Raw genomic sequence first — 412,957 nt, forward strand, 5'->3', positions numbered from 1 at the left:
CCTCGCGCACCACCTCGATGGTCAGCCGCGCGAGGTCGCAGGGCTGGCAGTGCGTCATGGCGCTGGTGCCCTCGGCGCGCGCCAGCGACAGCAACTGGTTCACGGTGTGCGTGGCGCGCACGCTGGCGCGGCCGATCTGCTTGAGCGACTGCTTGAGCTCGTCGGCGTTGGCGCCCTCGCGCTGCGCCAGGTCGGCCTGCATGCGCAGGCCCGCGAGCGGGGTCTTCAGCTGGTGGGCGGCATCGGCCAGGAAGCGCTTCTGCGTGAAGATGGAATCGTTGAGCTTGTCGAGCAGCTCGTTCACCGACGACACCAGCGGCACCACCTCGAGCGGCACCGAGGACTCGTCGAGCGGGCTCAGGTCGCCGGGGCGGCGCTCGCGGATGCGCGCCTCGACCACCGACAGCGGCTTGATGCCGCGCACCAGCGCCAGCCAGATCAGCAGCACCGCCAGCGGCAGGATCGCGAACTGCGGCAGCAGCACGCCCTTGATGATCTCGGTGGCGAGCACCGCCTGCTTCTCGCGCGTCTCGGCCAGCTGCAGCAGCGAGGGCGGCACCTCTTCGCTGCCGCTGGGAATCCACAGCGAGGCCACGCGCACCGGCTGGCCGTGCACCGTGCTGTTGTGCAGCAGGACCACGTTGGTGCCGGGCGGGTCGTCCACGTTGGGCTGCGGCAGGTCGCGCTCGCCGTGCAGCAGCGTGCCGTGGCCGTCGAGCAGCTGGTAGTAGATGTGGCCGGCGTCGTCGGCGCGCAGGATCTCGCGCGCCGACTGCGACAGCACGAAGTGCGTCTGCCCCTGCTTCACCGTGACCAGCTCGGCCAGCACCTTCACGTTGTGCTCCAGCGCGCGGTCGAAGGGCGCGTTGGCGATGCCCTGCGCCACCAGCCAGGTCACGCCGATGCTCACCGGCACGAGCAGCAGCAGCGGCGTGAGCATCCAGTCGAGGATCTCGCCGAACAGGGAGCGCTGGGCGCGCTGAAAGAGCTTCAAGGGAGTTCCTGGCAAGACGAAAGAACGCGGGCGAGCGTGAACTAGTACTGCGATTCGCAGGTGTGACGTTTCATTGACAAGGTGTGACTGGTTGTAGCCTTGACGTGCAGTTTCTGCAATTCAAAAACATCAGGGAGAAATCATGAAGCAAAAGACCGTGGGCGGCTGCCCCAAGCCGCTCTGGATGGCCGCGACCGTGTTGGCCGCCAGCGTGGGTGTCACCGCATGCGGCGGCGGAGGTGGTGGAGGCGGCGGTGGCATGCCGATGCTGCCGATCGCACCGGTTCCGGCGCCCGCCCCTGCGCCCTCCCCAGCCCCGGCGCCCGCGCCCGCACCGGCCGAGAACCGCGCCGCTGTGCCGGGCTCCGAGCCGTCGCCCTCGCTGAGTGCGCCGCAGCCCGGCTCCACCGCCGCGGTGGGCAATGACAGCGAAGGCATCTACGCGGGCGTGCGAGGCATTGCCTTCGTCGGCACCAACGGTTCGTTGGCGGGCAGCTTCCTCGGGGGCACGATGTGGGGTTCGCTGAAGGTCACGGGGCTCGACTGGTCGTTCAACCCGGACACCGAGTTGTATGTTCCGCCCAACGCATATCCGGTGACGGGCTCGGGCACCTTCACGCCGAAGAAGTCGGTGGATGGCACCTACGCCTACGACAACCGCAGGCCGTCCGATGTCGGCCCGCTGGCCTACACGATCGAGAACGCGCTGGCGGTGTCGCAGGCGAGCATGACCGGCACGTGGTCCAACACCGACAGCAGCCCGAGCCTGGGCGTGACGGTGCAGGTCGATGGCCAGGGCGTGTTCACTGGCAGCACGAGCGGCGTGCAGATCGGCCAGTGCACGCTCTCGGGTACTGTCGCCCTGGCGCAGCCCGGCTCGGCCAAGAACATGTACAGCCTCACGCTGAAGGCCGTGAATGCCGCCACGGCCAGCACCAACGACTGCAAGCTCACCCCCGCCGCCACCGGCAGCTATGCCGGGCCGGCCATCATCGGGCTGGTGCCGGCGGGCGTGTACGACAGCAACGGCTACTTCCGCAGCCTCATGTTCCTGAGCCGTTCGAACACCGGCGCCACGCTGCTCGTCAATCTGCGCAAGCAGCCCTGACGGCATTGCGCGCGGGCGGGGCACGCTCAACCGGGAATCTTCTCGAGGCAGTAGCCCAGCCCGCGCACCGTCGCGATGCGCACCGGTCCCTTCTCGATCTTCTTGCGCAGGCGGTGGATGTAGACCTCGATGGCGTTGATGCTCACCTCTTCGCCCCATTCGCACAGCCGGTCCACCAGCTGGTCCTTGCTGACCAGCCGGCCGGCGCGCTGCAGCAGCACCTCGAGCAGGCCCAGTTCGCGCGCCGACAGCTCGATCATCTTGCCGTCGATGGTCGCCACGCGGCCGGCCTGGTCGTAGACCAGCGGGCCGTGGCGGATCGCGTTGCTGGTGGCGCCCATGCCGCGCCGCGTGAGGGCGCGCACCCGTGCCTCGAGCTCCTGCAGGCTGAAGGGCTTGGCCATGTAGTCGTCGGCGCCGTGGTCCAGGCCCTTGACGCGCTCTTCCACGCTGTCGGCTGCCGTGAGCACCAGCACCGGCAGCTGCGAGCCGCGCGCGCGCAGGCGCTTGAGGATCTCGATGCCGTGCAGGCTGGGCAGCCCGAGGTCGAGGATCAGCAGGTCGAACTCGCTGTGGGTCATGAGCGCGGTGTCGGCCTGCGAGCCGTTGGCCACGTGATCGACCGCCGCGCCCGAGGTGCGCAGGCTGCGCAGCAGGGCATCGGCCAGCACCTGGTCGTCTTCGGCAATCAGTATTCGCATGAGCCACCTCCGGCGGATTCAGGCGCCATGCCGGCGCAGTTCACATTTGTCTCAACGCGAGTCTAGCCCGCTGTATAGGCTTCGAGTCCGATGGTTACCACGGTGGCGATCTCGTCGCCCACGCTGGCGCGGAACTCGCGCTCGGTCTGCGTCACGGCGCGGCGGAAGGCGTCCAGCCAGGCCAGCCCGTCGGCCGTGAACAGCACGCGCCGCGCGCGCGCATCGAGCGGGTCGGGCCCGCGCGTGACCAGCCCCCAGGCCTCGCACTGGTCGACCAGCGTGCCCATGGCCTGCTTGGTCATGCCGGCGCGCTCGGCCAGTTCGGTCAGGCGCGAGCCCTCGCGCGCCAGGTGCCGCGTGATGTGGATGTGCGCTGCGCTCACCTGCGCGCGCGCCGCGAGGTTCGACAGCGCCAGCGGCACGTCGATGTCGTGCGCCATGAGCGCCAGCACGCGCTCGTCGAAGCGGCGCATCGCATGGCCCAGCAGGCGGCCCAGGTGGGTCTGGCGCCAGGCGTCGGGATCGGTGGGAAAGGCGGGGTCGGCCATGGCTTCAGATGGTAAGGCAAACTGACTTTAAAGTGGGTTTGCGAAACGCCATGAGCCCCTACACTACTGTTCAAGCATCCAGCCTGTGGTTAAAAGCAGATGGATGAATCCCGACACAAACCGTTGATATTCAAGGAGATTTCCACATGGACGCAGTCGTCAAGGGCGCAAGCATCTCGGTCGCCAACAGTGAAAAGGCCAAGGCCCTGCAGGCCGCGCTGGCCCAGATCGAAAAGCAGTTCGGCAAGGGCACGATCATGCGCCTGGGCGAAGGCGAGGCGCTCGAAGACATCCAGGTGGTCTCCACCGGCTCGCTGGGCCTGGACATCGCGCTGGGCGTCGGCGGCCTGCCCCGTGGCCGCGTCGTTGAAATCTACGGCCCGGAATCCTCGGGCAAGACCACGCTCACGCTGCAGGTGATCGCCTCCATGCAGAAGCAGGCCGGCACCTGCGCCTTCGTCGACGCCGAGCACGCGCTCGACGTGCAGTACGCCCAGAAGCTCGGCGTGAACCTGTCCGACCTGCTGATCAGCCAGCCGGACACCGGCGAACAAGCACTCGAAATCGTCGACTCGCTGGTGCGCTCGGGTGCCGTCGACCTGATCGTGGTCGACTCGGTCGCCGCGCTCACGCCCAAGGCCGAAATCGAAGGCGAAATGGGCGACTCGCTGCCCGGCCTGCAGGCCCGCCTGATGAGCCAGGCGCTGCGCAAGCTCACGGCCACGATCAAGAAGACCAACTGCATGGTCATCTTCATCAACCAGATCCGCATGAAGATCGGCGTGATGTTCGGCTCGCCCGAAACCACCACCGGCGGCAATGCGCTGAAGTTCTACGCCTCGGTGCGCCTGGACATCCGCCGCATCGGCACCATCAAGAAGGGCGACGAAGCCATCGGCAACGAAACCAAGGTGAAGGTGGTGAAGAACAAGGTGTCGCCCCCGTTCAAGACGGCCGAGTTCGACATCCTGTTCGGCGAAGGCATCAGCCGCGAGGGCGAGATCATCGACATGGGCGTGAACGCCAAGATCATCGACAAGTCGGGCGCCTGGTACGCCTACAACGGCGAGAAGATCGGCCAGGGCCGTGACAACGCCCGCGAATTCCTGCGCGAGAACCCCGACCTGTCGCGCGAGATCGAGAACAAGGTGCGCGAGTCGCTGGGCATTCCGCTGCTCGCGGCCGACGCCGGCAGCGAACCCGAGAAGGCCGAGAAGCCCGCCAAGGCATCGAAGGCCGACAAGGCGGCGGAGTAAGTGAGACGAAGCGGCCTTCGCGTGTTGCGTGGGCCGCCTGAGCGACCCACCACCCCCGAATGGCCTTCAGCGCCCCCTCCCTCAAAGGCCGCGCCCTGCGCCTCCTGAGCCAGCGCGAGCATTCGCGCGCGGAGCTGGAGCGCAAGCTGGCCAAGCACGAGGAAGAGCCCGGCACGTTGGCGAAGGCGCTCGACGAGCTGGCGGCCAAGGACTTCATCAGCGAGCCGCGCGTCGTCGCCTCGGTGCTGCACCAGCGCGCCGCCCGTTCGGGCGCGTTGCGCGTGAAGCAGGAGCTGCAGGCCAAGGGCATCGCGCCCGAAGCCATCGCGCAGGCGGTGGCCGGCTTGCAGGAGACCGAAGTCGAGCGCGCCACGGCCCTGTGGCGCCGCCGCTTCGACGCGCCACCCGCCGATGCGAAGGAGCGCGCGAAACAGATGCGATTCCTGATGGCGCGCGGTTTCTCGGGCGCCGTCGTGTCCAAGGTGCTCAGGAGCGACTTCGATGACACAAGCGACGACCCCAGCGGCGAATGAAGGCGACGCGGCCCTGTCCCGCGTCATCACGCAGCGCGTGCAGTGCGAATGGCGCGGCGCCTATGCGCTCGCGTCCGATCCGAAGCGGCTGCCCGACTGGGCCAGCGGCCTCGCGAAGAGTGCGCTGGTGCCGCACGGCGACCACTGGATCGTGCGCACGCCCGAAAGCGGCGAGGCCCGCATGCGCTTTGCGCCGCCCAACGACCTGGGCGTGCTCGACCACTGGGTGGCGCCCGAAGGCGTGCCCGAGGTCTACCTGCCGTTTCGCGTGATCGGCGTGGCGCCTGGCGTGTGCGAGCTGCAGTTCACGCTGCTGCGCCAGCCGCACATGGACGATGCGGCCTTTGCACGCGATGCCGGATGGATCGCGCGCGACCTGCAGGCCCTGCGCCGCCTGCTCGAGGCGGGCTGAGCCCGGCCTGGTTTACTCGGTGGCCGTGACGTCGTCGGCCAGCGGGTTCTCGGCCTTGTACGCGGCGATGTCGCGCACGTTCTTCTGCACCGCCACCGCGCCGAACAGGCTCAGCAGGAAGGCCATGGCGTAGAAGCCCTTTTCGCTCGCGGCCAGCGAGGCGTTGAACAGGCCCACGGCCAGCAGGCCCACCGACAGCAGCAGCGAGACCCAGCACAGGCCGAAGTAGATGCCGGTGACCGAGATGCCCTCGAGCCGGTCGCGCACCGTCTTTTGCAGCGACACGGCCGAGAACAGGCCGTACATGAGGATGGTGAAGTAGTAGCCCTTCTCGTTGAGCTGCATCGCGGCATTCCACAGCCCGAGCAGGTACACGATGGCGCCGATGATCAGCGCGGCCCAGGATGCGGCGACGAATGCGCCGGTCGGTTTCTGAAACTTGACGGTTCCCATGACGATCCTCCTCGTTGTTGTGTGGCGCGATTATGGTGCGGGAAGGCGGTGGCATGATCGCCAGCGACCGGCCTCGCAGGAGGCGGCTTTCCAGAAAAACCGGAGGAACCCTTCATGTCGTCGCCACCCGCCCACCCGCAGTCTCTCGTTCGCACCGGCGCCAAGGCCGGCTTCGCCTTCGCCGGCTCGGCCATCAAGGGCGCGCTGATCGGCCTGTTTCTCGGCGGCGGCGTGTTCTTCTACTACCTGAGCCAGCTGCAGGGCCCGGGCATCCCGGCGGCGCGCGCCGGTGGCGCGGGCGCCATCCTGGCGCTGATCATGTCGCCGCCGTTGCTGGTGGCCGTGCTGCTGTCTTTGTTCGTCGGCGTGTACTTCCTGCTCGGCGTGCAGCGGGGCCGCGCCCGCGCGATGCAGCACCTGGTCGCGGCGCGCGGCGAGGCCGTGTCGCAGCGCCTGGGCGACGCCATCGCGGGCCGCATCGAAGCCATGCCGCGCACCCACGGCGGCTTGCAGCGCGTGGCCGACTGGCTGTCGCCCGACGCCCTGTGCCAGCAGCTCGCACCGGTGCTCGGCGAAGGCCGGGCCGTGCGCGCGGTGGTCGGCTTCGTGCTGGGCCGCCTGCCCCTGAGCGACATGCTGGCCGAGTGGCAGCAGGAACGTGCCGCGCACGGTGCGACGACACCGGCGACGGGTGAAGACCCTGCCCTGCGCGCCCTGCTCACGCGCCGCATCCACGAGGTGCTGCAGGAGATGGCGACGCCCTCGCGCAAGCTCTTCTACATCGCGCTGGTGGCGCAGGCCGTCCTGCTGGGCGTGGGGCTGTGGCTCGTGCGCTGAGCCCGACCGTCTTCGTTGGTCTTGGGGCGCGTGGCCGCCCTCGCGCTGACGCCTCGGCGACAATCAGCGCCCGCGCGGGCCTTGCGGCGTGCGCGGCCTCCATGCCTGCCTGTCTCCCCTGCCCCCCGCTTTCATGATCGTCCGGAAACGCCCGTCCGGGCTCAAGCTGTTTCTGTCCTGGCGGGGCTCCGTCCTGCCGCGCATCGCCGCGGCGCTGACGCTCAACGTGATCGTGGCGATCGTCGTCACGGTGCTGCACGGGCGCTTCGGCTCCATCAAGATCCCGCTGGGCACCGTGCCCTTCGCGCTGCTCGGCCTGCCGCTGGCGATCTTCCTGGGCTTTCGCAACACCGCGGCCTACGACCGCTTCTGGGAAGCGCGCAAGCTCTGGGGCGAGGTGATCCTGCGCTCGCGCAACCTGGCGCGCCAGTGCCAGAGCCTCATCGACGGCGATGCGCCGGTGAACGCCGGCGCCGACACCGTCCGCCGCCTGGACGACCTGCGCGTGCGCATGACCTTGCGCGCCGCGGCCTTCGCCCATGCGCTGCGCCACCAGCTGCGCGGCACCGACGCGGCAACTGACACCCAACCTTTCCTGCGCGAGGCGGAGTGGCAGGGCCTGACCCAGGTCGCCAACCGGCCGCATGCGCTGCTGATGCACATGGGCGCCGACCTGCGCGAAGCGCTGCGCGCGCGGCGCATCGACCCGGCGCTGGCGGCGGGTGTCGACGGCACGCTGTCGGCGCTGAGCGCGGCGGCCGCGTCGTGCGAGCGCATCCTCAGCACGCCCATCCCCTTTTCGTACACCCTGCTGCTGCACCGCACGGCGTACCTGTACTGCTACCTGCTGCCCTTCGGGCTGGTGGACTCGGTCGGGTTCATGACGCCGGTGGTGGTGCTGATCGTGGCCTACACCTTCTTCGGTCTGGACGCGCTCGGCGACGAGATCGAGGAGCCCTTCGGCACCGAGTCGAACGACCTGCCGCTCGAGGCCCTGTGCCGCACGCTCGAGATCGACCTGTGCCAGTCGGTGGGCGCCCCGGCGCCGGCGCCGCTGGTGCCGGTCGACTACTTCCTGCGCTGACACCCGCCGCGCGCGCGGTGCCGGCTTTTCTTTTCCCTGCCTGACGAAAGAAAGACGTTTTGTCCCCCATGCCGCACGAAGACCGCATCCGCCTGCCCGCCCTGCGCAGCAGGATCACCACCGCCGAGGCCGCAGCCGAATGGATCCGCGACGGCATGGTGGTCGGCATGAGCGGGTTCACGCGCGCCGGCGACGCCAAGGCCGTGCCGCTGGCGCTCGCGGCCCGCGCGCGCCGCGAGCCGATGAAGATCACGCTCATGACCGGCGCCTCGCTCGGCGGCGACGTGGACCGCCAGCTGACCGAGGCCGGCGCCATCAGTCGGCGCATGCCGTTCCAGGTCGACACCGTGCTGCGCCAGGCGATCAACCGCGGCGAGGTGATGTTCATCGACCACCACCTGTCGGAAACGGTCGAGATGCTGCGCACGCGTCAGATCCCGCCGATCGACATCGCGATCATCGAGGCCGTGGCCATCACCGAGACCGGCGCGCTGGTGCCGAGCACCTCGATCGGCAACAGCGCGAGCTTCGCGATCCTGGCCGACAAGGTGATCGTCGAGATCAACACCTCGCAATCGACCGCGCTCGAAGGGTTGCACGACATCTTCATTCCGAAGCACCGCCCGCAACGCGAGCCGATGCCGCTGGTGGCGCCGCACGACCGCATCGGCACCAGCGCCATCCAGATCCCGCCCGAGAAGATCCTGGGCATCGTCATCACCGACAAGGCCGACAGCACCTCGACCGTGCTGCCGGCGGACGCCGAGACCGCGGCCATCGCGGCGCACCTGGTGGCGTTCTTCGAGCGCGAGGTGGCGCAGGGCCGGCTCACCGAGCGGCTGCTGCCGCTGCAGGCCGGCATCGGCACGGTCGCCAACGCGGTGATGTCGGGGCTGGGCGCGGGGCCGTTCGAGCACCTCACGATGTATTCGGAGGTGCTGCAGGACTCGACCTTCGACCTGTTCGACGCCGGCAAGCTCGACTTCGCCTCGGGCTCGTCGATCACGCTGTCGCCCGCGAAGGCGCGGCAGGTGTTCGGCGACCTGGCGCGCTACAAGGACCGGCTGGTGCTGCGGCCGCAGGAGGTGAGCAACCACCCGGAGATCATCCGGCGGCTGGGCATCATCGCGCTGAACACGGCGCTGGAGGCCGACATCTACGGCAACGTCAACTCGACCCACGTGCTGGGCACGCACATGATGAACGGCATCGGCGGCTCGGGCGACTTCGCGCGCAACGCCTACCTGTCGATCTTCGCGACCAAGTCGGTCGCCAAGCAGGGCGCGGTGTCGAGCATCGTGCCGATGGTGTCGCACGTGGACCATGCGCCGCAGGACGTCGACATCCTGGTCACCGAGGTGGGCCTGGCCGACCTGCGCGGGCTGGCACCGCGCGAGCGGGCGGCGGCGATCATCGCCAACTGCGCGGCCGAGCCGTACCGCGCGATGCTGCAGGATTACTACACGCGTGCTGTGGCGACCTGCGGCGGCCACACGCCGCACCGGCTCGAAGAGGCGTTTTCGTGGCACGTGCGCTACCGCGACACGGGCACGATGCGGGCCGACTGAAAGCAAAAAGGCCGGTCCTTGCGGGCCGGCCTTTCTCTTATCAGTGCTTGACGTGGCTCAGAGCGCCAGCATCAGCTTGAGGTTCTGCACCGCGGCGCCGCTGGCGCCCTTGCCCAGGTTGTCCAGGCGCGCGATCACCACGGCGTGACGGTGGTCCTCGTTCGGGAACACGCGGATTTCCAGCTGGTTGGTGTCGTTGAGCGCCAGCGCGTCGAGCTTGCCGTTCTCGGTCGGCGGCAGCACCTTCACGAACTGCTCGGGCGTGTTGCTCCGGGCGTAGTGCGCGGCCAGGGCGTCCTGCAGGTCGCCGGCCTTGGGCTTGCCGGGCAGCAGGTCCAGGTGCAGCGGCAACTGCACCAGCATGCCCTGCTTGAAATTGCCCACCGACGGAATGAAGACCGGGCGGCGCGTGAGGCCGGTGTAGGTCATGATTTCGGGGATGTGCTTGTGCTTCAGGCCCAGCGCGTAGGTCTCGAACAGCGGCGCCTTGCCGCCCTCGTAGTCCTCGATCATCGTGCGGCCGCCGCCCGAGTAGCCGCTCACCGAAGGCAGCGACACCGGGAAGTCGGCCGGCAGCAGGCCCGCGTCGACCAGCGGGCGCACCATGGCGATGGCGCCGGTGGCGTAGCAGCCGGGGTTGCCGACGCGGTCGGCCTGGGCCACGGCCTGCCAGTGGCCTTCGACGAGTTCGGGGAAGCCGAAGACCCAGCCCGGCGCGATGCGGTGGGCGGTCGAGGCGTCGATGATCTTGGGCTTTTGGCCCGGGAGCTGGTCGATCAGCGCGACCGACTCGCGCGCCGCGTCGTCGTGCAGGCACAGCACCACGAGGTCGACGCCGGCCATCAGCTCGCGCTTGGCGGCCACGTCCTTGCGCAGCTCGGGCGCGATGCTCACGAGCTCGATCTGCGGCATCGTCTGCAGCCGCTCGCGAATTTGCAGGCCGGTGGTGCCGGCTTCGCCGTCGATGAAAACCTTGGCCATATCGGAGTATGCGTAGGGTGGCTAGAAGAAAGTACGTATTGACCGCAACCGCGCATCAAGTATTGGTGCGGCGCACCATGATACAGTCCGCGGTTGTTCGCCGCCCCCAGCCGTCAGGCTGCCGTCGCCCGCGAACAACAGAGCAGAAACAACAGTCTCACTCCCGATCTCCCGTTCTCAACCTCCTCCTTCCGAGAGACATCCCTCATGAAGATTCACGAGTACCAAGGCAAGGAAATCCTTGCCAAGTTCGGCGTGCCGGTGCCGCGCGGCATCCCGGCCTATACGGTTCAGGAGGCGGTCGAGGCCGCCCAGAAGCTTGGAGGCCCGGTCTGGGTCGTCAAGGCCCAGATCCACGCGGGTGGCCGCGGCAAGGGCGGCGGCGTCAAGGTCGCCAAGTCGATCGAAGACGTCAAGAAGCTGGCTGGCGAGATCCTCGGCATGCAGCTCAAGACCCACCAGACCGGCCCTGAAGGCCAGAAGGTGCGTCGCCTCTACATCGAAGACGGCGCCGACATCAACAAGGAATACTACATTTCGGCCGTGACCGACCGCGCCACCCAGAAGGTGGCGTTCATCGCTTCGAGCGAAGGCGGCATGGACATCGAGGAAGTGGCCCATTCCACCCCCGAGAAGATCATCACGGTCTACGCCGACCCCAAGGACGGCCTGACCGACGCGCAAGCCAAGGAAATCGCCGACGGCATCGGCATGCCGGCCGATTCGACCGCCCAGACGGTCGACATCCTGAAGAAGCTCTACACCTGCTACATGGAGACGGACGCCTCGCTGGTCGAGATCAACCCGCTCAACCGTGACAGCAAGGGCAACGTCGTCGCCCTGGACGCCAAGTTCAACTTCGACAGCAACGCGCTGTTCCGCCACCCCGAAATCGTGGCCCTGCGCGACCTGGACGAAGAAGACGCGGCCGAAGTCGAAGCCTCCAAGTTCGACCTCGCTTACATCTCGCTGGACGGCAACATCGGCTGCCTGGTGAACGGCGCCGGTCTGGCCATGGCCACCATGGACACCATCAAGCTGTTCGGCGGCGAGCCGGCCAACTTCCTGGACGTGGGCGGCGGTGCCACCCCCGAGAAGGTCACGGAAGCCTTCAAGATCATGCTGAAGAACAAGAACGTGGAAGCCATCCTCGTGAACATCTTCGGCGGCATCATGAAGTGCGACACCATCGCCACCGGCGTGATCGCAGCCTGCAAGGCCGTGAACCTGCAAGTGCCGCTGGTCGTGCGCATGAAGGGCACCAACGAAGTCGAAGGCAAGAAGCTGCTGGCCGAGTCGGGCCTGCCGATCATCAGCGCCGACACCATGGCGGACGCGGCCCAGAAGGTCGTGGCAGCAGTCAAGAAGGCCTAAGGAACAAGTCATGTCGATCTACATCAACAAAGACACCAAAGTCATCACGCAAGGCATCACCGGCAAGACCGGTCAGTTCCACACCGAGAAGTGCCAGGAATACGCGAACGGCAAGAACGCCTTCGTGGCCGGCGTGAACCCGAAGAAGGCCGGCGAGTCGATCTTCAACATCCCGATCTTCGGTTCGGTGAAGGAAGCCGCCACGCAGACCGGCGCCACCGTGTCGGTGATCTACGTGCCGCCGGCAGGCGCCGCGGCCGCCATCTGGGAAGCTGTCGAAGCCGACCTGGACATGGCGATCTGCATCACCGAAGGCATCCCGGTTCGCGACATGCTCGAAGTGCGCAACAAGATGAAGGCCAAGGAAGCGGCCGGCGGCAAGAAGACCCTGCTGCTGGGCCCGAACTGCCCCGGCCTGATCACGCCCGACGAGATCAAGATCGGCATCATGCCCGGCCACATCCACCGCAAGGGCCGCATCGGCGTGGTCTCGCGCTCGGGCACGCTGACGTACGAAGCCGTGGCTCAACTGACGGAAATCGGCCTGGGCCAATCGTCGGCAGTCGGCATCGGCGGCGACCCGATCAACGGCCTGAAGCACATCGACGTGATGAAGGCCTTCAATGACGATCCGGACACCGACGCCGTCATCATGATCGGCGAAATCGGCGGCCCCGACGAGGCTGACGCAGCCCGCTGGTGCAAGGACAACATGAAGAAGCCGGTCGTCGGCTTCATCGCCGGTGTCACCGCCCCTCCCGGCAAGCGCATGGGCCACGCCGGCGCGCTGATCTCGGGCGGCGCCGACACGGCCGAAGCCAAGCTCGCCATCATGGAAGAGTGCGGCTTCACCGTGACGCGCAACTTCTCGGAGCTGGCCAAGCTGCTCAAGGGCAAGCTGTAAAAAGCACACGCACCGCTGGCGGCATTCCCGCCGCTCGCATTACCACGCAGAAATGAAAAAGCGCCCGCATTGAGTTGCGGGCGCTTTTTTAACTACAACACAGTGGAATCAGAGACATGGAACTTCTTCAAAGCACGGACTTCTGGATCGGCCTGATCAAGATCGTCTGGATCAACATCATCCTCTCGGGCGACAACGCCGTCGTGATCGCCATGGCGGCGCGATCGCTGCCGCCCGCGCAACAGAAAAAAGCCGTGCTGTTCGGCTCGGGCGCGGCCGTGGTGCTGCGCATCGTGCTGACGGTGGTGGCGGCCAAGCTGTTGGCGCTGCCCTACTTGCAGATCATCGGCGGCGCCCTGCTGCTGTGGATCGGCCTGCAGCTGCTCAGCGAGGAAGACGAAGGCGACGGCGAGTCCAAGGAATACGGCAGCATGTTCGCGGCCGTGCGGACCATCCTGCTGGCCGACCTGGTGATGAGCCTGGACAACGTGATCGCCGTGGCGGCCGCCGCGCAAGGCAGCATGGTGCTGCTGGTGTTGGGTCTGGCCATCAGCATCCCCTTGGTGATTTTCGGCAGCACGCTCATGATCAAGCTCATGGAACGCTTCCCGATCATCGTCATGCTGGGCGCCGCGCTGATCGGCTGGGTCGGCGGCGAGACCATTGTGAGCGACGTGTCGCTGCACGAGGCGCTGGCGGCCAACCCCTGGATGCACTACGTGGGCGCGATCGCCGGCGCGGTGCTCGTCGTGGCCCTGGGCCGCTTCCTGCAACGGCGCGCACGCGCTGCTGCGCACTGATCCCTTAAAAAGCGAGCGCTGACAAACGATGGCAGGTGTTGGCGTTTCCCTTTTCTCCAGTCGACCGGCGCTGAGCTGGGAGTTTGCGGCGCTGACCGATGTCGGGCGCCTGCGCGCTCACAACGAAGACGCTGTGCACGTCGACCCGGCCCTCGGCCTGGCGCTGCTGGCCGACGGCATGGGCGGCTACAAGGGCGGCGAGGTGGCCAGTGCCATGGCCATTTCACTGATGCACGCGAGCTTCGGCCGCTGGTTCGCCCAGGCCGGCATGCAGGCGCCGGCCCGCGTGGTCCGGCGTGCGCTGCAGGCGGCCACCGACGAGGCCAACGGCGCCATCCTCCAGGCAGGCATCACCCACGAAGAACTGCGAGGCATGGGCACGACCCTGGTGCTGGCGGCGTTCCGTCCCCAGCGCGTGGTGGTCGGCCACATCGGCGATTCGCGCTGCTACCGCCTGCGCAACAACAAGCTGGAGCAGCTCACGCGCGACCATTCGCTGCGCCAGCAGCAGCTCGACGCGGGTGCCATCACGCCCGAAGAGGCCTTGAACTCCCCCACCCGCAACCTCGTGACGCGGGCCATGGGCGTGGAAGCCCAGGTGTTGCTGGAGATGCACGAGCACAGCGCCAGGCCGGGCGACCTGTACATGCTGTGCTCCGACGGGCTCAGCGAGATGGTGCCGGATGCGCAGCTTTTCACGCTTTTGAGCCGTGATCTGGGGCTGAAGGAGATGGCTTCACTTTTGGTTGCAATTTCAAACGACAATGGCGGACGGGATAACATTTCAGTTGTTCTGGCCAAGGCGGGCGTCAGCGAAGCGACCCGCGGGGCCATGTAGCAGCCAACCCAGGCGGCGGACCGTTTGCGCCGCCTGACGGTGCTGGATCTTTGCAAACGGGGAGTAATCGGCCATGCCGAAGATGATCATTTCGGTCGATGGCGTCGTCATCGGCCAAGTGGCGCTCGCCAAGAACCGCACGACGTTGGGCCGGCGCGCCTACAACGACATCGTGATCGACAATCTCGCCGTCAGCGGCGAGCATGCCGTGCTGCACATGAGCGGCGGCGAAGTCGAAATTGAAGATCTCAACAGCACCAACGGCACCTACGTCAATGCGCTGGCCGTCCAGAAGCAGGCGCTCCAGGACAACGACGTCATCGAGGTCGGCGGCTGCCGCATCCATTTCCGCTCGCACAGCAACCTCATGGCCGGCCCCGGCTCCGTGCGGGCCTCGCTCTCCGAGTATTCGGCGCCGATGCCGCTCTCGTCGGCGCCCACCGAATCGGGCGCACTGGTCGAGCTGGGCGTGCCCGTGCTGCGCGTGCTCTCGGGCGCCAACGAAGGCCAGGACGTCCCGCTGCAGAAGGTGGTCACCACCATCGGCAAGCCCGGCGTCGCCGTGGCCGTCGTCACCCGCCGCCGCCAGGGCTACGTGGCGGCCACCGTCGTCGGCAGCGTCACGCTCAACGGCGCCCCGCTGGGCGCCGAGGCCGTCGCGCTGCAGGAGGGCGACGTGCTCGAACTCGGCGGCGCCTCGCGCATGCAGTTCGTCCGGATCTGAGCCGGCCCGGACGCCCCGCTCCGCTCCCCGTTTTCTCGCCGGCAGGCATCCGTTGTCCAAGGCTGATCGGCCATGAGCGCATTGCGGCGGCACTGGCCGCGCATCGCCATCACGCTGCTACCGGTGGTGCTGGCGCTGCTCCATGCCACCGGCGCCTGGCGGCTGGGCGTGATCGAGCACCTGGACCACCTGATCTACGACGCCCGCCTGCGCGCCACCATGCCGGGCACGCCCGACACGCGGGTCGTGATCGTCGATGTCGACGACGCCAGCCTGGCGCGCGAGGGCCAGTGGCCCTGGCCGCGCGACAAGATTGCCAACCTCACGACGGAACTGCTGGCCCGCCAACACGTGGCTGTGCTCGGCTTCGACGTGATGTTTCTCGAGCCCGATCGCAGCTCCGGCCTCGGGCGCCTGAAGGAGATCGCAGCCGGGCCATTGAGCGGCGTGCCGGGCCTCGCTGCCGAAATCGATCAGCTCGCGCCGACCCTCGACCACGACGCCACACTGGCCCAGGCCCTGCGCGGCCAGCCCGTGGCGCTGGGCTACTACTTCACCCGCACCGAACAGCCCAGCGCCAAGGGGCTGCTGCCGGCGACGCCCGTGCTGCCGCCCGACGCCTTTCCGCCCCATGCTTCCTTCGTCACGCTCTGGAACGGCTTCGGCGCCAGCCTGCCGGTGCTGGGGCGCGCGGCGCCGGTCGCGGGGTTCCTGAACACCCTGGTTGGTGACGGCAGCGACGACGGCGTGATTCGCAGCGTGCCGCTCATTGCCCGCTACGAAGGCGAGCATGCGTCGCCCGGGCACTACGAGTCGCTGGCGCTGGCGGTGTACCGGCTGGCGAACGGTTCGCCGCCCGTGCGGCCGGCGCTCGTGGCCGGCGACGGCAACTTTCCGCGCCTGCAGGCGCTGGTGCTGGGGTCGTTGCGCATCCCGGTCGACCAGAGTGCCAGCCTGCAGGTGCCGTTTCGCGGCCCCGGCGGGCCGCGCGCAGGGTCGTTCCGCTACGTGGCCGCTGCCGACGTCCTCGAGGGCCGACTGGCGCCGGGTGAGTTGAAGGACAAGATCGTGCTGCTCGGCGCCACCGCGCCCGGCCTGCAGGACCTGCGCGCCACCCCCATCGGCGCCGCGTTCCCGGGCGTCGAAGTGCACGCCAACATCGTCTCGGGCCTGCTCGACCGGCGCCTGCTGGCCGTGCCCGACTACGCGCCGGGTTATGAAGTGCTGACCGTGTTGGCGGGGGGGCTGCTGCTCGCGTTCGGACTGTCGCTGCTGTCCGCATCGCGCGCCGTGCTGCTCGGCGCCGGCGTGGTCGCCGCGCTGGTCGGCCTCAACACCTGGCTCTACGTCGGCCACAGCCTCGTGCTCCCGCTGGCGTCGGCGCTCGTCATGGTGGCGCTGGCCTTCGCGCTCAACATGAGCTGGGGCTATTTCGTCGAATCGCGCGCGCGGCGCGGGCTGGTGCGGCTCTTCGGCACCTACGTGCCGCCGCAGCTGGTCGACGAAATGCTCGTGCGCCCCGGCCGCTACAGCATGCGCGCCGAGAGCAAGGAAATGACCGTGATGTTCTGTGACATGCGCGACTTCACCCGGCTGTCCGAGCAGATGGCGCCGGCCGAGCTGCAGGCCTTCCTGAACACCGTCTTCAGCCGGCTCACCGAGGTGATCAGCGCGCACCGCGGCACCGTCGACAAATACATGGGCGACTGCGTCATGGCCTTCTGGGGCGCGCCCATCGACACGCCCGGCCACGCCGCGCTCGCCGTGCAGGCGGCGATCGACATGGCCGCCGCCGTGCACGACATCAACCGCCAGCACCGCGCCAACGGCCGCCCCGAGATCAGCGCGGGCATCGGCCTGAACAGCGGCCTCATGAGCGTCGGCGACATGGGCTCGACCGCGCGCCGCAGCTATACCGTGGTTGGGGACGCGGTCAATCTCGCGTCCCGGCTGGAGGGCCTGAGCGGACACTACGGGGTCGAGATCGTTGCCAGCGGCGCCACCCGCGAGGCGGCGCCCGGGTTCGTCTGGCAGGAACTCGACAGCGTGCGCGTCAAGGGCAAGGCCCAGGCCGTCGCCATCTACACCCCGCTCGCGCCGGAAGCCACAGCCGAGGCGCAGGACACACGGCAGCAACTCGACCGCTGGAGCCAGGTGCTCGCCGCCTACCGCCGGCAGGATTGGGCGCTGGGCCGGAACTTGCTGGCTCCCCTGCTCGCCGCGGATGCGAAAAAAGTCCTTTACCAGCTCTACGCCCAGCGTTTAGCCTCGATGGCGCTTCGCCCGCAAGACCCGGACTGGGACGGCGCCACCCGGTTCGACACCAAATGACGACAGACGCATACAAGGGGTCTTCCACAATGCAGGTTCGCGTGCTGGGTTGCTCGGGCGCCATCGCCAAGGACTGCCGCACCACCTCGTTCCTGGTCGATGCGGACCTGCTCGTGGACGCCGGCACGGGCGTCGGCGACCTCACCCTCGACGAGATGGCCGCCATCGACGACGTGGTGCTCACCCACTCGCACCTCGACCACATCGCCGCCCTGCCCCTGATGCTCGACGCCGTCGGCAGCCGCCGCACTCGGCCCTTGCGCGTGCATGCCCTGGCGGCCACCATCGACGCACTGCGGGCGCATGTGTTCAACAACGTCATCTGGCCGAATTTCGAACGCATTCCCAGCCCCGAATCGCCGTTCGTGAGCTTCCACGAGATCACGGTCGGGCAACGCCTCGAGCTGGGCAGCGACGCCCCCAAGCTGATCGAGGTGCTGCCGGCCGTCCACACCGTGCCGGCCTGCGGCTTCGCCATCCGCCGGGCGGAAGGCGGCGCCCACTGGGTCTTCAGCGGCGACACCGAACGCAACCCGCCCTTCTGGGAGCGCATCAATGCGATCGACGTGGCGATGCTGGTCATCGAGACCGCCTTCAGCTCCCGCGAAGAAGCCTTGGCCGAACGCAGCCTTCACCTGTCGCCGGTGGCCCTGGCGCACGAGCTGGCGCACATCGATCCGGGGAAGCAATACCCGATCTACATCACCCACACCAAGCCGGCGGAGACCGAAGAAATCATGAGCCAGATCGAGATGCTGGCGGGGCGGGAGGTGGCTGGGTTGGCGCAGCGGGACATCCGTTGGCTCAAGGCGGATGGAGTGCTGACCTTCTGATAGGGCCCGGTCGGGCATGACAAATTTGTCGACACAATTGGCATCTGAGTGCGAGTTGTGTCACATCATGTAACCATCTTGTGACCAAAGACGGCCTGGTCGAGGGCTGCAGGGTGGGGAAGCTGGGTGGCACGGATGCTGCGGAAGGTTCCTCGCTCCGGGCTGGTTCCCGGGCTCTACAAACCAACCTGGAGTTAATCGAATGAACCGTCGCACTCTCGCTCGCCGCGCACAAGCCGGCTTTACCCTCATCGAATTGATGATCGTTGTGGCGATCATTGGTATCTTGGCTGCGGTGGCTCTGCCGGCATACAAGGACTACACCATCAAGGCCCGCATGTCTGAAGTGGTTCTGGCCGCATCGCAATGCCGCACGACGATTAGCGAAACGATCCAAAGCATGGACGCGGCCGCAACGCTCTCCAACGCCGCGAACGCCAATGCCTTTGGCTGCGATGCGACGACCCCCACCAAGATGGTCCAGTCCATCTCTACGAATGGCGCCACGGGCGCGATCACCGTGGTTCCGCATGCGGCCAACTTGGGCACGACGTTCGCCGCGACCGATACCATCGTTCTGACGCCTAGCTATCAAGTTGCCGGCACCGCAACCGCCTATGCTCTGAACGCTGCCGGCGGCGGCCAAGGCACCCAAGTGTTCGAGTGGAAGTGCACCTCGACCGCCAATGCTGCCAAGTACGCCCCGGGTTCGTGCCGCTAAGCCCTGAGGCATTCCAAAGAGCCGCCTTCGGGCGGCTTTTTTGCGTCTGCGCGGTGCTGTCTTTGAGCGCGGCGCTTTACGCGGTTTGAGAACTGCGCCGGGGCGTCTATGGATGGCGGGGGTAAGGCCATCCTTGCTGGTTTTGCAGGCAGGCCAAGACCAGCGAGACAACCGGCATCTTGATCCGCGTTGTTCAAATTTGCTGGATGCCGCCAAGCGGTTGCTGTTGCGCGATGTGCGGCATTTGCTGATCGAATGCATCGCATAGCATTGAAAGTCACATAAAGACACATTCTTAAACAAGTGCAAAAACCTCTCCGGCCGGCCAATCAAGCTATTGAGCACGAGTCGCGTGGGCTTTTGTGCGCGGCATGCCTTGGTCTTCAGCCCTCGCGTCGCCAACGCGGTCTGACAGCCATCGAACTGTTGGTCACGCTCTCCATTTTGGCGATCCTGCTCGGCATTGCCGCCCCTTCGATGTCGCGCTTCGTCAACCAGTGGCGTGCTTCCAATACCGTCAACGCCCTGACCGGCTCGCTGCGCATTGCGCGCACCGAGGCGATTGCGCGTGGACGCCCGGTTGTTGTGTGCCGGGTGGCGTCCAGCACCGCCACCGCCTGTGAGACCGCCGCGGGCGCCAAAGGCTACGCCAGCGGCTGGATCGTGTTCGTCAACAACGATCGCGACGCCAACAACGACTTTTCTTCGACGAACGGCGATGAGCTGTTGCTTCGTCAGGTGGAGCCCTCCGGCATCGCGTCCATCAAGCTCAAGACCGCAGGGCGCTTTGTCTTCATGCCCAACGGTCTGCTGAACGGCGCTGCCAACGGCATCGACATCGACGCCACCGGTTTCAGCAGTGCCAGCGCCACGCCGTGGGCGCGCAAGGCCCTCTGCATCACCAAGCCTGGTCGTGTCCGCTACGTAGCGAACGCGACCGACTGCGATAGCAACGAGGGATGAGGTCGCCCGACAGCTCGGCCGTACCTGGACAGCCCCGCCCTCTCTTCACGGACATGAAAACCCACAACAGACAACGAGGCGCCACCCTCATCGAGGTGCTGGTGGCCATCGTCATCCTGGCCGTTGCCCTGTTCGGCATGGCGGGGCTCACGTCCTCGGCCATCAAGTACAACCAGTTCTCCCGCATGCGGGCCACCGGCTTGAGCCTGGTGACCGACTACACGGAGCGCGCCCGAGCCAATCTCTCCGGCTTTGCGAACTACGCCAACACCACGGCGTACACCGCCAGCACGCGTTCGGCCGCGACGACCGACCCCACGGAGGCACCGGCCAGTTGCCAGGTCGATACCTCCAATCCCACGAATCCCATCAATACCTGCGGCGCGGCCATTGCGAACTACGACAAGTCCCAGTGGCTCACCAACGTTGCCAACCGGTTGCCGGGCGGCACCGCCTACGTCACCGCAGACCTGACGGACGCACCGGCGGGCGTGAACGGCCTGCCAGCCACTCGCGTGCTGAACATCTGGTTGATCTGGACCTCGATCCAGGAGGGCGATGGCTTTCGTCAGTCGCAGCCGTGTCCCAAGGGCGCCAACATTTCCGAGACGACCGAGGCTTCGCTGACCTGCATGTATTTCCGGGTCACGCTATGAGAAACACCGCAACCTTCTCGCCCCGTGCGCGCCGGCAGCACATCGCCGGCTTCACCCTGCTCGAATTGCTGATCGCGCTGACGCTCGGGCTGGTGATCCTGGCGTCCAGCCTCTCGATCTATGTCGCATCCAGTCGGGGCAGCCAGATGTCCCAGGTCGAAACGCAGATGAATGAGGACGGCATCCTCGCTCTCAACCTGATCCAGCAGCAACTCAAGCAAGCTGGTTACTCGCGGCAGATCATTCCAGGCAGCGGTGCCACTGTAATGGGCAACTATGCGGGCCCGGCTGTGCGTGGGTGCGACGGTGGCTTTACCGATGCCACCGCTGCGGGCGCCTTTGGCAGCCTGGCGTGCAAACCGGGCGGCGGCAGCGACGCCATCGCCATCCGGTACGAGGCCACCACGGACAACACGACGCCCTCGACCGACAGCACGCCGTTGGCGACAAATTGCGTGGGCACCGGCATCTTCGCGGCGACCCCCTCGCAGGTGGCCCCACCTCCGACGCCTGCGTCTGCAGCGCCAAACTACACCCTGGCAGACAACCGCTACTCGGTGACTGACGCGAGTACGCAGCCCATGCTGTCCTGCCGCGGATCGGAGAAAAGCGGCGCCACGGCCAACACCATCGGCGCCGCGCAACCGCTGCTGGCCAATGTCGAAGACATGCAGATCCTCTACGGTGTGGCCAATCGCCCCAGCGCCGAATTGGCCTCCACCTACGATCCCATGCGGCACCAGATCGTCAAGTACCTGAATGCCTCCGAGGTCGACGCATTGGCCAGCAGCGGTGTCCTTCCCGATCTCACTGAAGACCGCTGGAGCCGAGTGTTGAGCGTGCGTGTGTGCCTGCTCATGCGCAGCGATCGGACCGTGAAGGACGTGCCCGCCGGTGGGACGTCTTACAAGAACTGCAGCAACGTTGACGTCACGAACAACGATGGCTATCTGCGCAGGGCCTACATCACCACGGTGCTGCTGAGAAACCGCCTGATCATCCAATGAGCACCACGCCTTCTATTCATCGCTGCCCGCACATGCTTTGGGGACGTACCCCTGTCCGGCGAGAGGGCGGCGCGGTGCTGGTCATCACCCTGATCCTGATCGTGATCATGTCGCTGCTGGGCACATTCGCCATCCGCAATGCGACCCAGAGCGAGCGCAGCATCAACGGCATCCGCTCCACCGAGGTAGCTCGGGAGGCCGCGGAAACCGCGCTGCGTTTCTGTGAGCAGGTGGCCATTTTCGATGGCGACGGCAAGGACTACACCGAGTACTCCACCACGGGCCTGCGCGGCAAGATCATTACCACCACGATCGGCTCGGAGTTCGACCCCACCGCCGAGTGGCGCAAGAGCGCCAGCTGGACAGGCAATAACGTGATCAGCCTTCCGTCGGACTACTACAACAAGAAGCCCTCCGGCACCGACGTCGACTCCGCACAGCTGGACATCGCGCCGCGCTGCCTCATCCAGAAGATCGAAAGCACGTCCACACCCAAGCTCACGGGCTATCTGATCACAGCCCGGGGTTTCGCCAATAACGCCAAGTTCGACAGCTCGACCGGGAAATCCACCCGGGGCTCCGAATCATGGATGCAGTCCGTGCTGTCGCGCAGCAGTTGATTCCATGCACCCGTCTCTCTCCGCTATGACACACCTACCTTTCGATTCCCGTCGGTCTCGTCGCGGCTTCACCTTGATCGAAGTCATGATCGTCGTCGCGATCGTTGCCATCCTCGCGGCCGTCGCGTTGCCGAGCTATCAGGAGTACGTGCGCCGTTCCAAACGTGCGGAAGCCCAAGCCATCCTGATGGAAGCCGCGCAGTTCATGCAGCGCTATTACTCGGCCAATGACCGCTACACCGCCAGCACGGGGGGGAGCAGCGCCGCTGAGGTCGAACAGAAGAATGGCAACGTCAGCATGCTTCCCGAGCACCTTCGCAATTCGCCCAAGACGGGCACTGCCAACTACACCGTTGCCGTGTTCGCGCCCGACACCACGCACAGCTACACCCTCAAGGCCACCCGCACCGGGAGCATGAGTGCAGACAAGTGCGGCACGCTGACCTTGAACAGCCAAGGGGTGAAAGGCGTAGATAGCCCCGCCACGGGCGTCAACGTTGCGGATTGCTGGAAATAGCGAACGCAACGGTCCGCTCAAACAAATAGCAGCGCCTGAGATCCGGTTGGTTGCGCGCCACGAGCGTCGCACCACGTCACCGGCCTCACGGCACCCTTGAAGAAATACCAGATCGCCCGGGGAAATACGCGATGAACACTGCATTCCAGACCCTTGCACCGACCACGCAGACAACCTGCGCGTGGCGCGCTTTTCGACGGATCGCGCACCGTTTGATCGCTGCGCTCGTTGTTGCAGCTTTTCCTGTGGTCGGCGCGTTTGCTGCCGGCTCGCCCAGCCAAGCGCCATTGTTCAGTGCAGTGCCGGGCGCCAAGCCCAACCTGATGTTCGTACTGGACAATTCAGGATCGATGGCGTACGAATACCAGGAAGGGTATTCGATGCCTGAAAGATGCAAAGGCAGTTCGTGTGATTACGCGTGGTATCGCATGCGATCGAGCAGCGTCAATACGCAGTACTACAACCCTTCGATTACTTATTCGCCTCGAGTCAATTCAAGCGGTGTCGCAGAAGTCAATCCGCTTGTTTTCATAGACAACCAATCATCCAGAAAATTTACGTATTCGGCGCCGGGCATCGATTACACGATCAATGACGATAATTATGTCCCGTCCTATGTCACGTACACGACGGCGAGCAGTGTGGACAGTGATGCGAAATTTTCCTATGTTCGATGCACAAACACAAGCTGCTCCTCCAATGCCACAACAGATATTACGCCGACATCAGGCAGCGTGACTTTGCCCACGGGGCACAAGCGTACGGATTGCGGAGCAAATGCGACCGAATGCACCAAGGCAAAAGAGCTTCAAAACATTCTCAATTGGTATCGCTGGTATCGCACTCGCACCCTCGCGGTCAGTACGGCCGTGGGTCAGGCGATGCAAAACTATGACAACAAGTTTCGTGTGGGATATGTTCAATACAACTACACCAACACGGCAACCGAAAAAAGCGGAACGGCAACCAGCATCGTACGAGGTGTTCGGTATTTCAGCGACGACAAAGATGATGCCAATAAGAAATGGAAGACACAGTTCTACAACTGGATCTATGGAATCATTCCGGCTCAAGGAACGCCAAGCCATAATACGTTGTCCCTCGCAGCCGGCTATTACAATGGTGACGTCAAATCGACTTACGGAAATCCCTGGAAAAATGATCCGACAAGCACGGGTGAAACCAGCGCAACCAACGATCTGAGCTGCCGGCGCGCTTATTCGATCGTGTTGTCCGATGGCGCGTGGAACTCTGCAACCACAAAAAACGCCGATATCAAATATGCCAGCACGCAAGGCACGAATTACAGCGGAAATCCGTCTGGCAACCCCGCCGCGCTTCAATTCAACCCGAGCGGAGCCACGGGGTCCAGCAATACCAATCTGGCAACCAGGCTCGCAGCCCGCAATCTCTACATCCCATACAGCGATGGAGAGGCAAGCAGCTACGGCTTCGCCGACCTGACAGCCCGTTACTTCTGGCGCACGGACTTCTCCGACACACTGCCTAATAACGTCCCTCCCATTGAAGGCCAGCACAACCCCTCTTTCTGGCAGAACATGACAACCTTCACGATTGGCTGGGGGTTGACGCCGTCGGGGGAGTCTGGGACGGCCAACGGTTTGACTTGGGCACAAATCAATGCATACAACAACGATTGGCTTGCCGGTAATTCAACAACGCGTCCCAAGTGGGCATCTGGCGATTTGAACTCGACCTCTGGCAGTGCGGCCGATGCCCGGCGCGTCGATGACTTCATCCGCGCCGGCTTCACTGGTGGTGGTCGCGCGTACAGCGTCTATTCGGGTGAAGATGTTCGCCAAGCTCTCGACAATGCGCTCAGCAGCATGGTGGGTTCGGGCAACGATGCCGGTGTGGCCGTGTCAGGCAACAGCAGCGAATTCCAGACACTGGAAAACCAATACAAGTACACGACGGAATATCAAACGGCCGACAACAGCGGCGACATCAAGGCTTTCCAGCTGAATGCCAGCGGCGGCTATCTTTCCGTGGATTCGTCCGGCAAGGCAGTTCCCGCATGGTCCGCCAATGCCAGGATGCCGGCCCTGACGAGCCGGAAGATTTTTTCCCTGTCGGACTACGACGCCAATGCGCCCAGCAAACTCGCCACCAAGCGTGTGGAGTTGAACTACAACACGACGCTGAATAATTTGCCGCTCGACTTCAAGGCGCTGTTGAATGCGGACAACCTGCAAAAAACCGACAGCAGCTTCATCCGCTACCTGTTGGGTGAAGACCCGCAGAAGGACATCAACAACACCGTCTATCGCTCACGCAAGCAACCGATCGGCGCCTCGGTCAATTCGCCGCCGGTGTTCGTGGGTGGACGTATCGACATGGGCTACAACATCTATGGCTCGGTCGATGGCAAGGACACCTATGCCGCCTATAAGGGCAACAAGACATCGCTGCCTCCGACCATCTTTGCGGCCACCAACAACGGCAAGGTCCATGTGCTGAACGCCGCCAAGAACGACACCACGCTGTCGGGCATTCCGGCCGGTACGGAACTGGCCGAATTCATGCCCAAGGGGGCCATGGCCTCACAGATCGATCTGGCCAACTCGAATTTCCGCTTCCGCTACACGCTTGATGGGCCATTGGTGGAGCACGACGTGTACGACACGAACAACCTGACCCCTGCGGGCGGAGCCGCCGCATGGCGCCAACTGGTGTTCGGCACGGGTGGGCGCGCGGGCAGCTTCATGTATGGCTTGGAGTCACCCATGAACTCGGGGAACCGGACCCCGACCAAGGATCACTTTCTCTGGGAATTGAACAACAAGACCGAGGGATACGACAACCTGACCAATGTGACCAACAACCCCACCGCAGGTCAGCTGGACGACGGCACTTGGGTTGTGCTGACGGGCAGCGGCCACTACCCGGCGACGGGTAAGCAGGTCGGCCTGTACGTGGTGGAGGCGATCACCGGAAAACTCAAGAAATTCATCCCGCTGCCAGCCGCGTTTGGCAACGCCGTCACCGGCGGCAACCGCGGCCTGGGCGGTGTAGTCGCCGTGCGGGACACCACCCGCAAGATCGTTGCTGCCTATGCCGGTGACGCCAACGGCAATCTGTGGCGTTTCGACCTGCGTAGTTCGAAGTTCGTGGTGTCCTATGACCGGCCGCTGTTCACCACGCCGGGTGGTAAGACGCAGCCCATCTATGCGGCGCCGACATGGCAGGTCCACCCCGGCGACGCGAGCGCCTGCACGTACAGCACCACGTCGCAGTGCGGCGCCATCGTGGTGGTGGGCACCGGCATCCTGTTGGACGAGGACGACCTGACGACGCCTGCAACAAAGCAGGCCATCTACGGCATCTGGGACCAGACGCCGATCGGGGGCAACGACAAGACGGGCTTCAACAAGGTCGTGCTCACGGATCTGGTGGCGCAAACCATCGACATGGGATCGGCGAAACTGGGAACCGGCATCGAGAATGGCAAGAATTTCTACCAGGTCAGCGCCAACCCCGTGGACTGGAAAACCAAAAAGGGGTGGTTGCTGAATCTGGGGGTGATCAACTACACCGGGGCCATGGCCAACGGTGAACGCGTGGTGGGCGACCTGGCCAACCTGGGCAGCAGCGTGATGATCACGTCATTCCTGCCGGAAGACCGGAACCTGGGCCTCGAGTCCTGCACGGCCACCGGCAGCCTGCCCAACATCATCTATGTGCTCGACGCGCTGACGGGCAAGAACAAGTATTCCTTCGACGTCGATTCCAATGGCAGCTTCGATTTCTATTCGATCGTCTCCATTCCTGCTGGTGGCTTCACGCGTGGCAACGTGAGTTCGCGCAACATGATCGGCCAGCCGAACGAAGGCCGGCCGGACCTGAGGCCCGATGTCGATTGCACCAACGAGACCGGCTATCTGACCGGGGTGGGCGGCACGCAGAAGGCCGGTGACGGCTGCTCGGCGCCCAAGGTCTGGCGCCGCGCCTGGAGGCCGGTGGTTTCGCCGCCGTTCTGAGATCCTGACGGTACGGCGAGCTGTCGCCGGCAGGGTTGTCGGGCGTTGCTCTCTGGCCCGACCGGGCCGCCGTTCGGAAATTCGGGCCAAGGGCACAATGTCAACGGATGACCGTTGACATTGCCTGCGCCCCCGCACCTGTGGCCGACCGCGCAAGTCTCGTGATGCTTGCGGGGCTGGTGGCATTCCCTTTCTTGAGCCCGTTGGTCGCGGGACCCTCAGTCAATACCTGGCAGTCGTTCGTCACAGGGGCATGCCTTGCAGGACTGCTGGTGCTGATGCCAACAGCCCCTCTGCAACGAAAGATGTGGATCTGGGTGGCCGCAAGTGCGTTCTTCGTCGTGCTGTCAGACGCGGGCCGAGTCACCGCGATCCTGTGGCCCACATTGGGCGTGTTCGTGGGAATAGGCGCTGCAGCCTCCATTGGCGCGGGGGCGGTCAGCGGTCAAGGGCCGCATGCCCGTGCAGTGGCGGTGGGCCTGCTCGTCGCAGGCTTGCTGACCGCGGTCCTTGGCCTGCTCCAGTACTACGGCTGGGCGGAGCTTCTTGGCCACCTGACCACCTCTCCCTCCGAAGGACGTGCCTGGGGGAATCTTCGCCAGCGCAACCAGTTCGCGACGCTGATCAACCTTGCCTTGGTCGCGGCGTTATGGCTGTATGCGTCGCGGCGATCTCGACGCACTGGATGGGCGTTGAGTGTCGCAGCCGTTCTGCTGGTCGCAGCCGTGGAGGCGTCAGTGTCCCGCACGGGCTTGCTGCAATTGCTGTTGATCGCCAGCATCGCCGCCGTCATGGCATGGCGGGAGCGCCGCAAGTCGCAAGGAGGCGCGCAGAGCGAGCGTTTCGGTCTTCCTGCGCCGTGGGTCCTGTTCGGCGCGATTCCCTTGTATGTCGCATTTCATTGGCTGTTGCCGTATCTGGCCAGTGCCGGCACTGCGGTTTCCGGCACCGGCATGCTCCACCGCCTGCAACCCGCCGTCGTCACCACCGACAGCCGCATCGTCCTCTGGCAGAACGTCCTGACCCTGATTGCCCAACGCCCCCTTACCGGCTGGGGCTGGGGCGAACTCAGCTTCGCGCACTTCGCCACGTTGTACAACGGCCCGCGTTTCCCCGTGATCCTCGACAACGCCCACAACCTGCCGCTGCACCTTGCCGTCGAGCTGGGCATTCCGGCGGCGCTGTTGATCTGCGGGGGCTTTCTGTGGATGGTGGGTGCGGCGAAGCCTTGGCGCGAGCGCGATCCTTTGCGGCTGATGGCGTGGGGCCTGCTCGGCGTCATCCTGTTGCACAGCCTGCTCGAGTACCCGCTCTGGTACGGCCCGTTCCAACTGGTCTTCGGGCTGTGCCTCGGCATCCTGTGGCCGGCATCGCCCAAGCGCCCGGAAGCGAACGGCAGAAAGCTCGCCGCCTTCGCCGCCGCCGCAGCCTGGGTGGCCCTCATCGGCTACGCCGCCTGGGACTACACCCGCATCAGCCAGATCTACCTGCCGCGCGAGGCCCGCATGCCGGCCTACCGCGACGACACGCTCGCCAAGCTCCAGGGCTCATGGCTGTTCTCACGCCAGGTGGACTTCGCCGAGGTGACGCTGACAGCCGTCACGCCGGCGAATGCCGCGCACATGCACGACCTGGCCGGGCGCGTGCTGCACTTTTCGCCCGAGCCGCGCGTCATCGTGAAGTTGATCGAAAGCGCCGAGTTGCTGGGCCGCGATGCCGAGGCGCATGCATGGGCCGAGCGCTTCCGGGTGGCGTTTCCGGCCGCGTTCGCCCGCTGGCTGGACAACCGCCCGGACGACGCGCCCGAGCTATAGCCGCTGGATTTCAGCCCGCAGTCGCGACGTAGCTCCCCGACTTCCCGCCGTGCTTCTCCAGCACATGCACGTCGGTGATCCGCATCCCGCGGTCCACGGCCTTGCACATGTCGTAGATGGTGAGCAGCGCGACCTGCACGGCGGTCAGGGCTTCCATTTCCACGCCGGTCGGGCCGACGGTCTCGACGGTCGCGGTGCAGGCCACCTGCGGCGCCTGGCCGCCCTCGGCGAGCGCGAAGGCCACGGCCACGCGGGTCAGCGCCAGCGGGTGGCACAGCGGGAGCAGGTCGCTGGTCTTCTTGGCGGCCTGGATGCCGGCGATGCGCGCGATGCCCAGCACGTCGCCCTTCTTGGCGGTGCCCGATTCGATCAGCGCCAGCGTCGCGGGCTGCATCTCGATGCGGCCGGTGGCCACGGCCACGCGGTGGGTGGCGGGCTTGGCCGCCACGTCGACCATGTGGGCCTGGCCCTGGGCGTCAAAATGGGTGAGGGTGCTCATCGGTGAACGTTCGTTTTGAAGATGCATCATACGAGCCCGAGCCACAGACGAGGAATGCCGCGCTTGACTCCCTCTTCCCACAAGAAAACGCGCCCGACGCCCCTCCGGCATGCGGTGTGCGCTACTTTTTTGATAGCTTCCCAGGTGCTGCTGCCGGCCCCCGCGCTGGCGCAGGTGCAGCAGATCCTGCCGGGCCTCGGTGACGGCGGCGAGATGACGGCCAGTGCCGAGCGCCGGCTGGGCGACCAGATCGTGCGCGAGCTGTACCGCGACACCGACTACATCGATGACCCGGTGATCGCAGCCTACGTGCAGGACATCTGGCAGCGCCTGCTGGCCGCTGCGCGCGCGCGCGGCGAGCTCACGCCCGAGCTCGACGAGCGTTTCGCCTGGACCATCCTGCTGGGGCGCGACCGCAACATCAACGCCTTCGCGCTGCCGGGCGGCTACCTCGGGCTGAACCTGGGGCTGCTGGCCGCGGTCGGCAGCCGCGACGAGTTGGCGACGGTGCTCGGGCACGAGCTGTCGCACGTCACGCAGCGCCACATCTCGCGCATCATGAACAAGCAGGGCAAGCAGATGCCCCTGATGATCGCTGGCCTGATCCTCGGGATGATCGCCGCCAGCAAGAGCCGCAATTCCGACGCCGGCCAGGCCGTGATCATGGGCAGCCAGGCGTTGTTCATGCAGAACCAGCTGAGCTTCTCGCGCGACATGGAGCGCGAGGCCGACCGCATCGGTTTCGGCGTGATGACGCAGGCGGGCTTTGCGCCGCAGGGCGCCGCGGCGATGTTCGAGAAGCTGCAGTACGCCTCGCGCCTGAACGACAACGGCTCGTACCCCTACCTGCGCAGCCACCCGCTGACGACCGAGCGCATCTCGGACATGCAGGGCCGGTTCCAGTTCCGTGCCGAAGCGGCACCGCCGACGGTGCCGCTGGTGATGGACCACGCCATGGTCGCCTCGCGCGCTCGCGTGTTGACGCGCCCGGGCGTCGACGTGCTGCGGCTGTGGGTCAATGCCGCGTCGAGCGGCGAGTTCGCGGGCAGTTCACCGGCCCAGCAGGCGGGCACGCTCTACGCGGCGGCGATGGCGGCCAAGGAGCTGCGCGATTTCAAGGCGGCGCGCGCGCTGGCCGAGCGGCTCGTGGCCCGCACGGCCGACGACGCGGCCGCGTCCAAGCAGGCGCGCTGGCTGCAGGCCGAGATCGAACTCGCGGCCGGCGGCGCCGCTCGTGCGGCGGCGCTGCTCGACGCCAAGTCGAAGGAGCGGCCCGAGATGATCCTCGCGGCCGAAGCGGCGATCGCCCAGCGCCAGCCTGCGCCGATGGTGCCCGTGCTGCGCGACTGGGTGGCCGTCCATCCGCGCGACGCCACGGCCTGGCGCACGCTGGCCAATCTGTACGGCGCGCAGAACGACACGCTGCGCGCGATCCGCGCCGACGCCGAGGCCAACGTGGCGATCCTCGACTACCCGGCGGCGCGCGACCGCTTCAAGGCGGCGCAGGAGCTGGTCCGCAAGTCGGGTGCGCCCATCGACCACTACGAGGCATCGATCATCGACACGCGCGCACGCGCCGTCGACGTGCTGGTCAAGCAGCAGGCCGAGGAGCCGCCGCTGAAGTAGTGACGCGTCGAGGGGCGGCGTTCAGCGCCGGGAGGACAGCAGCCCGCCCAGTGCGCTTTCGATGAGCAGCCCGAGCAGCGAGTAGATCAGCGAGCCCAGCAGCGCGGCGAGGAAGCCGTTCACATGGAAGCCGCCGAGCAGGCCCGAGGCGGCCCAGAACAGCAGGGCGTTGATCACGAACAGGAACAGCCCGAGCGTGACGATGGTGACCGGCAGCGTCAGGATCACCAGCACCGGCCGCACGACCATGTTGAGCAGGCCGATCACGGCCGCTGCGAGCAGCGCCGAACCGAAACTTTGGACCTGGACGCCGCTGTAGAGGTAGGCGACCGCGAGCAGCGCCACGGCGCTGAGCAGCCATTTGAGGAGGATGCGCATGCGCCGCAGGATACCCCACGGGCCCGCACAAAAGAACAAGCCCCGCTGCGTTGCCGCAGCGGGGCTTGTGTCGGTTCGGAGGGCAGGGCGAGTGGCCCCGCCCAGGCTTATTCGGCCAGCTCGTTCGCCAGCACCAGCAGCGCGCCCATGCCCATCACGGCGCCAGGAAAGGCCCAGCCCGATTGCTTGGGCGGGGTCTGGTCGGGCGTGACCGGTTCCAGGTCGACGCCGATCTTCGGGCGGCGCGCATCGACCACGTGGGTGGCCGCGTGCTCGCGCTTGAGTTGCTGCGTCAGGTCGGTCAGCGGGCCCTTGGCCAGCACCGCCGTCACCTGGCCGCCGTTGCGTTCGAGCAGCGGCAGCATCTGCGCCTGCACCTTGCTGAACCACTTGGCGCGCCAGTTCTCGCGCGCGCTGTGGCTCACCCATTTGCTGATCCGGTGTGTCATGCGCGGCGCGCAGGCCACGAGCACCCAATGGCGCGCCACGACGTTGTCGGCATCCGGCGCCAGTTCGGCGAACTGCTCGCTGGCATAGACGGCGTCGTCGACGTAAAGAATGATCTTTTCCATGAGTGCTCTCCTTTGATAGTTAGAGTGACAGAGACCGGATTGATGCAAGAAGTTTCAGTGCGGGGCGTTTATCGTTCAACGAACGCTCAGTGGGCCGGGGTGGCGGGGGCCGGCTTGCGCGAGGCCACCCACTTGCCGATCGCCAGCACCAGCAGCGCACCGATGATGCCGGCGGCGTACTTGATGGTGTCGGTCTGCGGCACCTTCGGCACCCAGGTCCAGTTGGCGGGGTTCGCCAGGGCCGGGTCGGACACGGCCATCGTGCCGGCGATCCAGCCCAGCAGCATGCCGCCCAGCGTGATGATCATCGGGAAGCGGTCCATCAGCTTGATGACCAGCTGGCTGCCCCAGACGATGATCGGGATGCTCACGAGCAGGCCGAAGATCACCAGCGGCATCTGGTGGCCGTCGCCCGCGCCTTGTGCGGCACCGGCGATGGCGATCACGTTGTCCACGCTCATGACCAGGTCGGCCACGATCACGGTCTTCACGGCGCCCCAGAGGCGGTCGCTGCCGGCGATGTTGCCGTGCGCGTCGTCATGGTCGGGGGCCAGCAGTTTCACGCCGATCCACAGCAGCAGGATCGCGCCCACCAGCTTCAGGAACGGAATCGCGAGCAGCGTGAGCGCGAAGAAGATCAGGATCACGCGCAGCACGATGGCGCCGGCGGTACCCCACAGGATGCCCTGGGTGCGTTGCGCGGGCGGCAGCTTGCGACAGGCCAGCGCGATGACGACGGCGTTGTCGCCGCCCAAAAGAATGTCGATCATGATGATCTGACCGACCGCGACCCAGAATTCCGGGGCCATGAACTGTTCCATAGATTCCTCTTTGTCTTGGCGCCACGCCCGCAGCTCCCTGATGGGGACCACGACGGGCAGCGGCATGCCGATGCGTTTCGATTCACCCTGCGCGGGTGCGGTCGAAAGCGGGGGAGCGAAGGCCGGGTGACACCGGGGACTTGCGAACGCTTCGACCAAACCTGCGCAGGTTCAAATCGAAGGTCTCGCTCGACAACAGCAAGCGCGCCGACCTGCGTCCGCGCGTGTGTCGCCCGACAGGCCGGAAGTGTTGTGCTTCGTATTGACGACCTGACGATTCACGCTGCCCGGGGACAGCGATCGGGAGCTACTCCCCTTCGTGGGCGGGATTAGAGCATTGAAGACCGCGCCGAGGCAACCAAAAGTTTTCTTTACATTTAAGGGCAAATGTCCGGAGGGGCGCATGCAGCGGGCATTGGATGCTCCATTTTTGGGAGCGCATATGGCCCTAGGAAGGGGCGGGACATTGCGGGACTATGATCGCCGCTCGCTGTTTTTTCACTCTCCATGGCCGCCATCCACATCACCGACATCGAGGCCGCCATCAACCACTGGCGCGAGAAGTCTCCCTCGCCCGACGGCATCACGCTGGCGCCCGAGTTGCGCGCGCTGGCCGAGGTCTACGCGCTCATGGTCTTCCACCACGAAGACGAGGTCGACGAGGTCGGCTTTCCCGCCAAGGCCTGGGCCGCCTGGCTCGACTGGTACCACAACACGCCCGACACGCCCTGCATCGCGATCTGCTCGACCAGCCAGGGCGACGACGAGTGCAAGGGCTGCGGACGCAGCTTCGACGAGGTGCAGTACTGGCCGGCCATGACGCCGGTCGAGAAGCGCGTCACCTGGCGCCGCATCACCATGGAAGACTCGGCCTGGCGGTTCAACCGCTATGCCGAACGCGCACGCGAGGCCGAGCCCTCCGCCGCGCAGCCCGAGTTCGACCCGGACGACGAGAAAAACTGGGCCCCCTGACCATGCGCCGCCTCGCGCAAGCCCCCAACCTCGCGATCGCGACCGTGTGGGCGCACGCCTTGTGCGAGGAGGGCGTGGCCGCCACCGTGCAGCGCGAGTTCCTCGGCGCGGTCATGGGCCAGCTGCCGCCCGACCAGTGCCTGCCCGAGATCTGGATCGACGACGCCTCGCAGTACGAGCTCGCGAAGCGCCTGCTGCACGAACTGCAGAACCGCCCGCAGCGCAGCTGGCTGTGCGTGTGCGGCGAGCAGGTCGAAGGCGGCTTCGAACAGTGCTGGCAGTGCGGCGAGATGATGCCGGCGGCCTAGCCGCGCGGCCTCTTCACTTCCACTTGAGCAGTTCGACGTCGATGCTGTTGACGCCGTCACCCAGCGTCAGCGTGCTTTCCTGGATCGTCGCCTGCAGCTGCATGCTGCGCTGCGCCAGCCTGGCGAGCGCCTGCGAGGCCTCGGTCGGCACGCGGTAGACCTTCAGGTTCTGCGGCCGCGTGAGCTTGCTCTCGATGCCGCGCCACCAGATCTCGGCCGCGTGGTTGAAGCAGTAGACGATCACCTCGTCCGCCTTGCCGCAGGCCTTGATGATGGGCTTGTCTTCCGGCTGGCCGACCTCGATCCAGATCTTGGTCTGGCCCGTGAAGTCGCGCAGCCACACGTCGGGTTCCTCGACGTTCGACAGGCCCGCGCCGAAGGCCAGCGTGCCGTCGCCGTTGCAGATGTCCTGCAGCTGGTGCGCGTTGAGTGCGAGCGCGACCAGCCGGATCATCATCCGCTCGTCGGTCTCGCTGGGGTGGCGCGCCAGGGTCAGCGCATGGTCGGCGTAGTAGCCGTGGTCGATGTCGGCCACCGCGAGGGTGGCCTTGAAGATGGTGGATTTGAGAGCCATGGGTGCGCGAGTGTATGCGCGCGCCCCTCCGGCCTCAGAACGCCAGCGACGCCTGCAGGTACACCGTGCGCGGCTGGCCCACGTACTTGCCGCCGTTGTTGTCGACCGAACGGTTGTAGTAGCGGCGGTCGAACAGGTTCTTCACGCCCACGGCCAGCTTCAGGTGGCTCAGCGAGGGGCCGAAGTCGTAGGCCGCGCGCAGGTTCACCGTGCCGTAGCCCGGGATGTCGCCCAGCCGCCCGCTCGGGTCTTCCACGGTGATGTACTTCGCGCCGTCGTCCGGCGAGCCCGGCGAACGCTGCTTGGATTGCGCGTAGAGGTCGGCGTTGAGCGTCCACGGCCCGCGCTCGTAGCGCGCGCCGAGCGTCGCGACATGGCGCGAGTAGAAGGGCAGGTCGCGCCCCGCGAACACGCCCGCCTTCGAGGTGGCCTGCGTGTACGTGTAGGTGCCCGACACCGACAGCCCCTTGAGCGCGTCGCTCAGGCTGCCCAGGTCGTAGCGCAGCGCCGACTCCAGCCCGCGGTGGCGCGTGGCGCCCAGGTCGGTCCACTGGCCGACGTCGCCGGTGATGGAGCGCGCCAGCTGCAGCTCCTTGTCGAAGTTGATGTTGAACAGCGTCAGCTCGCCGCTCCACGATTCGCCCTTGTACTTGGTGCCGATCTCGTAGGTCTTGGCCTTCTCGGGGTGCAGGCTGGTGGTCGACTGCGCGAGCTGGGCGTACTGCTGCGGCCCGAACGACACGCCGGCATTGGCGAACAGCGTCCAGCGCTCGCTCATGCGGTAGAGCACCGACAGCGTGGGCAGCACCTCGTTGGAGTCGATCTTCGGGTAGATCGCGTTGGTGATGCGGTTGTTGGCCACCGTGAACACGTCGTTGTGCGAGCGGAAGGACTCGTAGCGCACGCCGGGCGTGACCGTCCAGTTGCCGAAGTCGATGCGGTCGTCGATGTAGAACGCATGCGCGGTCGTGCCGCCCTTGCTGGTCTGGTACGCGGGCTGCGCGAGCGCGTAGGCGTCGAAGCCCGGCGCCGGCCGGTAGTAACTGCTGCGCGTGGCCACCTCGGAGGCCTCTTCCTTCAGGTAGCGCGCGCCGATGCTGATTTCCTGCACCACGCTGCCCGAGTCGATCAGGCGCGAGTAGCGGGGCTCGAAGGCGTAGGTCTTGTAGTTGCGCGGCGCGGTGGTCAGGCGGCGGCGGTTGGCGTTGGCGCCCGTGCCTTCCTGCTCGAGGTAGCTGCTGCGGTACGAGTCCGTGTAGTAGGTCAGCATCTCGAACTTGTTCACGCCGTCGTTGTGCGTGTACTTGAGCGAGCCGTCGGTGCGGCGGCCCGTGAACTCGTCGTAGGGGCGGTCCGACTGGAACGGGTTGGCCGCGAACTGCGCCGTCGTCAGGCCGCCGGGCATGCGCCCCTTGCCTTCGAAGTGGTGCAGCGAGATCGCGATGTCGTCGGTCTTCGAGAGGCGGTAGGCGCCCTTGAGCATCAGGTCGTCGATGCGGGTCTTGTCGTTGCTCTGGCGCCAGCCGTCGCCGTGCGTGCCCGAGTACAGCAGTGCCAGCCCCAGGCCGTTCTCGTTGGTGCCGCCGATGAACAGGCTGGGCGTGGTCTTGGTGCCGCCGCCGTGGCTGGCGCTCTCGACGCCCACGCCGACTTCGCCCGCGAACTGCTTGGGGATCGAGCGCGTCACGAAGTTGATGATGCCGCCCACGTTCTGGGGGCCGTAGCGCACCGAGCCCGCGCCGCGCACCACGTCGACCGCCTCGAGGCTGCCCAGCGACACCGGTGCCAGCGACAGCTGCGGCTGGCCGTAGGGCGCGTAGGCCAGCGGCACGCCGTCCAGCAACACGGTCGAGCGCGGCGACAGCCGCGAGGTCAGGCCGCGCACGCCCACGTTGAGCGAGATGTCGCTGCCGCCGGTGCCGTTGCTCTCCTGCACCTGCACGCCGGGCACCTGGCGCAGCACGTCGCGCACGCTGGCCGAGCCGCTTTCCTGGATCTGCTGGCGCTCGACGATGCTGCGCGCGCCGGCGTGCTCGAGCACCTTGGTCTCGGTGGGCGTGCCGAGCCAGTCGCCGGTGACGGTGATGGCCTCGAGCGACTTCGACGGCTCGGGGTCGGCCGCGAAGCTGTGCAGGCTCAGGGGCAGCAGGGCCAGGGCGATGGCGGTTTTTTTGTGCGGGAACAAGGGAGTCCTCCTCGATGTATTTGTGATGGATGAAGGGATGGGATGTGTGCGTCGTTCAGGGCGCCGCGCCGCGCGACAGTGCCTGGCTGCGCGCGGCCGCAGCCACCGCACGCCGGCGCCACCAGAGCCAGACGCCACTCAGACCGAGGCCGGCCAGCGCCAGGCCCAGCAGCGCGGTGACCGCCTGGTGCACCACGCCGCCGAGCACGCCGGTGTGCAGCGGGTAGATCACGGCCACCGCACCGTTGCCGGTGTCCATGTCCTGCCAGCGGCGCACGCCGAGCAGCTCGCCCGTGACCGGATGCACCCACACCGAGCCGATGCCGTTCGGGTGCGGGTCGTCGGCGAGCCGGAAGCGCACGCGCAGCGGCCGGTCCGATCGGCCGGGCACCTGCACGTAGCCGATGGGCTGGCCGGGGAACACGGCCTGCGCGCGGGCGACGAGCGCGTCGAGCGGCAGGCGAGGGCCGGTGGCGGTGCCTTTGGGCACGATCGGCGCCTTGGCGGGCACCTGCCCGAGCGCGGTCGAGATGAAGCCGCCCAGCGGTCGCCAGGCCATGTAGGCGCCGGTGAAGACCGACACCGCGATCAGCAGTCCGAGCACGGCGCCGCCGGTGCGGTGCAGGTCGAACAGCCCGCGCAGCAGGCCGCGGTCCAGCACGATGCGCAGCGAGGGCGGCCAGCGCGCCGGCCACCACAGCACCACGCCGGTGACCAGCAGGAACAGGTACGCCAGCGCGGCGATGGCGAGGATGCCCTTGCCCGTGTCTTCCAGCAGCAGGCTGCTGTGCAGCTCGAACAGCAGGTTGTAGGCGCCTTCGTGCGTGCCGCGGCGGCCCTGTTCGGCGCCGGTAGCGGGGTCGAGGTAGAGCGTGCCGTCCCACGGGCCGCGCACCAGCACCCAGAGCGTGTCGCCGGGCTGGCGCGGCGGGCGCAGCGTGAGGTTGGTGTCGGGGCCGAACTCGGCGAGCAGGCGTTGGCGCAGCGGCTCCAGCGGCGCCGGAGCCGCGTTGCCGTGACTGCGCGCAGTGAAGAGCTCAGGATGCGCTGCGCGGTCGAGCGGCAGCGCCACCACCAGCAGGGCGCCCAGGAGCGCCGTGAGGGCGAGCAGCGGCCCGAGCGTGAGGCCGATCCATCGGTGGAGCGTGAGCCAGAGGCGTCTCAGTGGGGCGCGCCGCATGAACAACGGGGACGTCGAGGCGTCCCGTCAGGGTTGTCGGCTGGCGTGCCCTGCACAGGGCACGTTGGCTGGGAGGTATCGGTGGGCGAACGAGGCGCACCGGCCGTGGGCGGCACGGGCCGGCGGATCGTCGCGGGGGAAGCCTAAATTCTACGGGCCAGCTCGGCCGCCTTGCCGGTGTAGCTGGCGGGCGTCATGGCCAGGAGGCGGGTCTTCTCTTCCTCGGGAATGGCCAGCGAGCGGATCAGCCCGTGCAGCGCCTCGGCCGTCACGGTCTTGCCGCGCGTGACTTCCTTGAGCTGTTCGTAGGCGCCCTGCACGCCGAAGCGGCGCATCACGGTCTGGATCGGCTCGGCCAGCACTTCCCACGAGGCCTCGAGGTCGTCGGCCAGCGCTTCCTGGTTGATCTCGAGCTTGCCCAGGCCGGTGGCCAGGCTCGCGTAGGCCAGCGTGGCGTAGCCGAAGGCCACGCCGATGTTGCGCAGCACCGTGCTGTCGGTCAGGTCGCGCTGCCAGCGGCTGATGGGAAGCTTTTCGCTCAGGTGGCGCAGCACCGCGTTGGCCAGGCCCAGGTTGCCCTCGGCGTTCTCGAAGTCGATCGGGTTGACCTTGTGCGGCATGGTCGAGGAGCCGATCTCGCCCTTCTTCAGGCGCTGCTTGAAGTAGCCCAGGCTCACATAGCCCCAGATGTCGCGCGAGAAGTCGACCAGGATCGTGTTGACGCGCGCCACGGCGTCGAACAGCTCGGCCATGTAGTCGTGCGGCTCGATCTGGATGCTGTACGGCTGGAAGCTCAGGCCCAGGCCCAGCGGCGCGGGTGTCTCGACGACCTTGCGGCTGAAGGCTTCCCAGTCGAACTCGGGCCAGGCGGCCAGGTGGGCGTTGTAGTTGCCGACGGCGCCGTTCATCTTGCCCAGCAGCTGCACGGCGGCGATTTGCGCGCGGGCCTTGGTCAGGCGCACCGCCACGTTGGCGATTTCCTTGCCGACGGTGGTCGGGCTGGCGGTCTGGCCGTGCGTGCGCGAGAGCATCGACACGTCGGCGAACTGGTGCGCCATTTCGCGCAGCTTGGCGATCAGGCCGTCGATGGCCGGCAACACCACGGTGTCGCGGGCGGCCTGGATCTGCAGGGCGTGGCTGGTGTTGTTGATGTCTTCGCTGGTGCAGGCGAAGTGCACGAATTCAGCGGCGGCCAGCAGTTCCGGCCGGGCTTCGAACTTCGACTTGATCCAGTATTCGACGGCCTTCACGTCGTGGTTGGTGGTCTTCTCGATGTCCTTGATGGCCAGCGCGTCGGCCTCGGAAAAGTGCGACACCAGCCCCATCAGGTACTTGCGGGCGCCGCCCGTGAGGGGCTTGAACTCGGCAAAGCCGCAGTCGGACAGCGCGATGAACCAGGCCACCTCCACCTGCACGCGACGGTGCATATAGCCCTGTTCGCTCATCAGCGGGCGCAAGGCCGCGAGTTTGGCCGCATAGCGGCCGTCAAGGGGGGAGAGGGCGGAGACGGTGGAAAAGCTCATGCCCGAATTTTAGGCGGCCGCCGGGTGGCCGCGCCGCGGGGGAATTCGGGCGCCGTCTTTTTCCCTTCACCTAAAATGCCTGCGAACAAACGTTAACAAGCGATGGGGAGAGAGCCTTCATGAAACTGATCGGATCCGCCGCCAGCCCGTATGTGCGCAAGGTGCGCGTGGTGCTGGCCGAAAAGCGGCTCGACTACCAGTTCGTGATCGAAGACGTCTGGTCCGCAGACACCACGATCGCCCATTCGAACCCGCTGGGCAAGGTGCCGTGCCTGATCATGGAAGGCGGCGAGGCGATGTTCGACTCGCGCGTCATCGTCGAATACATCGACACCCTGTCGCCCGTGGGCAAGCTCATTCCGCAGCAAAGCCGCGAGCGCGCCGAGGTCAAGACCTGGGAAGCGCTGGCCGACGGCGTCATGGACGCCGGCGTGCTCTGGCGGCTCGAAGCCACCTGGACCGGCCGCGCCGACGGCGAACGCAGCGCCGCCTGGATCGAGCGCCAGCGCGCCAAGGTCCAGGCCGGCGTGGCCGCCATGGCCAAGGGCCTGGGCGACAAGCCCTTCTGCAGCGGCATCCACCTGAGCCTGTCCGACATCGCGGTCGGCTGCGCGCTGGGCTGGCTGGGGCTGCGGTTTCCCGAGATCGACTGGCGCGGCGACCACGCCAACCTGGCCAAGTTGTACGACAAGCTCATGCTGCGGCCGAGCTTCATCGACACCCAGCCCTGAAACGACAAAGCGCCCCGTGGGGCGCTTTTTTCTTGGGGCCGTTCGGGCCACCGCATGCGGGAAGGCCGAGGGGGCGCTGCGTCATCGCGGGCCCCGCTGTCGGCGGGAAGACAAAAATGCTGCGAGGCGCCCCGACACGAAGGAGGGAGGGAGGGAGGAGGAGAAGAATCGCCTCGGGATTTCAACCGGACGGCAGGCGCCCGGAAGACCTCGCAACATGAAAACCTGTGGGCCTTGGCCGCCCACGCTCAAGTATGAGCGCGGTGCCGCCGCACGGTTCCCGTTCGAGTGGTAAACGTTTGTGACTCAAAGTTCACATTGCAGGGCCGGTCAGTCGCCGCTGGGGCCGAGCTGTTTCTCGATGACCTGGATGAAGCCGTTCTCGTCGGGCGCCGTCATGCTCGACCAGGCCTGCACCACCTTGCCGTCGCGTCCGATCAGGTACTTGTAGAAGTTCCATTTCGGCGTCGTGCCCGAGGCCTGCGCGAGCTGCTTGAACAGCGGGTTGGCGTCGGTGCCGCGCACCGACGACTTGGCGAACATCGGGAATTTCACGCCGAAGGTGCTTTCGCAGAAATCGGCGATTTCCTTGTTGGAGCCCGATTCCTGGGAGAAATCGTTCGACGGGAAGCCCAGCACCACCAGGCCGCGGGCGCGGTACTTCATGTCCAGCGCCTCCAGCCCCTTGTACTGCGGGGTGAAGCCGCAAAAACTGGCCGTATTGACCACCAGGACCACTTTTCCGGAGTACTGGCAAAGGTTCTGGGGCTTTTCATCCTGCAGCCGCGGGAAGCTGTGTTGCAGGATCGCCGGGCATCCCGCCGCAGCGCCCACCACGGGCGCGGCGGGGGCGGTCTGGGCACCCGCCGGGAGGGCGGCCACAAGGCTCGCCCCGAGTGAAAAGGCCGTGGCGCAACGTCGCAGCATCGACGATCGGGCGGGGGTTCGCATGACGGGCTCCTGGATCGAAAAGGGGGTGTGCATCTATGGCGCAAGCGCGCGCGTAAGCACATCATCGCGCGTCTGTCACGGGCGCGCCAAACGGCCCGACTAAAATCGGCGGCCATTGAAAGACTTTGATGCTCTACCCGGAACTCTTCAGACAACTCGAATCCGTCCGCTGGGACATGGACAAGGACATCCCCTGGCAGTCGTTCGACGCTTCCTTGCTGACTGAAGAGCAGGCGCAGACCATCAAGATGAATGCCATCACCGAGTGGTCGGCGTTGCCGGCCACCGAGATGTTCCTGCGCGACAACCGGCACGATAGCGACTTTTCGGCGTTCATGTCGATCTGGTTCTTCGAAGAGCAGAAGCACTCGCTGGTGCTCATGGAGTACCTGAAGCGCTTCAGCCCGCAGCACGCACCCACCGAGCAGGAGCTGCACGAGGTGCGCTTCGACTTCGACCCGGCGCCCCCGCTCGAAACCCTCATGCTGCACTTCTGCGGCGAGATCCGCCTGAACCACTGGTACCGCCGCGCCGCCCAGTGGCACACCGAGCCGGTCATCAAGCACATCTACACCACGCTGAGCCAGGACGAAGCCCGCCACGGCGGCGCCTACCTGCGCTACATGAAGCGCGCCATGGAAAAGTTCGGCGACGAAGCCCGTGCCGCCTTCACCAAGGTCGGCGTGCTCATGGCCAGCGCGCGCCGCACCGCCCAGGCGCTGCACCCGACCAACCTGCACGTGAACAAGGCGCTGTTCCCGAACGACACCATCCAGAGCCGCATGCCCGACCCCGACTGGCTCGAGCACTGGCTGGACAAGCAGATCAAGTTCGACGCCGGCTGGGAAACCAAGGTCGGCGAGCGCATCCTGCACAACCTGAGCCTGCTGATGAACCGCAGCTTCAAGACCGTGCAGGAGCTGAACCGCTACCGCAAGGAAGTCTCGGCCACGCTGGGCCCCAAGCCCGAATACCAGGGCGCCTGAGCCGCCCCCAAGAGCTCGATGAAATCGCCCCGCATGCCGGGGCGATTTTTTTGGGCGCCGGCTGTCACAGCCCGCCGGCCTCGAACGTCTAATCGGGCATGGACGACCCGACCCTCACCTTCGACAGCCACCGCCGCCGCCTCCAGGGCATCGCCTACCGCATGCTCGGCTCCGTGGCCGAGGCCGAAGAGGTGGTGCAGGACGCCTGGCTGCGCTGGCACGAGGCCGACAAGGCCAGTTTCGACAGCGCCGAAGCCTGGCTCGTGACCGTCGTCACGCGCCTGTCGATCGACCGGCTGCGCAGCGCCAAGGTCCAGCGCGAGCACTACATCGGCCCGTGGATGCCCGAGCCCACCCTCACCGGGTCGCCCGACACGCCCGAGGAAACGCTAGCGCGCGCCGACAACATCTCCGTCGCCTTCCTGGCCGTGCTCGAGCGGCTGGCGCCCGAGGCGCGCGCCGCCTTCCTCATGCGTGAGGTGTTCGACGCCGACTACGACGAGATCGCCCAGACCCTGGGCAAGAGCGAGGCCGCCTGCCGCCAGCTGGTGCACCGCGCCAAGACCCAGGTGCAGGAGGCGCGCCCGCGCTTCCAGGTCTCGCGCGAGACCCACCAGCGTCTGCTGCGCGCCTTCGCCGACGCGGCTGCGCGCGGCAGCATGCAGGACCTGAAGGCGCTGATGGCCGAAGACGTCGAACTCATCGGCGACGGCGGCGGCAAGGTGCAGACCTTCAGCAAGATCCTGCGCGGCAGCCAGCGGCTGGCGCAGCTGTACTTCTCGCTGTGGCGCCGCATGGGCGCGGGCGTGCGCATGGAGCTGGTCGAGCTCAACGGCGAGCCCGGGATGCTGCGTTTTCTGGACGGCGAACTCGAATCGGCCCAGACCTTCGAGATCGAGGGCGAGCGCATCGTGCGCATCCGCGCCCAGCGCAACCCCGACAAGCTGGCGCGCATCGCCCAGCTGTTCGCGGCCAAACGGGGCGGTTGAAGAAAAAAATCGCGCGGCCTGTCACAGGGCCGGTGGCTGGCGCGTCTTCAGGGTGTAGCAAGCGGATTTCGCTTGTTTCCTTCAACCACCCTGGAGTACATCTCATGAGCCAAGCCCCCGCCCTCCGTCTCGCCTGGACCAAGTTCGCCCCCAAGTCCTTCCAGGCCATGATCGCCGTCAACGGCAGCTTCGAGTCGAGCACGCTCGGCAAGGTGCTGATCGACCTCGTCTTTGCCCGCGTCTCGCAGATCAACGGCTGCGCCTACTGCCTGGACATGCACGTGCGCGACCTGCGCGTGCAGGGCGAAGACTGGCAGCGCATCAACAGCCTGGCCACCTGGCGCGAGGTGAGCCTGTTCAACGAACGCGAGCGCGCCGCGCTGGACTGGGCCGAGACGCTCACGCGCCTGGCCGACCACCACGCCGATCGCGATGCCGAGTTCGAAGCCCTGAAGGCCGTGTTCAGCGACCAGGAAATCGTCGAGCTCTCGCTCGCCGTGGCGCAGATCAATGCGTGGAACCGCCTCGGCGTGGGCCTGCGTTCGCAGGTCGTGGCCAAGGCGATGCCCTGAACCTCAGCGCCGCTCGACCACCATCGGCGCGATGCGCAGGTTGTCGCGCAGCTGGGTGACGGCCTCGCCCGCTGCATTGCGCGACGGGAACGGCCCGGCCTGCAGGCGGTGCGTGCCGGCTTCGCTGAACACGCGCAGCTGCGGTGCCAGCGTGGGCAGGCCGCGCGCGGCCTGGCTTCTCAGGGTCTCGGCGCCGTCGCGTTCGCGGAACGCGCCGAGCTGCACCCAGAAGCCGGCGCCAGCGGAAGAGGGCGTCGATGGCGCCGATGACGTTGCCGGCGCGGCGAGCGGGGCCAGCGGCGCAAGGTCGGTCACCACCATCGCCTCGCGCGGGCCGGCCGGTGCCTCGGGTTCCGACGGTGCCGCGGCCATCACCGGCGTTTGCGGTGCCACGGGCATCGTCGCGGCGGGGGCCGCAGCGGCCGTCATCGCGACCGGCGCGACCCAGGCCGAAGGCACGGCCACCGGCGCTGCCGCCACCCGGACGGGCGCGGGAGCCGGTGCCGGCGCAGGCGCCGTGGCATAGGCCGTGCCCGCATCGCGGCGCCAGGCGCCGGTGCGGATGTCCTCGTTGGTGATGCGCTCGATCTCCACGGGCGCCACGCCGCGCAGCAGGTCGAGCTTCAGCGCCGCCGTGTAGCTCAGGTCGATCACGCGGCCGTCCACGAAGGGGCCGCGGTCGTTCACGCGCACGATCACCTCGCGCCCGTTGGCCGGGTTGCGCACGCGCACGTAGCTCGGCAGCGGCAGCGTCTTGTGCGCGGCCGTCATGGCGTACATGTCGTAGGGTTCGCCGCTGGCGGTCGAGGCCGCATGGAACTTGCGCCCGTACCACGAGGCGATGCCCGATTCGCGGAACGGCCGGTCGTCGGTGATCGGCACGTAGCCCCGGCCCAGCACCGTGTAGGGCTTGCTGGTGCCGCCGCTGCTGCGGATCGCCTCGATGCGGGGCTCGGCGTCGGGCACGCGGTCCAGGTCGGACGGGATGTTGCTGCCGGGGCCGTCGCGGCCACTGGCGACGCTGCCACCACTGCTGCGCGGTCCGCTGGCGCAGCCGGCCAGCACGAGCGCGGCGGCCAGGGCGCAGGCCGTCAGCGCGCGGGAGGCGAGGGCGCGGTCAGCCAAAGACCGCCTTCCACAAGGCCAGCATGGCGTCGCGCTCGGCGCTCAGGGCGGGCGGCGTGACCTGCGTGGGCTCTTCGTTCAGGCGTGCGGTGTGCTGCACGCGGCGCAGCTCGCGGTAGGCGGTGGCCGCGTCGCGGCCCACGCCTTCGGGCAGCAGCCCGGCTTGCTCGGCGCGCAGCAGCAGCGCGATGTTGCCCAGGTTGGGAATCAGCTCGGGGTGCGCGCCCGAAGCCGACAGCACCAGGAACTGCACCGCGAACTCGGCATCGACCATACCGCCGGGGCTGTGCTTCACGTCGAAGCGGTCGGCCTTCACGGGGCGGGCGCCGCGCAGCTTGTTGCGCATGCCGATGATCTCGGCCTTCAGCGCCTCGCGGTCGCGCGGGGCCACCAGCACGGCCTCGCGCACCTGGTCGAAGCGCGCACCCAGTTCGGCACCGTGGTCGGCGCTGCCCAGCACGAAGCGCGCGCGCGTCATGGCCTGGTGCTCCCAGGTCCATGCGGTGTTGCTGCCGCGCCCGAGCTGGTACTTTTCGTAGGCCTCGAAGCTGGTGGTGAGTAGGCCCGAGTTGCCGTTGGGCCGCAGCGCGGTGTCGATCTCGAACAGGTCGCCCTCGCGCGTCTTCACCGTGAGCCAGTTGATGAGCTTGCGCACGTACGCCGCATAGACCTCGCCGGCGCGCTCGTCGTCATCGTCGTAGACGAACACGATGTCCAGGTCGCTGCCGTAGCCCAGTTCTTTGCCGCCCAGCTTGCCGTAGCCGATGATCGCGAACTGCGGCACCTCGCGGTGCCGGTTGCGCACGTGCGGCCAGCACCAGCGCGCGGTCACGCGCAGCGTGGTGTCGGCCAGCGCGCTCAGGTCGTCGGCCACCTGTTCGACGGTGATGCGGCCGTCCACGTCGCGCGCCAGCGTGCGGAACACCTCGGCGTGGTGGGCGTGGCGCAGCAGGTTCAGCAAACGCTCTTCGTCGGCCTCGCCGGTGCGGGTGAGCGAGGTGTGGCGCGCTTCGAGCTCGCGCTCGAATTCCTCGGCGATGAAGCGGCCCGAAAGCATCTCGTCGCTCGCGAGCTCGTCGATCACGCCCGGGTGCTGCATGAGGTAGCGCGCCGGCCATTTCGCGGCGCCCAGCAGGCGCAGCAGGCGTTCCTGCACGGCGGGGCGTTCGACCAGCAGCGCCAGGTAGCTCTCGCGGCGCATCAGCGGCTCGATCCAGTCGGCCCAGCGCATGGCGGCATCGACGTGGCGCGGCGTCTGTCCCGCGCCCTCGCCGTCGGGCTCCTTCAGCCACTGGCCGGTGCGTTGCACCAGCTGGCGCAGGCGGCCCCGGGTTTCCTCGCGCAGGGCGAGCACGCGCGGCGTCTCGCACCAGTCGCGGATGCGCTCGGCGAACACGGGCGGCAGGTCGTCGAGCAGGTCGACCAGGTCGGCGGGCGCGGCGGCCTTCTTGCCGTTGCACTTGCCGTTGCAGGGCTTCTCGCCGCCCAGCAGCTTGTCGAACTCCTGGGCCACGAACTCGCGGTGCGTGTCGAGCTGTTCGAGGAAGGGGCAGCAATCGGCGTAGCCCATCGACTGCGCGATCCAGCGCAGGTCGTCGTCGTTGACCGGCAGCACGTGGGTCTGCTGGTCGTCCAGGTACTGGATGCGGTGCTCCACGCGGCGCAGGAACTCGTAGGCCGCGGCCAGCGTGTCGGCCGTGTCCTGCGGCATGAGGTTGGCGCGCGCCAGCCGCTGCAGCGCGTCGAGCGTGGGGCGCGTGCGCAGCTCGGGAAACTGGCCGCCGCGCACCACCTGCAGCAGCTGCACGGTGAATTCGATTTCGCGGATGCCGCCGCGCGAGAGCTTCACGTCGTTGGCGCGCTCGGGGCGTCCGGCGCTGCGGCGCGCCGACTGTTCGCGGATCTGGCGGTGCAGGATGCGCAGCGAGTCGAACACGCTGTAGTCGAGATAACGGCGGAACACGAAGGGCAGCACCACGTTGCGTAGCGCCTGGGCCTGGCCGTCGAGCACCACGGCGCGCGGCGCGACCACGCGGCTCTTCATCCAGGCAAAGCGCTCCCATTCGCGGCCCTGCACCTGGAAATACTCTTCGAGCGCGTCGAGCGAGACCACGCTCGGCCCCGAGTTGCCGTTGGGCCGCAGCGCCAGGTCGACGCGGAACACGAAGCCGTGCTCGGTCACGTCGCCCACCAGCGCATAGATGCGCTTCACGGCCCGCGCGAAGTACTCCTGGTTGGACAGCTTGCTGCGCCCGTCGGCATCGCCGGCCGTGTCGCCGTCGACGTCGTACAGGTAGATGAGGTCGATGTCGCTGGACACGTTGAGCTCGCGCGCGCCGAGCTTGCCCATGCCGATCACCCACAGCTGCGAGCGCTGGCCTTCGGGGCCGAGCGGCGCGCCGTGCTGGGCGTCGAGTTCATGGCAGGCGTCCTGGCAGGCGATGTCCAGGGCCAGTTCGGCCAGCTCGGTCACGGCGGTGGTCACCACCGCGAGCGGGGCCTGCTGGTCGCAGTCGAGTGTGACCAGACGTTCCATCGTGAGCTGGCGCACGATGCGCAGCGCATCGCCCACGGCCACGCCGCGTGCGCGCAGGGCGTCGTAGGCGACGGTCATCGATTCGCGCCGGGGCTCGCCGGGCGGCAGCAATTCGAGCTCGGCCGCATAGCGGCGGCGCAGCCGCTGGACGAATCGGGAACTGGAAGAAAACGCGGGAGGCGTCGGATTGGATGGCAACTGATTCACACTGGTGTGGGTTGGCGCGGAACCCGGCTCAAGGCTGGCGGTCATAATTCCCGACACAGCGCGATCCTCAATGAACGACACGGCGTCTTCCCCTTCACGTCTGCTCCAAATCACCGCTGTGACAGCGCGCTGGCTATTGGGTCTGCTCTTCGCTGCGTGGCTTCTGCTGGCACTGTCAGTCGTGGTCCTGCACGCGTGGATTGTGCCGCGAATCGGCGATTTTCGCGGTGCACTCGAGGCGCAGGCTAGCAAGGCCATCGGTGTCCCGGTGCGCATCGGCGCCATCACCGCCCGTTCCGAAGGGCTATTTCCGGCCTTCGAATTGCGCGACGTGGTGCTGCAGGACGCAGACCAGCGCGAGGCCCTTCGCCTCGTGAGGGTGGTGGCGAGCGTGTCGCCGCGCTCGCTGTGGCGCCTGAATTTCGAGCAGCTCTATATCGAGGGCCCGCAGCTCGACGTGCGCCGCGACACTCAGGGAAAACTCCATGTGGCTGGATTGCACATGGAGACCGACACGACCGGAGAAACCCGCGCCGCCGACTGGTTTTTCGCGCAGCGCGAGTTCGTCATCGAAGGCGGCACCGTGCGCTGGACCGACGAGCAGCGCCGCGCCGAGCCGCTGCTGCTGACCGACGTGCGCTTCGTGTCCCGCAACGGCGCGCGCCGCCACGGCCTGCGGCTGGACGCCACGCCGCCGGCCGGCTGGGGCGAGCGCTTCACGCTGCGCGGCCAGTTCCGCCAGCCGTTGCTGTCGATCCGCAGCGGCCACTGGCAGACCTGGGACGGCCAGCTCTATGCCGACCTGCCCTACATCGACGTCACGCGCCTGGGCCAGTACGTCTCGCTCGACGCGCGCATCCGCGAAGGCAACGGCGCGCTGCGCCTGTGGGCCGACGTGGACGACGGGCGCATCGTCGGCGGCGCGGCCGACCTGGGGCTGAACCGCATCGACGCCTCGCTCGGCAAGGGGCTGCAGCCGCTGGTGCTGCGCGCCGTCACCGGCCGGCTGGCGGGACAGATGAACGCGGACACCTTCGAGTTCTCGACCACCGCCTTGCAGTTCGACACCGTCGACGGCCTGCGCTGGCCGGGCGGCAACCTGTGGCTGCAGCACACGCCCGCCAAGGGCCGCACGCCCGAGCACGGCGCGCTGAAGGCCGACCGGCTTGATCTTGCGGCGCTGGCGCTCATCGCCGACCGCCTGCCGCTGGGCGAGGCCACGCACCGCGTGCTGGGCGCTTATGCGCCGCGCGGGCTGGTCGAGCGCATCGACATGAACTGGCAGGGCGCGCCCGACGCGATCGCGCGCTACCAGGCCAAGGGCCGGGTCAGCGGCCTGCGCGTGGCCTCGCAGCCGGCGCCTGCAGCCACCACCGCCCCGGGCACCCCGGCACCGGCCGGCACCCCCGCCGCGCCGCCGCGCGTGCACCCCGGCACCCCCGGCCTCAGCGGCGCCACGCTCGACTTCGACGCCAGCCACACCGGCGGCACCGCCACGCTGGCCATGGCCAAGGGCACGCTCGAATTCCCCGGCGTGTTCGAAGACCCGGTGATCCCCATCGACCGGCTCTCGACCCAGCTGCAATGGAAGCTCGACAACGGCGCCATGCAGGTGCAGGTGTCGAAGCTGCGCTTCGCCAACGCCGACGCCGAGGGCGAGGCCGAGGCCCACTGGCGCACCAGCGACCCGGCCACCTCGAGCAGCCGCGCGCAGCACCCCGGCGTGCTCGACCTGCAGGGCAAGCTCACGCGCGCCGACGGCACCCGCGTGTTCCGCTACCTGCCGCTCGACATTCCGCAGCACACGCGCGACTACGTGCGCGAGTCGGTCGTCAAGGGCACCGCCAGCAGCGTCGATTTCCGCGTGCGCGGCGACCTGTACGACATGCCCTTCATGGACCCGAAGCAGGGCGAGTTCCGCATCGCGGCCAAGGTGTCGGACGTGCACTACGCCTACGTGCCGCCGTCGCTCGCGGCCGCCACCGCCGCGCCCGCGACCCCGGCGTCGCGCACCGGCCCGCCTGCCGCGCCGCCGCCGGTGTGGCCGGCGCTCACGGGCGTGTCGGGCGAGCTGGTGTTCGAGCGCGCGGGCATGCTGGTGCGCAACGCGCGCGGGCGCATTGCCGGCGCGCCCGGCGTCGAGGTCACGAAGGCCGAGGCTCAGATCGCGGACATGTCGCACCACGCCGCGCTGTTGCGTGTCGATGCGCAGGCCAAGGGCCCACTGGGCGAGGTGCTGCGCGCCGGCGCACCGCTGGCTGGCGAGGCCGGGCCCTTCCTGCAGCGCGCGCGCGCCACCGGCTCGGCCGACTACAAGCTGCGCCTCGACCTCCCGCTGGAAAACGTCGACAACACCAAGGTGCAGGCCACCGTGACGCTGGCCGACAACGAGCTGCAGGTGGTGCCCGAGGCGCCGCCGTTCACGCAGGCGCGCGGCACGCTCAGCTTCACCGACACCGGCTTCTCGCTGGCCGGCGTGCAGGCCCGCCTGCTCGGCGGCGAGGTGCGCGTCGAAGGCAAGGGCCGCTTCAGCGGGCCGCAGCGCGAACTTGCGCTGAAGGCGCAGGGCACGGCCAGCGCCGAAGGCCTGCGCGGCGCGCGCGAGGTCGACTGGCTCGCGCGGCTGGCCAAGCACGCCACCGGCAGCACGCCCTACGCCGCCACCTTCTCGATGCGCGACGACACGCCCGAGTTCTCGCTCACCAGCAACCTGCAGGGGCTGGCGCTGCAGCTGCCCACGCCGCTGGTCAAGACGGCCGAAGAGCTGATGCCGCTGCGCATCGAGAAGAAGGTGCTGGCGCGCGACGCCCGCCGCGCCACGCAGGACCAGCTGACGCTCGAGCTCGGCCGCGTCGGCTCGGTGCAGTACGTGCGCGAGCTGTCGGCCAACGGCCAGGCGCACGTGCTGCGCGGCGGCATCGGCATCGGGCTGGCGCCCGGCGAGACGGCGTTGCCGCCCGACCGCGGCGTGTTCGCCAACGTCAACGTCGCCAAGCTCGACATGGGCGCCTGGCAGACGCTGGTGGGCACCGCCGCGGTGGTCGGCGGCGGCGAGCGCGCCGACGATCCCGACCTGGCCTACCTGCCCACGCGCATCGCGGTGCGCGCGCAGCAGCTGGGCATCGCGGGGCGCACCCTGCACAACGTGGTGCTCGGCGGCACGCGCGAAGGCGCGCTGTGGCGCGCCAACGTCGACGCCTCCGAGCTGAGCGGCTACGCCGAGTACAGCCACAGCCAGGCCGGCCGGCTCTATGCGCGGCTCGCGCGCCTGAAGATCGCGCCGGCCGAGGCCACGCAGGTCGAGACCCTGCTCGACGAGCAACCGGGCACCCTGCCGGCGCTGGACATCGTGGTCGACGACTTCGAGCTGCTCGGCAAGCGCCTGGGCCGCGCCGAGATCGACGCCGTCAACCGCGGCGGGCGCGAATGGCTGCTCAACAAGCTCGCGTTCAGCGTGCCCGAGGCCACCTTCACCGCCAAGGGCACCTGGGCCGCACCGGCGGGCGGCGGCGCAAGCGCCGGCCAGCGCCGCACCACGGCCATGAACTTCAAGCTCGACATCGCCGACGCCGGCGACCTGCTCACGCGCTTCGGCATGCCGGGCGTGCTGCGCCGCGGCAAGGGGCGGCTCGAGGGCGAGGTGAACTGGCGCGGCTCGCCGTTCTCGCTCGACTACCCCAGCCTGGGCGGCCAGCTGCAGGTCGACGTGGAGCAGGGCCAGTTCCTCAAGGCCGACCCGGGCCTGGCCAAGCTGCTGGGCGTGCTGAGCCTGCAGGCGCTGCCGCGCCGGCTCACGCTCGATTTCCGCGACGTGTTCAGCCAGGGCTTCGCCTTCGACTTCATCCGCGGCGACGCCAAGATCAACAAGGGCATCGCCAGCACCAACAACCTGCAGATGAAGGGCGTGAACGCCGCCGCGCTCATGGACGGCTCGGCCGACATCGTGCGCGAGACGCAGAACCTGCGCGTCGTGGTGGTGCCCGAGATCAACGCCGGCACGGCCGCGCTGGTGGCCACGGCCATCAACCCGGCCATCGGCCTGGGCACCTTCCTCGCGCAGTGGGTGCTGAGCAAGCCGCTCGCGGCAGCCGCCACGCAGGAGTTCCACGTCGAAGGCACCTGGGCCGACCCCAAGATCGCCAAGGTGCCGCGCTCGCTGCAGCTGCTGCCCGGCCTGCCGGGTGGATCGACATCCACGGGCGCCAGCGAAGGCAAGAAAACGGAGACCACGCAATGAAAGTCGCAGCCATCCAGATGGTGTCCGCCATCGCCCGCGAAGCCAACCTCGTGCGCGCCCATGCGCTGCTCGGGCAGGCGGCGCGCGACGGCGCCGAGCTTGCGGTGCTGCCCGAGTATTTCTGCATGATGGGCGCGCGCGACACCGACAAGCTCGGCCTGCGCGAAACCGCCGGCGCCGGCACGGTGCAGGGCTTCCTGGCCGACGCGGCGCGCGAGTTCGGCCTGTGGATCGTGGGCGGCACGCTGCCCATCGAGAGCGACGACGCCGACCACGTCTTCAACAGCTCGCTGGCCTTCTCGCCCGAAGGCAAGTGCGTGGCGCGCTACGACAAGATCCACCTGTTCTTCTTCGACAACGGCACCGAGCGCTACGACGAACGCCGCGTGATCGCACCGGGTGCCGAGCCCGTGGTGTTCGAGCTGCCCTCGCGCGACGGCCACGCCTGGCGCATCGGCATGAGCGTCTGCTACGACCTGCGCTTTCCCGAGCTGTACCGCGCGCTGGCGGGGCAGGGCGCCGACCTGCTGCTGGTGCCCAGCGCCTTCACGCGCACCACCGGCGCCGCCCACTGGGAGGTGCTGCTGCGCGCGCGCGCCATCGAGAACCTGGCCTGGGTGGTCGCGCCCGCGCAGGGCGGCACGCACGAGAACGGCCGCCAGACCTGGGGCCAGTCGCTGGTCATCGACCCCTGGGGCACGGTGGTCGCGCAGCAGGCTGCCGAAGAGGGCGTGGTGCTGTTCGACCTCGACGCCCGGCAGGTCGAGCGCACGCGCGCCCAGCTGCCCGCGCTGTCGCACCGCGTGCTCGCCTGACGATGGCCGACGAGGCGCTCGACGTTCCTGCACCGCCGCCGCAACAGCAGCCGCAGCGCCGGGGATGGGGCGTCGCCTTCGCGCGCCTGCGCTCGCTGTGGAAGCGCTGGTTTCTGTGGCTGCTGCTGGCGGTGCTGGTGTCGGCGCTGCTGGTCACCGTCGTGTGGCTGGCCGGTCGGCACGAGGTCGAGCAGGTGCAGGCCGCGCTGGAGCGCGACACCGCCGACGCCGTCGTCGACCTGCGCAGCGGCCTGCAGCGCAACGCCCAGAGCCTGCGCGCCACGCTCGCGCCGGGCATGGAGCGCACGCACTGGGCCGACCGCGCGGCGGCGCAGCTGCGCGAGCACCGCGAATGGCTGCGGCTCGAATGGCGCGACGCGCAGCTGCAACCCATCGAGGCCGTGAACACGCCCTACCGCACGCGCATCCTCGAGGAAAGCAACCGCGGCCCCGCGCAGTCCGACGTGGCGCAGGCCTGCGCCACCGCGCGCAAGGCCGGCGCGCCCGCCTATTCGCCCAGCCACTACGTGCCTGTGGCCGGCGGCGGTGGCGTCGAGGTGATGGAGCTGTGCCTGCCGATGGACGCCGGCGACTACCTGGTGGCCAGCTATTCGCTGCGCGACACGCTGGTCGAGCTGGTCGGCCCCACGCTCACGCGCGGCCAGGAGGTCGCCTTCACCGAGGCCGACGGCACGCGGCTGGTGGCGCTGGGCACCTCGCGGCGCATCGGCACGCGCGTGTTCACCTCGCAGCAGCGCATCGACCTGCCGGGCGCCTCGCTCATGCTGCGCGTGGACGGCTGGCGCGCCGCGCCCGACCTGTTCCCGAACATGCTCACGGCGCTGGTCACAGCGATCTCGATCGCGCTCGTGTCGGTGCTCGTCCTGCTGGCGCGCGACACCCGCCGCCGCCTGCGCGCCGAACGCGACCTGGCCGACGCGCTGGCCTTTCGCAAGGCGATGGAAGACTCGGTCATCACCGGCCTGCGCGCGCGCGACCTGCAGGGGCGCATCACCTACGTCAACCCGGCCTTCTGCGAGATGGTCGGCTTCACGCCCGAAGAGCTCATGGCCGATAGCGTCGAGGCGCCCTACTGGCCGACCGAGCTGGCGCACGAGTACCACCTGCGGCAAACGCGCCGCTTCGCGGGCGGCCTGCCGCCGCGCGAGGGCTTCGAGTCGGTCTTCATGCGCAAGGACGGCACGCGCTTTCCGGTGCTCATCTTCGAGGCGCCGCTGATCAACGCGCACAAGGTGCAGACCGGCTGGATGAGCGCCTTCATCGACGTGAGCGAGCAGCGCCGCGTCGAGGAACTCTCGCGCGCCAGCCAGGAGCGCCTGCAGGCCAGCGCGCGCCTGGCCACCGTGGGCGAGATGGCCTCGCTGCTGAGCCACGAGCTCACCCAGCCGCTGGCCGCCATCGCCAGCTACGCCACCGGCTCGCTCAACCTGATCGGGCCCGAGGCGCGCGGCGAGCAGGCCGAGGTGGCCATGGCCGTGAGGCGCATCGCCGAGCAGGCCGACCGCGCGGGCCAGGTGATCCGCAGCGTGCACGACTTCGTGCGCCGGCGCGACCGCATGCGCGAGGCCGTGGCGCCGCAGGCGCTCATCGACGCCGTGCTGCCGCTGGTGCGGCTGCAGGCGCGCAAGCTCGACGTGACGATCGAGATCGTGTGCGAAGAGCGCCTGCCCGCCGTGGTGTGCGACCGCACGCTGGTCGAGCAGGTGCTGCTGAACCTGGCGCGCAACGCCATGCAGGCCATGGACGGCGCCGACCACGCGCCCGGCAGCCGCGTGCTGCGCCTGCGCGTGGCGCGTGCCCTGCCGGTGGGCGCCACCGTGCCGGCCGACGGCCGGCGCTGGCTCGAGTTCTCCGTGGCCGACCTGGGTTGCGGCATCAGCGAGGAGGTGGCGGCGCGCCTGTTCACGCCCTTCTTCACCACGCGCCCCGACGGCATGGGCCTGGGCCTGAGCCTGTGCCGCACCGTGGTGGAGCAGCATGGCGGCGCGTTGATGTTCGAGCCCAACCGCCCCCGGGGCACCGTCTTCAGGTTTACCCTTCCCGCTGCGGGATAGCCGCCTTTTTCTCTTCTTCGTTTTCTCTGTTCCGCTGGACCTCATGGCATGCAACCGCTGATCGATGGCTTGATCTTTATCGTGGACGACGACGCCAGCGTGCGCGAGGCGCTGGCCTGGCTGCTGCGTTCGCGCCGCCTGGCCAGCGAGCACTTCGGCAGCGCCGAGGCCTTCGAGCAGTACCTGGACGAGGCGCCGCTGCCCGACCAGCCGCGCTGCCTGCTGCTGGACGTGCGCATGCCCGGCATGAGCGGGCTGGTGCTGTTCGACCGGCTGGCCGAACGCGGCCTGCTGGCCGAGATGCCGGTGATCTTCCTGACCGGCCATGCCGACGTGCCCACCGCCGTCGAGGCGGTCAAGCGCGGGGCCTTCGACTTCTGCGAGAAGCCGTTCTCGGACAACGCGCTGGTCGACCGCATCGAGCAGGCGCTGGGCATGTCGCAGCGCGCGCTCGAGGTGCAGCGCGTGCGCCGCGGCCTGGCCGACCGCATCGCCGAGCTGACCGACCGCGAGCGCGACGTGATGCGCCTCGTGGTCGAGGGCCTGCCGAACAAGCTCATCGCCGACCAGCTCGCGATCAGCGTGCGCACGGTGGAGGTCCACCGGGCGCGCGTGTTCGAGAAGATGGAAGTGAAGTCGGCGGTGGAGCTGGCCAACCGCCTGCGCGACCTCTAGCCCCCACCGCAGGCTGGACCTCAGCTGTGCACGTGCTGCGCGGCGCCGTCGCGCGTGGCCATCTCCAGCATGCTGCGGCCGTCGACGATGCCGACGACGTTGCCGTCCTCGCCCAGCCCGGCAATCGCGCCCTCGAACACGCAGAACAGCACGCAGCCGCCGTCGGAGCGCGGCTGGTGGATGTCGCCGGCGGGCTCGTGCATGTAGTCGCCCGGGCGGCCGATGTCGTTGCGCTCGTAGTAGATGTCGCCCTCGAGCACGATCACCTCGATGGCGCCCAGGTGGTGGTGGACCGGCGCCTCGGTGCCGGGATCGACCTTCAGCAGGCAGGTGAAACCGCCGCTGCGCCGGTTGATGCTCAGCAGCTTGTAGGCCACGCCAGGCATGACCCACGGCTTCCACGGATAGCGCTCGAGCTTCTGGAAATGCGGGTACGGCAGCGTGATGCGCGCGTGGGCGGCGCTGGCGGGCGGCGTGGCTTTCAGGGCGGTCAGGGTCATGGTGTCTCCGTGGGGTGATGCGGCCGGGATCGGCCTGCGAAGCCAGTCTAGGAGCGGCTTCTCACGCCAGAGCCTGTCGGTCCGAACGAAGCACGGGATGTCGAAAGGGGCGCGCTTTTGCGCAAGTCGCCGCGCGGTTCAGCGCATGCGGCGGTAGGTGCTTGGCGCCACGCCGAGGAACGCACGGAAGCGCGTCGAGAAGTACGCGGGGCTGCCAAAGCCCATGCGCTTGGCGACGGCCTCGACGGGCAGGTCGCTGGTGCGCAGCAGTTCGGCGGCGCCTTCCAGGCGGCGGCGCAGCAGGTACTGGTAGGGGGCCATGCCGCTGGCCGCCTTGAAGCTGCGGATGAAGTGGTCCTGCGACAGGTGCACCAACGCTGCCAGGTCGGCCAGGCCCAGCGGCGTGGCCAGGTGCGCGTCGATGTGCTCGGTCACCCGGCGCAGTTGCCGCGGCGTCAGGACCGGCTGCCGGCGTGCGCCCTCCGTGTGCGGCAGTGCACCGCGCCCCGGTGCGCAGTGGCGCCGCACGAGGTGGTGGGCCAGCAGGTGCTGGCTCTGCGAGAGCAGCAGCGAATCGGGGCTCGCGGGCACGCTGCCGTACAGCTCCACCTCGCTCACCAGCATCTGGAAGAAGCCCTGCAGCCACGGGTCGCGGATCGCGAAGAAGGGGTCGATCTCCGCCGCCGGCCCGAGGCCTTCCTCGGCGGCGACGCGCGCGATCAGCGCCTGCCCGATGTACAGGTGCACCACGCCGCAGCGCCCGCCGATCTCCCATTCGGTGCCGTCGCAGGGGATGAAGCTCACGCTGCCCAGCCGCGAGCGCGAGGCGACGAGCTTGCCGCGCTCGTACTTGCGCACCGCCGTGCTGCCGTTCTCGTGCAGCACCAGCACGTGATGCGCCGCGCCGTGAAAGGGCAGCCAGCACGCGTCCTGCTGCCAGCGGGCGGCGAACAGCTGGTCGCCGCCGGTCACGAGGTACTGGGGTTGCGCACCGGTGCCCGCGGCGATGATGTCCGGGGCAAAGCGGGATGCGACGCTCGATGGGGCCGGCGCGATGGCGTTCATCGGAGTTTCCTCTCGTGTCCGCCCGGCGCGCGGTGCGCGCGCCGCGTGCAGGCCGCGCGATGTTAGGGCCGGCGGTGCCGTGCCCTCATGCGGGATTTCCTCACGGTGCCGCGCGACGTGCGCGCAGCACCTGGGCTCAGATCTTCTCGGCGACGAAGATTTCGACGCGGCGGTTCTGCGCGCGGCCGGCGGCCGTGCCGTTGTCCGCCAGCGGCTCGCGCGAGCCGCGGCCGTCGGTGGTGATCACGGTGGTCGACACGCCGCGGCCCACCAGGTGGTTGCGCACGCTGTCGGCGCGGCTCACCGAGAGGCGTTCGTTGCCTTCCTCGCTGCCCGTGCTGTCGGTGTGGCCGACCACGCGCAGGCTGGCGGTGGTGGCGCTCTTCAGGCCTTCGGCGACCTTGTCCAGCACCTGCGCCAGGTTGCGCTTGACGTTGGCGCGGCCGGTGTCGAACGAGAGTTCATTCGGAATCACGACGTGAAGCTGGTTGTCGGCGGTCTGCGAGATCACCACGCCGGTGCCCTTGGTGGAGCTTTCGAGCTCGGCCTTCAGCGCGTCCAGTCGGGCGGTCCAGCTGTTGGCCGGTGCGGCCTGCTGTGCGGCCGGTGCTTCGGCCGGCGGGGTCGACGATGCGCACCCCGCGATGAACAACACAGCGGCCAGGGCCGCGCTAGACACAACAAACTTCCTCATGAATTTTCCCTCTGCTTGGACCAATGAAAACTGAAGCGGGAACCGGCCGTTCGATAGGGCGGCCGGTTTCCCGGTGGGGCTGCGATCAGCCGCGCTGTGCGCGCTCGCCCACGTAGATCTCGACGCGGCGGTTCTGTGCCCGGCCGGCGTCGCTGTTGTTGTCGGCCACCGGCTCATGCGAGCCACGGCCTTCGATGCGGAACGCCGCGGCGCTCACGCCGCGTGCCACCAGGTAGTCGCGCGTGCTGGCGGCGCGGTCCACCGACAGCGGGTTGTTGATGGCGTCGGAGCCGGTGCTGTCGGTGTGGCCGATGATGCGCACCTCGGCGTTCGGGTTGTTGCGCAGGCCGTTGGCGAACTGGTCGAGCACGGGCGCGAAGTTCGACTTGATGTTGGAGCGGCCCACGTCGAACGACACGTCGCTCGGAATGGCGAGCTTGAGCTCGTTGTTGGCCGTCTGCGTCACGGCCACGCCGGTGCCCTGCGTGGCGGCTTCCATCTGGCGCTTCTGGTTTTCCATGCGCTGCGACCACAGGTAGCCGCCCAGTGCGCCGGCCGCCGCACCGACCACCGCGCCCGTGCCGATGGCACCGCGGTTGCCGCCGGTGGCCGAGCCGATGGCGGCGCCGCCGAGCGCGCCGATGCCGGCACCGATGCCGGTGTTGCGCTGGGTGTCGGTCATTCCGCCGGCACAGCCGGACAGGACGAGGGCAGCTGCGGTGGTTGCAAGAACGAACTTTTTCATGGCGATCCCTTTCAAGGTTGAATCAAGCGGGCCACAGCTTAGCCCCCGGCGGGTACGCGATGGTACGTGCTCAAAGCCCTACGGAAAATAAGAAAACTTTCGCCATCGCCCGTGAATGCTGCGATGATTGCTACTAAAGTTGTAGCAATAGGGTGCTTGTCCGACAGTGGGCCGCGCCGTGTGGCTACACGAGCAATTCACACTTTGGGCGGCGAATCGGTGTCCTCACGCTCGGCGTCGGGGTCGTCATGCAATTCACCCTTGTTGCGCCCGGAAAACATGGTCCACCAGATGATCAAGATCAGGACGAGTCCCGCGGCGAGGGCTTCAAGCAGAATCAAACCCATGAGAAATGGACTCCAGTGGCTGGTCGGGCTTGCGATCGTAGCAACGCTTGCCGGCTGTTCCCTCGGCCCCCGCGCCCCCGACGCCCCCACCCGACCCACCGTCACCCCGCCGCGCGACCTCGGTCCGCTGACCGGATCGCTCGCGCATCCGAAAAGCCGCTGGGTGCCCGTGGGCTGGTCCGAACTGCCGGGCTTCAGCGAAGACCCGCTGCATGAGGCGTGGATCGCGCTGCTGGCCAACTGCGCGCGCCCCAACGCCGCCTTCGCACCGCTGTGCCGCGAGGTGCGCCAGCTCGCCATCGCCACGCCCGAGGAGCAGCGCCGCTGGATGACCGACCGGCTGCAGCCTTACCGCGTCGAATCGCTCGCGGGCCAGAGCGAAGGCAAGCTCACCAGCTACTACGAGCCCGTGTACGAAGCCTCGCGCGTGCCCTCGGCCGGCTTCAGCGTGCCGCTGTACCAGGCGCCCGACGGCCTCGTGCCCAAGCGCCCCTGGTTCACGCGCCAGGAGATCGAGACCCTGCCCGAGGCCCAGGCCGCGCTGCGCGGTCGCGAGATCGCCTGGATGGCCGACCCCATCGACGCGCTGATGCTGCACATCCAGGGCTCGGGCCGCTTGCGCATCACCGAGGCCAACGGCTACCAGCACACCGTGCGCGTGGCCTATGCGGCCACCAACGAGCAGCCGTACCGCAGCGTGCAGCAGTGGTTGATGAGCCAGGGCGTCGCCAAGGTCGGCAAGTGGCCCGACGACACCAAGGCCTGGGTGGCGCAGAACCCGCAGCGCGTGTCGCAGCTGCTGTGGAGCAATCCGCGCTACGTGTTCTTCCGCGAAGAGACGATGAGCGAACTCGACGCCGCCTTCGGCCCGCGCGGTGCGCAGGGCGTGCCGCTGACGGCGGGGCGCTCCATCGCGGTCGACCGCGAGAGCATCCCCTACGGCACGCCGGTGTGGCTCGCATCGAGCGGCCCGACCGCGCAATTGCAGAAGCTGGTGGTGGCGCAGGACACCGGCAGCGCCATCCTGGGCGCCGTGCGCGCCGACTACTTCGCCGGCACCGGTGCCGAGGCCGGACGGCTGGCGGCGAGCGTGAACCAGCCGTTGCGGCTGTGGGCGCTGTGGCCGAGGCAGTTGCCGGCGCCCTGACGGCCATTTCTTTTCCTTGAACGACACGACGGCGCGGTGATCCCGCGCCGTTTTGCATGCCGCCGACCGGTGCGTGGGCGGGGTGTGGTTGTGGCGGTCGTCATCGTTCTGTCATGCGCGATGCATGCCTTCGTCATGGGCGCCTTTTAAGGTCAGCGCCCTGACAGAGGTCGACTTTCGGCCTCATGCCGAACCACCCACGATCCCTGGAAAACAAATGACTGATCAAGCCAAGGCGCCCGGCGCCTCCCGCCGTCACGCCCTGAAACTGCTGGGCGCCGCCCCGATGCTCCCGCTGGGCGGCGTCGCCTTCCTCACCGCCTGCGGCGGTGGCGGCGGCGGTGGCCAGGCCTTCCCGCCCTTCGTGGTACCGCCGCCGGCCCCCGCGCCGGCACCCGCACCGGCTGCGCAGTTCGTCTCGGCCGAATTCAACGGCATGGCCGCGCCCACGCTGGCCGACCCGGCCGCTATGGCCACGAACACGGTCGGCTCCACGCTCAAGGTGTCGTTCGACAACGGCAGTTCCACCGAATACCGCCTGGCCTACCAGCCCTTCTTCCTGACCGGCGACATGGTGCCGGACGGCAAGGGCGGCAAGATCCTCGCGGGCGGCTACGTCGACATCAAGAACCAGCCGATCATCGACGCCTCGGTGGCGGGCAAGGAGCGCCAGTTCTTCTCGGACAGCCCGGACGGCACCTCGCTGATCTCGCTGCCCAACGCCAACGTGCCCGGCGTCAAGGGCAAGGCGGTGTTCGCCGTTGTGCAGTTCGAATACACCAGTCGCAACCTGAAGGGCGACAACACCTACGGCACGCTGCCTTCGCCCATCGCGGTACTCACGCTCGACCAGGACCAGACCACCGGCAAGCTGAGCCTGGTCAAGTACCACAACGTCGACATGTCGAGCGCCCACGGCCTGTGGATCACCTGCGGCGCCAGCCTGTCGCCGTGGAACACCCACCTGTCCAGCGAAGAGTACGAGCCCGACGCGACCACCGCCGCCGGCACCGACATGTTCAAGGCCTACAGCAAGAACGTGTTCGGCGACGAGACCAAGGCCAACCCGTACCACTACGGCCACCTGCCTGAGATCACCGTGAACCCCGACGGCACCGGCAGCGTGAAGAAGCACTACTGCATGGGCCGCATCTCGCACGAGCTGATCCAGGTCATGCCCGACAACCGCACCGCCATCATGGGCGACGACTACACCAACGGCGGCTTCTTCATGTTCGTCGCCGACAAGGAAAAAGACCTGTCGGCCGGCACGCTCTACGTGGCCCGCTACGAGGCCGGCTACTCGATCGACCCCGCCGCAGCCGCCACCAAGATGACGTGGATCAACCTGGGCCATGCCACCAGCGCCGAGATCGAGGCACTGGCCAATACGCTCAAGGCCACCGACATCATGGACGTGACCACCGCCGACCCGCTCGACCCCACGTACACCGCCATGTACCTGGACGGCAAGGCCAGCTGGGGCCGCGTGAAGCCCGGCATGGAAAAGGCCGCGGCCTTCCTGGAAACCCACCGCTACGCCAACGTGAAGGGCGCCAGCATGGCCTTCACCAAGATGGAAGGCACCACCGTCAACATCAAGGACAAGGTGGCCTACTCCGCGCTGCAGAACATCCAGGACTCGATGGTCAGCGGCGGCAAGGGCTGGTCGGCGGCCAACAACATCGCGTTGCCCAAGAAGCTCAGCGCCGGCGGCGTGATGGCGCACAACCTTGCGGGCGGCCAGAAGGACACCGACGGCAAGTCCATCAACAGCGACTGGGTGCCGACGCAGACCCGCGCGCTGATCGTGGGCGAAGACCTCCCCACGCCCGACGCGCTGGGCAACACCTCCAGCCCCGACAAGATCGGCAACCCCGACAACATCAAGTTCTCGGAAAAGCTGCGCACGCTGTTCATCGGCGAGGACAGCAGCAGCCACGTCAACAACTTCCTGTGGGCCTACAACATCGACACCAAGAAGCTCTCGCGCCTCATGTCGATCCCCGCGGGCGGCGAATCGACCGGCCTGCATGCCGTGGACGAGATCAACGGCTGGACCTACATCATGAGCAACTTCCAGCACGCGGGTGACTGGGGCGGCATCCACTCGAAGGTGCAGGCCACGCTCGACCCGCTGGTGCGCGCCAACTACAAGGACCGCTACGCCGCGGCCGTCGGCTACCTCACGGCCGACCCGATCCAGATCAAGCTGGCGAAGTAAGGCACGGCTGCCGCTGCGGCGGCTTGCGCTTGCTTCAGGACGGCGCTGCTGGCAACGGCAGCGCCGTTTTGTATCTCACCTGCTTGAGCGCAAAGCTCGAGCGGATCTTCTCGATCCCCGGAATCGGCGTGAGCTGCTCCATGATGAAACGCTCCAGCGCCGCCATGTCGGCCACGGCGATGCGGATCAGGTAGTCGCTGTCGCCGGTCATCAGGTAGCACTCCATCACCTCGTCGTGCTCGGCGATGCGCTGCTCGAAGTCGGCCAGCGACTGCTTGCTCTGCGTGGTCAGGCTGATCGAGATGAACACGTTGAGCCCCAGGCCCAGCGCCTTGGCGTTCGCCAGCGCCACATAACGGTCGATCACGCCGCTGGTCTCCAGCACCTTCACGCGCGCCAGGCAGGGCGAGGGCGACAGGTGCACGCGGCGCGCCAGTTCGACGTTCGACAGGGCGCCGTCGCGTTGCAGCTCGTCGAGAATGCGCAGGTCGATGGCGTCGAGTTCCATGAAATTCCGTGAATCGCTTGGGTCGCGGCATTTTATGCTTGCGAATAGCCATGAAGTCGCAGGTGCCGGTAGCTAATTTTCCGCAAGGCGGCTTAAAGTGCTGGCATGAACGCCCCGATCTCCGCCGACCAGATGCGCGCCCTGTTGCTCGACACGCCGCCGTCGCACGACCCCGACCCCGAAGAGACCGCCGAATGGCGCGACGCCTTCCTGGCGCTGGCGCAGACGCAAGGTCCGCAGCGCGCGCGCCAGATGCTGGCCGAGCTGGCGCGCCTGGCGCGGCAGCAGCGCATCGGCTGGCAGCCCGAGCTGGCCACGCCGTACGTCAACACCATCGCCGCGGCCGACCAGCCGCCGTTCCCGGGTGACCTCGCGGTCGAGGAAAAGCTCGCCTCGCTCATGCGCTGGAATGCGCTCGCCATGGTGGCCAAGGCCAACCAGGCGTACGGCGAACTCGGCGGCCACATCGCCAGCTACGCGAGTGCGGCCGACCTGTTCGAGACCGGCTTCAACCACTTCTTCCATGCACGCAGCCCGGCGCACCGCGGCGACCTCGTGTTCTTCCAGCCGCACAGCGCGCCCGGCGTGTATGCGCGGGCCTACCTCGAAGGCCGCCTGAGCGAAGAAGACCTGAACCACTACCGCCAGGAACTCACCGCGCCGGCCTTCACCGACGGCAGCGGCGCGCGCGGCCTGTGCAGCTACCCGCACCCGTACCTGATGCCGGACTTCTGGCAGTTCCCCACCGGCTCGATGGGCATCGGCCCGATCAGCTCGATCTACCACGCGCGCTTCATGCGCTACCTCACGCACCGCAACCTCTTGAACTGCGAAGGCCGCAAGGTCTGGGGCGTGTTCGGCGACGGCGAGATGGACGAGCCCGAATCGATGAGCGCGCTGACGCTCGCCGCGCGCGAAAAGCTCGACAACCTCGTGTGGGTCGTCAACTGCAACCTGCAGCGCCTGGATGGCCCGGTGCGCGGCAACGGCCGCATCATCGACGAGCTCGAAAAGCTCTTCGCCGGCGCCGGCTGGAACGTCGTCAAGCTCGTGTGGGGCAGCGACTGGGACGGCCTGTTCGCGCAGGACGTGAGCGGCGCGCTCGCGCGCGTGTTCGCCGAGACCGTCGACGGCCAGATGCAGACCTTCGCCGCGAAGGACGGCCGCTTCAACCGCGACAACTTCTTCGGCCAGAACCCCGAACTCGCGCGCCTGGCCGAAGGCATGACCGATGAGCAGATCGACCGCCTGAAGCGCGGCGGCCACGACCTCGTGAAGATCCATGCCGCGTACGCAGCCGCTGCTGCCCACAAGGGCCAGCCCACCGTGATCCTGGCCCACACCAAGAAGGGCTACGGCATGGGCAGCGCCGCGCAGGGCAAGATGACCACGCACTCGCACAAGAAGATGGGCGACGTCGACCTCATCGAGTTCCGTGACCGCTTCAACCTGCCGCTCACCGACGCGCAGGCCACCGCGATGGACTTCTACCGCCCGGCGGAAGACAGCGCCGAGATGCGCTACCTGCGCCAGCACCGCGAGGCGCTCGGCGGCGCCATGCCGCGCCGCGAGACCGCGTGCGACGTCGTGCCCAAGCCCGACATCGCGGCCTACGCGCAGTTCGCCACGGCCGCCGCGGGCAAGGAGATGAGCACCACCATGGCCTTCGTGCGCATGCTGGGCAACCTCATGAAGGACAAGGCGCTCGGCCCGCGCATCGTGCCCATCGTGGCCGACGAGGCGCGCACCTTCGGCATGGCCAACCTGTTCAAGCAGGTCGGCATCTATTCGAGCGTGGGCCAGCGCTATGCGCCGGAAGACATCGGCTCGGTGCTGAGCTACCGCGAAGCCACCGACGGCCAGATCCTCGAAGAGGGCATCAGCGAAGCCGGCGCCATCGCGAGCTGGACGGCCGCGGCCACCAGCTACAGCGTGCACGGCCTGGCGATGCTGCCGTTCTACATCTACTACTCGATGTTCGGCTTCCAGCGCGTGGGCGACGCCATCTGGGCGGCCGCCGACCAGCGCGCACGCGGCTTTTTGTTGGGCGCCACGTCGGGCCGCACCACGCTCGGCGGCGAAGGCCTGCAGCACCAGGACGGCAGCAGCCACCTCGTGGCCGCGACCATTCCCAACTGCAAGGCCTATGACCCGGCCTTCGCGGGCGAGATGGCGGTCATCGTCGACGCGGGCATCCGCGAGATGATGGTCGAGCAGCAGGACGTGTTCTATTACGTCACGCTCATGAACGAGAACTACGCGCAGCCCGACCTGCCGGCCGGCGCCGAGGCCGACATCCTGCGCGGCTGCTACCGCTTCGGCACCTACGCGCCGACATCGGGCAAGGCGAAGCAGAGCGTCACGCTGCTGGGCTCAGGCGCGATCCTCACCGAGGTCATCAAGGCCGCGCAGCAGCTGGCCGACGAAGGCATCGCGGCCGAGGTGTTCAGCGTCACGAGCTGGAGCGAGCTGGCACGCGACGGCCAGGCCTGCGAGCAGCGCGCACTGGCCGGCGAGAAAGACGCCGGCACGCCCTTCGTCGCGCAGCAGCTCGGCAAGGGCAGCAAGGCCCCGATCGTCGCCGCCACCGACTACGTGCGCGCCCTGCCCGAGAGCGTGCGCGCCTTCCTGCCTGAAGGCCGCCGCTACCTCACGCTGGGCACCGATGGCTTCGGTCGCAGCGACACGCGCGCCGCGCTGCGCGGTTTCTTCGGCGTGGACGCGGCGAGCATCGCGCGGGCCGCGCGCCACGCGCTCGGCGCCTGACGACAGCGCCGGCGCGGCCATGCGGCGTGACGGTGCGGTGCCTGCGTTAGAGTCGCAGGCCCCACCGCCTTCCCGCGCCCATGACCCCCCGTTTCCAGTCCCTTGCCCCCGCCGTCCGCCTGGCCGACCAGGTGGCGGAAGCGCTCGTGGCCGAGGTGCGCAGCGGGCGCCTGTCGGAAGGCGACCGGCTGCCCACCGAGACCGCGTTGGCGACCCAGTTCGGCGTGAGCCGCACCGTGGTGCGCGAGGCGGTGTCGCGACTCAAGTCGCTCGGGCTGGTCGATTCGCGACAGGGCAGCGGCGTGTACGTGCGCGCTGCCGGCGTGGAGCCGCTGCGCTTCGAGATGCCGCACGTGGCCTCGCGCGAAGCGGTGGTGCAGATGGTCGAGCTGCGTCGCGCGCTCGAGGCCGAGGTGGCCGCGCTCGCGGCCGAGCGCCGCACGCCCGAGGACATGCTGCGCATCCGCGACGCCATCGATGCGCTGCACGCGGCGGTGTCGATGGGCGGCAACGGCGCGGACGAGGACGTGCGCTTTCACCGCGCCATCGCCGAGGCCGCGCGCAACCCCTTCCTGATCGGCACGCTGCAGTACCTGCGGCAGTTCCTGCATGGCGCCACCCGCGTCACGCGCGCCAACGAGGCGCGCCGCGCCGACTTCGTGCGCGAAGTGGCGCAGGAACACGCGCGGATCGTCGAGGCGATCGATGCCGGCGACCCGCTGGCCGCGCGCGAGGCCGCCAAGGCCCACATGGACAACGCCATCCGCCGCATCGAGCAGGCCGACCCGGCCTTCTGGCAGCAGGAAGGCGCCCAGCTCGCCCGACCCTTGGTCGAAGGCTGGCCGGCGGGCAAGTAAGCCCACGCTCACAACTTCTTGGCAGGGGCAGAATGTGCGGGTTATCCCGTATCTGGGAGCTTGTCTTAAATTTGTATGATGACCTGACAAGTAAGGGGCGACCGCGCCGCAGGGTGACGGGACGGCCCCGTTTTTTCATCCAGCGGACTCCCTCCCAATGACTTCCACCCTCCAGGCCGGCGCGCCCCTCGCGGCTGACGCGCCCGACGCCGCGCTCGAAAAACGCGCCTACGCCAAGGTGTTCTGGCGCCTCGTGCCCTTCCTGATGCTGTGCTACGTGGTCGCGTACCTCGACCGCGTGAACGTCGGCTTCGCCAAGCTGCAGATGGGCGCGGACCTCGGCTTCAGCGAAACCGTGTTCGGCCTGGGCGCCGGCATCTTCTTCCTGGGCTACTTCCTGTTCGAGGTGCCCAGCAACCTGCTGCTCAACCGCGTGGGCGCGCGCGTGTGGATCGCGCGGATCATGATCACCTGGGGCCTGCTGTCGGCCTGCTTCGTGTTCGTGGAAACGCCGACCAGCTTCTACATCCTGCGCTTCCTGCTCGGCGTGGCCGAGGCGGGCTTCTATCCCGGCGTGATCCTGTACCTGACGCACTGGTACCCGTCGCACCGGCGCGCGCGGATCATCGCGGTGTTCATGTCGGCGATTCCCGTGGCGGGCATCTTCGGCAACCCGCTGTCGGGCTGGATCATGGACGCCTTCCACGGCGTGTCGGCCATGCACGGCTGGCAGTGGATGTTCATCATCGAAGCCATTCCCGCCGTGCTGGTGGGCGTGATGGTGCTGTTCTACCTGGACAACGGCATCAAGCACGCGCGCTGGCTCTCGCCTGAAGAGAAGCAGCTGCTGCAGCGCGAGGTTGACCGCGACCAGGCGCACGGCGCCAAGGGCCCGCACTCGGTGGGCGCGATGTTCCGTGACGCGCGCGTGTGGTGGATGGCGCTCATCTACTTCGCCTTCGTCATGGGCCAGTACGCGCTGACCTTCTGGCTGCCCACGCTGGTGAAGGCCACGGGCGTGCAGGGCAACTTCAACATCGGCCTGCTGAGCGCCATTCCGTTCCTGTGCGCGATCGTCGCGATGAACCTGTTCGGCCGCAGCGCCGACGCGCGCCGCGAACGCCGCTGGCACCTGATCATCCCCGCGATGATGGGTGCGGTGGGCTTCACCGTGGCCGCTTCGTACACGCAGAACACCGTCGTGTCGCTGACCTTCCTGTCGCTCGCCGCAGCCGGCGTGCTCACCTGCGCGCCGCTGTTCTGGTCGCTGCCCACCGCTTTCCTTTCGGGCACGGCGGCGGCAGCGGGCATCGCGGTCATCAACTCGGTGGGCAACCTCGCGGGCTTCGTGAGTCCGTACCTCATCGGCTACCTGAAGGACCTCACGGGCAGCACGCAGATCGGCATGTACGTGCTGGCCGGCGCGCTGGTGCTCGGCGCCATCGGCGTGTGGCTCACGCCGAAGCAACTGGTCAATCGCTGATCGAAAGACGCACGACATGACTTCTTCTTCCAACACCACCCCCGTCGTCGGCCTCGTGGGCCTGGGCGCCATGGGCAGCGGCATGGCGCAATCGCTGCGCCGCGCGGGCCATGCACCGCATGTGTTCGACGTGCGTCCCGGCGTGGCCGAGGCCTTCGCGCGCGAGGGCGGCACGGCCTGCGACACGCTGGCCGCGCTCGGCGCGCAGTGCGACATCGTGGTCAGCGTGGTCGTCAACGCGGCGCAGACCGAGTCGGTGCTGTTCGGCGACGGCACCACGCCCGGCTGCGCGGCATCGATGAAGCCCGGCAGCCTGTTCGTGATGTGCTCCACCGTCGACCCGAACTGGTCGGTGGCGCTCGAAGCGCGCCTGGCGCAGCAGGGCATCCTGTACCTCGACGCGCCCATTTCCGGCGGCGCCGCCAAGGCCGCCAGCGGCCAGATGACGATGATGACCGCCGGCACGCCCGCGGCCTACGAGAAGGCCGGCGCCATGCTCGACGCGATGGCCGCCAAGGTCTACCGCCTGGGCGATTCGGCCGGCGCGGGCAGCAAGGTGAAGGTCATCAACCAGCTGCTGGCCGGCGTGCACATCGCCGCCGCGGCCGAGGCCATGGCGCTGGGCCTGCGCGAAGGCGTGAACCCCGACGCGCTGTACGAGGTCATCACCCACAGCGCCGGCAACAGCTGGATGTTCGAGAACCGCATGGCCCACGTGCTGGCGGGCGACTACACGCCGCTGTCGGCCGTCGACATCTTCGTGAAGGACCTGGGCCTGGTGCTCGACGTGGCGCGCGCCAGCAAGTTTCCGCTGCCGCTGTCGTCCACCGCGCACCAGATGTTCATGCAGGCCTCCACGGCCGGCTTCGCGCGCGAGGACGACAGCGCGGTCATCAAGATCTTCCCGGGCATCGAATTGCCCGTTGCGAAAGAATCGAAAAAATAGCATCGAGCGACAGCGCTCCACCGACCCAGGAAAGACACACACCATGAACGTTCTCATCACCGGCGGCTGCGGCTTCCTCGGCGCCCGCCTCGCCCGCACCCTGCTCGCGGGCGGCCCGCTCGCACTGGCTGGCGGCCAGCCTCAAGACATCGCACGCATCACGCTCGCCGACCGCGTGCCGCCGCCCGCCGACCTCGCCGCCGACGCGCGCATCCAGTTCGTGCAGGGCGACCTCTACGAGCAGGCCGCCAACGGCGCGCTGCCGCTGGCCGACACCGACGCCGTGTTCCACCTCGCCGCCGCCGTGAGCGGCGAGTGCGAGGCCGACTTCGACCTCGGCATGCGCAGCAACCTGGACACCACGCGCGCCCTGCTCGACGCCTGCCGCAGCGCGGGCCATGCGCCCGTGTTCGTGTTCTCCAGCTCCGTCGCCGTGTTCGGCGATTCGCCCGAGCAGCGCCTGCCCGCGGTGATCGAGGACACCACGCTGCCCACGCCGCAGAACAGCTACGGCATCCAGAAGTTCATCGGCGAGCAGCTCGTGGCCGACTACACGCGCAAGGGCTTCGTGCAGGGCCGCAACGTGCGGCTCATGACGGTGTCGGTGCGCCCGGGCCGTCCGAACGGCGCGGCCTCCAGCTTCCTGAGCGGCATGCTGCGCGAGCCGCTGGCCGGCGTGCGCGCACGCTGCCCCGTGGCGCCCGAGACGCCGGTCGCGCTGGCCTCGCCCGGCAACACCGTCGCCGGCATCGTGCGTGCGGCCACCGCCGGCGCCGCCGAATGGGGCGCGCGCACCGCGGTCAACCTGCCCGCGCTGACCACCACCGTGCGCGAGATGGCGCAGGCGCTCGAGCGCATCGCCGGCACCGAGGCCACCGCCCTCATCGACTGGGAACCCGACGCCGCCATCGCGAAGATCGTCACCAGCTGGCCCAGCCGCATCCACGCGGCGCGCGCCGAGGCGCTGGGCCTGAAGGCCGACGCCAGCTTCGACGCCATCCTGCGCGACTACGTGCGCGAGAACGCGCAGGCGGTCACGCTGGCGCTGAAGGGCTGAGCGATGGCGAAGCTCGTGCTCGGCTGCATCGCCGACGACTTCACCGGCGCCACCGACCTGGCCAACAACCTCGTGCGCGCCGGCATGCGCGTGGTGCAGACCATCGGCGTGCCCGCCGGCCCGCTCGATGCGGACGTGGATGCGGTCGTGGTCGCGCTCAAGTCGCGCACCATCGCGCCGGCCGAGGCCATCGCGCAGTCGCTCGAGGCGCTGCGCTGGCTGCAGGCGCAGGGCGCGCAGCAGATCTACTTCAAGTACTGCTCGACCTTCGACAGCACCGCACAGGGCAACATCGGCCCGGTGACCGAGGCGCTGATGGACGCGCTGGGCTGTGACTTCACCATCGCCACGCCCGCCTTCCCCGACAACAAGCGCACCGTGTTCAAGGGCTACCTGTTCGCGGGCGACGTGCTGCTCAACGAGAGCGGCATGCAGAACCATCCGCTCACGCCGATGACCGACCCCAACCTCGTGCGCGTGCTGCAGGCGCAGTGCACGCGCAAGGTGGGCCTCATCGACCACGCGGTGGTCGCACGCGGCGCAGCGGCCATCGAAGAACGCATCGCGCAGCTGAAGGCCGAAGGCGTGTCGATCGCCATCGTCGACGCGGTGTCGAACGACGACCTGCTGCGCATGGGCCCGGCGCTCGCGAAGCTGCCGCTGCTCACGGCGGGCTCGGGCGTGGCCATCGGCCTGCCGGCCAACTTCGGCCTCGCGCCGTCGTCGCAGGCCAGCGCGCTGCCGAAGGCCGGCGGCAAGACCGCGGTGGTCTCGGGCAGCTGCTCGCTCGCCACCAACCGGCAGGTGCTCGACTTCATCCAGCGCGGCGGCGCGGCCATGGCCATCGACCCGCTGCGCATCGCGGCGGGCGTGGACGTGACGGCCGAAGTGCTGGCCTGGGCCGCACCGCTCATCGACAAGGGCCCCGTGCTCGTCTACTCGACCGCCGAAGCCGGTGCCGTGAAGTCGGTGCAGGGGCGGCTCGGCGTGGAAGAAGCCGGTGCGATGGTCGAACGCACCATCGCCGCCATTGCGCGCGGCCTGGTCGAGCGCGGCGTGCACCAGCTCGTGGTGGCCGGCGGCGAAACCTCGGGTGCCTGCGTGCAGGCGCTGGGCATCGCGCAGATGCAGATCGGTCCGCAGATCGACCCCGGCGTGCCGTGGTGCCATGCGCGCTGCGATGCTGCGCCCGAAGCCGGGCTGCACATCACGCTGAAGTCGGGCAACTTCGGCAGCGACGATTTCTTCACCAAAGCTTTTACAGTGCTCGCATGACCGAGAACGAAGCCCGCGACGAAATCTGCCGCGTCGGCCGCAGCCTGTTCGAGCGCGGCTACGTGCACGCCACGGCCGGCAACATCAGCGTGCGGCTGGACGACGGTTTCCTCATCACGCCGACCGACGCCAGCCTGGGTTTTCTCGACCCCGCGCGGCTCGCACGGCTCGATGCGCAGGGCGTGCAGACCGGCGGCGACCGCGCCAGCAAGACCATCGCGCTGCACACGCGCATCTACGCCGCCGCGCGCGGCTTCGATGCGGGCACGGCCTGCGTGATCCACACGCACAGCACGCACTGCGTCGCCCTGACCCTGGGCAACCCGCAGGCCGAACTGCTGCCTGCGCTCACGCCCTACTTCGTGATGAAGGTCGGCCATGTGCCGGTCATCCCGTACCACCGCCCCGGCGCACCCGAGGCGGCCGAGCAGGTGGCGCAGGCCATCGCGCGCTACGGCGCGGCCGGCACGCCGATCCGCGCGGCGATGCTCGCGCGCCTGGGCCCCAACGTCTGGCACGAGACGCCGGCCGCCGCGATGGCCGTGCTCGAAGAGCTGGAAGAAACCGCCCGCCTGCAGATGCTCACGCAGGCCACCCGGCCCGCACCGCTCACCCCCGACCAGATCGATGAACTGCGCCGCACTTTCGGTGCGCGCTGGTAGTACAAACACCCCATGCCCCAATTCGCCGCCAACCTCTCGATGCTCTACCCGGAGCTCGCTTTTCTCGACCGCTTCGACGCCGCCGCGAAGGACGGCTTCCAGGCTGTCGAGTACCTCTTTCCCTACGACTTCTCGAAAGAGGAAATCGTCGCCCGCCTGAAGCACAACGGCCTGCAGCAGGTGCTGTTCAACGGACCGCCCGGCGACTGGGCCGGCGGCGAGCGCGGCCTGGCCTGCCTGCCGGGGCGCGAGGGCGAGTTCCGCGAAGGCATTGCCAAGGCCATCGACTACGCCGTGGCGCTCGACTGCCCGCGCATCCACGTGATGGCCGGCCTCGTGCCTGACAACCTCGCACGCGAGACGGCAGAGGCCGTCTATGTCGGGAACCTGCGCTGGGCCGCGGCCGAGGCCGCGAAGGCCGGGCGCGACGTGCTGATCGAGCCGATCAACACGCGCGACATTCCGCGCTTCTTCCTCAACCGGCAGGACCATGCGCACCAGATCGTCGAGACCGTGGGCGCCGCCAACCTCAAGGTGCAGATGGACCTGTACCACTGCCAGATCGTCGAAGGCGACGTGGCGATGAAGCTGCGCCAGTACCTGCCCACCGGCCGCGTCGGCCACCTGCAGATCGCCGGCGTGCCCGAGCGCCACGAGCCCGATGTGGGCGAGCAGAACTACGACTACCTCTTCGGCGTGATCGACGAGGTGTCGGCGCAGTGCGGCTGGCAAGGCTGGGTCGGTTGCGAGTACCGCCCGCGCCGCGGCATGGAGCCCGGCGGCACCTCGGCCGGCCTGGGCTGGCTGCGCGACTGGCGCCAGCGCGCATGACGACCACGACGCTCGAAGCGCTGCGCATTCCGGCGCCGCTGCGGGGCTTCGCGGCAGCGGGCGATGCGCAGGTCTTCGACGTCACGATCGAGGGCGACAAGGTCGCGGCCATCGCGCCCAGTGCCTCGCAGACGCAAGCGCGCGGCACGCTGCTGAGCGCGCTCGTCGAGGCGCACGCGCACATCGACAAGAACTTCACCGTGCAGGACGTCGGCGCCGCGCAGGGCGACCTGTTCACCGCCATCGAACGCATGGGCCGCCACCGCGCGAGCTGGACCGGCGCCTCGCTGCGCCTGCGCATGGAGCGCGCGCTGCACGAGGCCTGGCGCGCCGGCACGCGCGCGCTGCGCACGCACCTCGATTGGGTCGAGCCCGAACCGCCGGCCGCGCTGGCCGTGTTCGAGGCGCTGCGCGCAGAGTGGGCGGGCCGCATCGAGCTGCAGTTCGTCGCGCTCGTGCCGCTCGACGTGTTCGCCGACCTCGCCGCCGGCGAGCGCATCGCGCGCGACGTGAAGCGCGCGGGCGGCGCGCTGGGCGCTTTCATCTACCGCAACGACGGCCTCTTCGCCAAGCTGGGCCGCGTGTTCGACCTCGCGCAACAGCACGGGCTGGGGCTCGACTTCCACGTCGACGAAGGCCTGGACACCGACGCCAGCGGCCTGCGCAGCATCGCGCAGCTGGTGCGCGCGCGCGACTTCAAGGGCCGCGTGGTCTGCGGCCACGCCTGCTCGCTCTCGGTGCAGGACGACGCCGTGGCGGCCGAGACGCTCACCTTGTGCGCCGGCGCCGGGCTGCACCTCGTCGCGCTGCCGACCACCAACCTCTACCTGCAGGGCGCGTGGGACCGCACGCCCGTGGCGCGCGGCATCACGCGCATCCGCGAGGCCGCGGCACACGGCCTGCGCGCCAGCCTGGCCACCGACAACGTGCAGGACGCCTTCTATCCCTACGGCAGCTACGACCTGCTCGAGACCTTCGGCCTGGGCGTGCAGATGGCGCACCTCGCGCCTGCTGCCGACTGGCTCGACACCATCACCGTGAACCCCGCCAAGGCGCTGGGCCTCGCGTGGGACGGCCGCATCGCGCCGGGCTGCCCGGCCGACCTGGTGGTGCTGGCCGCCACCGACGAACACGAACTCATCGGCCCGCGCGGACGGCAACGCACCGTCTACCGCGCAGGCCGGGCACTGGAGAACACACCATGAGCATGGGCAAGCCGATGGCCAACTATGCCGCCGCCAAGCGCGTCGGCGATTTCGTCTTCATGAGCGGCGTGGTCGCCGTCGACCCGGCCACGCGCCGCGCGGTGGCCGGCTACGACGCCATCCCGGAAGAAGCCCGCACCGCGCTGCAGGGCGTGGGCTATGCCACGGGCCAGATGTCGGTCGACATCTTCGAGGCGCCCATCGTGGCGCAGAGCTGGTTCGTGCTGGAGCGCATCCGCCAGATCGCGGCCGAGCACGGCGGCACCATGGAAGACGTGGTGAAGCTGGTGCAGTACTTCCGCCACCTGCCGCACTACGCCTTCTACAACCGCGTGCGCGGCCTGTTCTATCCGGGCGAGCCGCCGGTGAGCACGGTGGTCGAGGTGTCGCGCTTCCTGCCGGGCGACGAGGTGCTGGTGGAAGTCGAAGCCACCATGTACCTGCCGCAGCGCGCGGCTACTTGACGCCCGCGCCCTTGAGCAGGAACTCCGTCACCTGCTCGATGAGGTAGCGGCGGTCCTTGTCCTCGCCCTGCTGCGCCGTGTTGCGGTAGTAGGCGGCCTGCGTGGCGTGGTCGGCGTAGAACTGCGTCACGGCCCAGATGTGGAACAGCACCAGCATCGGGTCAGCTTTGTCCATCAGGCCCTGGTTCATCCAGTTCTGGATCACGGCGGCGGCCTGGTCGGTGCGCTGCTTGCTCGTGTCCATCATGCTGTTGATGACGGGCGCGCCGCGCATCATCTCGGCGGTGAAGATGCGCGAACGCAGCGGATGCTCGAACGAGAACATCATCTTGCGCTGGATCAGGTCGCCCAGCACCTTGCGCGGGCCGAAGGCCTCGTCGCTGAAGCCGAACACCACGATCCAGTCGGTGAGGATGTCCTGCAGCACCTGGCGGTACAGCGCCTCCTTGCTCTCGATGTAGTAGTGCAGCTGCGCCTTCGACAGGCCGGCCTTGTCGGCGATGGCCTGCGTCGAGGCGCCGGCCAGCCCATCGCTGGCGAACACCTCGATGGCGGCCTGGTTGATGAGGCCCAGCACCTGCGTGTACTTGCGCGAACGCCCGCGCGTGGCGGGTGCTTCGCTGTCGGTGTCCGTCACGCTCACAGCTGCAGCACCAGGTCGGGGCCCTTGGCGCGCGAGCAGCACAGTGCCACCTTGGTGCGCCGCTCGGTGCCCGTGAGGCAGAAGTCGCGGTGCTCGGCGCCGTCGCCGTCGCCCTCGACCACGCAGGTGCCGCACAGGCCCTGCTGGCACGACACGGGGATGTCGATGCCGACTTCGTGCAAGGCATCGACCGCGGTCTGGTCGGCCGCCACCGGCACCTCGATGCCGCGCCGCGCCAGCTTCAGCGTGAAGGGCAGGCCGGTGGTGGCGGCGGCCGTGCCGGTGGGCGCGGCGAAGTACTCGGTGTGCAGCGCGTCTTCGGGCCAGTGCGCGGCGGCCTCGCGCACCGCCTGCATGAAGCCGCCGGGGCCGCACACGTACAGGTGCGTGTCGGGCGTGCGCTCGGCCAGCAGCGCGCGCAGGTCGATGCGTTGCGTCGCGTCGCCCTGGTCGAGGTGCAGCTTCAGGTGCGGTGCCAGCGCGGGCGCATGCAGCGCCTCGGCGAAGGCCAGGTGCTCCTCGCTGCGCGCGAACACGCACAGCGTGAAGTCGGCGCCGCGCGCGGCCAGCGCCTGCGCCATGGCCAGCAGCGGCGTCATGCCGATGCCGCCGGCCAGCAGCAGGTGGCGCCGGGCCTCGGCGCGCAGCGGGAAGGTGTTGCGCGGCGCACTGATCGCAATCAGGTCGCCCTCGCGCACGCGCTCGTGCATTGAGGCCGAGCCGCCGCGGCTGGCGTGTTCGCGCTTCACGCCGATCACGTAGCCGCCGGTGCCCGAGGGCGCGCGCGCCAGCGAGTACTGGCGCGAGAAGCCGCCGGGCATGTGCACGTCGATGTGCGCGCCGGCCTCGTAGCCGGGCAGTGCGCGGCCCCACGGGTGCGTCAGCTCGAAGGCCAGGATTTCCGGCGTCTGCCGCGAGATGCGTTCGACACGGACGGTCAGCGTGCGTTCGAGGCTCATGGTGTGTGTCTCCCTGCGTGTCTACTGGATGTTGTGCAGCGTGCGCGCCACGCGCGCGATGAAATGGGTGCGGTCGCGGTCGGTGACGGCGTTCATGTCGTGCAACTGCAGCCACGTCACCTTGCAGCGCCACGCGAACAGTGCCCGCAGCGCGCGCGTGAACAGCCGCCGCCCCGGGTCGCCGATGGCCATCACGAACCAGCGCGGCGAACCGCCCGTGGTCACCACCGTCAACCGGCGGATGTGCCGCATGCCCGACTTGGCGAGTTGTCCCTTGCGCTCGGCGGGCAGGAAAGCCACGCCCGGCAGCCACACGCGCTCGAGCCAGCCCTTGAGCATGGACGGCGGTCCATGGAACCAGGTGGGGTAGACGAACACCAGGTGCTCGGCCCACAGCAGCGCTTCGACGTGGGGTTTCACGCGCTCGCGGATCAGTTCGGGGTTGTCGAGGTAGGCGATGCGCTCTTCGCGTGTCAGCGTCGGGTCGAAGCCCTCGGCGTACAGGTCGATGGCCTTGACGGGGTGTCGCGGCGTGAGGGCCTCGAGGGCGGTGCGGTACAGCGCGTGGTTGAAGCTGTCAGGGTTCGGATGGCAGTGGACGACGAGCGTTTTCATGGTTCGGGCCGGTTCGCACAGGATCTGTTTTCACTCAAGCGCCCTCGCGCTGGCCCCGCCATGCGGTGGATGCGCGAAGGGCGGCGCAGGCCATGGTCATCCATGGTCAAGCCGGCCGACAAAGCAGACGCCGTATGGCGGGGCCAGCCCGGAGGGAAGCCCTGTTGCGCGGCGCATTGCGGCGTTGCCCTTCGCTTGTGTAGCGGTGCTACACGGCGCTCAGGGCGCCTTGCACTGCACCGCGCAACAGGGCTTCGCGAGGGCGCTTGAGTGAAAACAGATCCTTTCGGCGAGACGGGGTCAGAGCCCAGGGATAAAAGGCCGCGCGTGCCTTATGGCAACCCAGGCGCCGGCATCTGACCCCGGCGCAAGCCCCGCGCGACCCACGGGAAAAAACGAAGCGAATTACTTGCCGGTGAGCTTCTTGCGGATGTCGACGCCGACGCCCTTGTTGACGAACTGCGTGGTCGCGACCTTCGACAGGTCGATCTCGCCCGGCTTGTACAGGCCGGCCTTGACCATCTTCTCGTAGAAGTCCTTCACGCGCGCCTCGTCCATGGCGCCGATGCCCTTGGTGAGCGAGTCGCCGCTGTCGATGATGCCCATCTTCTTGATGAGGTCGATGGAGCCCTGCAGCGCGGCCGGCGTGGCGTCGGGGTTGGTCTTGGCGATGAGCTCGTTGGCGGCCTTGTTGTCGCCGTACAGGTAGTTGTTCCAGCCGACGATCGAGGCCTCGATGAACTTGCGCACCGTCTCGGGCTTGGTCTTGATGAGGTCGGCGCGGGTCTCGATGGTGGTGGCGTAGGTCGAGAAGCCGTGGTCGGCCAAGAGGTGCACCACCGGGTCGAAGCCGGCCTGCGCCTTGATCGACAGCGGCTCCGAGATGGCGTAGCCCTGCTGAATGGATTTCTTGTCGGCCAGGAACGGGCCCACGTTGAAGGTGTAGGGCTTGAGCTGCGCGTCCTTGAAGCCGTGCTCCGACTTCATCCACTGCCAGAAGCTGAACTGGCCGTCCTTGCCGATGAAGGCCACGGGCGCCTTGGTCATGTCCTTGAAGGTGTCGTAGCCCTGGCCCGGGTGGGCGAACATGGCCTGCGGGTCTTTCTGGAAGATGGCCGCGACCACCACGGTGGGCACGCCGTTCTTCACGTTGTCGAAGGACTGCAGCAGGTTGCCGGTCATGAGGAAGTCGACCTTGCCGGCCGGCAGCATGGGCCGGTTGTTGACCATCGGGCCGCCCTGCATGATTTCCACGTCCAGGCCGTACTTCTTGTAGGTGCCGTCCACCAGCGCCTGGTAGAAGCCGCCGTGGCCGGCCTGCGCCTTCCAGTTGGTGGCGAACACCACTTTGTCCTGGGCCTGTGCGGCGAAGGCGGCGCCTGCGAGGGCCAGGCCGAAGGCCAGCGGCCGAAGAGAGAAAGCGGGGATGCGCATGGGGACGGACTCCTGTGGAGGTTGGGGTGGGGACGGGATGGGAAGACTAAATGTTTTTCTCAGCGCTCGACGGCCATGTCGGGCGTCCAGCCGCGCGTCTTGCCGGGGTTCATCAGGCCCATCGGGTCGCTGCGCTTCTTGAACTCGATCTGCTGCGTGTCGATGGTCTTCATGCCGCCGTCCTCGATGGTGAAGACGTGCGGGTTGAAGATCTGCGCGCCGCCTTCCGACTCGATCTCGCGCATCACCTCGTACTGGTGGGCCTCGCCCTTCCAGCGCACGAGCAGGATGCCGAAGGTGCCGCACTGGCCGTTGGCGCGCGCGAAGTCCTGGTGCTGCAGCACGTCGTCGCCGAAGACCTGCATGTGGCGCTCGACCACGGCCGGGTCGAAGGGCTGGGCGTAGGCCACCTGCAGGTAGGTCCAGCTGCGGTCGGCCTTCAGCGCCTGCAGCGTCGTGTGGTTGAAGGCGCACTCGTAGGCCGGCGGCAGGCCCTCGGCCTGCAGTTCGGCCTCGGTGCCGGCCACCGACAGGGTGCCGCCGTGCGCCGCCGCGAGCGCGCGGAACTCGGCCATCGAATCGGGCGAGACCATGGTGAACACCGCGTGCCGGTCGGGCGGAAAGCGGTCGCCCATGGCCGTGTAGTAGGGCGAGAAGCGCGCCTCCACGCTCGACAGCAGGAAGATGTCCAGCGAGGGCGCCTGCGCGGCGATGCCGAAGTCGAGCGCGCCGCGGTAGGTGTCGAACAGCGCCGTGCAGTGCACCCAGTCGACCGCCGGGCTCAGCGCCACTTCCACGTCGAGGATCACGCCGTTGGTGCCGTAGGCATGGTGCACCTGCTGGATCTCGTCGCCCACCAGCTCGATGACGCGCGGCTCGCGCTCCACCGTCATCACGCGCGCGCGCAGCAGGTTGCCGGGGTCGCGCAGGATGCCGTGGCGAAACGAGCCGATGCCGCCGAAGCCGCCCGCGATGAAGCCGCCGATGCTGGCCACGTGCCAGGTCGAGGGCCACATGCGCAGCGCCTGCCCGGTCTCGCGCGCGGCCAGGTCGATGTCGTGCATGCGCGCACCGGCCTCGACGCGGATGCGGCCGTCGGCCAGGTCGAGCACGCGACACATCTGCGTCACGTCGAGCACGAGCCCGCCTTCGAGCGGCACGCACTGGCCGTAGTTGCCGGTGCCGCCCGCGCGCACGGTGAGCGGCAGCTTCCACTTCGCGGCCACGGCCGCGGCCTGGCGCACGTCGTCCTCGGTGCTGACCTTGACCACGAGGTCGGCCACGCAGCCCGCGAGCTGCGCCGTGAGGATCGGGCTGTACCAGTAGAAGTCCTTCGACAGCTGCTTGCGCTGGCTGGGCGTGGCGATCACGTTCAGGCCGTGCAGGTCCTCGCGCACGGCGTCCCAGTCGACGGTGGACAGCGGGGTTCTAGCGTTCACGGCGCATTTCGCTTTCATGCCAGTGGCCGAGCACGAGGCGCGACAGGGCGGCGAACACGATGAAGATCACGATGCCCAGCAAGGACACCAGCAGCAGCGCCGCGAACATCATCGGGATCTCGGTGCGGAAGCTCGATTCGAGGATGCGCGAGGCCAGCCCCGTTTCCTTGCCCGCCGTGCCGGCCGTGAACTCGGCCACCACCGCGCCGATCAGGCTCAGGCCGCCGGCGATCTTCAGGCCCGCCATGAAGTACGGCAGCGCGCTGGGCGCCAGCAGGTAGCGGAAGGTCTGCCAGGGCGAGGCCTTGTACAGCTGGAACAGGTCGCGCAGGTTGCTGTCGGCGCTCTTCAGGCCGATGACGGTGTTCGACAGGATGGGGAAGAAGGCCACGATCCACGCGCACAGCAACAGCGCCGCGGTGGTGCTCGACACGTAGATCAGGATCAGCGGCGCGATCGCGATGATCGGCGTCACCTGCAGGATCACGGCGATCGGGAACAGGCCGATCTCCACCCACTTGAACAGCGCGAAGGCAATCGCCAGCAGCACGCCGCCGACGATGGCGGCGCCCAGCGCCAGCAGCGTGAGCTTCACCGTGAACCACAGCGCGCCCGAGAGCGAACCCCAGTTGTCGAACAGCGTGCGCAGGATGAGCGAGGGCGCCGGCAGGATGTAGTGCGGGATGTCGTTGGCACGCACCATCCACTCCCACACCAGCAGCAGCGCCGCGACGATGACGACCGGCACGACGATGCGCAGCGTGGCCTCGCGCCGGCGCAGCTTGTCTTCGTGCGCACGCAGCGTCTCGGCGGACGGCGTGGCTTCGTTGGTGTCGAGGGGCATCACGGTTTCAATGGTCGATGTCGAGGCCATGGAGCGCTCCGTGCAGAGATTGCGAAACAGCCGTGCAGTGCGCGTTGTAGCGGCTGGAGGTGCGGAAGGCTTCTCCGCGCGGGTAGGGCTCGTCGATGGCGATCTCGTCGATCACGCGGCCCGGGCGCGCCGCCATCACGACGATGCGGTTCGACAGGTAGACCGATTCGTACACGCTGTGCGTGACGAACACGATCGAGAAGCGGTGCTCGCGCCAGATGGCCAGCAGGTCGTTGTTGAGCTTGATGCGCGTCATTTCGTCGAGCGCGGCAAAGGGCTCGTCCATCAGCAGCAGGCGCGGGTGCGTGACCAGCGCGCGCGCGATCGACACGCGCATCTTCATGCCGCCCGAGAGCTCGCGCGGGTACACGTCGGCAAAGCGCGAGAGGCCGACCAGCTCCAGCACGTGCTGCACCACCGGCGCGGCTTCGTCGCGGCTCATGCCCGCCAGCTTGAGCGGCAGCCAGACGTTGTCGAACACCTTGGTCCAGGGCATGAGCGTGGGCTCCTGGAACACGAAGCCCAGGTCGCGGTCGCTCTTGCTGTCCTTGGCGCTGCCGGTGTTGGCGCCCGACCATTGCATGTCGCCCGAGCTGATGCGCGTGAGCCCGGCAATCAGCCGCAGCGCGGTGCTCTTGCCGCAGCCCGAGGGGCCCAGGAAGCTGACGAAGTCGTGCTCGCCGATGTCGAGTGTCATGCCCTGCAGGGCGAGCGTGCCGTTGCCAAAGCGCTTGCCGACGTTGCGCAGGCGGACCAGGGGCGGCGTGGATGGCGTGGTGCTTTCCATGGGACTCCTTGGCGTCAGCGCCAGGCCGGAACGTTGGCCAGGCGCGAGAGCGGGAAGCGGTCGATCTCGTGCAGCAGTTCGACGAAGCGTTGGCCCACGTGGTCGAGCACCGCGGCGCCCTTCTCGGCGCTGGCGCGGGTGGCGTCGCCGGCGGCGCCGGCCGGGTTGATGTCGTGCATCTGCCAGCCGAGCTTGCCGCTGGGCGTGATCGACAGGAACTTGTTCTCGGCCGCCATCTGTTCGGTCAGGGAGCCGAAATTCTGGAACTGGTCGCGGCGCACGTAGTCGGGCGTGAGGTGCAGCATCACCGAGCTCTCGAGATCGCCGGCATGGATACCGTGCTTGCCTTCGTGCGCGGTGAACAGGCCCTCGGGCAGGCCCAGCGTGTACCAGTTGGCGGCCACGACCATCATGTCGTGCTCTTCGCGCAGGTCGCGCGCCACGATGTCCATGACGCTCATCTGGCCGCCGTGGCTGTTGTAGAGCACCAGCTTGCGCACGCCGGCCTTGGCCACGCAGGCGCCGACGTCCTTCCACAGCGAGATCAGCGTGTTCGCCGACACCGTGAGCGTGCCCGGGTAGCGCGAGTGCTCGTTGCTCTTGCCGTAGGGCACGGTGGGCAGGAACAGCACCGGCAGGTCGTCGGGCAGGTAGGGCAGGCTGGCGCGCACCATGCCGTCGATGGTGGCGGTGTCGGTCGACATCGGCAGGTGGGGGCCGTGCTGTTCGGTCGCCCCCACCGGCAGCACGGCGATCAGCCGTTCGCGGTCGAGGCGGGAGAACTCTTCACTGGTCAGGTCGGACCAGAAGCGGCTGCGCAAGGGGGGGTGATTCATCGGGGTGTACCTCGTGGCGGGCGGACGGGATGATGGGCTAAATTATCCATACGGTCAAAAAAGACTGGCTATCCGTGGATACCCGTTGATATTTATCAAGCAAACCGCATGCCATCAAATTTACACGGACGGTCAAAAGTCGAGCCGTCCGGGCGCCCGGCGCCCCGGGGTCACCAGCGCATGCGCAGCCCCAGCTGGCCCTGCACGCCGGTCTGCTCGGTGATGCCGATGGCGCTGGTGTAGGCCAGGCCGCCGTAGACCGACAGCGTCTTGTTCACCTGCCCGACGATGCCGCCGCCCACTTCGAGGGCGCTCGCGTTGCGGCGGTTGGCGACCCGGTCGCTCGGCCCGAAGTAGATCGCGTTGCTGCCGCTGAAGGTGTGCCACAGGTTGAGCTTCAGGTAGGGCTTCCAGACGCCGCCGCCCGCCTCGAAGCGGCCTTCGAGCCGCGCGCCCAGCCGGCCGGTGACGGCGTTGTCGCGCTCGAAGCGCACGCGCGAGAGGCCGTCGTCGAAGTCGTCGAGCGAACTGCGCTGCCAGATGAGCTGCACCTGCGGCTGCAGCGTGACGGTGTCGCTCAGCGCCAGCGGGTAGCCGGCCTCGAGCGATGCGGTCACATTGGTGCCATGCGGGCGGCCGCCGCGCCCCAGGGTGGAGCGTGCGTCGGCCTTGTAGCGCGTGGCCAGCAGCACGGCGTCGCTGTACCAGCCGCTGCTCGCGATGCGGGTCCAGTAGGCACCCAGGCTGTAGCCCTCGACGGTGAGCCGGCCGGCTGCCTCGTTGGTGGCGCCGCCGGCGACGCCGCTCGCGTGGCCGCTGGCCCGCGTGTAGCCGCCCAGCACGCCGACGCGGTGGCGCCCGCCCGCGCCGTCGGTGGCCGCCAGGAAGTCGTGGCCCAGCTGCAGGCCGCTCACGCTGCCGTCGAACTGCGGGTTCGCATCGCCGCGCAGGCGCTGCCGCGTGCTTTCGCCGAACACGCGGCCCCACGAGGCCTGCCGGCCTTCACCGTCCGCGAGCAGTTGCGCATCGCCCTGCCGGTCGTGGAAGGTGCCCAGCTGCGCCAGCCCGAGGCGGCGCACGGCGATCGGCAGGGCGCTGTACAGCGGCACCTCGGGCCGGTAGAGCTTGACCTGCTCCACCGTCGCCGGCGCGCCGGTCTCGGCGATCACCTCGGCGGCTTCTTCCAGCGAGCCGACCACGGTGCCGCCCACGAGGTAGCCGTTGTTGCGCAGGTACCAGTTGTCGCGGTTGCTGCCTGTCGCGCCACCGCGGAACAGCCGGTAGTTGTAGGCACCGGCCTCCACCGCATGGGTCAGCGAGAACGCGTGGTCGGCCGTGGTGCCGCCGTTGACGGCCTGCACCACCAGGATGCCGTCGGCCAGCGTGGGCGCGCCCAGGCCGCCGCGGTTCACAACGCGCAGGCCGGTGGACCCCGTGGCCGCGCCGCCGTCGATCACCAGCTTGTCCGAGGGCGCGTTGTCGCCCGCCAGCACGGTGTTGACCTGCAGCAGCGCGCCGCTGCCGCCCACGTAGTTGCCGCGCACCGTGAAGGCGCCGAAGCCGACGCCGTCGTTCGGGCCGGGCAGCAGCGTGCCCTGGTTGGTGACGTTGCCCGCGAAGGTGCCGGTGCCAGCCACGGTGGTGCCGGGCAACACCGCGATGACCGGGCTGGTCAGCGTGGCGGGCAGGGTGAAGCGGCCGGACTCGACGCGGATCGAATCCGAGAAGCTCGCGTCGGTCTGCCACGACCACGCGGTGCCGCGCATCGTCAGGTGCTGGAAGTTGCGGAAGGCGTTGTCGACCGTGCCGCTGCCTTCGAGAAAGGTGCTGGCCGTCTTGCCGACGCCGCCGTCGGCACCGCCCTTGATGACCGAGCCGGTCTGCAATATCAGCGTGCCGTTGCCGAGCGCGCCCATGTAGATCGCGTCGGTGCTGGCGGTGCCGCCGTGGCCTTCGATGGTGCCGGCGTTGACCAGCACGTCGTTGCCGTTCTGGCCGCGGTAGCCGTAGCCGTTGGCGCTCGAGAGCGTGGCGCCGGCCCGGTTCTCCACGCGCGAGAAGAAGGTGCCGCCCAGCGTGTTCGCATGCACCGCGTCGGCGCCGCCCGACGGCGAGTTGGCGCCCGTGGTGGCGATGCTGCCGGTGTTCACCAGCAGGTTGGCCACGAGGTTGCCGCCCTGCAGGTACACGCCCTTGGCCGAGCTGCCGATGGCCGAGATGCTGCCGTTGTTGATCACCGTGTTGCCCGGGCCCAGCAAAGAGATACCGTGCGAGCTGCCCCCCGTGGTGACGATGCTGCCGTTGTTGGTGATGCGCGTGCGCGTGCTGCTGTTCGACGTCACCAGGATGCCCGCGGTGCCGCTGCTCGTGGTGCTCAGCGTGCCGTTGTTGGTCAGCGTGTTGTCGTTGCCCGTGGCGACCATCGCCGCGCGCGCCGAGCCCGAGCCGCCCGACACCGTGATCGTGCCGTTGTTGGTGATCGTGCTGGCATCGCGCACCAACAGCGCCTGCGTGGCGTTGGTGGTCAGCGTGGCGCCGCTGTTCACGGTGATGGTGACGCCGGTGCTGCCCGGCGTGGCGATCACGCTGGGCGATACGGTCGTGGTGCCGTCGCAGACCACCGTGTCGCCGGTGACCGGCGTGGCGGTGGGGCCGCAGGCCGCGTGCGCGGCGCCGCCTGCGAGCCCTGCAAGGGCGGCCGCGAGCCAGGGAAGGGGGGATGCCGGATGACGGCGGGGAAAAGAAAACCGAGAAAAGTGGGAAAACCGGGGGCCTCGCTCCATGCGCATGTCGTCTGCTCCTTCTTGTTTTTCATGAGGCCGTGGGGGCCTGGAGCGGCGGATTATTCAGTGCAATCGCGCATCTGGGAACCGACGAACTTCCGTACTCACCGGGTCGGTCCCGATGGCGCGCCGACTTGAATGCGGCCCTTGTTGAGCCTATAACTCAAGCATGGTCTCTTGCTCGTCGCAAGACGGAAAGGAGGCGCCGTGAAAAGACGCATCTATTGGCTGTTGCCGGACCTGGCGAGTGCCAGGCAGGCGATGCACGATCTGCTGCAGGCGCGTGTCGACATCGCGCACCTGCATTTCGCCGCACGCGAAGGCCAGGACATGGCCGGGCTCCATGCGGCCAACGTCTGGCAGACCTCCGACCTCGTTCACGCCGCCAAGACCGGCTGGGTGCTCGGCACCGCCTGCGGCGTGGTCGTCGGGCTGCTGGCCGCGCTGCTGTTCCCCGTGTTCGGCGACGAGCCCGAATGGGCCGTGGCCGTGGGCCTAGCGCTGCTGGGCGGCGTGGTGGGCGCCTGGTCGGCCACCATGGTCGGCGTGTCGATCCCGAGCCCGCGGCTGGCGCGCTTCGAGAGCGCCATCGCGCAGGGCCAGGTCCTGTTGATGGTCGACCTGCCGCCGTCGCGCGTGCGCGAGGTCGAGGCGATGCTGGAGGCCACGCACCCCGAGGCCCGCTTCGAGGGCGAAGAGCCGCGGATCCCGGCGATCCGCTGAAGCCGCCGCGCATGCGACTCCCGGACCCCACGATGGCCACCCCAGGGAGCGCAGCACATGACCATCGCCGTCGTCCTGTTGCTCATCGTGGTGGCCTCGGTGGCGTTCCACGTCGTCAACCCGTGGTGGACGACGCCGCTGGCCTCCAACTGGCAGCGCATGGACGACACGCTGACCATCACGCTGCTCATCACGGGCCTGTTCTTCGTCGTCATCAACCTGTTCCTCGCCTACACCGTGGTGCGCTTTCGCCACCGCGAGGGGCGCCGCGTGGCGCCGCATGCGCCCGAGAGCCGCACGCTGGAGCGCTGGCTCATCGGCGGCACCACCGTCGGCATCATGGCGCTGCTGGCGCCCGGCCTCGTGGTGTACGCGAACTACGTGCGCACGCCGCATGACGCGCGCGTGCTGGAGGTGCTGGGCCAGCAATGGCAGTGGCGCTTTCGCCTGCCGGGCGCGGACGGCAAGCTGGGCGCGACCGATGCGCGCTTCGTCAGCGCCGCCAACCCCTTCGGGCTCGACCCGGCCGACGCGGCGGGGCTGGACGACCTGCTGGTCCCCGGCGACGAGGTGCACCTGCCGATCGGCCAGCCGGTGCTGGTGCTGATGCGCTCGCACGACGTGCTGCACGACTTCTTCGTGCCGCCCATCCGCGCCCGCATGAACATCGTGCCGGGGCAGGTGAGCCGCTTCTGGTTCACGCCGACCGTCGCGGGCCGCTACGAGGCACTGTGCGCGCAGCTGTGCGGCGTGGGCCATCCGAACATGCGCGGCTTCGTGGTGGTGGAGGACGCGGCGGCCTACGACGCCTGGCGCACGGCGCTGCCGACCTTCGGCGCGATGCAGCTGGCGCAGGCGGCCAAGGCGGCGCAGGCTGCCCAGGCACCGGCCGGCGGTGGCGCACGCGTCGACCAGGGCCGCGCGCTGGCCGACGCCAAGGGCTGCGTGGCCTGCCACACCATCGACGGCAGTACACGCGTGGGGCCGACCTGGAAGGGCCTGTACGGCAAGAACGAGTCGATGGCCGACGGCACCACGGCGCTGGTCGATGAGGCCTATCTGCGCAGCTTCATCCGCGACCCGCAGGCCCGGCACGTGAAGGGCTTCCCGCCGGTGATGCCGAAGATCGACCTGAGCGACGAGGAACTGGCCGCGCTGGTGGCCTACATCCAGAGTCTGGGCAGCCCGCCGGCGCAGGCTGCCACCGAACAGAAGGCCGCGCGATGACTTCTTCTGCGCTCACTCAAGACGACGAGCACGACGACGCCGGCCACCCGGCGCCGCAGGGCTTCCTGCGCCGCTACGTCTGGAGCCAGGACCACAAGGTGATCGCCGTGCAGTACGCCTGCACCGCCATCGCGGTGGGCGTGGTCGGGCTGGTGCTGTCCAACCTGATGCGGCTGCAGCTGGGCTTTCCCGGCCAGTTCGAGTTCATCAACGCCGAGCGCTACTACCAGTTCGTGACCATGCACGGGATGATCATGGTGATCTACCTGCTCACGGCGCTGTTCCTGGGCGGCTTCGGCAACTACCTGATCCCGCTCATGGTGGGGGCGCGCGACATGGTGTTCCCCTACCTCAACATGCTGAGCTTCTGGGTCTACCTGCTGTCGGTGGTGGTGCTGATGGCCAGCTTCTTCGTGGCGGGCGGCCCCACCGGCGCGGGCTGGACGCTGTACCCGCCGCAGTCGATCCTGCCCGGCACGCCGGGCCACGGCGGCGGCATCGTGCTGATGCTGGTGTCGCTGCTGATCTTCATCGTGGCCACCACCATGGGCGGCCTGAACTACGCGACCACCGTGCTGCAGGCGCGCTGCCGGGGCATGACGCTGCTGCGCATGCCGCTCACGGTGTGGGGCATCTTCGTGGCCACGGTGCTGGCGCTGCTGGGTTTTCCGGCGCTGTTCGTCAGCGGCGTGATGCTGCTGCTGGACCGCACGGTGGGCACCAGCTTCTTCATGCCGGCGCTGGTGTCGATGGGGCAGCTGTCGGGCCACAAGGGCGGCAGCCCGCTGCTGTTCCAGCACCTGTTCTGGTTCTTCGGCCACCCCGAGGTCTACATCGTGGCGCTGCCGGCCTTCGGCATCGTGTCGGACCTCATCAGCGTGCACGCGCGCAAGCGCATCTTCGGCTACCGCACGATGGTGTGGGCCATCGTGGCCATCGGCGGGCTCAGCGTGGTGGTGTGGGCGCACCACATGTTCGTGAGCGGCATGAACCCGTACTTCGGTTTCTTCTTCGCCACCACCACGCTCGTCATCGCGGTGCCCACGGCGATCAAGGTCTACAACTGGCTGCTCACGCTGTGGCGCGGCGACATCCACCTGTCGGTGCCGATGCTGTTCGCGCTGGCCTTCGTGTGCACCTTCGTGATCGGCGGGCTCACGGGCCTGTTCCTGGGCAACGTGAGCGTGGACATTCCGCTGTCGGGCACCTACTTCGTGGTGGCGCACTTCCACATGGTGATGGGCGTGGCGCCGCTGCTGGTGGTGTTCGGCGGCATCTACCACTGGTTCCCCAAGATCACCGGGCGCATGCTGGACGACCGGATCGGCCGGCTGCATTTCTGGATCACCTTCCTGGGCACCTACGCGATCTATTTCCCGATGCACTACCTGGGCGTGCTGGGCATGCCGCGGCGTTACTACAACTTCGACGGCTACAAGTTCATCCCGCCGTCGGCTTTCAGCCTGAACGAATTCATCACCGTGGTCGCGCTGGTGGTCGGCGTGGCGCAGCTGCTCTTCATCGTCAACCTGGCCTGGAGCGCCTGGCGCGGCCGGCCGGCCGGCGCCAACCCGTGGCGCGCCGCCTCGCTCGAATGGCAGACGCCCGAGACGCCGCCCGGCCACGGCAACTGGGGGCCGCGGCTGCCCGTGGCCTACCGCTGGGCCTACGCCTACGGCGTGCCGGGCGCGGCGGAAGACTTCATCGCGCAGAACGCACCGCCGCAGGCGAGCGACGACAAGGACGACGTGCCGGTGAGCGGCGCGCGCGGAGCACCGGCATGAACGCGGACGCCGCCCTGCGCCTGCGCGGCCTGCCCCGCGACGTGCGGCTGCGCGACGCGCACGCGAGCGCGGCGGGCATCGGCCTGTGGGTCTTCATGGGCGTGGTCACCGCGCTGTTCTCCCTGTTCACCGTCGCCTACGTGATGCGCATGAGCAGCGGCGATGCGGTCGCGCTCGCGCTGCCGTGGCAGCTGTGGCTCAGCTCGGCGCTGCTGGTGGCGGGCAGCGTGGCGCTGGAAGCCGCTTCGCGCCGCGTGGACCCGGCGCGCATGCGTCGCCTGCTGCTGGCCGGCGGCCTGTGCGCGGTGGGCTTTCTCGGCGTGCAGCTGTGGGCCTGGGCCGCGATGGCGCACGCGCAGGTGCTGCCGGCCGGCAACCCGTCGGGCAGCTTCTTCTACCTGCTGACCGCCATGCACGGGCTGCACCTGGCGGGCGGCCTGGTGGGGTGGGCGATGGCGGCGCGCGTCGCCTGGGCCGACCCCGCCCGGGCCGGATGGCGCATCGCGCTGTGCGCGCGCTACTGGCACTTCATGCTGGCCGTGTGGCTGGCGTTGTTCGCGCTGCTGGGGTGGGTGACGCCGGAGGTGGCGCGCGTCCTCTGCGGCACGGCGTGAGGAGGCTTCGCATGAACTCCAGCACCGCAACCCTCACTGGCTCCGCCGTCGCCACGAGCGGCTGGCGCGGCTTGGTGGCCGACTGGTCGTCCGACCGCCAGGCCTTCCACGTCTCGTGGGGCAAGGCCATGATGTGGATCTTCCTGCTGAGCGACATCTTCATCTTCAGCTGCTTCCTCACGGGCTACATGACGGTGCGCGTCTCGACCACCGTGGCCTGGCCGAATCCGAGCGAGGTGTTCGCGCTGCACGTGGGCGGGGCCGACGTGCCGCTTTTGCTGATCGCGATCATGACCTTCGTGCTCATCAGCAGCAGCGGCACGATGGCGATGGCGGTCAACTTCGCCTACCGCGGCGACCGCGTGAACGCCGCTACGCTGATGCTCGTGACCGCCACCTTCGGCGAACTCTTCGTGGGCATGCAGGCCTTCGAGTGGTCCAAGCTGATCCTCGAGGAGGGCGTGCGGCCCTGGGGCAACCCGATGGGCGCGGCGCAGTTCGGCGCGGCCTTCTTCATGATCACCGGCTTCCACGGGCTGCACGTGTCGGCCGGCGTGGTGCTGCTGTTCGCGGTGGCCTTCAAGCTCATTCGCGGCGACTACGACAAGGCCGGCAACTACCAGGTGGTCGAGATCGTGGGCCTGTACTGGCACTTCGTCGACCTGGTGTGGGTCTTCATCTTCGCGCTGTTCTATCTCTGGTGAGGACCATCATCATGAACACCACCCACGCCACCACTGGCCAGCAGCACCCGATCGGCCTGTACCTGAAGATCTGGGGGCTCCTGTTCGTGCTCAGCGCGATGTCGTACATGGTCGACTACTTCCATGTGCAGAGCTACCTGCGCTGGGGCCTGATCATCGTCTTCATGCTGCTCAAGGCCGGGCTCATCGTCGCGGTCTTCATGCACATGGCGTGGGAGCGGATGGCGCTGGTCTACGCGATCCTGCTGCCGCCGCTGTGCCTTTTGGTGCTGGTCGGGCTGATGGCGGCGGAGGCCGACCACACCTTCCTCGCGCGGCTGGCGTTCTTCCGCTGACGGCCCTGCTCAGCGCCGCACCACGAAGCGCGTGATCACCGGCGGCGACTCGCCCAGGTGGAAGGCCAGCCGGCGCTCGCGCAGCGCCATGTCGGCGGCGGTGGCGCGGTTGAAGCGGCGCAGGTGGTCGGTCCACGACTCGTCCACGATCTGCTCCACGTAGCGCTCGGGCTGCGCGATGTCGTGCAGCAGCTCCCAGCCGATGGCGCCCTGGCCCAGGCGCGCGCGCCGGGTCTGCTGCATCACGAGGTGGAAGGCCGCGGCGCGCGACGGGTCGATCAGGTACTCGACCGTGATCACCACGCGGCCGTCTTCCTGCGGCGCCTCGGCCGGCGGGCCGGTGGCCCAGCCGGCTTGGGCGGGGCGCACGTCGTCTTCGCCGCTCACGTCGGTCACCCAGCGCATGGCCGCCAGCATCAGCAGCGTGCCGCTCACGGCGGCGATGGCCAGGCTCAGCTTCAGCGACGTGACGGTGGCCACCTGGCCCCACAGCGCCGCGCCGATCGCGCTCGCGCCCATGATCGCCATCTGGTAGGTCGACATGCCGCGCGCGCGCACCCAGTCGGGCAGCGCCAGCTGGGCCGACACCGACAGCGAGTTGGCCACCGTGATCCACGCCATGCCGCCGAAGAACATCGCCGGCACCGCGACCCAGGCGTTGGGCGCCACGGCCATCACCGCCGTGGCGGCCGACTGCAGCATGGCGCCGCGCAGCACCAGCTGGTCGCGCCCGAGCGCCTGGCGCAGCCGCGGCAGGAAGAGCACCGCGATGATCGCGCCCGTGCCCATGGCGGCCAGCAGCAGCGTGAAGGTGCCGGCGCCGCCGCCCTGGAGGTTGCGTGCCAGCAGCGGCAGCAGCGCCAGCAGCGCCGTCGAGTGGAAGAAGAACAGCGACACGCGCGTGAGCACCGCCCGCATGCGCTGCGACTGGCGCACGAACTGCACGCCCACGCGCATCGCGCTGATGAGCTTCTCGCGGCCCAGCGGGTTGGGCGTGTGCTCGCGGCGCCAGCGCAGCACCACGAAGCCCGAGGCCACCGACAGCACCGCGTTGAGCGCGAACACCCACACGCTGCCTGCGCTCGCGATCAGCATGCCGGCCGTGAGCGGACCGACGATGCGCGAGGCGTTCATGGCGATGCCGTTCAGGCCCAGGGCCGCCGGCAGTTGTTGGCGCGGAACGAGCTCGGGCACGATGGCCGAGAACACCGGCCAGCGCAGCGCCAGCCCGATGCCGTTGGCGAAGGTGAGCGCCAGCAGGAGCGGCGCGGTCATCACGTCGAGCGCGATGGCGGCGCACAGCACCACGGCGGTGCCGGCCAGCCAGAACTGCGTGGCCACCAGCCAGCGCCGGCGATCGAGGATGTCGGCCAGCGCGCCGCTGGGCAGGCCGAGCAGGAACACCGGCAGGGTGGAGGCCGACTGCACCAGCGCGACCCAGATCGGCGAGGTGGTCAGCGAGGTCATCATCCACGCCGCCGCCACGTCGTTCATCCACATGCAGATGTTGGCGATGAGCCAGGTGCTCCACAGCATGCGGAACACGGGGAGCTTCAGGGGCTCGAGCGCCGCGAGGTTCGAGGGCTGCGGCCGGGCCGGCGGGAGGGGTGTCTCTTCGGGGGATATGGGCGGCATGTCGCGCTATTGTGGCGCGAGGCGGCGCGCCTAGCCCCGGTCGCTGCGCGCGAGACGGTGTTCCAGGCGGCGCAGCAAGGTCGTCAGAACCAGCGTCATCACCCAGTACACCACCGAGATCGCCAGGTACGGCTCCCAGTAGCGCGCATAGGCGCCGGCCACGGTGCGCGCGGCGTAGGCCAGCTCGGCCAGGCCGATGGCCGACACCAGCGAGGTGTCCTTGAGCAGCGCGATCGCGTTGTTGCCCAGCGGCGGCAGCATGCGGCGAAAGGCCTGCGGCAGCACCACGTAGCGCATCACCTGCGCGGGGCTCAGGCCCAGCGAGCGGCCGGCGTCGAACTGCCCGCGCGAGATCGACTGGATGCCGGCGCGGAACACTTCGGAGATGTAGGCCGCCGAGTTCAGCGTGAGCGCAACCACGCCGGAGATGAGCGCGCCGTGCTCCTGCTTGAGGGTGCGCGCGAGTTCGCCGTCGATGAGCAGGCCCGTGCTCGGGTGGATGAACACCGGCATCACCGCGAAGTGGATGAGCAGGATCTGCACGAACAGCGGCGTGCCGCGGAAGAAGCTCACGTACACCGTGGCGGGCCAGCGCAGCAGCAGGCGCGTGACCCAGGTCCACGGTGCATGGCGCGCCTGCGCCAGCCGCGCCAGCGCCAGGCACAGGCCCCAGCTGGCGCCCAGCAGTACGCAGACCACGGTCATGCGCAGCGTCATCCAGGCGCCCTGCCAGAACAGGTCCTTGTATTCCACGAGGATGTCCCAGCGGAACCATCCGAAAAGCAGCACTGGTTGTTCCATGCTTGCGTCCTCAACTCTCTGTCTATCTGTCGGTCAGCGGAAAAACGAAACGGCCGCGTGAGGGCGGCCGTGTTCAGGAAAATGCCGTGCGGCTCAGCGCACGTTCGGGTCCTTGTTGAACCACTTCTTGTAGATCGTCACGTAGCTGCCATCGGCGCGGATGGCCGCTAGGCCGGCGCTGAGCTTGTCCAGCAGCGCCTTGTCGCCCTTCTTCACGACGATGCCGAAGCCTTCCTCGGGGAAGGACTTGTCGTCCAGCGTCTTCAGCTCGGGGTGTTGCGCCACGCGGTAGGCGATCACGCCGTTGTCGCCCATGGCGGCATCGACGCCGCCGCCGGCCAGCTCGGAAATGATGAGCGGCGTGCTCTCGAAGCGGCGGATGTTGGGGCTGGTCTTGCCGAATTCGCGCGAGGCGATGTCGTCGGCGGTGGAGGCGCTGACCACGGCGATCTTCTTGCCCGTGAGGTCCTTCAGCGAGGCCACGGTGCTGTTCTTCGGCAGCGCGATCAGCTGGCGCGCCGCGAAGTACGGCGGCGTGAAGTCGTAGCTCTGCTTGCGCTTCTCGTTGATGGTGACGCCCGAGATCACGAGGTCGACGTCGCCGTTGTTCAGCGCGCCGAAGATGCCGGTGAAGGGCGTGTTGACGATCTTGATCTTCAGGCCCTGCTGCTTGGCGATGGCGTTGATGATGTCGATGTCGAAGCCGACGATCTGCTTGTCCTTGTTCTCGAAGGCAAACGGCGCGTAGGTGGCGCTGGAGGCCACGGTGAGTTCGCGGTTCTGGGCCTGGGCACCGAAGGCGAGCGTGGCGGCAGCGAGGCCGAGGGCCAGGGCGCGGCGTAGAGAGTTCATTCGGGGTCCTTGTGTCTTTGCCGCCCGGCGGGAAGCGGTGGGCGAGCATTTTAGGCGGTCGCTATCGGGGCCCCTTGCTGCCTACCGGGCGAACAGGAAGTAGAGCGCGACGGCCACCACCGCCACGACAGCGATCACCTTGCCCGCGCGGGGCGAGCCGGAGGCGCCAGTGGAACTCCACGTCACGCTGTGGGTGCGCACGGTCTTCGTGCGCCCGCCGCTGCTGGGCTCCGTGCGGGCGAGCGCGTCGGCCACGACCTGCCGGCCTTCCGGCGAGACCGCGGACATCGGCGATGCGAGGGCCTGCAGTTGCGCGGGCGTCAGCACGCCGGTGCGCACGGCCCAGGCCAGCGTGGCGGCCGGCGAGGCGGGCGCTGCCCATTCGGGTTCCTGTGCGGGCAGCAGGCCGAGGGCCTGTGCGTGCTGCGCGGGGTCGACCAGCTGCAGCGCCTGCAGTTGATCGAGGGCGCTCTCGGTCACGCCGTCTTCCAGGCGGTTCGCCATGAGGCTGATCTCGAGCAGCACCCAGGCCGGCGCCTGGCCGCTGACCATGGCCACCGCATTCGCCACGGTGCGGTGCGCCTCGTCTTGCGCGCCGGGGGCGGCGCGGGCGCGCAGGCCGGGCAGCGACTCCGGCGCGACGATGCCCTTGGCGGCCGCCCAGCCCAGCGCTTCGCTCGGGGTGCGCAGCGCGGTGTTCGGCAGGTCGGGGTGCGCGAGCGCCTGCGCGTGTTCGGCGTCGGTCAGCAGGCCCAGGGTGTGCAGGTGCGACAGGGCCCGTGGGCCGGCTTCTTCGGAATTCATGGGCCCCAGTGTCCCAGAGGTCTCGCGAAGGGCCGCGCCGCCGGCCCGGCGCTCCAAGCGTGTGCGTTACTTCTCGGTGCGCGTCCAAATTTGGGCATCGACTCGATACACAACGCATCAATTAGTTAACACATATAACAATAAGGAACTATTAAAAACAATTGCTCAGGGAAGAAGGTATGCCATTGGTTTTGGGCGTCATGGGGCTCCCTCAGGTCGAGGTCGAGCTCCTGCGGATCATCGTTCGCCTCAGCTCCAATCTCCGGTCGTTGTGGACGGTCAGCGAGTCGCAGCCCTGCGACCTGTTGCTGGTGGACGGCGATGCGCCGGCCGCCGAGCGGCAGACGCCGGCCGCGCGCTTCGTGGTGCCGATGGTGGCGCGCGGCGAGGCTGTGGCCGCCGCGCCCGCGCGCCGCACGCTGGCACGTCCCATCTACGCGGAAGAGCTGGTCGCGCTGCTCAACCAGGTCGCGCCCAGCGGGGCCTCGGGCGACGCGGCGCGCGCCATGGTGCGCTCGATCCGCGCGCGCGCCTCGCTGATCCGCTGGCCCTCGCAGGTGACCCTGCAGCGCCATCCGATCTACGTGCGACTGGCGGCAGCCCTGTCCAAGAGCGCGCAGTCGGCCGAAAGCCTGAGCGTGCTGGGCCGCATCGACGTGCAGGAGTGCAGCACCTTCCTCGGCCTGCTGGAGGAAGAAGGCGCGCTGACCTGGTCGGAGGAAGCCCGCGCGCCGCGCCCCTCGGGGGGCGGTGCCGGCGGCGAAGCCGCGCAGCACAAGCGGGGCCTGCTCTCGCGCATCCGCCGACGCCTCGGGCTGGTCTGAACGGGGCGCCGGCATGAGGGACTTCAAGCTCGTCTTCACGGGCCCGATGGGCGTGGGCAAGACCACGGCCATCGCGGCCATCAGCGAGACCGCGCCGATCGCCACCGAGGTCGCCAACGCCGACACCTCGGTCGCCAAGGCCACCACCACGGTGGGGCTCGACTTCGGCCAGGTGACGCTGGACAACGGCGACCGGCTGCGCCTGTACGGCACGCCGGGCCAGAGCCGCTTCGACTTCATGTGGAAGATCCTGGTGCGCGATGCGCTGGGCCTGGCGATCCTGCTGGACAACAGCCGCCCCGACCCGCTGGCCGACCTGGCCCAGTACCTGGACGGTTTCGCCGGCGCGCTCGAGCGCATGCCCTGCGCCGTGGGCGTGAGCCGCCTGCCGTCGCACCCCACCCCCACGCTCGACGACTACGCGCAGGCGCTGGCGGCGCGCGGGCTGGTGCTGCCGCTGCTGGCGGTCGACCCGCGCCGCAAGGACGACGTGGTCGCGCTGATCGAGACGCTGCTGATGCAGATCGAAGTGCTCGACGAGGAGGCCGCGCCATGAAGATTCCCCACGCCCTGAAGCTGCGCGCCGCAGTCGAGGCCCGCCGCGTGCTCGACGAGGTCACGGGCATCGCCTCGGTGGTGATCGCCACGCCCGATGGCTTCGAGATCGCCAGCGTCGCGCGGCGCGACGTCGAGCCCGCGCGCATCGCCGCCATGGCCAGCTCGATCGCCGCCATCGGCGCGGTGGTGTCGCAGGAGGCCGGCCTGGGCCGCTGCACCTGCATCACGGTCGCGACCGACAACGGCTTTGCGCTCGTCAGCCCGGTGCACAGCGGCGAGACCTCGCTGGTGGTGAACGTCATCGCCGACGCCGATGCGGTGCTCGCGCAGGCGATGTACCGCACGGCGGCCTGCGTGCGGGCGCTCGAGGCGCCGCAGCCCTAGGCCGCATCCCACACGAATTCACGGGCGGGGACGGATTGGCATGCGACGTCTCCACCCTCTTTTTCATTCGCATGAATTTCACTCACAGGATTTACTGACATGGCCTCGATCCAGACCAGCCTCGACACCCTCCTGACCGCCGACGGCGCCCTGTGCGCTGCCGTGGTCGACTCCGCCAGCGGCATGATGCTGGGCGCCGCCGGCACCGGCGTAGACCTCGAAGTGGCCGCCGCCGGCAACACCGAAGTGATGCGCGCCAAGCTCAAGACGATGCGCGCGCTGGGCCTGAGCGACACCATCGAAGACATCCTGATCACGCTGGGCAAGCAGTACCACCTGCTGCGCCCGATGGCGCAGAAGGAAGGCGTGTTCATCTACTTCGTGCTCGACAAGGCGAAGTCGAACCTGGCGCTGGCCCGCCGCAAGCTGCAGGACGTCGAGAAGGACATCACCTTCTAATCCGTCCGCCAAGGCGCATCGCCGTCGGGCCGGCTCCTTCGCGGGAGGCGGCCCTTTTCTTTTTAAGGGGCGGCTACTTCGCCAGGTGCCCCAGCGGCAGCGCGCTGTTGGCCTTCACCTCACCCAGCGAGAAGCTGGTGTGCAGGTCTTTCACGTTCGGCAGGTTCATGAGGTTCTGCCGCGCAAAGGCCGAGAAGCCGTTCAGGTCCTGCGCCACCACCTGCAGCTCGAAGGTGCCGGTGCCGCTGATGTAGTGGCAGGCCACCACCTCGGGCATCTTGCGGATCGCGTCCTCGAGCTTGCGCGTGGCTTCGTGGGTCACGCGCTCGGTGTCCACGCGCACGAAAGCGAGCACGCCCAGTCCGATCTTGTGGCGGTCGATCTCGGCGCGGTAGCCCTTGATGAAGCCGGCGTCTTCCAGCGCCCGCACGCGGCGCCAGCAGGGCGCCGCCGACAGGCCCACGCGCTGCGCCAATTCGGCGTTCGTGAGGCGGCCATCGGTCTGCAGTTCTTGCAGGATAGCGAGGTCGAACTTGTCAATGCTTTCCATAGGGGTGGATGTTAAGCAAGATTCTTTCTGAAAGTCGTTTTTTCGAAGCAAAAAACGCAAACACCTGTCGCGGACCCCGGCATACACTTTGCGTCACCATGGGCTTGCGCCCTATCGGGCACAGACCCACCGCCAATTCAGCCAGGCCCACAAAGCCCTGCCACACGGAGACAGACCACATGAACGCCCCGCTGCCCGAGCACATTCGCCGCGCGCTAGAAACCGTCACGCTCGACGACAAATACAGCCTCGATTACGGGCGCGCCTTCATGAGCGGGGTGCAGGCCCTGGTCAAGCTGCCGATGCTGCAGCGCCTGCGCGACAAGCAGGTCGGCAAGAACACCGCCGGCTTCATCAGCGGCTACCGCGGCTCCCCGCTCGGCGGCTACGACCAGGCGCTGTGGAAGGCCAGCAAGTTCCTCAAGGAACAGAATATCGTCTTCCAGCCCGGCGTGAACGAGGAGCTCGCGGCCACGGCGCTGTGGGGCACGCAGCAACTGGGCTTCTCGCCGCAGGGCACCAACAAGTTCGACGGCGTCTTCGGCATCTGGTACGGCAAGGGCCCGGGCGTGGACCGCTGCTCGGACGTCTTCAAGCACGCCAACATGGCCGGCACCACCGCCTGGGGCGGCGTGATCGCGGTGGCCGGCGACGACCACATCTCCAAGAGCAGCACGGCCGCGCACCAGAGCGACCACATCTTCAAGGCCTGCGGCACGCCGGTGTTCTTCCCGGCCAACGTGCAGGAAATCCTCGACCTGGGCATCCACGCCTTCGCGCTGAGCCGTTTCTCGGGCGTGTGGTCGGGCATGAAGACGATCCAGGAAATCGTCGAGTCCAGCGCCACGGCCATGATCGACCCCGAGCGCGTCGACATCGTCATCCCGACCGACTTCGAGATGCCGCCCGGCGGCCTGCACATCCGCTGGCCCGACCATGCGCTGGAGCAGGAAGCCCGGCTCATGCACTACAAGTGGTACGCCGCGCTGGCCTACATCCGCGCCAACCGCCTGAACCACAACGTGATCGAAGGCCCGAACGACCGCTTCGGCATCATGGCCAGCGGCAAGGCCTTCAACGACACGCGCCAGGCGCTCATCGATCTGGGCCTGGACGACGCGGCCTGCCGCCAGTTGGGCATCCGCCTGCACAAGGTGGGCGTGGTGTGGCCGCTCGAGGCGCAGCTCACGCGCGACTTCGCCACCGGCCTGCAGGAAATCCTGGTGGTCGAGGAGAAGCGCCAGGTCATCGAATACCAGCTCAAGGAAGAGCTCTACAACTGGCGCTCCGACGTGCGCCCCAACGTGGTCGGCAAGTTCGACGAAGGCGCCAGCTCCACGGACGACGGCTACTCGGGCGGCGAATGGTCGATGCCCAACCCGACCTCGCACACGCTGCTGCGCGCCAACGCCGACCTGAACCCGGCCCTCATCGCCAAGGCCATCGCCGGGCGCCTGAAGAAGACGGGCTTGCTGGCCGCCGCGGGCGCCGACATGGCCGCGCGCATCGACGCGCAACTGGCCATCCTGGAGGCCAAGGAGCGCGCGATGGTGGTGCAGCAGGCCTCCACCAGCGTGGCCGATGCCACGCGCCAGCCCTGGTTCTGCTCGGGCTGCCCGCACAACACCAGCACCGTCGTGCCCGAAGGTTCGCGCGCGATGGGCGGCATCGGCTGCCACTTCATGGCGACCTGGATGGACCGCTCCACCATCGGTTTCACGCAGATGGGCGGCGAGGGCGTGCCGTGGGTCGGCCAGCAGCCCTTCACGACCGACCAGCACATCTTCGCCAACCTGGGCGACGGCACGTACTTCCACAGCGGCCTGCTCGCCATCCGCCAGAGCATCGCGGCCGGCGTGAACATCACCTACAAGATCCTCTACAACGACGCGGTCGCCATGACCGGCGGCCAGACCGTGGGCGAGCGCCCCGAGGGCCACTCGGTGCTGCAGATTGCAGAAAGCCTGCATGCCGAGGGCACGAAGAAGGTCGTCATCGTCACCGACGAGCCCGAGAAGTACGAGGGCGTGAACATTCCCGGCGACCACGTGCAGGTGAAGCACCGCGACCTGCTGGACGACATCCAGCGCGAGTTCCGCGCCATGGCCGGCACCACGGCCATCATCTACGACCAGACCTGCGCGACCGAGAAGCGCCGCCGCCGCAAGCGCGGCACGGCCGTCGATCCGGCCAAGCGCGTGGTCATCAACGAGCTGGTCTGCGAAGGCTGCGGCGACTGCAGCGTGCAGAGCAATTGCCTCTCGGTGGAGCCGCTGGAAACCGAATTCGGCCGCAAGCGCACCATCAACCAGAGCAGCTGCAACAAGGACATGAGCTGCCTAAAGGGCTTCTGCCCGAGCTTCGTCACTGTCGAGGGCGGCCAGCTCAAGAAGAAGGGCAAGAACAAGGCGGCCACGCCGGCCGAGTTCGGCCTGCTGGCCGAGCCCGCCATTCCGTCGCTCGCGGGCGGCAAGGTCTGGGGCGTGGTGGTCGCCGGCGTCGGTGGCACCGGCGTGATCACCATCGGCCAGCTGCTGGGCATGGCCGCGCACATCGAGGCCAAGGGCATCGTCACGCAGGACGCGGCGGGCCTGGCGCAAAAGGGCGGCGCCACCTGGAGCCACGTGCTCATCGGCGACACGCAGGACGACATCCGCACCACCCGCGTGGGCACCGCGGCGGCCGACCTGATCCTGGCCTGCGACCCGCTCGTCACGATCAACGCCGAGACCATGGCGCGTATGCGCGAAGGGCGCACGCATGTGGCGCTCAACAGCCACAGCGCGCCCACCGCGGCCTTCGTGCGCAACGCCAACTGGCAGAACCCCGAAGACGCCTGCGCCGCTGAAATTGCGCGCGCCGTGGGCATCGACGGCCTGGGCGCCTTCGACGCCGATGCCGCCGCCACCGCGCTGATGGGCGACACCATCTACGTCAACCCGATGATCCTGGGCTACGCCTGGCAGAAGGGCTGGGTGCCGCTGGCGCACGAGTCGCTGATGCGCGCCATCGAGCTGAATGCCGTGGCCATCGAGAACAACAAGACCGCCTTCGAGTGGGGCCGCCAGGCCGCCGTGCGTCCCGACGAGCTGCAAAAGCGCGTGCGCCCGGGCCAGGTCATCGAGTTCAAGAAGCGCGAGACGGTCGAGGCCCTGGTGGCGCGCCGCGCCGAGTTCCTGACCGGCTACCAGAACGCCGCCTACGCCGAGGAATACAAGGCCTTCGTCGGCCGCGTGCAGCAGGTCGAGTCAGCCGTCGGCAAGAGCACGGGCCTGGCCGAAACGGTGGCGCGCTACCTGTTCAAGCTCATGGCTTACAAGGACGAGTACGAAGTCGCCCGCCTGCACACCGACCGCACGTTCCTCGATCGCGTCGAGGGCATGTTCGAGGGCGACTACAAGCTCAACTACCACCTGGCGCCGCCGCTGCTGGCCAAGAAGAACGCCAAGGGCCAGCTGCAGAAGCAGAAGTTCGGTCCCTGGATGCTCACGGGCTTCCGCTTCCTGGCGAAGCTCAAGGGCCTGCGCGGCACGGCGCTCGATGTCTTCGGCCGCACCGAGGAACGCAAGACCGAGCGCGCCCTCATCGGCGAGTACCGCGCCAGCATCGAGGAAGTGCTCAAGGGCCTGCGCGCCGACAACCACGCGCTGGCGCTGGAGATCGCGAGCCTGCCCGAGCAGATCCGCGGCTACGGCCACGTCAAGGAGCGCAACCTCGCGGCGGCCCGCACCCGCTGGACCGAGCTGATGGGCAAGTGGCGCAACCCCCAGGCGCAGCGCGCAGCGGCCTGATCCGCCAGGCCCGTTTCCCCTGACAAAGAGCGCCCCTGCGGCGCTCTTTGCTATTTAAACGATAGCTGAAAGCCCTCCGGGGTGCGCCGGATAAGGGCGCGAAACGGCCATCCGCGCCGAATACAATGCCCGACTGCGCGCGGCCTCCCCCGCCGAGCCTTTGACTTGCGGCCCGCATCCCTCGTGGGCGCGGAACCGCGGGCCCGGCCCGCGCATCTGAAGTCTTTTTCTTCTCTCTTCCCTCTGCTGGAGACTCTCTTGTTCATTTCCTCTGCTTTCGCTCAAACCGCGCCCGCAGCCGCCGGTGGTGGCGACATGTTGTCTTCGCTGGGCAGCATGCTGCCGCTGGTGCTGATGTTTGTGGTGCTGTATTTCGTCATGATCCGCCCGCAAATGAAGCGCCAGAAAGAGGCCCGCGCCATGATCGAAGCCCTGGCCAAGGGTGACGAAGTTGCCACCGCCGGCGGCGTGCTCGGCAAGATCACCTCGCTGAACGACCAGTACCTCGGCCTGGAAATCGCCAACGGCGTCGAGATCAAGATCCAGCGCAGCGCGGTGGTCCAGGTGCTGCCCAAGGGCGCCGTCAAGCAATAAAAGCGTGAGCTGAACCTTGCGCTTCAGGGCGCAGGGCCCCAAGTCACGCCGTGTTCCATTTCTGAAACGCTTGTGAAAAGCGCCTTCTCATGAACCGTTACCCGGTCTGGAAGTACACGATCATCGTGATCGTGCTGCTCGTGGGGCTCATCTACGCCCTGCCCAATTTCTTCGGCGAGGCACCCGCGGTGCAGGTGTCCGCGGCCAAGACGACCGTCAAGGTCGATGCCGCCACCCAGACCCGGGTCGAGGAGGCGCTGAAGGCGGCCGGCCTGACGCCCGACCTGGTGACGCTGGACGCCGGCTCGCTGCGCGCCCGCTTCACCACCACAGACGACCAGCTCAAGGCGCGCGACGTCGTGCAGCGCGCCCTGGTGCCCGACGCCAGCGACCCGCCCTACACGGTGGCGCTGAACCTGCTGTCGCGTTCGCCCAAGTGGCTCACGTCGCTGCATGCGTTCCCGATGTACCTGGGCCTGGACCTGCGCGGCGGCGTCGACTTTCTGCTGCAGGTCGACATGAAGGGCGCCATCGACAAGAAGGCCGAATCGTTCGCGAGCGACCTGCGCACCACCTTCCGCGACAAGAGCATCCGCGGCACCCAGGTCAGCCGCAACGGCCAGACCGTCGAGGTGACCTTCCGCGACGCGGCCTCGCTGGAGACCGCCAAGCGCCTGATCGTGGACCAGTTCCCCGACCTCAGCACCACCGACACGCAAGACGGCACCAACTGGCGCCTGACCGCCACCATCAAGCCCGAGGCGGCCCGCCGCCTGCAGGACGCCGCGCTCAAGCAGAACATCACGACCCTGCACAACCGGATCAACGAACTCGGCGTGGCCGAGCCGGTGATCCAGCAGCAGGGCCTGGACCGCATCGTCGTGCAGCTGCCTGGCGTGCAGGACACGGCCAAGGCCAAGGAAATCCTGGGCCGCACCGCCACGCTCGAAATGCGCATGGTCGACGAAAGCGCCGAAGGCCGCGCGGCCGAACTGAGCGGCGCGCCCGTGCCCTTCGGCTCCGAGAAATTCCTCGACCGCGGTGGCCGCCCGGTGATCGTGAAGAAGCAGGTGCTCGTCACCGGCGAGAACCTCACCGACGCCCAGCCCGGCTTCGACCAGCAGAGCAACCAGCCCAAGGTCGACCTGACCATGGACGCCAAGGGCGGCCGCATCATGCGCGACGTCAGCCGCGAGAACTACAAGAAGCGCATGGCCATGCTGATCTTCGAGAAGGGCAAGGGCGAAGTGCTCACGGCCCCGTCGATCAACGGCGAACTGGGCAACCGCTTCCAGGTCTCGGGTTCGATGACGGTGGCCGAAGCCAGCGACCTGGCCCTGCTGCTGCGCGCCGGCTCGCTGGCCGCGCCCATGGAGATCATCCAGGAGCGCACGATCGGCCCGACGCTCGGCGCCGACAACATCGAAAAAGGCTTCAAGAGCGTGATGTACGGCTTCCTGGCCATCATGGTCTTCATGTGTGCCTACTACGCGCTGTTCGGCCTGTTCTCGTCGATCGCGCTGGCCGTGAACCTGATGCTGCTGGTCGCCATTCTGTCGATGCTGCAGGCCACGCTCACGCTGCCCGGCATCGCGGCCATGGCGCTGGCCATCGGCGTGGCCATCGACTCCAACGTGCTGATCAACGAGCGCGTGCGCGAAGAATTGCGCAACGGCGCCTCGCCGCAGGCCGCCATCCACGCGGGCTACGACCGCGCCTGGGGCACGATTCTCGACTCCAACGTGACCACGCTGATCGCGGGCATTGCGCTCCTGGCCTTCGGCTCGGGCCCGGTGCGCGGCTTCGCGGTGGTGCACTGCATCGGCATCGTCACCTCGATGTTCTCCGCCGTGTTCTTCTCGCGTGGCCTCGTGAACTTCTGGTACGGCCAGAAGAAGAAGCTCAAGTCTGTGTCGATCGGCACCGTCTGGCGGCCCAAGACCGACGGCACGGCTGTGGTCGACACCAAGTAACGGCCGAGGACCATCGCCATGGAATTCTTCCGCATCCACAAGACCATCCCGTTCATGCGCCATGCCCTGGTGCTGAACATCATTTCCTTCGCAACCTTTGCGCTGGCGCTGTTCTTCCTGTTCCACCGCGGGCTGCACCTGTCGGTGGAGTTCACCGGCGGCACGGTGATGGAAGTGGCCTACGAGCAATCGGCCGACATCGGCAAGGTGCGCGAGGCCGTCACCAAGCTCGGCTATCCCGAAGTGCAGGTGCAGAACTACGGCACCTCGCGCGACGTGCAGATCCGCCTGCCCACCCAGAAGGGCATGAGCTCCGACCAGCAGAGCGCGCAGGTCATGCAGGCGCTGAAGTCGGTCGACCCGTCGGCCACGCAGCGCGGCATCGAGGTCGTCGGGCCGCAGGTCGGCGATGAGCTGACCTCCAACGGCATCAAGGCGCTGGCCATGGTGGTGATCGGCATCATGATCTACCTGGCGTTCCGCTTCGAATGGAAGTTCGCGCTGTCCACCGTGCTGGCCAACCTGCACGACGTGGTGATCATCCTGGGCTTCTTCGCCTTCTTCCAGTGGGAGTTCTCGCTGGCGGTGCTGGCGGCGGTGCTGGCGGTGCTGGGCTACTCGGTGAACGAGTCGGTCGTGATCTTCGACCGCGTGCGCGAGAACTTCCGTCGTTACCGCAAGATGACGACCACCGAAGTCATCGACAACGCGATCACCTCGACCATCAGCCGCACGATCATCACCCACGGCTCCACGCAGCTCGTGGTGCTGTCGATGTTCTTCTTCGGCGGCCCGACGCTGCACTACTTCGCGCTGGCGCTGACCATCGGCATCTGCTTCGGCATCTACTCGTCGTGCTTCGTGGCCGCCGCGATCGCGATGTGGCTGGGCGTGAAGCGCGAGGACCTGATCAAGGGCCCACCGGTCAAGCGCGACGGCGATTCCGGCGGCGACGACCCGAACGCCGGCGCCGTCGTCTGAGGGATACTTCGGCGCCAGCTTCGCGTCACCCGCACTTGTGCGGTGGCGCATCCCGATGCAAGCTCGGGGCTGTCGCCGATGAACCGTTCTCTCCGGCCTTTCCGATCCATCAATGAGCACTGCGCGGTCCGCTTCTTCCCTGCAGCTCGCACGCGAGGCGCGTGAGCGTTTCGTGACGGCCACGGAAGGCGCAATCGCTCCGCTGGCCCAGGCCATTCGCGACCGGCTGACCGCGGTGGCCTCCGATGTCGGCAGCGCGCGCACCATGCAGGAAAGCCGTGACGACCTCGTGGCATTCCAGGGCCATGCCTCGCAATGGGTGTCGCTGGCGCAGACCGGCTGGCGCAAGGCGCTGGGCACGGGCCCGGCGGGCGGCACCTCGTCGGCCCCCGCGGCGCTGCGGCTGGAGCTCATCGGCGACGAGGTGGTCGAGAGCAACATCCTCGCCTCGCGCCTCGCGCAGACCATCCACGACAAGGCCAGCTTCGAGCTCAGCGACTTGCGCCTGCGCATCCAGCACCTCGAAGGCACGCACGAGCTCGACGCCCGGGACGTGCTGAAACCCGAGACCTTGGCCAAGCTGCTGGTGGAGCAGTGGCTGGCCGCCGGCCTGAGCCGCGAGGCCTGGGGCCGCGTGCAGGGCACGGTGCAGCAGGCCCTGGCGGACGTGGTCGTGAAGGCCTACGAAAGCGCCAACGCCTTCCTGATCGCGCAGGGCGTGATGCCCGAAATCGACCTCAAGAGCTTCGTGCGCCGCACGGGCGATTCGGGCGGCGGCCCGTCCTCCATGGGTATGCCGGTGTCGTCGAGCATGCCGATGGGGCAGGGTGCGCCGGCGGGTGCGGCCGTGCCGCACGGCCAGCAGCAGCCATCGCAGCCGCAGCGTCCGGGCTTCGCTTTCCAGGCCTCGCATGCGGCGTCCGTGCCGTCGTCGGGGCCGGCCTCCAGCTCGATGATGGGCAGCTCGCCGCTCGCCTTCGCGCGGCAGCGCGCGCAGACCGCGCTGCTGAGCCTCAAGCGCTTTGTCGCCGCGCGCATCGGCGGCGAGGCCGGTGCCTCGCAACCGGGCGGGGGCACGACCGGCACCGGCGGCGGCGTGGCCGCGCCCCGCGTGTTTTCACGCACCTTTGCCGGCGCCATCGCCGATGCCGAGGTCGCCTACCGCATGGCGGCCACGCAGTACATCGATGGCGGCGGCGAGCAGGCCACGCTGATCCAGCAGACCGCCGTCGACCTGCGCCGGCGCACCGCCGAACTCAAGAAGCGCGCGCCCACCACGGCCGACAAGGCCACGGTCGAGATCGTGGCGCTGATGTTCCAGGCCATCCTCGCGGAAGAGCGCATTCCGTTCTCCGCCCGCGTGTGGTTCGCGCGGCTGCAGATGCCCGTGCTGCGCGTGGCCATCGCCGAGCCCGAATTCTTCGGCACCCTGCAGCACCCGGCGCGCATGCTGATCGACCGCATGGGCTCGTGCGTGATGGGCTTCGACGCCGCCGCCATCACCGGCAGCGCGCTCGAGAACGAGATCAAGCGCGTGGTGCAGGTGATCGAGCAGTACCCCGAGACCGGCCAGCGCGTGTTCAAGCTGGTGTTCGACGAGTTCGTCGCTTTCCTCAGCCGCTACCTCACGCAGAGCGACGCCACGCAGCGCGTCATGAGCGTGGCGCAGCAGGTCGAGCAGAAGGAGACGATGGCGATCCAGTACACCATCGAGTTGCGCAAGATGCTCAACGACATGCCGGTGCGCGACGAGATCCGCGAGTTCCTGTTCAAGGTCTGGGCCGAGGTGCTGGCCATCGCCGCGCTGCGCTACGGCGCGCAGGGCGAGCACACCGTGATGCTCAAGCGCGTGGCCTCCGAGCTGGTCTGGGCCGCGAGTGCCAAGCCCAACCGCGCCGACCGCGCCCGCGTGATCCAGGACCTGCCGCAGCTGCTGCAGCGCCTGCGCCAGGGCATGGACCTGCTGGGCATCGTCGGCGAGCCGCAGGAAGGCCACATCAAGACCATCGGCGCCACGCTCACCGACGCCTTCATGTCGAAGACCGAGGCCATTCCCCAGGCCAAGATCGAGGCCATGGCCGAGCGGCTGGCGCACCTCGAAGACTTCGTGACCGACGACGGCACCGCCTCCAGCCTGCCGCTGGACGCGCAGAGCATCGAGCTGCTGCTCGGCGTGGACGCCACCGCGATCGAGGTCATTTCCGACACCGCCGGCGTCAAGGTGGCCGAGGACATGCTCGCGTGGACGCATGAGCTGCAGGTGGGCAACTGGTTCATGCTGGACCACAACGACCGCGTCACGCAGGTCCAGTTCGTCTGGCGCAGCGACCGCAAGCAGCTGCACCTGTTCGCCTCGGCCGACGGCCGCAGCTTCCTCATCCAGGCTGGGCGCTTGGCGATGTACCTGCAGGCTGGCCTGCTGGTGCCGGCCGAGGAAGAAACGCTCACCGCGCGCGCCACGCGAGAGGCGCTGGCGAAGCTCGATGCGAACCCCGAGCGGCTTCTGAACTAGTCAGCCGCGCGGCTGTTCTCGTCTGTGGGGAAGTGCGCGCAGCTCGGAGGCGAGCTCAGTGTGCCGTACGGCCTTCGCGGCTCTCGCAAAGCTCGTCGAGCACCAGCGCATCGGGTTCGATGCCGGTGCTCCAGTGCACCATCAGCACGATGATCTTGAGTTCGTCCAATGCCACCGGGTCACCCGGTGCGGCCATCGCGCGCTCGACGACGATCTCGCGCAGGCCGCAGGGCAGCACGTTCGACAGTTCGAGAAAACGGATGAAGCCGAGGCACTCGGCGCCGAGGTGTTCCTGCTCCGACGGCGAGTACACGCGCATCGACTGGCTCGACTGGGGCAGCGCCGCATCGGGCGCGCCGCCCAGCGTGACGCGGGCAGTGGTGATGGCGTTGTCGGCATCGCCTTCACTGGCCTGGTGTTCGAACTGCAGGCCTTGCGTGGCAAGGCTCAGGCCGTCGAGCCACTGCAGGGCGTCGCGTATTTCGTCCGCCTCGAAGCCGTGCGCACTGAGCTTGCGGCCCAGCTGTTCGGGTTCGGGGCAGGCATCGCCGCGCCAGTAGTTTTCATACACAAACACGAGCACTTCGAACATGGGCCCAATATAGCCGAGGAATCTGTCGTGCGTCCCCAGGCTTTCGTGCACTTCGTGCGTCAGCCGACGGCGGCTCTTTGAAACAGGCCGCCGGGCAGCCGTGAGACATGCCCGTCGAGTTCAAGCTCGAGCATCTTCGCCTGCAGCTGGGCCGCGCTCCAGCCGGTGCGTGCGCTCAGCGCATCGAGGCTCACGGGGTCGAAGCCGAGGGCATCGAGCAGCGGATGCTCCGGGGCCGACGACGGTGTGTCGCTGGCGACCGTGCGAGCGGCCGGCGCCAGCGGCGGCAGCTCTTCGAGGATGTCGTTCACCGACTCGACCAGCTTCGCACCCTGCCGGATCAGCGCATGGCAGCCACGCGATTGCGGCGAGTGGATCGAACCCGGGATCGCGAACACTTCCTTGCCCTGTTCCGACGTGAGCCGCGCGGTGATGAGCGAGCCCGACGCCAATGCGGCCTCGACCACCAGCGTGCCGCGCGCCAGGCCCGCGATCAGGCGGTTGCGCTTGGGAAAGTTCTGCGTGAGCGGCGGCGTGCCCAGCGGCAGCTCGCTCACGATCAGTCCCTGCAGCGTGATGCGGTGCGCCAGGTCGCGGTGCCGCGCGGGGTAGACGCGGTCCAGGCCGGTGCCGACCACGGCCACCGTGGCGAGCACCGGGGCGTCGCCGGCCGCGTCGAGCGCGCCCAGGTGCGCCGCGCCGTCGATGCCGAGTGCCAGGCCCGAGACCACGGGCAGGCCCGCTTCACCCAGCGCCCGTGCGAAGGCGCGCGCATGGCTGGCGCCCTGCGGCGTCGGGTTGCGGCTGCCGACCACGGCAAGGCTGCGGCCGAGTTGCGTGAGGTCGAAGGCGGCGGCGCCGAGCACGTAGAGCATCAGCGGCGGGTCGACCATTTCGAGCAGCGAGCCCGGGTAGCCGGCATCGCCGAGCGTCACGACGCGGCGCGTGATGGCGCCGCCGGTGGGGTCGTCCGCGGGGTGCAGCCATTGCCAGGTCTGGTCGACCTGCGCCTGCAGGCCGGAGGGCGGCTGCTTCAGCGCGGCGGCCTGGGCGGTGCTGACGACTTCGCACAGCGTTGCCTCGGGCTGCGCAAAGATCGCGTCAGGCAGCCCGAAGGCCGCGAGCAGGCGGCGTGCGGCGCCGTCGCCGACGCCTGGTGTCAGTGAAAGTCGCAGCCAGCCTGCGAGTTCTGCGCGTTCCAAACGAGTGTGCGAGAAAGAAGCCTCAGGCGCGTGTCAGGGATTGACGAGGAAGTCGCCGGCGCGGGGAGTGTCGTTGATTTCGAGCACGAGTGCGTACGAGACTTTCTCGAAGGTGCGGAACACCATCAGCAGGCCGATGCGTTCGTTCGGCAGCTTGATGGTTTCCTTGCGTGCGCCGGTGCGGTCGAGGATGGTCTCGCCGTTCTTCAAAATGGCCAGCACATGGCCGTTGTCGACGCCGTCGCGCGTGCCCTTGTTGATGGCCACGACCTGGTTCTGCGCCGCGTACTGCACGGCGTTGCCGTAGACCGACACGATGCGGCCGTCCACCTGGGTGGAGGGCGCGCGCGGTGCGTAGCTCAGCAGCTGGCGCGGCGGCTCGGGCAGCAGGCGGTCGCCGGCGCGCATTTCCTCGCGCGACGCAATGATGTCGATGCTGGCCGGCACGACCGTGATGACGTCCTTGTCGCCGGTCGTCTCGATGGTGGTCGATTCGCCGCGCTGCAGCTGCGCCTTGCCCAGGTACTGCGCCTCGTAGCCGAGGATCTCGCCGGTGCCGGGGTCTTTCAGCGGTGTGGCGCTGCGGAAGATGCGGTAGTGCTGCACCGGGCCCGGCTTCTCGACCAGCGGCGATTCGGCGTTGCCGCGCGCATAGGCGCGGTCGCCACGCGACAGCAGCACGCGGCTGTCGTTGCCGGCGACGATGCGCGGCGCGGCGTCGAGCGTGTTGGCGTCGACCACGATGGGTTCACTGAGGAAGGGCTCGATCAGGCTCGGGTTGAGCGTGGGCAGGGCCATGCCGGCGAGCGAGTCGAAGCGGGTGCGCGGCGACAGCTTGATGGTGCCGCCGTCGCCGCCAGAGACGCCGCGGCGCGTGGTCAGGCGCGCGCGGCCGCCGCTCTTGTCCAGGTACAGCACCTGCCCCGGGTAGATGCGGTGCGGGTCCTGGATCTCGTTGATGTTCATGCCCCACAGCTCCGGCCAGCGCCAGGGGCGCAGCAGGTACAGGCGCGAGATGGCCCAGAGCGTGTCACCGGGCTTGACGGTGTACTCGTCGGGCGCTTTCGGCGACAGCTCGCTCAGCGGCACGCCGGCCTGGGCGGTCTGCTGGGCGGTGGCGCGCTGCTGGGGCGTGACCGGGTAGGTCGTCTGCGCCCAGGCCGCCGTGGCGCCGCAACTGCCGGCCACCGCCAGGGCGGCCGTCCAGAAGGCAAAAAGGGTCGGGCGCTGGTGTTCGGTGGAGCTGGGCTGTGTCATGTCTGGATGGGTGAGCGCACGAAGTATCGTGGCGCATACGAATCTCACAATTTGCTACGAATTCTGCGCCCGAAGCCCTTGCAAGGGCAACGTTTTCGCGCCAATGCGCCGCGACGCGTCGCGGAATTGGCGAAAATAGCCACAACTTCCCCCCGATTTCATGGCCAAACGAATCATTCTGAGTTACCCCGACAAGCGCCTGCACACGGTGGCCAAGCCGGTGCAGGGCGTGGACGCGCGCATCAAGACGCTGGTCGCCGACATGCTGGAAACCATGTACGACGCGAGCGGCATCGGCCTGGCCGCGACCCAGATCGACGTGCACGAGCGCGTGGTCGTGATCGACGTCTCTGAAGAGCGCAACGAGCCGATCGTGCTCATCAACCCGGAAATCACCTGGGCCAGCGACGAAAAGGTGCTGAATGAAGAGGGCTGCCTCTCGGTGCCCGGCATCTACGACGGCGTGATGCGCTCCACCTCGGTGAAGGTCCAGGCGCTCGACGCCGACGGCAACACCCACACCATCGAGGCCGAGGGCCTGCTGGCCGTGTGCATCCAGCACGAGCTCGACCACCTCATGGGCAAGGTGTTCGTCGAATACCTGTCGCCCCTGAAGCGCAACCGCATCAAGAGCAAGCTCCTCAAGCAGCAGCGCGAGGACATGAAAGAAGCACGGGCATGAACCGTCGGGCTGCGTGGTCCTCGCTGGCCGCCGCCGGACTGTTGTTCCTGGCGGGTTGCGTCAGCGAACCCACGCGCATCCAGCCCGGCACCTCCGCCGCCGAAACCCTGCAGCGCCTGGGCGCGCCCACCGGCCGCTACCCGCTCAACGGCGGCGGCGAGCGCCTGCAGTATTCGCGCATGCCGGCCGGCTTCGAGGTGGTCGACATCGACCTCGACGCGTCCGGCAAGGTCGTCTCGGTGACCCAGGTGCTCACCGAGGCGCGCTTCGACCACGACATCCAGGTCGACCGCTGGCGCCAGAACGAGGTGCTGGCCTTCTATGGCAAGCCCTACGAAATCAGCCGCGTCAGCTCCTTCGACGGCACCGTCTGGACCTGGCGCTACAAGGCCATCAACGAGCGCCGCATGCTCTATATCTACATCGACCCCACCGGCGTGGTGCGCCGGTACCACACGGGGGATGACCTCGAATTCGAACGGATCCGGGATTGAGCGCGTTGAAAGTCGTTTTTGCGGGCACGCCCGAGTTCGCGCGTGTCGCCCTGGAGGCCATTGCCGCTGCCGGCCATGACATCGTCGGCGTGATGAGCCAGCCCGACCGGCCCGCCGGCCGCGGCATGAAGCTGCAGGCCTCGCCCGTCAAGCAGTGCGCCGTTGCCAACGGCTGGCCCGTGGCGCAGCCGCGCAGCCTGCGGCTCGACGGCAAGTACCCCGACGAGGCCACCGCCGCGCGCGACACGCTGCTCGCATGGCAGCCCGACGTGATGGTGGTCGCGGCCTACGGGCTGATCCTGCCGCAGTGGGTGCTCGACTTGCCGGTGCACGGCTGCCTCAACATCCACGCCAGCCTGCTGCCGCGCTGGCGCGGCGCGGCGCCGATCCACCGCGCCATCGAGGCCGGCGACGCGCAGACCGGCATCACCATCATGCAGATGGACGCCGGCCTGGACACCGGCGACATGCTGCTGCGCGAGGCGCTCGACATCGCGCCCGGCGAGAACACCGCCCGCCTGCACGACCGGCTGGCCGCGCTCGGCGGCCGCATGGTGGTCGAGGCGCTGGCGCAGATCGGGCAACTCACCCGCACGCCGCAGCCCACCGAAGGCATCACCTACGCCCACAAGGTCGAGAAGCACGAAGCGCTGATCGACTGGACGCAGCCGGCCGCGGCCATCGTGCGCCGCGTGCTGGCCTTCGATCCGTTCCCCGGCGCCAACAGCCCGCTCGGCGGCGAGACCGTCAAGCTCTGGGCCGCGCACGTGGCGCCCGGCACCCCGGGCGCGGCGCCCGGCACCGTCGTCTCGGCCGACGCAACGGGCGTCGCCGTGGCGGCATCGGATGCGACCGTGGTGCTCACCGAACTGCAACGCCCGGGCGGCAAGCGCCTGCCCGCGGCCGATTTCCTGCGCGGCTTCGACCTGAAGGCCGGTCAGGTCTTCGGCTGATGTTCCTCTCGCCCACGCTGCGCCGCCAGCCCGAGTTCCGCGCCGGCATGCGCGACATGGCCTCGGCCGCGCTCGGCATCGGCGCCTGGGGCCTGATGACCGGCGTCGCCATGGTCAAGTCGGACATGAGCGTGCTCGAGGCCGTGGCGATGACCCTGTTCGTCTACGCCGGCAGCTCGCAGCTGGCCGCCATCCCGCTGCTGGCCGCGGGCGCGCCGGCCTGGGTGATTTTGGCGACGGGCTTCTGCGTCAACCTGCGCTTCGTGGTGTTCAGCCTGCACCTGCGGCCTTACCTCATGCACATGCCGCGCTGGCGCCGCCTGCTGCACGGCTACCTGACGGCCGACCTGAGCTACGCGCTCTTCACGAAGCAGTACACGGCCCCGCCGACCACGCCCGCCGAGCGGCTGTCGCAGGAGGCCTACCTCACCGGCAACTACTTCGTGACCTGGTGCGCGTGGATGGGCATGAGCCTGCTGGGCATCGCGCTGGCCAATTTCATTCCACAGACCTGGGGCCTGGGCTTTGCCGGCGTGCTGAGCCTGGTGGCCATCGTCTGCTCGATGGCGACGACGCGGCTGCGCGTGCTGGCCGCGCTCATCGCGGGCGCCACGGCGGTCGCGGCCTATGCGCTGCCGCTCAAGCTCAACATCGTGGTCGCGATCGGCGTGGCGGTGCTGCTGTGCTTCTGGCTCGAAAAGCAGTTCGGGCTCGACCCCGACGCGGAGGACGACAAATGAGCGGCGGCACCGACTGGTGGTCTTTGGCCGTGATCGCCGGCCTCGCCGGCGTCACCGTGCTCACGCGCTGCTTCTTCTTCATCCTCGACCGGCCCTGGGGCCTGCCCGAGTGGGCGCACCGCGCGCTGCACTACGCGCCGGCCGCCGCGCTGGCCGGCGTGATCGCGCCCGAGATCGTGATGACGCAGGGCCACCTGATCACCACCTTGCACGACGCCCGCCTCTACGCGGCGGTCGTCGGCGGCGCTTATTACTTCTGGCGGCGCGGCGTGCTGGGCACGATGCTGGCCGGCATGGCGGTGTACCTGCCCCTGCACCTGGGACTGGGCTGGTAGCCGGGCCGTCAGATCAGTCGAGCTTCACGCCGGCTGCCTGGATGATCTTGCCCCAGCGATCGCTCTCCGCGCGCGAGAGCTTGTAGAAGTCCTGCGGCGTGCCGGGCAGCGCCTCGAAGCCGAACTCCGCAAACAGCTTCACCACCTTCGGTGCCTTCATCGCCTTGTGCAGCTCGGTGTTGATGCGCGCCACGGCCTCGGGCGGCATGCCGGCCGGGCCGATCAGGCCGTGGAAGGCGTAGGCGTTGACGTCGCTGAAGCCGGCCTCGACGAAGGTCGGCACCTCGGGCAACGCACCGGCGCGCTGCGGCAGCGCGATGGCCAGCACGCGCACCTTGCCCGACTTGATGATCGGCAGGCCCGAGGCCAGGTCGAGCATCATCGTCGGCACCTGGCCGCCCATCACGTCGGTCATGGCGGGTGCGGCGCCCTTGTACGGCACGTGCGTGATCGTCAGGCCCGCCTTCTGCTTGAACAGCTCCATCGCCATGTGGTGCGGCGAGCCGTTGCCGGGCGAGGCGTAGCTCACCTTGTCGGGGTTGGCCTTCACGTAGCGCACGAACTCGGCCACGTTCTTTGCGGGAAAGTCGGGGTGCACGACCAGCGCCACCGGGAAGCGCCCGATGGTGCCGATGTAGGTGAAGTCGGTCGCCGGCTTGTAAGGCAGCTTGGCGAACATGTGCTCGTTGAACAGCAGCGCCGCGTTCTCGGCCTGCATGATCGTGTAGCCATCGGGCTTGGCCTGCATCATCACCGACACGCCGATGTTGGTCGACGCGCCGGGGCGGTTGTCGATGATCAGCGGCTGGCCCAGTGACGGCTGCATGGCCTCGGCCAGCGAGCGCGCGAGGTTGTCGGTGCCGCCGCCGGCCACGTAGGGCACGATCCATTTCACGGGCTGGCTGGGGTAGGCCGCAGGCTGCGCCGACGCGAAGGGCGCGGCGGCGAGCGCGAGGGTCGCGGCCAGCAGGGGAAGAAGGCGTTTCATCGTTTTTGTCTCCGTTGCTTTGTTGAAAATCGGTGAGGGGGCGGCTCAGGTGCCGCGCAGGACCTGCCAGAGCTCGCGGTCGCGCTCGGCGGTCCACACGACCGGGTGCTCGATGCCGCGCAGCTCGTCGTAGGCGCGCGAGACGTCGAAGGGCAGCACGTGCTGGAACACCGGCCAGCCGCCGAAGCGCGGCGTCATGGCCGCCTCGGCGCGCGCGAAGCAGCCCTTGAGCCTCTCGCCCGCGGCGATGCCCGCGCGCACGCTGTCGAGCAGCGTCGAGAGAAAGTCCTTCGTGAGCCCGATCGCCTCGGCGCAGGCGGCGTCGCCCTGCAGCACCGCGCCGCGCCCGGGCACCAGCACGCGCGGTTGCAGCGCGCGCACCGCGTCGAGCGTGCCGGCCCAGTCGCCGATGTAGGCGTCGCCCGCGTACACGCCGCAGTGGTTTTCGACCACGTCGCCCGAGAACAGCACGCCGCTGTCGGGCAGCCAGGCGACGGTGTCGCCGCTCGAATGGCCGCGCCCCAACGCCATGAGCCGCAGTTCGCGGCCACCGCCCAGCGGCAGCGTCATCTCGCGGTCGAAGACCGTGGTCGGGAAGGTCAGGCCCGGGATCTCTTCCACGCCCGCGAACAGGCGCGGGAAGCGGCCCACCTCCGATTCGAAGTCGGCCTGGCCGCGCGTGCGGATCCAGTCGAGCGTGCCGTTGCTGGCGACGATCTCCTGCACCTCGTCGAAGGCGCTCGCGCCCATCACGCGCACCGCGTGGTAGTGGGTGAGCACGATGGTGCGGATCGGCTTGTCGGTCACGCTGCGGATCGCCGCGAGGAAGTCGCGCGCCATGCGCGGCGTGGGGCGGGTGTCGATCAGCACCACCTGCTCGTCGCCAATGACGAAGCCGCAGTTGGGGTCGAAGTCGCTGATGTAGCCGTAGGCGCCCGGGGCGAGTTCCTGCAGCCGGGGCTTCTGCTCGCGGGTGTCGGAGGCGGAAGCGAAAGAGACGGTGGCGGTCATGGGGTGGGTGTCGTGGTCGTGGGGATGTCGTCGTCGGCCTCGGCCGCCGCGCGGATGCACGCGAGCAGCACGGCCTGGTCGGCGCACTGGTTGGCCAGCAGCAGCACGAGGCGGGCGTTGAGGTCGGCGCTCTGCGCCTCGGTGCGGCCTTCGTGCGCGGCCAGCAGGGCGGCGTAGAAGCCGTCGGGGTCGGGGATGCGGGGCTCGGTGATCATGAGGACGAAGCGGGGAGTGCGAGCGCCGTGCGGACGGCGGCGGTGACCGTGTCGGGGGTGGCTTGCGCAAGGAGCGCGGCGCGGTAGGCATCGGGGCGCACGAGCACGAAGCCGCCCGCTGCACTGGGGTCGATGCCGAGGTGGCGCGCCAGCGTTTCGTCAGCCTGCAAGGTCGGCAGGCCGCTGTCGCCACCCACGGCCAGCAGGCGCAGCGGCAGTGCGGCCGTGGCATCGCTCGCGGCCTGCGCCTGTGCGCGCGTCGGCGCGAACCACAGGCCCAGGCACTGCGTGCCATCGGCCAGCAGCTGCATCAGCGAGGTCTCGCGCCCGTCGGCCCAGCGCAGCGGCAGGTTCTGCACCGTGCGCGCGCCCTCGGGCAGCAGCGGCGCGGCGGGGTAGTCGTTGGCGACCGACATGCGGCCCGTGTTGACCAGCGCACGCGCGAAGGTGTGGCGCTTGGCCAGCGCCACCACGGCGCGGCGCAGCGTGTGCTCGGCCGGCGAGCGCGGCGCGAGGAAGCGCGCCGAGCGGCTCGTGACCGTCAGGTTCTCCTGCGCGGCCGGGCGGCGCTCGGCGTCGTAGCTGTCGAGCAGCGCCTCGTCGGCCTTCCCTTGCGCGACCAACGCGAGCTTCCAGCCGAGGTTGGCCGCGTCCTGGATGCCGGTGTTGCCGCCGCGCGCGCCGAAGGGGCTCACCACGTGCGCGGCGTCGCCGATGAAGCACACGCGGCCGTGGCGGAAGCGCTCCAGCAGGTGGTCGCGGTAGCCATACGGTCCGATCCACACGAACTCGAAGGCCACGTCGGGCCCGAGCTGTTCGCGCAGCCGCGCACCGGCCACCTCGGGGCGGCTGATCTCGGCGGGGTCGCAGTCTTCGGGCATCTGGTAGTCGATGCGCCACACGCCGTCGGCCATCAGGTGCTGCCACACGCCGCGGCCTTCGTTGAAGGGCGCGCCGACCCAGGTCCAGCGCTCGGTGGGCAACGGCTTCTCGAAGCGCACGTCGCTGATGCACCAGCGGTCGGTGCTGCGCGAGGCATGCGATGCCACGCCGAGCTGCGTGCGGATCGGGCTGTTCGCGCCCGTCGCGTCGATCAGGTGGTCGGCCTCGATCGTGTAGCTGCCGGCGGGCGTCTCGATGTCGATGCGCACACCGTCGGCCAGCGGCTCGACACGCGTCACGCGGCTCTTCCAGCGCAGGTCGGTCACGCCGAGTTCGAGAATGCGATCGACCAGGAACCACTCGATGTAGAACTGCTGCAGGTTGATGAAGGGCGGCTGCGTCGAGACGCTGGTGGCCTGCAGGTTGAAGTTGTAGACCTCCTCGTCGCCCGAGAAGGTGCGCCCGAACGACCAGGTGACGCCCTTGGCCGCGATGCGTTCGTAGATGCCTAGGCGCTCGAAGATCTCCAGGCTCTTTTGCGCATAGCAGATGCCGCGCGACGAAGCGCCGCGCACGCCCACGGTGTCGTCCTCGTCGAGCAGCACGGCGCGCACGCCGCGTTGCGCGAGGTCGCAAGCCAGCGTGAGGCCCGAGGGGCCGGCACCGACGATCACGACCGGGTGGCGCACCACCTGCGCGCTGCCGAGTTCGGGCGGTGGCGTGAAGGGCCAGACCGGCAGCTCGTAGGCCGGTGCGAATGCAAAGTTTTCCATGGCTCTTCTACAGCGCGTGCGCGAACTCGGCGATGGCATCAGCCGCCTGCGGAATCAGTTCGGGCTGGCCCGCCAGGTAGTGGTTGCCGCCGACGATGTCGACATTGCGGATGCGCGCGCCGCCCGCGGCCATCCATGCATCGCGCGTGCTCGGAAAGGTCGACTGGTCGCCGGTGTAGGTCAGCAGCAGCTTGGGCACCGTGGTGCGCGCGAGGTTGGTGGGCCCGTCGGCCTGCGAGCGCGACGACCACTGCGAGAGGAACGCGGTGAGCGAGGTGGTGCGGCCCATCGCGTTGGCCGAATAGTTCACCTGCCGCGCATCGCCCCAGACGCTGCCGGGCAGGCGCGCATTGGCATCGAGCGACAGGTCGACGCAGCGCGGATCGGCATGCGTGCGGTAGACGACGAAGGTCTGGTCGCGCGGCGCGCCGGGTGTGCCGCGCAGCAGCGCGAGGCGCTCGAGGCACCACTGCTCGATGCGGTCCATCCGGGCCTTCTGCGCCGCGCTGAAGCGCGCGAGAAAGTCGGCCTCGTAGGGCACGCGGTGGCGCGGGTCGTACATGTCGAGCGCGGGGTCGATCGAGAGCGGGTCGTGCTCGTCGGTCACCGAGGGGTCGATCCAGTCGCGCATCAGCCGCGTGCGGCCCAGGTGCGCGGCGCACAGCGCGAGGCCGTCCACTGGGGGCAGATCGCTGGCGTGCAGGTGCGTCGGGTCGCCGTCGGGCAGGTGCGTGGCCGTGAGCTGCTCGGCCTGCGCCTGGTAGAAGGCCGAGAGCGCCGCGCCGCCCGAGTTGCCGACCAGGAACACCTTCTCGTAGCCGGCCGCGCGCAGGTACTGCACGCCGGCGCCCAGGTCTTGAATCGCACGCTCCATCAGCAGCACCGTGTCGTTGCCGACGAAGCGCGAGTTCAGGCCCATGCAGCAGATGCCGCGCTCGGCCAGCGGGCCGATCAGGTAGTGGCCCATGAAGTTGCTGGTCGGGTGCATCACGATGGCCGCGATCTTCTTCGGCCCCGGCGGCGCGCGGAAGGCGCCGTAGATGCGCGGGCGCAGCAGCTGCAGGCCCGACTGGCTGTCCATGGCCGCGCCGGGCTTCACGTCGATGACGGCGAGTTGCAACTCAGACATGCGACGCGCCTTTCGCTGCGCGAAGCGCCGCCTTGCGCGCGGTCCACGCGTCGAGGTCGGCATGGGCGTGGCGCGCGTGCGCGTCCATCTCGGCCTGCGGCACGGTCGGTGTGGTCAGCTCCACGCGGATGCCGTTGGGGTCGAAGAAGTAGATCGACTCGATGATGTGGTGGTCGGTCACGCCCAGCACCTCGATGCCCGCGCCTTCGAGTCGCGCCTTGGCGGCCAGCAGGTCGGCCACCGAGTCGACGCGCAGCGCGATGTGGTTCACCCACGACGGCGTGTTGGGCGAGGGCAGCGCGGCGGTGTCGTCGCCCAGGTCGAAGAAGGCGATGTACGCGCCGTCGCGCATCTGGAAAAAGATGTGCACGTAGGGGCAGTACTCGCCCGTGCTCGGCACGTGGTCGTTCTTGATGACGTGGGCCAGCGGCAGGCCCAGCAGGTCTTCGTAGAAGTGGCGGGTTTCCTCGCTGTCGCGGCAGCGCCAGGCGAAGTGGTGCAGCCCGCGAATGGGTGGGGGCGCCGTGGGGGTGGCGGTCGTCGGCATGTCGTGTCTCCGTTGAGGCCGCGATTGGGCAATGCCGCGTCTTATGATGCAATCGAAATTAATTCATCGATTGATGAAATAACCATATATATGAATCTCACCCTGCGCCAGCTGCGCGCCTTCGCCGCCGTGGCCGAAACCGGCAGCTTCACCACCGCCGCCGGGCAGCTGCACCTCACGCAGTCGGCGCTCAGCGTGCTGGTGCGCGAGCTCGAGCGCGAGATGGGCGTGCAGCTGCTCGACCGCAACACGCGCCGCGTGCAGCTGTCGGAGGCGGGGCGCGAGTTCCTGCCCTCGGTGCACCGGCTGCTCGGCGACCTCACGAGCGCGGTCGCGGGCGTGACCGATTTGCGTGACAAGAAGAAAGGGCTGTTGCGGCTCGCAGCGCCACAGCTCATGGCCTGCACGCTGATGCCGCGCGTGATCGCCGCCTACCGCGCGGCGTACCCCGACGTGGACGTGCGCCTGGCCGACACGCTGCCCGAGCACCTGCTGCTGGGCGTGGCGGCCGGCGACGTCGAGCTGGCCGTGGGCCAGGACGTGGCGGTGGACGCCGCCGCCATCGAACGCCGCACGCTGTTCCGCGACCGCCACTGGCTGATCTGTCCGCCCGGCCACGCCTTTGCCAAGCGCCGCAAGGTGCGCTGGCACGAGCTGGGGCCCTACACCTTCATCGCGCCCACGCGCGACTTCCGCCAGCGCGTATTGCCCGAGCTGGGGGCCGAGGAGCGCGCCTTCCTGATGCGGCCGGGCACGCAGGAGGTGTCGTACATGACCACCGCGCTGGGCATGGTGGCCTCGGGCCTGGGGCTGACCGTGTGCCCGACGTACTCGGCGTCGCTGGTGCGCGCGCACGGGCTGCAGATGGTGCGGCTCGAGTCGCCCGACTTCCACCGCGAGGTCTGCGTGTACAGCGCGGCGCGGCGCTCGCTGTCGCCCGCGGCGGCGAGCTTCGTCGGCATCCTGGAGCAGTTCGCGACCGTGCAGCCCAAGGCCTGAAAAAGCATCGGCGCCCCGCAAGAGACGCGCAGGGGCACCAGAGGGCGAAAACTACAATGCGGGCAGTCCCGTCTTTCACCATCCTCAGACCCATGAACGTCATTCGATTCACCGACCTCTGTGCGCAAGGCAAGGCCGCCGGCCAGCGCGTCTTCATCCGTGCCGACCTCAACGTGCCGCAGGACGACGCCGGCCGCATCACCGAAGACACGCGCATCCGCGCCTCCGTGCCCTGCATCCAGTTGGCGCTCGACGCCGGCGCGGCCGTGATGGTCACCTCGCACCTGGGCCGCCCGACCGAGGGCGAGTTCAAGCCCGAAGACTCGCTGGCGCCCGTCGCCCAGCGCCTGGGCGAGCTGCTCGGCCGTGAAGTGCCGCTGGTGGCCAACTGGGTCGACGGCGTCGACGTGAAGCCCGGCCAGGTCGTGCTGCTGGAGAACTGCCGCGTCAACAAGGGCGAGAAGAAGAACGACGAAGCGCTGGCCCGCAAGCTGGCCGCGCTCACCGACATCTACGTGAACGACGCCTTCGGCACCGCCCACCGCGCCGAAGCCACCACCTACGGCATCGCCCAGTTCGCCAAGGTGGCCGCGGCCGGCCCGCTGCTGGCGGCCGAAATGGACGCCATCAGCAAGGCGCTGGCCCAGCCCAAGCGCCCGCTGGTCGCCATCGTGGCGGGCTCGAAGGTCAGCACCAAGCTCACCATCCTCAAGAGCCTGTCGGCCAACGTCGACCAGTTGATCGTCGGCGGCGGCATCGCCAACACCTTCATGCTGGCCGCGGGCCTGAAGATCGGCAAGTCGCTGGCCGAGCCCGACCTGCTCGACCAGGCCAAGGCCGTGATCGACGCCATGCGCGCGCGCGGCGCCGACGTGCCGATCCCGGTGGACGTGGTTACGGCCAAGACCTTCGCGGCCGACGCGCCTGCCACCGTCAAGGCCGCCACCGACGTGGCCGACGACGACCTGATCCTGGACATCGGCCCGAAGACGGCCGCCATCCTGGCCGCGCAGCTGCGCGAAGCCGGCACCATCGTCTGGAACGGCCCCGTGGGCGTGTTCGAGTTCGACGCCTTCGCGGGCGGCACGAAGGCCATCGCGCAAGCCATTGCCGAGAGCAGCGCCTTCTCGATCGCCGGCGGCGGCGACACCCTGGCGGCCATCGCCAAGTACGGCATCGAAAAGCAGGTCGGTTACATCTCGACCGGCGGCGGTGCCTTCCTCGAGGTGCTGGAGGGCAAGACCCTGCCGGCCTTCGAGATCCTGGCCAAGCGCGCGGCGGGTTGATTCCGGCGGCGGTCCGGCCACGGGAGGGAAATCCCCCGTGGCGACTGACTTCCGTTCGACACACAAAGTGTATACAGTAGCGAATACAAAACGGAGACCCCCTTCATGAGCTCGGACCGCATCCCCCGCCACGCCACCAAGATCGTCGCCACCCTCGGCCCCGCCTCCAGCACGCCGGAATTGCTGGAACAGATGATCCTGGCCAAGGTCAGCGTGGTGCGGCTGAACTTCAGCCACGGCACGGCCCAGGACCACATCGACCGCGCCACCATGGTGCGTGAGGCGGCCCGCAAGGCCGGCCGCGAAGTGGCCATCATGGCCGACCTGCAGGGTCCGAAGATCCGCGTCGGCAAGTTCGCGCAGGGCAAGATCTGGCTGGAGCCGGGCGCCAAGTTCGTGCTCGACGCCTCGCGCACCGAGCTGGGCGATGTCGACGCCGTGGGCCTGGACTACAAGGACCTGCCGCGCGACGTGAAGCCCGGCGACAAGCTGCTGCTGAACGACGGCCTGATCGTGCTCACGGTCGACGGCGTCAAGGGCGAGGCGGTGCACACCACCGTCAAGCTGGGCGGCGAGCTGTCGAACAACAAGGGCATCAACAAGCAGGGCGGCGGCCTCACGGCGCCCGCGCTGACGGCCAAGGACATGGAAGACATCAAGACCGCGATGAGCTTCCAGGCCGACTACGTGGCCGTGAGCTTCCCCAAGAACGCCACCGACATGGAAATGGCGCGCCAGCTGTGCAACGTGGCGGCCGCCGAGTACGGCCACAAGCCCGGCATGATCGCCAAGATCGAGCGCGCCGAGGCCATTCCGAAGCTGGAAGAAATCCTGCGCGCCAGCGACGGCATCATGGTCGCCCGTGGCGACCTGGCCGTGGAAGTGGGCAACGCCGCCGTGCCGGCGCTGCAGAAAAAGATGATCCGCATGGCGCGCGACATGGACAAGGTGGTGATCACCGCGACCCAGATGATGGAGTCGATGATCACCAACCCCGTGCCCACCCGCGCCGAGGTGAGCGACGTGGCCAACGCCGTGCTCGACGGCACCGACGCCGTGATGCTCTCCGCCGAAACCGCCTCGGGCCGCTACCCGCTCGAGACCGTCCAGGAAATGAGCCGCATCTGCGAAGCCGCTGAGGCCGCCGAAGACAAGACGCTCGACGCCGACTTCAGCGGCAAGACCTACAGCCGCATCGACCAGTCGATCGCCATGGGCGCGCTGTTCACGGCGCACCACCTGGGCGCCAAGGCCATCGTGGCGCTGACCGAGTCGGGCTCCACCATCCTGTGGATGAGCCGCCACCGCGCGCACATCCCCATGTACGCGCTGACCTCGCGCCTGGCCACGCAGCGCAAGCTGGCGCTGTACCGCAACGTGCGCCCGCTGCTCATGGATTCGGAAAGCGACCGCGACACCGCGCTGCGCCAGGCCGAAAGCCACCTGAAGAAGCGCGGCATCGTGCAAAGCGGCGACGTGTACGCCATCACCTGCGGCGAGCCGATGGGTGCGCCTGGTGGCACCAACATGCTCAAGATCTGCCGCGCGAGCTGACCCAGTTCGTTCGCCACAAGACAAAGGCCGGCGCATGCCGGCCTTTTTCATTGCGTCGTCTGGTTCAGCCGTTGCGGAACAGGAAGCTGTAGGCGTTCAGCGCGGGCACACCGCCCAGGTGCGCGTAGAGCACCTTCGAGCCCGCCGGGAATTCGCCCAGCCGCACCTTCTCGATCATCCCGTGCATCGACTTGCCCTCGTACACCGGGTCGGTCAGCATGCCCTCGAAGCGCGCGCTCAAACGGATCGCCTCCAGCGTGCCCTCGTTCGGCAGCCCGTACTCGGGCCCGCCGAAGCGGCGGTCGAGCACCACGTCCTGCTCCGTGATGTCGCGGCCCAGCTCGACCAGCTCGGCCGTGTTCTTGGCGATGCGCAGGATCTGCTCGTAGGTCTGCTGCGGCTTGGCCGAGGCGTCGATGCCGATCACGCGGTCGGCGCGCCCGTCGGCCGCGAAGCCCACCACCATGCCGGCCTGCGTGCTGCCCGTGACCGAGCAGACCACGATGTAGTCGAACTTGAACCCGAGTTCGGCCTCCTGCTGGCGCACTTCCTCGGCAAAGCCCACGAAGCCCAGGCCGCCGCGCGGGTGCTCGGAGCAGCCCGCCGGGATCGGGAAGGGCTTGCCGCCGGCCGCGCGCACGTCGGCCATGGCCTGCTCCCAGCTCTGGCGGATGCCGATGTCGAAGCCCGCCGCGTCCAGCCGCACGTCGGCGCCGAGGATGCGCGACATCTCGATGTTGCCGACCCGGTCGTACACCGCGTCGGAGTAATTGACCCAGTTCTCCTGCACCAGCACGCACTTCAGGCCCAGGTGCGCGGCCACGGCGGCCACCTGCCGCGTCTGGTTCGACTGGATGCCGCCGATCGACACCAGCGTGTCGTAGCCGCCTTCGAGCGCCTCGGGAATCAGGTACTCCAGCTTGCGCGTCTTGTTGCCGCCGAAGGCCAGGCCGCTGTTGCAGTCCTCGCGCTTGGCGTAGAGATCGACCTTGCCGCCCAGGTGGGCGCTCAGGCGCTTCAGCGGCTGGATCGGCGTGGGGCCGAAGGTCAGGGCGTGGCGGGGGAATTTCTTCAGGTTCATCGACGCAGCTCCAAAAGCGGTGAGGGGTTGAAGCTGTCGATCGTAGGAAGAAGGCTTTGCAATGTGCTTGCGAAGTTGGCTGGATTCGTCGCTCAAAAGAAGGCAGGATGGCCATACATAAGGCTTTTCATCCGGAAAGGAAGCCATGAGCACAACAAAGTTGCGCGCCCCGACGGAGCTCGACCGCACCGACCGCGCCATCCTGCGCGCCCTGCAGCGCGACGCCTCGGTGTCGAACGTGGCGCTGGCCGCCAAGGTGAACCTCAGCGCGCCGGCCTGCCTGCGGCGGGTCGAGCGGCTCCGGGCCGCGGGCTTCATCAAGGGCGTGGTCGCCCTGCTGGACCCCGACGCGCTCGAGGTCGGCATGCTCGTGATGATCGGCGTGGTGCTCGACCGCTCCACGCCCGACTCCTTCGCCGATTTCGAGAAGGCGGCGCAGAAGGTGTCGGGGTGCCTCGAATGCCACGTCGTCACGGGCGAATTCGACTACTTCATGCTTGTGCGCACCCGCGACAACGACAGTTTCAACCGCCTGCATGCCGAGCAGCTGCTGTACCTGCCGGGCGTGCGGCAGATCCGGACCTTCGTGGTGCTCAAGCAGGTGCTGTCGACCACGCAGTTGCCGATCTGAAAAAGTTGAAAAAGAGCTGCGCGCCAGTACCCGTGGCGCCCGGGGTGGCGTCGGCCCTGTCCCACAAGGGGGCTCGGTAGAATCGGGGTAGTTTTCTCCCGACTTTCCGCCTTCTCTTTTTCCCGTCTTTTTCTATTCCCACGAGGTATTTCCCATGGCACTCGTCTCGATGCGCGAACTGCTGGACCACGCCGCCGCCAACGGCTACGGCATTCCGGCCTTCAACGTCAACAACCTCGAACAGGTCCAGGCCGTCATGGAGGCCGCCAAGGAAACCGGCGCGCCCGTCATCCTGCAGGCCAGCGCCGGCGCCCGCAAATACGCGGGTGAAGCCTTCATCAAGCACCTGATCCAGGCCGCCATCGAGCAGTACCCGAACATCCCGCTGGTGATGCACCAGGACCACGGCCAGAGCCCGGCCATCTGCCAGGGCGCCATCGACCTGGGCTTCTCGTCCGTGATGATGGACGGCTCGCTGCACGAAGACGGCAAGACGCCCGCCTCGTTCGACTACAACGTCGACGTGACCCGCAAGGTGGTCGAGCTGGCCCACAAGGTCGGTGTCACGGTCGAAGGCGAGCTGGGCTGCCTGGGCTCGCTCGAAACCGGCATGGCCGGTGAAGAAGACGGCATCGGCGCCGAAGGCGTGCTCGACCACGCGTCGCTGCTCACCGACCCCGAAGAAGCCGCCCAGTTCGTGAAGGCCACGCAGCTGGACGCACTGGCCATCGCCATCGGCACCAGCCACGGCGCCTACAAGTTCACGCGCAAGCCCACGGGCGACATCCTGTCGATCCAGCGCGTGAAGGAAATCCACGCCCGCCTGCCCAACACCCACCTGGTGATGCACGGCTCGTCGTCGGTGCCCCAAGACCTGCTGGAAATCATCCGTAAATACGGCGGCAACATGAAGGAAACCTACGGCGTGCCCGTCGAGGAAATCCAGGAAGCCATCAAGTACGGCGTGCGCAAGATCAACATCGACACCGACATCCGCCTGGCGATGACCGGCGCGGTGCGCAAGTTCCTGGCTGAGAACCCCGAGAAGTTCGACGCCCGCGAGTGGCTCAAGCCCGCGCGCGAAGCCGCCAAGCAGATCTGCAAGCAGCGCTACATCGAGTTCGGCTGCGAAGGCCAGGGCGCCAAGATCAAGGGCGACACGCTGCAAGTCGTTGCCGCCAAGTACGCCAAGGGCGACCTGGCGCAGCAAGTCATCTAACGAAGACAGACTGCGCGCCGCAGGCCACCGCTCGCGGTGGCTTTTTTCTGCGCGCACAATCCGCTTTTCCCGTCACCGTTTCCCAGCCGAGCATCCGTCCATGACCACCGTTCACACCTCTTCCATCCAGAGCCTGCCCCTGCTTGCGCGCGGCAAGGTGCGCGACAACTACGCCGTCGGCGAAGACCGCATCCTGATGGTCGCGAGCGACCGGCTCAGCGCCTTCGACGTGATCATGGGCGAGCCCATCCCGGGCAAGGGCGAGATCCTCACCAAGATGGCGCTGTGGTGGTTCGACCGCCTGGGCGCGCTGTGCCCCAACCACCTGACGGGCGAGGCGCCCGAGAGCGTGGTGCAACCCGACGAGGTGGCGCAGGTCACGGGCCGCTCGATGCTGGTCAAGCGCCTGCGTCCGATCCCGGTCGAGGCCGTGGTGCGCGGCTACCTGGCCGGCAGCGGCTGGAAGGAATACCAGGACAACCGCGCGGTCTGCGGCGTGCCGCTGCCCGAGGGCCTGACCAACGCGAGCAAGCTGCCGCGCCCGATCTTCACGCCCGCCGCCAAGGCCGCGGCCGGCGAGCACGACGAGAACATCAGCTACGAGCGCGTGGTCGAGGTCGTCGGCCCCAAGCTGGCGCAGCAGATCCGCGAGGTCAGCATCGCCATCTACGAGGCGGCGGCCCAGATCGCGCTGGCCAAGGGGATGATCATTGCCGACACCAAGTTCGAGTTCGGCCTGGACGAGAACGACACGCTGGTGCTGATGGACGAGGTGCTCACGCCCGACAGCTCGCGCTACTGGCCGGTCGAGGGCTACGAGGCCGCGCTGGCCGCCGGCACCAACCCGCCGAGCTACGACAAGCAGTTCGTGCGCGACTGGCTCGAGGCCACCAAGATCAACGGCAAGCCCTGGGACAAGACGCCCCCGGCGCCGCGCCTGCCGGCCGAAGTCATCGAGAAGACGGCCGCCAAGTACCGCGAGGCGCTGGACCGCCTCACCCACGGCTGATCTGGTTTTTCGCCCTTAACGCGTCGTGCCGCTGCTGAGCAGCGCGACCGTGCGGCCGCTGCCATCAAGCAGCGCGAGCCGCCCCGGCGCCAGCCGGTAGCTGGCCGTGTTCTGCAGCGCCGACAGGAACTGCGCCTCGTTGGCGCCGCGCACCGGGTCCGCGCAGGCCATGCGGGTCGCGGCCATCTGGCCGAGCTTGAGCGACACGCCCGCGCGCGTGAACGATCCCGTGACGCGGTTGCAGCCGCCCGACCCACTCACCCGTCCGCTGTTGCGATCGAACTGCAGCTGCGCATCGCCGCCGGGCGCGATGGGCTCGTCGCCCAGCTGCACCAGGCGCCACACCGGCCCTTCGATCGGCTCGTCGAGGCTGATGCCGCTGCCGCAACCGGTCAGGGCGGTCAGCAGCAGCGCGGCCGAGGCAATGGCGGGGAGCGCGGTACGGCGGGCGAAGGAACGCATGGCCAATTTTCCTTTTCAATCTGCAACAAGTTAAAACCGGCGCCATCGTATGCGACGCCGTGGCCGGTGCGAAGACAGGCCCGATGGCGCATCCGGGCTTCTTCAGGCCCCGAGGCTGGCGAGGGCCACGCCGCCCGCGAGGCGCGCCTCGACGCAGCGGCGCACGCTGGCGGGCGTGCCGTCCTGCGCCAGCAGCGCGGGCCACTCGGCCTGGGCCTGGCGCACGGTGTCGCGCGCGATGGCCATCAAGCGCGCCGGCCGCAGCAGCCCGGCCGCGCGCAGCAAAGCCTCCAGCGCCGCCCAGTCGAAAGCACGCAGCGTGGCGTCGATGGTGCGGTTGACGCCGTAGTCGCGCGCCGGCACGTCCTCGAAGAAGGCGGCCACGCAGACCGGGTCGTACAGCGGCGCGAGCACCGGTGCCACGCCATCGGGGTAGCGCAGGGCCCAGTTCTTCAGGTGCGCGTCGCTGTTGCCCAGCAGGATGAAGGCCACGAGGCGGCGCACGCACTCGCGCACGTCGGCCACCGGGTTGGGCGACAGGCGGTCGAGCACGCGCAGCATGGCGGGCCAGTCGGTGGCCAGCCCGCGGCCGTACTTCTGGCGCGGCTCGTACTGCAGCACCTGCGCGAACTCTTCCATGTGGATGCGCCCGCCCTCGGGCGTGCGGTCGAAGCGGCGCACCGCCAGGATCTGCGCGAAGGGCACCTGCTCGGGCAGGTCGGCGTCGGCGCGGTCGATCACATGGGCCTGCGCGCAGTCGAGGCCGAGCGCGCCGCACAGGCGGTAGCCGGTGTATTCGTTGGCGACCAGGTCGGGGTGGCGCGTGCTCGGCAGCTTGAGGATGAACGAGCCCGCCGCGCCGTGGCGCTTGACCACGTAGCGCCGCCCGTCCTGCACCGCCGAGAACTTGGTCACCACGCCGGGGATGGCGGCGGCGTCTTCCACCGGCATCTCGACGAAGCCGGGTTCGAGCACGTCGAGCCCCAGCGCCGTGTGCCAGTGGCGCACGGTGTCGGGAATGCCCTCGGACGTGGGCACCGGCTCGACCTCGAGCGCGCCCATGAGGTCGTGGCCGGCGGCGGCCAGCAGCTCGAACTCGTCGTCGGCCGCGCAACCGCGCTGCTGCGCCAGGCGCTCGCGGTTGTGGCCCTCGGGCAGCAGGTTCTGGAAATAGCTGGGCCAGCGGCCGTCGCTGCGCGACACACGGGCGTCGCGCGCTGAGGCGAGGATGGCGCGCGTGGCCGCCTCGTCGGCGCCGCGGTAGGCCAGCGACAGCGTGGGGCGGCCCGGGTCGGCGATGTATGCCTCGTCGAAGGACACGCGCAGGATGTCGCCGTACTGCGAGAGGTAACCGATGGCGCGCCGCCCGCCACCGGGCAGGTGCAGGTGCATCCGCAGGTAGCGGATGCCCGTGTTGAAGACGGCGCGCGTGCTCACCGCCTCACCGGTTCTCGTCGGCCAGGCTCTGGGCGATGGACGGCGGCGCGCCCACGCCCGCCGGCTGGCCGAGCAGGCGCCCGCCCGAGCGCACGAAGTCTTCGAGCTGCGGGCGCAGGCTGGCGGGCACGGGCATCAGCTCGAGCCCCAGCACGCGCGCCATTTCGAGCAGCGTCGACAGGCGCGGATCGATCTGCCCGCTTTCGATGCGCTGCACCGTCATGCGCGACAGCCCGGCGCGCGTGGCCAGCGCCTCCTGGCTCAGGCCGCCGGCCTTGCGGGCTTTTTCGAGTTCCTCGGTCAGTTGGAGCATTGCAATGCGCTTTTATCGGAAATTGAGTAGCAATGTTATCTATATGGGGCGGTGGCGGCAATAAAAAAGCGACCTACAGGTCGCTTTCTTGTTCGATTGCGCACTGAAAGGCGCAATGCGTCGTTCAGCCGTTCAGCTCAACACCACGCTGCTGAGGCGGCGGCGGTAAGTGGCCACCACCGGATCGTCCGGCGGAATCTGCCCGTCGGCGACCTTCACCTTCGGCGGCTCGATCACATCGAGGATCGCGATGTAGGTCTTGCGCGCGAGGTCTTCGCTCCAGGTCTTGTCGCGCATGAGGATGTCGAGCAGCTCGTCCATCGCGTCGGTCCAGCGCTGGGCGGCCATCAGCAGGCGGGCGCGGTTGAAGCGGGCGTCGAAGTCGCGCTTGTTGGCCGCGATCTTGTCGTCGAAGTCGCCCAGCGTCGGCGCCGAGCCGGTGACGGGTGCGGCGAAATCGATGGCGTCCATCCAGCGCTGCAGCGAATCGAAGCGGCGCACCAGCGTGGTCTTGGCGATCACCGGGGCAAAGGCGACCTTGGCGTCGTCGACGCGGCCTTCCTGCAGCAGCAGCTTGATGTAGTCGAAGCGCGCGTCGTCGTTGGCCGGGTCGGTGGCCACGGCGTGCTGCAGCTTCTCGAGCGCGCCCAGGGTGTCGCCCTCGGCCAGCGCTTCCTGCGCAGCGGCGCCTTCCGAAGCCGCTTCGGCTTCCTCCGCGCCCGGCACGTGCTTGTCGAGGAACTCACGGATCTTCTCGGCCGGAATGGCGCCCACGAAGCCGTCCACCGGCTGGCCGTCCTTGAACATCACGCAGAACGGGATGCTGCGCACGCCGAACATCTCGGACAGCTGCGAGGAAATCTGCGGCACCTTGTCGGCGTCCAGCTTGGCCAGCGTGAAGCGGCCGGCGTACTCGGTTTCGAGCTTTTCGAGCACCGGGCCGAGCTGTTTGCAGGGGCCGCACCATTCGGCCCAGATGTCCAGCAGCACCGGCGTGGCGACCGAGCCTTCGATCAGCTCGGCCTGGAAATTTTCGAGAGTGATGTCGATCATCGGGAACAGCTGGGGGTGAAACGTAAAATTGAAACCATGAACGAAACCATTCAGGTCGGTGTAGTGATGGGCTCGAACTCCGATTGGGAGACGATGCGCCACGCGGTCGAGATTCTCCAGCAATTCGGAATCAGCCACGAAGCGAAGGTGGTCTCGGCCCACCGGATGCCCGATGCGCTGTTCGCGTACGCCGAAAGCGCCGCCGGGCGCGGGCTCACGGCGATCGTCGCCGGGGCGGGCGGCGCGGCCCACCTGCCGGGCATGCTGGCGTCGAAAACCACGGTGCCTGTGCTCGGCGTGCCGGTGGCCAGCCGCCACCTGCAGGGCGTCGATTCCCTCTACAGCATCGTGCAGATGCCCAAGGGTGTGCCCGTCGCCACCTTTGCCATCGGCACCGCCGGCGCGGCCAATGCGGCGCTGTTCGCGGTGGCCATGCTGGCGGTGAACAACCCGGCGCTGCGCGCCAAGCTCGACGCCTTCCGCACGGCCCAGACCGCCGCCGCGGAGGCCATGGTGCTGCCACCGCCCGAAGCGGGCGCGCCGGTGTCGCCCTTCTCGCCGCAAGGCGGGGGTGCGCTGTGAGCACCGGCCATTCGGGCGACCTGCCCATCCTCCCGGGCGCCACGCTCGGCGTGCTCGGCGGCGGCCAGCTCGGGCGCATGTTCGCGCACGCGGCCCAGCGCATGGGCTACTTCACCGCGGTGCTCGACCCCGATGCCGACAGCCCCGCCGGCCGCGTGAGCCACCACCACATTCACACCGACTACGCCGACGTCGACGGCCTGGCCCGCCTGGCCGGCCTGGCCGACGCGGTGACGACCGAGTTCGAGAACGTGCCCGCGCCCTCGCTGGAGCACCTGGCGGTCGCGCGGCCGGTGTCGCCCGCCGCCTCGGCCATCGCCATCGCGCAGGACCGCATCGCCGAGAAGGCGCACTTCACGCGCTGCGGCGTGCCCTGCGCGCCCTATGCCGTCATCGAGACGGCGGAGCAACTGGCCGCCGTCGATGACCAACTGCTGCCCGGCATCCTCAAGACCGCCCGCCTGGGCTACGACGGCAAGGGCCAGCAACGCGTGAAGACGCGTGCCGAGCTGGTCGAGGCCTGGCAGGCCGCCGGCTGCGTGCCCTGCGTGCTCGAGAAGATGCTGCCGCTCGAATTCGAGTGCTCGGTGATCCTGGCGCGCGGCCGCGACGGCCAGATCGTGCACTTCCCGCCGCAGCGCAACCTGCACCGCGACGGCATCCTCGCCGTGACCGAGGTGCATCCGCAGAACATGCCCAAGACCGTGGCGCAGGGCGCGGTCAATTCCGCCAAGAGCATCGCCAGCGGCCTCGATTACGTGGGCGTGCTGTGCGTCGAGTTCTTCGCGCTGGCTGACGGCTCGCTGGTGGTCAACGAAATGGCGCCGCGCCCGCACAACAGCGGCCACTACACGATGGAAGCCTGCGACGTGTCGCAGTTCGAGCTGCAGGTGCGCACCCTCGCCGGCCTGCCGCTGACCGCGCCGCGCCAGCACAGCCCCGCCGTCATGCTCAACCTGCTGGGCGACCTGTGGTTCCCGGGCGGCGAAGGCGACGGCGCCAAGCCGGTCGCGCCGCGCTGGAGCGAGGTGCTCGCCCTGCCCGGCACCCACCTGCACCTGTACGGCAAGCTGGCGCCGCGCCGCGGCCGCAAGATGGGCCACCTGACCCTCACCGGCGCCACGCTCGAGAGCGTGCGCGCCAATGCCTCGCAGGCCGCGCTGCTGCTGGGCCTGCCGGCGCTCGCATGATCCTCGACGGCCACGCTCCCGACGCCATCGCCGAGGCCGCGCGCGTGCTGCGCGCGGGCGGACTGGTCGCCTTCCCGACCGAAACCGTCTACGGCCTGGGCGCCGACGCCAGCAGCGACACCGCCGTCGCCGGCATCTTCGTGGCCAAGGGCCGGCCGGCCGACCATCCGCTGATCGTCCACGTGGCGGCGGGCGCCAAGGGCGCGCAGGCGCTGTCGCGCTTCGCCCAGCCGCTGCCGCCTTTCGCGCAGAAACTCGTGCAGGCCTTCTGGCCCGGCCCACTCACGCTGATCGTCACGCGCCAGCTCGGCGTGGGCACGGCGGCGGCCGGCGGGCAGGACACCATCGGCCTGCGCTGCCCCGCGCACCCGGTGGCGCAGGCGCTGCTCGAAGCCTGCGCCGAGCAGGGCGTGCCCGGCCTGGCGGGGCCCAGCGCCAACCGCTTTGGCCGCGTCAGCCCGACCACGGCGCAGCACGTGCACGACGAATTCGGCGACGCGTTGCTCGTCGTCGACGGCGGCGCCTGCGAAGTGGGCATCGAATCGACCATCGTCGACTGCAGCCGCGGCGCGCCCGTGCTGCTGCGCCCGGGCCTCATCACGCGCGACCAGATCGAGGCCGCCGTCGGCGAGCCCCTGCGCGACCGCGAGGTGCTCGACACGCCCGACCCGCGCGCCTCGGGCACGCTGGAGGCGCACTACGCGCCCGACGCCAAGGTGCGGCTGATGGACCCCAAGGCCATCCAGACCGGCCTCGACGTGCTCGGCGCCAACGCCGCGCACATTGCCGTGTGGACGCGCAGCAGCGTGCGCAGCCGCTCGCAGCGCGTGCTGCTGCGGCGCATGCCCGACGACGCGGCGGCCACCGCGCAGCAGCTGTTCGCGGTGCTGCGCGAGTTCGACGCGCAGGGCGTGAAGCTGATCTGGGTCGAGACGCCGCCCGACACGCCCGAGTGGGAAGGTGTGAAAGACCGCTTGCAGCGCGCTGCAGCGGCCTGATCAACGCCTGATCGGCTGCTTGGCCCGGGGCTCAGCCCCCGGCCGCCAGCACCCCCTGGAAGAACCCGCGCGCTGCCGCCAGGCAGAACGGCGGCGCCAGCGTGCCGTGGTAGGCCGCGGTCACGGCGCGCGCCTTGTCGGTGGCGCTGCCCGGCGTGCTCTGTGCCAGCAGGTCCTTGGCCTGCGCGAAACCGGCGCGTGCCGCCGAATAGCTGTCGGTGGTGCCGCGGTCTTCCAGGTCGACCACCGCGAGCGCGGCGGCCGGCATGCCCTTGGCACGGAAGTAGCCGGCCGTGGCGCGCGTGCTCAGGAAGTTCACGGTCGGGTCGTTCGCGCCGCTGCACAGCAGCATCGGCTTGGTCGGCACCCAGTTGCGCAGGTCGTTGGCGATGGCCGCCTTGCGAAAGCCCGTGGCGGGCTTGCAGTCCAGCGGCGAGGCCGAGCTGAGCGACGCGGCCGTGGCCGGCAGTGCGTTGCCGGGGCAGGGGGCCGACTGGATGTCGGTGGCCGCCTGCGTGAGGAAGCTCTGCTTGATGAGGTTGTTGGCGCCGTAGAAGATCGCCAGCTCGGGGCTCACCGGGCCCGGCTTGCCGTCGGCCGGGAACAGCGCCAGCTGCGGCAGCTTGCCGCTGGAGAACAGCGTGCCTGGCGTGAGGGTGGGCAGCAGGGTGTCGATGCCGGTGGCGTACTGCGCCTCGTAGACGTCGCTGGTGCTGTTGTAGACGTTGCCGAACTGCTGCTGCCAGCTCGTCGACAGCAGCGGCACGAACAGGGTCGAGCCCAGCGCCGGCCAGCCCAGGTAGGTGTAGTCGGTCAAGAGGCTGATGGCCGAGGGCGCGGCCAGCGGGGCCGAGGCCGTCACCATCTTGCCGGTGGCCTGCATCTCGCGGTGCGCGGCCATCGCCACGTAGCCGCCCTGCGAATAGCCGGTGATGAACAGCGAGCCGGCGTCGTTCGCGCCGATGTCCGAGAAGGTCTTGCGCGCCGCGGTGAGCGCATCGACCATGTCCTTGCCCTGCTGCTCGCCGTTGAGGTACGGGTGGTAGGGCAGCGTCGACTTGTCGTAGCCCGCGTAGTTGGGCGCCACCACGATGTAGCCCTGCGCCGCGAACATGGCCGCCACCATCAGCCCTTCGCCGGCGGCCGGCTGGGTGGTGTCGGTCCACTTGGCGAGGTTGTAGTTGCGCGCCGGCGTGGTGCCGTGCGCGTACAGCACCACGGGGCGTGCGCCGCTGCAGGCGACGTCGGAACCCGAGGGCACCATGATCGCGGCGGTGGCGTTGGTGGCTTCGTTCTTGCCGCCGACGGTGCGGTACTCGAGGTAGCGCATGTCGACGCCGCACTTGGGCGCGCCGGTGACCTGCAGCAGCGCCTTGCCCTGGTCGGAGGCCTGCAGGCTGGCCCTGAACTGGTCGGCCGTGAGCTTGGTGCCCTGCTCGGGCGGGCTGGTGACGACCGAGCCGCGCCCGGTGTCGCTGCCGCCGCCCGGTGGCGGAAAGCCGATGCCGATGCCGCCCCCACCGCCGCCCCCGCCGCAGGCGGCGAGCAGCAACGTGGCGCCGGCGAGCGTCGCCGCGGCGGTGACCCGGCGGGCCGGGAAGGACGAGGGCTGTGAATGCCGTGGGTGCTGCAAGATCAAGGCGCGTCTCCTGGAGTTGTATCGAAAACGAACGAGCGTCCGATTCTGGGCAGCGCCATGGCCGCGCGCAAGCAGCGTTTGCGAGCAGAACCTATTCAGTAGCGGGGCGGCTCGGGCCCCGTCCGAATCACTGGTCCTGCGCGGTCCAGTCGATCAGCGCGTCGAAGGCGGCGCGCGCGGCACCGGCGTTCTCGCCGTTGGCGATGGCCACCAGCACGTAGCGCCGGCCGCTCGCGCCGTGCACGTAGCCGGCCACGCCCGAGGCGTCGCGCAGCGTGCCGGTCTTCAGGTGGGCCGCACCGCCCGAGCGCAGCGTGCGCCGCTTCAGCGTGCCGTCCACGCCCATCGCGGGCAGCGAGGCCACCAGCTCGGGCATCACGGGCGAGCGCCACGCCACCTGCAGCATCTTGCCGAGCGCGGCGGCGCTGATGCGCTCGTCGCGCGACAGGCCCGAGCCGTTCTCGAACACCGGCGAGGCCTCGCCGGTGCCGATGCGGTCGCGCCACCATTGGCCCAGCGCGCTGCGCGAGGCCTCGAAGGTGCCGCGCTGCTTCTGCGTGAGGCCCAGCGTGAGGAACACCTGTTGCGCCATCACGTTGTTGCTGTACTTGTTGATGTCGCGCACCACTTCTGCGAGCGGCGGCGACTCGAAGTCGAAGGCCGGCTTCAGACCCGCGGGCACGCGGCCCTCGCGCATCTGTCCGCCCACGCGCCCGCCCATCTCGGCCCACATGCCGCCGATGGCGCGCAGGCTGTAGGTGCGCGGGTCGGCGTAGGCCACGGCCCAGCTCTTCTCGCCGCAGCCGGTGGGAAAGCCGCCGTTGAAGCGGATGCGGTTCACGTCGCTGAAGTCGGGCTTGAGCGCGCCGCGCCAGTCGCCGCATTCGCCGGGCGCCAGCGGCACCGTGGGCGGCATCGCCACGCTGGCCAGCGGGGGCTCGTAGCTCACGCGCGCGTACTGGCCCGCGCGGTCGGGCGCGAAGGTCATGTTCACCGACTTGAAGTTCACCAGCAGCGCATCGGGCGAGGCGTTGTAGGGGCGCAGCGGCTCGCCGTCGAAGGCGGCCGGGTCGTTCTCGACCGTGGTCTCGAAGGCGCTGCGGTCGATCACGATGTCGCCGCTCACGGTGGTGATGCCCAGGCCCTGCACATGGCGCAGCAGCAGCCACACGCGCTCCAGCACCAGCTTGGGATCGCCCTGGCCCTTGATGTAGAGGTTGCCGTTGAGCACGCCGTTGGCCACCGTACCCTCGACGTAGACCGGCGTGTTCCAGCTGTAGGCCGGGCCAAGCAGGTCGAGCGCCGCGTAGGTGGTCACCAGCTTCATGATCGAGGCCGGGTTCACCGGCACCTGCGAGCGCCAGGCCAGGCGCGGCGCGCGGCCCGCGTCGGCATCGGCCACCAGCAGGGTCACGGCCTCGCGCGACACCTTGGCACGCGCGAGGGCGGCATCGACTTGAGGCGGAAGGGCTTGCTGGGCGAAGGCGCCGGCCGAAGCCAGCAGGGCGAGGGTCAGTGCGAGGGGCGCAGGGCGGAAGGCAAGAGGCATCCGCGGATTATCCCGGCGCGAAAACGTGCAGCTTCGCGTGGTACAGCAGCATGATCGTCTTGGCGTCGGCGATGCGGCCGTCGGCCACCATGGCCAGTGCCTCGTCGATGCCCAGCTCGAGCACCTCGATGTCCTCGCCCTCCTCCGCCAGCCCGCCGCCCGCGCCCACGCGCATCGAGGCCTCGTAGGGCGCGACGAAGAAGTGCAGCTTCTCGGTCACCGAGCCCGGGCTCATGAAGCTCTCGAACACCTTCTGCACGGTGCCGAGTCGGTAGCCCAGCTCTTCTTCCACCTCGGCGCGGATGCGTTCCTCGGGCGCGGCGTTGTCCAGCAGGCCCGCGGCCGCCTCGATCAGCAGGTCGTCATGGCCGTTGACGAAGGCCGGGTAGCGGAACTGCCGCGTGAGCAGCACCGTGCGCTGCCCGAGGTGATAGGGCAGCAGCGTGGCGCCGTTGCCGCGGTCGTAGGTCTCGCGGTGCGTGCGCTGCCACTCGCCGTCGTTGCGCCGCCAGTCGAAGGCGGTGGTGCGCAGCGTGTACCAGTTGTCGGACAGGAGGGTGACTTCGTGCACCCGGACGCGGTCGTGAATGGTCATGGGCGGCGAGCATAAAACCGAATTCGTGCAATATCAAGAAGATTCGTGCAATAACGTGCAAACCCGTTACCATCGGCCCATGCTCACCCGACCGCGCAAACAACACATCCTCTCGGTCCTGCGGCGCGACGGCCAGGTCGTCGCCAAGGCGCTCAGCGAGGAACTGGCCCTGTCCGAAGACACCATCCGCCGCGACCTGCGCGAGCTCGCGGCCGAAGGGCTGCTGCAGCGCGTGCACGGCGGCGCGCTGCCGGTCGCGGCGGCCGAGGCCGACTTCAGCGGGCGCCAGCAGCTCGCGCCCGACGAGAAGGTGGCCATCGGCCGCGCCGCCGCGCGCCTCGTGAAGCCGGGGCAGGTGGTGTTCATCGACGGCGGCACCACGGCCGTGCAGCTGGCGCGCCACCTGCCGCTCGCGCTGCAGGCCACGGTGGTCACGCACAGCCCGTCGGTGGCGGTCGAGCTGGCGGCGCACGCCGGCATCGAGGTGGTGCTGATCGGCGGGCGCCTCTTCCGGCATTCGATGGTGGCGGTCGGTGCGGCGGCTATGGCGGCCATTTCACGCATCCATGCCGACACCTACTTCATGGGCGCCACCGGCGTGCACGCCGAGGCGGGCCTGACCACGGGCGACGCGGAAGAGGCCGAGATCAAGCGCGCCCTGATGGCCGCGGCGGCCGAGACCGTCGTGCTGGCTTCGTCCGAAAAGCTCGGGGCCGCGTCGGCGTGGGTGGTGAACCCGCTGGCGGACGCGACGCAGCTGCTGGTGGCGCCGCAGGCCTCCGAGCAGGTGCTGGCGCCGCTGCGCGCGGCCGGGCTGGCGATCCTGCGCGCCGACGAGGCCGGCTGATTCGCCCCGCCCCTGCGCGGCCGGGGCCTGCCCTCGATAATGGCGGGATGCCCGCCGCGCCCCCGCAGACCTCCCCGCCCCTCCTGTCTCCCCGCATGCTCGGCATCGGCGCGGCCGTGGTCACCGTCGTGGTCTGGACCGCCTTCATCCTCATCGCGCGCGCCTCGGCCGCGCGCTCGCTCACGCCCTTCGACCTGGCCTTTGCGCGCGTCTGCGGCGCCAGCCTGGTGCTGGTGCCCTGGGGCGCGTGGCTGGCCACGAAGCACCGCGGTGCCGTGTCCTCGTTCTTCGGCCTGTCGCCGCTGTCGCTGCGCATCACCGCCACGGCCGGCATCTTCGGCGGCGTGGCCTACGCACTCATCGCCTACAGCGGCTTCTTCTTCGCGCCGGCCGGCCATGCGGCCGTGCTGATGCCCGGCAGCCTGCCGCTGTGGACCACGCTGCTGGCCGCGCTGGTGCTGCGCGACCGCATCACGCCCACGCGCGCCATCGGCTTGGCGATGATCGTCGCGGGCGACCTCGTGGTCGGCGGGCGCAGCCTGCTGCACGCCTTCGAGGGCGGCGAGGTCTGGAAGGGCGACCTGATGTTCATGGGCGCCGCCTTCTGCTGGGCCTGCTACAGCGTGGTGGCGCGCCGCCACGGCCTGGACGCCGTGCGCGCGACCATCGCCATCACCGTGTTCGCGCTCATGACCTATGTGCCGGTCTACACCTTGCTCGTGGTCTCGGGCGCCGTCGTCAGCCACATCGGCAGTGCGCCGTGGGGCGAGGTCGCATTCCAGATGGCTTTCCAGGGCGTCGGCTCGGTGGTGATCTCGGGCATCACCTTCACGAAGATGATCCAGCACTTCGGCCCCGTGCGCACCACGATGATCACGGCGCTGGTGCCGGGCCTGTCGGCCTTCGGCGCGGTGCTGTGGCTGGACGAACCGATGCACTGGAGCCTGGTCGCCGGCCTCGCGCTGGTGACGGCCGGCATCCTGTTCGGCGTGCGCGCGGCGGCCGTGCGCGTGGCGCCGGTCTGCCCGACGCCGTGCCCGGCGGGAATGGGGCGTCCGAATGTCTGACAAGCTCCTGGCCTTCGACACGAGCACCGAGCACCTGTCGGTCGCGGTGCGCCACGGCGACCGCGTGCTGGCGCACAGCGGCGTGGGCGGCGCGCAGGCGTCGAGCACGCTGCTGCCATTGATCCGCGAGCTGCTCGCCGACGCGGGGCTCGCGCTGGCCGAGCTCGACGCCATCGTCTTCGGGCGCGGCCCGGGCTCCTTCACCGGCCTGCGCACCGCCTGCTCGGTGGCGCAGGGGCTGGCCTTCGGCGCCAAGGTGCCGCTGCTGCCGGTCGACACCCTGCTGGCCGTGGCCGACGAGGCACGCCATGCCTTCGGCGCGCAGCGCGTGGTGGCCGTGCTCGATGCGCGCATGGACCAGCTCTACGCCGCGCACTACGACTTCGACACCGCCGGCCCGTTCGGCGGCGACCCCGAGCCGCTGCTGCTCGCCCCCGAGGCGCTCGAGGTGCCGGCCGGCTGGGCGCTCGCTGGCAACGCCTTCACCGCCTACGGCCCGCGCCTGGCGAGCGCCACGGCGCGCCACGAAGTGCTGCCCACGGCCGCCGCCATGCTGCGGCTGGCGCCCGCGCTGCTCGCGGCCGGCCGCACCGTGCCCGCAGCACAGGCCTGGCCACTGTATGTTCGCGATAAAGTGGCGCAAACCACCGAGGAACGCGCCGCCATCAAGGCGGCGGCCGCCGTTCCGCCGAACCCCGCATGAGCGCCGTCCTCCAGTCCGTCGAAGCCCGTCTTGAACCGCTCACCGTCGAGCGGATCGATGCCGTGTGCGCGGTCGAGCAGACGGCCTACACGCACCCCTGGACGCGCGCCAACTTCACCGATTCGATGGCCGTGGGCTACCACTGCCAGTGCCTGCTGGCGCCCGGCGTGGCGCCGGGTGTCGAATCGCCGTGCACCAGCCTGGGCGAAACGCTGATCGGCTACTTCGTCGCCATGAAGGGCGTGGACGAGGTGCACCTGCTCAACATCACCGTGGCGCCGGCTTTCCAGCGCCAGGGCTGGGCGCCGCTCATGCTCGAGGCGCTGGCCGGCTGGTCGCGCGGCGAGGGCGCGCTGTGGCTGTGGCTCGAGGTGCGCGAAAGCAACCGGCGCGCGCTCGACATCTACCTGCGGCAAGGCTTTCGCAGCGTCGGCGTGCGCAAGGGCTACTACCCGGCGTTCGACGGCAAGCGTGAAGACGCGGTCGTCATGAGCATGCGCCTCAACGAAACAGGCTCCGCCTGGGGAGCTTTGCGATGACGGACACCGCAGTCCACACCCTGCGCCTGGACGCGCGCCAGCGCGCCATGCTCGACGAGATGGGCGTGAAGGTCTGGTGGCCCGTGCCGCCGGAACCCGAGATCGAAGTCGAAGCCGAGCCGGAGGCTCCCGTGGCCGCTGATTCGGGCATGCCCGACATGCCCGAAGGCCCGCCGTTGGAACTCGACGAGCGCGACCAGCCGTACGACGCGCCGCCTCCGCCTCGCCCGGCCCCGGCGCCTGCCGCCCGCCCCGTGGCCGCCCCGGCACCGCGTCCCGTGGCGGCACCGCCCGTCGCGCAAGGCGCCGCCGTGCTGGTCGAAGCACCCTGCCGCCTGTACGCCGACAAGGCCGATGCTGCGGCGCCGGTGCAGGGCGGCTGGCTGGTCGTGGCCGACATGCCGCCCGAGGCCGACGGCCGCCACGGCGAGCCCTTCGCGGGCGACGCCGGCCGCCTGCTCGACAACATGCTGCGCGCGCTGAAGCTGCACGACGGCCGCACGCCCGTGCACCTGATGCGCACGCACCGCGGCGTGGCCGCCGGCCAGCCCGGCAGCCCGCAGCCGATCGATGCCGCCTTCGACGCCCACGCGGCGGCGCTGGCGCCGTGCGTCGTGCTGGCGATGGGTCCGCTGGCCGCGCAGAGCCTGATGCAAAGCCGCGATCCGCTGGGCAAGCTGCGCGGTCGTGCCGTGCCGCTGGCGTCGGCAAACGGCGTGCCGGTGGTCGCCACTTACCACCCCGCCTACCTGCTGCGCAACCCGGCCGACAAGGCCCGCGCCTGGGCCGACCTGTGCCTGGCCGCAGAGCAGGCCACCCCCACGGACTGAGAGTGGCGGGCGGGGTCCGTAAAATCGGGCCCCATGACTTTCCTCGACAAGCTGGCCGCTGCACAGCAAACCAACGGTTCGTTGCTCTGCGTGGGCCTCGACCCGGAGCCAGCCAAATTCCCGGGGGCGTACAAGGGCGACGCCAGCCGCATCTATGACTTCTGCGCGCGCATCGTCGACGCGACGGCCGACCTGGTCATCGCCTTCAAGCCCCAGATCGCCTACTTCGCGGCCCACCGCGCCGAAGACCAGCTCGAACGCCTGATGGAGCACATGCGCCGCAACGCGCCCCATGTGCCCACCATCCTGGACGCCAAGCGCGGCGACATCGGCTCCACCGCCGAGCAGTACGCGCTCGAAGCCTTCGAGCGCTACGGCGCCGACGCCGTGACCCTGTCGCCCTTCATGGGCTTCGACTCGGTCGCGCCCTACCTCCAGTACGAAGGCAAGGGCGCCTTCCTGCTGTGCCGCACCAGCAACCCTGGCGGTTCCGACCTGCAGGGCCAGCGTCTGGCCAGCGTCGAGGGCCAGCCCTTCCTGTACGAGCACGTCGCCCGCCTGGCGCAGGGCCCGTGGAACCTCAACGGCCAGCTCGGCCTCGTGGTGGGCGCGACCTACCCGGCCGAGATCGAGCGCGTGCGCGAACTCGCGCCGACGGTGCCGCTGCTGATCCCGGGCGTCGGTGCCCAGGGCGGCGACGCGGTCGCCACCGTGCGCGCCGGCTGGCGCGCCGACGCGCCGATCATCGTGAACTCGTCGCGGGCGATCATCTACGCCTCGTCGGGCGAAGACTTCGCCGATGCGGCGAAGAACGCCGCGCGCACCACGCGCGACGCATTGGAAGCAGCGAAGCCCTGACGGGCCTTCAGTTCCGTCGCAGGCGGGTGAAGAGCTCGAACTCCCAGTTGCGCATGCCCAGCAGCAGGGTGTAGCCCTCGCGGTCCTTGGCCGACAGCTTCTGGTCGGTCTGGTGCTGCTGCGCAAAGTCTTGCGCCACGCGCTGCAGCCGCTCCATGAAGGCGGGCGCGAGCGACCGGCTGATCGAGCCGTGCACCAGCAGCAGCCCTTCGGCCGGGCCGTCGAAACCGCCCTTGTAGTAGTCGAGCACCACGTTCTCTCGGAAGAACTCCATCACCGGGCCGTGCGGCCGCCAGCGGAAGGTCTTGGCGAGCTTCAGGCGGTACCGGTTGAGCGGACGCAACTCGATGATGCCGATGCGGTCCAGCTGCGCCAGGCAGCCGATGCACTCGGCCTCGGTGATCCGGTACGACGCCACGATCTGCTCCAGTGTCCACTGGCTCAGCACGCTGATCGCCACCAGCAGCAGCTTCTTGTCCTTGACCACGGCCTTTTCCTGCTCGTGGGTCAGCTCCTTCAGCAGCGGCTGGGCGTCGGCCACGCGCCGCGCCAGCTCGGCGAAATCGATCTTCAGGGCGCGGCAGATCGCATCGACGCGCGACAGCGGCATGTCGCTCTTGGCCAGCATGCGCTTGACGCTGGACTCCGCCATGTCCAGCGACCGGGCCAGGTCGGCATACGTCATGCGGGCGCTTTTGAGTTCGTTCTTGAGGGCCTGGACCAGATCGACGGTGGTGCTCATGAAGGGAGGGTACGGGTTGAAGGTATAGAAAAAGGATACCGAAGGGAGTGAAATAGTGCCTCGTATCGATTCTCGATGCCTGGGGGAGGGCTGGCAACTAGATTCCACCCGCCAGCCACCACCCCACCGAGGAACGCCATGCTTCTGCCCACCCTGACACGCCGCGAACGCGGACTGTTGTTCACCTTCGCGCTGCTCTTGCTGATCGCCTTCTTCGGCCCGGCGCTGCCGGCCGCCGACGTGGCGATCGCCTCCGTGTTCGCCGACAACCGGCCGCTGTTTCACCTGCCCAACGCGATGGACGTGCTGAGCAACCTGCCGTTCCTGGCCATCGGCTGCCTGGGGCTGTACCGGCTCAACCGCATCGACCGCTCGCACCAGGAGGCACTGGCCGGGTTCCCGCTGGCGCCGCCCGCCAACGACCCGCCCGACAACACGCTGGACTGCGCCTGGCTGTTCTTCGCCGGCCTGATCGCTACCGCCGCCGGCTCGGCCTTCTATCACCTGATGCCCGACGCGCCCCGCCTCGCCGCCGACCGCGCCGGCATGGCCGTGGCCTTTGCGGGCCTGATCGGCATCGCGGTCTGCGAGCGCGTCAGCCAGCGCGCCGGCTGGCCGGCCGCCTGGTTCGTGCTCACGGCCGGCCTGCTGGCGGCCGAGGTCTGCCAGGAAACCGGCAACGTGCTGCCCTGGGCGCTGGTGCAGTTCGGCGGCATGGCGGTGGTGCTCACGCTGGCACTGGCCACGCCGATGCGCGGCGCCGTCGGGCTCAAGCTGGGCTGGGTGATCGCGTTCTATGTGGTGGCCAAGGCCTTCGAACTGGGCGACCACGCCATCTACGAAGCCACCGGCCACCTCGTGTCGGGCCACACCCTCAAGCACCTGGTGGCGTCGCTGGCCGGCCTGCCTGTGCTGATGGCGCTGTACCGCCTCGAAAAGGGCTGGCGCGCCACCCTGCTGCGGCACAATCCCGACCCAGCCGCCATCGCGGCATGACGCGGCTTGGCCACTGGAACGCCCGTGGCGCAGCGGTAGAAGACAAAGAGGAGATTGCATCGCATGACAACCCCCGCCGCCGCCGCGCCCGCGCCCGTGGTGCATGAGCCCAACGCCCACGCGAACCAGTTCGCGCTGCTCGGCCAGCGGCGCTTCGCGCCCTTCTTCTGGACCCAGTTCGCGGGGGCCGCGAACGACAACCTCTTCAAGTTCGCCTTCACCGTCATGGTGACCTACCAGCTGCAACTGAGCTGGATGCCGCCGGCGATGGCGGGGCTGGTGATCGGTGCGCTGTTCATCCTGCCCTTCCTGCTGTTCTCGGCCACGGCCGGCCAGCTGACCGACAAGTTCGACAAGACGAAGATGATCCGCTTCGTCAAGAACCTCGAGATCGCGATCATGGTGATCGCCGCCTGGGGCTTCGTGCGCGCCGACGCGGTGGTGCTGCTGGCCTGCGTGTTCCTCATGGGGCTGCACTCCACGCTGTTCGGGCCGGTCAAGTTCGCCTACCTGCCGCAGGTGCTCGACTCGCGCGAGCTCACGGGCGGCAACGGCATGGTCGAGATGGGCACCTTCGTCGCCATCCTGCTGGGCCAGGTGGCGGGCGGGCTGCTGGTGGCGATGCCGCAGATCGGCCACACCACGGTGGCCGTGGCCTGCCTGCTGCTGGCGCTGGTGGGGCGCGGCGTGGCGCAGGCCATTCCGCCCGCGCCGGCCACCGATCCCAGCCTGGTCATCAACTGGAACCCCTTCAGCGAAACCTGGCGCAACCTGATGCTGGCGCGCGAGAACATCGTGGTGTTCCGCTCGCTGCTGGGCATCTCGTGGATGTGGTTCTTCGGCGCGGTGTTCCTGAGCCAGTTCCCCAGCTTCGCAAAGGAAGTGCTGCACGGCGACGAGCAGGTGGCGTCGCTGCTCTTGGTGGTGTTCTCGGTGGGCATCGGCGTGGGCTCGCTGCTGTGCGAGACGCTGAGTCGTCGTCAGGTGGAAATCGGCCTGGTGCCGCTGGGCGCCATCGGCATGAGCGTGTTCGCCATCGACCTGTACTTTGCCTCGCGCGCCTTGCCGCCTTCGGCCGGCATGGGCCTGGGCGCTTTCGTCCACCAGGCCGCGCACTGGCGCGTGATGGCCGACCTCGCGCTGCTGTCGCTCTTCGCGGGCCTGTACAGCGTGCCGATGTACGCGCTGATCCAGCTGCGCAGCCAGCCCACGCACCGCGCACGGATCATCGCGGCGAACAACATCCTCAACGCGCTCTTCATGATCGGCAGCTCGGTGCTGGCGGGCGCGCTGCTGGGCGCGGGCTTCACCATTCCGCAGATCTTCCTGTTCACCGGCATCGCCAACGCGGTGGTGGCGTTCTACATCTTCATGCTGGTGCCCGAGTACCTGCTGCGCTTCGTGGCCTGGGTGTTGTCGCGCTTCGTGTACCGCTTCGACATCAAGGACGATCAGCACATTCCCACCGAGGGCGCCGCCGTGCTGGTGTGCAACCACGTGAGCTTCATCGACGCCGTGCTGCTGATGGCCGCGAGCCCGCGCCCGATCCGTTTCATCATGGACCACCGCATCTTCAAGGTGCCGGTGCTCGGCTGGCTGTTCAAGCTGGCCAAGGCCATTCCGATCGCGCCGCAGAAGGAAGACCCGGCGGCGTACGAGGCGGCCTTTGCCAAGGCCGTCGGCGTGCTGCGCGAGGGCGACCTGCTGGGCATCTTCCCCGAAGGCGCGATCACGCGCGACGGCGAACTGCAGCCCTTCAAGGGCGGCGTGATGAAGATCCTCGAAGGCGCGCGCGCCGAAGGCATCGAGCCGCCCGTGGTCCCGATGGCGCTGACCAACCTCTGGGGCTCGTACTTCAGCCGCATCGAGCTGCGCGGCGGTGAGCGCGTGGCCATGGCCAAGCCCTTCCGCCGCGGCCTCTTCAGCCGCGTGGGCTTGCGCGTGGGCCACCCCGTGGCGCCGCAGGAAGTGCAGCCCGAGACGCTGCGCCAGCGCGTGGCCGGCCTGCTGGCCTCCTGAGGCGTGCGCCCCAAAGTATCTCTTCGGGATACTGCGGGACGCCAGGATCGCAACTGGTTGAAGTATTCGAGCCCCGCGGCGTGAAGGCGAACCATCATTCGCTCACCTTCACTGCGCCGCGAGGCCTTCATGCAACCCCTCTCATCCTCCACCGCTTCGATCATCCCGCGCGGCCTGCCGGCTTCGCGCAAGACCGCCCTGGCGCGGTCGATGGCCGCCCTGGCCTTCGCCGCCTGCGCCGCGTTCGCGGGTGTCGCGACGCCGCTGCCCGCACGGGCCCAGAGCGAGGCCTCGGCCGCGCTGTCGCTGCTGCCCGTGGCCTCGGTGGTCGGTGCCGCGTCGGTCGTCGGGGCGTCGGCTACCGCGGTGGTCGCCGTGCCCGCGGCGCTGTCGGTGGGCGGCTCGGTGCTCACCGTGATCGCGGTCGAGGCTTCGGTCGACGGCACCGTCTACCTGCTCGAACGCGCCTCGGACGGCGCCCGCGCCAGCGTCAAGGTGATGGGGCGCGCCACCCGTGGCGTGTCGGCGGCCGCCGGCACGGCCGTGGTCGTCAGCGTGATCGGCACGGGCGTCGTGCTCTCGGCTGCCGGCGAGGTGCTGGCCTTCGTGCCCAACGCGGTCGGCCGCGCACTGCTCCACAACGAAAGACTGTCGTGAAACCCGCCCTGCGTCCCGCGCTGCTGCTGGCGTTCGCCATCGCTGCGGTGCTGCCGCTGCAGGCGAATGCCGGCCGCTCGTGCGAACAGGTCAGGCCGACGCCGGCGCTCATCGTCAAGGGCATGCAGCTGGCCGAGCGCACCTCGCAGCAGCTCGACGCGAGCGGCGCGCGCGTCGTCATCCTGGCGCGCGCCGGACAGGACCTGAGCAAGTACGGCCTGCGCTACTCGCACCTGGGCATCGCCTACAAGACCGACGAGGGCCCGTGGCGCGTGGTGCACAAGCTCAACCACTGCGGCACCGCGGTGGCCGCGGTCTACCGGCAGGGGCTGGGCGAGTTCTTCCTCGACGACCTGTGGCGCTACGAGGCCGCCTGGTCCGTGCCCACGCCGGCAGTGCAGGCGCAGCTGATGGCCGCGCTGCGCGAGCCCGATGCGCGCCTCGTGCGCCTGAACGTGGCGCCCTACAGCATCGTGAGCTACGCCTGGGGCCAGAAGTACCAGCAGTCGAACCAGTGGGCCATCGAGACCCTGGCCGCCGCGATGGAACCCGCCACCATCGGCACCCGCGCGCAGGCGCAGGCCTGGCTGCAGTTCAAGGGCTACGAGCCCACCACGCTGAACCTCGGCCCGCTGACCCGCCTGGGCGGGCGCGTGGGCTCGGCCAACATCGCGTTCGACGATCATCCGAACGAGAAGCGGTTCTCGGACCGCATCGAGACCGTGACCGTCGACTCGGTGTTCGCCTGGCTGCCGCGTGCGGGCTTAGGCGCGGCGCCGGTCACACTCAAGCTCTGAGCGAAGAGAAGCAACGAAGAAAAGAAAGAATGAAGGAAAGACCATGAGCAAATCCCTGCGCCTGTCCGAGAAGTGGTTCCGCCGCGGCCTGTGGCTGGTGGCGTTCGTGTTCGCGAGCTTCCTGATCGGGCTGGGCAGCACGATCGTGGGCGACCTGCCGCAGGTCGAGCGCGTGCGCGTGCTCGACGACTTCATCGACAAGCCTGCGGCCGAGCCGCTGCGCGCCACCATCAAAGCCTCGGAGGCCGCCGAGCTGCAGGCCTCGCGCGACCTCGACCAGGCGCAGCTGCAACTCAACACGGCGCAGCAGGCCAGCGCCAACGCGCGCGAGACCTTCGGCAACTGGATCGCCACGCGCCGCGCCACCGCGCAGCCCGACCAGGACACCGAGCTCATCGCGCGCACCAAGGCGCTCGACGCCTTCAAGCAGAAGGAAGACGCGGCGCAGCGCAAGGCCGACGCGCAGCGCCAGATCGCACTCGACGCGCGCCAGGCCGAGCAGCGCGCGCGCGCGGCATTGGGCGTGCTGGAGCACGACGCGCAGCAGCGCCTGGACGCCGAGTACCGCCGCGTCGAACTGCGCGTGTTCGGCTACCGGCTCGCGCTGACCCTGCCGCTGCTGCTGGTGGCCGGCTGGCTGTTCGTGAAGAAGCGCAAGAGCACCTACTGGCCCTTCGTGTGGGGCTTCATCTTCTTCGCGCTCTTCGCCTTCTTCGTCGAGCTGGTGCCCTACCTGCCGAGCTATGGCGGCTACGTGCGCTACGTGGTGGGCATCGTGCTCACCGTGCTGGTGGGGCGCTACGCCATCGTGGCGCTCAACCGCTACCTGGCGCGCCAGAAGCTCGCCGAGCAGCAGCCCGACCAGGTGCGCCGCGAAGAGCTGAGCTACGACGTCGCGCTGGCCCGCCTGGCCAAGAGCGTGTGCCCCGGCTGCGAGCGGCCGGTCGACCTGAAGAACAACGAGATCGACTTCTGCCCGCACTGCGGCATCGGCCTGTTCGACCACTGCGGCCACTGCAGCACGCGCAAGAGCGCGTTCTCCAAGTTCTGCCACGCTTGCGGTACCTCGGCCGCTGCGCAGGTGCCACATACACCTGTGACCGGCACTGCGCAATCGGTCACGCCGGGCGCACCGGTTCAGCCGGCCACGTAGCGAAAGCGCCGCACGGTCGTGCTACAACCCCGGGCTGCGTCACGCAACGCCGTGCCGCGGGTTTTCCCATTCACATTGACGGAGCACACCCATGAGCATTTTCGGCAAGATTTTTTCCAAGATTTTTCCGTCGGCCAACGCCGCTGAAGTCGTCGCCGCACCGCCGGCGGCTGCACCCGGCGCGCCGGCCGCTGCCGCACCGCCGCCCGCGATCCCGCTGGGCGACGTGCCCGCCGTCCTGGACGCGATGCCCGGTGCCGCCGGCCTGAACTGGCGCACCTCGATCGTCGACCTGCTCAAGTTGCTGGGCCTGGACAGCAGCCTCGCCGCGCGCAAGGAACTGGCCAGCGAAATCCTCTACAGCAACGGCGAACCGGGTTCGGCCGAATGGAACATCGGCCTGCACAAGCAGGTGATGACTCGCATCGCCGCCAATGGCGGCACGCTGCCGGCCGAACTGCGCGACTGATCGTCCCGCCACCCACGCAGCAAAAAGCCCGGCATGCCGGGCTTTTTTCTTTGGGGCGAGCGTTGAAGCGCTTCAGGTCCAGCCTGCGTCCACCACGTAGTCCTGCGCGGTGCACATGCGCGAATCGTCGGCCGCGAGGAAGAGCGCCATCGCCGCAATGTCCTCCGCCATCACGCGGCCCGGCAGGCACTGCGCCGCATCGATCTCCGCGGCGGATTCGGGCTTCACCCACAGCTTGATCTGCCGCTCGGTCATCACCCAGCCCGGCATGATCGTGTTGACCCGGATGTTCTGCTTGCCCAGGTCGCGCGCCAGCGAGCGCGTGAGACCCATCACGCCCGCCTTGCAGGCCTGGTAGACCGGGTAGCCGCGGCCCTTCATGAGCCAGCTGATCGAGCCGAAGTTGACGATCGAGCCGCCGCCCAGCACGCGCATGTCGTCGGCCACCGCCTGCGCAGCAAAGAACTGGTGCTTGATGTTGACGGCCACGAGGCGGTCGAAGTCGTCGCTGGTCACGTCGGCCATCTCGTGGCGCCGGTCGTTGGCCGCGTTGTTCAGCAGCACTGACACCGGCCCGAAGCGCTGGCGCACCGCGTCGATGGCGGCGGCGAGCGCGGCGGTGTCGGTCACGTCGCAGGGCACGAACAGCGCGGGGTGCCCGCCTTGCAGCTGCGCGGCAAGCGCATCGCCGGCGGCCGTGTCGAGGTCGCAGAAGCCGACCTTCGCGCCTTGGGCATGAAAGGCCCGCACCAGCGATTCGCCGATGCCGCTGGCGCCGCCCGAGATGAACACGGTGCGGCCGGCCAGCGAGGGGTAGCGGGCGGTATAGGCCGTGGGTGGGGAGGCGTTGGTCATGAGGGTGAGGACAACCGCAGTGAAGACAGGGCAAGCGTACCGGATGACGGCGTCCCTGGTGCCGGCCGGGCCTCCACCCGGCGTATGGCTTCCGGCCTGTGGGCAGGGCGCCGTTGCAGGCATACGCTTCGGCCCATGAGCTCCTTCAACCGCCGCTTCGTCTTCTGCCTCGCGCTGCTTCCGGCCGCCTTCGCGGCGCGGCACGTCCGCGCGCAGGCGCAGGCACCGGCGCCCGTGCTGCTCTTCAAGGTGGTCTCGCCGCGCGACGACATCGTGGTGGGCATCGAGGCGGCCCAGCTGGGCGCCGGCGCGGCGCCGCCCGTGCAGCGGCTGGCCGCCATGCTGGCCGAGAAGGGCCAGCTCACGCTCTGGCAGTACGCCTCGCACAAGGACGCGAGCGGGGCGCTGGTGCAGGCGCCGCTCAGGCAGATCGTGATTTTCAAGAACGAGCTGCTGCGCATCGAGCCCTACGCGACGCCGCTGGCCATCAGGCCGCCGGGCGCCGCAAAGTCCTAGACGCCGCGTGCGCGGTCGGCCTTGAACTGCGCGCGGAACGCCGTGAAGGTGCCCGCGTCGAGCGCCGCGCGGATCTCCGTCATCAGGTTCAGGTAGTAGTGCAGGTTGTGGATCGTGCACAGCATCGGGCCGAGCATTTCGCCGCAGCGGTCCAGGTGGTGCAGGTAGGCGCGGCTGAAGCCTTCGCGCCCGCCATCGTTCCACGACACGCCCGAGGTGCCGGCGCAGGCGTGGCAGGTGCAGCTGGGGTCGACCGGCTGCGGGTCGCTCTTGTGGCGCGCGTTGCGCATCTTCAGGTCGCCGAAGCGCGTGAACATCGTGCCGTTGCGCGCATTGCGCGTGGGCATCACGCAGTCGAACATGTCGACGCCGTCGGCTACGCCCTGCACCAGGTCTTCGGGCGTGCCCACGCCCATCAGGTAGCGCGGCTTGTTCGCGGGCAGCCGGTGCGGCGTGTGGCCCATGATGTGCAGCATCTCTTCCTTGGGCTCGCCCACGCTCACGCCGCCGATGGCGTAGCCGGGGAAGTCCATGTCGACCAGCGCCGCCAGCGACTCCTCGCGCAGGTTCTCGAACATGCCGCCCTGCACGATGCCGAACAGCGCGTTCGGGTTCGAAAGGCGCGTGAACTCCGCCTGGCAGCGCTTGGCCCAGCGCAGGCTCAGTTCCATCGAGACGCGCGCCTCGGCCTCGGTCGTGATGTGACCCTTCGTGTCGTAGGGCGTGCACTCGTCGAACTGCATCACGATGTCGCTGTTCAGGATGGTCTGGATCTGCATCGAGACCTCGGGCGTGAGGAACAGCTTGTCGCCGTTGACGGGCGACGCGAACTTCACGCCTTCTTCGCTGATCTTGCGCATCGCGCCCAGCGACCACACCTGGAAGCCGCCCGAGTCGGTGAGGATGGGCTTGTCCCATTTCTCGAACTGGTGCAGCCCGCCGAAGCTCGCCATGACGTCCAGCCCCGGGCGCATCCACAGGTGGAAGGTGTTGCCCAGGATGATCTGCGCGCCCATCTCTTCGAGGCTGCGCGGCATCACGCCCTTGACGGTGCCGTAGGTGCCCACGGGCATGAAGATCGGCGTCTGGACCTTGCCGTGGTTGAGCGTGAGCGTGGCGCGGCGCGCGTGGCTGTCGGGGTCGGTCTTGAGGAGTTCGAAGTTCAGCATGATGTCGTTCAGTCCTGGGTGCGTGCGAGCAGCATGGCATCGCCGTAGCTGAAGAAGCGGTAGCCGTTGGCGATGGCGTGGGCGTACAGCGCCATCACGCGCTCGTAGCCCGCGAAGGCCGAGACCAGCATCATCAGCGTGCTCTTGGGCAAATGGAAGTTGGTCACCAGCACGTCGACGTGCGCGAAGGCGAAGCCCGGCGTGATGAAGATGCGCGTGTCGCCCGTGGCCTCGCCGCTCTTGGCCCACGACTCGAGCGTGCGCACCGTGGTCGTGCCCACGGCGACCACGCGACCGCCGCGTGCCTTGCATTCGGCGATGGCGCGCTGCGTGGCCTCGGGCACTTCGTAGCGCTCGGCGTGCATCGTGTGTTCGGCGATGTTCTCGGTCTTCACCGGCTGGAAGGTGCCGGCGCCCACGTGCAGCGTGACGTTGGCGCGCTGCACGCCGCGCGCTTCGAGCTCGGCCAGCAGGCCCTCGTCGAAATGCAGTGCGGCGGTCGGCGCGGCCACGGCGCCGGGCACGCGTGCGAACACGGTCTGGTAGCGGCTCTCGTCGTCGGCCGAGTCGGTGTGCGTGATGTAGGGCGGCAGCGGCACGTGGCCGCAGCGCTGCATCAGCGCATACGGGTCTTCGCCCGCGTCGCTCTCGAAGCCGAAGCGGAACAGCGCACCGTCTTCCTCGGGCCAGCGGCCCAGCAGCGTGGCGCGAAAGCCGCCCACCATCTCGAGCGTGGTGCCCACGGGCGGCTTCTTGCTGACCTTCATGTGCGCGACCACCTCGTGGCCCTGCAGCACGCGCTCGACCAGCAGTTCGAGCTTGCCGCCGGTCGGCTTCTCGCCGAACAGGCGCGCCTTGACCACGCGCGTGTCGTTGAAGACCAAGAGGTCGCCCGCGCGCAGCAGCGAGGGCAGTTCCTTGAAGATGCGGTCGGCCGGGGCGGGGCCTGTGCCGTCGAGCAGACGGGAGGCGGTGCGTTCGGTGGCCGGGTGTTGTGCCACCAGTTCGGGCGGCAGATGGAAATCGAAATCGGAAAGCGTGAAGGCGCGCATGGTGCTTGAGGGCCGGACGGGCCCGTGCCAAGGAGGCATGGGAAGGGAAAAAGGCGGAGAGCGGCGATTGTCCCATGGCCCGGAATCACGGGCGCCGCTCGGGGTTGCCGAGGCAGAATCGACGCATGGTCGATTCTTCCGTCGCGCGTGTCACGCCAGCCCCCGCCCCTCCTTCCGAAGGCGAGCTCTTCAAGAAGATCCTGGGCGGCGCCTGGATGGGCCTGCACCCCGACATCCGCCGACGCTTCGACAAGAACCCCCTGCCAGGCAAGGCGCTGCACTACCTGGGCGCCCTCAGCGAGCTGCGCTGCTCGCGCTTCGGCAAGCTCTTGGGGCACCTCACGCAGCCGATGATCCAGGGCGCGCTCATCCCCTACAGCGACAGCCACTTCCCGGTCGAGATCCAGGTCTACGCCCGGCCCGACGACCCGGCCATCTACAAGCAGCGCATCTACCGCCTGCACGGGCGCAAGCCCATCCAGTTCACCAGCTTCATGCGCGAGAGCGAGCGCGGCGAGGTGCTCGAGTACGTGGGCATGGGGCTGGGCATGAAGCTGGTGCTGAGCGTGGAGCCCAACGGCAGCCTGCATTTCCAGAGCGACGGCTATTTCTGGGAGGTGTTCGGCTGGCGCATTCCGCTGCCGGGCCTGTTCACGCCGGGCAAGACCTTCCTCTGGCACCACAACGAGACGCCCGAGCGCTTCAACATCCGCATCGAGATTCGCCACTGCCTCATGGGCACCACCTTCACGCAGGTCGGCGTGTTCGAGGAAGTGCCGGAGCCGCAGGCGCAGGCGGTGTCCGCATGATCGACACGCACCTGCTGGCCCTGCAGCTCATGGCGGCGCAAGGCGCGCTGGGCGCCTTCGACACGCTCTACCACCACGAAGGCACAGAAGCCCTGCCGCGCCGCGGCACGGCGGGGCGCGAGCTGGCGATCCACGCCACGCGCTCGTCGATCTATTGCGCGCTGTTCCTCGGGCTGTCGGCGTGGGCCTGGCACGGCGCGTGGGCGTGGGTGCTGCTCGTGGTGTTCGGCGTCGAGATCGTGCTCACGCTGTGGGACTTCGTGGTCGAAGACGGCAGCCGCCTGCTGCCGCCGACCGAGCGCGTGACGCACACGGTGCTGGCCATCAACGCCGGCGCGTTCATCGCGCTGCTGGCGATGAGCGCGGTCGGGTGGGCAGCGCAACCGACGGCGATGGTGTGGCAGCCACACGGCTGGCTCAGCGCCTTCCTGGCGCTCTGCGGCGTGGGCGTCGGTATCTCGGGCTTGCGCGACGGCTTCGCGGCGCGCGCCCTGTTCAAGCAGCAGAAGCAGGCGCAGGTGCGCGATGCCCAAGCGCCGGTGCACTTCGGCACGACACCGCAGCAGGTGCTGGTGACGGGCGGCACCGGCTTCATCGGCCAGATCCTCGTGCGCCACCTGCTGGCCGACGGCCATGCGGTGACGGTGTGGACGCGCGACGCGCGCGGCGCCGCCTGGGGCTTCGGCGGCGCGGTGCGCTGCGTGCAGTCGCTCGACCAGATTCCCGCCGCCGACGCCATCGACGTGGTCGTCAACCTCGCGGGTGCACGCATCCTCGGCCAACGCTGGAGCGCGCGGCGCCAGCGGCAGCTGCTGCAAAGCCGCGAAGGCTTGACGCAGCAGCTCGTCGCATGGATGGGCACACGCCCGCGCAAGCCGTGGCTGCTGCTCTCGGGCTCGGCCATCGGCTACTACGGCGTGCAGCCGCAGGGCGACGCCACCGAACTCGCCGAAGACGCGCCGCCGCAAAACATCTTCATGTCGACGCTGTGCCAGCGCTGGGAGCAGGCCGCGCACGCGGCCGTGGCACACGGCGTTCGCGTGGCCTGCCTGCGCTTCGGCTTCGTGCTGGGCCACCAGGGCTCGCTGCCGCAGCTGCTGATGCCGGTGCAGCTGGGCATGGGCGGGCGCCTGGGCAGCGGGCGGCAGTGGCTCTCGTGGGTGCATGTGCACGACCTGATCCGCGCCATCGCGCATGTGTGGACGGTGACGGAGCCGGCCACAGGTCCGGCCACCGCGAAGGCCTTCAACGTCACCGCACCCGGTGCAGTGAGCCAGGAGGCCTTCACCCGCGTCGCCGCCGGCGTGCTGCACCGCCCCTGCTGGATGCCCACGCCCGCCGCGCCCGTGAAGCTGCTGCTCGGCGAGCAGGCCGACCTGCTGCTCGAAGGCCAGCGCGTGGTGCCGGCGCAGCTGCTGCGCAGCGGCTTCCAGTTCATGTTCCCCGATGCCCGCAGCGCCTTGACGGACCTTTGCCGTCCACGCTAGAAGCCTTGCCCGTGCCCGCCAAGAAAGAACCGACTCCCCCCGCCGCGCCGGCGTCACCGCCCGGCACCGGCCTGAGCCTCGTGCAGCGCGCGCTGCGCAAGCTCGGCCTCGTGCGCGACATCGACTTCGCGCTCTACCTGCCGATGCGCTACGAGGACGAGACCCGCATCGTGCGCCTGGTCGACACGCGCGACGGCGACATGGCGCAGGTCGAGGGCGTGGTCACCGAGTGCGAGGTGGTGTTCCGACCGCGCCGCCAGCTCATCGCCACCATCGACGACGGCAGCGACACCTGCCAGCTGCGCTTCTTCAACTTCTATCCCTCGCAGCAGAAGCAGCTCGCGGTGGGCGCCAAGGTGCGCGTGCGCGGCGAGATGCGCGGCGGTTTCGTGGGGCGGCAGATCATGCACCCGACCGTCAAGGCGGCCGGCACCGCGCTGCCCAACGCGCTCACGCCGGTGTACTCGACCGTGGCCGGGCTTGCGCAGCCGGTGCTGCGACGCGAGGTGCGCTCGGGCCTGGCGCGCGCGCTGCTCGACGAGACGATTCCGGTGCAGATCGGCCTGCGCGGCGCGTGGGACCTGCGCAGCGCGCTGAGCTTCCTGCACTACCCGACGCCCGACGTGTCGATCGCCGCGCTCGAAGACCACAGCCACCCGGCGTGGCAGCGCATCAAGGCCGAGGAGCTGCTGGCGCAGCAGCTCTCGCAGCTGCAGGCGCGGCTGGAGCGCGCGGCGCAGCGTGCGCCCGTGCTGCCCGCGTCCACCGACGCGGCGGCGAGCTCGCTGCATGCGCAGTTGCTCGCCGTGCTGCCCTTCGGCCTCACCGGTGCGCAGCAGCGCGTGGGCGAGGAGATCACGGCCGACCTGCACCGCCAGATCCCGATGCACCGCCTGCTGCAGGGCGACGTGGGCTCGGGCAAGACCGTGGTCGCGGCGCTGGCCGCGGCGCGCTGCATCGACGCGGGCTTCCAGTGCGCGCTGATGGCGCCCACCGAAATCCTCGCGGCCCAGCACTTCGGCAAGCTGGTCGGCTGGCTCGATCCCCTGCTTGCCGAGCGCGGCCTGCGCGTGGCCTGGCTCACGGGCAGCCAGAAGAAGAAGGAACGCGACGAGATGTCGGCCGCCGTCGAGAGCGGCGAGGCCGCGTTGGTCATCGGCACGCACGCGGTCATCTCGGAAAAGGTGCGCTTCAGGAACCTGGCGCTGGCCATCATCGACGAGCAGCACCGCTTCGGTGTCGCGCAGCGCCTTGCCTTGCGCGGCAAGGCCGGCGGTCATCTCGAACCGCACCTGCTGATGATGAGCGCCACGCCGATTCCCCGCACGCTCGCGATGAGCTACTACGCCGACCTCGATGTCTCCACGCTCGACGAACTGCCGCCCGGCCGCACGCCCATCGTCACCAAGCTGGTGGCCGACCACCGGCGCGACGAGGTCATCGACCGCATCCAGGCGCAGATTTCGCAAGGCCGGCAGGTCTACTGGGTCTGCCCGCTGATCGAGGAGAGCGAGGCGGTCGACCTGCGCAACGCCACCGAGACGCGCGACGAACTCGCCGGCACGCTGGGCGAGCACATCCAGGTCGGCCTGCTGCATTCGCGCATGCCCACGGCCGAGAAGCAGGCGGTGATGGCCGCCTTCACCGCCAACGAGATCCAGGTGCTGGTGAGTACGACGGTGATCGAAGTGGGCGTGGACGTGCCCAACGCCTCGCTGATGGTGATCGAGCATGCCGAGCGCTTCGGCCTCTCGCAGCTGCACCAGCTGCGCGGGCGCGTGGGGCGCGGCGCGGCGGCCTCGGCCTGCGTGCTGCTCTATGCGCCGGGCGACAGCGGCCGCGTGGGCGAGGCGGCGCGCGCGCGCCTCAAGGCCATGGCCGAGACCGGCGACGGCTTCGAGATCGCGCGGCGCGACCTGGAGATCCGCGGCCCCGGCGAGTTCCTCGGCGCGCGCCAGTCGGGCGCGCCGCTGCTGCGTTTTGCCGACCTCGCGACCGACACGCTGCTGCTCGACTGGGCGCGCGAACTCGCGCCGGTGATGCTGCAGAAACACCCCGAGCTGGCGCAACGCCACATCGACCGCTGGCTCGGCACGAAGGCCGAATACCTCAAGGCTTGAGCAGATCGAGCAGCCGGTCGAGTCCGCCCTCGTCGATCGCCAGCATGGCAGCCTCGCGCACCATCGGCTTGGCGTGGTAGGCCACCGACAGCCCGGCCACGCGCATCATCGGCAGGTCGTTCGCGCCGTCGCCCACGGCAATGGCCTGGGTCGGCGATATGCCCATCGCACGGCAGCATTCGAGCAGCTTGTCCTTCTTGGCTTCGCCGTCGCAGATGTCGCCCCAGGGTTGGGGCAGCATGCGCCCGGTGAGCCGGCTGTCTTCGATCTCCAGCACGTTGGAGCGCGTGTCGTCCAGCTTCAATCGATCGCGCAGCCGGTCGGTGAAGAAGGTGAAGCCGCCGCTCAGCAGCACGACGCGCAGGCCGGCCTGCTTGCACGCGGCGATCAGCGTCTCGGCGCCGGGGTTCAGGTGCAGGCGCTGGTCGTACACGGCCTGCAGCGCCGACAGCGGCACGCCGCGCAGCAGGGCCACGCGCCGGCGCAGGCTGTCCTTGTAGTCGGTGATCTCGCCGCGCATCGTGGCCTCGGTGATGGCCGCGACCTCGGGGCCGCAGCCCGCGATGTCGGCGATCTCGTCGACCGTCTCGATGTCGATCAGCGTCGAGTCCATGTCGAAGGCGATCAGCTTGAAGTCCGACAGCCGCAGGAGAGGAAGAGTGAGCGTGGTGGTCATGGGGTGGGGCTTCCCGCGTTCCAGTGCTGCGTGCCGAGCCAGTCGACGAACTGCCGTGCCAGCGCGGCCACCGGCCCTTCGGTGCGGTACAGCGCGTAGACGCCCGAGGCGGGCAGGCGGGGTTCGGGAAACACCACGCGCAGCCGGTCGGCGCGGATGTCTTCCTCGAGCAGGCACCAGGGCGCCAGCGCGAGCCCCAGGTCGTTCATGGCGGCCTGCATGCAAAGAAACTGGTGGTCGAACACGGGGCCCGGCAGCTGGGGCGGCACGCGCACGCCGGCCAGCTCGAACCAGCGCGGCCAGTTCTCCACTTCGCCGGCGGCCTGCAGCAGCGGGTGGCCCAGGCAGTCGGCCATGCTGGCGATGCGGTGGCGCTCGATGAAGCGCGGCGACGCCACGGCCACGAGGTGGTCGTCCAGGCAGCGCACGCAGGTGTGGTCGGGGCGCTGCATGGGAATGCGGCGGATCAGCACGTCGCTGCCGGCCTCGGCCTGGTCGAAGAACTGCCGGCCCAGGGTCGACAGCTGCACGTCGGTCTGTGGCGCCAGGGCCTGGAAGCCGGCCAGCCGCGGAATGAGCCACTTCATCGCCAGCGAAGGCGTGGTGCACACGCGCAGGCTGGCGCGCTGGTGGGGCGACTTCAGCGCGGCCGTGGCGCTGGCGATGCGGTCCAGGCTGGCCTGCACCTCGGCGAAGTAGTCGCGCGCATGGGGCAGCAGCGTCGCGCCGCGGGCCTCGCGCGCGAACAGCGGCTGGCCCAGGTAGTCCTCCAGCAGGCGGATCTGCTGGCTGACGGCGCTGTGCGTGATGCTGAGTTCGTCGGCGGCCGCGGTGAAGTTGGCATGGCGCGCCGCCGCTTCGAAGGCGCGCAGCGCCTTCAAAGGGGGGAGGCGTCGGGTCACCACATGCGACCCTTGGCGAGCGGGCTTGTCTTCCTCATGTTCTTTTCGTGTTCGGTTGCGTGCCGCCCGGGGTTGGAGGCCGGCGCGCATCGTAGACCGGGAAGCCTGCAGAAAAACTAACCGGCCGCCTTAAAAAATACGGCTGGTGGCGTGTGGAGGGCGCACCTAGCATCGCGCTTCCTTCCACCCTGAACAAGAGACATGGCTTCCATCACCATCGACAACGTCGTGAAGCAGTTCGCCAACCAGACGGTGCTGCAGAACCTGTCGCTGCATGTGCCCGATGGCGCCTTCTACACCCTGCTGGGCCCCAGCGGCTGCGGCAAGACGACCCTGCTGCGCTGCATCGCGGGCTTCAACGAACCCGACGGCGGGCGCATTCTTTTCGACAAGGACGACGTGACGCGCGTGTCCACCCACCACCGCGACATCGGCATGGTGTTCCAGGACTACGCACTGTTCCCCGACAAGACGGCCTTCGACAACGTGGCCTACGGCCTGCGCGCGCGCAAGGTGCCCAAGGCCGAGATCGCCCGGCGCGTCAACGAGGCGCTGGACAAGGTGAGCCTGCTCGCGCTGGCCGACCGCTACCCGGCGCAGATGAGCGGCGGCCAGCGCCAGCGCGTGGCGCTGGCGCGCGCGCTGGTGATCCGCCCGCGCGTGCTGCTGATGGACGAGCCGCTGTCCAACCTCGACGCCAAGATGCGCCTGCAGATGCGCGACGTGATCCTCGACCTCGTGCGCGAGGCCGGCATCACCACCGTGTTCGTCACGCACGACCAGGAAGAGGCGCTGGCCATGTCCGACCGCATCGCCATCATGGACCGCGGCAGCATCGCGCAGCTGGGCACGCCCGAAGAGCTGTACGGCACGCCGGTGAACGCCTACGTGGCGGACTTCATCGGCTCGGCCAACGTGATCCCGGTGCCGGCCGAGTCCGCCGGCGGGGCCGCGTCGCACGTGCGCTACCAGCTGTGCGGCCAGCAACTGGACGGCAAGCAGGGCGGCGCCGCGCTGGGCGCGCAGGGCATCCTCATCGCGCGCCCCGAGGCGCTGTCGCTGATGGCGCCCGCGCCCCACGTGCCCAACGCCATCGCGGGCGAGGTGCTGCGCCGCCAGTACCTGGGCTTCAAGACCGCCTACCGCATCCGGCTGCACGACCAGTCGGAGATCCGCGTCGAGCTTCACGCCGGCAACATGGTGGCCGACTTCCAGGCCGGCGATGCGGTGCAGGTGCTTGTGCCGGCCGACAGCCGCGTCGTCGCCGCCTGAACGGACGCACGCCATGAAAATCAACTGGTGGCCCTGGGGTTTCCTGACCCTGCTCAGCCTCGTGCTGCTGCTGTTCTTCGTGTTCTACCCGCTGGGCACGCTGTTCGTGAACAGCGTGCGCGACGAGTCGGGCGCGTTCTCGCTGTCCGGCTTCATCACCTTGCTGCAGGACAGCGAATACCTGCTCGCGTTCCGCAACACGCTGGTGCTCGGCGTGTCGGTCACGGCCTGCACGGTGGCCGTGGGCGTGCCCTTCGCCTACATGGTGGCGCGCTACGACTTCCCGCTGAAGAACCTGGTGGCGGTGCTGCCGATCATGACCATCGTGATCCCCGAGATCATCGTGGGCCAGTCGTGGCTGCTGCTGCTGGGCAACAACGGGCTGGTGACCAACCTGCTCGCGGGCGCGGGCATCACGCTGCCGACCTTCTACGGCTGGACCGGCATGGTGTTCTCCATGACGCTGGTCTACTACACCTACATCTACCTGGGCGTGCTGGCCGCGCTGCGCGGCTTCGACGGCCAGCTCGAAGAAGCCGGCCTGAGCCTGGGCACCTCGCCGCTGGTGACCAAGCTGCGCGTGCTGGTGCCGGTGATCCTGCCGGCGGTGCTGGTCAATGCGCTGGTGGTGTTCACGCTGGTGGTGGGCAACTTCGCGCTGTCGGTGGTGCTGGGCAGCAGCGTGCCGCTGCTGTCGGTCATGACGTACAACGCCTTCGTCGGCGAGATGGGCGGCAGCCCCACGCTGCAAAGCGCGATGTCGGTGGTGTCCATCGGCATCGTGGCCATCGTGCTGTTCTTCCAGAAGCGCGTGGTCGAACGCAAGATCTACACGATGACGCAGGGCCGCGCGCCCGCCGTGGTGCGCGTGCGCTCGGGCGCGGCGGTGTTCTACACGCTCAGCGTGGGCGTGATCATCGTGCTGTCGATGCTGCCGCTGCTCATCGTCTTCGTGGGCGCCTTCACCGAGACCAGCGGGCCCGTGATGCGCTGGGGCCAGTGGTCGCTGTCCAGCCTGGAACGCGCGCTGCGCGGTGCGCCCGAGCCGATCATCAACTCGCTGAAGTTCGCCTCGATGGCCACCGTGGTGGGCGTGGCCTTCGCAGTGCTCGTGAGCTACCTGACGATCAAGAAGCGCAACCCCTTCACGCAGCTGCTGGACTACATCGTGGTGCTGCCGCTGACCATCTCGGGCACGGTGCTGGGCATTGCGCTGGTGCAGACCTTCAACACCGGCTGGCTGGTGCTGGCGGGCACCTCGGGGATCATGGTGCTGTGCTACACGGTGCGCCGCCTGCCCTTCGCGGTGCGCAACGCGTCGTCGACGCTGTTCAACATCTCGGACTCCATCGAGGAGGCCTCGATCAGCCTGGGCGTGTCGCCGCTGAAGACCTTCTTCAAGGTGCTGCTGCCGGCCATGAAGGCCTCGATCATCTCGGCCGCCATCCTGATGTGGGTGACCACGATCTCGGAGCTGTCGGCCTCCATCGTGGTCTACACGGGCGGCCTGGAGACCATGCCCATCGCCATCTTCCGCCAGGTCGACGGCGGCCGCCTGGGCCTGGCCTCGGCCTACGGCGCGGCACTGGTCAGCGTGATCCTGCTGCCCATCGTGGTGGCGATCAAGGTGTTCCGCATCAACCTCTTCTCCAGCAAATGACCCACCCATTCACTTCAACCTGCGAGGTTTTCATGTCCTTCAAGTCCCTGGCGAAATGCGCGTTCGCGACCCTGGCCCTCACGGCGGGCGTCGCGGGTGCGCAGACGGTGGTGCTCTATTCGTCCAACAACACCGAAACCGTCGAGACCGCGCTGGCCGTGGTCAAGAAGAAGACGCCCGGGCTCACGGTGCAGCAGGTCACGGGCGGCACCGGCACGCTGATGAAGCGCATCCAGGCCGAGGCCAAGAACCCGCGCGGCGACGTGCTGTGGAGCGGCGGCTTCGGCACGCTGGGCGCCTACAAGGACCAGATGGCGCCCTACAAGTCGCCCGACCTCGCGGCGGTGCCCGCGGCCTTCCGCGGCCCGAACGACCTGTGGGTCGGCACCAACGTGCACGTCATGGTGATGATGGTCAACGAGCGCCAGCTCAAGGGCATGCCTGCGCCCAAGACCTGGTCGGACCTCATGCGCCCCGAGTGGAAGGGCAAGTTCGCCATCACCGACCCGAGCAAGAGCGCCACGGCCTACATGCTGGTGTATGGCCTGCTCAAGCAGTTCGGCCGCGACGGCCTGGGCAAGCTGGCGGCCAACGCGGTCGTCACCGCCTCGTCGGGCAGCACCTACAAGGGCGTGGCCGCCGGCGAGTACCCGGTGGGCCTGACCATCGAGTACGCGGCGCAGGAGTACGTGGCGGGCGGCCAGAAGGAGATCAAGCTGGTCTATCCCACCGAGGGCAGCTACCTGGCGCCCGAAGGCATGTTCATCGTGAAGGGCGCGAAGAACATGGACGCCGCCGTCGCGCTCTACAACGGCCTGCTGAGCAAGGAAACGCAGCAGGAGCTGCTGGTGAAGAACTTCCGCCGTCCGGTGCGCAGCGACATCGCGGTGTCCAAGCTCACCTCGCTGCCCGACCTGAGCGCCATCAAGGTCTTCCCGCTCGACCAGGAAGCGGCCTCGGCGGAGTACGAGCAGCTCGTGGCGCTGTGGAACCTGGCGGTGAAGGCGCGGTGACAAGTACGGCGAAGGCGCCTTCGACGCCGGTCAGCGCCTTCGATCTGTTCAAGATCGGCATCGGCCCCTCGAGCTCGCACACGGTCGGGCCGATGATCGCGGCGCGGCAGTTCGCCTGCCTGCTGCAATCGCGGGGCCTGCTGCCGCAGGTGGCCGCGCTGGTGACGCAGCTGTACGGCTCGCTGAGCGCCACCGGCCGCGGCCACGGCACCGACCGCGCCGTGCTGCTCGGGCTCGCAGGCCACCGGCCGGACCGCATCGACCCCGACACCATCGAGCCTGCCATCGCCACCATCCGGCGCGAGCGGCAGTTGCGCCTGCTCGGCACGCACGCCGTGGCCTTCGACGAGAAGGAGCACCTGCTCTTCCTGCGCAAGAGCCTGCCCCGGCACCCGAACGGCCTGCGCTTCATCGCGCTGGATGCGCAGGGCCAGGCCTTGGTCGAAGCGGACTACTTTTCGGTCGGCGGCGGCTTCGTCGTCGATGCACAGGGCGAGAGCGTGCGCAACGAAGCCGGCGTGCAGCGCCCGGCGCCGGCCGCCTTGCCCTTCGCCTTCGACAGCGGCGCGGAACTGCTGGCGCAATGCCGCGCGCAGGGCCTGTCGATTGCCGCGCTGATGATGGCCAACGAAACGCAGTGGCGACCGCAGGCCGAGGTGCGATCGGAATTGCTGCAGGTGTGGGACGCGATGGCCGGCGCCGTGCGCCGCGGCTGCGCGAGCACCGGCACCTTGCCCGGGCGCATGCAGGTGCGGCGGCGCGCGGCCGACCTGTTCGCTCAGCTGCAGGGCAGCGGCACCGCGCAGGCCGCGCCGGACCCGCTCGCGGCGATGGACTGGGTCAACCTGTACGCCATGGCCGTCAACGAAGAGAACGCGGCCGGCGGGCGCGTGGTCACCGCGCCCACCAACGGCGCGGCGGGCGTGATTCCGGCGGTGCTGCATTACCACCAGCGCTTCTTTCCCGGCGCGGGCGACGAGGCCGTGGTCGAGTTCCTGCTCACCGCCGCGGCCATCGGTATCCTCTACAAGAAGAACGGCTCGCTCTCGGGCGCCGAGGTCGGCTGCCAGGGCGAGGTCGGTGTCGCCTGCTCGATGGCGGCGGGCGCGCTCGCCGCGGTGATGGGCGGCACGCCGGGGCAGGTCGAGAACGCGGCCGAGATCGGCATGGAACACAACCTGGGCATGACCTGCGACCCGGTCAGCGGGCTGGTTCAGATCCCGTGCATCGAGCGCAATGCGATGGGCGCGGTGAAGGCCATCAACGCGGCGCGCATGGCCCTGCGCGGCGACGGCTCGCACTTCGTGTCGCTGGACAAGGTCATCCAGACCATGATGCAGACCGGCGCGGACATGAAGACCAAGTACAAGGAAACCTCGCGCGGCGGCCTCGCCGTGAACATCGTCGAGTGCTGACCGCCGCGCGGTCAGCCATTCAACCAGCAGGCCGGCGCGTGAACGCGAGGATCAGCCCGAAGCCGACCATCATGCTGCCGCTCACGCGGTTGAACCAGCGCATCGCGCGGCTGCCGTTGGCCAGGCGGCGCATGCGCGCGCCGAGCAGCGCATACAGCGCGATCGCCACCAGCTCGAACACCAGGAAGGTCACGCCCAGCAGCACGTAGCTCGACGCGTACGCGCCAGGCACCACGAACTGCGGGAAGAAGGCGGTGAACACCAGGATCGCCTTCGGGTTGCCGGCCGCCACCGTGAATTCCTGGCGCACCAGCGCACGCATCGACGGCAGCGCGGCCTCGTGCGCCTGCACCTGCGCAGTCGGCGCCGGTGCGCGCAGCAGCCGGACGCCGATCCACACGAGGTACGCGGCACCGATGTACTTGATGACGTCGAAGGCCAGCTCCGATGCGACCAACACCGCGCCCATGCCCAGGCCCGCGATGGCGATCATGACCGCGAAGGCCACGAGCCGGCCGCTCGCCGCGATCACGGCCGGCGACACGCCGTGCTTCGCGCCGTTGGTCACCGACAGCAGGTTGTTGGGGCCGAACGCCATGTTGATGGCGAAGCAGGCGGGCAGGAACAGCAGATAGGCGGACAGGGTCATGGCGCATCCGGCGGTGGGTGTGGCGGGGTGGTCATTATTTCAGCAGTCCGGGGCGGCGCGTCGCTCTGCCTGCGGTGCTCGTTTGCCCTCGCGCGCACCCCACGAATCACCAAGGCGCCGCTGTGCAGCGTTGGTGGGCGCGTCCTTCATCTCGCGGGTTTGCACCAATTTCATGACGAATATGGTGGGGCATCATTCGATTAATTGTTCAACAAAACATCAATCTAAGCTCAACCAAGATCGAATGGTTGAGACCTGGATGCATGGTGGTGTTGACCAATTGCCGAGGCTCACGGCAACCGGCCGCGAGGCTTTCCTTGTCTGCACACACCACATTCATGGGAGCGATTCGTCATGGCAAGCGACTTTCATCCGAGCCCCTCTGCGGGGGACGACTGCAAAGCGAAGGACGCCACGGGCGCCCCGCAGGGCGGCATCTCCTGGCGTCGGAATGCATTGGGGCTGGGCATCTGCGCGGCGGTGCTGGCGGGATGCGGAGGTGGCGGGATGCGGAGGTGGCGGCGGAGGTGGCGGGGCTGACCCGGCCACCGTCGCGGCCATTGCAGCAGCGATCGCCGCTGCCAACGCACCGCCGCCCGCACCGCCACCGACGACGAATCCCCCACCGCCCGCGCCGCCGGCGATCCAGGCCAGGTGCGCGATGGACACCGGCGTTGCGGCCTCGTACGAAGAGCAGCGTCTGCCCAACAAGCTCAGCGCCAGCGATGCGGCGAGCTTCTCGCAGCAGCTGCTGCAGGCCAGCGGCTTCGACAAATTCGGGCCGGCGTTCGCACTCAAGCTGTGCAAGGACGGCCTGGCCGGCGCATCGAGCTACGACGCGGCCGTGGCCCTGCTGAAGGCCGAGGGCCAGCAGCTGTGGCAGGCCGCGGTGGACCGGGTGCAGGGCCGCAAGGTCGAGGGCAGCCTGCCGCAGAGCGACGACCGCATGCTGTACTGGGCGCGCCTGACCATGACGTTCGCGCTGCGCCAGTGGAAGCCCGACTTCCCGCTCGACGACGCACAGCGCGCCGCGCTGGAGAACGAATTCGAGCGCGCGTCGCGCGGCCAGTACGCGATCGACTTCCCGGAAGGCGCGGGCCACAAGCGCATCCTCGTCAGCGGCTTCGATCCCTTCACGCTGGGCACGCCGGGCGTTCACGACAACCCGAACATCCGCATCGGCAATCCCTCGGGCGCGACCATCCTCTCGCTGGACGGCAACACCGTGGCGCTGGGCGACGGCACCACGGCCGTCATCCGCACCTTCATCCTGCCCGTGAACTACCCGCCCTTCCTGCAGGGCATGCAGGAAGACACGCTGGGACCGTGGTTCAAGCCCGGGCCCAAGCGCGTGGACGCGTCCATCTCCATGAGCCAGGGCGGCGGTGCCTTCCACCTGGAGCACTTCAACGGCCGCTACCACCTGGCCAGCATCCCGGGCAACGACAACGTCTGGCCCGCCTGCATGGACGGCGACAGGTTCCCTTCGGTGCTCGACTGCGACATCTATCCGCCGGAGCGCTGGCTCGGCTTCATGCCGCGGCCCTGGGCCAAGGAGACGCCGCCGCAGTTCACGGTGTCGACGCTGCCGTTCAAGGCCATGATCGACGCGAAGACCGGCGAGGGCGTCATCAACCGCGACACCGGCACGCCCGGTGGCTGGGACGTGCTGCGGCGTGACACCTACTCCGTGCAGCCGTGCAAGAAAGACGCGCTGGGCCCGCTGGACAACAACTGCGCCAGCCGGGGCGGCGGCGGCAACTACCTCTCCAATGCGAGCGCGTACCGCAACACGCTGCTGCGCGACACCTTCAAGCTGAACATTCCCGCCGGACACATCCACACGCCGGTCATGACGCGTTTCGGTGCAGGCAGCGACGGCAAGATCACGGATGCAACCTTCGAGGGCTTCCGCGATTCCATCGTGGCCCAGGGCCGCAACCTGGTGATCGCGATGGCGAAGACCCTGTCGGCGCCGGCACCCTGACAACGTTGCATCACAAGAAGGCATGGACATGAAACACCAACTCTTCATCGGCATCGTCGGCCTGGCGTTGTCGGGCGCGGCCCTGGCGCAACCCACCGAGAGCTTCTACCTGATGCGCAACAAGGTCAGCGGCAAGGCCGTCTGCGCGCAGCATCCGATCAGCCCCGACTGGGTGCGCGAGGCCGGCCCGTTCAAGGACCAGGACTGCAAGGTCGCGGACAAGCCCGAGCCCCGGCGCTCGGACTTGCCGGCCAGCCCGCTCGAGCTGGCGCCCAAGAAGAAGGAATAGCCGGCCCGGCCCCCTGGGCCGTCGGCGCCACGGCGTGCATGGATTGCACGCCGCGGCTTCGCCTCGTTCATTCGTTTCCTCTCCCTCCCTTTTCCCTCTTTGCACTCCTGGAGCGTTTCCATGCGAAATCCCTACGCGCACGCCGTCGTCACTGCCTTCGCGGGCCTGGCCTTCTCTCTCGGCGCTCACGCCCAGACCAAATGGGATCTGGCCAATGCCTACCCCGCGACCAACTACCACACCGAGAACATCACGCAGTTCGCGAAAGACGTGGACGCGGCCACCGGCGGCAAGCTGAAGATCACGGTGCATGCCAACGCGTCGCTGTTCAAGGCACCCGAGATCAAGCGCGCCGTGCAAAGCGGCCAGGCCCAGGCCGGCGAGATCCTGCTGGCCAACTACGCCAACGAGAACCCGATCTACGCGCTGGACGGCGTGCCCTTCCTGGCCACCACGTACCCCGAGGCCCGCAAGCTCTACGACGCCTCCAAGCCCGCGATGGACAAGCTGCTCGCCGCCCAAGGCATCAAGGTGCTGTTCGTGGTGCCATGGGCGCCGCAGGGCATCTACACCAAGAAGGAGATCGGCTCGGTGGCCGACCTGCGCGGCATCAAGTGGCGCGCCTACAGCCCGGCCACCGCGAAGATCGCCGAACTCATCGGCGCGCAGCCCGTGCAGATCCAGCAGGCCGAACTGAGTGCGGCGATGGCCACCGGCGTGATCGAGAGCTACATGAGCTCGGGCTCCACCGGCTACGACACCAAGACCTTCGAGCACATCAAGAACTTCTACGACACGCAGGCGTGGATTCCGAAGAACGCGATCCTCGTGAACGCCAAGGCCTTCGATGCGTTAGATGCGACCACCAAAGCAGCGGTGACCAAGGCCGCAGCCGACGCCGAGGCGCGCGGCTGGAAGGTCGCTCAGGAGAAGAACGATGAGTACAAGCGCCTGCTCGCCGAGCGCGGCATGAAGGTGCACAAGCCTTCGCCCAAGCTGGACACCGACATGCGCCAGGTCGGCGGCATCATGCAGGCCGACTGGCTCAAGGCTGCCGGTGCCGATGGCGCCGCCATCGTCGACACCTATAAAAAGAAGTAAGCCGTGCGCCGCTTCCTCGATCGCCTGTACGACGGTGCAGGCGCGCTGGGCGCTTTCTGCGTCTTCCTGATCTTCGTGCTGATGATCGTGGCCGGTGTGGGCCGCCAGATGAACTGGCACGTGAGCGGACTCAACGACATCGTCTCCTGGCTGTGCGCCGCGGCGGCCTTCTTTGCGATGGCGCATGCGTTCCGGCATGGTGACTTCGTTCGCGTGACGCTGCTGCTGGACGCGGTGCCGCTGAAAGTGCGACGTGTGCTGGACGTGATGTGCCTGCTGATCGCGGCAGTGTCGGTGGCCTACCTCACCTACTGGGCCACCAGCTTCACGTACGAGAGCTACGAGTTCGCGGAGATGGCCACAGGGTTGGTGGTCATTCCGATCTGGATTCCGCAGTCCGCCTTCGTGATCGGCTGCTGGCTGCTCTTGATCGCCATGCTCGATGAGCTGGTGGGCGTGGTGCGCGGCGAGAAGCCCAGCTACCAGCGCGCCATCGAAGAGCGGCACGCAGCCGGCGATTTTTCCTCCGACGTCTGAACGCACGCCATGCTCGAAACACTGCTCATGGGCGCGCTCTTGCTCGCCATCATGCTTCTCTTGCTCGCCGGCGGCGTGTGGATCGCCATGACCCTGGCCATCGTCGGCTGGGTCGGCCAGGCCTTCTTCACCAACACCCTGCCTGGCAAGAACCTGTTCTCTGCCTTCTGGGAAAGCAACGCGAGCTGGGAGCTGGCGGCGCTGCCCCTGTTCATCTGGATGGGCGAGATCCTCTTCAGAACCAAGCTCAGCGAGGAGATGTTCGAAGGCCTGCGGCCGTGGCTCAACCGCGTGCCCGGCCGGCTCATGCACACCACCATCCTTGGCTGCGGCGTGTTCGGCTCGGTCTCGGGCTCGTCGGCCGCCACCTGCGCGACCATCGCCAAGGTGGCGCTGCCCGAGCTCAAGCGCCGCGGCTACAACGAGAAGCTGGCCATCGGCTCGCTGGCCACGGCCGGCACGCTGGGCATCCTGATTCCGCCGTCGATCACCATGGTGGTGTACGCGGTGGCGGCCGACGCCTCGATCATCCGCATCTTCCTGGCCGGCTTCCTGCCGGGCTTTTTGCTGATGCTGCTGTTCTCGGGCTACATCGGCTGGTGGAGCCTGCGCCACCCCGACCAGGTACCGCCGGCCGACCCGCCGACCACCTTCATGGAAAAGATCCGGCTGTCGGGCAACCTCATTCCCTGCGCGCTGCTGATCGTGTTCATCGTCTGGGTGCTGGTGGCCGGCTGGGCCACGGCCACCGAGTGCGCGGCCTTCGGCGTGCTGGGCTCGCTGGCCATCGCGGCCTACGGCAAGAGCCTGACTTGGCAGAACTTCAAGGACGGGCTCATGGGTGCCACGCGCACCAGCTGCATGATCATGTTCATCCTGGCGGGGGCCGCGTTCCTCACCAAGACCATGGCCTTCACCGGCATCCCGCGCGAGCTGGCCGAATGGGTCGACAGCATGCACCTGTCGCCCTACGCGCTCATCGGTGCGCTGGTGGTGGTGTACCTGGTGCTGGGCACGGCGCTGGACGGCATCTCGATGATCGTGCTGACCAGCGCCGTGGTGCTGCCGATGATCCAGAAGGCGGGCTTCGACCTCGTGTGGTTCGGCATCTTCGTGGTGCTGCTGGTCGAGATCGCGGAGGTCACGCCGCCCGTGGGCTTCAACCTGTTCGTGCTGCAGAACATGACCGGAAAAGACAGCAACGTGATCGCCAAGGCGGCGATTCCGTTCTTCTTCTGCCTCGTGCTGTGCATCGCGCTGATCACGCTGTTCCCGTCGATCGTGACGATCCTGCCTGACCTGGTGATGGGCAAGGAGCGCTAGCGCGGCAGCCCGCGCGGCGCGGGCGGATTCAACTAGTTGTCGAGTCCGCCGTCCGGCATCTGCCGCGCGTAGACGGCCAGCACGATGCGCTCGGAGTGGATGAGGTAGTCGTTCAGCGCCGCCGAGCCCTCGGCGAACTTGCCGGCCTCGATGAGTTCGAGCAGCTTCGTGTTCATGTCCACGTAGGGCGCGTGCAGGAACTCCGGGTCTTTGAGCAGCCCGAAGGCCAGCCGCAGCTCGACCAGGATGTGGGCGAACAGCACGTTGAGCCGCTCGCTGTCGGCCAGCTCGACGATGCCCTTGTGGAACTCCATGTTGGCCGTGCCCACGCCCAGCCAGTCGCCGGCGTCGCGGCATTTCAGCGCCATCTCGACCGCCTCGCGCATGTGCTTCTTGGCGGGGTGGCGCGGGTAGGCCTGCGCCAGCGCCTGGCACTCGATGAGCCGGCGCACGCGGTAGATGTCGATGATCGACGCGATGCTCGGCACCGCCACGAACACGCCGCGGTTCGGCGCGTGCTTGAGCAGGCCTTCCTTGGTCAGCGTGCGGAACACCTCGCGCAGGGTGTTGCGCGAAATCTCCAGGCTGTCGGCCAGCGCGGCCTCCGACAGCCGCTGCCCCGGTGAGAACTCGCCCTTCACGATCTTCTGGCGGATCAGCTCGGCCACGCGGTCGTTGAGCGTGAGCGCGCCGGCGGCCGGCGAGGTGGGGGAAGCGGGGGAATCCAGTCGGGTCATGCCGGTCGGTCGGAGGGGAAAAGAGAGGGGCGCAGCGAGCCTGCGTTGTAACAGACGGCTCCCGTGCCATGCCGCGCCGATGCACCGAAACGCGCCCGTTTCAGGGTTTTCATGGGGGTATTCAGGCACTGTTGTTGGGCACACTACATGAAATTGTTCAACAACTTGTTTGAAATGAGTGATTCATAAGAAATGAATTGCTCATTCATTGGCATGAGGTTTGCATCAATCGACCGCACCGGTGCCCCTGCACCGGTGTTTTGCATTGCAACGAAAGACCAACCATGACACCTGAAGTCCCCCTGTGGCCGCTGATCGGCGTGGCCGTGATCATTGCGGGGTTCATCCTGCGCTTCAATCCGATGCTGGTGGTGATCGTCACGGCCATCGTGACGGCGTTTGCCGCGGGCTTCGGCCCGATGGCGATCCTCACGGCCATCGGCACCGGCTTCATCAAGACGCGCAACCTGCCGCTGATCATTCTTCTGCCCCTGGCGGTGATCGGCCTGCTGGAGCGCCACGGCCTGCGCCAGCACGCGCAGAACTGGATCAGCCGCATCAAGTCGGCCACCGCCGGCCGCCTGCTGATCGTCTACCTCGCGGCGCGCGAACTCACGGCGGCCATGGGCCTGACCAGCCTGGGCGGTCATCCGCAGATGGTGCGTCCGCTGCTCGCGCCGATGGCCGAAGGCGCCACCGAGACGCGCTACGGCAAGCTGCCCGACCGCATCCGCCACAAGCTGCGCGCGTACGCCGCGGCCACCGACAACGTGGGCCTGTTCTTCGGCGAAGACATCTTCGTGGCCTTCGGCGCCATCGTGCTCATGACCACCTTCCTGCACGAAGCGGGCATCGACGTGGAGCCGCTGCACATCGCGATGTGGGGCATCCCGACGGCCATTGCCGCTTTCATCATCCACGCCTGGCGCCTGCGCCGGCTCGACCAGGCACTGGCCCGTGAGTTGGGCGGCGCCGCAGAGGCCGACGTGCCCGCCACCGCCGTGCCCGCCAAGGAAGGACGCTGAGCATCATGATTCTCTCGATCCAGCACCTGTACCTCCTGGTCGGCTTCATCCTCGCCGTCACGGCCGTGATGACGCTGGCCGACCGCCAGCATCCCAAGCGCTACACCAGCGCGCTCTTCTGGGGCATCTATGCGCTGGTCTTCCTGATCGGCGACAAGCTGCCGCCCGCGCTCGTGGGCGCCGGTGCGATCGGCATGGCCGTCATTGCCGGCCTGCGCGGCGTCGGCGCGGGCAAGCACCGCGAGCCCACGCCCGAGCAGTACCAGGCCAGCGCCACGCGTCTGGGCAACAAGCTGTTCATTCCGGCACTGGCGATTCCGCTGGTCACCGTGATCGGCACCGTGGGCATGAGCCACATCAAGCTCGGCGGCACGCTGCTGCTCGACCCCAAGAACACCACGCTGGTGAGCCTGGGCATCGGCTGCGTGGTGGCGCTGGCGCTGGCCTGCTGGCTGACGCGCGAGACGCCCGTGCAGGGCATGCGCGAGTCGCGCCGCCTGACCGACGCGCTCGGCTGGGCCGTGGTGCTGCCGCAGATGCTCGGCATGCTGGGCCTGGTGTTCTCCGACGCCGGCGTGGGCAAGGCGGTGGCGCACATCACCACCAGCTACATCAACATGGACATCCGCTTCGTCGCCGTCGCGGTGTACGTGCTGGGCATGGCCCTCTTCACGATCATCATGGGCAACGGCTTCGCGGCCTTCCCGGTGATGACGGGCGGCGTCGGCGTGCCGGTGCTGGTGGGCGTGTACCACGGCGACCCGGCCGTGATGGCGGCCATCGGCATGTTCTCGGGCTACTGCGGCACGCTCATGACGCCGATGGCGGCCAACTTCAACATCGTGCCCGCGGCGCTGCTGGAGCTGCCCGACAAGAACGCGGTGATCAAGGTGCAGATACCCACCGCGGCCGCGCTGCTGGTGGTCAACATCTTCTTGCTGTACTTCCTGATGTTCCGCTGAGGCACCGCGCATGACCACCGCCACCGATGCCAAGGCACGCCGCGTGCTGCTCGCGGGCTTCGAGCCCTTCGAGAACGACCCGGTCAACCCCGCGTGGGAAATTGCCCGCGCGCTCGACGGCTGGACCTGCGAAGGCGCCGTGGTGCAGGCGGTGCAGCTGCCCTGCGTGTTCGGCCGCGCCATCGACACGCTCGACGCTGCATTGATCGGCCCGCCGCTGCAGCTGGTGCTGTGCATCGGCGCGGCGGGTGGGCGCACCGAGATCTCGATGGAGCGCGCCGCGCTGAACATCGACGACGCGCGCATTCCCGACAACGCCGGCCAGCAGCCCATCGACCTGCCCGTGGTCAGGGACGGCCCGGCGGCCTACTTCTCGACGCTGCCGATCAAGGCCATGGTGCGCGACATGCGCGCGGCGGGCCTGCCCGCGGCCGTGTCCAACAGCGCCGGCACCTTCGTGTGCAACCACATCTTCTACGCGCTCATGCACCGGCTCGCGACGCGCCCGGCGCTGGCGCACACGCGCGGCGGCTTCGTCCACGTGCCCTACCTGCCCGAGCAAGCCGCCTCGAAACCCGGCGTGGCGAGCATGGCGCTGGACGCGCAGGTCGAGGCCTTCCGCGTGGCGATCCGCACCGCGCTCACCGTGCGCCACGACGTGCGCGAAACCGCCGGCCGGCTGCATTGATTCCTGAGGCGTGCCGTGCACGCCGGAGACCCCCGATGAACATCGACTTGAACAGTGACCTCGGCGAAAGCCTCGGCGTCTGGCGCATGGGCGACGACGCCGCCATGCTCGACATCGTCAGCAGCGCCAACGTGGCCTGCGGCTTCCACGCCGGCGACCCCGCGGGCATCCTGCGCACGCTGCGCCAGGCGAAGGAACGCGGCGTGGCCGTGGGCGCCCACGTGGCCTACCGCGACCTCGTCGGCTTCGGCCGTCGCAACATGGATGTCGACAGCGCCGACCTGCGCGCCGACGTGATCTACCAGATCGGCGCCCTGAAAGGCCTGGCCGCCGCGACCGGCACCGCCGTGCGCTACGTGAAGCCGCACGGCGCGCTGTACAACACCATCGCGCACGACGAGCGCCAGGCGCGCGACGTGATCGTGGCCCTGCGCGAGATCGACGCCAGCCTGGTCCTCGTCGCGCTCGCGGGCTCGCCGCTCGTGGGCTGGGCCGAGGCCCAAGGCCTGCGCGTGGTGGCCGAGGCTTTTGCCGACCGCGCCTACACGCCGCAAGGCACGCTGGTGTCGCGCCGCGAACCCGGCGCCGTGCTGCACGACGCAAACGACGTGGCCGAGCGCATGCTGCGGCTGGCCAACGAAGGCACCGTCACCGCCATCGACGGCAGCGTGGTGCGCATCCGCGCCGATTCGATCTGCGTGCACGGCGACAGCCCCGGCGCGGTCGAGATGGCGCGCCGCGTGCGCGAGCGGCTCGTGCAGGCCGGCGTGACGATCCGCCCCTTCGCCGAGGCCACCACCGCATGACGGCCTCGATGCGCTTTCTTCGCGTCAACCTGAATGCCGTGCTGGTCGAGCTCGACGACCTGGCGCAGACCCTCGCGCTGCTGGCCTCGCTGCGCGCGGAGCCCATCGCCGGAATCGACGAGCTGGTGCCCGCCGCGCGCACCATCCTCATCACCTTCCGCCCCGCCGTGCTGCCGGCGGCCGCACTGGCACACGCCGTGCGCCAGCGAAAGCTCGACGCCCGCGAGACGCGCATCGACAAGCGCATCGAGATTCCCGTGCGCTACGACGGCGAAGACATCGCCGAAGTGGCCGGCCTGCTCGGCATCACGCCCGAAGAGCTGGTGCGCCGCCACACCGGCAGCGACTACACCGTCGCCTTCACCGGCTTCGCACCCGGCTTCGCCTACCTGAGCGGCGGCCACCCCAGCCTGAACGTGCCGCGCCGCGCGGTGCCGCGCACCCGCATCCCGGCCGGCGCGGTCGGCCTCGCGGGCAGCTTCAGCGGCGTGTACCCGCAGGCCAGCCCCGGCGGCTGGCAGATCATCGGCGTGACCGACACGCCCATGTGGGACCTGTCGCGCGAAACGCCGGCGCTGCTGCAGCCGGGCGATGCGGTGCGCTTCGTCGATGCCTCGTCGTTGAAGGTGGCACTGCCTGTGGTCGCGCAAGTTGTCGCGGCGCCCGCGCCTGCGGCCGTTGAAGGCGGCAGCGCGTTCGAAGTTCGCGCCGCTGGCCTGCAGGCGCTGTGGCAGGACGGCGGTCGCCATGGCCAGGCGCGGCAGGGCGTGTCCGCCTCCGGTGCGATGGACCAGCGCTCGCTGCAGGCGGCCAATCGACTGGTCGGCAATGCGTCGGACGTGGCCTGCCTCGAACTCGCCTACGGCGGCTTCCAGTTCGTCTGCCGCGGCAACGCAGTGATCGCTGTCACTGGCGCCGACGGCCCGCTCACGCTGACCCGTGCCGACGGCGCGCAATGGCCGTTGCCGCGCTACCAGCCCGTCGCGCTGGCCGACGGCGACACCGTCACTGTCGGCGAGCCCGTCGCCGGCATCCGCAGCTACCTGGCCGTGCGCGGCGGCTTTGCCGTGGCGCCCGTGCTCGGCAGCTGCGCGACCGACACGCTGGCCCGCATCGGCCCGCCCGCCGTGGTGGCGGGCGATGTACTGCCGGTGCGTAGCGTCGCCACCGGCGCCGTCGTCGGCGCCACCGAAGTGCCGCCCATCGACCTGCCCACTGTGCAGGAAGAAGTCGTGCTCGACATCGTGCTCGGCCCGCGCACCGACTGGTTCACCGCCGACGCCGTCGAGCGCCTGTGCAGCCAGCCGTGGGTGGTGACGCCGCAGTCGAACCGCGTCGGCATCCGCCTGAACGGCGAAGCGCCGCTGGTGCGTGCCAACACCGCCGAGCTGCCCAGCGAGGGCACGGCGCGCGGTTCGATCCAGGTGCCGCCCAGCGGCCAGCCCGTGCTGTTCCTGGCCGACCACCCGCTCACCGGCGGCTACCCCGTGATCGCGTCGGTCGCCACCCACCACCTGGACCGTGCGGGGCAGATCCCCGTGAACGCCCGCGTCCGCTTCCAACCGATGGCCGGCCACGGCGCCATCGAACTTTGATTTGAGATCGAGAGTCCTGCGATGAAAAAAGTCCTGATCGCCAACCGCGGCGAAATCGCCGTGCGCATCGCGCGCGCCTGCGCCGACCACGGCGTGCAGTCGGTTGCCGTCTACGCCGATCCCGACCTCAATGCGCTGCACGTGCGCCACGCCGACGAGGCCTACGGCCTGGACGGCCACCGCCCCGCCGACACCTACCTGAACATTCCCAAGCTGCTGGCCATCGCCAAGCGCAGCGGCGCCGACGCCGTGCACCCTGGCTACGGCTTCCTTTCGGAAAGCGCGGCCTTCGCGCAGGCCGTGATCGACGCCGGCCTGACGTGGATCGGCCCTTCGCCCTCGGCCATCGCCACGCTGGGCGACAAGGTGCAGGCCCGCAAGCTTGCACTGAAGGTTGGCGCGCCGCTCGTCGCGGGCACGGCCGACCCGGTCAGCAACGCGGGCGAGGTGCTCGCCTTTGCCGAACAGCACGGCCTGCCGATCGCCATCAAGGCGGCCTTCGGCGGCGGCGGGCGCGGCATCAAGGTCGCGTGGCGGCTCGACGAGGTCGAAGGCCTCTACGAATCGGCCGTGCGCGAAGCCATCACCGCCTTCGGCCGCGGCGAGTGCTACGTCGAGCAGTTCCTCGACCGCCCGCGCCACGTCGAAGCGCAGGTCGTCGCCGACACGCACGGCAACGTCGTCGTGCTCGGCACGCGCGACTGCTCGCTGCAGCGGCGCAACCAGAAGCTGGTCGAAGAAGCGCCCGCGCCGTTCCTGAGCGACGCACAGCGCGAGCGCATCCACCAGTCGGCGCGCGACATCTGCGCGGCCGCCGGCTACACCGGCGCCGGCACCGTCGAGTTCATGCTGAGCGCGAGCGGCGCGATTTCCTTCCTCGAGGTCAACACGCGCCTGCAGGTCGAGCACCCCGTGACCGAGGAGACCACCGGCATCGACCTCGTCATCGAGCAGCTGCGCATCGCCGAAGGCCTGCCGCTGTCCGTCAAGGAAACGCCCGCACCGCGCGGCCACTCCTTCGAATTCCGCATCAACGCCGAAGACGTGGGCCGCGGCTTCCTGCCGACGCCCGGCCCTGTCCACGTGTTCGACGCCCCCTCGGGCCCGGGCGTGCGCGTGGACACCGGCGTGGACGCCGGTTCGCAGGTGCCCGGCACCTTCGATTCGCTGATGGCCAAGCTCATCGTCACCGGCGCCACGCGCGCCCAGGCCATCGCACGCGCGCGTCGCGCGCTCAAGGAATTCCGCATCGAAGGCCTGGCCACGGTGCTTCCGTTTCACCGCGCGGTGATGGCGCACCCCGACTTCGTGTCCGAAGACGCCTTCAAGGTCCACACCCGCTGGATCGAGACCGACTTTGCGAACGACGAAGCGGCAGGCATGCGGCCCGATCCGTTGCCGGACGCCTCGCTGCACCGCACGGCCATCGAGATCGATGGGCGGCGCATGTCGCTGGGACTGCCGGCGGAGTTGCTGCGCGGGTTGGCGTCGGCGGGTGGTGGTGCTGCTGCGCCTGGCGTCGTTGCGAACGCCGCTGCAGCGGATGCCGCCGCCGTGACTGCGCCGGTGTCGGGCACGCTGCAAGGCTGGAAAGTCGCGGACGGCGACGAGGTCGCCGAAGGGGCGGTGATCGCGGTGATGGAGGCGATGAAGATGGAGATGCAGGTGGTCGCGCATCGCGCGGGGCGCATCGTGTTCGCGGCGGCGGCGGGGGGCTATGTGGCGGCTGGGACGGCGATTGCGCGCATCGGGTGAATGAGGGCGGCCGTCAAGGCTTGAGGAGCAGGGCGACGAATCCTGAAACGATGCAAGGCGCGAACGTCACGGCGGCCATGTAGGTCTCGAGACGTGCGCCTGCATCGCGTGCATCGACAAGTACATAGCGCGCACCGAGGTAGAGCAACGCGGTGCCAGCCAGCACGAGCACGAACAGCCAGGCCTTCTTCAAGCGAGGTGCCCACGACGGACGGGGGCGTGCGCGATGGCCGATCAGGAAGAGCGTGCACACCACCGATGGCAGGGTGCCGAGGATCAGGATGAGGGCGATCGGATTCATTTGGATCCGGCGTCACCGGGCGGCGATGGACAGGCAGCTGACTGTTGCAGGTTCTGCGAGGTGATGACGGAACCTGCTGCGGGCTTCTTCAGCTCTTGTCGAACACGCGCCGGTAGCGGCCGTGGCCGCGCGGTTCGCGGCGGCTGGCGGTGCCCAGGAGCTTCAATGCGAGCGTCGCGGCCGTACCCGCGTTGTCCCGCAGATCTTCCGCATCTGCATCCGTCATCAGAGGCAGCGTTCCCGGTTCTTTTGCATCCTGTGCGATCACGCGGCGCTCGAAACTGTTGAGTTCATAGGCGCGAGCCTGATTGCGGATGTTTCCTGCACGGCCCGGGTTGCCTTGTGCTTCTGCTTCCTTCAGCAACCGGTCGTGCGTGGCCTTCTTTTGCTTGATGGCGGCCACGAAGTCCTCGCGGTTCTCCTTCGTGATGGGGCCGAGCATCCAGAACCCGCCGTGCGAGTCGTGGACATACTTGTCGAAGAAGTCGTTGGCGGCTTGCGGAACATCCTTGGCGGCAGCGACGGCGAGCAGCAGGCGCTTTTCCACCTCGTTGGCGCGGGGCGGCTGGTCAACGTAGACGCCCGCTCTGGGAACGAACACCCGTTGGGGCTGGTTGGCCGTCTGGGCGGCCTTGACGTCTTCACGCCAGTCGAGTTCCGATTCCCAGAGATCCTGTCGGTCCTGCTTGTTGGAGGCTTCGTAACTCGCCATGGCCTTGAAGGTGGCTTCGTCGCTCTTGGAGGCACGCCAGCGCCAATACAGTTCCATGTGATAGCGCATGCGGTTTTGCACGGGCTCCCCGCCGTTGGCGACGTTCTGCTTTTCCTCCGTCGTGGTCCAGGCTGCGTAGTCGCTGAAGGCCTTGTCGAGTGCTGGGTTGACCTCGAAATCGCCGCTGACCTGGCCGGGCATTTCAGCCTTGCTGCGCAATCGAACGCCCGCAGTCAGTGCCTCGAAATACATGTCCATCAAGGGAATCTGCGAGAGCAATGCGGTTCGTCCCTCGACACCCTTGCCTTGGGACTTCGACGGGTAGCCTCCGCCCAGGTCAGAGTGAGCCCCCGGATAGACGAACTCCTTGGTGTTCGGCGGGTAGTTCGTGGCTCTGATGCGTGCCGTGGACAGCGGAAACGACTGGCGTATTTCGTGTGCCGCCACGTAGTGAACGGTCTGGTTGACGCCGTGGATGTCCATGGTGCCGTCGGCCCAGTCCTGGAAGCCCTGGCCGACGGGCGATGAATCGGCCAGCCCGACAGATGCCACGGTGTCGAAGATGCCCAGGAAGTGAAGTTCCAGCGCCGCTTCGCCGATCGTCATGTTCTCGGCGACCAACTGGATCCACTGGCAAAAGGCACGCGCTTCGGCCGCGCCGCGCGAGAAGCCGAAGACCGAAAGATGCATCTTGGTCACGCGCGGCCGCTGGTCCTTGATGGCTTTCAGCAGGCGCTCTTGAATGCCCCTGAAGGTGCTGACCATCAGGGAGTCGCCCAAGCGCCACCAGGTCTTCAGTTGATTGACACAGAGGTCTTTCATCTCGTCCGGCTGGACAAGGTCGGACGTGTGATATGCCCGGTGCAGTGCGTTGTAGACCTGAATCAAAGCCCAATGGATGCGCGCTTCGCCACCGCTGCCGAAGCGCTTGCCGTTGTCCAATTCCTTGATCTCTCCGATCTCGGGGAAGTGCGTGCCGACGCCGGGTATGTAGTAGCGAAAATTCTCGACCTTGTCGTCTTTGTGCGCGTTGAAGAGACTCACCACGTTCGTGTGGCTTTGGTCGCGCGAGTCGCGGATCAGGTTGTTGTTGGTGCCGTCGAAAAACAGGCCCACATGAATCTCTTTGGCGCAACTCAGTGCATCGGCCTTGCTCGGGTCGGCGCTGGCCGCGCGCTGACACAGTTCGCGTGCAGTCAGAGTCCGGTCGGCGCGCGAGTGGTCGCCAGGCAGACTGGGCTGGTAGTTCTTGCCGCCCGGGTCGTTGTCCCACCAGTCGCCTTGTGGCGCATTGGCTGTCCACTTGTAACTTGGCAAACACTTGATGGCCCTACCCGCGTCGTCCGACCACACCAGTATCTGCAGCCCCGTTTCCTTGACGATGCACTCGGCCGTGCAAAGCTCGGCGGTCTTGAAGTAGAGATAGCGCTTGTCACGGGTGTTGGCGTCAACGCTGACTTCGTACCAGCCTTCGTCAAATTTTTCCATGTGTTGCTCCCCCGGGATCTTTCAGAAGGAATAAATACGTGTTCGCACCGACTCACCATTTCCAGCTTGGAGGCTTCACCGGGTAGGCTGGGCCGGGGTAATCCTTGGCGCCGGAGCCTTTGCTGGAGATGACCAGTCGAACATCGCCACCGGCAAGGAAATGCACGTTGAGCGTGCTGCCTGGGATGTCATATCTATCGATCGGGACAACCTTCTCATGCCAACGGGGCTTGATGGCCTCGGGGCGCTTGTCGCCCGGGATTCCGCTCGAGGTCGTCCATTTCACTGTTGCAGTGAGGCCGGGGCGCCATTTGGCGGGATAGGAGATGCAGCACACAAAGCTGCCGCCGCCACCGTAAGGGTATGAGTTACCGCCGCCGGCCCCATCCACATAGAACTCGTGGATGTAGTCCTCCGTGTGGTTGTAGGCGCTGATGTTGGCGCTGTAGCTTTCGGCCGCCGGCTTCTTGCTGCTGCAAGCCACCAGTGGCAGCGTCAGCAGTGCCAGTGCACACAGCGTCAGGGTCGTAGTACGTTTCATGGCGTGTAGCCTTTCCATACGTTCATAGGTTGTTCCTCCCGGACTCTTGTCGAATCTCTTGTTCGCCTCGGGCTCACCATTTCCAATCCGGCGGCTTCACCGGATAGGCGGGGCCAGGGTAGCCCTTGGCGCCGGCCCTCATGTTGGAGATGACCAGCCGCACTTCGTTGTTCGGCAAGAAGTGCACGTTCATCAGACCACCCGGCACGTCATATCGATCGATCGGAACGACCCTCTCGTGCCAGCGGGGCGTGATGGCTTCGGGGCGCTTGTCGCCAGGAATTCCGCTCGATGTCGTCCATTTCACCGTCGCGCTGAGCCCGGGACGCCATTGAGCTGGAGCAGAGATGCAGCACACGAAACTGCCGCCGCCTCCGTACGGACTCGAGTTGCCGCCACCCGCTCCGTCCACATAGAACTGATGGATGTAGTCCTCTGTGTGGTTGTAGGGGCTGAGACTGGCGCTGTAGCTTTCAGCCGCCGGCTTCTTGCTGCTGCAAGCCCCCAACAACGCCAACGCGCAAAGAACCAAGAGAGCAAAGCGCTTCATGAAGCCTTACCCTCCAACGCCTTCCACAGTTCGTCGCTCCAGCCCTTCATCAGGCCCGACAGGCTGGTGCCTTGTGCGACGGCCTTCCATGTGTCCGACAGATCGGGATGCTGATAAAAGTCATCGCCGCAGGTCAGCGAGAGCACCACGAACTGCAGCCGGTCCGGGTTGCCTGCCACGTGCAGACGCGTGGCAACCGCGAGGGCGCGCTGGAGCCGCTGATGAAACGCTGCCCGACCGGTCTGCGGCACCAGCTGCGACACCGTCTCGAGCAACTGCGCAAAGATGCCGTCGGCTTCCGAGGCATCCAGGAGCGTCGCGAATTGCGATGCATCGAGCTCAAGATGGTCGCGGACATCGGCCACATCGTCCTTCCCATCAGCAGCAAGCCAGTTGCCGACCACGGCACCACTGCGATCGAACCACTGCCATTGCGAGATGGCCCGCGCCACGCGCCGTGCCTGTGGCTCGGCCAGCGTGGCAAGCAGCGTCGGAAGCACGCGCACATCGCCCATGCGGCAGTGCAGCTTCAAGCCGTCGTGCCGCGCCTGCGCAAGGTAGCCGAAGCAGGCCTGCAAATCCGCAGCGGCGTGGCTGGAGGCGATCCAGCTGAATGCGGGCGCCGCCGGGTCGATCGTGGCGAGGCGCCGCAAGCCCTCGGTGCGCACCTCGTCGTCCAGTGGCAGCTCCAGCAGCTGCGGTCCCCTTGCGCCATAGGCCTCCAACGGTGTGTTGGCCAGCGCATTGACGTGCGACCACTCGTTGCGGCGCAGCACCGATGCGAGGCGCGCCGGGTCGAGCAAGGCCGCATCGACCAGCAACCAGAGGCCGACGGATGACGGTTGGGCGTCGACCATCGCTTGCACGGCATGGGCAAGGTGGAGGGGGTCGATCGGATCGGTCGCGAATTCCAACGCCACGCTCACTGCAAGGCGGAGAAGGGGGCTCCGCTTTGTGCCGCCTTCAGCATGCACTCGATGCAGATGCTCTGCGGGAACAGCGGCAGCCCATACGGCGAGCTTGTCGGCCCCGCCAACTTCCGCTGCGCCGCGTGATAAGTGATCTTCCCCGGACACTCGAAAGTGATGTCCCCATCCTGCAGCGTGATCGACGCGCCCTGCGCCGTCGCGATGCGGATCTTCTTCTTGGCTGCGAACTCCACCGTCTGGTCGGTGCTGGCGATCTTCAGGGCCTCCTTGGCCTGCACGCGCAACTCGTCGTGCTGCGCCTGGAAGTCCAGGTCGTCGTTGCCCGCGATGACCGACAGGCCCGTGTCGGCATCGGCTTTCTGCGCACCGGCCAGCACCCCGATGGCTTGCCCGCTGTGCACGCGCAGCACGTCGGCCAGCGCCAGGTTGATGTCGCCGCCGCTGGCCAGCGTGGCGGTCTCGCCGCTGACGACCTGCAGCTGCTGGCCCGCCACCATCGCCAGGCCGCCGCGTGCGGCCAGTGCGATCACGGCATCGCTCGTGTGTGGCACCTTGCCTTCGCCGGTGGCGATGGCCTTGTCTGCGGCGTCCGCGTAGGCGGCATCGAGCGCATCCGCAGCGACCATGCCGCTGGCGGTGCGCTCCATCGCGGCGTAGGGCGAGCGCTCCTTGTCCAATTGGGATTCGTTGGCCTTGCTGGCCCCGATGTGCCCTGCCATCTGCACGGTCTCGTGGGTCTTGGCCGCATCGCTCAGGGCCTGGCCCAGCTGCTGCACCTGCTTGAGCAGCGCCATGCCGGCGGCGAAGTCGCCCACGGGCTCCAGCTTCTGGCCGCCTGCGCCGTGGTACGTGCTCAGCAAGACGCCCTTGCCGCCGCGCAGGGCCGCATAGCCGTCGGTGCGCAGCTCCAAGCCCTGGCCTCGGAAGCTGCCGCGGAAGTTGTCGGCCTGGTGGATCAGGTGGCCCAGGTTCAGCTGGCTGTGGGCGGTGCTGGCGTGCAGCTGCACGCGCAGCTGCTGGTTCGAATCGTCAAACACCAATTGGCTGAAGCCCTCGCCGCCGAACTCCTTGGTCTTGAAGCCGCTCAGGGCCGCTGCATTGCGGTGGCCCTTGTCGTCGGCGCTGGCGCCGTGCCAGGGCGGGGCATGGCCGGCCGCGAGGTTGGCCTGGGCGCTGGGCGAGGCATTGCTCGCCTGGGCGAAGACGTCGTTGGTGTCGTTGCTGCCCTGTTCGCTGTCGCGTGACGCACCGCCGGGCGTGGGGGCGATGCCGCCGTCACCGCGTCCGTTGTACAGCGCGCCGACGATGACGGGCTGGTCCACATCGAGGTCGACGAACTTGACCAGCACTTCCTGCCCGATGCGCGGCAGCCACTGCCAGCCCATGCCGGGGCCGGCCTGGCGTTGGGCCACGCGGATCCAGCGGGTGCTGCGGTTGTCCTGGGCGTTGTCTCCATTGCTGCCGCTGTTGCCGTTGTCACTCGATCCGTTCTGCCAGTGGAAGCGCACGCGCACGTCGCCGCGGTCGTTGCAGTACAGCTCGTCGGCGCCATTGGGCGAGGTCTCGCCCGAAGGCCCGACCACGATGGCACTGTGCACGCCGCTGGCGGTGGGCCTGGCGTGCAGGCGGGCTCCGTCGGCCGCGGCCAGGGCGGGGCGCCAGGGGCGTGGGGCGTGCACGCCGGAGAAGCTGTTGGCGTAGCCCTGGGCTTGCGCGGTGACCAGGCTCTGGGGCTGCGGGTAGAGGCTGTTGTCGTGGCTCGTTGCCACTGCTGCAGACACCAGTCCGAACACATCGGCCTCGGCCGTCACGGGAGCACACGGTTGGTCGAACACGAGGTGTTCCGTCAGCTCGCCCAGCTGCGCCGCAATTGATGCGGCCGTGTCCTTGGGCAGGTTGTTGATGCCCACATGCTCGACCGTGTCCAGCAGCAGCGCAGGCCTGGCCTGCAAGCCCAGCGCGGGCGCGTCGTCGATCTCAATGCGGGTGCCCGCGCGCAGGGTGCGCACGGTGCTGTGGCCCAGCATCAGGTCGGCGCGGCATTCGGCCGCTTCCATCATCAGGGCCGCATAGCGCTCCAGCGTACGGTTGGTGTCCCAACCGCGGCTGCGGTCGTTCAGGCCCAGCACGTCGTCGTACTCCAGCCGCGGGGCGTTCTTGCCACCGACCGGAAAACGTGCGGGTGCGCTGCCTGTGAGCTGGCGCTTGCCGTCGACGTTCCAGGCGCTCAAATGCACCTGGGCCACCGACTGGCGCATGCGCCGCACCAGCGCCTGCACGGCGTCGCTGCGTTCTTGCGAGCTCTTGCGGTGAAAGCGAACGGGCGAGCCCGCATCGGCGGGCTGGGTGTCGTTGGACGAGAAGATCACGAGCTTGTGGCCCGTCGGGGCCTGGGCGTCTTCCTCGATGCGCCAGGCCAGGCCTTCTTCGGCCAGCAGGCGCGAGAAGAAGTCGTAGTCGCTCTCTCGGTACTGGGTGCAGTAGGTGCGAACGGGGGCGTCGGCCAGGAAGCTGTTCACTTCGGAGGAGAAGGCCCAGCTGCCGGCTTCGGCGTACGGGGCGAGCACGCGCTCGATGATGTCGGCGACGCTGCGCTGCTGGAAGACCTGGCTGCGCCCCTGCTGGGTGGCCAGCCAGAGCCAGGGCACGAGCGTGAGGCGGTAGCGGGCCAGGCCGCCATCGGCGCCCAGCGATTCGACGGCGCGGATCAGGCCGGTGCGTCGGCCCACGGAGCCGTCGGCCAGCACGGTGACCAACGTCAGCGGCTGGTCGATCAGCGATGAAAGCGCCAGGTCCGCGCGCAAGCTCAGGCACACGATGCGCAGCTCGAACAGCTGCGACACCGCTTCGCGCTGCACCCAGCCTTCCACGCGCAAGGCGTCGATGCTCTCGCGCGCGGCACTGTTGGAGGACGACGAAGCACTCGGCGCTTCGAGGCGATACAGCCGCGCCGTCTGGCTCAGCTCGGCCCACAGGGCGCTGCGGTCAGCGGAAGGCATCGGGAATTCGCTCAGGTTCGGATGCTCAAGGTTTGCAAGGTGCGCCCGGCTTGCAGTCCGCCGTTGCGGCAGTGGCCTGCGCCGACGGTGCGGGGTCGGAGGTCTTGCTGCGCTTGAGCAGCGCGGTCAGCAGGTCGGTGTCGGGATCGGGCCCCTTCGGCCGTGCTGCCGTCTGCGCGAGGTCGGTGCGCGCGGCGGGCTTCGTTGCCTTGCTGGTGTTGGCAGCGGTCTTGACCGGCTTGCCGTTCGCGGCCGTGCGCACGGGCTTCTTCGAGCCCGACGCGATGCGCTCCGGTTTCTTTGCGGCAACGGCGCTGGCCTTGCTGTCGGCGCCTGCCTTCTTCGCGGGGGATGTTGCCGCTGCAACGCGCGCAGGCTTCGCGGCCGGCGGCACGGCCATGGGCTGCGCACCGATGGCTGCGAACGGCGTGGAGGCCTGCTGTTGCTGCTGTGGTCCCGGCGGCGGCGTGCTGTCGCCTTCGATGATGCGTGCGGGCGTGGGCTCCGGTGCCGCGGCGGCAACGGGCGCTTCGGGCTTCGGTGGTTCCTTGGCGACAGGCGCTGCAACCGGCGCAGGCGCTATTGCCGCCACGGTCGTCGTTGCCGCATCCGCGCGCTTCGATTGCAGGTGGTAGGTCGTGGCACCCGCTACACCGAGCAGCACCGCGAGCGAAGCCCACACGCCGGGCCGTGCGAAGAAGGAGCGCGCGCCGCTCTCGCGGCCACCGAACTGTGCGAGCACCCGCGTGGATTCGCCGCCGGGCGCGGCGGTCGATGTGGCCGCGGTGGGTGCGTTCGAACCGAGCAGGCTCGGTCGGTCCTTGTGGGCGTCTGGCGCGCCCATCATGGATGGGTGGTCCGGCTGGCTGCGGGCATGTGATTTCTCCCCTCGGCTTTATGTGGCGTGATCAACGCGATATCGCAATTGGGATGCAACAAGGTGCTGCGTGCGATGGGTTCAAATTTTTAAGCGACTCATACAATTGAGTGGCTCTCATTGAACACCGTTGATCTTCTTCACTCTCTTTTGTTATTTTGCCTTGATGGTGGCAGCACTTGCCATCTTCTTGTTCCCTTCTTTTCGTGACCGTGTGTTGCGAGCGACGGTCTCCATTTCTACTGCTATTGCATTCTTTTTTATTGGAATAGGACGCCGTCTTGGTTTTGTGTCCGAAGCAAGTTTTCAGTTGATGCGTGACAGCGGCTCAGGAGTGCGTACTTTTGCCGTAAGGCATCGCTACTTGTTGCTGTCGGGCATGGGTCTGCTTATCGTGCCGGTGTTGTTAAGTGTGACTTTCGGAAGTGGCCGGGTTCTGTTCTTCGATGACTGGGCCGCCACAAGCGACCCGAAGATCGAGGCCTTGCTCAAAGGCGAGCAGCTGGTGCCGCCGCAGCCGTTGCCGCCCGAGGTGTTTGCGACGGCAGAGGTCGAGCAGATTCGTCCGCTCACGAAAGAAGGCAGTCGGGACTGGGCTGTTCTCGATGTGGACTTTCGTAATCGTTTGCTGCTCGTCTACAAGATCATGAAAGAAAAGCACGGCTACGACCTCGCATTGCTCGAGGGTTATCGCAGCCCCGAACGACAAGCCAAACTCGCTGCATTGGGCAATACAGTGACCATGGCGAAGGCCAATCAAAGCTATCATCAGTATGGACTTGCGGCAGACAACGCGTTCTATCGCAATGGCAAGCTGGTGATCTCTGAAAAAGATCCATGGGCCATGGAAGGCTATCGCCTCTATGGCGAAGCGGCCGAGTCCGTGGGCTTGGTGTGGGGTGGTCGATGGTCCTTCAGGGACTACGGTCACGTGGAGTACCGCAAGCCGGGATTTAAATTGTCACGCAACTGAATGCCGAGACGACATCTGTCGCACCGGCACACCACGAGGCAATCAAGGGGGAGAGTTCAAATGGGTGAGGATCAACCCGAGGCGGACAACGACCGCCCGTGGATCGTTCTGCATGACAAGACCGACCACGGTGGCTTCGTGATCACCGCATCCGAAAACACGCACATCGATGAACGGCGCGTGGCGCGCATCGGCGACATGGTGTCGTGCCCGCGGCCCGGCCATGGCATCAACCCCATCGTGACGGGCAGCGACTGCGTGTCGATCGATGGCCGTCGCGTGGCGCGCCACGGCGACCGGGCGGCCTGCGGTTGCAGGCTGCTGTCCAGCCAGATCGCTTCCGCGTCCGAATGACGGCGGTGCGCCCTTCTTCGGCTGCAGGCATGGCATGCGGTCACGCGACCGCGTGGGCCATCGTCATCGCGTGACCCAGGCGTTCGAAAACTCCGGATGCTGTCGCGACTGATCAAGCCCGTGCTGCTGGCCTGCGCCGTGTTCATCACAGTGTGGGTGCTCGTGATCGTCTACTGGCAGTACACGGCGCGCATGCCGAGCACGAGCGACATCGTGCTCTACCTTGTCGTGCTGCCGCTGGCGTTGATGCTCTTCTATGTGGTGCTGCGCCGCATCTTCACGGCCGCGCCCGCTGCCGCATTGCCCGCAGCTGGGACAGCAGTGGCCGCAGGCGCCGCCGCCTCATCGAATGCCGCGGCAACGGAGGCTTCGCAAGAGCGCCTGCAGATGGCCGTGCTCGCCTTCGCCCTTCGCACGCCGCGCGGCAGCGATGCCGACACGGTGGCCACGGCGATCGGCCAGGCGCAGACGCCAGAGATCGTTCCCGAACTGCGTGACGGCGAAGGCTTCCCCGTTATCGCGGGCCGCGTCGACGGCATTGACGAGAACGACCTGCGCGAGCACCTGCGCGAAAGCCTGCAACCGGCCGGCGAAGCTTTCGATGTCGATGCGCTGCCCGACGACCGGCTGCGCGCCATCCACCTGATGTCCGACGTGCTGCAGGAGCTGCTGGCGTCTGCGGCCGAAGCCATCGCCAACGCCGGCGATGCGCTCTCGGTGCGCGCGCCCGGGCGCTTCGTGTCCAGCGGCGGCGTCATCCCGGGGCCGGCGGCGGCGCCGCAGCTGAACCTCTCGCTGCTGTTGCCGGGCGCATGGAGCGAGAGCGAACGCGTGCTCGCCACGCAGTGGGTGCAGCAGCGCGTGCGCGAAGGCGATGCCTCGCAGCGCTGGCACGTCGACTGCTTCAAGAGCGAAGACGGCGTGTCCGCGATGGCGCTGCTCGATCGCATCAGCCTGTCGCTGCATCGCGAGCAAAGGCCCGCGCTGTGGATCGCGCTGGCGGCCGACTCTTCGGTGTCCGAAGCGAGCATCGCGCGCTGGGAGGCCGATGGCCTGCTGTACACCGCCACGCGCCGCAAGGGCCGCGTGCCCGGCGAAGCCGCCGCGGGCCTGCTGCTCGTGCGTGCCGGCGATGCACTGCTGGCACCGGCCGAGGCCGTGCGGCTGTCGCGCAGCGCCAGCGGTCAGCGCGAGGCCTCGGCCGACACCGCGCGCACGCCCGATGCCAGCCTGCTCGATCGCTTCGCCCAGCACCTGCTCGCCACCTCGACGCTCGAGACCGCCCAGGTCGACTGGGTCGTGAGCGACGCCGACCACCGCACCAGCCGCGTCACCGAAGTGGCCAAGCTCGTGCAGGAGCGGCTGCCGCATGTGCCCTTCGAAAACAACCTTTCTGTCTGCGCCACCCTGGGTCACCTGGGGGCCGCGGCCGACATGAGCGCCGTCGTGCTCGCGTGCCACCTGGCCGCGCGCGATGCACGGCATGTGCTCGCCATTTCCGTGCAGGACGCGCTCGCGCGGACGGCCTTGTTGGCCGGCCCGGCGAGCCCCGCGTCACCCGCTACTTAAACAGGACCGATTCCAGAAACTTCTATGCGGCGATTCTTCAGTTTCCTGGCCGATCCGCGCACCTTGTCGGTGATCGGCGCCATCGCGCTCGGCGCGTTCCTGCTGCTCGGGGCGCAGACGCTCGAAGTCGGCGCGATCTGGGCCGTCGGCATCTTCGTGGTGCTGCTGCTGTTGTGGCTGCTGGTGTGGTTCGTGCGGCGCATGCGCACGCGCGCGGCCAACCGCAAGCTCGGCGACATGCTCGAGGACCAGGCCGACGCCGCCGTGCGCGACAGCGACCCCGAGCGCAAGGCCGAGATCGACGAACTGCGCGGGCGCATGGTCGAGGCGGTGAAGACCATCAAGACCTCGAAGATCGGCCAGATGTCGGGCAGCGAGGCGCTGTACGAGCTGCCCTGGTACATGGTCATCGGCAACCCGGCGGCGGGCAAGAGCAGCGCCATCCTGAACTCGGGCCTGCAGTTCCCGTTCGCCGACAAGGGCAACGCGGTGATCCAGGGCATCGGCGGCACGCGCAACTGCGACTGGTTCTTCACCACCGAAGGCATCGTGCTCGACACGGCGGGGCGTTACTCGATTCACCAGGAAGACCGCAAGGAGTGGTTCGGCTTCCTCGACCTGCTCAAGAAGTACCGGCCGAAGGCGCCCATCAACGGCATCATCATCACGGCCAGCATTCCCGAGCTGATCGGCAGCCGGCCCGACTTCGCGATCCAGCTCGCCAAGAACCTGCGCCAGCGCATGCAGGAACTCACCGAGCGGCTGGAGGTGTTCGCGCCGGTGTACGTGATGTTCACCAAGGCCGACCTGATCACCGGCTTTGCGGAATTCTTCGGCGACAGCGACAAGATGGAGCGCGACCGCGTGTGGGGCGCCTCGCTGCCCTACGACGGCGACGAGAAGCAGGACGCGGTGGCGCTGTTCGACAAGCGCTTCGACGAGCTCTACATGGGCCTGAAGGAAATCAGCGTCTCGCACTTCGCGAACCACCGCAGCAGCGACCCGTCGCCTGAGCTCTTGATCTTCCCGCTCGAGTTCGCGGCCATCAAGCCCGCGCTGCGCGCCTTCCTGGCCACGCTGTTCGAGAGCAACCCGTTCCAGCACAAGCCGGTGTTCCGCGGTTTCTACTTCACCAGCGCCTTGCAGGAAGGCACGATGCGCAGCCTGTCGACCGAGCGCATCGCCAAGCGCTTCGGTCTCACGCTGAGCAACGCGGCCACCAAGTCCAAGGAAATCTATTCGCAGAACGGGTTCTTCCTGCGCGACCTGTTCTCCAAGGTGATCTTTGCCGACAAGAAGACGGTGCGGCAGTTCTCCAGCCCCGTGAAGGCGCGCGTGCGCTACGTGAGCTTCTTCGCCTTCGTCGCGGTGCTGGGCCTGCTGCTGGGCGGCTGGACCTGGTCGTACCTCGGCAACCGGCAGCTGGTGGAGAACGTGCAGGCCGACCTGGACAAGGTGGTCAAGCTGCAGGCCAGCGACAACGGCCTGCGCACGCGCTTCGAGGCGCTGGGCATCCTGCAGGACCGCATCGAGCAGCTCGAGAAATTCCGCAACGACCGGCCGCTGTCGCTGTCGCTGGGCCTGTACCAGGGCAACCAGCTCGAAGACAAGCTCGTCGCCGAGTACTACGGCGGCGTGAAGCAGCTGATGCTCGCGCCGGTGTCCGACAACCTGCAGGCCTTCCTGCGCGAGGTGAACGCGCACCCCGACCGCCTGAAGCGCGCCGACGCGGTGGCCGCACTGACGGGCGGCACGGCGCCCGCGCCGTTGCCGGTCGCCGGTGCCACGACCACCACGGCACCCGCCGCAGCGCCGGAAGGCGGCGGCCTGTATGCCGGCTCCTCGCCGGCCGACGTGCAGGACGCCTACAACGCGCTCAAGACCTACCTCATGCTGTCCGACAAGCGGCAGGTGGAAACGGCGCACCTCACCGACCAGATCTCGCGCTTCTGGCGCGGCTGGCTCGAGAGCAACCGCGGCGACATGCCGCGCGCGGCGGTCATCCGTGACGCCGAGCGCATGATCACCTTCTACCTGCGCCGCGTGGGCGACGACAACTGGCCCGCGCTGGCCGACACCAACCTGGCGCTGGTCGAGCAGACGCGCGACAACCTGCGCCGCGTGGTGCGCGGCATGCCGGCGCGCGAACGCGTGTACGCCGAGATCAAGGCGCGCGCCTCCACGCGCTTCGCGCCGATGACCGTGGCGCGCATCCTCGGGGCCACGGCCAGCAGCGCCGAAGCCGAAGGCACCCTCGCCGGCAGCGTCGCCATCTCGGGCGCGTTCACGCGCGAGGCCTGGCAGCAGTACGTGGACGACGCGATCCGCGATGCCGCGAACAAGGAAACATCGAGCAAGGACTGGGTGCTCAACGTCGCCGGCAACGACGACCTGACGCTCGAAGGCAGCCCGGAGCAGATCCGCAAGACGCTGGCCACCATGTACAAGCTGGAGTACGCCAAGGAGTGGCAACGCTTCCTGCAGGGCATCGCGGTGAAGGACATGGGCAGCTTCGAGCAGGCCGTGGTGGCGATGAACCAGCTGGGCGACCCGCAGAACTCGCCGATCCGCAAGGTCTTCGACACGGTGTACGACCAGACCTCGTGGGACAACCCCTCGCTGGTCAACGCGGGCCTGCAGCAGGCGCGCACCGGCGCCTTCAACTGGTTCAAGCGCCTCTTCAGCCGCGCCACGCCGTCGCAGGTGAACGTGAATGTCGACCTCAACGGCGGCGCCACGGAAATCCCGATGGGCCCGATCGGGCGCGAGTTCGCGGGTGTGGCGCGCCTGGTGGTCGAGCGCGACAACACCTCGCTGCTGCGCGGCTACCTGGGCACGCTGTCCAAGCTGCGCGGGCGCTTCAACCAGATCAAGAACCAGGGCGACCCCGGACCGGGCGCGCGCCAGCTCATGCAGCAGACGCTGGAAGGCAACGGCTCCGAACTGGCCGACGCGCTCAAGTACGTCGACGAGCAGATGCTCACCGGCATGGACGCCGCACAGCGCCAGGCGCTGCGCCCGCTGCTGGTACGGCCGCTGCTGCAGGCCTACGCGGTGACGGTGCAGCCGACGGCGGTGGAGGTCAACAAGATCTGGAGCGCGCAGGTGCACCAGCCCTTCCAGCAGTCGCTGGCCACCAAGTACCCGTTCTCGGCCAGCGCGAAGATCGAAGCCTCGCCGGCGGAGATCGCGCAGTTCTTCGGGCCTGAAGGCGCCATCGGCAAGTTCGTGACGACCACGCTGGGCTCGCTGGTGATCCGCCGCGGCGACCTGCTGTCGCCGCGCGCCTGGGGCGACCAGGGCCTCACGCTGAGCCCCGACTTCGTGAACGGTTTTGCGCAGTGGGTGGCACCGCTGTCGGGTGGCGCCGCAGCCGGTGCCGGCGGCAGCGCGCAGCCGCAGACGCTGTTCCAGATCCTGCCGCAGCCCGTGTCGGGCCTGACGGAATACATGGTGGAAATCGACGGCCAGCAGCTGCGCTACCGCAACACGCCGCCGCAGTGGTCCAACTTCGTCTGGCCCAACGCACAGGGCACGCCGGGCGCGAAGATCACCGCCGTGACCTTCGACGGGCGCACGGTCGAGCTGATCAACGAGCCGGGCAACTTCGGCCTGGAGCGCCTGCTCAGCACGGCGCAACGCACCAAGTTGCCCGATGGCAGCTTCGAGCTCACATGGGCGCGCGACAACGCGAGCGTGACCGTCAAGCTGCGCGTGATCCAGAACACGCAGTCGGCCGGTTCGGGCGGCGATTCGCCGCAGGGCAAGGGCCTGCGCGGCACGGTGCTGCCGTCGACGGTCGCGGAGATCGGTGTGCCGCGCGCAGCAGCACCCGCAGCGGTTCAGGCACCGGCCCAGGCGCCGGTGCAGGCAGGGGGAGCAGGCAAATGAGCGCGCCACAACAGCTGTGCTACTTCGGCAAGTTGCCCGGACGCGGCGACTTCGTGAAGGGCCTGTACAACCCGCAGCTCATCAAGGTGTTCGACCACTGGCTGTCGCAGACCATGGAGATGCTGTCGGAAGACCCGCGCTGGAAGCTGATCTACGACAACGCCGCGCCGATGCACTTCGTGTGCCTGGGCTCGCGCAGCCGCGTCGCCATTGCGGGGCACGTGCGCCCCAGCCGCGACGAGTCGTCGCGCCGCTACCCGTTCCTGGCGGCCACCTCGGTGGACGTGGACGAGGCGCTCGACTTCATGCGCGGCGCGCCGATGCTCATCGGCCCCTACTGGGACCGCATGGCGGTGCAGGTGCAGTCGCTGGCGGCCGGCACCGACCTGGACAACGAGCTGAAGAAGTTCGAGGCCATCGACCCGGCCATCGAAACCGGCTTCAAGAAGTCGGCCTCGCGCGCCACCTATGCGGCGTTCACGCGCGACACCAGCCTGCTGCGCATCGAGCAGATGCTCAACTTCGACGGCCACAAGGTGTCGCTGCGCCGCGCCATCCTGGCGCTGGGTTTGCTGCTGCAGCCGGTGATGGCCAGCGCGGTGTCTCACCTGGAAAAGGGGCTCACGCTGCCGCTGCCGCGCGATCCGGTCGACCGCTCGCTGATCGCCACCTTCTGGCTCGAGATGGTGTCGCAGTTCCTGGCCAAGGCCGACTTCGAGCTGGTGCTGCTGGTCACCGAGATCGACGGCCGCTCGCGGCTGGTGATCGGCTTCAACGGCCTGTCCCCGCGCAGCCTGCAAAGCGTGCTGCATCCGCAGGTCTACACCGAGCACAACATCGACATCGACAACCCGGAGTGGGTCGAGGACACCATCCACAGCAACTACGCGATGTTCAAGCTGGTGAGCTACCTCGACCAGCCGCAGCTGCCGCTGGACATCGTGCTCACCGCCTTTCGCGAAGTCTTCATCGGGGAATGACACGGTCATGAATTGTTCTTTGCGCGTTCTCGTGCTGTCCATGGCCTGCGGGCTCGCGCTCGTGCCGGCCGTGCAGGCCCAGCAACCACAGCAGCAACCACCCGCGGCGGGCGCCACCGCCGCCCGCGTCGAAACCACGGCCGCGGCCGTCGGCAAGGGCGAGCCGGTCGTGGCCGGCGGGCAGGTGCCCGACGAAGCCACGCGCGCCGCCGTCATCGAGGCGCTGCGCCGCATCTACGGCCCCAGCGGCGTGATCGACAAGATCGAGGTGGTGAACACCGTCAGCATGCCGGCCAACTGGAGCGCCAACGTGCAGCGGCTGATCACGCCCTCGCTCAAGGACATCCACCGCGGACAGCTCCAGATCGAGGGCACGCAGATGGCGCTCAGCGGCGAGGTCGGCAACGAGGCGCTGCGCCAGAAGATCGTGAGCGACATGGCGAACTCGCTCAACCCGACCTACACCATCAAGAACAGCCTGCGCGTGCCCGCGTCGGAGCAGATCGCGGTCGACCAGGCGCTGGCCAACCGCACCATCGAGTTCGAGCTGGGCAGCGCCACGCTCACGGGCAAGGGCCGCGCCATCCTCGACGAGATGGCGCCCATCCTGCAGAAGCTCACCAACAAGTCGGTGGCGGTGGTGGGCCACACCGACAACGCCGGCAACCGCGCGTCGAACCTGGCGCTGAGCCAGTCGCGCGCCGAGTCGGTCAAGGGCTACCTGGTGGGCAAGGGCATCGACCCGATGACGCTCACGACCTCGGGCGTGGGCCCGGACCAGCCGGTGGCGAGCAATGCGACCGACGAGGGGCGTTCGCGCAACCGGCGCATCGAGTTCCGGGTGGGACGCTAAAGAAAAAGGCCCGCAACGCGGGCCTTTTTCTTTCAGCGCAAAGTCAGCGCGACTCGTCGTCGCCCTTGGGCAAATCGAGCAGATCCACCAGCTGGGCCAGCTCCTGCTCGTTCTTGATCACGTTGCGCAGCCAGGCATGCAGCGGCATGTCGGCCCAGCGCGCGGCCTTGTTCGCCATGTAGGCGGCCGGGCTCGAGGGCTCGGTCTGCTCGAAATAGGCCGCCACTTCCTTGAGCTGCGCAATGGCCTGCGCGCGGCTGTGGATGCCGGGCGGCAACGCGGCGGGCACATGCACCGCCGCGTGGTAGGTGGGAGATGAATGGGGCATGGCGGCGTCGAAGACGGGTTCGATGCGGGTCGGGGCAGCCGGTGCGCTGGCGGCCGGTGCAGCGGCGGTGGCTTGCGGCGCCGCGCCGTTGTCGATCGGCACGCCGGCCTCGCGCGCAAAGCGCTCGACGGCCTGGCGGATGGCCGTGGCCGCGTCCTTCGCGGCGCGAAAGCTCGGGCCGTTGGAGGCGGTGCGTTCGTCGAACACGGCCTCGAACTCGGCCAGCGCCTGCTCGCAGGCCTGCACGTCGCGGTGCGTCTTCTGCAAGAACTTCGCGGGCGTGGCGCGGCGCAGGCGGTCGAACTGCTCGAGCGTCACCTTGTTGCGTTGCAGCTCGTCGGCCTGCGCCGGCGTGCGGCGGATGGCCTGGTCGAGCGCCAGCGCGGTCTCCCACACCAGCGCGCTGTGGCCGGTGTGGCCGTCGCTCACGATGGGCGCGCGCTGCAGCAGCTCGACCGAGCGCGAGATCAGCCAGGTGACGGTGCCGATGCGCATCTCGATGTCGCCGCCCTCGGGCTGCGGATGCAGTTCGTCCCAGTACTGGCGGCACAGGCCGCTGAGCAGGCGGTAGCCGTCGGCCAGCCCTTCGAAGCCGCGCTGGCTGGCCAGCGCGTCGGTGAGCCATACGCCCAGGCGCAGGTCCTTGGTGGACGCGCGCAGCAGCTTGTCGCACTCCGAAATCACGAAAGGCCAGTTGGCCTCTTTCAGTTCGATGACCCATTCGCCCTGTTCGAGCGAGGGGTCGTCGTGCTTGCGCGCTTCCTGGATGGCGTCGAACTCGCGCGAGAACAGCATGTCCTCGCCGCAGAGCTTGGCCTCCGAGATCGGGGCCAGCAGGGCCGCGAGGTCGAGGCGGTTCGTCGCGGCCGTGGTCATGGCAGCGAGATCGTCAGGTTGGCCTGGCGCGGGCCGAGCTTCACGATGTCCTGGTAGCTCGCGAGCGCGCCCTGCGTGGTGCTGCCCAGGTGCGCCGACAGGCCGATGAAGCCCAGCAGCCCGATGAGCGCGAACAGCGCGGCCACCACCCACTGCGGCGCCTCGCGCTTGAGCGAGTGCGAGATCAGGTCGGGCAGCGGCCAGTGCGGCGCGAAGGGCGTGCGCTTGCCGCGCGCGTTGGCGATCTCGTCGCCCACGCGCGCCGTGAGGTAGGCCAGCTTCTCGGTGCCGTCGATGGCGTACTTGCCCTGGAAGCCCAGCAGCAGGCACATGTAGAACACCTCGAGCGTCTGGATGCGCGCGGCGCCGTGGGCCCGCTCGACCTCGAGCATGTTGAAGAAGTTCTCGCCCGCCAGCTGGTCGCCGAACAGCGTGAGCTGCAGCGGCCGGCGCTCCCACTCGGAGCGGATGGCGAACTCGGGCGCCGAGAGCACGAACTCGTCGACCGTGGCGCAGAAGGCGTACTTGGCCGCGTGGATCTGCTCGGCCGTGGCGTCGAGCTTGCGCGCGTTGCGCTCGAACTCGCCCAGGTAGTTGCGGATGCCCGTGAGGAACTGCTCGGTGGTGGCCGGCTGCTGCTTCTTCTTCAGCAGGAACAGCATCACGAAGCCGTCGTACAGCAGGTCGAGCAGGCTGGAGTCGGCGTCGGGCGCCACGCCGGCCGGCGTGAACGAGGCGGGCGGCGCATCGGCACCCAGCAGGGAAGGGGCCTTGTTGAGGGTGGTGGTGTTCATACGATCGGGCGGGTGATCAGCCGGTCACGGCGATCAGTTCGAGTTGCATGTCGGGGATGCCGGCCGGCGCGTAGATGGTGACGCTCTGCGCCTGCAGCATGCGGTCGTACAGCTGGCTCTTGCTGTCGATGGAAAAGTAGCAGGCGCCCGCGCGGATCGGAATGGCCGGCGGTACCTGCGGCGCGTAGACGATGCGCACGCCCGGCATGGCCGAGAGCACGAGCTTGTCGACGTCTTCGGGCGCACCGATCTTGAAGCGCTGCGGCACCACCTCGGCCAGCTCGGCGGCCGGCATGCTGGCGGTGACCGACATGTAGAACACGGTCTTCTCGTCGATCTTTCCGGAGTCCAGGCGCCCCAGGTAGAAGGCGTTGCGCGTCTCGGTGAGCGCAATGGCGAAGTAGCGCGTGGAGATGACGGTGTCGAGCAGGTCGCGCACGATGCGGTCGAGCTCGGCGAAGGCCGGGCCCGGCTTCTCGTGGTCGTACACCGGCAGGTCGTTCAGCGAGTAGGTCTTGGCGAAGGTCATCAACGCGCCGGCCAGGCTCAGCAGTTCCTGGAACAACCGCTCCGGGTGCAGCGACGGGTGATGGAACAGGTGCGAGAGCGACGCGAACGCCGAGTTGGCCGTGTGCAGCAGCCAGAACGAGGCGATGTCGCCCGAGCGGAACTCGATGATGTTCTTGCTCGGCTCGCGGTGGATGCCGTAGAGCGAATTGACCTTGGCCTGCAGCACGTCGAGCAGCCGGCGCAGCTGCTGGAACACGGTGGGCGAGGCGTCGATGCTGGTGCACGGGGGCACGAAGCTGCGGTCGATCTCGAAGCCGCCCGCGGCGGTGCGGCGGATGCGGATCACGGGGATCGACACGAACTGCTCGCGCGGCTCGGTGTCGGCCAGCAGCTTCACGCTCTTGCGCAGGAACACCACCTCGGCGCTCACGGCGTTGGTGTACAGGTCGAGCGACTGCGTCGCGTCGCTGGTGTAGCGCGCGGCAAAGCCTTCCTCGTTGGGGTCGGTGTAGTTCTTGCCGAGTTCCTTCACCGGGTGCAGCACCAGGTAGAAGGTGATCTCGTTCTGGCCCGGGCTCAGCGTGTCCAGCGAGATGGGCGGCGGCAGCGCATCGGCCTGCGGCGCCGCGTAGGGCTCGCCGTCGGGGAACACCAGCGACAGCTGCGAAGCGCGCAGCATGCCGCTGGCCAGCGCATCGAGGTCGAAGCTGATGGAGCGCACGCCCCAGAAGTACGGATGCAGCGTCTGCGCCGTGGCGCGCAGGCGCGCCTCGTGGTACGCGTCTTGGCGCTGGAAATGCTGGGGGCGTAGAAACAAGCCCTCTCCCCAGAGGACCTTGGCTGCGTAGCTCACGTCGGATCAACTCCCCACAATTTTTTTTGAATGTATCGCATCGTCGTGTCGACTCGGACAGGCCCGCCGTCGCTGCAGTTCAGGCGGGCGAGGGCCGGCAAGTTACCGGCCCCAACAGGTTGAGCGCGCCCGTGGGGGCCGCACCTTGTGCGTTCTGCTGGCCCACCACCGCGCCTGTCGTGACGGTGAGCGCGCAGGCATGCGCGCCCATCACGATGCCGGTTTTTTCGGCGTCGGCGGCGTTGAAGGCGAAGCGCCAGCGCTGTGCGTCGGGCGAGTGGAACAGCACCACCACGGCCACCGCGTTGGCGGTGCGCGGAACCATCTCGGTCCAGGTGTATTGCTGGTCGGGAATGAGCGTGATCTCGCGGCTCTCGACGAGGTCGTCGCCCAGCTGCGTCTTGTCGCGTCCCGGCGTGACGAAGGCGTCGAAGGACGACTGGTAGAAGCCCGTCGTTTCCTTCAGCTTGTAGATGCGCATCACCACGGACAGCGGGCGGTTGCGGCCGTCGGCGTTGAGGTTCTTGCCCGCGGCGATCGACATCGTCACCTTGCGCGGGGGCTTTTGCGACTCGGGCAGCTCGGGCTTCTTCAGTCCGCTCGCCTCGAGCGCGATGTTGGCGATCGTGAGCGCCGGCGAGCTGCACCCGCCGAGCATCAACGCGGCCAGCAGCGCGCCAGATGTAATTAATATTTTCATTAAAAGCGAGTCGTAACAATATTTCGATGGACCAAATAGGATTAACCGATTTCGAAAATGACTTTCGATTAGGAAATTAGCATTAATCCGCCCCCGTCATTTGCCATCCACGCGGCTGTAGTATCGTGTATTGTTATTGTCAACGGTCGCAATTTAATGAATGATTGCGGCCTGCTAAAAAGTCAGATCAGGGGGGAATGTGTCGATTCGAAAAATCATGTCGCGCACGATGATTGCCGGTGCCATTGCGAGCACCGTCTTTTTGTCGGCCTGTACCACCACGCCGGACGCGGCCGTTGCCCAGGCCACCGCGGCCTACAACAAGAGCCTGGCCGAGGTCGATGCCGCCGCGGCAGCCGCCACCGGCGACAGGGCGCCCGTCATCCGCCAGTACCAGCAGCTCGCCACCGACAACCCGACCCGCGGTGAGCCGTGGTCGCGCATCGCGCAGATCTACTTCAACGAAGGCCGCTACAGCCTGGCCATCTCGGCCGCCGAGGAGTCGCTGCGCCGCGACCCCTCCAGCCGGCAGGCCAAGAGCATCACCGCCGTGGGCGGCCTGCGCCTGGCGGCCCGCTCCATCGAGGATCTGGGCAAGGACAGCAGCCTGAGCGGCGACGCCAACGCCGACGCCTACCGCCTGGCCGCCCTGCTGCGCGAAACCCTGGGCCTGTCGGTCCTGGTGCCCGCCGGCCCCGAAGCCCGGCCGGCGCCCACGCGCCGCGCCGCGGCCCCCAGCCCGGCACCCGCGCCCTCGTCGTCATCGTCCGCCGCGCCGACTCCGGTCGCCGCCGCACGGCCCGCCCCGGTCGCCGCGCCGCGCCCGGCACCTGCCGCGCCTGCCCCGCGCGCGGGTGGCGGCAATCCATTTGACGCGCTCAAGTAATTGTCCGGTTTTTGAATTGGTTTTTAAACCAATGTATTAACGAATGGGCGTGCGATCTGGAAATGGGTCGTACAACTTTTTAATTCGTTTCTCAGTCCTATTGCGAAGGTATTGAAGCTTATGGCGACCAAAAGACAGAGCGTGCAGAAGCGTCTCCAAAAAGTGCGCCCGCCGCGCGTGCAACTCACGTACGACGTGGAACTCGGTGACGCCATCGAGAAAAAGGAATTGCCTTTCGTCGTCGGCGTGATCGCCGACCTGGCGGGCCAGTCCGAGGTCGAGCAGCCCAAGCTCAAGGACCGCAAGTTCGTCAACATCGACCGCGACAACATGGACGACGTCATGAAGGGCGTGGCCCCGCGTGCCGCCTTCCAGGTGCCGAACAAGCTGGACGGGCGCGGCGGCAGCTTCGGTGTCGACCTCACCTTCAACTCGATGGACGCCTTCTCGCCCGAAGCCGTCGTCGAGCAGATCGAGCCGCTCAAGCGCCTGCTCGACGCGCGCACCAAGCTGGCCGACCTGCGCAACAAGATGGCCGGCAACAGCAAGCTCGAAGACCTGCTGGCCGACGTGCTGAACAACACCGAGCAACTCCAGCGCCTGGGACAGAGCGCCGGCAAGAAGGACGAAAGCTGAACATGACCGCGCAAGCACTTTCGGCATCGAGCGGTGCCGCTTCGTCCGAGGCCTCGGTCGACCTGCTCGACCAGATCGTCGAGAAGAGCAAGGTCGCCAAGTCCGACGTGGAACACACGCGCACCAAGGACCTCATCGGCGAACTCGTCAGCCAGGTCCTCGAAGGCTCGGTGATCGTCTCCGACAACGTGTCGGCCATGATCGACGCGCGCGTGGCCGACCTGGACGCGCTCATCTCCGCGCAACTCAGCGCCGTGATGCACGCGCCCGAGTTCCAGAAGCTGGAGAGCACCTGGCGCGGCCTGGAGTACCTGGTCAAGGAAACGCCGACCGGCACCATGCTCAAGATCAAGGTCATCAACGCCACCAAGCGCGACCTGATCCGCGACTTCAAGGCCGCCGTCGAGTTCGACCAGAGCGCGATGTTCAAGAAGGTCTACGAAGAAGAGTTCGGCACCTTCGGCGGTGCGCCGTTCGGTGCGCTGGTGGGCGACTTCGACGTCACGCGCCAGCCGGAAGACATGTACTTCCTGGACCAGATGGCGCACGTGGCCGCTGCCGCCCATGCGCCTTTCATCGGCGCGGCCTCGCCCGAGCTGCTGGGCCTGGAAAGCTTTGCCGACCTGGGCAAGCCGCGCGACATGGCCAAGGTGTTCGACACCGTCGAATACGCCAAGTGGAAGTCGTTCCGCGATTCGGAAGACTCGCGCTACGTGGGCCTCACGCTGCCGCGCTTCCTCGGGCGCCTGCCCTACCACCCGCGCGAAGGCACGGTGGTCGACAGCTTCAACTTCGTCGAAGACGTCGACGGCACCGACCACGCCAAGTACCTCTGGTGCAACGCGGCCTGGGCCTTCGCCACGCGCCTGACGGCCGCGTTCGACGACTTCGGCTGGTGCGCGGCCATCCGCGGCGTCGAAGGTGGCGGCCTGGTCGAAGACCTGCCCACGCACACCTTCAAGACCGACGAAGGCGAGATCGCCCTGAAGTGCCCGACCGAGATCGCCATCACCGACCGGCGCGAAAAAGAGCTCAGCGACCTGGGCTTCATTCCGCTCGTGCACTGCAAGAACTCCGACTACGCGGCGTTCTTCGGCGCGCAGTCGCTGCAGAAGGCCAAGAAGTACAACACCGACAGCGCCAACGCCAACGCGGTGCTCTCGGCGCAGCTGCAGTACATCTTCTCGGTGTCCCGCATCGCGCACTACCTCAAGGCCATGATGCGCGACAAGATCGGCAGCTTTGCCTCGGCGCACAACGTCGAACAGTTCCTGAACCGCTGGATCGCGCAGTACGTGCTGCTCGACGACAACGCGACGCAGGAACAGAAAGCCCAGTTCCCGCTGCGCGAAGCCGCCATCCAGGTCGGCGAAGTGCCCGGGCGGCCCGGCGTGTACCGCGCGGTCGCGTTCCTGCGGCCGCACTTCCAGCTGGATGAACTGTCTATTTCACTGCGCTTGGTCGCCGATCTGCCGAAGTCAGTGAATAAGTAAGGAGGCAGATCGGGTGCGCGGCCGAGGGGCCGTGCTGCAACACGTTAACTGTCAGTAATCAATCAATCAAGAAGGGGAAGAAACATGAAAGATATCTACGTCAAGTTCGGCAGCCCGGCCATCAACGGCGAGTCGCAGGACAAGGACCACAAGGACTGGATCGAAGTCAGCTCGTGGCAGCACAGCATCGTGCAGCCGCGCTCGGCCACTGCGTCGACCGCCGGCGGCCACACCGCCGAGCGCTGCGAGCACGGCGAGATGATCTTCACGAAGGACATGGACGTCGTCAGCCCGCTGCTGTACCAGCACGCGTCGGGCGGCACCACCTTCGACGAAGTCACGGTGCAGTTCTACCGTGCCGACGGCGAAGGCAAGCGCGTGCAGTACATGGAGATCAAGCTCAAGTACGTGCTGATCGCCAGCGTGAACCCGAAGGTCGTGAGCACCGACGTGGCCAGCGTGCCGAGCGAGACCTTCTCGCTGAAGTACGCCGCCGTGCAGTGGAAGTACACGCAGCAGAAGATCGGCGGCAACCAGGGCGGCAACTCGCAAGGCGCCTGGAGCCTCACGAAGAACGACAAGACCTACTCGGTCTGACGCCAGTCGGGCAATGACGACCGCGGCGCAGGCCGCGGTTTCTTTTTGGCGCCGCGCCCCTCGCGCGGCGCCCTGCCCGTTGTCCGACGCGAGAGACAGGGAGTGACCCATGACAGGATTCGAACCGGGCCTGCTCGACAAGCTGTTCGATGACGACTGGCGCGGGCCGGCTTCGCCGGTGCTGCGGCATTTGTCGCTTGACGAGGTCAAGAACGTGGTCGCACGCGACCTCGAATCCCTGCTCAACACGCGCATGGTCTTCGACGACGCCAAGCTCCAGGCCTACCCGGAGTGCCGGCGCTCCGTCATGACCTACGGCCTGAGCGACTTCTCGGGCCTGAGCCTGGCCAGCCACTACGACCGTTCGTTCATCTGCCGCTCGCTGGAGCAGGCCATCGCCCGCCACGAGTCGCGCCTGCGCGATGTCTCGGTGTCGCTCGAGGTCGACGGCCAGGCCAGCACCCACATGCTCTATTTCGGAATCACCGCCCTGCTCGTGCTGCCAGAGCTGGCCGAGCCGGTGAACTTCGACGCCATGCTGCAGCCCACGACGCTGCAGTACTCCATCACCCGCGGCACCGGCAAGAGCCGGTACGCCTAGCGCCACGATCCGCGCACACGACGCACACCATGGACGAGTTGCTGCCCTTCTACGAACGCGAGCTGGCCTTCCTGCGCGGCTACTCGCAGGAGTTCGCCAAGGGCTACCCGAAGATCGCCGCGCGCCTGGCCATCTCGGCCGACGCCAGCGAAGACCCGCACGTCGAACGCATGATCCAGTCGTTCGCGCTGCTCACGGCCCGCATCAGCAAGAAGCTCGACGACGACTACCCCGAGCTCACCGAAGCGCTGCTCGAGGTGATGTACCCGCACTACCTGCGGCCCTTTCCGTCGTGCTCCATCGCGCAGTTCGACGCCGGCGGCGCGGCGCTCGCCAAGCTCAGCAAGCCCGTCACCATCGCGCGCGGCACCGAGCTCACCTCGCAGCCGGTGCGCGGCGGCGCCTGCCGCTTTCGCAGCGTGTACGACGTCACGCTGGCGGCGGTGCAGGTGTCGAACGTGGTCTACCACTCGGTGGTGAATGCGCCCGCACAGGCCTCGCTGCCGCGCAACGCCACGGGCTGCCTCTCGGTCACGCTTGAGGCCACCGGCGAGCAGAAGTCGCTCGGCACCCTGGCGCTCACGCTGGCGCGGCTGCGCACCTTCATCGACGCCGAGCCCTCGCTGGCCACGGCGCTGGCCGATGCCATCTTTTTGAAGACGGCCGCCGTCTTCGTGGAGCCCGAGCGCAGCGGCAAGTGGACGCTGGTGCAGGGCGAGGCGCTGCACCCCGTCGGCTTCGAGGAGGCCGACGCGCTCATCGAGCTGCCGGCGCGCTCGCACCCGGCCTACCGCCTGCTCAGCGAGTACTTCGCGTTCCCCGAGAAGTTCAACTTCGTCGACATCGACCTGGCGAACGCGCTGCGCCACATCGGCTCGTGCCGCTCGATCACGCTGCACCTGGTGATGACCGGCGTGCGTGCCGATTCGCCCACGGCGCGGCTGCTCGAGGGCGTGTCCAGCCGCAACCTGCGCCTGGGCTGCACGCCCGTCATCAACCTCTTCAAGCAGCGCAGCGACCCGATCCGCGTGACGCATGCGGCCGCCGCGTACCCGGTGGTGGCCGATGCGCGCCGCGCCTTCGGCTTCGAGGTCTACAGCATCGACTCGGTCAAGCTCGTGAAGCAGACCGCCGAGGGCGACGCCTACATCGAGTTCCGGCCCTTCTATTCGCTGCACCACGGCGAGCATCCGAAGGAGGCCGAGCATTACTGGTTCGCGCGGCGCAACGAGCTCGTGGCGCAGCGCAGCCCGGGCTACGAGACCGAACTCTCGATCGTCGACATCGACTTCCAGCCCTCGCTGCCGCAGACCGAAACGCTGAGCATCGACCTCACCTGCACCAACCGCGACCTGCCGCATTCGCTGGCCTTCGGCCTGCCCGGCGGCGACCTGTTCATCGAGGGCAACTCGGTGGCGCGCTCGATCCGCATGCTGCGCCGCCCGACGCAGACGCTGCGCATGCCGCGCGGCAAGGGCGTGCAGTGGCGGCTGGTGTCGCACCTGTCGCTCAACCACCTGTCGCTGGCCACCAGCGGGCTGCCGGCGTTGAAGGAAATGCTGCGGCTGTACGACCTGGGCCGCTCGGCCGTGTCGGCGCGGCAGATCGAGGCCATCACCGCGATCGAGCAGCAGGCCACCACCCAGTGGTTGCCCGGCAAGCCCTTCGCGACCTTCGTGCGCGGCATCGAGCTCAAGCTCACGGTCGACGAGACCGGCTTCGTGGGCAGCAGCCTGCAGGCCTTTGCCCGCGTGATGGACCATTTCTTCGGTCTCTATGTGCACCTGAACAGCTTCACCCAGCTGGTGATCGTTTCGGCGCGCGACAAGGAGGAGCTGGTGCGATGCAAGCCCCGCAGCGGCGAATCGATCCTCCTGTAGCCGAAAGGCTGCTGCGCGAACCCTACCGCTTCGAATTTTTCCAGGCGGTGCGGCTGATCGAGCTCATGCTGCTCAAGCGGCAGGAGCGCGACGTGCACCAGCGCCTGGTGCCCGGCGAGCGCATGGTGCCGCGCTGGGTGCGCTTTCGCAGCTCCACGAGCCTGAACTTCCCGCCCAGCGAGATCGAGGCGCTGGCGGTGCGCGACGCCGTGGGCGAGCTGATGTCGGGCGCGCAGCTGTGCGAGCCGCCACTGCCGCATGAGGACGAGCACGGCCTGAGCCGTATCGAACTCACGCCCGCGTCTTTCGGCATGCTGGGCGTGTCGGGCGCGTTGCCCATCGTCTACACCGAGATGCTGATGCGCCGCGAGCAGCATCTGCGCGACAGCTCGGCGCGTGCCTTTCTCGACGTGTTCAGCAACCGCGCCGCCGCGCTCTTCTATGCCGCCTGGCGCAAGTACCGCCTGCCGCTGCACTACGAGCACGAGCGCAGCCGCGCCTACCTGCCGGTGCTGCTGTCGATGGCCGGGCTGGAGCACACGGCCCAGCGCGACCCGCTGACCGACGGCACGGGCACCGTGTTCGACGAGACCGTGGCCGGCTACGCCGCCGCGGTGCGCCACCGGCCGATGTCGGCGGCCTACCTGCAGCGCGTGCTGTCGGACTACTTCCGCAGCCACATCCGCATCGAGCAGTTCCTGGGCAAGTGGTACGACATGCCCGTGCAGCAGCGCTCCAGGCTGGGCGAGGGCAACGTGAGCCTGGGCCAGAACGCGATGGCGGGCGAACGCATCTGGCAGCGCGACCTGCGCATCCGCCTGTGGATCGGCCCGCTCAAGCGCAGTGCGCTGCGCGAGTTCTTTCCGGGCCGCGCGCATGCGAAGGCGCTCGAAAAGATGCTGGCGCTGCTGGCCGGCGTGACCTGCGAATACGAAGTGCGCCTGATCCTGGCGCGCGAAGAAGTCGCCGCCGTGCAGCTCAGCGACAGCGGCGGCAGCCACCTCGGCTGGGACAGCTTCATCACCACCCGCGAGGCCGAGGGCGACCGCAGCGACACGCAGTACGAGCTTCAGCCCCTGCAGTGACCCTTTCAACGAACACGACCGACAGAAGAACACCACCGCTCATGAGCACCTCGCTGAAGACACTGATCACCAAGCTCAACGCCAGCGCCCGCATGGCCACGCAGCGCGCCGCCAACCTGTGCCTGGCCCACGGCCACTACGAGGTCGACCTGGAGCACCTGTTCCTGGCGCTGCTGGAGCAGACCGACAACGACCTCGCGCGCGTGCTGCACGCCAACCGCATCAGCGCCACCGCGATCCAGTCGGACCTGGAGCGCGAGATCCAGACCTTCAAGAACGGCAACACGCGCACGCCCGTGTTCTCGCAGCACCTGCAGCAGCTGTTCCAGCAGGCATGGCTCTTGGCCTCGCTCGACGCGCACGCGGCGCAGATCCGCTCGGGCCACCTGCTGCTCGCGCTGCTGACCGAGCCCGACCTCGCGCAGCTGGCGCAGCGCGGCTCGCCGCTGTTCGCGAAGATCCGCCTCGAAGACCTGAAGCACGACTTCGACAAGCTCACCGACGGCTCGAGCGAAGCGGCCGAGGCCGGCGCCTCGGGCGCGGCCACCGAGGGCGATGCGCAGCAAGCGCCGGCCGACCCGCTGGCCGCGGGCGTGCCCGGCAAGACACCCGCGCTCGACCAGTTCACCACCAACCTCACGCAGCGCGCGAAAGATGGCGCGCTCGACCCGGTGATCGGCCGCGACACCGAGATCCGCCAGGTCATCGACATCCTGATGCGCCGGCGCCAGAACAACCCCATCCTCACCGGCGAAGCCGGCGTCGGCAAGACGGCCGTGGTCGAAGGGCTGGCACTGCGCATCGCCGCGCAGGACGTGCCCGAGTCGCTGCGCGCCGTGGCGCTGCACACGCTCGACATGGGTCTCTTGCAAGCCGGCGCGAGCGTGAAGGGCGAGTTCGAGAACCGCCTGAAGAACGTGATCGCCGAAGTGAAGAAGAGCCCGCACCCCATCGTGCTCTTCATCGACGAGGCCCACACCATGATCGGCGCGGGCGGCCAGGCCGGGCAGAGCGATGCGGCCAACCTGCTCAAGCCCGCGCTCGCGCGCGGCGAGCTGCGCACCATCGCCGCCACCACCTGGGGCGAGTACAAGAAATACTTCGAGAAGGACGCGGCGCTCGCGCGGCGCTTCCAGGTCGTGAAGGTCGAAGAGCCCAGCGAGACACTGGCCGCCGCCATGCTGCGCGGCATGGTGCCGCTGATGGAGAAGCACTTCAACATCCGCGTGCTCGACGAAGCCATCACCGAGGCGGTGCGCCTGTCGCACCGCTACATCAGCGGACGCCAGCTGCCCGACAAGGCGGTGAGTGTGCTCGACACGGCCTGCGCGAAAGTCGCGCTGGGCCAGAGCGCAACGCCGGCGCTGATCGAGGAAGCGAACCGCGGCCTCGAGCGCATCGAGGCCGAGAGCGCCGCGCTGGTGCGCGACACCGCGGCCGGCGGGCGCCATGAAGCGCGCCTGGCCGAACTGGCGGAAAAGAAGAGCGCGCTGCAGGCCGAGCTGGCCGCGAGCCAGCAGCGCCTGGCCGAAGAGAACGCGCTGGTCGAACGCATCCGCGCGCTGCGTGCGCAACGTGATGAATCGGCCGCGCAGCCCGAGGCCGCGCCCGCCGTGGCGGAGAAAGCGCCGGCCCGCGCCGCCAGCCGCAAGAAAACCGCTGCCACTGCCGACCCCGCGCGCGACGAACTCGATGCCCTGCTGGCCGAACTGCGCGCACTGCAAGGCACCACGCCGATGGTGCCGCTGCAGGTCGACGGCCACGTCGTCGCCGAGATCGTCTCGGCCTGGACCGGCGTGCCGCTGGGCCGCATGGTCAAGGACGAGATCAAGACCGTGCGCAGCCTCGACACCCTGCTCGCCGAGCGCGTCATCGGCCAGGACCACGCGCTCGCCGCCGTGGCCCAGCGCGTGCGCACCGCGAGCGCGCGCCTGGAAGACCCCAACAAGCCGCGCGGCGTGTTCATGTTCGTCGGCCCCTCGGGCGTGGGCAAGACCGAGACCGCGCTCGCGCTGGCCGACATCCTGTACGGCGGCGAGAAGAAGCTCATCACCATCAACATGAGCGAGTACCAGGAGGCGCACAGCGTCTCGGGCCTCAAGGGTTCGCCGCCCGGCTACGTGGGCTATGGCGAAGGCGGCGTGCTCACCGAGGCCGTGCGCCGCCAGCCCTACAGCGTGGTGCTGCTCGACGAGGTCGAGAAGGCCCACCCCGACGTGCTCGAGATGTTCTTCCAGGTGTTCGACAAGGGCATGATGGACGACGCCGAGGGCCGCGAGATCGACTTCCGCAACACGCTGATCATCCTCACCTCGAACATCGGTTCGTCGCAGATCATGCAGGCCTGCCTCAACAAGGCCGACGACGAGCGCCCCGCGCCCGACGCGCTGGCCGAGGCGCTGCGCCCCGTGCTCATGAAGGCCTTCAAGCCGGCCTTTCTCGGTCGCATGAAGGTGGCGCCGTTCTATCCGATCACCGATGCGGTGCTCGAGCAGATCATTGCGCTCAAGCTCGGGCGCATCCGCGACCGCATCGCGACCAACCACAAGGCCGTGTTCGAGTGGGACGACGCGCTGGTCGAGGCCGTGCTCGCACGCTGCACCGAGGTCGACTCGGGCGCGCGCAACGTCGACCACATCCTCAACGGCACCTTGCTGCCCGAGATCGCCGAGGCCGTGCTCACGCGCATGGCCGACGAGACGCCGCTGGCCAAGATCAAAGCCAGCTGCGGCAAGGGCGGCGAGTTCCGCTACCGGATCACCTAGGCGCAGCCGCCGCGCGTGCCCACGGGAGAACAAAAACAATGACGACGACCTTCACATCGGCCTCGCTCGGCGGGCTCATGCGCGCGGGCACCACGCAGCGCGATCGCCTGCTGGTGCTGCACACGCCGCTGGGCGAGAACAAGCTGCTGGCCGAGCGCCTGGACGGCGTGGAGTGCATCGACGGCGGCGGCTTTCGCTTCGAACTCACCGCGCTGAGCGATGACGCGCACATCGAACTCAAGACCCTCATCGGCCAGGGCGTGCGGCTCGATCTGCAGACCGCGCAAAGCCGCACCGAGCTGCGCCCCTTCCATGGCCATGTGAGCGAGGCCGAGTGCGTGTCGAGCAACGGCGGCATGGCGCGCTACCGGCTCGTCATCGAGCCGTGGATCGCCTTCCTGCGCTACCGCCAGGACAGCTGCCTGTTCCAGCACCAGAACGTGTTCGACATCGTCGATGCCGTGTTCGGGCGCTACCAGAGCCAGGGCCAGCTCGTGCCGCAATGGCGCTGGGAGATCGCCCAGCGCGACATCTACCCCGTGCGCGGCATCACCACCCAGTACCAGGAAAGCGACTTCGACTTCGTCGCGCGGCTGCTCGCCGAAGAGGGGCTGTGCTACTGGTTCGAACACACCACAGGCAAGGACGGTGCGCTGGGCAACCACACGCTCGTCATCGCCGACCACAACGGGGCCTTCCGCGCCAACGCGCAAGCCACCATCCGCTTTCACCGCGCCGATGCCAGCGAGCGCGAGGACACCATCCAGCAGTGGCGCGGTCACCGCCAGCTGCAGACCAACAGCCTCGCGCAGCAAAGCTGGGACTACAAGAGCGTGAACGCCCGCCCTGTGCAACAGCAAAGCCGCGCCGCGGGCCAGCGCACCCTGCACTGGAGCGACGACCCCGGCGCCTACGGCTGGGAGACCTCCGCGCAGGGCGAGCGCCTGCTCGCCAACGCCCTGCAGGCGCTGGAGCTGCGCAACAAGCGCTTCGAAGGCCGCAGTGCCGTGCGTACCCTGGCGCCCGCCACCACCTTCACCCTGAGCGGGCACGAGCAGCACGACAAGGACAGCGAGCAGGACCGCCGCTTCGCCGTGCTGGCCGTGCGTCACATCGCGCGCAACAACTTCGACGAAGACCTGAAGACCGGCATCGGCGAGCGGCTGGGCCTGCCCGACATCGCCACCGCGTTCGACAGCGGTAACGGCGATACGACCGCAGACGCCGTCACCCACTACCGCAACGAATTCACCACCGTGCGCGCGGCCATCCCCTACCGGCCGCTGAGCCTGGACGGCCACGGCCAGCGCATCCACCCCAAGCCCAGCGTGCACGGCAGCCAGAGCGCCATCGTCATCGGGGTGGGTGGCGGCGATGCGCCCGTGCACACCGACCGCGACCACCGCATCAAGGTGCAGTTCCACTGGCAGCGCGGCAGTGCGTCGAGCGCACGCCAGTCGCGCACCGACGGCCAGGACAACGCCCCCGCCGCCGACCGCCTGGGCGCCTGGGTGCGCGTGGCCGCCAGCGCCGCCGGCGACAACTGGGGCCAGATGAGCTTGCCGCGCGTGGGGCAGGAAGTGCTCGTCGAGTTCCACCACGGCGACATCGACCGCCCCGTGGTCGTCGCCGCGCTGTACAACGGCGCCGGCCAGGTCGACGCCCAGCACAACCAGAAACCCGCGGGCGCCGCCCAGTCCACCGGCAACGCGCCCGCGTGGTTCGCCGGCGAAGGCAAGGGCGCCAAGGAGCACGCGCACAACGCCGTCTTCAGCGGCATCAAGACCCAGGAACTCAGCGCCAGTCAGAGCGGCGACGGGGGCTACAACCAGCTCGTCTTCGACGACACCCCCGGGCAGGGCAGCACCAGCCTGGCCACCACCCAGGCCAGCAGCCGCCTGCACCTGGGCCATCACAAGCAGCAGGACGACAACGCGCGCGGCAAGGGCCGCGGCCACGGCGCCGAACTGGCCACCACCGCGCAAGGCGCCATCCGCGCCGGCGCGGGCCTGCTCGTGAGCGCGTATGCGCAGCCGAACGCCAAGGGCGCGTTCATGGCGAGTCGCGAAGCGCAGCAGCAGACGAAACAGGCGGAAGAGCTCGCCACTTCACTCGCCCAGAGTGCGCAGACGCAGAAGGCGCAGATCAAGGGTGAAGGTGCTCCGGCCGAGCTGCCGGCGATCGCCGCGCTGAAGCATGTGGCCGAGGTGCTGGAGGCGAAGCAGGAGGGCGGTGCTGCGGGATCGGGCAGCAACGGTGGTTCAGGCGGTGGCGACATCAAGGCCACCGAAGGCGGCCACGGCAGCGTCACTGCGTACAGCGAGCCGCACCTGCAGTTCAGCGCGCCGATGGGCATCGGCTTCGTCACGCCGAAGGAAGTGATCGCCGTGAGCGGGCAGCACACCGCGATCGTCGCGAGCCAGGATGTCGACCTGCCCGCGCAAGGGCAGATCGCCCTGAGCGTCGCCAGGGGGGTGAGCCTGTACACCGTCGGCACGAAGGCCGGAGAAGGCGGCGAACCGAACCAGGAGCGTGGCATCGCGCTGCATGCGGCCAGCGGCAAGGTGAGCCTTCAGAGCCAGACCGGCGCCACGAAGATCGCGGCGGACAAGAAGGTGACGATCGCCAGCACGGCGAAGGACGTGGCCGTGGAAGCACCCAAGCACGTGCTGCTGACCAGCGCGGGGGCGTACATCAGGCTGGAAGGATCGAGCATCAAGATCCATGCGCCGGGGAAGGTGACGTTCAGGGGGATGCATAACTTCGTGGGGCCGCAAGGGGACAGCAGCAGCAACTCGCTCTCCGGCAGTGACCTGCAACCCTGTCCCAAACAAGACGACGCCGCGGCCAGCGGCGCCGTCGCCTTGTGAGGCAGCCATCCATGTTTGAACGCCTTGCCAGGCAACTGGGTGAATCATTGCAGGAGGACGAGACGCTCTCGGCCTACGTGCTGATCGACCCGATGCTGCGCGAGCCCTTTCCCGCCGAGTGGCTGGAAGCGGAGTCGCGCCAGACATGGCCTGTCCCCGTTCACCATCCGCTGCTCAAGGACAGGCAACTTCCCCGCCTGATCCATCTGCATCCGCATGACACGCGGCTGCTCGAAGCCAGCTTGGCACAGGCAGCAGATGAACAGGCCGATCCAGACTCCGAGCGCACGCAGGGGTTCGCGCTCGGCGGATGGCTGTTGACTGCCGCGCCAGTGGACGCGCTGGTTCGCCACCTTGCACGCGTCATGCAAGGTGGGTTCTGGGGGCAACGCAGTTCGCAGCTCATCCGCTGGGCCGATCGCAGGGTCATGCAGTGGATGTGGCCTGTACTCACGCCGGCACAGCAGGCGAGCCTTCTCGGCCCGGTGCAACGCTGGTACAGCCTCGACAGGTGCACGCAGCTGGTGCTTTTCCAGTCCGATGCCAGTCCAGACCCGGCGTCGGCCCGGTTCAGCACAGCGCAATGGAACCATGCGCTCAAGAGCGAAACGGTGCACGACCTCCTGCGGGGCTGGCAGCGCTTTGCCGGCGTGCTGCCGGCCGACCACCTGCAGCAGGCGTCGCGGGCCGCAGATGCGGTCATTGCCGCAGGTGTGGTCAATCGACAGGACCGGGTCCTGCTGGGCGCCTACGTCCTGCAGATCCACCCCGAGCTGACGACGCACCCGATCGTGCGCACGGCCATCGTTCGTGCCATCGGAGGCGATGCATCGCTCGCCGAGGCGCTCGACGACATCCCCGACCCTCAAGGCTGGGACGCCATCCGGGCCGAGCTCGACCCGGCGTTCGATCGGGCCTCCATCCAACAGACTGCACAGGGAGAACACCTTGGCTAGCACCATGGCCCTCAATTCCTACTCGGCGGCGGCGAACAAGGCGGCCGCCAACACGCCTCCCTGCGCGACAGGAGGTTGCCCGGCCTGCGAGAAAGCCGGCCTCCCGGTGCTTCTGGTGCGTCCCGGTGTGGCTGACAAGGCGTATGCCGAGAACGCGGCGCGCAGTGGATCGACCCGGGTGCTGATGGATTCCAAGATATCGGCGCCGCAACTGCCAACGTCGGGGCATGTCGCCAGAACGCTGCGCCCCGGTTATGTCATTGCCTACTACGAGAAGTCGCACACCCCGACCCTGAAGAGCCAACGCGGCTGGGAAGCCTTCAAGGTGCATGAAGGTGGCTACCTCACCCCGCACCCTCTCGAAGGCTCGGCCTCGGGCAAGGACGAAGAGGCCTTTTCCTGCAGTCGCACCGCCGCGTACGCCAGCGCGATGCTGTTCGTGATCCAGGACGCCAAGAACGCCGGCAAGGTCTGGGTGGCCTACAGCGACCATCTCTGGAGCCCGGAGGTTCGGCATCTGTACGGGAACGACAAGACGTTGCGTCGCAAGCGGATGACCAAGATCGATGCGCCCGACGCATCGTGCAGCCAATCCCTGCCGTTGACCGACAAGCTGGTGCAGACCGCGGTGGCCGACTACGATCCCGGCCGCCCTGCATCGGCGCTTCGCGGCAACCCGTTTGCACCGCTGCCCAGTTCCGGAAAGCCGGGCGTGGCCCACACGCGCCCGGAAACGGCCGGCACCCTGCATACGGAGGCCCAGCGAATCCTGGCCGCCGGCAACCAGGCCAGCAAGAAGAAGCCCTACTCGCCCAACGACGTCATGATCGTCGGCCTGATCGACCCGATCGGCGCGACCGCGGAAACCGCCCAGCGCCGCATCACCCTGTGCAACGATGCCGCCGAATGGGTCATCACGCAGACGTCCGGCTACCAGAAGCTGCAAACGGCGCTGACCATCGAAGGGCTTCTCAAGCGGGCCGACGAGCAGGCGCAGGCGCGCAAGGCGCCGTTGACCGATCCGCAGTACGCCGGCCTGAATGGCAAGGAGGTCGGCGAGAAGGAGTTCAAGGACATGAAGGCGGCAGGCAAGCTCCCGCCCGAAGCCACCCTGGAACCCAAGTACACATACAACAACTACCGTGCCAACGGCAGTGGCCGCTACGTTGTGCCTGGGCGCGGCATCATTTCGTTTCCCAGCGCCTCGAAGATCGATGAGCAGGCCACCAGCCTGAAAGAAGACATTCTGGACGGGGTCACGGGGGGCAAGCGCAAACCCGCCCACCGCACCTTCCTGGGCAGCTACCAGACCAAGATCAAGGAAGACCGCCAACGCCTCGAACGTCTGGAGCTGGACTACCAGGTCTGGCTGCAGTCCGAGCAACGCAAGCTGATCACCGGCTTCGACTTCGACGAGGCGACACCCAGTGACGGCATCTTCTACGCCGCCGCGGTGGGCATGTGCACCCATGGTGGGCCGATCACCGACAAGGGCACCGAGTGGTTCAAGGATTTCCTGCTCAAGGACCCCAACGACAAGGAGGCATTGCTGGTGCGGTCGTTGCTGGGCAACCAGAAGTCGGCTTTCGAGAGTTTCCAGGAGGCCTTCAAACCCACCAAGGTCCACAAGGAAATCAAGAACCTCTTCAAGCTGATCGAGGAAATCGAGAAAGCGGTCGCCGCCGGCACGCCCTTGCCGGCCGGCGACAAGGCGTTGCTGCGTGCCGTGCCCGAGATACGCTGGCTCGCCCAGCAATTGCCGCTGCTGAAGAACCTGGCGTCCACCTATGGCCATCTGACCCTGACCGTCGTGGGCGCCACCTCCATGGCGCTGGACAAGCTTCAGCAGCTGCCGGCGCCGCTGCGCGACAAGTTGCAGGCACTGACCGAATCGATCACCAACACGCTGGGCAAGGCCGCGGGCGTGACCGTGCACAAATTCAGCATCTCGCTGGACAAGGCGGCCGCCTACTGGCGCCAGCAGATGGGGCTGGTGCGGGGCTTGGCGCAGCGCGCTGCCGATGCGGCAGACAGCAAGCAGGTCAAGAGCCTGGTCCTGGGCGGCGCCATGTGGTTCAACGTCGGCGGCAGGCCGGGCACGGCCAACGCGCTGATCGACGTCTACGTCGCCGTGCGCCAGGGTGCCGCCGCCGCGCCGGGGGCGGTGGATGCGGCCACTGCGGCCGGGGCCAAGGCCGGCTCGGACGCGCGGGCAGCGGCCGGTGCGTCGGCCGACGCCGTGGCCGATTTCGCTCGCCGGGTCGGGAAGACGGGCTCGGACGTCATGCGCGAGAGCATGGCCGTATTCAAGCAGGGCAGTGCGACGTTTTCCGCGGCCGGCGCGCTGCTGCAGGTGCTGTCCATCAGCAAGACCTGGCACACGCTCGAGACGGGTACGCAGGAAGAGCGCACCTACGCCAGCATCACCTTGCTGACGACGGGGCTGGGCGTGACCGGCGCGCTGCTGGAAATCAGCGAGGCGTACGCGAAGCAACTCGGCAAGACGGCGTCGGCGCTGGGATTGAAATTGGTGGCGGGGAGCGCGTCGGCGATATCGCTTCTATTCGACGCTGTGAGTGCCTTCTTGCGGCACAGAAATGAAAAAGAAAAAGGAGATTCCGATGCATCGGCCCTGTACCTTGCCCAAAGCCTGTTCTTTGTCGGTGCAGCCATCGCCGGTGGAATGTACGTGGCCGGAACTGCAGGCTGGATCACGGGAACCGTGGCGGCCGGTTGGGGCTTGTCCTGGACGGGGTGGGGATTGCTGCTTCTCGGGCTGGGCTTGATTGCGGGTTTCATCGCCATGTTGCTGAACGATGCGCCCACTGTCGAATGGGTGAAGCGAAGCATCTGGGGCGAAGCCAGTGACAAGTGGGGAAATCTGCAGAGGGAACAGAATGAACTCAACAAGGTCTTGCTGGGTGTTCGCGTCGATTTCTATGCGGGAATCAAGACGACTTTGCAAGGACGCTCGGTTGGCATGGCCCCGATCCTGGTGAACGTTCCCACGGACACATACGAAGCATGGACGCGCCTGTTCATCCCGGTTCAGTTGCGTGAGCTGGTGAAATACGAACTCGGGTTTGAAGTGACTGGCACGCCGGATCAGCGCAAGCAGTGGAAATTGAACGCGCAGGACAAGATCGTCGAAGGGCCGAAGACCAAGATATTTCCGCTGGAAATCAACGATGAATCGATCACTCGACGGGTGGAAATGAGCCGCGACGCGATGAGCGGCATCAAGGGCAATGTGAGGATCTGGGATGCACCTGAAGGAGGCGAGCTCATTGTCGATGAGTCACTCGCCAAGTGACAGATCATGAGCCGTGAAAACAATCCGGACTACGACATTCGGCTGCCGCAATGGAATGCGCCCGACCCGCAGTTTGAGTTCGTCGAGAAAGTCCAGAAGAAGAGCCTGCTGGGAGGAAAGTCTCCCTGGCGCATCGCCTCGCGTGAAAAGCGCGAGCCCGTGCATGGGAAGGCGAGTTCGTGCGATTCCTTGTTGGGGATTCATCCGAACGCCATCGTTGTTGGCGCGCCGGCGGGTACGACCGAAATCACATTCATGATGGGGCTGTACGCAGTCCTCATCGGATTCGCTGCCTGCATGTTCGGATGGGGCGCGTTCGAATCCATCATGGATCTGGATTCAAGCAGGTCGGACTACGTTCTGAACTTGTTGATGTCCATGGTTTCGACGATGGCCGCGCTCTTCTTTCTGGTCGCGGCCATCTTTTTCTTCAGAGTCGGATTCCTTACGCCTCGCGATCTGCCGGTTTTCTTCAATCGCAAGACCAGGGAGGTTTCGTTCTTCACCGTCATTCCGATGAGGTTCTGGAAGGTCTGGCAGCGCGCAGGCGTTGGCGAGGTCAAGACCTGTCGCTGGGACGACGCCTATGCGCGCAGCTACCAACTCACCGAGATCACGGGCGAAGCGGCGCGTTCTTCCTATTTGCTGGCGCTGCTGTGGGGCGACCCCAGGCAACCCAGGCAATGCCAGGAGATCGTCACTATTGGCTACAAGGGCTGGTGGGAGGATGAATTGCTCTGGCGCCTGTATGAGCACATTCGACGCTACATGGAAGAAGGCGGCCCGCCGATCCAGGCGGGCGAGAGCCTGCGGCGCTCGGGGACGGGCAAGTTGCCGCAATTCCCGCCAGAGGTCATCGCCGCCGCTGGCGGGTTGGCCTTGAGCGAAGAAGAGGTGCGTCGTTCGGCAGGCATTCGCGAATGACGGACGCCTGCCATGCGAGACAGTTCTTTCATGTCCCAGATCAGTGGAGGCAACGACCGTCATGACATCCGCCGACCGTATTCCCGCGCCATGCGGCGCCCGCGACCTGTGAAGAGATTTGCGCTGCTTGCTGCGGGTGCCGTGGCACTCCTCGTCGCATCGGCGGTGGCCTATCGCGGCTATAGGGTGAACACGAGCACCTCAGATACATCCACCGCGGTATCGAGCGATGAGAGCCGCGCCCAGGGACGGCTGTTGGCAAAGCTGCGTTTCGATGCGCCGTCTTTTGGCGATTGCTCGGTCCATGACGCGTGGCTGGAAAAGTCCTCCACGTTCGTGACGCGCAGCTGGTTCGGCATCCGTCTTGGAAATGAAACCGTCCCGACAGCCGCTATTCATGTGGTACTCGACATGCCCAAAGATCCGTTCCTGCCTGCGCAGATCTTGAGCTTCGACGAGACGAACCCGACCGCGTCCAGCCTGGGGCTGACCGGCTCGTTCACCCAGACCGTCACGATCAATGCAAAACGCTACCGGCTGTTCGGATCGAACACCGTGTTTCCGCCGCCTGCGGTCATGACATTCAGCTGTGGCACAGCAAACGCACATGCAACGTTGGCGAACTAGGATTTTTCCGGTCCACGCGATGTCGATCGGCCAGCCCCTGAACCGACAGGGCGGGAAGATCGCGCGCGGCCATGCATCGAACGAAGACCGGCACGACCGGCACTGACACCAGGGAGGTGGATATCCATGTCATCAGACACATCAAGCAGCTTCATGCCGACGCCATGGAAGCTCGAAGGCCTGAACGTCGCGCGGCTGTCGGAGCAGGCGCGGCTCATCAAGCTGCAGCTGCCCACGTCGGCGCCTCAGAACGCCGTTGTCGTCGAGCGCTTCACCGGCAGCGAAGGCGTCAACGAGCTCTTCGACTTCACCATCGACACCCTCGCCACCTCGAGCGAGTTCGACCCGTTCGCGCTGATCGGCGAAGAACTGAGCCTGCGCCTGCTGTTGGCCAACGGCAGCTTTCGCACTTGGCACGGTTACCTCACGGCCGTCGATGCGCTGGGCGGTGACGGCGGCCTGGCGCGCTACCGGCTGCACCTGCAACCCTGGCTCGCCGCGCTCGGCCTGCGCCGCGACAGCTTCGTGTACGCCGCCAAGCACGTGCAGGACATCGTCAGCGAAGTGTTCGCCGACCATACGACCGCAAGCTTCAGCTTCGAAGTCACGCAGGAGATGACCGTGCGGCCCACCTGCGTGCAGTACCGCGAGTCGGACCTGGCCTTCGTGCTGCGCCTGCTGGCGGAAGAGGGCCTGAGCTTTCGCTTCGAGCATGAGCAGCAACAGCAGTCGACGGGCAGCGGAAGCGGCAACACCACGCCCTCGCACCACCGCCTGGTGATCTTCGACCGCGCGGCGACCCCGCCCGACTGCGCCCTTTCTCAGATCCGCTTCCACCGCGTCGATGCCACCGAAGCGACCGACGCCATCACCGCCTGGAGCAGCCGGCGCCAGGTCACCACCAACGCCGTCATGCGCAACGCCTGGGACGCCAGCGTGCTGCAGGCCCCCACCGGCGCAGTGCAGAGTGCGCTGGCCATGGGCGACGTGCCTGTGCTGGAGCACTACGACGGCGCCGGCGCGCAGCGCTATGCCGACAGCGCCACCGCCGCCCGCCGCGCCGAGCAACAGCTGGTGGCCTTCGAATCGCGCATCAAGCGCTACGGCGCCGCGGGCAGCGTGCGACAGCTCGGTGCCGGCGAGCGCTTCACGCTGACGCAGCACGACCGCTACGACGGCCGCAAATTCCTCGCACTGCGCGTGCGCCACGAGGCCGCCAACAACCTCGGCGCACAAGCCGCGCAGGTGCTCGAGGCCGGCGAACTCGAGAAGGGCAGCTACCGCAACAGCTTCGAGGTCCAGCCGGCCGAGGCGCAGGTCGTGCCGCTGTGGCGACCCAAGCCCACGGCCCCCGAGGCCATGGTCGCGTTGGTGGTCGGCGGCGATGACAACGAGGCGCCGACCGCCGTCCACACGCAGCGCGACCATCGTGTGCAGGTGCGCTTCCATTGGCAGGCCCAGCGTGCGGGCCAGCAGCAATCGACGGGCAGCGGACAAGGCAGCCTGGTCGCCGCCGGTCGTCACGCCAGCAACCGCCAGTCCGTCTGGCTGCGCGTGGCTGCACCCGTTGCGGGCCCGAACTGGGGCGCACATCACCTGCCGCGCGTGGGTTCCGAAGTGCTTGTGTCCTTCATCGAAGGCGACATCGACCGACCGGTAGTCGCCCAGCAGCTCTACAACGGACAGGACCTGCCGCCCTGGTCCGCTGGCACCGATTCATCCGCCAACCACGCGGGCGTGCTCTCGGGCTGGCACAGCCGCGCGCTCGACGGCAGTGGCTACAACCAGTGGATCGTCGACGACGCGCCCGGACAGGTGCGCACCCGCCTGGCCAGCTCGCACGCCGCGAGCCAGCTGAACCTGGGCCACCTCAACGCCCAGTCACCCGACGAGAGCAGCCGCGGCGCCTGGCGCGGCAGCGGCGCCGAGCTGCGCTCCGACGCCTGGGTCGCCACGCGCGCCGGCGAGGGCTTGCTGATCTCCACGCTGGCCCAGGAGCGTGCGGCGGGCAGCGTGCAGGACACCACCAGCGTGCGCGGCCAGCTCGCGGGCGCGCTGCGCGAGGCGCAGAAGCTGTCCGATGCAGCCGGCGGCGCGAAGGCACTGGCGCTGAGCGCCACGGCGCTGCTGCAGCCGCTCATCGACGACATCGATCCGCAGAAGAACGGGCACTATCCGGACAACGTCAACGGGCAGGATGCGCACGAGCCCAAGGGTGGAGAAGGCGCAGGCTCACGCGAAGGGCAAGACCCCGCGCCCGCCTTTGCCCGCCCGCTCATGGTGCTCGATGCGGCCATGAGCCTGAACATGGCCACGCCTGCGAGCGCGACCGTGTACGCAGGCGAGGCGATCCACTGGACTGCGCAGGCGCAGGCCCACATCGCGGCGGGCAAGACCGTGAGCTTTGCGGCCGCCAAATCCATGGGGCTGTACAGCCACGAAGGCGGCATTCAGGTCATCGCGCAGGACGGGCCGGTGAGCGTGCAGGCGCACACCGACGAGCTCGAATGGCTGGCCAAGGAAGGCTTCACGGTCACCAGCAGCAATGACGAGATTCACGTGCTGGCGCAGCAGAAGATCACGCTCAAGGGCGGGCAGACGAGCATCGAGCTGGATGGGATGAACATCACCTTGAAGATGCCGGGGCTGCTGGATGTGAAGGGGACGAGCAAGAGCTTTGTGGGGCCGGGGCGGGGTTCGGTGGAGTTGCCGCAACTACCGTCCGACGCGATGGACCTCAAGAACTGGATCGCACTCACTTATCACTATGCCGATCTGGACCCCGTCGCAGGCGCCAAGTACACCGCGACCTTTTCAGATGGTTCTGTTCGCAGCGGCAACTTGGACGCACAGGGGCATGCTCGAATGGAGAACGTGCCACCGGGTCCGGTCAAGGTGAAATACGAGGAGGTGAAGACGATCGACCCCTCCGTGCATTCCAAAGACAAGGCACAAGCGGACGTCTCGGCATGGCGCAGCGCGCTCACGGCGGCGTTCGCGGATCAAGTTGAACAGGGAGTCAAAAAATGAGCGGCGACAGAGGTGAGTTGGTCAGTCTCGAAGACGCGCATGCGCACACCTACCTGAGCGACGCGTTCGATTGGGTGCGGGACCTGGCGGCCAAGGGCGCGCGCAGCGCTGCGGACACCGTGGACGACTGGACGATCGAACTCGACAAGCTGAACTTCAATGGCTCCGACGCATTGAAAAGCTACCTGCGCGAGCAAGGTAACTGGGTCTCCGACCTGTTCGCTGAAATACTCAGCCTTGTCGAACTGATCAATCCGCTGACCATCGGCAAGCAGATCGCCATCTGGATTCTGGAGGACTTCCGCGACGTGTTGCGCGCCCTGGCGTTGCTGGTCGACTCCAAGGACGACACGGCAGAGGAAACCAAGGGTGCCCTGGTGGAGCTGGGCATGGCCGCTGCCGCCTTGTGCATCCCCTACGTGGGACGGGCTGGCAAGGTGATCTACCGGATGCTGCCGAAGTTCGCCAACATGCGTTTTGCGGTTGCCGCGCTGGAGACGGGTGAAGGCGCGGCGATGCTGCGGTTCCTGGGTACCGGCGACACCCTGGGATACCTCAAGGGACTGAACTTTCCGTCCTACGCGGGCAAGATCAATTCGCTGCTGCGCCAGATATTCGACAAGATCGGGGCTGCGGTGGGGCGCTATCTGCCCAAGATGTCCAAGGTGATCAGCGAGTGGTACGCCAAGATCAGTGGTTGGGTGACGGGCGCTCTCAAGCAGGTCCAGACCTGGGTGGCTGCTGCCGTTGCCAAGCTCCAGCATGTGGTCTACAACGCCGCGACCAACATCACGAACCCCAAGGTGCTGGACAAGATTCCCGACAAATTGCTCGACTGGATGTACGCGCAGATCAACGGCAACTTGTGCGAGAGCTGCGTGGACAATTACTTCATCAACTTCATGGGCTACTCGCGTCTTTTCCCGGCGCCAAACACATCCAAGCGCGATACCAGCGCGTTCTTCGGCTCGGACCAGGGCATCGATGGCCTCTTCGAAAAAGAGCCCAGTGTGGTGATCGGTGGCACCTTGCTGCCACCGCACTACAACGGTATCCCCAACAGCCTGGGCTGGATATTGGACGAACTCGATGTGGAGATACCTGGGGAGCAGATTGCGAAGGCGGTCGTCAGCCGCAGCATCAAGCCCTTCGGCGATATCGATTCAGACTTCAACCCGGTGACGGGCAAGCCCGCCACGTTCCCGCGCTTTGTGGTGATGGAGGCCAAGTTCGGCTATCACGTCAAGTCGGGCAACAAGCTTCAGGACATTGAATGGAAGAACAAGCTGGGGACGACGACGACGGGGGTGAAGCAGATGAGTCGAACGTGGATCGATCAACGTCTGCGAACTACCGTTTTTCCGCCGGATCCGACCACTGGGAGAGTGCCGCAAAAGCTCAGCGATATCCAGAAAATTGGCTACCTTCGCTGGCTTTATGGATGCCAACCCGCCAATGCCAAAAACAGCAAGAAGGCGAGAGCGCGCGGCGGAAGGCGGATGCAGGGATTGGCATTTTTTCCGCCTTATGCATTGCGTGGGTACGACATCGACAAAATGAAATGGAACGTCTAGAAAATGGCTGACTTCTATTCGAATCGGCGCGAGCGCTTCTTAAACGAGGAGCCTTATCTACTCCTTGTGAACGCAACCCGAGAAAACGTCGCCGAGCTTGAGGGCTATCTAAAAAATGATCTGGCCTCCGCAGATGAGAATGCATGGTCCCGTTGGCATAGCTTCATGGCAGGCGCCAAGTTTTCGTTGCTCATTGGTCAGTACTCGGCCGGACGGCCCGTCACGGAGGTCGCAACGGCGTACCCTCCCATGCTCCGAACCATCGAAGCTCAGTGTCTTCCGAATCCGATCTATCAGACTGAACCGCTTTATCTCGAGGAACTCGACGGCTACCACTACGCCATGACCTTGCTGTCGTTGGCCAAGCTGCTGCGCCACGACGACCTCGTTCCACGCGTGGCCGCACTGTTCGATGTGGCCCGGTCCGAAAATAGAGGAAAGGATGCTTTGTACGAAACGCTGCTTGGAAAGCTCGGCTTGCCGACAGTTCCTGCGAAGGGCATGTTGCGTTTTCTCAAAGCCCATCCACTTCTGTTGAAGGCCATTGAGGCGCCCCCCCAAAAACGCCCTCTATTCATCGCGGAGTTCCTAAGGAAGTGGTACTCCGCAATGAAGGGAACCTACTGGCATGGCCTGCACGACAAGGTACCGCAGAGCTTCTTCGGCTACTGGGCCTTCGAGGCCGGGCTGGTGACCTACCTCTGGGATATCGACGACAGCAGCTACCGAGACCTGCCGTTCTATCCCAAGGATCTGGTTGACTATGCGCGCACGCATGGCGCGGTCGCATCGCCTGACACCAGCGCTTCCCTTTCAGCACAAGACGGCCCTCCGGTCTCCACACGAGGTGGAGAGCCTTGCCCACTGGCCGGCTGGTGGTTCACGCCAGCCAAGGCGGGCAGCCGACGCTACTTCAAGGCGGACGAGGTCATGCCCGTCATCGAGGGCAGCAGCTACGGCGCAACCTTCTGGCAATGGAGTGCGGATCAAACGGCGCCCAAGCTCTGAGACTCAAGTCAAATGCGCGGTTTGGACTGGTGAGCCATGAGTAGTTTCTCCTCGAAGCGTCGCGAAAAATTTCTGAATGAAGAGCCGAGTTCGGTCCGCCGGCTGGGTCTGCACGAAGACATTGCCGATGCTCAGCTGCTGCTCGACACAAGTCTCGGAAAAGAGGGCTTTCGCGAAGATGGCTGGTTTGCTTGGAATTGGGCCATCGCCAGCGCCAAGAGACGTCTCTTGGTTCACTCCTATTCGGACGGCAGCCCGATGGAGCACCTCGCTGCGGACTTTCCCGGCGTGCTTGCTGCGCAAGAGCCATCAAGCCTCCCTCATCCATTGCACGAAACCGAGCCGTTCTCCCTCGAGGAACTCGACGGCTACCACTACGCCATGACGTTCCTGTCCTTGGCCAAGCTGCTGTGTCGTGACGACTTGGTTCCACGCGTTGTTGCCTTGTTCGATGTTGCCTATACCGACAACCGCGGCAAAGACGCGCTCTACGAGGCGCTTCTCGGAAAGCTGGGGCTGCCGACGGTGCCTGCGAAGGGCATGCTGCGCTTTCTCAAAGCCCACCCACTGTTGTTGAAGGCCATTGAGGCCGAGCCGAGAAAGCGCCCCTTGTTCGTGGCTGAATTCCTCGAGAAGTGGTACTCGGCGATGAAGGGAACTGCGTGGCACGGGTTGCACGACAAGATCCCGCAAAGCTTCGATGGCTACTGGGCTTTCGAGACCGGGCTGGTGACCTACCTCTGGGACATCGACGACAGCAGCTACCGAGACCTGCCGTTCTATCCCAAGGACCTCGTTGACTATGCGCGCACGCATGGCGCGGTCGCATCGCCTGACACCTGCGCGACCCTTGCGGCACAAGACGGTCCCCCCACCTCCCCCCGAAGTGGAGAGGCTTGCCCGAAATAGGGATGATGGTTTAACCAGTCCCATGTGGCTCTACCTGCATCACACCGCCTCCGACCTCATCGACCTGGACCCCACAACCGGCCGCTGGCGCCCCGTCGACGACGCCGAGAAACCGCCAGGCGCCTCGGTACTCGCCGACCTCCCCGTCAAAGGCGGCTACACGATCGAGAACGACAAGCGCTACTACAGCTATTGGACGTCCGACGAGAAGTTCGTCTTTCGCACCGACGACGGTGCCGTGTTCGAGATTTGCCAGAAGCGCGACGATGGCTCCGTGGTGATGCTCTCGCCCGTCCTGCGCAGCGAGATCGCGCCCTCGCGGTATGGCGATGGGCGCTTGCGGCAAGGCTTCAGCCAGTTCCGGCTGATGGACGCTGCGACAGGCCAGGTCGTCTTCGAGCTGGACTACAACGCCGAGCGCTATCAGCGCCTGTACCAGGCCGACTTCACCGCCGCGGCGGCGGAGCAGGATCTGTCCGACTGGGATTTCTTCATCGCTTTGCAAGGCGCCATCGAGATTTTCGAAGAGCGTGCCGCGTCCGGCCGCGTCGCGTTCTCCGTGCAGGACGATGGCTCGGCGCAGGTCCAGGGGCACCGCATGCGCCGCGATGAGCTGCTGTTTGCGGACACGGGCCAAAAGTGCCCCCGCTCGGGCATCTGGGCCTGCCTGACCGACCTGCGTGTGAGCGCGGCGGTCACGCAGGGCGAGCCTATGCCCTCGCACGGCGGGCAGCCGGTGCAATGGGTCTGGAGTCGCCCCGACTGAGCGCAGCGCAGCCCGCGGCTTTTAACCCCGCCCCAGCCGGGTCACAGACCCTTGCGCATAATTGACGCAAGCTATGACTCTCACCGAACTCAAATACATCGTCGCAGTCGCCCGCGAGCGGCACTTCGGCAAGGCGGCCGAGGCCTGTTATGTGTCCCAGCCGACGCTTTCGGTGGCCATCAAGAAACTCGAGGACGAACTCGAGGTCAAGCTCTTCGAGCGCAGCGCCGGTGAAGTGACCGTGACGCCGCTCGGCGAGCAGATCGTCCAGCAGGCGCAGAGCGTGCTCGACCAGGCCGCCAGCATCAAGGAGATCGCCAAGCGCGGCAAGGACCCGCTGGCCGGCCCGCTGAACCTGGGCGTGATCTACACGATCGGCCCGTACCTGCTGCCCGACCTGGTGCGCCAGGTGATCGCGCGCACGCCGCAGATGCCGCTGGTGCTGCAGGAGAACTTCACGGTCAAGCTGCTCGAGATGCTGCGCGCCGGCGAGATCGACTGCGCGATCATGGCCGAACCCTTTCCCGACACGGGCCTGGCGATGGCGCCGCTGTACGACGAGCCCTTCATGGCGGCGCTGCCCGTGAAGCACAAGCTGGCCGACCGTGAGTCGATCACCTCGGAAGAGTTGCAGAGCGAGACGATGCTGCTGCTGGGTACGGGCCACTGCTTTCGCGACCACGTGCTCGAGGTGTGCCCCGAGTTCGCGCGCTTCTCGAGCAACGCCGAGGGCATCCGCAAGAGCTTCGAGGGCTCGTCGCTGGAGACCATCAAGCACATGGTGGCCTCGGGCATGGGCGTGACGCTGGTGCCGCGCCTGTCGGTGCCGGCCGAGGCGCTCAAGCCGAAGGTCAAGGGGCGCAAGGAGCCGGAGCAGATGGTGCGCTACCTGCCCGTGCGCGACGCGCAGGACCGCGACCCGCCGATGCGCCGCGTGGTGCTGGCCTGGCGCCGCACCTTCACGCGCTACGAGGCCATTGCGGCGCTGCGCAACGCGATCTACGCGTGCGAGCTGCCGGGTGTCAAACGACTCTCCTAGCGATTCGGGGCCTTCGCCTACGCGCGGGCTGTTTGGGATCGCTGATCGCTGGGATAGAGTGAAGCTGTTGCGAAGCCGCCTGCCGGCTTTCAGAATTTCGGTGTTGTCACCCAACTTCAAGAAAGACCCCTCCGCCATGGCCAAACCCTCGAAGAAAACCAAGTCCCCGTCGCCCGCAGCTTCCGCCGGCAAGGTGCCCAAGAAGGGCGGTGCCGTCGTCGCGCAGGAGTCGGGCAGCCGCAATGCGCCGATCATCAACATCGGCATCGAACGCCAGGACCGCGCGGCCATCGCCGAAGGCCTGAGCCGCGTGCTGGCGGACACCTACACGCTGTACCTCACGACGCACAACTTCCACTGGAACGTGACGGGGCCGCACTTCAACTCGCTGCATGCGATGTTCATGACGCAGTACACCGAGCTGTGGGGCTCGACGGACGTGCTCGCCGAGCGCATCCGCGCGCTGGGCCACTACGCGCCGGGCTCGTACGCCGAGTTCAGCAAGATTGCCACCGTGCCCGACGTGCCGCAGAACCCGCCCAAGGCGATGGAGATGGTGCGCATCCTCGTGAAGGGCCACGAGACGGTGTCGCGCATCGCGCGCGAGTTCATCCCGGTGGCCGAAGAGGCCGGCGACGACCCGACCGCCGACATGCTGACCGCGCGCTGCACGGTGCACGACCAGACGGCCTGGATGCTGCGCTCGCTGCTCGAGGACTGATGACGTCTTCCTGATCTCCCTGCACCTGATGTGTGCCGGGAGCCCCTGCAAGAGCGGCACAATGGCCGCTCTTTTTTCGTCTGCCCGTCCGCCGCATGCTTGCCCGCCGTTTTGCGCTCTACCTCGATCTGATCCGCTGGAGCCGGCCGGCCGGCTGGCTGTTGTTGCTGTGGCCCACGCTGGGCGCACTCTGGTTCGCGGCCGACGGCTGGCCCGGTTTGCACCTGCTCGCGGTGTTCACGCTCGGCACCTTCCTGATGCGCAGCGCGGGCTGTTGCGTCAACGACGTGGCCGACCGCGACTTCGATCGCCACGTGAAGCGCACGGCCCAGCGGCCCGTGACGAGCGGTGCGATGTCGGTCAAGGAGGCGCTGGGGTTGGGCGCGGTGCTGGCGCTGCTGTCCTTCGGGCTGGTGCTCACCACCAACCGTACGACCGTGCTGTGGTCGTTCGCGGCCCTGGCGATCACGCTGATCTACCCGTTCGCCAAGCGCTTCGTGTCGATTCCGCAGGCCGTGCTGGGCATTGCCTTCAGTTTCGGCATCCCGATGGCCTTTGCCGCGGTGCAGTCGACGGTGCCGGCCTTCGCCTGGTGGCTGCTGGCGGGCAACCTGTTCTGGGTGCTGGCCTACGACACCGAGTACGCGATGGTCGACCGCGACGACGACCTGAAGATCGGCATGAAGACCTCGGCGATCACGTTCGGTCGCTTCGACGTGGCGGCGGTGATGGCCAGCTACGCGATCTTCCTGGCGGTCTGGATCTGGGCGGGTGCCAGCCGGTCGCTGGGGGCTCTCTTCTATGTAGGCATTGCCGCGGCGGTGGCCCAGGCGCTCTGGCACTGGCGCCTGATCCACGACCGCACGCGCGAGGGCTGCTTCAAGGCCTTCCGCGAAAACCACTGGCTGGGTTTCGCGGTGTTCGTCGGCATCGTGGCGGGCTACGCCCTCCGATAGCCCGCCTGTCGGGTCAGCCGCGCCCGAATTCCTCGCCCAGCTCGGCCGCGCGCTTCTGCGCCGCGCGGATGGCGGTCTTGAACTGGCCCTTCACATCCGAGGCTTCGAGCGCGCTCAGGGCCGCGTAGGTCGTGCCGCCCTTGGAGGTCACGCGTTCGCGCAGCACCGACGGCGGCTCGGTCGCACTGTGCGCCAGCGCCGAGGCGCCGGTGAAGGTGCCGATGGCCAGCCGCTGGGCCTGGTCGGGCGTGAGGCCCATCTCGACGCCGGCCTCGGTCATCGCCTCGATGAAATAGAACACGTAGGCCGGGCCGGAGCCCGACATGGCGGTCACTGCGTCGAGCGCGGGCTCGGCGTCGACCCAGATCAGCTCGCCGGTCGGTGCCAGCAGCTGGCCGACGCGTGCGCGGTCGGCGCTTTCGACGCCCGGCCGCGCGAAGAGGCCGGTCATGCCCTTGCCGACCAGGGCCGGCGTGTTGGGCATGGCGCGCACCACGCGCTCGGTGCCGAGCCAGCGGGCGATGCTGTCGGACGGGATGCCCGCCGCCACGCTCAGGTGCAGGGCGTCGCCGGCAAAGGCGCGCACCGGACGGGCGGCTTCGGCAAAGGTCTGGGGCTTGACCGCCCACACCACCACGGCGCAGCGCGCGAGGGCCTCGCTGGCCTCGGCCCTGGCGACGATGCCGTAGGACTGGGCCAGCCTGGTGCGAGCTTCCTCGAACGGCTCGACCACTTCGAAGTTGTCGGCCGCGACGCCTTGCTGGATCAGGCCGCCGATGATGGCACTGGCCATGTTGCCGCCGCCGATGAAGGCGATGGGGGGCAGGGGGCCCGGCGCGGTGCGGGGCAGGAAGGTCACGGCGATGGTCATGGTCGGTCGGTGTAGGCGAAGGCGGCGAACTGCGTCACTTGCAGTGGGTTGAAATTGTCGTCGCTCACGACCACCAGCAGGCGGCGGCCGTCGGGCAGCGGTGGGCCCCAGCACATGCCCTCGGTGTTGTCGAGGCGCGAGAGGCCCAGGGTGGCGAAGTCGGCCACGAGCGTCTTGGCGGCCGGCCGGTGGTTGCCGGGGGCGAGGGCGTCGATGGCGAGCACGTCGTCGGCGGCCCGGGTGTCTATTTCATACAGGCGCAGCGAATTGCCGGCGCCGGTGGCGTAGGCCCGCTCCAGCACCAGCATGCGGTGGGTGTCGAGCATCAGCACCTCGCTCACGCCGTTGTCGGCGTAGGTGCCCGGCACCAGCGGGCGCAGCGGGATGGCGTCGGGCACATAGGCGATCTGGCGCACGGCGCGGCCGGTCGCGAGGTCGACCTGGGTGAAGCGGCAAGGGCCGCCGGGGGCGGTGGTGGTCGGGACGGGGCCGTCCTGGACCAGGGCGTTTTCCATCGCGAGCCAGGCCGACCGGTCGTCGGGCGTGAGGGCCAGGCCCTCGAGTGTCTGGTTGTCGCGCGGGCCGCGGCGCTGGGCCGGGTCCGGGGCGAACATCGCCGGCAGGGCGAATTCGCGCAGGAAGCGACCATCGCGCGCCGATTCATACAGGGCGGGGCCGAAGCCGCGGGCCAGGTCGCCTTCGCTGGTCCAGAGCAGGGTGCCGGCCGAGGGGCGCAGGCGCAGGGCCTCAGGGTCGGGCACGGGCAGGCCGTCGACCGCGTGGCGCCGACCGGGCCAGGGGCCGCCGCCGGGGCGTTGCAGCTGGACAACGCCGGTGGGCTCGGGGGCTGCGTCGGCCGGCTGGGGCCAACGTGCGGTGTAGCAGCGCACGGGGCTCAGGTCTGACCGGTCATCACTGAGAAGCAGGTACTCACCTTTGACGGGGTCGTAGTCGATGCCCGACAGGCCGCCCGCCGTGGTGTTCTCTATAGAGCGTCGGTGCGCCCAGCGGGCTTCCCCCAGGCGCTGCAGCCGGCCGGTGTCCGGCGCCGGTGTTGCGCTGCGGCAACCCGCAAGCCCCAGCGATCCCAGCCCGAGCAGGCCCGCGCCGCCCGCCAGCAGGCGTCGGCGCAGCAGGGAAGGCGGCGAAACGAGGGGGTGGTTGGGGGCGCGCACGCCACAAAGTCTAGCGGCTGCCGAAGTTCGCGTGATGAGGCAGTTGACATCGCCCGGCATGGGTGCCACAATCGCGGGCTTCGCTTTCAAAAGGCGAAGCTTTCAGCCCAAAGCGGAAGCGTCTCGAGTGGTTCGAGGCGTGGACGACGGGCCCAAGACTGACCGCGGTGTCTCCCTCCTGGAGGCTCATCGGTACAAGTTGGGAATATCAAGAAATGATCCAAACTGAATCCCGGCTCGAAGTGGCCGACAACACGGGCGCGAAATCCGTCCTGTGTATCAAGGTGCTCGGTGGCTCCAAGCGGCGTTACGCCAGCGTGGGCGACGTCATCAAGGTCAGCATCAAGGAAGCCGCTCCGCGTGGTCGCGTCAAGAAGGGCGAGATCTACAGCGCAGTGGTGGTCCGCACCGCCAAGGGCATCCGTCGTGCTGACGGTTCGCTCGTCAAGTTCGACGGCAATGCCGCCGTGCTGCTCAACGCCAAGCTGGAGCCCATCGGCACCCGCATCTTCGGACCGGTCACGCGCGAACTGCGCACCGAGAAGTTCATGAAGATCGTGTCGCTGGCACCCGAAGTTCTCTAAGGACACAACGCCATGAACAAGATTCGCAAAGGCGACCAGGTCATCGTGTTGGCCGGTCGTGACAAGGGCAAGCGCGGCGTCGTGTCGCTGCGCGCAGACGATTCGCATGTGATCGTCGACGGCATCAACCTCGTCAAGAAGCACACCAAGCCGAACCCCCTCAAGGGTACGACCGGTGGCATCGTCGAGAAGACCATGCCGATCCACCAATCCAACGTGGCGATCTTCAATGCTGCGACCGGCAAGGCCGATCGCGTGGGCATCAAGGTCACCCAAGGTGCCGACGGCAAGCGCGTGGCTGTTCGCGTCTTCAAGTCGAGCGGCGACGAAATCAAGTTCGCCTAAGAGGTACTCACATGGCACGTCTCCAACAACACTATCGCGAAAAGATCGCGAAAGACCTGACGGAAAAGTTCGGCTACAAGTCGCCGATGCAAGTTCCGCGTCTCACCAAGATCACCCTGAACATGGGTGTGGGTGAGGCAGTCGCCGACAAGAAGGTCCTCGACAACGCCGTCGCCGACCTGACCAAGATCGCTGGCCAGAAGCCCGTGGTTACCAAGTCGAAGAAGGCCATTGCCGGCTTCAAGATCCGCGAAAACCAGCCGATCGGCTGCATGGTCACGCTGCGTGGCGTGCACATGTACGAGTTCCTGGACCGTTTCGTCACCGTGGCCCTGCCCCGCGTGCGTGACTTCCGCGGTATCTCGGGTCGCGCATTCGACGGCCGTGGCAACTACAACATCGGCGTCAAAGAGCAGATCATTTTCCCTGAGATCGAGTACGACAAGGTCGACGCCCTGCGCGGTCTCAATATCAGCATCACGACGACGGCTAAGACCGACGAAGAAGCCAAGGCGCTTCTCGCTGGCTTCCGTTTCCCGTTCAAGAACTGAGGTGATCTGTGGCTAAAGCATCTTTGATCCAGCGCGAACTCAAGCGCGACAAGCTGGTTGCCAAGTTCGCTGCGAAGCACGCAGAACTGAAGGCAACTTCCAACGACGCGAAGAAGAGCGACGAAGAGCGCGCAGCGGCCCGCCTGGCCCTGCAGAAGCTCCCGCGCAACGCGAACCCCACGCGCCAGCGCAACCGTTGCGAAATCACCGGTCGCCCCCGTGGCACCTTCCGTCAATTCGGTCTGGCCCGCGCCAAGATCCGCGAACTGGCTTTCAACGGCGACATCCCCGGTGTCACCAAGGCCAGCTGGTAAGCCAGGCAGGAGCAAACAACATGAGCATGAGTGATCCCATTGCCGACCTGCTGACGCGTATCCGTAACGCGCAGATGGTGGCGAAGCCCACCGTGTCGGTCCCGTCTTCCAAGGTGAAGATCGCGATCGCACAAGTCCTGAAGGACGAGGGCTACATCGACGGCTTCCAGGTCAAGACCGAAGCCGGCAAGAGCGAACTTGAAATCTCGCTGAAGTACTACGCTGGCCGTCCGGTCATCGAGCGCATTGAGCGCGTGAGCCGCCCCGGCCTGCGCGTCTACAAGGCCAGCACTTCCATTCCGCAAGTCCAGAACGGCCTCGGCGTTGCGATCGTCACGACCCCCAAGGGCGTGATGACCGACCGCAAGGCGCGCGCCACCGGTGTCGGCGGCGAAGTTCTGTGCTACGTCGCCTAACCGAGACATCGAGGAGTTACTGAAATGTCCCGAGTAGGAAAAATGCCGGTCGCCATCCCCGCAGGCGTGGATGTGTCGATCAAGGAAGACCAGATCAGCGTCAAGGGCACGGGCGGCACGCTCAGCCTGGCTCGCAACGCGCTGGTGAATGTCGTCAACAAGGACGGCAAGCTGAGCTTCGAGCCCGCCAACGATTCGCGTGAAGCGAATGCGATGAGCGGCACGATTCGCCAGCTGGTGAACAACATGGTGGTTGGCGTGACCAAGGGCTTCGAGAAGAAGCTGAACCTGGTCGGCGTCGGCTACAAGGCTGCAGCGTCCGGCGCCAAGCTGAACCTGCAAGTCGGTTACTCGCACCCGGTCAACATCGACATGCCGCAAGGCATCACGGTGACCACCGCGACCCCGACCGAAGTGGTGATCAAGGGCGCTGACCGTCAACGCGTCGGCCAGATCGCCGCTGAGATCCGCGCTGTTCGTCCGCCAGAGCCCTACAAGGGCAAGGGCATCCGCTATGCGGACGAGAAGATCGTGATCAAAGAGACCAAGAAGAAGTAAGGGGCAGCAAAATGATGTTGACCAAAAAAGCACAGCGTCTTCGCCGCTCGCGCCAGACCCGCATCCGCATTGCGACGCAGGGCGTGGCTCGCCTCACGGTGAACCGCACCAACCTGCACATCTATGCCACCGTCATCTCCGACGACGGCACCAAGGTGATCGCAACCGCATCGACCGCCGAAGCCGAAGTGCGCGCAGCACTCGGCGCCTCGGGCAAGGGTGGCAATGCCGCCGCTGCCACGGCCATCGGCAAGCGCATCGCTGAAAAGGCGAAGGCTGCCGGCGTCGAGAAGGTCGCTTTCGATCGCGCAGGTTTCGCCTACCACGGCCGCGTCAAGGCGCTGGCCGAGGCAGCCCGCGAAGCCGGTCTGCAGTTCTAATCGGACACGAGATTCAAAATGGCAAAGATTCAAGCAAGAACGCAGAACGAAGGTCCTGAGGACGGTCTGCGCGAGAAGATGATCGCGATCAACCGCGTCACCAAGGTGGTGAAGGGTGGTCGTATCCTCGGTTTCGCAGCACTGACCGTGGTCGGTGACGGCGATGGCCGCGTCGGCATGGGCAAGGGCAAGTCCAAGGAAGTGCCTGCTGCCGTGCAGAAGGCAATGGAAGAAGCCCGCCGCAACCTGTTCAAGGCTCCGATCAAGAACGGTACGCTGCACCACCAGGTGCAAGGTCACCACGGTGCTGCCACCGTCGTGATGTACCCGGCTCCCAAGGGTACCGGCATCATCGCCGGCGGCCCGATGCGCGCCGTGTTCGAAGTCATGGGCATCACCGACATCGTGGCCAAGAGCCATGGTTCGTCGAACCCCTACAACATGGTTCGCGCCACGCTCGACGGGTTGAAGAACTCGACGACGGCCGGCCAAGTGGCCGCCAAGCGCGGTCTCACCGTCGAAGAAATCTTCGCCTGAGCGCAAGCTCTCGCAAGGCTGAAGGAAGCATTCAAATGACGCAACAACAAACCCTCAAGGTGCAGCTGGTGAAGAGCCCGATCGGCACCAAGGAATCGCATCGCGCGACCGTGCGTGGCCTCGGCCTGCGCAAGCTCAACAGCGTGAGCGAGCTGCAAGACACGCCCGCAGTGCGCGGCATGATCAACAAGATCAGTTATCTGGTCAAAGTTCTGTAAGAGAGACTGATATGGAACTCAATGGCATCAAGCCGGCAGCTGGCGCCAAGCACGCCAAGCGTCGCGTTGGCCGCGGTATCGGCTCCGGCATCGGCAAGACCGCAGGTCGCGGTCACAAGGGCCAGAAGTCGCGCGCAGGCGGTTTCCACAAGGTCGGCTTCGAAGGCGGTCAAATGCCGCTGCAGCGTCGCCTGCCCAAGCGCGGCTTCAAGTCGCACCTGCTGAAGTACAACGCCGAAGTCACGCTGACTGCTCTCGAGCAGCTCGGCCTGGCCGAAGTCGATGTCCTGGCACTGAAGCAAGCCGGCCTCGTGGGCCAGCTCGCCAAGGTCGTCAAGATCATCAAGACCGGCGAACTCACCAAGGCCGTCAAGCTGACGGGCGTGGGTGCGACCGCTGGTGCCAAGGCTGCGATCGAAGCAGCCGGCGGCAGCCTCGCCTGATCACCATCGGACTGAAAGAAGTTCTTCGTGGCAACTAACGCGGCAACGATCGCAAAAACAGGCAAGTTCGGCGACCTTCGTCGTCGGCTCGTCTTTTTGCTGCTCGCGCTCGTGGTCTACCGGATTGGCGCGCACATTCCTGTGCCGGGTATCAACCCGGACCAGCTGGCAGCGTTGTTCCAGGGCCAGCAGGGCGGCATTCTGAGCCTGTTCAACATGTTCTCGGGCGGGGCGCTGTCGCGTTTCACCGTGTTCGCGTTGGGGATCATGCCGTACATCTCGGCGTCGATCATCATGCAGCTGATGACCTACGTGCTTCCGACCTTCGAGCAATTGAAGAAGGAAGGCGAGGCCGGTCGCCGCAAGATCACGCAGTACACGCGCTATGGCGCGCTCGGCCTGGCTCTGTTCCAGTCGTTCAGCATCGCAGTGGCCCTCGAATCGTCGGCTGGTCTGGTGATCGCCCCCGGTTTCGGCTTCCGCCTGACCGCCATGGTGAGCCTGACGGCAGGTTCGATGTTCCTGATGTGGCTCGGCGAGCAGATCACCGAACGCGGCCTGGGCAACGGCATCTCGATCCTGATCTTTGCAGGTATCGCGGCCGGTCTGCCCGGTGCGATCGGCGGCCTGGCTTCGCTGGTGACGACCGGTGCGATGAACCCCATCGTTGCGCTCTTCATCATCGCTGTCGTGGTGCTGGTCACCTACTTCGTGGTGTTCGTGGAACGCGGTCAGCGCAAGATCCTCGTGAACTATGCGCGGCGCCAGGTCGGCAACAAGGTCTACGGCGGTCAGTCGTCGCACCTGCCCCTGAAGCTGAACATGGCCGGTGTGATTCCTCCGATCTTCGCGTCGTCGATCATTCTGCTGCCGGCAACGGTGGTGGGCTGGTTCAGCGCTGGTGACGGTGGCTTCCGCTGGATCAAGGACATCGCCAGCGCACTGCGTCCGGGCGAGCCGATCTACGTGCTGCTGTACGCCGCTGCGATCGTTTTCTTCTGCTTCTTCTACACGGCACTCGTGTTCAACAGCAAGGAAACGGCCGACAACCTGAAGAAGAGTGGTGCGTTCATTCCTGGCATTCGCCCGGGTGACCAGACCGCTCGCTATATCGACAAGATTCTGGTTCGCCTGACGTTGGCTGGCGCGGTGTACATCACCTTCGTCTGCCTGCTGCCCGAGTTCCTGATCCTGAAGTACAACGTGCCGTTCTACTTCGGTGGTACCTCCCTGCTGATCATCGTGGTCGTCACGATGGACTTCATGGCCCAGGTGCAAAACTACATGATGTCCCAGCAGTACGAATCGCTGCTGAAGAAGGCGAACTTCAAGACATCGTAGGGCTGTGAGTTTCAGTATTGAGTCCGGGCGGTAGACCGCCACGTTAAACAGTTTTAGGAGAATGAAATGAGAGTTTCGGCTTCGGTCAAAACCATCTGCCGTAATTGCAAGGTCATCCGCCGTAAAGGTGTGGTGCGTGTGATTTGCACCGACCCGCGCCACAAGCAGCGCCAGGGTTGATTGAAGAGTATTAGAGGACGCACATGGCACGTATTGCTGGCATCAACATCCCGCCGCACAAGCACGCTGAAATCGGCCTGACCGCCATTTTCGGTATCGGTCGCACCCGCGCCCGTCAAATCTGCGAAGCGAGCGGCATCGAATATTCGAAGAAGATCAAGGATCTGACCGACGCCGATCTCGAAAAGATCCGCGACCAGATCGCTCTGTTCACGATCGAAGGCGATCTGCGTCGCGAGACGACGATGAACATCAAGCGTTTGATGGACATCGGCTGCTATCGCGGCTTCCGTCACCGTCGCGGCCTGCCGATGCGCGGCCAGCGCACGCGCACCAACGCCCGCACCCGCAAGGGTCCGCGCAAGGCTGCGCAGTCCCTGAAGAAATAAGGATAGACAAGCATGGCTAAAGCACCTGCAAACAACGCCGCACAGCGCGTTCGCAAGAAGGTTCGCAAGAACGTTGCGGACGGTATCGCCCACGTGCATGCCTCGTTCAACAACACCATCATCACGATCACCGATCGCCAGGGCAATGCCCTGTCGTGGGCTTCGTCGGGTGGCCAGGGCTTCAAGGGCTCGCGCAAGTCGACCCCGTTCGCTGCGCAGGTCGCTTCCGAAGTGGCCGGCCGTGCTGCTGTCGAACAAGGTATCAAGAACCTCGACGTCGAGATCAAGGGCCCCGGTCCTGGTCGCGAGTCGTCGGTGCGCGCACTGGCTGCGCTCGGCATCCGGATCAATTCCATTGCCGACGTGACGCCCGTTCCGCACAACGGCTGCCGTCCCCAGAAGCGTCGCCGCATCTGATCGTCAGTCCGCAAGGCGCAGCCAGCTTTCGAGCGGCTGCGCATTTGTTTTTTCACTAAGCCCACCGCCATCGGCGCATCCGCCGACGGCTCCCGCAGGCAACTGCGGCAGATGACACCAAGGAAATACCGTGGCACGTTACCTCGGCCCCAAGGCCAAACTTTCCCGCCGTGAAGGCACCGACCTGTTCCTGAAGAGCGCCCGCCGTTCGATCCAGGACAAGGCCAAGTTCGACTCCAAGCCCGGCCAGCACGGCCGCACCTCGGGTCAGCGCACCTCCGACTACGGTCTGCAGCTGCGTGAGAAGCAGAAGGTCAAGCGCATGTACGGCGTGCTCGAGAAGCAATTCCGCCGCTACTTCGAAGAAGCCGATCGCCGCCGTGGCAACACCGGCGCCAACCTGCTGTTCATCCTCGAGTCGCGCCTGGACAACGTGGTCTATCGCATGGGCTTCGGCTCGACGCGCGCCGAAGCACGCCAGCTCGTGTCGCACAAGGCGATCACCGTGAACGGCCAGTCGGTCAACATCCCGTCGTACCTGGTCAAGACCGGTGACGTGATCGCCGTGCGCGAAAAGTCCAAGAAGCAGAACCGCATTGTCGAAGCGCTGCAACTGGCCCAACAAGTCGGCATGCCGGCCTGGGTCGATGTGAACGCCGACAAGGCCGAAGGCACCTTCAAGAAGGTCCCGGATCGCGACGAATTCGCAGCCGACATCAACGAATCGCTGATCGTCGAACTGTATTCGCGTTGATTTTCTCTACCCGCCTGCGCGTCCTTGCGCCGGCGGGAGATTGATATTGTTGTTCACGTTCCTGCTCCGCACTCTGTTGCGGATCAGGCGCTTCACCAGCCTTACCGGTGTAACGAGCCGGGGGTATTGAGAGGAAGTCTGCATGCAAACCACCCTGCTGAAACCCAAGACCATCCAGGTCGAGCAACTTGCCGCCAACAAGGCCAAGGTCACGCTCGAGCCTTTCGAGCGCGGCTACGGCCACACGCTCGGCAACGCGCTGCGTCGCGTTCTGCTGTCGTCCATGGTCGGCTACTCGGCCACCGAAGTCACGATCGCTGGCGTTCTGCATGAGTACTCGTCGATCGACGGCGTGCAGGAAGATGTCGTCAACATCCTGCTGAATCTCAAGGGCGTGGTGTTCAAGCTCCACAACCGCGACGAAGTCACGCTGAGCCTGCGCAAGGACGGCGAAGGCCCGGTCCTCGCATCGGACATCCAGACCCCGCACGACGTCGAGATCATCAATCCCGACCACGTGATCGCGCACCTGTCGCAAGGCGGCAAGCTCGACATGCAGATCAAGGTCGAAAAGGGTCGCGGCTACGTGCCCGGCACGATGCGCCGCTACGCGGACGAGCCGACCAAGTCGATCGGCCGCATCGTCCTCGACGCGTCGTTCTCGCCCGTCAAGCGCGTGAGCTACACCGTCGAAAGCGCCCGTGTCGAACAGCGTACCGACCTGGACAAGCTGCTGGTCGAGATCGAGACCAACGGTGCGATCAGCGCCGAAGATGCCGTTCGCGCATCGGCTAAAATCCTGGTTGAACAGCTCGCCGTGTTTGCGCAGCTCGAAGGCGGCGAACTCGCTGCATTCGATGCACCCGCACCGCGCAGCGCCCAGCAATTCGATCCGATCCTGCTGCGCCCTGTCGACGAACTCGAACTGACGGTGCGTTCGGCCAACTGCCTGAAGGCCGAAAACATCTACTACATCGGTGACCTGATCCAGCGCACCGAAAACGAGCTGCTCAAGACCCCGAACCTGGGTCGCAAGTCGCTCAACGAAATCAAGGAAGTCCTCGCTTCGCGCGGTCTCACCCTTGGCATGAAGCTCGAAAGCTGGCCGCCGGCTGGTCTCGACAAGCGTTGATTTGAATTTTTGAGAAATCGGTCCCCTGAAAAGGGCCAGTGCACCGGACAGTACCTGACACGGCTGTCTGTTTTTATAAAGTAAAGGAAAGCACCATGCGTCACGGACACGGACTCCGCAAACTCAACCGCACCAGCTCGCACCGCCTCGCGATGCTGCAGAACATGATGAATTCGCTCATCGAGCACGAAGTCATCAAGACCACGGTCCCCAAGGCCAAGGAACTGCGCCGCGTCATCGAGCCGATGATCACGCTCGCCAAGAAGCCCACGCTCGCCAACAAGCGCTTGGCCTTCGACCGCCTGCGCAGCCGCGACAGCGTCGTCAAGCTCTTCGGCGAACTCGGCCCGCGTTTCGCAGCGCGTCCGGGCGGCTACACCCGCATCCTGAAGATGGGTTTCCGCGTGGGCGACAACGCTCCGATGGCGCTCGTCGAACTGGTCGACCGTGCTGAAATTAAAGATGCTGGCGCTGAGCAAAACGCCGCTGAATAAGCTATAATTTATACTTGCCGCGCGATGGAGCAGCCTGGTAGCTCGTTGGGCTCATAACCCAAAGGTCGCAAGTTCAAATCTTGCTCGCGCAACCAATTTAAAAGGCCCTTTGAGAAATCAAAGGGCCTTTTTCTTTGGCCAAATTCTTTTGGAAATTCCTGGTCGAAATTCGACACAAAAAAAGCCCTCGCGAAGAGGGCTTTTCTGTTTCCGGGCCAGCCCCGCGAAGAGGCCGGTCTTGAGAACGCGCCGCAGCGGCGCCTGACGACTGCGCTGACGCGCAGCCCAAGCGCAGGATCAGTCCGGAATGACCGCCGTCACCTCGATCTCCACCTTCGCGCGGTGCTCCACCAGCGCCGCCACCTGCACGCAGGTCATGGCCGGGAAATTGCGGCCCAGCGCATCGCGGTAGACCGGGCCGAGCTCGGACAGGCGTCGGCTGTACTCGTCGCGGTCCGTCACGTACCAAGTCATGCGCACCATGTGCTCGGGGCCGGCACCGGCTTCGCGCAGCACCTCGGCGATGTTGCGCAGCGCCTGGCCGCACTGGTCGATGAAGTCGTCGGATTCGAACTGCTGCTGGGCATTCCAGCCGATCTGGCCGCCGACGAACACCTGGGTGCCGCGCGCCGCGATGCCGTTTGCATAGCCCTTCGGGGGCAGCCAGCCCGGAGGCTGAATGAGTTTGTTCGTCATGATGGTGTGTTGCTGTTGAGTTGTCTCAATTTGAAGCGCTGGAGTTTGCCGGTTTCGGTGCGCGGCAGCGCCGTCACGAACTCGATCTCCCGCGGGTACTTGAAGGGGGCGATGGTGGCTTTCACGTGGTCCTGGAGGGCCTTCACCATCGCTGCGTCGCCGGTGTTGCCGGGCTTGAGCACGCAGAAGGCCTTCACGATCATGCCCCGGTCGGTATCGGGTTTACCGATCACACCGCACTCGGCCACGGCCGGGTGCTTGAGCAGCGCATCCTCCACCTCCGGGCCGCCGACGTTGTAGCCGGCCGTGATGATCATGTCGTCCGCACGCGCCTGATAGAAGAAGTAGCCGTCGTCATCCTGCACGAAGGAGTCGCCGGGATAGTTCCAGCCGTTCTTCACATAGTCGCCCTGGCGCGGATCGTCGAGGTAGCGGCAGCCGACCGGGCCTTGCAGCGCCAGCTTGCCGACCGTGCCGCGCGGCACTTCGTTGCCCTGGTCGTCCACCACCTTGGCGGTGAACCCCGGCACCGCCTTGCCGACGGCGCCGCGGCGCACTTCGTCGCCGGCGGCCGAGATGTAGATGTGGAACACCTCGGTGCCGCCGATGCCGTCGAGCATCTCGACGCCGGTGGTCTCCTTCCAGAGTTGGCGCGTGGCGTCGGGAAGCGCCTCGCCTGCGCTCACGCAGATGCGCAGGCTCGGCGCCCCATGCTGCCGGACGAAGGGCGCCATCTGGCGATAGAAGGTGGGCGCGGTGTAGCAGATGGTTGCACCGACCTCGTTGATGAGCTTCACGAGTGCTTCGGGCGAGAAGGCGCCGTCGGGAAAGTACACCGACGCACCGGCCCACATCGGGAAGACCAGCAAGCCGCCGAGCCCGAAGGTGAAGGCCAGCGGCGGCGTGCCGACCACGATGTCGTCGCTGCGCGCGCGCAGCACGTGGCGCGGCCAGGTCTGGCACATGGCGACCACGTCGCGGTGCGTGGTGACGGGCGCCTTGGGCTTGCCGGTGGTGCCCGAGGTGAAGGCGAGCAGCGCGATGTCGTCGGCCGCCGTGGGGCAGGCCTGGAACACACCGCTCTTGCTTGCCGCGCGCGCCGACAGCGAATCGGGTGCATCGGGCTGGTTGAATGCGATCACCGTCGCGAGCACGGGGTGCGCCTGCTGCGCGGCCACCAGCTCGTCGAGCAGGCGACCTTCGCACAGCGCGGCCACGGGCTGCGATTTCTCGATGATCTCGCCGAGTTCCTTGGCGCGCAGCAGCGGCATCGTCGCCACCGCGATCAGCCCGGCCTTGACCACGGCCAGCCACGACAGCGCCATCCACACCGAGTTGCCGCCGCGCAGCAGCACGCGGTTGCCGGGCACGAGTCCGAGATCCTCGACCAGCACCTGGGCGATGCGGTTCACCTCGACGCCCGCCTGGGCGTAGGTGAGCACGCCGGCGGGCGAGCGCAGCATCGGCTTGTCGCCGAAGCCCTTGGCGACCGCCTTGTCCAGCAGCTCCTCGACCAGGTTCAACTGGTCGGGGAACTGCAGCTCGGGCAGGTCGTAGCGAAAGACCGGCAACTGCGCGGCAGGCGGCAGGCGGTCATGAACGAAGCGATCGACTTGGGCAGACACGATTTCACCCCCGCAAGACGGATTTGCCGATGATCAGTTGCTGGACTTCCGTCGCGCCTTCATAGATGCGCAGCGAGCGGATGTCCCGGTACAGGCTTTCGATCTTGGTGCCGACCTTCACGCCGAGTCCCCCATGCATCTGCAGCGCCATGTCGATCACGCGGCTGGCGTTCTCGGTGGCGCACATCTTGGCCATGGCCGCGGCAGCCGACACGTCGCCGACCGCCGGTGCGCCGCGGCGCTCCGCGTCGTCGCGCATCCAGGCGGCGCGGTAGGTGAGCAGCGCGGCGCTGTCGATCAGCGCGGCCATCTCGCCGAGCTTGGCCTGCGTGAGCTGGAAGTCGGCCAGCGTCTGGCCGAACATGCGGCGGCCCTTGGCATGCGCGATGGCTTCGGCCAGCGCGCGGCGTCCCATGCCGAGCGCGGCCGCGGCCACCGACGCGCGGAAGATGTCGAGCGTGCGCATCGCGAGCTTGAAGCCGCCGTTCAGCGTGCCCAGCTGCGCCGTGCGCGGCACGACGCAGTTGTCGAAGCGCAGGGTGGCCAGCGGGTGCGGCGCCATCACGTCGATGTGGGCCGAGGTGTCGAGCCCCGGCGTCGTCGCGTCGACGATGAACACCGTGATGCCGCGCGTGCCGGCCGTGGGGTCGGTCTTGGCGAACACGCAGTAGAAGTCGGCGATGCCGCCGTTGCTGATCCAGGTCTTCTCGCCGTTCAGGCGCCAGCCGTCGGCGGTGGGCTCGGCGCGCATCGCCATCGCCGCCACGTCGGAGCCGGCCTCGGGTTCGCTGAGTGCGAAGGCCGCGATCTTCTTGCCCTGGCCCACGGCCGTCAAGTACTGCGACTGCTGCTCGGGTGTGCCGTCCAGCGTGATCGCGCCGCTACCCAGGCCCTGCATCGCGAACGCGAAGTCGGCCAGTGGCGAGTGGTAGCCGAGCGTTTCGCGCAGCAGCACGAGCGCGCGCGAATCGAGGCGCTCGAGCGCGCCGCCGGCACTGCCGGGCACCGCGTAACGCAGCCAGCCGGCGTCGCCGAGACGGCGCACCCATTCGCGGCAGGCTGCGCGGTCGTCGCGCTCATCGATCTCCTGTGCGGCGCACCAGGGCAGCAGGTCGTTGGCGAGCGCGCGGTGCGCGTCGTCGAAGAACGGCAGCGCGAGGTGCGCGGTCGAAGGTGGGGCGGGGATCTTGGTCATCATGATGCGCGTCAGTCTCCGCCGAACACCGGCTTGCGCTTGGCCGCGAAGGCCTCGTAGGCGCGCTTGAAGTCTTCGGTCTGCATGCAGATCGCCTGCGCCTGCGCTTCGGCCTCGATGGCCTGGTCGATGGTCATCGACCATTCCTGCGACAGCATCGTCTTGGTCATGCCGTGCGCGAAGCTCGGGCCTTCGGCCAGGTCGCGCGCGACCTTGGTGGCGGCGTCGAGCAGCGAGGCGCTGTCGTGCAGTGCGTTGAAGAAGCCCCAGGCTTGGCCTTCGTCGGCGGTCATGGCGCGGCCGGTGAACAGCAGCTCCGAGGCGCGGCCCTGGCCGATCACGCGCGGCAGCAGTGCGCAGGCGCCCATGTCGGCGCCGGCCAGACCCACGCGGGTGAAGAGGAAGGCGGTGCGCGTGGCGGGCGTGCCGTAGCGCAGGTCGCAGGCCAGCGCGATCATCGCGCCGGCGCCGGCGCACACGCCGTCGATCGCGCCGACGATGGGCTGCGGGCAGTTGCGGATGGCCTTCACGAGGTCGCCCGTCATGCGCGTGAACTCGAGCAGCTCGGGCATGCGCATGCCGGTCAGCGGGCCGATGATTTCATGCACGTCGCCGCCCGAGCAGAAGTTGCCGCCAGCGCCGGTGACGACGATCACCTTCACGTCGGTCGCGTAGGTCAGTGCGCGGAACAGGTCGCGCAGCTCGGCGTACGAATCGAAGGTCAGCGGGTTCTTGCGCTCGGGGCGGTTCAGCGTGATGGTGCCGACGCCGGCCTCGTAGCGCCAGGCAAAGTGCTCGGCCTTGTAGTCGGCCTTGGGTTCGAATTGCGCGCGCATGGGATTGCTTGCGCCGATGTAGTGCTTCATGCGGTCTCCGCCAATTGGCTGCTGTGGGAATGTTGCTTGACCTTGCCGAGCAGCTTGTGAAGCTGCGCGATCTCCTTGGGGTTGAGGCTCGAGAAAGCCTCGACGATCCAGTCTTCGTGCTGCTGCGCCATCTCGTTGAAGAGCTTGCGTCCGCGCGGCGTGAGGCGCACGCGCCAGGCACGGCGGTCGCCCTCGACGTTGATGCGCTCCACCAGCCCTTCGGTCACGAGCTGGTCGGTGATGCCGGTGACGTTGCCGCCCGTGACCATCATGCGGCGCGAGAGCTCGTTCATCTTCAGGCCGTCGGGCGAGCGCTCGAGCTGCGACATGAGATCGAAGCGCGGCAGCGTGGTGGCGAACTGCGCGCGCAGTCCGTTGCGTACCTGTTTTTCCACCAGCTGCGTGCAGGTGAGCAGGCGCAGCCAGAGGCGCAGCGCCTCGGGGTGCTCGCTGTGGGCGCGTGCTTCGAGGTCCATGTCAGTGCGTCTCTTCGGCGTCGGCCGCGCGGCCCACGGCGGCGGTGGCCGCGGCGATCTGCTGCTGCTTGGCGATCTCGCGGTACATCTGGTCGCGGCCGCTCAGGTACTGCTTGGGCCAGTCGACGTCGCGGCTTTGCAGCTTGGCGGCTTCGTGCAGCGTCCAGGCCGGGTCGGCCAGGTGCGGGCGCGCCACGGCGCACAGGTCGGCGCGGCCGGCCGCGATGATGCTGTTGGCCTGGTCGGCGTCGGTGATGGCGCCCACCGCGATGGTCGAGATGCCGACCTCGTTGCGGATGCGGTCGGCGAACGGCGTCTGGTACATGCGACCGTACACGGGCTTGGCGGCGCGCGTGGTCTGGCCCGAGGACACGTCGATGAAGTCGGCGCCGGCCTCCTTGAAGAGGCGCGCGACCACCACGGCGTCGGCGTCGGTGTTGCCGCCGGGCGCCCAGTCGTGCGCCGAGATGCGCACGCTCATCGGCTTGTCGGCGGGCCACACGGCGCGCATCGCGCGGAACACTTCGAGCGGGTAGCGGCAGCGCGCTTCGATGTCGCCGCCGTACTCGTCGGTGCGCAGGTTCGTGAGCGGGCTGATGAAGGCCGACAGCAGGTAGCCGTGCGCGCAGTGCAGCTCGAGCCAGTCGAAGCCGCACTCGACCGCGCGGCGCGTGGAATCGACGAACTGGTCGCGCAGCGTGTCCATCTCGGCGCGCGTGATCGCGGCCGGCAGCTGGTTCTGTTCACCGTAGGGCAGGGCGCTCGCGCCAAGCACGGGCCAGTTGCCGCTTTCGAGCGGCTCGTCGGTGCCTTCCCAGCCCACGCGCGTCGAGCCCTTGGGGCCGCTGTGGCCGAGCTGCATCGCGATCTTGGCGCTCGACTGCGTGTGCACGAAGTCGACGATGCGCTTGAACGCGGCCTGCTGCGTGTCGTTGTACAGGCCCGTGCAGGCCGGCGTGATGCGGCCTTCGGGCGTCGGGCTCGTCATCTCGACGCACACCATCGCGGCGCCGCCGAGCGCGCGTGCGCCCAGGTGCACCAGCAGGAAATCTTGCGGCACGCCGTCGACCGCGCTGTAGGTGGCCATCGGCGAGACCACGATGCGGTTCTTGAGCTCGAGCCCGCGCACCTTCAGCGGCATCAGCATCGGCGCGACGGCCTTGCCGCCCGCCAGCCACTGCTCGTAGCCGCCGAGCCATTGCGTGTCGCGCACGCGCAGGTTCTCGTGGCTGATGCGCTGCGAGCGCGTGAGCAGCGAGTAGGCGAACTGCTCGATCTCCATGCCCGTGTAGCGCGGCACGTTCTCGAACCATTCGGTGGAGTTGCGCGCGGCGTTCTGGATCTTCAGCACCTCGACGCTGCGACGTGCTTCATAGCCTTCGAGCACATGGTCGACAGTGCCGCCCTGCGCGAATTCGTTGGCCAGGTCGATCGCGTCCTCGAGCGCGAGCTTGGTGCCCGATCCGATCGAGAAGTGCGCCGTGTGTGCGGCGTCGCCCATGAGCACGACGGGCACCGAGCGGCCCTCGACGTCGATGCGGTGCGTCCAGCGCTCGCAGACCACGCGCGGAAAGCGGATCCAGTTGGCCGAGCCGCGCAGGTGCGTGGCGTTGCTGATGAGCGCGTGGCCGCCCAGGTACTTGGCGAACAGCTTCTCGCAGAAGGCGATGGCCTCGGGCTGCTCCATCTGGTCGAGGCCGTGGGCCTTCCACACGGCTTCGGGCGTCTCGACGATGAAGGTCGAGGTCTTGTCGTCGAACTGGTAGGCATGCGCCTGGAACCAGCCGTGCTCGGTCTGTTCGAAGGCGAAGGTGAAGGCGTCGAAGGTCTGGTGCGTGCCCAGCCAGACGAAGCGGCAGTTGCGCAGGTCGATGTCGGGCTTGAACACGTCGGCATAGCGCTGGCGGATGCGGCTGTTGAGGCCGTCGCTGGCAATGACGAGGTCGGCCTTGTACTGCGCGGCAATGGCCTGGTCGTCGGTGGCGTCGGTTTCGAACACCAGCTCCACGCCGAGTTCGAGGCAGCGTTCCTGCAGGATGTTCAACAGGCGCTTGCGGCCGATGCCGCAGAAGCCGTGGCCGCCCGAGCGCACCTGGCGGCCCTTGAAGAAGACCTGGATGTCGTCCCAGTGGTGGAACTCGTTGCCGATGAGCGCGGCAGTCGGGCCGTCGGCCTCGCGCAGGTTGCCCAGCGTCTGGTCGCTGAGCACCACGCCCCAGCCGAAGGTGTCGAAGGGGCGGTTGCGTTCGACCACGGTGATCTGCAGCGCCGGGTTGCGGGCCTTCATCAGCAGGGCGAAATACAGGCCGGCTGGACCCCCACCGATGCACAGGATGCGCTGGAGGTCCGAGGCGGGCGCGAGGCGGGGGGAGGTCAAGCTGTTCATGGTTGAATAGTTTAGGCATAAACAATCTGTTGTCAACGAGGGCTTCTCTGCAGAGGCTCCCGGCCCGCGCGGCTGCGCGATGTCATGCAAATCCTTGGAAAAATCAATACCATGGACGCATGCAACACTTGATACCCAAGATCGAGTCGCAGCTGGCCTCGCTGCCCGTGCCCATCGCACTGGAGCTGCCCGACGGGCGCCGGGTCGCCCAGGCGGGTTCACGCGTGACGCTGGCTTTCAAGGAGTGGTCGGTGCTGGCCAAGCTGGCCGGCCGGCAGGTCGGGGCCATCGGCGAGGCCTACGTCGAGGGCAAGGTGCAGATCGAGGGCGCCATGCGCGACCTGATCGATGCCACCGTCGGCCTGTTGCCCGGCAACCCGGCCGAGACCGACACCACCTGGTGGAGCCGCCTGCAGCGCCGCGCCAAGTCGCGCGGCTCGCACTCGCTGCGCAAGGACGCCGCGCAGATCGAGTTCCACTACGACGTCTCCGACGATTTCTACGCGCTGTGGCTGGACCCGCGCCGCGTCTATTCATGCGCCTACTTCCGTACGCCCGAGCTCACGCTGGCGCAGGCGCAGGAGGCCAAGCTCGACCACATCTGCCGCAAGCTCATGCTGCAGCCCGGCGAGCGCTACCTCGACATCGGTTCCGGCTGGGGCGCGCTGTTGTTGTGGGCGGCCGAGCACTACGGCGTGGACGCCACCGGCATCACGCTGTCGAAGAACCAGCATGCGCATGTGCAGCGGCTCATCGAGGAAAAAGGCCTGCAGGGCCGCGTGCGCGTGGAGCTGCGCGACTACCGCGAGCTGCCCGATGACCAGCCCTTCGACAAGATCTCGTCGGTGGGCATGTTCGAGCACGTGGGCGCGGCCAACATGCCGACCTACTTCCACAAGATCCACACGTTGCTCAAGCCGGGCGGGCTGGTGCTCAACCACGGCATCACCTCGGGCGAGCTGAACTACCGCCAGCTCGGCGCGGGCATGGGCGACTTCATCGAGAAATACATCTTCCCCGGCGGCGAGCTGCTGCACGTGACGCACGTGCTGCGCGAGACCGCAGCGGCCGGGCTGGAGATGGTCGACACCGAGAGCCTGCGCCCGCACTACGCGCGCACGCTGTGGGCCTGGTCGGACGCGCTCGAGGCGCAGCTCGATGCCGCGCGCGAGGTGCTGGGCCGCAGCGGCGGGCGCCAGGGCGAGAACGCCGAGCGCATCCTTCGCGCCTACCGCCTGTACCTCGCGGGCTCGGCGATGAGCTTCGAGCAGGGCTGGATCTCGCTGCACCAGATGCTGTCGACCAAGCCCGACGGCAAGGTCGAACACGGTGCCTTGCGCGGTGCGCAATCGGTGTACCCTTTTGCCCGTGACTACATCTACAAATAAGTGAGGACACCACCACCATGCTCTACCGCTTCAAATCCCGGGCCGCCCCAGACTTCGTGATGCTCGAGGTGCATGCGCGCCAGCTGCTCGACATCGTCGGCAAGCCGGCCGCGCCGCAGGGCATCATCACGGTCGAGCAGATCCCCGGCGCCATCGCTGCCCTCGAAGCCGCACTGGCGCTCGAAAGCAGCAAGCCCGCGCCGCACAACCACGACGAACACGTCGTCGAAGGCCACGACGCCGACGCCGAGAAACAGCATGTCGGGCTGCACCAGCGCGCCGCGCCGCTGCTGCACATGCTCAAGGACTCGCAGGCCGAGAGCAAGGACGTGACCTGGGGGACCTGAGCCCCGACCTCAGCAAGTCACCCTGTCTTTTCGAGGAACACCGCGGAACCGGCTTTGCCGGGCCGCTGGTGTTGCCCCCTGCAAGGGGGTTGGCGTAGCGACACGAAGTGCGCGAAGACTGGGGGTTAGTCCACCTTTGCGCCGGAGTCTTTCACGACCTTCGCCCACTTCACGTGCTCACTCGCAATGAGCTTCGTGAAGTCCGCCGGTGAATTGCCGCTCGGGATCGCGCCCTGGGCCAGCATCTTTTCCTTGATCGCCGGCGTGCCCAGCGACTTGGCCACTTCCTGCTGGATGCGGTTCACGATCTCCGGCGACGTGCCGGCCGGCGCCAGCAATCCGAACCATGAGCTCGCCTCGTAGCCCTTGAGCGCGGGGCCGCCGGCTTCTGCCACCGTCGGCACATCGGGCAGCGCGGGCGAGCGCTGGGCGCTGGTCACGGCCAGCGGCGTGAGCTTGCCGCCCTTGATCTGCGCCATCGACGAAGGTAGGTTGTCGAACATCAGGTCGGCGCTGCCGCCCACCAGGTCGAGCAGCGCCGGGCCCGAGCCCCGGTACGGGATGTGCGTCATGAAGGTGCCCGTCATGCTCTTGAACAGCTCGCCCGCCAGGTGGATCGACGTGCCGCTGCCGCTCGAGGCCATGTTGAGCTTGCCCGGGTTGGCCTTGGCGTACTTGAGGAAGTCCTGCACGTTGCGGATGTTCAGCGACTTGGCTTTCTCGGCGTTCATCTCCATCACGTTCGGCACCGCGGCCACCAGGGTGATCGGCACGAAGTCCTTGATCGGGTCGAAGGGCAGCTTGGGGTACAGCGCGCGGTTGATGCCGTGCGTGCCCACCGTGCCCATCAGCAGCGTGTAGCCGTCGTTGGGCGAGCGCGCGACGATCTCGGCGCCCACGTTGCCGCCGGCGCCCGCGCGGTTGTCCACGATGAACTGCTGGCCGAAGGCCTTCGAGAGTTCGGGCGCCACCGCGCGCGCCAGGATGTCGGTGGTGCCGCCGGCCGCGAAGGGCACGACGATGCGCACCGGCTTGGTCGGCCAGGTGGCCTGTGCGTGCGCGGCGCCGCCCAGCAGCGCGAGGGTGGCCGCCGCTGTGGCGACGAGCGCGAAGCGGCGGGTGGAGGAAGTGACGGAAGAAGAAGAGCGGGAGATGGAAGTCATGCGCGCCTTTGTACAGGGGGGCGCCAAAGGCGTCGCGAGTAAAAACCCCGGCCTTCGATGGACATCGCCGCTCAGCCCACCTGCATCCGCTGCGCGAACTGCGCTTCGCGAAAGCGCGCCAGCACGAAGTCGACGAACACCCGCGTCTTGGGCGGCAGCAGCTTCTTGCTCGGGTAGTAGATCCACACGGCGCCCGAATCCTGGTACCACCCGGGCAGCAGCCGCACCAGCGCGCCGCTGCGCAGGCCGCGTTCCACGAAGGGCATCGGCAGCATCGCCACGCCCAGCCCCAGCAGCGCCGCCTGCGCGATCGCCTCGGGGTCGTTGAAGATCGCGCGCGGGCGCGCCGGCAGGTCGACCATGGTTTCCTCGCCGCTCGCATGCCGCAGCGTCCACGGCCGCAGCCGGCCCGTGGGCGAGGAGCGGCGCAGCAGCACGTCGAAGCGCGCCAGCTCGGACGGGTGCGCGGGCAACGCGCGCCCCGCCAGGTAGGCCGGCGCCGCCACCGCGACCACGTGGATGCGCGCCAGCTCGCGCGCCACCACGCCGGGCGACAGCGCGATGCCGCCGCCGATGGCCGCGTCGAAGCCCTCGCCGACCAGGTCGACCTGCTGGTTGTCGAAATGCCAGTCGGGCACGATGCCCGGGTAGCGCGCCAGGAAGTCGCCCATGAACGGCAGCACATGCTCGCGCCCGAAGGCCTGGCCCATGCTCACCTTCAGCGTGCCCGAGGGCTGGCCGTCGTCCTGCGCGAGGCCGGCCACCGCGTCCTGCAGCGTGGCCAGCGCGCCGCCCACCTGCGCCAAAAAACGCTCGCCGGCCTCGGTCAGCGTGAGCCGGCGCGTGCTGCGTTGGAACAGCCGCACGCCCAGCCGCGTCTCGAGCCGCGCCACGTTCTTGCTGACCGCCGCAGGCGTCAGCCCCAGGCGCCGCGCGGCCGCCGAGAAGCTGCCGCCCTCGGCGCTCTGCACGAAGGATTCGAGGTGATTGAGCGGTTCCATGCCGCCATTCTGTCGCTCATCTTCAACTTTGGGTTGAATCTGATCGGGCCGATTGATGGCTACCCCAAAGGGAATGGAATTCCGACACTGAAGGCCTTCCTCCTCCAACTGATCGGAAAAATCATGGCTTCCACCTCTGTTTCCTCCTCCCCCGTCCTGGCCGGCAAGGTCGCCTTCGTCACCGGCGGCTCGCGCGGCATCGGCGCCGCCATCGTGCGCCGGCTGGCCCGCGACGGCGCGGCCGTGGCCTTCACCTACGTCAGCGCGCAGGCCGAGGCCGACAAGCTCGCCGGCGAGATCCAGGCCGCCGGCGGCCGCGCGCTGGCCATCCGTGCCGACGCCGGCAACGCCGCCGCGCTGACGGCCGCCATCGCCCAGGGCGCACGCGCCTTCGAGCGGCTCGACATCCTGGTGAACAACGCCGGCGTGTACCTCGGCGGCGAGCTCGACACCTTCTCGCTCGAAGACTTCGACCGCACCATCGACGTCAACGTGCGCGCCACCTTCGTGGCCGTCCAGGCCGCCGCGCGCCACATGGGCGACGGCACGGGCCGCATCGTCAACATCGGCAGCATCAACGCCGAGCGCGTGCTGGACGCGGGCGCCAGCGTCTACGCGATGAGCAAGGCCGCCATCGTCGGCCTCACGCGCGGCCTGGCGCGCGACCTCGGCGCGCGCGGCATCACGGTCAACAACGTGCAGCCCGGTCCCATCGACACCGCCATGAACCCCGCCACCGGCCCGCGCGCGGCCTCGATGCACGACGTGATGGTGCTGCCGCGCCACGGCCGCGCCGAAGAAATCGCCGGCATGGTCGCCTACCTCGTGGGCCCGGACGGCGGCTTCGTCACCGGCGCCAACCTGAGCGTGGACGGCGGCTACACGGTCTGACCGGCAGTGCCTGAGTCGGGCGCGCGCTCCACCGCGCGGATCAGCGTGTCGAGCGTGTCACTCAGGCGGGCCAGCTCGCTCGCATCGACGCCCGCGAACAGCTCGGCCTCGCGCTGCCGTCCCAGCGCGCCGACGGTGGCGTGCAGCGCCTTGCCGGCGGCCGTGAGGTACAGGCGGCTGCAGCGCTGGTCGGTCGGGTCGCTGCGGCGCTGCACGCGCTGGTGGCGCTTCAGGCCCGCCAGCGCGCGGCTCACGGCCATCTTGTCCAGGCCGGTGAGGTCGGCGACCTGCGTGGCGCTGAGCCCCGGCTGCGCGGCCAGCACAGCCATCGCGCGCCACTCGTTCAGCGTGAGCTGGTGCTCGCGCCCCACGCGCTCATGGAACGGCCGCGCCGTGAGGTTGACGACCCGCACCAGCTTGAAGAAGAGCGGGTCCATGGCCGTTCGTGCTCTTGTGGTTCAGCCGGCCAGCTTCTTCGCCGCCGCCACGATCGCGTCCACGCCGACGCGCGACTGCGCCTCCAGCACCGGCGCGTAGCCGACCGGAATGCGCGGCGCGCCCAGCCGCGCGACGCGGCAGCCCGTGGCCTCGGCCGCGCTCGCGGCGATCTCGGCGCCGAAACCCGCCGCCTGCACCGCCTCGTGCACCACCAGCAGCCGCCCCGTGCGCGCGCACGACGACAGCACCGTCTCGCGGTCCCAGGGCCACAGCGTGCGCAGGTCGATCAGGTCGACCGCGATGCCCTCGGCCGCCAGCGCGTCGCAGGCGGCGGCGCAGGGCTGCATCTGCTTGCTCCAACTCACGAGCGTGAGCGCGTTGCCCTCGCGCACGCGCGCTGCCTGGCCCAGCGGCACGGCCAGCGTGTCGTCCACCTCGCCGCGCAGGCCCCACAGCGTCTTGTGCTCGATGTAGACCACCGGGTCGCCGCACTGCAGCGCCGCGCGCAGCAGGCCGTGGTTGTCCTGCGGCGTCGACGGGCTCACCACCACCACGCCCGGCAGGTGCGCGAACCAGGCCTCGAGCGACTGCGAATGCTGCGCCGCCGAGGCGTCCCAGATGCCGCCCGGCATGCGCGCCACCAGCGGCACGCGGCCCTGGCCGCCGAACATGAAGCGGTTCTTCGCGGCCTGGTTCACGAGCTCGTCCATGCCGCACAGCGCGAAGTCGACCACACGCATCTCGACCACGGGGCGCAGCCCCGCGAGCGCCATGCCCACGCCGGCGCCCATGATCGCGGCCTCGCTGATCGGCGTGTCGATCACACGCTCGGCGCCGTACTGCTGCTGCAGCCCCTTGTACTGGCCGAAGATGCCGCCGCGGCCCACGTCCTCGCCGAGCACGACCACGCGCGGGTCGGCGTCCATCTCCTGCTGCAGCGCGCGCACGGCGGCTTCGGAATAGCTCAGTGTCGTCACAGCCATTGGCCTGCTCCCGTGGTCTGCACGTCGGTGAAGGCGGCGCTCGCCTCGGGCCAGGGCGCTGCGTCGGCCACGGCGAGGGCCGTGTCCACCTCGTCGCGCGCGGCGTTCTCGATGGCGTCCAGCGTCGCGGCGGCCACGCCGGTGTCCAGCAGGTGGCCGCGGGCGCGCGCGATCGGGTCGGTTTCCAGCGCGGCGGCCAGCTCGGCCGGGTCGCGGTAGGCCGCGAGGTCGACCGACACATGGCCCTTCACGCGGTAGGTGAGCGCGTGCAGCAGGCGCGGCCCCGCGCCGCTGCGCACCTCGGCCACCAGCCGTGCGGCGGCGGCATGCACCGCGAACACGTCGTTGCCGTCGACCTGCGTGGCCGCGATGTCCATCGACGCGGCGCGCGCCGAAGCGCCGTCGCCGGCTGTCATCGGGCCGCTCGCGGTCGTGGCGCTCCAGCGGTTGTCCTCGCAGACGAAGAGCACGGGCAGGTCGTACACGCGGGCCCAGTTCAGCGCTTCGAGGAACGGGCCGCGGTTGATCGCGCCGTCGCCGAAGAAGCAGACCGTGATGTCGTCGCCGCGCTTCAGGAGTTTTTGCGCATGCGCCGCCCCCACCGCGATCGGCAGCCCCGCCGCGACCACGCCGTTGGCGCCCAGCATGCCCACCGAGAAGTCCGCGATGTGCATCGAGCCGCCCTTGCCGCCGTTGAAGCCCGTGGCCTTGCCGAACAGCTCGCACATCATCCGCGTGAGGTCGGCGCCCTTGGCCAGCGTGTGGCCATGGCCGCGGTGCGTGGAGGTGAGGTAGTCGCTCGCGCGCAGGTGGGCGCACACGCCTGCCGGCACCGCTTCCTGCCCGGTCGACAGGTGCAGCGGCCCGCGCACCTTGGCGGCGCCGCCCGCCTGCTGGCCGTAGGCGCTGACCCCGCCCTGGCTGGCGGTTTCGGCGGCGTTCTCGAAGGCACGGATGCGCACCATGACGCGGTACAGCGCCTCGCCGGCGCCTGGGGGGTTGCTCAGGTCCATCTTGTCTCCAACGCCCTTGGGATCGGCGCTTTGAGAAAAATCGTATCAACCGAGACGGATTCGACCTACCGGGCTAACCCTTCGACCCCTTGCCCGGGCTCTTTTTCGGGCGCGGGCTTCCTGTTCTCTTCTCTATTTATTCTTCTTATTTAAGTTAGTAGTAGTAGATAAGGGTAAACCCGCCCTGTGGACAGGGCACTTTTTCCCTTGCCTGACAACAACTTGTCACACCCCGGACACTGTGTGCTCCTGTGCTTTCGCGGTGCTATCAAAACAGGAACAACTTGGGCGGGGTCGCTACCGCTGTGGATAACAGGGGGCTTGTCCGGAAACTGTCCCCAGAGTTTTCCTGTGAGGAGGCCGGGCCCTGCCGCCCGGCCTCCGGGTCAGAGCGAAATGTCCGCGACGATGCGCGAGACCTGGCGTTCCACGAGGCTGTGTTCCGCGGCCAGCGCGCGGATCGACTTGCCCGTGCTGTAGTCCGTGCGGATCTGCTCGTTGCGGATGGCGTCGAGGGCCCGTTGGGCCTTGGGCAGCACGAAGCGAAGCCCCGTGCCGTCGACGGCGTACTCGGCGCTGAGGGCGCGCAGGTTGTCGAAGCCGATCAGCGCGGCGAACGGATGGTCGGGGGCCGGGTTCGCCGGAATGTAGATCCGCAGGCCGCCGTAGCGCGCGACGAAGGACATGGTGGCCGACAACCCGATCAGGCGGGCGAACTCCCGCAACCGGGGCGGCAGCAGGTCGCGCGCCGGCGCGGCCCTGCGCGGCCACGGCGCGATCGTGTGCGTCGGAAACGGCATGGTGCTGACGAACTCGGGAGGGCTCATGGGGTGGGGCTCCGTTTCAGATGTCGGTGGGGCCGATCTGCACCTTGGCGGGCGGGCGCTCCCGCATCGCCGAAGGTTCGACCAGGCCCGCGGCTTCGAGCTGCGGCCGGCACGCGTCGCAGGCGATCTCGTGCAGGCTGGCGCCGGGCGCCATGCACCAGGCGCAGAAAGAGGGCTCGGTGATGTGCATGCTCATACGGCGGCCACGTCCAGGTTGATCGGCGTGTACTCGCCGGTGACGTCGTTGCGCTCGTAGAAGCGGATGTAGGGCTTGGTGCTGGCGATGCGCATGCTGTCGCCGATCGCCCTCATCGCCTGCTGCCACTTCGCGTCGGCGATGTCGTGCCGGCGCAGGCCGAGCACGCGGGCGGTGCTGATCTTGCCCTGCTGGTCGACGTGGAATGCATCGTTCACCAGCACCTTGATGTTGGCGTTGCTGCCCTTGCTCCAGCTCTGGATGCACTCGTCGATGAGCGCCTTGGCCGCCTGCAGCCGTTCGTCGAAGACGACGGTGTCCTGCATCCGGCGTTCCACCTTGTGCTTGCCGTCGAAGCTCACGAGCGTGACGTTGCCCTTGCGGCCGCCCTGCTTCACGTCGTAGGCCGCCAGGCTGCGCTCGATGAACGCATGCACCGCGTTCATGGCGGCCACCTTGAAACCGATCAGCGCCGCGCTTTGCTGGCGGGCCTGCTCGCAGAGTTCGCTGACGACGGCATGGCGGTCCTTGTCGATGGGTTTGATCTTCGACACCGGGATCAGCGCGTCGTTGGCGTCTTTCCAGTAACCCGGGTGGTGTGCGATGGCTTCTTGCATGGAATGTCCTCTCAGGAGTTGGCGTTGTTCTTGGGGGTGTCGTTGTCGGAAAGGGCGAGCTGCCCGAGCAGGGCCGCCAGCGACACCTGGCGCAGCCGGCTTTCGATGCGCAGGCCGGAGACGGCGCGGCTGCGCAGGTAGCGGCAGGTCTCGTCGAGCTCGGCCGCCGTGGCGGCCATGAAGTAGCCGGTGTCAGGCTTGCCGCAGATGTGCTCGCCCTGCAGCCGCAGTGCGGCGACGTGTTCGCGCGCGCGGCGTTCCTGGGCGGGCGCCGGTGTCGAGCGGCCGGTGATGCGGGCGACGAGATCGCGCACGTGCAGGCCGTGCGCGCGCCCGACGCAGGTCCGCAGTTCGGCCAGCACCTGGGCGGCGGTGAGGGTCGGGTCGGCGCTGCTCATTGCGCGGACCCCCAGAAGCCGAACCGCGTGCCGAGCAGCAGGCTCGGCACCCGCGTGAAGTCGAGCGCGCCCGGCCGCACCACGGGGCTGTGCACGGGCATGTAGACGCTGGTGTCGAGCCGTGTCACGCGGCGCGCCGAGGCCATGCGCTCGGCCACGGGCCCGGGGCCGCATCGCCAGCGCCGCCGGCCGCCGACCGTCACGGCGTGGACGTGGCCGCCGTCCGCCAGCCGCGCCAGTTGCCGGCGAAGCGCCGGGCTGCCCGGCTCGGGCCGGTAGCCTGCGAGGTGGTGCGCCAGCATGCGGTCGAGTTCCCCGGCCGATGCCGTGCCGTGCGCTTCGAGGTGCGCGGCAACGGCCCGTGCGAGTCGCTGCTCCCATGCGCGATCCGTGCGATCTGCCTGATCCGTGGTGTCGTTCATGCGGGGTGTCCTTCCCTGGCCGTGCGTTGCGGCGGGGTGGCGCCCACGTCGCGCTGAAGCACGTAGCGTTTCAAACCGTCGACGCGGCGCGCGCCGATGCGCACGTCCTTCGGACGCTGCCGCGACCAGGACAGCATCAGTGCGCCGGCCTGGCGCCGGGTCTCGGCCACGTCGTCGTCCGCATCGGCCAGCAGGCTCGCGGCTTCGTCGGCGGTCAGTGCGCGGCGGATGCGCAGCAGGCGCCACAGGCGTTCGGCGAAAGGGGCGCCGTCGCCCGCCATCGGCTCGGCCGTGTCGTCGGGCGGCGGTGGCGGCGCGGCCGCTTCGGCCTGCGCGTTCGCAATGCGCTGCTCGGCGAGTGCCAGCAAGGCCTTGGCGACGAACCATTCGGAAGAAGAGGTGGTGTCCTGCATCACGCACCTCCTGCCAGTCGTTCGAAGCGCATCGCGCCGTCGAACGCGGTCTTTTTCTCGGTCTTGACGAAGCCTTTTCTCACAGTACATTTCTCCTCGCTCGTGGCACTGCTCAGTTCACTGGCACGCCCGGTGAAGGCTGCAACCTTCATCGGGCACTCTTGAAATCACGCGTTTCTTCTTCCTCCTCCGCACACGCCAGACCCTGGCGAGCCAAGCCGGGCAACCCGGCCAGGTCCCGTGCGGTGCGCCCGCTGGCCAGGCTCAGTCCGGCCCTTCGCCGGGAGGTGCCAGCGCATGCGGATTGCGCGTCATCGCAATGCCGCGGTGGCGTGGACGCCGGTAACGGCTGGGCCAGATCGCTTCGGGCTCGAGGGCCAGCGCGCGGGCCACGATGCGCTCCGCCGCAACCCAGGGGCGGTACAGAACTTCATTGATGTGCGCGTATTTGTGTTCTTTGGCCAACTTCGACAGGTTGGTTCCGACCATTGCAAGTGCAGCTTTAACCTGAGCCGGGTGCCAGTCCATCGAAAAATCTCGTTTTGTGTTGATGGCCTCGATTATGCACACAAAATAGGTTTTGACAATCTAAAAAAACACGCAAGGCGATATTTCTTGTTGGAGAAACACTTTTTAGGTTGAAAAAGTACCTTTGTGTGTTTAATATGTGCGCCTTCGCACAAAGCAGAGTGATCGTGACGTCGCCCACCCCTACCCCTTTCGACGACACCCAGGTGACCGCCCGCGTCAACGAGCTGGCCCTTGCACAGGGCGCGCGGTTGCGGGATCTGCGCAAGCGCAAGGGCCTCACCATCGACGACCTCGCGCAGCGCAGCGGTCTGCACTTCAATACGGTGGGGCGCATCGAGCGGGGCGTCAGCGACGCCAGCCTCGCGCAGCTGTATGTGATGGCCCTGGCGCTGGGCGTGGATCCGGCGGAGCTGAATCCTTTTCAGTCCGCCCAGCCGGCCAGCCCGCTGTCGAACGGGCTCGACGACGAGACCTTCGTGCTGGTGGAACTGCTCGACGTGCGCGTGAGCGCCGGCGGGGGCTCGTACAACGGCTCGCAGGAAGACATGGGCCGCTTCGCGTTCAACCGGGCCTGGATGGCGCGCAAGGGCGTGAAGCCGGCCTATGCCCGCATCGTCCATGCGCGCGGCGACTCGATGGCCGACAAGATCAACAACGGCGACATCCTGCTGGTCGACACCGCCACCAAGTCGCTCGACCAGGACGGCGTGTACGTGATCCAGCTCGACGGCCACGACTACGTGAAGGTGCTGCAGCGCGACTTCTCGACCGGCGGCCTGCAGATCATCAGCTACAACCCCGCCTACAAGCCGCAGGTGCTCAGCGCCGAGCAGGCGGCCGAACTGCACATCAGCGGCCGCGTCGTCTGGCACGGCGGCGAGATCTGACCCGCGCGTTCCCGCGATCGGCGGGCAGGCCAGTGTAGGCAGCGCCCCGCGCGGAAAAGGAGGTTGGCGGATGTCGACCTCAGCCGATCGGCCCCCGCGCCCGACCATCAGGGCATGGGCAATGACATCTTTCGAAGGTTCCGGCGGCGACCTGCGTCCGCCGAAAAAGGGGGCGCGTCCCCGCGCCAACTGCTGACCGTCCTCGCGCTCAGCGCGGCCGGGCTGGTGGGCATCGTCGCGCGCGAGGGCTACAGCGACAAGGCGTACCCCGATCCCGTGCATGGCACCGCGGTGCCGACCATCGGCTTTGGCACCACCGGCGGCGTGCGCATGGGCGACACCACGGCGCCCGTGCCCGCGCTGCAGCGCGCGTTGCGCGATGTGCAGACGTATGAAAGCGCGCTCAAGCAGTGCGTGCAAGTGCCGCTGCACCAACACGAGTACGACGCCTATGTGAGCCTGGCTTACAACATCGGCGCCTTCAACTTCTGCACAGGCGGCCGCGCGGGCCACACCTCGGTGCTGGTGCAGCGGCTCAACCGCGGGGACTACGCAGGCGCATGCGACGCCATCCTTGGCTGGAAGTACGCGGGCAAGACCGATTGCTCCGCGCCCGGCAACAAGACCTGCGGCGGACTCTGGCAAGACCGTCTGCGCCTGCACGCGCAATGCCAGGGGAATGCGCCATGACCTTCGGCACACGACTTTCCGTGATCGCCGTGGCCGTCGGTGCGGGCGCATTGCTGCTCGCCGTCGGTGGATGGGCGGTGCACGACGCAGGCCGCACCAAGGAGCGTGTCCTCTGGCAGGACAAGGAGGCACAGCGCGCCGCGCAATTCGCGAAAGACCTCGAAGCCGAGTACGCGCGCGGGCGCGCCGCATCGACCCGCTACCAGCTCGGCGCCAGCGCCCTGCAGGCCCGCTACTTCACTCTCGAAGGCCCGTTCCATGATCTACGCCGGCGCGTTTCTCTTGTCGTTCCTCCTGCTGTTCCTGATCGCCGCGCTGAGCGGCCTGGCGATCCTGCGCGACCTGTCGCGCCGCGAGCGGACCCGGATGCTGTCGCGCCTGGCGATGCACAGCGCGACCCTGTCGACCGCGGTCATCGCCTCAGCCTTGCTGCTGTCTGGCTGTGGAACAGCGCCCTCGCGGGCACGGACGTTCCCGCCGGTGCCTGCGGACTTGCTGACACCTCCGTCGAAGCCTGTGCTGCTGACGCCGGTCTCACCGTCGACGACGCTTGGGACAACCACCACCTCAACGCGAAATCCTGCGCGGCCGATCGCCTCCGGCATCGCGCGCTGATCGAGTTCATCACAGAAAGGCCCGCCCCATGAGCGACTCCCACGCCCGCGCACAGGAACTGCTGTTGCTCGGCCAGATCCACGGCCTCGTGCAAGCCCTGAAGGACGGGCAAGACCAGCAGAACCGGCGCATGGACAGCTTCGATGCGCGCTTCGATGCACTCGACGGAAGGCTGCGTGCCGTCGAGCAGCGCGCGGCCGTGTTCGGCGCCGCCTCGGGCGGCGCGATGGCCATCGGCACCGCGCTGCTCATCGAGGCCATCAAGCAGTGGTTTCGCGGTGGGGGTCCCGGTGCGAACTGAACGCATGAACGAAGGCGCGCGCCGCCGTCTTTTCGCACCAGGGGCCGACAGATGTCGGCCTTTTGCATTTCGGGCCCGGCCGCGACAGTTGATTCACCAACCAACGCAGCAAACGATGCACACCACTTCCATCCACACGATCTTCACGCCGCAGCATTCGGCCGGAGCCGCGGCATGAGCGGCCTCGACACCCTGCGCGCGGCCATTGTCCAGACGCTGAACGGCGTGCCGCAGATCGGCCGCGTTCACGACCGCGAGCGTTTCGCGAGCGACGAGGCCGCGCTGCGCGCGCTCTACCTTCACACGCTGCCCGGCGGCGCACAGCAGCTGCGCGGCTGGTGGCTGCGCCGTGACGCCACCGAGGAGCGCAGCCTCAATGTCGGACGCACCCTCAGCGTCGACACCTGGACCTTGCACGGCTACATGGCCGTCGACGACACCGCTGCTTCGGAGCTCGCCTTCGACGCATTGATCGAGGCCGTGCGCGACGCCGTGCGCGCCGACCCGAGCTTCGGCGGCGCATGCGCCCCCAGCCCGATCAAGGACGAGAAAGCCACCGACGGCATGCAGGTCGGCGGCACCGGCGCAGTCAGTTTTTGCGGCGTGCAGTGCCACGGCGCCTCCCTGCAGTTGCGGACCTGGCGCTACCTCTGAGCCAGGCCCCTCTGTTCATTCCCCTCCCTTCATCCATCAACCAACCAACCTACGGAGAACGCCGACATGGCAAAACTCATGCGCAAGATGGCCATCCTGGCCAAGGCTGAAACGGTACGCGGTACCGACGCCCTTCCGACCGGTGCGGCCAACGCCATCCTGGTCAGCGAAGTCACCCTGACCCCCATCGAAGGTGACGTGGTCCAGCGCGACAACGTGCGGCCCTACTTCGGCTCGCGCGGCTCCGTGCTGGTGACCCAGTACAGCAAGATCGCCTTCTCGGTCGAGATCGCGGGCGTCGCTGCTGCCGGCGACGTGCCGGCCTATGCCGCGCTCATGCGCGGCTGCGCCATCGCCGTCACCACGGCCGCCGGCGTCAGCACCACCTTCGCCCCGGCCACCGACGGCCTCGAGTCGCTCACCATCTACGGCAACGTCGACGGCACCGTCTACAAGATGACCGACGCGCACGGCAACGTGAAGGCCACCATCGACGCCAAGGGCATCCCGAAGTGGCAGTTCGAGTTCACGGGCCTGTTCGTGCCTGCCGCCGATGCACCGCTGCCCACGGCCGACTACACCAAGTTCATGGACCCGCTGGGCGTGAACAAGGCCAACACCACCCTCATGCTCGATGGCCTGGGCGTGGCGGCCAGTGCCTTCAGCTTCGATGCCGGCAACACCGTCGTGAAGCGCGACCTCATGACCGTCGACTCGGTCGAGATCACCGCGCGCGTCTCCACCGGCTCGGTCACCTTCGAGAACACCTCGGTGGCCACCAAGGACTGGATCGGCATGGCGCGTTCGAGCAAGCGCGTGCCCCTGGCCCTCAAGCACGGCCAGGGCGCGACCAACGTGGTCGAGTTCCTCTCGCCGCGCGCGCAGATCGGCAAGCCCACCTACAGCGACGTCGACGGCGTGCAGATGGTCACCGTGCCGCTCGAGTTCGTGCCCAGCGGCTCGGGCAACGACGAGTGGTCGATCGTCGTGCGCTGAGCACGGCCTTCTTCGTCATTCGCTGACCCGGTCATTCACTCATTCATTCAAGACTCAAGGAAGAGAACCCGATGCCCCAGAAGCTCAAGATCGCCGTGAAGCCCACCTTCATCGCCCCCGTGGTGATGCGTGTGCCCGGTGACGGCCAGGTCGAGGAGGTGCGTTTCGACGCCGTCTTCAAGCGCCTGTCCAAGACCGACAACGAAACGCTGCAGGCGCGGCTGGACGCGCGCAGCCTCACCGACCGCGAACTGCTCGACATGGTGCTGGCCGACTGGAAGGGCCTGGAGGGCGAAGACAACGCGCCCTTCATCTGCACGCCCGACAACCGCGCCGCAGCGGCCGAGGACTGGCCGACCTTCGAGGCGGCCATTGCCTACAGCTACTTCGAGCACGCGTACCCGGCCGCCGTAAAAAACTGAGGGGCGCCGCGCGCTTCGTGCTCGGAGTCGCGCATCGCGTCCATGACGAGCTGGACGACGATCTCCGCAGCCAGTGCGCGTCGCTCGGCCTCGACCCGAGAAAGCTCGTCTCCTCGATGGCGAACGGGGACGGCCCGCCGCCATTCGAGTTGTGGCCGGAACACCAGGAAGCCTTCGAGGTGTTCCACGCCTGCCGCACGCAATGGCGAGTGGTCGCCGGTGCGGCAGGCGCGTGGTTCCAGGGGCTCGACTTCGGCGCGGTCGACGTGGCGATGCGGCGCCTGGGCATTCCGCGTGTGCGCCAGCGTGAAGTGTTCCTGCAGTTGCAGGTGATGGAAGACGAAGGCATTGCGGTGCTGAACGTCTAGCAACAGCGCAGGCCGACGGCCATCGAAGGAGCTTGGGGCCGGCAGATGTCGGCCTTATTTTTTCTTTCTCTCAAACGGACCATACAGACATGGCTGACGATCAAAAAAACGTATCTCCCCCGACGCTGGAGCTCTCGGCGGTGGTCAAGGGCATGCCCAAGGCGGCCGAAGGAGTGAAGCAAGTGAAGGATCTGATAGAGGGGCTCGCCTCTTTCTCGGGAGCTGCAGAGGGTGGCGGCACCAAGAAGCTGAATGCAGCCAAGGTGGCTCTCGAGGCGCTTGCCTATTTCGGTGACGCCACCCTCAAAGGCAAGAGAGAAACTGTCGCATTCGATAACGCCAGGCTCGTGTCCGGCAACCCGGCGGGTTTCACGAACGATCAACTCCGGGAGATCTCGCTTCAGATCAAAGGCCAGGACGGAACACTGGCGCAAGCGTCGAAAGTCACGGCAGCGTTGGTGGCGACAGGCAAGGTTCAGCGCAATGCGATAGTCGATGTGGGAACGGCCACTGCGGAGCTGAATCGGTTGCAAGGTGTTCCCATCGAGGAAAGCGTTGCGAAATTCGTCGAATTGGGCAAGGAGCCCACAAAAAAGTCGATTGAGTACAACAGAAGCGGCAGCCGTCGCTATATGGCCGGGGAGATGCTCCAGAAGATCAGCGGGCTCGAGGCGAAAGGCGATCTCGAGGCGGCAGGATCGTTGGCGCAGAAGGCCTTTGCCCTCGACCAGACCCAACTCGTCCGGCAGCAAGATCGAAGCAGAATCTTCCCGGACCGCGCGGTCTCGTTCGTCGAGAACGCCGTCATCCGCCTTGATGATTCCGTACGCAGCCTCGGGCGAGATCAGACCCTCCAGCAGAAAATCGATTGGGCTGATGAGCTCTACGAAAGGCAACGGCAGCAGGAAGCCAGAAGAGGCAATAAATCTTCGAACAGGCCCTTCACTAGCGGTCCCAGAGTGTCGCTGGAGGAGCGCGATCAAAAGCGTAAGGCACTGAGAGAGCTTCAGCGCGAGGATCGGAGGGCGGTAGATATCCAGGCAGATAACGCCGCCAGAAATGCCGCATCGTTCGACGCCGCTGCAGAAGCGTGGGAAGGTGCCGGTGGGGCAAAAAAAGCGGGAGTATCTGCCGCGAGAGCAGCGGGTAGCGTCGTCGCGAAGCGCTCGACCGCAAGAGGCGTCACACGCTCGGCGACGCCCATTGCTACGGGTATCCAACGCGCAGAGGGCGATGGCCTTCGGCCGTGCATCGAAGTCTTGTGCGGCTGCAAGACAGGCGTAATGGACCAAACAAGGCAAGGCGTGCAAAAGGCCGTGCCAAGCGAAGCCTCAGAACTCGCATCCGTCGACCCGGAACAAGCGCGACAAGCCGCCCTGCTCGAAAGCATGCGCAAGGCCACCTCCGGCGTTCTCGACCAGACGACCGCACTGGACGCGCAGAACGCTGCGCACGGAAAAACCAAGTCGGCGCTGAAGGAACTGAACATCGCTCAACTGGAGCGTCAGTACCAGGACCTGGACAACACCGAGCAAGTCATTCCTGGCTACCTGGAGGCACTCGGTGCGCGCATCGAAGCCGAGAAAGAGCTGTTGAAGATTACCCGCAACAGTGAAGGCATCGAGGCTGCCGACAAGGAAAAGAGCAAGCGGGATGCGAAGGCCACCAAGATGTCCGACGACATTGGCGGTGCGTTTCGAGAAGGTTTCGTGAATCTGCTGGAGGGCAAGGAGAACGCGCTCGACAAGATGGGCGAGTCGCTCAAGAAAAAGATCGTTTCGTCGATCGCGGACGCGCTCTACGACACATCGCTGAAGCCAGCCGTCGAGGCATTTTCCGGATGGTTCTCGGGCCTGTTCAAGGGCGGATCTTCGGGTGGTGGGGCTCTTGGAGGCGAAAGCTCCGGCAGCAACTGGTTGGGCAGCCTCGTGAACGGCGTGATGAAGTTCTTCGTCACGAGCGCCAACGGCAACGTCTTCGCCTCGCCCGGCCTGCACACCTACGCCAACAGCGTGGTCGGCAAGCCCACCTTCTTCCCCTTCGCCAACGGCATCGGCCTCATGGGCGAGGCGGGGCCCGAAGCCATCATGCCCTTGCGCCGTGGTTCCGACGGCCGCCTTGGCGTGAGCGCTCAAGGTGCGAGTGGCGGCGGCGCGCTGCACTACGCACCCTCCACTGTCTTCCACATCGATTCGAGGTCCGATCGCGGCGCCGTGATGGCCGATCTGGACCGTGCACTTCAAGCAAACAACCAAGGCCAAATGGAACAACTCAAGCGTATGCGGGTGGTGCCCCAATGAGCATCATCACCTTGCCCCCCACCTTGCCTGTCAAGCGGCAGGACTTCGGCATCCAGACCTTCGACCTGAGCTTCAGCAGTGGCGACACCGGCTCGTCGCAGGTCGCCGTGCTGGCACCGCCGCGCCGTACCTGTGCGCTCGTGAGCGAAGAGCGCATCCCGCTGATGAACGAGGCCGCGATGTGGCGCAGCCTGGTGCATGCGCTGCGCGGCCAGGTCAACGTGCTCGCGGTCAGCGACATGTTGCAGCCGGCCCCGCGCGGTAGCGCGCGGGGCACATGGACGGCGCTGGCTGCTGCGGCGGGCGCGTCGTCGCTGTCGATCCAGATGGGTGCGGCCCAGGCCGGAAAGACCCTGCTGCAGGGCGATTGGATCGGCGTCAACCAGGGGTCGATCCAGCGACAGCTGCTGCACGTGCAGGCCGACGCCGCGGCGAACGCGTCGGGGCTGATCGTGGTGTCCGTCGAGCCGGTGTTGCGCGTGGCCGTGGCCGCCGGCAGCGCCGTGGTCTGGGATCGCCCGACCTGCCTCATGCGCAAGGTCGATACCAAGAACAACTGGTCGTCGGAGTCGCGCACGCAGGGCGGCTTCAGCCTCGATCTCATGGAGTCCTGGGAATGACAGTCACCACCAACAGCGGCTTTCAGGCCACCGCCAGCGCCGGCGCCTATGGCGAGCTCGCACTGGTCGAACTGCAACTGCGCTCGGGCACGGCGCGCTTCACGAACTGGCCGCTCAGCGTCCAGGTCATGGGCGAGACCTGGCAGGGCGTGGGCAACCTCGGCTCCATCGGCGAGCTGCACGAGAGCGAAGACGGTGCGGCCGAGAAGCTCACGCTGACGCTCTCGCCGGTGGACATCGGCACGCGTGCCTTGGCGCTGGGCGATCCCGCCGACTACCAGGACCGTCGTGTGCGGGTCTGGATCGCCATGCTCGATGCCAACACGCTGCAGATCACCGGCGCGCCCGTGCTGCGCTTCGTCGGTGTGATGGACCAGATGAAGATCGCTCGCGATGGCAACAACGCCTCGATCAGCATGGACTGCCGCACCGCCAGCTACGACGTGCGCAGCAATCCCGCCGCGCTGCGCATGAACAACGCGCAGCACCAGGCACGGCATCCGGGTGAGCTGGGTTTCGTCTATCTCACCAGCCTGATCGGCAACCCGGCCGTCTGGGTCGGCAAGTGGCTGCAAGCCAATCTTCAATATCGACAGAACCTGGGTGTGCACAGCAAATGAGCATTGATCTCGACACTTTCATCGACGCGCGGCGCCACATCGGCTTCGCCTACTTCGAGCACGACTGCGCGACCATTGCAGCGGATTGGGTGCGCGAGCAACGCGGGACCGACCCGCTCGAGCCGCTGCGCGCGCAAGGCGGCGCGTTGGCGCCCAAAAGGCTGCTGACGGCGCTCAGGCACGTGCGTGCGGTCGGCGGCTTTCAAGCCGCTGCATCCACCCTTCTCGGGCCGGCGCTGCCCGGCCTGCGGGCTCAGCGCGGAGACGTGGTGCTGGCGCGAAGCGGCGGCCGTGTGGGCCGTGTGTCGGGCCACAGTTTCGGCATCTGCACCGGCTCGAACATCGTGGCGCCTGGCAAGGATCGCCTCCAATTTTTGCCTTTGACGGCGGGGGTGGCAGCATGGCGCGTCTGATTCGTTTTTTCCTGGTCCTTGGCGCCCTTCTGGGCGTCTGTACCGCTGCAATGGCGGATCCTGTGAGCTTCTTTACGGCAATCGGTACGGCTGTTGGCGCCAGCGCAGGGGCGGCGGCCGCGGTTGGCGGCTTGATCGTCAGCACCGCGATTTCCATGGTCAGCAACGCCTACGCGTCCTCGCAGGCCAAGAAGAAGGCGCGACAAGCCGCTGCCCGCAAGTTCGCGGAAGACGTGGCCAACCTGCGTGACCGTACGGCCACGCTGGTCAGTTCCGAAGCGCCTTGGGCCACGGTCTACGGCGCGCCCGCACGTGTCGGCGGGTCCATCGTTGCGGTGCTCGACAGCGGGCCGATGGCCCAGTTCAAGCACATCGTGATGGTCTTCGCATCGCACGAATGCGAGGCGATCGACGAGATCTTCATCGACGGCACATCGGTGGGGCGGCCCAATGAGTTCGGTTGGACCGACGGCTCCGAGTTCCAGATGCCACCGCTGTTCACGGGCTGGCCTTCGGAAGGCCCGGCAGTGAACGTGCAGTTCCACACGTCGCCTGGCGGCGTGGACACAGCCGATGCGTTCCTTCGCTGGAATGTCGACCAGACCCTTCCGGGTGCCAATCTCTGGACGGAGCAGCACAAGCTGAGCGGCTGCACCTATGCCGTGGTGACGCTCAACATGCTGTTCGAGCGTTTCCAGGGCGGCCTTCCCGAGATCACGGCCAGGCTGCGCGGCAAGAAGGTCTACGACCCCCGCACCGCCCAGACCGCCTACTCGCGCAACCCGGCGCTGTGCCTGGCAGACTTCCTTCGCTCGGAGACCGGCTACCTCGCGGCCGCCGACCAGATCGACGAAAACGCGCTGATTGCAGCGGCCAATGCCTGCGACCAGGAGGTCTACAGCGCCGTCGATGCCGTCAACCACGGTGGCTCCAAGGCACGGTATGTCTGCGACGGCATGTTCCGTTCGGACCAGGACCGTGAGTCGACACGGCAACAGCTCGAGGATTCGATGGCGGGCTTCAGCCTCGAGTCGGGTGGTGTCTGGCGCATCCAGGCCGGTGCCTGGTCGACACCGGTGCTCAACCTCACTGACGAGGACATGCTGGCGCCCACGGCCGTGATGCAAACCGCCAACCCTGGCGCGAGCCGCTTCAATGGCATGCGCGGCACCTATGTCAACGCGGCGCGCAACGGGGTGAGCGAAGACTTCACGCCCTACCAGAACCAGGCCTTCCGTGCGCTCGACGCCAAGGACAAGTTCACCGACATGGCGCTGGCCTTCACGACCTCGCATGTGCGCTGCCACCAGATCGCCCGCGTGGTGGTCGAGCAGAGCCGCGGCGGCTTCGTGTTGCGCATCCATCCGAAGATGCTGGCCTGGCATCTGCAGCCCGGCGACCGCATCGTGCTCTCGAGCGCGCTGTACGGCTTCACCAACAAGACCTTCCGCGTCACCGACTGGACCTACGCGCGCAACGCACCGCTGTCGCTGCTCGTGATCGAGGACGTGCCGGCCTACTACGACCTGGCCGACGAGGTGCTGGCCGACGCGGCGCCGAACACCAACCTGCCGAGCCCGTTCCTGCAACCGCAGGCACCGTTCGACTTCAAGGTGGAAAGCGGCCCGTCGCAGATGTCGCTGCAGGACGGTGGCATGGTGGCGCGCGCCCGCGTCTCGTGGGCGAAGTCGAACGAGCTCAACATCCTGAAGAGCGGCGCGGTCGAGGTGCAATGGCGCTCGCTGGCGCCGGTGAGCGACTGGCACTCGTCGCAACTGCCGGGCGATGCCACCGAGACCTTCCTGCTGGGCCTGTCGGTGCGCAGCCTCTACCAGGTGCGTGCGCGCTTTCGAACGCCCTACGCATCGAGCCCGTGGGCCACGGCCGAGCACACGCTGGTCGGCAAGGGCGGCGTGCCTGCCGATGTGGCGGGGCTCGCACTCGACGTGACCGACGCCGGCATCGTCGCCACCTGGGGCCAGCCGATCGGGCTCGACCTGCTCGACTGGAGCACGACCCGCGTGCGCATCGGCGCGAGCTGGGAGCTGGCCGACGAGGTGTTCTCCGCCAAGGGCGTGGCGGCCAACCTCGGATGGCTGCGCGCCGGCACCCAGCGTGTCTGGGCTTCGCACGGCAGCACGTCCAACCAATGGTCGGTGCCGGTCTCCGCGTCCATCGACATCGCGGCGCCAGCGCAGCCGCTCGTGAACGGCACCGTCTGGCGCAACGAGATCGACCTGGCCTGGCAGGACTGCAAGACCATGCAGCCGATCGCGTACTACGAGCTGCGCCGCGGCGCCACGCTCGAGACTTCCGAAGAGATCGGGCGCACGGCAGAGCGGACCTTCGTTCGCACCGAAGCCACGGGCAGCTGGCGCTACTGGGTGCGCGCCGTCGATGTCGGCGGCAACGGAAGCGCTGCCGCGTATGTGCAGCTCACGGTGCTGCCCGGCATCGACGAAGCGCTGGAAGAGCTCGAAAAGGGCCTGAACGAGGCCGTCGACGAACTCAAGGCCGTCGACCAGGCGCAAGGCCAGGCGCTGACGAAGGAAACGCAGGATCGCGCGCAGGCCCTGAGCGCCGAAGCGGCTGCGCGAGCGGCCGCCCTTGCGGCAGAAACGGCCGCGCGCTCGGCGGCGTTGGTGTCCGAAGCCCAGCAGCGAACGCAGCAGGTCACGCAGGTGACGAACGCGCTCACCGCCGAAGCCACCACCCGCGCAGCGGCCGACCAGGCCGAGATCACTGCACGTGTGGCGGCCGTCTCGCAGGAGGTTGCCGACCGCAAGGCTGCGGTGACGGCCGAGGCCAGCACCCGCGCCACGGCGATCACCGCCGAACAGAGCGCGCGGGCGGCGGCGCTGCTTGCCGAAACCAATGCCCGCAGCGCCGCGATCGCGGACGAAGCCACGGCGCGGCAGACCGCGGACGAGTCGCTGTCGTCACGCCTCACGACGCTGAACGCATCGTTGAGCACCGCGCAGGCGGCACTGCAGACCGAGGCCACGACGCGCGCCAGCGCCGATGCGGCGGAAGCATCCGCACGCCAGCAACTGGCCACGCAGCTGCAGGCCGCGGACGCGTCGCTGACTGCCGCCATCGGCAATGAGGCCTCGGCGCGCAGTGCCGCGGACGCGGCCGAGGCCCGCAGCCGCGAGTCGCTCACGGTCGCGCTGGTCGGCGCAACGGACCTCGCCGCCACCTTGGCCTACGTGGATGGCGCGTCGCTGGACATCGGGTTTGCCGAGCAGAGCTACGGCGTCTGGCAGGCGCCGGCGCTGGGGCAGGTGGGCAGCGGCCTGATCGCCGAAGAACGCCAGGCCCGGGTGGCGGCTGACGCCGCCGAAGTCAGCGCGCGCGAGACGCTGCAGGCACAGCTCACCGGCGGCTATGGCGGGTCGGACCTGTCGCAGGTGGTCAGCGGCCTGATCTACCAGGAGCGCAGTGCGCGCGCCACGAGCGACGAAGCCCTGGCACAGCAGATCACGTTGATCTCGGCAGGCGTGGGCGAGCAGTTCGACTACGCAAAGATCTGGTACTTCGATTCCGGCCTGGAGGCCTGGACGGGCAACGGCACGCCCTCCGTGGCGGCAGGATGGATCCGCCCAGCCAACCATGCGACCGATCCTTTCGTCGTGTCGCCTGTGGGGATTGCCGCGAACGGTTCGACCTATGGCCAGATCCGCATGCGTGTGCGCAAGGTCGGTGCGCCCGCATGGGACGGTGCGTTGTCCTGGCGCGCGGCGAGCGACAGTGGCTTCGACGCGTCGCGGCGTGTGACGATGACGGAGCCGACCTACGACGGCGCAGGCATCGGCATGGTCACGGTCAGCCCCGGCTGGAATGTGGCCATCGACCAGCTCCGGATCGAGCTGTCGGCGGCGCAGACTGCCACGGCGTACTTCGAGATCGACTGGGTCGCCATCGGACGCCCATCGCCGGGTGCTTCGAACGCCGCGCTGCAGAGCGAGATTGCCGCGCGTGCGAGTGCAGATGCCGCCGAGGTCTCGGCGCGCGAGAACCTCGCGACGCAGCTGCGCGGCGCCTACAACGGCAACGACATCGGCGCACTGAGCTCGGGCCTCCTGGCATCGGAACGCGATGCACGGGTGAGCGCGGACACCGCCGAGGTCACGGCCCGGCAGCAGCTCGCAGCCACCGTGGCCGGCAACAAGACGAGCGCGGATGCCGCGCTCGTGGCGGAGCAGACGGCGCGCGCCAATGCCGATGCCGCCGAGGTCACGGCCCGCCAGGCACTGGCCGCGACCGTGGCCGGGAACCTGGCCACCGTCAATGCCGCGATCAACGCCGAACAGAGCGCGCGGGCCACGGCGGACACGGCGGAAGTCACGGCGCGCGAATCGCTGGCCACGCAGGTGCGCGGTGCCTACACCGGCACCGACGTGGGGGCTGTCAGCTCGGGCCTGGTCTACAGCGAGCGCCAGGCACGCATCGCCGCCGACAACGCGGAGATCACGGCCCGCACGGCGCTGGCGGCCACGGTCGCGGGCAACAAGACCAGCGCCGATGCCGCGCTGGTGACCGAGCAGAGCGTGCGCGCCACCGCCGACACGGCCAATGCCAATGCGATCACCGCGTTGCAGGCGACCGTCACCGGCAACGCCACGGCCGGCTCCGCAGCGCTGCAGGCCGAGGCGGTGGCGCGGGCGCAGGCGGACAGCGCAGAGGCGATCCAGCGGCAGGGCTTGTCCGTGGCGCTCACGGGCGTTCCCGACACCTCGGGCAGCCTGGACACGGTGATCGGGGCGTCGCTGGTCAACGACTTCGTGGGCAATGCCTTCGAAGTCTGGGAGAAGCCGACGGGCCCGACGCTCGCCAGCGGCCTGATCTACGAGGAGCGCCAGGCGCGCATCACGGCGGATGCGGCCGAGGTGTCTGCACGGCAAGCGCTCGAAGCGGTCGTCAACACGAACAAGGCAGATGCCGCTGCGGCCGTGACGGCGGAGCAGAGTGCCCGCGTCACCGCGGACACGGCGAACGCCAACGCGATCACGGCGCTGTCGGCCACCGTCAACCACACGACGAACGGCCTGCCGAGCAAGGCCAGCAACACGGCCCTGACCGCATTGACGACGCGCGTCACGAATGCGGAGGGCCTGATCACCTCGCAGGGCGATGCGATCACCAGCATCAACAGCGGGCTGGAGCTGGGACGTGCCGACTCGCAGGCCAGCCTGACGGCGGACGAGAGCCTGGCCAACGCAGCGGCCTGGCGCAGCCACTACGGCACCAACCTGGCGACGTACTTCGTCACGACCACGACCGGCAAGGTGGCCACGACGGTGTGCCGGTCGCCTGTGGGGGGCGCGAGCTTCTGGAACTACTCGAAGAGCAAGGTGGTGATCGACCCGGCGCGGACCTACCGCCTGACGGCATGGTTCCGGCGCGTGGATGCCAACGGCCCGCACTACTGGACCTGGTGGCGCAACACGTTGGGCAACTATGGCAACAGCGGTATCGCACTCGGCAGCCTGCCCAACAACGTCTGGACCCGGATCTCGCTGGACCTGCTCGGCAGCGCCTTCGGCGACACCTCGGTCAGCCCCGGCTTCGCCCTGAACCACACGGGTGGCACTACGGGCTACTCGGAGATCCAGGGGTTCCGCTTCGAGGATGTCACGGACAGCCTGCGGATCACCAAGGCGGAGACCACGAAGGCGGATGCCAGCGCGGTCAATGCGCTGACCACGCGAGTCACAAGCGCCGAGGGCTCGATCACGGCCCAGGCCAACGCGATGACTTCGTTGACTGCGACGGTGAACGGCCATACCTCGTCGATCTCGACCAACGCCTCTGCCATCGCAACACTGGATGGCACCGTCAAGTCGCAATGGCGCCTGAACGTCAACGCGGACAAGAAGGTCGCGGGCATGATCCTCAACAACGACGGCACGAAGTCCGAGCTGGTCGTGCTGGTCGACAAGTTCGCCATCGCGCAGGACGGCCCGGGCGGCGTGCCGACGTTCCCTTTCATCGTCGGCAGCATCGGTGGTACGCCTTCGGTCGGGATCAATGGCAACCTGTTCGTTGATGGTGCGATCAAGACCCGCATGATCGATGCTGAGCAGATCCGGGGCACCCACATCAAGGGTGACGAGATCACTGGCGACAAGATCAAGGCGGGCACACTCACGGCCCGCGAGATCAACGTCACCAACTTGGCCGCCAATATCTCGAGACTGAAAGTCATCGAGGGTGGCCAAATGACGATGAGGAGTGACCTTGTCGGCAACGACTGGGGCTTCATTCGCAGCAGCCCCGCAAAGTGGCTGGACGGCAACTGGGGATGGATCTTTGCAAATCACCCGAACAACGGGGTGTTTGTCGATATGCAGATGGGCGGGGCTGGCCTGAAGATGCGCTACGACGGGCCGACCAACACCACGGACTTCCGCATGTGGGGGCCAGGTTTCAATCTCGACCCGGGCGGCCTGACGATCAGTCAAGTCAACGTGATCGACACACTGCAGATTCGCGGCGATGCGGTCACCGTGAACCGGATGGGCTGGGCGGACAACGAGGTCAGCGGTGTGGCTGGTGACGGCTACATCGGGGGCGTGTGGGTGTGGGCACATGACTCGCGCGGCACGCGGGTCACGGCCATCGTTTCGGTGGCTGTTGGCGGAGGCGGTCCAGCTCGCGTGATCATCCGTCGCAATGGCGTGCAAGTTTTCGCGGAGACCGTCTTGGGAACAGCGGTTGTAGACATTCCCTCTGGCGACGGTCCCGCCAACTACGAGGCAGCTTTTGCAGGCACTAGCTCCGACTTCCGCACAGTGTTCACGCGGCGTTCGCTGTTGATTCTTGCCACACGTAGATAAAGCCATGACATCCACTCAAGAAACCATGCCCCCCGTCGCCGACGGCCTGCCGGTCCTCGCAACCCTTGCGCTCTACAGGCCGACCGCCGGAAGGCCGACTTCTGGCGAGATCCAGATGACCACCACGGTCGATGAGTCGCGCGTCGAATACGTGGCTCAGATGAGCGGCCTGGCCTACGTGCGGGTCAGCAGTCATCAGACAGGGTACGTGTGCGACGGCGTTGTCGTGCCATACCCCCAGCGGCCAAGCGAGGCACACGTGTTCGACTTCGTGGCCGACACGTGGGTCGACCTCCGCACCCTGGAGCAGCGCAAGGACTCGATGCGCGCCTTGGTCGCACAGCGGCGCTGGGAGGCCGAGACGGGCGGCATCACCATGCCCAATGGCATGCGTGTGCTCACCGGTCGGGCCGACCGAGACAACATCGCGGCGCTGATCCTGACCGCCGAGGCTGCTGGCATCGCCGCGGTCGACTTCAAGGCGGCCAACGGGTGGGTGCATCTGACACTCGAAGAGGTGCGAGAGGTCGCCCGAGTTATCGCCCTGCACGTGCAAGCTTGTTTCAGCGCCGAGCGCGCGCACCACGAGGCCATGAAAGACCTCACCGAGGCCGAGATCGACGCCTACGACTTGGCGACCCTCTGGCCCCTCACTCACAACAGCATCGAAACGCAATGACCACCACGCTCACCGAAAAAACATTCGCCGAACTGTTCACCTTCGCAGGGGCAGCACAAAGCACCTTCGTCAATGCACAGGGCTGGGTTCAGCCGAAACCACCGGGCTCCGTGCCGCGTTTCGACTACGACCCCCTCACCAAGGTCGCCAAGGGGCTGCTCATCGAGAACACGCGAACGAATCTGCTTTCGTTCTCGTCGCGATTCGATCGGTCTCCGGCATGGACCCGATCGGGCGCTACGCCGGTCCCGGATGCTGCCATCGCTCCCAATGGGCGGTGGGATGCGTGCAAGTTGATCTTGAACAGTACGAACAACGCCGGCAACGGCCACATCTCCCAGAGCATCGCGAAAGCTGCGACCGCGACCACCTATGCGTACTCGTTCTACGCGAAGCCTGCTGGCGCGCTCAACGGGTGGATCTATGCCCGAGGTGCAGCAGGCGCCGACTGCGTCAGCATTCCCTTCAACCTGTCAACGATGGTTGCGTCAGGTGCCGCCTCCGGCGGCTTTGTGGACGTGTCCAAGAGGGTGGTCGATGTTGGAAACGGGTGGCGCAGGGTCGAGATTGCCTTCACGACGGATGCATCCGCAACGCTGGTCGCGGCGATTTATCCCGGCACTGCGTCGGGGAGCGTGGGCAACGGTGTCGACGGTCTCTACATTTGGGGCGCGCAGCTCGAGGAGGGGCGATTCCCCAGCTCCTATATCTGCAACGTCGAAGCCCTCACCGGGCGCACCTCCATCGGCAGCTACTACGACGCCAACGGGGTGATGCGCTATGCCGCTGCAGATGTTGCTCGCAACAGCTACGAGCCGTCGAATGTGACGCTGCCGCCCTCGCTGATGGTCGAAGAGCAACGCACCAACATCCTGCTCAAGAGCAGCGATATGCATTTGGTGCCGTGGTTCTTTGCTGGGGCGGTCGCCCGTGCGACCGGCAAGATGGCCCCCGACGGGACTTTGCGAGCCGTCGAGGTCTCTGGGGCGCCGACGGGTTCATTGGGCCAGACGGTTGCAGCGACATCGACGGTGATGACGTTCTCCGTCTATCTGAAGAACGTATCGAGGAACGCGCCGGTGTCGCTCCAGCTGCGCAATGCAACGACGGCGGCGCAGTTCTCCTACGGCTATGCCACGCTTCATGGCGGCAGTCCATCTATCTCGGGTGCTGGGTGGGAAATGCGGTCAGTGGGCGGCGGTTGGTTTCGCTGCACGTTCACTCAGTCAACGGGGATCACCGTCGGCGATACGCTTGCGATCTACCCGTTCCATGTCGGCGACGGTATCGACCACGGCGCATTTCAGACTTGGGGCGCCCAACTTGAGGCAGGAGCCTTTGCAACAAGCTACGTTCCGAGTGCTGAGGCCTTTACTGGGCGTGCCTCCATCGGTACCTATTTCGACTCGGCGGGCGCACTGAAGACTGCTGCAGCCGGCGCGGCACGGATGACCTACAACCCGGCTGACCTGACCATTGCGCCTTGGCTGCTGCAAGAGGCGGAGGGGGCGAACTTGGTGATCGAGAGCGAGTATCGCAACGGTGTCACAGGCGAGAGTGTTGGTCCAGGCGTGAGCGCGTCGTCGATGGCGGGGTTTGCTGGAGCACTGCGCATCCAATCCAACGCTTCGACCGCATACGCCTACAAGAGCCCGGCCCTTCAGACGTCGACGACCTACACACTGTCCGTTGTCGTTGAAACCGAGGATGGAAATCCTCCGTCCTTCAAGAGCGCAAACCCAACGGCCGCCAACACGTTTCATCTCGTCCTGGCAAACGCGCAGATCAACCCGCTGACCTACACGATGCAACATCTGGGCGGCTCTCGTTGGCGGATTAGCGCAAACGCGACGACGGCAGCGACACTGCTCCAACTCTACACCGGCGTCTGGAAGTACAACACCAACGACACGCGCCCAATCAAGATCACTGCCATTCAGCTCGAACAGGCCCCGTTTGCGTCGAGCTACATCCCGACAACGACGGCCCCGGTGAACCGCCTCGCTGACGCGGCCACGTCGACGGCTGCCACGCGCCAGGCAGACACCGTGACCTCCGTGGTCACGACACGAGCTGGTGATCAGGTTTTCGTCGACACAACCAAGGGTTGGTGCAACGCTGCCGAAGGCACCATCTTCATGGAGTACGGGCGTTCGAGGGAAGGAGACACGACGTCACGGAACCTGGTTGAGCTGGGGACAAACGGTGCGAATCGCCTGGGTGTTGGATGCGATGCTTCAGGCGGCGCCTATGCCTACTCGAGGGTCAATGGCGTGGGCCCTGTCACTGCGACCGTAGGCCTTTCAGGCACCCCCGTTGGGAGCCCTGTCAAGATTGCCCTCAGCTATGGCGCCGATGGCCTTCGGTTCGCGTGCAACGGCCAACTCCTCAAGGCGGCCCTGCCAACGGTCCCGCCGTTCGCCAACCTTGGCGTTGGAAACCTGTCCTACGGCGGCAGCAATCAACCCTATTTCCACGTTCGTGCGGTGCGCTACCAGCCACAGAAGCTCACGGATGCGGAAGTGGTGGCACTGACGACGTAAGGAAGGAGCCCTGGCAACCGGGGCCGCGCGACAAGCGCAATCACACACCAGGCCCCTTCGGGGGCCTTTTTCATGCCCGCTCCCGAGTTCACGGCATCCCCAGGCAGTCCTTCTTCGTACTGCCAACCCCTCACCCATCCGGCCCTCGCTCACGTCTCGGGGAATTCCCGGGTGCCCGGAACCCCCCGCCGATGGGATAGTTAGTTCGTCACTCAAACTAACTACCCCGGCACACCGTTCTGAGGAGAGACACCGATGCAACTGACAACGAAACACACCCTGGCCGCCCTGGCGTTCGGTCTCACGGCCGTGGGCGCGATGGCGCAGACCGTGGTCGGCGTGAGCTGGTCCAACTTCCAGGAAGAACGCTGGAAGACCGACGAGGCCGCGATCAAGGCGCAGCTCGAGAAGCTCGGCGCGAAGTACATCAGCGCCGACGCGGGCGGCTCGCCCGAGAAGCAGCTGGGCGACATCGAGGGCCTGATGTCCAAGGGCGCGAAGGCGCTCATCGTGCTGGCGATGGACAAGGACGCGATCCTGCCCGCCGTGACGAAGGCCACGCGGCAGAAGGTGCCGGTGGTGGCGTACGACCGGCTGATCGAGGCGCCCGGCGTGTTCTACATCACCTTCGACAACGTCGAGGTCGGGCGCATGGAGGCGCGCGAGGTGCTCAAGGTCAAGCCCAAGGGCAACTACGTGATCATCAAGGGCTCGCCGAGCGACCCGAACGCCGACTTCCTGCGCGCCGGCCAGCAGGAGGTGCTGGACGCCGCGATCAAGAAGGGCGACATCAAGATCGTCGGCGACGAGTACACCGAAGGCTGGAAGCCCGAAGTCGCGCAGAAGAACATGGAGCAGATCCTCACCAAGAACGGCAACAAGGTCGACGCGGTGGTGGCGGCCAACGACGGCACGGCCGGCGGCGCGGTCGCTGCGCTCACGGCCAAGGGCCTGCGCGGCATTCCGGTGTCGGGCCAGGACGCCGACTTCGCCGCACTGAACCGCGTGGCGCTGGGCACGCAGACCGCGACCATCTGGAAGGACTCGCGCGAGCTCGGCCGCGAAGCCGCCACGGCGGCGGTCTCGCTGGCGGCCGGCAAGCCGGTCGACAAGGCCGCGCCCTGGGCCGGCGGCGCCAAGAAGCTCTCGCTGTCCTCGCGCCTGCTGACGCCGGTGCCGATCACGCGCGACAACCTCGACGTGATCGTCAAGGCCGGCTGGATCAAGAAGGACGAGCTGTGCAAGGGCGTCTCGGGCGCGAACGCGCCCGCGGCCTGCAAGTAACGCCGCAACCACCGGCGCGTTCAGCTTCCCGTTGAACGCGCCCTCCATCTCTTCGCAACATGGCTTCCGGCCGACCCGCAAGGGCCAGCCGGTGGGCGGTTGCGCACCTGTAGTCCGTCCTGAGGGGGCTTGAAAAAATGAGCGATCCAACACCCGGCTGGTGGCGCCGCACCGGCATCGACCTGCGCCTGCTCCTGATGTGCGTGCTGCTGGCCGTGATGGCGGTGGCGTTCAGCGTCATGTCGGGCGGCGTGTTCCTCTCGCCCGAGAACCTCTACAACGTCGCGCAGCAGACGGCGGTGGTCGGCATCGTCTCCACGGTGATGGTGCTGATCATCGTGGCGCGCCACATCGACCTGTCGGTGGGTTCGGTGATGGGCTTCGTCGGCGTGCTCATCGCCTACCTGCAGTACACCTCGGGCTGGTCGTGGCCCACGGCCTGTCTGGCGGGGCTCGCGGTGGCGCTCTTGGTGTCGATCTACCAGGGCTGGCTCACGGCGGTGCTGGGCGTGCCGTCGTTCGTGGTCACGCTGGGCGGGTTGATGTCGTTTCGCGGCGCGGCCTTCCTGGTGGCCGACGGCAAGACGCAGCCGGTGAACGACGAGTTCTTCCAGCGCCTGGGTGGCGGCTACGACGGCGGCATCGGCGTCACGGCCAGCTGGGTGCTCGCGGGGCTGGTGGCGCTGGTGCTGTTCGGGCGCATGGTGCAAAAGCGCCGCGCGCGCCAGCGCTACGACATGCCGACCGAGGCGCTGTGGCTCGACGTGCTGCTCACGGCGGTGCCGGTGGCGGTGGTGGTCGGCTTCGCCTGGGTGATGAACAGCTACCAGATCTCGTCCAAGAGCGAGCCGCAGGGCATTCCGATTCCGGTGCTGATCTGGGCGGCGGTGGCGATCGTGCTGTCGTTCATCGTGCACCGCACGCGCTTCGGGCGCTATGTGTTCGCGATGGGCGGCAACCCCGACGCGGCGGCGCTGGTGGGCATTCCGGTGCAGCGCGTCACGCTGATGCTGTTCGCGCTGCTGGCGGTGCTGGTGACGGTGGCGGCCATCGTGTCGATCGCGCGGCTCAACGCGGGCACCAACTCGCTGGGCACGGGCATGGAGCTGTACGTGATCGCGGCGGCCGTCATCGGCGGCACGGCGCTGGCGGGCGGCAGCGGCTCGATCTTCGGCTCGGTGCTGGGCGCGCTGATCATGCAGTCGCTGGACAGCGGCATGCTGCTGCTCGACGTGCCCATCGGCAAGCGCATGGTGATCATCGGCCAGGTGCTGATCGTCGCCGTGGTGTTCGACGTGCTCTATCGCCGCAAGTTCGGGGAGAACTGACATGGCCGACATCGACAAGACAAAACCGCTGGTCGAGCTGCGCGAGATCCGCAAGGCCTTCGGCGGCGTGAAGGCCGTGGACGGCGTGAGCATCAACCTCTACCCCGGCGAAGTGGTGGCGCTCCTGGGCCACAACGGCGCGGGCAAGTCCACGCTGATGAAGATGCTCGCGGGCGCCTACCCGATCGATTCGGGCGACACGCTCATCGCCGGCGAGAAGGTCCACATCCGCACGCCCGCCGAGGCGCAGGCGCAGGGCATCGAGACCATCTACCAGACGCTCGCGCTGGCCGACAACCTCGACTCGGTGGCCAACCTTTTTCTGGGCCGCGAGAAGATGACGGCGTGGAACACGCTGGACGACCACTTCATGGAAGTGCAGGCGCGCAAGGTGTTCCAGCGCCTGAACAAGAACTTCACCAACATCCGCATCCCGGTGCGGCGCCTGTCGGGCGGGCAGCGGCAGGTGGTGGCGATTTCGCGCGCGCTGTACTTCAACGCGCGCATCCTCATCATGGACGAGCCCTGCGCCGCGCTCGGCCCCGAAGAGACGGCGATGGTCGGGCGCCTGGTCAAGCAGCTGAAGGACGACGGCGTCGGCATCTTCCTCATCACGCACGACATGCCCGACGTGTTCTCGCTGAGCGACCGGCTCGCGGTGATGAAGAACGGCAAGCTCGTGGGCACCTACCGCACGGCCGACGTGACCGAGGACGAGGTGCTCGGGATGATCATTGCCGGCAAGCGGCCCGAGGGACGCGAACAGGCGCACCACGCAGCAACCGCGGCCACCGCAGCGGCATGACATGAAGACCATCGGCGACCAGCAGCTGCTCAAGCGCCTGAACCGCAGCGTGCTGCTGCGGTTGCTGCGCGCGCAGCCGGGCTTGTCGCGTGCGCGCCTTGCGAGCGAAAGCGGGCTCACCAAGTCGACCGTGAGCCTGCTGGTGCGCGAGCTGCTCGACGAGGGCTGGTTGAGCGAATCGGGCGCGGCCGTGGCCGACGGGCTCGGGCGGCCGTCCACGCCGCTGCAGATCAACGTCGGCGTGCGCGCGCTGATGGGCGTGGAGATCGCCGTCGAAACGCTGCGCCTCGTGTGCGTCTCGCTGCAGGGCGAGGTGCTGCATGCGCAGGCCGAGCCGCTGGACGACGGCGCGCCGGCCCGCGTGTGCGCGCAGCTCGCGCGCATGGCGGCGGCGGCGCATGCGCAGCTCGACCAGCGCGGCCTGCGCCTGTCGAGCATCGGCGTGTGCGTGCCCGGCGCGGTGGACGACTGCACGGGCGTCGTGCGCTTCGCGCCCAACCTCGGCTGGCGCAACGTGAACCTGCTGCCCGCGCTCGAAAAGGCGCTGGCAGCGGCGGGCCTGCCGGGCGTCACCGTGCAACTGCAGAACGACGCCGATGCCGCCGCGCTCGGCGAGTACGAGTTTGCCGCGGGCGAGGGCGAAGACCCGCTGATCTTCGTCAACAGCGACGTCGGCGTGGGCGCGGGCGTGGTGCTGAACGACCGCCTCTTCACCGGCGCGCAAGGCATGGCCGGCGAGATCGGCCACACCATCCTGCAGTTGGACGGCCCGCTGTGCTCGTGCGGCCGGCGCGGCTGCGCCGAAGCCTTCTTCGGTTCGCGCGTGCTGGCGCGCGAGGGCGCGGACATGGCGCGCGCCGCTGCGTTCTTCGGCGTGCTGCTGCAGAACCTGTGGGTCACCTTCAACCCGCGCGCGATCGTGCTCGGGGGCAAGGTCTGCGCCGAGCATCCGGAGTTCGCGCAGGCGGCGTTCGAAGGCGTGAAGGGGCATGCGGAGCGTGCCGGCATGCCTGCGCCGGAACTGCGCACCGCGCGCTACGAAGAACTCGCGCCCGCGGTGGGAGCAGCGGCGCTCGCGTTGCACGACTACCTGCGGCCGCTGCAGCCCGATGCGAAGGCGCGCCGCGCGCGTGCGCTGGCGCGCGCCGGCGCCTGAACCTGCGCCGTCCGTCAGTCCGCTGCTGCGCTGCTGCTGTCGTCGTCGCGCCAGCCGCGCAGCCGCCGGTACAGCGTGCCACGCGACACGCGCAACTGCCGCGCCGCCTGCGACACGTTGCCGCCGTGCGCCGCGAGCGTGTCCTCGATCAGCTTGCGGCTGTGTTCGCGCAGGGTTTCGGTGGGCGGCACCGGCTCGATGTCGCTGGCGGGTGCAAGCGCCACGGGCGGCTGCGCCTGCACGTCGATCGCCACGGGCGCATCGACCGGTGCGCTCGCCATGTCGGGCATCGCCACCGCGTGCCGGAAGTCCGCGCCGTCCGCGCCCTTGAGCTGCGCCTGCATCCACACGCCGAGCCCGCTCGCCAGCCGCAGCGGCTGCGCGGCCTCGCGCCGGCCCAGCCGCAGCAGGCTCGCGAGGTCGTGGCCCAGCAGGCATTCCACGTCGCGGTCGTCGGGGGCTTCGGGCAGCCGCCCCAGCAGCCGCGCGCCGGCGTTGTTGAGCCACGCGATGGTGCCGTCGGGCGCGATGCCCGCGAGCGCCTCGAGCGGCGTGCCCAGCAGCGTGGGGCTGGCCTGGAAGCGCAGGATCAGGTGGTCGCGCGACTGCGCCTGCAGCAACCGGTTCTCGATGATGGTGGCGTGCAGCGCCACCATCGAGGCCGCGTCGAAGCCGAAGCGGCGCGCCTCCACCGTGAGGTCGAGCACGCCCGCGAGCTGGCCGCTCACGTCGCGGATCGGCGCCGCGGCGCATTGCATGTGGCACAGCACGTCGTAGTAGTGCTCGGCGCCGTCCACGGTGCAGGCCTGCCCGGTGCTGGCCACGATGCCCGGCGCCGTGGTGCCCACCACGCGCTCGGAAATGTTCACGCCCAGGCGTGCGGTCTGGCGCAGCACGGGCTGGTGCGTGCCGGCGGGCTGGCTCGTGACGTGCACCACCACGCCGTCGCGGTCGGTGAGGATCACGCGGCAGTCGGTGCCCGCGAGCATGTGCTCCATCTGCGCGAGCTCGTGCCGCGCCACGTCGAGCAGCTCGCGGTTGCGCGCGAGCGTGGTGTGCAGCCGGCTGGGCGTGACGGCGTCGAAGGCCACCACGCGCTGCCGGTCGGCGTGGGTGCGGCTGCAGCGCATCCACGACTGGATGACCGCCTCGCCGACCAGCCCCGAGGGGCGCACGCCTTCTTCGAAAAACTGCTGCCGCGCCAGCGCCACGCGCTGCGCCGGCGTGCTGGCAAAGAGTTGGCGCGGCGCATCCGCCGTGCCGAGCCTGTCGAGCGCCATGGGTTCGCCACCTCTTCCGGGTTCAGGGACCCTCTCGAATGTGTTCCGCAATGGAACAAGGCTTGATTGGGGAAATCCCGGGGGTGAAGGCCGATGCCGTGCGAACGATCCTTGGGGCAGAACGAAGAAGGAGACAGACCCCGATGAAGACGACAACGACACAGCCTCTTTCCGGGCGGCGCCTGCTTGCGGGCGCCTTGCTGTGCCTGGGCCTGGCGGCCCCGGCGCTGGCCCAGACGGCCGCCAGCCCGCAGGACCGCGCCGGCGCGGCCGCCAAGCGCGTCGACGGCAACTTCGTGCGCGCCAACGCGGCGAAGAAGACGCCCGACTGGCCCAGCTACGGGCTCGACTACGCCGAGTCGCGCTTCAGCAAACTCGACCAGGTCAACACCGGCAACGTGAAGCAGCTCGGGCTGGTCTGGTCGTACAACCTCGAATCGACGCGCGGCGTGGAAGCCACGCCGCTGGTGGTCGACGGCATCATGTACGTCACGGCCTCGTGGAGCATCGTGCATGCGATCGACACGCGCACCGGGCAGAAGATCTGGACCTTCGATCCGCAGGTCGACCGCACGAAGGGCTTCAGGGGCTGCTGCGACGTGGTCAACCGCGGCGTGGCGCTGTACGAGGGCCGCGTCTACGTGGCCGCCTACGACGGCCGCCTGATCGCGCTCGACGCCGCCACCGGCCAGAAGGTGTGGGAGAAGAACACCATCGAGGGCCAGAAGGGCAGCTACACCATCACCGGCGCGCCGCGCGTGTTCAAGGGCAAGGTGATCATCGGCAACGGCGGTGCCGAGTACGGCGTGCGCGGCTACGTCACCGCCTACGACGCGAAGACCGGCGACCAGAAGTGGCGCTGGTTCGTGGTGCCCGGCGACCCGAGCAAGCCCTTCGAAGACGAGTCGATGGCGCGCGCCGCCAAGACCTGGGACCCGAGCGGCAAGTACTGGGAGGCCGGCGGCGGCGGCACCGCCTGGGACAGCTTCGCCTTCGACCCCGAACTCAACCTGATGTACGTGGGCACCGGCAACGGCTCGCCCTGGGCGGCCAAGGCGCGCAGCCCCAAGGGCGGCGACAACCTGTACCTGGGCTCGGTGGTCGCGCTCGACCCCGACACCGGCAAGTACAAGTGGCACTACCAGGAGACGCCCGGCGACAACTGGGACTACACCTCCACGCAGTCGATGATCCTGGCCGACGTCAAGCTGAACGGCAAGGCGCGCAAGGTGCTGCTGCACGCGCCCAAGAACGGCTTCTTCTTCGTCATCGACCGCACCAACGGCAAGTTCATCTCGGCGAAGAACTTCGTCGCGGTCAACTGGGCAACGGGCTACGACAAGAACGGCCGGCCCATCGAGGTCCCCGCCGCGCGGCAGAACGAGAAGCCGGGCGACAGCATCCCGGGCCCGTTCGGCGCGCACAACTGGCATCCGATGTCCTACAACCCGCAGACCGGCCTGGCCTACCTGCCGGCCCAGCACGTGCCGATCAACCTGATGGACGACAAGGCCTGGAAGTTCGACGAGAACGCGCCCGGCCGGCCGCACGCGGCGCTGGGCTGGAACCTGGGCAAGTTCGCCAACGTCGAGCCGCCCACGAGCAAGCCCTTCGGCCGCCTCGTGGCCTGGGACCCCATCAAGCAGAAGGAAGCCTGGGGCGTGGACTACGCCTCGCCGTGGAACGGCGGCACGCTGACCACCGCCGGCGACCTGGTGTTCCAGGGCACGGCCGACGGGCGCCTGGTGGCCTACCACGCCAAGACCGGCGAGAAGCTGTGGGAAACGCCCACCGGCACCGGCGTGGTGGCGGCGCCCGCGACCTACATGGTGGACGGCAAGCAGTACGTGTCGGTGGCCGTGGGCTGGGGCGGCGTGTACGGCCTGGCGCAGCGCGCCACCGAGCGCCAAGGCCCGGGCACGGTCTACACCTTCGCGGTCGGCGGCACGGCCAAGATGCCCGCGTTCGTCGAGTACCGCATGGCCAAGCTGGTGCAGGGCGTGAAGTACGACCCCGCCAAGGTCCAGGCCGGCACCATGCTGTACGTGAGCAACTGCGTGTTCTGCCACGGCGTGCCGGGCGTGGACCGCGGCGGCAACATCCCGAACCTGGGCTACCTCGACCCGGCCTACATCGAGAACCTCGACAAGTTCGTGCTCAAGGGCCCGGCCATGTCGCGCGGCATGCCCGACTTCACGGGCAAGCTCTCGGGCGACGACATCGAGAGCATCAAGGCCTTCATCCAGGGCACGGCAGACGCGATCCGGCCGAAGTAGAGGCATCGCGGACTCAAACAGAAAAGGCGCCGACGGCGCCTTTTCTTTTGGGGCAGGGCGCTGGTCAGCCCGCCAGCCGCAGCTCGTGGATCAACCCCGCCACGTTGCCCACCTGCAGCTTGTCGTAGATCGACTGGATGTGGTTGCGCACCGTGGCCGGCGAGCGGTTCAGGATGGCGGCCACTTCCTTGTGGGTGTCGCCGCGCGCCAGCAGCTCGGCGATGGTGTGCTCGCGCGGCGTGAGGCTGTCGGCGCGGCAGCGGTGGCGGCACTTGAGGAACAGCAGGCGCTGCTCGACGCGGTGCGTGACCACGATCTCGCGCCCGTTGAAGCGCGCGTGGCCCTGCAGGAAGTGCTGCAGCAGCGCATCGGGCAGCGTGCGGCCGTGCCAGGCCGGCCACTCGGCCTTCAGCATGGCCTCGAACAGCCGGTCGGCGTGGTACAGCACGCCGCGCAGGTCGCCGATGGCCGAGCCGCCGGGCGACGCGCTGCCCGCCTCGAGGCGGTCCAGGTGCATCACGCGGTTCAGCGCCAGCGCCTGCATCACGTGCGGCGCGAGGCTGGCGAGCAGTTGCCGCTCTTCCTCCGTGCCGTGGGCTTCCGGGTCGGCGCGGAACAGGCTGAGCCAGTGGACGAAGCTCGTCTGCGGGTTCGAATCCGAGGTGATGAAGAAGTTGGCCTGCTCGAAGCGGCGGCCGTAGTCGCGCAGCTCGGCCTGGTCGTCGCGGCAGAACCACGCCTGCGCATTGAAGGCGAGCGTGGCGTTCGACTGCTTGGCCACCTCGCCGGCGGCCGTGTCCATGTGCTTGACCTGCTCGTAGGCCGTGACCATCTCGAGCGGCTGGTTGTGCAGGTGGATCGTGTGGATGTCGATGCCGTGGTCGGTGCGGGTGGCGGTACCCCACATCGACGAGTCGAAGGGCAGCACGGGCTTGAGGAGGTCGAGCGCGGCGTCCTGGAAGGCGTCGATGGGTAGCTCGTGCGAGAGGCGGTACAGCCGCAACAGGAGGTCGCTGAAGTCGCGCGGGACACCGGCCGTGAAGGTCATGCGGGGAGTCTTCCAGTCCCGCCGCTGCATGCCCATCCCATGTTCCGGTGACGCGCGCGGGGCTCGGCCGTGCGGTTTCAAGAATGGTGCATTTGCATCATTTGATTTCCAAAAGCGAAAGCTATTGTTTGCAGCGCCCTCGGTTGCTGCCCAGGCCCTTTCCCTTTTCGAGAGACCCACGATGCCCCACCCCACCTCCAGAATCCCCCACGCCCTGTCCCTTGCCACCCTGTTGATCCTCGGCGCCTGCGGCGGCGGTGGGGGTGGCGGAGGCGGCGGTGGTTTCGCGTTCCCCGTCGGTACGGGCGGCAACGGCGGCACGCCGCCCGCCGCCGAATCGCCCGGCACGCTGAGCGGCACCGTGGCCACCGGCGCGGCCTTTGCCGGCGCCGCGCTCACCGTGTTCGACCAGACCGGCGCCAAGGTCTGCGAAGTGACCGTGCCGGCCGAAGGCACCTACAGCTGCGTGCTGCCCGCGGGCACCAAGGCGCCGCTGGTGATCCAGGCCGTGCGCGACGACCTCACGCTCTACAGCACCACCGCCAGCACCGCCACCGGCACCACCAACGTCACGCCGCTGACCACCGTGGTGGTGGCGCAGCTGTCGCCCAACGGCGATCCGTCGAAGCTCGCCGCCGCGGTGCAGGCCGATGCCGGCGCCGTCACACCGGGCGCCATCAGCGACCAGGTGGCGAAGCTCGTGGCCGCGCTCAAGCCGCTGCTGGACGCGCTCAACACCAGCATCGACCCGATGAGCGGCACCTTCCAGGCCAACGGCACGGGCCAGGACCGTGTGCTCGACACGCTGAACGTCTCGGTGCGCCCCGACGGCACGGCCGCCAACATCGAGATCACCGTCAAGGCGCAGCCCGCGAGCGAAGAGAGCGCGCCCGTGTCCATCGTCTTTCGCACCGGCGAGAGCAGCATCGCGCCGCTGCCCGCGGTCGATGCCGCGGCCCTCGTGCAGCCGCCCACGCCGGCGATGGTCAAGGACCTGCTGGACCGCCTCAATGCCTGCTACGCGCTGCCGCTGAACGAGCGCGTGGACAGCACCATCGGCTCCGACGGCAACGCCTTCGGCGAGGCCGCCGACGTGGTCGCGCCGGCCTGCCGTACGCTGTTCGTGGGCGACGACCCGGCCAGCTTCGTCGCGGCCGGCCTGCACATCGGGCGCGCGTCGAGCGGCCCGCGCCGGCCTTTCGAAAGCCTGTTCCGCTTCGGCCCCACGAACCTGAAGCACGACCGCGGCAACTTCGAATACTTCCATCCGGGCGGCGACATCGCGCTCACCTACCGCTGGACCGACAGCGTGGGCAACACCGACAACGACGTGTTCAACGCCAGGATCGTGAACGGCGCGCTCAAGCTCACCGGCAACAGCAACGCCTACCGCGCCGCCGTGCGCCCGCAGCAGGAGCTGAAGGACTTCCTCAAGCACGCGAACCTGAAGTACCACGCCGCGGGCTACAACGTGTCAGTGGACAACGTGCTCGACGGCAACGGCGACTCGATCTTCACGAAGGTGGTGGCCACCTCGTCCGCGCTGCCGGGCCGTGAACTGGTCCTCGTGCCCCGGGCCGGACTGACCACCCTGGTGCTCACCACCGACGGCACCGCCAACGGCGCGCTGAACTCCTCGCTGTGGCGCATGGCCGCGCGCTACGTGGACCCGGCGCAAGGCGGCAACCCGAGCAGCGTCGAGTCCGGCAATCTCTTCGCAGCGCCGCAGTTCGACGACGCGCAGCTGAGCGCCATTCCTGACCAGGCGGTCTGGAAGCTCGAGTTCTTCCTAGCGGCCGGCGGGACCAACCCGGTGCAGTACGTGCGCACCTTCTCGCGCGCACCGACCCTTGCCGAGGCCGTGCAACTGCCGACCGTGGAAATGACGCCGGCCCTGCGCGCCGAGCTGATGCAGGAAATCGACGGCGTTCCGCGCGGCATCGTGTTCGGCGCGCCGGTGCCGTCCGACCCCAGTGCCAACAACATCGACTTCAGCGCCGAGGGCAACCTCGACGGCTGGGCCGTGCCCAGCGGCGCCTACGCCCCGACCACCTTCCTGGTGGCCGGCCGTGGCCCGAACAACAACCGCTTCACCGACTCGATCACCGTGCGCACCTCGGCGCGCAAGGCCGTCATCTACTGCCAGCCGGTGAACTCGCCGAGCGACAACCACTGCGTGAGCGTCGGCAACAACGCCTACCAATACGCGCAGGGCTCGTCGGTCAGCAGCTTCATCTTCACGGCACGCACCGCGCGCCAGGTCGATGTGCGCAAGAACTTCGAGGTGTGGACCTACTCGCCTCCCTGATTCTCTTCCTGCTGTCACCGCATGAAAAAAGCCGCCGACCCGAAAGGGCCGGCGGCTTTTTCTTGAGAGGCCGAAAGAATCAGTCCGCGTACACGCCAGCGGCCTTGATGATCGGACCCCACTTGGCGATTTCAGCCGAGACGAACTTCTTGTGCTCGGCCGGCTCGACGCGCTTGTCGGTGGTGATCACGGCGCCCAGGCCTTCCTGGCGCTTGATGAAGGCCGGGTCCTTCATGGCGGCCTTGATGGCCTCGTTGACCTTCTTCAGCACCGGTGCGGGCGTGCCCTTGGGGGCGTACACGCCGTGCCAGATCGACACTTCGAAGCCCTTCAGGCCCGACTCGTCGAGCGTGGGCAGGTCTTTCAGCGCGGGCGTGCTCAGTCGCTTGCTGGTGGTCACGGCGTAGGCCTTGACCTTCTTGGCCTCGATCTGCGACGTGGTGTTGGTGGTCTGGTCGCACAGCAGGTCGATCTGGCCGCCCAGCAGGTCGGCGATGGCCGGCGCGGTGCCCTTGTACGGCACGGGCGTCATCTCGATCTTCAGCGCGCTCTGGAACAGCAGGCCGCACAGGTGCGAGGCGGCGCCCAGGCCGGCGTTGCCCAGGTTGATCTTGCCCTTGTTGGCATTGATCCAGGTCGTCAGTTCCTTGTAGTTGTTGGCGGGCAGGCCGGGCTTGCCGATGAGCGTCATCGGCACTTCATTGACCATGCCGAGGTATTCGAAGTCGTTCTCGACGTTGAACGGCAGCTTGCGGTACAGCGCCGGCATCGTCGACATGCCGATGTGGTTCAGCAGCAGCGTGTAGCCGTCGGGGTTGGCGCGCGCCACCTTGGCGGTGCCGATCGAGCTGCCGGCGCCGGCGGTGTTGTCCACGATGATCGTCGTGCCCAGCGTCTTCTGCAGCGATTCGGCCAGGTCGCGGGCCACGCGGTCGGTCGGGCCGCCGGCAGAGAAAGGCACCACCAGCGTCACGGGCTTGCCTGCGGGGAAATCCTGGGCGTGTGCGCCGACGGCGGCCGCGGCAATCGCCGCGAGGGCAAACAGTTTCTTCATGATGTCTCCGACGGAGTTTTTAAATGGAAAGGGTCGCGATCTTATCGGCTGACCGGGGGCTGACCCATACCGAATAGCCCTTAGGAATGTCACCGTTTTCGCCCCATGCTGGGGCATGATCACGCCCGTCCCGCGCACCCGCGCCGGGGTGACCACAACCACAAACAGGCCAGCCCGACGGGCGGCATCGAGGAGAAGAAACCAATGGATCCCTGGGTCTATCCGCGCGAGCGTTGGCTCGGCAAACTCACGCTCGTTCTGGGCCTGCTGGCCTGGACGCTGATCGTCGTCGGCACGCTGGGCATTGCGCTGCTGTACGTGCTGCTGGGCTTCATCGGCTACGTGTTCGCGCAGTCGGCGGTCATCGCCTGGATCAAGGGCACGGGCGTGAAGCTGTCGCCCCAGCAGCTGCCCGAGCTGCACGCGCGCTTCGTCGACTGCTGCACCCGCCTGGGCATCGCGCAGCCGCCCGAGGCCTACCTGCTGCACGGCGACGGCATGTTCAACGCCTTCGCCACGCGCTTCTTCGGCCGCAACTTCGTGGTGCTGCTGTCCGACGTGGTCGACGCCATGGAGGCGCAGCCCGACGGCATCCACTTCTACATGGGCCACGAGCTGGGCCACATCCGCCGCGGCCACCTCACGGGCCACATCTGGCGCGCGCCCGTGCTCTGGCTGCCGCTCCTGGGCGCGGCCTATGCGCGCGCCAAGGAATACACCTGCGACCTGCACGGCGCCGCCTGCTGCCGCGAGGTCGACTCCGCGCCGCGCGCGCTGGTGGCGCTGGCCGCCGGCGCGCAGCAGTGGCGCAACGTGAACCTGCAGCGCTACGCCGCCCAGTCGAGCGGCAACCGCGGCTTCTGGGGCTCGTTCCACGAACTCATCGGCGGCTACCCCTGGCTCACCAAGCGCGTCGCGCGCGCCATCGACCCGGGCGCCAAGCTGCCCGAGCGCAACCCGGTGGCCTACCTGCTCGCGCTCTTCGTGCCGTATGCCGGCCGGGCCGGCGGCGGCGCGGCGGGGGTGCTGATCGTGGTGGCTGTCATCGGCGTCATGGCGGCTGCAGCCATCCCGGCCTACCAGGAGTACCAGACCCGCGCCGTTGTCGCGCAGGCCTGGTCCGAGGGCGCGCCGGTGCGCAACGCGCTCACGCGCCACTATGAAGAAAAGGCCGAAATCCCCGACACCCTGGCCGCCGTCGGCCTGCCGGAGAACCTGCCCAACGGCGCCACCCTCACGCTCGACCCCGACAGCATGGTGGTGGAGGTGGCCACGACCAAGGGCACGCTGCGCATGGAGCCGTCGTCGACCGACCGGGGCATCGCGTGGCATTGCAGCGCGGGTGACGGGTTGAAGGAGAAGGCGTTGCCGGCGAGCTGCAAGAAGTAGCCGGGCATTGGCCCTGATGACGTCCCCCGCTTCCATCGCACACGCGTGGCGCCTGCCGCGCGACTTCGCGCTCATCACCGTGGCGGTCGAAGCGGCCATCGTGGGGGTCCGCTTCGGCCGGCAGCTGTGGTCCGGCTCGGAGGACAGCGGCTATGGCCTGGATGTGTGGTTGGGCATGGCGGCCAACCTCGCGATGGCCTGGGTGCTGTCGGCGGCATTGGCCTGGAGCCATGCCCGCCAGGCGCTGGAAGTTCGCGGTGCCGCGCGCCTGGCGCAGCTGCGCGGCCCGCGTGTGCGCCTTGCCGGCGCCTATCTCATCGTGCGGGTGCTCGAGTACTTCGTGCTGAGCCCGTGGCTCTACGGGCTGGAGCTGCTCTACATGCCCGGCGGCCGACTGGTGCAACTGGCGATGCTGGTGCTGGGTGTGTGGCTGGCGACCTGGGTCGCGCTGAGGCAGGGCGCCCGGGCACCGGCCGCGTCGTCGTTCGATGCCGACGCCGAGGCGCCCCCGGGCGCATCGCCGGGCCGGGCCACGGTGGCGCGGTTGATCGCTGCCGTGTCCGCGTCGATCCAGGTGTGGTGCGTGATGGCCGTGGACCCGTGGAACGAGGTCGAAAGGACCTTGAATCGCGTGCTGCCCTTCCTGGGCTGGATCGCGCCGCCGCTGGTGCTCTTTGCGCTGGCGTTCTGGGGCGGGTGGCTGGGCCTCGGCCCCGGACCCGTTCCCGCACGCGTCCGGCCCTTCCGGGCCGTGGCGGCGTCGGTGCTCGCCCTGGTGCTGGTGGTGGCGAGCTGCGCGGCCATCTTTCTGGTGGGGCTGGCGCTGGTGCTCGTGCCGTCGTCGACCAGCATGGCCGGCCTCGGCGGCCTGATCGTGCTGGCCGCCGCCCTCGTGCCGCTCTACTTCGCACTGACCGTGCTGCTCACACGCTTCGTCACGCGCCGCCTGTACCGCCCCTACTTGTAGCTGCGCGCGTCCTCGATCACCTTGCCGTCGTTCGGCAGGGTGCCCGGCGCCACCAGCTCGATGGTGCCGCGCAGCTTGGTCACTTCGCGCACCGCGTCGGCAATGCGCGCGTCGAGCCCGGCCGGAGCGCCGGCGCATTCGAGCTTGAAGGTCATCTGGTCGTCGCCCATCTCGCCCGACACCACGAGCCGCGCGCGCACGATCTCGGGAAAGCGCCGCACGACCTCGGCGACCTGCGAGGGGTGCACGAACATGCCGCGCACCTTGGTGGTCTGGTCGGCGCGGCCGAGCCAGCCCTTGATGCGCTTGTTGGTGCGGCCCGTGGGGCAGGTGCCCGCGAGCACGGCCGAGAGATCGCCGGTGCCGAAGCGCACCAGCGGGTAGTCGGGGTTGAAGGTGGTGACGACGATCTCGCCCACCTCGCCGTCGGGCACCGGGTCGCCGGTGCCGGGGCGCACGATCTCGACCAGCACGCCTTCGTCGATCACCAGGCCCTGGCGCGCGCTGGTTTCGTAGGCGATGAGGCCCAGGTCGGCGGTCGCGTAGCACTGGATGCCCTGCACGCCGTGCGCGGCGATCCAGTCGTGCAGGCTGGGCGGAAAGGCCTCGCCGGACACCAGCGCCTTGGTGAACCACGGCAGCTTCTGACCCTTCTCTTCGGCCTTCTCCAGCAGGATCTTCAGGAAGCTCGGCGTGCCCGCGTAGCCGTCGGGCTTGAGGTCGACGATGGCTTCGAGCTGCTGCTCGGTCTGGCCCGTGCCGCCCGCGAAGATGGTGCAGCCCATGGCGTGCGCGCCGCTTTCCATGATCGAGCCGGCCGGCGTCATGTGGTAGCTGAAGCTGTTGTGGATCAGCTCGCCGCTGCGAAAGCCCGCCGCATGCAGCGCCCGCGCGGTGCGCCAGTAGTCGCGCGCCTCGCCCTCGGGTTCGTAGATGGTGCCGGGGCTCGCGAAGATGCGCGGCATGCGCGGCCCGCGCACGATCGACGCAAAGCCGCCGAAGGGGTCGTCGGCGCGGCGCGCCTTCTGCAGCTCGAGCAGTTCCGACTTGCGGGTGACGGGCAGCTTCGCGAGCGCTTCGCGCGAGGTGACGTCGGCGGGCTTCACGCCGTCGAGGATCTTCGTGAAGGCGGACGTTGCAGTCTGCGCCTGGGCGATCTGCTTGGGCAGCGCGGCCAGCAGGTCACGTTCGCGTTCGGCGGGGTCGCGGATTTCCAGTTGGTCGTAGTGGTCGTTCATGTCCGTACCCTTCGTCTATCGATTCGGTCGCTCTGGGGTGGGTACTTCAGGCCAGCCAACGCTTGCGGCGCTTGTAGCTCTTGACGTCACGGAAGCTCTTGCGGTCTGCGCCGCCCACGCCGAGGTAGAACTCCTTCACGTCCTCGTTCTCGCGCAGGCTCTTGGCCTCGCCGTCCATCACGATGCGGCCGTTCTCCAGGATGTAGCCGTAGTCGGCGTAGCGCAGCGCCATGTTGGTGTTCTGCTCGGCCAGCAGGAAGGTCACTTTTTCCTTGGTGTTCAGGTCTTTGACGATCTCGAACACCTCTTCCACGATCTGCGGCGCCAGGCCCATCGAGGGCTCGTCCAGCAGCACCATGGTCGGGTTGGCCATCAGCGCGCGGCCGATGGCGCACATCTGCTGTTCGCCACCCGAGGTGTAGGCCGCCTGCGAGGTGCGGCGCGTCTTCAGGCGCGGGAAATACGCATACACCTTCTCCAGCGTCTCCTGCACCGAGGCCTTGCCATCGGTGCGCGTGTAGGCGCCGGTCATCAGGTTCTCTTCGATGGTCAGGTGGGCGAAGCAGTGGCGGCCTTCCATCACCTGGATCAGCCCGCGCTTGACCAGCTCGGCCGGCGACAGCGCCTCGATGCGCTCGCCGCGCAGCTCGATGGTGCCCTTGGTCACGGCGCCGCGTTCGCCCGCGAGCAGGTTGCTCACGGCGCGCAGCGTGGTCGTCTTGCCGGCGCCGTTGCCGCCGAGCAGCGCGACGATGCCGCTTTCGGGCACGGTCAGCGACACGCCCTTGAGCACGAGGATCACGTGGTTGTAGATGACCTCGATGCCGTTGACGTTGAGAAGGATCTTGGGTTCGCTCATGGTGTGGTCCGAAGCATTCGCAAGAACGGCACATCGCCGTCCTTGCGAATGGCGGCTCTTGCGAGCCGCCACGGCACTCAGTGCATCAGGATTGGCAGTCGGCTGCTTCGCGGCGGGTGAGCTTCTTCTCGCCGGCGTACTTGTCTGCGGCTGCCTTCACCATCGGCTTGATGATCTGGCTGTCGGCCTCGTACCAGTCGGACATGCCGCCCCACTTGGCGCCGTCCCAGGTGTGCACGCGCGCCCAGGTCGAGCCCATGTGGTCCTGGCACGAGGTGCTCACCGGACGCATCACGCCCGAGAAGCCCAGCGCGTCAAGCTTCTTCTGGTCGAGCGCGAGGTTCTCCATGCCCCAGCGCACCTGCTCGCCGGTCATGACCTTGCCCTTGCCGAAGCGCTCCTGCGCACGACGCACGGCCTCGATGGTCAGCATCTGGATGATCACGCCGCGCGTGTAGAGCACCGAGCCCACTTCGTCCTTCGGACCCGTGCCCTGGCCCTTGTCGTGCACCTGCTTGAGGATGTCCTGGATCACCTTGGGCTGCGTGCCCGAGGTGTTCAGCGCCAGCGCGTTGTAGCCCTTGGCGTTGGCGCCCACGTCCTTCACGTCGGGTTCGGCGCCGGCCCACCACACGCCGTACATCTTCTCGCGCGGGTAGCCCGTGGCCACGGCTTCCTTCAGGGCGGTGGAGTTCATCACGCCCCAGCCCCACAGCAGCACGAAGTCGGGACGCGACTGGCGCACCTGCAGCCAGGCCGACTTCTGTTCCACGCCCGGCGCGGTCACGGGGATCAGCGACAGCTCGAAGCCGTTCTGCTTGGCGCGCTCCTGCAGCAGCGGGATCGGCTCCTTGCCGAACGGCGAGTCGTGGTACACGAGGGCGATCTTCTTGCCCTTGAGCTTGTCCATGCCGCCTTCTTTTTTGCCGATGTGCTGGATCAGGATGTCGGCCGCGGTCCAGTAGGAGCCCATGAGCGGGAAGTTCCACTTGAACACGCCGCCGTCCTGCGAGGCCGACAGGCCGTAGCCCAGCGTGATGAGCGGGATCTTGTCGGTGGGCACCTTGTCGGTCAGCGCGAAGGTGATGCCGGTGGCCTGCGGGTCGAACAGCGTCACGCCCGGGCGGCCCTTCAGGCGCTCGTAGCATTCCACGCCCTTGTCGGTGGCGTAGCCGGTTTCGCATTCCTCGTACGTGATCTTCACGCCGTTGATTCCACCGGTGGCGTTGATGTACTTGATGTAGTCCTGCTTGCCGTTGGCCCAGGGCGTGCCGTTGGGCGCGTAGGGGCCGGTGCGGTACACCAGCAGCGGGAAGAACTGTTCCTTGGCCTGGGCCTGCGCGAGCGAAGGCGCGAAGGCCGCGCCGAGGGTGCTGGCCACCAGGGCGGCGGTCAGAGCGAGCGATTTCAGTGTCATGCCTGTCTCCTTTTGTGGGCACCTCGGTGCCGGGTTTTTACGAACGAACAACAACGAACCAGAACTGTCAGTGCGGGAAGGGCCACAGCCGCAGCTTTTCCTTGGCCGTGGACCACAGCCGTGCCAGGCCGTGCGGCTCCACGATCAGGAAGAACACGATCAGCGCGCCGAAGATCATGGTCTCCAGGTGCGAGGCCAGTGCGGTCGAGATCGAGAAGCCCAGCCACCCCGGCAACTGGTTCAGGAAGAGCGGCAGCAGCACGATGAAGGCGGCGCCGAAGAAGCTGCCCATGATCGAGCCGAGCCCGCCGATGATCACCATGAACAGCAGCTGGAACGAACGGTCGATGCTGAACGCCGCCGGCTCCCACGCGCCCAGGTGAATGAAGCCCCACAGCGCGCCGGCCACGCCGACGATGAAGCTGCTCACCGCGAAGGCCGTGAGCTTGGCGTACACCGGGCGGATGCCGATCACCGCGGCGGCCACGTCCATGTCGCGCATCGCCATCCATTCGCGGCCGATGGCGCTGCGCACCAGGTTCTTGGCGAGCAGTGCGAACACCACCACGAAGATCAGGCAGAACAGGTACTTCTGCACCGGCGACTCGATCGGCACGCCGAACACGTTCAGCCCCGCCACGCTCACCGAGCCCGACGACGAGTTGTTGGTGAACCACTGGATGCGCAGGAAGGCCCAGTCGGTGAAGAACTGCGCGGCCAGCGTGGCCACCGCCAGGTACAGGCCCTTGATGCGCAGGCTCGGAATGCCGAACAGCACGCCGATCACCGTGGCGCACAGCCCGCCCAGCAGCAGCGAGGCGATGAGCGGCATGCCGTCGATGCGCACCTGGAAGTTGTAGGCCGCGTACGCGCCCACCGCCATGAAAGCGCCGGTGCCCAGCGAGATCTGGCCGCAGTAGCCGACCAGGATGTTCAGGCCGAGCGCCGCCAGCGACAGGATCAGGAAGGGCGTGAGGATGGCGCGCATCCAGTAGTCGGACACGCCCATCGGCACCACGACGAACGCCACGAGCAGCAGCACCAGGATCGCCAGGCGGTCCTGCGCGATCGGGAAGATCTGTTGGTCGGCGCGGTAGCTCGACTTGAACTGGCCGTTTTCTCTGTAGAACATGTCAGTCAGACCCGATCGATGATTTTTTCGCCGAACAGGCCTTGCGGGCGAACCAGCAAGAAGACCAGTGCCAGCACGTAGGCAAACCAGATCTCGATGCCGCCACCGAGCATGGGGCCGAGATAGATTTCAGACAGCTTCTCGCCGACACCGATCAGCAGGCCGCCGATGATGGCGCCGGGGATCGAGGTCAGCCCGCCGAGGATCACCACCGGCAGAGCTTTGAGCGCCACCAGCGAGAGCGAGAACTGCACGCCGAGCTTGGAGCCCCAGATGATCCCGGCCACCAGGGCCGAGAAACCGGCCACCGACCACACGATCACCCAGATGCGCGACAGCGGAATGCCGATCGATTGCGCGGCCTGGTGGTCGTCGGCCACCGCGCGCAGCGCCCGGCCCGTGGCGGTCTTCTGGAAGAAGATGGCCAGCACCACCACCAGTGCGGCGGACACCAGCGCGGCGATCAGGTCTTCCTGGCTCAGCAGCAGGCCGCCCTGGAAGGTGCCTTCGAGCACCATCAGCGGTTCCTTGGGCATGCCCACGTCGATCTTGTAGATGTCGTTGCCGAAGATCGTCTGGCCCACGCCGTCGAGAAAGTAGGCGATGCCCAGCGTGGCCATCAGGAGTGTGATGCCTTCCTGGTTCACCAGCTTGCTCAGCGCCAGCCGTTCGATGAGCCAGGCCACCACGATCATCACCGCCATCGCGGCGATGAAGGCCAGGATGTTCGCGAGGATCTGGCTCTGGAAGCCGAACCACTGCGGGAACCACTCGGCGAAGCGCGCCATGGCCAGCGCCGCGAACAGCACCATCGCGCCCTGCGCGAAGTTGAAGACGCCCGAGGCCTTGTAGATCAGCACGAAGCCGATCGCGATCAGCGAATACAGCATGCCGACCATGAGGCCGCCGAAAAGGGTTTCGAGGAAAAATCCCATGGTCAATGCTCCACGCCGAGGTACGCCCGGATCACGTCTTCGTTGTTCCGAACTTCATCCGGCGTGCCGTCGCCGATCTTCTTGCCGTAGTCCAGCACCACCACGCGGTCGGAGATGTCCATCACCACGCCCATGTCGTGCTCGATGAGCACGATGGTCGCGCCGAACTCGTCGTTCACGTCGAGGATGAAGCGGCTCATGTCCTGCTTCTCTTCGACGTTCATGCCGGCCATGGGTTCGTCCAGCAGCAGCACCTGCGGCTCCATCGCCAGCGCGCGGCCGAGGTCCACGCGCTTTTGCAGGCCGTAGGGCAGGCGGCCCACCGGCGTCTTGCGGTGCGCCTGGATTTCCAGGAAGTCGATGATGTGCTCGACGAACTCGCGGTGCTGCAGCTCCTCGCGTTCGGCCGGGCCCCAGCGCAGCGCCTGTGCGAACAGGCCGCTCTTCATCTTGAGGTTGCGCCCGGTCATGATGTTGTCGAGCACGCTCATGCCCTTGAACAGCGCCAGGTTCTGGAAGGTGCGCGCCACGCCCATCTCGGCCACCTGGCGCGAGTTCATGTGCTTGAAGGTCTGGCCGCGGAAGGTGATGGAGCCCTGCTGCGGCCAGTACACGCCGTTGATGCAGTTCAGCATCGAGCTCTTGCCCGCGCCGTTGGGGCCGATGATGGCCCGCACCTCGTGCTCGCGCACGTTGAAGCTGATGTCGGTCAACGCCTTCACGCCGCCGAAGCTCAGGCTGATGTTCTGGACGTCGAGGATGACGTCGCCAATTTTTCGATTGCTCATGCGGCGGCCTTCACGATGGGGAAGGTCTTGGCGTCGTTGATCTTCAGCGTGGCGCTGACAACCCCCGTGCGTCCGTCCTCGAACTTGACCTGGGTCTCGATGTACTGCGCGGTCTTGCCGCCGTACAGCGCGTCGACCAGCACGGCGTATTTCTCGGCGATGAAGCCGCGGCGCACCTTGCGCGTGCGGGTCAGCTCGTCGTCGTCGGGGTCGAGCTCCTTGTGCAGCACGAGGAAGCGCGCGATCTGCGTCTCGCCCATGCCGTCCTCGGCCGCGAGGTCGGCATTGACCTTGGCGATGCACTCGGCCACCAGCGTCAGCACCTCGGGCTTGCCGGCCAGGTCCACATAGCCGCCGTAGGCCAGGCCGCGGCGCTCGGCCCAGTTGCCGACGGCCTCGAAGTCGATGTTGACGAAGGCGCAGACCTCGTCGCGGCCGTTGCCGAAGCACACGGCTTCCTTGATCTGCGGGAAGAACTTGAGCTTGTTCTCGATGTAGTTGGGCGCAAAGATCGCGCCGCCCACGAGCCGGCCCACGTCCTTGGCGCGATCGATGATGCGCAGGTGCCCTTCGCTGTCGAGCACGCCCGCGTCGCCGGTGTGGAAGTAGCCGTTGGCGTCGAGCACTTCGGCGGTGGCGTCGGGGCGCTTGTAGTACTCCTTGAGCACCGACACGCCGCGCACCAGCACCTCGCCGTCGTCGGCGATCTTCAGCTCGATGCCCGGCGCCGCCGTGCCCACGGTCTGCAGCTTGACCTTGCCGTCCTGCTGCAGGCACACGTAGGCGCAGGTCTCGGTCTGGCCGTAGAACTGCTTGAGGTTCACGCCGATCGAGCGGTAGAAGCGGAACAGGTCGGGCCCGATGGCCGCGCCGGCCGTGTAGGCCACGCGGATGCGGCTCATGCCCAGCACGTTGCGCAGCGGGCCGTAGATCAGCAGGTTGCCCAGGCTGTACATGACGCGGTCGCCGGTGCTCACGGGCGCGCCGTTGAGGATGTCGGCGCCCACGCGCTGTGCCAGCGCCATGAACTTCGCGTACAGCCAGCGCTTGGGCGCGGCCGCGTCTTCCATGCGGATCGACACGGCCGTGAGCAGGCCTTCGAAGGTGCGCGGTGGGCCGAAGTAGTAGCTCGGGCCGATCTCGCGCATGTCGTTCATCACCGTCTCGGCCGACTCGGGGCAGTTGAGCGTGAAGCCGCCCACCAGCCACTGCGCCACCGAGAACAGGTGGTCGCCCACCCACGCCATCGGCAGGTAGCTCATGATGTTGTCGCCGGGGCCGAGCTTGTCGGTCTCGACGCCGCCGCGCCCCGCCGCGATGAAGCTGGCGTGCGTCTGGCACACGCCCTTGGGGCGGCCGGTGGTGCCCGAGGTGTAGAGGATCACGCCGACGTCGGACGCCTCGCCGCTCGCCACGGCGCGGTCGTAGTAGCCGGCGTTGGCCTTGTCGAAGGCCCGGCCCAGCTCGCGCAGCTGCTCGTAGCTCATGAGCCCCGGCTGCTCGTAGTGGCGCAGGCCCTTCGGGTCGTCGTAGATGATGTGGCGGATGCCCTGCTGCTGGCCCTCCTGGCCTTGCTGCAGTTCGCGGCATTCGAGCAGCTTGTCGACCTGCTCCTGGTCTTCGACGATGACGAACTCGATGCACGCGTCGTTCAGCATGAAGACCATCTCGCTGGCGACCGCGTCCTGGTACAGCGGCACGGGCACGCCGCGCAGGCTTTGCGCGGCGAGCACGGCCATGTACAGGTGCGGCCGGTTGGCACCGACGATCGCAAGGTTGTCGAAGGCCTTGAAGCCAAGGCTTGCCAGACCGCAGGCCATCTCGCGCACTTCCTGCGCCACGGCGTTCCAGGTCCAGGTTTGCCAGATGCCAAGGTCTTTTTCGCGCACGGCGGGAGCCTCGGGACGGGCCTCGGCATGCGCGAGCAGCAGACGGGGGAAGGTGGGGGCGGTGGTTTGCACAGTGGCCGGATCGTAGGTCCCACTTTGACGCCCGGTTGTCGTTCCAACGACAATCCTAGGGACACTACTCCCCGGAGTTTCCCGATGCCTCCTGGCAACCTCACCCCACAGAACGTGCTCGGCGGTTCCATCAAGGACCGCGTGCGCCCTGCCAATGCGGCCGAGCTCGACGGCATTCCGTGGCTGCCCACGCTCACGCCCGCCGAGCGCCGCCGCGCCGAGGCCACGCTCGTGGTGGGCGAGGCCGAGCCCGGCGACCTGGTGTGCCGCGTCGGGCGCTCGCCCACCTACTGGTTCGGCGTGGTCGAGGGCTTGCTGAAGATGAGCAACGACAACGCCGACGGCGGCTCGGTCACCTACACCGGCGTGCCGCCCGGCGGCTGGTTCGGCGAGGGCACGGTGATGAAGCGCGAGCCCTACCGCTACAACATCCAGGCGCTGCGCCGCAGCCTCGTGGCGGGGCTGCCGATCGAGAGCTTCCACTGGCTGCTGGACCACTCCATCGGCTTCAACCGCTTCGTGATGAACCAGCTCAACGAGCGGCTGGGCCAGTTCATCGCGGCGCTGGAGATCGACCGCCTCAACAACCCCGACGCGCGCGTGGCACGCAACCTGGTGTCGCTGTTCAACCCGGTGCTGTACCCCGGCGTGGGCGAGGTCTTGCGCATCACGCAGCAGGAACTGGCGTACCTTGTGGGCCTGTCGCGCCAGCGCGTGAACGAGGCGCTCAATGCGCTGTCGGCACAGGGGCTGATCCGCGTGGAGTACGGTGGCCTGCGCGTGCTCGACCTGCCGGGCCTGCGCGCCACCGCGATGTCCAGCCGCAAGAACAACAGCACCTCGAACTGAAAGAAAAAAACATGGCCCTCTCCGACCACCTGCAGATCGTGCCCGCCGACGCCCAGGCGAGCTTTCTGCCGCCGCAGCAGCAACAGGCCACGCAGGCCCGCAACGAGGAAGACGACGGCCCGACGCTGGAAGAAGCCATCGACCGCGCCGAGGCCTTGGGCGAACAGATCGACGCGCTCAACGAGATCCTGGCGCGCCCGCTCAAGGACATCCTGGCCGACCGCGAGAAGTCGGAAGAGGCCGCGCTGGCCTGGGACCGCTTCGGCGCGATGTGGATGCTGTCGCAGCGCGCCATGCGCCGCGTCGCGCTCGACCTGGCGGCGCAGCTCGGCGTGAGCGAGGAAGAGGTCGTGGCCCGCGCCATGGCGAACGCCAACGCGGTGCTCAACGGCGCGGACGAGGTCGACCTCGGCGGCTCCATCGCACCCGCGCAGCTGCAGCACATCGCCCGGCATCGCAACTTCCTGCGCGCCCAGTTCCGTACCGGCTGACGCGCGCGGCCTTTCGATATCCCTTAGCCTTGCGGCCTTCTCTTGCCCCTACACAACCATGACCACCTCCGCCTCTTCCCACCTCACCGTCATCACCGGCGCCTCGCGCGGCCTGGGCCGTGCCATGGCCGAACAGCTGCTGCAGGCCGGCCACACGGTGCTCGGCATTGCGCGCAAGTCCTCGCCCGAACTCGCCGAAGCCCCCAAGGCGGCCGGCGCCGAACTGACGCAATGGGAGCAGGACCTGTCCGACCCGGTGGCCGCCGCGGCGCGCCTGTCGGACTGGCTGCGCACGCTGGACGGCCAGCGCTTCGACAGCGTCACGCTCATCAACAACGCCGGCACCGTCGGCAACCCCGCGCCGCTGTCGCGCGCCGTGCCGGCCGAACTGGCCCAGGCGCTGCGCATCGGGCTCGAGGCGCCGATGCTGCTCACGGCCGCTTTCCTGGGCGGCACGCGCGAATGGCGCGGCGCGCGCAAGGTGCTGAACATCTCGTCGGGCCTGGGCCGCAACGCCCTGGGCAGCCAGGCGCCGTACTGCGCGGCCAAGGCCGGCATGGACCATTTCTCGCGCGCCGTGGCGCTCGAAGAGGTGCATGCGCCGAACGGCGCGCGCATCGTGTCGCTGGCGCCCGGCATCATCGACACCGACATGCAGGTGCAGCTGCGCGGCGCCTCGGCCGAACAGTTCCCGGACCGCACGCGTTTCGTGAGCATGAAGGAAGAAGGCCGGCTCGACAGCCCCCAGAGCGCGGCGGCCAAGGTGCTCGCCTACCTGGCGCGCGCGGACTTCGGCAGCAACCCCGTGGCCGACGTGCGCGACCCGGCCTGAGCACGGCGACCACATCATGGCCACCGCAAAGTCCATCGACACCGTCGAATACAAGCTCTTCCCATCGCCGAGGAACGTGCACCGCATCGTCTTCGAGCACCAGGTGTTCGTGCCCTACCCGTACGCGCTGATCGTGATGGACGAGTTCTATTTCAAGGGCCGCTACAGCCTGTTCTCGGCCTGCCGCATGAGCGACGGAAAGATGGGGCAGGTGGCGACCTTCGAGGACGCGGCGGACGTCGAGATCTTCAACGCCAAGTTCGTGCCTGATTGAGCTCGCCCCCAGGCTTCGCGCACTTCGTGTCGCTTCGCCAACCCCCTACCGGGGGCAACACCAGCGGCCCGGCAAAGCCGGTTCCGCGGTGTTCCTGGTGAAAACCCCTCTTACTCGATCGTCGCGCCCGAAGCCTGCACGATCCCCTTCCACTTCTCGTAGTCGGTCTTCAGCAGCGCGGCGAACTGCTCCGGCGTCATGCTCTGCGGCTCCGCGCCCTGGGCAATGATGGCCGCCTTCATCTCGGGCGTGGCCAGCAGCTTGTTGATCGCCGCGTTCAGCGTGGCGACCACGTCCTTGGGCGTGCCGGCCGGCACGAAGACGCCGTACCAGGTGCTCACGTCGAAGTCCTTGTAGCCCAGCTCGGCCACGGTGGGCGTGTCGGGCAGCGAGGTGCTGCGCTTGGCGGAGGTGACGGCCAGCGGGCGCAGCTTGCCGGCCTTGATCTGGGCCATGGCCGAGGGCACCGACGACACCATCAGGTCGACGTTGCCCGCGAGCACGTCCATCATGGCCGCGTTGGAGCCCTTGTAGGGCACGTGGCGCATCTTGATCTTGGCCGCGCCGTTGAAGATCTCGCCGGCCAGGTGGATGGTGGTGCCGTTGCCCGGCGAGCCGTAGGTGATGGTGTCGGGCGCGGCGCGCGCGGCCTTCACCACGTCGTCCAGCGTCTTGAACTTGGAGTTGGCCTGCGTGACGATCACCACGGGCGTGTAGGCCACGTGGGCCACGGCCGTGAGGTCCTTCACCGGGTTGTAGCTCAGGCTCTTGTAGAGCCAGGGCGCGACGACCATGTTGTCCTTCTGGCCCATCACGATGTCGTAGCCCGTGGGCGTGGCGCGCGCGGCCTCGGCGATGCCGATGGTGCCGCCGGCGCCCGCGCGGTTGTCGGGCACCACGGTCCAGTGGTTGGCCTCGGTGAGCTTCTGCGCGACCAGGCGCGCCAGGATGTCAGTGCCGCCGCCGGGCGGGAAGGGCACGACCATGCGGATGGGCTTGGCGGGGTAGGCGGCGGTCTGGGCGTGGGCCGGGGCGGTGGCCGCCACGGCGGTGAAGGCCAGCGCGAAGGCCAGCGGACGGAGGAAGTTCGATGGGGTCATGGGGGGCATTGTCTCGTTCTGGGGGCAGGGGGGATGCAGTCTGCCGGAACTGCCGGCGCGGGGTTTTCGCGGTTCGCGATGGCCCTCGTCTCGGCTGGCGGGGGCAGAACGCGGGGCGGTGCGTACTTTCGGACGCCTTGACACCGCCCATCGCGCGTCGAATACTCCACCAAATGGTTGAGTATTTCTGGCTCGCCCGGCGCTCGGCGGCTTCCGGGCGCCCATCCTCTTTGCAGGAGGCACCCATGCTCGGACACATCAATGCAGTGGCCAACCTGGCGGTGAAAGACCTCGCCGTGGCCCGACGCTTCTACGAAGACACGCTCGGCCTGGCGCAGGTCGATGCCGAAGGCGACGAGGTCGTCGTCTACCGCAGCGGCAACACGCGGCTCAACGTCTACCGCTCGGCCTTCGCGGGCACCAACCAGGCCACGGCCGTGACCTGGTCGGTCGACGGCGACATCGAGCGCCTCGTGGCCGCGCTCAAGGCCAAGGGCGTGCGCTTCGAGCACTACGACATGCCCGACACCACGCTCGCGGGCGACATCCACGTCATGGGCGACATGAAGGTCGCGTGGTTCAAGGACCCGGACGGGAACATCCTGAACCTCATCAACGTCTGAGGGGCCCCTGTCCATCCGGCATCCCCCGTTTGGGGGAAGCCAAGGGCAGCGCGCTGCGGACAATTCCTCCTGCCATGCACCGGCCTGGCTTGGAGGAGTTCCCACATGAGCGCACCGCCGCCCGAGCAGTCAACGCCTGAACCACCCGCGCGCCCCGAGCGCGTCGCGGTCATCGCCATCCACGGCGTGGCCGACCAGAAGGCCGGCGACACGGCCCGCGCCATTGCCTCGCTGATGCTCAACCACCCCGGCCCCGGCGCCACCTACCGCCAGGCCGACTGCGACAGCCATCTGCTGCCGGTGCCGCCGCTGACGTCGATGGTGCAGCAGCGCACGGGGCATCAAGACAAGAACGAGAAGGCCGCCACCGAAGGCGCCGCCGCGCAGAAGGCCTACGTGCCGCCCGTGCGCAAGGCCATGCGGCAGTCGAAGACCTCGGACTTCAGCGCCGACGACTGGATCTCGACCGCCGAGGCCGACGACGCGGGCGTGGTGCGTGCCGCCAAGGGGCGCGGGCCGCTCACCCCGCGCGAGCTGAAGAAGAGCAACCCCGACATCGCTTTCAGCGACTACCTGCTGTTCAAGTCGCAGCGCGCCGAGCCCGACCACGAGGCCTACGAGGCCACGCGCGTGCGCATGACGCGCGACGCCACCGATGCCCACGGGCAGCCGGTGCAGCAGCGCATCGACGTGCACGAGATGTACTGGGCCGACCTGTCGCGCCTGCCGGGCTCGGTGGCGCGTATCGTCGCCGAGCTGTTCACCATCGTGTTCCGCCTCTCGCAGCTGGGCCGCGACGCGGTGGACCGCGCCGCCGAAGCGGCCGGCGTGAACAGGAAGCCCCGGCCGCCGGGCGCGCGGCGCTGGGCCTGCCTGGCCTCGTTGCAGACCGCGCTCGACTGGGCCTTTGCCAACCTGCTGGCGAACCTGTTCCTGCAGCTGCTGCTGGTCGGGCTGGTGATCGCGGGGCTTGGCGGACTGGCGCGGGTCGAGCCCGCGCCCCATGCGTTGTCGCTCACCGAACTGCTGCGCCGGGTGCTGGCCGTGGCGGTGCCGGTGCTGGCGATCTGGTGGTACTGCTACCAGGCGCGCACCCAGGCCTCCTCGCGGATCGTGGTGGGCCTGTACGCGCTGCTGGCGGGCTGGTTCCTGTGGGCGCTGGTGCCCGCGCACTGGGTGGTCGGCGTGGCCTGGCTGGCGCTGCTCGCCGCGTTGGCCGACCGCGCCCTGCGCATCGCGCGCGACCGCTTTCCGGCGGCGCGCACCTGGGGGCTGGGGTTGATGGCGCTGACCGCGATGGCGCTGCTGGTGCATGTGGCGATCAACGCCTCGGCCGCGGGCGCTACGGACGACCTGCGCCACTGGGTGCGCGCCGGCATGCGGGTGGTCGAGTACCTGCTGCTGGGCGTCGTGGCCTGGTGGGGCGTGGCCGGCGTGCTGCTCATCGCCTGGCTGCTCGCCGGGGAGACGGTGCCCGACCGCGACGCCGCCGCGCGCGCCAGCATCGCCACGGGTCGGCTGGGGCTGTTCGTGTCGCTGGCGGCGTTCGTGGCACTGACGATGGTGGCGTGGGCCGTGCTGACCAATCTGGTGGAGTTGGGTGCACGGGGCGTTTCTTATGCACCGTTCTGGTTTTCCAAGGACATGTGCTGGGGCGACGGTGCGAACTTTCTGCACGACCGCTATGAACGGAGCACGCAGGCCTTCGCCTTGACGGCCGGCCTCACGCTGTCGCTGCTGGCCTACCTGGTGGCGGTGCTGGTGCCCAGCCTGTTCGCCGAGCTCAAGGTGGCCTTCGGCACCTCGCAGGGCCTGGGCCGCTGGCTCGGCGCGGGCTACCGGCGGCTGGACCGCTTCGTCGCCGTGCTGACCAGCGCCAGCGTGGTGGTCGCCTTCGCGGTGGCCCTGTTGCTGGTGCTCAAGCAGTGCAATGTCTCGGTCGGCGGGTGGATCGACGATGCGGTGATCTGGGTGTCGGCGCTGTCGCAGAGCGGGCTCAAGCCGCTGATCTTCACCGCCGCCACGCTGGCCGCTTCCGTCTCGCTGCTCGGCGGTTTTCTCACGCGCACCGTGCCGGGCCTGCGCATGCCGCTCGACGTGGCGCTGGACGTCGACGGCCACTTCCGCGAGTTTCCGCGCCGCGCCATCCCGCGCGCGCGCATCTTCTCGCGCTACGTGTCGCTGCTGGAGCACGTGGCGGCGCAGGGCTACGACCGCATCGTGATCGTGGCCCACAGCCAGGGCACGGTGATCTCCACCGAGCTGCTGCGCTACCTGCAGTTCCGCGCCGCGCAGCAGGTCGATGCGCGGGTGACCGACCTCTGGGCGGCGCTCAACAAGAGCCGCCTCCTGCTGCTCACCGCCGGCTGCCCGCTGCGCCAGTTGTATGCGGCGCGCTTTCCGCACCTCTACGGCTGGGTGACGGCGGAAGACGCGAACGGCGGCGGGCCGAGCGCGGCGCAGGTCGGCGTGGCGCGCTGGGTCAACCTCTACACGGCGGGCGACTACGTGGGCCGCTGGCTCTGGGGCGCGGACGACAAGCCTTACGAGCAGGTGACGACGCCACCAGCCTGGTGCGTCGCGGCCGAGCACGAGGCCTGCCTCGGCCTGGGCGCCCACACCCATTACTTCGACCTCGACCAGGCGCACGTGGCGCGCTGGATCGACTGGATGGTGACGGCGCGCCCATGAAAAAGCCGGCCCGCAGGCCGGCTTTTTCTTCATGCCGAAAGCGTGGGCTTCAGCCGAAGTTCTTCGCTGCGAAGTCCCAGTTCACCAGCTTGGCCAGGAAGGTTTCGACGAACTTCGGGCGCAGGTTGCGGTAGTCGATGTAGTACGCGTGTTCCCACACGTCCACCGTCAGCAGCGCGGTATCGGCGGTGGTCAGCGGCGTGCCGGCGGCGCCGGTGTTCACGATGTCCACCGAACCGTCGGCCTTCTTCACCAGCCACGTCCAGCCCGAACCGAAGTTGCCGACGGCCGACTTCACGAAGGCTTCCTTGAAGGCGTCGTAGCTGCCCCACTTGGCGTCGATGGCCTTGGCCAGCGCGCCGGTGGGTGCGCCGCCGCCTTGAGGCTTCATGCAGTTCCAGAAGAAGGTGTGGTTCCAGATCTGGGCGGCGTTGTTGTAGATGCCGCCGCTGGACTTCTTGACGATCTCTTCGAGCGTCATCGCTTCGAACTCGGTGCCCTTTTGCAGGTTGTTCAGGTTCACCACGTAGGCGTTGTGGTGCTTGCCGTGGTGGAACTCGAGCGTTTCCTTCGAATACTCGGGGGCCAGTGCGTCGATGGCGTACGGCAGCGGGGGAAGGGTGTGTTCCATGGTGGAGCCTTTCTTTCTAGTTGGTGGATAAAGACAAAAGAGGGTGCCTCAGGCGCGGGCCTTGGGCACGATGCGGTAGGCGCAGCGCCGTGCGCCCGCGAGCACGTGTTCGACACGGCTCACGTCGGCCTCGGGCCCCAGCACCTCGTCGAAGAGCTGCAGCTCGCTGCGGCAAAAGCCGGTGCAGGCCTGCGCCGCGGTGCAGATGGGGCAGTGGTTCTCGATGAAGAGAAAGCCGTCGCCCTCGGCCCGGTACTCGGCCATGTAGCCCTCGCGGCTGCGGATGTCCGCCAGCCGTTCGAGCCGCGTCTCGAGGTTGCGCGCACCGCGCATGGCCTCGGTGTAGGTGGCGCGCATGGTGGCTTCGCGCGCGCCGATGAGCTGGTCCATGCCCTTTTCGCCGAACACGCTGATCACGGCGCTGATCATCTGCACCGTCATCTCGGCGTGCGTGTCGGGAAAGCGCCGGTGGCCCTCGCCGGTGAGCCGCCAGATCTGGGTCGGACGGCCGCGGCCGCTGGAGCGGCTCTCGGCGTCCACCAGCCCTTCGGTCTCGAGCTTGGACATCTGCTGGCGCACCGCCTCGACCGTCACGTGCAGCACCTTGGCGATGTCGGGGATGCCGAGCGCGCCACGGGTCTTCAGCGTGGAGAGGATGCGGTCTGCCGGCTGGTGCGGCATCCAGGTGGGCTTGGTGGCATCGGGGGCGGACATGGCAGCTTCGGTCGTGGGAGGAAAACAGCGTCATTGTCAGGTGGTTGGGCCTCCCCTCGCATCCGTGGGCGCTTGCCACCCCCCGCCGAGCGCCTTGTAAAGCGCCACGAGGCTGGTGAACGAGGCGGTTTCGGCCTCGGCCACGGCATCCTGGGCGCGCAGCAGGGTGCGCTGCGCGTCGAGCACGCTCAGGTAGGGTGCGGCGCCTTCGCGGTAGCGCACTTCGGCCAGCTCGGCGGCGCGGCCGCTGCGGGCCGAGGCCTCCAGCAGCCGCTGCAGGCGCAACTGGTTCTGGCCGTAGCCGGTGAGGGCGCTTTCGACGTCCTCGATGGCGCGCAGCACGGTCTGTTCGTAGACGGCGCGCTCGCCCTCTGCACGCGCCTCGGCGCCACGCAGGCGGGCCTTGACCGAGCCCAGCCGCAGCGCAGGCCAGCTCACGCCGGGCGTGACGCTGAAGGCGCGGCTCGACGAACTGCCCAGGTCGGCACCGCGCAGCGCGATGAAGCCCAGGAAGCCGCCGATGTCGACACGCGGGTACAGCTCGGCCGTGGCCGCGCCCACGTCGGCGGTGCTGGCGGCCAGGCCGCGCTCGGCGCGCAGCACGTCGGGTCGGCGGCGCAGCAGTTCGCCCAGGTCGCCGATGGGCAGGCGCTTGTCGAGCACGCGCAGCGGGTGCGGCTGCAGCATCGGCGTCAGCTCGGCCGGGCGCAGGCCCGCCAGCACGGCGACGCGGTGGGCGGCCTGGCGGCGCGTGGTCTCGAGCGCGGGCAGCTGGCTCTCGGTGCTGGCCAGGTTGGCCTGCGCGCTGGCCAGGTCGCCTTCGAGGCCGCGCCCGGTGCGCACCTGCGCCTCGGTCACGCGCAGGCTCTGGCGCAGGCTCTCGAGGGTGCGCTGCGTCACGGCCAGGCGTTGCTCGGCGCCGCGCATCTCGTAGTAGTTGCGCGCCAGTTCGGCCACGGCCACGATGCGCACCTGCTCAAGGTCGGCCGCGCTCGCCTGGGCGCGCGCGGTGGCGGCTTCGTCCAGGCGCTGCAGCCGGCCGAAGAGGTCGATCTCCCAGCCGGCGTCGAAGCCGGCGCGGCTGCTCTGGGCCAGCGTGCGCGCATCGGCCGGCACGCCGTTGCCCTGCGCGATGCTGCGCGTCTTGCTGGCGCCCAGCGTCACCACCGGCAGGCGGTCGAGCTCGGCCTCGGTCTGCATCGCACGCGCTTCCAGCAGCCGCGCGTGGGCGATGCGGATGTCGTGGTTGCCGGCCAGCGCACGCTCGATGAGCGCGTCGAGCTGCGGGTCGTCGAGCTGGCGCCACCAGTCGCGCTGCACCGCGTCGGGCGCGAACAGCGCGCGCTCGGGGGCGGCGATGGCCACCGGCGCGTCGTTCGGCGCGGCGTACTTCGGCCCCACCGCGCAACCGGCCAGCACCAGCAGGCTGAGGGCGAACGGTGCAGCGTAGGAGAAAAGTCTTGTCGTCATGGTCATGCTCCCGGTGTCGTCAGGCGGGCTCGCGCGCCACCAGCGCCTCGAGTTCGGCGGCGCGCTGCGAGCGGCCCACCGTGCGGTGGTCGCGCGCCAGCAGCGTGTACATGGTGGGCAGCACGAACAGCGTGAACAGCGTGCCCACCAGCATGCCGACCACGATCACCAGGCCGATGCTGAAGCGGCTGTTGGCGCCAGCACCGCTCGCGAACAGCAGCGGCACGAGGCCCACCACCATCGCGGCCGTGGTCATCAGGATCGGGCGCAGCCGGATGCGCGCGGCCTGCTCGATGGCGGCGCGGCGCTCCAGGTTCAGGCGCTCCTGGATCTCGTTGGCGAACTCCACCATCAGGATGCCGTGCTTGCTGATGAGCCCGATGAGCGTCACCAGCCCGATCTGCGTGTAGATGTTGATGGTGGCAAAGCCCAGCGCCAGCGGCACCAGCGCGCCGCAGATCGACATCGGCACGCTGACCAGGATGATCAGCGGGTCGCGCAGGCTCTCGTACTGCGCGGCCAGCACCAGGTAGATCACCACGATCGCGAACACGAAGGCCATCACCAGCGCCGAGCCCTCCTGCGTGAACTGGCGCGCGTCCGACTGCCAGTCGTAGCTGAAGCCGGCCGGCAGCTTCTTCGCCTCTTCGCTCAGGAACGCCACGGCGTCGCCCATGGTCACGCCCGGCATCGGAATGGCCTGGAAGGTCGCGGCGTTGAGCTGGTTGAACTGCGTGAGCTTGTTGGGCCCCACGCTGGTCGACAGCGTCACCAGGTTGGCCAGCGGCACGGGCTGGCCGCTCGCGCTCTTCACGAAGTAGCGCGAAAGCGCCTCGGCTGTGAGCCGCTGGTCGCGCGGCGACTGCGGAATCACGTCGTACGAGCGGCCGTCCATGCCGAAGCGGTTGACGTAGTTCTCGCCCACCAGCACGGCCAGCGTGTCGCCGATGGCCTTCATGGTCACGCCCATGCTGTTGGCCTTGGCGCGGTCCACGCGCACTTCGGTCACGGGGTTGTTGAACTCCAGGTCGCTGTCGACCACGGCGAACTTGCCGCTCTCGCGCGCCGCCTTCTTCAGCGTTTCCATCGCCTCGAACACGCTGCGGTGGTCGCCCGCGCTGCGGATCACCATCTGCACCGGAAGCCCGCCGGTCGAACCGGGAAGCGACGGCAGCTGAAAGGCGAACACGCTGCTGCCCTCGACCTCGTTCATGCCGCCCTGCACGTCGCCCTGGATCTGGTCGGCGTTGCGCTGGCGAGCGTTCCAGTCGGACAGCTGCACGCCGCCGATGCTGTTGGACACGCCGTCCGAGCCGTTGATGAGCCAGCGGCCGGTGTTCTCGGGCAACTTGGCCAGCACCTCGTCCCACTTCTGGCCGAACTTCTCGACGTAGTCGATGTTGGCGTGCTGCGGCGATTTGATGACGGTCATCACCATCGCCTGGTCTTCGCCGGGTGCCAGCTCGCGCTGCGCCGCGTTGTACAGGAAGGGCAGGCTCACGAGCACGGCCGCGGCCAGCAGGCCCGTGACCCAGCGGTGGTGCAGCGACACGTCGAGCAGCCGCCCGTAGGCCGTGGCCAGCTTGTGGAAGAAGGCTTCGGCATAGCGCGCCATGCGGCCCGCCGTGGCGTCCTGCGGCAGCAGGAACGAACTCATCACCGGCGACAGCGTGAGCGCGATCACGCCCGACACCACCACCGCGCCCGCCAGCGTGAAGGCGAACTCCTTGAACAGCGACCCCGTGAGCCCGCCCATGAGGCCGATGGGCGCGTACACCGCGGCCAGCGTGAGCGTCATCGCGATCACCGGGCCGGCCACTTCGCGTGCACCGATCAGCGCGGCCTGCACGCGCGACTTGCCTTCCTCGATGTGGCGGTGCACGTTCTCCACCACCACGATGGCGTCGTCCACCACCAGGCCGATGGCCAGCACCATCGCCAGCAGCGTGAGCAGGTTGATGCTGAAGCCGAACAGCAGCATCAGCGCCGCCGCGCCCAGCATCGACAGCGGAATCGTCACCACCGGAATGAGCACCGCGCGCAGCGAGCCCAGGCACAGGAAGATCACCAGCACCACGATGGCGATGGCTTCGAGCAGCGTCTTCTGCACCTCGTCGATCGAGGCCTCGATGAAGCGCGCGAGCTCGAAGGGCAGCTGCACCTCCACGCCCGGCGGGAGGTTCTGCTTGATGCCGGGCAGCAGGTCGCGGATGCGCTTCACGATCACCAGCGGGTTGCCGTTGGGCGCCGCTTGCAGGCCCAGGTAGATGGCCTTGTCGCCGTCCATCGTCGCGCTGCTGTCGGCACTCGCGGCACCGAGTTCCACCGTGGCCACGTCGCCCAGCCGAACGATGGCGTCACCGTCGCGCTTGATGACCATGTCGCGGAACTCGGCCACGTTCACCAGGTCGGTGTTCACGCGGATGTTCGACACCACGTACAGGCCCTTCACCTGCCCGGGTGCGGCCTGCACGTTGTTCTGGCGCAGCGCGTCGGCCAGCTCGCCGGCCGAAATGCCGCGCGCGGCCATGCGGTTGGCGTCCAGCCACACGCGCATCGCCAGCGTCTGTCCGCCCGACACCTCGACGCCCGAGACGCCCTCGATCGACGCGAACTGCGGCTGCACCACGCGCGAGAGGTAGTCGGTGAGCTGCGGCACCGGCATGGTCTTGCTCGAGAAGCCCACGTACGCCACGGCCGTGGCCTCGCCTGCCGACTTGAGGATCACCGGGTCGAAGGCCTCGGCCGGCAGCCGGTACTTCACCTGGCTGACCTGCGCCATGGCCTGCGTGAGCGCCTGGTTGGCGTCGGCGTTGAGCTTCATGCGCACGCTGATCACGCTGCGGCCCAGCGTGGACGACGACGACAGGTAGTCGACGTTCTCGATGGTCGCCACGGCCTGCGCGATCGGCTGCGTGACGAAGCCCTGCATCAGCTCCGGCGAGGCGCCGGGGTACTGCGTGGTGATGGTGAGCGTGGTGCTCTCGGTGAGCGGGTACTGGCGCACCGGCAGGTCGCCCAGCGCACGCGCGCCGAGCAGCAGGATGAGCGTGCTCACCACCAGCGCCAGCACGGGCCGGCGCACGAAGAGGTCGGTGAACTTCATGACTTCGCGTCCTGCAGGGCCAGCGTGTCCTTCGCGGCCGGGGCCACGGCCGCGCCGTTGTACAGGCGCAGCTGGCCCGAGGTGACGACCTGCTCGCCGGCCTTCAGGCCCTGTTCGACGACGACCAGGCCGTCCTGCCGCTCGCCGGTCTTCACGAACACCTGCTGCACCGAGAAGCCGTCGCCTTTTTCGCCGGCGCGCACCACGAACACCGAGTCGCCGTGCGTGCTGTAGGTGATGGCGGTTTCAGGCACCGCGATGGCGTCGGCGCGCGCGGGCAGCGCCACCTTGGCGTTGACGTACATGCCGGGCGTGAGCGCGCCGTCGGCGTTGTCGACCGTGGCCTGCAGCCGCACGGTGCGCGTGTCGCTACCGATCATGGGCTCGATGGCGCTGAGCTTCGCGGGGAACACGCGGCCCGGGTAGGCATCGACCGCGAGCGCCACCGCCTGGTTGCGCCGCAGCGCCGGCAGTGCGTTCTCGGGCAGCGTGAGGTTGGCGAACAGCGTGCGCGCATCGGTCAGCGACACCAGCGCATCGCCGGCGCGCACGAACTGGCCGAGGTTGACCTTGCGGATGCCCAGCACGCCGTCGAACGGCGCCCGGATGTGCTTCTGCTCGATGAGCGCCTGCACGCGGCGCAGCTCGCCGCTGGCCTGGTCGAAGGCGGCCTGCGCCTGTTCCATCTGCTCCTGCGTGGCGGCCTGCTGCGGCAGCAGGCGGCGCGTGCGCTCGAGCAGGGCCCTGGCATTGGCCTGCTGGGCGCGCAGCCGTTCGAGGTCGCCCTGCTCGGGTGCATCGTTCAGCTGCACCAGCAGCTGGCCGGCGCGCACCTGCGCGCCCGGCGTGAAGAGGATCTTCGCGACCCGTCCCTCCACCTCGGCCGGCACCTCGACCTGCCGGTTGGCCTCCAGCGTGCCGATGCCGCCGAGAAAGCGCGCCATCTCGGTCTGCCGCGCGGGGGCCACCGCCACCTTGGCCGGCGGCATGGCGCCGCCCTGTGCATGGGCCGGCTGGAACTTCGCCACGAGCCCGTAGCCCGCCGCGCCCAGCACCGCGGCCGTGAGACCGGCGCCGAGCCAGGTCCTGGATTGTTTGTTCATACGCAACCTGCTTTTTTATCAAAGAAAGTGCTTTGATTATTAGATCGCGTCCGAACGCTGTCGAGAAAGACGTGGCAATGGCCCCGATAGGGCAGGGCTATCTTTGGCGTGGCGTGCATGGTGGGTGCTCCGGGTGGTTGCGCGGGGACATCCCCGCACCCCGAAGACGGGCGGCGCGTCGCTTTTGTGACGCGGCGGTGGCGCGCAATCGCCGTACGGCCGCCGGGACATCGCTCGCGTCGCCAAGGGCCGATGTACATTGCGACCTGCGCATGAACCTATTCAGCATGGCCACCAAACCCCGTAAGAAGTCCGCGGCTGTCACCGAGGACGAGGTCTTCGACATGGCCGCCGACCTGTTCCGGGCCATGGCCGCGCCCATGCGGCTGAAGATCGTGAGCCTGCTGTGCAATGGCGAGAAGAACGTGAGCGAGCTGCTCGCGCAGATCGACACCACGCAGCCCAACATGTCGCAGCACCTGAACACGCTCTACCAGGCGGGCGTGCTCGCACGACGCCGCGACGGCGTGAGCATCTACTACAGCATCGCGAACGAGACCGTGGTGGCGCTGTGCCGCAGCATCTGCGTGCAGATCGCCATCGAGCAGGAATAAGAAGAGAAGAAGAAGGCCGGCGTCAGCCGGCTTTCGCGCCTCAGGGCTTCAGGTAGACGTAGCCTTCCTTCGCCTGCAGCCGCGCCACCTCGGCCACGCCCGAGGGCACCACCTTGGTTTCCATCAGCAGCTTGCCCGCGTCGATGTTGCGCGTGGTCAGCGTGTTGTTGCACACCTTGAACTCCACGCCGCGCCCGGCCAATGCGCTCACCGGGCCGCTGAACTCGCGGCCCCGGCTGTCCTTCGCGTCGCTCAGCAGGAAGTCGATGCCGGGGCCGTGCGTGACCACGACGATCTTCGCCTTCGGCTCCGCGTTCAGGTGGTTCGTGATGTTCGCCAGGATGGCGGCGCTGCTCTCCACGCCGGTGTTCACGTGGTAGACCACCTTGGTCTCCTGCGCGCCCGCGAACGTGGCGACCATGGCGAGCAGGAAAGCGATGAATGCGTGTCTCATGGGGAAACCCTCTGGCTGTTGTCGTTGCCCGCAAAATATCATCTTCTGCTTATATTTACAGCCGGGCAAGCCCGCGGCCCTCGCCGCCAAGCCCGCAGGAGACGACCCACGATGTTCCCGTGCCGGCCCACCGCCGTTCGCGCGAAGGCGCTGCTGATGTGCGCTGCGCTCTGGCTGAGCGCCAGTGCCGCGTTCGCCGCGCCCGAGATCCGCCCGCTGCCGGTGGCGCCCGACATCTACTACGTGCAGGGCATTCCCGCGCTGGGCTCGAAGGAGAACCAGAACTTCATCTCCAACGCCGGCTTCGTCGTCACGCGCGACAGCGTCGTGATGATCGACGCGCTCGGCTCGCCCGCCGTCGCCGAGCGCATGGTGGAGGAGATCCGCAAGCTCACGCCCAAGCCGATCAGCCACGTCATCCTCACGCACTACCACGCCGACCACATCTACGGCCTGCAGGTGTTCAAGGCGCTGGGCGCGCAGATCGTGGCGCACGCGCGCGGCAAGACCTACCTCACGTCCGACACCGCGCGGCTGCGGCTCGAGGCCTCGCGCCAGGAGCTCGCGCCGTGGATCGACGAGCGCACGCGGCTGGTGCCGGCCGACGTGTGGATCGACGGGCGCACCGAGCTCGTCATCGGCGGCACACGCTTCGTGATCCAGCCCGCCGGCCCCGCGCACACGCCCGAAGACCTGGCCATCTTTTTGCCGCAGCAGAAGGTGCTGTTCACCGGCGACATCGTGTTCCGCAACCGCACGCCCTACGTGGGCTCGGCCGACAGCCGGCACTGGATCACGTCACTCGACGCGCTGCTCGCGCTCGACGCACGCACCATCGTGCCGGGCCACGGCCCCGCGTCGGACGATCCCGCGCAAGACCTGCGGCAGACGCGCGACTACCTCGTCTTTCTGCGCGGCGCGATGCAAAAAGCCGCCACCGAGATGACGCCTTTCGACGAAGCCTACGCCGCCACCGACTGGTCACGCTTCGAGGCCTGGCCGCTGTTCAAGGTGGCCAACCGCATGAACGCCTACAACACTTACCTGCTGCTGGAGCAGGAGGCGCGATGAGCGGCGAGCGCACGCGCCGGCAGCTCGTCGCGGGCCTCGCCGCGTGGTGCGTGGCGCCGATGGCGGTGCATGCGGCCGATGTGCAATTGCCCGCGCCCGCCTCGCTGGCCGGCGCGCTCGCCGCGGCGCTGGCCCGCGCGCAACCGCTGGTCGTCATGGCCAGCCTGCAGGGCTGTCCCTTTTGCAAGATCGTGCGCGAGCACTACCTCATGCCCGAACTCGCCGCGGGCCTGCCCGTGGTGCAGATCGAATTTCGTGATCCACGCAGCGTGCGCGATTTCGATGGCACAGCGCGCACGCACGACGCGCTCATCAAGGCGTGGCACGTCAGCGTCGCACCGACCGTGCTCTTCTTCGGCCGCAACGGCCGCGAGGTCGCCGAGCGTCTGACCGGCGGCGACTCGGACTTCTACGGCGCCTACCTCGAAGCACGCCTGCAGCAAGCGCGCACCGCCGTGCGCGGCTGACGTTATGCATGGCGAAACCGAACGGGTTTCCCCCAAGGGCAAAGCCCTTCCCTTGTTCACGATCGTCCCTAAAATCAATACATAACGATTTACTTATTTAACGATGAAACCGGCCGCTTCGGGGCGCGTTTCGAGGAGACCGAATTGAAGTTGCTGCTGCCGTCGCTCGCCGTCGCTGTCACCGCCTTGCTGCTGTCGACACCGGCCCTTGCCAACAAGGAACTGGCCCAGAAGAACGCCTGCCTCGCCTGCCACGCGGTCGACAAGAAGCTGGTCGGCCCCGCCTACCTCGACGTCGCGAAGAAGTACACCGGCCAGGCCGACGCGCTCGCCGCGCTCACCGCGAGCATCCAGAAGGGCAGCACCGGCAAGTGGGGCGCCGTGCCCATGCCCGCCCAGCCCACGATGAGCGAGGCCGATGCCAAGGCGCTGGCCGCCTGGGTGTTGGGCGGCGCCAAGTAAGGCCCACGGACGCGACGCGATGAGCGGCAGCATCCAGCAGACCGGGCAGGTGCGCAAGGCACCCGAGAACTTTCTCGACGCGCAGGGCGTGCGCGCCGTCTTCGCCGAAGCCGGCAAGGGGCGGCGCGACTTCATCCGCAACGCCTTCGCCGCCGCCGTTGCAGGCACCGCAGCGACGTCGTCCGCGCTCGCGCAAACGCGCACCGCCGTGGGCGACGGCGACCCCGCCATCTTGAACCTGCCCGCGCACAGCACGGGCCTCGGCCAGCCGGTGGTCACCGACGGCTACGGCAAGCCTTCCAAATACGAAGCCAATGTGCAGCGCCGCCAGAGCCCGGGGCTCACGCCGACCGCGCAGGCCTCGGTGTCGTTCGCGCCGCTGCAGTCGCTGTTCGGCATCGTCACGCCCAGCGGCCTGCACTTCGAGCGGCACCACCAGGGCTGGTGGGACATCGATCCGTCGAAGCACCGGCTGATGGTCAACGGCATGGTGAAGACGCCGAAGGTCTTCACGCTCGACGAGCTGATGCGGCTGCCCTCGGTGTCGCGCTTTCACTTCATCGAGTGCGGCGCCAACACCGGCATGGAGTGGGGCAACGTCGCCGTGCCGACGGCCCAGTACACGCACGGCATGCTGTCGTGCAGCGAGTTCACCGGCGTGCCGCTGATCACGCTGCTCGAGATGGCGGGCGCCGACCTCAAGGGCGAGCGCTTCGTGCTCGCCGAAGGCGCCGACGGCTCGTCGATGACGCGCACCATTCCCATGAGCCTCATCCGCTCGGGCGAGGTGCTCGTGGCCTACGGCCAGAACGGCGAAATGCTGCGGCCCGAGCAGGGCTACCCGCTGCGGCTCGTGGTGCCGGGCGTGCAGGGCGTGAGCTGGGTCAAGTACCTGCGCCGCATCGAACTCGGCGACCAGCCCTACGGTGCCAAGGACGAGACCGTGCACTACGTCGACCTCATGCCCGACGGCCAGCACCGCCAGTACACCAGCATCCAGGAATGCAAGAGCGTCGTGACCACGCCCTCGGGCGGGCAGATGCTGCTCGACAAGGGCTTCTACAACATCACCGGCCTCGCATGGTCGGGGCGCGGCAAGGTGAAGCGCGTGGACGTGAGCGTGGACGGCGGGCGCAACTGGCGCACCGCGCGGCTCGAATCGCCCGTGCTCTCGAAGTGCCTCACGCGCTTCAACATCGACTGGGTGTGGGACGGCACGCCCGCCATCATCCAGAGCCGCGCGATGGACGACACCGGCTACGTGCAGCCCAGCTACAAGCAGCTGCGCGCGGTGCGCGGCACGCGCTCGATCTATCACAACAACGCCATCCAGTCGTGGCAGGTGCAGGCGAACGGGGAGGTGGCGAATGTCCAGCTTTCCTAAGCGCGCGCTGCTGTTGCTGGTCTTCGCTGGCAGCGCAGCCGCATGGGCACAGCCCAAGGCGGCAGGCTACGCCGGCATCGGCCGCGACGCCACGCCCAAGGAAGTGGCCGCGTGGGACATCGACGTGCGTCCCGACTTCAAGGGGCTGCCGCCCGGCTCGGGCTCCGTCACGCGCGGGCAGGACCTGTGGGAAGGCAAGTGCGCCTCGTGCCACGGCGTGTTCGGCGAGTCGAACCAGGTGTTCAGCCCCATCGTCGGCGGTACCACGGCCGAGGACATCAAGAGCGGCCACGTCGCGCGCCTGAAAGACCCGGCGTTCCCGGGCCGCACCACGCTGATGAAGGTCACGAGCCTGTCGACCGTGTGGGACTACGTGTACCGCGCCATGCCGTGGAACCAGCCCAAGTCGCTCTCGCCCGACGACGTGTACGCCGTCACCGCCTACATGCTGAACCTCGGCGGCATCGTGCCCGACGACTTCACGCTGTCCGACAAGAACATCCGCGAGGTGCAGGCCCGCATGCCCAATCGCAACGGCGGCACCACCGCGCACGCGATGTGGCCCGGCAGCGAGTTCGGCCGCGCGGCCAAGCCCGACGTGTCGGCCGTGGCCTGCATGCGCGACTGCGTGCCGGCGGCGTCGTCCGTCGCGCAACTGCCGCCGCATGCGCGCGGCAGCCACGGCAACCTCGCCGACCAGAACCGGCTGGTGGGTGCGCAGCGCGGCATCGCCACCGCCGCACCCGCTGCTGCAGTGAAGACCAGCGCACCGGCTGCCGCACCGAAAGTGCCCGTGGCGCTGCTCGAGAAGAACAGCTGCACCGCCTGCCATGGCATGACGCAAAAGCTCGTCGGCCCCGCCTTCTCGGACATCGCGAAAAAGTACCCCGGCCAGACCGACCACCTGCTGCAGAAGATCAAGGCGGGCAGCACCGGCGTCTGGGGGGCGATCCCGATGCCGCCGCAGACCCTCGGCGACGATGATGCCAAGGCCATCGCACGCTGGCTCGCCGACAGCGCCGGACCATGATTCGACAGGAGACAACCCCATGAAAAACCGCAGACAGATGCTCACGCAGTCCGCCGCCCTCGCAGGCCTGGCGGTCACCGCCGGCTGGCTCCCCGCCACCGCCCTCGCGTATTCCAAAGACGCCTTCGACGCCAAGAGCGTGGCCGACGCGCTCAAGGCCGTCGGCGTCACCGGCGCGCCCACCGAGAGCAAGGACGTCACCATCACCGGCCCCGACATCGCCGAGAACGGCGCCGTGGTGCCGCTCAGCGTGGCCACCGCCCTGCCCGGCGTGAAGCAGCTCATGCTGCTGGTCGAGAAGAACCCCAACGCCGTGGTCGCGATCTTCAACACCTCGGAGTTCGTCGAGTCGAACTTCACCACGCGCGCCAAGCTGGGCCAGTCATCCGACGTGTACGCGATCGCGGTCATGAACGACGGCAAGGCGCTCTTCGCCAAGAAGGAAGTCAAGGTCACGCTCGGCGGCTGCGGCGGCTGAGCGGCGGGCTTCACACACAGAACACGACGAGAAGAAGGAGACCACCATGGCAGATCCCATGCGCATCCGCGCCCAGGCCGCGGGCGACAAGACGACCGTGCGCATCCTCATGGCGCACGAAATGGAAACCGGCCAGCGCAAGGACGCCGCCGGCAAGACCATCCCCGCCTGGTTCATCCAGGAGGTCACGGCCTCGCTCAACGGCAAGACCGTGCTCACGGCCGACTGGGGCCCGGCGGTGTCGAAGAACCCCTTCATGCAGTTCACGCTGAAGGGCGCGAAGGCCGGCGACAAGATCGCCGTGACCTGGAAGGACAACCGCGGCGACACCCGCACCGACGAAGCCACCGTCAGCTGACGCTTTCTTCGCCCACGCGGGCGCTCGCTCGCGTGTTGTGTTCCCCACGAGAAAAAAAGGCGGCCCCATGAGGACAACCACATGCCTGAGCCTGCTGGTGCTGGCCGGCAGCATCGCACTGCCCGCCGCGGCGCAGAAGACCACGGCCGAAGGCATCGCCGAGTACCGCGCGCTGCTGCAGGACGGCAACCCCGCCGAACTGTTCGAGGCCAAGGGCGAAGACCTCTGGAAACAGAAGCGCGGCCCCAAGGGCGCGTCGATGGAGAAGTGCGACCTCGGCAAGGGCCCGGGCGTGGTGAAGGGCGCGTTCGCCGAACTGCCGCGCTACTTTCCCGACACCGGCCGCGTGCAGGACATGGAGTCGCGCCTGCTCACCTGCATGGAAACGCTGCAGGGCTTCGACGCCGCCGCCATCGCCAAGACGCCGTTCGGCCAGGGCGAGCAGAAGAACCTCGAGGGGCTGGTGGCGTGGATCTCGGCCGAATCGAAAGGCCTGCCGTTGAACCTGCCGCAGTCGCATGCGGGCGAACGCCGTGCGTACGAAGTGGGCAAGCGCCTGTTCTTCCTGCGCGCCGGTCCGCACGACTTTGCCTGCGCCACCTGCCACGGCGCCGACGGCAAGCGCATCCGCCTGCAAGACCTGCCCAACCTCACGAAGAACCCCGGCGCCGGTGAAGGCTTCGGCGCCTGGCCGGCGTACCGTGTGTCGTCGGGCGAGCTGTGGGGCATGCAACGTCGGCTGAACGACTGCTTCCGCCAGCAGCGCTTTCCGTACCCGGGCTACGCCAGCGACGTGACCGTGGCACTGGCCGTGTACATGGGCGTCAACGGCAAGGGCGGCAAGACCACTGCGCCCGCCATCAAGCGCTGAAGGAGCCACGCCCATGAAATCAGATCACTTCCTCGGCCTGGCCGCCGTGGCCTGCGCGCTCACCGTGTTCGGCTGCGCGTCCGTCGACAGCGCCGCCGAGCTCGACAAGCTCACCGCCGACGCGCTGCAGCGCTCCTTCCGCGACCAGGGCATCGCCAAGGTCGACCGCCTCGTGCAAGACCCGGCCAACCTGGCGTGCAGCGAGGCCGAGGCCAGCGGCAAGCCACTCGATGAGCAGCGCACCAAGGAGATCGAGGCCGCGAACATGAAGACCGTGCGCTGGCCGTCCGACGGCAAGTTCGTCGGCGACTGGCGCGAGGGCGAGAAGATCGCGCAGAACGGCCGCGGCCTCACCTGGACCGACGCGGCCAACGCCGCCAACGGCGGCAATTGCTACAACTGCCACCAGATGTCGAAGGAAGAAATCTCCTTCGGCACGCTCGGCCCGAGCCTGTACCACTACGGCAAGTTGCGCGGCGTGAGCGACCCGGCCAGCGCCGCCTCCAAGCCCATCGTCGAATACACCTGGGGCAAGCTGTGGAACGCGCGCGCCTACAACGCCTGCTCGAACATGCCGCGCGTCGGCCACTCCGGCATCCTCAACGAGAAGCAGATCCGCGACGTGATGGGCTTGCTGCTCGACCCCCAGTCTCCCGTCAACCGCTGAACGCCCGGCTTCTTCCTTCATGAACCTTTCCAAGCGCGAGTTCGTCCAGATGCTCGGTGCCGGCGCTGTCGCCGGCCTGGGCCTGGGCCGCCACGGCAGCAGCATGGCCGCCGGCCTCGACGGCATGTACACCGTGCCGGCCTTCGGCAACGTGTCGATGCTGCACATGACCGACTGCCATGCGCAGCTCAAGCCGCTGTACTTCCGCGAACCGGGCGTCAACATCGGCGTGGGCCACATGCGCGGCAAGGTGCCGCACCTCGTCGGCGAACATTTGCTGAAGGCTGCGGGCGTGAAGCCCGGCACGCGCATGGCGCATGCGCTCACGTACCTCGACTTCGACAAGGCCGCACAGCGCTACGGCAAGGTCGGCGGCTTCGCGCACCTGGCCACGCTGGTGAAACAGCTCAAGGCCAGCCGCCCCGGCGCGCTGCTGCTCGACGGCGGCGATACCTGGCAGGGCTCGGCCACCTCGCTGTGGACCGATGCGCAGGACATGGTCGACGCCTGCAAGCTGCTCGGCGTCGACGTGATGACCGGGCACTGGGAGTTCACCTACGGCATGGCGCGGGTGCAGCAGATCATCGAGAAGGACTTTGCCGGCAAGGTCGAGTTCGTCGCGCAGAACGTCAAGACCGCCGACTTCGGCGACCCGGTGTTCAAGCCCTACGTGATGCGCGGGATCAACGGCGTGCCCTGCGCCATCATCGGCCAGGCCTTTCCGTACACGCCCATCGCCAACCCACGCTACATGGTGGCCGACTGGACCTTCGGCATCCAGGACGACAACCTGCAGCGCGTGGTGAACGAGGCGCGCGGCAAGGGCGCGCAGGTGGTGGTGGTGCTGTCGCACAACGGCATGGACGTCGACCTCAAGATGGCCAGCCGCGTCACCGGCATCGACGCCATCCTGGGCGGCCACACGCACGACGGCACGCCCATGCCCACGCTGGTGAGCAACGCGGGCGGCAAGACCATCGTGGTCAACGGCGGCTCCAACGGCAAGTTCCTCGGCGTGATCGACTTCGACGTCAAGGGCAAGAAGGTGAGCGACTTCCGCTACCGCCTGCTGCCCGTGTTCTCCGACCTCATTCCGGCCGACAAGGAGATGGACGCGCTCATCACCCGCGTGCGTGCGCCCTACGAGGCGAAGCTGTCCGAAACCCTCGCCCACACCGACGGCGCGCTGTACCGGCGCGGCAACTTCAACGGCACCGGCGACCAGCTGCTGCTCGACGCGCTCATGGAAGTGCAGGACGCACCCATCGCCTTCTCGCCCGGCTTCCGCTGGGGCACCTCGCTGCTGCCCGGCCAGGCGATCACGCGCGAGTGGCTGATGGACATGACGGCCACCACGTACTCGTACGCCACCGTCACGCAGATGACCGGCGAGACGCTGAAGACCGTGCTCGAAGACGTCTGCGACAACCTCTTCAACCCCGACCCCTACTACCAGCAGGGCGGCGACATGGTGCGCGTGGGCGGGCTGCAGTACACCTGCGACCCGACCGCCGCCATGGGCCAGCGCATCCAGGACATGCGCCTGGGCGGCAAGCCCATCGACGCCAGCCGCAGCTACAAGGTCGCGGGCTGGGCGCCCGTGAGCGAAGAGGCGCGCACCGCCGGCAACAAGCCGGTGTGGGAGGTCATCGAGCCGTGGCTGAAGTCGCGCAAGGTGGTGACCACGCGCCGGCTCGACGAACCCGTGCTGAAGAACATCGCACCAAACCCCGGCCTGGCCTGAATTGAGCCCGCGCGTGCGCGAGGGCGCTCCCTAGAATCGGGGCATGTCCATCGCGCAGCTTTCCCTTCTCACCACGCTCGCGCTCGTGGCGGCCTTCGTGCTGTCGGCGGTGTTCGGCGCCGTCGCGCGCGCCACGCGCTTTTGCACCATGGGCGCGATCAGCGACGTGGTGGCGCTGGGCGACTGGACCCGCGTGAAGCAGTGGGCCGCGGCCGGTGGCGTCGCGCTCATCGGCTTCTCGGCGCTCGTGTTCGCGGGGTTCGTCGATGCCGACCGTACGCTCTACGCCTCGCACCAGATCCTCTGGCTCGCCGCGCTCGTCGGCGGCCTGCTGTTCGGCGTCGGCATGGTGCTGTCCTCGGGCTGCGGCAACAAGACGCTGGTGCGCCTGGGCGGCGGCAGCCTCAAGGCGCTGGTGGTGCTGGTGCTCATGGGCGTGTCGGCCTTCGCCACGCTGAAGGGCATCACCGCGGTGCTGCGCGTCGCGACCGTCGATGCGGTGCACATCGACCTGGCGATGAATGCGTCGCTGCCCGATGTGCTGGCCGCGTCTTTCCAACTGAAGGCGGCCTCGCTGCGCCTGGCGCTCGGCCTGGTGCTCGGCGGCGCGCTGCTCGTGTGGGCCGCATGGGGCCGCGAGACGCGCGACGTGCGCAGCCTCGTCGGCGGCATGCTGATCGGCGCGCTGGTCGTCGGTGCGTGGTGGCTCAGCGGCCATTGGGCGGTGGTCGAGGAGCATCCGCTCACGCTCGAGCACGTGTTCCTCGCCACCAACTCCGGCCGCGCCGAGGCGCTGAGCTTCGTCACGCCGGTGGCCTACGCGCTCGACTGGCTCATGTTCTACAGCGATGCCAACAAGCGCCTCACGCTGGGCATCGTGTCGGTCGCCGGCGTGGTGGTGGGCGCCGCGCTGCATGCGCTGTGGTCGCGCGAATTCCGCTGGGAAGGCTTCGCCGGCACCGGCGACCTCGCGCACCACGCGACGGGCGCCGTGCTCATGGGCATCGGCGGCGTCACGGCCATGGGCTGCACCATCGGGCAGGGCCTGAGTGCGCTGTCGACGCTGAGCATCGCGAGCCTGCCGGCCATCGCGGGCATCGTCATCGGTGCGGTGGTAAGCCTGAAGTACCAAGCTTGGCAGCTCGAACGCACGCTCTGATTTCCAGCGCTGTGCGTTGAAGCGAATCCTCACAATTTAGTTCGGCGCGCGGGGCGTTTTTCGCGCGTTCGCGACGATCGGACGCGGTGGTGCTGGCTATCATTTTCCGCACCTGATGCCGCTGCGAACGATGGCCTTCATCGACGGGCGCGGCACCGAACAACCACAACCGAGGGAGAGCGCCATGACTGCGCACAACAACCGATCGGCGCGCACGCGCCTGTTTGCCTTGAGCCTTTGCTTCTGTGCCGTGCTCGCGGCCTGCAAGGAAGACAACAAGCCGACGCCGGCGGCAGCCTCGCCATCGCCGTCCGCATCGGGCAAGACCCAGCCCGCCAAGGACCCGGCCCGCGTGCAGGCCGCGGCCCGCACCACCTACAGCCAGGGCTACAACCGGCTCATCGACGACAACCGCAGCGTGGGTGCCAAGTACAAGAGCTACGTGCAGATGAACGTGAACGGCAAGTCGCCGAGCGGGAACTCGTTCTATGGCAGCCCTTCCGATGTGCAGTCCATCGTGGACGACCTGAAGAAGGCACGCGCCGACGGCTCGGGCGACGCGGCGCTCGATGCGGCCGTCGACGGCGTGGTGGCCACGGGCGAGAAGCTCGTCGCCGTCTGGACGCCGATGGACCCGTACTACCGGTCCAAGAGCTTTCTCGAAGACAAGTGGGTCAAGGGCCGCGCGGCCGACGCCGACATGAACGCCGCCTTCAAGGGCCTGCTGGCCAGCATCGACACGCTGGGCGGCGAGCTGGACCGCGTGCAGGAGGCGTCGCGCACCGAACGCATGGCCAAGCTCAAGGCCGAGGGCGACATGCTCAACTACCACACGCTGGCCTCGATGGCGGTGGCCAAGAAGTTCGTCAACGGCCTCGACCAGATCGACGGCCTGAAGAACAAGGACGCCGTCGCCAAGGTCGATGCGGCGGCCAGCGAGTTGCAGGCTTCGCTGGAAGAACTCTCCAAGGCGCTGGAAGAAGCCAAGGCCGCAGCCAAGGCCAAGGGAGAAGCAGGCAAGGCGCCCAACTACAACTACGAGTCGCTGCACGGCAGCCTGCTGAACATGATCGGCCAATGGCGCACGTTCAAGGACAGCAAGTTCCCGTCGACGTACAAGAACATCGTGAGTTACTACAACTCCGCCGTGGGTTCGTACAACCGCGGCTTCGGCCGCTGACCCCCGCCATGGGCACCGCGCGGGTTCTTTCGCGCGGCAGCGTCGCGGCCCTTGGGGTCGCGGCGCTTCTCGTTGCGACGGGGTTGGCGGGATGCGGCAGCGCCCGCGAGACGCAGCAGATTCCCGTCACCGCGTTCCGCAACTACGGCGCGTCGCCGCTGCAGCACACCTTCTACATCGGCTCCGACGCGCGCTTCCACCGCTTCCAATGGTCCAACGGCAAGCAGGGCGGCACCTGGCTGATCGCGCGCGCCGAGATGGACATCGTCAACGAAAAATCAGCCGACGACCCGCGCGCCGCCCGCGCCGGCTACTTCCTGAGCCGGCGTGACGACGGGCGGTGGATGGCGCACTGAGCCTGTCGCTCGCCCGGAATCAGCGCTCCACGTCCATGACCACCGGGTCGTAGATGTCATAGACAGGGCCTCCGTCCGGGGTGTAGCGGAACTGAACCTGTGCGCTGTAGTGTCCGGGCGGCAGACATGCCCCCGACCCGATCGGCAGATAGCATGCGCGTTCATCCCCACCAACTTCGCCCCCGCATGACCCTCTCGACGAGAAACCTGAAGGCGCTTCCAGACATTCCGACGTTGAAGCGACTGACCCAGTCTCTTGCAATGCTCGACGCCATGCTCTCGCCGGAGTGGGAGTACCGGTACTACGCGTTCAACGCCGCGTGGTCGGATGAGGCGGCGATGGCATCGATGCGCAATGGTTCGGGCGATCATTGGTTTGCCATCTTCTGCCAGGCCGGCGCCGCGCTCCACGGGCTTGCGCACGAGGCTCCGGCATTCCGGCCGGGGACGCCATGGCCCGGAATCTTCGAACGACTGCCGGCAGAGTTCCGCACCAACCTGCTGGAAGAGCCGGCGTTCACAACCAGCGACAGCACCTTCTGTCTCTGGCGCCTGAGCAATGAAGAACGCTGGGCTTGCGGACCGGTCGAGCTTCCGCCGGGTGAGGATCCGGATGGCTCCGCCGAGTTGCTTGGCATCCTCGCCGGCCGACCCGAGCAGTACGTCGAATTCGCGTCCGACTACTACGAGCGCGACCTCGACCTGGGCGATGTCGAGGCGATCTATCGGCACCAACCGCTCAGCGACGCGCTCGTCCGGCGATTCAATCCCGACCTCGACATGGCGTCGCTCGGAAATGACATCGCCGAGATCGGGTATCCCCGGCAGGTGGACTGACAGGGCCGCGCCATCGGCAACAGCCTCGGCTGTTTGAATGGCCTCGGCTCCCTTGCTGGAGCTCGTCGAGACATTCGACGCGATGCACCAGGCGGGCCTCATCCTCTGCGTTGCCCGCGTTTTTACGCTTTCTTTACGGCCCCCCACTCACTCTTTCCCCCGGTTTTACGCACGCCTGCCGAGACTCCTTTCATCTTGTTTGCAGGAGTGATGAATGGACATCGTCTGGATGGGCGCCTTGCTGGCGCTGTGGGTCGTGGTGGCGGCCATGGTCGTCGGGCTGAACCGGCTCGAAGGGCCGCAAAAGCCGCACGCGGGCGTTGATGCAACGCGCACGCCGGGGGATGCATCGTGATCGGCCTCGAAGTCCTGTACGGCTTCGGCGCGCTGGTCGCCGTGGTCCTGTTCGCGTACCTGGTGTTCGCGCTGATCTGCGCCGAGGAGTTCTGACATGGAAACCTCGGCCTGGGTCTTGCTGGCCCTTTTTCTCGGCGTGCTGCTGGTGCTGGCCTGGCCGCTGGGCAAGCTGCTGGCCGCGCTGTGCGCCGAGCGCGTGCCGCGCTGGATGCAGCGCGTCGAAGCGCCGCTGTACCGCCTTGCGGGCACGCAGCCCGAGCAGTCGATGCACTGGCTGCGCTACGCGCTGGCGCTGCTGGCGTTCAACGCCATCGGTGCGATCTTTCTCTATGCCCTGCAGCGCCTGCAGGGCGGGCTGCCGTTCAATCCGGCCGGCATGGGCGCGGTGTCGCCCGACTCGGCCTTCAACACGGCGGTGAGCTTTGTCGCCAACACCAACTGGCAGGGCTACGGCGGCGAGTCGACCATGAGCTACCTCACGCAGATGCTCGGCCTGGCGGTGCAGAACTTCCTGTCCGCCGCCACCGGCATCGCGGTCGCCTTCGCACTGGTGCGCGGCTTCGCGCGCCGCGGTGACGGCAAGGGCCTGGTCGGCAACTTCTGGGCCGACGTGACGCGCGTCACGCTGTGGGTGCTGCTGCCGATCTCGTTCGTGCTCGCGCTGTGCCTCGCAGGGCAGGGCGTGATCCAGAACTTCGACGCCTACAAGAGCGTGCAGACGATCGAAGCCACGGCCTTCCAGCAACCGAAGAACGGTCCCGATGGCCAGCCGCTGAAGGACGACAAGGGCGCCCCCGTGATGGAAGACGCCACCACACAGACGCAGACGCTCGCCATGGGCCCGGTCGCTTCGCAGGAAGCGATCAAGATGCTCGGCACCAACGGCGGCGGCTTCTTCAACGCCAACTCGGCGCACCCCTACGAGAACCCGACGGCGTTCAGCAACCTGCTGGAGATGCTGGCGATCTTCCTGATCCCGGCGGCGCTGTGCTTCGCCTTCGGCCGCGTGGTCGGCGACCTGCGCCAGGGCTGGGCCGTGCTCGCGGCGATGACGGTGCTGTTCGTGGTGGCCGTGCTGGCCGTCACGCCCGCCGAGCAGGCCGGCAACCCGCTGCTGGGCCCGCTGGGCGTGGACCAGATGGCGAGCGCGCTGCAAAGCGGCGGCAACATGGAAGGCAAGGAAGTGCGCTTCGGCATCGATGCCTCGGCCCTCTTCGCTGCCGTGACCACCGCCGCTTCGTGCGGCGCGGTGAACGCCATGCACGACTCGCTCACGCCCCTGGGCGGCATGGTGCCGCTGGTGCTGATGCAGCTGGGCGAGGTCGTCTTCGGCGGCGTCGGCAGCGGCCTGTACGGCATGCTGGTGTTCGCCATGCTCGCGGTGTTCATCGCGGGCCTGATGATCGGGCGCACGCCCGAGTACCTCGGCAAGAAGATCGAGGTGCGCGAGATGAAGCTGATCTCCATCGCCATCCTGGTCACGCCGGTGCTGGTGCTGGCGGGCACGGCGCTGGCGGTGAGCGCGGGCGCAGGCACCGCCGGCATCGCCAACCCCGGCGCGCACGGCTTCTCCGAGGTGCTGTATGCGCTGACCTCGGCCGCCAACAACAACGGCAGCGCCTTCGCGGGCCTGTCGGCCAACACACCGTTCTACAACGGCCTGCTCGGCCTGGCGATGTGGCTCGGGCGCTTCGCGATGATCGTGCCGGTGCTCGCCATCGCCGGCGCGCTGGCCGCCAAGAAGCGCCTGCCCGTCACCAGCGGCACGCTGCCCACGCACGGCCCGCTGTTCGTCTTCCTGCTGATCGGCACCGTGCTGCTGGTCGGCCTGCTCAACTACGTGCCGGCACTGGCCCTCGGCCCGATCGTCGAACACCTCGTGCTCTGGAAATAAGAAGGAGCGCACCATGACTGCCAAAACCAAAACCTCTCTTTCGCTGTTCGACGCGGCGCTCGTCAAGCCCGCACTCTGGGGCGCCTTCGCCAAGCTGAACCCGCGCACCCAGTGGCGCAACCCGGTGATGTTCATCGTCTACATCGGGAGCATCCTGACGACGCTGCTGTGGGTGCATGCACTGAGCTTTCCGGGCGACACCGGCATGCAGCCCGCCTTCGTGCTGGCCGTGACCATCTGGCTGTGGTTCACCGTGCTGTTCGCCAACTTCGCGGAAGCGCTGGCCGAAGGCCGCAGCAAGGCGCAGGCGGCCTCGCTGCGCGGCCTGCGCAAGGACACCTGGGCCAAGAAGTTGAAGGACCAGCAACAGCCGCACCACGGTGCGCCGTGGCTGCCGGAGCAGGCGCCCAACCTGCGCAAGGGCGACGTCGTGCTGGTGGAAGCCGGCGACGTGATCCCGCTCGATGGCGAAGTGATCGAAGGCGTGGCCTCGGTCGACGAGAGCGCCATCACCGGTGAATCGGCGCCCGTGGTGCGCGAGTCGGGCGGCGACTTCTCGGCCGTCACCGGCGGCACGCGCGTGCTGTCCGACTGGCTGGTGGTGCGCATCTCGGTGAACCCCGGCGAGTCGTTCCTGGACCGCATGATCGGCATGGTCGAGGCGGCCAAGCGCCACAAGACGCCGAACGAGATCGCGCTGACCATCCTGCTGGTCGCGCTGACCATCGTGTTCCTCATGGTCACCGTCACGCTGCTGCCGTTCTCGGTGTTCAGCGTCGAGGCGGCGGGCGCGGGCACCGTGGTGTCGCTCACCGCGCTGGTCGCGCTGCTCGTGTGCCTGATCCCGACCACCATCGGCGGCCTGCTCTCGGCCGTGGGCGTGGCCGGCATGAGCCGCATGATGCAGGCCAACGTGATCGCCACCTCGGGCCGCGCGGTGGAAGCCGCCGGCGACGTCGACGTGCTGCTGCTCGACAAGACCGGCACCATCACGCACGGCAACCGCCAGGCCAGCGCCTTCCTGCCCGCGCCCGGCGTGCCCAAGGGCCGCCTCGCACGCGCCGCCATGCTCGCCTCGCTGGCCGACGAAACGCCCGAAGGCCGCAGCATCGTCGAGCTCGCACGCCGCGACGGCCTGGAGGCCGCCTCCGTCGACGTGCTGCGCTATGTGCCCTTCACCGCACAGACCCGCATGAGCGGCGTCGACCTGCCGGCCGCGCCCAACAGCCTGGACACCGATGCCATCGTGCTGCGCAAGGGCGCGGTCGATGCGGTGCGCCGCCATGTCGAAGCACTGGGCGGCAGCGTGCCGGCCGAGATGCTGCGCGCCGCCGAAGAAACGGCACGCCGCGGCAGCACGCCGCTGGCCGTGGCCGAAGGCAACCGCGTGCTCGGCGTGGTCGAGCTCAAGGACATCGTCAAGACCGGCATCCGCGACCGCTTTGCCGAGCTGCGCCGCATGGGCATCAAGACCGTGATGATCACCGGCGACAACAAGCTCACGGCTGCCGCCATCGCGGCCGAGGCCGGCGTGGACGACTTCCTGGCCGAGGCCACGCCCGAGGACAAGCTCGCGCTGATCCGCAAGTACCAGGCCGAAGGCCGCCTCGTCGCGATGACCGGCGACGGCACCAACGACGCCCCCGCGCTCGCGCAGGCCGACGTGGCCGTGGCCATGGGCAGCGGCACGCAGGCCGCGAAGGAGGCCGGCAACATGGTCGACCTCGACTCCAACCCGACCAAGCTGCTCGAGGTGGTGGAGACCGGCAAGGCGCTGCTCATGACGCGCGGCTCGCTCACCACCTTCTCGATCGCGAACGACGTGGCGAAGTACTTCGCGATCATTCCGGCGATCTTCGTGTCGACCTACCCGCAGCTCGGCGCGCTCAACGTGATGCGCCTGGCCAGCCCGTCGTCGGCCATTTTGTCGGCGGTGATCTTCAACGCGCTCGTCATCGTGTTCCTGATTCCGCTGGCGCTCAAGGGCGTGCGCTACCGGCCCGTGGGCGCCGCTGCGCTGCTGCGCCGCAACCTCGCCATCTACGGCCTGGGCGGTTTGCTCGTTCCTTTCATCGGCATCAAGTTGATCGACTGGCTGCTGGTTGCAGTCCATCTGGTCTGAGGAGTTCTTCATCATGAAAAACAACAACGGCAGCATCGTTCGCCCCGCGCTCGTGCTCTTCGCACTGCTGAGCGCATTCACCGGCCTGCTCTACCCGGCGGCCGTCACCGGCGCCGCGCAGGCGCTGTTCCCCGCGCAGGCGGCGGGCAGCCTGGTGATGCGCGACGGCAAGCCCGTGGGCTCCGCGCTCATCGGCCAGAACTTCAGCGACCCGAAGCACTTCTGGGGCCGCCCGTCGGCCACCGCGCCGCAGCCCTACAACGCCAGCGCCTCGGGCGGTTCCAACCAGGGCCCGCTGAACCCCGCACTGGCCGACGCCGTGAAGGCACGCGTCGAAGCGCTGCGCGCGGCCGATCCGGGCAACACCGCGCCGGTGCCGGTGGACCTCGTCACGGCCTCGGCCAGCGGGCTCGACCCCGACATCAGCCCCGCCGCCGCCCACTACCAGGCCGCCCGCGTGGCGCGCGAACGCGGCATGGCGCCCGACCAGGTCAACGCGCTGATCGTGCAGAACACCCAGAAGCCGCTGTGGGGCGTGCTGGGCGAATCGCGCGTCAACGTGCTGGCGCTGAACCTGGCGTTCGATGCTTCTTCGACGGTGCGTTGAGGAGAAAACAACCATGGCCTATGCCGCCTACCGTGAACATCCTGTCGCCGTCGTGCGAAGTCCGATCGCGCCGCGCACGACGCAGTTCCACGTGCTCGACGTCACCGTCTGCTGCGCCGACGCGCTGCGCGTGCGCCGCAGCATTGCGGCCTGCGCCGAGGCCGGCGTGGTGCGCTGCGAGCCGCTGCTGCACGCCTGCAGCTCGCAGGAAAGCGACGCACCCTGCGTGCGCCTGATGATCCGCTTTCCGACCGCGCGCTATGCCGAGGTGCTGCACCGCCTCATCGAGTGCGTGCCGTCAGGTGAGATCGGCCGGCTCATGAGCTGGCGCGATCACCTCGCGCGCTGCGGCCTGCGCCATGGTCACTGACCTGCTGCACGCGCTGCTGGCCATGGCGGCGCTGTTCGTGCCGCTGGGCTTCGCCTGGTGGGTGCTGTCGCGCACCGCGCGCCGACACCCACGGCGACGCAAGAACGGGCCGCCGATGCGCTAACCTGAGAAGCCATGCCCGAGACCCGCCCCGACCCCGACGCCCTGCTCGCGCAACTGCGCAGCGACGAGGCGCGCGCGCTGCGCGGCAAGCTGCGCATCTACTTCGGCGCCAGCGCGGGCGTGGGCAAGACCTGGGCCATGCTCAGCGCCGCCCGGCGCGAGCGCGAGGCCGGGCGCGACGTGCTCATCGGCGTGGTCGAAACCCACGGCCGCAGCGAGACCGCCGCGCTGCTCGCGGGGCTCGACACGCTGCCGCTGCGCGAGCTGCCCTACCGGGGCCGTACGCTCGCCGAGTTCGATCTCGATGCCGCCCTGGCGCGCAAGCCCGCGGTGCTGCTGGTCGACGAACTCGCCCACACGAACGCGCCCGGCTCGCGCCACGCCAAGCGCTGGCAGGACGTGCAGGAGCTGCTGGCCGCCGGCATCGAGGTGTGGTCGGCACTCAACGTGCAGCACCTGGAAAGCCTCAACGGCACCGTGGGCGCCATCACCGGCGTGCGCGTGCACGAGACCGTGCCCGACACCGTGCTCGACGAGGCCGACGAGGTGGTGCTGGTCGACGTCACGCCCGACGAACTCACGGCGCGGCTCGCGGCCGGCAAGGTCTACCTGCCGCAACAGGCCGAGCGCGCCGCACAGAACTTCTTCCGCAAGGGCAACCTGATCGCGCTGCGCGAGATCGCCCTGCGCCGTACCGCCGAGCATGTCGAGGACGACGTGCGCGGCTGGCGCGTCGAACAGTCGGGCCCCGGCGGCAACGGGCAGGGCGGTGCGGCGCTGCAGGCCTGGAACACCTCGGGCGCGATCCTGGCCTGCGTCGGCCCCCACGAGGGCGCGGCGCAGACCGTGCGCACCGCCGCGCGGCTCGCGGGCCAGCTCAACGTGCGCTGGCATGCCGCGTACGTCGAGACGCCACGGCTGCAGCGCCTCGATGCCGCGCAGCGCGACCGCATCCTCGCCGTGCTCAAGCTGGCCGAGGAACTGGGCGCGGCCACGGCCGTGCTCACCGGCGCCGACGTGGCGGAGCAACTGTCCGAGCAGGCGCGGCGCCTCAACTGCGCGACGCTGGTCATCGGGCGCGCGGAGCCCGTGCGCGGCTGGCGGCGCTGGTGGGGTGCGTCCGCGGTGCCGCTGGCGCGCGCGCTGGCGCAGCGGGCGCCGGCGCTCGACATCCTCGAAGTGGGCCGCGCCGACAGCGCGCGCCGTCTGTCGCAGGCGACGCTGGTCGCCACGCAGGCCGACGACGACGATGAGCGCGCGCAGTCGCGCTGGCCCGGCTACGCCTGGGCCGCGGCCACCAGCATCGCGCTCACGCTGCTGTGCACGCCGCTGACGGGCGTGCTGGAGCTGTCCAATATCGTCATGCTGTTTTTGCTCGGCGTGGTGGGCGTGGCGATGCGCTTCGGGCGCGGGCCTTCGGCGCTCGCGGCCATGCTCAACGTGGCGGCCTTCGACTACTTCTTCGTCGCGCCGCGCCTGTCCTTCGCGGTCAGCGACGTGCAGTACCTGCTGACCTTTGCCGTGATGCTCGGCGTGGGCCTGCTGGTGGGCCAGCTCACGGCCGGGCTGCGCTTCGCGGCCGGCGTGTCGACCAGCCGCGAGCGCCGCGCGCGCTCACTGTTCGAGCTCACGCGCGAACTCTCGGCCGCGCTCGAAAGCACCCAGGTCGTCGCGCTCGGCGCTGCCGCCGTGCAGGCCCATTTCGGCGGCCATGCGCGCGTGCTGGTCACCGATGCGGCCGACCAGCTCGTGCCCCCCGCGGACCCGCCGCCCGGCTTCGACGCGCAGGTGGCCGACTGGGCCTTCCGCCACGGCCAGCCCGCCGGCCTGGCCACCGCCACGCTCGCCGCCCAGCCCTGGCACTACGTGCCGCTGCGCGCGCCGATGCGCGTGCGCGGCGTGCTCGCGCTGTGCCCGGCCCGCCCGCGCTGGCTGCTGATTCCCGAGCAGGCGCAGCAGCTGGACACGCTGGCGCGCCAGATCGCCATCGCGCTGGAGCGCGTGCACTACGTCGAAGTCGCGCAGCGCGCCGTGGTCGAGATGGAATCGGAGCGCCTGCGCAACGCGCTGCTCGGTGCCATCTCGCACGACGTGCGCACGCCGCTCACCGCGCTCATCGCACTGGCCGAGTCGCTGCAGACCCTGCCGACCGAAGAGCACGGCGAGGCCGCGCGCGCCATCGTCGCGCAGGCGCATGCCCTGCATGCGCTGGTCAGCAACCTGCTCGACATGGCGCGCCTCGAAAGCGGCGTGGCCGGCGGCGCGGTCAACCTGCGGCGCGACTGGCAGTCGGTCGAAGAGGTGGTGGGCGCCGCCATCCGCGCCGCCCGCCCCGCGCTGCGCGGCATGACCGTGCAGACCGCGTGGGACCCTGAGCTGCCGCTGGTCGAGTTCGACGCCGTGCTGATCGAGCGCGTGCTCGTCAACCTGCTGGAGAACGCCGCCAAGTACGGCGCCGCACCCATCGAGGTCGGCGCGCGCGCCGAGCCGACCGCGCTGGTGCTCACCGTGCGCGACCATGGCCCCGGCCTGCCTGCCGCGCTGCACGGCCGTGAGCAGACCCTGTTCGACAAGTTCACGCGCGGCGAAGCCGAATCCGCCACGCCTGGCGTCGGCCTCGGCCTGGCCATCTGCCGCGCCGTGGTGAGCGCCCATGGCGGCGAGATCAGCGCGGCGAATGCGCGCGACGGCGGTGCAGAATTCACCGTCACCTTGCCGCGCCGCGAGCCCCCCGAACCCGCTGAAGCCCAGCTCTGAAACCCGCCATGCCATCCCCCACCGCCATCGTGATCGAAGACGAGCCGCAGATCCGCCGCTTCGTGCGTGGCGCGCTCGAGGCCGAAGGCTGGCAGGTGCACGAGGCCGGCACCCTGCGCGACGGCCTGGCGGCCGCCGGCACGCGGCAACCCGACCTGCTGGTGCTCGACCTGGGCCTGCCCGACGGCGACGGCGTGTCGCTGATCCGCGATGTGCGCGGCTGGTCGCAGGTGCCGATCATCGTGCTCTCGGCCCGCACCGACGAAGCCGACAAGATCGCCGCGCTCGACGCCGGCGCCGACGACTACCTCACCAAGCCCTTCGGCACCGGCGAACTGCTCGCCCGCGTGCGCGCCAACCTGCGCCGACCGCGCGCCGCCGGTGGCAACGGCGACGAGCCGGCCGCCGAGGCCGTGTTCCGCTTCGGCGAGATCGAACTGGACCGCGCCGCACGCATCGTGCGCCGCGCCGGCGCCGAGGTGCACCTCACGCCGACCGAGTACCGCCTGCTGTCGGTGCTGGTGGCCAACGCCGGCCGCGTGCTGACGCAGCGGCAGCTGCTGCGTGAGGTGTGGGGCCCGTCACACACGGACCAGAGCCACTACCTGCGCATCTACATGGGGCATCTGCGACAGAAGCTGGAGGCCGATCCGGCGCAGCCGAAGCATCTGTTGACGGAGACGGCGGTGGGGTACCGGCTGGTCGTCTAGGCATGGCCGGTGAGTGCCGGCCTCCCGTCAGCGCTTCAGGCCGAGCAGCTCGCGTGCAACCACCCAGCGGTGCACTTCGCTCGGACCTTCGTAGATCCGCATCAGGCGCGCTTCGTTGGCCATCTGATGCAGTGGCATTTCCTTGGTCATGCCCATGGCGCCGAACATCTGCATCGCGTGGTCGATCACTTTCCCCGCCATCTCGGTGGCGAACACCTTGGCCATGGAGACCTGGCTGCGCGCCTCGTCGCCACGATCGATGCGTGCGGCTGCTTCGTAGGTCATGAGTCGACAGGCGTGAATGCGCGTGGCCGCGTCGGCAATCCACCATTGCACCGTCTGGCGTTCGGCGAGCGAGGCGCCGAAGGTGCTGCGCTGCGGTGCGTACTCGCACATCATGTCGAGCGCGCGCTGGGCGCGGCCCACGCACCACGCGGCCATCTGCAGGCGCCGGCTCGACAGGCGCGCCTGCATCGGCGCAAACCCCTGGCCTTCCTGGCCGAGCAGGCGTGCATGCGGTACGCGACAGTCTTCGAGCAGCACCTCGTAGGTCGAGACGCCGCCGATCATGGGGATGCGACGCTCGACGCGAAAGCCCGGGGTGTTGCGGTCGACGATGAACGCCGAGATGGCTGGGCGCCCCACCTTGGTCTTGTCCGTGACGGCCATGACGATGGTCCAGTCCGCGCGCGCGGCGCGGCTGATCCAGATCTTGCGGCCATTGAGGACCCAGTCATCGCCGTCGCGCACGGCACGCGTCGACATGGCCGAAGGGTCGGCGCCCGCGCCGGGCTCCGAAATGGCGATGGCCGAAACCGTCTCTCCGCGTGCGTAAGGGGCCAGGTAGGCGGCGCGCTGCGCGTCGTTGGCGGCGGTCAGCAGCATCCGCAGGTTGGGCGAGTCGGGGGGTAGCTCGTAGGGCGTGATGGTCTTGCCGAATTCCTCGTTCACCCCGACCATCGCCACCACCGGCAGGTCGAGGCCCTCCATTTCGGCGGGCGCATCGAGGCCCCACAGGCCCCGGGCCTTCGACACGGTGTCCAGCCGCGCGTGCTCATCGGCCGACAGCTCCCAGGGTTCGCCGGCAGCCTCCCGTTTCAGCAGGGCCGGTTCCAGCGGCAGCAGGTCTTCGCGCACGAAGCTGGCGACAAGCTCCTTGAGCGTCTGGTGTTCGGGGTCGAGTTCGAAATTCATTCAGGTACTCCGTCGTTGTCTGTGCAAAGCTGATCGAGTGGTCGCTCAGCGACCGATGAAGCGCGGCGTGCGGCGCTCGGCCATGGCCTTGATGCCTTCACGGAAGTCTTCGCTCAGGAATTGCACCTGTTGCTCGGCCAGCTCCCGTTGGTTGATTGCGCGCACGTCCTGCGCGCAGCCGGCGCGCAAGGTGGCGCGCGTGCTCTGTACCGCGAGCGGCGCCGACCCGGCGATCTCCTGGGCGAGCGCCTGGGCGCGCGCCAGCACCTCGTCGGCCATCACCAGCTCGTCGACCAGGCCGATGGCCAGCGCTTCGGTGCCGTCGATGCGGCGGCCCGTGTAGAACAACATCGAGGCCCGCTGCATGCCGATCAGGCGAGGCAATGTGTGGCTCAGGCCGAAGCCGGGGTGAAAGCCCAGCCGGTTGAAGTTGACGCTGAACCGCGCCTGCGCACAGCTCACGCGAAAGTCGGCCACCAGCGCAAGCCCGACGCCCGCGCCCACCGCTGCGCCTTGCACCGCCGCGACCAACGGCTTTCGAGCGTCGAAGAGCCGCATGGCATGGGTGTAGAAGTCGGCGGGGTCGACGGCCTGGCCGCCCGAGGGAACCGCCGAGAAGTCGGCGCCGGCACAGAACGACTTGCCTTCGGCCGCGAGCACGATGGCGCGGCAGCCTGCATCGTCGTCGAGTGCGGCCAGGCGGTCGGCCAGGTCGCGCATCGTGCCGGCATCGACAAAGTTGTGAGGGCCGCGCCGCAGGGTCAGCGTGACGACATGGGCGTCGCGGCTTTGGGAAATGGAGGGCGAATCGGTCATTGGAGTTCGATCCTTGCGGCCGCCGCGATGCGCTTCCAGACGGCGATCTGTTCGCGCTGGAAGTCGCGCAGCTCATCCTGGCCGCCTTTCATCGTGATCACGTTCTGCCTGGCGTAGAACTCTCGCGTCTCGGGCATGGCGAGGATCTTCACGAACATGTCCGACAGCTTGTCGACCACCGGCTTGGGCGTGTTGGCCGCCACGGCGACGCCCGTCCACGTGTCGGCGCTGAAGCCGCCGATGCCCTGTTCCTGCGCGGTGGGCACATCGGGCAGGCCGGCAAGGCGCTGGTCGGCCGCAATGGCGAGTGCGCGGATCTTGCCGCCGCGCAGCAACTCCATGGTGGCGGTGATGTCGGAAAAGCCCAGATCGGTCTGCCCGGAGAGGGTGGCGTTGACTGCATCGGGCGCGCCCTTGTAGGGCACGTTGAGCAGCTGGATGCCGGCCTTGTCGGCGAACAGTTCGCCCATGAGCTGGTAGGCGGCCGACCCCGATGCATAGGTGCGCTGCCCGGGCTTGGCGCGCGCCGCATCGATCAGGTCCTTGAGTGTCTTGTAGGGCGAGTTGGCCGGCACGATGAGCACGATGGGCGAGCGCATGAGCGTCGAGACCGGGGCCAGGTCCTTCACCGGGTCGTACGGCAGTTGCTTGAACAGCGCCACGTTGGTGGCCAGCGTCGAGTTGCTGCCCATCAGCAGGGTGTAGCCGTCGGCAGGCGCGGAGGTCACGGCCTTCACGGCGATGAAGCCGTTGGCGCCCGCGCGGTTCTCGACGATCACCGGCTGCCCCGCCAGCTCGCCCAGCTTTCGTGCGAAGAAGCGTGCGCCGACGTCGGTGCCGGAGCCGGGCGGAAAAGGCACGACGAAATGGATCGGCTTGGACGGATAGGTCGCGGCGGCCTGTTGTGGCTGGGCCTGCGCGAACGGTGCCGCGGCGGATGCCAGCGCGGCCGTGAACGCCGCGGCGCGCAGCATCTTCGACAAAGGGTTCATGAACGTGTCTCCTGTGGTGGAGGCCGGATTCTATGAAGTTACTTGTTGATCGACAAGCAAGTTGATAAGATGACCCTCACCACATCAGCAGAGAACCTTCATGGAAAAACGGCCCCCCACGACACCAGCGGCGAGCGGACCGCTCAAGGGCGTTCGCGTGCTCGACCTGACCTCGGTCGTGCTCGGACCCGTTGCCACGCAGATCCTGGGCGACTATGGCGCCGACGTCATCAAGGTCGAACCGATCGAAGGCGATCTGATGCGCGCCAACGGTGTGTCGCGCCACGCCGGCATGAGTTCGATCTTCCTGGCCATCAATCGCAACAAGCGCTCCCTGGCGGTCGACCTCAAGAGCGCCGAAGGCCGGCAGATCCTGCTCGAACTCGCGGCGGACGCCGATGTCTTCGTGCACAACATGCGCGTTCCCGCCATCGAACGCCTGGGCCTGGGCTACGACGCGCTGCGGGCGGTACGCCCCGACATCGTCTACTGCGCGGCCACCGGCTTCGGCCAGGACGGACCGGACCATGCCAAGCCGGCGTTCGACGACATCATTCAGGCCGCCAGCGGTGTCGCGGGGCTGATGTGGCAGTCCACGGGAACGGCCGACTACGTGCCCACGCTGATGGCCGACAAAACCACCGGCATCGTGGTCGTCAATGCGGTGCTTGCGGCGCTGTTCCATCGCGAGCGCACCGGAACCGGCCAGTACGTCGAAGTGCCCATGCTCGAGACGATGGTCGAGTTCACCATGGTGGAGCACATGGGCGGGCTCGCCTTCGATCCGCCGACCGCACCCGCGGGCTATGGGCGCGTGGTGAGCGGCGGGCGCAAGCCGGCACCGACGTCGGACGGCTACATCGCCATGCTGCCGTACAGCCCGCAGCAGTGGCTCGCGCTGTTCCGCCGCGTGGGACGGGAAGACCTGGCGGGTGCCTACGACCTGTCGGACCGGCACAAGCTCAACGCGAGCGTTCGCGAGCTCTATCGCGAGCTCCACAGCCTGACACCGACGCGCAGCACCGCCGAGTGGGTCGCGATCTGCGAAGAGCTCGACATTCCCGCCACGCAGATCTGGCGCATCGACGACCTGCCCGAGCACCCGCACCTGAAAGCGGTCGGCATGTTCCAGCCGATGGACCATCCCTCGGAAGGCGCCCTGCAGACCACGCGGCCGGCCACGCTGTTCGGCGCCACGCCGGCGCAGATCCGCAGCGGTGCGCCGCTGCTCGGGCAGCACTCGAACGAGATCCTCGGGGAGCTGGGCTATGCCGGCGACCGGATCGACCGGCTGCTCAGCGCCGGCGTGGTCAAGGATGCCGCATCGCGTCGTTAGACTTCGGGCCCATGAGGACCGCCGCCAAATCGCCGAACACCACGCTCCCTCGCCGAACGCAGATGGAGCGCCGCGCAGCCGCTGAGGCACGCCTGCTCGAAGCGGCCCGCGAGATCGTGTCGCGCAAGGGGTGGGTCGGGATGACGCTGGCCGAAGTGGGTGAGGCGGCCGGCTACAGCCGGGGCCTGGCGGCGCATCATTTCGGAAGCAAGCCTGCGCTGCTGCGTGCGCTGGCTGCCTACATCAACCAGAACTTCATGCACGAGCTCGAGCGCAGCCCACCGGCCGACGAGGGCATGGCATCGTTGCTTTCCTTCGTGGACGTGTACCTGGGGCGCGCCGATGGCGGATGGACCAACACCCGCGCCTTGCTGGTGCTGATGGCCGAGGCCACCACCGACGATTCCGAAACCGGCGAAAGCCTGGGGCGCTACAACCAGAGCGTGATCGACTTTCTGGCGTTGCACTTCCGGGCCGCCATCGCGGCAGGCGAAATGCGAAAGGGCGTCGATCCCGCCACGGCTGCCGTCATCGTGCTGGGGGCGCTGCGTGGCGTGATGCTGCAGGCGCTGTTGAAAGAATCGACGGTCGATTTGCGTGCGGTGCAAAAAGAGCTGTCGACGATGATTGTTCAAAGCTTCGCGCAAGACCCCGACGCATGGCAGGGGGCCCGCAGCCGCAATTCGCGGCCGAGGTGAGGGGCCGCGCCGGCTGAATCGAGTCGAACGCCGGGTTGCGGGCCGGGCCGATGGTCTTGCGCCCAGGCAGGTGTCAGCCCGCCAGCCCCTTGTTCGGATTCAGCAGGAATTTCTCGCCGGTCGCCTGCTTCCCATACACCCCGATCGCATCGAGTTGCAGCGCCTCGACCAGCGACACCTCCCGCGTGTAGTGGCTCGCAAACGTCGTCTTCAGCTCTGCCACCACGCGCGAACGCAGCCGCTGCGTGCCTTCATCGCCCAGCTTCTGCAGGAACGGGAACAGCAGCCAGCCGCCCATGCCCCAGGCCATGCCGAAGTTGCGCACGAACTCGGTCGGGCTGCGGTCCAGGCCGCCGTAGATGTAGACCTGCTTGTGCGTGGTCGAGCCATAGCGGCTGTATTCCTTGGCCGTGCGGTTCAGCGCTGCTTCCATGCAGCCGAGGATCTGGCCGGCCAGCTTGCCGCCGCCCGTGGCGTCGAAGGCCAGCGTGGCGCCGGTGGCGACCAGCGCGTCGGTCAGTTGTTCGAGGAAGTCCGGCGAACTCGCGTTGCAGACGTACTTCGCGCCGATGCTGCGCAGCAGCGCTTCCTGCTCGGGCTTGCGCACGATGTTGACGAGGTCGATGCCGTCCTTCTGGCAGATCTTGTTGAGCATCTGGCCCAGGTTGGACGCGGCCGCCGTGTGCACCAGCGCCTTGTGGCCTTCGCGCTTCATGGTCTCGACCATGCCCAGCGAGGTCAGCGGGTTCACGAAGCACGACGCACCCTCGGCCGGCGTGGTGCCCGCCGGCAGCTCGAGGCACATCGCCACGGGCACTGCGCGGTACTGCGAGTACATCGCGCCGCCGATGGCCGCCACGGTCTTGCCCAGCAGCGCCTGCGCAGCCGGCGACGAACCGGCCTTGACCACCACGCCCGCGCCTTCGTTGCCCACGGGCATCGACTGGTCGAGCCGCGCCGCCATCGAGGCGCGCGCGCGTTCAGGCACCGTGGCGGTGACGACGGGGCGGTCGGCGGTGCCGGAGGCCACGGCGGTGCTCATGTCGGCGGCGCCGAAGAGCAGGCCCAGGTCCGACGGGTTCATCGGCGAGGCCTCGACGCGGATCACCACCTCGTGGGCCTGCGGTTCGGGCATCGGGTCGTCGTGCAGGGAGAGTTCGAGTTCGCCGTTGGAACGGACGAGGGAGCGCAGTTGGAGTGCCATGGGAAAGCCCCTGTGAAAGGTCGTTCGGAGATGGCCATCGGCCACGGGGCGGCCAGTATAGGAGCGGGTGCGCGCGCCTGCTGGCGCCTTCAAGACACCATGGGGATCACCGGGGCATGGGCCAGCGCGTGGCGCATCCGCAGCGGATCGAGCCGCTCGATGTAGCGCGGAATGTTGCGCCACAGCGTGTGGTATCCATAGCCGCCGCGCAGCATCTCCTGGCGCGCGCTGTCCTTGTCCCAGTCCTGCACGGCCATGCGGTAGACGGCCGCCACCACGCCCGTGCGGTCGGCGCCGTGCATGCAGTGGATGAGCACCGGCCCCTGCTTTTCGGCCTCGCGCATCGCGACCAGCGCGCGCAGCACCTTGGCATCGTCGATCGACCAGGTGTTGATCGGCACGCGCACCAGCCGGATGCCGCTGCCGGCAAACACCTTCCGGTCGTCGTTGAAGGAACGCAGGCTCACGACGGTGCGGATGCCCAGCGACTGCAGCGCCGCCACGTTGGCGCGGCGCGGTTGCGCGCTGCGGTACAGCGTGGGCGTGATGCGGTGCAGGTTCTCGACCTGCAGGGCGTCGAGCGGATCGGCCCAGTGGCCGGGGCGCAGGTCGGCGGTGTCTTGCTTCATCGTGCGCGGCGCGGCCAGTGGCGACGCACCAGGATCAGCAGCGCCACCGCGAGCCCGCCCCAGTAGTCGACCGGCGCGCCCCACAGCCAGTGCTTGTGCCAGAAGGCCTTCACAGGGTTGAAGTTCTCGAAGCCGAAGGCCGGGTTGATGAGAAACCACAGGAAGTCTTCGCAGACCCAGAACACGATCAGCCCCGCGAGCGCCAGCCCCCAGTCGCGCAGCGTCCAGCGCCCCTGGAAGGCCAGCGGCGAGAAGAACACGAGCATCATGAAGGTGAACACCCAGGCGTGGTACCCCGTCATCGCGCGCCCGCCCCAGAACAGGTCGAGCCAGATGCTGTTCTCGATGCGCCACGTGGGCAGCGAGGTGGCCCAGCCAGCGCCGCCTTCGATCTGGATCTCGGCGTTGGCGAAGAAGAACGCCATCGTCACGACCCACGCGAGGTAGACCAGCGTGCGGCCGATGCCGGGCCGCGGCTCCACGGCTGCGCCGCTCATGCGCCGAGACCCAGCACGCGCTGCAGCACCGCACGCGCGGCCTGCGGCTTGCCCAGGGCGCGGCTGCGCGCGGCCATGGCCGCGAGCTTGGCGGGGTCGGTCATGAGGCGCGCCACTTTGTAGTCCAGGCCGATGGCGTCGTACGCCAGCCAGGCGGCGCTTTCTTCCATGAGGAAGCCGGCGTTGTGTTCTTCCTGTCCCGGAATCGGCGAGATCAGCAGCATCGGCTTGCCCAGCGCCAGGCACTCCGACACCGTGAGGCCGCCAGGCTTGGTCACGACCAGGTCGGCTGCGGCCATCATCTTGTGCATCTCGTTCGTGAAGCCGACGGCCACCACGCGGCCCGGATGGCGCTGCGACAGCGCCTCGAGCCGCGCATGGGCATCAGAGTTACGGCCGGCCACCGCGATGACCTGGAAGGGCGTGTCGCCGCCCAGTGCCAGCACGCGCTCGACCATGCTGGGCAGGTCGCCCACGCCGGCACCGCCCGAGGCCATCAGCAGCACCGGGCGCGCGGGGTCCAGGCCCAGCGCACTGGCGCAGGCCGCGTGCGCGAGTTCCGGCGCATCGGGCTCGGAAAAGGCCGGCATCACCGGAATGCCCGTGACATGCACGCGCTCGGGCGGAATGCCGCGCGCGCGCAGCCGGAAGGCGACTTCTTCCGTCGCCGCGAGGTAGCCCGTCATGCCCGGCACCAGCCACATGTTGTGCAGGTCGTAGTCGGTGATCTGCAGCCACACGGGGCACTCGATGCGGCCCCGGTTGCGCTCGCGCATCAGCAGTTCGGCTGGCAGGAAGTGGGTGCAGATCACGGCGTCGGGCTTGGCGCGGCGGATCTCGCGCACCAGCGCCCCGGTGCTCAGGCGCTCGATGCCGCGGCGCAGCCGCTGCGAGGGCGCGTGGTGCGGCGTGACGTCGGTGCGCTGGTGCAGGTACGACCACAGCTCGGGCGCGCGGTTCACCAGCTGCAGATACCAGTCGGTGTACACCTTGCGAAAGCCCGCCGGCACGTGGGCCATGGCGTCGACATGCACCGCGGTGTGCGGCGCGAACGACTGGGCGAGGGTGGCTTCGAGCGCCTGGGCGGCGCGCACATGGCCGTTGCCGGCGCTCACACTGAGGATCAGGAGTTTGGTCATGGATTCGGCGGTCTGGTCGCCGGATTATGGACATGCCATGTGGCACGGCCGATGCACACGCGCCGTGCTGGAAGGATCACCGCATCAGAGCGGCGCCCGCGACGTGACGAGCTGATTCACGCCGGCGGCCGCCCGCTCGCGAATCGCCTCGAAGGTGGTGTTCGCGACGATGCGTCCGTTCTCGAACACCGTTTGCAGCAGATCGACCTGGCCGCTCGCCAACGCTTCTTCGCGCAGCGTCTGTACTTCGCCGCGCGCGTTGCGCACCAGCGCGAGCCGCCCCTTCTTCGAGGCCTTGTTCACATCGCCCACCGGCGACTTGTAGACATCGCGCCACTCGCCGTTCACCTGCATCGCCGAGCACTTCATCGCCCATTGCATGGTGTCGCGGTTGACCTGCTGCAGCAGGCCGCCGCCCATGCCGAAGGAGATGTTCTCGGTCGAGAGGCCGTTGTGGAAGAAGTTCGAGAGGCACAGCCGCAGCGAGTCGAGGTTCACGCCGTCGCCCTGGATGATGCGCACGTTGTTCAGCACGCGAAACCCCTTGGCATTCGTCGTGGTGCCGAAGCGCTCGGCCAGGATCTGCGCCACCTTGAGCGTGGTTTCGGCCGGGTCGCCCGAGTCGGGCCGCACCACCAGCGTCGCGCCCGAGGCCACCACCTTGGCCTTGAGCTCGTCGCCCCAGATGCGCGCGCAGGCGTTGAATATGTCGTAGCTGTCGCTCACCACGGCGAAGGTCGTGCCGGGCTTGGCGAACTGGTCGACCATGTTGCTGTACGCGTCGGACTCATGGTCGCGGCCCCAGCCCGTGATGGTGCTGTGCTCGGCCGCGGGGATCGAGAAGCCCGCCACGTCGCAGTCGTAGTAACGACGCGCCGCCACCAAGGCCGCCAGCGTGTCGGTGCCCATGAAGTTGACCAGGTGGGCCATGCCGCCGAGTGCCGCCGACTCCAGGCTCGACACGCCGCGCGCGCCGAAGTCGTGCAGCCTGAACGCGATCTGGCCTTGCGGGTCGTCGCAGGTCGCTTCGAGGTAGCGCAGCAGCGTGGTGCGTGCGGCGGCCGAGAGCGTGGCCACCGTGGTCGGATACCAGATGGCGCGCAGCAATTCGGTTTCGAGAAAGCTCGTGACCCAGAAGAATTCGGGGTCGGTGTTCTCGATGGTCGCGAGCACGTTGTGCATCGGCAGCACGCTGCCCTCGGGGACCGCGCGGATGCGCACGGGCATCAGTCCGTCGTGCTTCTCGATCAGCCGCAGCCACCCTTCGCGGTTGAAGGGTTCGCCGTGCACGGCCATCATCGCAGCGGCCTCCTCGACGTCGCTGCGCGTCACCGGCGTCTGCAGGTACTCGCGCAGGTACGCCTGCAGGCCGAAGAACAGCGAATGGCTGAAGAGCCCACCACGCGATTCGATGTAGCTGTGCACGGTCTGCGTACCGGGCGGGTACTGCATCCAGTGCGACACCTTGTAGGAGTCGGTGCGCAGCAACAGGTTGTTGCCCAGGGGCGAGGAGGTGAGGTTGCGGTTCATGTGAAAGCTCCTTTCACGTGGGCCCCGTCAACCGGAGCCCGTTCTTGCTGACAAAGCCTGGTCGTTCAGTTCTTGCCCAGGCCACCCAAAAAATGGTTTGCGATGAAGTAGTGGTCCTCGTAGATGCGGTCCGGCATCCCGAGGAACTCGGCGATCGGCACCCACCGCACGGCGGCCGCGTCGTCGTCGGCACGCACATCCGACAGGCCCGTCCACTGGTTGTGGGCCAGCTCGAAGAAGAAGCCGTGCGTGATCGTGCGGCCGCGCTGCGAGCGGTCGGGCGCATCGAACACATGGCTGGCCTTCATGCTGCCGTTGAGCACGGGCACGGGCACCTTGAGGCGGGTTTCTTCCTTCAGCTCGCGGATGGCCGCGTCCTGCAGCCGCTCGTGCTGGCCGACGAAGCCGCCGGGCAGCGCCCACGTGCCCTTGCCGGGATGGAACTTGCGCTGCACCAGGAGGATGTGGCCCGCCTCGACCACGATGGCATCGACCGTGGTGTAGATCGGCGGAAAGTCGCTGCCCGCATAGCGGTACTTGTCGCGGTAGTCGACGAGGAAGGCGCGTTCGTCGCAGAGCTCGGCATAGTCGGCGGTGCCGGTGAACTTGTCGAGGAAGGCGGCGGTGCCGTCGGGCAGGTCGGCCCGTGCGAGCTGGCCTCGGTTCTCGGGGTCGAAATAGAGGTTGCGCACGTCGGTGGCGTTGAGGCTTTCCACGCTGTGCTGGCCCACGAACTCCCAGTGCGGGAAGAGCTTGAGGTAGTAGCTGGAGCTGTCCTTCAGGTGTCCCACCAGCGCGACCTTGGCCTGCGCCGCGGGCACATGGCCATCCTGCTGGATCAGCCGCTCGACGGCAGACTGGATCGACGCGATCCAGATCTGGTCGTTGTAGGGCGAGTCGCCGACGCCGACGACGCTCACGCGCATCTGCTCGGTGCCGCGCAGGCACGCACGCACCATGCGCTCGCGTTCATCGAAGGTGAAGGGGTCTTTGACGCTGCGGGGCTTGCGGTCGGAGCCGACCACCACGATGACCCGATCGGCGGCGCGAAGGCCTTCTTCGATGAGTCGCTGGTGACCGAAATGAACGGGCTGGAAACGCCCGATGACGATGGCGTACTGAAACTTGCGTGTGTTTGGCATGCTCACTTGGGAATCCCCCAAAAAGGGCGCAATCAACTTGCGCCTGGATTCAGGATAGCACCGGTCCGACGCATCGATCAAGTGTTCCTGGCCCCACGGGGCAGGCGGCCGATGGCAAACGGCCAGATACTCGCAGGGCGCATTTGCTAGGATTTGCCCCCCCATGACCGAGCCCTCCACCTCTCCCCACGCGCCCGTGCGCCTCAACAAACGCATGGCCGAACTCGGCCTGTGCTCGCGCCGCGAGGCGGACGACTGGATCGCGCAGGGCTGGGTGCGCGTCAACGGCAAGCCCGCCGAGATGGGCGTGAAGGTCACGCCCAACGACCGCATCGAGGTCGACAAGGCCGCCAAGGGCCAGCAGGCGAACCAGGTCACGATCCTCATCAACAAGCCCATCGGCTACGTGAGCGGGCAGGCCGAAGACGGCCACGAGCCGGCGGTCACGCTGTTCACGCCGCAGAACCGCTGGTCGGAAGACAACGCGCGCTTCTTCTTCGGCCCGCAGCAGCTGCGTGGCCTGGCGCCCTGCGGGCGGCTGGACATCGACTCCACCGGCCTGCTCGTGATGACGCAAGACGGCCGCATCGCGCGTCAGCTCATCGGCGAAGACTCGACGATGGACAAGGAATACCTCGTGCGCGTGGCCTACCACGGCCTGGACCAGCCCGCGCCCACCGGCCAGCTGGTGCGCCTGGACGACGACGACCCGGTCACCACCAACGTGCAGGCGGTGTTTCCGCCGGCCATGCTCGCCCGCCTGCGCCATGGCCTGAGCCTGGACGGCCAGGCGCTCAAGCCGGCGCGCGTGGAGTGGCAGAACCCCGAGCAGCTGCGCTTCGTGCTCACCGAAGGCAAGAAGCGCCAGATCCGCCGCATGTGCGAGCTGGTCGGCCTCAAGGTGGTGGGGCTGAAGCGCGTGCGCATCGGCAAGGTGATGCTCGGCAACCTGCCGGTGGGGCAGTGGCGCTACCTGGCGCCGCACGAGAAATTCTGACGACCTGCCCATGGCCGCGGTGCTGAGCCGTCGCGCGCTGAACCGGGCCACGCTGGCGCGGCAGATGCTGCTGGCGCGGCGCAAGGCGAGCGTCGTGCAGGCCGTCGAGAAGCTGGCCGGGCTGCAGGCGCAGGCGCCCAACCCGCCCTACATCGGCCTGTGGAGCCGGCTCGAAGGCTTTCACCGCGCGCAGCTGACCGATGCGCTGAAAAGCCGCCGCATCGTGCGCATGTCGACGCTGCGCGCCACCCTGCACCTGATGACCGCCGCGGACGCGTGGGCCTGGCGGCCGTTGCTCGAGCCCGTGCACCAGCGCGGCCTGTCGGGCCTGCATGCGCGGGCCCTTGAAGGCGTCGACCGCGCGGCCGTGGTGAAGGCGGGCCGTGCACTGCTGGACGACGGGCCGCTCACCGGCACGGCCCTCGGCCAGGCGCTCGCGGCGCGCTGGAAAGACCACGCGCCGGCCTCGCTCGCCGCGCTCATCCGCAACAACGTGCCGCTGGTCCACCTGCCGCCCGCGGGCAGCTGGAACTCGCACCAGAACGCGCTGCTGCAGCCGCTCGGCGCATGGCTCGGTGAGCCCGCCACCCGCATCGCCACCGCCACGCAGGACGACCTGCTCCTGCGCTACCTCGCCGCCTTCGGCCCCGCGACGCTGGCCGATGCCGGCGCGTGGTCGGGCCTCACGGGCTGGAAGGCCGTGGCCGATCGATTGAGGCCGCAGCTGCGCGTGTTCACCGGCGATGAGGGCCAGGAGCTCTTCGACCTGCCGCGCGCGCCGCGCCCCGACCCCGACACGCCCGCGCCGCCGCGCCTGGTCGCCGAATGGGACAACCTGCTGCTCTCGCACGCCGACCGCCGCCGCGTGCTCGACGAGGCGCACCGCGCGCGCGTCTTCACCATCAACGGCATCGTGCGCGGCACGGTGCTGCTCGACGGCTTCGTGGCGGGCACCTGGAAGATCGAGCGCGCGACGCAGGCGGCGACCGTGGTGCTGGAACCCTTCACGCGCTGGTCCGCGGCCGACCGGCGCGGCGTGGAGGAAGAGGCGCTGCGCCTGCTGGCCTTTGCCACGGACGCAGAGGACGAGCAGCACGCCGTTCGTGTCCTAAGCCCCGCCTAAGTCTTCGCGCCTACGCTGCGCCGAGGCGCAGGGCCCCTGACGATCATCCCGGTCGCGTGCTACCTTGCGCGCAAAGGAGTCGCCGCGATGCGCGTGCTGCTGGTGGAAGACGACGAAATGATCGGGCGCAGCCTGAAGCAGGCGCTCGAGGGTGCGGGCTGGTCGGCCGACTGGGTGCGCGACGGCGAGCTGGCGCACAGCGCGCTCGGCGACGGCGGCTACACCTGCGTGCTGCTCGACCTGGGCTTGCCCCGCCAGGACGGCACCGAGGTGCTGCGTCGCGCGCGCGAACGCGGCGATGCCACGCCCGTGCTGGTGCTCACTGCGCGCGACGGCCTGGACGACCGCATCCACAGCCTCGACCTCGGCGCCGACGACTACCTGCTCAAGCCCTTCGAGTTTCGCGAGCTGCTCGCGCGCATGCGCGCCGTGGTGCGCCGCCGCGACGGCGCCGCGCATTCGCTGATCGGCACCGCCGCGCTGCAGCTGGACCTCACGACGCGCGAGGTGGCGGTGAACGGTGTGCGCGAAGCACTCACCGCGCGCGAGTTCGCGCTGCTGCATGCGCTGCTGGAGCGGCCCGGCGCCATCCTCTCGCGCGAGCAGCTCGAAAACCGCATCTACGGCTGGGGCGACGAAGTGACCAGCAACGCCATCGACGTGCTGATCCACGGCATGCGCCGCAAGCTCGGCGCCGACGCGATCCGCAACGTGCGCGGGCTGGGCTGGCGAGTGGCGGCATGACCGGTGCCGTCCGCCGCTGGTGGCGCCCGCGTTCGCTGCGCACCCAGCTGCTGCTGTGGCTGGTCACGCTGCATGTGGTGGCGGCGGTGCTCACGGCGTGGTTCTCCTTCCTGGCCTACGGCAACCTCGTGCACAACGCACTCGACGACCAGATGCGGCTGGTGGCCGAGTCGTACGCGGGCAACGACCCGCCCAAGACCCCGCGCGCGATGGACGGCGAAGCGGCCTTCTCGCGCGGCGCCTTCGTGGTGCAGATCTGGAACGCCGACGGCGCCACCTTGCGCGCGAGTTCGTGGCCCGCGCTGTCGGTGCCGCTGCAGCCCGGCAGCGGCTTCAGCGACGTGCACGCCGAAGGGCCCGCGCATTCGCGCTGGCGCGTGTTCACGGCCGAGCCCGCGCCGCATGCCGGCGCGCCGCGCGTGCAGGTGCTGCAGAACGAGGACTACCGCCATCGCCGCGCGCTGCGCCGCGCCCTGCTCGAAGGCCTGCCGATCGCGCTGCTGCTGCCGGCGGCGTTGCTGGTGCTGTGGCTCATCGTGTCGGCCGCCTCGCGCTCGCTGCGCAGCGTGGCGCGCGACGTGGCCTCGCAGGACGAGCGCCGCCCCACTGAGCTGTCGCTGGCGCGCGTGCCCGACGAGATCGCGCCGCTGGTGGGCGCCTTCAACCACCTGCTGTCACGCGTGCGCAGCGCCTTCGCCACGCAGCGGCGCTTCGTGCAGGACGCGGCGCACGAGCTGCGCACGCCGATGGCCGCCATCGGCCTGCAGATCGAGAACCTGCGCGCGCACGTGCCGGCCGGCGAAGCCACAGAGCGCTTCAACCAGCTCGAGGCCGGCGTGACGCGCGCGCAGCACCTCATCGAGCAGCTGCTGCAGCTGTCGCGGCAGGACGCGCCGCCGTCGGATGCGCCGGGCGAGCGGGTCGACATCGAGGCGCTGCTGCGCGAGAGCCTGGGCCAGCGCATGGTGCTGGCCGACGCGCGGCGCATCGACGTGGGCTTCGAAGGTCTGACCGGTGCGGTGGTGACCGCGCCTGCGTCCGAACTGCGCAGCGTGTTCGACAACCTGATCGACAACGCGCTGCGCTACGCGCCCGAAGGCGGGGTGGTCGATGTGCGGTTGTATCGGGTCGACGGGCAGGCGGTGGTCGACGTGCTCGACAACGGGCCGGGCATTCCGTCGGCCGAACTGGAGCGCGTGTTCGACCGCTTCTTTCGCGTGCCGGGCGCGGCGGCGGGCGGCAGCGGGCTGGGTCTGGCGATCGCGCGCACGGCGGCCGAGCGGCATGGCCTGCGCATCGAGCTGCGCAACAGGGACGACGGGCCGGGGCTGAGGGCGCGGGTGCTGCTGCCGATGCAGCCGACGTAGCCGTTGCGGTGCTCACTCCCGGCTCATTCTTCGCTCACGCTGGCCTCAGTCAGGCTGCCTAGAGTGGCTGCAGGTCCTGCTGCGCGCGGTCCGCGCGACGGCACCGGACCGGAGACAACCTGCCCTCAGGAGAACACACCATGCGCACTTCGTTCCAACTTCTTGCCGTTGCTTCCTTCGCCGCGTTCGCGGCGCTGGGCACGGTCAATGCCTCCGCCGAAACCACCGACGGTTCGGACTTCCACCCGCTGCAATTGAATTCGCCGGAGAACCCGGAGGTGCAGGCCGGCGCGATGGCGGCGGCACGTCCGAGCGGCACGGAGCCCATCGGGCAGTCGACGTCGGCGCCGGCGATCAGTGGGATGACGCCGGTGTCCGACATCCAGGCCGGCGCCTATGCGGCCTCGCACCCGACGGGCACCGAGCCCATCGGGCAATCGACTTCACTGCCGATGGTGAAGTCGGGCAGCGGAAGCTGAGCTAGCCTCCGCTGCGGAAAGCTCAGTCGTCGTTGCTGCTGAGCAGTGCGCGGTAGATCACCGCGCCGATGATCGCGCCCACGATCGGGGCGACCCAGAACAGCCACAGTTCCGACACCGCGTACGACGGGCCGAACAGGGCCGGGCCGGTGCTGCGCGCCGGGTTCACCGAGGTGTTGGTCACGGGGATCGACACCAGGTGGATCAGCGTCAGGCACAGGCCGATGGCCATGCCCGCGAAGCCGGCCGCCGCGCGCTTGGCGGTGGCACCCAGGATCACGATCAGGAACACGGCGGTCATCACCACTTCGCTGATGAGGGCGGCCGTCATGCCGTACTTGCCGGGCGAGTGCTCGCCGTAGCCGTTGGTGGCAAAGCCGCCGATGTCCGCACCCGGCTTGCCGGTGGCGATCAGGTACAGCACGCCGGCTGCGGCGATGGCGCCCAGCACCTGCGACACGATGTAGCCCGGCAGCTGCCCGGCCTTGAAGCGGCCTGCGGCTGCGAGGCCGATCGACACGGCCGGGTTGAAGTGGCCGCCCGAGATCGGACCGAGCGCATAGGCGCCCGTGACCACGGTCAAACCGAAGGCCAGCGAGACGCCGAGCAGGCCGATGCCGACGCCCGGAAAGGCCGCGGCCAGAACTGCGCTTCCGCAGCCTCCGAGCGTGAGCCAGAAAGTACCAATGAATTCTGCAGACCACTTTTTGTAGGTACTGTGTTCCATAACGCTCCATCCTGAAGTTGAGAAAGCACGCACGGCGGGAGCCGAACGCGGGCCGCATTCTAGGAACGGGAATTGGAGGCGTCGAGCAAACCGGCGCGCTTAGCGGCAACTGTTCACGAATGCTGTGGATTTGTGCCCTGCAGCATTTGCAAATGGTCGGGCGAGGGCGGGGCCGCGTCACATCGTCGTCATGCCATCGTCACGACGACCTTGCCGAACGCGCCGCGTTCCAGGTGGTCGAGCGCGGCGGGCAGTGCGTCGAAGCCGTAGCGCGCGGCGATCACCGGCTTGAGCGCGTTCGCATCGACCGCGCGTACCAGCTCCTCGAGCGCACGGCGATGGCCGACGCCGATGCCCTGCACCGTCACGCGGCCGAGCACCATCGCGTAGAACGACGCGCTCAGCGTGTCGCCGCCGAGCATGCCGATGATCGACACGCGCCCGCCCTGCTTCACGGCCTGCAGCGAGCGGTCGAGGTCGGGGCCGCTGGAGAGTTCGAGCACGTGGTCGGCGCCGCGTCCGTGCGTGAGCCGGCGCACCTCGGCGGGCCAGTCGCTGTCGCGCGCGAGCACGTGCGTGGCGCCGAGCGCGCGCGCCGCGGCCTGCTTGTCGGCGCTGCCCGTCACCACGATGGCCTGCGCGCCGTGCAGCCGCGCAAGCTGCAGCCCGAACAGCGCGACGCCGCCGGTGCCGTGGACCAGCACCGTCTCGCCCGCGCGCAGGGCGCCGGTTTCCACCAGCGCGAACCACGCCGTGAGGCCGGCGCAGGGCAGCGTGCTCGCTTCCTCGAGGCTCAGCGTGGCGGGCGCGGCCACGGCCCAGTTCGCATCGATGCACACGTGCGAGGCCAGCATGCCCGGCCCGGGGCCGCCGAGCAGCGTGGTGTCGGCGTGCCAGTGGCTGTCGGTCCAGCCGCCCCAGAAGGTGTTGATCACGCGCTCGCCCACGGCGAAGCGGCGCACGCCGGGGCCCACGGCCACCACGGTGCCCGCCATGTCCGAGCCGGGCGTGAAGGGCAACTCGAGCGCCATGCCCATGCCGTCGCGCACCATGAGCAGGTCGCGGTAGTTGAGCGCCACCGCGCCCACGCGCACGAGGATCTGGCCCGGGCCTGGCGAGGGCATCGGCGCTTCGGCCTGTGCGAGGTGGGCGCGGCCCAGTCGGGGAAGCTGCCAGCGGCGCAGCACATCGGGTTCTTGCATCGGAAAAGGCTCCATCGGAAAAGATCGGCCTCGATGCTATTGACGATGAAAACGATCCGGTGGTGGATAATTTTCCGAAGAATGGTGCTTGAAAGTATCCAATGAGCCAACGCCTGCAAGGCATCGAGGAGTTCGTCGCGGCGGTGGAGGCGGGCAGCTTCGCGCTCGCCGCGCAGCGCCTGCACGTCACCCGTTCGGCGGTCGCCAAGAGCATCGCGCGGCTCGAGGCGCGGCTGGACACGCGTCTCTTCTTGCGCACCACGCGCAGCCAGAGCCTCACCGAGGAAGGGCACGGCTACTACGAGCGCTGCCGTCGCGCGCTGGCCGAGCTGGAGGCGGCCGAGGCGCTCACCGACGCCGCGCGCCACACGGCCGCCGGCCTCGTGCGCCTGAGCATGCCGGCGATGCTCGGGCGGCTCAAGGTGGGGCCGCTGATGCTGGCATTGGCGCGCCAGCATCCGCAGCTGTCGCTGGAGCTGGCCTTCAACGACCGGCGCGTCGACCTCGTGGAAGAGGGGCTCGACCTGGCCATCCGCAGCGGCGAGCTCGACGACAGCGCGGGGCTCGTGGCGCGGCCGGTCGGCGTGCAGTGGATGCTGCTGTGCGCCGCGCCCGCGTACCTGGCCGAGCGTGGCCATCCGCGCGACCTTGCGGCACTGGTCGCGCCGCACGAGGCCGTGTACTACGCCCGCGACGGGCAGGTCTCGCCCTGGCGCTTTCGCGAGGGCGACGCGGAGGTGGAGGCCGCGCTGCCTTCGCGGCTGCGCTGCGACAGCGCCGAGGTGCTGCTGGAGGCCGCCATCGGCGGCATGGGCCTGGCGCGGTTGCCGGCCTGGCTGGCGGCCGACGCGCTCGCGGCCGGCACGCTGGTGCGCGTGTTCGACGAGCCCGAGCCCTTCGGTTTTCCGCTGCACGTGATCCGCACGCCGAGCCGCTACCTGCCGCTGAAGACGCGCGTGGTGATCGACTGGCTGGTGGAGCATCTGCCGCCGCTGCTGGCGGCGCGCTGACCTCAAGCACCCACGCCGGCGCTATCCTGCGCCTTCATACAACGTCGAACAACGAGGAGACCCGCCCATGCCTTCATTCGCCCCCCGGCACACCGTGCGTGCCCTTGCCACCGCCTGCCTGGGCGCGGCGCTCCTGCTCGGGGCGTCGCAGGCCGCCGCGCAGGGCACCGTCAACGCGCTGTGCAGCACCGACGCGGGCTGGTGCGAGGCGGCCGCCACGGCCTTCACGCGCGAGACCGGCATCAAGGTGCAGCAGGCCCACAAGGGCACCGGCGAAATCGGTGCGCAGCTGCGCGCCGAAGCCGCCAACCCCAAGACCGACCTCTGGTGGGGCGGCACCGGCGACCCCTTCCTGCAGGCCGCCGAGCAGGGCCTGCTCGAGCCGTACCGGCCGGCCTACATCAACGACCTGCACGACTGGTCGGTGCGCCAGTACGCCATGTCGCAGAACATGGTGGGCGGCTTCTACACGAGCGCCATGGGCTTCGGCTTCAACACCGAGCTGCTGAAGAAAAAGAAGCTCGCCGAGCCCAAGTGCTGGGCCGACCTCATCAAGCCCGAGTACAAGGGCGAGATCGAAATCTCGCACCCCGCCACCAGCGGCACGGCCTACACCGTCATCGCGGGCCTGGTGCAGCAGATGGGCGAGGAGCCCGCGTTCGACTACCTGAAGAAGCTGCACAAGAACGTCACCAGCTACACGCGCAGCGGCCAGGCCCAGGCGCCCAACGTGGCCAAGGGCGAGGTGGCGATCGGCGTGAGCTTCATCTTCGGCTTCGAGCGCTGGCGGCACGACAAATTTCCGGTGAAGACCGCCGCGCCCTGCGAGGGCACGGGCTTCGAGATCGGCGGCATCGCGCTCGTGAAGGGCGCGCGCAACAAGGAGAACGCCAAGCGCTACTACGACTGGCTCATGAGCCCCGCGGGCCAGTCCATCGGCGCCAAGGCCGGCAGCCTGCAGTCGCCGGCCAACAAGACCTTCAAGCCCGATCCGCGCATTCCGTCGATGGAGAGCGTGAAGCTCATCAAGTACGACTTCGAGAAGTACGGCAAGGCGGCCGAGCGCAAGCGGCTCATCGACCGCTGGACGCGCGAAGTCGAATCCCAACCGCGCTGAAAGCGCGGCGCTGAGCCGACAGCCGTGTGACAAAGTTCGCGCGGCCTTGCGCTCGTTGTTTTTTGGCGCGACAACCCCAGTTCATAAAGTTGGCAAGGCCGCCGCCCGCCACGGGCGGCTCGCCTTAGAATTTTTTGGCTTCGATCCCTTTCTTTCCCATGGCTGATTCCTCCAATACCAAACTCCCGTTCCAGGCTGAAGTCGCGCAACTGCTGCACCTCGTCACGCATGCGCTGTACTCCAACAAGGAAATCTTCCTGCGCGAGCTGATCTCGAACGCGTCCGACGCGTGCGACAAGCTGCGCTTCGAGGCGCTCGACCACCCCGCGCTGTACGAAGACCAGCCCGATCTCGACGTGCGCCTGTCGTTCGACAAGGCCGCGCGCACCCTCACCATCACCGACAAGGGCATCGGCCTGTCGCGCCAGGAAGCCATCGACAACCTGGGCACCATCGCCAAGAGTGGTACCAAAGACTTCATGAGCCGCCTCAGCGGCGACCAGAAGGCCGACGCGCAACTCATCGGCCAGTTCGGCGTGGGCTTCTATTCGGGCTTCATCGTGGCCGACAAGATCACGGTCGAGTCGCGCCGCGCGGGCCTGCCCGCCGACCAGGGCGTGCGCTGGGTGAGCGGCGGCGCCGGCGACTTCGAGGTGGCCGACATCACGCGCGCCGCGCGCGGCACCAGCATCACGCTGCACCTGCGCGACGATGCCGACGAGTACCTCAATGCCTGGAAGCTCAAGCAGATCGTCGGCAAGTACTCCGACCACATCTCCCTGCCCATCCTGATGGAAAAGGAAGAGTGGAAGGACGGCGAGAACGACCAGCCCGGCGACATGGTGAAGACCGGCGAGTGGGAAACGGTGAACAAGGCCAACGCCCTGTGGAGCCGCCCCAAGAAGGACATCACCGCCGAGCAGTACGAAGAGTTCTACAAAAGCATCAGCCACGACTTCGAAGCGCCGCTGGCCTGGAGCCACAACCGCGTCGAAGGCAGCACCGAGTACACGCAGCTGCTGTACATCCCGTCCAAGGCCCCGTTCGACCTGTGGAACCGCGACAAGAGCGCGGGCGTCAAGCTGTACGTCAAGCGCGTCTTCATCATGGACGACGCCGAGGCGCTGCTGCCCAACTACCTGCGCTTCGTGAAGGGCGTGATCGACTCGGCCGACCTGCCGCTGAACGTGAGCCGCGAGCTGCTGCAGGAAAGCCGCGACGTGAAGGCCATCCGCGAAGGCAGCACCAAGCGCGTGCTGTCGATGCTCGAAGACCTCGCGAAGAAGCAGAAGACCGCGCCCGAGAGCGGCGAAGGCAAGGTCGACGTGGGCTCGGGCGAATCGGTGCCCGCCCCCGAGCCGACCGAAGGCGTGACCGATGTCGTCGACAAGAACACCACCCCCGCCGCCGAAGCCGCCGCCGAGTACGCCGACGAATCGGGCAAGTTCGCCAAGTTCTACGCCGAGTTCGGCGCGGTGCTGAAGGAAGGCCTGGGCGAGGACATGGGCAACCGTGACCGCATCGCCAAGCTGCTGCGCTTTGCCTCCACCACGAGCGACGTCGCGAGCGTGAGCTTCGCCGACTACAAGGCGCGCATGAAGGAGGGCCAGGACGCCATCTACTACATCACGGCCGACAACCTCGCCGCCGCCAAGAACAGCCCGCAGCTCGAAGTCTTCAAGAAGAAGGGCATCGAGGTGCTGCTCATGACCGACCGCGTCGACGAGTGGGCGCTGAACTACCTCAACGAGTTCGACGGCACGCCGCTGCAAAGCGTGGCCAAGGGCGCGGTCGACCTGGGCAAGCTGCAGGACGAAGCCGAGAAGAAGGCCGCCGAGGAAGCCGCCGAGTCGTTCAAGCCGCTGCTCGAGAAGCTGAAAGAGGCGCTCAAGGACAAGGCCGAAGACGTGCGCGTGACCACGCGCCTGGTCGACTCGCCCGCCTGCCTCGTGGTGGAAGACGGCGGCATGAGCACGCAGCTCGCGCGCATGCTCAAGCAGGCCGGCCAGCCCGCGCCCGACCTGAAGCCCGTGCTCGAAGTCAACGCCGAGCACCCGCTGGTGAAGAAGCTCGAAGGCTCCGCGCATTTCGACGACCTCGCGAACATCCTGTTCGACCAGGCCCTGCTGGCCGAAGGCGGCCTGCCGGCCGACCCGGCTGCCTACGTGAGGCGCGTCAACGCGCTGCTGGTGTGAACACCCGGCCGCGCATCGTTCGTCGCGCAGCGGCTGCCACCTCGGCGCTGCTGCTGTTGCTTCTGGTGGGCGGCTGTTCGCACTATCACATCGGCATTCCGCTGGTGCCCGGGCTCTCGCTCGGGCTCGGTGCCACCAAGGACGGCAACTTCTCCGTCGGCCTGAACACCGGCTGGGGCCCGCTCGGCGCGGGCGTGGCGCTGCACGACAACGGCGCCGTGACCGGCTCGGCCAGCGTCGGCGTGGGGGTCGGCGTCGGGCCGATCGGCACCGGCGTAGGCGTCGGCAAGAGCGTGGTGCTGCACAACCCGTACGAGACGGCGCCCGCAGCGCCTGGGCAGGCGACGCCTGGCGTGGTGGTGCCTGCTTCGGCAACGGCCACCGCGCCTGTCAGCGTCACCAAGGCCGGCGTCACGCGGCCCATGTCGCCATCGCCACCGATCGCCGCCGCACCCGTGCCGGCGGCCCGCGTGTCCTACCGCCCCTCCGCTGCGAAAACAGCGGTCGTGGCCGGCGAAGCAGGCACGCCCGGCAACCCCATCGCGCCCTGATGGTCGCGCCCCTCCCACCCCTGACCGCGCCGCGGCCCGGCGCGAGGCTGCCCTTTCCATGAGTCTCAGTACCGAAGCCGTCCTCGCGCTTGCGCCGGACGACGCCTCCGCGAAGGCCGCCAAAGGCCTGCTCGCGCCCGCCAAGTGGCCCACGCTCGCGCATTCCGACGACGCTGTCTGGGGTGAATGCCAGGGCAGCGGCAGCAAGCCGTACCAGACGCAGGTCGACCTGTCTGGGCCCGTGTTCCGCTGCTCCTGCCCGAGCCGCAAGTTCCCCTGCAAGCACGGCCTGGCGCTGATGCTGCTGCGCGCGCAGAGCGAAGCCAGCTTCACCGCCGCCGCGCCGCCGCCGTGGGTGGCCGACTGGCTCGCCTCGCGCCGCGAGAAGGCCGAGAAGAAAGAAGCCCGCGCCGCCGAACCGGCCGCCGCACCCGATCCCGCCGCGGCCGCCAAGCGCGACGCGCAGCGCTGGAAGCGCATCGAGGCCGGCGTGCAGGAGCTCGCGCGCTGGCTCGACGACCAGACCCAGCGCGGCCTGGCCGCGCTCGGCAGCGAGCAGGCCGAAGGCTGGGCCGCCATGGCCGCGCGCATGGTCGATGCGCAGGCGCCGGGGCTCGGCCAGCGCATCACGCAGGCGGCCGAGCTGATCGGCGCCGGCGAGGGCTGGCCCGCGCGGCTGCTCGACCGGCTGGGCCGGCTGCAACTGATCGTCGATGCGGTGCCGCGCCGCGACAGCCTCTCGCCCGCCACGCGCGCCGACCTGCGCGCCGCCCTCGGCTGGCCGCAGGACCGCGAGGCGCTGCTGGCCGACGGCGAACGCGTGAGCGACCACTGGCTCGTGCTGGGCCAGTGCCTGGACGAGCGCGACACCAAGCTGGTCGAACGCCATGTGTGGCTGCAGGGCCGCGCGAGCGGACGCCGCGCGCTGCTGCTCGACTACTCGCACGGCGGACGCGGCTTCGAGACCGGCTGGGTCAGCGGCAGCGAACGCGCGGCCGTGCTGTGCTTCTATCCCGGCCATGCCTCGCAGCGCGCGGTGGTGGCCGAGTTGCCGGCCGAGGTTGCGTCGACCGCTCCGCCTGTCGCCGCCTCTGACGAAGCCGGTGAATGGCAACGCATGGCACAGCAGATCGCGGCCAACCCGTGGCAGCCGCTGCTGCCCCTGGTGTGGGCCGATGCCGTGCCCGCACGGCACGGCGATCAGTGGTGGTTGCGCCTGGGCGCCGCGTCGCAGGCCCTGCCGATGCAGCTGGCCGCGGCCGAAGCCTGGCAGCTGCTGGCGCATTCGGGCGGTGCGCCGCTGCGCGTGTTCGGCGAATGGGACGGCGAGCAGTTCGCGCCACTCACGGCGTGGGCGGCTGAGGGTGGAACACCCGTCTGGACCTTGAGCGGAGCGCGCGCATGAGCCACTGGAACACCTTGCTGCAGACCGCCCTCGTCGGCACTGCACGCCAACCCGTGCCGGCCGCCGACGGCATGGCCGGCGATTTCGGCGAGCTGCTTCAAGCACTGCAACAACCCACCGACAGCGCGCAGGGCGTGCTGCTGCGCGTCGCGGGCGCCGTGGCCGTGGGCCGCCGCGCGGGCTTCGTCGCACCGGGCCTTCCCGCCGACGACGCACCGCCCGCCGCCAACGACACCTGCCCCGCGCTCGGCGACCCCGCCTTGCTCGCCGTGATCGCCGACGCACTCGCCAGTGGTCCGCAGCGCCTGCAGCACGAAGTGCTGGCCGTGCTCGCCACCGCCGGCTGGCGCCTGCCACCGAGCCTGCTGCCCGCCGCGCTCGATGCCGGCCGCCGCGACACCGCACTGCGTCCCGCCGTCGTCCTCGCGCTCGGTGAGCGTGGGCGCTGGCTGGCCGCGCGCAACGACGACTGGCGCTACGCCGTCGGCGCCAGCGCGCAGGCCGACACGCAGACCCGCTGGGACGAAGGCAGCATCGACCAGCGCCGCGCCGTGCTGGCCGAGCAACGCCGCGACGACTCGGCCGGTGCGCGCGAACGCCTCGCCGCCGAACTGCCGCAACTGCCCGCCAAGGAGCGCGCCGTATTGCTCGGCGCACTGGCCGAGAACCTCGGCCCCGACGACGAAGCGCTGCTCGAAGCCCAGCTGAAAGACCGCGCGCGCGACGTGCGCCAGACCGTGGTCGAGCTGCTGCAGCGCCTGCCGGCCAGCGCGCATGTGCGGCGCGTCGAAGCCTTCCTCGCACCGCTGCTGTCGTCGCAAGGCGCGACGTGGCAACTGAACGCCCCCGAAGCCGCCGACCCGCGCTGGAAGGACGACGCCATCGACGCCGCGCGCCCCACGCACGACAGCCTCGGCGAGCGTGCCTGGTGGCTCTACCAGCTCGTGCGCCAGATGCCGCTCGCCTGGTGGACCGCACGCACCGGCCTGACGCCCGCTGCACTGCTCGACTGGGCCGCCAAGGGCGACTGGCACGACGCGCTGCTGCGCGGCTGGAACGAGGCCGTGCTGGCCGCGCCGGATTTCGACTGGTGCGACGCGTTGCTCGACCGCCCGCGCGCCCACCGCGGCGGCGTGGGCCCGCTGCTGGCGCTGCTGCCGCGCGAGCGCCGCGAGCGCCACTGGGCAACGCAGCTCGGCGATGCCGGGCAGGGCGTGCAGGACGTCGTCGCGTTTGCCGACCAGGCCTGCGCACCCGGCGACACGCCGTCGGCCGCGCTGTCGCTGCGCATCGCCCAGGCGCTGCGCATGCGCGTCGAGCGCGGCGACCTCATCAACGACTACGTGCTGCGCCAGGTGCTCGGCACCGCCGCCGCGCTGCTGCACCTCGATGCACTGGCGCTGCTGGCCGACCTGCCGCGCGCGGCCGAGGAAAGCCCCGGCCTCGCCAACGCACTGGCCGACACCGCGCGCATCGTGCGTGCGCGCCGGCTGGTCGCGACCCTTCCCTTGTCTTCTTCCTCTTCCTCACTTTCAACCTCTTCCCAAGGCCGTCCATGAGCAATGTCCTGCGCCAGCATGCCGAACAGCAATTCGCCGAAGAACTCGATGCGCTCCAGAAGGTCGACGACCGCCAGCGCCCGGCCAACTGGAAGCTCTCGCCCTGGGCCGTGCTCACCTACCTGATGGGCGGCAAGCTGGCCAACGGCTTCGAGGTCAGCCCCAAGTACATTGGCAATTCGCGCCTGATGGAAATCGCCGTGTCCACGCTCGCCACCGACCGCGCGCTGCTGCTGTACGGCGTGCCGGGCACGGCCAAGTCGTGGGTGTCGGAGCACCTGGCGGCCGCCGTGAGTGGCGACTCGACGATGCTGATCCAGGGCACGGCCGGCACCAGCGAAGAGCAGCTGCGCTACGGCTGGAACTACGCCGAGCTGCTGGCCCATGGCCCGTCGGAAAAGGCGCTGGTGCCGAGCCCGCTGGTGCACGCCATGCGCCTGGGCAAGATCGCGCGCGTCGAAGAACTCACGCGCATCCCGGCCGACGTGCAGGATTCGCTGATCACCGTGCTGTCGGAAAAGACCCTGCCCGTGCCCGAGCTCGGTACCGAGGTGCAGGCCACGCGCGGCTTCTCGGTGATTGCCACCGCCAACAACCGCGACAAGGGCGTGAACGAACTGTCGAGCGCGCTCAAGCGCCGCTTCAACACCGTGGTGCTGCCCGTGCCGTCGAGCGAGGCCGAGGAAGTGCAGATCGTCGTCAAGCGCGTCGGCGAACTGGGCCGCGCGCTCGCGCTGCCGGCCGAGCCGCCCGCGCTGCAGGAAGTGCGCCGCGTGGTGCAGATCTTCCGCGAGCTGCGCAACGGCCAGACCGAAGACGGCAAGACGCGCATCAAGTCGCCCACCTCCACGCTCTCGACCGCCGAGGCCATCTCGGTCATCAACAGCGGCATGGCGCTGGCCGGTCACTTCGGCGACGGCGTGCTGCGCTCGGCCGACGTGGCCTCGGGCCTGATCGGCGCGGTCATCAAGGACCCGGTGCAGGACCAGGTGGTGTGGAAGGAATACCTGGAGACCGTGGTGAAGGAGCGGGCCGACTGGAAGGACCTGTACCGCGCCTGCCGAGAACAACTCTGACGCGAGCCAGCGCATGAGCACGAGCGCGGCGCCTTCGCCGCTGCACTACTTCGGCATCCGCCACCACGGCCCCGGCTGTGCGCGCAGCCTGTTGCGCGCCTTCGAGTCGCTGCAGCCCGACTGCATCCTCGTCGAGGGCCCGCCCGAGGCCGAGCCGCTGCTGTCCTTCCTGGCGCATGCCGACCTGCAACCGCCGGTGGCGGTGCTGATCCACGCGAGCGAGGACACCGGCCTGGCCGCGTTCTATCCCTTCGCCACCTTCTCGCCCGAGTGGCAGGCGCTGCAATGGGGCGCCGCGCGCGGCGTGCCCATGCGCTTCATCGACCTGCCGCAGGCGCACCGCATGGCGATCGAACAGGCCGCGCGCGCGGCCGACGAAGCCAAGGCGCAAGAGCCCGAGGAAACACCGCTCGGCGATGACGAGACCGACACGGTGCCCGTCGCCGAAACGGTCGATGCGCCCGAGGAAGAACAGGCCGCCAACACGCTGCCCGACGACCCCTTCGACTGGCTCGCCCATGCCGCCGGCTATGCCGACGGCGAGAGCTGGTGGAACCACATGGTCGAGGAACGCGGCGACGGCGAAGACCTGTTCGGCGCCATCGCCGAAGCCATGACGGCCGTGCGCGCCGAAACGCCCGAAGACCGGCGCGGCGTGCGCGCGATGGAACGCGAGCAGCGGCGCGAAGCCTTCATGCGGCAATCGATCCGCGAGGCCGTGAAGGCCGGCCACCAGCGCATCGCCGTCGTCTGTGGTGCGTGGCACGTGCCCGCGCTGCAGGGCGCGGCCACCGCCAAGGCCGATGCGGCGCTGCTCAAGGGCCTGCCCAAGCTCAAGGTGCTCGCGACCTGGGTGCCGTGGACCTACCGGCACCTCACGAGCGCGAGCGGCTATGGCGCGGGCATCGATTCGCCGGGCTGGTACGAGCACCTGTGGCAGCAGGGGCACGAGGTGGCGGGGCGCAGCACCGGCTGGCTCGCACGCGTCGCGCGCCTGCTGCGCGAGCACGACCTCGACTGTTCTTCCGCCCACCTCATCGAAGCCACGCGCCTGGCCGACACGCTGGCCGCGCTGCGCGAGCGCCCCGCGCCCGGCCTGCCCGAGCTCGACGAGGCCGTGCGCAGCGTGATCTGCATGGGCGAGCAGGCGCCGCTCACGCTCATCCGCGAACGCCTCACGGTCGGCGACCGCATGGGCCAGGTGCCGGCCGACGTGCCCACCGTGCCGCTGCAGCGCGACCTCGAACAGGCGCAGAAGAGCCTGCGTCTGAAGCCCGAGGCCACCGCGAAGACGCTCGACCTCGACCTGCGCCAGCCCAACGACCTGGCGCGCAGCCACCTGCTGCACCGCCTGCGCCTGCTCGACCTGCCGTGGGGCGAGGTCACCGCCGGCCAGCGCGCGAGCCGCGGCACCTTTCACGAGGTGTGGCAGCTGCAGTGGCAGCCCGAGTTCGCGCTGCGCGTCATCGAGGCCAGCCGCTTCGGCGCCACCGTGGCGCATGCCGCCGGCGCGCGCGTGATGGAAGGGCTCGCGGCCGAGACCTCGCTCACCGCACTGGCCGAGCAGGTCGACACCGTGCTGCTGGCCGACCTGCCCGTGGCCGTGCAGGCCGTGACCCGCGCGCTCGAAGACCGCGCCGCGCTCACCGGCGACGCCGTGCAGCTCATCGGCGCCGTGCCGCCGCTGGCCAACGTGTTCCGCTACGGCAGCGTGCGCCAGACCGACAGCGCGCTGCTCTCGCACGTGCTCGACAGCCTCATCGTGCGCGGCGCCATCGGCCTGCCGATCGCCTGCGGCGCGCTCGACGCCGAAGCCGCCGAGTCGCTGCGCACCCGCCTCATCGGGGCGCACGACGCGGTGCGCCTGCGCGACGGCGAAGAAACCACCGCCGCCTGGCGCAACGCGCTGCGTGCCATCGCCTTCGGCGAAACCGGCGCGCCGCTGCTGCGCGGCGTGAGCTGCCGCTTGCTGCTCGACGATGCGCAGATCGACAGCGACGGCGCTTCGCAGCAACTCGCGCGCAACCTCTCGGCCGGCGCACCGCCGACCGATGCGGCGGCCTGGCTCGAAGGCTTTCTCAATCGCAACGCGATGGTGCTGCTGCACGACGATGCCGTGTGGTCGCTGGTCGACGGCTGGCTCGCGGGGCTCGGCGAAGAACACTTCGTGCAGGTGCTTCCGCTGGTGCGGCGCAGCTTCGCGGACTTCTCGGGCGCCGACCGGCGCGCACTCGGCGAACGCGCCAAGCGCGGCGCCGTCGGCGGCACCTTGCCAACAGCGGTGGCCGCCACCGACTGGGACGAATCACGCGCGGTGCTCGCGCTGCCGCTGCTGCGGGAACTGCTGGGAGTGAAGGCATGAGCGCGAATCCAACACCCATCGACGAAGAAGAAACCCTGCCGCCCACCGACCGCCTGCAACGCTGGCGCCTCGTGCTCGGCAGCGAAGCCAACGCCAGCTGCGGCGCCATCGAAGGCCGCGTGCGCGAGATCGACCAGGCGCTGGCCGCGCTCTACGAAGCCGACGGCCGGCGCGGCCTGGGCCAGGGCGGGCAGCGCGGCGGCCGGGGCGATTCGGCGCCCAGCGTGGCGCGCTGGCTCGGTGACATCCGCAAGTACTTCCCGAGCCAGGTGGTGCAGGTGATGCAGCGCGACGCGATGGAGCGCCTGAACCTGCGCCAGATGCTGCTGCAGCCCGAGATGCTCGAGAACGCGCAGCCCGACGTGCACCTGGTCGCCAACCTCGTGGCGCTGGCGAGCGTGATCCCGGCCGGCACCAAGGACACGGCGCGCGCCGTGGTGCGCAAGGTGGTCGACGAGCTCATGAAGAAGCTCGAGGAGCCGATGCGCAGCGCCGTGAGCGGCGCGCTCAACCGCAGCCAGCGCAACCGCCGCCCGCGCCATTCGGAGATCGACTGGCACCGCACCATCCGCGCCAACCTGCGCCACTGGCAGCCCGAGTACCGCACCGTGGTGCCGCAGACGCTGGTGGGCTACGGCCGCAAGGCGCGCCAGCCGCAGCGCGAAGTGATCCTGTGCATCGACCAGAGCGGTTCCATGGCCGCGTCGGTGGTCTATTCGAGCATCTTCGGCGCGGTGATGGCGAGCCTGCCGGCGGTGTCGACCAAGCTGGTGGTGTTCGACACCGCCGTGGTCGACATGACCGAGCAGCTGCAGGACCCGGTCGACCTGCTGTTCGGCGTGCAGCTGGGCGGCGGCACCGACATCAACGGCGCCGTGGGCTACTGCCAGACGCTGGTGCGCGAGCCGCGCAACACCATCCTGATCCTCATCTCCGACCTGTACGAAGGCGGCGTGGAAGACGGCCTGCTGCGCCGCGCCCACCAGCTGGTGGAGGCCGGCGTGCAGTTCATCGCGCTACTGGCGCTCAGCGACGAGGGCGCGCCTTCGTACGACCGCGACCTGGCCGCCAAGCTCGCGGCGCTGGGCGTGCCCTCATTCGCCTGCACGCCCGATGCGTTCCCGGGCCTCATGGCTGCCGCCATCAAGCGCGAGGACGTGTCGACCTGGGCCGCGGGGCAGGGCCTGAAGACCAGCCGGGCCGCCCCGTGAAGCAGCGCCGCCTGCCCGACCTGAGGCGACGGCGGCTGGCCGCGCTGCTGGGTCTGGTGGCCGGCACGGCCTGGGCGCAGCCCTCCGACGACACCGCGCGGCCGATCCGCTGGATCGTGCCCTTCCCGACGGGCGCGATCGCCGACGTCGTCGCGCGCGCCATCGGTGCCCAGCTCACCATCGACACGGGCCAGCCGGTGCAGATCGAGAACCGCCCCGGCGGCAACACCGCGCTCGCCGCCCTCGAGGCCGCGCGCGCGCCGGCCGACGGCCACACCGTGCTGTCGGCCGACAACGGCATGTGGGTGTTCAACCCGGCGCTGTACCGCAGCCTGAGCTACAGCCCGTCGCGCGATTTCACGCCGGTCACGCAGCTGGTGCGGCTGCCGATGGTGCTGCTGGTCGGTCCGGCCAGCGGCGTGCGCGATGCGCGTGCCTTCATCGAGGACGCGCGCGCCTTTCCGGGCCGCTTCAGTTTCGCCTCGGCCGGCAACGGCAGCCCGCAGCACCTCGCGATGGAACTGCTGGCGCGCGAAGCGGGGCTGGAGATGGTGCATGTGCCGTACCGCAGCGCCGGGCCGGCGCTGGTCGAGGTGGCGGGCGGCCAGTTGCCGTTCGCGATGGGCGAACTCGCCACGGCGCGCCGCTTCATCCAGGGCGGCCGGCTGCGCGTGCTCGCGGTGGCGAACCCCGCGCGCCTGGCGCAATGGCCGGGCGTGCCGACCTTCGCGGAACTGGGCCTGCCGAAGGTCGAGGCCGCGATCTTCCACGGCCTCGTGGCGCCGGCGGGCACGCCGCCCGAGGTGGTGGCGCGGCTGCAGCGCGCGGTGGCCAGTGCCCTGCACAACCCGGTGGTGCAGCGCCGCCTCGCCGAGGCCGGCGTCGAACCGGTGGGCGGCACGCCGGCCGAGTTTGAAACGCTGCTGGCGCGCGAGTCGGCGCGCTGGCATCCGCTGATCCGCGCGCTCAAGCTCTCGCTGGATTGAACAGGTCAGCGCGCTGCGCTGTCGTCGCTCGGCAGGAACGCGTCGCCCGGCGTCAGCGGCGCATGGCGGTAGCTGGCCGGCGTGCGGCTGAGCTTCACGGGCGCGCCGATGCCGCGGTAGCCGCCTTCCATCTCCACCACCATCTCGCGGTGCAGCGTGTGCGGGTGCTGCAGCGCGGCCGCCACCGGCAGCACGGGCGCGGCGGGCACGCCGGCGGCCATCAGCTGGTCGACCAGCGTGCGGCCGTCGAAGGCGGCGAGCGCGGCTTCGAGCTGCTGCTTGAGGCCGTCGCGGTTCACCGAGCGCGCGCCGGCGGTGCGGTACAGCGGGTCGTCGGCCAGCGCGGGCAGGCCGATGCAGCGGCAGAAGCTCGCGAACTGGCGGTCGTTGCCCACGGCCACGAAGATCGGGTCGGTGCCCGTGGCCAGCGCGTCGTAGGGGTAGATGTTGGGGTGCGCGTTGCCGGTGCGGCGCGGCGCCGTGCCGTCCATGAACCAGTTGGCCGCGTGCGGGTGCAGCAGCGACAGGCCGCTGTCGTACAGCGCCGCTTCGACGAACTGGCCGCGTCCGCTGCGGTTGCGCTCCTGCAGCGCGAGCAGCACGCCGATCACCGCGTTGAGCCCGGTCACCATGTCGACCACCGGCAGGCCCACGCGCAGCGGGCCGCCGTCGGCCTCGCCGTTGATGCTCATGATGCCGGTCATGGCCTGCACGGCGGCGTCGTAGCCCGGCAGCGCACCCAGCGGGCCGTCCGCGCCGAAGCCCGACACGCGGCACCACACCAGGCGCGGAAAGCGCTGCGACAGCGTCTCGTAGCCGATGCCCCAGCGCTCCATCGTGCCGGTCTTGAAGTTCTCGATCAGCACGTCGGCCTCGGCCACGAGCGCCAGCAGCGCCTCGCGGCCTTCCTCGGTCGAGAAATCCAGGTGCTGCACGCGCTTGTTGCGGTTCAGCCCGTGGTAGTACGAGGCCACGCCCTCCTTGAAGGGCGGGCCCCAGGTGCGCGTGTCGTCGCCCTGCGGCGGCTCGACCTTGAGCACGTCGGCGCCGTGGTCGCCGAGGATCTGGCCGCAGTACGGGCCGCCGAGGATGCGCGAGATGTCGAGCACGCGGATGCCCGCGAGGGCGCCGGTCGAAGAAGGGGCGGTGGTCATGGGGTGGACTCGGAAGAAGGAGAAGCGGTGCGCGGCACCAGCTTGAAGGTGCCGGTGGCCAGCGCGAGCAGCTCGCCGTCGGCGTTGCGCGCCTCGCCGCGCGCGAAGCACATCGCGCGCCCGCGCCGCTCGCACACGGCGGTGGCGATCACGTCGCCGGCGCAGGGTGCGGTGTAGTGCACCGTGATGTCGACGGTGACCACGCCGAAGGCCGTGGGCGCGTGCGAACGCACGGCGCTGGAGAGCGCGCAGTCGAACAGCACGGCGATCGCGCCGCCGTGCACGTCGCCGCGGCTGTTGGTGTGGTCGGCGCTGTAGGGCATGCGCACGCGCGCACGTTCGTCGCCGATGGCTTCGCCGCGCAGCGCGAAGGCGCGTGCCATCGGCATGGGCAGGCCGAACAGCACGCCGGCGGGCTCGTCGATGAAAGCGGGGTCCTGCATGCGGCGCACTCCGTGGTCAGTCGAGCAGGCCGCGCTGGCGCAGGCGCGCCACGCGCTCCTTCTCACGCGCGGTCGTGGCCAGCGCGTAGCGGCGGTACTGCTCGGGGTCCATCGCGTTGGCCTGCTGGTTCAGCTGCTCCAGCACGCGCAGGCCGGCGGGCGACGCCAGCGCCTTGCGGAAGGCGTCGTGCACGGTCTTCACGCGGGCCGGGTCCATGCCGGCGGGGCCGGCGATGCCGTAGGGCGAATCGATGACCGCGTCCACGCCCTGTTCGCGCAGCGTGGGCACCTGCGGGTAGCGCTTGACGCGCTGCGGCGTGAGCATCACGAGGTAGCGCATCTTGCCGGCGTCGATGTGCGGCACGGCCACGCCCGACAGCGGCGCGGCGTCGATGTGGCCGCCGAGGATGGCGTTGGTGACTTCGGCGTCGCCCTTGAAGGGCACCATGTTGAGCTGGACCTTCGCCATCTCGGCGGCTTCGTCCATCACGATGCGCGGCGTGCCCACCGCACCGGTGGCGCCGACGTTGAGCTTGCCCGGGCGGCGCGCGGCGTCGGCCGCGAAGTCCTGCCAGGTCTTCCACGGTGCGTCGGCCTTCACCGCGAGGCCGAAGGTGTAGTCGGACAGCATCACCACGTACGAGAAGCTGCGCGCGGGGTCGAAGGCTACCTTGTTGATGAAGGGCTCGCGGTACACCGAGGCCGGCAGCACGGCCAGCGTGTAGCCGTCGGGCGCGGCGCGCACCAGCGCGGCGGCGCCGTTGGTGCCGCTCGCGCCGGGGCGGTTGTCGAGCACCACGGGCTGGCCGAGGGCCTTGCCGGCTTCTTCTGCCACGGCGCGCAGGTGCTGGTCGGTGGGGCCGCCCGCGGCGTACGGAACGATCAGCGTGACGGGGCGTTGCGGGTAGGTCTCTGCGGTGGCGGCGCCGGCTGCGGTGAACAGCGCGGCCACGGCGATCAGGCGTGACAGCAGGTGCGTCTTCATCTTCTTGTCTCCTTGTTTTTTCTTGTGCGTCGCGGCGGTCAGTCGAGCTGCGCGCCGGACTTCTTCACCACGTCTTTCCACTTGGCCGTTTCGCTGCCGATGAACTGCGCGAGCTTCTGCGGCGAGGTGTCCGCCGTGGCTTCCAGGCCCTGCGCGGCGAACATCTGCTTGACCTTCGGCGAGTTGAGCACCTCGGCGAACGCGTGGTTGAGTTTGGTCACGCGGTCGGCCGGCGTGCCGGCCGGCGCGACGATGCCGAAGAACACGCTCACGTCGTAGGGCTTGTGCAGCTGCTCGGTGATGGTCGGCACCTCGGGCAGCGCCTGCGAGCGCGCCGAGGTGGCCACGCCCAGCGCGCGCAGCTTGCCGGCCTTGACGTAGGGCAGCGCGGTGAGGATGTCGGTGAAGGTCATGCTGACCTGGTTGCCCAGCAGGTCGTTGAGGGCCGGGCCCGTGCCCTTGTAGGGCACGTGCAGCAGGTCGGTGCCGGCCACCGAGTTGAACAGCACGCCCGCCAGGTGCGACGAGGCGCCGTTGCCCGACGAGGCGTAGCTGAGCTTGCCCGGGTTGGCCTTGGCGTAGGCGACCAGCTCGGCCACGTTCTTCACCGGCAGGGCCGGGTTCACCACCAGGATGTTCGGCAGGTAGCCGACCTGGATCACGGGCGCGAAGCTCCTGGTCGGGTCGTAGCTGATCTTGCGGTACAGGCTCACGTTGATGGCCAGCGGGCCCGAGGTGCCGAACAGCAGCGTGTGGCCGTCGGCCTCGGCGCGCGCCACGTAGTCGGCGCCGATGTTGCCGCCCGCGCCCGCGCGGTTCTCCACGATCATGGGCTGGCCGAGCTTGTCGCGCAGCTCGGCGGCCAGCGTGCGCGCCATCGCGTCGGTCGGGCCGCCGGGCGGGAAGGGCACGACCAGCGTCATGGGCTTGGTCGGGAAGGCGCCGGGCTGGGCCTGCGCGGCGGGCGTGGCTGCCAGCAGCAGCGCGGCGCAGGCGGTGCCGAGGAGGAGGCTGAGTCGTTGTCGCATGGGGTCTTGTCTCCGTTGTTCTCGAAAAGGGGCTCAGGCGGCCGTGCGCACGAGGGCGGCATGCCAGTCGGCGGGCAGTGCGTCGGGCGCCAGCGGATCGCGCGGCAGCACGCGGTGCAGCAGCACCAGCTGGGCCCAGCGCAGGCGCGCGGCGGAGCCGCCGGCCGAGGCCTCCCAGGCCATCGCGGCGGCGCTGGTGCAGTGGTACAGCGCCGAGGCGGCCTGGCGCGCGAGCACGTCGCCGCCTTCGCGCGCGGCGGTCTCGGCCAGGGCGCAGGCGCGCGCCATGGTGTCGCGCAGCGCGGCGGCGAAGGCCGGCGTGAGTCCGGTGGCGTCGGCGATGAGCTTCTCGACGTGCGCGCGCAGCACGGGCAGCGAGCCTTCGCGCTTCACGGCGCGGATCACGTCCAGCGCCACGATGTTGCTGGTGCCTTCCCAGATCGAGCCCAGGTGCGCGTCGCGCACGAGGCGCGGATCGCTCCACTCCTCGATGTAGCCGCAGCCGCCGCGCACTTCCATCGCGTCGCCCGTGACCTGGCGCGCATCGCGGCAGGCGCGGAACTTGATGAGCGGCGTGAGGATGCGCAGCAGCGCATACGCATCGGGCTCGCCGGCGTCGGAGCGCGCGAGCGCCTGCGCGGTCTGGCAGACCATGGTGCGGGCCTGCTCGGACGGCACGCGCAGCTTGTCGAGCTGGCGCTGCATCAGCGGCATCTGCTCGAGCGCGCGGCCGAAGGCGCGGCGCTCGGAGGCGATGTACTCGGCCTCGGCCACCGCGCGGCGCATCAGGCCGGCGGAACGCACGCCGTTCGACAGGCGCGAGTTGTTGACCATGTCGGCCATCTGCTGGAAGCCGCGGCCTTCCTCGCCCACGAGGTAGGCCACCGCGCCTTCGAGGCGGATCTCGCCGCTGGCCATCGAGCGCGTGCCCAGCTTGTCCTTCAGCCGGATGATGCGGTAGTGGTTGAGGCTGCCGTCGTCGAGCTCGCGCGGCAGCAGGAACAGCGACACGCCCTTCATGCCCGCGGGCGCGTCGTCGGCGCGCGCCAGCACCATCGCAAAGCCGGCGTCGGGGTTGGAGCAGAACCACTTGTCGCCGGCCAGGCGCCAGCTGCCGTCGGCCTGGCGCTGGGCGGTCGTGGCGGTGGCGGCGATGTCGGAGCCGGCGGCCTGCTCGGTCATGAACATCGCGCCCTGCGCCAGCTCGTCGAAGTCGAGCGAGGTCAGGCGCGGCAGGTACTTGGCGACCAGCTCGGGCGTGCCGAACTTCTTCAGCGTGCGCGTGAGCGAGTCGGTCATCGAGACCGGGCAGCACAGGCCGAACTCGGCCTGCACGAACAGGTAGGTCAGCACGTACTTGACCAGCGGCGGCATCTTGCCTTGCCAGCCCAGCGTCTCGTCGCGGTGCGAGATGGCGGCCAGGCCGAATTCGCTGAGCGCCAGGCGCTCCATCTCGACGTAGGCGGGGTGCTTGATGACCTTCTGCTCGTCGATGCCGGTGCGCGTGCGCTGCTTCAGCGTGGGCGGGTTGCGGTCGGCGGTGCCGGCCAGGTCGTCCAGCAGGCCGCCCGCCAGGCCGCCCAGGCGCTCGAAGTGCGGGCGCATGTGCGTGCGCAGGGCCTCGGGCAGGTACAGCGCGAGCAGCGTGTGCAGCTCGGTGTCGGTGGTGAAGAGGTTCTGGCCGTGGCGATCGGGGATCGGGTGCGCGGCGGCTGTGGCAGCGGAAGCAGCGGGTGTGGGCATGCGGGCGTCTCCTGGTTCGCCGCATTGTTGAGTTGGCAATGATCCGTGTCTAATATTGATTTGGTCTTGTACGATTTGATTTAGCTATTCATGGAACTGCGGCACCTGCGCTACTTCTCCGTGCTCGCCGAAGAGCTGCACTTCGGGCGCGCCGCGCGGCGGCTGGCCATTTCGCAGCCGCCGCTGTCGGTGGCGATCCGCCAGCTCGAAGACTCGGTGGGCGCGCGCCTGTTCGAGCGCAACAGCAAGGAGGTGCGGCTCACGCCCGCGGGCGAGGCGCTGCGCGTGTCGGCGCGGCGCGTGCTCTTGCAGGCCGAAGAGGCCGCCATGGAGGCGCGCGACGTGGCCACCGGCTCGGCGGGCCGGCTGCGCATCGGTTTTGTCGGCGCCATGCTCTACCGCGGCCTGCCGCCCGCGCTGCGCGCGTTCCAGGCGCGGCATCCGGCGGTGCGCATCACGCTGAGCGAACTCAATTCGGGCGTGCAGATCGCCGAGCTGCTGCACGACCGGCTCGACCTGGGCTTTGTCCACACCAGCCGCATGCCGGCCGAGCTGCAGCACCGGCTGCTGCTGTCGGAGCCCTTCGTGGCCTGCCTGCCCGCGGGCCATGCGCTGGCGCGCAAGCGCGTGCTGGCGCCGGCCGACCTGCGCGACCAGCCCTTCGTGCTGTTCTCGCGCGAGGCCTCACCCGATTACCACGAGCGCATCCTGTCGATCTGCGCCGACGCGGGCTTTCTGCCCGAGGTGCGCCACGAGGTGCGGCACTGGCTGGCCGTGGTGTCGCTGGTGTCGCAGGGCATGGGCGTGGCGCTGGTGCCGCAGGCGATGCGGCACTCGGCGCTGCGCGGCGCGGTGTTCCGCCCGCTCGACCGCGCGGTGGCGCAGTCGGAGGCTTACGGCGTGTGGCGCGCCGGGCCGGTCAATGTGCTGGTCGAGCGGCTGCTCGAAGGCGTGGCGCAGAGCCTGGCCGCGAACGCCGCTCAGTGATCACGCGTACAGGGGCTCTTCGGCCATCTGCTCGCACTGGTCTTCGAGCACGAGGATCTGGCCCTTCCAGTAGTCGCTGGAGCCGAACCACGGGAAGTTGATCGGGAAGATCGGGTCTTCCCAGCGGCGTGCCAGCCAGGCGCTGTAGTGGATGAGCCGCAGCGTGCGCAGCGGCTCGATGAGCGCCAGCTCGCGGCGGTCGAATTCGCGGAACTGCTCGTAGCCGTCGAGCAGGCCCGACAGCTGCGCCGTGCGCTGCGCGCGGTCGCCCGACAACAGCATCCACAGGTCTTGCACGGCAAAGCCCGTGCGCGCGTCGTCCAAGTCGACGAAGTGCGGGCCGCCGCCGGGGCGGTCGGTGGGCGTCCACAGGATGTTGCCGGGGTGCACGTCGCCGTGCAGGCGCAGCTTGCGGGGCTTGAAGTCGGAGGCCGGCGGCTGCAGCGCCAGGGCGGTGGCGCGGACCATGTCCAGCGCCTCGTTGCAGATCTTTTCCCAGTCGCGCTGCATGTCGAGCGGGATCTTGTCGTTCTCGAGCAGCCAGTCGCGCGAGTCCAGGCCGAAGGTCTGCAGGTCGAGCGCGGGGCGGGCCTCGAAGGGCTTGGCGCTGCCCACCGTGTGGATGCGCGCCAGGAAGCGGCCCACCCATTCGAGCACCTCGAAGTTGTCGAGTTCGGGCGCGCGCCCGCCGCGGTAGGGGCTCACGCTGAAGGCAAAGCCGGCGTGGTGGTGCAGCGTCTTGCCGTCGAAGGCCAGCGGCGGCACGGCCGGCACCTCGCCGGCGGCCAGTTCGAGCGAGAAGGCGTGCTCTTCGAGGATCTCGGCCTCGCTCCAGCGGCCGGGGCGGTAGAACTTGAGCACCACCGCAGGATGGGGGGTCGGGTCTTCCAGGTAGACCTGGTAGACCCGGTTTTCATAGGAGTTCAGGCCGGTGAGGCGGCCGTCGCCGTGCAGGCCGAGTGTCGCGAGCGCGTCGAGCACCACGTCGGGCGTGAGGCTCTCGTAAGGATGGGTGTTCGCGGGCGCGACAGAAGAAGGGGTCATGCGGCGATTGTCGCCACATGGGCCCCTTGCGGGTCAGCGAGCGCCCGCTTGTTTGTAAAGCGAAAGGATATGGCCGGTGCGCGGGTCGCCCTTGCCCGCCAGCACCTGCGCGTAGGCGGCCTGCACCGCCTCGCCGCCGTGGTGGTGCTCGGTGTGCAGCCAGGGGTTGCTGGCGTCGGTCACCGTGGCCAGGAAGCGGTGCCAGGCGGCCACCATGCGCCGGCCGAACTCGTCGGCGCCCCATTCGGTGGTGCGCTTCTTGATCTGCGCCGGCGCGAAGAACAGCGTGGCGCGCGGGCCGGTCAGGCTCTTGCCCGCGCCCTTGGCGGCGAGCTGCTCCACGTGCGTGCCGCCGATCGAGCTGCTGTACTTCAGGTTGGTGAAGCGCTCGTGGATCGCGGTGCGCAGCTCGCCGTTGCCGGCGAAGTCGATGTACACGCACGGGGTGTCGGCCGCGATGGTGTCCAGCGCGTCGTAGGTCACCACGCGGTCGTAGCAGCCCAGGCTCTGGCAGAAGGCCACGTTGGCGGGCGAGGTGAGCCCGACCACCTCGATGCCGTCGCGCTGGTGCAGCTGGAAGGCCGTGCCGTAGGCCGTCTTGCTCGAGGCGCTCGACAGCAGCATGGTGGTGGCACCGAAGAAATCGTTGTCGGCCATGAAGTCGTCGATCAGCCACGAGGTGATGAACAGCGGGCGCAGCAGCGCCTGCAGGTCTTCGGTGTCGGTGGTGTACAGCGGGTCGGCGTTGCAGCGGAAGTACTGGTTGTAGACCGCGGGCAGCTCGGCGCGGTGCGCCGCCGCGTCGGTGAAGCGCGAGGGCGAGAGCCGGTCGGGGCTGAGCACCGCGCTCGTGGACATCGGCCAGTAGCCGTAGATCCGTTCGCCCACGGCCACGCCCGGGTGCTGCGACTGCACCACGCTGGCAAAGCCCCACACCGGGATGCTGCCCCAGCCTTCTTCCTCGGAGGGAAAGAACTGCCAGTAGCTCATCGCATCGCCGAAGGCGGCGTAGGTGATGTTGTTGGAGGTGAGCGCAAAGCTGTCGATGCGCACGCGCACCTGGCCGTCGGCCAGCGGCCGTTCGGTGGTGTCGGTGTGCAGGCGCGTGGTGGCCAGCTGGTCTTTGCGGATCAGGAGGTGGGTGGTGCTCATGGGGTCGATCTCCACGGGTGTGTGTTGAAGACGGGTGGCGGGACGGGCGAGACGTGCGGCCACATTAGCCAAGCTTGGTGAAAGGCGCTATCTCGGCGTGCGTTTCGGCGTCACCCGTGAGACAGACATGAAAAAAGCGCCCGGGCTTGGGGCCGGGGCGCTTTTTTTCGTGAAACCGTCAGAACGGAATCAGACGATGGTCAGTTCCACGTCGATGTTGCCGCGGGTGGCGTTCGAGTAGGGGCAGACCTGGTGGGCGGTGTCGACCAGCAGCTTCTTCTGTGCGTCGTCGAGGCCGGGCAGCGAGATCGCCAGCTGCACCGAGATGCCGTAGGCCGCGCCGCCGTTCGTCGGGCCGAGGGAGACCTTCGAGTCGATGGCGACTTCTTCCGGCACCTTGACGCTGATCTTCGGGCCGACGGCCTTCATGGCGCCGATGAAGCAGGCGGCGTAGCCGACCGCGAACAGCTGCTCGGGGTTGGTGCCGGGCTTGCCCGAGCCGGGCGAGCTCAGCTTGACGTCGATGGCGCCATCGCTGGACTTGCCGGCGCCGTCACGGCCGCCGACGGTGTGGGCTTCTGCGGTGTAGAGAACTTTGTCGAGCTTGGTGGTCATGGTGATTTCCTTTGGTCAGGGGAGTGGTGATGAAAGGGCTTCTTCTCACGAAGCCGGGGAGAACTCTGGAGGGGTTGTGTGTCAGGCGGCTTTGCGGATGCGGTCGCGCAGGGTCTGGATCTGCTGCGTGAGGGCGATCAGCTCGGGGACGGAGCATTCGGCGGCGGCCATGAGGCACTCGGGGACGTTGGCGGCGCGGGACTTGAGCTTGCGGCCTGCGGTGGTGAGCGTGATGTGGACGCGGCGCTCGTCTGCGACGTCGCGGACTCGGGATACGTAGCCGTTGGCTTCGAGGCGCTTGAGGAGCGGGGTGAGGGTGCCGGAATCTAGCGAGAGACGCTCGCCGAGGGCGGAGACGGTGGGGCCGTCTTGCTCCCAGAGGGCGAGCATCACGAGGTATTGGGGGTAGGTGAGCTGGAGCTTTTCTAGCAACGGCTTGTAGAGACGGGTCATTGCCAAGGAGGCGGAGTAGACGGCGAAGCAGAGCTGGTTGTCTAGCTTGAGCAGGTCGTCTGTGTTGGGTTTCGTTGGCATGGGTTGAATTGTAGTTCGCAATTAAATTGTGTGCAATGTAGTTGTTTTGGGTGACTTGGGATGGTGGTCGTTTTGCTTCCCGAGGCCGGGACTCGCCCCGGCGGGCGACTCACTTTCTTTTGCTTCGCCAAAAGAAAGTAAGCAAAGAAAAGGCGACCCCACTGTCTGCGACCCTGCGCTTCGCTACGGGCAACCTGCGGTGCTCACGTTTCGCGGGGTCTCGCAGAACTCGCTTCGCTCAAACAGCTGCGAGCCCTGATCCGCGAAACGCTCCGCTCCTCGGCGCAGCCAGAGGGGCTTTGATACCGGGCGGGCCGTCGCTTCGCTCGGCCTGGGAACTACCAACAGCCGAAGCCTGCGTTTGTGCTCGTGGTGGTGGTGGTGGTGGTGGTGGTGGTGGTGGTGGTGGTCGCAGGCACATCCGCATCTGTATGAACGCACACGCATGCGCTCATGCAAGGACCAACGCCATGACCAATCCTCGCCGCAGCAGGCGCGAAGCGCCTGCTGCGGCCCACTGGCCGAGCGAAGCGATGGCCCGCTGGTATCCAAAGCCCTTCTGGCTGCGCCGAGGAGCGCAGCGTTTCGCGGATCAGGGCTCGCCCTTGTTTGAGCGAAGCGAGTTTGGGCGAGACCCCGCGAAACGTGAGCACCGCAGGTTGCCCGTAGCGAAGCGGAGGGACGCAGACAGTAGGGTCGCCTTTCTTTTGCCTACGTTTCTTTGGCGAAGCAAAGAAAAGTAGGTCGGCCGCCGGGCCGAGACCCGGCCTCGGGAAGCAAACCAGGTCACCCTCTAAAAATCACCCCCGAAACCTCTTCCGAGTCAACGCCAAAGCAATCCAGAAAGCCACAACCGCATACACAACCAAAACACCCGCATGCACCCACCACCCCTCAGGCCACCGATCCATAAACAACGGCCGCACCAAAGCAACAGCATTCGTCAAAGGCAACCAAGCAGCCACAGCACGCACCACAGAAGGCAGCTGCTCCAACGGAAAAAACACCCCACTCAAAAACATCATCGGCGTCATGAACAGCGTGAAGTAGTAGGTAAAAAAGTCATACCCCTTAGCCAACGCATTGAAGATCAACGCCACAGAAGAAAACGTGATCCCACACCCGATCAACACCATCCAGGCCACGATCAACTTGGGGCTGTGACTGATCCCAAGTCCAAGCATCACAAACAAGATCGCAGTCACAGTAAAGATCGACTTGAACGCCGCCCACAGCATCTCCGCGAGCACGATGTCATCCAGCCCCACCGGCGCATTCATGATCCCGTCCCAAGTCTTCTGCACATGCATCCGAGAAAACGCCGAATACAGCGCCTCGAAGCTCGCCGCATTCATCGCGCTCATGCAGATCGACCCACTCGCCAGGAACAGGATGTACGGCACCTGCGTGCCATCCACCGTCACCTGCCCGACGAGTGCGCCCATGCCGTAGCCAAACGCCACCAGCCAGATCAGCGGCTCCGCGATGTTCCCGATCAGGCTCGGCAGCGCCAGCTTGCGCCACACCAGCAGGTTGCGCAAAAACACCGGCCACCATCGCATCGACAGCTCGGGCGCGCGCCACACGGAGGGTGAAGGCGGCACAGGTGAGTCGGGAGAAACGGCAGAAGAAGCTGTGGTTGTATTCATAGAAAGAAGGCCTAGCCATCCTGGCGAATCTGCCGACCGGTGAGCTTGAGGAAAAGATCTTCCAGATTGGCCGGCCGATGAAAGGTGCGCAGTCCGCCATGCTGCGTCAACGCGTCGAGCAGACGCCGCGCATCCTGCGTGTAGAAGAACACGGTCTCGCCGCTCACCTCCACACGCGCAGCCAGCGCCTGCAGCTCGGCCGACCCGGCAAGCGACAGTGCCCCATTGCCATACACCTCGACCACATCAGGCTCCAGATGCTCGGCAATCAGGTCACGCGGACGGCCCTCGGCAATCTTGCGGCCATGGTCGAGCACCAGCAGCCTCGAACACAGGCGCTCGGCTTCGTCCATGAAGTGCGTGGTCAACAGGATCGACTTGCCCTGCTGCAACAGCACCTGCAGCCGCTCCCACATCAGGTGCCGCGCCTGCGGGTCAAGCCCGGTGGTGGGCTCGTCGAGCAGCAGCAACTTGGGGTCGTTCACCAGCGCGCGCGCCAGCGACAGGCGTCGGCGCATGCCGCCCGACAACTCGCCGGGCTTGGCATCGGCCTTGTGCGAGAGCGCGGCGAACTCCAGCAGCTGCGGCACGCGCGCACGCACATGCGCCTTGCTGAAACCGAAGTAGCGGCCGTACACCACGAGGTTCTCGGCGCAGCTGAAGTCGGGGTCGAGGGTGTCGAACTGCGACACCACGCCCAGCTGCGCCTTGATGGCCAGCGCGTCGCGCGGCATCTGCAGGCCCAGCGCCTCGATGCTGCCGCCGTCGGGGGCGGTGAGGCCCAGGCACATGCGGATGGTGGTGGTCTTGCCCGCACCGTTCGGCCCGATCACGCCCAGGCACTCGCCAGGCGCGATCTCGAACGAGAGGTCGTCGACGACCGTGGTCTCGCCGTAGCGCTTGCGCAGCCCACGGACCTGGAACAACGGGGAAGAAGACGAAGAGGAAGGCGAGGAGGGGGAGGTGTGGGATGGCACGCGGCCATTCTGACGCAGCCGGCCGATTGGCGCAGCAGCTACATGCGCAAGCCGCTGAACTCGGTTTTCATCCAGTCGATGAAGGCCCGCGTGCGCGCCGGCAGCAGCCGCGCGTTCGGGTAGATCACGCTCACAGGCCGGGGCGCGGGCTCGTAGTCTTCGAGCACCAGCTGCAGCCGACCCTGCGCCACGTGCGGCAGCACCTGGTAGGAGAAAAAAGTGCCGAAGCCCATGCCCGCGGCGCAGGCCTCGATGGCGGGTGCGAGGTGGTTCAACTCCAGGCGGTTGTCGGGCGTCACGTGCACGGTCTTGCCACCATCGCGGAACGCCCATTGCGACGGTGCATCGATGCGCCCGCGCACGCAAGGCGCGCCCGCCAGGTCGCGCGGATGGCGCGGCACGCCGTGCTGCGCCAGGAAGGCGGGGCTGGCCACCACCACGCGGCGGATGGTGCCCAGCGTCTGCGCCACCAGCGACGAGTCTTCGAGCGGGCTGATGCGGATGCCGACATCGATGCCCTCCTCGAGCAAATTCACCGTGCGGTCGTGCAGCCGCACGCTGCAGCGCACCTTCTCGTGGCGCTGCATGAAGCGCACGATGGCGGGCGCCACGTACATGTGGCCGAACAGCACCGGCGCGGTGATGACCAGCTGCCCGGCGGGCTCGCGCGCCTCGGCCTTCAGCGCCTGGTCGGCGGCGTCGGCCGCGAGCAGCACCTCGCGCGCGCTCGGCAGGTAGTGACGGCCTTCCTCGGTGAGCGACAGGCGCCGCGTGGTGCGGTGAAAAAGGCGCACGCCCAGGTGCGCCTCGAGCGCGGCGAGCGCGCGCACCACGGCGGGCAGCGAACTGCCGAGCGCCTCGGCGGCGCGGGTCAGGCTGCCCTGGTCGGCAATCTGCACGAAGGTCTGCATGGCTTTGAAGCGATCCATGGCGCGATTAAACCGGAAAACGCAGCAGTCAAATCCGGCAAAGGCTATTCATTCATTTGGTGGAAGAGAGAAGAATCGAGGCCATACCCACCCGAAGGACTCTTCATGACCGAGAACAGCACCAACACCCGCCAGCCCGCCCAGCCCATCCAGCTCTTCGGCAGCGCCATCTCGGGCCACGTGCACCGCGTGCGCTTCTTCCTCTCGGTGCTGGGCCTGCCCTTCGAGATCGTCGAGCTCAACCTGCGCCAGCGCGAGCACCGCACGCCGGAGTTCCTGGCGCGCAACTCCTTCGGCCAGGTGCCGGTGATCGAGGACGGCGAGGTCACGCTGGCCGACTCCAACGCCATCCTCGTGTACCTCAACGAACGCTACGCCCCCGACCCGGCGCGCTGGATGCCGCGCGACCCGGTGGGCGCGGCGCGCGTGCAGCGCTGGTTCTCGGTGGCGGCCGGCCCGCTGGCCTACGGCCCGGCGGCGGCGCGCATCATGGTGCTGTTCGGCGTGGACGCCGACCGCACCGAGACCGTCAAGCGCTCGCACGCGCTGCTCGCGGTGATGGAAACCTGCCTGTCCGAACAGCCCTTCCTCGCGGGCCCGTCGGCCACGCTGGCCGACATCGCGAACTACGCCTACGTGGCGCACGCGCCCGAAGGCAGCGTGTCGCTCGACGCTTACCCGCAGCTGCGTGCCTGGCTGGCGCGCGTGGAAGCCTTGCCCGGGTTCGTGCCGATGGTGCGTTCGCCGGTCGGCCTGGCGGTGGCGTCATGATCGCCGCGCCCTTCCACGCCGGCGAGCGCGCGCTGCAATCGCTCGTGGGCTCGCGCGAGCAGATGGAGGCGGTGGGCCCGCGCGTGATCCGCGACTACATGCCCGACCAGCACCGCGAGTTCTTCTCGCTGCTGCCGTTCCTCGTGGTCGGCAGCCTCGACGCCGACCTGCAGCCGTGGGCCAGCATGCTCGCCGCGCCCGCCGGCTTTGCGCACTCGCCCGACGCGACGCACCTGCGCATCGATGCACTGCCGGGCGCCGGCGATCCGCTCGTCGGCCAGCTCGCGCCCGGTGCCACGCTTGGGCTGCTGGGCATCCAGCCGCACACGCGGCGGCGCAACCGCATGAACGGCACGGTCGAGGCGCTCGACGCGGCGGGCTTCATGGTCGAGGTGCAGCAAAGCTTCGGCAACTGCCCGCGCTACATCCAGGCGCGCGAGCCGGTGTTCGCTGCGCCGCCGGCCAACGAGCCCGCCGTGCAGTGGCTCGACACGCTCGACCTCGCGGCCGAGCGGCTCATCGGCGCGGCCGACACGCTGTTCATCGCCACGGCGTATCCCGACGCGGTGGCGGCGGGCGACGCGGCCGATGCGCGCTCGCACGGCGTCGACGTGTCGCATCGCGGCGGTCGGCCGGGCTTCGTGCGCGTCGATGCGGGCGGCGTGCTCACGGTGCCCGATTTCAACGGCAACCGCTTCTTCAACACGCTGGGCAACCTGCAGGCGCATCCGCGCGCGGGCCTGCTGTTCGTCGATTTCGACACCGGCGAGCTGCTGCACCTGGGCGCCGCGGCGGAGATCGTCACGGAGGGGGCCGAGGTGGCGGCGTTCGAGGGCGCGGAGCGGCTCATGCGCTTTCACGTCACGCGCGCGCTGCGCCGTCCGGCGGCGCTGCCGTTGCGTTGGGGCGAGGCTGCGTTGTCGCCGCACTTGGCAGGCACGGGGCGCTGGGCCGCGCACTGACTCAGTCGAAGACGGGAATGCGCCCGTTGACCGATGGGCGGTAGTGCCAGCCGAGCGTGTCGAGATCGGAGGCGCTGTGTTGGCGCAGCAGCGCTTCGAGGCCAGCAGCAGCCAGCGTGCAGGCCAGCGCCTGCCCAGGGCACGCATGCATGCCATGGCCGAAGCCGAGCACGCGGCGCTGCGCGCGCACGGGCATGAAGCGGTCGGGATCGGGGTTGAACACCGGATCGCGCTGCGCCGAGGCCAGCAGCACCAGCACCGCATCGCCCGCCGCCAGCGAGGTGCCAGCGATCTCGATGGGTTCGATCGCGAAGCGGCGCGTGTTCTGCACCGACGGATCGTGGCGCGACGTCTCCTCGACGATGGCGAGCAACCCGTCGCGCGTGCGAGTTAACGGGCGCAGCGCGGGCTCGCGCACCAGCGCGATCAGGCTGTTGCCCAGCAGGCCCGCCGTGGCGTCGCAGGTTTGCGAGAGCAGGCCCACGAGGTTCGCCAGCAGCGCGCGCGAGAGCGGCGCGCTGGCCGCGCTTTCGGCCAGCACCGCTGCCAGCAGCGTGCCGTCGCGCGGCAAAGCGTTCGCGCTCAGGGTTTCGAAACGGTTCATCAGTTCGCCGGCCGCCATGCTCGCCGCCTGCAACTGGTCGGCGTTCGACAGCGGCGAGAGGCAGGCGACGAAGTCGCGCATCCAGCGGTCCACCTGCGGCAAGGTCGCATCGTCGAAGCCCAGCAGGTGGGCCATCGCCCGCACGGGCAGCGAAAACAGCGCCTCGGACAGCGGCGCCTGCGCGGGCAGTTGCCGCGCCACGTCGAGCGCGGCGGCGTGCGCCGCCTGCAGGTCGAGCCCGGCCAGCGCGCGCTGCAAGGCCGGCCGGTGCGCCTGGTGCGCGGGGCCGTCGTTCATGCGCACGAGGTGGCCGAACACCTCGCCCGCCGGGCTGCCCATGATCGCGCGCGGCACGGGCTCGGCGGCGGGGCGCACGCGCAGCGCGCCGTGGGCCTGCAGCACCCGCATGACGACATCGGCGCGGCTCGCGACCCACACGCGCAAGCCCTCGTGCCACGCGAGCAGCGGGCCGTCGCGCAGCGTGGCGTAGTACGGGTACGGGTCGGCATGCGTGGCGGCGGCGACCGGGTCGGCGGGGTGGTGGGTGAGCGCGGCGGTGTTCATGGCGCGCAGTGTGCGTTCGTGGCCGCCGACACACTTCGGCCGCGAACGAAGTGTGGGATGCGGCGTCGCCTTAGGATGCCCGCATGGACGACACCACCGCTTCCGACTTCCAGCTCGCCCGCCTCGCCGGCGCCATCGCCGAGCCGGCCCGTGCCCGCATGCTGAACTGCCTGATGGACGGCCACGCCCGCACCGCGACCGAGCTCGCCACCGTGGCCGAGGTGGCGGCCTCGACCGCGAGCGCGCACCTCGCGCGCCTGAAGGAAGAGCGGCTGGTCGAGGTGCTCGTGCAAGGCAAGCATCGCTACTTCCGCCTGGCCAGCGACGACGTGGCCGCCGCGCTCGAAAGCCTCATGGTCGTGGCCGGCGCGCCGCGCCCCGCGGCCACCGCCTTCCAGCCCAACACGCCGAGCCGCCTGCGCAGCGCCCGCACCTGCTACGACCACATGGCCGGCACCGCGGGCGTCGCGCTGCACGACCGGCTGCATGCGCAGGGCTGGCTCAGCGGCCTGGCGAGCGGCTCGTACGAACTCACGCCCGACGGCGCCATCGCGCTGGAGAGCCTGGGCGTCGAGGTCGACGCCGTGCGCCGCTCGCGCCGCCGCTTCGCCTGCGCCTGCCTCGACTGGAGCGAACGCCGCCCGCACCTGGGCGGCGCACTCGGCGCCGCGTGGCTGCAGCTGTCGCTGCGGCGCGGCTGGGTGCGACAGGAACTCGACGGGCGCGCGCTCACGCTCACGCCGAAGGCGCAGCGCGAGATGCCGGAGTTGTTCGCCTGAGGGCGAAGGCGCTCAGGCCTTCAGCTTGAGCAGATAGATCAGCGGGCCGGCCATCGCCGTGTCGAGTTCGAGAAAGCTCTCGAAGTCCTTCCCCGCCATCCAGTACGGGTCCCAGTTGTTGCGCTTGATGGTCTTCTGCCAGAGGTCGTGCGTGGTGGCGCGTTGCACCGCCTCGAGCAGCTGGCCGCGGCGGTAGGGCGGCACCTTCTTGCCGGTCATCACGCCGCGCCAGTTGGCCAGGTCGGCGTCCACGCCCTGCTGGCGCACCGAGGCGATCCCCTGGAACGGGTGCTTGGACGACACGCCGATGGCGCGCAGCTTGCCGTTGGCGATGTTCTCGGCGAACTCGCTGTAGCCCGAGATGCCGACCGCCGCCTTGCCCGTCTCGAGCGCCTCGACCACCTGCGCGCCGCCCGGGTGCGGCTGGTAGTTCAGCGACGCCGAGGCGCCGGCCACGCGCGCCAGCATGCCGGCGAACATGTGGTCCACGCCGCCGGCCGAGCCGCCCGCGATGACCGTGTTGGCGGCATCGGCGCGCAGCTGGGCGACGAGGTCCTTGGGGGTCTTGATGGGCGAGTCGGCCTTGACGGCGACCACCTCGTAGTCGCTGGTCAGGCGCGCCACGGGCGAGACATGCGCCAGCGTGACGGCGGGCTTTTGCAGCGCCACCGCGCCGACCATCACCATGCCGCTGACCAGCAGCGCCTCGGGGTCGGCGTCGTACTTCTCGACGTACTTGGCCAGCCCGATGGTGCCGCCCTTGCCGCCGATGTTCTCGTAGGTGACGGTGCCCACGGCGCCCGAGGCCAGCAGGGCGGCGCCGAGGGCGCGGCCGGTCTGGTCCCAGCCGCCGCCTTCGTTGGCGGGAATGACGATGCGCAGCTTGCTGCTCAGCGGCGCGTCGGCCGCGCGGGCGTTGCCGGCCCACAGCGCGGCCTGGCCCGCACCGGCGGCAGCGGCCGAGGCTGCCAGCCAGGTGCCGAAGCGGCGGCGGGACAGGGGAAGGGCGGCGGCAGGCGGCGAAGACGGGCGCATCGTGTTTCCAGTTGTGTACGTGACAGCCAATGATGTCCGCGAAACAAGGCAAACACGCCCTCGCCCGCACAGGGAGAAACCCTGAGGGGACAAAGGGGCGAAAGGCGTCGGAGCCTACTGGAAAGCCACTTCCGCGAAGCTTCGCAGCTTGCGGCTGTGCAGCCGGGTCGTGCCTTCCTGGCGCAGGATCTCGATGGCGCGCATGCCGATGCGCAGGTGCTGTTCCACGCGTTCGCGGTAGAAGTGGTTGGCCATGCCGGGCAGCTTGATCTCGCCGTGCAGCGGCTTGTCGCTCACGCACAGCAGCGTGCCGTAGGGCACCCGGAAGCGGAAGCCGTTGGCCGCGATGGTCGCGCTTTCCATGTCCAGCGCCACGGCGCGGCTCTGGCTGAAGCGGCGCTGCGGCTGGTTGCCGGGCAGCAGCTCCCAGTTGCGGTTGTCGGTGCTGGCCACGGTGCCGGTGCGCATGATCGTCTTCAGGTCGGGGCCTTCGCACTTCGTGACGTCGGCCACCGCCTGCTCGAGCGCCAGCTGGATCTCCGACAGCGCCGGGATCGGCACCCACAGCGGCAGTTCCTCGTCGAGCACGTGGTCCTCGCGCACGTAGGCGTGGGCCAGCACGTAGTCACCCAGCTGCTGCGTGTTGCGCAGGCCGGCGCAGTGGCCCAGCATCATCCAGGCGTGCGGGCGCAGCACGGCGATGTGGTCGGTGATGGTCTTGGCGTTGGCCGGGCCCACGCCGATGTTGGTCATGGTGATGCCGCTGTAGTCCTCGCGCACCAGGTGGTAGGCCGGCATCTGCGGCAGGCGCGGCGGCGCGGTGCCCTGGCTGCCGTCCAGCAGGTGGGCGAAGGTGTCGCTGTGGCCCGCGGCCAGCCCGCGCCGGCGCGTGATCACGTTGCCGGGCTCGATGAAGGCGATGTACTCGCTGTTCTCATCGGCCATGGCCTCGTGGCCCAGGCGCACGAACTCGTCGATGTAGAACTGGTAGTTGGTGAACAGCACGAAGTTCTGGAACCACTCGGGCGCCGTGCCCGTGTAGTGGCGCAGGCGGTGCAGCGAGTAGTCGACGCGCGCCGCCGTGAACAGCGACAGCGGCTGCGGCTCGCCGGGCAGCGCCTCGAAGGTGCCGTTGGCAATGCCGTCGTCCATGGCGCCCAGGTCGGGCAGGTCGAACACGTCGCGCATGAGGGCGCGGCGCTCGGCGCTCATGGTGCCTTCGATGTGGTCGTTCTCGGCGAAGGAGAAGTGGATCGGAATGGGCTGCGTGCTGGTGCCCACCTCGATCTCGACCTGGTGGTTTTCCAGCAGCAGGCGGAACTGGTCGAGGTAGTAGCGCGAGAACAGGTCGGGCCGCGTCAGCGTGGTTTCGTAGCGGCCGGGGCCGGCCACGAAGCCGTAGCTCAGGCCGGCGTTGGCCGGCGGCGTGTGGCGCGAGACGGTGTGCGTGTGCACCCGCACGAACGGGTAGCAGGCCCGCACCCGGCCCGGCAGCGCCTCGCCGGCGACGAAGCGCAGCATCGATTCGCGCAGGTGGGCCAGGCCGCCCTGGTAGATGGCTTTGACCTGGTCGAGCGCCTCGGCGGCGTCGGTGAAGCGGGCGGGAGCGACGAAGGTGGGCATGTAGGGCATGCCGTCATTGTGCAATGCGCCCGTGTCGATGGGGAGGCCGGAAACAGGGTGAGCGGGCCTCAGTCCAGCAGGCAGGCCAGCACCTTGGCCAGCATGTCGTCCACGTCCGTGGCCTGCACCGCGCCGGGCAGGGCGACGTCGCCGTGCATCACGAACACCGGCTTGCCCCATTTCAGGCCCATCGCCATCTCCGACAGCGTGCCCATGTTGCCGCCGATGGCGACCAGGCACACGCCGCTGCGCGCGATGATGCCGTTGCGCATCTCGCCCATGCCGGTGGGAATGGCCACGCTGAGCCATTCGTTGGCGTGGCGGTCGTCGTCCTCGGGCAGGATGCCCACGGCGATGCCGCCGGCTTCCACCGCGCCGCGCGAGGCCGCGGCCATCACGCCGCCGCGCCCGCCGCAGACCACCGCCATGCCCGCGCCGGCCAGCGCATGCGCCACCGCGTAGGCGGCCTCGCATTCGGCCGGGCCACCGTCGCCCGGGCCGAGCATCGCCACCGGCTGGCGGTGGCGCTGCGGCCCCCACTGCCGTTGCGCCAGGCGCGTCAGCGCCTCAGTGACCGGCGCCGACAGCACCGCGCTCGCGCCTTCGTGTAAAGACATCGCCCACTCCCATCACGACCACACACACCACCATCAGCACCAGCGACAGGGCCGCCGCCACCGCGAAATCGGACCCGCCGTCGCCCACCTGCGCGAGCAGCATCAGCGGCAGGATGTTCAGCTGCGTGCCCACCAGCGCCAGCGCCGTGCCGTAGGTGCCCATGGCAATCGCGGCCACCATGCAGGCGTTCGACAGCACCGAGGGCAGCACCTCGGGCAGCACCGTGTCCCGGAAGGCGCGCGCCTTCGAGGCGCCCAGCGTGCGCGCCGCCTGCGCCGGGCGCAGGTCGAGGTTGGCGAACACGGGGTACAGCGACAGCGCCACGCGCGGGATCAGGTAGTAGGCATAGGCCAGCCCCAGGCCCGACACGCTGTAGATCCAGCTGCCGATCACGGCCGGGTCGGCGCCCAGGCCCGCGAGCAGCTGCGTCACGAAGCCCGCGCGCCCGAACGCGAGGATGAAGCCGTAGGCGATCACCAGCCCCGAGAACGCGAGCGGCAGGCCCAGCAGCGTCATCATCCATTGGCGCCGGCCTTCGGGCTGGCGCGCCAGTTCGATGGCGATGCATGTGCCCACCAGCGCCGAGATCGCGCCCGCCGCCAGGCCCAGGCCCAGCGTGTTGCGCAGCGCGCCCAGGAACAGCGGGTTGCCGAACAGCCGCCCGAAGGCACTGCCGCTCTCGCCGAAGGCCTCGGGCAGCAGCGCCGCCAGCGGCACCGCGAAGAAGAGCGCCATGAAGGCCCACGCGGGCCAGGCGCCAAAGCGTCGCATCACGGCCTCTTACTTGCCCAGCGCGGCCTGCGCCCAGAGCTTGTCGACCTCGGCCTTGCGCTCCGAGGCCTTCACCACGTCCAGCGGCTTGATCTGCGGCGCGGCCGGCATCTTGGCCGCGACATCGGCCGAGAGCGGCGTGCCCGGCACGGCGGGGCGCACGAAGCCCTGCGCGAACAGCGACTGGCCCGCCTCGCTCATGATGAAGTTGAGCCACAGCTTGCCGGCGTTCGGGTTCGGGCCGTTCTTCACCAGGCTGATGGCGTACGGCGCGGCCACGCTGGCCTCCTTCGGGATCACGACCTCGACCGCGTCCCCCATGCCGTCGACGTGCTTGGCCTTGAGGCCGTCGTTCTCGTAGCTGATCCACACCGGGATCTCGCCCTTGAGGAACTTGGCATACGGCGTGGTGCCTTCCACGCGCAGCACGTTGCCGGCCGCATGCAGCTTGCCCAGGTAGTCGGTGCCGGGCTGCACGTTGTCGACGCTGCCGCCGTTGGCATACGCCGCCGCGAAGGTCAGCACCTGGCCGATACCGGTCGAGCGCGGGTCGAGGTAGACCACCGTGCTCTTGAACTCGGGCTTGAGCAGGTCGGCCCAGCCCGTGGGCACGTTCTTCACCAGCTTCTTGTTGACCAGGAAAGCGATGTTGAGCGTGTGGATGGTGAACCAGCGGCCCTCGGCCTCGCGGAACACGGCGGGCAGCTTGTCGAAGTTGACGGGCTTGAAGGGCGCGACCACGTCCTTCTTCGCGGCATCGACGGCGGAGGCTGCGAAGTAGTAGGCGGTGTCGGCCTGCGGGCGGCGCTTGGTCTTCTCGAGCGCGACCACGGTGGCGGCCGAGCCGATGTCGTTGTAGGTCAGCTCGATCTCGGGGTAGCGCTTCTTGAAGTCGCGGAACAGCGACTTCCAGTTGGCCCACTCGGGGCCGGTGTCGAAGGAGACGCACAGGCCTTCCTTCTGCGCCTCGGCGTACAGCGCTTTTTCGCCCGCGTAGAGCTCGGGGCCGTCGAAGGCGAAGGCGGTGCGCGCGAGCGCCAGCACGGGCAGTGCGCCGGCGGCCTGGATCAGATGTCTGCGTTGCATGGGGGGCTCCTTGGAAGGAAAAGGTCAGTGGTCGAGCAGGCGAAGGTGTTCGGGGGCGATGGCGATCGCTTCGGCCGCCGGTGCGGCCGACTCGGCGAGGAAGGGCTTGCCCGCGCCCGCCACGTCGAAGTCGTAGCGCGTGAGCGCGCCCAGGTAGCGCTGCGCGCCGGTGCGGCCGGCCAGGCGGTTCACGCTGTCGGGCGCCGGGTCGGGCCGGATGTGTTCGGGCCGCACCAGCACATGCACGGGCGTGCCGAAGGGGCGGCTGCCGGTCTCGGCGAAGAGTTCGGCAAAGCCCATGTCGAGCCGGCCCGGCGACGCCACCTTGGCGGGCAGGATGGTCGAGAGCCCGACGAACTCGGCCACCGCGCGGCTCGCGGGGTGCTCGTAGATCTCGCGCGGCGTGGCGATCTGCAGCAGGCGGCCGTCTTTCAGCATCGCCACGCGGTCGGCCATCACCAGCGCTTCTTCCTGGTCGTGCGTGACCAGCAGCGTGGTCGCGTTGAAGCGCTGCTGGATCGACCGGATCTGGTCGCGCAGGTGGCCGCGCACGCTGGCGTCGAGCGCCGACAGCGGCTCGTCGAGCAGCAGCGCACGCGGATCGATGGCGAGCGCACGGGCCAGTGCTACGCGCTGCTGCTGGCCGCCCGAGAGCTGCGCCACGGCGCGCTGTGCATGGTCGCCCAGCCCGACGATGTCGAGCAGCTCCTGCGCGCGCTGGCGGCGCGGGGCCGTGTCCACCTTGCGCAGCTTGAGCCCGTAGGCCACGTTGTCGAGCACGCTCAGATGCGGAAAGAGCGCATAGCTCTGGAACACCATGCCGATGTGGCGCTGATGCACCGGCGTGCGCGACATGTCGTCGCCGCCGAGCACGATGCGGCCCGTGTGACCGGTCTCCAGCCCCGCCACCAGCTTGAGCAGCGTCGACTTGCCCGAGCCGCTGGGCCCGATCACCGCGACGAGTTCGCCCGTGCGCACGTCGAGCGACACGTCGTGCAGGCCGTGCGTGCTGCCGGGGTAGTTGTAGCTGACGTTGTCGAGTAAGAGGCTCATGCGCGCTGCTTCACCAGAGAAGAGGAAAGAAGGGCCGACGCGCTCGCCAGCACGAGAAGGATGACGGTCGCCGCGCAGGCAAAGCCCGTCGCGCCGTAGAAGGCCTGCAGCAGCACCACCGGGTAGGTGCGGTTCTGGAAGCTCGTGAGCAGGTTCGACAGCCCGAACTCGCCCACCGAGATGGCCGCCACCATCACCAGCCCGCTGATCAGGCTCTGGCGCAGGCTGGGCAGCACGATGCCGGTGAACTGCTGCCAGCCCGAGGCGCCGAGCGTGGCGGCCGCCTGCTCGAGCCGCCCGAGGTCCAGGTGGCGCAGGTCGGTGAGCAGCGTGTTCGTGAGGTAGGGCAGCGTGAGGATCGCGTGCGCGGCGATCAGCAGCGGCATCGAGCCCAACCATGGCGCGAGGTCGGTGTTGAACACGATCATGTAGCCGAAGGCCAGCGTGATGGTCGGCACCGCGACCGGCGTGGCGCTCACGATGCGCGCCGCGATGCTGCTGCCGCGCCGCGCGCCGTGGTACAGCGCATAGGCCAGCGGCAGCGCCAGCACCGTGTTGATCGCGCAGGCCGCCATCGCCACCACGAGGCTGCTCACGAAGGCCTTGCGGAACGAGGTGTCGAGCCACAGGTCGACATACCACTGCCCGGTGACGCCCGTGGGCAGCAGCGTGTTGGTCCAGTTGCCGCCGAAGCTGCCGATCGCCAGCAGGGCGATGGGCAGCAGCAGGTACAGGCCGTAGACGAGCGAGATGCCGCGAATCAAGGGGGTGTCTCCGAAGGTCTTGCGCACCCGGCATACTTTCCGGATGCTCTACTTTTTGCCCACGGCGGATTGCCGCGTTCCAGCGAATTCTAGGAAGCAGATGCACACTTATGGGTGAAAGTTGGATGACGACACTTGAGCAATCGGCAAGTGTTTTTCACACGACTTTCATCAACCGGAGCCAGGCATGAAACGCGACTGCCCCACCATCCAGGAACTGCTGGCCTTCGACGCCGTGGCGCGCCAGCAGAGCATCACGCTCGCGGCCGGTGCCCTGTGCATCACCGTGAGCGCCGTCAGCAAGCAGATCGCGGGGCTCGAGGCTTTCCTGGGCCGCGAGCTGCTGCAGAAGAACGGCCGCGGCGTGCAGCTCACGCCGCAGGGGCGCGTGTACTGGCAGAAGATATCGGGCGGCCTGCGCGCCATCGAGACCGCGACCTTCGAGGCGCGCTCGGGCGATGCCGGCGCCGGCCTGCTCACGCTGGCCAGCGTGCCCACCTTCCTCACCAAATGGCTCATTCCGCGCCTGCCGGCCTTCAGCCAGAAGAGCCGCCACGTCATGCTGAGCTTCAGCCGCCACCTGGAGCCCAGCGACGGCATCCCGGCCGGCGTCGATGCCGCCATCCGCTACGGCCCCGACGGCTGGCCCGGCGTGGTGTCCGAATACATCGCGGGGCGCGAGTTCGTGCTGATCGTGGCTCGCGCGCTGGTCGAGGGGCGGCATCGCATCGTGCAGCCCATCGACATCGTCGGCCACACCTTGCTGCACCACGAGGGCGCGCCCACCGCCTGGCGCCAGTGGGCCGCGCAACACGGCGTGCCCGAGGTGCAGACCGTGGCCGGGCCGCGCTTCGCGCAGTACTCGGCGCTGATCCAGGCGGCGCTCAACGGGCTGGGCATCGGACTCGTGCCGAAACTGCTGGTGCAGGAAGAGCTGGCCGAAGGCGCGCTGCTGAGCCCCTGCGGCACGCCGGTGCGCGTGGACCAGGGCCACTACCTGTGCTACCGGCCCGACCGCCTCGACCTGCCGGCCTTCGCGGCGTTTCGCGAATGGATCATGGACGAAGGGCAGAAGTCGCGCGGCGTGGAGACCGAGGCATGAAGCGGCCGTCTTCGCTACGCTCTGGCACCGGAACAACCAAGGAATCGAATCGATGAAAGTCGCAGTCATGGGTGCCGGCGCGGTCGGCTGTTACTACGGCGCCATGCTGGCGCGCGCGGGCCACGAAGTCGTGCTGATCGGCCGGCCTTCGCATGTGGAGGCGGTGCGCGCGAACGGGCTGCGGCTGGAGACCAAGGCCTTCGATGAACAGGTGCGCCTCGAGGCCAGCACCGAAGCGGGCGCCGTGCAGGGCGCCGACCTGGTGCTGTTCTGCGTGAAGTCCACCGACACCGAATCGGCCGCCGCGCAGATCCAGCCGCACCTCGCGCCCGGCGCGCTGTTGCTCACGCTGCAGAACGGTGTCGACAACGACGCGCGCGTGCGCGCGGCGCTGCCGTCGCACGACGTGGCCGCCGCCGTGGTCTACGTGGCGACCGAGATGGCGGGGCCGGGCCATGTGAAGCACCACGGCCGCGGCGAGCTGGTGATCGCGCCCTCGCGCCGCAGCGACGAGGTCGCGCAGGCGCTGATCGCCGCCGGCGTGCCCACGCAGATTTCCGACAACGTGCGCGGCGCGCTGTGGGCCAAGCTGGTGCTCAACTGCGCTTACAACGCGCTGTCGGCCGTGTCGCAGCTGCCCTACGGCGAGCTCGTGCAGGGCACGGGCGTGACCGACGTGATCCGCGACGTGGTCGCTGAATGCCTCGCGGTGGCGAAGGCCGAGGGCGTGGTGATTCCAGGCGACGTCGACGCGGCGGTGCGCGGCATCGCGCAGTCGATGCCCTCGCAGTACTCGTCGACCGCGCAAGACCTCGCACGCGGCAAGCGCAGCGAGATCGACCACCTCAACGGGCTGGTCGTGCGGCGCGGCGAGGCGCTGGGCGTGCCGACGCCGGCGAACCGGGTGCTGTTCGTGATGGTGAAGCTGCTCGAAGGCAAGCAGCCCCAGGCCGGCGCCTAGCCGGGCATGGGTTCGCGCATCGTCACGAACTCTTCAGCGGCGGTCGGATGGATGCCGATGGTGCTGTCGAACAGCGCCTTCGTCGCGCCCGCGCGCATCGCCACCGCGAAGCCCTGCACCACCTCGCCCGCGTCCGCGCCCACCATGTGCAGGCCGACGACGCGGTCGCTCTTCTTGTCGACCACGAGCTTCATGAAGGTGCGCTCGCTGCGGCCCGAGAGGGTGTGGCGCAGCGACTTGAACTCGCTGGAGAACACGGTGACCTCGCCGAACTTCGCGCGGGCGTCGATCTCGCTGTAGCCGCAGGTGCCGATGTTGGGGTGGGTGAACACGGCGGTGGGAATGAACTCGTAGTCCATGCCGCGCTTGCCTTTACCGAACAGTGCATCGACCACCACCATCGCCTCGGCCAGCGCCACGGGCGTGAGCTGCACGCGGGTCGACACGTCGCCCACCGCGTAGATCGACGGCACCGAGGTGCGGTAGTGCGCATCGACCGCGATGGCGCCCTTGTCGTCGAGCTTCACGCCCGCGGCCTCGAGGCCGAGGCCCTGCGTGTTGGGCACGCGGCCGGTGGCGAAGAGCACGGTGTCGGCCTCGATCTGCTGGCCGCGCGCGAGCGTGACCACGAGGCCGTCGGGGCCGCGCGCGATCGACGAGGCCTCGCAGTTCAGGCGCACGTCGACGCCGGCCTTGCCCATCTCGTTGGCCAGAAACTGGCGCACGTCGTCGTCGAAGCCGGTGAGCAGGTGGGCGCGGCGGTGCAGCTGCGTCACCTTGGAGCCCAGGCCGTTGAAGATCGAGGCGAACTCGCAGGCGATGTAGCCGCCGCCCACCACCAGCAGGCGCTTGGGGAACGGGTCGAGGTCGAACATCGCGTCGGAGGTCACGATGTGTTCGCGGCCCGGAATCTCGGGCACGAAGGGCGTGCCGCCGGTGGCCACCAGCAGGTGGCGCGCGGTGTGGCGCTTGCCTTCGACTTCCACCGTTTGTGCATCGACCAGCTGGGCCCAGCCGGTGACGAGCGTGACGCCCGAGTTCTTCAGCAGCGAGCCGTAGATGCCGTTGAGCCGGCTGATCTCCTTGGCGCGCTGGGCCTTGAGGTGGGCCCAGTCGAACTGCGGCGCCGACGGGAGCTTCCAGCCGTAGCCTTCGGCTTCCTCGAACGACTCGGCATAGCCGGCCGCATAGCTGTAGAGCTTCTTCGGGATGCAGCCCACGTTGACGCAGGTGCCGCCGAGCTCGGCGGCCTCGGCCAGCGCGACGCGTGCGCCGGTCTGCGCCGCCATGCGCGCGGCGCGCACGCCACCGCTGCCGCCGCCAATGACGAAGAGGTCGAAATCGAATGGTTGCATGTGAAAGACGCTCCTTGCGGTCGACTGTAGCGGCGGGGCGATGGCGGCGCTTCGCGCGCGGGCATGGCCGTGAAGTACCGCGGCCTGCGAGGGTCTTTGCCGGGGGCGCTTGACCCTGAAGCTGCTTCAGGGAATCCACTGCAGTCAGGCCCGCGGGAATTCATCGCCACCGGCGACGTTGCCACCGGCCTGTTGCACGACGCAAGGGAGAAACACATGGGCATGCTGGAACGACTCTTCGGTGGACATGGCGGCGCGCGCCACGGCGGTGGCGGCGGGCACCACGGTTCGCAAGGCGGCCATGGGTATGGCCGCGACGCACCGCCGCCGCCACCCAGCGGCAGTGCCTGCCCGGCCTGCCGCGCGGTGAACGCCGCCGGTGCGCGTTTCTGCCAGCAATGCGGCACATCGATGCTGCCCGCGGCCTGCCGGCAGTGCGGCACGGCGTTGGCGCCCGGCGCGAAGTTCTGCGCGCAATGTGGCCAGTCGACGCAGGCGGCGTAGCGCGGCCGACGCACGGAAAAAGGGGTGGGCCGCCAGCGAGAATTCGCGCTTGTCGGCAACGAGGGAGGGGCCCCATGAAGAACGATTCCAACAGGCAGAAGAAAAAGGACGGCGCGGCACTGGCGTGGCTGCCGGTCCTGGCGCTGTGCGCGATGGCCGTCGCGCCGGCCGGCGCGCAGCTCGCGCGCAAGCCGTCGTACTACCAGCAACAGAACCAGCCACAGCCCGAAGGGCCCGCCGCACAACTCGTGCCGCGCCCCGCCGTGCCCGCCTCGCTGCCGGCACTGCGCAGCCAAGGCGATTTCGACACGCTGGCGCGCGTCTACGACGCCGGCACGCCGATGCAGCTGGCCCATGTGCTGTTCGCGATCGACCGGCAGGCGAAGCCGGCGCGCATGCACTACATCGACACGCCGCGCTTCCAGCTGCATGTGCGCTTTTTGCGCGACACGCGGCTCACGCCGAACACGGTCAAGCGCGAGATCGACCGCAACTACCTCGTGCCGGACCGCCGCTTCCTGTTCGGCACGCTGAGCTGGCAGCAGAACATCGGCACCTTCACCTACGAGTTCTGGGAAGGCGACCGGCTCACGGTGCCATTGCTGCGCGAGGCCGAAGCGCAGGTGAAGGCCAGCTTCTTCGCGCCGGTGAAGTTCAAGACCAACTCCACACTGCACGAGCGCATCGCGAAGGAAGCCGGCATCGACTTCGTGAGCCAGGAGGCGCTGATCCGCGAGCAGCCCTACCTGCCGATGAACCTGGGCACCGCCACCGGCCGCGTGCGCATCGTGAACGACGCCTCGGGCCTGAACGCGCTGCTGCCCGACGACATCGCCGTGCTGCGCGAGGTGCCGATCAACTTGCCGCCGGTGGCCGGCGTGCTCACCGAGCGGCCGTCCACGGCGCTGTCGCACGTCAACCTGCTGGCCAAGGGCTGGGGCATTCCGAACGCCTACGTGCGCGATGCCGCCACGGTGCTGAAGGCGCATGCGGGCCAGTGGGTGGCGCTGAAGGTGGCGGCCTCGGGCTACCAGCTGCGTCGCCTCACGCCGGAAGAGATCGCCGCCTTGCCGCCGCGCGCCGTGCGTGTCGCCGCCACCGGCGCGCTGCCCGGCAGCAAGGCCGCGAAGCCGGACCTGCGCGAGACGCGCCTGCTGCCGCTGGCCTCGCTGCGTGCGCGCCACAGCGTGCAATGCGGCTCGAAGGCGGCCAACCTCGGCGCGGTGCTGGCCGCGCGCATTCCCTCGACGACCGTGCCCGACGGCTTCTGCATTCCGTTCGCGCACTACGACCGCTTCATGCGGTCGAACGGGCTGGCCGAGCGCATCGCGCGCATGCAGCAGCAGCCCGGCTTCGCCGGCGACCCGCAGGTGCGGCAGAAGGCGCTGGCGCAGCTGCGCGACGAGATCGTGCAATGGCCCGTCGAGCCCGCCACCGCGGCGGCCTGGCGCGCGGCGTGGCAGGCGCAGCTGGGCGGGGGCGGCGTGTTCGTGCGCAGCTCGTCCAACTCGGAAGACCTGCCGGGCTTCAGCGGCGCGGGGCTCTACACGACGGTGCCCAACGTGAAGACGGGCGACGCGCTCGAGCTCGCGGTGAAGAAGGTGTGGGCCTCGGTGTTCAACCCCGAGGCCTGGGAGGCGCGCAGCGCCGCGGGCTTCGGCGCCGAGTCGGTGCTGATGGGCGTGTTCGTGCAGACCGCCATCGACTCGACCAACGCCGGCGTGATGATCACGCGCGACCCCTTCGACGCGGGGCATCCGCATGTGACGTACATCTCGGCCAAGCGCGGCATCGGCATCCGCGTGGTCGAGGGCAAGCGCGTGGCGGAGCAGGTGATGTACTCGAGCTGGTCCAAGGCCATCCAGGTGCTCAGCCGCTCGGCCGAAGAGACGGCACTGCAGCTGGACAAGGACGGCGGCGTGAAGGAAGTGCCCGTGGAAGTCGGCCGCCACGTGCTGACCGACGAACTGGTGGTGCGGCTCGCCAACGTGGGCGCGGCGGTGAAGCGCACCTTCAACGCGGTCGACCAGGACATCGAGTGGGCGACCGTGGGCGACAAGATCGTGCTGCTGCAGGCGCGGCCGTATGTGGAGCGGCGGCGCTAGTTCACGCAGGCCTCAGGCCGCCGTGGTGCGCGGGCGGTGGCCCGGCAGCGTGTTCAGCGGAATGCGCAGGTAGGCCACGCCGTTGTCGTCGGGCGGCGGCAGGCGGCCGCCGCGCACGTTGACCTGCATCGACGGCAGGATCAGCGTCGGCACTTCGAGCGTGGCGTCGCGCGCGGTGCGCATGCGCACGAACTCGTCTTCGCCGATGCCGTCGCGCACGTGGATGTTGTGGGCACGCTGCTGCGCCACCGTGCTCTGCCAGCGCGGCTCGCGCGTGGCGGGCGGGTAGTCGTGGCAGACGTACAGCGTGGTCTCGGGCGGCAGCGCGAGCAGCCGGCGCATCGAACGGTAGAGCTCGCGCGCGTCGCCGCCCGGAAAGTCGGCGCGCGCGCTGCCCAGGTCGGGCATGAACAGCGTGTCGCCGACGAAGACCGCGTCGTCCACGAGGTAGGCCATGTCGGCCGGCGTGTGGCCGGGCACGCGCAGCGCCTGCGCCTCGATCTCGCCGATGTGAAAGCGCTCGCCGTCCTTGAACAGGTGGTCGAACTGGCTGCCGTCGGGCAGGAAGTCGCGCTCCAGGTTGTAGAGGTGGCGGAAGGTGGCCTGCACCGTGCGGATGTGCTCGCCGATGGCGATGCGCCCGCCGGCCTGCGACTGCACATGGCGCGCGCCCGAGAGGTGGTCGGCGTGCGCGTGGGTCTCCAGGATCCAGTCGACCTGCAGCGCCTGCGCGCGCACGTAGGCCAGCAGGCGGTCGGCCGACGCGGTGTCGGTGTGGCCGGAGCGGAAGTCGTAGTCGAGCACCGGGTCGATGACGGCGGCGCGCTTCGTCGCATGGTCCCAGACCACGTAGGACACCGTGCCCGTCGCGGGATCGAAGAAGGCCTGGGTGGTGGCGCGTGGGGGCATGGCGGTCGGGGTCATCGGCGCTCCTTCTGCGGTGCCTGGAGGCCAGGCACTCATTCAATCAGTCAAGCGACAAATATTATATGAATTCATATAATGTTATTTCGCGAACTGTCATCCCCCCATGAAGACCCCGACCCACGCCATCGATCCCCAACTGCTGCGCAGCGCCGCCGGCCAGGCCGTCGCCGTGCTCAAGCTGCTGGCCCACGAGGCCCGGCTGCTGCTGCTGTGCCAGCTGTCGCAGGGTGAGATGTGCGTGAGCGACCTCGAGAGCACGCTGGGCATCCGCCAGCCCACCCTGTCGCAGCAGCTGTCGGTGCTGCGCACCGAAGGCGTGGTGGACACCCGCCGCGAGGGCAAGAACATCTACTACCGCGTGGCCGACCCGGCCCTGCTCGAGATCCTGGCGGTGCTGTACCGCCTCTACTGCCCGAAGGAGAACTGAAGATGCCCACCATCGACTGGCCTCATTTCACGCCCTGGGCCGCACTGGCCGGCGGCGTGCTCATCGGTCTTTCCGCGGCGATGTTCGTGCTGCTCAACGGCCGCATCGCCGGCGTCAGCGGCGTGCTGGGCGGCTTGCTGCGCCCCATGAAGGGCGACATGGCCTGGCGCGCGGCCTTCGTGCTCGGGCTGGTCGGTGCACCGCTCGTCTACGGGCTCTTCGCCGTGCTGCCCGCGGCGCAGATCGACGCGGGCTACGGCACGCTCGCGCTGGCCGGCCTGCTGGTGGGCGTGGGCACGCGCTATGGCGCGGGCTGCACCAGCGGCCACGGCGTGTGCGGGCTGGCGCGGCGCTCGCCGCGTTCGCTGGTCGCCACGCTGGCTTTCATGGCCGCGGGGTTCGCCACGGTCTTCGTGGTGCGCCACCTGTTGAACCTGTCGTGAACCGGGAGACCTGCCATGTGGACCGCCATTGCTTCCTTGCTCGCCGGCCTTGTCTTCGGGCTCGGCCTCATCGTCTCCGGCATGGCCAATCCGGCCAAGATCCTGGGTTTTCTTGACGTGGGCGGGGCCTGGGACCCGTCGCTCGCCTTCGTGATGGCCGGCGCGGTGGCGGTGAGCACCGTCGGCTTCCTGCTGGCCGGCCGTCGCAAGGCGTCGCTGCTCGGTGGGCCGCTCGCGCTGCCCAGCCTGCGACACATCGATCGCCGCCTGGTCGGCGGCAGCCTGCTGTTCGGCGTCGGCTGGGGCATCGCGGGCTTCTGCCCCGGGCCTGCGCTGGTCTCGCTGGGCACGGGCGAGGTCAAGGCGCTGGTCTTCGTGGGCGCCATGCTGCTGGGCATGGGCCTGTTCGAGCTGCTCGAGCGCCGCCGCTTCGCGCGGCGCCCGGCCTCAGCCTGAAAAGGCGCGGGCGTTCAGCCGTACAGGTACTGCGGCAGCCACAGCGTCAGCCCCGGCCAGATGTACATGAACACCATGCACAGGATGACGATCAGCATGTACGGCATCATCCCCGCGAAGATCTGGTTGATCGTCACGTGCGGCGGTGACACCCCCTTCAGATAGAAGGCCGACATCGCCACCGGCGGCGACAGGAACGCCGCCTGCAGGTTCACGAACACCAGCACGCCGAACAGCAGCGGGTCGATCTGGAAGTGCGCCAGCAGCGGCAGGAAGATGGGCACGAAGATCACGATGATCTCGGTCCACTCCAGCGGCCAGCCCAGCACGAAGATGATCGCTTGCGACAGCAGCAAAAACTGCAGCGGCGACAGGTTCATGCTCAGCACCCACTCCTCGACGATGCGCTGGCCGCCCAGCAGCGCGAACACCGCCGAGAACAGCGCCGAGCCCACGAAGAGCCAGCAGACCATCGAGGTGGTCTTGAGCGTGAGGAACACCGCCTCCTTGATCTTCTTGAAGTTCAGCGTGCCGGCCTGCCACGCCATCAGGAAGGCGCCGGCCGCGCCGACCGCCGCCGACTCGGTGGCCGTGGTGATGCCGAACAAAATCACGCCCAGCACCACCAGCGTGAGCGTGGCCAGCGGCATCACCGACGACACCAGCATGCGCAGGATTTCGAACTGCTCCGCGTCCATGCGCCAGTAATACCAGCCCAGCAGCGCGAGCGTGAAGAGGCAGGCCACCCAGAAGCCGGTGTAGAAGGCATCGGGCACCGCGGCGGTCTTGGGCGCCTCGACCGCGTCGCCCAGCTGCTGCAGGCCGCCTTCACCGGCAGGAGCGGCGGCCGGCTCGCTGCCCGGAGGTTCCTCGACGCCGCCGGGCGGCTCCTGCAGGCCGCTGCCTTCGGTGGTGTTCGCGGGTTCGTCGGTGCTCGGCGGCTCGGCCAGACCTGTGCCGGACGGCTCGGCTGCAGCCGGCGCGGCGGCTGCGGGCTCGCCGGTCTTCTGCGTCGCCTGCTGCGTGGCCACCGGGGCGGCCGCGTTGTTGTCCTTCTGCGAGTAGATGGTCACGTACCACCACACCGAGCCCAGCGTGACCGCGGCCAGCGCCAGCGGCACCAGCGCGCTCAGCAGGCCTCGCAGCAGCATCCACCAGCTCAGGCGCACGCCCTCGACCGCGCCGCGCAAGGCACGCCCCGGCGCCACCACGGCCGCGGCGAGCGCGGGCAGCATGCGCGGGGAGTAACTGGCCGCGAGATGGGCCACCCACGGCGTGATGGGGGCGCGCTGCTGGTCGATCGGCATCTTGGGCGCCACCTTCGGTTGCAGCACGGCCCAGCCGATCACGTAGATCAGGTACAGCAGGGCGAGGAAGAAGCCCGGGAACATCGCCGCCGCATACAGCTTGACCACCGACTGCCCGGCCACGGCCGCGTACACGATGATCATCACCGAGGGCGGAATGAGAATGCCCAGCGTGCCGCCGGCCGTGATCACGCCGGCCGCCAGACGCGTGTCGTAGCCCGCGTTGAGCATCGGGCGCATCGCGATCACGCCCATCAGCACCACCACCGCGCCCACCAGGCCGCTCGCAATGCCCCAGAAGGTGCAGACGATGAGCGTGGTCACCGCCAGCGAACCCGGCACGCGCCGGAAGGCGAGCTGCACGCTGTGGAACATCTTGTCGACGAGCGCGCCGCGCTCCATCACGTAGCCCATGAGCACGAAGAGCGGAATGGACAGCAGCGTCTCGTTGGTCATGGCCCCGAAGGCACGCTGCACCATCAGGTCGAAGACCTTGTTGTCGAGCCAGGGCGAGGCGGGGTCGTAGAAGGCGATGAAGCCGAAGAACATGCCCAGCCCCATCAGCGTGAACGCCGTGGGAAAGCCGAGCATGATCACGAAGACGATCAGGCCCAGCATCAGCAGGCCGAGTGCGGGTTCGCTCATGCGGCACCCCCGTTGCTCGTGTCGCTCTTGCGTTGCTGCGCAGCCTGTTCGATGGCGTGGGCCTTCTCGATCACCTCGCGCTTGTCGGCCTCGTTCACGTAGCTGCTGCTGGCGAGCTGGTCGCCGACCACGTCCATTTCTTCCGCGTCCTTCAGGCGCGGCGTCCACACGCCGGTCTTCAGGCACAGCACGCAGCGCACCATCTCGGCGAGGCCCTGCACCAGCAGCACCGCGCCGGCCACGGGAATCACGAACTTGAAGGGATACACCGGAATCGGGTCGGCGTTGAAGGTCTGTTCGCGCATCGCGAGCGATTCACCGAAGTAGGTCCAGCCCGACCAGGTGAGCGCCACCACGCCGGGCAGGAAGAAAACCGCGAACAGCACGAGGTCGAGCGCGGCCTGCGTGCGCGGCTTCATGCTGCCGTAGAAGAAATCGCCGCGCACATGGCCGGCCTGCGAGAGCGTGTAGGCACCGCCCATCATGAACAGCGTGCCGTACAGCATGTTGTTGGCATCGAAGATCCAGGCCGTGGGCGCGTTCAGCGCATAGCGCTTGAACACCTCGCCGCACACCAGCAGCATCAGCGCGACGATGAGCCACGAGAAGGTCTTGCCCACCAGCATGCTGAACCGGTCGACGGCGTGGAGGAAGCGTTGGATGGTCATGGCGGCAGCAGCATGGGCGAGGCCCGTTCATGGAACACCGTGGCGCCGGCGATGCCGGGCCACCGGTGTTGCCCCCTGTGCGGGGGGAAGGCGCGCGCAGGAACGACGTGCGCGCCGACGGGAAGCATCAGCTCTTCTTTTTCCCGAAGTAGTGGTTGTAGGCCATCTTGAAGTCGACGCCATAGTCGTTCTGCCACTGCAGTGCACGCTCGGCGAACACGCGCTGCGACTCCAGCACCTTCTTGAAGAGCGGGTTCTCGCCGGCCTTCTTTTCCACCGTCTTGTCCCAGGCCGCGAGCTGCGCGCGCAGCACGGCGTCGGGCGTCTTGTAGAACTTGATGCCGGCCTTCTTCATGTCGGCATAGTCTTGCGAGTTGCGCTGCACCGCCTTCCAGCTCATGTCGGCGCTGGCGGCCTGCACGGCGTAGTCGATGATGGAGCGCAGCTCCTGCGGCATGGCGCTGTACTTGCCCTTGTTGAAGAGCACCTCGAACTGTTCACCCGACTGGTGGAAGCTCTGCAGCATGCAGTTCTTCACCACGTCGGGGAAGCCCAGCACGCGGTCGCTCGAGGCGTTGTTGAACTCGGCCGCGTCGATCAGGCCGCGGTCCAGCGCGGGCACGATCTCGCCGCCGGGCAGCGGGTTCACCGCGGTGCCCATCTCGGTGAACATGTCCACGGCCAGGCCCACGGTGCGGAACTTCAGGCCCTTCATGTCCTCGACCTTGGCCACCGGCTTCTTGAACCAGCCCAGCGGCTGCGTGGGCATGGGGCCGTACAGGTACGACACCACTTCCATGTTCAGGCTCTTGTAGATCTCGTCGAGCAGCGCCTTGCCGCCGCCGTAGTTGTGCCAGGCCAGCACGGTGTTGGCGTCCATGCCGAAGCCGGGGCCCGACCCCCACAGTGCCAGCGCCGAGTTCTTGCCGTAGTGGTAGGCCACCACGCCGTGGCCGCCATCGAGCGTGCCCTTGTTCACCGCTTCGAGCAGCTGGAAGGCGGGCACGACGGCGCCCGAGGGCAGCACCTCGATCTTCAGGCGTCCGCCGGCCATGTCGTTCACCTTCTTGGCGAAGTCGTTGGCGTACTCGTGGAAGATGTCCTTGGCCGGCCAGGTGCTCTGGAAACGCAGCGACGTGGTTTGGGCCATGCTGACCATCGGCGCGGACATCGCGCCTGCGGCCACCGCCGCGCCCTTGAGAAGGCTGCGACGGCGGGGCGATTTGCTGTCTGTCATGTGTCTCTCCATATAGTTCTCTGACCGGAACACCCAGGCCGTCGTCTTCACGTTATGGTTTCGACTGGCCGCGACCGCCATCTTTGGCGCGCCACACCTTGTGACAAACAGGGTTTTCACGAACCGGTGAAAAATTCCATCATCCGGCGTGCAGATCGATCGCCCGCAGCCGCCAAAGGCTCCGGGCTTACCCTAGAGATTCGAGAGAGAAAGCAACCATGAGTGAACCCGTTGGAGAAAAAGGCTACGCCGGCGACGTGACGCCCGAGCAGGCGGCGCAGTGGATGGCGAGCGGCGAGGCCGTGCTGGTGGACGTGCGCACCGATGCCGAGCGCGAGTGGGTCGGCTACGTGCCCGGCGCCGTGCCGCTGGCCTGGAAGCAGTGGCCGGGCATGGCGATCAACCCGGCGTTCGACGACGGCGTGCGCGCCGCCGCGGAGGGCGGCAAGAAGCTGGTGCTGCTGTGCCGCAGCGGCGTGCGCTCGATCGCCGCGGCGAAGCGGGCGACCGAGCTGGGCGCGCAGGCCTACAACATCCTCGAAGGCTTCGAGGGCAACCCGGACGAGAACGGGCACCGCGGCCTGACAGGCGGCTGGCGCCGCCGCGGGCTGCCCTGGCGCCAGAACTAGAGCGCGCCGCCCGTCTCACTCGGCCGTGGCCGGGTCGATGACGCTGTACACCCGGTCCACGCGGTTGGCCGGGAAGCCGCCGAGCTCTGCGTGCCGGCGCACCAGGGCCTCGTCGGTCGCCTGGTAGACGCAGTAGATCCGGTCGTCGGCCACGTAGCTGTGGATCCACTGGATGTCGGTGCCCATGCTGCTGAGCACGCCGCAGGATTTTTGCGAGATGGCTTTCAGGTCCGCCGCGGTGAACTGGCCGGCGCCGGGGATCTCTCGCTCGATGACGAACTTGGGCATGGCGGTACTCCTGTCTAGAATCGGTCGAAGGCGACCAGTGCCTATGGTGCCGACGCGCAGCCGCCCAGCATTGCCCGTTTCGCCGGACTTGTTGACCGAAACCCCGCCCTCGCTTGCCGGGAGGTGACCATGGATGTCTTGTCGGACGTGCTGCGGACCATCCGCCTGGAGGGCGCGCTGTTCCTGAACGGGGACATGTATGCACCCTGGTGCTTCAAGGTACCCAGAGGCGCGGACATCGCGCAGGTGCTCAGGCCCGGCGCACAGCGCCTGGCCATCTGCCACCTCGTGCTGCAAGGCGAATGCTGGGCCCAGGTCGAAGGCGAGGCGCCGGTGCGCGCGCATGCCGGCGACGTGATCGCCGCGCCGCATGGCGACTCGCATGTGCTGGGCAGCGGCCTGCAGCATGCGGCGGTGGACATGTCGCATGTGGTGAGTCCGCGAGCGCCCGAGCTGGCGCGCGTGCGCTACGGCGGCCAGGGCGACCGCACCTTGCTGGTCTGCAGCTGGTTCGCGTACGAAGGCGACGCGCCCAACCCCGTCATGGCGAACATCCCGCGCCTGTTCACCACGCCGCTGCGCAGCAGGCCTGCGGGCCCGTGGATCGAGCAGTCGGTCCACTTCGTGTTGGGGGATGCGGCTTCGCACGCGCCCGGCTCGGAGATGGTCGCCGCCAAGGTGGCGGAAGTGCTGTTCACCGAAGTGCTGCGCGGCTACATCGAGTCCATGCCCGCCAACAACCCGGGCTGGCTGGCCGGCCTGCGCGACCCCCACGTGAGCCGCTGCCTGGCGCTGATGCACGCCGAGCCCGCGCGCAACTGGACGGTCGATGCACTGGCACAGGAAATCCACGTCTCGCGCAGCGTGCTGGCGGACCGCTTCACCGAACTGGTGGGCGCGCCGCCCATGCATTACCTGGCGCGCTGGCGCATGGTCCTGGCCGCCGGCATGCTGCGCAAGGACCAGGGCAACCTGGCGCGCATCGCCGAAGGCGTGGGCTACGAATCGGAAGCCGCTTTCAACCGCGCGTTCAAGCGCGAGTACGGCGTGTCGCCAGGGGCCTGGCGGCACAACGGCGCCTAGCGGGGCGCCGTTGCGGTGGTCAGAGTGCCGGAATGCGCAGCTTCTGCCCCGGATAGATCTTGTCGGGGTGCGACAGCATCGGCTTGTTCGCCTCGAAGATCGCGTTGTACTTGTTGGCGTCGCCGTAGTACTTCTTCGAGATGGCCGAGAGCGTGTCGCCGCGCACCACGTCGTGGTACTGGGCCGGCGGTGCGGGCGGGGCGACGAGGTTGTTGTCCACGCTCGTCACGTTCGCCACGTTGCCCGCGGCGAGCGCGGCTTTCTCGCTGGCTTCCTGCGAGGGCGCCTGGCCCGCGAGGGTGACGACGCCGCTGCTGGCGGTGTAGGTCACTTCCAGTCCGGTGAGGCCGAGGTTCTGGGTCTCGATGTAGGTCTTGATGGCCGCGGCAGCTGCCGTGTTCGCATCGGGCGTGGCCGCCTGGGCCGACGAACCGCCGAACAGTTTTTCACCGGCTTCCTTGATGAAGCTGAGCAATCCCATGGTTTTCTCCTTGTGCCGTGGTGGATGGAAAAGGCGAATGTAGCGGCGGAACCGGGACCCTCCGCGTAGGCCCGCGCCGCGACTGTCAAAGAGGCGCCAGCAGGAATAACAACAAAGTCGCAATAATCGCGCGCATGTCTTCCCCCTTCCTCGCCATCGACATCGGCAACACCCGGCTCAAGTGGGCGCTTTACGAGGGGGCCTTCCCCGGTGCGGCACTGCAGGCCCATGGTGCCGAGTTTCTCGACCACATCGAACGCCTGGCCGATGGCCCCTGGGCCGAGCTGCCGGCGCCCGGTTCCATGCTGGGCTGCGTCGTGGCTGGCGACACGCTGCGGCGGCGCGCCGAAGAGCAGATCACCGAGCGCTTCGACTGCGCCCCGCGCTGGGTGGTGTCGAGCGCGGGCGAGGCCGGCATCGTCAACGGCTACGACCATCCGACGCGGCTGGGCGCCGACCGCTTCGTGGCCATGATCGGCGCGCGCCACCGCATGCTGTCGCAAGGGCCCGAGCGGCCGATGGTGGTGGTGCTGATCGGCACGGCCGTCACCGTCGAGGCGATCGATGCCAGCGGCAAGTTTTTGGGCGGCCTCATCCTGCCGGGCCACGGCATCATGCTGCGCGCGCTCGAATCGGGCACGGCGGGCCTGCACGTGCCCACCGGCGAGGTGCGTGAATTTCCCACCAACACCAGCGACGCGCTGACCAGCGGCGGCACCTACGCCATCGCGGGTGCGGTCGAGCGCATGGTGCAGCACGTGCGCTCGCACTGCGGCGCCGAACCGGCCTGCTTCATGACCGGCGGCGCGGGCTGGAAGATGGCGCCCGCCATGAACGGGGACTTCGAACTGGTCGAGAGCCTGATCATGGACGGCCTGCTCGTCATCGCGAAGGCGCGGGCCCCGGCGGCGGCCGGCTGACCCGTCTTCCTTCTTCTCACCGCCTCATCAGGGCTCGGGCTTCATCAGCGCCTCGCCCATGGCCTGGAAGGCGGGCAGGGTGAGCGGGTCGTTGCCCGCGTTGGCGGCGATCGGGTGCGCGGCGTAGCGCACGATCACCATTTCGGCCTTCGGATCGACGTAGATGCTCTGGCCGTGGATGCCGCGCGCCATGTACGCGCCGTGCGGGTTGTGCGAGACCCACCACATGTTCCGGTAGCTCCAGCCCGGCAGCAGCGCGTAGCCCGCCTTCGCGAACTTGGCCGGGTCGGCGCCGCGCTGGATGTCGTCGACCACCGCCTTGGCGATCGCCTGCTGCCCGTTGGGCGCACGCCCGCCGTTGCGCAGCGTCTCGCCGAAGCGCGCGATGTCGCGCAGCACGGTGTTCAGGCCGCCGCCGCCCGACTCGGTGCCGATGCGGTCGACCATGAAGTACGCGTCCTGCTCGGCGCCGATGCGGCGCCAGATCTTCTCGCTCAGCAGGTCGGCCAGCGAGCGGTTGGACGCGCGGCGCACGATCCAGGCCAGCACTTCGGCGTTGACCGTCTTGTAGGCAAAGGCGTCGCCGTGCGTGCCTTCCTTTTTGAGCGTGGCCAGGAATTCGTAGAACGACTTCGGGCCCGTGTAGTTGGCGCCCTGCGTGAGCATGCCGCCGGCGCGCGCATAGTCCCAGACCTCGGCCTTCGGATCGGCGTAGTTCTCGGAGTAGCGCACGCCGATGGTCATGTCCATCACCTGGCGCACGGTGGCGTCGCCGTAGGCCGTGTCCTTGAGTTCGGGCAGGTACTTGGTGACCGGCGCCGACGGGTCGAGCGTGCCTTCTTGCGCGAGGATGGCCGCCAGCGTGCCCACGAAGGACTTGGTGACCGACATCGCCAGGTGCGGCCGCTCGGGCGTGAGCGCGCCGAAGTACTTCTCGTAGACCACCTGGCCGCGGTGCAGCACCAGGATGCCGTCGGTGTAGGTGCGCGCGATCATCTGGCCGAAGGTCTGCGCCTCGCCGCCGCCCAGGGGCTGGAAGCGCACGGCCTCGATGTCGATGCGCGGCGTGGCCGCCGGCAGCGGGCTGGCGGCGCCGGGGCCGCGCCACACGTTGGCCGTGGGCACCGTCTCGCGCACGTGCGAGAAGCTCCAGCGGATGCGCGGGTACACGCCGCCGACCGGGTTGTCGAAGGTGATCTGCTTGTCGGGCGGCGGCGGAAAGCCCTGCATCCAGCCCAGCGCCTCGACCGAGGTGGCGGCGGGATCGGGCAGCGCGGGCGCCGGCGGGGTCTGGGCGAGGCTGGTGTTCACGGCAAGAAGGGTGAAGGCGGCGGCCAGCGCCGTGCGTTGAAAGAAGAGAAACGACGACACAGAAGAAGAGGGCATGCAACGGGCTCCAGTGGACGACAGAAACGGAACGGAAATCAACAGCCTCAGCGGCCGCTGAAACGCGCAGGCCGGCGCTCGATGAAGGAGCGCACGCCCTCGGCCGCGTCCTCGCTGTTCGACAGGCGTTTCTGCGTCTCGATGAATTCCGCCACGGCCGCCAGCGGCCCGTGTTCGATCGCCTTGAGCACGTTGAGCCGCGTGGCCTGCACGGCCAGCGGCGCCTGGGCCGCGATGCGCTGCGCGATCTGCAGCGCCGCGTCGAGCTCCTGGCCGGCCGGCACCACCTTCTGCACGAAGTTCAGGCGATAGGCCTCGGCGCTGTCGAATTCGTCGGCCGTGAGCAGGTGCAGCATCGCGTTGCCCAGCCCTGCGCGCTCGGCCATGCGCAGCGTGGCGCCGCCCGTGGCCATGATGCCGCGCTGCACTTCCATCTGCGAGAAGCGGCAGTTGTCGGCCGCCACCACGATGTCGGCGCCCAGCATGAGCTCGATGCCCACCGTGAAGCAGATGCCCTTCACGGCCGCGACCATCGGCTTGGTGCGGCGGCGGTAGCCCTCCAGGCCGAAGTCGTGCGGCTCCACCAGCCCGGCCGGGATCGCCTTCTCGCCGCGCTTCATGTACTCGGTGACCGCCGGCAGGTCCAGGCCCGCCGTGAAGTGGTCGCCGAAGGCATGCAGCACGCCCACGTGCAGGCTGGGGTCGTCGTCCAGCCGCGTGTAGGCCTCGGCCAGCTGCTTGAACATCGGCGGCGTCCAGCCGTTGCGCTTGGCGGGGCGGTTGATGCCGATCAGCAGCACATGGTCGAGCACCTGCGTGTCGATGCAGCCTTCGGCGGGTGGGGTGGTGGGGGTGGCGGTCATGGCGTTGCTTGTCTCCTTGTTTTTATGGAATGCCGGATCAGTACGTGTAGACGCCGCGGCCGGTCTTGCGACCCAGCTGGCCGGCGGCAACCATTTCCTTCAGCAGTGGGCAGGGGCGGTACTTGGAGTCGCCGAACTGCTCCAGGTACACCTCCATCACGGCCAGGCACACGTCCAGGCCGATCATGTCGGCCAGCGCCAGCGGGCCGATGGGCTGGTTGCAGCCCAGCTTCATGCCGGCGTCGATGTCCTCGGCCGTCGCCAGGCCCTCGGCCAGCACGAAGAAGGCCTCGTTGATCATCGGCACCAGGATGCGGTTGACCACGAAGCCCGGCGCGTTCTTCACCGTGATCGGCGACTTGCCCAGCTTCTCGGCCAGCGCCTTCACCGCGTCGTGCGTGGCGTCGCTCGTGAGGTAGCCGCGGATCAGCTCCACCAGCGCCATCATCGGCACCGGGTTGAAGAAGTGCATGCCGATGAAGCGGTCGGCGCGCGAGGTGGCGGCGGCCAGCTGCGTGATCGAGATCGACGAGGTGTTCGACGCGATGATCACCTCGGGGCCCACCAGCTCGTCCACCTGCTTGAGGATCTTGAGCTTGAGCGCGTGGTTCTCGGTGGCGGCCTCGATGACCAGCTGCGCGCCCTTCAGGTCGTTGTAGTCGGTCGAGCCCTTGATCAGCGCCAGCGCCGCGGCCTTCTGCTCGGCCGTGAGCTTTTCCTTCTTGATGAGGCGGTCGAGGCTGCCCGAGATGGTGGCGATGCCCTTGTCGACGGCCGCCTGGGCCACGTCGATCATCACCACGTTGACACCCGACACCGCGCAGGCCTGGGCGATGCCGTTGCCCATGGTGCCGGCGCCGATGATGCCCACAGTCTGAATCGTCATGAAAAATGCTCCTTGAAACAAAAAAAGAAAATCGGAGGCGAGGCGGGCGCGGGGCCGCCGTCGCGCAATGGCGGTCATTGTGAATCAGCCCGGAGGGGCCGCCGTTCCCGTGGGCGACACCGGCCCGGGGTGGCTTACAGTGCTGCGATTGTTTTCAACCCCATTTTTTCGAGCCCTCGCATGACCACCCTCGGCACTCCCCTGTCCCCTTCCGCCACCCGCGTGATGCTGCTCGGCTCCGGCGAGCTCGGCAAGGAGGTGCTGATCGCCCTGCAGCGCCTGGGCGTCGAGACCATCGCCGTCGACCGCTACGAGAACGCCCCCGGCCAGCAGGTGGCGCACCACGCGCGCACCATCACCATGAGCGACCCCGACCAGCTCAAGGCGCTGATCGAGGCCGAGAAGCCCACGCTGGTGGTGCCCGAGATCGAGGCCATCGCCACGCCCATGCTGCAGCAGCTGGAAGACGCGGGCGTGGTGCGCGTCATTCCCACGGCCCGCGCCGCCCGCCTCACGATGGACCGCGAAGGCATCCGCCGCCTGGCCGCCGAGACGCTGGGCGTGCCGACCAGCCCGTACAAGTTCTGCGACTCGCTGGCCGAGCTGCAGGCCGCCATCGACGGTGGCATCGGGTATCCCTGCATCGTCAAGCCCGTGATGAGCAGCTCCGGCAAGGGCCAGAGCAAGATCGACGGCCCGGCCGACGTGCAGAAGGCCTGGGACTACGCCATGGCCGGCGGCCGCGTGAGCCATGGCCGCGTGATCGTCGAGGGCTTCATCGACTTCGACTACGAGATCACGCTGCTGACCGTGCGCGCCAAGGGCGCGGCGGGCGCTGTCGAAACCAAGTTCTGCGACCCCATCGGCCACGTGCAGGTCAGCGGCGACTACGTGGAAAGCTGGCAGCCGCACCCCATGGCACCGGCCGCATTGCAGAAGGCGCAGCAGATCGCGCAGGCCGTCACGGCCGACCTGGGCGGCCAGGGCCTGTTCGGCGTCGAGCTGTTCGTGAAGGGCGACGAGGTCTGGTTCAGCGAAGTCAGCCCGCGCCCGCACGACACCGGCATGGTCACCATGGCCACGCAGTGGCAGAACGAGTTCGAGCTGCATGCGCGCGCCATCCTCGGCCTGCCGGTCGACACCTCGCTCAAGAGCCCGGGCGCCAGCGCCGTGATCTACGGCGGCGTGGACGCCACCGGCATCGCCTTCGACGGCGTGGCCGAGGCGCTGCAGGTGCCGGGCAGCGACATCCGCCTGTTCGGCAAGCCCGAGAGCTTCGTCAAGCGCCGCATGGGCGTGGCGCTGGTGCATGCGGCCGACACCGACACGGCCCGCAAGCTGGCCAAGGAAGCCGCTTCGCGCGTGAAGCCGCGCACGGCCTGAGCGTTCGAGTTCTCCGGGTGAACCCGCGAGCCGGGCCCCGGTAGCCAGTTTTCGCAAGCGACCCCGCAGCGGTGCGGGCATGGTGCGGGTCTTGTCGCCAGGACGCCGGTCGGGTGCGGGTGCATGCGGATACCCCGCAGGCGCCCCGCCCTCCACACTGAGCGCTCCGTTCGATTCACCGGAGACACCATGCTGCATCCCCAGGCGCGCGCCTTGCTGGATTTCATCGAAGCGCGCGGCATTCCGCCGACCCACACCCTGTCGCCCGCCGACGCGCGGGCCTACTACCGCGAGCGCCGCACCGCCACGCAGCCGCTGCCGGCCGAGGTCGCCGAGGTGCGCGACCTCGCCGCCGACGGGCCGCACGGCACCATTGCGGTGCGGCTGTACAAGCCGCTCGGCGCAGGCCCGGGCCCGCTGCCCGTGCTGGTGTACTACCACGGCGGCGGCTGGGTCATCGGCGACCTCGACACGCACGACGTGCTGTGCCGCGAGCTGGCCAACGGCGCGGGCTGCGCGGTGGTCGCGGTCGACTACCGCATGGGCCCCGAGCACCGCTTTCCCACCGCCGTGGACGACGTGCTTGCCGCCACCCGCTGGGTGCGCCGCGAAGCCGCCGCGCTGGGGCTCGATGCGAGCCGCCTTGCCGTGGGCGGCGACAGCGCGGGCGGCAACCTCGCGGCCGTGGCGTCGATCGCCGCGCGCGATGCGGGCGACCTGCCGATCGTGTTCCAGCTCCTGATCTACCCGGCCACCGACATGCGCCGCGGCCATCCGTCGCACCAGGCGAACGGGCAGGGCTACCTGCTCACGCGCGACACGATGACCTACTTCCACGACCACTACATCACCGACGCGAAGAACGACCTCGACTGGCGCGCCTCGCCGCTGCTGCACACCGACCTGTCGGGCCTGCCGCCGGCGCTCGTGCTCACCGCCGGCTACGACCCGCTGCGCGACGAAGGCGCGGCGTACGCCGAGGCGCTCACGGCCGCCGGCAACCGCGCGAACTACGTGTGCTTCGAGCGCCAGATCCATGGCTTCATCACCATGGGCAAGGTGCTCGACGAGGCCCACACCGCCGTCGCGTTGTGCGCGGCGGAACTGCGCCGCGCGTTCGCGTCGGCCTAGGGAAAGTCCCCGCGCAAATGGATGCCGCGCTCAGGGCCCTCGCCGCTACGATCCAGCGAACACGACACCACCCCCCGGTCGGACGTCGTCGACCGATGCAGGAGACAGACACCATGCAGCGAACCAGGACGTCGACGCCTTCGGGCGCCGATGCACGGCAGGGCGAACGCCTCATGTGGCTCACGCCGCAGCGCGTCTTCTACGCCGGGCTGCTCGGCGCCGCGGCCGAGCGCGCCATGGGCGGGCACGGCGTGTACGTGTCGCCCGCCGGTGCGCCGCCCAACCGCATCCGCATCGGCGGCGGGGCCTGGCAAAGCGGCGAGTTCATCGTGGTGCCGCCGCACGTGCCGCACCAGGTCGAGAGCACCTGCCCGCTGATCTTCAACCTGCTGATCGAATCGGAGTCGGTCGATCCCGCGCGCATGCCGGCCTTCTTGCAGCACTGCGGTCCGGTCGATGCGCCGGCCTTCGTGCAGCGCATGCGCGAGGTTCACGCCCACCTGCTGGCGGCCTCGGCGCGCGGCATCGACTTCGACGGCTTCGATTTCGACGCGCTGTTCTTCGACGGCCCGCTCACGCCGCGCCCGCTCGACGCGCGCATCCGCAAGGTGGTCGACATGCTCGTGGCCGACCCGGCCGCGCCGGCCTCGGCGGAAGACTGCGCGGCCTCGGTGCACCTGTCGTTCTCGCGCTTTTTGCACCTATTCAAGCAGGAGACGGGCATGGCCTTTCGCGGCTTCCGGGCCTGGAAGCGTGCGCGCAGCCTGCTGCGCTACGTGCACCAGAGCGGCACGCTGACCGACATCGCGCTGGACACCGGCTACCCCGACTCCACGCACTTCAGCCATTCGATCCGCCAGGTCTACGGGCTCAAGCCCAGCGACATCGTGGCGGGCTCGCGCCGCCTCGCGCTGCACGACGCGGCCGGCGGGTTCCGGCAGTAACGGCGCGCGGGACGGCATCGCATGCAGATCCTCCAACTCCTGCTGTCGGGCATCGCACAAGGGTGCATCTACGGGCTCATCGCACTGGGCTTCGTGCTGATCTACAAGGCCACCGAAACGGTGAGCTTCGCGCAGGGCGACCTGATGATGCTGGGCGCGTTCGGTGCCTTCGCGGGCATGTCGCTGTTCGGCATGCCGTTCTGGCTCGCGGCGCTGCTGGCGGTGGTGGCCATGGCGGCCTTCGGCGTGCTGCTCGAGCTGGTGGTGATCCGCCCGATCCTCGGGCAGCCGCAGTTCTCGATCGTGATGCTGACCATCGGCATCGCCTACGTGGCGCGCGGCCTGATCACCATGGTGCCGGGCATCGGCACCGACACCCACACGCTGGCGGTGCCCTACAAGGACCAGATCTGGAAGCTCGGCGAGCTGGTGGTGAACCTCGAGCAGTTCGTGATCATCGTCGCCACCGCGATCCTGTGCGGTCTGTTGTACGCCATGTTCCGCTACAGCAAGCTGGGCATCGCGATGCAGGCCTCGTCGCAGAACCAGCTCGCGGCCTACTACATGGGCATTCCGGTGAAGCGGCTCAACGGGCTGGTGTGGGGGCTCGCCGCCGCCGTGGCAGCCATCGCCGGCATGCTGCTGGCGCCCATCACCTTCGTGCACGCCAACATGGGCTTCATCGGCCTGAAGGCCTTTCCGGCGGCGGTGGTGGGGGGCTTCGGCAGCCTGCCGGGCGCGATCGTCGGCGGGCTGGTGATCGGCATCGTCGAGTCGTTCGCGGGCTTTTACCTGCCCGACGGTTTCAAGGACACGGCGCCGTACATCGTGGTGCTGCTGATGCTCATGATCAAGCCGAACGGTCTGTTCGGCGAGAAGCTGCGCAAGAAGGTGTAAAGCAATGCGCCCCCACGCTCGTCACTTCGTGTACTCGCTGCCCCCCGAGGGGGCCCAGGTCCGCCTTGGGGCGGCCCGGCGGCGGACCTGAACCATGCGCTTCATCTTCAAGACCAGCTACGACCAGGACATCCGCCTCGCGCGGCACGGCGGCCACGTGCTCTGGTACAGCCTGCTCGTGGCCTTCCTGCTTGTCGCGCCGTGGGTCATCGACGAGTACTGGCTCGCGCAGCTGACCTTCGTGCTGATCTACGGCATCGTCGGCCTGGGGCTGATGCTGCTGGCGGGCTTCACGGGGCAGTTCTCCATCGGGCATGCGGCCTTCCTCGGAACGGGCGCGTACACGCAGGGCGTGCTGACGAACATGGGCGTGCCGTTCCCGCTCGCGCTGCTGGCGTCGGCAGCGCTGTCGGCGGCGGTGGGCGTGGTGGTGGCGATGCCGGCGCTGCGCGTGAAGGGCATCTACCTGGGCATCGCGACGCTGTCCTTCGGCTTCATCGTCGAGGAGGTGTTCGCGCGCTGGGAAAGCGTGACGGGCGGCAATGCGGGGCTGCATGTGAAGTCGCCGCAGCTGTTCGGCTGGTCGCTGGGCTCGGGCGAGGGCTTCTACTTTCTGTGCCTGGTGGTGGCGGTGGTGTCCACACTGGGCATCCTGAACCTGCTGCGCTCGCCGACGGGGCGCGCCTTCGTGGCGATCCGCGATTCGGAGATTTCGGCGCAGAGCATGGGCATCCACCTGGCGCGCTACAAGACGATGTCGTTCGCGATCTCGGCCGCGCTCGCCGGCTTGGGCGGCGCGCTGTATGCGCACAAGCTGAGCTTCATCTCGCCGGACCAGTTCAACATCCTGCAGTCGATCGACCTGCTGCTGATGGTGGTGATCGGCGGGCTGGGCTCGGTGCATGGCGCGTTCCTCGGTGCGATTTTTCTCATCGCGATGCCGCAGCTGATCTCGATGGGCAAGGACTGGCTGCCGGCGGTCGTCGGCCAGGCGCCCGGCCTGCAGGGGCTGGTGTACGGGCTGGTGCTGATCGCCTTCGTGCTGTTCGAGCCGTTGGGGCTGTACGGGCGCTGGCTCAAGATCCGCACCTGGCTGCAACTCTTCCCGTTCTACCGCAAGGGCCTGTTCAAGCGGCAGAAGTCGTTCACCAAATCGGACCGGCTGAGATGAGCAACGACGTCCTTCTTTCCGCGAAAGACCTGAGCGTGCGCTTCGGCGGCGTGCTGGCGGTCAACAAGGTGAGCTTCGACGTGCGGCGCGGCGAGGTGTTCACGCTCATCGGCCCGAACGGCGCGGGCAAGACGACGGTGTTCAACCTGATCAGCCGCATCTACACGCCGACCACGGGCGAGATCACCTGGCACGGCGAGGCGGGCGGGGCGATCGCGCTCACGCAGCAGGCGCCGCACGCGATTGCCGCGCTGGGCATTGCGCGCACCTTCCAGAACATCGAGCTGTTCGAGCATGCGACGGTGCTGCACAACCTGCTGATCGGGCGCCACACGCACCGGCAGACGGGGTTCTGGAGCGAGGTGTTCTTCACGCCGGCCACGCGCCGCGCCGAGATCGCGGCGCGCGAGAAGGCGGAGCAGGTGATCGACCTGCTCGACCTGCAGCACTACCGCGACTCGATGGTGGCGGGGCTGCCCTACGGCGTGCGCAAGGTGGTGGAGCTGGCGCGCGCGCTGTGCACCGAGCCCAAGCTGCTGCTGCTCGACGAGCCTTCTTCAGGACTCAATGTCGAGGAGACGGCGGACATGGCGTTCTGGATTCAGGACATCCAGCATGAGCTGGGGGTGTCGGTGTTGATGGTCGAGCACGACATGTCGCTGGTTTCCAAGGTGTCGGATCGCGTGCTGGCCATGAATCAGGGCGAGGTGCTGGCTACGGGGTCTCCGCGTGAGGTGCAGGCGGATTCGCGGGTCATCGAGGCTTACCTTGGGACTGTGGATGACGTGAGCAGTTTGCGGAGGGTGGTGGCGTGACTTGCTTCTTCGTTACCCCTTTGGAGACGCCCGGTGCGCGGCACGGCGCGGTCGCCCCCACTGTGCCGGCCGCTTCGCGGCTGCCCTGCGGTGCTCGCGTTTCGCGGGGTCTCGCAGAACTCGCTTCGCTCA

The 412,957-nt window shown here is 68.3% G+C and carries 393 protein-coding genes and 1 tRNA gene (1 of these 394 running past the window's edge); 243 read left to right on the top strand and 151 right to left on the bottom strand.

Annotated elements, in window-relative coordinates:
- A protein-coding gene (locus AC1RAA_RS19860; RefSeq protein ID WP_062480377.1) for a sensor histidine kinase crosses the window boundary here: on the bottom strand, positions 1 to 994 show its 5' portion. 449 nt of this gene lie to the left of the window's left edge; only the first 994 of its 1,443 coding nucleotides appear in the window; its start codon is at positions 992 to 994; its stop codon lies beyond the left edge, outside the window.
- A 142-nt stretch (positions 995 to 1,136) separates the two neighbouring features.
- Between AC1RAA_RS19860 and AC1RAA_RS19865 the strand changes: the two genes are divergently transcribed.
- A complete protein-coding gene (locus AC1RAA_RS19865) occupies positions 1,137 to 2,102 on the top strand; it encodes a hypothetical protein (RefSeq protein WP_492730194.1) in 966 nt (321 codons plus the stop codon).
- Between the two features lie 26 nt (positions 2,103 to 2,128).
- Here the strand turns inward: AC1RAA_RS19865 and AC1RAA_RS19870 are convergent, their stop codons facing one another.
- Both AC1RAA_RS19870 and AC1RAA_RS19875 read right to left on the bottom strand, forming a co-directional pair.
- Positions 2,129 to 2,803, bottom strand: coding sequence for a response regulator transcription factor (locus tag AC1RAA_RS19870; protein ID WP_056575150.1), 675 nt, complete (start codon positions 2,801 to 2,803; stop codon positions 2,129 to 2,131).
- 62 nt (positions 2,804 to 2,865) lie between these two features.
- Positions 2,866 to 3,351 carry a MarR family winged helix-turn-helix transcriptional regulator gene (locus tag AC1RAA_RS19875; RefSeq protein WP_062482795.1) on the bottom strand — a complete coding sequence of 162 codons (486 nt, stop codon included), beginning with the start codon at positions 3,349 to 3,351 and terminating at the stop codon, positions 2,866 to 2,868.
- A gap of 146 nt (positions 3,352 to 3,497) precedes the next feature.
- Between AC1RAA_RS19875 and recA the strand changes: the two genes are divergently transcribed.
- Genes recA through AC1RAA_RS19890 form a run of 3 tightly spaced genes read left to right on the top strand, consistent with a single transcriptional unit; the run spans position 3,498 to position 5,552 of the window.
- The gene (gene recA, locus AC1RAA_RS19880; RefSeq protein WP_062482792.1) at positions 3,498 to 4,607 is read left to right on the top strand and encodes a recombinase RecA; all 1,110 of its coding nucleotides are present in this window, start codon (positions 3,498 to 3,500) and stop codon (positions 4,605 to 4,607) included.
- A gap of 59 nt (positions 4,608 to 4,666) precedes the next feature.
- Positions 4,667 to 5,140: a recombination regulator RecX gene (gene recX / locus AC1RAA_RS19885; RefSeq protein WP_307695264.1), complete on the top strand. Its 474-nt coding sequence runs from the start codon at positions 4,667 to 4,669 to the stop codon at positions 5,138 to 5,140.
- On the top strand, positions 5,109 to 5,552 hold the full coding sequence (locus tag AC1RAA_RS19890; protein ID WP_492730196.1) for an SRPBCC family protein: 444 nt from the start codon (positions 5,109 to 5,111) through the stop codon (positions 5,550 to 5,552). Before recX ends, AC1RAA_RS19890 begins: the two co-directional genes overlap by 32 nt.
- Before the next feature lie 12 nt (positions 5,553 to 5,564).
- On the opposite strand, the gene yiaA is transcribed toward AC1RAA_RS19890, so the two are convergent.
- Positions 5,565 to 6,005 (bottom strand): inner membrane protein YiaA, encoded by a 441-nt coding sequence (gene yiaA / locus AC1RAA_RS19895; protein ID WP_062482786.1) that lies wholly within the window; start codon positions 6,003 to 6,005, stop codon positions 5,565 to 5,567.
- A 114-nt stretch (positions 6,006 to 6,119) separates the two neighbouring features.
- Between yiaA and AC1RAA_RS19900 the strand changes: the two genes are divergently transcribed.
- The 3 genes from AC1RAA_RS19900 (at position 6,120) to scpC (ending at position 9,494) form a co-directional block, all read left to right on the top strand.
- Positions 6,120 to 6,842, top strand: a complete 723-nt coding sequence (locus AC1RAA_RS19900; RefSeq protein ID WP_369645658.1) for a hypothetical protein — start codon at positions 6,120 to 6,122, stop codon at positions 6,840 to 6,842.
- A gap of 133 nt (positions 6,843 to 6,975) precedes the next feature.
- On the top strand, positions 6,976 to 7,926 hold the full coding sequence (locus tag AC1RAA_RS19905; protein ID WP_492730199.1) for a bestrophin family protein: 951 nt from the start codon (positions 6,976 to 6,978) through the stop codon (positions 7,924 to 7,926).
- A 68-nt stretch (positions 7,927 to 7,994) separates the two neighbouring features.
- Positions 7,995 to 9,494: a succinyl-CoA:acetate CoA-transferase ScpC gene (gene scpC / locus AC1RAA_RS19910; protein ID WP_492730201.1), complete on the top strand. Its 1,500-nt coding sequence runs from the start codon at positions 7,995 to 7,997 to the stop codon at positions 9,492 to 9,494.
- A gap of 57 nt (positions 9,495 to 9,551) precedes the next feature.
- Here scpC and argC read toward each other — a convergent pair whose 3' ends face one another.
- Positions 9,552 to 10,475 carry an N-acetyl-gamma-glutamyl-phosphate reductase gene (argC, locus tag AC1RAA_RS19915; RefSeq protein ID WP_492730203.1) on the bottom strand — a complete coding sequence of 308 codons (924 nt, stop codon included), beginning with the start codon at positions 10,473 to 10,475 and terminating at the stop codon, positions 9,552 to 9,554.
- A gap of 207 nt (positions 10,476 to 10,682) precedes the next feature.
- Between argC and sucC the strand changes: the two genes are divergently transcribed.
- The 15 genes from sucC to AC1RAA_RS19990 all read left to right on the top strand — a co-directional run bounded on the left by sucC (position 10,683) and on the right by AC1RAA_RS19990 (position 28,578).
- On the top strand, positions 10,683 to 11,849 hold the full coding sequence (sucC, locus tag AC1RAA_RS19920) for an ADP-forming succinate--CoA ligase subunit beta (protein WP_062475330.1): 1,167 nt from the start codon (positions 10,683 to 10,685) through the stop codon (positions 11,847 to 11,849).
- Between the two features lie 10 nt (positions 11,850 to 11,859).
- Positions 11,860 to 12,753, top strand: a complete 894-nt coding sequence (gene sucD, locus AC1RAA_RS19925) for a succinate--CoA ligase subunit alpha (RefSeq protein WP_056575184.1) — start codon at positions 11,860 to 11,862, stop codon at positions 12,751 to 12,753.
- Between the two features lie 116 nt (positions 12,754 to 12,869).
- Positions 12,870 to 13,553, top strand: a complete 684-nt coding sequence (locus AC1RAA_RS19930) for a TerC family protein (RefSeq protein WP_062475329.1) — start codon at positions 12,870 to 12,872, stop codon at positions 13,551 to 13,553.
- 28 nt (positions 13,554 to 13,581) lie between these two features.
- On the top strand, positions 13,582 to 14,391 hold the full coding sequence (locus AC1RAA_RS19935) for a Stp1/IreP family PP2C-type Ser/Thr phosphatase (RefSeq protein ID WP_062475327.1): 810 nt from the start codon (positions 13,582 to 13,584) through the stop codon (positions 14,389 to 14,391).
- Positions 14,392 to 14,464: 73 nt separating this feature from the next.
- Positions 14,465 to 15,115, top strand: coding sequence for an FHA domain-containing protein (locus AC1RAA_RS19940; RefSeq protein WP_095747310.1), 651 nt, complete (start codon positions 14,465 to 14,467; stop codon positions 15,113 to 15,115).
- Positions 15,116 to 15,187: 72 nt separating this feature from the next.
- Positions 15,188 to 17,446, top strand: a complete 2,259-nt coding sequence (locus AC1RAA_RS19945) for a CHASE2 domain-containing protein (protein WP_492730206.1) — start codon at positions 15,188 to 15,190, stop codon at positions 17,444 to 17,446.
- Between the two features lie 29 nt (positions 17,447 to 17,475).
- A complete protein-coding gene (locus AC1RAA_RS19950; RefSeq protein ID WP_492730208.1) occupies positions 17,476 to 18,279 on the top strand; it encodes a 3',5'-cyclic-nucleotide phosphodiesterase in 804 nt (267 codons plus the stop codon).
- 202 nt (positions 18,280 to 18,481) lie between these two features.
- Positions 18,482 to 19,000, top strand: a complete 519-nt coding sequence (locus AC1RAA_RS19955) for a pilin (RefSeq protein WP_492730209.1) — start codon at positions 18,482 to 18,484, stop codon at positions 18,998 to 19,000.
- A 303-nt stretch (positions 19,001 to 19,303) separates the two neighbouring features.
- The gene (locus tag AC1RAA_RS19960; protein ID WP_492730211.1) at positions 19,304 to 19,963 is read left to right on the top strand and encodes a GspH/FimT family pseudopilin; all 660 of its coding nucleotides are present in this window, start codon (positions 19,304 to 19,306) and stop codon (positions 19,961 to 19,963) included.
- Between the two features lie 53 nt (positions 19,964 to 20,016).
- Positions 20,017 to 20,619, top strand: coding sequence for a type IV pilus modification protein PilV (gene pilV, locus AC1RAA_RS19965; protein WP_307637715.1), 603 nt, complete (start codon positions 20,017 to 20,019; stop codon positions 20,617 to 20,619).
- The gene (locus AC1RAA_RS19970; protein WP_492730213.1) at positions 20,616 to 21,626 is read left to right on the top strand and encodes a PilW family protein; all 1,011 of its coding nucleotides are present in this window, start codon (positions 20,616 to 20,618) and stop codon (positions 21,624 to 21,626) included. The genes pilV and AC1RAA_RS19970 overlap by 4 nt, the downstream gene beginning before the upstream one ends.
- The gene (locus tag AC1RAA_RS19975; protein WP_492730215.1) at positions 21,623 to 22,246 is read left to right on the top strand and encodes a pilus assembly PilX family protein; all 624 of its coding nucleotides are present in this window, start codon (positions 21,623 to 21,625) and stop codon (positions 22,244 to 22,246) included. The genes AC1RAA_RS19970 and AC1RAA_RS19975 overlap by 4 nt, the downstream gene beginning before the upstream one ends.
- A gap of 73 nt (positions 22,247 to 22,319) precedes the next feature.
- Positions 22,320 to 22,763: a type IV pilin protein gene (locus AC1RAA_RS19980; protein WP_492730216.1), complete on the top strand. Its 444-nt coding sequence runs from the start codon at positions 22,320 to 22,322 to the stop codon at positions 22,761 to 22,763.
- A gap of 131 nt (positions 22,764 to 22,894) precedes the next feature.
- Positions 22,895 to 26,764 (top strand): pilus assembly protein, encoded by a 3,870-nt coding sequence (locus AC1RAA_RS19985; RefSeq protein WP_492730218.1) that lies wholly within the window; start codon positions 22,895 to 22,897, stop codon positions 26,762 to 26,764.
- A 107-nt stretch (positions 26,765 to 26,871) separates the two neighbouring features.
- Positions 26,872 to 28,578, top strand: coding sequence for a PglL family O-oligosaccharyltransferase (locus AC1RAA_RS19990; protein ID WP_492730220.1), 1,707 nt, complete (start codon positions 26,872 to 26,874; stop codon positions 28,576 to 28,578).
- A gap of 10 nt (positions 28,579 to 28,588) precedes the next feature.
- Here the strand turns inward: AC1RAA_RS19990 and moaC are convergent, their stop codons facing one another.
- Positions 28,589 to 29,077 carry a cyclic pyranopterin monophosphate synthase MoaC gene (gene moaC / locus AC1RAA_RS19995; protein WP_492730222.1) on the bottom strand — a complete coding sequence of 163 codons (489 nt, stop codon included), beginning with the start codon at positions 29,075 to 29,077 and terminating at the stop codon, positions 28,589 to 28,591.
- A 54-nt stretch (positions 29,078 to 29,131) separates the two neighbouring features.
- Between moaC and AC1RAA_RS20000 the strand changes: the two genes are divergently transcribed.
- Entirely contained in the window at positions 29,132 to 30,703 is a 1,572-nt protein-coding gene (locus AC1RAA_RS20000) for a M48 family metalloprotease (protein ID WP_492730224.1), read from the top strand.
- Positions 30,704 to 30,724: 21 nt separating this feature from the next.
- Here AC1RAA_RS20000 and AC1RAA_RS20005 read toward each other — a convergent pair whose 3' ends face one another.
- The 3 genes from AC1RAA_RS20005 to AC1RAA_RS20015 all read right to left on the bottom strand — a co-directional run bounded on the left by AC1RAA_RS20005 (position 30,725) and on the right by AC1RAA_RS20015 (position 32,474).
- A complete protein-coding gene (locus tag AC1RAA_RS20005; RefSeq protein ID WP_095747298.1) occupies positions 30,725 to 31,081 on the bottom strand; it encodes a phage holin family protein in 357 nt (118 codons plus the stop codon).
- Positions 31,082 to 31,188: 107 nt separating this feature from the next.
- Positions 31,189 to 31,653: a hypothetical protein gene (locus tag AC1RAA_RS20010; protein WP_062475284.1), complete on the bottom strand. Its 465-nt coding sequence runs from the start codon at positions 31,651 to 31,653 to the stop codon at positions 31,189 to 31,191.
- Between the two features lie 86 nt (positions 31,654 to 31,739).
- Positions 31,740 to 32,474 (bottom strand): TerC family protein, encoded by a 735-nt coding sequence (locus tag AC1RAA_RS20015; protein ID WP_062475282.1) that lies wholly within the window; start codon positions 32,472 to 32,474, stop codon positions 31,740 to 31,742.
- 507 nt (positions 32,475 to 32,981) lie between these two features.
- Between AC1RAA_RS20015 and AC1RAA_RS20020 the strand changes: the two genes are divergently transcribed.
- A complete protein-coding gene (locus AC1RAA_RS20020) occupies positions 32,982 to 33,446 on the top strand; it encodes a DUF3717 domain-containing protein (RefSeq protein WP_492730226.1) in 465 nt (154 codons plus the stop codon).
- 2 nt (positions 33,447 to 33,448) lie between these two features.
- Entirely contained in the window at positions 33,449 to 33,754 is a 306-nt protein-coding gene (locus AC1RAA_RS20025; RefSeq protein WP_492730228.1) for a DUF2007 domain-containing protein, read from the top strand.
- Positions 33,755 to 33,767: 13 nt separating this feature from the next.
- Here AC1RAA_RS20025 and AC1RAA_RS20030 read toward each other — a convergent pair whose 3' ends face one another.
- The 4 genes from AC1RAA_RS20030 to purB form a co-directional block, all read right to left on the bottom strand.
- Entirely contained in the window at positions 33,768 to 34,328 is a 561-nt protein-coding gene (locus AC1RAA_RS20030; RefSeq protein WP_159279170.1) for a YaeQ family protein, read from the bottom strand.
- 34 nt (positions 34,329 to 34,362) lie between these two features.
- Positions 34,363 to 36,513, bottom strand: coding sequence for a TonB-dependent receptor family protein (locus AC1RAA_RS20035; RefSeq protein ID WP_492730230.1), 2,151 nt, complete (start codon positions 36,511 to 36,513; stop codon positions 34,363 to 34,365).
- A 55-nt stretch (positions 36,514 to 36,568) separates the two neighbouring features.
- Positions 36,569 to 37,693 (bottom strand): PepSY-associated TM helix domain-containing protein, encoded by a 1,125-nt coding sequence (locus tag AC1RAA_RS20040; protein WP_492730232.1) that lies wholly within the window; start codon positions 37,691 to 37,693, stop codon positions 36,569 to 36,571.
- Between the two features lie 143 nt (positions 37,694 to 37,836).
- The gene (gene purB / locus AC1RAA_RS20045) at positions 37,837 to 39,216 is read right to left on the bottom strand and encodes an adenylosuccinate lyase (RefSeq protein ID WP_095950454.1); all 1,380 of its coding nucleotides are present in this window, start codon (positions 39,214 to 39,216) and stop codon (positions 37,837 to 37,839) included.
- 119 nt (positions 39,217 to 39,335) lie between these two features.
- Here purB and AC1RAA_RS20050 point away from each other — a divergent pair, with 119 nt between their 5' ends.
- A complete protein-coding gene (locus AC1RAA_RS20050) occupies positions 39,336 to 39,947 on the top strand; it encodes a glutathione S-transferase N-terminal domain-containing protein (RefSeq protein WP_492730234.1) in 612 nt (203 codons plus the stop codon).
- Positions 39,948 to 40,277: 330 nt separating this feature from the next.
- Here the strand turns inward: AC1RAA_RS20050 and AC1RAA_RS20055 are convergent, their stop codons facing one another.
- Positions 40,278 to 40,898, bottom strand: coding sequence for a glutathione peroxidase (locus AC1RAA_RS20055; RefSeq protein WP_492730236.1), 621 nt, complete (start codon positions 40,896 to 40,898; stop codon positions 40,278 to 40,280).
- 128 nt (positions 40,899 to 41,026) lie between these two features.
- Here AC1RAA_RS20055 and AC1RAA_RS20060 point away from each other — a divergent pair, with 128 nt between their 5' ends.
- From AC1RAA_RS20060 to AC1RAA_RS20070, 3 genes are all read left to right on the top strand, one after another.
- Positions 41,027 to 41,884 (top strand): ferritin family protein, encoded by an 858-nt coding sequence (locus AC1RAA_RS20060; protein ID WP_062475258.1) that lies wholly within the window; start codon positions 41,027 to 41,029, stop codon positions 41,882 to 41,884.
- Between the two features lie 98 nt (positions 41,885 to 41,982).
- Complete coding sequence (locus tag AC1RAA_RS20065) at positions 41,983 to 42,873, top strand: RNA polymerase sigma-70 factor (protein ID WP_492730238.1); 891 nt, start codon at positions 41,983 to 41,985, stop codon at positions 42,871 to 42,873.
- A 104-nt stretch (positions 42,874 to 42,977) separates the two neighbouring features.
- Entirely contained in the window at positions 42,978 to 43,445 is a 468-nt protein-coding gene (locus tag AC1RAA_RS20070) for a carboxymuconolactone decarboxylase family protein (RefSeq protein ID WP_062475252.1), read from the top strand.
- Between the two features lie 3 nt (positions 43,446 to 43,448).
- Here the strand turns inward: AC1RAA_RS20070 and AC1RAA_RS20075 are convergent, their stop codons facing one another.
- Both AC1RAA_RS20075 and glnE read right to left on the bottom strand, forming a co-directional pair.
- Positions 43,449 to 44,570: a septal ring lytic transglycosylase RlpA family protein gene (locus AC1RAA_RS20075; RefSeq protein ID WP_492730240.1), complete on the bottom strand. Its 1,122-nt coding sequence runs from the start codon at positions 44,568 to 44,570 to the stop codon at positions 43,449 to 43,451.
- The gene (gene glnE / locus AC1RAA_RS20080) at positions 44,563 to 47,358 is read right to left on the bottom strand and encodes a bifunctional [glutamate--ammonia ligase]-adenylyl-L-tyrosine phosphorylase/[glutamate--ammonia-ligase] adenylyltransferase (RefSeq protein ID WP_492730242.1); all 2,796 of its coding nucleotides are present in this window, start codon (positions 47,356 to 47,358) and stop codon (positions 44,563 to 44,565) included. Before glnE ends, AC1RAA_RS20075 begins: the two co-directional genes overlap by 8 nt.
- Positions 47,359 to 47,383: 25 nt before the next feature.
- Here glnE and AC1RAA_RS20085 point away from each other — a divergent pair, with 25 nt between their 5' ends.
- From AC1RAA_RS20085 to AC1RAA_RS20100, 4 genes are read left to right on the top strand one after another with little or no spacing between them, the layout of a single operon-like run.
- On the top strand, positions 47,384 to 51,550 hold the full coding sequence (locus tag AC1RAA_RS20085; RefSeq protein ID WP_492730244.1) for a YhdP family protein: 4,167 nt from the start codon (positions 47,384 to 47,386) through the stop codon (positions 51,548 to 51,550).
- Positions 51,547 to 52,365 carry a carbon-nitrogen hydrolase family protein gene (locus AC1RAA_RS20090; RefSeq protein WP_307695237.1) on the top strand — a complete coding sequence of 273 codons (819 nt, stop codon included), beginning with the start codon at positions 51,547 to 51,549 and terminating at the stop codon, positions 52,363 to 52,365. The genes AC1RAA_RS20085 and AC1RAA_RS20090 overlap by 4 nt, the downstream gene beginning before the upstream one ends.
- Positions 52,366 to 52,367: 2 nt before the next feature.
- Entirely contained in the window at positions 52,368 to 54,440 is a 2,073-nt protein-coding gene (locus AC1RAA_RS20095) for an ATP-binding protein (RefSeq protein WP_492730246.1), read from the top strand.
- A gap of 48 nt (positions 54,441 to 54,488) precedes the next feature.
- The gene (locus AC1RAA_RS20100; RefSeq protein ID WP_062480799.1) at positions 54,489 to 55,115 is read left to right on the top strand and encodes a response regulator transcription factor; all 627 of its coding nucleotides are present in this window, start codon (positions 54,489 to 54,491) and stop codon (positions 55,113 to 55,115) included.
- A 20-nt stretch (positions 55,116 to 55,135) separates the two neighbouring features.
- On the opposite strand, the gene AC1RAA_RS20105 is transcribed toward AC1RAA_RS20100, so the two are convergent.
- From AC1RAA_RS20105 to AC1RAA_RS20125, 5 genes are all read right to left on the bottom strand, one after another.
- On the bottom strand, positions 55,136 to 55,615 hold the full coding sequence (locus AC1RAA_RS20105; RefSeq protein ID WP_062480797.1) for a 2,4'-dihydroxyacetophenone dioxygenase family protein: 480 nt from the start codon (positions 55,613 to 55,615) through the stop codon (positions 55,136 to 55,138).
- Between the two features lie 138 nt (positions 55,616 to 55,753).
- Entirely contained in the window at positions 55,754 to 56,680 is a 927-nt protein-coding gene (locus tag AC1RAA_RS20110; RefSeq protein WP_492730248.1) for a helix-turn-helix domain-containing protein, read from the bottom strand.
- Positions 56,681 to 56,816: 136 nt separating this feature from the next.
- Positions 56,817 to 57,374, bottom strand: coding sequence for an OmpA family protein (locus AC1RAA_RS20115; RefSeq protein WP_062480792.1), 558 nt, complete (start codon positions 57,372 to 57,374; stop codon positions 56,817 to 56,819).
- Positions 57,375 to 57,459: 85 nt separating this feature from the next.
- Positions 57,460 to 58,119, bottom strand: coding sequence for a YiaD family glycine zipper/OmpA-like lipoprotein (locus AC1RAA_RS20120; protein ID WP_062480790.1), 660 nt, complete (start codon positions 58,117 to 58,119; stop codon positions 57,460 to 57,462).
- 197 nt (positions 58,120 to 58,316) lie between these two features.
- On the bottom strand, positions 58,317 to 58,466 hold the full coding sequence (locus tag AC1RAA_RS20125; protein WP_354348038.1) for a hypothetical protein: 150 nt from the start codon (positions 58,464 to 58,466) through the stop codon (positions 58,317 to 58,319).
- Here AC1RAA_RS20125 and mltA point away from each other — a divergent pair.
- The gene (gene mltA, locus AC1RAA_RS20130) at positions 58,465 to 59,613 is read left to right on the top strand and encodes a murein transglycosylase A (RefSeq protein ID WP_492730250.1); all 1,149 of its coding nucleotides are present in this window, start codon (positions 58,465 to 58,467) and stop codon (positions 59,611 to 59,613) included. The two genes, AC1RAA_RS20125 and mltA, sit on opposite strands and share 2 nt — an antisense overlap.
- A 217-nt stretch (positions 59,614 to 59,830) precedes the next feature.
- Positions 59,831 to 61,837: a PhoX family protein gene (locus AC1RAA_RS20135; protein ID WP_492730252.1), complete on the top strand. Its 2,007-nt coding sequence runs from the start codon at positions 59,831 to 59,833 to the stop codon at positions 61,835 to 61,837.
- A gap of 34 nt (positions 61,838 to 61,871) precedes the next feature.
- On the opposite strand, the gene AC1RAA_RS20140 is transcribed toward AC1RAA_RS20135, so the two are convergent.
- Positions 61,872 to 62,345, bottom strand: coding sequence for an Lrp/AsnC family transcriptional regulator (locus AC1RAA_RS20140; protein ID WP_159279182.1), 474 nt, complete (start codon positions 62,343 to 62,345; stop codon positions 61,872 to 61,874).
- 105 nt (positions 62,346 to 62,450) lie between these two features.
- Here AC1RAA_RS20140 and mdeB point away from each other — a divergent pair, with 105 nt between their 5' ends.
- The 10 genes from mdeB to AC1RAA_RS20190 all read left to right on the top strand — a co-directional run bounded on the left by mdeB (position 62,451) and on the right by AC1RAA_RS20190 (position 73,891).
- Positions 62,451 to 65,111, top strand: coding sequence for an alpha-ketoglutarate dehydrogenase (gene mdeB, locus AC1RAA_RS20145; protein WP_492730254.1), 2,661 nt, complete (start codon positions 62,451 to 62,453; stop codon positions 65,109 to 65,111).
- Between the two features lie 80 nt (positions 65,112 to 65,191).
- Entirely contained in the window at positions 65,192 to 65,968 is a 777-nt protein-coding gene (locus AC1RAA_RS20150) for a FadR/GntR family transcriptional regulator (RefSeq protein WP_062480778.1), read from the top strand.
- 157 nt (positions 65,969 to 66,125) lie between these two features.
- Complete coding sequence (locus AC1RAA_RS20155; RefSeq protein WP_487847631.1) at positions 66,126 to 67,451, top strand: MFS transporter; 1,326 nt, start codon at positions 66,126 to 66,128, stop codon at positions 67,449 to 67,451.
- Between the two features lie 16 nt (positions 67,452 to 67,467).
- Positions 67,468 to 68,397, top strand: coding sequence for an L-threonate dehydrogenase (gene ltnD / locus AC1RAA_RS20160; RefSeq protein ID WP_095747282.1), 930 nt, complete (start codon positions 67,468 to 67,470; stop codon positions 68,395 to 68,397).
- Between the two features lie 43 nt (positions 68,398 to 68,440).
- The gene (denD, locus tag AC1RAA_RS20165; protein ID WP_070063257.1) at positions 68,441 to 69,454 is read left to right on the top strand and encodes a D-erythronate dehydrogenase; all 1,014 of its coding nucleotides are present in this window, start codon (positions 68,441 to 68,443) and stop codon (positions 69,452 to 69,454) included.
- A gap of 3 nt (positions 69,455 to 69,457) precedes the next feature.
- Positions 69,458 to 70,729, top strand: coding sequence for a 3-oxo-tetronate kinase (gene otnK, locus AC1RAA_RS20170; RefSeq protein WP_492730256.1), 1,272 nt, complete (start codon positions 69,458 to 69,460; stop codon positions 70,727 to 70,729).
- The gene (locus AC1RAA_RS20175; protein ID WP_492730258.1) at positions 70,726 to 71,391 is read left to right on the top strand and encodes a class II aldolase/adducin family protein; all 666 of its coding nucleotides are present in this window, start codon (positions 70,726 to 70,728) and stop codon (positions 71,389 to 71,391) included. The genes otnK and AC1RAA_RS20175 overlap by 4 nt, the downstream gene beginning before the upstream one ends.
- A gap of 12 nt (positions 71,392 to 71,403) precedes the next feature.
- Positions 71,404 to 72,222, top strand: coding sequence for a 2-oxo-tetronate isomerase (gene otnI / locus AC1RAA_RS20180; RefSeq protein WP_492730260.1), 819 nt, complete (start codon positions 71,404 to 71,406; stop codon positions 72,220 to 72,222).
- A complete protein-coding gene (locus tag AC1RAA_RS20185) occupies positions 72,219 to 73,427 on the top strand; it encodes an amidohydrolase family protein (protein WP_492730262.1) in 1,209 nt (402 codons plus the stop codon). Before otnI ends, AC1RAA_RS20185 begins: the two co-directional genes overlap by 4 nt.
- On the top strand, positions 73,424 to 73,891 hold the full coding sequence (locus AC1RAA_RS20190; protein ID WP_062479653.1) for a RidA family protein: 468 nt from the start codon (positions 73,424 to 73,426) through the stop codon (positions 73,889 to 73,891). The genes AC1RAA_RS20185 and AC1RAA_RS20190 overlap by 4 nt, the downstream gene beginning before the upstream one ends.
- Here the strand turns inward: AC1RAA_RS20190 and AC1RAA_RS20195 are convergent.
- The 9 genes from AC1RAA_RS20195 to AC1RAA_RS20235 form a co-directional block, all read right to left on the bottom strand.
- Complete coding sequence (locus AC1RAA_RS20195; RefSeq protein WP_492730263.1) at positions 73,884 to 74,534, bottom strand: TetR family transcriptional regulator C-terminal domain-containing protein; 651 nt, start codon at positions 74,532 to 74,534, stop codon at positions 73,884 to 73,886. The genes AC1RAA_RS20190 and AC1RAA_RS20195 overlap by 8 nt on opposite strands.
- Positions 74,531 to 75,493, bottom strand: coding sequence for a PDR/VanB family oxidoreductase (locus AC1RAA_RS20200; RefSeq protein ID WP_492730265.1), 963 nt, complete (start codon positions 75,491 to 75,493; stop codon positions 74,531 to 74,533). Before AC1RAA_RS20200 ends, AC1RAA_RS20195 begins: the two co-directional genes overlap by 4 nt.
- A gap of 21 nt (positions 75,494 to 75,514) precedes the next feature.
- Positions 75,515 to 76,108 carry an NAD(P)H-dependent oxidoreductase gene (locus tag AC1RAA_RS20205; protein WP_062479647.1) on the bottom strand — a complete coding sequence of 198 codons (594 nt, stop codon included), beginning with the start codon at positions 76,106 to 76,108 and terminating at the stop codon, positions 75,515 to 75,517.
- 405 nt (positions 76,109 to 76,513) lie between these two features.
- Positions 76,514 to 77,542, bottom strand: a complete 1,029-nt coding sequence (locus AC1RAA_RS20210; RefSeq protein ID WP_095950475.1) for an ABC transporter substrate-binding protein — start codon at positions 77,540 to 77,542, stop codon at positions 76,514 to 76,516.
- Between the two features lie 59 nt (positions 77,543 to 77,601).
- Entirely contained in the window at positions 77,602 to 78,999 is a 1,398-nt protein-coding gene (locus AC1RAA_RS20215) for an FAD-binding oxidoreductase (RefSeq protein ID WP_492730267.1), read from the bottom strand.
- A complete protein-coding gene (locus AC1RAA_RS20220; RefSeq protein WP_216360118.1) occupies positions 78,971 to 79,855 on the bottom strand; it encodes an ABC transporter permease in 885 nt (294 codons plus the stop codon). The genes AC1RAA_RS20215 and AC1RAA_RS20220 overlap by 29 nt, the downstream gene beginning before the upstream one ends.
- Entirely contained in the window at positions 79,833 to 80,642 is an 810-nt protein-coding gene (locus AC1RAA_RS20225; protein ID WP_492730270.1) for an ABC transporter ATP-binding protein, read from the bottom strand. The genes AC1RAA_RS20220 and AC1RAA_RS20225 overlap by 23 nt, the downstream gene beginning before the upstream one ends.
- Positions 80,643 to 80,656: 14 nt before the next feature.
- Positions 80,657 to 81,478, bottom strand: coding sequence for a creatininase family protein (locus AC1RAA_RS20230; protein ID WP_307582202.1), 822 nt, complete (start codon positions 81,476 to 81,478; stop codon positions 80,657 to 80,659).
- A gap of 170 nt (positions 81,479 to 81,648) precedes the next feature.
- Positions 81,649 to 84,267: an autotransporter family protein gene (locus tag AC1RAA_RS20235; protein ID WP_492730272.1), complete on the bottom strand. Its 2,619-nt coding sequence runs from the start codon at positions 84,265 to 84,267 to the stop codon at positions 81,649 to 81,651.
- 201 nt (positions 84,268 to 84,468) lie between these two features.
- Between AC1RAA_RS20235 and AC1RAA_RS20240 the strand changes: the two genes are divergently transcribed.
- Genes AC1RAA_RS20240 through AC1RAA_RS20265 form a run of 6 tightly spaced genes read left to right on the top strand, consistent with a single transcriptional unit; the run spans position 84,469 to position 89,648 of the window.
- Positions 84,469 to 84,984 carry a hypothetical protein gene (locus AC1RAA_RS20240; protein WP_062479635.1) on the top strand — a complete coding sequence of 172 codons (516 nt, stop codon included), beginning with the start codon at positions 84,469 to 84,471 and terminating at the stop codon, positions 84,982 to 84,984.
- A 57-nt stretch (positions 84,985 to 85,041) separates the two neighbouring features.
- Positions 85,042 to 86,211 carry a c-type cytochrome gene (locus tag AC1RAA_RS20245; protein WP_492730274.1) on the top strand — a complete coding sequence of 390 codons (1,170 nt, stop codon included), beginning with the start codon at positions 85,042 to 85,044 and terminating at the stop codon, positions 86,209 to 86,211.
- Positions 86,208 to 87,995, top strand: a complete 1,788-nt coding sequence (locus AC1RAA_RS20250; protein WP_492730276.1) for a cytochrome c oxidase subunit I — start codon at positions 86,208 to 86,210, stop codon at positions 87,993 to 87,995. The genes AC1RAA_RS20245 and AC1RAA_RS20250 overlap by 4 nt, the downstream gene beginning before the upstream one ends.
- Positions 87,992 to 88,609 carry a cytochrome c oxidase subunit 3 family protein gene (locus AC1RAA_RS20255; RefSeq protein WP_307582194.1) on the top strand — a complete coding sequence of 206 codons (618 nt, stop codon included), beginning with the start codon at positions 87,992 to 87,994 and terminating at the stop codon, positions 88,607 to 88,609. The genes AC1RAA_RS20250 and AC1RAA_RS20255 overlap by 4 nt, the downstream gene beginning before the upstream one ends.
- Before the next feature lie 11 nt (positions 88,610 to 88,620).
- On the top strand, positions 88,621 to 89,313 hold the full coding sequence (locus tag AC1RAA_RS20260; RefSeq protein WP_070063243.1) for a heme-copper oxidase subunit III family protein: 693 nt from the start codon (positions 88,621 to 88,623) through the stop codon (positions 89,311 to 89,313).
- Between the two features lie 11 nt (positions 89,314 to 89,324).
- A complete protein-coding gene (locus tag AC1RAA_RS20265) occupies positions 89,325 to 89,648 on the top strand; it encodes a cytochrome C oxidase subunit IV family protein (protein ID WP_062479625.1) in 324 nt (107 codons plus the stop codon).
- A 9-nt stretch (positions 89,649 to 89,657) separates the two neighbouring features.
- Here the strand turns inward: AC1RAA_RS20265 and AC1RAA_RS20270 are convergent, their stop codons facing one another.
- The 4 genes from AC1RAA_RS20270 to AC1RAA_RS20285 all read right to left on the bottom strand — a co-directional run bounded on the left by AC1RAA_RS20270 (position 89,658) and on the right by AC1RAA_RS20285 (position 93,740).
- The gene (locus tag AC1RAA_RS20270; protein ID WP_095950483.1) at positions 89,658 to 91,283 is read right to left on the bottom strand and encodes an MFS transporter; all 1,626 of its coding nucleotides are present in this window, start codon (positions 91,281 to 91,283) and stop codon (positions 89,658 to 89,660) included.
- A gap of 30 nt (positions 91,284 to 91,313) precedes the next feature.
- On the bottom strand, positions 91,314 to 92,084 hold the full coding sequence (locus AC1RAA_RS20275; RefSeq protein WP_492730279.1) for an amino acid ABC transporter permease: 771 nt from the start codon (positions 92,082 to 92,084) through the stop codon (positions 91,314 to 91,316).
- Positions 92,085 to 92,177: 93 nt separating this feature from the next.
- On the bottom strand, positions 92,178 to 92,936 hold the full coding sequence (locus AC1RAA_RS20280) for a basic amino acid ABC transporter substrate-binding protein (RefSeq protein ID WP_062479619.1): 759 nt from the start codon (positions 92,934 to 92,936) through the stop codon (positions 92,178 to 92,180).
- An 81-nt stretch (positions 92,937 to 93,017) separates the two neighbouring features.
- A complete protein-coding gene (locus AC1RAA_RS20285) occupies positions 93,018 to 93,740 on the bottom strand; it encodes a hypothetical protein (RefSeq protein WP_492730281.1) in 723 nt (240 codons plus the stop codon).
- A gap of 200 nt (positions 93,741 to 93,940) precedes the next feature.
- Between AC1RAA_RS20285 and AC1RAA_RS20290 the strand changes: the two genes are divergently transcribed.
- From AC1RAA_RS20290 to AC1RAA_RS20305, 4 genes are all read left to right on the top strand, one after another.
- A complete protein-coding gene (locus AC1RAA_RS20290) occupies positions 93,941 to 94,564 on the top strand; it encodes a hypothetical protein (RefSeq protein WP_492730283.1) in 624 nt (207 codons plus the stop codon).
- A 13-nt stretch (positions 94,565 to 94,577) separates the two neighbouring features.
- Positions 94,578 to 95,120, top strand: a complete 543-nt coding sequence (locus tag AC1RAA_RS20295) for a GTP-binding protein (RefSeq protein WP_447748221.1) — start codon at positions 94,578 to 94,580, stop codon at positions 95,118 to 95,120.
- Positions 95,117 to 95,506 (top strand): roadblock/LC7 domain-containing protein, encoded by a 390-nt coding sequence (locus AC1RAA_RS20300; RefSeq protein ID WP_492730285.1) that lies wholly within the window; start codon positions 95,117 to 95,119, stop codon positions 95,504 to 95,506. Before AC1RAA_RS20295 ends, AC1RAA_RS20300 begins: the two co-directional genes overlap by 4 nt.
- 99 nt (positions 95,507 to 95,605) lie before the next feature.
- On the top strand, positions 95,606 to 95,965 hold the full coding sequence (locus tag AC1RAA_RS20305) for a hypothetical protein (protein ID WP_307695214.1): 360 nt from the start codon (positions 95,606 to 95,608) through the stop codon (positions 95,963 to 95,965).
- 73 nt (positions 95,966 to 96,038) lie between these two features.
- Here AC1RAA_RS20305 and AC1RAA_RS20310 read toward each other — a convergent pair whose 3' ends face one another.
- Positions 96,039 to 96,515 carry an Lrp/AsnC family transcriptional regulator gene (locus AC1RAA_RS20310; RefSeq protein WP_062478228.1) on the bottom strand — a complete coding sequence of 159 codons (477 nt, stop codon included), beginning with the start codon at positions 96,513 to 96,515 and terminating at the stop codon, positions 96,039 to 96,041.
- Positions 96,516 to 96,694: 179 nt separating this feature from the next.
- Here AC1RAA_RS20310 and AC1RAA_RS20315 point away from each other — a divergent pair, with 179 nt between their 5' ends.
- The 5 genes from AC1RAA_RS20315 to AC1RAA_RS20335 all read left to right on the top strand — a co-directional run bounded on the left by AC1RAA_RS20315 (position 96,695) and on the right by AC1RAA_RS20335 (position 106,366).
- Entirely contained in the window at positions 96,695 to 100,306 is a 3,612-nt protein-coding gene (locus tag AC1RAA_RS20315) for an indolepyruvate ferredoxin oxidoreductase family protein (protein WP_492730287.1), read from the top strand.
- Positions 100,307 to 100,564: 258 nt separating this feature from the next.
- On the top strand, positions 100,565 to 100,900 hold the full coding sequence (gene yajC, locus AC1RAA_RS20320) for a preprotein translocase subunit YajC (RefSeq protein WP_062478234.1): 336 nt from the start codon (positions 100,565 to 100,567) through the stop codon (positions 100,898 to 100,900).
- A gap of 89 nt (positions 100,901 to 100,989) precedes the next feature.
- The gene (gene secD / locus AC1RAA_RS20325) at positions 100,990 to 102,873 is read left to right on the top strand and encodes a protein translocase subunit SecD (RefSeq protein ID WP_062478237.1); all 1,884 of its coding nucleotides are present in this window, start codon (positions 100,990 to 100,992) and stop codon (positions 102,871 to 102,873) included.
- An 18-nt stretch (positions 102,874 to 102,891) separates the two neighbouring features.
- Positions 102,892 to 103,854, top strand: a complete 963-nt coding sequence (gene secF, locus AC1RAA_RS20330; RefSeq protein ID WP_062478240.1) for a protein translocase subunit SecF — start codon at positions 102,892 to 102,894, stop codon at positions 103,852 to 103,854.
- A 112-nt stretch (positions 103,855 to 103,966) separates the two neighbouring features.
- Positions 103,967 to 106,366 carry a DUF1631 family protein gene (locus tag AC1RAA_RS20335; RefSeq protein ID WP_492730289.1) on the top strand — a complete coding sequence of 800 codons (2,400 nt, stop codon included), beginning with the start codon at positions 103,967 to 103,969 and terminating at the stop codon, positions 106,364 to 106,366.
- 55 nt (positions 106,367 to 106,421) lie between these two features.
- On the opposite strand, the gene AC1RAA_RS20340 is transcribed toward AC1RAA_RS20335, so the two are convergent.
- From AC1RAA_RS20340 to AC1RAA_RS20350, 3 genes are read right to left on the bottom strand one after another with little or no spacing between them, the layout of a single operon-like run.
- The gene (locus tag AC1RAA_RS20340) at positions 106,422 to 106,958 is read right to left on the bottom strand and encodes a Smg family protein (RefSeq protein ID WP_492730292.1); all 537 of its coding nucleotides are present in this window, start codon (positions 106,956 to 106,958) and stop codon (positions 106,422 to 106,424) included.
- A 59-nt stretch (positions 106,959 to 107,017) separates the two neighbouring features.
- Entirely contained in the window at positions 107,018 to 108,160 is a 1,143-nt protein-coding gene (gene dprA, locus AC1RAA_RS20345; RefSeq protein ID WP_492730294.1) for a DNA-processing protein DprA, read from the bottom strand.
- A 33-nt stretch (positions 108,161 to 108,193) separates the two neighbouring features.
- Positions 108,194 to 109,417, bottom strand: coding sequence for a LysM peptidoglycan-binding domain-containing protein (locus AC1RAA_RS20350; protein ID WP_095950491.1), 1,224 nt, complete (start codon positions 109,415 to 109,417; stop codon positions 108,194 to 108,196).
- Positions 109,418 to 109,577: 160 nt separating this feature from the next.
- On the opposite strand from AC1RAA_RS20350, the gene def reads away from it, so the two are divergent.
- Genes def through AC1RAA_RS20375 form a run of 5 tightly spaced genes read left to right on the top strand, consistent with a single transcriptional unit; the run spans position 109,578 to position 112,621 of the window.
- Positions 109,578 to 110,099, top strand: coding sequence for a peptide deformylase (gene def / locus AC1RAA_RS20355; RefSeq protein WP_159279204.1), 522 nt, complete (start codon positions 109,578 to 109,580; stop codon positions 110,097 to 110,099).
- Positions 110,096 to 110,593: a hypothetical protein gene (locus tag AC1RAA_RS20360; RefSeq protein WP_354348065.1), complete on the top strand. Its 498-nt coding sequence runs from the start codon at positions 110,096 to 110,098 to the stop codon at positions 110,591 to 110,593. Before def ends, AC1RAA_RS20360 begins: the two co-directional genes overlap by 4 nt.
- Positions 110,590 to 111,546 (top strand): methionyl-tRNA formyltransferase, encoded by a 957-nt coding sequence (gene fmt / locus AC1RAA_RS20365; RefSeq protein ID WP_492730301.1) that lies wholly within the window; start codon positions 110,590 to 110,592, stop codon positions 111,544 to 111,546. The genes AC1RAA_RS20360 and fmt overlap by 4 nt, the downstream gene beginning before the upstream one ends.
- Positions 111,546 to 112,286, top strand: coding sequence for an AzlC family ABC transporter permease (locus AC1RAA_RS20370; protein WP_492730304.1), 741 nt, complete (start codon positions 111,546 to 111,548; stop codon positions 112,284 to 112,286). The genes fmt and AC1RAA_RS20370 overlap by 1 nt, the downstream gene beginning before the upstream one ends.
- Entirely contained in the window at positions 112,283 to 112,621 is a 339-nt protein-coding gene (locus AC1RAA_RS20375) for an AzlD domain-containing protein (protein ID WP_062478262.1), read from the top strand. The genes AC1RAA_RS20370 and AC1RAA_RS20375 overlap by 4 nt, the downstream gene beginning before the upstream one ends.
- A 13-nt stretch (positions 112,622 to 112,634) precedes the next feature.
- On the opposite strand, the gene AC1RAA_RS20380 is transcribed toward AC1RAA_RS20375, so the two are convergent.
- Genes AC1RAA_RS20380 through AC1RAA_RS20405 form a run of 6 tightly spaced genes read right to left on the bottom strand, consistent with a single transcriptional unit; the run spans position 112,635 to position 118,166 of the window.
- Positions 112,635 to 113,609 carry a Bug family tripartite tricarboxylate transporter substrate binding protein gene (locus AC1RAA_RS20380; protein WP_492730305.1) on the bottom strand — a complete coding sequence of 325 codons (975 nt, stop codon included), beginning with the start codon at positions 113,607 to 113,609 and terminating at the stop codon, positions 112,635 to 112,637.
- A 45-nt stretch (positions 113,610 to 113,654) separates the two neighbouring features.
- Complete coding sequence (locus AC1RAA_RS20385) at positions 113,655 to 114,620, bottom strand: MBL fold metallo-hydrolase (RefSeq protein ID WP_492730307.1); 966 nt, start codon at positions 114,618 to 114,620, stop codon at positions 113,655 to 113,657.
- The gene (locus tag AC1RAA_RS20390) at positions 114,617 to 114,835 is read right to left on the bottom strand and encodes a DUF2783 domain-containing protein (RefSeq protein WP_492730309.1); all 219 of its coding nucleotides are present in this window, start codon (positions 114,833 to 114,835) and stop codon (positions 114,617 to 114,619) included. Before AC1RAA_RS20390 ends, AC1RAA_RS20385 begins: the two co-directional genes overlap by 4 nt.
- Positions 114,832 to 116,490 carry an FAD-dependent oxidoreductase gene (locus AC1RAA_RS20395; protein ID WP_492730311.1) on the bottom strand — a complete coding sequence of 553 codons (1,659 nt, stop codon included), beginning with the start codon at positions 116,488 to 116,490 and terminating at the stop codon, positions 114,832 to 114,834. Before AC1RAA_RS20395 ends, AC1RAA_RS20390 begins: the two co-directional genes overlap by 4 nt.
- Positions 116,491 to 116,497: 7 nt before the next feature.
- Positions 116,498 to 117,619, bottom strand: coding sequence for an alpha/beta hydrolase family protein (locus AC1RAA_RS20400; protein ID WP_492730313.1), 1,122 nt, complete (start codon positions 117,617 to 117,619; stop codon positions 116,498 to 116,500).
- Positions 117,612 to 118,166: a VOC family protein gene (locus tag AC1RAA_RS20405; RefSeq protein ID WP_095747253.1), complete on the bottom strand. Its 555-nt coding sequence runs from the start codon at positions 118,164 to 118,166 to the stop codon at positions 117,612 to 117,614. The genes AC1RAA_RS20400 and AC1RAA_RS20405 overlap by 8 nt, the downstream gene beginning before the upstream one ends.
- 90 nt (positions 118,167 to 118,256) lie before the next feature.
- Here AC1RAA_RS20405 and AC1RAA_RS20410 point away from each other — a divergent pair, with 90 nt between their 5' ends.
- The 3 genes from AC1RAA_RS20410 (at position 118,257) to pyk (ending at position 122,005) form a co-directional block, all read left to right on the top strand.
- Entirely contained in the window at positions 118,257 to 119,165 is a 909-nt protein-coding gene (locus AC1RAA_RS20410; protein ID WP_492730316.1) for a LysR family transcriptional regulator, read from the top strand.
- Positions 119,166 to 119,257: 92 nt separating this feature from the next.
- Complete coding sequence (locus AC1RAA_RS20415; RefSeq protein ID WP_492730318.1) at positions 119,258 to 120,451, top strand: phosphoglycerate kinase; 1,194 nt, start codon at positions 119,258 to 119,260, stop codon at positions 120,449 to 120,451.
- A gap of 105 nt (positions 120,452 to 120,556) precedes the next feature.
- A complete protein-coding gene (gene pyk, locus AC1RAA_RS20420) occupies positions 120,557 to 122,005 on the top strand; it encodes a pyruvate kinase (RefSeq protein WP_062478290.1) in 1,449 nt (482 codons plus the stop codon).
- A 64-nt stretch (positions 122,006 to 122,069) separates the two neighbouring features.
- Here pyk and AC1RAA_RS20425 read toward each other — a convergent pair whose 3' ends face one another.
- Positions 122,070 to 123,086: a 1-aminocyclopropane-1-carboxylate deaminase gene (locus AC1RAA_RS20425; RefSeq protein ID WP_492730320.1), complete on the bottom strand. Its 1,017-nt coding sequence runs from the start codon at positions 123,084 to 123,086 to the stop codon at positions 122,070 to 122,072.
- Between the two features lie 145 nt (positions 123,087 to 123,231).
- Here AC1RAA_RS20425 and AC1RAA_RS20430 point away from each other — a divergent pair, with 145 nt between their 5' ends.
- The 3 genes from AC1RAA_RS20430 (at position 123,232) to AC1RAA_RS20440 (ending at position 125,945) form a co-directional block, all read left to right on the top strand.
- Complete coding sequence (locus AC1RAA_RS20430; protein ID WP_070063218.1) at positions 123,232 to 123,717, top strand: Lrp/AsnC family transcriptional regulator; 486 nt, start codon at positions 123,232 to 123,234, stop codon at positions 123,715 to 123,717.
- Positions 123,718 to 123,871: 154 nt separating this feature from the next.
- Positions 123,872 to 124,936, top strand: coding sequence for a class II fructose-bisphosphate aldolase (gene fba, locus AC1RAA_RS20435; RefSeq protein ID WP_062478296.1), 1,065 nt, complete (start codon positions 123,872 to 123,874; stop codon positions 124,934 to 124,936).
- Positions 124,937 to 125,036: 100 nt separating this feature from the next.
- Positions 125,037 to 125,945, top strand: coding sequence for a phosphoribosylaminoimidazolesuccinocarboxamide synthase (locus AC1RAA_RS20440; protein ID WP_062478299.1), 909 nt, complete (start codon positions 125,037 to 125,039; stop codon positions 125,943 to 125,945).
- A gap of 15 nt (positions 125,946 to 125,960) precedes the next feature.
- Here the strand turns inward: AC1RAA_RS20440 and AC1RAA_RS20445 are convergent, their stop codons facing one another.
- The 4 genes from AC1RAA_RS20445 to AC1RAA_RS20460 form a co-directional block, all read right to left on the bottom strand.
- Positions 125,961 to 126,407, bottom strand: a complete 447-nt coding sequence (locus tag AC1RAA_RS20445) for an META domain-containing protein (protein WP_070063217.1) — start codon at positions 126,405 to 126,407, stop codon at positions 125,961 to 125,963.
- A gap of 102 nt (positions 126,408 to 126,509) precedes the next feature.
- The gene (locus tag AC1RAA_RS20450; protein WP_492730585.1) at positions 126,510 to 127,799 is read right to left on the bottom strand and encodes a type II toxin-antitoxin system HipA family toxin; all 1,290 of its coding nucleotides are present in this window, start codon (positions 127,797 to 127,799) and stop codon (positions 126,510 to 126,512) included.
- Between the two features lie 49 nt (positions 127,800 to 127,848).
- The gene (locus AC1RAA_RS20455; RefSeq protein ID WP_062481916.1) at positions 127,849 to 128,157 is read right to left on the bottom strand and encodes a helix-turn-helix domain-containing protein; all 309 of its coding nucleotides are present in this window, start codon (positions 128,155 to 128,157) and stop codon (positions 127,849 to 127,851) included.
- Positions 128,158 to 128,289: 132 nt separating this feature from the next.
- On the bottom strand, positions 128,290 to 129,210 hold the full coding sequence (locus AC1RAA_RS20460; RefSeq protein WP_062481920.1) for a tetratricopeptide repeat protein: 921 nt from the start codon (positions 129,208 to 129,210) through the stop codon (positions 128,290 to 128,292).
- Positions 129,211 to 129,246: 36 nt separating this feature from the next.
- Here AC1RAA_RS20460 and purE point away from each other — a divergent pair, with 36 nt between their 5' ends.
- From purE to AC1RAA_RS20475, 3 genes are read left to right on the top strand one after another with little or no spacing between them, the layout of a single operon-like run.
- A complete protein-coding gene (gene purE, locus AC1RAA_RS20465) occupies positions 129,247 to 129,792 on the top strand; it encodes a 5-(carboxyamino)imidazole ribonucleotide mutase (protein ID WP_492730323.1) in 546 nt (181 codons plus the stop codon).
- Complete coding sequence (locus AC1RAA_RS20470; RefSeq protein ID WP_062481925.1) at positions 129,789 to 130,982, top strand: 5-(carboxyamino)imidazole ribonucleotide synthase; 1,194 nt, start codon at positions 129,789 to 129,791, stop codon at positions 130,980 to 130,982. The genes purE and AC1RAA_RS20470 overlap by 4 nt, the downstream gene beginning before the upstream one ends.
- On the top strand, positions 130,979 to 131,980 hold the full coding sequence (locus tag AC1RAA_RS20475; RefSeq protein WP_492730325.1) for an L-threonylcarbamoyladenylate synthase: 1,002 nt from the start codon (positions 130,979 to 130,981) through the stop codon (positions 131,978 to 131,980). Before AC1RAA_RS20470 ends, AC1RAA_RS20475 begins: the two co-directional genes overlap by 4 nt.
- Positions 131,981 to 132,011: 31 nt before the next feature.
- Here AC1RAA_RS20475 and AC1RAA_RS20480 read toward each other — a convergent pair whose 3' ends face one another.
- The 3 genes from AC1RAA_RS20480 to AC1RAA_RS20490 form a co-directional block, all read right to left on the bottom strand.
- Positions 132,012 to 133,613 carry an alpha/beta hydrolase family protein gene (locus AC1RAA_RS20480; RefSeq protein WP_492730587.1) on the bottom strand — a complete coding sequence of 534 codons (1,602 nt, stop codon included), beginning with the start codon at positions 133,611 to 133,613 and terminating at the stop codon, positions 132,012 to 132,014.
- Between the two features lie 133 nt (positions 133,614 to 133,746).
- Positions 133,747 to 135,168 carry a D-alanyl-D-alanine carboxypeptidase/D-alanyl-D-alanine endopeptidase gene (dacB, locus tag AC1RAA_RS20485; protein ID WP_492730327.1) on the bottom strand — a complete coding sequence of 474 codons (1,422 nt, stop codon included), beginning with the start codon at positions 135,166 to 135,168 and terminating at the stop codon, positions 133,747 to 133,749.
- Between the two features lie 7 nt (positions 135,169 to 135,175).
- On the bottom strand, positions 135,176 to 135,763 hold the full coding sequence (locus AC1RAA_RS20490; protein ID WP_492730329.1) for a GDP-mannose pyrophosphatase: 588 nt from the start codon (positions 135,761 to 135,763) through the stop codon (positions 135,176 to 135,178).
- Between the two features lie 79 nt (positions 135,764 to 135,842).
- Here AC1RAA_RS20490 and AC1RAA_RS20495 point away from each other — a divergent pair, with 79 nt between their 5' ends.
- The 6 genes from AC1RAA_RS20495 to pyrF all read left to right on the top strand — a co-directional run bounded on the left by AC1RAA_RS20495 (position 135,843) and on the right by pyrF (position 140,607).
- The gene (locus AC1RAA_RS20495; protein WP_390347890.1) at positions 135,843 to 136,610 is read left to right on the top strand and encodes a DeoR/GlpR family DNA-binding transcription regulator; all 768 of its coding nucleotides are present in this window, start codon (positions 135,843 to 135,845) and stop codon (positions 136,608 to 136,610) included.
- A 95-nt stretch (positions 136,611 to 136,705) separates the two neighbouring features.
- Positions 136,706 to 137,677: a DMT family transporter gene (locus AC1RAA_RS20500; protein ID WP_492730331.1), complete on the top strand. Its 972-nt coding sequence runs from the start codon at positions 136,706 to 136,708 to the stop codon at positions 137,675 to 137,677.
- Complete coding sequence (tsaB, locus tag AC1RAA_RS20505; protein ID WP_492730333.1) at positions 137,670 to 138,380, top strand: tRNA (adenosine(37)-N6)-threonylcarbamoyltransferase complex dimerization subunit type 1 TsaB; 711 nt, start codon at positions 137,670 to 137,672, stop codon at positions 138,378 to 138,380. Before AC1RAA_RS20500 ends, tsaB begins: the two co-directional genes overlap by 8 nt.
- Positions 138,377 to 138,919: a ribosomal protein S18-alanine N-acetyltransferase gene (gene rimI / locus AC1RAA_RS20510; protein WP_062483095.1), complete on the top strand. Its 543-nt coding sequence runs from the start codon at positions 138,377 to 138,379 to the stop codon at positions 138,917 to 138,919. The genes tsaB and rimI overlap by 4 nt, the downstream gene beginning before the upstream one ends.
- Complete coding sequence (locus AC1RAA_RS20515; RefSeq protein ID WP_492730335.1) at positions 138,916 to 139,749, top strand: uracil-DNA glycosylase family protein; 834 nt, start codon at positions 138,916 to 138,918, stop codon at positions 139,747 to 139,749. Before rimI ends, AC1RAA_RS20515 begins: the two co-directional genes overlap by 4 nt.
- A gap of 33 nt (positions 139,750 to 139,782) precedes the next feature.
- Complete coding sequence (gene pyrF, locus AC1RAA_RS20520) at positions 139,783 to 140,607, top strand: orotidine-5'-phosphate decarboxylase (RefSeq protein ID WP_062477481.1); 825 nt, start codon at positions 139,783 to 139,785, stop codon at positions 140,605 to 140,607.
- A gap of 7 nt (positions 140,608 to 140,614) precedes the next feature.
- Here the strand turns inward: pyrF and AC1RAA_RS20525 are convergent, their stop codons facing one another.
- Positions 140,615 to 141,349, bottom strand: coding sequence for a helix-turn-helix domain-containing protein (locus AC1RAA_RS20525; protein ID WP_070063207.1), 735 nt, complete (start codon positions 141,347 to 141,349; stop codon positions 140,615 to 140,617).
- 138 nt (positions 141,350 to 141,487) lie between these two features.
- Here AC1RAA_RS20525 and AC1RAA_RS20530 point away from each other — a divergent pair, with 138 nt between their 5' ends.
- From AC1RAA_RS20530 to AC1RAA_RS20555, 6 genes are all read left to right on the top strand, one after another.
- Positions 141,488 to 142,345 (top strand): hypothetical protein, encoded by an 858-nt coding sequence (locus tag AC1RAA_RS20530; RefSeq protein WP_095747243.1) that lies wholly within the window; start codon positions 141,488 to 141,490, stop codon positions 142,343 to 142,345.
- A gap of 63 nt (positions 142,346 to 142,408) precedes the next feature.
- Positions 142,409 to 144,364 carry an MFS transporter gene (locus tag AC1RAA_RS20535; RefSeq protein ID WP_492730338.1) on the top strand — a complete coding sequence of 652 codons (1,956 nt, stop codon included), beginning with the start codon at positions 142,409 to 142,411 and terminating at the stop codon, positions 144,362 to 144,364.
- Positions 144,365 to 144,574: 210 nt separating this feature from the next.
- A complete protein-coding gene (locus AC1RAA_RS20540) occupies positions 144,575 to 145,021 on the top strand; it encodes a hypothetical protein (protein WP_062477469.1) in 447 nt (148 codons plus the stop codon).
- The gene (locus AC1RAA_RS20545) at positions 145,018 to 145,818 is read left to right on the top strand and encodes a DUF2145 domain-containing protein (protein ID WP_062477466.1); all 801 of its coding nucleotides are present in this window, start codon (positions 145,018 to 145,020) and stop codon (positions 145,816 to 145,818) included. Before AC1RAA_RS20540 ends, AC1RAA_RS20545 begins: the two co-directional genes overlap by 4 nt.
- Before the next feature lie 43 nt (positions 145,819 to 145,861).
- Positions 145,862 to 146,971: a serine endopeptidase gene (locus AC1RAA_RS20550; protein WP_492730340.1), complete on the top strand. Its 1,110-nt coding sequence runs from the start codon at positions 145,862 to 145,864 to the stop codon at positions 146,969 to 146,971.
- 91 nt (positions 146,972 to 147,062) lie between these two features.
- The gene (locus AC1RAA_RS20555; protein WP_056516779.1) at positions 147,063 to 147,440 is read left to right on the top strand and encodes a DUF3597 domain-containing protein; all 378 of its coding nucleotides are present in this window, start codon (positions 147,063 to 147,065) and stop codon (positions 147,438 to 147,440) included.
- A 72-nt stretch (positions 147,441 to 147,512) separates the two neighbouring features.
- Here AC1RAA_RS20555 and AC1RAA_RS20560 read toward each other — a convergent pair whose 3' ends face one another.
- Positions 147,513 to 148,295, bottom strand: a complete 783-nt coding sequence (locus AC1RAA_RS20560) for an SDR family NAD(P)-dependent oxidoreductase (RefSeq protein ID WP_492730342.1) — start codon at positions 148,293 to 148,295, stop codon at positions 147,513 to 147,515.
- A 135-nt stretch (positions 148,296 to 148,430) separates the two neighbouring features.
- On the opposite strand from AC1RAA_RS20560, the gene AC1RAA_RS20565 reads away from it, so the two are divergent.
- Positions 148,431 to 148,811 (top strand): hypothetical protein, encoded by a 381-nt coding sequence (locus AC1RAA_RS20565; protein ID WP_492730343.1) that lies wholly within the window; start codon positions 148,431 to 148,433, stop codon positions 148,809 to 148,811.
- On the opposite strand, the gene tgt is transcribed toward AC1RAA_RS20565, so the two are convergent.
- Together tgt and queA are read right to left on the bottom strand one after the other, a co-directional pair.
- On the bottom strand, positions 148,808 to 149,980 hold the full coding sequence (tgt, locus tag AC1RAA_RS20570) for a tRNA guanosine(34) transglycosylase Tgt (protein WP_062477456.1): 1,173 nt from the start codon (positions 149,978 to 149,980) through the stop codon (positions 148,808 to 148,810). The genes AC1RAA_RS20565 and tgt overlap by 4 nt on opposite strands.
- A gap of 8 nt (positions 149,981 to 149,988) precedes the next feature.
- Entirely contained in the window at positions 149,989 to 151,032 is a 1,044-nt protein-coding gene (gene queA, locus AC1RAA_RS20575) for a tRNA preQ1(34) S-adenosylmethionine ribosyltransferase-isomerase QueA (protein ID WP_095747235.1), read from the bottom strand.
- A 125-nt stretch (positions 151,033 to 151,157) separates the two neighbouring features.
- Between queA and AC1RAA_RS20580 the strand changes: the two genes are divergently transcribed.
- The 3 genes from AC1RAA_RS20580 to recG are packed head-to-tail and all read left to right on the top strand — an operon-like array spanning position 151,158 to position 155,448.
- Positions 151,158 to 151,841 carry a DUF4166 domain-containing protein gene (locus AC1RAA_RS20580; RefSeq protein ID WP_095950351.1) on the top strand — a complete coding sequence of 228 codons (684 nt, stop codon included), beginning with the start codon at positions 151,158 to 151,160 and terminating at the stop codon, positions 151,839 to 151,841.
- Positions 151,838 to 153,328, top strand: coding sequence for a TIGR01777 family oxidoreductase (locus AC1RAA_RS20585; RefSeq protein WP_492730345.1), 1,491 nt, complete (start codon positions 151,838 to 151,840; stop codon positions 153,326 to 153,328). The genes AC1RAA_RS20580 and AC1RAA_RS20585 overlap by 4 nt, the downstream gene beginning before the upstream one ends.
- Positions 153,329 to 153,339: 11 nt before the next feature.
- Positions 153,340 to 155,448: an ATP-dependent DNA helicase RecG gene (gene recG, locus AC1RAA_RS20590; RefSeq protein ID WP_492730346.1), complete on the top strand. Its 2,109-nt coding sequence runs from the start codon at positions 153,340 to 153,342 to the stop codon at positions 155,446 to 155,448.
- Here recG and serB read toward each other — a convergent pair.
- A complete protein-coding gene (gene serB, locus AC1RAA_RS20595; protein ID WP_492730347.1) occupies positions 155,438 to 156,124 on the bottom strand; it encodes a phosphoserine phosphatase SerB in 687 nt (228 codons plus the stop codon). The genes recG and serB overlap by 11 nt on opposite strands.
- Positions 156,121 to 157,029 (bottom strand): LysR substrate-binding domain-containing protein, encoded by a 909-nt coding sequence (locus AC1RAA_RS20600; RefSeq protein ID WP_492730348.1) that lies wholly within the window; start codon positions 157,027 to 157,029, stop codon positions 156,121 to 156,123. Before AC1RAA_RS20600 ends, serB begins: the two co-directional genes overlap by 4 nt.
- Positions 157,030 to 157,227: 198 nt before the next feature.
- Between AC1RAA_RS20600 and AC1RAA_RS20605 the strand changes: the two genes are divergently transcribed.
- Genes AC1RAA_RS20605 through AC1RAA_RS20620 form a run of 4 tightly spaced genes read left to right on the top strand, consistent with a single transcriptional unit; the run spans position 157,228 to position 162,386 of the window.
- Positions 157,228 to 158,298 carry an ABC transporter ATP-binding protein gene (locus AC1RAA_RS20605; protein WP_062477439.1) on the top strand — a complete coding sequence of 357 codons (1,071 nt, stop codon included), beginning with the start codon at positions 157,228 to 157,230 and terminating at the stop codon, positions 158,296 to 158,298.
- 13 nt (positions 158,299 to 158,311) lie between these two features.
- Positions 158,312 to 159,958, top strand: a complete 1,647-nt coding sequence (locus tag AC1RAA_RS20610) for an ABC transporter permease (RefSeq protein ID WP_062477436.1) — start codon at positions 158,312 to 158,314, stop codon at positions 159,956 to 159,958.
- 32 nt (positions 159,959 to 159,990) lie between these two features.
- Positions 159,991 to 160,971: an ABC transporter substrate-binding protein gene (locus AC1RAA_RS20615; protein ID WP_095950356.1), complete on the top strand. Its 981-nt coding sequence runs from the start codon at positions 159,991 to 159,993 to the stop codon at positions 160,969 to 160,971.
- Positions 160,968 to 162,386: an L-serine ammonia-lyase gene (locus tag AC1RAA_RS20620; RefSeq protein ID WP_492730350.1), complete on the top strand. Its 1,419-nt coding sequence runs from the start codon at positions 160,968 to 160,970 to the stop codon at positions 162,384 to 162,386. The genes AC1RAA_RS20615 and AC1RAA_RS20620 overlap by 4 nt, the downstream gene beginning before the upstream one ends.
- Positions 162,387 to 162,405: 19 nt before the next feature.
- Here AC1RAA_RS20620 and AC1RAA_RS20625 read toward each other — a convergent pair whose 3' ends face one another.
- The gene (locus tag AC1RAA_RS20625; RefSeq protein ID WP_492730351.1) at positions 162,406 to 163,035 is read right to left on the bottom strand and encodes a LysE family translocator; all 630 of its coding nucleotides are present in this window, start codon (positions 163,033 to 163,035) and stop codon (positions 162,406 to 162,408) included.
- 661 nt (positions 163,036 to 163,696) lie between these two features.
- Here AC1RAA_RS20625 and AC1RAA_RS20630 point away from each other — a divergent pair.
- The 5 genes from AC1RAA_RS20630 (at position 163,697) to AC1RAA_RS20650 (ending at position 168,272) form a co-directional block, all read left to right on the top strand.
- Entirely contained in the window at positions 163,697 to 165,022 is a 1,326-nt protein-coding gene (locus AC1RAA_RS20630; RefSeq protein WP_492730353.1) for a PA0049 C-terminal domain-containing protein, read from the top strand.
- A gap of 28 nt (positions 165,023 to 165,050) precedes the next feature.
- Positions 165,051 to 165,311 carry a hypothetical protein gene (locus AC1RAA_RS20635; protein ID WP_225616844.1) on the top strand — a complete coding sequence of 87 codons (261 nt, stop codon included), beginning with the start codon at positions 165,051 to 165,053 and terminating at the stop codon, positions 165,309 to 165,311.
- 120 nt (positions 165,312 to 165,431) lie between these two features.
- Complete coding sequence (locus AC1RAA_RS20640) at positions 165,432 to 166,412, top strand: TRAP transporter substrate-binding protein (protein WP_492686991.1); 981 nt, start codon at positions 165,432 to 165,434, stop codon at positions 166,410 to 166,412.
- A 3-nt stretch (positions 166,413 to 166,415) separates the two neighbouring features.
- Entirely contained in the window at positions 166,416 to 166,949 is a 534-nt protein-coding gene (locus AC1RAA_RS20645) for a TRAP transporter small permease (RefSeq protein WP_095747225.1), read from the top strand.
- A 9-nt stretch (positions 166,950 to 166,958) separates the two neighbouring features.
- A complete protein-coding gene (locus tag AC1RAA_RS20650) occupies positions 166,959 to 168,272 on the top strand; it encodes a TRAP transporter large permease (protein ID WP_492730355.1) in 1,314 nt (437 codons plus the stop codon).
- Positions 168,273 to 168,304: 32 nt separating this feature from the next.
- Here the strand turns inward: AC1RAA_RS20650 and AC1RAA_RS20655 are convergent, their stop codons facing one another.
- On the bottom strand, positions 168,305 to 169,009 hold the full coding sequence (locus AC1RAA_RS20655; protein ID WP_492730357.1) for a GntR family transcriptional regulator: 705 nt from the start codon (positions 169,007 to 169,009) through the stop codon (positions 168,305 to 168,307).
- Positions 169,010 to 169,293: 284 nt separating this feature from the next.
- On the opposite strand from AC1RAA_RS20655, the gene AC1RAA_RS20660 reads away from it, so the two are divergent.
- From AC1RAA_RS20660 to AC1RAA_RS20685, 6 genes are read left to right on the top strand one after another with little or no spacing between them, the layout of a single operon-like run.
- The gene (locus tag AC1RAA_RS20660; RefSeq protein ID WP_062477421.1) at positions 169,294 to 170,034 is read left to right on the top strand and encodes a DUF969 domain-containing protein; all 741 of its coding nucleotides are present in this window, start codon (positions 169,294 to 169,296) and stop codon (positions 170,032 to 170,034) included.
- A gap of 5 nt (positions 170,035 to 170,039) precedes the next feature.
- Entirely contained in the window at positions 170,040 to 170,996 is a 957-nt protein-coding gene (locus tag AC1RAA_RS20665) for a DUF979 domain-containing protein (RefSeq protein ID WP_095950363.1), read from the top strand.
- Positions 170,997 to 171,006: 10 nt separating this feature from the next.
- Positions 171,007 to 171,684 carry a pyroglutamyl-peptidase I gene (gene pcp, locus AC1RAA_RS20670; protein ID WP_492730359.1) on the top strand — a complete coding sequence of 226 codons (678 nt, stop codon included), beginning with the start codon at positions 171,007 to 171,009 and terminating at the stop codon, positions 171,682 to 171,684.
- 35 nt (positions 171,685 to 171,719) lie between these two features.
- On the top strand, positions 171,720 to 172,490 hold the full coding sequence (locus AC1RAA_RS20675) for a LamB/YcsF family protein (protein WP_492730361.1): 771 nt from the start codon (positions 171,720 to 171,722) through the stop codon (positions 172,488 to 172,490).
- Positions 172,491 to 172,498: 8 nt separating this feature from the next.
- Entirely contained in the window at positions 172,499 to 174,085 is a 1,587-nt protein-coding gene (locus AC1RAA_RS20680) for a 5-oxoprolinase subunit B/C family protein (RefSeq protein WP_492730589.1), read from the top strand.
- A gap of 21 nt (positions 174,086 to 174,106) precedes the next feature.
- A complete protein-coding gene (locus tag AC1RAA_RS20685) occupies positions 174,107 to 175,840 on the top strand; it encodes an acetyl/propionyl/methylcrotonyl-CoA carboxylase subunit alpha (RefSeq protein WP_492730363.1) in 1,734 nt (577 codons plus the stop codon).
- 13 nt (positions 175,841 to 175,853) lie between these two features.
- Here the strand turns inward: AC1RAA_RS20685 and AC1RAA_RS20690 are convergent, their stop codons facing one another.
- The 7 genes from AC1RAA_RS20690 to AC1RAA_RS20720 form a co-directional block, all read right to left on the bottom strand.
- Positions 175,854 to 176,141, bottom strand: coding sequence for a hypothetical protein (locus AC1RAA_RS20690; protein ID WP_159274870.1), 288 nt, complete (start codon positions 176,139 to 176,141; stop codon positions 175,854 to 175,856).
- An 88-nt stretch (positions 176,142 to 176,229) separates the two neighbouring features.
- Positions 176,230 to 178,341 (bottom strand): T6SS phospholipase effector Tle1-like catalytic domain-containing protein, encoded by a 2,112-nt coding sequence (locus AC1RAA_RS20695; RefSeq protein WP_492730365.1) that lies wholly within the window; start codon positions 178,339 to 178,341, stop codon positions 176,230 to 176,232.
- Positions 178,342 to 178,393: 52 nt separating this feature from the next.
- A complete protein-coding gene (locus AC1RAA_RS20700; protein WP_492730367.1) occupies positions 178,394 to 178,882 on the bottom strand; it encodes a DUF3304 domain-containing protein in 489 nt (162 codons plus the stop codon).
- A 73-nt stretch (positions 178,883 to 178,955) separates the two neighbouring features.
- The gene (locus AC1RAA_RS20705; RefSeq protein ID WP_492730369.1) at positions 178,956 to 179,432 is read right to left on the bottom strand and encodes a DUF3304 domain-containing protein; all 477 of its coding nucleotides are present in this window, start codon (positions 179,430 to 179,432) and stop codon (positions 178,956 to 178,958) included.
- Positions 179,429 to 180,346 (bottom strand): DUF4123 domain-containing protein, encoded by a 918-nt coding sequence (locus AC1RAA_RS20710; protein ID WP_492730371.1) that lies wholly within the window; start codon positions 180,344 to 180,346, stop codon positions 179,429 to 179,431. The genes AC1RAA_RS20705 and AC1RAA_RS20710 overlap by 4 nt, the downstream gene beginning before the upstream one ends.
- Positions 180,347 to 180,354: 8 nt before the next feature.
- The gene (locus tag AC1RAA_RS20715; protein ID WP_492730373.1) at positions 180,355 to 183,360 is read right to left on the bottom strand and encodes a type VI secretion system Vgr family protein; all 3,006 of its coding nucleotides are present in this window, start codon (positions 183,358 to 183,360) and stop codon (positions 180,355 to 180,357) included.
- A gap of 25 nt (positions 183,361 to 183,385) precedes the next feature.
- Positions 183,386 to 184,207: a hypothetical protein gene (locus tag AC1RAA_RS20720; protein WP_492730375.1), complete on the bottom strand. Its 822-nt coding sequence runs from the start codon at positions 184,205 to 184,207 to the stop codon at positions 183,386 to 183,388.
- 160 nt (positions 184,208 to 184,367) lie between these two features.
- Here AC1RAA_RS20720 and AC1RAA_RS20725 point away from each other — a divergent pair, with 160 nt between their 5' ends.
- The 6 genes from AC1RAA_RS20725 to AC1RAA_RS20750 all read left to right on the top strand — a co-directional run bounded on the left by AC1RAA_RS20725 (position 184,368) and on the right by AC1RAA_RS20750 (position 192,857).
- Entirely contained in the window at positions 184,368 to 185,210 is an 843-nt protein-coding gene (locus tag AC1RAA_RS20725; RefSeq protein WP_370681903.1) for a M15 family metallopeptidase, read from the top strand.
- Positions 185,211 to 185,270: 60 nt separating this feature from the next.
- Positions 185,271 to 185,564, top strand: coding sequence for a PAAR domain-containing protein (locus AC1RAA_RS20730; RefSeq protein WP_062481115.1), 294 nt, complete (start codon positions 185,271 to 185,273; stop codon positions 185,562 to 185,564).
- Between the two features lie 96 nt (positions 185,565 to 185,660).
- Positions 185,661 to 187,133, top strand: a complete 1,473-nt coding sequence (locus AC1RAA_RS20735; RefSeq protein WP_492730377.1) for a hypothetical protein — start codon at positions 185,661 to 185,663, stop codon at positions 187,131 to 187,133.
- A gap of 24 nt (positions 187,134 to 187,157) precedes the next feature.
- On the top strand, positions 187,158 to 191,024 hold the full coding sequence (tssM, locus tag AC1RAA_RS20740; RefSeq protein ID WP_070062956.1) for a type VI secretion system membrane subunit TssM: 3,867 nt from the start codon (positions 187,158 to 187,160) through the stop codon (positions 191,022 to 191,024).
- Positions 191,021 to 192,004 (top strand): type VI secretion system-associated protein TagF, encoded by a 984-nt coding sequence (tagF, locus tag AC1RAA_RS20745; RefSeq protein ID WP_095950376.1) that lies wholly within the window; start codon positions 191,021 to 191,023, stop codon positions 192,002 to 192,004. Before tssM ends, tagF begins: the two co-directional genes overlap by 4 nt.
- A 7-nt stretch (positions 192,005 to 192,011) precedes the next feature.
- Positions 192,012 to 192,857: an OmpA family protein gene (locus tag AC1RAA_RS20750; protein WP_492730379.1), complete on the top strand. Its 846-nt coding sequence runs from the start codon at positions 192,012 to 192,014 to the stop codon at positions 192,855 to 192,857.
- A gap of 43 nt (positions 192,858 to 192,900) precedes the next feature.
- Here the strand turns inward: AC1RAA_RS20750 and tssA are convergent, their stop codons facing one another.
- The 4 genes from tssA to tssJ all read right to left on the bottom strand — a co-directional run bounded on the left by tssA (position 192,901) and on the right by tssJ (position 196,918).
- Entirely contained in the window at positions 192,901 to 194,061 is a 1,161-nt protein-coding gene (gene tssA, locus AC1RAA_RS20755; RefSeq protein ID WP_492730381.1) for a type VI secretion system protein TssA, read from the bottom strand.
- Positions 194,058 to 194,855 carry a type IVB secretion system protein IcmH/DotU gene (icmH, locus tag AC1RAA_RS20760; protein WP_062481127.1) on the bottom strand — a complete coding sequence of 266 codons (798 nt, stop codon included), beginning with the start codon at positions 194,853 to 194,855 and terminating at the stop codon, positions 194,058 to 194,060. Before icmH ends, tssA begins: the two co-directional genes overlap by 4 nt.
- 16 nt (positions 194,856 to 194,871) lie before the next feature.
- Positions 194,872 to 196,218 carry a type VI secretion system baseplate subunit TssK gene (tssK, locus tag AC1RAA_RS20765; protein WP_062481129.1) on the bottom strand — a complete coding sequence of 449 codons (1,347 nt, stop codon included), beginning with the start codon at positions 196,216 to 196,218 and terminating at the stop codon, positions 194,872 to 194,874.
- Between the two features lie 79 nt (positions 196,219 to 196,297).
- Positions 196,298 to 196,918 carry a type VI secretion system lipoprotein TssJ gene (tssJ, locus tag AC1RAA_RS20770; RefSeq protein ID WP_101494023.1) on the bottom strand — a complete coding sequence of 207 codons (621 nt, stop codon included), beginning with the start codon at positions 196,916 to 196,918 and terminating at the stop codon, positions 196,298 to 196,300.
- A 217-nt stretch (positions 196,919 to 197,135) separates the two neighbouring features.
- On the opposite strand from tssJ, the gene AC1RAA_RS20775 reads away from it, so the two are divergent.
- The 21 genes from AC1RAA_RS20775 to ubiA all read left to right on the top strand — a co-directional run bounded on the left by AC1RAA_RS20775 (position 197,136) and on the right by ubiA (position 225,554).
- Complete coding sequence (locus AC1RAA_RS20775) at positions 197,136 to 197,804, top strand: tetratricopeptide repeat protein (RefSeq protein ID WP_492730384.1); 669 nt, start codon at positions 197,136 to 197,138, stop codon at positions 197,802 to 197,804.
- Between the two features lie 120 nt (positions 197,805 to 197,924).
- Complete coding sequence (gene tssB / locus AC1RAA_RS20780) at positions 197,925 to 198,440, top strand: type VI secretion system contractile sheath small subunit (RefSeq protein WP_070062960.1); 516 nt, start codon at positions 197,925 to 197,927, stop codon at positions 198,438 to 198,440.
- Positions 198,441 to 198,442: 2 nt separating this feature from the next.
- Entirely contained in the window at positions 198,443 to 199,933 is a 1,491-nt protein-coding gene (gene tssC, locus AC1RAA_RS20785) for a type VI secretion system contractile sheath large subunit (protein ID WP_062474765.1), read from the top strand.
- 84 nt (positions 199,934 to 200,017) lie between these two features.
- Complete coding sequence (locus tag AC1RAA_RS20790) at positions 200,018 to 200,530, top strand: Hcp family type VI secretion system effector (protein WP_062474768.1); 513 nt, start codon at positions 200,018 to 200,020, stop codon at positions 200,528 to 200,530.
- A 109-nt stretch (positions 200,531 to 200,639) separates the two neighbouring features.
- A complete protein-coding gene (gene tssE, locus AC1RAA_RS20795; RefSeq protein ID WP_062474770.1) occupies positions 200,640 to 201,131 on the top strand; it encodes a type VI secretion system baseplate subunit TssE in 492 nt (163 codons plus the stop codon).
- Positions 201,132 to 201,160: 29 nt separating this feature from the next.
- Positions 201,161 to 203,011, top strand: coding sequence for a type VI secretion system baseplate subunit TssF (gene tssF / locus AC1RAA_RS20800; RefSeq protein ID WP_070062961.1), 1,851 nt, complete (start codon positions 201,161 to 201,163; stop codon positions 203,009 to 203,011).
- Positions 202,975 to 204,096 (top strand): type VI secretion system baseplate subunit TssG, encoded by a 1,122-nt coding sequence (gene tssG / locus AC1RAA_RS20805; protein WP_159279609.1) that lies wholly within the window; start codon positions 202,975 to 202,977, stop codon positions 204,094 to 204,096. Before tssF ends, tssG begins: the two co-directional genes overlap by 37 nt.
- Before the next feature lie 41 nt (positions 204,097 to 204,137).
- Positions 204,138 to 206,861: a type VI secretion system ATPase TssH gene (tssH, locus tag AC1RAA_RS20810; RefSeq protein WP_492730387.1), complete on the top strand. Its 2,724-nt coding sequence runs from the start codon at positions 204,138 to 204,140 to the stop codon at positions 206,859 to 206,861.
- A gap of 38 nt (positions 206,862 to 206,899) precedes the next feature.
- The gene (locus AC1RAA_RS20815; RefSeq protein WP_492730389.1) at positions 206,900 to 209,731 is read left to right on the top strand and encodes a type VI secretion system Vgr family protein; all 2,832 of its coding nucleotides are present in this window, start codon (positions 206,900 to 206,902) and stop codon (positions 209,729 to 209,731) included.
- Positions 209,732 to 209,742: 11 nt separating this feature from the next.
- The gene (locus AC1RAA_RS20820) at positions 209,743 to 210,687 is read left to right on the top strand and encodes a DUF4123 domain-containing protein (protein WP_492730391.1); all 945 of its coding nucleotides are present in this window, start codon (positions 209,743 to 209,745) and stop codon (positions 210,685 to 210,687) included.
- A 4-nt stretch (positions 210,688 to 210,691) separates the two neighbouring features.
- On the top strand, positions 210,692 to 214,000 hold the full coding sequence (locus tag AC1RAA_RS20825) for a T6SS effector BTH_I2691 family protein (protein ID WP_492730392.1): 3,309 nt from the start codon (positions 210,692 to 210,694) through the stop codon (positions 213,998 to 214,000).
- 6 nt (positions 214,001 to 214,006) lie between these two features.
- Positions 214,007 to 214,924, top strand: a complete 918-nt coding sequence (locus AC1RAA_RS20830; protein WP_492730393.1) for a DUF6708 domain-containing protein — start codon at positions 214,007 to 214,009, stop codon at positions 214,922 to 214,924.
- A 30-nt stretch (positions 214,925 to 214,954) separates the two neighbouring features.
- Complete coding sequence (locus AC1RAA_RS20835; protein WP_492730395.1) at positions 214,955 to 215,551, top strand: hypothetical protein; 597 nt, start codon at positions 214,955 to 214,957, stop codon at positions 215,549 to 215,551.
- 153 nt (positions 215,552 to 215,704) lie between these two features.
- Positions 215,705 to 218,581 (top strand): type VI secretion system Vgr family protein, encoded by a 2,877-nt coding sequence (locus tag AC1RAA_RS20840; RefSeq protein ID WP_492730396.1) that lies wholly within the window; start codon positions 215,705 to 215,707, stop codon positions 218,579 to 218,581.
- Positions 218,578 to 220,155: a hypothetical protein gene (locus tag AC1RAA_RS20845; protein ID WP_492730398.1), complete on the top strand. Its 1,578-nt coding sequence runs from the start codon at positions 218,578 to 218,580 to the stop codon at positions 220,153 to 220,155. The genes AC1RAA_RS20840 and AC1RAA_RS20845 overlap by 4 nt, the downstream gene beginning before the upstream one ends.
- 3 nt (positions 220,156 to 220,158) lie before the next feature.
- On the top strand, positions 220,159 to 221,163 hold the full coding sequence (locus tag AC1RAA_RS20850; protein WP_492730400.1) for a PoNe immunity protein domain-containing protein: 1,005 nt from the start codon (positions 220,159 to 220,161) through the stop codon (positions 221,161 to 221,163).
- A gap of 36 nt (positions 221,164 to 221,199) precedes the next feature.
- The gene (locus tag AC1RAA_RS20855) at positions 221,200 to 222,072 is read left to right on the top strand and encodes a PoNe immunity protein domain-containing protein (protein WP_492730402.1); all 873 of its coding nucleotides are present in this window, start codon (positions 221,200 to 221,202) and stop codon (positions 222,070 to 222,072) included.
- A gap of 22 nt (positions 222,073 to 222,094) precedes the next feature.
- Positions 222,095 to 222,838: a hypothetical protein gene (locus tag AC1RAA_RS20860; RefSeq protein ID WP_492730405.1), complete on the top strand. Its 744-nt coding sequence runs from the start codon at positions 222,095 to 222,097 to the stop codon at positions 222,836 to 222,838.
- Positions 222,839 to 222,911: 73 nt separating this feature from the next.
- Complete coding sequence (locus tag AC1RAA_RS20865; RefSeq protein WP_062474802.1) at positions 222,912 to 223,877, top strand: LysR substrate-binding domain-containing protein; 966 nt, start codon at positions 222,912 to 222,914, stop codon at positions 223,875 to 223,877.
- Between the two features lie 136 nt (positions 223,878 to 224,013).
- The gene (locus tag AC1RAA_RS20870; RefSeq protein WP_062474805.1) at positions 224,014 to 224,598 is read left to right on the top strand and encodes a Dps family protein; all 585 of its coding nucleotides are present in this window, start codon (positions 224,014 to 224,016) and stop codon (positions 224,596 to 224,598) included.
- A gap of 95 nt (positions 224,599 to 224,693) precedes the next feature.
- Positions 224,694 to 225,554, top strand: coding sequence for a 4-hydroxybenzoate octaprenyltransferase (ubiA, locus tag AC1RAA_RS20875; RefSeq protein WP_492730407.1), 861 nt, complete (start codon positions 224,694 to 224,696; stop codon positions 225,552 to 225,554).
- Between the two features lie 13 nt (positions 225,555 to 225,567).
- Here the strand turns inward: ubiA and proC are convergent, their stop codons facing one another.
- Positions 225,568 to 226,425: a pyrroline-5-carboxylate reductase gene (gene proC, locus AC1RAA_RS20880; protein ID WP_095950393.1), complete on the bottom strand. Its 858-nt coding sequence runs from the start codon at positions 226,423 to 226,425 to the stop codon at positions 225,568 to 225,570.
- Positions 226,422 to 227,600 carry an esterase-like activity of phytase family protein gene (locus tag AC1RAA_RS20885; protein WP_492730412.1) on the bottom strand — a complete coding sequence of 393 codons (1,179 nt, stop codon included), beginning with the start codon at positions 227,598 to 227,600 and terminating at the stop codon, positions 226,422 to 226,424. Before AC1RAA_RS20885 ends, proC begins: the two co-directional genes overlap by 4 nt.
- Positions 227,601 to 227,815: 215 nt before the next feature.
- Here AC1RAA_RS20885 and rplN point away from each other — a divergent pair, with 215 nt between their 5' ends.
- The 18 genes from rplN to AC1RAA_RS20975 all read left to right on the top strand — a co-directional run bounded on the left by rplN (position 227,816) and on the right by AC1RAA_RS20975 (position 236,748).
- Positions 227,816 to 228,184, top strand: coding sequence for a 50S ribosomal protein L14 (gene rplN / locus AC1RAA_RS20890; protein ID WP_009124801.1), 369 nt, complete (start codon positions 227,816 to 227,818; stop codon positions 228,182 to 228,184).
- 12 nt (positions 228,185 to 228,196) lie between these two features.
- On the top strand, positions 228,197 to 228,529 hold the full coding sequence (gene rplX, locus AC1RAA_RS20895) for a 50S ribosomal protein L24 (RefSeq protein WP_062474813.1): 333 nt from the start codon (positions 228,197 to 228,199) through the stop codon (positions 228,527 to 228,529).
- A gap of 11 nt (positions 228,530 to 228,540) precedes the next feature.
- Entirely contained in the window at positions 228,541 to 229,080 is a 540-nt protein-coding gene (rplE, locus tag AC1RAA_RS20900; RefSeq protein ID WP_056576993.1) for a 50S ribosomal protein L5, read from the top strand.
- Positions 229,081 to 229,088: 8 nt separating this feature from the next.
- Positions 229,089 to 229,394: a 30S ribosomal protein S14 gene (rpsN, locus tag AC1RAA_RS20905; RefSeq protein WP_056576989.1), complete on the top strand. Its 306-nt coding sequence runs from the start codon at positions 229,089 to 229,091 to the stop codon at positions 229,392 to 229,394.
- A 20-nt stretch (positions 229,395 to 229,414) separates the two neighbouring features.
- On the top strand, positions 229,415 to 229,810 hold the full coding sequence (gene rpsH / locus AC1RAA_RS20910; protein WP_062474816.1) for a 30S ribosomal protein S8: 396 nt from the start codon (positions 229,415 to 229,417) through the stop codon (positions 229,808 to 229,810).
- A gap of 24 nt (positions 229,811 to 229,834) precedes the next feature.
- The gene (rplF, locus tag AC1RAA_RS20915) at positions 229,835 to 230,368 is read left to right on the top strand and encodes a 50S ribosomal protein L6 (RefSeq protein ID WP_062474819.1); all 534 of its coding nucleotides are present in this window, start codon (positions 229,835 to 229,837) and stop codon (positions 230,366 to 230,368) included.
- Between the two features lie 14 nt (positions 230,369 to 230,382).
- Positions 230,383 to 230,748 carry a 50S ribosomal protein L18 gene (rplR, locus tag AC1RAA_RS20920; protein ID WP_056577252.1) on the top strand — a complete coding sequence of 122 codons (366 nt, stop codon included), beginning with the start codon at positions 230,383 to 230,385 and terminating at the stop codon, positions 230,746 to 230,748.
- Between the two features lie 18 nt (positions 230,749 to 230,766).
- Positions 230,767 to 231,285 (top strand): 30S ribosomal protein S5, encoded by a 519-nt coding sequence (gene rpsE, locus AC1RAA_RS20925; protein WP_056576983.1) that lies wholly within the window; start codon positions 230,767 to 230,769, stop codon positions 231,283 to 231,285.
- 35 nt (positions 231,286 to 231,320) lie between these two features.
- On the top strand, positions 231,321 to 231,503 hold the full coding sequence (rpmD, locus tag AC1RAA_RS20930; RefSeq protein ID WP_019653974.1) for a 50S ribosomal protein L30: 183 nt from the start codon (positions 231,321 to 231,323) through the stop codon (positions 231,501 to 231,503).
- Positions 231,504 to 231,514: 11 nt separating this feature from the next.
- A complete protein-coding gene (rplO, locus tag AC1RAA_RS20935) occupies positions 231,515 to 231,946 on the top strand; it encodes a 50S ribosomal protein L15 (RefSeq protein WP_056576982.1) in 432 nt (143 codons plus the stop codon).
- Between the two features lie 27 nt (positions 231,947 to 231,973).
- Positions 231,974 to 233,287, top strand: a complete 1,314-nt coding sequence (secY, locus tag AC1RAA_RS20940; protein ID WP_056576979.1) for a preprotein translocase subunit SecY — start codon at positions 231,974 to 231,976, stop codon at positions 233,285 to 233,287.
- Positions 233,288 to 233,353: 66 nt separating this feature from the next.
- Positions 233,354 to 233,467 carry a 50S ribosomal protein L36 gene (gene rpmJ, locus AC1RAA_RS20945; protein WP_013544106.1) on the top strand — a complete coding sequence of 38 codons (114 nt, stop codon included), beginning with the start codon at positions 233,354 to 233,356 and terminating at the stop codon, positions 233,465 to 233,467.
- A gap of 23 nt (positions 233,468 to 233,490) precedes the next feature.
- A complete protein-coding gene (gene rpsM / locus AC1RAA_RS20950) occupies positions 233,491 to 233,856 on the top strand; it encodes a 30S ribosomal protein S13 (RefSeq protein WP_013544105.1) in 366 nt (121 codons plus the stop codon).
- 12 nt (positions 233,857 to 233,868) lie between these two features.
- A complete protein-coding gene (gene rpsK, locus AC1RAA_RS20955) occupies positions 233,869 to 234,273 on the top strand; it encodes a 30S ribosomal protein S11 (RefSeq protein WP_009124825.1) in 405 nt (134 codons plus the stop codon).
- A 130-nt stretch (positions 234,274 to 234,403) separates the two neighbouring features.
- Positions 234,404 to 235,027: a 30S ribosomal protein S4 gene (gene rpsD, locus AC1RAA_RS20960; protein WP_056576976.1), complete on the top strand. Its 624-nt coding sequence runs from the start codon at positions 234,404 to 234,406 to the stop codon at positions 235,025 to 235,027.
- A 142-nt stretch (positions 235,028 to 235,169) separates the two neighbouring features.
- Entirely contained in the window at positions 235,170 to 236,159 is a 990-nt protein-coding gene (locus AC1RAA_RS20965) for a DNA-directed RNA polymerase subunit alpha (protein ID WP_056576973.1), read from the top strand.
- A 95-nt stretch (positions 236,160 to 236,254) separates the two neighbouring features.
- Entirely contained in the window at positions 236,255 to 236,653 is a 399-nt protein-coding gene (gene rplQ / locus AC1RAA_RS20970) for a 50S ribosomal protein L17 (protein WP_056576970.1), read from the top strand.
- Positions 236,654 to 236,671: 18 nt separating this feature from the next.
- Positions 236,672 to 236,748 (top strand) — tRNA-Met (locus tag AC1RAA_RS20975).
- A 202-nt stretch (positions 236,749 to 236,950) separates the two neighbouring features.
- Here the strand turns inward: AC1RAA_RS20975 and AC1RAA_RS20980 are convergent.
- Genes AC1RAA_RS20980 through AC1RAA_RS21005 form a run of 6 tightly spaced genes read right to left on the bottom strand, consistent with a single transcriptional unit; the run spans position 236,951 to position 243,897 of the window.
- Positions 236,951 to 237,349, bottom strand: coding sequence for a RidA family protein (locus tag AC1RAA_RS20980; RefSeq protein ID WP_056576966.1), 399 nt, complete (start codon positions 237,347 to 237,349; stop codon positions 236,951 to 236,953).
- The gene (locus AC1RAA_RS20985; protein ID WP_492730416.1) at positions 237,346 to 238,974 is read right to left on the bottom strand and encodes an AMP-binding protein; all 1,629 of its coding nucleotides are present in this window, start codon (positions 238,972 to 238,974) and stop codon (positions 237,346 to 237,348) included. The genes AC1RAA_RS20980 and AC1RAA_RS20985 overlap by 4 nt, the downstream gene beginning before the upstream one ends.
- 4 nt (positions 238,975 to 238,978) lie before the next feature.
- On the bottom strand, positions 238,979 to 240,172 hold the full coding sequence (locus AC1RAA_RS20990; RefSeq protein ID WP_139700616.1) for an acyl-CoA dehydrogenase family protein: 1,194 nt from the start codon (positions 240,170 to 240,172) through the stop codon (positions 238,979 to 238,981).
- An 8-nt stretch (positions 240,173 to 240,180) separates the two neighbouring features.
- A complete protein-coding gene (locus tag AC1RAA_RS20995; protein WP_354347742.1) occupies positions 240,181 to 241,035 on the bottom strand; it encodes an enoyl-CoA hydratase family protein in 855 nt (284 codons plus the stop codon).
- Positions 241,032 to 241,511 carry a MarR family winged helix-turn-helix transcriptional regulator gene (locus AC1RAA_RS21000; protein WP_056576953.1) on the bottom strand — a complete coding sequence of 160 codons (480 nt, stop codon included), beginning with the start codon at positions 241,509 to 241,511 and terminating at the stop codon, positions 241,032 to 241,034. Before AC1RAA_RS21000 ends, AC1RAA_RS20995 begins: the two co-directional genes overlap by 4 nt.
- 1 nt (position 241,512) lies before the next feature.
- Positions 241,513 to 243,897, bottom strand: a complete 2,385-nt coding sequence (locus tag AC1RAA_RS21005; protein WP_492740620.1) for a bifunctional salicylyl-CoA 5-hydroxylase/oxidoreductase — start codon at positions 243,895 to 243,897, stop codon at positions 241,513 to 241,515.
- Between the two features lie 119 nt (positions 243,898 to 244,016).
- Between AC1RAA_RS21005 and AC1RAA_RS21010 the strand changes: the two genes are divergently transcribed.
- Both AC1RAA_RS21010 and AC1RAA_RS21015 read left to right on the top strand, forming a co-directional pair.
- Positions 244,017 to 245,285 (top strand): class I SAM-dependent methyltransferase, encoded by a 1,269-nt coding sequence (locus tag AC1RAA_RS21010; RefSeq protein WP_062474832.1) that lies wholly within the window; start codon positions 244,017 to 244,019, stop codon positions 245,283 to 245,285.
- Between the two features lie 17 nt (positions 245,286 to 245,302).
- A complete protein-coding gene (locus AC1RAA_RS21015; RefSeq protein ID WP_070062980.1) occupies positions 245,303 to 245,632 on the top strand; it encodes a DUF1840 domain-containing protein in 330 nt (109 codons plus the stop codon).
- Between the two features lie 125 nt (positions 245,633 to 245,757).
- Here AC1RAA_RS21015 and AC1RAA_RS21020 read toward each other — a convergent pair whose 3' ends face one another.
- Both AC1RAA_RS21020 and AC1RAA_RS21025 read right to left on the bottom strand, forming a co-directional pair.
- On the bottom strand, positions 245,758 to 246,795 hold the full coding sequence (locus AC1RAA_RS21020) for a Bug family tripartite tricarboxylate transporter substrate binding protein (protein ID WP_095747153.1): 1,038 nt from the start codon (positions 246,793 to 246,795) through the stop codon (positions 245,758 to 245,760).
- Positions 246,796 to 246,866: 71 nt separating this feature from the next.
- Positions 246,867 to 247,796: a LysR family transcriptional regulator gene (locus AC1RAA_RS21025; protein ID WP_492730420.1), complete on the bottom strand. Its 930-nt coding sequence runs from the start codon at positions 247,794 to 247,796 to the stop codon at positions 246,867 to 246,869.
- A 123-nt stretch (positions 247,797 to 247,919) separates the two neighbouring features.
- On the opposite strand from AC1RAA_RS21025, the gene AC1RAA_RS21030 reads away from it, so the two are divergent.
- The gene (locus AC1RAA_RS21030; protein ID WP_492730423.1) at positions 247,920 to 248,687 is read left to right on the top strand and encodes an SDR family oxidoreductase; all 768 of its coding nucleotides are present in this window, start codon (positions 247,920 to 247,922) and stop codon (positions 248,685 to 248,687) included.
- Here the strand turns inward: AC1RAA_RS21030 and AC1RAA_RS21035 are convergent.
- The 11 genes from AC1RAA_RS21035 to AC1RAA_RS21085 form a co-directional block, all read right to left on the bottom strand.
- Positions 248,675 to 249,124 carry a MarR family winged helix-turn-helix transcriptional regulator gene (locus AC1RAA_RS21035; RefSeq protein ID WP_070062984.1) on the bottom strand — a complete coding sequence of 150 codons (450 nt, stop codon included), beginning with the start codon at positions 249,122 to 249,124 and terminating at the stop codon, positions 248,675 to 248,677. The genes AC1RAA_RS21030 and AC1RAA_RS21035 overlap by 13 nt on opposite strands.
- Positions 249,125 to 249,145: 21 nt before the next feature.
- Complete coding sequence (locus AC1RAA_RS21040; protein ID WP_159274838.1) at positions 249,146 to 250,108, bottom strand: alpha-ketoacid dehydrogenase subunit beta; 963 nt, start codon at positions 250,106 to 250,108, stop codon at positions 249,146 to 249,148.
- Positions 250,099 to 251,121: a thiamine pyrophosphate-dependent dehydrogenase E1 component subunit alpha gene (locus AC1RAA_RS21045; RefSeq protein ID WP_492730425.1), complete on the bottom strand. Its 1,023-nt coding sequence runs from the start codon at positions 251,119 to 251,121 to the stop codon at positions 250,099 to 250,101. Before AC1RAA_RS21045 ends, AC1RAA_RS21040 begins: the two co-directional genes overlap by 10 nt.
- A gap of 386 nt (positions 251,122 to 251,507) precedes the next feature.
- Complete coding sequence (locus AC1RAA_RS21050; RefSeq protein ID WP_253252566.1) at positions 251,508 to 251,948, bottom strand: hypothetical protein; 441 nt, start codon at positions 251,946 to 251,948, stop codon at positions 251,508 to 251,510.
- 16 nt (positions 251,949 to 251,964) lie between these two features.
- Entirely contained in the window at positions 251,965 to 252,144 is a 180-nt protein-coding gene (locus tag AC1RAA_RS21055) for a hypothetical protein (protein ID WP_139700597.1), read from the bottom strand.
- The gene (locus tag AC1RAA_RS21060) at positions 252,141 to 252,761 is read right to left on the bottom strand and encodes a DUF3164 family protein (RefSeq protein ID WP_095950404.1); all 621 of its coding nucleotides are present in this window, start codon (positions 252,759 to 252,761) and stop codon (positions 252,141 to 252,143) included. The genes AC1RAA_RS21055 and AC1RAA_RS21060 overlap by 4 nt, the downstream gene beginning before the upstream one ends.
- Positions 252,762 to 252,772: 11 nt before the next feature.
- Positions 252,773 to 253,159 (bottom strand): hypothetical protein, encoded by a 387-nt coding sequence (locus tag AC1RAA_RS21065; RefSeq protein ID WP_139700595.1) that lies wholly within the window; start codon positions 253,157 to 253,159, stop codon positions 252,773 to 252,775.
- Positions 253,156 to 253,581 (bottom strand): hypothetical protein, encoded by a 426-nt coding sequence (locus tag AC1RAA_RS21070; protein WP_492730426.1) that lies wholly within the window; start codon positions 253,579 to 253,581, stop codon positions 253,156 to 253,158. The genes AC1RAA_RS21065 and AC1RAA_RS21070 overlap by 4 nt, the downstream gene beginning before the upstream one ends.
- Positions 253,578 to 253,994, bottom strand: a complete 417-nt coding sequence (locus tag AC1RAA_RS21075) for a hypothetical protein (protein ID WP_492730428.1) — start codon at positions 253,992 to 253,994, stop codon at positions 253,578 to 253,580. Before AC1RAA_RS21075 ends, AC1RAA_RS21070 begins: the two co-directional genes overlap by 4 nt.
- Entirely contained in the window at positions 253,994 to 254,146 is a 153-nt protein-coding gene (locus tag AC1RAA_RS21080; protein WP_185993763.1) for a hypothetical protein, read from the bottom strand. The genes AC1RAA_RS21075 and AC1RAA_RS21080 overlap by 1 nt, the downstream gene beginning before the upstream one ends.
- Before the next feature lie 112 nt (positions 254,147 to 254,258).
- Positions 254,259 to 254,522: a helix-turn-helix domain-containing protein gene (locus AC1RAA_RS21085; RefSeq protein WP_159274832.1), complete on the bottom strand. Its 264-nt coding sequence runs from the start codon at positions 254,520 to 254,522 to the stop codon at positions 254,259 to 254,261.
- A 167-nt stretch (positions 254,523 to 254,689) separates the two neighbouring features.
- Between AC1RAA_RS21085 and AC1RAA_RS21090 the strand changes: the two genes are divergently transcribed.
- The 19 genes from AC1RAA_RS21090 (at position 254,690) to AC1RAA_RS21180 (ending at position 278,045) form a co-directional block, all read left to right on the top strand.
- A complete protein-coding gene (locus AC1RAA_RS21090) occupies positions 254,690 to 255,412 on the top strand; it encodes an XRE family transcriptional regulator (protein WP_221937729.1) in 723 nt (240 codons plus the stop codon).
- A 63-nt stretch (positions 255,413 to 255,475) separates the two neighbouring features.
- A complete protein-coding gene (locus AC1RAA_RS21095; RefSeq protein WP_492730429.1) occupies positions 255,476 to 256,102 on the top strand; it encodes a lysozyme in 627 nt (208 codons plus the stop codon).
- Positions 256,099 to 256,749 carry a hypothetical protein gene (locus tag AC1RAA_RS21100; protein ID WP_492730431.1) on the top strand — a complete coding sequence of 217 codons (651 nt, stop codon included), beginning with the start codon at positions 256,099 to 256,101 and terminating at the stop codon, positions 256,747 to 256,749. Before AC1RAA_RS21095 ends, AC1RAA_RS21100 begins: the two co-directional genes overlap by 4 nt.
- A complete protein-coding gene (locus AC1RAA_RS21105) occupies positions 256,746 to 257,018 on the top strand; it encodes a hypothetical protein (RefSeq protein WP_492730432.1) in 273 nt (90 codons plus the stop codon). The genes AC1RAA_RS21100 and AC1RAA_RS21105 overlap by 4 nt, the downstream gene beginning before the upstream one ends.
- Positions 257,019 to 257,192: 174 nt before the next feature.
- Positions 257,193 to 257,672, top strand: coding sequence for a hypothetical protein (locus tag AC1RAA_RS21110; protein ID WP_492730433.1), 480 nt, complete (start codon positions 257,193 to 257,195; stop codon positions 257,670 to 257,672).
- 66 nt (positions 257,673 to 257,738) lie between these two features.
- Positions 257,739 to 258,668 (top strand): hypothetical protein, encoded by a 930-nt coding sequence (locus tag AC1RAA_RS21115; RefSeq protein WP_095950411.1) that lies wholly within the window; start codon positions 257,739 to 257,741, stop codon positions 258,666 to 258,668.
- A gap of 71 nt (positions 258,669 to 258,739) precedes the next feature.
- Positions 258,740 to 259,090, top strand: coding sequence for a hypothetical protein (locus AC1RAA_RS21120; RefSeq protein WP_095950412.1), 351 nt, complete (start codon positions 258,740 to 258,742; stop codon positions 259,088 to 259,090).
- A gap of 17 nt (positions 259,091 to 259,107) precedes the next feature.
- Positions 259,108 to 259,458, top strand: coding sequence for a DUF1799 domain-containing protein (locus AC1RAA_RS21125; RefSeq protein WP_143599196.1), 351 nt, complete (start codon positions 259,108 to 259,110; stop codon positions 259,456 to 259,458).
- A gap of 89 nt (positions 259,459 to 259,547) precedes the next feature.
- On the top strand, positions 259,548 to 261,758 hold the full coding sequence (locus AC1RAA_RS21130; protein ID WP_492730435.1) for a phage tail length tape measure family protein: 2,211 nt from the start codon (positions 259,548 to 259,550) through the stop codon (positions 261,756 to 261,758).
- The gene (locus AC1RAA_RS21135) at positions 261,755 to 262,378 is read left to right on the top strand and encodes a hypothetical protein (protein ID WP_492730437.1); all 624 of its coding nucleotides are present in this window, start codon (positions 261,755 to 261,757) and stop codon (positions 262,376 to 262,378) included. Before AC1RAA_RS21130 ends, AC1RAA_RS21135 begins: the two co-directional genes overlap by 4 nt.
- Complete coding sequence (locus AC1RAA_RS21140; RefSeq protein ID WP_095950416.1) at positions 262,375 to 262,998, top strand: hypothetical protein; 624 nt, start codon at positions 262,375 to 262,377, stop codon at positions 262,996 to 262,998. The genes AC1RAA_RS21135 and AC1RAA_RS21140 overlap by 4 nt, the downstream gene beginning before the upstream one ends.
- Entirely contained in the window at positions 262,995 to 263,411 is a 417-nt protein-coding gene (locus tag AC1RAA_RS21145) for a DUF6950 family protein (protein WP_139700579.1), read from the top strand. Before AC1RAA_RS21140 ends, AC1RAA_RS21145 begins: the two co-directional genes overlap by 4 nt.
- A 131-nt stretch (positions 263,412 to 263,542) precedes the next feature.
- Positions 263,543 to 270,250: a phage tail protein gene (locus AC1RAA_RS21150; RefSeq protein WP_492730440.1), complete on the top strand. Its 6,708-nt coding sequence runs from the start codon at positions 263,543 to 263,545 to the stop codon at positions 270,248 to 270,250.
- A 25-nt stretch (positions 270,251 to 270,275) separates the two neighbouring features.
- Positions 270,276 to 270,929 (top strand): DUF4376 domain-containing protein, encoded by a 654-nt coding sequence (locus AC1RAA_RS21155; protein ID WP_492740622.1) that lies wholly within the window; start codon positions 270,276 to 270,278, stop codon positions 270,927 to 270,929.
- Positions 270,926 to 273,472, top strand: a complete 2,547-nt coding sequence (locus AC1RAA_RS21160; protein ID WP_492730444.1) for a phage head spike fiber domain-containing protein — start codon at positions 270,926 to 270,928, stop codon at positions 273,470 to 273,472. Before AC1RAA_RS21155 ends, AC1RAA_RS21160 begins: the two co-directional genes overlap by 4 nt.
- A gap of 261 nt (positions 273,473 to 273,733) precedes the next feature.
- Positions 273,734 to 274,756, top strand: coding sequence for a D-xylose ABC transporter substrate-binding protein (gene xylF, locus AC1RAA_RS21165; protein WP_409574661.1), 1,023 nt, complete (start codon positions 273,734 to 273,736; stop codon positions 274,754 to 274,756).
- Positions 274,757 to 274,893: 137 nt separating this feature from the next.
- Positions 274,894 to 276,084 carry a sugar ABC transporter permease gene (locus tag AC1RAA_RS21170; RefSeq protein WP_070062989.1) on the top strand — a complete coding sequence of 397 codons (1,191 nt, stop codon included), beginning with the start codon at positions 274,894 to 274,896 and terminating at the stop codon, positions 276,082 to 276,084.
- 1 nt (position 276,085) lies between these two features.
- Positions 276,086 to 276,889: an ATP-binding cassette domain-containing protein gene (locus AC1RAA_RS21175; protein ID WP_095747145.1), complete on the top strand. Its 804-nt coding sequence runs from the start codon at positions 276,086 to 276,088 to the stop codon at positions 276,887 to 276,889.
- A 1-nt stretch (position 276,890) separates the two neighbouring features.
- Positions 276,891 to 278,045 (top strand): ROK family transcriptional regulator, encoded by a 1,155-nt coding sequence (locus AC1RAA_RS21180; RefSeq protein ID WP_492730446.1) that lies wholly within the window; start codon positions 276,891 to 276,893, stop codon positions 278,043 to 278,045.
- Positions 278,046 to 278,059: 14 nt separating this feature from the next.
- On the opposite strand, the gene AC1RAA_RS21185 is transcribed toward AC1RAA_RS21180, so the two are convergent.
- Entirely contained in the window at positions 278,060 to 279,325 is a 1,266-nt protein-coding gene (locus AC1RAA_RS21185; protein WP_492730448.1) for a helix-turn-helix domain-containing protein, read from the bottom strand.
- A gap of 143 nt (positions 279,326 to 279,468) precedes the next feature.
- Here AC1RAA_RS21185 and AC1RAA_RS21190 point away from each other — a divergent pair, with 143 nt between their 5' ends.
- Positions 279,469 to 281,601, top strand: coding sequence for a PQQ-dependent dehydrogenase, methanol/ethanol family (locus AC1RAA_RS21190; RefSeq protein WP_062473911.1), 2,133 nt, complete (start codon positions 279,469 to 279,471; stop codon positions 281,599 to 281,601).
- 64 nt (positions 281,602 to 281,665) lie between these two features.
- Here AC1RAA_RS21190 and AC1RAA_RS21195 read toward each other — a convergent pair whose 3' ends face one another.
- Positions 281,666 to 282,649: a helix-turn-helix transcriptional regulator gene (locus tag AC1RAA_RS21195; protein ID WP_062473909.1), complete on the bottom strand. Its 984-nt coding sequence runs from the start codon at positions 282,647 to 282,649 to the stop codon at positions 281,666 to 281,668.
- A gap of 181 nt (positions 282,650 to 282,830) precedes the next feature.
- On the opposite strand from AC1RAA_RS21195, the gene AC1RAA_RS21200 reads away from it, so the two are divergent.
- Positions 282,831 to 284,957, top strand: coding sequence for a carboxypeptidase regulatory-like domain-containing protein (locus tag AC1RAA_RS21200; RefSeq protein WP_492730450.1), 2,127 nt, complete (start codon positions 282,831 to 282,833; stop codon positions 284,955 to 284,957).
- A 79-nt stretch (positions 284,958 to 285,036) separates the two neighbouring features.
- On the opposite strand, the gene AC1RAA_RS21205 is transcribed toward AC1RAA_RS21200, so the two are convergent.
- The gene (locus tag AC1RAA_RS21205; RefSeq protein ID WP_070062994.1) at positions 285,037 to 286,011 is read right to left on the bottom strand and encodes a tripartite tricarboxylate transporter substrate-binding protein; all 975 of its coding nucleotides are present in this window, start codon (positions 286,009 to 286,011) and stop codon (positions 285,037 to 285,039) included.
- A 204-nt stretch (positions 286,012 to 286,215) separates the two neighbouring features.
- Here AC1RAA_RS21205 and AC1RAA_RS21210 point away from each other — a divergent pair, with 204 nt between their 5' ends.
- Both AC1RAA_RS21210 and AC1RAA_RS21215 read left to right on the top strand, forming a co-directional pair.
- Positions 286,216 to 287,400 (top strand): M48 family metalloprotease, encoded by a 1,185-nt coding sequence (locus tag AC1RAA_RS21210; RefSeq protein ID WP_492730452.1) that lies wholly within the window; start codon positions 286,216 to 286,218, stop codon positions 287,398 to 287,400.
- A 16-nt stretch (positions 287,401 to 287,416) separates the two neighbouring features.
- Positions 287,417 to 288,367 (top strand): hypothetical protein, encoded by a 951-nt coding sequence (locus tag AC1RAA_RS21215; protein WP_492730454.1) that lies wholly within the window; start codon positions 287,417 to 287,419, stop codon positions 288,365 to 288,367.
- Here AC1RAA_RS21215 and AC1RAA_RS21220 read toward each other — a convergent pair.
- The 7 genes from AC1RAA_RS21220 to AC1RAA_RS21250 form a co-directional block, all read right to left on the bottom strand.
- Positions 288,358 to 289,605 (bottom strand): phenylacetate--CoA ligase family protein, encoded by a 1,248-nt coding sequence (locus AC1RAA_RS21220; protein ID WP_307581995.1) that lies wholly within the window; start codon positions 289,603 to 289,605, stop codon positions 288,358 to 288,360. The two genes, AC1RAA_RS21215 and AC1RAA_RS21220, sit on opposite strands and share 10 nt — an antisense overlap.
- A gap of 46 nt (positions 289,606 to 289,651) precedes the next feature.
- Entirely contained in the window at positions 289,652 to 290,464 is an 813-nt protein-coding gene (locus tag AC1RAA_RS21225) for an ABC transporter ATP-binding protein (protein WP_062473897.1), read from the bottom strand.
- 85 nt (positions 290,465 to 290,549) lie between these two features.
- Positions 290,550 to 291,881 (bottom strand): ABC transporter substrate-binding protein, encoded by a 1,332-nt coding sequence (locus AC1RAA_RS21230; protein ID WP_062473894.1) that lies wholly within the window; start codon positions 291,879 to 291,881, stop codon positions 290,550 to 290,552.
- A gap of 67 nt (positions 291,882 to 291,948) precedes the next feature.
- A complete protein-coding gene (locus AC1RAA_RS21235) occupies positions 291,949 to 293,013 on the bottom strand; it encodes a branched-chain amino acid ABC transporter permease (protein WP_062473892.1) in 1,065 nt (354 codons plus the stop codon).
- Positions 293,014 to 293,018: 5 nt separating this feature from the next.
- Positions 293,019 to 293,948: a branched-chain amino acid ABC transporter permease gene (locus tag AC1RAA_RS21240; RefSeq protein ID WP_070062998.1), complete on the bottom strand. Its 930-nt coding sequence runs from the start codon at positions 293,946 to 293,948 to the stop codon at positions 293,019 to 293,021.
- A gap of 2 nt (positions 293,949 to 293,950) precedes the next feature.
- A complete protein-coding gene (locus AC1RAA_RS21245; protein ID WP_062473888.1) occupies positions 293,951 to 294,736 on the bottom strand; it encodes an ABC transporter ATP-binding protein in 786 nt (261 codons plus the stop codon).
- Positions 294,733 to 296,697 carry an AMP-dependent synthetase/ligase gene (locus AC1RAA_RS21250; protein ID WP_492730456.1) on the bottom strand — a complete coding sequence of 655 codons (1,965 nt, stop codon included), beginning with the start codon at positions 296,695 to 296,697 and terminating at the stop codon, positions 294,733 to 294,735. Before AC1RAA_RS21250 ends, AC1RAA_RS21245 begins: the two co-directional genes overlap by 4 nt.
- A gap of 84 nt (positions 296,698 to 296,781) precedes the next feature.
- Here AC1RAA_RS21250 and AC1RAA_RS21255 point away from each other — a divergent pair, with 84 nt between their 5' ends.
- From AC1RAA_RS21255 to AC1RAA_RS21270, 4 genes are read left to right on the top strand one after another with little or no spacing between them, the layout of a single operon-like run.
- Positions 296,782 to 297,546 carry a Crp/Fnr family transcriptional regulator gene (locus tag AC1RAA_RS21255; protein ID WP_492730458.1) on the top strand — a complete coding sequence of 255 codons (765 nt, stop codon included), beginning with the start codon at positions 296,782 to 296,784 and terminating at the stop codon, positions 297,544 to 297,546.
- Between the two features lie 11 nt (positions 297,547 to 297,557).
- Positions 297,558 to 298,037: a hypothetical protein gene (locus AC1RAA_RS21260; RefSeq protein WP_062473882.1), complete on the top strand. Its 480-nt coding sequence runs from the start codon at positions 297,558 to 297,560 to the stop codon at positions 298,035 to 298,037.
- Between the two features lie 58 nt (positions 298,038 to 298,095).
- On the top strand, positions 298,096 to 298,869 hold the full coding sequence (locus tag AC1RAA_RS21265; protein WP_492730460.1) for an SDR family NAD(P)-dependent oxidoreductase: 774 nt from the start codon (positions 298,096 to 298,098) through the stop codon (positions 298,867 to 298,869).
- A 16-nt stretch (positions 298,870 to 298,885) separates the two neighbouring features.
- Positions 298,886 to 299,143, top strand: coding sequence for a hypothetical protein (locus AC1RAA_RS21270; RefSeq protein WP_062473877.1), 258 nt, complete (start codon positions 298,886 to 298,888; stop codon positions 299,141 to 299,143).
- A 110-nt stretch (positions 299,144 to 299,253) separates the two neighbouring features.
- Here the strand turns inward: AC1RAA_RS21270 and AC1RAA_RS21275 are convergent, their stop codons facing one another.
- A complete protein-coding gene (locus tag AC1RAA_RS21275) occupies positions 299,254 to 300,243 on the bottom strand; it encodes a Bug family tripartite tricarboxylate transporter substrate binding protein (protein WP_492730462.1) in 990 nt (329 codons plus the stop codon).
- Between the two features lie 245 nt (positions 300,244 to 300,488).
- On the opposite strand from AC1RAA_RS21275, the gene AC1RAA_RS21280 reads away from it, so the two are divergent.
- Both AC1RAA_RS21280 and AC1RAA_RS21285 read left to right on the top strand, forming a co-directional pair.
- Positions 300,489 to 300,866 carry a VOC family protein gene (locus AC1RAA_RS21280; protein ID WP_390348012.1) on the top strand — a complete coding sequence of 126 codons (378 nt, stop codon included), beginning with the start codon at positions 300,489 to 300,491 and terminating at the stop codon, positions 300,864 to 300,866.
- Between the two features lie 105 nt (positions 300,867 to 300,971).
- Entirely contained in the window at positions 300,972 to 303,557 is a 2,586-nt protein-coding gene (locus AC1RAA_RS21285) for a hypothetical protein (protein WP_492730464.1), read from the top strand.
- Between the two features lie 49 nt (positions 303,558 to 303,606).
- On the opposite strand, the gene AC1RAA_RS21290 is transcribed toward AC1RAA_RS21285, so the two are convergent.
- From AC1RAA_RS21290 to AC1RAA_RS21310, 5 genes are read right to left on the bottom strand one after another with little or no spacing between them, the layout of a single operon-like run.
- On the bottom strand, positions 303,607 to 304,188 hold the full coding sequence (locus tag AC1RAA_RS21290) for a superoxide dismutase (protein WP_095747126.1): 582 nt from the start codon (positions 304,186 to 304,188) through the stop codon (positions 303,607 to 303,609).
- 48 nt (positions 304,189 to 304,236) lie between these two features.
- Positions 304,237 to 304,902: a helix-turn-helix transcriptional regulator gene (locus tag AC1RAA_RS21295; protein ID WP_070063058.1), complete on the bottom strand. Its 666-nt coding sequence runs from the start codon at positions 304,900 to 304,902 to the stop codon at positions 304,237 to 304,239.
- Positions 304,903 to 304,938: 36 nt separating this feature from the next.
- Positions 304,939 to 306,378: an efflux transporter outer membrane subunit gene (locus AC1RAA_RS21300; protein WP_492730467.1), complete on the bottom strand. Its 1,440-nt coding sequence runs from the start codon at positions 306,376 to 306,378 to the stop codon at positions 304,939 to 304,941.
- Positions 306,379 to 306,391: 13 nt separating this feature from the next.
- Entirely contained in the window at positions 306,392 to 309,478 is a 3,087-nt protein-coding gene (locus AC1RAA_RS21305) for a MexW/MexI family multidrug efflux RND transporter permease subunit (RefSeq protein WP_492730469.1), read from the bottom strand.
- Complete coding sequence (locus AC1RAA_RS21310) at positions 309,475 to 310,581, bottom strand: efflux RND transporter periplasmic adaptor subunit (RefSeq protein WP_492730471.1); 1,107 nt, start codon at positions 310,579 to 310,581, stop codon at positions 309,475 to 309,477. The genes AC1RAA_RS21305 and AC1RAA_RS21310 overlap by 4 nt, the downstream gene beginning before the upstream one ends.
- 287 nt (positions 310,582 to 310,868) lie before the next feature.
- Between AC1RAA_RS21310 and AC1RAA_RS21315 the strand changes: the two genes are divergently transcribed.
- Entirely contained in the window at positions 310,869 to 311,195 is a 327-nt protein-coding gene (locus tag AC1RAA_RS21315) for an ArsR/SmtB family transcription factor (protein WP_062473861.1), read from the top strand.
- Positions 311,196 to 311,235: 40 nt separating this feature from the next.
- Here AC1RAA_RS21315 and AC1RAA_RS21320 read toward each other — a convergent pair whose 3' ends face one another.
- Positions 311,236 to 311,649 (bottom strand): DsrE family protein, encoded by a 414-nt coding sequence (locus AC1RAA_RS21320; protein WP_062473859.1) that lies wholly within the window; start codon positions 311,647 to 311,649, stop codon positions 311,236 to 311,238.
- A 111-nt stretch (positions 311,650 to 311,760) separates the two neighbouring features.
- On the opposite strand from AC1RAA_RS21320, the gene AC1RAA_RS21325 reads away from it, so the two are divergent.
- The 23 genes from AC1RAA_RS21325 to kdpE all read left to right on the top strand — a co-directional run bounded on the left by AC1RAA_RS21325 (position 311,761) and on the right by kdpE (position 332,653).
- Positions 311,761 to 312,720: an MBL fold metallo-hydrolase gene (locus AC1RAA_RS21325; protein ID WP_492730473.1), complete on the top strand. Its 960-nt coding sequence runs from the start codon at positions 311,761 to 311,763 to the stop codon at positions 312,718 to 312,720.
- Positions 312,717 to 313,187: a thioredoxin fold domain-containing protein gene (locus tag AC1RAA_RS21330; RefSeq protein WP_492730475.1), complete on the top strand. Its 471-nt coding sequence runs from the start codon at positions 312,717 to 312,719 to the stop codon at positions 313,185 to 313,187. The genes AC1RAA_RS21325 and AC1RAA_RS21330 overlap by 4 nt, the downstream gene beginning before the upstream one ends.
- Before the next feature lie 144 nt (positions 313,188 to 313,331).
- Positions 313,332 to 313,649: a c-type cytochrome gene (locus AC1RAA_RS21335; RefSeq protein WP_492730477.1), complete on the top strand. Its 318-nt coding sequence runs from the start codon at positions 313,332 to 313,334 to the stop codon at positions 313,647 to 313,649.
- A gap of 19 nt (positions 313,650 to 313,668) precedes the next feature.
- On the top strand, positions 313,669 to 315,033 hold the full coding sequence (gene soxC / locus AC1RAA_RS21340) for a sulfite dehydrogenase (RefSeq protein WP_095747119.1): 1,365 nt from the start codon (positions 313,669 to 313,671) through the stop codon (positions 315,031 to 315,033).
- Entirely contained in the window at positions 315,017 to 316,063 is a 1,047-nt protein-coding gene (locus AC1RAA_RS21345) for a c-type cytochrome (RefSeq protein WP_492730479.1), read from the top strand. The genes soxC and AC1RAA_RS21345 overlap by 17 nt, the downstream gene beginning before the upstream one ends.
- 19 nt (positions 316,064 to 316,082) lie before the next feature.
- The gene (gene soxY, locus AC1RAA_RS21350; protein WP_492730481.1) at positions 316,083 to 316,541 is read left to right on the top strand and encodes a thiosulfate oxidation carrier protein SoxY; all 459 of its coding nucleotides are present in this window, start codon (positions 316,083 to 316,085) and stop codon (positions 316,539 to 316,541) included.
- A 46-nt stretch (positions 316,542 to 316,587) separates the two neighbouring features.
- Complete coding sequence (gene soxZ / locus AC1RAA_RS21355) at positions 316,588 to 316,899, top strand: thiosulfate oxidation carrier complex protein SoxZ (protein WP_172438442.1); 312 nt, start codon at positions 316,588 to 316,590, stop codon at positions 316,897 to 316,899.
- A gap of 67 nt (positions 316,900 to 316,966) precedes the next feature.
- Complete coding sequence (gene soxA, locus AC1RAA_RS21360; RefSeq protein WP_492730483.1) at positions 316,967 to 317,770, top strand: sulfur oxidation c-type cytochrome SoxA; 804 nt, start codon at positions 316,967 to 316,969, stop codon at positions 317,768 to 317,770.
- A gap of 13 nt (positions 317,771 to 317,783) precedes the next feature.
- A complete protein-coding gene (soxX, locus tag AC1RAA_RS21365) occupies positions 317,784 to 318,437 on the top strand; it encodes a sulfur oxidation c-type cytochrome SoxX (RefSeq protein WP_159279565.1) in 654 nt (217 codons plus the stop codon).
- 19 nt (positions 318,438 to 318,456) lie between these two features.
- A complete protein-coding gene (gene soxB / locus AC1RAA_RS21370) occupies positions 318,457 to 320,181 on the top strand; it encodes a thiosulfohydrolase SoxB (RefSeq protein ID WP_492730485.1) in 1,725 nt (574 codons plus the stop codon).
- A gap of 43 nt (positions 320,182 to 320,224) precedes the next feature.
- Entirely contained in the window at positions 320,225 to 321,340 is a 1,116-nt protein-coding gene (locus AC1RAA_RS21375; RefSeq protein ID WP_492730487.1) for a YeeE/YedE family protein, read from the top strand.
- Between the two features lie 184 nt (positions 321,341 to 321,524).
- Entirely contained in the window at positions 321,525 to 322,520 is a 996-nt protein-coding gene (locus AC1RAA_RS21380; RefSeq protein ID WP_390348045.1) for a DUF3829 domain-containing protein, read from the top strand.
- An 8-nt stretch (positions 322,521 to 322,528) separates the two neighbouring features.
- Positions 322,529 to 322,876: a hypothetical protein gene (locus tag AC1RAA_RS21385; protein WP_447747874.1), complete on the top strand. Its 348-nt coding sequence runs from the start codon at positions 322,529 to 322,531 to the stop codon at positions 322,874 to 322,876.
- A 186-nt stretch (positions 322,877 to 323,062) separates the two neighbouring features.
- A complete protein-coding gene (locus tag AC1RAA_RS21390) occupies positions 323,063 to 323,713 on the top strand; it encodes a hypothetical protein (RefSeq protein WP_492730489.1) in 651 nt (216 codons plus the stop codon).
- A 214-nt stretch (positions 323,714 to 323,927) separates the two neighbouring features.
- On the top strand, positions 323,928 to 324,068 hold the full coding sequence (locus tag AC1RAA_RS21395) for a hypothetical protein (RefSeq protein WP_167395072.1): 141 nt from the start codon (positions 323,928 to 323,930) through the stop codon (positions 324,066 to 324,068).
- Entirely contained in the window at positions 324,065 to 324,163 is a 99-nt protein-coding gene (kdpF, locus tag AC1RAA_RS21400) for a K(+)-transporting ATPase subunit F (protein ID WP_056576794.1), read from the top strand. The genes AC1RAA_RS21395 and kdpF overlap by 4 nt, the downstream gene beginning before the upstream one ends.
- Before the next feature lies 1 nt (position 324,164).
- Complete coding sequence (gene kdpA / locus AC1RAA_RS21405; protein ID WP_492730490.1) at positions 324,165 to 325,964, top strand: potassium-transporting ATPase subunit KdpA; 1,800 nt, start codon at positions 324,165 to 324,167, stop codon at positions 325,962 to 325,964.
- 13 nt (positions 325,965 to 325,977) lie between these two features.
- Positions 325,978 to 328,086 carry a potassium-transporting ATPase subunit KdpB gene (gene kdpB / locus AC1RAA_RS21410; protein ID WP_492730491.1) on the top strand — a complete coding sequence of 703 codons (2,109 nt, stop codon included), beginning with the start codon at positions 325,978 to 325,980 and terminating at the stop codon, positions 328,084 to 328,086.
- A 13-nt stretch (positions 328,087 to 328,099) separates the two neighbouring features.
- Entirely contained in the window at positions 328,100 to 328,693 is a 594-nt protein-coding gene (gene kdpC / locus AC1RAA_RS21415; protein WP_492730493.1) for a potassium-transporting ATPase subunit KdpC, read from the top strand.
- 52 nt (positions 328,694 to 328,745) lie between these two features.
- On the top strand, positions 328,746 to 329,063 hold the full coding sequence (locus AC1RAA_RS21420; RefSeq protein ID WP_492683613.1) for a hypothetical protein: 318 nt from the start codon (positions 328,746 to 328,748) through the stop codon (positions 329,061 to 329,063).
- Positions 329,053 to 329,187, top strand: coding sequence for a hypothetical protein (locus AC1RAA_RS21425; RefSeq protein WP_492730495.1), 135 nt, complete (start codon positions 329,053 to 329,055; stop codon positions 329,185 to 329,187). The genes AC1RAA_RS21420 and AC1RAA_RS21425 overlap by 11 nt, the downstream gene beginning before the upstream one ends.
- 11 nt (positions 329,188 to 329,198) lie before the next feature.
- Entirely contained in the window at positions 329,199 to 331,943 is a 2,745-nt protein-coding gene (locus AC1RAA_RS21430; RefSeq protein ID WP_492730497.1) for a DUF4118 domain-containing protein, read from the top strand.
- Positions 331,944 to 331,951: 8 nt separating this feature from the next.
- Positions 331,952 to 332,653, top strand: coding sequence for a two-component system response regulator KdpE (gene kdpE, locus AC1RAA_RS21435; protein ID WP_062480698.1), 702 nt, complete (start codon positions 331,952 to 331,954; stop codon positions 332,651 to 332,653).
- 27 nt (positions 332,654 to 332,680) lie between these two features.
- Here kdpE and AC1RAA_RS21440 read toward each other — a convergent pair whose 3' ends face one another.
- The 3 genes from AC1RAA_RS21440 to AC1RAA_RS21450 are packed head-to-tail and all read right to left on the bottom strand — an operon-like array spanning position 332,681 to position 335,655.
- Positions 332,681 to 333,847 (bottom strand): acyl-CoA dehydrogenase family protein, encoded by a 1,167-nt coding sequence (locus AC1RAA_RS21440; RefSeq protein WP_492730499.1) that lies wholly within the window; start codon positions 333,845 to 333,847, stop codon positions 332,681 to 332,683.
- A 45-nt stretch (positions 333,848 to 333,892) separates the two neighbouring features.
- Positions 333,893 to 334,663, bottom strand: a complete 771-nt coding sequence (locus AC1RAA_RS21445) for an enoyl-CoA hydratase/isomerase family protein (RefSeq protein WP_492730502.1) — start codon at positions 334,661 to 334,663, stop codon at positions 333,893 to 333,895.
- Positions 334,660 to 335,655 (bottom strand): Bug family tripartite tricarboxylate transporter substrate binding protein, encoded by a 996-nt coding sequence (locus AC1RAA_RS21450; protein WP_307637611.1) that lies wholly within the window; start codon positions 335,653 to 335,655, stop codon positions 334,660 to 334,662. The genes AC1RAA_RS21445 and AC1RAA_RS21450 overlap by 4 nt, the downstream gene beginning before the upstream one ends.
- A gap of 100 nt (positions 335,656 to 335,755) precedes the next feature.
- On the opposite strand from AC1RAA_RS21450, the gene AC1RAA_RS21455 reads away from it, so the two are divergent.
- Both AC1RAA_RS21455 and AC1RAA_RS21460 read left to right on the top strand, forming a co-directional pair.
- Entirely contained in the window at positions 335,756 to 336,991 is a 1,236-nt protein-coding gene (locus AC1RAA_RS21455; RefSeq protein ID WP_492730505.1) for a CaiB/BaiF CoA transferase family protein, read from the top strand.
- An 11-nt stretch (positions 336,992 to 337,002) separates the two neighbouring features.
- A complete protein-coding gene (locus AC1RAA_RS21460; RefSeq protein WP_159279552.1) occupies positions 337,003 to 337,689 on the top strand; it encodes a TetR/AcrR family transcriptional regulator in 687 nt (228 codons plus the stop codon).
- A 73-nt stretch (positions 337,690 to 337,762) separates the two neighbouring features.
- Here AC1RAA_RS21460 and AC1RAA_RS21465 read toward each other — a convergent pair whose 3' ends face one another.
- The 6 genes from AC1RAA_RS21465 to AC1RAA_RS21490 all read right to left on the bottom strand — a co-directional run bounded on the left by AC1RAA_RS21465 (position 337,763) and on the right by AC1RAA_RS21490 (position 343,830).
- Positions 337,763 to 338,893 (bottom strand): zinc-binding dehydrogenase, encoded by a 1,131-nt coding sequence (locus AC1RAA_RS21465; RefSeq protein ID WP_492730510.1) that lies wholly within the window; start codon positions 338,891 to 338,893, stop codon positions 337,763 to 337,765.
- 89 nt (positions 338,894 to 338,982) lie between these two features.
- A complete protein-coding gene (locus AC1RAA_RS21470) occupies positions 338,983 to 339,522 on the bottom strand; it encodes a dual specificity protein phosphatase family protein (protein ID WP_159274787.1) in 540 nt (179 codons plus the stop codon).
- Positions 339,519 to 340,019, bottom strand: a complete 501-nt coding sequence (locus tag AC1RAA_RS21475; RefSeq protein WP_492730512.1) for a hypothetical protein — start codon at positions 340,017 to 340,019, stop codon at positions 339,519 to 339,521. Before AC1RAA_RS21475 ends, AC1RAA_RS21470 begins: the two co-directional genes overlap by 4 nt.
- Complete coding sequence (locus tag AC1RAA_RS21480) at positions 340,016 to 341,158, bottom strand: MGDG synthase family glycosyltransferase (protein ID WP_492730513.1); 1,143 nt, start codon at positions 341,156 to 341,158, stop codon at positions 340,016 to 340,018. Before AC1RAA_RS21480 ends, AC1RAA_RS21475 begins: the two co-directional genes overlap by 4 nt.
- Before the next feature lie 84 nt (positions 341,159 to 341,242).
- On the bottom strand, positions 341,243 to 342,688 hold the full coding sequence (locus tag AC1RAA_RS21485; RefSeq protein WP_492730514.1) for a nicotinate phosphoribosyltransferase: 1,446 nt from the start codon (positions 342,686 to 342,688) through the stop codon (positions 341,243 to 341,245).
- 65 nt (positions 342,689 to 342,753) lie between these two features.
- Positions 342,754 to 343,830, bottom strand: coding sequence for a bifunctional nicotinamide-nucleotide adenylyltransferase/Nudix hydroxylase (locus AC1RAA_RS21490; RefSeq protein WP_070063035.1), 1,077 nt, complete (start codon positions 343,828 to 343,830; stop codon positions 342,754 to 342,756).
- A 163-nt stretch (positions 343,831 to 343,993) separates the two neighbouring features.
- Between AC1RAA_RS21490 and AC1RAA_RS21495 the strand changes: the two genes are divergently transcribed.
- The 5 genes from AC1RAA_RS21495 (at position 343,994) to AC1RAA_RS21515 (ending at position 348,540) form a co-directional block, all read left to right on the top strand.
- Positions 343,994 to 344,827 (top strand): pseudouridine synthase, encoded by an 834-nt coding sequence (locus tag AC1RAA_RS21495; protein WP_062480682.1) that lies wholly within the window; start codon positions 343,994 to 343,996, stop codon positions 344,825 to 344,827.
- A gap of 10 nt (positions 344,828 to 344,837) precedes the next feature.
- The gene (locus AC1RAA_RS21500) at positions 344,838 to 345,950 is read left to right on the top strand and encodes a winged helix DNA-binding domain-containing protein (RefSeq protein WP_492730516.1); all 1,113 of its coding nucleotides are present in this window, start codon (positions 344,838 to 344,840) and stop codon (positions 345,948 to 345,950) included.
- 87 nt (positions 345,951 to 346,037) lie between these two features.
- Positions 346,038 to 346,694, top strand: coding sequence for a response regulator (locus tag AC1RAA_RS21505; protein WP_062480678.1), 657 nt, complete (start codon positions 346,038 to 346,040; stop codon positions 346,692 to 346,694).
- Positions 346,691 to 348,061: a sensor histidine kinase gene (locus tag AC1RAA_RS21510; RefSeq protein ID WP_492730518.1), complete on the top strand. Its 1,371-nt coding sequence runs from the start codon at positions 346,691 to 346,693 to the stop codon at positions 348,059 to 348,061. Before AC1RAA_RS21505 ends, AC1RAA_RS21510 begins: the two co-directional genes overlap by 4 nt.
- A gap of 140 nt (positions 348,062 to 348,201) precedes the next feature.
- The gene (locus tag AC1RAA_RS21515; RefSeq protein WP_095747098.1) at positions 348,202 to 348,540 is read left to right on the top strand and encodes a hypothetical protein; all 339 of its coding nucleotides are present in this window, start codon (positions 348,202 to 348,204) and stop codon (positions 348,538 to 348,540) included.
- A gap of 22 nt (positions 348,541 to 348,562) precedes the next feature.
- On the opposite strand, the gene aqpZ is transcribed toward AC1RAA_RS21515, so the two are convergent.
- Positions 348,563 to 349,267, bottom strand: coding sequence for an aquaporin Z (aqpZ, locus tag AC1RAA_RS21520; protein WP_095747097.1), 705 nt, complete (start codon positions 349,265 to 349,267; stop codon positions 348,563 to 348,565).
- Positions 349,268 to 349,455: 188 nt separating this feature from the next.
- Positions 349,456 to 350,469 carry a zinc-dependent alcohol dehydrogenase family protein gene (locus AC1RAA_RS21525; protein WP_492730520.1) on the bottom strand — a complete coding sequence of 338 codons (1,014 nt, stop codon included), beginning with the start codon at positions 350,467 to 350,469 and terminating at the stop codon, positions 349,456 to 349,458.
- A 101-nt stretch (positions 350,470 to 350,570) separates the two neighbouring features.
- On the opposite strand from AC1RAA_RS21525, the gene AC1RAA_RS21530 reads away from it, so the two are divergent.
- From AC1RAA_RS21530 to AC1RAA_RS21575, 10 genes are all read left to right on the top strand, one after another.
- Positions 350,571 to 351,479, top strand: a complete 909-nt coding sequence (locus AC1RAA_RS21530) for a LysR substrate-binding domain-containing protein (RefSeq protein WP_492730521.1) — start codon at positions 350,571 to 350,573, stop codon at positions 351,477 to 351,479.
- 67 nt (positions 351,480 to 351,546) lie between these two features.
- Positions 351,547 to 352,596 carry an ABC transporter substrate-binding protein gene (locus tag AC1RAA_RS21535; RefSeq protein ID WP_492730523.1) on the top strand — a complete coding sequence of 350 codons (1,050 nt, stop codon included), beginning with the start codon at positions 351,547 to 351,549 and terminating at the stop codon, positions 352,594 to 352,596.
- Between the two features lie 158 nt (positions 352,597 to 352,754).
- A complete protein-coding gene (gene htpG / locus AC1RAA_RS21540) occupies positions 352,755 to 354,791 on the top strand; it encodes a molecular chaperone HtpG (RefSeq protein WP_492730525.1) in 2,037 nt (678 codons plus the stop codon).
- Positions 354,788 to 355,342, top strand: coding sequence for a hypothetical protein (locus AC1RAA_RS21545; protein ID WP_492730526.1), 555 nt, complete (start codon positions 354,788 to 354,790; stop codon positions 355,340 to 355,342). The genes htpG and AC1RAA_RS21545 overlap by 4 nt, the downstream gene beginning before the upstream one ends.
- Positions 355,343 to 355,400: 58 nt before the next feature.
- Positions 355,401 to 356,747 (top strand): SWIM zinc finger family protein, encoded by a 1,347-nt coding sequence (locus AC1RAA_RS21550; RefSeq protein ID WP_492730528.1) that lies wholly within the window; start codon positions 355,401 to 355,403, stop codon positions 356,745 to 356,747.
- Positions 356,744 to 358,306, top strand: coding sequence for a DUF5691 domain-containing protein (locus AC1RAA_RS21555; RefSeq protein ID WP_492730529.1), 1,563 nt, complete (start codon positions 356,744 to 356,746; stop codon positions 358,304 to 358,306). The genes AC1RAA_RS21550 and AC1RAA_RS21555 overlap by 4 nt, the downstream gene beginning before the upstream one ends.
- Positions 358,303 to 359,382: an AAA family ATPase gene (locus AC1RAA_RS21560; protein ID WP_492730531.1), complete on the top strand. Its 1,080-nt coding sequence runs from the start codon at positions 358,303 to 358,305 to the stop codon at positions 359,380 to 359,382. The genes AC1RAA_RS21555 and AC1RAA_RS21560 overlap by 4 nt, the downstream gene beginning before the upstream one ends.
- Before the next feature lie 13 nt (positions 359,383 to 359,395).
- Positions 359,396 to 361,744, top strand: a complete 2,349-nt coding sequence (locus tag AC1RAA_RS21565) for a DUF5682 family protein (protein WP_492730533.1) — start codon at positions 359,396 to 359,398, stop codon at positions 361,742 to 361,744.
- Entirely contained in the window at positions 361,741 to 362,955 is a 1,215-nt protein-coding gene (locus tag AC1RAA_RS21570) for a VWA domain-containing protein (protein ID WP_062482648.1), read from the top strand. Before AC1RAA_RS21565 ends, AC1RAA_RS21570 begins: the two co-directional genes overlap by 4 nt.
- The gene (locus tag AC1RAA_RS21575; protein WP_492730535.1) at positions 362,952 to 363,941 is read left to right on the top strand and encodes a Bug family tripartite tricarboxylate transporter substrate binding protein; all 990 of its coding nucleotides are present in this window, start codon (positions 362,952 to 362,954) and stop codon (positions 363,939 to 363,941) included. The genes AC1RAA_RS21570 and AC1RAA_RS21575 overlap by 4 nt, the downstream gene beginning before the upstream one ends.
- A gap of 5 nt (positions 363,942 to 363,946) precedes the next feature.
- Here AC1RAA_RS21575 and AC1RAA_RS21580 read toward each other — a convergent pair whose 3' ends face one another.
- From AC1RAA_RS21580 to AC1RAA_RS21600, 5 genes are read right to left on the bottom strand one after another with little or no spacing between them, the layout of a single operon-like run.
- A complete protein-coding gene (locus AC1RAA_RS21580; protein WP_492730537.1) occupies positions 363,947 to 365,095 on the bottom strand; it encodes a CaiB/BaiF CoA transferase family protein in 1,149 nt (382 codons plus the stop codon).
- Entirely contained in the window at positions 365,092 to 365,538 is a 447-nt protein-coding gene (locus AC1RAA_RS21585) for a PaaI family thioesterase (protein WP_095950284.1), read from the bottom strand. Before AC1RAA_RS21585 ends, AC1RAA_RS21580 begins: the two co-directional genes overlap by 4 nt.
- A 16-nt stretch (positions 365,539 to 365,554) precedes the next feature.
- On the bottom strand, positions 365,555 to 366,523 hold the full coding sequence (locus AC1RAA_RS21590; RefSeq protein WP_492730539.1) for a tripartite tricarboxylate transporter substrate binding protein: 969 nt from the start codon (positions 366,521 to 366,523) through the stop codon (positions 365,555 to 365,557).
- Between the two features lie 38 nt (positions 366,524 to 366,561).
- Positions 366,562 to 367,551, bottom strand: coding sequence for a Bug family tripartite tricarboxylate transporter substrate binding protein (locus tag AC1RAA_RS21595; protein ID WP_139700464.1), 990 nt, complete (start codon positions 367,549 to 367,551; stop codon positions 366,562 to 366,564).
- Between the two features lie 33 nt (positions 367,552 to 367,584).
- Positions 367,585 to 369,294: an acyl-CoA dehydrogenase family protein gene (locus AC1RAA_RS21600; protein ID WP_492730542.1), complete on the bottom strand. Its 1,710-nt coding sequence runs from the start codon at positions 369,292 to 369,294 to the stop codon at positions 367,585 to 367,587.
- Positions 369,295 to 369,384: 90 nt separating this feature from the next.
- Here AC1RAA_RS21600 and AC1RAA_RS21605 point away from each other — a divergent pair, with 90 nt between their 5' ends.
- Positions 369,385 to 370,281 carry a LysR family transcriptional regulator gene (locus tag AC1RAA_RS21605; protein ID WP_492730544.1) on the top strand — a complete coding sequence of 299 codons (897 nt, stop codon included), beginning with the start codon at positions 369,385 to 369,387 and terminating at the stop codon, positions 370,279 to 370,281.
- On the opposite strand, the gene AC1RAA_RS21610 is transcribed toward AC1RAA_RS21605, so the two are convergent.
- From AC1RAA_RS21610 to AC1RAA_RS21640, 7 genes are all read right to left on the bottom strand, one after another.
- Positions 370,282 to 371,325 carry a serine/threonine protein kinase gene (locus AC1RAA_RS21610; RefSeq protein ID WP_354347781.1) on the bottom strand — a complete coding sequence of 348 codons (1,044 nt, stop codon included), beginning with the start codon at positions 371,323 to 371,325 and terminating at the stop codon, positions 370,282 to 370,284.
- 33 nt (positions 371,326 to 371,358) lie between these two features.
- On the bottom strand, positions 371,359 to 372,477 hold the full coding sequence (locus AC1RAA_RS21615) for a DUF2855 family protein (RefSeq protein WP_492730546.1): 1,119 nt from the start codon (positions 372,475 to 372,477) through the stop codon (positions 371,359 to 371,361).
- Between the two features lie 189 nt (positions 372,478 to 372,666).
- Positions 372,667 to 373,092 (bottom strand): organic hydroperoxide resistance protein, encoded by a 426-nt coding sequence (locus tag AC1RAA_RS21620; protein WP_062481095.1) that lies wholly within the window; start codon positions 373,090 to 373,092, stop codon positions 372,667 to 372,669.
- Positions 373,093 to 373,173: 81 nt separating this feature from the next.
- Positions 373,174 to 373,626 carry a MarR family winged helix-turn-helix transcriptional regulator gene (locus AC1RAA_RS21625; protein WP_062481097.1) on the bottom strand — a complete coding sequence of 151 codons (453 nt, stop codon included), beginning with the start codon at positions 373,624 to 373,626 and terminating at the stop codon, positions 373,174 to 373,176.
- A gap of 800 nt (positions 373,627 to 374,426) precedes the next feature.
- Positions 374,427 to 375,275 carry an ABC transporter permease gene (locus AC1RAA_RS21630; RefSeq protein ID WP_492699385.1) on the bottom strand — a complete coding sequence of 283 codons (849 nt, stop codon included), beginning with the start codon at positions 375,273 to 375,275 and terminating at the stop codon, positions 374,427 to 374,429.
- An 11-nt stretch (positions 375,276 to 375,286) separates the two neighbouring features.
- A complete protein-coding gene (locus AC1RAA_RS21635; protein WP_070061849.1) occupies positions 375,287 to 376,252 on the bottom strand; it encodes an ATP-binding cassette domain-containing protein in 966 nt (321 codons plus the stop codon).
- 38 nt (positions 376,253 to 376,290) lie between these two features.
- Positions 376,291 to 377,181, bottom strand: coding sequence for a LysR family transcriptional regulator (locus AC1RAA_RS21640; protein WP_492730549.1), 891 nt, complete (start codon positions 377,179 to 377,181; stop codon positions 376,291 to 376,293).
- A gap of 105 nt (positions 377,182 to 377,286) precedes the next feature.
- Here AC1RAA_RS21640 and AC1RAA_RS21645 point away from each other — a divergent pair, with 105 nt between their 5' ends.
- Positions 377,287 to 377,952 (top strand): glutathione S-transferase family protein, encoded by a 666-nt coding sequence (locus AC1RAA_RS21645; protein ID WP_492730551.1) that lies wholly within the window; start codon positions 377,287 to 377,289, stop codon positions 377,950 to 377,952.
- The gene (locus AC1RAA_RS21650; RefSeq protein ID WP_492730553.1) at positions 377,949 to 378,914 is read left to right on the top strand and encodes a flavin-nucleotide-binding protein; all 966 of its coding nucleotides are present in this window, start codon (positions 377,949 to 377,951) and stop codon (positions 378,912 to 378,914) included. The genes AC1RAA_RS21645 and AC1RAA_RS21650 overlap by 4 nt, the downstream gene beginning before the upstream one ends.
- A 1-nt stretch (position 378,915) precedes the next feature.
- On the opposite strand, the gene AC1RAA_RS21655 is transcribed toward AC1RAA_RS21650, so the two are convergent.
- Positions 378,916 to 380,082, bottom strand: a complete 1,167-nt coding sequence (locus AC1RAA_RS21655) for a cytochrome P450 (protein ID WP_492730555.1) — start codon at positions 380,080 to 380,082, stop codon at positions 378,916 to 378,918.
- An 83-nt stretch (positions 380,083 to 380,165) separates the two neighbouring features.
- Here AC1RAA_RS21655 and AC1RAA_RS21660 point away from each other — a divergent pair, with 83 nt between their 5' ends.
- On the top strand, positions 380,166 to 380,861 hold the full coding sequence (locus AC1RAA_RS21660) for an ArsR/SmtB family transcription factor (RefSeq protein ID WP_070061854.1): 696 nt from the start codon (positions 380,166 to 380,168) through the stop codon (positions 380,859 to 380,861).
- Positions 380,862 to 380,873: 12 nt separating this feature from the next.
- On the opposite strand, the gene AC1RAA_RS21665 is transcribed toward AC1RAA_RS21660, so the two are convergent.
- The 7 genes from AC1RAA_RS21665 to AC1RAA_RS21695 form a co-directional block, all read right to left on the bottom strand.
- Positions 380,874 to 381,896 carry a Bug family tripartite tricarboxylate transporter substrate binding protein gene (locus tag AC1RAA_RS21665; RefSeq protein ID WP_174250308.1) on the bottom strand — a complete coding sequence of 341 codons (1,023 nt, stop codon included), beginning with the start codon at positions 381,894 to 381,896 and terminating at the stop codon, positions 380,874 to 380,876.
- Positions 381,897 to 382,010: 114 nt separating this feature from the next.
- On the bottom strand, positions 382,011 to 383,528 hold the full coding sequence (locus AC1RAA_RS21670; RefSeq protein ID WP_062481401.1) for an AMP nucleosidase: 1,518 nt from the start codon (positions 383,526 to 383,528) through the stop codon (positions 382,011 to 382,013).
- 59 nt (positions 383,529 to 383,587) lie between these two features.
- On the bottom strand, positions 383,588 to 384,136 hold the full coding sequence (locus tag AC1RAA_RS21675; protein ID WP_062481403.1) for a TIGR00725 family protein: 549 nt from the start codon (positions 384,134 to 384,136) through the stop codon (positions 383,588 to 383,590).
- On the bottom strand, positions 384,087 to 384,908 hold the full coding sequence (locus AC1RAA_RS21680) for an ABC transporter permease (RefSeq protein WP_492730557.1): 822 nt from the start codon (positions 384,906 to 384,908) through the stop codon (positions 384,087 to 384,089). The genes AC1RAA_RS21675 and AC1RAA_RS21680 overlap by 50 nt, the downstream gene beginning before the upstream one ends.
- 9 nt (positions 384,909 to 384,917) lie before the next feature.
- Entirely contained in the window at positions 384,918 to 385,994 is a 1,077-nt protein-coding gene (locus tag AC1RAA_RS21685; protein WP_095950273.1) for an extracellular solute-binding protein, read from the bottom strand.
- Between the two features lie 24 nt (positions 385,995 to 386,018).
- A complete protein-coding gene (locus tag AC1RAA_RS21690) occupies positions 386,019 to 387,047 on the bottom strand; it encodes an ABC transporter ATP-binding protein (protein ID WP_492730559.1) in 1,029 nt (342 codons plus the stop codon).
- Positions 387,044 to 387,811, bottom strand: a complete 768-nt coding sequence (locus AC1RAA_RS21695; RefSeq protein WP_070061918.1) for an ABC transporter permease — start codon at positions 387,809 to 387,811, stop codon at positions 387,044 to 387,046. The genes AC1RAA_RS21690 and AC1RAA_RS21695 overlap by 4 nt, the downstream gene beginning before the upstream one ends.
- Before the next feature lie 187 nt (positions 387,812 to 387,998).
- Between AC1RAA_RS21695 and AC1RAA_RS21700 the strand changes: the two genes are divergently transcribed.
- The gene (locus tag AC1RAA_RS21700) at positions 387,999 to 388,913 is read left to right on the top strand and encodes a LysR substrate-binding domain-containing protein (protein ID WP_070061858.1); all 915 of its coding nucleotides are present in this window, start codon (positions 387,999 to 388,001) and stop codon (positions 388,911 to 388,913) included.
- Positions 388,914 to 388,965: 52 nt separating this feature from the next.
- Positions 388,966 to 389,874, top strand: coding sequence for a ketopantoate reductase family protein (locus AC1RAA_RS21705; protein WP_492730561.1), 909 nt, complete (start codon positions 388,966 to 388,968; stop codon positions 389,872 to 389,874).
- Here the strand turns inward: AC1RAA_RS21705 and gorA are convergent.
- Positions 389,871 to 391,229 (bottom strand): glutathione-disulfide reductase, encoded by a 1,359-nt coding sequence (gene gorA, locus AC1RAA_RS21710; protein ID WP_492730562.1) that lies wholly within the window; start codon positions 391,227 to 391,229, stop codon positions 389,871 to 389,873. The two genes, AC1RAA_RS21705 and gorA, sit on opposite strands and share 4 nt — an antisense overlap.
- Before the next feature lie 222 nt (positions 391,230 to 391,451).
- Here gorA and AC1RAA_RS21715 point away from each other — a divergent pair, with 222 nt between their 5' ends.
- Together AC1RAA_RS21715 and AC1RAA_RS21720 are read left to right on the top strand one after the other, a co-directional pair.
- Positions 391,452 to 391,733 carry a double zinc ribbon domain-containing protein gene (locus tag AC1RAA_RS21715; RefSeq protein WP_492730564.1) on the top strand — a complete coding sequence of 94 codons (282 nt, stop codon included), beginning with the start codon at positions 391,452 to 391,454 and terminating at the stop codon, positions 391,731 to 391,733.
- 74 nt (positions 391,734 to 391,807) lie between these two features.
- The gene (locus tag AC1RAA_RS21720; protein ID WP_492730566.1) at positions 391,808 to 393,838 is read left to right on the top strand and encodes a PEP/pyruvate-binding domain-containing protein; all 2,031 of its coding nucleotides are present in this window, start codon (positions 391,808 to 391,810) and stop codon (positions 393,836 to 393,838) included.
- 12 nt (positions 393,839 to 393,850) lie between these two features.
- On the opposite strand, the gene AC1RAA_RS21725 is transcribed toward AC1RAA_RS21720, so the two are convergent.
- Positions 393,851 to 394,762: an MBL fold metallo-hydrolase gene (locus AC1RAA_RS21725; RefSeq protein ID WP_492730567.1), complete on the bottom strand. Its 912-nt coding sequence runs from the start codon at positions 394,760 to 394,762 to the stop codon at positions 393,851 to 393,853.
- Between the two features lie 106 nt (positions 394,763 to 394,868).
- Between AC1RAA_RS21725 and AC1RAA_RS21730 the strand changes: the two genes are divergently transcribed.
- Genes AC1RAA_RS21730 through AC1RAA_RS21740 form a run of 3 tightly spaced genes read left to right on the top strand, consistent with a single transcriptional unit; the run spans position 394,869 to position 396,091 of the window.
- Positions 394,869 to 395,192: an ArsR/SmtB family transcription factor gene (locus tag AC1RAA_RS21730; protein ID WP_062478840.1), complete on the top strand. Its 324-nt coding sequence runs from the start codon at positions 394,869 to 394,871 to the stop codon at positions 395,190 to 395,192.
- Positions 395,193 to 395,194: 2 nt separating this feature from the next.
- Positions 395,195 to 395,635, top strand: a complete 441-nt coding sequence (locus tag AC1RAA_RS21735; protein ID WP_062478838.1) for a YeeE/YedE family protein — start codon at positions 395,195 to 395,197, stop codon at positions 395,633 to 395,635.
- A 15-nt stretch (positions 395,636 to 395,650) separates the two neighbouring features.
- Positions 395,651 to 396,091, top strand: a complete 441-nt coding sequence (locus AC1RAA_RS21740) for a YeeE/YedE family protein (protein ID WP_070061866.1) — start codon at positions 395,651 to 395,653, stop codon at positions 396,089 to 396,091.
- A 14-nt stretch (positions 396,092 to 396,105) separates the two neighbouring features.
- On the opposite strand, the gene AC1RAA_RS21745 is transcribed toward AC1RAA_RS21740, so the two are convergent.
- From AC1RAA_RS21745 to AC1RAA_RS21755, 3 genes are all read right to left on the bottom strand, one after another.
- A complete protein-coding gene (locus tag AC1RAA_RS21745) occupies positions 396,106 to 398,043 on the bottom strand; it encodes a TRAP transporter large permease subunit (protein WP_095950263.1) in 1,938 nt (645 codons plus the stop codon).
- A complete protein-coding gene (locus AC1RAA_RS21750) occupies positions 398,040 to 398,711 on the bottom strand; it encodes a TRAP transporter small permease subunit (protein ID WP_487847430.1) in 672 nt (223 codons plus the stop codon). The genes AC1RAA_RS21745 and AC1RAA_RS21750 overlap by 4 nt, the downstream gene beginning before the upstream one ends.
- A 127-nt stretch (positions 398,712 to 398,838) precedes the next feature.
- Positions 398,839 to 399,948 (bottom strand): TRAP transporter substrate-binding protein, encoded by a 1,110-nt coding sequence (locus AC1RAA_RS21755; protein ID WP_062478828.1) that lies wholly within the window; start codon positions 399,946 to 399,948, stop codon positions 398,839 to 398,841.
- Positions 399,949 to 400,166: 218 nt separating this feature from the next.
- Here AC1RAA_RS21755 and AC1RAA_RS21760 point away from each other — a divergent pair, with 218 nt between their 5' ends.
- Positions 400,167 to 400,577, top strand: a complete 411-nt coding sequence (locus AC1RAA_RS21760; protein WP_062478826.1) for a rhodanese-like domain-containing protein — start codon at positions 400,167 to 400,169, stop codon at positions 400,575 to 400,577.
- A gap of 15 nt (positions 400,578 to 400,592) precedes the next feature.
- Here AC1RAA_RS21760 and AC1RAA_RS21765 read toward each other — a convergent pair whose 3' ends face one another.
- Positions 400,593 to 400,865 (bottom strand): DUF4242 domain-containing protein, encoded by a 273-nt coding sequence (locus AC1RAA_RS21765; RefSeq protein WP_095950262.1) that lies wholly within the window; start codon positions 400,863 to 400,865, stop codon positions 400,593 to 400,595.
- A gap of 129 nt (positions 400,866 to 400,994) precedes the next feature.
- On the opposite strand from AC1RAA_RS21765, the gene AC1RAA_RS21770 reads away from it, so the two are divergent.
- Positions 400,995 to 401,948, top strand: coding sequence for an AraC family transcriptional regulator (locus tag AC1RAA_RS21770; RefSeq protein WP_492730570.1), 954 nt, complete (start codon positions 400,995 to 400,997; stop codon positions 401,946 to 401,948).
- A 19-nt stretch (positions 401,949 to 401,967) separates the two neighbouring features.
- On the opposite strand, the gene lysM is transcribed toward AC1RAA_RS21770, so the two are convergent.
- Complete coding sequence (lysM, locus tag AC1RAA_RS21775; RefSeq protein ID WP_095747059.1) at positions 401,968 to 402,429, bottom strand: peptidoglycan-binding protein LysM; 462 nt, start codon at positions 402,427 to 402,429, stop codon at positions 401,968 to 401,970.
- Positions 402,430 to 402,563: 134 nt separating this feature from the next.
- Between lysM and AC1RAA_RS21780 the strand changes: the two genes are divergently transcribed.
- Positions 402,564 to 403,349, top strand: coding sequence for a type III pantothenate kinase (locus AC1RAA_RS21780; RefSeq protein WP_062478816.1), 786 nt, complete (start codon positions 402,564 to 402,566; stop codon positions 403,347 to 403,349).
- Between the two features lie 27 nt (positions 403,350 to 403,376).
- On the opposite strand, the gene AC1RAA_RS21785 is transcribed toward AC1RAA_RS21780, so the two are convergent.
- Genes AC1RAA_RS21785 through AC1RAA_RS21795 form a run of 3 tightly spaced genes read right to left on the bottom strand, consistent with a single transcriptional unit; the run spans position 403,377 to position 406,484 of the window.
- On the bottom strand, positions 403,377 to 404,735 hold the full coding sequence (locus AC1RAA_RS21785; RefSeq protein ID WP_492730572.1) for a serine hydrolase domain-containing protein: 1,359 nt from the start codon (positions 404,733 to 404,735) through the stop codon (positions 403,377 to 403,379).
- A 47-nt stretch (positions 404,736 to 404,782) separates the two neighbouring features.
- Positions 404,783 to 405,598, bottom strand: coding sequence for a crotonase/enoyl-CoA hydratase family protein (locus AC1RAA_RS21790; protein ID WP_101491348.1), 816 nt, complete (start codon positions 405,596 to 405,598; stop codon positions 404,783 to 404,785).
- 37 nt (positions 405,599 to 405,635) lie between these two features.
- The gene (locus tag AC1RAA_RS21795) at positions 405,636 to 406,484 is read right to left on the bottom strand and encodes a 3-hydroxybutyryl-CoA dehydrogenase (RefSeq protein WP_062478806.1); all 849 of its coding nucleotides are present in this window, start codon (positions 406,482 to 406,484) and stop codon (positions 405,636 to 405,638) included.
- 180 nt (positions 406,485 to 406,664) lie between these two features.
- On the opposite strand from AC1RAA_RS21795, the gene purT reads away from it, so the two are divergent.
- From purT to AC1RAA_RS21825, 6 genes are all read left to right on the top strand, one after another.
- Positions 406,665 to 407,867, top strand: coding sequence for a formate-dependent phosphoribosylglycinamide formyltransferase (gene purT, locus AC1RAA_RS21800; protein WP_492730574.1), 1,203 nt, complete (start codon positions 406,665 to 406,667; stop codon positions 407,865 to 407,867).
- 189 nt (positions 407,868 to 408,056) lie between these two features.
- Positions 408,057 to 408,998, top strand: coding sequence for a LipP1 family hormone-sensitive lipase (gene lipP1, locus AC1RAA_RS21805; RefSeq protein ID WP_492730576.1), 942 nt, complete (start codon positions 408,057 to 408,059; stop codon positions 408,996 to 408,998).
- A 113-nt stretch (positions 408,999 to 409,111) separates the two neighbouring features.
- Positions 409,112 to 409,942 carry a helix-turn-helix domain-containing protein gene (locus tag AC1RAA_RS21810; RefSeq protein WP_492730578.1) on the top strand — a complete coding sequence of 277 codons (831 nt, stop codon included), beginning with the start codon at positions 409,112 to 409,114 and terminating at the stop codon, positions 409,940 to 409,942.
- 21 nt (positions 409,943 to 409,963) lie between these two features.
- The gene (locus AC1RAA_RS21815; RefSeq protein ID WP_070061875.1) at positions 409,964 to 410,839 is read left to right on the top strand and encodes a branched-chain amino acid ABC transporter permease; all 876 of its coding nucleotides are present in this window, start codon (positions 409,964 to 409,966) and stop codon (positions 410,837 to 410,839) included.
- Positions 410,840 to 410,933: 94 nt separating this feature from the next.
- Positions 410,934 to 412,010, top strand: coding sequence for a branched-chain amino acid ABC transporter permease (locus AC1RAA_RS21820; protein ID WP_062478791.1), 1,077 nt, complete (start codon positions 410,934 to 410,936; stop codon positions 412,008 to 412,010).
- On the top strand, positions 412,007 to 412,825 hold the full coding sequence (locus AC1RAA_RS21825; RefSeq protein ID WP_095747054.1) for an ABC transporter ATP-binding protein: 819 nt from the start codon (positions 412,007 to 412,009) through the stop codon (positions 412,823 to 412,825). The genes AC1RAA_RS21820 and AC1RAA_RS21825 overlap by 4 nt, the downstream gene beginning before the upstream one ends.
- The last annotated feature ends 132 nt before the right edge of the window (positions 412,826 to 412,957 follow it).

It is taken from the genome of Variovorax sp. GW823-FHT04F07, from assembly GCF_058795995.1.

What these genes read in the sequence shown, in the direction of transcription:
- queA (WP_095747235.1), bottom strand. Translation starts at nt 151,032, where the DNA reads ATGCGCGCCTTCACGCTTTCCGATTTCGATTTCCATCTGCCGCCCGAA.
- AC1RAA_RS20225 (WP_492730270.1), bottom strand. Translation starts at nt 80,642, where the DNA reads ATGGAAAGCACCACGCCATCCACGCCGCCCCTGGTCCGCCTGCGCAAC.
- lipP1 (WP_492730576.1), top strand. Translation starts at nt 408,057, where the DNA reads ATGCTGCATCCCCAGGCGCGCGCCTTGCTGGATTTCATCGAAGCGCGC.
- AC1RAA_RS21105 (WP_492730432.1), top strand. Translation starts at nt 256,746, where the DNA reads ATGAGCGACTCCCACGCCCGCGCACAGGAACTGCTGTTGCTCGGCCAG.
- AC1RAA_RS20255 (WP_307582194.1), top strand. Translation starts at nt 87,992, where the DNA reads ATGAACGCGGACGCCGCCCTGCGCCTGCGCGGCCTGCCCCGCGACGTG.
- AC1RAA_RS21650 (WP_492730553.1), top strand. Translation starts at nt 377,949, where the DNA reads ATGATCGCCGCGCCCTTCCACGCCGGCGAGCGCGCGCTGCAATCGCTC.
- AC1RAA_RS21550 (WP_492730528.1), top strand. Translation starts at nt 355,401, where the DNA reads ATGAGTCTCAGTACCGAAGCCGTCCTCGCGCTTGCGCCGGACGACGCC.
- AC1RAA_RS20415 (WP_492730318.1), top strand. Translation starts at nt 119,258, where the DNA reads ATGAACGTCATTCGATTCACCGACCTCTGTGCGCAAGGCAAGGCCGCC.
- AC1RAA_RS20265 (WP_062479625.1), top strand. Translation starts at nt 89,325, where the DNA reads ATGAACACCACCCACGCCACCACTGGCCAGCAGCACCCGATCGGCCTG.
- tssB (WP_070062960.1), top strand. Translation starts at nt 197,925, where the DNA reads ATGGCGACCAAAAGACAGAGCGTGCAGAAGCGTCTCCAAAAAGTGCGC.
- AC1RAA_RS21430 (WP_492730497.1), top strand. Translation starts at nt 329,199, where the DNA reads ATGCCCGAGACCCGCCCCGACCCCGACGCCCTGCTCGCGCAACTGCGC.
- AC1RAA_RS21725 (WP_492730567.1), bottom strand. Translation starts at nt 394,762, where the DNA reads ATGACCCCGACCGCCATGCCCCCACGCGCCACCACCCAGGCCTTCTTC.
- AC1RAA_RS20605 (WP_062477439.1), top strand. Translation starts at nt 157,228, where the DNA reads ATGGCTTCCATCACCATCGACAACGTCGTGAAGCAGTTCGCCAACCAG.
- AC1RAA_RS21620 (WP_062481095.1), bottom strand. Translation starts at nt 373,092, where the DNA reads ATGACCACCAAGCTCGACAAAGTTCTCTACACCGCAGAAGCCCACACC.
- proC (WP_095950393.1), bottom strand. Translation starts at nt 226,425, where the DNA reads ATGACCATCGCCGTGACCTTCCTGCCCCGCACCGCGCCGGGCCCCCTG.
- AC1RAA_RS21685 (WP_095950273.1), bottom strand. Translation starts at nt 385,994, where the DNA reads ATGCAACGCAGACATCTGATCCAGGCCGCCGGCGCACTGCCCGTGCTG.
- fba (WP_062478296.1), top strand. Translation starts at nt 123,872, where the DNA reads ATGGCACTCGTCTCGATGCGCGAACTGCTGGACCACGCCGCCGCCAAC.
- AC1RAA_RS20640 (WP_492686991.1), top strand. Translation starts at nt 165,432, where the DNA reads ATGCGAAATCCCTACGCGCACGCCGTCGTCACTGCCTTCGCGGGCCTG.
- tssF (WP_070062961.1), top strand. Translation starts at nt 201,161, where the DNA reads ATGGACGAGTTGCTGCCCTTCTACGAACGCGAGCTGGCCTTCCTGCGC.
- AC1RAA_RS20430 (WP_070063218.1), top strand. Translation starts at nt 123,232, where the DNA reads ATGAGCACAACAAAGTTGCGCGCCCCGACGGAGCTCGACCGCACCGAC.
- pyk (WP_062478290.1), top strand. Translation starts at nt 120,557, where the DNA reads ATGAGCTCGGACCGCATCCCCCGCCACGCCACCAAGATCGTCGCCACC.
- AC1RAA_RS21155 (WP_492740622.1), top strand. Translation starts at nt 270,276, where the DNA reads ATGCCCCCCGTCGCCGACGGCCTGCCGGTCCTCGCAACCCTTGCGCTC.
- soxB (WP_492730485.1), top strand. Translation starts at nt 318,457, where the DNA reads ATGAACCTTTCCAAGCGCGAGTTCGTCCAGATGCTCGGTGCCGGCGCT.
- AC1RAA_RS20705 (WP_492730369.1), bottom strand. Translation starts at nt 179,432, where the DNA reads ATGAAGCGCTTTGCTCTCTTGGTTCTTTGCGCGTTGGCGTTGTTGGGG.
- AC1RAA_RS20060 (WP_062475258.1), top strand. Translation starts at nt 41,027, where the DNA reads ATGCTCTACCCGGAACTCTTCAGACAACTCGAATCCGTCCGCTGGGAC.
- ltnD (WP_095747282.1), top strand. Translation starts at nt 67,468, where the DNA reads ATGACTTCTTCTTCCAACACCACCCCCGTCGTCGGCCTCGTGGGCCTG.
- scpC (WP_492730201.1), top strand. Translation starts at nt 7,995, where the DNA reads ATGCCGCACGAAGACCGCATCCGCCTGCCCGCCCTGCGCAGCAGGATC.
- AC1RAA_RS20825 (WP_492730392.1), top strand. Translation starts at nt 210,692, where the DNA reads ATGGCCCTCAATTCCTACTCGGCGGCGGCGAACAAGGCGGCCGCCAAC.
- AC1RAA_RS21295 (WP_070063058.1), bottom strand. Translation starts at nt 304,902, where the DNA reads ATGTCCGCCCCCGATGCCACCAAGCCCACCTGGATGCCGCACCAGCCG.
- glnE (WP_492730242.1), bottom strand. Translation starts at nt 47,358, where the DNA reads ATGACCGCCAGCCTTGAGCCGGGTTCCGCGCCAACCCACACCAGTGTG.
- rplO (WP_056576982.1), top strand. Translation starts at nt 231,515, where the DNA reads ATGGAACTCAATGGCATCAAGCCGGCAGCTGGCGCCAAGCACGCCAAG.
- AC1RAA_RS21070 (WP_492730426.1), bottom strand. Translation starts at nt 253,581, where the DNA reads ATGAACGACACCACGGATCAGGCAGATCGCACGGATCGCGCATGGGAG.
- AC1RAA_RS21780 (WP_062478816.1), top strand. Translation starts at nt 402,564, where the DNA reads ATGTCTTCCCCCTTCCTCGCCATCGACATCGGCAACACCCGGCTCAAG.
- AC1RAA_RS21345 (WP_492730479.1), top strand. Translation starts at nt 315,017, where the DNA reads ATGTCCAGCTTTCCTAAGCGCGCGCTGCTGTTGCTGGTCTTCGCTGGC.
- AC1RAA_RS21270 (WP_062473877.1), top strand. Translation starts at nt 298,886, where the DNA reads ATGGCCACCGCAAAGTCCATCGACACCGTCGAATACAAGCTCTTCCCA.
- AC1RAA_RS20840 (WP_492730396.1), top strand. Translation starts at nt 215,705, where the DNA reads ATGCCGACGCCATGGAAGCTCGAAGGCCTGAACGTCGCGCGGCTGTCG.
- AC1RAA_RS21630 (WP_492699385.1), bottom strand. Translation starts at nt 375,275, where the DNA reads ATGAATACAACCACAGCTTCTTCTGCCGTTTCTCCCGACTCACCTGTG.
- AC1RAA_RS20860 (WP_492730405.1), top strand. Translation starts at nt 222,095, where the DNA reads ATGTGGCTCTACCTGCATCACACCGCCTCCGACCTCATCGACCTGGAC.
- AC1RAA_RS21060 (WP_095950404.1), bottom strand. Translation starts at nt 252,761, where the DNA reads ATGCAAGAAGCCATCGCACACCACCCGGGTTACTGGAAAGACGCCAAC.
- AC1RAA_RS21760 (WP_062478826.1), top strand. Translation starts at nt 400,167, where the DNA reads ATGAGTGAACCCGTTGGAGAAAAAGGCTACGCCGGCGACGTGACGCCC.
- rimI (WP_062483095.1), top strand. Translation starts at nt 138,377, where the DNA reads ATGAGCGCCGTCCTCCAGTCCGTCGAAGCCCGTCTTGAACCGCTCACC.
- AC1RAA_RS20750 (WP_492730379.1), top strand. Translation starts at nt 192,012, where the DNA reads ATGAATTGTTCTTTGCGCGTTCTCGTGCTGTCCATGGCCTGCGGGCTC.
- AC1RAA_RS21740 (WP_070061866.1), top strand. Translation starts at nt 395,651, where the DNA reads ATGTGGACCGCCATTGCTTCCTTGCTCGCCGGCCTTGTCTTCGGGCTC.
- AC1RAA_RS20215 (WP_492730267.1), bottom strand. Translation starts at nt 78,999, where the DNA reads ATGAAAGCGAAATGCGCCGTGAACGCTAGAACCCCGCTGTCCACCGTC.
- AC1RAA_RS20395 (WP_492730311.1), bottom strand. Translation starts at nt 116,490, where the DNA reads ATGGAAAACTTTGCATTCGCACCGGCCTACGAGCTGCCGGTCTGGCCC.
- AC1RAA_RS21500 (WP_492730516.1), top strand. Translation starts at nt 344,838, where the DNA reads ATGGCCGCGGTGCTGAGCCGTCGCGCGCTGAACCGGGCCACGCTGGCG.
- AC1RAA_RS21755 (WP_062478828.1), bottom strand. Translation starts at nt 399,948, where the DNA reads ATGACAGACAGCAAATCGCCCCGCCGTCGCAGCCTTCTCAAGGGCGCG.
- AC1RAA_RS21190 (WP_062473911.1), top strand. Translation starts at nt 279,469, where the DNA reads ATGAAGACGACAACGACACAGCCTCTTTCCGGGCGGCGCCTGCTTGCG.
- AC1RAA_RS21655 (WP_492730555.1), bottom strand. Translation starts at nt 380,082, where the DNA reads ATGAACACCGCCGCGCTCACCCACCACCCCGCCGACCCGGTCGCCGCC.
- AC1RAA_RS21495 (WP_062480682.1), top strand. Translation starts at nt 343,994, where the DNA reads ATGACCGAGCCCTCCACCTCTCCCCACGCGCCCGTGCGCCTCAACAAA.
- AC1RAA_RS20310 (WP_062478228.1), bottom strand. Translation starts at nt 96,515, where the DNA reads ATGGAAAGCATTGACAAGTTCGACCTCGCTATCCTGCAAGAACTGCAG.
- AC1RAA_RS19865 (WP_492730194.1), top strand. Translation starts at nt 1,137, where the DNA reads ATGAAGCAAAAGACCGTGGGCGGCTGCCCCAAGCCGCTCTGGATGGCC.
- rpsH (WP_062474816.1), top strand. Translation starts at nt 229,415, where the DNA reads ATGAGCATGAGTGATCCCATTGCCGACCTGCTGACGCGTATCCGTAAC.
- AC1RAA_RS20665 (WP_095950363.1), top strand. Translation starts at nt 170,040, where the DNA reads ATGATTCTCTCGATCCAGCACCTGTACCTCCTGGTCGGCTTCATCCTC.
- AC1RAA_RS20685 (WP_492730363.1), top strand. Translation starts at nt 174,107, where the DNA reads ATGAAAAAAGTCCTGATCGCCAACCGCGGCGAAATCGCCGTGCGCATC.
- AC1RAA_RS21625 (WP_062481097.1), bottom strand. Translation starts at nt 373,626, where the DNA reads ATGCCAACGAAACCCAACACAGACGACCTGCTCAAGCTAGACAACCAG.
- AC1RAA_RS21580 (WP_492730537.1), bottom strand. Translation starts at nt 365,095, where the DNA reads ATGACCACCGCCCCTTCTTCGACCGGCGCCCTCGCGGGCATCCGCGTG.
- AC1RAA_RS21260 (WP_062473882.1), top strand. Translation starts at nt 297,558, where the DNA reads ATGGCCCTCTCCGACCACCTGCAGATCGTGCCCGCCGACGCCCAGGCG.
- AC1RAA_RS20855 (WP_492730402.1), top strand. Translation starts at nt 221,200, where the DNA reads ATGAGTAGTTTCTCCTCGAAGCGTCGCGAAAAATTTCTGAATGAAGAG.
- pyrF (WP_062477481.1), top strand. Translation starts at nt 139,783, where the DNA reads ATGACTTTCCTCGACAAGCTGGCCGCTGCACAGCAAACCAACGGTTCG.
- AC1RAA_RS21690 (WP_492730559.1), bottom strand. Translation starts at nt 387,047, where the DNA reads ATGAGCCTCTTACTCGACAACGTCAGCTACAACTACCCCGGCAGCACG.
- AC1RAA_RS20835 (WP_492730395.1), top strand. Translation starts at nt 214,955, where the DNA reads ATGTCCCAGATCAGTGGAGGCAACGACCGTCATGACATCCGCCGACCG.
- AC1RAA_RS20775 (WP_492730384.1), top strand. Translation starts at nt 197,136, where the DNA reads ATGTCGCGCACGATGATTGCCGGTGCCATTGCGAGCACCGTCTTTTTG.
- AC1RAA_RS21515 (WP_095747098.1), top strand. Translation starts at nt 348,202, where the DNA reads ATGCGCACTTCGTTCCAACTTCTTGCCGTTGCTTCCTTCGCCGCGTTC.
- AC1RAA_RS21615 (WP_492730546.1), bottom strand. Translation starts at nt 372,477, where the DNA reads ATGAGCACCACCCACCTCCTGATCCGCAAAGACCAGCTGGCCACCACG.
- AC1RAA_RS20015 (WP_062475282.1), bottom strand. Translation starts at nt 32,474, where the DNA reads ATGGAACAGTTCATGGCCCCGGAATTCTGGGTCGCGGTCGGTCAGATC.
- AC1RAA_RS21145 (WP_139700579.1), top strand. Translation starts at nt 262,995, where the DNA reads ATGAGCATTGATCTCGACACTTTCATCGACGCGCGGCGCCACATCGGC.
- soxX (WP_159279565.1), top strand. Translation starts at nt 317,784, where the DNA reads ATGAAATCAGATCACTTCCTCGGCCTGGCCGCCGTGGCCTGCGCGCTC.
- AC1RAA_RS21810 (WP_492730578.1), top strand. Translation starts at nt 409,112, where the DNA reads ATGCAGCGAACCAGGACGTCGACGCCTTCGGGCGCCGATGCACGGCAG.
- AC1RAA_RS21315 (WP_062473861.1), top strand. Translation starts at nt 310,869, where the DNA reads ATGGCCACCAAACCCCGTAAGAAGTCCGCGGCTGTCACCGAGGACGAG.
- AC1RAA_RS21785 (WP_492730572.1), bottom strand. Translation starts at nt 404,735, where the DNA reads ATGCCCTCTTCTTCTGTGTCGTCGTTTCTCTTCTTTCAACGCACGGCG.
- AC1RAA_RS21820 (WP_062478791.1), top strand. Translation starts at nt 410,934, where the DNA reads ATGCGCTTCATCTTCAAGACCAGCTACGACCAGGACATCCGCCTCGCG.
- tsaB (WP_492730333.1), top strand. Translation starts at nt 137,670, where the DNA reads ATGTCTGACAAGCTCCTGGCCTTCGACACGAGCACCGAGCACCTGTCG.
- AC1RAA_RS20445 (WP_070063217.1), bottom strand. Translation starts at nt 126,407, where the DNA reads ATGCGTTCCTTCGCCCGCCGTACCGCGCTCCCCGCCATTGCCTCGGCC.
- AC1RAA_RS20055 (WP_492730236.1), bottom strand. Translation starts at nt 40,898, where the DNA reads ATGCGAACCCCCGCCCGATCGTCGATGCTGCGACGTTGCGCCACGGCC.
- AC1RAA_RS20020 (WP_492730226.1), top strand. Translation starts at nt 32,982, where the DNA reads ATGGCCGCCATCCACATCACCGACATCGAGGCCGCCATCAACCACTGG.
- rpmD (WP_019653974.1), top strand. Translation starts at nt 231,321, where the DNA reads ATGACGCAACAACAAACCCTCAAGGTGCAGCTGGTGAAGAGCCCGATC.
- AC1RAA_RS21055 (WP_139700597.1), bottom strand. Translation starts at nt 252,144, where the DNA reads ATGAGCATGCACATCACCGAGCCCTCTTTCTGCGCCTGGTGCATGGCG.
- AC1RAA_RS21750 (WP_487847430.1), bottom strand. Translation starts at nt 398,711, where the DNA reads ATGACCATCCAACGCTTCCTCCACGCCGTCGACCGGTTCAGCATGCTG.
- AC1RAA_RS20625 (WP_492730351.1), bottom strand. Translation starts at nt 163,035, where the DNA reads ATGACCCTGTCCGCCTATCTGCTGTTCCTGCCCGCCTGCTTCGCCATC.
- AC1RAA_RS20565 (WP_492730343.1), top strand. Translation starts at nt 148,431, where the DNA reads ATGAGCTCCTTCAACCGCCGCTTCGTCTTCTGCCTCGCGCTGCTTCCG.
- rpmJ (WP_013544106.1), top strand. Translation starts at nt 233,354, where the DNA reads ATGAGAGTTTCGGCTTCGGTCAAAACCATCTGCCGTAATTGCAAGGTC.
- AC1RAA_RS21390 (WP_492730489.1), top strand. Translation starts at nt 323,063, where the DNA reads ATGACCCTCTCGACGAGAAACCTGAAGGCGCTTCCAGACATTCCGACG.
- AC1RAA_RS21670 (WP_062481401.1), bottom strand. Translation starts at nt 383,528, where the DNA reads ATGCCCTACATGCCCACCTTCGTCGCTCCCGCCCGCTTCACCGACGCC.
- AC1RAA_RS21475 (WP_492730512.1), bottom strand. Translation starts at nt 340,019, where the DNA reads ATGAGCGGCGCAGCCGTGGAGCCGCGGCCCGGCATCGGCCGCACGCTG.
- AC1RAA_RS20475 (WP_492730325.1), top strand. Translation starts at nt 130,979, where the DNA reads ATGATCCTCGACGGCCACGCTCCCGACGCCATCGCCGAGGCCGCGCGC.
- AC1RAA_RS21175 (WP_095747145.1), top strand. Translation starts at nt 276,086, where the DNA reads ATGGCCGACATCGACAAGACAAAACCGCTGGTCGAGCTGCGCGAGATC.
- purE (WP_492730323.1), top strand. Translation starts at nt 129,247, where the DNA reads ATGAACGAAACCATTCAGGTCGGTGTAGTGATGGGCTCGAACTCCGAT.
- AC1RAA_RS19905 (WP_492730199.1), top strand. Translation starts at nt 6,976, where the DNA reads ATGATCGTCCGGAAACGCCCGTCCGGGCTCAAGCTGTTTCTGTCCTGG.
- AC1RAA_RS20190 (WP_062479653.1), top strand. Translation starts at nt 73,424, where the DNA reads ATGAGCATGGGCAAGCCGATGGCCAACTATGCCGCCGCCAAGCGCGTC.
- AC1RAA_RS20200 (WP_492730265.1), bottom strand. Translation starts at nt 75,493, where the DNA reads ATGAGCCTCGAACGCACGCTGACCGTCCGTGTCGAACGCATCTCGCGG.
- AC1RAA_RS21505 (WP_062480678.1), top strand. Translation starts at nt 346,038, where the DNA reads ATGCGCGTGCTGCTGGTGGAAGACGACGAAATGATCGGGCGCAGCCTG.
- soxZ (WP_172438442.1), top strand. Translation starts at nt 316,588, where the DNA reads ATGGCAGATCCCATGCGCATCCGCGCCCAGGCCGCGGGCGACAAGACG.
- AC1RAA_RS21185 (WP_492730448.1), bottom strand. Translation starts at nt 279,325, where the DNA reads ATGGCGCTCGACAGGCTCGGCACGGCGGATGCGCCGCGCCAACTCTTT.
- moaC (WP_492730222.1), bottom strand. Translation starts at nt 29,077, where the DNA reads ATGAGCACCCTCACCCATTTTGACGCCCAGGGCCAGGCCCACATGGTC.
- AC1RAA_RS21490 (WP_070063035.1), bottom strand. Translation starts at nt 343,830, where the DNA reads ATGCCAAACACACGCAAGTTTCAGTACGCCATCGTCATCGGGCGTTTC.
- AC1RAA_RS20535 (WP_492730338.1), top strand. Translation starts at nt 142,409, where the DNA reads ATGACAACCCCCGCCGCCGCCGCGCCCGCGCCCGTGGTGCATGAGCCC.
- AC1RAA_RS20490 (WP_492730329.1), bottom strand. Translation starts at nt 135,763, where the DNA reads ATGACCATTCACGACCGCGTCCGGGTGCACGAAGTCACCCTCCTGTCC.
- AC1RAA_RS20290 (WP_492730283.1), top strand. Translation starts at nt 93,941, where the DNA reads ATGGGGCTCCCTCAGGTCGAGGTCGAGCTCCTGCGGATCATCGTTCGC.
- AC1RAA_RS21330 (WP_492730475.1), top strand. Translation starts at nt 312,717, where the DNA reads ATGAGCGGCGAGCGCACGCGCCGGCAGCTCGTCGCGGGCCTCGCCGCG.
- AC1RAA_RS20040 (WP_492730232.1), bottom strand. Translation starts at nt 37,693, where the DNA reads ATGCGGCGCGCCCCACTGAGACGCCTCTGGCTCACGCTCCACCGATGG.
- rplN (WP_009124801.1), top strand. Translation starts at nt 227,816, where the DNA reads ATGATCCAAACTGAATCCCGGCTCGAAGTGGCCGACAACACGGGCGCG.
- AC1RAA_RS20540 (WP_062477469.1), top strand. Translation starts at nt 144,575, where the DNA reads ATGGCCGCCCTGGCCTTCGCCGCCTGCGCCGCGTTCGCGGGTGTCGCG.
- AC1RAA_RS20650 (WP_492730355.1), top strand. Translation starts at nt 166,959, where the DNA reads ATGCTCGAAACACTGCTCATGGGCGCGCTCTTGCTCGCCATCATGCTT.
- AC1RAA_RS21585 (WP_095950284.1), bottom strand. Translation starts at nt 365,538, where the DNA reads ATGCAGGACCCCGCTTTCATCGACGAGCCCGCCGGCGTGCTGTTCGGC.
- AC1RAA_RS21275 (WP_492730462.1), bottom strand. Translation starts at nt 300,243, where the DNA reads ATGACCCCATCGAACTTCCTCCGTCCGCTGGCCTTCGCGCTGGCCTTC.
- AC1RAA_RS20235 (WP_492730272.1), bottom strand. Translation starts at nt 84,267, where the DNA reads ATGCGCATGGAGCGAGGCCCCCGGTTTTCCCACTTTTCTCGGTTTTCT.
- AC1RAA_RS20495 (WP_390347890.1), top strand. Translation starts at nt 135,843, where the DNA reads ATGCTCACCCGACCGCGCAAACAACACATCCTCTCGGTCCTGCGGCGC.
- AC1RAA_RS21470 (WP_159274787.1), bottom strand. Translation starts at nt 339,522, where the DNA reads ATGAAGCAAGACACCGCCGACCTGCGCCCCGGCCACTGGGCCGATCCG.
- AC1RAA_RS19930 (WP_062475329.1), top strand. Translation starts at nt 12,870, where the DNA reads ATGGAACTTCTTCAAAGCACGGACTTCTGGATCGGCCTGATCAAGATC.
- AC1RAA_RS21450 (WP_307637611.1), bottom strand. Translation starts at nt 335,655, where the DNA reads ATGAACCCTTTGTCGAAGATGCTGCGCGCCGCGGCGTTCACGGCCGCG.
- AC1RAA_RS21110 (WP_492730433.1), top strand. Translation starts at nt 257,193, where the DNA reads ATGAGCGGCCTCGACACCCTGCGCGCGGCCATTGTCCAGACGCTGAAC.
- denD (WP_070063257.1), top strand. Translation starts at nt 68,441, where the DNA reads ATGAACGTTCTCATCACCGGCGGCTGCGGCTTCCTCGGCGCCCGCCTC.
- AC1RAA_RS20155 (WP_487847631.1), top strand. Translation starts at nt 66,126, where the DNA reads ATGACTTCCACCCTCCAGGCCGGCGCGCCCCTCGCGGCTGACGCGCCC.
- AC1RAA_RS20375 (WP_062478262.1), top strand. Translation starts at nt 112,283, where the DNA reads ATGAGCGGCGGCACCGACTGGTGGTCTTTGGCCGTGATCGCCGGCCTC.
- AC1RAA_RS21265 (WP_492730460.1), top strand. Translation starts at nt 298,096, where the DNA reads ATGACCACCTCCGCCTCTTCCCACCTCACCGTCATCACCGGCGCCTCG.
- AC1RAA_RS21220 (WP_307581995.1), bottom strand. Translation starts at nt 289,605, where the DNA reads ATGAACGACCACTACGACCAACTGGAAATCCGCGACCCCGCCGAACGC.
- pcp (WP_492730359.1), top strand. Translation starts at nt 171,007, where the DNA reads ATGACCACCGCCACCGATGCCAAGGCACGCCGCGTGCTGCTCGCGGGC.
- AC1RAA_RS20150 (WP_062480778.1), top strand. Translation starts at nt 65,192, where the DNA reads ATGACCCCCCGTTTCCAGTCCCTTGCCCCCGCCGTCCGCCTGGCCGAC.
- AC1RAA_RS21705 (WP_492730561.1), top strand. Translation starts at nt 388,966, where the DNA reads ATGAAAGTCGCAGTCATGGGTGCCGGCGCGGTCGGCTGTTACTACGGC.
- AC1RAA_RS21790 (WP_101491348.1), bottom strand. Translation starts at nt 405,598, where the DNA reads ATGACCGCCACCCCCACCACCCCACCCGCCGAAGGCTGCATCGACACG.
- AC1RAA_RS21555 (WP_492730529.1), top strand. Translation starts at nt 356,744, where the DNA reads ATGAGCCACTGGAACACCTTGCTGCAGACCGCCCTCGTCGGCACTGCA.
- AC1RAA_RS21680 (WP_492730557.1), bottom strand. Translation starts at nt 384,908, where the DNA reads ATGCGACGCTTTGGCGCCTGGCCCGCGTGGGCCTTCATGGCGCTCTTC.
- AC1RAA_RS21000 (WP_056576953.1), bottom strand. Translation starts at nt 241,511, where the DNA reads ATGGACCTCGAAGCACGCGCCCACAGCGAGCACCCCGAGGCGCTGCGC.
- AC1RAA_RS21380 (WP_390348045.1), top strand. Translation starts at nt 321,525, where the DNA reads ATGACTGCGCACAACAACCGATCGGCGCGCACGCGCCTGTTTGCCTTG.
- rpsM (WP_013544105.1), top strand. Translation starts at nt 233,491, where the DNA reads ATGGCACGTATTGCTGGCATCAACATCCCGCCGCACAAGCACGCTGAA.
- AC1RAA_RS21050 (WP_253252566.1), bottom strand. Translation starts at nt 251,948, where the DNA reads ATGAGCCCTCCCGAGTTCGTCAGCACCATGCCGTTTCCGACGCACACG.
- AC1RAA_RS20275 (WP_492730279.1), bottom strand. Translation starts at nt 92,084, where the DNA reads ATGGAACAACCAGTGCTGCTTTTCGGATGGTTCCGCTGGGACATCCTC.
- yiaA (WP_062482786.1), bottom strand. Translation starts at nt 6,005, where the DNA reads ATGGGAACCGTCAAGTTTCAGAAACCGACCGGCGCATTCGTCGCCGCA.
- AC1RAA_RS21285 (WP_492730464.1), top strand. Translation starts at nt 300,972, where the DNA reads ATGAGCGCACCGCCGCCCGAGCAGTCAACGCCTGAACCACCCGCGCGC.
- AC1RAA_RS20455 (WP_062481916.1), bottom strand. Translation starts at nt 128,157, where the DNA reads ATGCTCCAACTGACCGAGGAACTCGAAAAAGCCCGCAAGGCCGGCGGC.
- AC1RAA_RS20105 (WP_062480797.1), bottom strand. Translation starts at nt 55,615, where the DNA reads ATGACCCTGACCGCCCTGAAAGCCACGCCGCCCGCCAGCGCCGCCCAC.
- AC1RAA_RS20210 (WP_095950475.1), bottom strand. Translation starts at nt 77,542, where the DNA reads ATGCGCATCCCCGCTTTCTCTCTTCGGCCGCTGGCCTTCGGCCTGGCC.
- AC1RAA_RS21715 (WP_492730564.1), top strand. Translation starts at nt 391,452, where the DNA reads ATGCTGGAACGACTCTTCGGTGGACATGGCGGCGCGCGCCACGGCGGT.
- dacB (WP_492730327.1), bottom strand. Translation starts at nt 135,168, where the DNA reads ATGCCTCTTGCCTTCCGCCCTGCGCCCCTCGCACTGACCCTCGCCCTG.
- AC1RAA_RS21040 (WP_159274838.1), bottom strand. Translation starts at nt 250,108, where the DNA reads ATGGCTGTGACGACACTGAGCTATTCCGAAGCCGCCGTGCGCGCGCTG.
- AC1RAA_RS20380 (WP_492730305.1), bottom strand. Translation starts at nt 113,609, where the DNA reads ATGAAACGCCTTCTTCCCCTGCTGGCCGCGACCCTCGCGCTCGCCGCC.
- AC1RAA_RS20870 (WP_062474805.1), top strand. Translation starts at nt 224,014, where the DNA reads ATGGCCAAACCCTCGAAGAAAACCAAGTCCCCGTCGCCCGCAGCTTCC.
- AC1RAA_RS21600 (WP_492730542.1), bottom strand. Translation starts at nt 369,294, where the DNA reads ATGCCCACACCCGCTGCTTCCGCTGCCACAGCCGCCGCGCACCCGATC.
- AC1RAA_RS21240 (WP_070062998.1), bottom strand. Translation starts at nt 293,948, where the DNA reads ATGGGATTTTTCCTCGAAACCCTTTTCGGCGGCCTCATGGTCGGCATG.
- soxA (WP_492730483.1), top strand. Translation starts at nt 316,967, where the DNA reads ATGAGGACAACCACATGCCTGAGCCTGCTGGTGCTGGCCGGCAGCATC.
- AC1RAA_RS21665 (WP_174250308.1), bottom strand. Translation starts at nt 381,896, where the DNA reads ATGCGCCCGTCTTCGCCGCCTGCCGCCGCCCTTCCCCTGTCCCGCCGC.
- AC1RAA_RS21700 (WP_070061858.1), top strand. Translation starts at nt 387,999, where the DNA reads ATGAAACGCGACTGCCCCACCATCCAGGAACTGCTGGCCTTCGACGCC.
- AC1RAA_RS21130 (WP_492730435.1), top strand. Translation starts at nt 259,548, where the DNA reads ATGGCTGACGATCAAAAAAACGTATCTCCCCCGACGCTGGAGCTCTCG.
- AC1RAA_RS21280 (WP_390348012.1), top strand. Translation starts at nt 300,489, where the DNA reads ATGCTCGGACACATCAATGCAGTGGCCAACCTGGCGGTGAAAGACCTC.
- AC1RAA_RS21385 (WP_447747874.1), top strand. Translation starts at nt 322,529, where the DNA reads ATGGGCACCGCGCGGGTTCTTTCGCGCGGCAGCGTCGCGGCCCTTGGG.
- AC1RAA_RS19945 (WP_492730206.1), top strand. Translation starts at nt 15,188, where the DNA reads ATGAGCGCATTGCGGCGGCACTGGCCGCGCATCGCCATCACGCTGCTA.
- AC1RAA_RS20405 (WP_095747253.1), bottom strand. Translation starts at nt 118,166, where the DNA reads ATGCCGACGACCGCCACCCCCACGGCGCCCCCACCCATTCGCGGGCTG.
- AC1RAA_RS20675 (WP_492730361.1), top strand. Translation starts at nt 171,720, where the DNA reads ATGAACATCGACTTGAACAGTGACCTCGGCGAAAGCCTCGGCGTCTGG.
- AC1RAA_RS21160 (WP_492730444.1), top strand. Translation starts at nt 270,926, where the DNA reads ATGACCACCACGCTCACCGAAAAAACATTCGCCGAACTGTTCACCTTC.
- tssH (WP_492730387.1), top strand. Translation starts at nt 204,138, where the DNA reads ATGAGCACCTCGCTGAAGACACTGATCACCAAGCTCAACGCCAGCGCC.
- sucD (WP_056575184.1), top strand. Translation starts at nt 11,860, where the DNA reads ATGTCGATCTACATCAACAAAGACACCAAAGTCATCACGCAAGGCATC.
- tssM (WP_070062956.1), top strand. Translation starts at nt 187,158, where the DNA reads ATGCGGCGATTCTTCAGTTTCCTGGCCGATCCGCGCACCTTGTCGGTG.
- AC1RAA_RS20585 (WP_492730345.1), top strand. Translation starts at nt 151,838, where the DNA reads ATGATCGACACGCACCTGCTGGCCCTGCAGCTCATGGCGGCGCAAGGC.
- kdpC (WP_492730493.1), top strand. Translation starts at nt 328,100, where the DNA reads ATGAAAAACAACAACGGCAGCATCGTTCGCCCCGCGCTCGTGCTCTTC.
- AC1RAA_RS21210 (WP_492730452.1), top strand. Translation starts at nt 286,216, where the DNA reads ATGGATCCCTGGGTCTATCCGCGCGAGCGTTGGCTCGGCAAACTCACG.
- AC1RAA_RS21305 (WP_492730469.1), bottom strand. Translation starts at nt 309,478, where the DNA reads ATGAAGTTCACCGACCTCTTCGTGCGCCGGCCCGTGCTGGCGCTGGTG.
- AC1RAA_RS21770 (WP_492730570.1), top strand. Translation starts at nt 400,995, where the DNA reads ATGGATGTCTTGTCGGACGTGCTGCGGACCATCCGCCTGGAGGGCGCG.
- AC1RAA_RS21205 (WP_070062994.1), bottom strand. Translation starts at nt 286,011, where the DNA reads ATGAAGAAACTGTTTGCCCTCGCGGCGATTGCCGCGGCCGCCGTCGGC.
- AC1RAA_RS20845 (WP_492730398.1), top strand. Translation starts at nt 218,578, where the DNA reads ATGAGCGGCGACAGAGGTGAGTTGGTCAGTCTCGAAGACGCGCATGCG.
- htpG (WP_492730525.1), top strand. Translation starts at nt 352,755, where the DNA reads ATGGCTGATTCCTCCAATACCAAACTCCCGTTCCAGGCTGAAGTCGCG.
- AC1RAA_RS20335 (WP_492730289.1), top strand. Translation starts at nt 103,967, where the DNA reads ATGAGCACTGCGCGGTCCGCTTCTTCCCTGCAGCTCGCACGCGAGGCG.
- AC1RAA_RS20660 (WP_062477421.1), top strand. Translation starts at nt 169,294, where the DNA reads ATGACACCTGAAGTCCCCCTGTGGCCGCTGATCGGCGTGGCCGTGATC.
- purT (WP_492730574.1), top strand. Translation starts at nt 406,665, where the DNA reads ATGACCACCCTCGGCACTCCCCTGTCCCCTTCCGCCACCCGCGTGATG.
- AC1RAA_RS21290 (WP_095747126.1), bottom strand. Translation starts at nt 304,188, where the DNA reads ATGGAACACACCCTTCCCCCGCTGCCGTACGCCATCGACGCACTGGCC.
- AC1RAA_RS20655 (WP_492730357.1), bottom strand. Translation starts at nt 169,009, where the DNA reads ATGACCCGACTGGATTCCCCCGCTTCCCCCACCTCGCCGGCCGCCGGC.
- AC1RAA_RS21100 (WP_492730431.1), top strand. Translation starts at nt 256,099, where the DNA reads ATGACCTTCGGCACACGACTTTCCGTGATCGCCGTGGCCGTCGGTGCG.
- AC1RAA_RS21795 (WP_062478806.1), bottom strand. Translation starts at nt 406,484, where the DNA reads ATGACGATTCAGACTGTGGGCATCATCGGCGCCGGCACCATGGGCAAC.
- AC1RAA_RS21235 (WP_062473892.1), bottom strand. Translation starts at nt 293,013, where the DNA reads ATGTTCTACAGAGAAAACGGCCAGTTCAAGTCGAGCTACCGCGCCGAC.
- AC1RAA_RS20340 (WP_492730292.1), bottom strand. Translation starts at nt 106,958, where the DNA reads ATGTTCGAAGTGCTCGTGTTTGTGTATGAAAACTACTGGCGCGGCGAT.
- AC1RAA_RS20250 (WP_492730276.1), top strand. Translation starts at nt 86,208, where the DNA reads ATGACTTCTTCTGCGCTCACTCAAGACGACGAGCACGACGACGCCGGC.
- AC1RAA_RS21225 (WP_062473897.1), bottom strand. Translation starts at nt 290,464, where the DNA reads ATGAGCGAACCCAAGATCCTTCTCAACGTCAACGGCATCGAGGTCATC.
- kdpA (WP_492730490.1), top strand. Translation starts at nt 324,165, where the DNA reads ATGGAAACCTCGGCCTGGGTCTTGCTGGCCCTTTTTCTCGGCGTGCTG.
- rpsE (WP_056576983.1), top strand. Translation starts at nt 230,767, where the DNA reads ATGGCAAAGATTCAAGCAAGAACGCAGAACGAAGGTCCTGAGGACGGT.
- AC1RAA_RS21045 (WP_492730425.1), bottom strand. Translation starts at nt 251,121, where the DNA reads ATGGACCTGAGCAACCCCCCAGGCGCCGGCGAGGCGCTGTACCGCGTC.
- soxC (WP_095747119.1), top strand. Translation starts at nt 313,669, where the DNA reads ATGAGCGGCAGCATCCAGCAGACCGGGCAGGTGCGCAAGGCACCCGAG.
- AC1RAA_RS21460 (WP_159279552.1), top strand. Translation starts at nt 337,003, where the DNA reads ATGAGGACCGCCGCCAAATCGCCGAACACCACGCTCCCTCGCCGAACG.
- AC1RAA_RS21535 (WP_492730523.1), top strand. Translation starts at nt 351,547, where the DNA reads ATGCCTTCATTCGCCCCCCGGCACACCGTGCGTGCCCTTGCCACCGCC.
- AC1RAA_RS20515 (WP_492730335.1), top strand. Translation starts at nt 138,916, where the DNA reads ATGACGGACACCGCAGTCCACACCCTGCGCCTGGACGCGCGCCAGCGC.
- AC1RAA_RS21605 (WP_492730544.1), top strand. Translation starts at nt 369,385, where the DNA reads ATGGAACTGCGGCACCTGCGCTACTTCTCCGTGCTCGCCGAAGAGCTG.
- AC1RAA_RS21765 (WP_095950262.1), bottom strand. Translation starts at nt 400,865, where the DNA reads ATGCCCAAGTTCGTCATCGAGCGAGAGATCCCCGGCGCCGGCCAGTTC.
- AC1RAA_RS21115 (WP_095950411.1), top strand. Translation starts at nt 257,739, where the DNA reads ATGGCAAAACTCATGCGCAAGATGGCCATCCTGGCCAAGGCTGAAACG.
- AC1RAA_RS20110 (WP_492730248.1), bottom strand. Translation starts at nt 56,680, where the DNA reads ATGAACGCCATCGCGCCGGCCCCATCGAGCGTCGCATCCCGCTTTGCC.
- AC1RAA_RS21320 (WP_062473859.1), bottom strand. Translation starts at nt 311,649, where the DNA reads ATGAGACACGCATTCATCGCTTTCCTGCTCGCCATGGTCGCCACGTTC.
- AC1RAA_RS20260 (WP_070063243.1), top strand. Translation starts at nt 88,621, where the DNA reads ATGAACTCCAGCACCGCAACCCTCACTGGCTCCGCCGTCGCCACGAGC.
- AC1RAA_RS20350 (WP_095950491.1), bottom strand. Translation starts at nt 109,417, where the DNA reads ATGACACAGCCCAGCTCCACCGAACACCAGCGCCCGACCCTTTTTGCC.
- AC1RAA_RS19985 (WP_492730218.1), top strand. Translation starts at nt 22,895, where the DNA reads ATGAACACTGCATTCCAGACCCTTGCACCGACCACGCAGACAACCTGC.
- AC1RAA_RS20735 (WP_492730377.1), top strand. Translation starts at nt 185,661, where the DNA reads ATGCTGTCGCGACTGATCAAGCCCGTGCTGCTGGCCTGCGCCGTGTTC.
- AC1RAA_RS20185 (WP_492730262.1), top strand. Translation starts at nt 72,219, where the DNA reads ATGACGACCACGACGCTCGAAGCGCTGCGCATTCCGGCGCCGCTGCGG.
- AC1RAA_RS20295 (WP_447748221.1), top strand. Translation starts at nt 94,578, where the DNA reads ATGAGGGACTTCAAGCTCGTCTTCACGGGCCCGATGGGCGTGGGCAAG.
- AC1RAA_RS20610 (WP_062477436.1), top strand. Translation starts at nt 158,312, where the DNA reads ATGAAAATCAACTGGTGGCCCTGGGGTTTCCTGACCCTGCTCAGCCTC.
- AC1RAA_RS20300 (WP_492730285.1), top strand. Translation starts at nt 95,117, where the DNA reads ATGAAGATTCCCCACGCCCTGAAGCTGCGCGCCGCAGTCGAGGCCCGC.
- rplX (WP_062474813.1), top strand. Translation starts at nt 228,197, where the DNA reads ATGAACAAGATTCGCAAAGGCGACCAGGTCATCGTGTTGGCCGGTCGT.
- AC1RAA_RS20115 (WP_062480792.1), bottom strand. Translation starts at nt 57,374, where the DNA reads ATGAGGAAGTTTGTTGTGTCTAGCGCGGCCCTGGCCGCTGTGTTGTTC.
- recX (WP_307695264.1), top strand. Translation starts at nt 4,667, where the DNA reads ATGGCCTTCAGCGCCCCCTCCCTCAAAGGCCGCGCCCTGCGCCTCCTG.
- AC1RAA_RS19940 (WP_095747310.1), top strand. Translation starts at nt 14,465, where the DNA reads ATGCCGAAGATGATCATTTCGGTCGATGGCGTCGTCATCGGCCAAGTG.
- AC1RAA_RS20995 (WP_354347742.1), bottom strand. Translation starts at nt 241,035, where the DNA reads ATGAAGCACTACATCGGCGCAAGCAATCCCATGCGCGCGCAATTCGAA.
- AC1RAA_RS20100 (WP_062480799.1), top strand. Translation starts at nt 54,489, where the DNA reads ATGCAACCGCTGATCGATGGCTTGATCTTTATCGTGGACGACGACGCC.
- ubiA (WP_492730407.1), top strand. Translation starts at nt 224,694, where the DNA reads ATGCTTGCCCGCCGTTTTGCGCTCTACCTCGATCTGATCCGCTGGAGC.
- AC1RAA_RS20070 (WP_062475252.1), top strand. Translation starts at nt 42,978, where the DNA reads ATGAGCCAAGCCCCCGCCCTCCGTCTCGCCTGGACCAAGTTCGCCCCC.
- secD (WP_062478237.1), top strand. Translation starts at nt 100,990, where the DNA reads ATGAACCGTTACCCGGTCTGGAAGTACACGATCATCGTGATCGTGCTG.
- AC1RAA_RS20715 (WP_492730373.1), bottom strand. Translation starts at nt 183,360, where the DNA reads ATGCCTTCCGCTGACCGCAGCGCCCTGTGGGCCGAGCTGAGCCAGACG.
- rplR (WP_056577252.1), top strand. Translation starts at nt 230,383, where the DNA reads ATGTTGACCAAAAAAGCACAGCGTCTTCGCCGCTCGCGCCAGACCCGC.
- AC1RAA_RS21010 (WP_062474832.1), top strand. Translation starts at nt 244,017, where the DNA reads ATGCAACACTTGATACCCAAGATCGAGTCGCAGCTGGCCTCGCTGCCC.
- AC1RAA_RS20085 (WP_492730244.1), top strand. Translation starts at nt 47,384, where the DNA reads ATGAACGACACGGCGTCTTCCCCTTCACGTCTGCTCCAAATCACCGCT.
- AC1RAA_RS19935 (WP_062475327.1), top strand. Translation starts at nt 13,582, where the DNA reads ATGGCAGGTGTTGGCGTTTCCCTTTTCTCCAGTCGACCGGCGCTGAGC.
- recA (WP_062482792.1), top strand. Translation starts at nt 3,498, where the DNA reads ATGGACGCAGTCGTCAAGGGCGCAAGCATCTCGGTCGCCAACAGTGAA.
- tssC (WP_062474765.1), top strand. Translation starts at nt 198,443, where the DNA reads ATGACCGCGCAAGCACTTTCGGCATCGAGCGGTGCCGCTTCGTCCGAG.
- AC1RAA_RS20135 (WP_492730252.1), top strand. Translation starts at nt 59,831, where the DNA reads ATGACTGATCAAGCCAAGGCGCCCGGCGCCTCCCGCCGTCACGCCCTG.
- AC1RAA_RS20695 (WP_492730365.1), bottom strand. Translation starts at nt 178,341, where the DNA reads ATGGAAAAATTTGACGAAGGCTGGTACGAAGTCAGCGTTGACGCCAAC.
- serB (WP_492730347.1), bottom strand. Translation starts at nt 156,124, where the DNA reads ATGACCACCACGCTCACTCTTCCTCTCCTGCGGCTGTCGGACTTCAAG.
- tgt (WP_062477456.1), bottom strand. Translation starts at nt 149,980, where the DNA reads ATGCTGAACTTCGAACTCCTCAAGACCGACCCCGACAGCCACGCGCGC.
- AC1RAA_RS20305 (WP_307695214.1), top strand. Translation starts at nt 95,606, where the DNA reads ATGGCCTCGATCCAGACCAGCCTCGACACCCTCCTGACCGCCGACGGC.
- AC1RAA_RS21480 (WP_492730513.1), bottom strand. Translation starts at nt 341,158, where the DNA reads ATGACCAAACTCCTGATCCTCAGTGTGAGCGCCGGCAACGGCCATGTG.
- AC1RAA_RS20390 (WP_492730309.1), bottom strand. Translation starts at nt 114,835, where the DNA reads ATGATCACCGAGCCCCGCATCCCCGACCCCGACGGCTTCTACGCCGCC.
- AC1RAA_RS20635 (WP_225616844.1), top strand. Translation starts at nt 165,051, where the DNA reads ATGAAACACCAACTCTTCATCGGCATCGTCGGCCTGGCGTTGTCGGGC.
- AC1RAA_RS20120 (WP_062480790.1), bottom strand. Translation starts at nt 58,119, where the DNA reads ATGAAAAAGTTCGTTCTTGCAACCACCGCAGCTGCCCTCGTCCTGTCC.
- AC1RAA_RS21565 (WP_492730533.1), top strand. Translation starts at nt 359,396, where the DNA reads ATGAGCACGAGCGCGGCGCCTTCGCCGCTGCACTACTTCGGCATCCGC.
- rpsK (WP_009124825.1), top strand. Translation starts at nt 233,869, where the DNA reads ATGGCTAAAGCACCTGCAAACAACGCCGCACAGCGCGTTCGCAAGAAG.
- AC1RAA_RS21745 (WP_095950263.1), bottom strand. Translation starts at nt 398,043, where the DNA reads ATGAGCGAACCCGCACTCGGCCTGCTGATGCTGGGCCTGATCGTCTTC.
- pilV (WP_307637715.1), top strand. Translation starts at nt 20,017, where the DNA reads ATGAAAACCCACAACAGACAACGAGGCGCCACCCTCATCGAGGTGCTG.
- otnI (WP_492730260.1), top strand. Translation starts at nt 71,404, where the DNA reads ATGCCCCAATTCGCCGCCAACCTCTCGATGCTCTACCCGGAGCTCGCT.
- AC1RAA_RS21445 (WP_492730502.1), bottom strand. Translation starts at nt 334,663, where the DNA reads ATGACCGATTCGCCCTCCATTTCCCAAAGCCGCGACGCCCATGTCGTC.
- AC1RAA_RS20360 (WP_354348065.1), top strand. Translation starts at nt 110,096, where the DNA reads ATGAACCGTCGGGCTGCGTGGTCCTCGCTGGCCGCCGCCGGACTGTTG.
- AC1RAA_RS20050 (WP_492730234.1), top strand. Translation starts at nt 39,336, where the DNA reads ATGAAACTGATCGGATCCGCCGCCAGCCCGTATGTGCGCAAGGTGCGC.
- AC1RAA_RS21440 (WP_492730499.1), bottom strand. Translation starts at nt 333,847, where the DNA reads ATGAATTTCGAACTCGACCCCGAACACCAGACGCTCAAGGAGCTTGTC.
- AC1RAA_RS21075 (WP_492730428.1), bottom strand. Translation starts at nt 253,994, where the DNA reads ATGCAGGACACCACCTCTTCTTCCGAATGGTTCGTCGCCAAGGCCTTG.
- AC1RAA_RS20010 (WP_062475284.1), bottom strand. Translation starts at nt 31,653, where the DNA reads ATGGAAAAGATCATTCTTTACGTCGACGACGCCGTCTATGCCAGCGAG.
- tssA (WP_492730381.1), bottom strand. Translation starts at nt 194,061, where the DNA reads ATGACCACGGCCGCGACGAACCGCCTCGACCTCGCGGCCCTGCTGGCC.
- AC1RAA_RS21735 (WP_062478838.1), top strand. Translation starts at nt 395,195, where the DNA reads ATGCCCACCATCGACTGGCCTCATTTCACGCCCTGGGCCGCACTGGCC.
- AC1RAA_RS20865 (WP_062474802.1), top strand. Translation starts at nt 222,912, where the DNA reads ATGACTCTCACCGAACTCAAATACATCGTCGCAGTCGCCCGCGAGCGG.
- AC1RAA_RS21660 (WP_070061854.1), top strand. Translation starts at nt 380,166, where the DNA reads ATGGACGACACCACCGCTTCCGACTTCCAGCTCGCCCGCCTCGCCGGC.
- AC1RAA_RS21465 (WP_492730510.1), bottom strand. Translation starts at nt 338,893, where the DNA reads ATGGCACTCCAACTGCGCTCCCTCGTCCGTTCCAACGGCGAACTCGAA.
- AC1RAA_RS21030 (WP_492730423.1), top strand. Translation starts at nt 247,920, where the DNA reads ATGGCTTCCACCTCTGTTTCCTCCTCCCCCGTCCTGGCCGGCAAGGTC.
- AC1RAA_RS21590 (WP_492730539.1), bottom strand. Translation starts at nt 366,523, where the DNA reads ATGAAGACGCACCTGCTGTCACGCCTGATCGCCGTGGCCGCGCTGTTC.
- AC1RAA_RS21170 (WP_070062989.1), top strand. Translation starts at nt 274,894, where the DNA reads ATGAGCGATCCAACACCCGGCTGGTGGCGCCGCACCGGCATCGACCTG.
- AC1RAA_RS20025 (WP_492730228.1), top strand. Translation starts at nt 33,449, where the DNA reads ATGCGCCGCCTCGCGCAAGCCCCCAACCTCGCGATCGCGACCGTGTGG.
- AC1RAA_RS21015 (WP_070062980.1), top strand. Translation starts at nt 245,303, where the DNA reads ATGCTCTACCGCTTCAAATCCCGGGCCGCCCCAGACTTCGTGATGCTC.
- AC1RAA_RS21325 (WP_492730473.1), top strand. Translation starts at nt 311,761, where the DNA reads ATGTTCCCGTGCCGGCCCACCGCCGTTCGCGCGAAGGCGCTGCTGATG.
- AC1RAA_RS20630 (WP_492730353.1), top strand. Translation starts at nt 163,697, where the DNA reads ATGGACACCGGCGTTGCGGCCTCGTACGAAGAGCAGCGTCTGCCCAAC.
- AC1RAA_RS20990 (WP_139700616.1), bottom strand. Translation starts at nt 240,172, where the DNA reads ATGATGACCAAGATCCCCGCCCCACCTTCGACCGCGCACCTCGCGCTG.
- mdeB (WP_492730254.1), top strand. Translation starts at nt 62,451, where the DNA reads ATGAACGCCCCGATCTCCGCCGACCAGATGCGCGCCCTGTTGCTCGAC.
- AC1RAA_RS21560 (WP_492730531.1), top strand. Translation starts at nt 358,303, where the DNA reads ATGAGCAATGTCCTGCGCCAGCATGCCGAACAGCAATTCGCCGAAGAA.
- AC1RAA_RS21815 (WP_070061875.1), top strand. Translation starts at nt 409,964, where the DNA reads ATGCAGATCCTCCAACTCCTGCTGTCGGGCATCGCACAAGGGTGCATC.
- tssJ (WP_101494023.1), bottom strand. Translation starts at nt 196,918, where the DNA reads ATGAAAATATTAATTACATCTGGCGCGCTGCTGGCCGCGTTGATGCTC.
- AC1RAA_RS20700 (WP_492730367.1), bottom strand. Translation starts at nt 178,882, where the DNA reads ATGAAACGTACTACGACCCTGACGCTGTGTGCACTGGCACTGCTGACG.
- AC1RAA_RS20525 (WP_070063207.1), bottom strand. Translation starts at nt 141,349, where the DNA reads ATGAGCACCACCGTCGATCTGGTCCAGGCCCTCAAGAACGAACTCAAA.
- AC1RAA_RS20095 (WP_492730246.1), top strand. Translation starts at nt 52,368, where the DNA reads ATGGCCGACGAGGCGCTCGACGTTCCTGCACCGCCGCCGCAACAGCAG.
- AC1RAA_RS20690 (WP_159274870.1), bottom strand. Translation starts at nt 176,141, where the DNA reads ATGAATCCGATCGCCCTCATCCTGATCCTCGGCACCCTGCCATCGGTG.
- AC1RAA_RS21245 (WP_062473888.1), bottom strand. Translation starts at nt 294,736, where the DNA reads ATGAGCAATCGAAAAATTGGCGACGTCATCCTCGACGTCCAGAACATC.
- secF (WP_062478240.1), top strand. Translation starts at nt 102,892, where the DNA reads ATGGAATTCTTCCGCATCCACAAGACCATCCCGTTCATGCGCCATGCC.
- lysM (WP_095747059.1), bottom strand. Translation starts at nt 402,429, where the DNA reads ATGGGATTGCTCAGCTTCATCAAGGAAGCCGGTGAAAAACTGTTCGGC.
- AC1RAA_RS20270 (WP_095950483.1), bottom strand. Translation starts at nt 91,283, where the DNA reads ATGCCGCCCATATCCCCCGAAGAGACACCCCTCCCGCCGGCCCGGCCG.
- AC1RAA_RS21570 (WP_062482648.1), top strand. Translation starts at nt 361,741, where the DNA reads ATGAGCGCGAATCCAACACCCATCGACGAAGAAGAAACCCTGCCGCCC.
- AC1RAA_RS19950 (WP_492730208.1), top strand. Translation starts at nt 17,476, where the DNA reads ATGCAGGTTCGCGTGCTGGGTTGCTCGGGCGCCATCGCCAAGGACTGC.
- AC1RAA_RS21135 (WP_492730437.1), top strand. Translation starts at nt 261,755, where the DNA reads ATGAGCATCATCACCTTGCCCCCCACCTTGCCTGTCAAGCGGCAGGAC.
- AC1RAA_RS20030 (WP_159279170.1), bottom strand. Translation starts at nt 34,328, where the DNA reads ATGGCTCTCAAATCCACCATCTTCAAGGCCACCCTCGCGGTGGCCGAC.
- AC1RAA_RS19955 (WP_492730209.1), top strand. Translation starts at nt 18,482, where the DNA reads ATGAACCGTCGCACTCTCGCTCGCCGCGCACAAGCCGGCTTTACCCTC.
- AC1RAA_RS19890 (WP_492730196.1), top strand. Translation starts at nt 5,109, where the DNA reads ATGACACAAGCGACGACCCCAGCGGCGAATGAAGGCGACGCGGCCCTG.
- AC1RAA_RS21825 (WP_095747054.1), top strand. Translation starts at nt 412,007, where the DNA reads ATGAGCAACGACGTCCTTCTTTCCGCGAAAGACCTGAGCGTGCGCTTC.
- AC1RAA_RS19975 (WP_492730215.1), top strand. Translation starts at nt 21,623, where the DNA reads ATGAGCACCACGCCTTCTATTCATCGCTGCCCGCACATGCTTTGGGGA.
- AC1RAA_RS19990 (WP_492730220.1), top strand. Translation starts at nt 26,872, where the DNA reads ATGACCGTTGACATTGCCTGCGCCCCCGCACCTGTGGCCGACCGCGCA.
- AC1RAA_RS21195 (WP_062473909.1), bottom strand. Translation starts at nt 282,649, where the DNA reads ATGACCTTCACGGCCGGTGTCCCGCGCGACTTCAGCGACCTCCTGTTG.
- AC1RAA_RS20400 (WP_492730313.1), bottom strand. Translation starts at nt 117,619, where the DNA reads ATGTCTGAGTTGCAACTCGCCGTCATCGACGTGAAGCCCGGCGCGGCC.
- AC1RAA_RS20555 (WP_056516779.1), top strand. Translation starts at nt 147,063, where the DNA reads ATGAGCATTTTCGGCAAGATTTTTTCCAAGATTTTTCCGTCGGCCAAC.
- AC1RAA_RS20220 (WP_216360118.1), bottom strand. Translation starts at nt 79,855, where the DNA reads ATGGCCTCGACATCGACCATTGAAACCGTGATGCCCCTCGACACCAAC.
- AC1RAA_RS21640 (WP_492730549.1), bottom strand. Translation starts at nt 377,181, where the DNA reads ATGGATCGCTTCAAAGCCATGCAGACCTTCGTGCAGATTGCCGACCAG.
- AC1RAA_RS20425 (WP_492730320.1), bottom strand. Translation starts at nt 123,086, where the DNA reads ATGAACCTGAAGAAATTCCCCCGCCACGCCCTGACCTTCGGCCCCACG.
- AC1RAA_RS20830 (WP_492730393.1), top strand. Translation starts at nt 214,007, where the DNA reads ATGAGCCGTGAAAACAATCCGGACTACGACATTCGGCTGCCGCAATGG.
- gorA (WP_492730562.1), bottom strand. Translation starts at nt 391,229, where the DNA reads ATGCAACCATTCGATTTCGACCTCTTCGTCATTGGCGGCGGCAGCGGT.
- AC1RAA_RS21180 (WP_492730446.1), top strand. Translation starts at nt 276,891, where the DNA reads ATGAAGACCATCGGCGACCAGCAGCTGCTCAAGCGCCTGAACCGCAGC.
- AC1RAA_RS21485 (WP_492730514.1), bottom strand. Translation starts at nt 342,688, where the DNA reads ATGAACCGCAACCTCACCTCCTCGCCCCTGGGCAACAACCTGTTGCTG.
- AC1RAA_RS21530 (WP_492730521.1), top strand. Translation starts at nt 350,571, where the DNA reads ATGAGCCAACGCCTGCAAGGCATCGAGGAGTTCGTCGCGGCGGTGGAG.
- soxY (WP_492730481.1), top strand. Translation starts at nt 316,083, where the DNA reads ATGAAAAACCGCAGACAGATGCTCACGCAGTCCGCCGCCCTCGCAGGC.
- AC1RAA_RS21215 (WP_492730454.1), top strand. Translation starts at nt 287,417, where the DNA reads ATGACGTCCCCCGCTTCCATCGCACACGCGTGGCGCCTGCCGCGCGAC.
- argC (WP_492730203.1), bottom strand. Translation starts at nt 10,475, where the DNA reads ATGGCCAAGGTTTTCATCGACGGCGAAGCCGGCACCACCGGCCTGCAA.
- tssG (WP_159279609.1), top strand. Translation starts at nt 202,975, where the DNA reads ATGCAAGCCCCGCAGCGGCGAATCGATCCTCCTGTAGCCGAAAGGCTG.
- sucC (WP_062475330.1), top strand. Translation starts at nt 10,683, where the DNA reads ATGAAGATTCACGAGTACCAAGGCAAGGAAATCCTTGCCAAGTTCGGC.
- AC1RAA_RS20245 (WP_492730274.1), top strand. Translation starts at nt 85,042, where the DNA reads ATGACCATCGCCGTCGTCCTGTTGCTCATCGTGGTGGCCTCGGTGGCG.
- AC1RAA_RS19870 (WP_056575150.1), bottom strand. Translation starts at nt 2,803, where the DNA reads ATGCGAATACTGATTGCCGAAGACGACCAGGTGCTGGCCGATGCCCTG.
- AC1RAA_RS20560 (WP_492730342.1), bottom strand. Translation starts at nt 148,295, where the DNA reads ATGACCAACGCCTCCCCACCCACGGCCTATACCGCCCGCTACCCCTCG.
- mltA (WP_492730250.1), top strand. Translation starts at nt 58,465, where the DNA reads ATGAGAAATGGACTCCAGTGGCTGGTCGGGCTTGCGATCGTAGCAACG.
- AC1RAA_RS19970 (WP_492730213.1), top strand. Translation starts at nt 20,616, where the DNA reads ATGAGAAACACCGCAACCTTCTCGCCCCGTGCGCGCCGGCAGCACATC.
- AC1RAA_RS20720 (WP_492730375.1), bottom strand. Translation starts at nt 184,207, where the DNA reads ATGATGGGCGCGCCAGACGCCCACAAGGACCGACCGAGCCTGCTCGGT.
- AC1RAA_RS20530 (WP_095747243.1), top strand. Translation starts at nt 141,488, where the DNA reads ATGCTTCTGCCCACCCTGACACGCCGCGAACGCGGACTGTTGTTCACC.
- AC1RAA_RS20965 (WP_056576973.1), top strand. Translation starts at nt 235,170, where the DNA reads ATGCAAACCACCCTGCTGAAACCCAAGACCATCCAGGTCGAGCAACTT.
- AC1RAA_RS20680 (WP_492730589.1), top strand. Translation starts at nt 172,499, where the DNA reads ATGCGCTTTCTTCGCGTCAACCTGAATGCCGTGCTGGTCGAGCTCGAC.
- rplQ (WP_056576970.1), top strand. Translation starts at nt 236,255, where the DNA reads ATGCGTCACGGACACGGACTCCGCAAACTCAACCGCACCAGCTCGCAC.
- icmH (WP_062481127.1), bottom strand. Translation starts at nt 194,855, where the DNA reads ATGAACACCACCACCCTCAACAAGGCCCCTTCCCTGCTGGGTGCCGAT.
- AC1RAA_RS20230 (WP_307582202.1), bottom strand. Translation starts at nt 81,478, where the DNA reads ATGAATCACCCCCCCTTGCGCAGCCGCTTCTGGTCCGACCTGACCAGT.
- AC1RAA_RS20790 (WP_062474768.1), top strand. Translation starts at nt 200,018, where the DNA reads ATGAAAGATATCTACGTCAAGTTCGGCAGCCCGGCCATCAACGGCGAG.
- AC1RAA_RS20730 (WP_062481115.1), top strand. Translation starts at nt 185,271, where the DNA reads ATGGGTGAGGATCAACCCGAGGCGGACAACGACCGCCCGTGGATCGTT.
- AC1RAA_RS20450 (WP_492730585.1), bottom strand. Translation starts at nt 127,799, where the DNA reads ATGCACCTGCACCTGCCCGGTGGCGGGCGGCGCGCCATCGGTTACCTC.
- AC1RAA_RS20815 (WP_492730389.1), top strand. Translation starts at nt 206,900, where the DNA reads ATGACGACGACCTTCACATCGGCCTCGCTCGGCGGGCTCATGCGCGCG.
- AC1RAA_RS21395 (WP_167395072.1), top strand. Translation starts at nt 323,928, where the DNA reads ATGGACATCGTCTGGATGGGCGCCTTGCTGGCGCTGTGGGTCGTGGTG.
- AC1RAA_RS20005 (WP_095747298.1), bottom strand. Translation starts at nt 31,081, where the DNA reads ATGCGCATCCTCCTCAAATGGCTGCTCAGCGCCGTGGCGCTGCTCGCG.
- AC1RAA_RS20125 (WP_354348038.1), bottom strand. Translation starts at nt 58,466, where the DNA reads ATGGGTTTGATTCTGCTTGAAGCCCTCGCCGCGGGACTCGTCCTGATC.
- AC1RAA_RS21720 (WP_492730566.1), top strand. Translation starts at nt 391,808, where the DNA reads ATGAAGAACGATTCCAACAGGCAGAAGAAAAAGGACGGCGCGGCACTG.
- AC1RAA_RS20285 (WP_492730281.1), bottom strand. Translation starts at nt 93,740, where the DNA reads ATGAATTCCGAAGAAGCCGGCCCACGGGCCCTGTCGCACCTGCACACC.
- AC1RAA_RS20410 (WP_492730316.1), top strand. Translation starts at nt 118,257, where the DNA reads ATGAATCTCACCCTGCGCCAGCTGCGCGCCTTCGCCGCCGTGGCCGAA.
- AC1RAA_RS20820 (WP_492730391.1), top strand. Translation starts at nt 209,743, where the DNA reads ATGTTTGAACGCCTTGCCAGGCAACTGGGTGAATCATTGCAGGAGGAC.
- AC1RAA_RS20615 (WP_095950356.1), top strand. Translation starts at nt 159,991, where the DNA reads ATGTCCTTCAAGTCCCTGGCGAAATGCGCGTTCGCGACCCTGGCCCTC.
- AC1RAA_RS20580 (WP_095950351.1), top strand. Translation starts at nt 151,158, where the DNA reads ATGGTCGATTCTTCCGTCGCGCGTGTCACGCCAGCCCCCGCCCCTCCT.
- AC1RAA_RS20175 (WP_492730258.1), top strand. Translation starts at nt 70,726, where the DNA reads ATGACCGAGAACGAAGCCCGCGACGAAATCTGCCGCGTCGGCCGCAGC.
- AC1RAA_RS21065 (WP_139700595.1), bottom strand. Translation starts at nt 253,159, where the DNA reads ATGAGCAGCGCCGACCCGACCCTCACCGCCGCCCAGGTGCTGGCCGAA.
- AC1RAA_RS21610 (WP_354347781.1), bottom strand. Translation starts at nt 371,325, where the DNA reads ATGACCCCTTCTTCTGTCGCGCCCGCGAACACCCATCCTTACGAGAGC.
- AC1RAA_RS20500 (WP_492730331.1), top strand. Translation starts at nt 136,706, where the DNA reads ATGCTCGGCATCGGCGCGGCCGTGGTCACCGTCGTGGTCTGGACCGCC.
- AC1RAA_RS20000 (WP_492730224.1), top strand. Translation starts at nt 29,132, where the DNA reads ATGCCGCGCTTGACTCCCTCTTCCCACAAGAAAACGCGCCCGACGCCC.
- AC1RAA_RS21120 (WP_095950412.1), top strand. Translation starts at nt 258,740, where the DNA reads ATGCCCCAGAAGCTCAAGATCGCCGTGAAGCCCACCTTCATCGCCCCC.
- AC1RAA_RS21375 (WP_492730487.1), top strand. Translation starts at nt 320,225, where the DNA reads ATGTCCATCGCGCAGCTTTCCCTTCTCACCACGCTCGCGCTCGTGGCG.
- AC1RAA_RS19900 (WP_369645658.1), top strand. Translation starts at nt 6,120, where the DNA reads ATGTCGTCGCCACCCGCCCACCCGCAGTCTCTCGTTCGCACCGGCGCC.
- AC1RAA_RS20440 (WP_062478299.1), top strand. Translation starts at nt 125,037, where the DNA reads ATGACCACCGTTCACACCTCTTCCATCCAGAGCCTGCCCCTGCTTGCG.
- AC1RAA_RS20460 (WP_062481920.1), bottom strand. Translation starts at nt 129,210, where the DNA reads ATGATCGACATCACTCTCGAAAATTTCCAGGCCGAGCTGATCGAAGGC.
- AC1RAA_RS20140 (WP_159279182.1), bottom strand. Translation starts at nt 62,345, where the DNA reads ATGGAACTCGACGCCATCGACCTGCGCATTCTCGACGAGCTGCAACGC.
- tagF (WP_095950376.1), top strand. Translation starts at nt 191,021, where the DNA reads ATGAGCGCGCCACAACAGCTGTGCTACTTCGGCAAGTTGCCCGGACGC.
- AC1RAA_RS21200 (WP_492730450.1), top strand. Translation starts at nt 282,831, where the DNA reads ATGCCCCACCCCACCTCCAGAATCCCCCACGCCCTGTCCCTTGCCACC.
- AC1RAA_RS21425 (WP_492730495.1), top strand. Translation starts at nt 329,053, where the DNA reads ATGGTCACTGACCTGCTGCACGCGCTGCTGGCCATGGCGGCGCTGTTC.
- AC1RAA_RS21310 (WP_492730471.1), bottom strand. Translation starts at nt 310,581, where the DNA reads ATGAACAAACAATCCAGGACCTGGCTCGGCGCCGGTCTCACGGCCGCG.
- otnK (WP_492730256.1), top strand. Translation starts at nt 69,458, where the DNA reads ATGGCGAAGCTCGTGCTCGGCTGCATCGCCGACGACTTCACCGGCGCC.
- rplE (WP_056576993.1), top strand. Translation starts at nt 228,541, where the DNA reads ATGGCACGTCTCCAACAACACTATCGCGAAAAGATCGCGAAAGACCTG.
- AC1RAA_RS21300 (WP_492730467.1), bottom strand. Translation starts at nt 306,378, where the DNA reads ATGACCATGACGACAAGACTTTTCTCCTACGCTGCACCGTTCGCCCTC.
- aqpZ (WP_095747097.1), bottom strand. Translation starts at nt 349,267, where the DNA reads ATGGAACACAGTACCTACAAAAAGTGGTCTGCAGAATTCATTGGTACT.
- AC1RAA_RS20090 (WP_307695237.1), top strand. Translation starts at nt 51,547, where the DNA reads ATGAAAGTCGCAGCCATCCAGATGGTGTCCGCCATCGCCCGCGAAGCC.
- AC1RAA_RS21525 (WP_492730520.1), bottom strand. Translation starts at nt 350,469, where the DNA reads ATGCAAGAACCCGATGTGCTGCGCCGCTGGCAGCTTCCCCGACTGGGC.
- AC1RAA_RS21510 (WP_492730518.1), top strand. Translation starts at nt 346,691, where the DNA reads ATGACCGGTGCCGTCCGCCGCTGGTGGCGCCCGCGTTCGCTGCGCACC.
- AC1RAA_RS20980 (WP_056576966.1), bottom strand. Translation starts at nt 237,349, where the DNA reads ATGACGAACAAACTCATTCAGCCTCCGGGCTGGCTGCCCCCGAAGGGC.
- AC1RAA_RS21255 (WP_492730458.1), top strand. Translation starts at nt 296,782, where the DNA reads ATGCCTCCTGGCAACCTCACCCCACAGAACGTGCTCGGCGGTTCCATC.
- AC1RAA_RS21675 (WP_062481403.1), bottom strand. Translation starts at nt 384,136, where the DNA reads ATGTCTTTACACGAAGGCGCGAGCGCGGTGCTGTCGGCGCCGGTCACT.
- rplF (WP_062474819.1), top strand. Translation starts at nt 229,835, where the DNA reads ATGTCCCGAGTAGGAAAAATGCCGGTCGCCATCCCCGCAGGCGTGGAT.
- AC1RAA_RS20550 (WP_492730340.1), top strand. Translation starts at nt 145,862, where the DNA reads ATGAGCAAATCCCTGCGCCTGTCCGAGAAGTGGTTCCGCCGCGGCCTG.
- AC1RAA_RS19875 (WP_062482795.1), bottom strand. Translation starts at nt 3,351, where the DNA reads ATGGCCGACCCCGCCTTTCCCACCGATCCCGACGCCTGGCGCCAGACC.
- AC1RAA_RS21645 (WP_492730551.1), top strand. Translation starts at nt 377,287, where the DNA reads ATGACCGAGAACAGCACCAACACCCGCCAGCCCGCCCAGCCCATCCAG.
- AC1RAA_RS20850 (WP_492730400.1), top strand. Translation starts at nt 220,159, where the DNA reads ATGGCTGACTTCTATTCGAATCGGCGCGAGCGCTTCTTAAACGAGGAG.
- AC1RAA_RS20065 (WP_492730238.1), top strand. Translation starts at nt 41,983, where the DNA reads ATGGACGACCCGACCCTCACCTTCGACAGCCACCGCCGCCGCCTCCAG.
- AC1RAA_RS21730 (WP_062478840.1), top strand. Translation starts at nt 394,869, where the DNA reads ATGAAGACCCCGACCCACGCCATCGATCCCCAACTGCTGCGCAGCGCC.
- kdpB (WP_492730491.1), top strand. Translation starts at nt 325,978, where the DNA reads ATGACTGCCAAAACCAAAACCTCTCTTTCGCTGTTCGACGCGGCGCTC.
- tssE (WP_062474770.1), top strand. Translation starts at nt 200,640, where the DNA reads ATGACAGGATTCGAACCGGGCCTGCTCGACAAGCTGTTCGATGACGAC.
- AC1RAA_RS21035 (WP_070062984.1), bottom strand. Translation starts at nt 249,124, where the DNA reads ATGGACCCGCTCTTCTTCAAGCTGGTGCGGGTCGTCAACCTCACGGCG.
- AC1RAA_RS20370 (WP_492730304.1), top strand. Translation starts at nt 111,546, where the DNA reads ATGTTCCTCTCGCCCACGCTGCGCCGCCAGCCCGAGTTCCGCGCCGGC.
- AC1RAA_RS21005 (WP_492740620.1), bottom strand. Translation starts at nt 243,897, where the DNA reads ATGAACAGCTTGACCTCCCCCCGCCTCGCGCCCGCCTCGGACCTCCAG.
- AC1RAA_RS20280 (WP_062479619.1), bottom strand. Translation starts at nt 92,936, where the DNA reads ATGAACTCTCTACGCCGCGCCCTGGCCCTCGGCCTCGCTGCCGCCACG.
- AC1RAA_RS21595 (WP_139700464.1), bottom strand. Translation starts at nt 367,551, where the DNA reads ATGCGACAACGACTCAGCCTCCTCCTCGGCACCGCCTGCGCCGCGCTG.
- AC1RAA_RS20205 (WP_062479647.1), bottom strand. Translation starts at nt 76,108, where the DNA reads ATGAAAACGCTCGTCGTCCACTGCCATCCGAACCCTGACAGCTTCAAC.
- AC1RAA_RS21140 (WP_095950416.1), top strand. Translation starts at nt 262,375, where the DNA reads ATGACAGTCACCACCAACAGCGGCTTTCAGGCCACCGCCAGCGCCGGC.
- kdpE (WP_062480698.1), top strand. Translation starts at nt 331,952, where the DNA reads ATGCCATCCCCCACCGCCATCGTGATCGAAGACGAGCCGCAGATCCGC.
- AC1RAA_RS21025 (WP_492730420.1), bottom strand. Translation starts at nt 247,796, where the DNA reads ATGGAACCGCTCAATCACCTCGAATCCTTCGTGCAGAGCGCCGAGGGC.
- def (WP_159279204.1), top strand. Translation starts at nt 109,578, where the DNA reads ATGGCCAAACGAATCATTCTGAGTTACCCCGACAAGCGCCTGCACACG.
- purB (WP_095950454.1), bottom strand. Translation starts at nt 39,216, where the DNA reads ATGAGCTTTTCCACCGTCTCCGCCCTCTCCCCCCTTGACGGCCGCTAT.
- AC1RAA_RS21080 (WP_185993763.1), bottom strand. Translation starts at nt 254,146, where the DNA reads ATGAAGGTTGCAGCCTTCACCGGGCGTGCCAGTGAACTGAGCAGTGCC.
- AC1RAA_RS20315 (WP_492730287.1), top strand. Translation starts at nt 96,695, where the DNA reads ATGAACGCCCCGCTGCCCGAGCACATTCGCCGCGCGCTAGAAACCGTC.
- AC1RAA_RS21230 (WP_062473894.1), bottom strand. Translation starts at nt 291,881, where the DNA reads ATGACACTGAAATCGCTCGCTCTGACCGCCGCCCTGGTGGCCAGCACC.
- AC1RAA_RS21020 (WP_095747153.1), bottom strand. Translation starts at nt 246,795, where the DNA reads ATGACTTCCATCTCCCGCTCTTCTTCTTCCGTCACTTCCTCCACCCGC.
- AC1RAA_RS21455 (WP_492730505.1), top strand. Translation starts at nt 335,756, where the DNA reads ATGGAAAAACGGCCCCCCACGACACCAGCGGCGAGCGGACCGCTCAAG.
- AC1RAA_RS20385 (WP_492730307.1), bottom strand. Translation starts at nt 114,620, where the DNA reads ATGACCGCCACCGTCTCTTTCGCTTCCGCCTCCGACACCCGCGAGCAG.
- AC1RAA_RS21085 (WP_159274832.1), bottom strand. Translation starts at nt 254,522, where the DNA reads ATGGACTGGCACCCGGCTCAGGTTAAAGCTGCACTTGCAATGGTCGGA.